At 61.0% G+C, this 452,806-nt stretch carries 442 protein-coding genes, 3 tRNA genes, 5 pseudogenes and 1 riboswitch (2 of these 451 cut by a window edge); of the genes and pseudogenes, 265 read left to right on the top strand and 185 right to left on the bottom strand.

Annotated elements, in window-relative coordinates:
• The 27 genes from ACSQ26_RS16975 to ACSQ26_RS16845 form a co-directional block, all read left to right on the top strand.
• Positions 1-154, top strand: the final stretch of a protein-coding gene (locus tag ACSQ26_RS16975) for a flagellar basal body-associated FliL family protein (protein ID WP_436010819.1). Its footprint begins 359 nt before the window's first position; the window shows 154 of its 513 coding nt (coding positions 360-513); its start codon lies off the left edge, out of view; the stop codon is at positions 152-154.
• 41 nt (positions 155-195) lie between these two features.
• Positions 196-909 carry a flagellar type III secretion system pore protein FliP gene (gene fliP, locus ACSQ26_RS16970; RefSeq protein ID WP_436015312.1) on the top strand — a complete coding sequence of 238 codons (714 nt, stop codon included), beginning with the start codon at positions 196-198 and terminating at the stop codon, positions 907-909.
• Positions 910-1,187: 278 nt separating this feature from the next.
• Positions 1,188-2,150: a flagellin gene (locus ACSQ26_RS16965; protein WP_436010817.1), complete on the top strand. Its 963-nt coding sequence runs from the start codon at positions 1,188-1,190 to the stop codon at positions 2,148-2,150.
• Positions 2,151-2,416: 266 nt separating this feature from the next.
• Positions 2,417-3,379 (top strand): flagellin, encoded by a 963-nt coding sequence (locus tag ACSQ26_RS16960; protein ID WP_436010815.1) that lies wholly within the window; start codon positions 2,417-2,419, stop codon positions 3,377-3,379.
• A gap of 427 nt (positions 3,380-3,806) precedes the next feature.
• Positions 3,807-4,769, top strand: coding sequence for a flagellin (locus ACSQ26_RS16955; protein WP_436010813.1), 963 nt, complete (start codon positions 3,807-3,809; stop codon positions 4,767-4,769).
• A gap of 285 nt (positions 4,770-5,054) precedes the next feature.
• Positions 5,055-5,702, top strand: a complete 648-nt coding sequence (locus ACSQ26_RS16950; RefSeq protein ID WP_436010811.1) for a hypothetical protein — start codon at positions 5,055-5,057, stop codon at positions 5,700-5,702.
• Positions 5,699-7,144, top strand: coding sequence for a MotB family protein (locus ACSQ26_RS16945; RefSeq protein WP_436010809.1), 1,446 nt, complete (start codon positions 5,699-5,701; stop codon positions 7,142-7,144). Before ACSQ26_RS16950 ends, ACSQ26_RS16945 begins: the two co-directional genes overlap by 4 nt.
• Before the next feature lie 3 nt (positions 7,145-7,147).
• A complete protein-coding gene (gene motC, locus ACSQ26_RS16940) occupies positions 7,148-8,446 on the top strand; it encodes a chemotaxis protein MotC (RefSeq protein WP_436010807.1) in 1,299 nt (432 codons plus the stop codon).
• A 2-nt stretch (positions 8,447-8,448) separates the two neighbouring features.
• The gene (locus tag ACSQ26_RS16935; RefSeq protein WP_436010805.1) at positions 8,449-9,825 is read left to right on the top strand and encodes a flagellar hook-length control protein FliK; all 1,377 of its coding nucleotides are present in this window, start codon (positions 8,449-8,451) and stop codon (positions 9,823-9,825) included.
• Positions 9,758-10,330, top strand: coding sequence for a transglycosylase SLT domain-containing protein (locus tag ACSQ26_RS16930; RefSeq protein WP_436010803.1), 573 nt, complete (start codon positions 9,758-9,760; stop codon positions 10,328-10,330). The genes ACSQ26_RS16935 and ACSQ26_RS16930 overlap by 68 nt, the downstream gene beginning before the upstream one ends.
• A 283-nt stretch (positions 10,331-10,613) precedes the next feature.
• Complete coding sequence (locus tag ACSQ26_RS16925) at positions 10,614-11,285, top strand: response regulator transcription factor (RefSeq protein WP_258160840.1); 672 nt, start codon at positions 10,614-10,616, stop codon at positions 11,283-11,285.
• 275 nt (positions 11,286-11,560) lie between these two features.
• Positions 11,561-12,856, top strand: coding sequence for a flagellar hook protein FlgE (locus ACSQ26_RS16920; protein ID WP_436010801.1), 1,296 nt, complete (start codon positions 11,561-11,563; stop codon positions 12,854-12,856).
• Between the two features lie 22 nt (positions 12,857-12,878).
• Positions 12,879-14,369, top strand: a complete 1,491-nt coding sequence (gene flgK, locus ACSQ26_RS16915) for a flagellar hook-associated protein FlgK (RefSeq protein ID WP_436010799.1) — start codon at positions 12,879-12,881, stop codon at positions 14,367-14,369.
• 6 nt (positions 14,370-14,375) lie between these two features.
• Positions 14,376-15,431 (top strand): flagellar hook-associated family protein, encoded by a 1,056-nt coding sequence (locus tag ACSQ26_RS16910; protein ID WP_436010797.1) that lies wholly within the window; start codon positions 14,376-14,378, stop codon positions 15,429-15,431.
• A gap of 102 nt (positions 15,432-15,533) precedes the next feature.
• Positions 15,534-15,881, top strand: coding sequence for a flagellar biosynthesis regulator FlaF (flaF, locus tag ACSQ26_RS16905; protein WP_436010795.1), 348 nt, complete (start codon positions 15,534-15,536; stop codon positions 15,879-15,881).
• The gene (gene flbT, locus ACSQ26_RS16900) at positions 15,878-16,327 is read left to right on the top strand and encodes a flagellar biosynthesis repressor FlbT (RefSeq protein ID WP_436010793.1); all 450 of its coding nucleotides are present in this window, start codon (positions 15,878-15,880) and stop codon (positions 16,325-16,327) included. Before flaF ends, flbT begins: the two co-directional genes overlap by 4 nt.
• On the top strand, positions 16,318-16,833 hold the full coding sequence (gene flgD, locus ACSQ26_RS16895; RefSeq protein ID WP_436010791.1) for a flagellar hook assembly protein FlgD: 516 nt from the start codon (positions 16,318-16,320) through the stop codon (positions 16,831-16,833). Before flbT ends, flgD begins: the two co-directional genes overlap by 10 nt.
• 33 nt (positions 16,834-16,866) lie before the next feature.
• The gene (fliQ, locus tag ACSQ26_RS16890) at positions 16,867-17,133 is read left to right on the top strand and encodes a flagellar biosynthesis protein FliQ (protein ID WP_025556143.1); all 267 of its coding nucleotides are present in this window, start codon (positions 16,867-16,869) and stop codon (positions 17,131-17,133) included.
• Positions 17,134-17,226: 93 nt separating this feature from the next.
• Positions 17,227-19,332: a flagellar biosynthesis protein FlhA gene (gene flhA, locus ACSQ26_RS16885; protein ID WP_436010789.1), complete on the top strand. Its 2,106-nt coding sequence runs from the start codon at positions 17,227-17,229 to the stop codon at positions 19,330-19,332.
• A complete protein-coding gene (locus ACSQ26_RS16880) occupies positions 19,329-20,075 on the top strand; it encodes a flagellar biosynthetic protein FliR (protein ID WP_436010787.1) in 747 nt (248 codons plus the stop codon). Before flhA ends, ACSQ26_RS16880 begins: the two co-directional genes overlap by 4 nt.
• 3 nt (positions 20,076-20,078) lie before the next feature.
• Complete coding sequence (locus ACSQ26_RS16875; RefSeq protein ID WP_436010785.1) at positions 20,079-20,483, top strand: hypothetical protein; 405 nt, start codon at positions 20,079-20,081, stop codon at positions 20,481-20,483.
• 80 nt (positions 20,484-20,563) lie between these two features.
• Entirely contained in the window at positions 20,564-21,124 is a 561-nt protein-coding gene (locus ACSQ26_RS16870; protein WP_436010783.1) for a rod-binding protein, read from the top strand.
• Between the two features lie 72 nt (positions 21,125-21,196).
• A complete protein-coding gene (locus tag ACSQ26_RS16865; RefSeq protein ID WP_436010781.1) occupies positions 21,197-21,571 on the top strand; it encodes a hypothetical protein in 375 nt (124 codons plus the stop codon).
• 6 nt (positions 21,572-21,577) lie between these two features.
• On the top strand, positions 21,578-22,135 hold the full coding sequence (locus tag ACSQ26_RS16860; protein WP_436010779.1) for a hypothetical protein: 558 nt from the start codon (positions 21,578-21,580) through the stop codon (positions 22,133-22,135).
• 436 nt (positions 22,136-22,571) lie between these two features.
• The gene (locus ACSQ26_RS16855; RefSeq protein ID WP_436010777.1) at positions 22,572-23,390 is read left to right on the top strand and encodes a WecB/TagA/CpsF family glycosyltransferase; all 819 of its coding nucleotides are present in this window, start codon (positions 22,572-22,574) and stop codon (positions 23,388-23,390) included.
• Between the two features lie 150 nt (positions 23,391-23,540).
• On the top strand, positions 23,541-24,278 hold the full coding sequence (locus ACSQ26_RS16850; protein ID WP_436010775.1) for a hypothetical protein: 738 nt from the start codon (positions 23,541-23,543) through the stop codon (positions 24,276-24,278).
• A 119-nt stretch (positions 24,279-24,397) separates the two neighbouring features.
• Positions 24,398-25,297 (top strand): bifunctional methylenetetrahydrofolate dehydrogenase/methenyltetrahydrofolate cyclohydrolase, encoded by a 900-nt coding sequence (locus ACSQ26_RS16845; protein WP_436010773.1) that lies wholly within the window; start codon positions 24,398-24,400, stop codon positions 25,295-25,297.
• A gap of 316 nt (positions 25,298-25,613) precedes the next feature.
• Here ACSQ26_RS16845 and ACSQ26_RS16840 read toward each other — a convergent pair whose 3' ends face one another.
• The 4 genes from ACSQ26_RS16840 to zwf all read right to left on the bottom strand — a co-directional run bounded on the left by ACSQ26_RS16840 (position 25,614) and on the right by zwf (position 30,211).
• Positions 25,614-25,880, bottom strand: coding sequence for a type II toxin-antitoxin system prevent-host-death family antitoxin (locus tag ACSQ26_RS16840; protein ID WP_436010771.1), 267 nt, complete (start codon positions 25,878-25,880; stop codon positions 25,614-25,616).
• A gap of 268 nt (positions 25,881-26,148) precedes the next feature.
• Entirely contained in the window at positions 26,149-27,963 is a 1,815-nt protein-coding gene (edd, locus tag ACSQ26_RS16835) for a phosphogluconate dehydratase (protein WP_436010769.1), read from the bottom strand.
• Between the two features lie 54 nt (positions 27,964-28,017).
• Positions 28,018-28,716 (bottom strand): 6-phosphogluconolactonase, encoded by a 699-nt coding sequence (gene pgl, locus ACSQ26_RS16830; RefSeq protein WP_436010767.1) that lies wholly within the window; start codon positions 28,714-28,716, stop codon positions 28,018-28,020.
• Between the two features lie 25 nt (positions 28,717-28,741).
• Positions 28,742-30,211 carry a glucose-6-phosphate dehydrogenase gene (zwf, locus tag ACSQ26_RS16825; RefSeq protein ID WP_436010765.1) on the bottom strand — a complete coding sequence of 490 codons (1,470 nt, stop codon included), beginning with the start codon at positions 30,209-30,211 and terminating at the stop codon, positions 28,742-28,744.
• A gap of 266 nt (positions 30,212-30,477) precedes the next feature.
• On the opposite strand from zwf, the gene ACSQ26_RS16820 reads away from it, so the two are divergent.
• Positions 30,478-30,708: a YgaP family membrane protein gene (locus ACSQ26_RS16820; RefSeq protein ID WP_436010764.1), complete on the top strand. Its 231-nt coding sequence runs from the start codon at positions 30,478-30,480 to the stop codon at positions 30,706-30,708.
• Complete coding sequence (locus tag ACSQ26_RS16815; protein WP_436010762.1) at positions 30,705-31,235, top strand: RNA polymerase sigma factor; 531 nt, start codon at positions 30,705-30,707, stop codon at positions 31,233-31,235. The genes ACSQ26_RS16820 and ACSQ26_RS16815 overlap by 4 nt, the downstream gene beginning before the upstream one ends.
• A 9-nt stretch (positions 31,236-31,244) precedes the next feature.
• Here the strand turns inward: ACSQ26_RS16815 and ACSQ26_RS16810 are convergent, their stop codons facing one another.
• Entirely contained in the window at positions 31,245-32,534 is a 1,290-nt protein-coding gene (locus ACSQ26_RS16810) for an NAD(P)/FAD-dependent oxidoreductase (protein WP_436015310.1), read from the bottom strand.
• A 129-nt stretch (positions 32,535-32,663) separates the two neighbouring features.
• Entirely contained in the window at positions 32,664-35,183 is a 2,520-nt protein-coding gene (locus ACSQ26_RS16805) for a methyl-accepting chemotaxis protein (RefSeq protein ID WP_436010760.1), read from the bottom strand.
• Between the two features lie 214 nt (positions 35,184-35,397).
• On the opposite strand from ACSQ26_RS16805, the gene ACSQ26_RS16800 reads away from it, so the two are divergent.
• A complete protein-coding gene (locus ACSQ26_RS16800; RefSeq protein WP_436010758.1) occupies positions 35,398-35,790 on the top strand; it encodes a GFA family protein in 393 nt (130 codons plus the stop codon).
• Positions 35,791-35,815: 25 nt separating this feature from the next.
• Here ACSQ26_RS16800 and ACSQ26_RS16795 read toward each other — a convergent pair whose 3' ends face one another.
• Positions 35,816-37,324: a winged helix-turn-helix domain-containing tetratricopeptide repeat protein gene (locus tag ACSQ26_RS16795; RefSeq protein ID WP_436010756.1), complete on the bottom strand. Its 1,509-nt coding sequence runs from the start codon at positions 37,322-37,324 to the stop codon at positions 35,816-35,818.
• A gap of 136 nt (positions 37,325-37,460) precedes the next feature.
• Here ACSQ26_RS16795 and ACSQ26_RS16790 point away from each other — a divergent pair.
• A pseudogene (locus ACSQ26_RS16790) lies at positions 37,461-37,670 on the top strand (DUF1127 domain-containing protein); the annotation flags it as partial.
• Positions 37,671-37,779: 109 nt separating this feature from the next.
• Positions 37,780-38,958: an MFS transporter gene (locus ACSQ26_RS16785; protein WP_436010754.1), complete on the top strand. Its 1,179-nt coding sequence runs from the start codon at positions 37,780-37,782 to the stop codon at positions 38,956-38,958.
• 27 nt (positions 38,959-38,985) lie between these two features.
• Here the strand turns inward: ACSQ26_RS16785 and ACSQ26_RS16780 are convergent, their stop codons facing one another.
• Entirely contained in the window at positions 38,986-41,511 is a 2,526-nt protein-coding gene (locus tag ACSQ26_RS16780; RefSeq protein ID WP_436010752.1) for a methyl-accepting chemotaxis protein, read from the bottom strand.
• Between the two features lie 213 nt (positions 41,512-41,724).
• Positions 41,725-44,262 carry a methyl-accepting chemotaxis protein gene (locus ACSQ26_RS16775; protein WP_436010750.1) on the bottom strand — a complete coding sequence of 846 codons (2,538 nt, stop codon included), beginning with the start codon at positions 44,260-44,262 and terminating at the stop codon, positions 41,725-41,727.
• Between the two features lie 523 nt (positions 44,263-44,785).
• Between ACSQ26_RS16775 and ACSQ26_RS16770 the strand changes: the two genes are divergently transcribed.
• The 4 genes from ACSQ26_RS16770 to ACSQ26_RS16755 all read left to right on the top strand — a co-directional run bounded on the left by ACSQ26_RS16770 (position 44,786) and on the right by ACSQ26_RS16755 (position 49,386).
• Positions 44,786-46,225 (top strand): glutamine synthetase family protein, encoded by a 1,440-nt coding sequence (locus ACSQ26_RS16770; RefSeq protein ID WP_436010748.1) that lies wholly within the window; start codon positions 44,786-44,788, stop codon positions 46,223-46,225.
• Positions 46,226-46,627: 402 nt separating this feature from the next.
• Positions 46,628-47,503 (top strand): LysR family transcriptional regulator, encoded by an 876-nt coding sequence (locus tag ACSQ26_RS16765; protein WP_436010746.1) that lies wholly within the window; start codon positions 46,628-46,630, stop codon positions 47,501-47,503.
• A 28-nt stretch (positions 47,504-47,531) separates the two neighbouring features.
• Entirely contained in the window at positions 47,532-48,443 is a 912-nt protein-coding gene (locus ACSQ26_RS16760; RefSeq protein WP_436010744.1) for an ROK family protein, read from the top strand.
• A gap of 205 nt (positions 48,444-48,648) precedes the next feature.
• Positions 48,649-49,386: a copper homeostasis protein CutC gene (locus ACSQ26_RS16755; protein ID WP_436010742.1), complete on the top strand. Its 738-nt coding sequence runs from the start codon at positions 48,649-48,651 to the stop codon at positions 49,384-49,386.
• 58 nt (positions 49,387-49,444) lie between these two features.
• On the opposite strand, the gene ACSQ26_RS16750 is transcribed toward ACSQ26_RS16755, so the two are convergent.
• Positions 49,445-49,678, bottom strand: a complete 234-nt coding sequence (locus tag ACSQ26_RS16750) for an SMc00767 family acetate metabolism repressor (RefSeq protein WP_258160877.1) — start codon at positions 49,676-49,678, stop codon at positions 49,445-49,447.
• 204 nt (positions 49,679-49,882) lie between these two features.
• Positions 49,883-51,172: an isocitrate lyase gene (gene aceA, locus ACSQ26_RS16745; RefSeq protein WP_436010739.1), complete on the bottom strand. Its 1,290-nt coding sequence runs from the start codon at positions 51,170-51,172 to the stop codon at positions 49,883-49,885.
• Positions 51,173-51,401: 229 nt separating this feature from the next.
• On the opposite strand from aceA, the gene ACSQ26_RS16740 reads away from it, so the two are divergent.
• From ACSQ26_RS16740 to ACSQ26_RS16720, 5 genes are all read left to right on the top strand, one after another.
• The gene (locus ACSQ26_RS16740; RefSeq protein WP_436010737.1) at positions 51,402-52,817 is read left to right on the top strand and encodes a helix-turn-helix domain-containing protein; all 1,416 of its coding nucleotides are present in this window, start codon (positions 51,402-51,404) and stop codon (positions 52,815-52,817) included.
• Between the two features lie 142 nt (positions 52,818-52,959).
• Positions 52,960-54,057, top strand: a complete 1,098-nt coding sequence (locus tag ACSQ26_RS16735) for a polyamine ABC transporter substrate-binding protein (protein ID WP_436010735.1) — start codon at positions 52,960-52,962, stop codon at positions 54,055-54,057.
• A 112-nt stretch (positions 54,058-54,169) separates the two neighbouring features.
• Positions 54,170-55,315 (top strand): ABC transporter ATP-binding protein, encoded by a 1,146-nt coding sequence (locus ACSQ26_RS16730; protein WP_436010733.1) that lies wholly within the window; start codon positions 54,170-54,172, stop codon positions 55,313-55,315.
• A 12-nt stretch (positions 55,316-55,327) separates the two neighbouring features.
• Positions 55,328-56,230, top strand: a complete 903-nt coding sequence (locus ACSQ26_RS16725; protein ID WP_436010731.1) for an ABC transporter permease subunit — start codon at positions 55,328-55,330, stop codon at positions 56,228-56,230.
• Between the two features lie 10 nt (positions 56,231-56,240).
• Positions 56,241-57,056 carry an ABC transporter permease gene (locus ACSQ26_RS16720; RefSeq protein ID WP_436010729.1) on the top strand — a complete coding sequence of 272 codons (816 nt, stop codon included), beginning with the start codon at positions 56,241-56,243 and terminating at the stop codon, positions 57,054-57,056.
• Between the two features lie 9 nt (positions 57,057-57,065).
• On the opposite strand, the gene ACSQ26_RS16715 is transcribed toward ACSQ26_RS16720, so the two are convergent.
• The gene (locus ACSQ26_RS16715; RefSeq protein WP_436010727.1) at positions 57,066-57,317 is read right to left on the bottom strand and encodes a DUF6460 domain-containing protein; all 252 of its coding nucleotides are present in this window, start codon (positions 57,315-57,317) and stop codon (positions 57,066-57,068) included.
• Between the two features lie 667 nt (positions 57,318-57,984).
• Here ACSQ26_RS16715 and ACSQ26_RS16710 point away from each other — a divergent pair.
• On the top strand, positions 57,985-59,937 hold the full coding sequence (locus ACSQ26_RS16710; RefSeq protein ID WP_436010725.1) for an acetoacetate--CoA ligase: 1,953 nt from the start codon (positions 57,985-57,987) through the stop codon (positions 59,935-59,937).
• Positions 59,938-59,980: 43 nt separating this feature from the next.
• Here ACSQ26_RS16710 and ACSQ26_RS16705 read toward each other — a convergent pair whose 3' ends face one another.
• From ACSQ26_RS16705 to ACSQ26_RS16695, 3 genes are all read right to left on the bottom strand, one after another.
• Complete coding sequence (locus ACSQ26_RS16705; protein WP_436010723.1) at positions 59,981-60,334, bottom strand: cupin domain-containing protein; 354 nt, start codon at positions 60,332-60,334, stop codon at positions 59,981-59,983.
• Positions 60,335-60,569: 235 nt separating this feature from the next.
• Positions 60,570-61,034 (bottom strand): SRPBCC domain-containing protein, encoded by a 465-nt coding sequence (locus ACSQ26_RS16700; RefSeq protein WP_436010721.1) that lies wholly within the window; start codon positions 61,032-61,034, stop codon positions 60,570-60,572.
• Positions 61,031-61,369 carry an ArsR/SmtB family transcription factor gene (locus ACSQ26_RS16695; RefSeq protein ID WP_436010719.1) on the bottom strand — a complete coding sequence of 113 codons (339 nt, stop codon included), beginning with the start codon at positions 61,367-61,369 and terminating at the stop codon, positions 61,031-61,033. Before ACSQ26_RS16695 ends, ACSQ26_RS16700 begins: the two co-directional genes overlap by 4 nt.
• A 114-nt stretch (positions 61,370-61,483) precedes the next feature.
• Here ACSQ26_RS16695 and ACSQ26_RS16690 point away from each other — a divergent pair, with 114 nt between their 5' ends.
• Genes ACSQ26_RS16690 through ACSQ26_RS16680 form a run of 3 tightly spaced genes read left to right on the top strand, consistent with a single transcriptional unit; the run spans position 61,484 to position 65,176 of the window.
• Positions 61,484-62,896, top strand: a complete 1,413-nt coding sequence (locus ACSQ26_RS16690; RefSeq protein WP_436010717.1) for an amidase family protein — start codon at positions 61,484-61,486, stop codon at positions 62,894-62,896.
• Positions 62,897-62,935: 39 nt separating this feature from the next.
• The gene (locus ACSQ26_RS16685; RefSeq protein WP_436010715.1) at positions 62,936-63,736 is read left to right on the top strand and encodes an SHOCT domain-containing protein; all 801 of its coding nucleotides are present in this window, start codon (positions 62,936-62,938) and stop codon (positions 63,734-63,736) included.
• A 21-nt stretch (positions 63,737-63,757) separates the two neighbouring features.
• A complete protein-coding gene (locus tag ACSQ26_RS16680) occupies positions 63,758-65,176 on the top strand; it encodes an amidase (protein ID WP_436010713.1) in 1,419 nt (472 codons plus the stop codon).
• Between the two features lie 18 nt (positions 65,177-65,194).
• Here ACSQ26_RS16680 and ACSQ26_RS16675 read toward each other — a convergent pair whose 3' ends face one another.
• The 6 genes from ACSQ26_RS16675 to ACSQ26_RS16650 form a co-directional block, all read right to left on the bottom strand.
• A complete protein-coding gene (locus tag ACSQ26_RS16675; RefSeq protein WP_436010711.1) occupies positions 65,195-65,563 on the bottom strand; it encodes a type II toxin-antitoxin system RelE/ParE family toxin in 369 nt (122 codons plus the stop codon).
• 5 nt (positions 65,564-65,568) lie between these two features.
• Entirely contained in the window at positions 65,569-65,862 is a 294-nt protein-coding gene (locus tag ACSQ26_RS16670; protein ID WP_436010709.1) for a type II toxin-antitoxin system ParD family antitoxin, read from the bottom strand.
• Positions 65,863-65,955: 93 nt separating this feature from the next.
• Complete coding sequence (locus tag ACSQ26_RS16665; protein WP_436010707.1) at positions 65,956-66,852, bottom strand: SMP-30/gluconolactonase/LRE family protein; 897 nt, start codon at positions 66,850-66,852, stop codon at positions 65,956-65,958.
• A gap of 1 nt (position 66,853) precedes the next feature.
• Positions 66,854-67,486, bottom strand: coding sequence for a 2-dehydro-3-deoxy-6-phosphogalactonate aldolase (locus tag ACSQ26_RS16660; RefSeq protein WP_436010705.1), 633 nt, complete (start codon positions 67,484-67,486; stop codon positions 66,854-66,856).
• Complete coding sequence (locus tag ACSQ26_RS16655; protein WP_436010703.1) at positions 67,486-68,421, bottom strand: 2-dehydro-3-deoxygalactonokinase; 936 nt, start codon at positions 68,419-68,421, stop codon at positions 67,486-67,488. The genes ACSQ26_RS16660 and ACSQ26_RS16655 overlap by 1 nt, the downstream gene beginning before the upstream one ends.
• Complete coding sequence (locus ACSQ26_RS16650; protein ID WP_436010701.1) at positions 68,421-69,188, bottom strand: SDR family NAD(P)-dependent oxidoreductase; 768 nt, start codon at positions 69,186-69,188, stop codon at positions 68,421-68,423. Before ACSQ26_RS16650 ends, ACSQ26_RS16655 begins: the two co-directional genes overlap by 1 nt.
• A 479-nt stretch (positions 69,189-69,667) precedes the next feature.
• On the opposite strand from ACSQ26_RS16650, the gene ACSQ26_RS16645 reads away from it, so the two are divergent.
• From ACSQ26_RS16645 to ACSQ26_RS16600, 10 genes are all read left to right on the top strand, one after another.
• The gene (locus tag ACSQ26_RS16645) at positions 69,668-70,402 is read left to right on the top strand and encodes a helix-turn-helix transcriptional regulator (RefSeq protein ID WP_436010699.1); all 735 of its coding nucleotides are present in this window, start codon (positions 69,668-69,670) and stop codon (positions 70,400-70,402) included.
• A 1,364-nt stretch (positions 70,403-71,766) separates the two neighbouring features.
• Positions 71,767-72,936: an iron-sulfur cluster carrier protein ApbC gene (apbC, locus tag ACSQ26_RS16640; protein ID WP_436010697.1), complete on the top strand. Its 1,170-nt coding sequence runs from the start codon at positions 71,767-71,769 to the stop codon at positions 72,934-72,936.
• A 232-nt stretch (positions 72,937-73,168) separates the two neighbouring features.
• Entirely contained in the window at positions 73,169-74,149 is a 981-nt protein-coding gene (locus ACSQ26_RS16635) for a magnesium transporter CorA family protein (RefSeq protein ID WP_436010695.1), read from the top strand.
• Positions 74,150-74,164: 15 nt separating this feature from the next.
• Positions 74,165-76,075 carry a potassium transporter Kup gene (locus ACSQ26_RS16630; protein ID WP_436010693.1) on the top strand — a complete coding sequence of 637 codons (1,911 nt, stop codon included), beginning with the start codon at positions 74,165-74,167 and terminating at the stop codon, positions 76,073-76,075.
• Between the two features lie 313 nt (positions 76,076-76,388).
• A complete protein-coding gene (locus ACSQ26_RS16625) occupies positions 76,389-77,525 on the top strand; it encodes a cell wall hydrolase (protein WP_436010691.1) in 1,137 nt (378 codons plus the stop codon).
• A 260-nt stretch (positions 77,526-77,785) separates the two neighbouring features.
• Positions 77,786-78,136: an AtpZ/AtpI family protein gene (locus ACSQ26_RS16620; RefSeq protein WP_436010689.1), complete on the top strand. Its 351-nt coding sequence runs from the start codon at positions 77,786-77,788 to the stop codon at positions 78,134-78,136.
• 47 nt (positions 78,137-78,183) lie between these two features.
• Entirely contained in the window at positions 78,184-78,933 is a 750-nt protein-coding gene (locus ACSQ26_RS16615) for a F0F1 ATP synthase subunit A (RefSeq protein ID WP_436010687.1), read from the top strand.
• A gap of 72 nt (positions 78,934-79,005) precedes the next feature.
• A complete protein-coding gene (locus ACSQ26_RS16610) occupies positions 79,006-79,230 on the top strand; it encodes a F0F1 ATP synthase subunit C (protein WP_099306389.1) in 225 nt (74 codons plus the stop codon).
• Positions 79,231-79,317: 87 nt separating this feature from the next.
• On the top strand, positions 79,318-79,920 hold the full coding sequence (locus tag ACSQ26_RS16605) for a F0F1 ATP synthase subunit B (RefSeq protein WP_436010685.1): 603 nt from the start codon (positions 79,318-79,320) through the stop codon (positions 79,918-79,920).
• Positions 79,921-79,934: 14 nt separating this feature from the next.
• Positions 79,935-80,429 (top strand): F0F1 ATP synthase subunit B, encoded by a 495-nt coding sequence (locus tag ACSQ26_RS16600; RefSeq protein WP_436010683.1) that lies wholly within the window; start codon positions 79,935-79,937, stop codon positions 80,427-80,429.
• A gap of 195 nt (positions 80,430-80,624) precedes the next feature.
• On the opposite strand, the gene bluB is transcribed toward ACSQ26_RS16600, so the two are convergent.
• From bluB to ACSQ26_RS16585, 3 genes are all read right to left on the bottom strand, one after another.
• Complete coding sequence (bluB, locus tag ACSQ26_RS16595; RefSeq protein WP_436010681.1) at positions 80,625-81,359, bottom strand: 5,6-dimethylbenzimidazole synthase; 735 nt, start codon at positions 81,357-81,359, stop codon at positions 80,625-80,627.
• Between the two features lie 41 nt (positions 81,360-81,400).
• Positions 81,401-81,575, bottom strand: a riboswitch (cobalamin riboswitch).
• A 243-nt stretch (positions 81,576-81,818) separates the two neighbouring features.
• Complete coding sequence (locus ACSQ26_RS16590) at positions 81,819-82,472, bottom strand: ribonuclease HII (protein WP_436010679.1); 654 nt, start codon at positions 82,470-82,472, stop codon at positions 81,819-81,821.
• Positions 82,473-82,666: 194 nt separating this feature from the next.
• On the bottom strand, positions 82,667-83,824 hold the full coding sequence (locus tag ACSQ26_RS16585; protein ID WP_436010677.1) for a PA0069 family radical SAM protein: 1,158 nt from the start codon (positions 83,822-83,824) through the stop codon (positions 82,667-82,669).
• A 123-nt stretch (positions 83,825-83,947) separates the two neighbouring features.
• Between ACSQ26_RS16585 and ACSQ26_RS16580 the strand changes: the two genes are divergently transcribed.
• Positions 83,948-84,463 (top strand): glycosyl transferase, encoded by a 516-nt coding sequence (locus ACSQ26_RS16580; RefSeq protein WP_436010675.1) that lies wholly within the window; start codon positions 83,948-83,950, stop codon positions 84,461-84,463.
• A 3-nt stretch (positions 84,464-84,466) separates the two neighbouring features.
• Here the strand turns inward: ACSQ26_RS16580 and ACSQ26_RS16575 are convergent, their stop codons facing one another.
• The 4 genes from ACSQ26_RS16575 to ACSQ26_RS16560 form a co-directional block, all read right to left on the bottom strand.
• Positions 84,467-84,784, bottom strand: coding sequence for a transcriptional regulator (locus ACSQ26_RS16575; RefSeq protein ID WP_436010673.1), 318 nt, complete (start codon positions 84,782-84,784; stop codon positions 84,467-84,469).
• Positions 84,785-84,934: 150 nt separating this feature from the next.
• Positions 84,935-87,127 (bottom strand): glycine--tRNA ligase subunit beta, encoded by a 2,193-nt coding sequence (glyS, locus tag ACSQ26_RS16570; RefSeq protein ID WP_436010671.1) that lies wholly within the window; start codon positions 87,125-87,127, stop codon positions 84,935-84,937.
• A gap of 275 nt (positions 87,128-87,402) precedes the next feature.
• Positions 87,403-89,349 carry a DUF2207 domain-containing protein gene (locus ACSQ26_RS16565; protein WP_436015308.1) on the bottom strand — a complete coding sequence of 649 codons (1,947 nt, stop codon included), beginning with the start codon at positions 89,347-89,349 and terminating at the stop codon, positions 87,403-87,405.
• Positions 89,350-89,539: 190 nt separating this feature from the next.
• Positions 89,540-90,094 carry a LemA family protein gene (locus tag ACSQ26_RS16560; RefSeq protein WP_436010669.1) on the bottom strand — a complete coding sequence of 185 codons (555 nt, stop codon included), beginning with the start codon at positions 90,092-90,094 and terminating at the stop codon, positions 89,540-89,542.
• Positions 90,095-90,401: 307 nt separating this feature from the next.
• Between ACSQ26_RS16560 and ACSQ26_RS16555 the strand changes: the two genes are divergently transcribed.
• Positions 90,402-90,599 carry a hypothetical protein gene (locus tag ACSQ26_RS16555; protein ID WP_436010667.1) on the top strand — a complete coding sequence of 66 codons (198 nt, stop codon included), beginning with the start codon at positions 90,402-90,404 and terminating at the stop codon, positions 90,597-90,599.
• A 3-nt stretch (positions 90,600-90,602) separates the two neighbouring features.
• Here the strand turns inward: ACSQ26_RS16555 and ACSQ26_RS16550 are convergent, their stop codons facing one another.
• The 5 genes from ACSQ26_RS16550 to ACSQ26_RS16530 form a co-directional block, all read right to left on the bottom strand.
• Positions 90,603-91,556: a glycine--tRNA ligase subunit alpha gene (locus ACSQ26_RS16550; RefSeq protein ID WP_436010665.1), complete on the bottom strand. Its 954-nt coding sequence runs from the start codon at positions 91,554-91,556 to the stop codon at positions 90,603-90,605.
• An 87-nt stretch (positions 91,557-91,643) separates the two neighbouring features.
• The gene (locus ACSQ26_RS16545; RefSeq protein WP_436010663.1) at positions 91,644-91,844 is read right to left on the bottom strand and encodes a hypothetical protein; all 201 of its coding nucleotides are present in this window, start codon (positions 91,842-91,844) and stop codon (positions 91,644-91,646) included.
• 36 nt (positions 91,845-91,880) lie between these two features.
• Entirely contained in the window at positions 91,881-92,735 is an 855-nt protein-coding gene (locus ACSQ26_RS16540) for a S49 family peptidase (RefSeq protein WP_436010661.1), read from the bottom strand.
• 61 nt (positions 92,736-92,796) lie between these two features.
• Entirely contained in the window at positions 92,797-93,597 is an 801-nt protein-coding gene (locus tag ACSQ26_RS16535; protein ID WP_436010659.1) for a tRNA1(Val) (adenine(37)-N6)-methyltransferase, read from the bottom strand.
• Complete coding sequence (locus ACSQ26_RS16530; protein WP_374989961.1) at positions 93,598-93,804, bottom strand: putative signal transducing protein; 207 nt, start codon at positions 93,802-93,804, stop codon at positions 93,598-93,600.
• Positions 93,805-93,914: 110 nt separating this feature from the next.
• On the opposite strand from ACSQ26_RS16530, the gene ACSQ26_RS16525 reads away from it, so the two are divergent.
• A complete protein-coding gene (locus tag ACSQ26_RS16525) occupies positions 93,915-94,931 on the top strand; it encodes a polyprenyl synthetase family protein (RefSeq protein WP_436010657.1) in 1,017 nt (338 codons plus the stop codon).
• Between the two features lie 78 nt (positions 94,932-95,009).
• On the opposite strand, the gene ACSQ26_RS16520 is transcribed toward ACSQ26_RS16525, so the two are convergent.
• Together ACSQ26_RS16520 and ACSQ26_RS16515 are read right to left on the bottom strand one after the other, a co-directional pair.
• Positions 95,010-96,038, bottom strand: coding sequence for a DUF1254 domain-containing protein (locus ACSQ26_RS16520; protein WP_436010655.1), 1,029 nt, complete (start codon positions 96,036-96,038; stop codon positions 95,010-95,012).
• A gap of 19 nt (positions 96,039-96,057) precedes the next feature.
• Positions 96,058-97,470: a DUF1254 domain-containing protein gene (locus tag ACSQ26_RS16515; protein WP_436010653.1), complete on the bottom strand. Its 1,413-nt coding sequence runs from the start codon at positions 97,468-97,470 to the stop codon at positions 96,058-96,060.
• Positions 97,471-97,570: 100 nt separating this feature from the next.
• Between ACSQ26_RS16515 and ACSQ26_RS16510 the strand changes: the two genes are divergently transcribed.
• From ACSQ26_RS16510 to ACSQ26_RS16500, 3 genes are all read left to right on the top strand, one after another.
• The gene (locus ACSQ26_RS16510) at positions 97,571-97,720 is read left to right on the top strand and encodes a hypothetical protein (protein ID WP_436010651.1); all 150 of its coding nucleotides are present in this window, start codon (positions 97,571-97,573) and stop codon (positions 97,718-97,720) included.
• A gap of 99 nt (positions 97,721-97,819) precedes the next feature.
• Positions 97,820-99,205 (top strand): adenylate/guanylate cyclase domain-containing protein, encoded by a 1,386-nt coding sequence (locus ACSQ26_RS16505; RefSeq protein ID WP_436010649.1) that lies wholly within the window; start codon positions 97,820-97,822, stop codon positions 99,203-99,205.
• Between the two features lie 142 nt (positions 99,206-99,347).
• A complete protein-coding gene (locus ACSQ26_RS16500; RefSeq protein ID WP_436010647.1) occupies positions 99,348-100,067 on the top strand; it encodes a DUF899 family protein in 720 nt (239 codons plus the stop codon).
• 152 nt (positions 100,068-100,219) lie between these two features.
• Here the strand turns inward: ACSQ26_RS16500 and ACSQ26_RS16495 are convergent, their stop codons facing one another.
• Positions 100,220-101,830, bottom strand: a complete 1,611-nt coding sequence (locus ACSQ26_RS16495) for an arylsulfatase (protein WP_436010645.1) — start codon at positions 101,828-101,830, stop codon at positions 100,220-100,222.
• 1,180 nt (positions 101,831-103,010) lie between these two features.
• On the opposite strand from ACSQ26_RS16495, the pseudogene ACSQ26_RS16490 reads away from it, so the two are divergent.
• The 3 genes and pseudogenes from ACSQ26_RS16490 to moaB all read left to right on the top strand — a co-directional run.
• A pseudogene (locus ACSQ26_RS16490) lies at positions 103,011-104,810 on the top strand (tetratricopeptide repeat protein); the annotation flags it as partial.
• 313 nt (positions 104,811-105,123) lie between these two features.
• The gene (locus ACSQ26_RS16485; RefSeq protein WP_436010643.1) at positions 105,124-106,008 is read left to right on the top strand and encodes a 4-(cytidine 5'-diphospho)-2-C-methyl-D-erythritol kinase; all 885 of its coding nucleotides are present in this window, start codon (positions 105,124-105,126) and stop codon (positions 106,006-106,008) included.
• A 15-nt stretch (positions 106,009-106,023) separates the two neighbouring features.
• Positions 106,024-106,572: a molybdenum cofactor biosynthesis protein B gene (gene moaB, locus ACSQ26_RS16480; protein ID WP_436010641.1), complete on the top strand. Its 549-nt coding sequence runs from the start codon at positions 106,024-106,026 to the stop codon at positions 106,570-106,572.
• A 14-nt stretch (positions 106,573-106,586) separates the two neighbouring features.
• On the opposite strand, the gene ACSQ26_RS16475 is transcribed toward moaB, so the two are convergent.
• A complete protein-coding gene (locus tag ACSQ26_RS16475; protein WP_436010639.1) occupies positions 106,587-107,090 on the bottom strand; it encodes a plant virulence effector HPE1-like domain-containing protein in 504 nt (167 codons plus the stop codon).
• A gap of 82 nt (positions 107,091-107,172) precedes the next feature.
• Complete coding sequence (gene purD / locus ACSQ26_RS16470) at positions 107,173-108,447, bottom strand: phosphoribosylamine--glycine ligase (RefSeq protein ID WP_436010637.1); 1,275 nt, start codon at positions 108,445-108,447, stop codon at positions 107,173-107,175.
• Positions 108,448-108,675: 228 nt separating this feature from the next.
• Here purD and ACSQ26_RS16465 point away from each other — a divergent pair, with 228 nt between their 5' ends.
• Both ACSQ26_RS16465 and ubiA read left to right on the top strand, forming a co-directional pair.
• Positions 108,676-109,476: a MipA/OmpV family protein gene (locus ACSQ26_RS16465; RefSeq protein ID WP_436010635.1), complete on the top strand. Its 801-nt coding sequence runs from the start codon at positions 108,676-108,678 to the stop codon at positions 109,474-109,476.
• 46 nt (positions 109,477-109,522) lie between these two features.
• On the top strand, positions 109,523-110,476 hold the full coding sequence (gene ubiA, locus ACSQ26_RS16460) for a 4-hydroxybenzoate octaprenyltransferase (RefSeq protein WP_436010633.1): 954 nt from the start codon (positions 109,523-109,525) through the stop codon (positions 110,474-110,476).
• Here ubiA and ACSQ26_RS16455 read toward each other — a convergent pair.
• A complete protein-coding gene (locus ACSQ26_RS16455) occupies positions 110,421-110,699 on the bottom strand; it encodes a hypothetical protein (protein WP_436010631.1) in 279 nt (92 codons plus the stop codon). The two genes, ubiA and ACSQ26_RS16455, sit on opposite strands and share 56 nt — an antisense overlap.
• A gap of 90 nt (positions 110,700-110,789) precedes the next feature.
• Between ACSQ26_RS16455 and ACSQ26_RS16450 the strand changes: the two genes are divergently transcribed.
• Positions 110,790-112,589, top strand: a complete 1,800-nt coding sequence (locus ACSQ26_RS16450) for a calcium-binding protein (protein WP_436010629.1) — start codon at positions 110,790-110,792, stop codon at positions 112,587-112,589.
• Positions 112,590-112,676: 87 nt separating this feature from the next.
• Here ACSQ26_RS16450 and ACSQ26_RS16445 read toward each other — a convergent pair whose 3' ends face one another.
• Positions 112,677-113,240: a DUF6101 family protein gene (locus ACSQ26_RS16445; RefSeq protein ID WP_258160931.1), complete on the bottom strand. Its 564-nt coding sequence runs from the start codon at positions 113,238-113,240 to the stop codon at positions 112,677-112,679.
• 286 nt (positions 113,241-113,526) lie between these two features.
• On the opposite strand from ACSQ26_RS16445, the gene ACSQ26_RS16440 reads away from it, so the two are divergent.
• The 4 genes from ACSQ26_RS16440 (at position 113,527) to modC (ending at position 118,368) form a co-directional block, all read left to right on the top strand.
• Positions 113,527-115,692, top strand: coding sequence for a DUF1217 domain-containing protein (locus ACSQ26_RS16440; RefSeq protein WP_436010627.1), 2,166 nt, complete (start codon positions 113,527-113,529; stop codon positions 115,690-115,692).
• Between the two features lie 83 nt (positions 115,693-115,775).
• Entirely contained in the window at positions 115,776-116,555 is a 780-nt protein-coding gene (gene modA, locus ACSQ26_RS16435; RefSeq protein WP_436010626.1) for a molybdate ABC transporter substrate-binding protein, read from the top strand.
• An 11-nt stretch (positions 116,556-116,566) separates the two neighbouring features.
• On the top strand, positions 116,567-117,259 hold the full coding sequence (modB, locus tag ACSQ26_RS16430) for a molybdate ABC transporter permease subunit (protein ID WP_436010624.1): 693 nt from the start codon (positions 116,567-116,569) through the stop codon (positions 117,257-117,259).
• Positions 117,256-118,368 (top strand): molybdenum ABC transporter ATP-binding protein, encoded by a 1,113-nt coding sequence (gene modC, locus ACSQ26_RS16425; RefSeq protein ID WP_436010622.1) that lies wholly within the window; start codon positions 117,256-117,258, stop codon positions 118,366-118,368. Before modB ends, modC begins: the two co-directional genes overlap by 4 nt.
• Here modC and ACSQ26_RS16420 read toward each other — a convergent pair.
• The 7 genes from ACSQ26_RS16420 to ACSQ26_RS16390 form a co-directional block, all read right to left on the bottom strand.
• A complete protein-coding gene (locus ACSQ26_RS16420) occupies positions 118,326-118,712 on the bottom strand; it encodes a winged helix-turn-helix domain-containing protein (protein ID WP_436010620.1) in 387 nt (128 codons plus the stop codon). The two genes, modC and ACSQ26_RS16420, sit on opposite strands and share 43 nt — an antisense overlap.
• A complete protein-coding gene (locus tag ACSQ26_RS16415) occupies positions 118,712-120,127 on the bottom strand; it encodes an FAD-binding oxidoreductase (protein ID WP_436010618.1) in 1,416 nt (471 codons plus the stop codon). The genes ACSQ26_RS16420 and ACSQ26_RS16415 overlap by 1 nt, the downstream gene beginning before the upstream one ends.
• A complete protein-coding gene (locus tag ACSQ26_RS16410; RefSeq protein ID WP_436010616.1) occupies positions 120,117-121,112 on the bottom strand; it encodes an L-threonylcarbamoyladenylate synthase in 996 nt (331 codons plus the stop codon). The genes ACSQ26_RS16415 and ACSQ26_RS16410 overlap by 11 nt, the downstream gene beginning before the upstream one ends.
• A gap of 79 nt (positions 121,113-121,191) precedes the next feature.
• The gene (locus tag ACSQ26_RS16405; RefSeq protein WP_258160939.1) at positions 121,192-121,782 is read right to left on the bottom strand and encodes a DUF6656 family protein; all 591 of its coding nucleotides are present in this window, start codon (positions 121,780-121,782) and stop codon (positions 121,192-121,194) included.
• Positions 121,783-121,893: 111 nt separating this feature from the next.
• Complete coding sequence (locus ACSQ26_RS16400; protein WP_436010613.1) at positions 121,894-122,859, bottom strand: glycoside hydrolase family 25 protein; 966 nt, start codon at positions 122,857-122,859, stop codon at positions 121,894-121,896.
• A 119-nt stretch (positions 122,860-122,978) separates the two neighbouring features.
• Positions 122,979-123,476, bottom strand: coding sequence for a cupin domain-containing protein (locus ACSQ26_RS16395; RefSeq protein WP_436010611.1), 498 nt, complete (start codon positions 123,474-123,476; stop codon positions 122,979-122,981).
• A gap of 101 nt (positions 123,477-123,577) precedes the next feature.
• Positions 123,578-124,570 carry a transporter gene (locus ACSQ26_RS16390; protein WP_436015306.1) on the bottom strand — a complete coding sequence of 331 codons (993 nt, stop codon included), beginning with the start codon at positions 124,568-124,570 and terminating at the stop codon, positions 123,578-123,580.
• A 189-nt stretch (positions 124,571-124,759) separates the two neighbouring features.
• On the opposite strand from ACSQ26_RS16390, the gene ACSQ26_RS16385 reads away from it, so the two are divergent.
• The 4 genes from ACSQ26_RS16385 (at position 124,760) to ACSQ26_RS16370 (ending at position 127,994) form a co-directional block, all read left to right on the top strand.
• The gene (locus ACSQ26_RS16385) at positions 124,760-126,541 is read left to right on the top strand and encodes an acyl-CoA dehydrogenase (protein WP_436010609.1); all 1,782 of its coding nucleotides are present in this window, start codon (positions 124,760-124,762) and stop codon (positions 126,539-126,541) included.
• 8 nt (positions 126,542-126,549) lie between these two features.
• Positions 126,550-127,308, top strand: a complete 759-nt coding sequence (locus tag ACSQ26_RS16380; protein WP_436010607.1) for a crotonase/enoyl-CoA hydratase family protein — start codon at positions 126,550-126,552, stop codon at positions 127,306-127,308.
• A 153-nt stretch (positions 127,309-127,461) separates the two neighbouring features.
• On the top strand, positions 127,462-127,719 hold the full coding sequence (locus tag ACSQ26_RS16375) for a type II toxin-antitoxin system RelB/DinJ family antitoxin (protein WP_436010605.1): 258 nt from the start codon (positions 127,462-127,464) through the stop codon (positions 127,717-127,719).
• A gap of 14 nt (positions 127,720-127,733) precedes the next feature.
• The gene (locus ACSQ26_RS16370) at positions 127,734-127,994 is read left to right on the top strand and encodes a type II toxin-antitoxin system YafQ family toxin (protein WP_436015304.1); all 261 of its coding nucleotides are present in this window, start codon (positions 127,734-127,736) and stop codon (positions 127,992-127,994) included.
• On the opposite strand, the gene ACSQ26_RS16365 is transcribed toward ACSQ26_RS16370, so the two are convergent.
• Positions 127,995-129,245: a class I SAM-dependent RNA methyltransferase gene (locus tag ACSQ26_RS16365; RefSeq protein ID WP_436010603.1), complete on the bottom strand. Its 1,251-nt coding sequence runs from the start codon at positions 129,243-129,245 to the stop codon at positions 127,995-127,997. It lies immediately after the preceding gene.
• Positions 129,242-129,982: a TlyA family RNA methyltransferase gene (locus ACSQ26_RS16360; RefSeq protein ID WP_436010601.1), complete on the bottom strand. Its 741-nt coding sequence runs from the start codon at positions 129,980-129,982 to the stop codon at positions 129,242-129,244. The genes ACSQ26_RS16365 and ACSQ26_RS16360 overlap by 4 nt, the downstream gene beginning before the upstream one ends.
• A gap of 85 nt (positions 129,983-130,067) precedes the next feature.
• On the opposite strand from ACSQ26_RS16360, the gene ACSQ26_RS16355 reads away from it, so the two are divergent.
• From ACSQ26_RS16355 to dxs, 5 genes are all read left to right on the top strand, one after another.
• Entirely contained in the window at positions 130,068-130,337 is a 270-nt protein-coding gene (locus tag ACSQ26_RS16355; RefSeq protein ID WP_436010599.1) for a type II toxin-antitoxin system Phd/YefM family antitoxin, read from the top strand.
• A 2-nt stretch (positions 130,338-130,339) separates the two neighbouring features.
• Positions 130,340-130,771 (top strand): hypothetical protein, encoded by a 432-nt coding sequence (locus ACSQ26_RS16350; protein WP_436010597.1) that lies wholly within the window; start codon positions 130,340-130,342, stop codon positions 130,769-130,771.
• An 11-nt stretch (positions 130,772-130,782) separates the two neighbouring features.
• Entirely contained in the window at positions 130,783-131,706 is a 924-nt protein-coding gene (locus ACSQ26_RS16345) for a pirin family protein (RefSeq protein WP_436010595.1), read from the top strand.
• 28 nt (positions 131,707-131,734) lie between these two features.
• Positions 131,735-132,916, top strand: a complete 1,182-nt coding sequence (locus ACSQ26_RS16340) for a serine hydrolase domain-containing protein (protein ID WP_436010593.1) — start codon at positions 131,735-131,737, stop codon at positions 132,914-132,916.
• 187 nt (positions 132,917-133,103) lie between these two features.
• A complete protein-coding gene (gene dxs / locus ACSQ26_RS16335; protein WP_436010591.1) occupies positions 133,104-135,029 on the top strand; it encodes a 1-deoxy-D-xylulose-5-phosphate synthase in 1,926 nt (641 codons plus the stop codon).
• Between the two features lie 9 nt (positions 135,030-135,038).
• On the opposite strand, the gene ACSQ26_RS16330 is transcribed toward dxs, so the two are convergent.
• From ACSQ26_RS16330 to ACSQ26_RS16320, 3 genes are read right to left on the bottom strand one after another with little or no spacing between them, the layout of a single operon-like run.
• Positions 135,039-136,046 (bottom strand): DUF4424 domain-containing protein, encoded by a 1,008-nt coding sequence (locus ACSQ26_RS16330; protein WP_436010589.1) that lies wholly within the window; start codon positions 136,044-136,046, stop codon positions 135,039-135,041.
• Positions 136,047-136,096: 50 nt separating this feature from the next.
• Complete coding sequence (locus tag ACSQ26_RS16325) at positions 136,097-136,351, bottom strand: exodeoxyribonuclease VII small subunit (RefSeq protein WP_436010587.1); 255 nt, start codon at positions 136,349-136,351, stop codon at positions 136,097-136,099.
• Between the two features lie 2 nt (positions 136,352-136,353).
• Complete coding sequence (locus tag ACSQ26_RS16320) at positions 136,354-137,280, bottom strand: histone deacetylase family protein (RefSeq protein ID WP_436010585.1); 927 nt, start codon at positions 137,278-137,280, stop codon at positions 136,354-136,356.
• Positions 137,281-137,446: 166 nt separating this feature from the next.
• Here ACSQ26_RS16320 and ACSQ26_RS16315 point away from each other — a divergent pair, with 166 nt between their 5' ends.
• From ACSQ26_RS16315 to ACSQ26_RS16305, 3 genes are all read left to right on the top strand, one after another.
• Positions 137,447-138,031: a biotin transporter BioY gene (locus tag ACSQ26_RS16315; RefSeq protein ID WP_436010583.1), complete on the top strand. Its 585-nt coding sequence runs from the start codon at positions 137,447-137,449 to the stop codon at positions 138,029-138,031.
• A 28-nt stretch (positions 138,032-138,059) separates the two neighbouring features.
• A complete protein-coding gene (locus ACSQ26_RS16310; RefSeq protein WP_436010581.1) occupies positions 138,060-138,548 on the top strand; it encodes a DUF1284 domain-containing protein in 489 nt (162 codons plus the stop codon).
• Between the two features lie 69 nt (positions 138,549-138,617).
• Positions 138,618-139,931, top strand: a complete 1,314-nt coding sequence (locus tag ACSQ26_RS16305; RefSeq protein WP_436010579.1) for a J domain-containing protein — start codon at positions 138,618-138,620, stop codon at positions 139,929-139,931.
• Positions 139,932-139,940: 9 nt separating this feature from the next.
• Here ACSQ26_RS16305 and ACSQ26_RS16300 read toward each other — a convergent pair whose 3' ends face one another.
• The 4 genes from ACSQ26_RS16300 to ACSQ26_RS16285 all read right to left on the bottom strand — a co-directional run bounded on the left by ACSQ26_RS16300 (position 139,941) and on the right by ACSQ26_RS16285 (position 143,377).
• Positions 139,941-140,522: a histidine phosphatase family protein gene (locus tag ACSQ26_RS16300; protein WP_436015302.1), complete on the bottom strand. Its 582-nt coding sequence runs from the start codon at positions 140,520-140,522 to the stop codon at positions 139,941-139,943.
• 15 nt (positions 140,523-140,537) lie between these two features.
• Complete coding sequence (gene fabI, locus ACSQ26_RS16295) at positions 140,538-141,377, bottom strand: enoyl-ACP reductase FabI (RefSeq protein WP_374989963.1); 840 nt, start codon at positions 141,375-141,377, stop codon at positions 140,538-140,540.
• Between the two features lie 140 nt (positions 141,378-141,517).
• Positions 141,518-142,834: a DnaJ C-terminal domain-containing protein gene (locus ACSQ26_RS16290; RefSeq protein WP_436010577.1), complete on the bottom strand. Its 1,317-nt coding sequence runs from the start codon at positions 142,832-142,834 to the stop codon at positions 141,518-141,520.
• Between the two features lie 90 nt (positions 142,835-142,924).
• Entirely contained in the window at positions 142,925-143,377 is a 453-nt protein-coding gene (locus ACSQ26_RS16285; protein WP_436010575.1) for an RT0821/Lpp0805 family surface protein, read from the bottom strand.
• Between the two features lie 46 nt (positions 143,378-143,423).
• On the opposite strand from ACSQ26_RS16285, the gene pdxH reads away from it, so the two are divergent.
• Positions 143,424-144,038 carry a pyridoxamine 5'-phosphate oxidase gene (gene pdxH, locus ACSQ26_RS16280; RefSeq protein ID WP_436010573.1) on the top strand — a complete coding sequence of 205 codons (615 nt, stop codon included), beginning with the start codon at positions 143,424-143,426 and terminating at the stop codon, positions 144,036-144,038.
• Between the two features lie 16 nt (positions 144,039-144,054).
• On the opposite strand, the gene ACSQ26_RS16275 is transcribed toward pdxH, so the two are convergent.
• The 3 genes from ACSQ26_RS16275 to ACSQ26_RS16265 all read right to left on the bottom strand — a co-directional run bounded on the left by ACSQ26_RS16275 (position 144,055) and on the right by ACSQ26_RS16265 (position 145,604).
• Entirely contained in the window at positions 144,055-144,195 is a 141-nt protein-coding gene (locus tag ACSQ26_RS16275; RefSeq protein WP_436010571.1) for a hypothetical protein, read from the bottom strand.
• 23 nt (positions 144,196-144,218) lie between these two features.
• Positions 144,219-145,274 carry a polysaccharide deacetylase family protein gene (locus ACSQ26_RS16270; protein ID WP_436010569.1) on the bottom strand — a complete coding sequence of 352 codons (1,056 nt, stop codon included), beginning with the start codon at positions 145,272-145,274 and terminating at the stop codon, positions 144,219-144,221.
• Positions 145,275-145,343: 69 nt separating this feature from the next.
• Positions 145,344-145,604 (bottom strand): DUF1344 domain-containing protein, encoded by a 261-nt coding sequence (locus tag ACSQ26_RS16265; RefSeq protein WP_436010567.1) that lies wholly within the window; start codon positions 145,602-145,604, stop codon positions 145,344-145,346.
• Between the two features lie 247 nt (positions 145,605-145,851).
• On the opposite strand from ACSQ26_RS16265, the gene aroC reads away from it, so the two are divergent.
• From aroC to ACSQ26_RS16240, 5 genes are all read left to right on the top strand, one after another.
• A complete protein-coding gene (gene aroC / locus ACSQ26_RS16260) occupies positions 145,852-146,949 on the top strand; it encodes a chorismate synthase (protein WP_436010565.1) in 1,098 nt (365 codons plus the stop codon).
• A 15-nt stretch (positions 146,950-146,964) separates the two neighbouring features.
• On the top strand, positions 146,965-148,065 hold the full coding sequence (gene ribB, locus ACSQ26_RS16255) for a 3,4-dihydroxy-2-butanone-4-phosphate synthase (RefSeq protein WP_436010563.1): 1,101 nt from the start codon (positions 146,965-146,967) through the stop codon (positions 148,063-148,065).
• Entirely contained in the window at positions 148,065-149,147 is a 1,083-nt protein-coding gene (locus ACSQ26_RS16250; protein ID WP_436010561.1) for a hypothetical protein, read from the top strand. Before ribB ends, ACSQ26_RS16250 begins: the two co-directional genes overlap by 1 nt.
• A 5-nt stretch (positions 149,148-149,152) precedes the next feature.
• Complete coding sequence (locus ACSQ26_RS16245; RefSeq protein ID WP_436010559.1) at positions 149,153-150,232, top strand: hypothetical protein; 1,080 nt, start codon at positions 149,153-149,155, stop codon at positions 150,230-150,232.
• A 170-nt stretch (positions 150,233-150,402) separates the two neighbouring features.
• A complete protein-coding gene (locus tag ACSQ26_RS16240) occupies positions 150,403-150,930 on the top strand; it encodes a GNAT family N-acetyltransferase (RefSeq protein ID WP_436010557.1) in 528 nt (175 codons plus the stop codon).
• 23 nt (positions 150,931-150,953) lie between these two features.
• Here ACSQ26_RS16240 and ACSQ26_RS16235 read toward each other — a convergent pair whose 3' ends face one another.
• Positions 150,954-152,087, bottom strand: coding sequence for a TauD/TfdA family dioxygenase (locus ACSQ26_RS16235; protein WP_436010555.1), 1,134 nt, complete (start codon positions 152,085-152,087; stop codon positions 150,954-150,956).
• A gap of 139 nt (positions 152,088-152,226) precedes the next feature.
• Between ACSQ26_RS16235 and ACSQ26_RS16230 the strand changes: the two genes are divergently transcribed.
• Complete coding sequence (locus ACSQ26_RS16230; protein WP_436010553.1) at positions 152,227-153,108, top strand: LysR substrate-binding domain-containing protein; 882 nt, start codon at positions 152,227-152,229, stop codon at positions 153,106-153,108.
• An 18-nt stretch (positions 153,109-153,126) separates the two neighbouring features.
• Here ACSQ26_RS16230 and ACSQ26_RS16225 read toward each other — a convergent pair whose 3' ends face one another.
• The gene (locus tag ACSQ26_RS16225) at positions 153,127-153,465 is read right to left on the bottom strand and encodes a hypothetical protein (protein ID WP_436010551.1); all 339 of its coding nucleotides are present in this window, start codon (positions 153,463-153,465) and stop codon (positions 153,127-153,129) included.
• 25 nt (positions 153,466-153,490) lie between these two features.
• Positions 153,491-154,906, bottom strand: a complete 1,416-nt coding sequence (gene tldD, locus ACSQ26_RS16220) for a metalloprotease TldD (RefSeq protein WP_436010549.1) — start codon at positions 154,904-154,906, stop codon at positions 153,491-153,493.
• Positions 154,907-155,039: 133 nt separating this feature from the next.
• On the opposite strand from tldD, the gene ACSQ26_RS16215 reads away from it, so the two are divergent.
• Positions 155,040-155,270: an AbrB/MazE/SpoVT family DNA-binding domain-containing protein gene (locus ACSQ26_RS16215; protein ID WP_436010547.1), complete on the top strand. Its 231-nt coding sequence runs from the start codon at positions 155,040-155,042 to the stop codon at positions 155,268-155,270.
• Entirely contained in the window at positions 155,270-155,680 is a 411-nt protein-coding gene (locus ACSQ26_RS16210) for a type II toxin-antitoxin system VapC family toxin (RefSeq protein ID WP_436015300.1), read from the top strand. Before ACSQ26_RS16215 ends, ACSQ26_RS16210 begins: the two co-directional genes overlap by 1 nt.
• A 9-nt stretch (positions 155,681-155,689) precedes the next feature.
• Here ACSQ26_RS16210 and ACSQ26_RS16205 read toward each other — a convergent pair whose 3' ends face one another.
• Positions 155,690-156,211, bottom strand: coding sequence for an invasion associated locus B family protein (locus ACSQ26_RS16205; protein ID WP_258160977.1), 522 nt, complete (start codon positions 156,209-156,211; stop codon positions 155,690-155,692).
• Between the two features lie 395 nt (positions 156,212-156,606).
• Between ACSQ26_RS16205 and coxB the strand changes: the two genes are divergently transcribed.
• The 18 genes from coxB (at position 156,607) to ACSQ26_RS16115 (ending at position 171,340) form a co-directional block, all read left to right on the top strand.
• A complete protein-coding gene (gene coxB / locus ACSQ26_RS16200) occupies positions 156,607-157,494 on the top strand; it encodes a cytochrome c oxidase subunit II (RefSeq protein ID WP_436010545.1) in 888 nt (295 codons plus the stop codon).
• Between the two features lie 24 nt (positions 157,495-157,518).
• Positions 157,519-159,207: a cytochrome c oxidase subunit I gene (ctaD, locus tag ACSQ26_RS16195; protein WP_436010543.1), complete on the top strand. Its 1,689-nt coding sequence runs from the start codon at positions 157,519-157,521 to the stop codon at positions 159,205-159,207.
• Between the two features lie 63 nt (positions 159,208-159,270).
• Positions 159,271-160,227, top strand: coding sequence for a heme o synthase (locus tag ACSQ26_RS16190; protein ID WP_436010541.1), 957 nt, complete (start codon positions 159,271-159,273; stop codon positions 160,225-160,227).
• Between the two features lies 1 nt (position 160,228).
• The gene (locus ACSQ26_RS16185) at positions 160,229-160,372 is read left to right on the top strand and encodes a hypothetical protein (protein ID WP_436015520.1); all 144 of its coding nucleotides are present in this window, start codon (positions 160,229-160,231) and stop codon (positions 160,370-160,372) included.
• The gene (locus tag ACSQ26_RS16180; RefSeq protein ID WP_436010539.1) at positions 160,372-160,971 is read left to right on the top strand and encodes a cytochrome c oxidase assembly protein; all 600 of its coding nucleotides are present in this window, start codon (positions 160,372-160,374) and stop codon (positions 160,969-160,971) included. Before ACSQ26_RS16185 ends, ACSQ26_RS16180 begins: the two co-directional genes overlap by 1 nt.
• 53 nt (positions 160,972-161,024) lie before the next feature.
• Positions 161,025-161,900: a cytochrome c oxidase subunit 3 gene (locus ACSQ26_RS16175; RefSeq protein WP_436010537.1), complete on the top strand. Its 876-nt coding sequence runs from the start codon at positions 161,025-161,027 to the stop codon at positions 161,898-161,900.
• 77 nt (positions 161,901-161,977) lie between these two features.
• On the top strand, positions 161,978-162,262 hold the full coding sequence (locus ACSQ26_RS16170; RefSeq protein WP_436010535.1) for a GNAT family N-acetyltransferase: 285 nt from the start codon (positions 161,978-161,980) through the stop codon (positions 162,260-162,262).
• A 24-nt stretch (positions 162,263-162,286) separates the two neighbouring features.
• Positions 162,287-162,703 (top strand): DUF983 domain-containing protein, encoded by a 417-nt coding sequence (locus ACSQ26_RS16165; protein ID WP_436010533.1) that lies wholly within the window; start codon positions 162,287-162,289, stop codon positions 162,701-162,703.
• Positions 162,696-163,421 carry an SURF1 family protein gene (locus tag ACSQ26_RS16160; protein WP_436010531.1) on the top strand — a complete coding sequence of 242 codons (726 nt, stop codon included), beginning with the start codon at positions 162,696-162,698 and terminating at the stop codon, positions 163,419-163,421. Before ACSQ26_RS16165 ends, ACSQ26_RS16160 begins: the two co-directional genes overlap by 8 nt.
• Positions 163,422-163,446: 25 nt before the next feature.
• The gene (locus ACSQ26_RS16155) at positions 163,447-163,872 is read left to right on the top strand and encodes a DUF1304 domain-containing protein (protein ID WP_436010529.1); all 426 of its coding nucleotides are present in this window, start codon (positions 163,447-163,449) and stop codon (positions 163,870-163,872) included.
• A 7-nt stretch (positions 163,873-163,879) separates the two neighbouring features.
• Entirely contained in the window at positions 163,880-164,872 is a 993-nt protein-coding gene (ispH, locus tag ACSQ26_RS16150) for a 4-hydroxy-3-methylbut-2-enyl diphosphate reductase (protein ID WP_436010527.1), read from the top strand.
• A gap of 40 nt (positions 164,873-164,912) precedes the next feature.
• A complete protein-coding gene (locus tag ACSQ26_RS16145; protein WP_436010525.1) occupies positions 164,913-165,200 on the top strand; it encodes a hypothetical protein in 288 nt (95 codons plus the stop codon).
• A 194-nt stretch (positions 165,201-165,394) separates the two neighbouring features.
• Positions 165,395-166,372 (top strand): homoserine kinase, encoded by a 978-nt coding sequence (locus tag ACSQ26_RS16140; protein ID WP_436010523.1) that lies wholly within the window; start codon positions 165,395-165,397, stop codon positions 166,370-166,372.
• Positions 166,369-166,836, top strand: a complete 468-nt coding sequence (gene rnhA / locus ACSQ26_RS16135; RefSeq protein ID WP_436010521.1) for a ribonuclease HI — start codon at positions 166,369-166,371, stop codon at positions 166,834-166,836. Before ACSQ26_RS16140 ends, rnhA begins: the two co-directional genes overlap by 4 nt.
• Positions 166,837-166,904: 68 nt before the next feature.
• Entirely contained in the window at positions 166,905-169,100 is a 2,196-nt protein-coding gene (locus ACSQ26_RS16130; protein WP_436010519.1) for an esterase-like activity of phytase family protein, read from the top strand.
• A gap of 122 nt (positions 169,101-169,222) precedes the next feature.
• Positions 169,223-169,603, top strand: a complete 381-nt coding sequence (locus ACSQ26_RS16125) for a hypothetical protein (RefSeq protein ID WP_436010517.1) — start codon at positions 169,223-169,225, stop codon at positions 169,601-169,603.
• A 53-nt stretch (positions 169,604-169,656) separates the two neighbouring features.
• Complete coding sequence (locus tag ACSQ26_RS16120) at positions 169,657-170,148, top strand: copper chaperone PCu(A)C (protein WP_436010515.1); 492 nt, start codon at positions 169,657-169,659, stop codon at positions 170,146-170,148.
• A gap of 250 nt (positions 170,149-170,398) precedes the next feature.
• Entirely contained in the window at positions 170,399-171,340 is a 942-nt protein-coding gene (locus tag ACSQ26_RS16115) for an IS110 family transposase (RefSeq protein WP_436010513.1), read from the top strand.
• Positions 171,341-171,515: 175 nt separating this feature from the next.
• On the opposite strand, the gene ACSQ26_RS16110 is transcribed toward ACSQ26_RS16115, so the two are convergent.
• Together ACSQ26_RS16110 and ACSQ26_RS16105 are read right to left on the bottom strand one after the other, a co-directional pair.
• On the bottom strand, positions 171,516-171,995 hold the full coding sequence (locus tag ACSQ26_RS16110; RefSeq protein ID WP_436010511.1) for a peroxiredoxin: 480 nt from the start codon (positions 171,993-171,995) through the stop codon (positions 171,516-171,518).
• Between the two features lie 50 nt (positions 171,996-172,045).
• Positions 172,046-172,855: a protein-disulfide reductase DsbD domain-containing protein gene (locus ACSQ26_RS16105; RefSeq protein ID WP_436010509.1), complete on the bottom strand. Its 810-nt coding sequence runs from the start codon at positions 172,853-172,855 to the stop codon at positions 172,046-172,048.
• A gap of 135 nt (positions 172,856-172,990) precedes the next feature.
• Here ACSQ26_RS16105 and ACSQ26_RS16100 point away from each other — a divergent pair, with 135 nt between their 5' ends.
• Together ACSQ26_RS16100 and ACSQ26_RS16095 are read left to right on the top strand one after the other, a co-directional pair.
• Positions 172,991-173,599: a YqgE/AlgH family protein gene (locus ACSQ26_RS16100; RefSeq protein WP_436010507.1), complete on the top strand. Its 609-nt coding sequence runs from the start codon at positions 172,991-172,993 to the stop codon at positions 173,597-173,599.
• Positions 173,600-173,825: 226 nt separating this feature from the next.
• Entirely contained in the window at positions 173,826-174,761 is a 936-nt protein-coding gene (locus tag ACSQ26_RS16095; protein WP_436010505.1) for an IS110 family transposase, read from the top strand.
• 215 nt (positions 174,762-174,976) lie between these two features.
• Here the strand turns inward: ACSQ26_RS16095 and ACSQ26_RS16090 are convergent, their stop codons facing one another.
• Genes ACSQ26_RS16090 through thrC form a run of 4 tightly spaced genes read right to left on the bottom strand, consistent with a single transcriptional unit; the run spans position 174,977 to position 181,243 of the window.
• Positions 174,977-177,829 (bottom strand): EAL domain-containing protein, encoded by a 2,853-nt coding sequence (locus tag ACSQ26_RS16090; RefSeq protein ID WP_436015298.1) that lies wholly within the window; start codon positions 177,827-177,829, stop codon positions 174,977-174,979.
• Between the two features lie 59 nt (positions 177,830-177,888).
• The gene (locus tag ACSQ26_RS16085; protein ID WP_436010503.1) at positions 177,889-178,500 is read right to left on the bottom strand and encodes a GNAT family N-acetyltransferase; all 612 of its coding nucleotides are present in this window, start codon (positions 178,498-178,500) and stop codon (positions 177,889-177,891) included.
• 22 nt (positions 178,501-178,522) lie between these two features.
• A complete protein-coding gene (locus tag ACSQ26_RS16080) occupies positions 178,523-179,824 on the bottom strand; it encodes a M16 family metallopeptidase (protein WP_436010501.1) in 1,302 nt (433 codons plus the stop codon).
• Positions 179,825-179,845: 21 nt separating this feature from the next.
• Complete coding sequence (gene thrC, locus ACSQ26_RS16075; protein WP_436010499.1) at positions 179,846-181,243, bottom strand: threonine synthase; 1,398 nt, start codon at positions 181,241-181,243, stop codon at positions 179,846-179,848.
• A 242-nt stretch (positions 181,244-181,485) separates the two neighbouring features.
• On the opposite strand from thrC, the gene ACSQ26_RS16070 reads away from it, so the two are divergent.
• Positions 181,486-182,061, top strand: coding sequence for a hypothetical protein (locus ACSQ26_RS16070; RefSeq protein ID WP_436010497.1), 576 nt, complete (start codon positions 181,486-181,488; stop codon positions 182,059-182,061).
• 37 nt (positions 182,062-182,098) lie between these two features.
• On the opposite strand, the gene ACSQ26_RS16065 is transcribed toward ACSQ26_RS16070, so the two are convergent.
• The 5 genes from ACSQ26_RS16065 to ACSQ26_RS16045 all read right to left on the bottom strand — a co-directional run bounded on the left by ACSQ26_RS16065 (position 182,099) and on the right by ACSQ26_RS16045 (position 186,584).
• A complete protein-coding gene (locus ACSQ26_RS16065; protein WP_436010495.1) occupies positions 182,099-182,788 on the bottom strand; it encodes an HAD family hydrolase in 690 nt (229 codons plus the stop codon).
• Between the two features lie 114 nt (positions 182,789-182,902).
• Positions 182,903-183,283 (bottom strand): helix-turn-helix domain-containing protein, encoded by a 381-nt coding sequence (locus ACSQ26_RS16060; protein ID WP_436010493.1) that lies wholly within the window; start codon positions 183,281-183,283, stop codon positions 182,903-182,905.
• Between the two features lie 17 nt (positions 183,284-183,300).
• Positions 183,301-183,612 (bottom strand): type II toxin-antitoxin system HigB family toxin, encoded by a 312-nt coding sequence (locus tag ACSQ26_RS16055; RefSeq protein ID WP_436010491.1) that lies wholly within the window; start codon positions 183,610-183,612, stop codon positions 183,301-183,303.
• 79 nt (positions 183,613-183,691) lie between these two features.
• On the bottom strand, positions 183,692-184,693 hold the full coding sequence (locus ACSQ26_RS16050; protein WP_436010489.1) for an NAD(P)H-quinone oxidoreductase: 1,002 nt from the start codon (positions 184,691-184,693) through the stop codon (positions 183,692-183,694).
• A gap of 91 nt (positions 184,694-184,784) precedes the next feature.
• Entirely contained in the window at positions 184,785-186,584 is a 1,800-nt protein-coding gene (locus ACSQ26_RS16045) for a bifunctional diguanylate cyclase/phosphodiesterase (protein ID WP_436010487.1), read from the bottom strand.
• A 212-nt stretch (positions 186,585-186,796) separates the two neighbouring features.
• On the opposite strand from ACSQ26_RS16045, the gene betC reads away from it, so the two are divergent.
• The 4 genes from betC to betA all read left to right on the top strand — a co-directional run bounded on the left by betC (position 186,797) and on the right by betA (position 192,454).
• Positions 186,797-188,326: a choline-sulfatase gene (betC, locus tag ACSQ26_RS16040; protein ID WP_436010485.1), complete on the top strand. Its 1,530-nt coding sequence runs from the start codon at positions 186,797-186,799 to the stop codon at positions 188,324-188,326.
• A 315-nt stretch (positions 188,327-188,641) separates the two neighbouring features.
• The gene (locus ACSQ26_RS16035; protein WP_436010483.1) at positions 188,642-188,899 is read left to right on the top strand and encodes a DUF1344 domain-containing protein; all 258 of its coding nucleotides are present in this window, start codon (positions 188,642-188,644) and stop codon (positions 188,897-188,899) included.
• A gap of 172 nt (positions 188,900-189,071) precedes the next feature.
• A complete protein-coding gene (betB, locus tag ACSQ26_RS16030) occupies positions 189,072-190,535 on the top strand; it encodes a betaine-aldehyde dehydrogenase (protein WP_436015296.1) in 1,464 nt (487 codons plus the stop codon).
• 269 nt (positions 190,536-190,804) lie between these two features.
• Positions 190,805-192,454, top strand: coding sequence for a choline dehydrogenase (betA, locus tag ACSQ26_RS16025; RefSeq protein ID WP_436010481.1), 1,650 nt, complete (start codon positions 190,805-190,807; stop codon positions 192,452-192,454).
• Positions 192,455-192,466: 12 nt separating this feature from the next.
• Here betA and ACSQ26_RS16020 read toward each other — a convergent pair whose 3' ends face one another.
• The 7 genes from ACSQ26_RS16020 to ACSQ26_RS15990 form a co-directional block, all read right to left on the bottom strand.
• A complete protein-coding gene (locus ACSQ26_RS16020; protein WP_436010479.1) occupies positions 192,467-192,766 on the bottom strand; it encodes a type II toxin-antitoxin system RelE/ParE family toxin in 300 nt (99 codons plus the stop codon).
• The gene (locus tag ACSQ26_RS16015; RefSeq protein WP_436010477.1) at positions 192,763-193,035 is read right to left on the bottom strand and encodes a YlcI/YnfO family protein; all 273 of its coding nucleotides are present in this window, start codon (positions 193,033-193,035) and stop codon (positions 192,763-192,765) included. The genes ACSQ26_RS16020 and ACSQ26_RS16015 overlap by 4 nt, the downstream gene beginning before the upstream one ends.
• 63 nt (positions 193,036-193,098) lie before the next feature.
• On the bottom strand, positions 193,099-193,569 hold the full coding sequence (locus ACSQ26_RS16010; RefSeq protein ID WP_436010475.1) for a DUF6644 family protein: 471 nt from the start codon (positions 193,567-193,569) through the stop codon (positions 193,099-193,101).
• Between the two features lie 4 nt (positions 193,570-193,573).
• Positions 193,574-193,957, bottom strand: coding sequence for a DUF6152 family protein (locus ACSQ26_RS16005; protein WP_436010473.1), 384 nt, complete (start codon positions 193,955-193,957; stop codon positions 193,574-193,576).
• A gap of 79 nt (positions 193,958-194,036) precedes the next feature.
• Positions 194,037-195,161, bottom strand: coding sequence for an alpha/beta hydrolase (locus ACSQ26_RS16000; protein WP_436010471.1), 1,125 nt, complete (start codon positions 195,159-195,161; stop codon positions 194,037-194,039).
• A gap of 73 nt (positions 195,162-195,234) precedes the next feature.
• Complete coding sequence (locus ACSQ26_RS15995) at positions 195,235-196,323, bottom strand: hypothetical protein (RefSeq protein ID WP_436010469.1); 1,089 nt, start codon at positions 196,321-196,323, stop codon at positions 195,235-195,237.
• A 79-nt stretch (positions 196,324-196,402) separates the two neighbouring features.
• Complete coding sequence (locus ACSQ26_RS15990) at positions 196,403-197,158, bottom strand: DeoR/GlpR family DNA-binding transcription regulator (RefSeq protein WP_436010467.1); 756 nt, start codon at positions 197,156-197,158, stop codon at positions 196,403-196,405.
• 110 nt (positions 197,159-197,268) lie between these two features.
• On the opposite strand from ACSQ26_RS15990, the gene ACSQ26_RS15985 reads away from it, so the two are divergent.
• Both ACSQ26_RS15985 and ACSQ26_RS15980 read left to right on the top strand, forming a co-directional pair.
• Positions 197,269-197,628, top strand: a complete 360-nt coding sequence (locus tag ACSQ26_RS15985) for a DUF4406 domain-containing protein (protein ID WP_436010465.1) — start codon at positions 197,269-197,271, stop codon at positions 197,626-197,628.
• 120 nt (positions 197,629-197,748) lie between these two features.
• Positions 197,749-199,086 (top strand): FAD-binding oxidoreductase, encoded by a 1,338-nt coding sequence (locus ACSQ26_RS15980; protein ID WP_436010463.1) that lies wholly within the window; start codon positions 197,749-197,751, stop codon positions 199,084-199,086.
• Positions 199,087-199,093: 7 nt separating this feature from the next.
• Here the strand turns inward: ACSQ26_RS15980 and gcvA are convergent, their stop codons facing one another.
• A complete protein-coding gene (gene gcvA / locus ACSQ26_RS15975) occupies positions 199,094-200,014 on the bottom strand; it encodes a transcriptional regulator GcvA (RefSeq protein WP_436010461.1) in 921 nt (306 codons plus the stop codon).
• Positions 200,015-200,143: 129 nt separating this feature from the next.
• Here gcvA and ACSQ26_RS15970 point away from each other — a divergent pair, with 129 nt between their 5' ends.
• Complete coding sequence (locus ACSQ26_RS15970; RefSeq protein ID WP_436010459.1) at positions 200,144-200,398, top strand: DUF1127 domain-containing protein; 255 nt, start codon at positions 200,144-200,146, stop codon at positions 200,396-200,398.
• Positions 200,399-200,577: 179 nt separating this feature from the next.
• Here the strand turns inward: ACSQ26_RS15970 and ACSQ26_RS15965 are convergent, their stop codons facing one another.
• Positions 200,578-201,234 (bottom strand): glutathione S-transferase family protein, encoded by a 657-nt coding sequence (locus ACSQ26_RS15965; RefSeq protein ID WP_436010457.1) that lies wholly within the window; start codon positions 201,232-201,234, stop codon positions 200,578-200,580.
• Positions 201,235-201,480: 246 nt separating this feature from the next.
• Here ACSQ26_RS15965 and ACSQ26_RS15960 point away from each other — a divergent pair, with 246 nt between their 5' ends.
• Positions 201,481-203,439, top strand: coding sequence for a calcium-binding protein (locus ACSQ26_RS15960; protein WP_436010455.1), 1,959 nt, complete (start codon positions 201,481-201,483; stop codon positions 203,437-203,439).
• 29 nt (positions 203,440-203,468) lie between these two features.
• Here the strand turns inward: ACSQ26_RS15960 and ACSQ26_RS15955 are convergent, their stop codons facing one another.
• Positions 203,469-204,170: an ArsR/SmtB family transcription factor gene (locus ACSQ26_RS15955; protein ID WP_436010453.1), complete on the bottom strand. Its 702-nt coding sequence runs from the start codon at positions 204,168-204,170 to the stop codon at positions 203,469-203,471.
• Positions 204,171-204,411: 241 nt separating this feature from the next.
• Between ACSQ26_RS15955 and ACSQ26_RS15950 the strand changes: the two genes are divergently transcribed.
• Positions 204,412-205,845, top strand: a complete 1,434-nt coding sequence (locus ACSQ26_RS15950; RefSeq protein WP_436010451.1) for a hypothetical protein — start codon at positions 204,412-204,414, stop codon at positions 205,843-205,845.
• A 58-nt stretch (positions 205,846-205,903) separates the two neighbouring features.
• Here the strand turns inward: ACSQ26_RS15950 and ACSQ26_RS15945 are convergent, their stop codons facing one another.
• The gene (locus tag ACSQ26_RS15945) at positions 205,904-206,635 is read right to left on the bottom strand and encodes a carbonic anhydrase (RefSeq protein ID WP_436015294.1); all 732 of its coding nucleotides are present in this window, start codon (positions 206,633-206,635) and stop codon (positions 205,904-205,906) included.
• Positions 206,636-206,950: 315 nt separating this feature from the next.
• Here ACSQ26_RS15945 and ACSQ26_RS15940 point away from each other — a divergent pair, with 315 nt between their 5' ends.
• The 5 genes from ACSQ26_RS15940 (at position 206,951) to ACSQ26_RS15920 (ending at position 212,933) form a co-directional block, all read left to right on the top strand.
• Positions 206,951-208,084: a site-specific DNA-methyltransferase gene (locus ACSQ26_RS15940; RefSeq protein WP_436010450.1), complete on the top strand. Its 1,134-nt coding sequence runs from the start codon at positions 206,951-206,953 to the stop codon at positions 208,082-208,084.
• A gap of 461 nt (positions 208,085-208,545) precedes the next feature.
• Positions 208,546-211,212: an HD domain-containing protein gene (locus ACSQ26_RS15935; protein ID WP_436010448.1), complete on the top strand. Its 2,667-nt coding sequence runs from the start codon at positions 208,546-208,548 to the stop codon at positions 211,210-211,212.
• A 147-nt stretch (positions 211,213-211,359) separates the two neighbouring features.
• A complete protein-coding gene (locus ACSQ26_RS15930) occupies positions 211,360-211,533 on the top strand; it encodes a DUF1328 domain-containing protein (protein WP_436010446.1) in 174 nt (57 codons plus the stop codon).
• Positions 211,534-211,674: 141 nt separating this feature from the next.
• A complete protein-coding gene (locus ACSQ26_RS15925; protein WP_436010444.1) occupies positions 211,675-212,598 on the top strand; it encodes a S1C family serine protease in 924 nt (307 codons plus the stop codon).
• The gene (locus ACSQ26_RS15920) at positions 212,598-212,933 is read left to right on the top strand and encodes a hypothetical protein (protein WP_436010442.1); all 336 of its coding nucleotides are present in this window, start codon (positions 212,598-212,600) and stop codon (positions 212,931-212,933) included. Before ACSQ26_RS15925 ends, ACSQ26_RS15920 begins: the two co-directional genes overlap by 1 nt.
• Here ACSQ26_RS15920 and ACSQ26_RS15915 read toward each other — a convergent pair whose 3' ends face one another.
• The gene (locus ACSQ26_RS15915) at positions 212,934-213,551 is read right to left on the bottom strand and encodes a GNAT family N-acetyltransferase (protein WP_436010440.1); all 618 of its coding nucleotides are present in this window, start codon (positions 213,549-213,551) and stop codon (positions 212,934-212,936) included.
• 230 nt (positions 213,552-213,781) lie between these two features.
• On the opposite strand from ACSQ26_RS15915, the gene ACSQ26_RS15910 reads away from it, so the two are divergent.
• The 4 genes from ACSQ26_RS15910 to ACSQ26_RS15895 all read left to right on the top strand — a co-directional run bounded on the left by ACSQ26_RS15910 (position 213,782) and on the right by ACSQ26_RS15895 (position 217,869).
• A complete protein-coding gene (locus ACSQ26_RS15910; RefSeq protein WP_436010438.1) occupies positions 213,782-214,330 on the top strand; it encodes a hypothetical protein in 549 nt (182 codons plus the stop codon).
• Complete coding sequence (locus ACSQ26_RS15905) at positions 214,327-215,691, top strand: GAF domain-containing protein (RefSeq protein ID WP_436010436.1); 1,365 nt, start codon at positions 214,327-214,329, stop codon at positions 215,689-215,691. The genes ACSQ26_RS15910 and ACSQ26_RS15905 overlap by 4 nt, the downstream gene beginning before the upstream one ends.
• 299 nt (positions 215,692-215,990) lie before the next feature.
• Entirely contained in the window at positions 215,991-217,379 is a 1,389-nt protein-coding gene (locus tag ACSQ26_RS15900) for an FAD-binding oxidoreductase (protein WP_436010434.1), read from the top strand.
• 76 nt (positions 217,380-217,455) lie between these two features.
• Entirely contained in the window at positions 217,456-217,869 is a 414-nt protein-coding gene (locus ACSQ26_RS15895; RefSeq protein WP_436010432.1) for a hypothetical protein, read from the top strand.
• A 64-nt stretch (positions 217,870-217,933) separates the two neighbouring features.
• Here the strand turns inward: ACSQ26_RS15895 and ACSQ26_RS15890 are convergent, their stop codons facing one another.
• Positions 217,934-219,058 (bottom strand): ROK family protein, encoded by a 1,125-nt coding sequence (locus ACSQ26_RS15890; RefSeq protein ID WP_436010430.1) that lies wholly within the window; start codon positions 219,056-219,058, stop codon positions 217,934-217,936.
• A gap of 151 nt (positions 219,059-219,209) precedes the next feature.
• Here ACSQ26_RS15890 and otsB point away from each other — a divergent pair, with 151 nt between their 5' ends.
• Positions 219,210-220,019 carry a trehalose-phosphatase gene (gene otsB / locus ACSQ26_RS15885; protein WP_436010428.1) on the top strand — a complete coding sequence of 270 codons (810 nt, stop codon included), beginning with the start codon at positions 219,210-219,212 and terminating at the stop codon, positions 220,017-220,019.
• On the opposite strand, the gene ACSQ26_RS15880 is transcribed toward otsB, so the two are convergent.
• From ACSQ26_RS15880 to ACSQ26_RS15860, 5 genes are all read right to left on the bottom strand, one after another.
• Positions 220,016-222,274 (bottom strand): MHYT domain-containing protein, encoded by a 2,259-nt coding sequence (locus ACSQ26_RS15880; RefSeq protein ID WP_436010426.1) that lies wholly within the window; start codon positions 222,272-222,274, stop codon positions 220,016-220,018. The genes otsB and ACSQ26_RS15880 overlap by 4 nt on opposite strands.
• A 119-nt stretch (positions 222,275-222,393) precedes the next feature.
• Complete coding sequence (locus tag ACSQ26_RS15875) at positions 222,394-224,577, bottom strand: heavy metal translocating P-type ATPase (RefSeq protein ID WP_436010424.1); 2,184 nt, start codon at positions 224,575-224,577, stop codon at positions 222,394-222,396.
• An 80-nt stretch (positions 224,578-224,657) separates the two neighbouring features.
• Positions 224,658-228,116, bottom strand: coding sequence for a chromosome segregation SMC family protein (locus tag ACSQ26_RS15870; protein ID WP_436010422.1), 3,459 nt, complete (start codon positions 228,114-228,116; stop codon positions 224,658-224,660).
• 279 nt (positions 228,117-228,395) lie between these two features.
• Complete coding sequence (locus ACSQ26_RS15865) at positions 228,396-229,061, bottom strand: DsbA family protein (protein ID WP_436010420.1); 666 nt, start codon at positions 229,059-229,061, stop codon at positions 228,396-228,398.
• 145 nt (positions 229,062-229,206) lie between these two features.
• A complete protein-coding gene (locus tag ACSQ26_RS15860) occupies positions 229,207-229,713 on the bottom strand; it encodes a DUF721 domain-containing protein (RefSeq protein WP_436010418.1) in 507 nt (168 codons plus the stop codon).
• Positions 229,714-229,918: 205 nt separating this feature from the next.
• On the opposite strand from ACSQ26_RS15860, the gene mutY reads away from it, so the two are divergent.
• From mutY to ACSQ26_RS15830, 6 genes are all read left to right on the top strand, one after another.
• Positions 229,919-230,989: an A/G-specific adenine glycosylase gene (mutY, locus tag ACSQ26_RS15855; protein WP_436010416.1), complete on the top strand. Its 1,071-nt coding sequence runs from the start codon at positions 229,919-229,921 to the stop codon at positions 230,987-230,989.
• Between the two features lie 14 nt (positions 230,990-231,003).
• Positions 231,004-231,615, top strand: a complete 612-nt coding sequence (locus ACSQ26_RS15850) for an HAD family hydrolase (RefSeq protein WP_436010414.1) — start codon at positions 231,004-231,006, stop codon at positions 231,613-231,615.
• A complete protein-coding gene (locus tag ACSQ26_RS15845; protein WP_436010412.1) occupies positions 231,615-231,983 on the top strand; it encodes a nuclear transport factor 2 family protein in 369 nt (122 codons plus the stop codon). Before ACSQ26_RS15850 ends, ACSQ26_RS15845 begins: the two co-directional genes overlap by 1 nt.
• A 121-nt stretch (positions 231,984-232,104) precedes the next feature.
• A complete protein-coding gene (gene ppdK / locus ACSQ26_RS15840) occupies positions 232,105-234,777 on the top strand; it encodes a pyruvate, phosphate dikinase (RefSeq protein ID WP_436010410.1) in 2,673 nt (890 codons plus the stop codon).
• Between the two features lie 77 nt (positions 234,778-234,854).
• The gene (locus ACSQ26_RS15835; protein ID WP_436010408.1) at positions 234,855-235,037 is read left to right on the top strand and encodes a type II toxin-antitoxin system HicA family toxin; all 183 of its coding nucleotides are present in this window, start codon (positions 234,855-234,857) and stop codon (positions 235,035-235,037) included.
• Positions 235,034-235,360 (top strand): type II toxin-antitoxin system HicB family antitoxin, encoded by a 327-nt coding sequence (locus ACSQ26_RS15830; RefSeq protein WP_436010406.1) that lies wholly within the window; start codon positions 235,034-235,036, stop codon positions 235,358-235,360. The genes ACSQ26_RS15835 and ACSQ26_RS15830 overlap by 4 nt, the downstream gene beginning before the upstream one ends.
• Before the next feature lie 4 nt (positions 235,361-235,364).
• Here the strand turns inward: ACSQ26_RS15830 and ACSQ26_RS15825 are convergent, their stop codons facing one another.
• From ACSQ26_RS15825 to ACSQ26_RS15810, 4 genes are all read right to left on the bottom strand, one after another.
• A complete protein-coding gene (locus ACSQ26_RS15825) occupies positions 235,365-235,664 on the bottom strand; it encodes a helix-turn-helix domain-containing protein (RefSeq protein WP_436010404.1) in 300 nt (99 codons plus the stop codon).
• Positions 235,661-236,035, bottom strand: a complete 375-nt coding sequence (locus tag ACSQ26_RS15820) for a type II toxin-antitoxin system RelE/ParE family toxin (protein WP_436010402.1) — start codon at positions 236,033-236,035, stop codon at positions 235,661-235,663. Before ACSQ26_RS15820 ends, ACSQ26_RS15825 begins: the two co-directional genes overlap by 4 nt.
• A gap of 48 nt (positions 236,036-236,083) precedes the next feature.
• Positions 236,084-236,998, bottom strand: a complete 915-nt coding sequence (locus ACSQ26_RS15815; RefSeq protein WP_436010400.1) for a DMT family transporter — start codon at positions 236,996-236,998, stop codon at positions 236,084-236,086.
• Between the two features lie 100 nt (positions 236,999-237,098).
• Entirely contained in the window at positions 237,099-238,028 is a 930-nt protein-coding gene (locus ACSQ26_RS15810; protein ID WP_436010398.1) for an AraC family transcriptional regulator N-terminal domain-containing protein, read from the bottom strand.
• 156 nt (positions 238,029-238,184) lie between these two features.
• Between ACSQ26_RS15810 and ACSQ26_RS15805 the strand changes: the two genes are divergently transcribed.
• Entirely contained in the window at positions 238,185-238,913 is a 729-nt protein-coding gene (locus tag ACSQ26_RS15805) for an SDR family oxidoreductase (RefSeq protein WP_436010396.1), read from the top strand.
• 25 nt (positions 238,914-238,938) lie between these two features.
• Here the strand turns inward: ACSQ26_RS15805 and ACSQ26_RS15800 are convergent, their stop codons facing one another.
• Entirely contained in the window at positions 238,939-239,349 is a 411-nt protein-coding gene (locus ACSQ26_RS15800; RefSeq protein ID WP_436010394.1) for a hypothetical protein, read from the bottom strand.
• 156 nt (positions 239,350-239,505) lie between these two features.
• Between ACSQ26_RS15800 and ACSQ26_RS15795 the strand changes: the two genes are divergently transcribed.
• Genes ACSQ26_RS15795 through ACSQ26_RS15780 form a run of 4 tightly spaced genes read left to right on the top strand, consistent with a single transcriptional unit; the run spans position 239,506 to position 243,289 of the window.
• Positions 239,506-239,862 (top strand): type II toxin-antitoxin system RelE/ParE family toxin, encoded by a 357-nt coding sequence (locus tag ACSQ26_RS15795; protein ID WP_436010392.1) that lies wholly within the window; start codon positions 239,506-239,508, stop codon positions 239,860-239,862.
• Positions 239,852-240,142 (top strand): helix-turn-helix domain-containing protein, encoded by a 291-nt coding sequence (locus tag ACSQ26_RS15790; RefSeq protein WP_436010390.1) that lies wholly within the window; start codon positions 239,852-239,854, stop codon positions 240,140-240,142. The genes ACSQ26_RS15795 and ACSQ26_RS15790 overlap by 11 nt, the downstream gene beginning before the upstream one ends.
• Positions 240,142-242,403, top strand: coding sequence for an O-linked N-acetylglucosamine transferase family protein (locus tag ACSQ26_RS15785; RefSeq protein ID WP_436010388.1), 2,262 nt, complete (start codon positions 240,142-240,144; stop codon positions 242,401-242,403). Before ACSQ26_RS15790 ends, ACSQ26_RS15785 begins: the two co-directional genes overlap by 1 nt.
• Positions 242,387-243,289 (top strand): DUF1499 domain-containing protein, encoded by a 903-nt coding sequence (locus ACSQ26_RS15780; protein ID WP_436010386.1) that lies wholly within the window; start codon positions 242,387-242,389, stop codon positions 243,287-243,289. The genes ACSQ26_RS15785 and ACSQ26_RS15780 overlap by 17 nt, the downstream gene beginning before the upstream one ends.
• Here ACSQ26_RS15780 and ACSQ26_RS15775 read toward each other — a convergent pair.
• From ACSQ26_RS15775 to ACSQ26_RS15755, 5 genes are all read right to left on the bottom strand, one after another.
• Positions 243,286-244,515, bottom strand: a complete 1,230-nt coding sequence (locus tag ACSQ26_RS15775) for a glycosyltransferase family 2 protein (RefSeq protein ID WP_436010384.1) — start codon at positions 244,513-244,515, stop codon at positions 243,286-243,288. The genes ACSQ26_RS15780 and ACSQ26_RS15775 overlap by 4 nt on opposite strands.
• Positions 244,516-244,563: 48 nt before the next feature.
• Positions 244,564-244,860: a hypothetical protein gene (locus tag ACSQ26_RS15770; RefSeq protein WP_436010382.1), complete on the bottom strand. Its 297-nt coding sequence runs from the start codon at positions 244,858-244,860 to the stop codon at positions 244,564-244,566.
• Positions 244,861-244,906: 46 nt separating this feature from the next.
• A complete protein-coding gene (locus ACSQ26_RS15765) occupies positions 244,907-245,164 on the bottom strand; it encodes a hypothetical protein (protein WP_436010380.1) in 258 nt (85 codons plus the stop codon).
• 235 nt (positions 245,165-245,399) lie between these two features.
• Positions 245,400-246,299: an MBL fold metallo-hydrolase gene (locus tag ACSQ26_RS15760; protein WP_436015292.1), complete on the bottom strand. Its 900-nt coding sequence runs from the start codon at positions 246,297-246,299 to the stop codon at positions 245,400-245,402.
• 8 nt (positions 246,300-246,307) lie between these two features.
• Positions 246,308-246,604, bottom strand: a complete 297-nt coding sequence (locus ACSQ26_RS15755; protein WP_436010378.1) for a cupin — start codon at positions 246,602-246,604, stop codon at positions 246,308-246,310.
• Between the two features lie 266 nt (positions 246,605-246,870).
• Between ACSQ26_RS15755 and ACSQ26_RS15750 the strand changes: the two genes are divergently transcribed.
• From ACSQ26_RS15750 to ACSQ26_RS15715, 8 genes are all read left to right on the top strand, one after another.
• Positions 246,871-246,944: transfer RNA gene (locus tag ACSQ26_RS15750), tRNA-Gln, on the top strand.
• A gap of 156 nt (positions 246,945-247,100) precedes the next feature.
• Positions 247,101-247,583: a class I SAM-dependent methyltransferase gene (locus tag ACSQ26_RS15745; RefSeq protein ID WP_436010376.1), complete on the top strand. Its 483-nt coding sequence runs from the start codon at positions 247,101-247,103 to the stop codon at positions 247,581-247,583.
• Positions 247,584-247,673: 90 nt separating this feature from the next.
• Positions 247,674-247,746, top strand: a tRNA-Gln gene (locus ACSQ26_RS15740).
• A gap of 126 nt (positions 247,747-247,872) precedes the next feature.
• Complete coding sequence (locus ACSQ26_RS15735) at positions 247,873-248,793, top strand: hypothetical protein (protein WP_436010374.1); 921 nt, start codon at positions 247,873-247,875, stop codon at positions 248,791-248,793.
• Positions 248,794-248,997: 204 nt separating this feature from the next.
• Complete coding sequence (locus ACSQ26_RS15730) at positions 248,998-250,179, top strand: MFS transporter (RefSeq protein ID WP_436010372.1); 1,182 nt, start codon at positions 248,998-249,000, stop codon at positions 250,177-250,179.
• 70 nt (positions 250,180-250,249) lie between these two features.
• Positions 250,250-250,624: a hypothetical protein gene (locus ACSQ26_RS15725; protein ID WP_436010370.1), complete on the top strand. Its 375-nt coding sequence runs from the start codon at positions 250,250-250,252 to the stop codon at positions 250,622-250,624.
• A gap of 167 nt (positions 250,625-250,791) precedes the next feature.
• Positions 250,792-252,114, top strand: coding sequence for a calcium-binding protein (locus ACSQ26_RS15720; protein ID WP_436010368.1), 1,323 nt, complete (start codon positions 250,792-250,794; stop codon positions 252,112-252,114).
• A gap of 191 nt (positions 252,115-252,305) precedes the next feature.
• Positions 252,306-252,677, top strand: a complete 372-nt coding sequence (locus ACSQ26_RS15715; protein ID WP_436010366.1) for a hypothetical protein — start codon at positions 252,306-252,308, stop codon at positions 252,675-252,677.
• A gap of 11 nt (positions 252,678-252,688) precedes the next feature.
• Here the strand turns inward: ACSQ26_RS15715 and ACSQ26_RS15710 are convergent, their stop codons facing one another.
• From ACSQ26_RS15710 to msrB, 3 genes are all read right to left on the bottom strand, one after another.
• Positions 252,689-252,985 carry a hypothetical protein gene (locus ACSQ26_RS15710; RefSeq protein WP_436010364.1) on the bottom strand — a complete coding sequence of 99 codons (297 nt, stop codon included), beginning with the start codon at positions 252,983-252,985 and terminating at the stop codon, positions 252,689-252,691.
• A 157-nt stretch (positions 252,986-253,142) separates the two neighbouring features.
• Complete coding sequence (gene msrA, locus ACSQ26_RS15705; RefSeq protein WP_436010362.1) at positions 253,143-253,655, bottom strand: peptide-methionine (S)-S-oxide reductase MsrA; 513 nt, start codon at positions 253,653-253,655, stop codon at positions 253,143-253,145.
• Entirely contained in the window at positions 253,652-254,101 is a 450-nt protein-coding gene (gene msrB / locus ACSQ26_RS15700) for a peptide-methionine (R)-S-oxide reductase MsrB (protein ID WP_436010360.1), read from the bottom strand. Before msrB ends, msrA begins: the two co-directional genes overlap by 4 nt.
• 114 nt (positions 254,102-254,215) lie before the next feature.
• On the opposite strand from msrB, the gene ACSQ26_RS15695 reads away from it, so the two are divergent.
• The 3 genes from ACSQ26_RS15695 (at position 254,216) to ACSQ26_RS15685 (ending at position 257,647) form a co-directional block, all read left to right on the top strand.
• Positions 254,216-254,896 (top strand): DNA-3-methyladenine glycosylase I, encoded by a 681-nt coding sequence (locus ACSQ26_RS15695; protein ID WP_436010358.1) that lies wholly within the window; start codon positions 254,216-254,218, stop codon positions 254,894-254,896.
• A 114-nt stretch (positions 254,897-255,010) separates the two neighbouring features.
• On the top strand, positions 255,011-256,780 hold the full coding sequence (locus ACSQ26_RS15690; RefSeq protein WP_436010356.1) for a tetratricopeptide repeat protein: 1,770 nt from the start codon (positions 255,011-255,013) through the stop codon (positions 256,778-256,780).
• 135 nt (positions 256,781-256,915) lie between these two features.
• Positions 256,916-257,647: an NYN domain-containing protein gene (locus ACSQ26_RS15685; protein ID WP_436010354.1), complete on the top strand. Its 732-nt coding sequence runs from the start codon at positions 256,916-256,918 to the stop codon at positions 257,645-257,647.
• Here the strand turns inward: ACSQ26_RS15685 and ACSQ26_RS15680 are convergent.
• The 3 genes from ACSQ26_RS15680 to ACSQ26_RS15670 all read right to left on the bottom strand — a co-directional run bounded on the left by ACSQ26_RS15680 (position 257,637) and on the right by ACSQ26_RS15670 (position 260,481).
• The gene (locus ACSQ26_RS15680; protein WP_436010352.1) at positions 257,637-257,825 is read right to left on the bottom strand and encodes a hypothetical protein; all 189 of its coding nucleotides are present in this window, start codon (positions 257,823-257,825) and stop codon (positions 257,637-257,639) included. The two genes, ACSQ26_RS15685 and ACSQ26_RS15680, sit on opposite strands and share 11 nt — an antisense overlap.
• 252 nt (positions 257,826-258,077) lie before the next feature.
• Positions 258,078-259,082 (bottom strand): cytochrome d ubiquinol oxidase subunit II, encoded by a 1,005-nt coding sequence (gene cydB, locus ACSQ26_RS15675; protein ID WP_436010350.1) that lies wholly within the window; start codon positions 259,080-259,082, stop codon positions 258,078-258,080.
• Entirely contained in the window at positions 259,072-260,481 is a 1,410-nt protein-coding gene (locus ACSQ26_RS15670) for a cytochrome ubiquinol oxidase subunit I (protein ID WP_436010348.1), read from the bottom strand. Before ACSQ26_RS15670 ends, cydB begins: the two co-directional genes overlap by 11 nt.
• Before the next feature lie 175 nt (positions 260,482-260,656).
• Here ACSQ26_RS15670 and ACSQ26_RS15665 point away from each other — a divergent pair.
• Positions 260,657-260,960: pseudogene (locus tag ACSQ26_RS15665) on the top strand (HigA family addiction module antitoxin); the annotation flags it as partial.
• A 434-nt stretch (positions 260,961-261,394) separates the two neighbouring features.
• A complete protein-coding gene (locus ACSQ26_RS15660; RefSeq protein WP_436010346.1) occupies positions 261,395-262,003 on the top strand; it encodes a hypothetical protein in 609 nt (202 codons plus the stop codon).
• A 201-nt stretch (positions 262,004-262,204) separates the two neighbouring features.
• Here ACSQ26_RS15660 and ACSQ26_RS15655 read toward each other — a convergent pair whose 3' ends face one another.
• Positions 262,205-262,609 (bottom strand): hypothetical protein, encoded by a 405-nt coding sequence (locus ACSQ26_RS15655; protein ID WP_436010344.1) that lies wholly within the window; start codon positions 262,607-262,609, stop codon positions 262,205-262,207.
• A gap of 522 nt (positions 262,610-263,131) precedes the next feature.
• Here ACSQ26_RS15655 and ACSQ26_RS15650 point away from each other — a divergent pair.
• The 11 genes from ACSQ26_RS15650 to ACSQ26_RS15600 all read left to right on the top strand — a co-directional run bounded on the left by ACSQ26_RS15650 (position 263,132) and on the right by ACSQ26_RS15600 (position 273,014).
• Positions 263,132-264,724: an ABC transporter substrate-binding protein gene (locus tag ACSQ26_RS15650; RefSeq protein WP_436010342.1), complete on the top strand. Its 1,593-nt coding sequence runs from the start codon at positions 263,132-263,134 to the stop codon at positions 264,722-264,724.
• 50 nt (positions 264,725-264,774) lie between these two features.
• Positions 264,775-265,779, top strand: a complete 1,005-nt coding sequence (locus tag ACSQ26_RS15645; RefSeq protein ID WP_436010340.1) for an ABC transporter permease — start codon at positions 264,775-264,777, stop codon at positions 265,777-265,779.
• Between the two features lie 7 nt (positions 265,780-265,786).
• Positions 265,787-266,686 (top strand): ABC transporter permease subunit, encoded by a 900-nt coding sequence (locus ACSQ26_RS15640; RefSeq protein ID WP_436010338.1) that lies wholly within the window; start codon positions 265,787-265,789, stop codon positions 266,684-266,686.
• 1 nt (position 266,687) lies between these two features.
• Entirely contained in the window at positions 266,688-267,542 is an 855-nt protein-coding gene (locus tag ACSQ26_RS15635) for an ABC transporter ATP-binding protein (protein ID WP_436010336.1), read from the top strand.
• The gene (locus tag ACSQ26_RS15630; RefSeq protein ID WP_436010334.1) at positions 267,539-268,366 is read left to right on the top strand and encodes a dipeptide ABC transporter ATP-binding protein; all 828 of its coding nucleotides are present in this window, start codon (positions 267,539-267,541) and stop codon (positions 268,364-268,366) included. The genes ACSQ26_RS15635 and ACSQ26_RS15630 overlap by 4 nt, the downstream gene beginning before the upstream one ends.
• A 67-nt stretch (positions 268,367-268,433) precedes the next feature.
• Positions 268,434-269,018 (top strand): carboxymuconolactone decarboxylase family protein, encoded by a 585-nt coding sequence (locus ACSQ26_RS15625; protein ID WP_436010332.1) that lies wholly within the window; start codon positions 268,434-268,436, stop codon positions 269,016-269,018.
• A 113-nt stretch (positions 269,019-269,131) separates the two neighbouring features.
• Complete coding sequence (locus tag ACSQ26_RS15620) at positions 269,132-270,295, top strand: cytochrome-c peroxidase (protein WP_436010330.1); 1,164 nt, start codon at positions 269,132-269,134, stop codon at positions 270,293-270,295.
• Between the two features lie 73 nt (positions 270,296-270,368).
• A complete protein-coding gene (locus ACSQ26_RS15615; RefSeq protein ID WP_436010328.1) occupies positions 270,369-270,761 on the top strand; it encodes a hypothetical protein in 393 nt (130 codons plus the stop codon).
• Between the two features lie 79 nt (positions 270,762-270,840).
• Positions 270,841-271,620: an SDR family NAD(P)-dependent oxidoreductase gene (locus tag ACSQ26_RS15610; RefSeq protein WP_436010326.1), complete on the top strand. Its 780-nt coding sequence runs from the start codon at positions 270,841-270,843 to the stop codon at positions 271,618-271,620.
• Positions 271,621-271,697: 77 nt separating this feature from the next.
• Complete coding sequence (locus ACSQ26_RS15605; RefSeq protein WP_436010324.1) at positions 271,698-272,306, top strand: TetR/AcrR family transcriptional regulator; 609 nt, start codon at positions 271,698-271,700, stop codon at positions 272,304-272,306.
• 18 nt (positions 272,307-272,324) lie between these two features.
• On the top strand, positions 272,325-273,014 hold the full coding sequence (locus ACSQ26_RS15600) for a DUF899 domain-containing protein (RefSeq protein ID WP_436010322.1): 690 nt from the start codon (positions 272,325-272,327) through the stop codon (positions 273,012-273,014).
• Positions 273,015-273,034: 20 nt separating this feature from the next.
• On the opposite strand, the gene ACSQ26_RS15595 is transcribed toward ACSQ26_RS15600, so the two are convergent.
• The gene (locus tag ACSQ26_RS15595; protein WP_436010320.1) at positions 273,035-273,769 is read right to left on the bottom strand and encodes a DUF3750 domain-containing protein; all 735 of its coding nucleotides are present in this window, start codon (positions 273,767-273,769) and stop codon (positions 273,035-273,037) included.
• Positions 273,770-273,837: 68 nt separating this feature from the next.
• Here ACSQ26_RS15595 and ACSQ26_RS15590 point away from each other — a divergent pair, with 68 nt between their 5' ends.
• Positions 273,838-274,839, top strand: coding sequence for an asparaginase (locus tag ACSQ26_RS15590; RefSeq protein WP_436010318.1), 1,002 nt, complete (start codon positions 273,838-273,840; stop codon positions 274,837-274,839).
• A gap of 150 nt (positions 274,840-274,989) precedes the next feature.
• Positions 274,990-275,715, top strand: coding sequence for a hypothetical protein (locus ACSQ26_RS15585; RefSeq protein WP_436010316.1), 726 nt, complete (start codon positions 274,990-274,992; stop codon positions 275,713-275,715).
• Positions 275,716-275,724: 9 nt separating this feature from the next.
• Here ACSQ26_RS15585 and ACSQ26_RS15580 read toward each other — a convergent pair whose 3' ends face one another.
• The 5 genes from ACSQ26_RS15580 to ACSQ26_RS15560 all read right to left on the bottom strand — a co-directional run bounded on the left by ACSQ26_RS15580 (position 275,725) and on the right by ACSQ26_RS15560 (position 277,854).
• On the bottom strand, positions 275,725-275,949 hold the full coding sequence (locus ACSQ26_RS15580) for a hypothetical protein (protein ID WP_436010314.1): 225 nt from the start codon (positions 275,947-275,949) through the stop codon (positions 275,725-275,727).
• Between the two features lie 54 nt (positions 275,950-276,003).
• The gene (gene rpsU / locus ACSQ26_RS15575) at positions 276,004-276,252 is read right to left on the bottom strand and encodes a 30S ribosomal protein S21 (RefSeq protein ID WP_258161113.1); all 249 of its coding nucleotides are present in this window, start codon (positions 276,250-276,252) and stop codon (positions 276,004-276,006) included.
• Between the two features lie 58 nt (positions 276,253-276,310).
• On the bottom strand, positions 276,311-276,598 hold the full coding sequence (locus tag ACSQ26_RS15570; protein WP_436010312.1) for a cold-shock protein: 288 nt from the start codon (positions 276,596-276,598) through the stop codon (positions 276,311-276,313).
• Between the two features lie 146 nt (positions 276,599-276,744).
• On the bottom strand, positions 276,745-276,954 hold the full coding sequence (locus ACSQ26_RS15565) for a cold-shock protein (protein WP_025557033.1): 210 nt from the start codon (positions 276,952-276,954) through the stop codon (positions 276,745-276,747).
• 330 nt (positions 276,955-277,284) lie between these two features.
• Positions 277,285-277,854: an NADPH-dependent FMN reductase gene (locus ACSQ26_RS15560; RefSeq protein ID WP_436010310.1), complete on the bottom strand. Its 570-nt coding sequence runs from the start codon at positions 277,852-277,854 to the stop codon at positions 277,285-277,287.
• Positions 277,855-277,936: 82 nt separating this feature from the next.
• Here ACSQ26_RS15560 and soxR point away from each other — a divergent pair, with 82 nt between their 5' ends.
• The 3 genes from soxR (at position 277,937) to ACSQ26_RS15545 (ending at position 280,317) form a co-directional block, all read left to right on the top strand.
• Complete coding sequence (gene soxR, locus ACSQ26_RS15555; RefSeq protein WP_436015290.1) at positions 277,937-278,401, top strand: redox-sensitive transcriptional activator SoxR; 465 nt, start codon at positions 277,937-277,939, stop codon at positions 278,399-278,401.
• A gap of 92 nt (positions 278,402-278,493) precedes the next feature.
• Positions 278,494-279,429 carry a transglutaminase family protein gene (locus ACSQ26_RS15550; RefSeq protein WP_436010308.1) on the top strand — a complete coding sequence of 312 codons (936 nt, stop codon included), beginning with the start codon at positions 278,494-278,496 and terminating at the stop codon, positions 279,427-279,429.
• 30 nt (positions 279,430-279,459) lie between these two features.
• Positions 279,460-280,317 carry an RHS repeat-associated core domain-containing protein gene (locus tag ACSQ26_RS15545; RefSeq protein WP_436010306.1) on the top strand — a complete coding sequence of 286 codons (858 nt, stop codon included), beginning with the start codon at positions 279,460-279,462 and terminating at the stop codon, positions 280,315-280,317.
• 599 nt (positions 280,318-280,916) lie between these two features.
• On the opposite strand, the gene ACSQ26_RS15540 is transcribed toward ACSQ26_RS15545, so the two are convergent.
• The 5 genes from ACSQ26_RS15540 to ACSQ26_RS15520 all read right to left on the bottom strand — a co-directional run bounded on the left by ACSQ26_RS15540 (position 280,917) and on the right by ACSQ26_RS15520 (position 285,663).
• A complete protein-coding gene (locus ACSQ26_RS15540; RefSeq protein ID WP_436010304.1) occupies positions 280,917-281,954 on the bottom strand; it encodes a sulfate/molybdate ABC transporter ATP-binding protein in 1,038 nt (345 codons plus the stop codon).
• A gap of 9 nt (positions 281,955-281,963) precedes the next feature.
• The gene (cysW, locus tag ACSQ26_RS15535; RefSeq protein ID WP_436010302.1) at positions 281,964-282,857 is read right to left on the bottom strand and encodes a sulfate ABC transporter permease subunit CysW; all 894 of its coding nucleotides are present in this window, start codon (positions 282,855-282,857) and stop codon (positions 281,964-281,966) included.
• Positions 282,847-283,704 (bottom strand): sulfate ABC transporter permease subunit CysT, encoded by an 858-nt coding sequence (cysT, locus tag ACSQ26_RS15530; protein WP_436010300.1) that lies wholly within the window; start codon positions 283,702-283,704, stop codon positions 282,847-282,849. The genes cysW and cysT overlap by 11 nt, the downstream gene beginning before the upstream one ends.
• A 210-nt stretch (positions 283,705-283,914) precedes the next feature.
• Positions 283,915-284,949, bottom strand: coding sequence for a sulfate ABC transporter substrate-binding protein (locus tag ACSQ26_RS15525; protein ID WP_436010298.1), 1,035 nt, complete (start codon positions 284,947-284,949; stop codon positions 283,915-283,917).
• 270 nt (positions 284,950-285,219) lie between these two features.
• Complete coding sequence (locus ACSQ26_RS15520; protein WP_258161122.1) at positions 285,220-285,663, bottom strand: RrF2 family transcriptional regulator; 444 nt, start codon at positions 285,661-285,663, stop codon at positions 285,220-285,222.
• A 175-nt stretch (positions 285,664-285,838) separates the two neighbouring features.
• Here ACSQ26_RS15520 and ACSQ26_RS15515 point away from each other — a divergent pair, with 175 nt between their 5' ends.
• The 4 genes from ACSQ26_RS15515 (at position 285,839) to ACSQ26_RS15500 (ending at position 291,742) form a co-directional block, all read left to right on the top strand.
• Positions 285,839-286,663 (top strand): phosphoadenylyl-sulfate reductase, encoded by an 825-nt coding sequence (locus ACSQ26_RS15515; RefSeq protein WP_436015288.1) that lies wholly within the window; start codon positions 285,839-285,841, stop codon positions 286,661-286,663.
• Between the two features lie 219 nt (positions 286,664-286,882).
• Positions 286,883-287,836, top strand: coding sequence for a sulfate adenylyltransferase subunit CysD (gene cysD, locus ACSQ26_RS15510; RefSeq protein ID WP_436010296.1), 954 nt, complete (start codon positions 286,883-286,885; stop codon positions 287,834-287,836).
• Between the two features lies 1 nt (position 287,837).
• Positions 287,838-289,313: a sulfate adenylyltransferase subunit CysN gene (cysN, locus tag ACSQ26_RS15505; RefSeq protein ID WP_436010294.1), complete on the top strand. Its 1,476-nt coding sequence runs from the start codon at positions 287,838-287,840 to the stop codon at positions 289,311-289,313.
• Positions 289,314-289,651: 338 nt separating this feature from the next.
• Positions 289,652-291,742, top strand: coding sequence for a S8 family serine peptidase (locus tag ACSQ26_RS15500; protein ID WP_436010292.1), 2,091 nt, complete (start codon positions 289,652-289,654; stop codon positions 291,740-291,742).
• Between the two features lie 30 nt (positions 291,743-291,772).
• Here the strand turns inward: ACSQ26_RS15500 and ACSQ26_RS15495 are convergent, their stop codons facing one another.
• On the bottom strand, positions 291,773-293,089 hold the full coding sequence (locus tag ACSQ26_RS15495) for an HlyD family type I secretion periplasmic adaptor subunit (RefSeq protein WP_436010290.1): 1,317 nt from the start codon (positions 293,087-293,089) through the stop codon (positions 291,773-291,775).
• Entirely contained in the window at positions 293,086-295,125 is a 2,040-nt protein-coding gene (locus ACSQ26_RS15490) for a type I secretion system permease/ATPase (protein ID WP_436010288.1), read from the bottom strand. The genes ACSQ26_RS15495 and ACSQ26_RS15490 overlap by 4 nt, the downstream gene beginning before the upstream one ends.
• Positions 295,126-295,382: 257 nt before the next feature.
• On the opposite strand from ACSQ26_RS15490, the gene ACSQ26_RS15485 reads away from it, so the two are divergent.
• Positions 295,383-296,669, top strand: a complete 1,287-nt coding sequence (locus ACSQ26_RS15485; RefSeq protein ID WP_436010286.1) for a DUF763 domain-containing protein — start codon at positions 295,383-295,385, stop codon at positions 296,667-296,669.
• Between the two features lie 36 nt (positions 296,670-296,705).
• On the opposite strand, the gene ACSQ26_RS15480 is transcribed toward ACSQ26_RS15485, so the two are convergent.
• Entirely contained in the window at positions 296,706-297,110 is a 405-nt protein-coding gene (locus ACSQ26_RS15480; protein ID WP_436010284.1) for a DUF1236 domain-containing protein, read from the bottom strand.
• A 316-nt stretch (positions 297,111-297,426) separates the two neighbouring features.
• Here ACSQ26_RS15480 and ACSQ26_RS15475 point away from each other — a divergent pair, with 316 nt between their 5' ends.
• Complete coding sequence (locus ACSQ26_RS15475; protein ID WP_436010282.1) at positions 297,427-298,806, top strand: FAD-containing oxidoreductase; 1,380 nt, start codon at positions 297,427-297,429, stop codon at positions 298,804-298,806.
• 51 nt (positions 298,807-298,857) lie between these two features.
• Here the strand turns inward: ACSQ26_RS15475 and ACSQ26_RS15470 are convergent, their stop codons facing one another.
• Complete coding sequence (locus tag ACSQ26_RS15470) at positions 298,858-299,511, bottom strand: imm11 family protein (RefSeq protein ID WP_436010280.1); 654 nt, start codon at positions 299,509-299,511, stop codon at positions 298,858-298,860.
• Between the two features lie 87 nt (positions 299,512-299,598).
• Positions 299,599-300,315, bottom strand: coding sequence for a sulfotransferase family 2 domain-containing protein (locus ACSQ26_RS15465; protein ID WP_436010278.1), 717 nt, complete (start codon positions 300,313-300,315; stop codon positions 299,599-299,601).
• Between the two features lie 231 nt (positions 300,316-300,546).
• Here ACSQ26_RS15465 and ACSQ26_RS15460 point away from each other — a divergent pair, with 231 nt between their 5' ends.
• The 9 genes from ACSQ26_RS15460 to ACSQ26_RS15420 all read left to right on the top strand — a co-directional run bounded on the left by ACSQ26_RS15460 (position 300,547) and on the right by ACSQ26_RS15420 (position 310,277).
• Positions 300,547-301,521, top strand: coding sequence for a helix-turn-helix domain-containing protein (locus ACSQ26_RS15460; protein WP_436010276.1), 975 nt, complete (start codon positions 300,547-300,549; stop codon positions 301,519-301,521).
• Positions 301,522-301,662: 141 nt separating this feature from the next.
• Positions 301,663-303,066 carry an aldehyde dehydrogenase family protein gene (locus tag ACSQ26_RS15455; protein ID WP_436010274.1) on the top strand — a complete coding sequence of 468 codons (1,404 nt, stop codon included), beginning with the start codon at positions 301,663-301,665 and terminating at the stop codon, positions 303,064-303,066.
• 3 nt (positions 303,067-303,069) lie between these two features.
• Positions 303,070-304,665 (top strand): GMC family oxidoreductase, encoded by a 1,596-nt coding sequence (locus tag ACSQ26_RS15450; RefSeq protein ID WP_436010272.1) that lies wholly within the window; start codon positions 303,070-303,072, stop codon positions 304,663-304,665.
• 74 nt (positions 304,666-304,739) lie between these two features.
• The gene (locus ACSQ26_RS15445; RefSeq protein WP_436010270.1) at positions 304,740-305,996 is read left to right on the top strand and encodes an ABC transporter substrate-binding protein; all 1,257 of its coding nucleotides are present in this window, start codon (positions 304,740-304,742) and stop codon (positions 305,994-305,996) included.
• A 15-nt stretch (positions 305,997-306,011) separates the two neighbouring features.
• The gene (locus ACSQ26_RS15440) at positions 306,012-306,884 is read left to right on the top strand and encodes a branched-chain amino acid ABC transporter permease (protein WP_436010268.1); all 873 of its coding nucleotides are present in this window, start codon (positions 306,012-306,014) and stop codon (positions 306,882-306,884) included.
• A complete protein-coding gene (locus ACSQ26_RS15435) occupies positions 306,884-307,903 on the top strand; it encodes a branched-chain amino acid ABC transporter permease (protein ID WP_436010266.1) in 1,020 nt (339 codons plus the stop codon). The genes ACSQ26_RS15440 and ACSQ26_RS15435 overlap by 1 nt, the downstream gene beginning before the upstream one ends.
• The gene (locus ACSQ26_RS15430; RefSeq protein WP_436010264.1) at positions 307,900-308,616 is read left to right on the top strand and encodes an ABC transporter ATP-binding protein; all 717 of its coding nucleotides are present in this window, start codon (positions 307,900-307,902) and stop codon (positions 308,614-308,616) included. The genes ACSQ26_RS15435 and ACSQ26_RS15430 overlap by 4 nt, the downstream gene beginning before the upstream one ends.
• Positions 308,613-309,323, top strand: a complete 711-nt coding sequence (locus tag ACSQ26_RS15425; RefSeq protein WP_436010262.1) for an ABC transporter ATP-binding protein — start codon at positions 308,613-308,615, stop codon at positions 309,321-309,323. The genes ACSQ26_RS15430 and ACSQ26_RS15425 overlap by 4 nt, the downstream gene beginning before the upstream one ends.
• 9 nt (positions 309,324-309,332) lie before the next feature.
• Complete coding sequence (locus ACSQ26_RS15420; protein WP_436010260.1) at positions 309,333-310,277, top strand: helix-turn-helix domain-containing protein; 945 nt, start codon at positions 309,333-309,335, stop codon at positions 310,275-310,277.
• Here the strand turns inward: ACSQ26_RS15420 and ACSQ26_RS15415 are convergent.
• From ACSQ26_RS15415 to ACSQ26_RS15375, 9 genes are all read right to left on the bottom strand, one after another.
• Entirely contained in the window at positions 310,267-310,656 is a 390-nt protein-coding gene (locus tag ACSQ26_RS15415) for a nuclear transport factor 2 family protein (protein ID WP_436010258.1), read from the bottom strand. The two genes, ACSQ26_RS15420 and ACSQ26_RS15415, sit on opposite strands and share 11 nt — an antisense overlap.
• The gene (locus ACSQ26_RS15410; RefSeq protein WP_436010256.1) at positions 310,656-311,432 is read right to left on the bottom strand and encodes a MoaF C-terminal domain-containing protein; all 777 of its coding nucleotides are present in this window, start codon (positions 311,430-311,432) and stop codon (positions 310,656-310,658) included. The genes ACSQ26_RS15415 and ACSQ26_RS15410 overlap by 1 nt, the downstream gene beginning before the upstream one ends.
• Before the next feature lie 23 nt (positions 311,433-311,455).
• Positions 311,456-312,244 (bottom strand): SDR family NAD(P)-dependent oxidoreductase, encoded by a 789-nt coding sequence (locus ACSQ26_RS15405; RefSeq protein ID WP_436010254.1) that lies wholly within the window; start codon positions 312,242-312,244, stop codon positions 311,456-311,458.
• 130 nt (positions 312,245-312,374) lie between these two features.
• Positions 312,375-313,085, bottom strand: a complete 711-nt coding sequence (locus ACSQ26_RS15400; RefSeq protein WP_436010252.1) for an ABC transporter ATP-binding protein — start codon at positions 313,083-313,085, stop codon at positions 312,375-312,377.
• Positions 313,082-314,797, bottom strand: coding sequence for a branched-chain amino acid ABC transporter ATP-binding protein/permease (locus ACSQ26_RS15395; protein WP_436010250.1), 1,716 nt, complete (start codon positions 314,795-314,797; stop codon positions 313,082-313,084). The genes ACSQ26_RS15400 and ACSQ26_RS15395 overlap by 4 nt, the downstream gene beginning before the upstream one ends.
• A complete protein-coding gene (locus tag ACSQ26_RS15390) occupies positions 314,784-315,653 on the bottom strand; it encodes a branched-chain amino acid ABC transporter permease (RefSeq protein WP_436010248.1) in 870 nt (289 codons plus the stop codon). The genes ACSQ26_RS15395 and ACSQ26_RS15390 overlap by 14 nt, the downstream gene beginning before the upstream one ends.
• Positions 315,654-315,860: 207 nt before the next feature.
• Entirely contained in the window at positions 315,861-317,039 is a 1,179-nt protein-coding gene (locus tag ACSQ26_RS15385; protein ID WP_436010246.1) for an ABC transporter substrate-binding protein, read from the bottom strand.
• 50 nt (positions 317,040-317,089) lie between these two features.
• Positions 317,090-318,751: an amidohydrolase gene (locus ACSQ26_RS15380; protein WP_436010244.1), complete on the bottom strand. Its 1,662-nt coding sequence runs from the start codon at positions 318,749-318,751 to the stop codon at positions 317,090-317,092.
• A 127-nt stretch (positions 318,752-318,878) separates the two neighbouring features.
• Positions 318,879-319,748, bottom strand: coding sequence for a helix-turn-helix domain-containing protein (locus tag ACSQ26_RS15375; protein ID WP_436010242.1), 870 nt, complete (start codon positions 319,746-319,748; stop codon positions 318,879-318,881).
• Positions 319,749-319,874: 126 nt separating this feature from the next.
• On the opposite strand from ACSQ26_RS15375, the gene ACSQ26_RS15370 reads away from it, so the two are divergent.
• Together ACSQ26_RS15370 and ACSQ26_RS15365 are read left to right on the top strand one after the other, a co-directional pair.
• Positions 319,875-321,410 (top strand): 4-hydroxyphenylacetate 3-hydroxylase N-terminal domain-containing protein, encoded by a 1,536-nt coding sequence (locus tag ACSQ26_RS15370; protein ID WP_436015286.1) that lies wholly within the window; start codon positions 319,875-319,877, stop codon positions 321,408-321,410.
• Between the two features lie 10 nt (positions 321,411-321,420).
• Complete coding sequence (locus tag ACSQ26_RS15365) at positions 321,421-321,933, top strand: flavin reductase (RefSeq protein WP_436010240.1); 513 nt, start codon at positions 321,421-321,423, stop codon at positions 321,931-321,933.
• 75 nt (positions 321,934-322,008) lie between these two features.
• Here ACSQ26_RS15365 and ACSQ26_RS15360 read toward each other — a convergent pair whose 3' ends face one another.
• The gene (locus tag ACSQ26_RS15360; protein ID WP_436010238.1) at positions 322,009-323,487 is read right to left on the bottom strand and encodes an aldehyde dehydrogenase; all 1,479 of its coding nucleotides are present in this window, start codon (positions 323,485-323,487) and stop codon (positions 322,009-322,011) included.
• Positions 323,488-323,545: 58 nt separating this feature from the next.
• The gene (locus ACSQ26_RS15355; RefSeq protein ID WP_436010236.1) at positions 323,546-324,997 is read right to left on the bottom strand and encodes an APC family permease; all 1,452 of its coding nucleotides are present in this window, start codon (positions 324,995-324,997) and stop codon (positions 323,546-323,548) included.
• Between the two features lie 288 nt (positions 324,998-325,285).
• Between ACSQ26_RS15355 and ACSQ26_RS15350 the strand changes: the two genes are divergently transcribed.
• The 6 genes from ACSQ26_RS15350 to ACSQ26_RS15325 are packed head-to-tail and all read left to right on the top strand — an operon-like array spanning position 325,286 to position 331,619.
• Positions 325,286-326,074: an IclR family transcriptional regulator gene (locus tag ACSQ26_RS15350; protein ID WP_436010234.1), complete on the top strand. Its 789-nt coding sequence runs from the start codon at positions 325,286-325,288 to the stop codon at positions 326,072-326,074.
• Complete coding sequence (locus ACSQ26_RS15345; RefSeq protein ID WP_436010232.1) at positions 326,071-327,324, top strand: Tm-1-like ATP-binding domain-containing protein; 1,254 nt, start codon at positions 326,071-326,073, stop codon at positions 327,322-327,324. Before ACSQ26_RS15350 ends, ACSQ26_RS15345 begins: the two co-directional genes overlap by 4 nt.
• Positions 327,321-327,980, top strand: a complete 660-nt coding sequence (locus ACSQ26_RS15340; RefSeq protein WP_436010230.1) for an HAD family hydrolase — start codon at positions 327,321-327,323, stop codon at positions 327,978-327,980. The genes ACSQ26_RS15345 and ACSQ26_RS15340 overlap by 4 nt, the downstream gene beginning before the upstream one ends.
• Positions 327,981-327,991: 11 nt before the next feature.
• The gene (locus ACSQ26_RS15335; protein ID WP_436010228.1) at positions 327,992-329,350 is read left to right on the top strand and encodes an aspartate aminotransferase family protein; all 1,359 of its coding nucleotides are present in this window, start codon (positions 327,992-327,994) and stop codon (positions 329,348-329,350) included.
• 1 nt (position 329,351) lies between these two features.
• On the top strand, positions 329,352-330,635 hold the full coding sequence (locus ACSQ26_RS15330; RefSeq protein ID WP_436010226.1) for an aspartate aminotransferase family protein: 1,284 nt from the start codon (positions 329,352-329,354) through the stop codon (positions 330,633-330,635).
• Positions 330,636-330,638: 3 nt separating this feature from the next.
• Positions 330,639-331,619: a phosphotransferase enzyme family protein gene (locus ACSQ26_RS15325; RefSeq protein ID WP_436010224.1), complete on the top strand. Its 981-nt coding sequence runs from the start codon at positions 330,639-330,641 to the stop codon at positions 331,617-331,619.
• Between the two features lie 3 nt (positions 331,620-331,622).
• Here the strand turns inward: ACSQ26_RS15325 and hpaR are convergent, their stop codons facing one another.
• Positions 331,623-332,102, bottom strand: a complete 480-nt coding sequence (hpaR, locus tag ACSQ26_RS15320; RefSeq protein WP_436015284.1) for a homoprotocatechuate degradation operon regulator HpaR — start codon at positions 332,100-332,102, stop codon at positions 331,623-331,625.
• A gap of 130 nt (positions 332,103-332,232) precedes the next feature.
• Between hpaR and ACSQ26_RS15315 the strand changes: the two genes are divergently transcribed.
• The 6 genes from ACSQ26_RS15315 to hpaI all read left to right on the top strand — a co-directional run bounded on the left by ACSQ26_RS15315 (position 332,233) and on the right by hpaI (position 337,752).
• Positions 332,233-332,625: a 5-carboxymethyl-2-hydroxymuconate Delta-isomerase gene (locus tag ACSQ26_RS15315; RefSeq protein WP_436010222.1), complete on the top strand. Its 393-nt coding sequence runs from the start codon at positions 332,233-332,235 to the stop codon at positions 332,623-332,625.
• A 73-nt stretch (positions 332,626-332,698) separates the two neighbouring features.
• Positions 332,699-334,213, top strand: coding sequence for a 5-carboxymethyl-2-hydroxymuconate semialdehyde dehydrogenase (hpaE, locus tag ACSQ26_RS15310; protein ID WP_436010220.1), 1,515 nt, complete (start codon positions 332,699-332,701; stop codon positions 334,211-334,213).
• A 50-nt stretch (positions 334,214-334,263) separates the two neighbouring features.
• Positions 334,264-335,244, top strand: a complete 981-nt coding sequence (hpaD, locus tag ACSQ26_RS15305) for a 3,4-dihydroxyphenylacetate 2,3-dioxygenase (RefSeq protein WP_436010218.1) — start codon at positions 334,264-334,266, stop codon at positions 335,242-335,244.
• A gap of 11 nt (positions 335,245-335,255) precedes the next feature.
• On the top strand, positions 335,256-336,125 hold the full coding sequence (locus ACSQ26_RS15300; RefSeq protein ID WP_436010216.1) for a fumarylacetoacetate hydrolase family protein: 870 nt from the start codon (positions 335,256-335,258) through the stop codon (positions 336,123-336,125).
• A gap of 1 nt (position 336,126) precedes the next feature.
• A complete protein-coding gene (gene hpaH, locus ACSQ26_RS15295) occupies positions 336,127-336,930 on the top strand; it encodes a 2-oxo-hept-4-ene-1,7-dioate hydratase (protein WP_436010214.1) in 804 nt (267 codons plus the stop codon).
• A gap of 9 nt (positions 336,931-336,939) precedes the next feature.
• Positions 336,940-337,752, top strand: coding sequence for a 4-hydroxy-2-oxoheptanedioate aldolase (hpaI, locus tag ACSQ26_RS15290; protein ID WP_436010212.1), 813 nt, complete (start codon positions 336,940-336,942; stop codon positions 337,750-337,752).
• A gap of 17 nt (positions 337,753-337,769) precedes the next feature.
• On the opposite strand, the gene ACSQ26_RS15285 is transcribed toward hpaI, so the two are convergent.
• The 4 genes from ACSQ26_RS15285 to ACSQ26_RS15270 form a co-directional block, all read right to left on the bottom strand.
• Positions 337,770-339,080: a TRAP transporter large permease gene (locus ACSQ26_RS15285; protein WP_436010210.1), complete on the bottom strand. Its 1,311-nt coding sequence runs from the start codon at positions 339,078-339,080 to the stop codon at positions 337,770-337,772.
• Positions 339,077-339,613 carry a TRAP transporter small permease gene (locus ACSQ26_RS15280; RefSeq protein ID WP_436010208.1) on the bottom strand — a complete coding sequence of 179 codons (537 nt, stop codon included), beginning with the start codon at positions 339,611-339,613 and terminating at the stop codon, positions 339,077-339,079. Before ACSQ26_RS15280 ends, ACSQ26_RS15285 begins: the two co-directional genes overlap by 4 nt.
• A gap of 34 nt (positions 339,614-339,647) precedes the next feature.
• Complete coding sequence (locus ACSQ26_RS15275; RefSeq protein WP_436010206.1) at positions 339,648-340,682, bottom strand: TRAP transporter substrate-binding protein; 1,035 nt, start codon at positions 340,680-340,682, stop codon at positions 339,648-339,650.
• A 186-nt stretch (positions 340,683-340,868) separates the two neighbouring features.
• Positions 340,869-342,692 (bottom strand): sigma 54-interacting transcriptional regulator, encoded by a 1,824-nt coding sequence (locus tag ACSQ26_RS15270; protein WP_436010204.1) that lies wholly within the window; start codon positions 342,690-342,692, stop codon positions 340,869-340,871.
• 340 nt (positions 342,693-343,032) lie between these two features.
• On the opposite strand from ACSQ26_RS15270, the gene ACSQ26_RS15265 reads away from it, so the two are divergent.
• The 3 genes from ACSQ26_RS15265 (at position 343,033) to ACSQ26_RS15255 (ending at position 346,645) form a co-directional block, all read left to right on the top strand.
• On the top strand, positions 343,033-344,505 hold the full coding sequence (locus tag ACSQ26_RS15265) for a benzaldehyde dehydrogenase (RefSeq protein WP_436010202.1): 1,473 nt from the start codon (positions 343,033-343,035) through the stop codon (positions 344,503-344,505).
• A 70-nt stretch (positions 344,506-344,575) separates the two neighbouring features.
• Positions 344,576-345,676: an NAD(P)-dependent alcohol dehydrogenase gene (locus tag ACSQ26_RS15260; RefSeq protein ID WP_436010200.1), complete on the top strand. Its 1,101-nt coding sequence runs from the start codon at positions 344,576-344,578 to the stop codon at positions 345,674-345,676.
• Positions 345,677-345,730: 54 nt separating this feature from the next.
• Complete coding sequence (locus ACSQ26_RS15255) at positions 345,731-346,645, top strand: alpha/beta hydrolase (RefSeq protein ID WP_436010198.1); 915 nt, start codon at positions 345,731-345,733, stop codon at positions 346,643-346,645.
• Between the two features lie 163 nt (positions 346,646-346,808).
• Here ACSQ26_RS15255 and ACSQ26_RS15250 read toward each other — a convergent pair whose 3' ends face one another.
• The 3 genes from ACSQ26_RS15250 to ACSQ26_RS15240 are packed head-to-tail and all read right to left on the bottom strand — an operon-like array spanning position 346,809 to position 348,953.
• Positions 346,809-347,684: an amidohydrolase family protein gene (locus ACSQ26_RS15250; protein ID WP_436010196.1), complete on the bottom strand. Its 876-nt coding sequence runs from the start codon at positions 347,682-347,684 to the stop codon at positions 346,809-346,811.
• Complete coding sequence (locus ACSQ26_RS15245; protein WP_436010194.1) at positions 347,681-348,148, bottom strand: MarR family winged helix-turn-helix transcriptional regulator; 468 nt, start codon at positions 348,146-348,148, stop codon at positions 347,681-347,683. The genes ACSQ26_RS15250 and ACSQ26_RS15245 overlap by 4 nt, the downstream gene beginning before the upstream one ends.
• Before the next feature lie 10 nt (positions 348,149-348,158).
• A complete protein-coding gene (locus ACSQ26_RS15240; RefSeq protein ID WP_436010192.1) occupies positions 348,159-348,953 on the bottom strand; it encodes a crotonase/enoyl-CoA hydratase family protein in 795 nt (264 codons plus the stop codon).
• 136 nt (positions 348,954-349,089) lie between these two features.
• Here ACSQ26_RS15240 and ACSQ26_RS15235 point away from each other — a divergent pair, with 136 nt between their 5' ends.
• Together ACSQ26_RS15235 and ACSQ26_RS15230 are read left to right on the top strand one after the other, a co-directional pair.
• Complete coding sequence (locus ACSQ26_RS15235; protein WP_436010190.1) at positions 349,090-350,946, top strand: feruloyl-CoA synthase; 1,857 nt, start codon at positions 349,090-349,092, stop codon at positions 350,944-350,946.
• Complete coding sequence (locus ACSQ26_RS15230) at positions 350,943-351,704, top strand: SDR family NAD(P)-dependent oxidoreductase (protein WP_436010188.1); 762 nt, start codon at positions 350,943-350,945, stop codon at positions 351,702-351,704. Before ACSQ26_RS15235 ends, ACSQ26_RS15230 begins: the two co-directional genes overlap by 4 nt.
• Before the next feature lie 84 nt (positions 351,705-351,788).
• On the opposite strand, the gene ACSQ26_RS15225 is transcribed toward ACSQ26_RS15230, so the two are convergent.
• From ACSQ26_RS15225 to ACSQ26_RS15195, 7 genes are all read right to left on the bottom strand, one after another.
• Positions 351,789-353,093 carry an NAD(P)/FAD-dependent oxidoreductase gene (locus ACSQ26_RS15225; RefSeq protein ID WP_436010186.1) on the bottom strand — a complete coding sequence of 435 codons (1,305 nt, stop codon included), beginning with the start codon at positions 353,091-353,093 and terminating at the stop codon, positions 351,789-351,791.
• 2 nt (positions 353,094-353,095) lie between these two features.
• Positions 353,096-354,454 carry a glutamine synthetase family protein gene (locus ACSQ26_RS15220; protein ID WP_436010184.1) on the bottom strand — a complete coding sequence of 453 codons (1,359 nt, stop codon included), beginning with the start codon at positions 354,452-354,454 and terminating at the stop codon, positions 353,096-353,098.
• The gene (locus tag ACSQ26_RS15215) at positions 354,451-356,133 is read right to left on the bottom strand and encodes an amidohydrolase (protein WP_436010182.1); all 1,683 of its coding nucleotides are present in this window, start codon (positions 356,131-356,133) and stop codon (positions 354,451-354,453) included. Before ACSQ26_RS15215 ends, ACSQ26_RS15220 begins: the two co-directional genes overlap by 4 nt.
• An 82-nt stretch (positions 356,134-356,215) precedes the next feature.
• Positions 356,216-357,238, bottom strand: coding sequence for an extracellular solute-binding protein (locus tag ACSQ26_RS15210; RefSeq protein WP_436010180.1), 1,023 nt, complete (start codon positions 357,236-357,238; stop codon positions 356,216-356,218).
• A 40-nt stretch (positions 357,239-357,278) separates the two neighbouring features.
• Positions 357,279-358,103 carry an ABC transporter permease gene (locus ACSQ26_RS15205; RefSeq protein WP_436010178.1) on the bottom strand — a complete coding sequence of 275 codons (825 nt, stop codon included), beginning with the start codon at positions 358,101-358,103 and terminating at the stop codon, positions 357,279-357,281.
• Positions 358,096-358,998 carry an ABC transporter permease gene (locus ACSQ26_RS15200; RefSeq protein ID WP_436010176.1) on the bottom strand — a complete coding sequence of 301 codons (903 nt, stop codon included), beginning with the start codon at positions 358,996-358,998 and terminating at the stop codon, positions 358,096-358,098. The genes ACSQ26_RS15205 and ACSQ26_RS15200 overlap by 8 nt, the downstream gene beginning before the upstream one ends.
• A gap of 3 nt (positions 358,999-359,001) precedes the next feature.
• Positions 359,002-360,102, bottom strand: coding sequence for an ABC transporter ATP-binding protein (locus ACSQ26_RS15195; RefSeq protein ID WP_436010174.1), 1,101 nt, complete (start codon positions 360,100-360,102; stop codon positions 359,002-359,004).
• A gap of 370 nt (positions 360,103-360,472) precedes the next feature.
• On the opposite strand from ACSQ26_RS15195, the gene ACSQ26_RS15190 reads away from it, so the two are divergent.
• Positions 360,473-361,120: a TetR/AcrR family transcriptional regulator gene (locus ACSQ26_RS15190; protein WP_436010172.1), complete on the top strand. Its 648-nt coding sequence runs from the start codon at positions 360,473-360,475 to the stop codon at positions 361,118-361,120.
• A gap of 173 nt (positions 361,121-361,293) precedes the next feature.
• Here the strand turns inward: ACSQ26_RS15190 and ACSQ26_RS15185 are convergent, their stop codons facing one another.
• The 6 genes from ACSQ26_RS15185 to ACSQ26_RS15160 all read right to left on the bottom strand — a co-directional run bounded on the left by ACSQ26_RS15185 (position 361,294) and on the right by ACSQ26_RS15160 (position 367,213).
• Positions 361,294-362,127 (bottom strand): GNAT family N-acetyltransferase, encoded by an 834-nt coding sequence (locus tag ACSQ26_RS15185; RefSeq protein ID WP_436010170.1) that lies wholly within the window; start codon positions 362,125-362,127, stop codon positions 361,294-361,296.
• Positions 362,124-362,873, bottom strand: coding sequence for an aspartate/glutamate racemase family protein (locus ACSQ26_RS15180; protein ID WP_436010168.1), 750 nt, complete (start codon positions 362,871-362,873; stop codon positions 362,124-362,126). Before ACSQ26_RS15180 ends, ACSQ26_RS15185 begins: the two co-directional genes overlap by 4 nt.
• Positions 362,874-362,881: 8 nt before the next feature.
• Positions 362,882-363,700 carry an ABC transporter permease gene (locus tag ACSQ26_RS15175; RefSeq protein ID WP_436010166.1) on the bottom strand — a complete coding sequence of 273 codons (819 nt, stop codon included), beginning with the start codon at positions 363,698-363,700 and terminating at the stop codon, positions 362,882-362,884.
• Between the two features lie 3 nt (positions 363,701-363,703).
• Positions 363,704-364,618, bottom strand: a complete 915-nt coding sequence (locus ACSQ26_RS15170) for an ABC transporter permease (protein WP_436010164.1) — start codon at positions 364,616-364,618, stop codon at positions 363,704-363,706.
• Positions 364,619-364,778: 160 nt separating this feature from the next.
• Positions 364,779-366,080 (bottom strand): ABC transporter substrate-binding protein, encoded by a 1,302-nt coding sequence (locus ACSQ26_RS15165; protein ID WP_436010162.1) that lies wholly within the window; start codon positions 366,078-366,080, stop codon positions 364,779-364,781.
• A 44-nt stretch (positions 366,081-366,124) separates the two neighbouring features.
• Positions 366,125-367,213, bottom strand: coding sequence for an ABC transporter ATP-binding protein (locus tag ACSQ26_RS15160; RefSeq protein ID WP_436010160.1), 1,089 nt, complete (start codon positions 367,211-367,213; stop codon positions 366,125-366,127).
• A 253-nt stretch (positions 367,214-367,466) separates the two neighbouring features.
• Between ACSQ26_RS15160 and ACSQ26_RS15155 the strand changes: the two genes are divergently transcribed.
• The 4 genes from ACSQ26_RS15155 (at position 367,467) to ACSQ26_RS15140 (ending at position 372,282) form a co-directional block, all read left to right on the top strand.
• A complete protein-coding gene (locus ACSQ26_RS15155) occupies positions 367,467-368,177 on the top strand; it encodes a GntR family transcriptional regulator (protein WP_436010159.1) in 711 nt (236 codons plus the stop codon).
• 231 nt (positions 368,178-368,408) lie between these two features.
• A complete protein-coding gene (locus ACSQ26_RS15150) occupies positions 368,409-369,365 on the top strand; it encodes an AraC family transcriptional regulator N-terminal domain-containing protein (RefSeq protein WP_436010158.1) in 957 nt (318 codons plus the stop codon).
• A gap of 235 nt (positions 369,366-369,600) precedes the next feature.
• Positions 369,601-370,059, top strand: a complete 459-nt coding sequence (locus ACSQ26_RS15145; RefSeq protein ID WP_436010156.1) for a (2Fe-2S)-binding protein — start codon at positions 369,601-369,603, stop codon at positions 370,057-370,059.
• A gap of 3 nt (positions 370,060-370,062) precedes the next feature.
• Positions 370,063-372,282, top strand: a complete 2,220-nt coding sequence (locus tag ACSQ26_RS15140) for a molybdopterin cofactor-binding domain-containing protein (protein WP_436010154.1) — start codon at positions 370,063-370,065, stop codon at positions 372,280-372,282.
• 143 nt (positions 372,283-372,425) lie between these two features.
• Here ACSQ26_RS15140 and ACSQ26_RS15135 read toward each other — a convergent pair whose 3' ends face one another.
• Positions 372,426-373,580, bottom strand: coding sequence for an ROK family protein (locus tag ACSQ26_RS15135; RefSeq protein WP_436010152.1), 1,155 nt, complete (start codon positions 373,578-373,580; stop codon positions 372,426-372,428).
• 213 nt (positions 373,581-373,793) lie between these two features.
• Here ACSQ26_RS15135 and ACSQ26_RS15130 point away from each other — a divergent pair, with 213 nt between their 5' ends.
• From ACSQ26_RS15130 to ACSQ26_RS15110, 5 genes are all read left to right on the top strand, one after another.
• The gene (locus ACSQ26_RS15130) at positions 373,794-375,074 is read left to right on the top strand and encodes an ABC transporter substrate-binding protein (protein WP_436010150.1); all 1,281 of its coding nucleotides are present in this window, start codon (positions 373,794-373,796) and stop codon (positions 375,072-375,074) included.
• Between the two features lie 105 nt (positions 375,075-375,179).
• The gene (locus ACSQ26_RS15125) at positions 375,180-376,064 is read left to right on the top strand and encodes a carbohydrate ABC transporter permease (RefSeq protein WP_436010148.1); all 885 of its coding nucleotides are present in this window, start codon (positions 375,180-375,182) and stop codon (positions 376,062-376,064) included.
• The gene (locus ACSQ26_RS15120) at positions 376,064-376,915 is read left to right on the top strand and encodes a carbohydrate ABC transporter permease (protein ID WP_436010146.1); all 852 of its coding nucleotides are present in this window, start codon (positions 376,064-376,066) and stop codon (positions 376,913-376,915) included. The genes ACSQ26_RS15125 and ACSQ26_RS15120 overlap by 1 nt, the downstream gene beginning before the upstream one ends.
• A gap of 24 nt (positions 376,916-376,939) precedes the next feature.
• Positions 376,940-378,076, top strand: a complete 1,137-nt coding sequence (locus ACSQ26_RS15115) for an ABC transporter ATP-binding protein (RefSeq protein WP_436010144.1) — start codon at positions 376,940-376,942, stop codon at positions 378,074-378,076.
• Positions 378,077-378,093: 17 nt separating this feature from the next.
• The gene (locus tag ACSQ26_RS15110) at positions 378,094-380,229 is read left to right on the top strand and encodes a beta-galactosidase (RefSeq protein ID WP_436010142.1); all 2,136 of its coding nucleotides are present in this window, start codon (positions 378,094-378,096) and stop codon (positions 380,227-380,229) included.
• A 41-nt stretch (positions 380,230-380,270) separates the two neighbouring features.
• Here ACSQ26_RS15110 and ACSQ26_RS15105 read toward each other — a convergent pair whose 3' ends face one another.
• Positions 380,271-381,077, bottom strand: coding sequence for a class I SAM-dependent methyltransferase (locus ACSQ26_RS15105; protein ID WP_436010140.1), 807 nt, complete (start codon positions 381,075-381,077; stop codon positions 380,271-380,273).
• Between the two features lie 106 nt (positions 381,078-381,183).
• Between ACSQ26_RS15105 and ACSQ26_RS15100 the strand changes: the two genes are divergently transcribed.
• From ACSQ26_RS15100 to ACSQ26_RS15090, 3 genes are read left to right on the top strand one after another with little or no spacing between them, the layout of a single operon-like run.
• Positions 381,184-382,323 carry an ABC transporter substrate-binding protein gene (locus ACSQ26_RS15100; RefSeq protein WP_436010138.1) on the top strand — a complete coding sequence of 380 codons (1,140 nt, stop codon included), beginning with the start codon at positions 381,184-381,186 and terminating at the stop codon, positions 382,321-382,323.
• 1 nt (position 382,324) lies between these two features.
• The gene (locus ACSQ26_RS15095; RefSeq protein WP_436010136.1) at positions 382,325-383,392 is read left to right on the top strand and encodes a FecCD family ABC transporter permease; all 1,068 of its coding nucleotides are present in this window, start codon (positions 382,325-382,327) and stop codon (positions 383,390-383,392) included.
• Complete coding sequence (locus ACSQ26_RS15090; RefSeq protein WP_436010134.1) at positions 383,386-384,141, top strand: ABC transporter ATP-binding protein; 756 nt, start codon at positions 383,386-383,388, stop codon at positions 384,139-384,141. The genes ACSQ26_RS15095 and ACSQ26_RS15090 overlap by 7 nt, the downstream gene beginning before the upstream one ends.
• Positions 384,142-384,294: 153 nt before the next feature.
• On the opposite strand, the gene ACSQ26_RS15085 is transcribed toward ACSQ26_RS15090, so the two are convergent.
• The 4 genes from ACSQ26_RS15085 to ACSQ26_RS15070 form a co-directional block, all read right to left on the bottom strand.
• Positions 384,295-384,371 (bottom strand) — tRNA-Pro (locus ACSQ26_RS15085).
• A 168-nt stretch (positions 384,372-384,539) separates the two neighbouring features.
• Complete coding sequence (locus ACSQ26_RS15080) at positions 384,540-385,211, bottom strand: ATP-binding cassette domain-containing protein (protein ID WP_436010132.1); 672 nt, start codon at positions 385,209-385,211, stop codon at positions 384,540-384,542.
• Entirely contained in the window at positions 385,208-386,050 is an 843-nt protein-coding gene (locus ACSQ26_RS15075; protein ID WP_436010130.1) for an ABC transporter permease, read from the bottom strand. Before ACSQ26_RS15075 ends, ACSQ26_RS15080 begins: the two co-directional genes overlap by 4 nt.
• 16 nt (positions 386,051-386,066) lie before the next feature.
• On the bottom strand, positions 386,067-387,905 hold the full coding sequence (locus ACSQ26_RS15070; protein ID WP_436010128.1) for a hypothetical protein: 1,839 nt from the start codon (positions 387,903-387,905) through the stop codon (positions 386,067-386,069).
• Between the two features lie 354 nt (positions 387,906-388,259).
• Here ACSQ26_RS15070 and ACSQ26_RS15065 point away from each other — a divergent pair, with 354 nt between their 5' ends.
• Together ACSQ26_RS15065 and ACSQ26_RS15060 are read left to right on the top strand one after the other, a co-directional pair.
• Positions 388,260-389,705: a hypothetical protein gene (locus ACSQ26_RS15065; protein ID WP_436010126.1), complete on the top strand. Its 1,446-nt coding sequence runs from the start codon at positions 388,260-388,262 to the stop codon at positions 389,703-389,705.
• A 93-nt stretch (positions 389,706-389,798) separates the two neighbouring features.
• Positions 389,799-390,659 (top strand): hypothetical protein, encoded by an 861-nt coding sequence (locus ACSQ26_RS15060; protein WP_436010124.1) that lies wholly within the window; start codon positions 389,799-389,801, stop codon positions 390,657-390,659.
• A 3-nt stretch (positions 390,660-390,662) separates the two neighbouring features.
• Here the strand turns inward: ACSQ26_RS15060 and ACSQ26_RS15055 are convergent, their stop codons facing one another.
• Genes ACSQ26_RS15055 through ACSQ26_RS15030 form a run of 6 tightly spaced genes read right to left on the bottom strand, consistent with a single transcriptional unit; the run spans position 390,663 to position 396,839 of the window.
• Entirely contained in the window at positions 390,663-391,364 is a 702-nt protein-coding gene (locus ACSQ26_RS15055; RefSeq protein ID WP_436010122.1) for a hypothetical protein, read from the bottom strand.
• Complete coding sequence (locus ACSQ26_RS15050) at positions 391,361-392,080, bottom strand: sulfotransferase family 2 domain-containing protein (RefSeq protein ID WP_436010120.1); 720 nt, start codon at positions 392,078-392,080, stop codon at positions 391,361-391,363. Before ACSQ26_RS15050 ends, ACSQ26_RS15055 begins: the two co-directional genes overlap by 4 nt.
• Positions 392,081-392,121: 41 nt before the next feature.
• A complete protein-coding gene (locus ACSQ26_RS15045) occupies positions 392,122-392,961 on the bottom strand; it encodes a sulfotransferase (protein ID WP_436010118.1) in 840 nt (279 codons plus the stop codon).
• Between the two features lie 52 nt (positions 392,962-393,013).
• A complete protein-coding gene (locus ACSQ26_RS15040) occupies positions 393,014-393,985 on the bottom strand; it encodes a hypothetical protein (RefSeq protein WP_436010116.1) in 972 nt (323 codons plus the stop codon).
• A 14-nt stretch (positions 393,986-393,999) separates the two neighbouring features.
• Entirely contained in the window at positions 394,000-394,995 is a 996-nt protein-coding gene (locus ACSQ26_RS15035; RefSeq protein WP_436010114.1) for a glycosyltransferase family 2 protein, read from the bottom strand.
• Positions 394,992-396,839, bottom strand: a complete 1,848-nt coding sequence (locus ACSQ26_RS15030) for a beta-1,6-N-acetylglucosaminyltransferase (RefSeq protein ID WP_436010112.1) — start codon at positions 396,837-396,839, stop codon at positions 394,992-394,994. The genes ACSQ26_RS15035 and ACSQ26_RS15030 overlap by 4 nt, the downstream gene beginning before the upstream one ends.
• A gap of 192 nt (positions 396,840-397,031) precedes the next feature.
• On the opposite strand from ACSQ26_RS15030, the gene ACSQ26_RS15025 reads away from it, so the two are divergent.
• The 15 genes from ACSQ26_RS15025 to ACSQ26_RS14955 all read left to right on the top strand — a co-directional run bounded on the left by ACSQ26_RS15025 (position 397,032) and on the right by ACSQ26_RS14955 (position 408,401).
• A complete protein-coding gene (locus ACSQ26_RS15025; protein ID WP_436010110.1) occupies positions 397,032-397,913 on the top strand; it encodes a hypothetical protein in 882 nt (293 codons plus the stop codon).
• A gap of 91 nt (positions 397,914-398,004) precedes the next feature.
• Positions 398,005-398,415, top strand: coding sequence for a universal stress protein (locus ACSQ26_RS15020; RefSeq protein WP_436010108.1), 411 nt, complete (start codon positions 398,005-398,007; stop codon positions 398,413-398,415).
• A gap of 107 nt (positions 398,416-398,522) precedes the next feature.
• Complete coding sequence (gene trhA, locus ACSQ26_RS15015; RefSeq protein WP_436010106.1) at positions 398,523-399,185, top strand: PAQR family membrane homeostasis protein TrhA; 663 nt, start codon at positions 398,523-398,525, stop codon at positions 399,183-399,185.
• Between the two features lie 212 nt (positions 399,186-399,397).
• Entirely contained in the window at positions 399,398-401,719 is a 2,322-nt protein-coding gene (locus ACSQ26_RS15010) for a putative monovalent cation/H+ antiporter subunit A (protein ID WP_436010104.1), read from the top strand.
• On the top strand, positions 401,716-402,120 hold the full coding sequence (locus ACSQ26_RS15005; RefSeq protein ID WP_436010102.1) for a Na+/H+ antiporter subunit B: 405 nt from the start codon (positions 401,716-401,718) through the stop codon (positions 402,118-402,120). The genes ACSQ26_RS15010 and ACSQ26_RS15005 overlap by 4 nt, the downstream gene beginning before the upstream one ends.
• Positions 402,117-402,491 carry a Na+/H+ antiporter subunit C gene (locus ACSQ26_RS15000; RefSeq protein ID WP_436010100.1) on the top strand — a complete coding sequence of 125 codons (375 nt, stop codon included), beginning with the start codon at positions 402,117-402,119 and terminating at the stop codon, positions 402,489-402,491. Before ACSQ26_RS15005 ends, ACSQ26_RS15000 begins: the two co-directional genes overlap by 4 nt.
• Positions 402,492-402,695: 204 nt before the next feature.
• Complete coding sequence (locus ACSQ26_RS14995) at positions 402,696-404,237, top strand: Na+/H+ antiporter subunit D (protein ID WP_436010098.1); 1,542 nt, start codon at positions 402,696-402,698, stop codon at positions 404,235-404,237.
• The gene (locus ACSQ26_RS14990; RefSeq protein WP_436010096.1) at positions 404,234-404,560 is read left to right on the top strand and encodes a Na+/H+ antiporter subunit E; all 327 of its coding nucleotides are present in this window, start codon (positions 404,234-404,236) and stop codon (positions 404,558-404,560) included. Before ACSQ26_RS14995 ends, ACSQ26_RS14990 begins: the two co-directional genes overlap by 4 nt.
• Positions 404,557-404,838, top strand: coding sequence for a cation:proton antiporter (locus ACSQ26_RS14985; protein ID WP_436010094.1), 282 nt, complete (start codon positions 404,557-404,559; stop codon positions 404,836-404,838). Before ACSQ26_RS14990 ends, ACSQ26_RS14985 begins: the two co-directional genes overlap by 4 nt.
• A complete protein-coding gene (mnhG, locus tag ACSQ26_RS14980) occupies positions 404,835-405,158 on the top strand; it encodes a monovalent cation/H(+) antiporter subunit G (protein WP_436010092.1) in 324 nt (107 codons plus the stop codon). Before ACSQ26_RS14985 ends, mnhG begins: the two co-directional genes overlap by 4 nt.
• A gap of 542 nt (positions 405,159-405,700) precedes the next feature.
• Positions 405,701-406,129, top strand: coding sequence for a MucR family transcriptional regulator (locus ACSQ26_RS14975; RefSeq protein WP_436010090.1), 429 nt, complete (start codon positions 405,701-405,703; stop codon positions 406,127-406,129).
• A gap of 191 nt (positions 406,130-406,320) precedes the next feature.
• Positions 406,321-406,854: a helix-turn-helix domain-containing protein gene (locus ACSQ26_RS14970; protein ID WP_436010088.1), complete on the top strand. Its 534-nt coding sequence runs from the start codon at positions 406,321-406,323 to the stop codon at positions 406,852-406,854.
• Positions 406,847-407,656 (top strand): DUF6456 domain-containing protein, encoded by an 810-nt coding sequence (locus ACSQ26_RS14965; protein WP_436010086.1) that lies wholly within the window; start codon positions 406,847-406,849, stop codon positions 407,654-407,656. Before ACSQ26_RS14970 ends, ACSQ26_RS14965 begins: the two co-directional genes overlap by 8 nt.
• A 42-nt stretch (positions 407,657-407,698) precedes the next feature.
• Entirely contained in the window at positions 407,699-408,058 is a 360-nt protein-coding gene (locus ACSQ26_RS14960) for a type II toxin-antitoxin system RelE/ParE family toxin (RefSeq protein ID WP_436010084.1), read from the top strand.
• A 1-nt stretch (position 408,059) separates the two neighbouring features.
• On the top strand, positions 408,060-408,401 hold the full coding sequence (locus tag ACSQ26_RS14955) for an XRE family transcriptional regulator (protein WP_436010082.1): 342 nt from the start codon (positions 408,060-408,062) through the stop codon (positions 408,399-408,401).
• Between the two features lie 30 nt (positions 408,402-408,431).
• Here the strand turns inward: ACSQ26_RS14955 and ACSQ26_RS14950 are convergent, their stop codons facing one another.
• Together ACSQ26_RS14950 and ACSQ26_RS14945 are read right to left on the bottom strand one after the other, a co-directional pair.
• On the bottom strand, positions 408,432-408,854 hold the full coding sequence (locus ACSQ26_RS14950; protein WP_436010080.1) for a SufE family protein: 423 nt from the start codon (positions 408,852-408,854) through the stop codon (positions 408,432-408,434).
• A 145-nt stretch (positions 408,855-408,999) separates the two neighbouring features.
• The gene (locus ACSQ26_RS14945; RefSeq protein WP_436010078.1) at positions 409,000-409,392 is read right to left on the bottom strand and encodes a DUF5330 domain-containing protein; all 393 of its coding nucleotides are present in this window, start codon (positions 409,390-409,392) and stop codon (positions 409,000-409,002) included.
• Positions 409,393-409,900: 508 nt separating this feature from the next.
• Between ACSQ26_RS14945 and ACSQ26_RS14940 the strand changes: the two genes are divergently transcribed.
• From ACSQ26_RS14940 to ACSQ26_RS14905, 8 genes are all read left to right on the top strand, one after another.
• A complete protein-coding gene (locus tag ACSQ26_RS14940) occupies positions 409,901-411,319 on the top strand; it encodes a sensor histidine kinase (protein WP_436010076.1) in 1,419 nt (472 codons plus the stop codon).
• Positions 411,288-412,145 (top strand): peptidoglycan-binding domain-containing protein, encoded by an 858-nt coding sequence (locus ACSQ26_RS14935; protein WP_436010074.1) that lies wholly within the window; start codon positions 411,288-411,290, stop codon positions 412,143-412,145. The genes ACSQ26_RS14940 and ACSQ26_RS14935 overlap by 32 nt, the downstream gene beginning before the upstream one ends.
• Positions 412,146-412,437: 292 nt before the next feature.
• The gene (locus tag ACSQ26_RS14930; protein ID WP_436010072.1) at positions 412,438-413,994 is read left to right on the top strand and encodes a calcium-binding protein; all 1,557 of its coding nucleotides are present in this window, start codon (positions 412,438-412,440) and stop codon (positions 413,992-413,994) included.
• A 65-nt stretch (positions 413,995-414,059) separates the two neighbouring features.
• Positions 414,060-414,401 (top strand): DUF1491 family protein, encoded by a 342-nt coding sequence (locus ACSQ26_RS14925; RefSeq protein ID WP_436010070.1) that lies wholly within the window; start codon positions 414,060-414,062, stop codon positions 414,399-414,401.
• A 153-nt stretch (positions 414,402-414,554) separates the two neighbouring features.
• Positions 414,555-415,820, top strand: coding sequence for a hypothetical protein (locus ACSQ26_RS14920; RefSeq protein WP_436010068.1), 1,266 nt, complete (start codon positions 414,555-414,557; stop codon positions 415,818-415,820).
• Between the two features lie 257 nt (positions 415,821-416,077).
• Entirely contained in the window at positions 416,078-417,211 is a 1,134-nt protein-coding gene (locus ACSQ26_RS14915) for a calcium-binding protein (protein ID WP_436010066.1), read from the top strand.
• A 118-nt stretch (positions 417,212-417,329) separates the two neighbouring features.
• Positions 417,330-418,610: a calcium-binding protein gene (locus ACSQ26_RS14910; RefSeq protein WP_436010064.1), complete on the top strand. Its 1,281-nt coding sequence runs from the start codon at positions 417,330-417,332 to the stop codon at positions 418,608-418,610.
• A gap of 137 nt (positions 418,611-418,747) precedes the next feature.
• Positions 418,748-420,007 (top strand): M10 family metallopeptidase C-terminal domain-containing protein, encoded by a 1,260-nt coding sequence (locus ACSQ26_RS14905; RefSeq protein ID WP_436010062.1) that lies wholly within the window; start codon positions 418,748-418,750, stop codon positions 420,005-420,007.
• A gap of 268 nt (positions 420,008-420,275) precedes the next feature.
• On the opposite strand, the gene mnmD is transcribed toward ACSQ26_RS14905, so the two are convergent.
• From mnmD to ACSQ26_RS14875, 6 genes are all read right to left on the bottom strand, one after another.
• A complete protein-coding gene (gene mnmD / locus ACSQ26_RS14900) occupies positions 420,276-421,166 on the bottom strand; it encodes a tRNA (5-methylaminomethyl-2-thiouridine)(34)-methyltransferase MnmD (RefSeq protein ID WP_436010060.1) in 891 nt (296 codons plus the stop codon).
• A 4-nt stretch (positions 421,167-421,170) separates the two neighbouring features.
• Positions 421,171-421,413 carry a hypothetical protein gene (locus ACSQ26_RS14895; RefSeq protein WP_436010058.1) on the bottom strand — a complete coding sequence of 81 codons (243 nt, stop codon included), beginning with the start codon at positions 421,411-421,413 and terminating at the stop codon, positions 421,171-421,173.
• Positions 421,414-421,462: 49 nt separating this feature from the next.
• Positions 421,463-421,894, bottom strand: coding sequence for an SRPBCC family protein (locus ACSQ26_RS14890; protein ID WP_436010056.1), 432 nt, complete (start codon positions 421,892-421,894; stop codon positions 421,463-421,465).
• Between the two features lie 103 nt (positions 421,895-421,997).
• A complete protein-coding gene (locus ACSQ26_RS14885; protein WP_436010054.1) occupies positions 421,998-422,474 on the bottom strand; it encodes a DUF1801 domain-containing protein in 477 nt (158 codons plus the stop codon).
• A complete protein-coding gene (locus ACSQ26_RS14880; protein WP_258161171.1) occupies positions 422,471-422,794 on the bottom strand; it encodes an ArsR/SmtB family transcription factor in 324 nt (107 codons plus the stop codon). Before ACSQ26_RS14880 ends, ACSQ26_RS14885 begins: the two co-directional genes overlap by 4 nt.
• Before the next feature lie 65 nt (positions 422,795-422,859).
• Positions 422,860-423,252, bottom strand: coding sequence for an ester cyclase (locus ACSQ26_RS14875; RefSeq protein WP_436010052.1), 393 nt, complete (start codon positions 423,250-423,252; stop codon positions 422,860-422,862).
• Between the two features lie 189 nt (positions 423,253-423,441).
• Here ACSQ26_RS14875 and ACSQ26_RS14870 point away from each other — a divergent pair, with 189 nt between their 5' ends.
• The 4 genes from ACSQ26_RS14870 (at position 423,442) to uraD (ending at position 427,601) form a co-directional block, all read left to right on the top strand.
• The gene (locus ACSQ26_RS14870) at positions 423,442-424,800 is read left to right on the top strand and encodes an NAD(P)/FAD-dependent oxidoreductase (RefSeq protein ID WP_436010050.1); all 1,359 of its coding nucleotides are present in this window, start codon (positions 423,442-423,444) and stop codon (positions 424,798-424,800) included.
• A gap of 61 nt (positions 424,801-424,861) precedes the next feature.
• Positions 424,862-425,779, top strand: a complete 918-nt coding sequence (puuE, locus tag ACSQ26_RS14865; protein WP_436010048.1) for an allantoinase PuuE — start codon at positions 424,862-424,864, stop codon at positions 425,777-425,779.
• 140 nt (positions 425,780-425,919) lie between these two features.
• Positions 425,920-426,630, top strand: a complete 711-nt coding sequence (locus tag ACSQ26_RS14860; protein ID WP_436010046.1) for a hypothetical protein — start codon at positions 425,920-425,922, stop codon at positions 426,628-426,630.
• Positions 426,631-427,103: 473 nt separating this feature from the next.
• Complete coding sequence (gene uraD / locus ACSQ26_RS14855; protein ID WP_436010044.1) at positions 427,104-427,601, top strand: 2-oxo-4-hydroxy-4-carboxy-5-ureidoimidazoline decarboxylase; 498 nt, start codon at positions 427,104-427,106, stop codon at positions 427,599-427,601.
• A gap of 90 nt (positions 427,602-427,691) precedes the next feature.
• Here uraD and ACSQ26_RS14850 read toward each other — a convergent pair whose 3' ends face one another.
• From ACSQ26_RS14850 to ACSQ26_RS14840, 3 genes are all read right to left on the bottom strand, one after another.
• Positions 427,692-428,363 carry a calcium-binding protein gene (locus ACSQ26_RS14850; RefSeq protein WP_436010042.1) on the bottom strand — a complete coding sequence of 224 codons (672 nt, stop codon included), beginning with the start codon at positions 428,361-428,363 and terminating at the stop codon, positions 427,692-427,694.
• Positions 428,364-428,476: 113 nt separating this feature from the next.
• Positions 428,477-429,169, bottom strand: a complete 693-nt coding sequence (locus ACSQ26_RS14845; protein WP_436010040.1) for an RES family NAD+ phosphorylase — start codon at positions 429,167-429,169, stop codon at positions 428,477-428,479.
• Positions 429,166-429,558, bottom strand: a complete 393-nt coding sequence (locus tag ACSQ26_RS14840) for an antitoxin Xre-like helix-turn-helix domain-containing protein (RefSeq protein ID WP_436010038.1) — start codon at positions 429,556-429,558, stop codon at positions 429,166-429,168. The genes ACSQ26_RS14845 and ACSQ26_RS14840 overlap by 4 nt, the downstream gene beginning before the upstream one ends.
• 39 nt (positions 429,559-429,597) lie before the next feature.
• On the opposite strand from ACSQ26_RS14840, the gene ACSQ26_RS14835 reads away from it, so the two are divergent.
• From ACSQ26_RS14835 to ACSQ26_RS14795, 9 genes are all read left to right on the top strand, one after another.
• Positions 429,598-430,674: a Fic family protein gene (locus ACSQ26_RS14835; RefSeq protein WP_436010036.1), complete on the top strand. Its 1,077-nt coding sequence runs from the start codon at positions 429,598-429,600 to the stop codon at positions 430,672-430,674.
• Positions 430,675-430,677: 3 nt separating this feature from the next.
• Entirely contained in the window at positions 430,678-431,178 is a 501-nt protein-coding gene (locus ACSQ26_RS14830) for an ureidoglycolate lyase (RefSeq protein WP_436010034.1), read from the top strand.
• Complete coding sequence (gene uraH, locus ACSQ26_RS14825; protein WP_436010032.1) at positions 431,175-431,531, top strand: hydroxyisourate hydrolase; 357 nt, start codon at positions 431,175-431,177, stop codon at positions 431,529-431,531. Before ACSQ26_RS14830 ends, uraH begins: the two co-directional genes overlap by 4 nt.
• A 4-nt stretch (positions 431,532-431,535) precedes the next feature.
• On the top strand, positions 431,536-432,303 hold the full coding sequence (locus ACSQ26_RS14820; protein ID WP_436010030.1) for a metallophosphoesterase family protein: 768 nt from the start codon (positions 431,536-431,538) through the stop codon (positions 432,301-432,303).
• 113 nt (positions 432,304-432,416) lie between these two features.
• Complete coding sequence (locus tag ACSQ26_RS14815; protein ID WP_436010028.1) at positions 432,417-433,640, top strand: calcium-binding protein; 1,224 nt, start codon at positions 432,417-432,419, stop codon at positions 433,638-433,640.
• A 199-nt stretch (positions 433,641-433,839) separates the two neighbouring features.
• Positions 433,840-434,955, top strand: coding sequence for a calcium-binding protein (locus ACSQ26_RS14810; RefSeq protein ID WP_436010026.1), 1,116 nt, complete (start codon positions 433,840-433,842; stop codon positions 434,953-434,955).
• Between the two features lie 154 nt (positions 434,956-435,109).
• Positions 435,110-436,366 carry a hypothetical protein gene (locus ACSQ26_RS14805; protein ID WP_436010024.1) on the top strand — a complete coding sequence of 419 codons (1,257 nt, stop codon included), beginning with the start codon at positions 435,110-435,112 and terminating at the stop codon, positions 436,364-436,366.
• Between the two features lie 146 nt (positions 436,367-436,512).
• Positions 436,513-437,757 (top strand): calcium-binding protein, encoded by a 1,245-nt coding sequence (locus ACSQ26_RS14800; protein ID WP_436010022.1) that lies wholly within the window; start codon positions 436,513-436,515, stop codon positions 437,755-437,757.
• 404 nt (positions 437,758-438,161) lie between these two features.
• On the top strand, positions 438,162-439,109 hold the full coding sequence (locus ACSQ26_RS14795; protein WP_436010020.1) for an IS110 family transposase: 948 nt from the start codon (positions 438,162-438,164) through the stop codon (positions 439,107-439,109).
• 261 nt (positions 439,110-439,370) lie between these two features.
• Here ACSQ26_RS14795 and ACSQ26_RS14790 read toward each other — a convergent pair.
• Both ACSQ26_RS14790 and ACSQ26_RS14785 read right to left on the bottom strand, forming a co-directional pair.
• Positions 439,371-440,131, bottom strand: a pseudogene (locus ACSQ26_RS14790) (IS5 family transposase).
• Positions 440,132-440,251: 120 nt separating this feature from the next.
• A pseudogene (locus tag ACSQ26_RS14785) lies at positions 440,252-440,704 on the bottom strand (MarR family winged helix-turn-helix transcriptional regulator); the annotation flags it as partial.
• Between the two features lie 86 nt (positions 440,705-440,790).
• Here ACSQ26_RS14785 and ACSQ26_RS14780 point away from each other — a divergent pair.
• The 3 genes from ACSQ26_RS14780 (at position 440,791) to ACSQ26_RS14770 (ending at position 444,360) form a co-directional block, all read left to right on the top strand.
• On the top strand, positions 440,791-441,165 hold the full coding sequence (locus ACSQ26_RS14780) for a nuclear transport factor 2 family protein (protein ID WP_436010018.1): 375 nt from the start codon (positions 440,791-440,793) through the stop codon (positions 441,163-441,165).
• 397 nt (positions 441,166-441,562) lie between these two features.
• Positions 441,563-442,795, top strand: coding sequence for a calcium-binding protein (locus ACSQ26_RS14775; protein WP_436010016.1), 1,233 nt, complete (start codon positions 441,563-441,565; stop codon positions 442,793-442,795).
• A 338-nt stretch (positions 442,796-443,133) separates the two neighbouring features.
• Positions 443,134-444,360 carry a calcium-binding protein gene (locus ACSQ26_RS14770; protein ID WP_436010014.1) on the top strand — a complete coding sequence of 409 codons (1,227 nt, stop codon included), beginning with the start codon at positions 443,134-443,136 and terminating at the stop codon, positions 444,358-444,360.
• Positions 444,361-444,521: 161 nt separating this feature from the next.
• On the opposite strand, the gene ACSQ26_RS14765 is transcribed toward ACSQ26_RS14770, so the two are convergent.
• Complete coding sequence (locus ACSQ26_RS14765; protein WP_436010012.1) at positions 444,522-445,892, bottom strand: IS1182 family transposase; 1,371 nt, start codon at positions 445,890-445,892, stop codon at positions 444,522-444,524.
• Positions 445,893-446,193: 301 nt separating this feature from the next.
• On the opposite strand from ACSQ26_RS14765, the gene ACSQ26_RS14760 reads away from it, so the two are divergent.
• Together ACSQ26_RS14760 and ACSQ26_RS14755 are read left to right on the top strand one after the other, a co-directional pair.
• Positions 446,194-446,322, top strand: coding sequence for a hypothetical protein (locus ACSQ26_RS14760; RefSeq protein WP_258161190.1), 129 nt, complete (start codon positions 446,194-446,196; stop codon positions 446,320-446,322).
• Between the two features lie 223 nt (positions 446,323-446,545).
• Entirely contained in the window at positions 446,546-447,775 is a 1,230-nt protein-coding gene (locus tag ACSQ26_RS14755; RefSeq protein ID WP_436010010.1) for a hypothetical protein, read from the top strand.
• Positions 447,776-447,832: 57 nt separating this feature from the next.
• Here ACSQ26_RS14755 and ACSQ26_RS14750 read toward each other — a convergent pair whose 3' ends face one another.
• Positions 447,833-448,864, bottom strand: coding sequence for a calcium-binding protein (locus tag ACSQ26_RS14750; RefSeq protein ID WP_436010008.1), 1,032 nt, complete (start codon positions 448,862-448,864; stop codon positions 447,833-447,835).
• Positions 448,865-449,150: 286 nt separating this feature from the next.
• Between ACSQ26_RS14750 and ACSQ26_RS14745 the strand changes: the two genes are divergently transcribed.
• The 3 genes from ACSQ26_RS14745 to ACSQ26_RS14735 all read left to right on the top strand — a co-directional run bounded on the left by ACSQ26_RS14745 (position 449,151) and on the right by ACSQ26_RS14735 (position 452,573).
• A complete protein-coding gene (locus ACSQ26_RS14745; RefSeq protein WP_436010006.1) occupies positions 449,151-450,377 on the top strand; it encodes a calcium-binding protein in 1,227 nt (408 codons plus the stop codon).
• A gap of 183 nt (positions 450,378-450,560) precedes the next feature.
• On the top strand, positions 450,561-451,781 hold the full coding sequence (locus tag ACSQ26_RS14740; protein ID WP_436010004.1) for a calcium-binding protein: 1,221 nt from the start codon (positions 450,561-450,563) through the stop codon (positions 451,779-451,781).
• Between the two features lie 87 nt (positions 451,782-451,868).
• Positions 451,869-452,573 carry a hypothetical protein gene (locus ACSQ26_RS14735; protein WP_436010002.1) on the top strand — a complete coding sequence of 235 codons (705 nt, stop codon included), beginning with the start codon at positions 451,869-451,871 and terminating at the stop codon, positions 452,571-452,573.
• A gap of 18 nt (positions 452,574-452,591) precedes the next feature.
• Here ACSQ26_RS14735 and ACSQ26_RS14730 read toward each other — a convergent pair whose 3' ends face one another.
• Positions 452,592-452,806 carry the 3' end of a DUF2336 domain-containing protein gene (locus ACSQ26_RS14730; RefSeq protein ID WP_436010000.1) on the bottom strand. 766 nt of this gene lie beyond the right edge of the window, so the window shows 215 of its 981 coding nt (coding positions 767-981); its start codon lies off the right edge, out of view; the stop codon is at positions 452,592-452,594.

Here is a 452,806-nt window from a genome sequence, read left to right as displayed (position 1 = left end):
GGATATCGCGGTCTATCTGCGCACGGTTTCGCTGCAGCAGATCGAGGGGCCGCGCGGCTTCCAGTATCTCAAGGAGGACCTTGAGGAGCGCATCGACATGATCTCCGAAGGCAAGGTCTCCAGATTGATGTTCAGGACATTTCTGATCCAATGACCCGTCACGTTTCCCGGAAGATCGCTATCGCCTTTGTCGTCATCCTGCTTTCGAGCCTGGCGGGCGGCGCGCTGGCGCAGACGACGACGCCCGATATTCTCAATACGCCGGTCAATGGTTCGGTCGCCAACTGGATCATCCGGACCTTCGGCCTGCTCACCATCCTCTCGGTGGCGCCCGGCATCCTGGTCATGGTCACCAGCTTTCCGCGCTTCATCATTGCCTTCTCGATCCTGCGGTCAGGCATGGGACTGGCGAGTACGCCGTCCAACATGATCCTGACGAGCCTTGCACTGTTTATGACCTTCTTCGTCATGGCGCCGACGCTCGACCGGGCGTGGCGAGATGGCGCGCAGCCATTGCTCGCCGAACAGATCACCGAGGCGGAGGCGCTGCAGCGCGTGTCCGTGCCGTTCCGCGAATTCATGGCCGCCAACACACGCGACAAGGACCTCAAGCTGTTTGCCGATATCGCCACCGAACGCGGGCAACAGACCACGACCGGCGGCCAGGTCGACCTCCGCGTTCTCGTTCCCGCATTCATGATCTCGGAAATCCGGCGCGGCTTCGAGATCGGCTTCCTGATCGTGCTGCCGTTCCTGGTCATCGACCTGGTCGTGGCGACGATCACCATGGCGATGGGCATGATGATGCTGCCGCCGACCTCGATCTCTTTGCCGTTCAAGATACTGTTCTTCGTGCTGATCGACGGCTGGAACCTGCTTGTCGGCAGTCTCGTGCGGTCGTTCTCTTAGACACCCAGACAATCAAAACGATACGATTCCGGTAAAGGCGCGCTAGAAGTGGCTGGCGCGCCTTTACCTTTCGTTTTCTATGAATTGAGTGGTCCGGTGGCGGGTGCCTGCGATTAAGACAAACGCAAGCATTGAAAACCAATACTCCCCCTCACACGACGGTAAGGACCCGAACGAAAAACGGGCCGAGTGGCATGAAGCCGAACCGTCGTCACCGGTAAAATATCGCATGAACCCGGTATGTCCCTCCTTTGTAACGCGTATTTAGGGACACCCCAATGACCAGCATTATGACGAACAATTCCGCCATCGCGGCTCTCTCCACCCTTCGCTCGATTTCGAAGGACATGGAAGACACGCAGAACCGGGTATCCACCGGCTATCGCGTTTCCAACGCTTCCGACAATGCCGCCTACTGGTCGATCGCAACCACCATGCGCTCCGACAACAAGGCACTGTCCACCGTCCAGGACGCCCTTGGTCTGGCTGCCGCCAAGACCGACACTGCCTTCACCGGCCTGAACACGGCCATCGACGTCGTCTCTGAGATCAAGGCCAAGCTCGTTGCTGCCCGTGAACCGGGTGTCGACAAGACCAAGATTGACTCGGAACTCACCGAACTGAAGAACCAGCTGGTTTCGATCTCCGAATCCGCCTCGTTCTCCGGCCAGAATTGGCTCTACAACGACGACGCCACCGCCAACACCACCGTCGAAATGGTCGGTTCGTTCAACCGCAAGGCCGACAACACGGTTTCCGTGGGCATCCTCGAGTTCGATACGTCGACCTCGACGCTTGTTGACACCAACGATGCCGCCAACGGCCTTCTGACAGGAGACATCACCGTCACCGTTCCGTCGGGTACCGGTACGACGTCGGCTACCTACTTCCTGGTCGATGCATCCTCGACGACCGCCGCCTCGGGCACGGAAATCGAACTCAGCGCGACGACCACCGACGCCGACCTCGACGGCATGATCTCCGCAGTTGACTCGATGCTCTCTTCGATGACCGACTCGGCTGCGGTTCTCGGCGCAACCAACACCCGCATCACCATGCAGGACGAGTTCGTGGCCGACCTGATGGACGTGATCGACAAGGGTATCGGCCGCCTGGTCGATGCGGACATGAACGAAGAATCAACCAAGCTGAAAGCCCTGCAGACCCAGCAGCAGCTCGGCATCCAGGCGCTCTCGATCGCCAACTCGAACTCCGAGAACATTCTGTCGCTCTTCCGTTAAGTCGGAAAGCGCTGAAAATACAACGAGCCGCCCGGGACTCCCGGGCGGCTTTTTCGTGCCGAATTTTTTATGGCTAAGAAACGTGGTTAATAGCTACCCAACCTTCAAGGTTCCTTAACCTTAACGGTGTTTATTGGATTTCATAGAAACGACGGGCTGACCTTAATACACCGGTTAGCTGGCATGAAGCTGTCCATCGTTACCGGTTCTGACATCCCGGAATGTCCCTTCCAATTATTTACCCGTTCCAGAGGGGCAGTACGACAATGACGAGTATCATCACCAACACCGCTGCAATGGCGGCTCTTGCTACCCTGCGCTCCATCGGCCAGGACATGGAAGAGACCCAGAGCCACGTATCCTCGGGCCTTCGCGTCAACCGCGCTTCCGACAACGCCGCCTACTGGTCGATCGCAACCACCATGCGCTCGGACAACAAGGCACTCTCCACCGTTCAGGACGCGCTCGGCCTGGGTGCAGCCAAGACCGACACCGCCTATACCGGCCTGAATTCGGCGATCGACGTCGTTTCCGAAATCAAGGCGAAGCTTGTTGCCGCCCGCGAACCGGGTGTCGACAAGGACAAGATCGACTCGGAACTGACCGAACTGAAGAACCAGCTGGTTTCGATCTCCGAATCCGCTTCGTTCTCTGGCGAAAACTGGCTCTATAACGACGACGCCACCGCCAACACCACCGTCGAGATGGTCGGCTCCTTCAACCGCTCCGCGGACAACACCGTTTCGGTCGGCATTCTTGAATTCGACACCGCCACCTCGACGCTCGTTGATACGAACGATGCCAGCGCAGGCCTTCTGACCGGGGACGTCGTGGTCACCGTGCCGTCGGGTACCGGTACGACTTCGGCCACCTACTTCCTGGTCAATGCATCCTCGACGACTGCTGCTTCCGGCGTCGAAATCGCGCTCAGCTCCACGACCACGTCCGCCGACATCGACGGCATGATCTCCGCCGTGGAATCCATGCTGGCATCGATGACCGACTCCGCAGCCACGATCGGCTCGACCAACATGCGCATCGAGTTGCAGGACAACTTCGTTGCCGACCTGATGGACGTGATCGACAAGGGCATCGGCCGTCTCGTCGACGCCGACATGAACGAAGAGTCGACCAAGCTCAAAGCCCTGCAGACGCAGCAGCAGCTCGGCATCCAGTCGCTCTCGATCGCCAACTCCAATTCCGAAAACGTGCTCTCGCTCTTCCGTTAAGAACGAGCCACTTCGGTCTGATATCAAGCGCCGGCTGCCCAGCAGCCGGCGTTTTTCATTTTTCCGCGACTTCCTGGCCCGGGCCCGGAAGTCGTTTGCATTTCGGGCCAAAAGTCAGCCTGCGGCAAGCTTCGACATCCAGAATGGGATCGCAGGCATTTATGCCGGCGGGGTTGCCGTGGTGTTCATGATGGACGCCGCGCGGCTGCTGCAGACGTTGCCAATTTTAGACGTTATTAATGTTGTTTAATAATTCCTGACTCGGCGCTGTTCTGTTAACCGCTGGTTAACCATGAATGTTTACACAGAATTAATGAATGGCGGATCGGTCACCCAGGGCAAAGCGGTGCCGATAGCATGAAGCGTAGCTGCCATTGCCGGTGCGTAGACCCGGAATGTCCCTGAAACTCCCTATGGGGCAAAGAATATGACCAGTATGATGACCAATGCAGCCGCTATGGCTGCCCTGCAGACCCTCCGCGACATCAACCAGAAGATGGAAACGACGCAGCAGCGCGTTTCATCCGGCTACCGGGTGGAAACGGCGTCGGACAATGCCGCCTATTGGTCGATCGCAACGACCATGCGTTCGGACAACAAGGCCCTGTCCACCGTTCAGGACGCCCTCGGACTGGGCGCGGCGAAAACCGACACCGCCTATACCGGTCTCGAATCGGCGATCGACGTGGTCACGGAAATCAAGGCCAAGCTGGTCGCGGCACGCGAGCCGGGCGTCGACAAGAACAAGATCAACGAAGAACTGCGCGAGTTGAAGGCACAGTTGCAGTCGATCGCGGAATCGGCATCGTTCTCCGGAGAGAACTGGCTGTACAACGACACCACGTTTCCGCCGACAACGGTCGAGATGGTCGGCTCGTTCAATCGCGCATCGGATGGCACGGTTGCCGTCGAGACACTCGAATTCGACACACGCACATCGACGCTGATCGACACCAACGACGCAGGGCAGGGCATTCTGACGCGCGGCGTGGTGACGACTCAGATGGTCGGTACGACGCCCACGGCGTCCACCTACTTCCTCCTCAATGCAGGATCCACCACCGCTGCGAGCGGAACGGAGGTTGGCCTTTCCACCACGACCACAGATCTTGAAGTCGACGGCATGATCTCGGCAGTCGACGACATGCTGATGACGCTCACCGACTCGGCGGCGACGCTCGGCTCGATCAACATGCGTATCGAGATGCAGGACGAATTCGTGTCGACGTTGATGGACGTGATCGACAAGGGCATCGGTCGTCTCGTCGATGCCGACATGAACGAGGAATCGACGCGGTTGAAAGCGCTGCAGACGCAGCAGCAGCTCGGCATCCAGGCGCTTTCGATCGCCAATTCCAACGCCGAAAACATCCTCCAGCTCTTCAAGTAAGAGCCGGGATGGGCGCGCCGGCCGGGGCATATAGAGGCTCCGGCAGTCTCCGCCAGATTTGATTCGGGAGAACCTCGGGTGACCGGACCGGTCGGCATCTGAGGGTTTGGGAACACCCGTTCCACCGCGCCGCCGGTCATCGGCGCGGAATGGGGAAGTTGGGCCGCGTTATTGCCCTGACGCGGCCCAATGCATTTCATCTTCGCACAAGATTGAACTTCTAGTTTTCGGCTTAAGAGGCCGCTCCTGTGTCGCGGCAGACTCCAGAGAAAGATGGCGGCGGCGATGAATGCCATGCTGACGAAGTATCTCAAGGATTTCAGTGTTCCGGAATCCACCGCGCTGGTCGAGACCAACATCCTTTCGAGCCTTGCCGGTTCGCCGCTCGACGACCTCGGATTTTTCGCCGAGCCGGAGCCGGCCATCGACCTGGAAGCGGAGCGCGAGGCGGCACGCCAGGAAGGCCATGCTGCGGCAGTCGCCGAATGCGAGGAGCGCTTCGCTGGCGATCTCGCAGCCATCGCCGAAGAGCATTCGCAGGAAATGCAGGCGATGCACGAACAGCACGAAAACGAGATCATGAGCGTGATCCACGCCCGGTTCTTCGACATGACGCTCGCCATTTCGCAATCGGTCGCCGACCAGGCGCTTCAGGTTCTGCTGCCCGTTGTGGAAGCGGATCTCGCCCGCCGTTCGGTCGCGGCACTTGCCGACGCGGTCCACAATGCCTTCATCGAGGAAAAGGCGGCTGAAGTTCTGGTGCGCGGCCCGGGGCGTCTCTTCGAACTGCTCAAGCCGCGGCTCGAAGCCGATGGCGTTCCCTGCCGGCACATAGAGGCCGAGATGACGGATATTTTCGTTGAAATCAACGAGACCGTGCTGACGACGCGACTGTCGGTCTGGGCGCAGTCGCTTGCCGAGGTGATGGAATGAGCGAGGCGGAAAGCCACCATCACGGCAAAAATGAAATCATCATCGTCAAACGCAACCGGGGCCAAGAGGAACACGGTGGTCATGGTGCGTGGAAGATCGCCTATGCCGACTTCATGACCGCCATGATGGCCTTCTTCCTCATCATGTGGCTGGTCAATGCGGCCAACGAGGAGACCAAGGCCGCGGTCGCCAGCTATTTCAACCCGATCAAGCTGACCAGTGAAGTGCCGCCGGACGAAGGCATCCAGACGCCGAAGCGGGCGAAAGAGAAAAACGACGCCACCCAGGAACAGCAGGACAAGAAGGACGGCAAGTCGGCGAACAACGAAAGTGATCCCGGCCAGGAGGACAAGACGACCTCCGAAATGGACCAGGTGAAAGCCTCCGAGGCGGACTATTTCGAAAATCCCTATGCCGTGATCGCCGAGATCGCGCAGGAGACCGAGGACAAGGCCAATATCAGCATCAAGGGCGACGGTGGCGCCAATGATGCCGGCCCCGGCACGGGTGCGGACGGCGGCGAAGCGTTCAAGGATATTTTCGACCCGGATTTCTGGACCCAGCAGGTCGAAATCTCGAAAACTTCGCCTGCCAATGCCAGCGACGTTCCCGCCGAGACGGCCGGCCTGCCGGGCGATGGCGAAATCATCAATGCCGACAATCCCGATTCCATGTTCAAGGGCGAGGCCCTGACCGGCGACAAGAAGAGCGGCGAGCAGGAAAAGGGCGATCTCAAGCCGGGCGAGGGCAAGACCGACAAGGATAAGTCCAAGACGGCCGACAAGGACAAGGACGGCAAATCAGACAAGGATAAGCTTGGCCAGACTGAAAAGGACAAGCTCGGCCAGTCCGAAAAGGACAAGCTCGGCAAATCCGACAAGGACAAGGATGGCAAGACTGACAAGGAATTGCTGGCCAAGTTCGACAAGAACAAGGACGGCAAGCTCGACGAGGCCGAACTGAAGGCGGCCGAGGCTGCCAAGCTCGCCGAACGTTTGCAGGCGGCCTTGCGCAAGGAACTCGGCCCCAATGCCGGTTATCTCGCCGAAGGCCTGCTGGTTACTCCGGCCGAGGGCGGCATGCTGATCAGCATCTCCGACCAGGTCAAGACGCCGATGTTCCGATCCGGATCGGCCATTCCCACCAGGGAAACGGTGGTGGCGATGGAGACGGTCGCCAAGCTCCTGAAGAACCGGAAGGGCCAGATCGCCATTCGCGGCCATACCGACGGCCGGCCATACAAGTCGAAGGCCTATGACAATTGGCGGCTTTCGACCGCGCGCGCCCAGAGTGCCTATTTCATGCTGCTGAGCAGTGGTGTGAAGGAGGATCGGGTTTCCCAGATATCGGGCTTCGCCGATCACCGGCTCAAACTGCCGGAGGCGCCTCTCGACGCGTCCAACCGGCGCATCGAAATCCTCCTCCAGGCGAGTTCGGAGTAGCGAATGGCACTCCGCTCGACCTGCTTCGGATTGATGACGCTGATCTGCCTGGCCTCCGGCCAGGCGGCAAGCGTTTCGGCTGAAGAAACTGCCGAGATCGCGCCCCCCTACCTGATGATCCGCTCGCTGCAGACGATCCAGGACAAGGTCATCAACGGCGATCTCGATTCGGTCGACGTGCAGCGCTACCTGCTCGAGGAGATCGACAAGCGCCTGCGCGCCATCGACATGGCCGTGTTCGATGACCCCCGGAATGTCGATGCGGCGTTGATCTATGCGATGAGCGGCGGCAATCCCGAGACGCTCGACATACTCGCCGAGCGCGACGTCGAGGGCAATTTCGACAACCGCGTCACCAGCATCCTGCGGCGCTACCTGTCGGGCAGGGGCGCCACCGCGCTCAGAGAGTTGCAGGAAGTCGTGCCGGAATACCGGAATTCCCGCATTGGCCCTTATCTCGAATTGATCGGCGCCAATGCGCTGATGGAGAAGGAAACCGCCACCGCGCTAAAATTCTTCGATTGGGCGCGCGCCGAAGCGCCGGGCACGATCATCGAGGAGGCGGCTCTGCGCCGCTCGCTCGGCATCACGTCCGCGAAGGGTGACACGGCTCGTGCGCTACCTTTTGCGCGCCGCTATGCCAGGCGCTTCATGAATTCGCCCTATGCCTCGCAATTCGCCGACATTTTCGTCTCGCTGGCCATCGACCACAAGAATGCGCTTCCGCCGGATGAGATCAAGGCTGTGCTGTCACTCATCGAGCGCAAGCGCCAGCGGGAAATCTATCTCAGGCTGGGGCGCCGTGCGGCGATAGACGGCAACAAGCCGCTCACCGATTTTGCCTCGAAAGAGGCGCGCAGGCTTTCGTCGGCGGGAGATACCGGTCAGCTCGCCCTTGCCGAACTCTATTCCGGCATCGTCAACATCCCGAGCGACGGCATCAATCAGGTGCTCGAAAAGCTTGCCGAGATCCCCGACAAGTCGCTTTCGCCGAAGGACCGCTTTCTCAGGGACGCGGCGCGGATCGTGGCGGAAGAGGTGGTCAAAGAGCCGGGCGAGGACAGTCTGAGGCAAGTCGAACGTGTCATGGTCGACAAGGAATACAGGGATATGATGTCCGAGCGTGTCGTGAAGGCCTCCGATGAGGCTCTGGCCGAGACGCTGCCCAGCACCCAGAACCTGCCGGAAGAGACAAGAAAGCAGGCACTCGATTCCAGGATCGACGAGGTCGAGGATTTCGTGAGTGTGGGGCGCTCCAAGCTGAAAGATATCGACGCACTTCTATCGACAGGAAGCAACTGACGATGATGGACCAAATCCTTGCAGGCCCGCCCCAATCCCCGCCCGTCCAGCCCACCTATCGTGACCAGCAGAGTGCCTCCGGCACCGGCGGCACGGAGGGCGGCGACAGCTTCCAGGACTACGTCTCCAGGGCGAACCAGCAGGAAACGCCAAACGGTGGCCGCGACAGTCGGCACGGCGCTGTCGAGGACGATGCCGCCGCCAGTGCGACGACCGATGATCCATCCGCCAGCACCGTAGCGACGCCCGCCGATGCGGTTCGTCGCAATGTCGCGGAATCGACCGAGAGCCGGATCCGCCTGGCGCTTCTCAAGCAGAGCCAGAAAGCGGCTGTCGCGCCCGACGCAGGCAAGGACGGCGGAGCTGAAAAGGCGCTCGCCAACATATTGGATGTCGCCAAGCGGATGGCTCAGAAGGTTGCCGCCGAAGCCGGCAATGCAGCGATTGCGCAGGACGTGGCGGCAAGCCCGTCCGAAGAGCTGAGCATGCTGCTGGGGCTCGCGCCCACCAAGGAAACCGCGACAAAAGCTGTCAAGAAGCACGACGACGATACCGAAAAGGCCGACGTCAAGGACGAGACGACCGCCGTCCCAACGGACAAGAAGGCCGAGATCCTCCTGCTGAATGCCCATGAAAACGCTGCCGCCACGACCAAGCGCGACGACCACGCGCACGGCAAGGACGAACCAGCAACCGAATCCGTGCGTCTAGTCAGTGCCGATGGCAAGGGCAGGCCCATCGATGTGCCGCTCACCAAATCCGGCACGGATGGCGTAGCCGATACCGACAAGCGCTCGAACGCGACGAAGTTCGATACCGCGACCGTGATCGAGGCGCGGCGCTATCTCGGCTTCTCCACGGAGACCAACACCCAGACGCTGACCAGTGCCATCAAGTCCGACACGACCTGGACCGAGGCGCTTGCGCATGTGAACCGCGCCGAACTGTCGCTCGAGGGCGATACGGTGAAGGAAGTCAACACGCTCAAGCTCCAGATGAATCCCGGCGATCTCGGCAACATGGTCGCCTCGCTGAAGCTCAAGGGCGACGAGCTGTCGGTGGAAGTGCGCGTCGATACGATCGAGGCCTACAGGCATCTCTCGAACGATCAGGGCGGCATCGTCAAGGCATTGCAGGACCAGGGCTTCAGCATCGACAAGGTGTCGGTCCAGCTCAATGCCACAGAGCGGACGGAAGCCAATTCCGATCGCGATCTCGCGCGGCAGGACCAGGGCCAGAAGGACAATCAGGCCAGTGGTCGCAACGAAAATGCCCGCCAAGGCAACCAGGATTCATGGACACGCGATGAAGATGCCGGGATTTCCACGTCTGCTGACAGCAGGACTGATTCTTCTCGCGCCGGCAATATCTACCTCTGACGCACGCGCTTCGTCCGGCATCTGTGAGCGGGAAATCGCGGCTGCCGCGACGCGATATGGCGTGCCCGAGGGAATCCTTTATTCGGTGGGACTGACCGAGACCGGCAAGCGCGGCTCGCTGCAGCCTTGGGCGCTCAACATCGAAGGCAAGGCAGTGTTCGCCGCGTCGAGAAAAGATGCGCTTGTCGTCTTTTCGGATGCCCGCGATAGGGGCTCGAAACTCATCGATCTCGGCTGCATGCAAATCAACCATCACTACCATGGCGATCAATTCGCCTCGCCGGACGACATGCTCAACCCGAAAAAGAATGTCGAATACGCGGCGAAATTCCTGTCCCGGCTGCATTCGAAGCATGTCACCTGGACGATGGCGGTGGCGCGTTACCATGCCGGCCCGAACAACGACCCGGCACAAAAGCGGTACGTGTGTCGCGTCATCTCCAACCTGGTCGCGACCGGTTACGGAAAATGGACGCCGACTGCCTCGGAATTCTGCAGCAACTGAAGGTAGTCTACCGCATGGGTTGAATCGGAACGCGAGCAATCTAGGCGACAATGTGGCGAGTCAATCCCGTTAACCATTTTTTCTGTGGACTTAACCATATGTTAACGTGGATTTTGAAGTTTAGTATGCTTCAGGAAGGTCCGCCACTAGATATAGATCAAATCGCTATTATTCTGTTAATCTACTGTTAATTTATGTCACTCACTTCCCGCATATTTACGGCGATTCGCTGGATTCGTACCTATTGATGCATAGGTTCACTACACTGATTCGGAGGCGGCTGATGATCGTAGTGGTTGATGAGCGTACACTTGTAAAAGACGGTTATACATCACTTTTCTTTCGTGAGGGCGTACCCTCGACGGGTTTCGATCCGGTGGAATTTGGGGAATGGGTAACCACGGCGGCGGACACGGATATTGATGCCGTCGAAGCCTTCCTGATCGGACAGTCGGAGCTCTCGCTCGAACTGCCCAAGGCGATCAGGGATCGAAGCCAGGCCCCGGTGATTGCGGTGTCTGATTCTCCTTCTCTCGAAACGACGCTTGCATTCTTTGATTGTGGTGTCGACGACGTGGTCAGGAAGCCCGTCCATCCGAGAGAAATCCTGGCGCGGGCAGCGGCAATCCGCCGCCGGCAGAAGGTCCACACGAACTATGTCGATATTGGCCAGGTCCGGGTTTTCTCGGACGGGCGCGACCCGGAAATCGGCGGCGAAGTGTTTCCTTTGCCGCGGCGTGAACGGCGCATTCTCGAATACTTGGTCGCGAACCGCGGACGGCGCGTTTCCAAGACCCAGATCTTCAACGCGATCTACGGCATCTTCGACGAGGACGTCGAGGAGAACGTTGTGGAAAGCCATATCAGCAAGCTTCGCAAGAAGCTGCGCAAGCGCCTCGGTTTCGATCCGATCGATTCCAAGCGCTTCCTGGGATACTGCATCGACTGGCAGTAAGACCTGGATGCGCGCACGGCGATGAAGCCGTAGCGGCACTCGGGGCCAGGCCGAACATATCGAATTCTTCCATTCCTGGATGGCGGGCTTCGATCCTGAAACACACATTCAGGATCGAGGCCCGCTTTCTGATTCCTGGCGTGCTGCCTGTCGCAGGCATGGCCCGGCAGGATTTCATGAATTCAATGGGTTCGGGTCCTGCCTGAGGGTCCTATAAGGTTCACGCAAGGCGCGCTTCCTATTCTGTAAATGAATTACGGACACGAGGAACCGACATGAGCCTTTATGGAATGATGAGAACCGGTTCGTCTGGCATGAATGCCCAGGCAAGCCGTCTGAGCACGGTAGCGGATAACATCGCCAACGCCGGCACGACCGGTTACAAGGCCGCGTCCACCGAATTTTCCTCCCTTCTCCTGCCTTCGGTCTCCGGCAACTACAATTCGGGTGCCGTGGAAACCGATATCCGTTATGGGATCAGCAACCAGGGCGCCCTTCAATATACGTCCTCGGCGACCGATCTTGCCATCAACGGCAACGGCTTCTTCGTGGTCGAGGATCCGAGCGGCGTTCCTTACATGACGCGCGCAGGCTCCTTCGTGCCGAACGGTGATGGCGAATTGGTCAATGCGGGCGGCTACAAGCTGCTCGGCTATCCCTATACGTCAGACGAGCCCACGCCCGTGGTCAACGGCTATGCGGGCCTCGAGCCTATCAGGATCGTCTCGGACGGCCTGGTGGCCACGCCCTCTTCGTTCGGACAGTTCTTCTCGAACCTCGATGCCAGCGCTGAAGTCGTCGATCCCGCCCTGCTTCCGGCCGACGGTTCCGATGAAACGACGGAATACACCCACAAGACCTCGATCAAGGCGTTCGATACGCTCGGCAATGAAGTGCTTTACGACGTCTATTTCTCGAAGACGGACGAGAACATGTGGCAGATGGCGATCTTCAACGCCGCCGGCCGCGATGAAACGACGGGCTCATTCCCATATGCAACGGATTCGCTGGTCGTCGATCCGATCGATATCGAATTCGATCCCGTCACCGGCAAGCTGACCGATCCATCCGAGGTGCTCGCCACGGTGGTTCTGCCCGCTGCTGCTGACGGCGGTGTGGTTTCCAACATGGTCGAGCTGTCGCTCGATTTCACCGAACTGACGCAGCTCTCTTACGACTTCACCGTCCGGGCTTCGGTCAACGGCAACGCGCCGAGTGAGGTCGAGCAGATCCAGGTGGCCGAAGACGGCATCGTCTATGCGCAATATGAGAACGGCGACCTCGTGCCGATGTACCGCCTTGCCATGGCGACGGTGCAGAGCCCCGACGAGCTCAGGGTCATCTCGGGTAATGTCTACGCCCAGAGCAACGATTCCGGCATCGTCATTCTCGGTTTCCCGAATTCGAACGGAATGGGTTCGATCGTCTCCGGCGCTCTCGAGAATTCGACTGTCGACATCGCCGAGGAGCTGACCCGGATGATCGAGTCCCAGCGTACCTATACCGCGAACTCCAAGGTCTTCCAGACCGGTTCCGATCTCATGGACGTTCTCGTCAACCTGAAAAGGTAACTCTGAAAGGTAGGCCGGCTCCATGTCTCTGTCATCGGCGATCAGCACCGCGCAAACGATCTTTTCCAATACGGGCCTGCAGAGTGCGGCGCTTTCCCGTAATATCGCGAATGCCTCGAATCCGGATTATTCCCGGCGCGTCGGTGTGACCAGCATCGACTCGAATGGCGCGCAGCGCATGACCATCGAGCGCACTTATGACAATGGCCTGGTCAAGCAGACCATGCATTCGACGGCCGACTCCGCCGCACAGGACCTTCTCCAGCAGAAGCTGGAGGGTGTGCGATCCCTGCTCGGAGGCAACGACTACGAGACTGCCCCGTCGACCTACCTCAAGACGCTTCGCGACAATCTCCAGGCCTATGCCACCAAGCCGAACGAATCGACGCTTGCCGCAACGGTCATTTCGAGCGCCTCGGACGTCGCCAATTCGCTGAACTCGATCTCCTCCGAAATCCAGTCCATGCGTGGCACGGTCGATCAGGAAATCGGTGATCTGATCGAAGAGCTGAACGGTCTTCTCGATCAGTTCGGCGACGTCAATAACGCGATCAAGGCTGGTACGACGCTCGGGCGGGACGTCAATAACGAACTCGACATGCGCGAGCGGTATCTCAAGCAGATTTCGGCGATCGTCGGCGTGCGTTCCTTCACGCGCAGCGACAACGACATGGCGCTCTATACGAGCGATGGCACCATGCTGTTCGATGTCGACAAGCGGAACATCCTTTTTCTCCCGCAGCCGGCCTATGACGCGCTCACCCAAGGCAATCCCCTCATCATCGATGGGGCGGAGATCACCGCCGGCGAGGGTGGCAACACCACGGCCAAGGGCAAGCTGCAGGCGCTTCTCCAGGTCAGGGATTCGATCATTCCCACCTACCAGAACCAGCTCGATGAAACCGCGCGCGGCCTGATCGAGATGTTCCAGCAGAACGACATGACGGGCGGCGGCGCCGATCCACTTCCGGGTCTGTTCACCTGGAACGGATATGCGAGCGGCGATACGATCCCGGTGACGGGCGAACTGGTTCCCGGTTTGGCTGCCGTGATCAAGATCAATGACAGCCTCGTCAAGTCGAAGGGCGGCGATCCGACCCTTCTCCGCGATGGCGGTTACGACGTGGACGGCCTCGGCATCGCCGCCACCGACTATCTCGGCAACGTCAATAACGAAGCCGGCTATTCCACGCTTCTCGACGGCTATGTCGCGACCTTTGAAGCTGATCGTGATTTCGATATAGACGCCTTCCTCGATGCCCGCACGACGATTGGCGAATATGCGACCGGTTCCGTGGGTTGGCTCGAACAGCTGATCTCGGAAAGCGCCACCGCGAAAGACAACAAGCAGGCGCAGCTGACCCGCGTGGTCGAGGCGCTTTCCAACACGACCGGCGTCAGTCTGGATGAAGAAATGTCGCTGATGCTCGAACTCGAGCAGAGCTACAAGGCTTCGAGCAAGCTCGTCGCCACGGTGGACGAGATGATGCAGGCTCTGTTGGCAGCGGTGTGATAGACCATGAAAACTTCCTTCATATCCAACCTTTCCGTTCAGTCGGCCATGCGCCAGACGATCAACCAGGTTCAGAACGAACTGATCCAGGCACAGAAGGAAGTCGTGTCCGGGCGGCTTTATAATATCGGCGAGGAACTCGGCGCCACCACGACGCGCAGCCTTGATCTTCATCGCGAAGCCGACATGATGCAGAACCTGGTCGCGACCAATTCGGTCGTGACCCAGCGGCTGTCTTCGTCGCAGATGGCACTCGAAACCATCTCCGGCGCGGGGCAGACGGCACTCAGCACCTTTGTCGCGCTGGCCGGCTCTACCGACAGCACCCAGCTCTCCACCGCGGTGCAGACGCTGACCGACGTGCTGGATCAGTTCGTCGATTCGTCGAATACTTCAGTGAATGGCGAGTATGTCCTGGCCGGTATCAATACCGACGTCAAACCGCTCGGCGACTATATGACCGACGAGACCGGCGCGCGAACAGCATTCGACACGGCCTTCGACGGATTTTTCGGATTCCCCAAGACCGACCCGCAGACTGAAGGCATTACCGACGTCCAGATGCAGGACTTTCTCGACAATGTCGTCGAGCCGATGTTCATGGGTGGCACCGACTGGCAGACCAATTGGTCGACCGCCTCGGACACTCCGATGACCAGCCGTATCTCCAGGACCGAAGTGGTTCAGAGTTCGACCACCGTCAACGGCGACGCGTTCCGCGGCATGGCTTTCGCGGCGGTGATCGGCATCGAGCTCCTGAACCTGCCCATCAATAGCGATACGCGCGCGGTCGTCTCCAACAAGGCGATCGGGTTCATGGGGCAGGCGATCTATGGAATCGATGCGGAACGCAGCCAGCTCGGCCTGTCGGAAAATCGTGTTCGACTCGCCAACGAAGTGCTGCAGGCGCAGGTCGATATCGTCAAGCTCAACCTTGACGATCTCGAAGGCGTGGATGTGTACGAAGCTTCGAGCCGGATCACGGCTCTGAGCAATCAGATGGAAATTTCATACAACCTGACGGCGAGAATCTCGCAACTCAGCCTCGTCAACGAGCTCTGAGTATAGTTCGAGTGTTCGTCGTGTAACGCGTAGAATTAAGAGCGTAAGCCTGGGTTCAGGCAAGTGGTTTACGTTCACAGAATGACCGGAGTGAGGGGCTGAATGTACCAGTTTTCCTATGCAGAAATCATGGCGGATGATGTCGCCGATTCGAAGGACCGCGAAAGGCAGGTGCTGGATAAGGCGATTACCATGCTGCAGGCGGCCATTCGAAACGGCCGCGAATCCAGGGAAGCCGTTGAAGCTTTGTTCTTCACGCGCCGCGTCTGGATCGCGTTTATAGACGATCTGCGCAGCCCGGAAAATCAACTGCCACTCAGCGTCAGGGCGGATCTTATCTCGATCGGCATCTGGGTGCTCAAGGAAGCCGAAAAAATCCGCACGCGGAAATCGGACAACTTCAAGGGCATCGCCGATATCGTCACCATCATCAGGGATGGATTGAAATGAAAAGCACTTTGCGTATCTCGCTGAAATCGGGCGAGCGTATCTTCATCAACGGCGCCGTCCTCCGGGTTGATCGCAAGGTAGCGGTCGAGTTTCTCAACGATGTGACATTCCTCTTGGAAAATCACGTGTTGCAGCCCGAAGGTGCCACGACGCCGCTCAAGCAGCTCTATTTCATCGTCCAGATGATGCTGATCAATCCGGAAGGCGCGAGCCAGTCGATGATCATGTTCAAGAAATCGATCACGATGCTGCTTGCCAGCTTCACCAATGACGAGATCCTGGCCGAGCTGAAGCGGATCGATGCAGTGGTGACCTCGGGCCGGCCGTTCGACGCGCTCAAAGCCATTCGCACGCTCTATCCCATCGAGGAGCGCATCCTCAGCACCCAGGAGATCACGCCCGCGGTACGCGAGCAGATCCGCAGGGAGATCGCACCATGGCAGTAGACGCAGTCAACAACGTCACCACCACGCCAGTCTCGACACCCAAGACGGCCGCGACGACCGATGCCAAGGAAGCGACGCTGAACTATGACAGCTTCCTCAAGCTCCTCGTCGCGCAGATGAAGAACCAGGATCCGACCGACCCGATCGATGCCAGCGAGCAGATGTCGCAGCTGGCGACGTTCTCGGGCGTCGAGCAGGCGATCAAGACCAATACGCATCTCGAGAGCCTCATCCAGGAGACGTCGCTCAGCCAGGCGGCAAGCATGATCGGCAAGACCATCACCAGTGCCGACGGCGAAACCACTGGCGTCGTCAAGTCTGTCGCGGTAAAATCCGACGGATTGACCGCGACTCTTGAAAATGGTGATACAGTGGTCATCCAGAGCGGCATCAGCGTCAGCGCGACGCCGACGACGCCGGACACGAATACGCCGGATAACGGCGAAGACACCGGCAACACGCCGGACGACGGCCAACCCGATGAGACCAGCTCGGCCGGTGAATAGGCCGGCCAGCCCCATCGTCTGCGAGGATTAGCCATGAATGAGGCCGATGCACTCGATATCGTCCAGGCTGCGATCTGGACAGTGCTGGCCGCTTCCGGCCCGGCGGTGCTCGCCGCCATGATCGTCGGTGTCGTGGTCGCACTTCTCCAGGCACTGACCCAGGTGCAGGAAATCACCTTGACCTTCGTTCCGAAGATCCTTGCCGTGCTCGCGGCCGTGGCGATTTCCGCGCCCTTCATCGGCTCGCAGATATCGATCTTCACCAACATGATCTTCTCACGCGTCGAAAGCGGTTTCTAAGCCTTTCGAACCCGACGAGACACCCCTCGCGCAAGTTTCAGCCGCTATCCATGGGCCGTTCAGAAATCCGGCTCATGAAGAGGCGCGTGGCATATGGCTGATGTACAGTCTTCTCTGACAACGTTGACGATTCCGAAGATCGCGCCTCGCGGCCGCGACATCGGATTTGCCGTCGGCATCGTCATCATCCTGTCGGTGCTCTTCCTGCCGATACCGCCCTTCATGATCGACCTGGGGCTGGCCTTCTCGATTTCCTTCTCGGTCCTCATCCTGATGGTCTCGCTGTGGATCCAGCGGCCGCTCGATTTCTCGTCGTTCCCGACCATTCTCCTGATCGCCACGATGCTGCGACTGTCGCTCAACATCGCGACCACGCGCGTCATCCTTTCCCACGGCAATGAAGGCCACGACGCCGCCGGTCATGTGATCGCGGGCTTTGCCAGCCTCGTCATGTCGGGCGATTTCGTCATCGGTCTGATCGTCTTCCTGATCCTGATCGTGGTGAACTTCATCGTCATCACCAAGGGTGCGACGCGTATCGCAGAGGTCGGCGCGCGTTTCACCTTGGATGCCATCCCCGGCAAGCAGATGTCGATCGACGCCGATCTCTCGGCCGGCATGATCGACGAGCATGAGGCACGCCGCCGCCGCAAGGAACTCGAGGACGAAAGCTCGTTCTTCGGTGCCATGGACGGTGCGTCCAAGTTCGTGCGCGGTGACGCGGTCGCGGGCCTCCTGATCACCGCGATCAACATCTTTGGTGGCATCATCATCGGCTATTTCCGCCATGGTATGGAACTCACCGAAGCGGCCGACGTCTTCGTTCGGCTGTCGGTCGGTGACGGCCTGGTCTCGCAGATTCCGGCCCTGATCATCTCGCTGGCGGCAGGCTTGCTCGTTTCGCGCGGCGGCCAGACGGGCACGACCGACAAGGCGGTCATGGACCAACTCGCGGGCTATCCACGCGCGCTCGGTGTCGCCTCGGCGATGGTCGGCATTCTGGCAATCGTTCCGGGCCTGCCGTTCTTGCCGTTCGCCGTGCTCGGCGGCGCGATGGGCCTTGCCGCTTTCATGATCCCGCGCCAGAGGGCACAGGAAGAGGCTGCCAATGAACTGGCGGCCGAGGATCAGCGCAAGGCTGCGGAGGTCAAGGCTGACGACAAGGACTCGGTCAAGCAGGCGCTCAGGACGCCGGAGATCGAACTGCTGCTCGGCAAGCAGGTCTCCACCAGGCTTCTCGGCGCCCACCAGGAACTGGCCTTCCGCGTCGGCAAGATGCGCAAGAAATTCGCCACGCAATACGGTTTCGTCGTGCCCGAAATCAAGGTGTCGGACGATATCTCGATATCGGACAAGGCCTACCATATCCGCATCCACGGCACGACGGTCGCCTCGAACATGCTGCGCGTTGGCGAAGTGCTCGTCATCACCGGTGGCGGACGCAAGCCGTCCGCGCCGGGCGACGAGGTGAGGGAACCAGCATTCGGCATGCCGGCCGTGTCGGTCATCGAGACCTTTACCGAGGAACTCAAGCGCGAAGGCTTCCACCCGATCGACAACGTTTCGGTGGTCCTGACGCATCTCTCTGAAGTCATCCGCAACAACCTGCCGCAGCTTCTGTCCTACAAGGACGTCAAGATCCTGATCGACCGGCTCGATCCGGAATACAAGAAGCTCGCCGACGAAATCTGCACCACCCACATGTCCTATTCGGGCCTGCAGGCGGTGCTCAAGCTGTTGCTTGCCGAGCGGGTCTCGATCCGCAACCTGCATCTCATCCTCGAAGCCGTCGCCGAACTTGCGCCGCATGTCCGCAAGACCGAGCAGATCGTCGAGCACGTGCGCGTGCGCATGGCGCAGCAAATCTGCGGCGATCTCTCCGACAACGGCCTGCTGCGCGTGCTGCGCCTCGGCAACAAATGGGACATGGTTTTCCACCAGGCCATCAAGCGCGACACCAAGGGCGAGATCATCGAATTCGATATCGACCCGCGCCATCTCGAGGAATTCTCCGAACAGGCCACCAAGGTCGTTCGCGAATATCTCGATCGCGGCCTGCCCTTCGTGCTCGTCACCTCGCCGGAAACGCGCTCCTATGTACGCATGATCGTCGAGCGGCTCTTTGCAACCCTGCCGGTGCTGTCGCATGTCGAACTTGCCAAGGGCATCGAGATCAAGATCCTCGGCACCATTTCATGATCGATGATCCGCAGACCATTGTTCTGGCGCTGTTTGCGGCATTCTGCCGGATCGGCGGCTGCATACTGGTTCTGCCCGGCTTCTCCACCGCCCGCGTGCCGGTGATGTTCCGCGTCCTGCTCGCGGTCACCGTGACGATGGCGCTGATGCCCGTGATGTGGGACTCGATCTTCCCCAGGATACAAGGCACGACGCCGGATTATCTCCTGCTTTGCATTTTCGAGACGCTGACCGGCGTGGTGCTCGGCATGCTAACACGGTTTTATGCGCTAGGTCTCCAGTTCCTCGGCACCGTCATCACCATGATGATCGGCCTCAACACGCCGCCGGCCGGCGATATCCTGGAAGACACGGCCGAAGGCCAGTTGACCAACGTCATCACCTTCGCCGGCCTGATGGTGCTGTTCATGCTGGACTTCCACCATCAGGTTTTCATGGCACTCGCCGAGACCTACAAGACGCTTCCCCCCGGTGCCGTATTCGACCCGCAAAAGGCGCTCGTCTCCATGGTCGATACGCTCTCGGCGACCTTCACGGTCATGCTGCGGCTCGCCAGCCCCTTCATCCTGTTCAACGTGCTCTTCAACATGGCGATCGGCTTCATCAACAAGCTTGCGCCGATCGTGCCCGTCTACTTCATATCGACGCCCTATATGGTCATGGGTGGCACGATCCTGTTCTATCTCGGCGTCTCGGCCATGCTTTCCCTCTATGCCGACGCGTTCGGCCCGATTTTCAGGTAACGAATGGCGCAGACACGGTCGGAAAAATTGCAGCGTCTTGTGAAGGTCCAGCGCCATCTCGAGCACATGGCGGAGAATGAGCTCGCCGCCACCGCCCGCGCTCGTGCCGAAATAGATGAAAGCATGTCGGCCGCGGTCAATGCCATCGGGTCTCTCGATACGGTGCATCAACTCTTCGCCAGCATCTATTCCGGGCAGATCAGCCGGCTCACCGCCAAGGACCAGCATCTCGCCACCATGCAGCAGATCCAAGAGCAGAAGATTTTGCGCGAGCGCGCCAAGGCCGATCGTCTCGCCGAACAGGCAAAAGACGCGCGCGAGGTCGAGGATCGGGACGCCGACGAGAAAACGATCTACGAATTGCTCGACCAGCAGTTTGCGCTTTCCGTCCGTCGCGGACCCCTCTGACCGCCCCGTAAGCCACGGTCAAGGTAGAACGGTGAAGATGCCGGCTACAGCATTTATGCTTCCCATGCGGCGGTTTTTACATGGCAATTTCACCTCCCACCGATATCGTTCTCGATGTGCTGAACAATGCCGATCCGGCCGTGCTGGAAGTCGCGCAGGCCAAGCTCAAGGCGGGTCAGGCGACGGCGGAAGCGACGCGGCTGGCCAGCACCGACGAATCCTTTGCCGCCATCATGCGCAGCGATCCGGTGGCCGATGCCCACAAGCTCAAGCATCGGCTCGACGGCGTCGAGAAGAAGCAGGTGCCCGAGACCTATCGCAAGTTCGAGGCCATGGTGCTGCAGAACTTCATCAAGACCATGCTGCCGGAGAGCGAGGAAGTCTACGGCAAGGGTGCGACCGGTGAGATCTGGAAAGGCATGATGGCCGAGCAGATCGCCAACGAGATCGCCAAGGAAGGCGGTATCGGCATCGCCGAGAAGCTGATGGACAACGGCTCGATGAAGACCATGGACAAGGCGGAAAAGGCGGAGATAAACCGCGCGGACCGCCTGCAGATGGAGACACAGCTGATCAACCAGCATCAGCTCCAGGCGCTCGACAAGCTTTTACCGGGCGATGACGCCCGAAAGACCGGCTAGAGCCCAGGCTCTGACACCGGCGAATTGGTTTAATTCTATTTTCCTGGCGGGGACGACACTATGAGGATGGCGATGGCGGCAGTTGAAGAGCCTTTCAAGGACATCCGGTTGCGGACGGTACTCGGCCGGCTCGAAATGATCATCGACAACGAGAACGAGCGGATCGGCACCGACATGAAGTTCGACATCAAGGCGTCGAACGTCCACAAGAGCCGCTGCCTCTATGAACTGACCGTGCTTTGCCGCGACACCATACCCGGCGAATACCCGAAGGGCTTTGCCGACCATATGAAGGTCATGAAGAAGAAGCTGCAGGTCAATGCCCGCAGGCTCGAAGCCCATATGAACGCGATGCGGACGGTGGCCGATATCCTGCGCAGCGCGGTGCAGGAAAACGAGGGCGACGGTACCTACACCCAGGAACAGTTCCGTTACGGCGAGATCTAGGCCCAAATGCTCAAGCTGATCATATCAGGCGTCTGGGTCGCGATCGTCACGCTCGGATCGGTCTATTTCTCGATCCAGATGTCGAAGGCGCCCGATCCGGCTGAGGAAGAGGCCAGGAAGAGGGCGGTGCAGGAACTCGTCAAGGGCGAGGTCGTGACCTTTCCGGTGATCGCACAGGGCAGGGTGGAAGGCTATTTCCTGACCCGGACGTCCTTCATCACCGACAAGACCAAGCTTGCCGATATCACCCTTCCGATTCCCGAACTTCTGACCGACGAAATGTATACCGAACTCGTCGGCGACAAGGTAATCCGGGTCAGCGACAACCGCAACTTCGATCTCAAGGTCTTCAAGGCCCGCGTCAAGGAAGCGCTCAACAAGAAGCTGGGCTCGGAAGTGGTGCTCGACGTGATCGTCGAGCAGATCGACTACCTGACCAAGGAAGAAATCCTGTCCAGCATGTCGAAGCCGGGATCGACGATCAAGAGCGGCGAGCGCATGGTCTCCGAGAAGGCGCCCGACGACGTCACGCCGGCCAAGAGCGACGGCGGCAACGCGCACTGAGCGCGCCGATAATCGTTAACGAATTCTTGCTAATCGGCTGGCCGCGAGGCTGGCCGATCGTCGTTTGTCGCGTTTATCGACAGAATTTCTTAACGCAATTCCAGTTCCGGCACATATTTCCTGTCCCGAAATGACGGTTCGCGCTTGTTCCGCCGCATTTCGGTCAAGGATTCTTACTCCGAACAACTGGATCTCTCTTCCTCGCAAGCCTCGGAAACCCTTGAAAACATTCTCAATTTCGGTCGATGGTTAACAAGTCGTAAGCTATTGAAAATGCTTTTGAATGGTTCCTTTAAGCGGCATTTCAAGCGTCGCTGGTATCTCGTTATGCATGACGCCGGTTACGCATGAGGGTCGATTCCGCCAATCGCGGCACGAAGCTTGCTGAGCCCTGGGCATCTGCTGGGTAAACCCAGGCACATGGCGGGAGACGGGAATGAATATCATTTCGAACATGGCTGTGCTCAGCTCGCAGCGGCTGATCTTCGGATTGCCGGTCTGTGATCTGGACTGGTCGGAGGCGTTCACGTTCGTGAGCACGCTTGCCGACGTGCCGGTCGGACAGACAACGATATCGTTCCTCAACGCCCACAACGCCAACCTGATGGCCCATGACCGCGAGTACCGCGATGCGCTATCACGTCACCTCGTGCTGCCCGACGGCATCGGCGTCGATCTCGCCTCGTTCGCCATGCATGGAAAGATGTTCCCCGCCAATCTCAACGGCACGGATTTCGTACCCGCGCTGATGACCTATATCACCACGCCGAAGCGCGTCGGTCTCGTCGGCGCCCGCCCTGACGTGCTGGAGCGTGCACGTGAGAATTTTGCCAAGCACGCGCCCTGGCACGAATTCGTCGCCATCCAGGACGGTTTCTTCAAGGACGAGGATTCGTGGTCCGTCTCCGACGAGATCGCCCGGCACAAGGTCGATATCCTGCTGGTCGCCATGGGCACGCCGAAACAGGAAAAGTGGATCGACCGCTATATCCGCCCCGAACATGCCCGCCTGGTGATCAGCGTCGGCGCCCTTTTCGATTTCATGGCAGGCGAATTCACGCGCGCCCCTGAGTCTGCGCGTTCGCTGCGCGTCGAATGGCTGCATCGGTTCCGTCAGGAGCCGCGCCGCCTGTGGAAGCGCTATTTCGTCGGTGGCCCGGTCTTCGCATTGCGGACGATTATTTTCTCCGCAATCGAGCGCATGCAGGCATTCTGGGTGGCGTACCGGGAACGGCGCGAACTGCCGGAGAATTGATACCAAACGCAGCCCTCGGCAGCAAAAATTAACCCTTTGTTAGCCATCGGATGAGTATGTTTTGGCTGTGGCTGAGTTCGCTCTTGCCCTCAATTCATGTGTATGGGCTGCGTATCCGGCCAAGCTTTCAGCAACCAGCCGGTCATTGCCATGAACAGCCGTCCGCTCCTCGATTATCTGCTAGACGCTGTCCAAGCGGAGCCCGACAGCGCGATTCCCGACGATCGGCTCGTCGACACCATGGAGGCACGTCTGAGGGAAATGGCAGCAAAGCTTCGCGAGCAGCGGCCCGCAATGCGGGAACAGCAGCCGGCAATGCCGGAACAGCCCGACCTCACTCTCTCGGCGCAGATCGAAGCGATCCTGAAGCGCAAGGGGCAGATGGAGCGGGCGCAACAATTTGCCTCCAGTGACCGTCCGACCGAAGAGCGCGTTCGCACCCCACGCGCCGTCATCGAGCCGCCGCCGATGCAGGCGGCGACAGCCGACGATGTGCGCGCACGCGATGCGGACTTCCTCAAATTCAGCGAGGCGGTCTACCTGATCGGCCAGGCCGCCAAGCGCTTCATCGACCACCCGCGACCAGCCCCAGTGGTACAACACCGCGAGCCGGTGTCGGCCGCGCCATCTGTGAGCGAGATCGACGCGCTCGCTGCCGTGCTGCGCGAGACCGTCTCGGCCTTCCGTTCGGTAGCGGATGACCTCGCCGTTTCCGCGGGCGAGATCCGCATTCATGCGACGCGCGAACCGGCCCGCCGGGAAGCCTCCCGCTCCTCGCGCCGGTCCTATCGCGACGACGACGAAATCCACGAACTGCGCGAAACGGTCGCGGACCTCCAGGACCGTTTGGACGATCTTCTGCCGCCACGACGCCGCTCGCGCTATTGAATTTACCTGTCATTCCCAATAGTGAAAGAGCGCCGCTCGGCGACGCGATATGACGGTTGCACCCTGCATCCGGACGCTAGGATCGCCGCGACTTAAATCGATTGGGTGAGGAGATCCACTTGGCAACCATCATCAACGGCAAGGACGTCGCTGCGTCCGTGATCGACCAGATCAAGTCCTCGACGCTAGCGCTTGAGGCATCCGATGGCATCAAGCCGGGCCTTGCCGTGGTCCTCGTCGGCGCCGATCCGGCGAGCCAGGCCTATGTCGGCTCCAAGTCGAAGATGGCCAAGGAATGCGGCTTCAAGTCCGCCCAATATTCGCTGCCGGAAAATACCACACAGGAAGCGTTGATGACGCTCGTTGCCGGGCTCAATGCCGACCCGTCGATCCATGGCATCCTCGTCCAATTGCCGCTGCCGAAGCATCTCAATTCCGAAGCCGTCATCCAGTTGATCCTGCCGGAAAAGGATGTCGATGGCCTCCACGTCGTCAATGCCGGCAAGCTTGCCACCGGTGACAGCGAAACCGGCCTCATCTCCTGCACGCCGGCCGGTTCGCTGATCCTGGTCCGGACCATCCGTGGCGACGACCTCTCCGGCCTCAACGCCGTCGTCATCGGCCGTTCCAACCTGTTCGGCAAGCCGATGGGGCAATTGCTCCTGTCGAAGAATGCGACCGTCACCATGGCCCATTCCCGTTCGAAGGACTTGCCCGGCATCTGCGCCAAGGCCGACATCCTCGTCGCCGCCGTCGGCCGCCCCGAAATGGTCAAGGCCGATTGGGTCAAGCCCGGCGCGACCGTGATCGACGTCGGCATCAACCGCGTACCGGCGCCTGAGAGGGGCGAAGGCAAGACCAAGCTCGTCGGTGATTGCGATTATGCCGCCTGCGAGCCCGTGGCGGGTGCGATCACCCCGGTGCCGGGCGGCGTCGGTCCGATGACGATTGCGATGCTGATGGCCAATACGGTGATCGCGGCGTACCGCAAGGCGGGCAAGACGGCGCCGAGCTTCTGATTCTATTCGTTACGTTTGATTGGCGTCACGAGCTTAAGCCTGTAGCTTTCGGCTACATGGTCCAGCACCAACTTGAACCAGTCGTCCGGAAGCGCTCCGATAACGCAGCTATCGCGAGCGTCCGGCCGGTTTGAAAGCCTGTCCGCAGGCTGCAAATCTGGACCAGGCCACACGAAGATATTGATCTGGTCCGTATAAATCCAGGGCGGCAGGACATCCAGGCCGAGCCATCGCTTCAATTTGGGCGGCACCGGCAGGGCTCGACCGGCGGTTCGGCGGGAATTTTCATCTCAGGCTACCGGCAGGGGATCTGACCTCAAGGTTCGACATCCGGAATGTCATCGAGCGTATAGGGCTTTTCGGCTTCGACCCTCGATGCAGCGATCAAGTTGATTTCTTCCTGCGATAAAGCCTCGATCGGCACCGATTTTCGGTAGTTTGCCCGCATCTCTTCGAACGTCTTGGCCGACACCAGATAAGCGGTGGTTCGTCCATAACGGGTGATTTCGACAGGGCCCTCATAGGCACGGTCATGCCATTCCCCGAAATTTTTCTGCAATTCGGATGCTGGAACTGAGACCATTGAAACACCTCTCGAGTTTTACGTAACATACGTAAAATCGGGAAAAAATCAAGGATGGAGATATCAGATCGTGAATTTGCCTTGCAATTATGGAATTCAATTCCGGATTTGCTAGGTTAGTCTCTGTCTTTCGCAGCCCATTCCGGCCTCAAGATCGACATCAGCGCGAGGTCGATTCTCATGACCGGCCGACCAGTTGGTCGTAGCCGGGGCTGCGCTCGATCGCCATGATCGTTGCGATATCCTCGGCCGTCGCGAGCCGCAGCATTTACGCCAGCACGCCCGCACCATGGTCCGCTGGCCCCGCCATCTGGCGGAAGATCGAGAACAGTTCGCGGCCCATGCCATAATCGTTGTCGCTGAGGTCGATCGTGATCGGCGTCCGAGCCTCGTAGTCGTCCTTGGCCAGAACGTCGAGCGTCCCGTTGACGGCGTCGAGGCGGATGATGTCGCCTTCGCGAATCTTGGCGATCGGGCCCCCGTCCTTGGCCTCAGGCGTCACATGGATCGCCGCCGGCACCTTGCCTGAGGCGCCCGACATGCGGCCGTCGGTGAGCAATGCCACACGCTGGCCGCGATCCTGCAGGATGCCGAGCACCGTCGTCAGCTTGTGCAGTTCCGGCATGCCATTGGCCTTGGGGCCCTGGAAGCGCACGACGGCGACGAAATCGCCTGTCAGTTCGCCGGCCTTGAAGGCATCGTTGAGCGCCTGCTGGGTGTGGAATACCTTTGCAGGCGCCTCGATGACGTGGCGTTCCGCCTTGACGGCCGAGATCTTGATCACCCCGGTGCCGAGATTGCCCTTCAGCATTTTCAGCCCGCCGGTTTTCTGGAAAGGCGCATCGATCGTCGCAACAACCTTCGGGTCGGGGCTGACTTCGGGAACCGGCATGCGGATCACGCCGCCATTCTCGCCGAGCCGGGCCTCGACCGTATAGGCCTCGAGCCCATGGCCGAACACGGTGCGCACGTCGTCGTGCAGCAGACCCTGCTTGAGCAGTTCGCGGATCAGGAAGCCGACGCCGCCGGCCGAGTTAAAATGGTTCACGTCGGCGAGACCGTTGGGATAAACGCGGGCGAGAAGCGGGATCACGTCCGACAGGTCGGAAATATCCTGCCAGGTCAGGTGAATGCCGGCGGCGCGCGCGATCGCCACCAGATGCAGCGTGTGGTTCGTCGAGCCGCCGGTCGTGTGCAGACCGATGACGCCGTTGACGATCGAGCGTTCGTCGATCATCTCGCCGGCCGGTGTGAATTCGTTGCCCAGCGCGGTGATCGCCAGCGCGCGCTTGGTTGCTTCCCTTGTCAGCGCATCGCGCAGCGGCGTGCCGGGATTGATGAAGGACGAGCCGGGCATGTGGAAGCCCATGATCTCCATCAGCATCTGGTTGGAATTGGCCGTGCCGTAGAAGGTGCAGGTGCCGGGGCCGTGATAGGACTTGGACTCAGCCTCCAGCAGTTCGGCACGCCCGGCCTTCCCCTCGGCATAGAGCTGGCGGACACGCGACTTCTCGTCGTTCGGCAGGCCCGTGGTCATCGGACCAGCCGGAATGAAGACCGCCGGCAGGTGCCCGAATGTCAGGGCGGCAATTGCAAGGCCCGGCACGATCTTGTCGCAGACGCCGAGATAGACGGCTGCGTCAAACATATTGTGCGACAGGCCGATGCCGGCCGCCATGGCGATCACGTCGCGGGAGAAGAGCGAGAGTTCCATGCCCGGCTGGCCCTGGGTCACGCCATCGCACATCGCAGGCACGCCGCCCGCCACCTGTGCTACGCCGCCTGCCTCGCGCGCTGCTTCGCGGATGAGGGCGGGATAGGTCTCATAGGGCTGGTGGGCCGAGAGCATGTCATTATAGGCGGTGATGATGCCGAGATTGGGCGCGCGGTCGGCCGCGAGCATCTCCTTCTCGGCGGGGGAACAGACCGCAAAGCCGTGGGCGAGGTTGCCGCAGGAAAGCACGCCGCGATGCGCGCCACGACTGGCTGCTGCCTTCAGGCGCCCGAGATAGGCCTCGCGCGCGGGTTTCGAGCGCTCGACAATGCGGGCGGTAATGGCTGCAATCCGTGCATCGGCTGCCATGACAGTTCCTTTCGACAGTAGGCGGAGCGTTGGGAGCACTCCGCGGGTCCGGGCTCAGGGCGCCCAGTAAATCTCGGTATCGGCGCTCGCATTGGCGATCACCCGGGCGATAGGCAGCGGGCCTGCCGCGCCCTGCGCCAGCGCAGTCTCGATCACCGGCTTCTTCGCTTCGCCTTCGATATGCAGCACGAGCAGGCGCGCGTCCTGAAGCGCCGAGAAGGTGAAGGTCAGGCGCGTTTCGCCGGCACCTGAGGCCTCCATAGTGATTACGCCGCGTGGGCCTCGCATGCTCAGCGCGCGTTCGAGGTTGTTGCCGCCGGGAAAGAACGAGGCCGTATGGCCGTCGCCACCCATGCCGAGGATCACCACGTCGAATGGCTGGGATATGCGCCTGACGTCACCCGATGTGAGGAAGGCCGCGTCTTCGGCATCTGCGACCGCATGATAAAGCGGCACGAACTTCGCGGACGCTGCCTTGTCCTGCAACAGCAGGGATGAAACCAGCGCGTGGTTGGACCGGTCGTTTTCCGGCGGCACGAAGCGCTCATCGACCAGCGTGATCACCACTTTCGACCAGGCTATATCCTTGACCGACAGTGCCTTGAACAAGGCCTTGGGCGTCGAGCCACCCGAAACGGCGATGGACGCTTCGCCGCGCGCCGCAACGCCCTCGGCGAGTTGCGTCGCCACCCGCGTGGCAAGGGCTTCAGCGAGATCGGCGCCGTTGGCGAAGGTATTGAAGTGGTGTGCCATCTGCCTGTCTCGCCCTTGCGTGATGCTATTCGTGCCAGGTCCGGCCGTCGCGCTCGATCAGCGCGATCGACTGGCTCGGCCCCCAGGTGCCTGACGTATAACCCTGGACCTGCTGGTTGGTTTCTTCCCAACCCTTGAGGATCGGGTCGATCCAGCGCCATGCCGCTTCGACCTCGTCGCGGCGCATGAAGAGCGTCGCGTTCTGGCGGATGACGTCAAGCAGCAGCCGCTCGTAGGCGTCCGGATTGCGGGCGTCGAAAGTCTGGGCGAACATCATGTCGAGCGACACTTCGCGCAGTCGCATGCCGCCGGGGCCGGGATCCTTGATCATCAGTGATTGCTTGACGCCTTCGTCCGGCTGCAGGCGCAGGATCAACTGGTTCTCGTTGATGCGGCCGGCCGTGCTGTCGAAGATCGAATGCGGGATCGGCTTGAAAGTGATGACGATTTCCGAAACGCGCTTGGCGAGCCGCTTGCCGGTGCGGATATAGAAGGGCACACCTGACCAGCGCCAATTGGCGATCTCGGCCTTGATGCCGACATAGGTTTCCGTGTTGGAAACCCCGCCTTCGAGTTCGTCGAGATAGCCCTTCACGGCACCCTGATCGGACGCGCCGGCGCGGTACTGGCCGCGCACCGTCATCTTTTCGACATTCGAGGCATTGATCGGCTTCAGCGACCGCAGCACCTTGAGCTTCTCGTCGCGCACGGCTTCCGCACCCATCGAGGAGGGGGCTTCCATGGCCACAAGGCAGAGGAGCTGGAGGATGTGGTTCTGCACCATGTCGCGCAGTGCGCCGGCCTTGTCGTAGTAGCCGGCGCGGCCCTCGAGGCCGACGGCTTCCGCGACCGTGATCTGCACATGGTCGATATGGGAGGAATTCCACAGCGGCTCGTAGAGCGCGTTGGCGAAGCGCAGCGCCATCAGGTTCTGCACCGTCTCCTTGCCGAGATAGTGGTCGATGCGAAAAATCTGCTCTTCGCGGAAGGCCTTGCCGATCGTGTCGTTGAGATCGAGCGCCGAGGCGAGGTCACGGCCGATCGGCTTTTCCACCACGATGCGGGTGTTCTTGGTGATTAGCTTGTGGTCGCGGATCTTCTGGCTGATCGGGCCGAAAATCTGCGGGCCGACGGCGAGGTAGAAGGCGCGCACGCGCTCCTTGCCGTCGTCGAGAATGTCATGCAGCTTGTCCCAGCCCTTGTCCGATGAGGCATCGACGGACACGTAGTAAAGCAGCGCGCAGAATTTCTCGACTTCCTCGGCCGACGCTTCGCCGGGCTTGAGAAACGTGCCCAGCGCCTCGGTGGCGAATTTGCGATACTGTTCGTCGGTCATTTCGGAGCGCGACGCACCGATGATGCGAGACGGCTGGGTGAACTGGCCGGCGACGAAACGATGATAAAGGGCCGGCAGGAGTTTCCGCTCGGCAAGATCGCCGGTGCCGCCGAAGACGACATAGTCAAATGGTTCGACTGGAATGAACTGACTGCTCATGACACTCTCTCTATTGCCCCCGTGGGCGGTTTAATCTAATCGATTTAAAAAGACCAGTGGCCCGACGCAAAAATCTCCGTGCTTTTTCATCGAGCCCACGGAGTGGATAACACTGGCATGTGTTATAGGCATGTATTTTCGGCGCTGCCAGTCATTCACAAAGGCCCCGCGGAAGATTTTTTGCAGTGCGGCGAATCCAAATGCCGCGTCACCTTCTCTTAGACCACGCCAGCCAATCACGGCTGACGGAAGCGTGGAGAACGGATATGTTTTATCGTAAGAATGTGGGCGAACGGGAGCAGGTTGCGCGACTTGTCGGCGGCGCGGTGATGCTCCTGTCTGGTTTGCTGCTGCTGCCGGGCCAGTTGACCGGTTACATGATCGCAGCGGCCGGGGTGATGACCATGGCGACGGGTCTCGTAGGCTTCTGCCCGGCCTGCGCACTGCGCGGCCGGAAATTGAAGGTCAGTGGTCGTGAAAGCGGAGATACCGGATGACAGCAGCCAAGGCGCGCCCGCCGGCGGATCTCGTAGTGGCGGCACAGGCAGGGGACCAGAGGGCGATCTCCGAGCTTCTGGTCATCTGCCAGCCCGATATTCGCCGCTACGCCCGCCAGACCTGCAAGAGCCAGGACATCGATGACGCGGTCCAGGACGCGATGATCGTCCTGTACCGGCAGGTGGGCACGCTACGCGTGGCCGCCGCGCTGCTGTCGTGGCTTTTTGCGGTCGTCAAGCGCGAATGCCTGCGGCAGGTCAGATTGGCGGCGCGCTTTGCGGGGTCGTCAACGGGCGCGGAAGCCGAGCCCGATATCAGTCGTCCCGACCACGAGCTTCGGCTCGATATCGACGCAGCCTTGATATCGCTGCCGGAGCATTATCGCGCGATCATTATCCTGCGGGATATCGAGGAACTGACGATCGGCGAGATCGCCGCGCGGCTTTCGATCACCGAACAAGCCGCCAAGGCGCGGCTGCACAGGGCGCGAACGCTGGTCCGCGAGTATCTCGGGCCGGAGAGCTAAGGTTGCTGCTCAGATCTTGTCCATCATGGCATACCAGCTGAGCGCCAGGAACAGCAGCGGCGCGCGCAGTGCGGTGCCGCCGGGGAAGGCGGGCACCTTGAGACCACGAAAGAGTTCGAGATCGGTCCTGTTGGCGCCGGTCAGCAGGTCGGCATAGAGCTTGCCGCAATAGTTCGCCAGCATCACGCCGTGGCCGGAATAGCCGCCGATCGAGGTCACACCCGGCATGATCTCGCGCACGAATGGCTGGCGGGGCAGGGTGATGCCGACATAGCCGCCCCAGCCATGGGTGAATTCGATATCCTTGAGCGCCGGATAGATCTCAGCCACCTGCCGGCGGATGTGATCGGTGATGTCGCGCGGCTTCTCCGACGTATAGGCCTCTCGCCCGCCGAACAGCAGGCGATTGTCCTTGGTCTTGCGGAAATAGCGAACGACGAAGCGGCTGTCGGCGACGGATTCCTTGCCTGGAAGAATCGGCGGGAAATTGTCGAGCGGCGGCGTCGCGCCAATGAACGAACCGATCGGCATCACATGCGCCTCGGTCACCGGTTCCAGCCCGTCCGTATAGGCATCCGTGGCGACCAGCGCCTTGTCTGCGGTAATCGTCCCACGCGGCGTCTCGATGACGACCTTGCCGCCCTGCTTGCTGATCTTGGTCGCCCGCGTCATTTCATGGATCTTGGCGCCCGCGGCCTGCGCGACGCGCGCCAGGCCGACCATCAGCTTCATCGGATGAATATGACCGGTATTCTTGTCGTAAACGCCGAAATGGAAACGCGCCGAACCAAGCCTGGTCGCGGTCTCTTCCTTTTCCATGAAGTGGAGATGCGGATAGTTGTAGCGCTCGGCGGCGATTTCGGGATTGGCGCGGAATGCTTTCTCGTAACGCGCCTTGTGGCCGACGAGCATGTGGCCCTGCATGTATTCGATATCGATCTCGTGCTCGGTGGCGAAATCCAGCAGGTGATGCTTGGCAGTTTCGGCCATGTCGAACAGCGCCTTGGACAGCGGCAGGCCAAACTCGTCCTCATATTCCTCGGGCCACCAGCGCTGGCCGGTGCCGAGCTGCCCGCCATTGCGGCCGGATGCGCCATCGCCGAAGCGGTTGGCATCGACCAGCACAACATCGACGCCGGATTTTGCCAGATTGTAGGCCGCCTGGAGACCGGTGAAACCACCACCGATGATAGCGACGCTGGCATTCACCGATCCATCGAGTGGCGGATATTCCGGTCGGTCGTCGATCGACGCTTCATACCAGGAAATGCCGGGGGAGATCGGGCTCTGCCATGCCATCATGCGGACTCGGAGGTTGTTTCAATGCCCGAAGTGTCTAGCCCGAAAGGGCGCTGAGCGGCAAGCCGCGCAGGCAGAAATAGAACGGCCCGGGAGACCCGGGCCGCTGTAAGAGGACTTGAAAAAGGATTAGGCTGCTTCGCGCCGGTTTCCGTCGGCATCCAGATGGAAGCGGCCCACCAGTTCCATCAGCACATCGGCCTCTTCGGCGAGGCGTCGCGTCGCGGCGTTGGTTTCCTCGACCATCGCCGCGTTGCGCTGGGTCATCTGGTCCATGGCGTTGACCGATGCGTTGACCTCTTCCAGCGACACAGACTGTTCGCGGGCCGAGGTCGCGATCAGATCGACATGGCCCGAGAGATCGACGATCTGGTTCGAGATCTCGATCAGCGCGCTGCCGGTCTCCTCGACGAAGCGGGCGCCTGTCGCCACTTCGTCGGTCGCGTTGACGATCAGGCTGCCGATCTCCTTGGCCGCCTTGGCCGAGCGCTGCGCCAGTTCCCGCACTTCGTGTGCCACGACCGCGAACCCCTTGCCGGTCTCTCCGGCGCGGGCGGCCTCGACACCGGCATTCAGCGCGAGGAGGTTGGTCTGGAAGGCGATCGAGTCGATGACGCCGATGATCTGGCCGATCTTGTTGGAAGCGTCCTTGATCCGCATCATCGCCGAGATGGCGTTCTGCACGATCTCCGAGGAATTGTCGGCCTTCTGCTTGGCATAGAACACGATCTTCTGCGCCTCGCCGGTGCGCTCCGTCGAGGTCTTCACCGTCGCGGTGATTTCTTCGATCGACGCGGCTGCTTCCTCGAGTGCCGCCGCCTGCTGCTCGGTGCGCTTGGACAGGTCGTTGGCTGCTTCATGCATCTGGCGGCCGTTGTCCTGGATCATGCTCGACGAGCTGAGGATCTCGGCAAGCGTGTCGCGAAGCCCGACGACCGAGGTATTGAAGTCGTGCCGGAGCTTGTCGAGATTGCCCGAGAACGGCGTGTCGATGGATGTATCGAGCCTGCCATGCGCCAGTTCCGAGAGCGCCATCGCCAGCGCTTCCACCGCGAATTCGACCTGCCGGTTGATCTCCTGCCGTTCGCGCTCATTGCGCAGCCTTTCCGTCTCGGCGGCCTGGCGCTCGTCGTCCGCCTGTTCCTCCATCGAGACCTTGGCGAGCGCGTTTTCCTTGAACACGGTCAGCGCCCGGGCCATGTCGCCGATCTCGTCGGAGCGGCGATCGCCCGAAATGCCCGTGTCGAGCATGCCGTCCGCCAGCCGCCGCATCGTGGCGGTAATCTGGCCGATCGGCCGCTTGAAGGTGAAGACCATGCCGATGCCGGCCAGCAGCGCGATCAGGATGCCGAGAGCCGTCGCACCGATCGAGATCGTGTTGGCTTCCTTGCGCTCGTGGCCCGCATTTTCCTTCTGCAGGGCGGCGAAGTCGGAGAGCAATTGCCAGGTTCGGTCGATGCGCGCCGCTGCGTCGGCGAATTTCGCATTGCGGTCGGCGGAATTCTTGACGATCTGGGTGCCGGCACTCATCAGGCTCGCATTCATCGCCGCGGTCTTCTCGGGCAGCGCGGTGAAATAGGGATCTTCCTTGGTGCCCTTGGCGACGCGTTCTATCTCGATTTCATACATGTAGACCGACTGCTTGACGCCTTCCAGCGTCTCTGCCGACGGTGCATAGATCAGCTTGGATGCCAGGATGCGGATCGTGGCGTGGTTCTGGTTGACGTAGCGCATGCGCCCGGCAATCGCCTCGGCCTTGGAGATCTCGGCGTCGGTCGCCTTGATCGTCTTGATCGCCTCGCGGGTCATCATCCCCGAGATTTCCTTGAACAGCGATGCCGAAGCCCGCAGCTTGAAGAACTGCCCGCTGGCACTTTCCAGCGCCGATGCGCCGCCATCGTTCTTCATCATCGCGTCGAGCAGCGGCCGTGCGCTGGCCTCGAAGGCGCTGCCCGCCGAGGCCTTGTCCTTCGGCAGCAGCACCTTGACAGTCTTCATCGTGGTATCGAGCTCGACCGCGTATTTCTTCAGCGCTTCGAGCTTCCTGGCGGGTTCGGATTCCTTCTGGAAGTCGAACGACATCCTGTTGACCATGTCGGCCGCGAGATCGAGCGCGTAGGCCTTCTGCAGGCTGGACTTGTTCTTGTTGGCCTTGCGGCTGCCGGCATTGGCCAGCGCAGTGATCTTGCGCTGCGTCTCTTCCTGCATCTTCACCATTTCGTCGAGAATGGAATTGACCTCGGCGAGCGACTTCACTTCGGCTTCGTGAAGCTGCCACATGCTCTCGATGTTGGCCGAAATGCCTTTCGCCTCCTCCACGGCCTGTCGGAGCTGGTCGACGCCGGCTTCCGTATCAAGGCTCGCGGCCGTCGCCTCAAGCGCGGCGAGCTGCTCGGCCGCCCGGTGCTTGGCGTCCTGGTAGGTCTCGTCGGACACGTTCGAGAGGAACCGGTTCATGCTCGCATAGACGTCCTTGAAGCCGCGCAGCGAGGTCATCACCGTGTTGGAAATCTCCATGCGGCCGACGAGAAGGCCGGAGGCATAGAGTCCGGTCAGCCCGACGGCGAGCATGGAGAGAACAAAGGGAATGACGAAAAGAAAGACTTTGGTCTGAATCTTGAATCGCGAAAGAAACCTGTCGAAGAACATCGCTCTGACCCCGGGGATTGGCTAAGGCAACTGGGACATTTCATGAAAAGGCATGAGCACTGGCGGGTGCTTCTTATGGTCAACAAAATGTAAACGATCATACTTAACAATTCGCAAATATAGTTAAGTATGACCTGAAATGCGGTTAATAGCTTGCGGGCAGAGGAACGTTGGGTGTAACCAATCGGGCGTTTGATCCTGGAGGAGACGCAGCATGGACCGGTTCACCGGTGGTTGCCGATGCGGCAATGTCCGATTCGTGGCGTCGGGGCGCCCATACCGGGTCGGGATTTGTCACTGCCTCGATTGCCGCAAGCATCATGGCGCCCTGTTCCACGCGTCCGCCATCTTCCCGCAGGAGGCGGTGGCGATCGAGGGCGAAACAAACGACTACCTTGGGCGATTTTTCTGCCCCCGCTGCGGCTCGCCCGTTTTCGCACGCGACGATGACGAGATCGAAGTGAACCTGGGGTCCATGGATGCGCCCGATCAACTGACGCCGACTTACGAGCTTTGGACGGTGCGCCGCGAATCCTGGCTGCCGCCGTTTCCGCACATGAGGCAATACGACCGCAATCGTGACGCCAAGGGTCGCTTCGAGGAATAGGTCGCGCTGAAGGCCCTAAAGTGCCTCACGCCGGGAGGCCGGCCTTGAGGAAGCCCTCGACGACATGATCCCGTACGGCGTCGTCACCGAAGGGCTCCGTGTCGACCCAATACTGGGTCGAAAAATGCGGGTTTGCGATGAGGAACAGCTGGACCTCCGTGCGTGCCTCGTCGAGCCGGCCGAGCTGCGCAAGGCTTGCCGCCAGGAAGCGGCGCGAACTCGTACGATAGGTCTCCTCCCTCTTCAGGGTCTCGACGGCGGCTTCGTAGTCGCGGGCGGCGTATTGCGCAGCACCCAGCACCAGATAATACCAGCTGGGCGGAAATGGATTCAGCCGAAACGCCTTGCGGACGTGATCGAGGCCTTCCTCGACGCGCCCGCCCAGACACGCGATGTCGGAGAGCGTTGCCCAGGTATCGGCCTCATTGGGGTCGAGCTCGATGGCTATGGCGAATTCCGCGTCCGCCTCGGCGAACTTGCGTTCATAGGCAAGCAGGTTTGCCAGGACCCAATGGCAGCCGGCGTCGTTGGGGTCGATCCCGACGGCTTTGCGCGCCAGCTCCAATGCAAGGCCGCGGTGGGGTTCCATAGGCTGCCCCCAATGCACCCATCCCATCCAGTGGTTCATGGCAAGCCAGCGATAAGCCTCTGCGTAATCGGGATCGAGCGAAATCGCGCGCGTGAGCATCAGATGTGCCTCGCGTCCGGTTTGCGGTGAATCGTCCATCAACCTGCGTGCCCGTACGCAGAGATCATAAGCCTCCAGGCTCCTGGGGCGATTGCGCGGCGGGGTTACGCGCAGCCGGCCGAGCAGCGCTTCCACGATCTTGGCGGTGACCTCGTCCTGAACGGCAAAGATGTCCTCCAGGCCGCGATCGAAGCGCTCCGCCCAGAGATGCTCGCCGTTCAAAGCATCGACCAGCTGGGCGTTGATGCGTACGCGCCCGGCGGCGCGCCTGGCACTTCCCTCCAGCAGGTAGCGTACGCCGAGGACTTCGGCGATCTCGCGCACGTCCATCGACTTTCCCTTGTAGGCAAAGGCCGAGTTGCGCGCGATGACGAACAGGCCGGATGTCCTGGAAAGATCGGTGATCAGGTCCTCGGTCATCCCGTCCGCGAAGGAATCCTGTTCGGGATCGTTGCTGAGGTTGACAAAGGGCAGCACCGCTATCGATGGCTTGCTGGGTAGTGCCAAAGGCTCACGCTTCGCACCGCCAGGCTGTCCGATTGTCCCCGTGAACCGGTAGCCGACGCGCGGAATCGTGGCGATCCATTCGCCGCCTTCGGGAGCCGGACCGAGCAGTTTGCGGAGTTGCGCGATCTGGACGGTGAGGTTGCCTTCCTCGACATTCAAACCCGGCCATGCCGCATCCATCAGTTCGGCCTTGCCGACGATTTGGCCGGGCCGCCCGACGAGCGCGGTGAGGAGCTTTACACCGCGCGAGCCGGCAGCAACGGGAACATTGTTCCGAAGAAGCGTTTCAGCTCCCGGATCAAGCACGAACGGACCAAAGGCAATGCGCGTGTCCTGCATGGAATGCAGCTATAGCGGCTTTGGAACTTTTTGCGAACTATTTGGGAGGGCTTAAGTACGACGCTGATCGTATCCGGCAGAATGTAGCCTCTTTCAGGTCGAGGGTCATGGACTCTCAAATCGTATGGAGGCTGCCATGAATGATGGTCCCATCCTTGGGCTGGCGGAAATGTCGCGTCGGCATTACAGTCTGGCGGCCCTGCGACGCACGATTGCGGCCTGGCGCGAGCGGGCGCTTTTTCGCTGGGAACTCGAGCAAATGTTAAGGGACAATCCTCATTTAATCGACGATACGGGTCTTACAAAACGGCAGGCCGAAGCGGAGATCGCCAAGCCCTTCTGGCAGGCATATGGCGAACACGGTAGTGACATCGGATCGCCAGTCCCGGCTCGCCTCAGTGGTTCACCGGCACTTGCAATTTCCGGAATTTTTACAGCACTGATTCACGGGCCGCATGACTGCCGATAGCACGACATCGCCGCGAGAAGATCGCACCCCGTGGACCGCGATGGCGGGCATCATCGCGACCGTCACGGTGTTCGCCCTCGCACAGGGCCTGACTTATCCGCTGCTCAGCTTCATCCTGGAGCGGCAGGGGACGACATCGGGACTGATCGGCGTGTCCGCGGCGATGACGCCGCTGGGTTTCATCGTATCCGCACCCTTCATTCCAACGCTGGTGCGGCGCTTCGGCGGGGGGCGGCTGGCGATCCTGTGTTCGTTCCTGGCCGCGCTCACCCTGATGACGATTGCCTGGACGCAGGACGTCTGGGCCTGGATGCCGCTGCGCTTCCTGCTCGGCTTCTTCGCCAATCCGCTCTACGTGATCAGCGAAACCTGGCTGATCACGATCACGCCCGCGCCGCGCCGGGGCCGCATCATGGGCCTCTATGCGTCGATTGTTTCCGGCGGTTTCGCCATCGGCCCGCTGTCGCTGGGCCTGGTCGGCACGCAGGGTTGGCCGCCGTTCATGGTCGGCATCGTGGCCTTCCTTCTCTGTGGTCTCATCGTACTGGCGGTCGTGCCGCGCCTGCCCGATATGCCCGACGAAGGCGAGGCGACATCGGTCGGCGGCTTCTTCGCACTGGCGCCGCTCTTGTTGTTCGCGGTTTTCGCCGCCGCCGCCTTCGAGCAGAGCCTGCTTTCCCTGTTTGCGGTCTATGGCGCAGCACTTGGCAGCGGCGAGGCGCGCATCGCTTCGCTCATCACTTGTTTTATCGCGGGCAATGCCGTTTTCCAGATTTTGCTCGGGCGCATGGCCGAACAGACTGGCTCGATGCGGATCATGCTGTTTTGCGCCCTGGTTGCGCTGGCCGGTTGCCTACTGATGCCGGCGAGCTTCAATTCGTGGCTCATCTGGCCGATCATCTTCGTCTGGGGCGGAGCCTCGTTCGGGATCTACACGATGGCACTGATCCATCTCGGCGAGCGTTTCACCGGCCAGGCCCTGATCGCCGGCAATGCGGCCTTCGCGCTTGCTTGGGGCATCGGCGGCATCGTGGGCTCGCCCGCGACCGGCTTCACGATGCAATTGATCGGATATCAGGGACTGCCAGTGTCCCTTGGCCTGCTGTGCAGTGCACTGGCGATACTTTTGATGGCACAGCGCTGGAGACGGGATCTCCAGCGCTGAAGGGCCTCTTGGATATGATGCCTGATGTCAGGCGGCGCGGACAAATCCGGCCTGTGCCTCGCCATCGCCCAGCCGGAAGCGGCCGACGAGTTCCATCAGCATATCGGCTTCCTCGGCGAGTTGGCGGGTCGCGGCGCTGGTCTCTTCCACCATCGCGGCGTTGCGCTGGGTCATCTGGTCCATCGAGTTGACCGAAGCGTTGACTTCCTGCAGCGACACGGACTGTTCCCGCGCCGATCTTGCGATCATATCGACCTGGCTGGAAATCTCGACGATCTGGTGCGAAATCTCGATCAGGGCGTCGCCCGTCTCTCCGACATAGCGTGCGCCGGTCGCGACCTCGTTGGCCGAGGCCTCGATCAGCCCGCCGATCTCCTTCGCAGCCTTGGCCGAACGCTGCGCCAGTTCGCGCACTTCCTGGGCGACGACGGCGAAACCCTTGCCCGCCTCGCCGGCGCGGGCGGCTTCGACACCGGCATTCAGTGCCAGCAGGTTGGTCTGGAAGGCGATCGAGTCGATGACGTCGATGATCTGGCCGATCTTGTCGGAGGAATCCTTGATCCGGCCCATCGCCGAGATCGCATTCTGCACCACATGCGCCGATGTATCGGCCTTCTGCTTGGCGGTCGATACCACGGCCTGGGTACGGCTCGTCGTCTCCGTGGAATTGCGCACGGTGGCGGTGATCTCGTCTACCGCAGCGGCGGTCTGCTCGAGTGCGGCAGCCTGCTGTTCGGTGCGTTTGGAAAGATCGTCGGCGGCTTCCGCCATCTGGCGGCCATTGTCCTGGATCTGGCCTGAGGAATTGAGGATGCCCGCCATCGTATCGCGGAGGCCCGCGACGGAATTGTTGAAGTCCTGCCGCAGCCTGTCGAGATTGCCCGCGAAGGGCTCATGGATAGCGGTGTCGAGTTCGCCGCGCGCCAGTTGCGACAGGCCGCTGGCAAGCGCCTCGACCGCGACTTCCACCTGATGGCTGCTTTCGAGCCGCTCCATTTCGTTGCGCTGGCGCTCGGCATCGGTCGCCTTGCGGCTCCGCTCGGCTTCCTCTTCCATCGAGACCTTGGCGATGGCGTTGTCCTTGAAGACGGACAGCGCACGCGCCATGTCGCCGATTTCGTCGGCGCGCTTCTCGCCCGAAATCGAGGTGTCGAGAGCGCCGTCGGCCAGGCGACGCATGGCGGCGGTGATCTGGCCGATCGGACCCTTCAGCGTCATGACGAGAGCCGCGCCCGCCGCCATCGCGATCAGGATGCCAAGCACCATCGCGCCGACCGAGATCGTATTGGCCTGCTGGCGCTCGGCGCCGGCATTCTGCTTCTGGGTCTCGGCGAACTGGACCAGCAGGTTCCATGTGCCGTCGATCTGCCTGGCCGCCGCGCCGAACTCCGCATCCTTCCGGACGCTGATCTCCATCAGCTTGGTCGCGTTCGCGGCCAGCCTGTCCAGCACCGGCTGGGCGACACCCGGCAATTCGGCAAAGAACGGATCGTCCTTGGCGACGCCTGCCAGCCGGCCGATTTCCGTGCCGTACATGTAGAGCGACTGCTGCACCTTCTTGACGCCGGCCTCATCCGGCTTGGCGACCAGTTCTGCGAAGACGACGCGGATTTCGTTGTTGTTGCCGACGATCGCGCGCAGCTTGTTGTTGACGCTGTCGGCCTTGCCGATTTCCTTGTCGGCATCTGCGAGGTTGAGGATCGACTGGCGCATCAGGTCGCCCGAAATCTGCTTGAACATCGTGGCCGAGGTGCGGAAGCCGTTGAGCGTGCCATTGGCCTTTGCCATGGCAGGCTCGCTCAGATCCTTGGCCTTGATCTGCGCGGCGAGACCCTGGACCTGCTTTTCGAATTTCTTGCCATAGGGGATTTTCGGCTTGGGCAGGGCGGTGAGCACCTTGCTGACCGATTTCTCGAGGTCCGGCACGTATTTCTCGAAGATCTTGAACTTGTCCTCAGGCGTCAGCACCTTTGAATAGTCGACGACCATGGCATCGAGCAGTACTGCTGTCCGGTCGAGTTCCAGACCACGGTTGAGGCCGGTCTTCTCGGCCTTTTCCTTCTTCTTGGCCTCGGCGACAAGCTTGAAGGCGCGCTTTCCGGTCTGACCCTGAACGGCGAGCAGTTCCTCCGATGCCTTGGCGACATCGGCAAGCGTCTGCTCTTGCTCCTTCTGCAGGCTCCAGAGTGTTTCGATATTGCCGGAGATCGTGGCGGATTCGGTGAGCGACTTCTCAAGCAGTGCGACATCGGTTTGGGTGCGCAGGCCATCCGTGGTCTGTTGCAGCAGGCCAAGCTGGCTCGCGACGTCCTTGGCGGCCTGGTCGTGGGTCTCGGGCGAGGGCTTCATGAGAAAGCCGCTCATCGAGGAAAACACCTGCTTGAAGCCGGAGAGCGATTGCAGCACGCTGTTGGAAATCTCGATCCGCCCCTGCAGCAGGCCCGAAGCATAGAGCCCGGTGAGGCCGACGGCCGAGATGCTGATCACGAACGGAAGCAGAAGGACGATCACCTTCGTCTGAATCCGGACCCTGGACATGAACCTGTCGATCATTGAAACGCCCCCAAGCGGCGCGACCCAATCCCCATTCCCCACGATCGGGTGACGGCCAGCGCGCATACAGGGCAGAAGCGTCTCATCTTGCTCTTAACGAGCTACTAAAAACACGCAGAAAGAAGGGCCGCCTGCTTCAAAATGTGACAGTTGAACAACAAAAAAGCGGGCCTCGAAAGACCCGCTTTGATGTCAGTAAAGGCGAGGGCCGGTTCAGGCGACCCGGCGGTGCCGTTCCTGCGCATTGCCGGCCGCCGGTGACAGCTTGAACTGATCGACCAGCGCCATCAACGTATCGGCTTCCTGGGCGAGCTGGCGTGTCGCGGCATTGGTCTCTTCCACCATGGCCGCGTTCTTCTGCGTCATGTGGTCCATCGAGTTGACGGCGGAATTGACCTCGCCGAGGCCGTTCGACTGGTCGCGGCTGGCCATGGCGATCAGATCGACCTGCTCGGAGACGGTAAGGATCTTCTTGGAGATCTCGGAGAGAACCTGGCCCGTCTCCTGCACGAGGCGGGAGCCGGAATTGACCTCGGTGGTCGACTTGTCGATCAGGTCCTTGATTTCCTTGGCCGCACTCGCCGAGCGTTGCGCAAGCTCGCGAACTTCCTGCGCCACGACGGCGAAGCCCCGGCCTGCTTCACCGGCACGGGCTGCCTCGATACCGGCATTGAGTGCCAAGAGGTTGGTCTGGAAGGCGATTTCGTCGATCACGTCGATGATCTGGACGATCTTCGACGACGCGTCTTCGATGCGTGCCATGGCCTGGATCGCATTGCCGACGACCTTCGAGGACGCATCGGCGGACTGCTTGGTGCTCGCCACGATCTGGTTGGTTTCCTCTGCACGCTCGGCCGAGGACTTGACCGTGACGGTGATCTCCTCGACGGCGGCCGCGGTTTGTTCGAGCGAGGCGGCCTGCTGCTCGGTGCGCTTGGACAGTTCGTCCGCCGAGTCCGACAGTTCGTTCGAGTTGTGCTGGATCATCTGCGCATTGTTGCGGATCTGGCTCAGCGTATCCTGCAGCCGCACCAGCGAACCGTTGAAGTCGTTGCGCAGCGTCTCGAGCTTGCCGAAGAACGGTGTCTCGATCATCTGCGAAATATCACCCTGCGACAGGCGGCCGAGACCGGCGGCCAGCGCATTGACGGCAAAATCGATCTGCCGGTCGACATCGAGCTTCTCGGCATCGTTGCGGCGGCGTTCCTCTTCGGCGGCGGTGCGTTCGGCTTCGCTTTGCTGCTCGATCTCGATCTTGGCGACGGCGTTCTGCTTGAAGACGCCGAGCGCGCGGGCCATTTCGCCGATTTCATCGATACGGGCCTCGCCATTGATCGTCGTGTCCAGCGCGCCTTCAGCCAGGCGGCGCATTGACGAGGTGATCTGTCCGATCGGACCCTTGAAGGTCATGACCAGGCCGATGCCGGCGAAGATGGCGATGACGATGCCGAGGACGGTCGCGCCGATGGAAATTCCGTTGGCGCTCTGGCGCTCCTGGCCGGCGCTCTGCTTCTGCAATTCGGCGAAGGATGTGAGCTGTTTCCAGATGACGTCGATCTCCGCCGCGGCGGCGGTGAATTTCTGATGGCGTTCCTCGCTGGCTTTCACCAATGCGATGGAATCCTTGTCCATGGCGTCGACCGCCGGCAGGAACGTTGATTTGAGCGGCGCGAAGAACGCCTGGTCCTTGGCGCTGCCTTCGAGCGTCAACATATCCTTGCGGACGATCTCGAACTCGCCGAACAGCCGCTTGCGGTTGATTTCCGTCGGATCGACCAGGAAGCGGGCGAGTTCGATCTGGATGGAATAGCCTGACGTCACGACCCGGCGGCTGTCCAACAGTACGGCTTCGGCCTTGACCAGCGGCGCGTCGAGTTCGGAGAATTTCTGCGTCGCATTCTTCATCTTCAATGCCGCGGCGACGCCGAGATAGACCGATGTCTGGCGGAAGCTCGAAAGCTTGCTCGACATCTTCGCGATACCGTCCAGGGATTTGTCATTGGCGGCGACGAGCGTGTCGAGCTCCTTGATCGCTGCGGCGAGCGATTTGGCGACCGCCTTGTTGCCCTCCGGCAGGGCCGGGGTCAGGATCCTGAGGCGCTTCTTGAGTTCCCCGAGGTTGGATTTGACGACGTCAAATTTCTCATCCGGCGTCTTCGCCTTCATGAAAAGATTGGATGTGTCCGTCAGGAATTTGGCCGACGTGTTGATGCGGTCCGCCTCGCGGAGCAGTGTCTTGGCCGCACTCTCGTCGTTGCGCATTCCCTTCTGGATTTGCGTCGAGGCTTCCATCAACTTCATCTGCGACGCTGTGATAACGTTGAGATTGGCGCGGATGTTCTTGTCGAGAGCCGCTTCGCTCTCATGCAATGTCCAGAGTTCGCCGACGCGGGCGATGATGCCATCGACGGACGTCGAGGCGCTCTCGAGATCGGCGCGCCCTTCGGCACCAGCGTCGAGCTGCGCGAGCGTTGCCGAGAGGGTCTCGCCCTGGCTCTTCAGCCGGTTCGCCAGATCGTCGCGCTTTTCAGCGGTCGCATTTTCCAGGAAGCTGTTCATCGCGCCGGACACGTCCCGGAAGCCGGAGAGTGATTGCAGCACGCTGTTGGAGATCTCCATCCGCCCCTGCAGCAGGCCCGAGGCATAGAGCCCGGTCACGCCGACCGCGGTGATCGACACCACGAAAGGCAGGATGAAGATGAGAACTTTCGTCTGGATCCTGAAACGGGATAGAATCCTGTCGATATTCATGGGAGCAACTCTCCTCCGGAACGCGCAAAATTGGGCTGAAAAGCGAACGGCAACGCAATCATTGCGCTCTGACCGGCATGGCGAGTCAGAGTCCGTCTGGTTGACCGATTATTGATTGCTCGTATTAATTTTAGATTACGGCGCTAAGCGTCCGGAAACCGTAAGCACGCTTTTATGCGAATTCCTTCGCTCGCGCGTTCAGGCGAGGGCTTTGAAAGCATAAAGAACGGCGGCGAGCATGGAAACGGATATGGCAATCCGTACCGCTGACCGGATATCGAGGCGGGCCGGCTTTGCAATGGCGCGAGCGCGGCGGAGACGACGGGTGGAATGATCCTGATGCATGGATGGTCCCTCGAAGGTCAGTGCATCCACGATGGAGCCAATCCCTTAAGAAAGGCTGAAATCGTATGGCAAGGTCTCGCCTGAGGCGCGAACTGTGCCGAATTTCGATTGGCCCCCCTCGCCATTTGGCCGGGAACAGCTATGATCGCCGCCGGGAGCAACAACACCAAGGTTAATCATGGCAGCCAAGAAAGTCCGCAACAAGATCATTCAGAAGACGACTGCGACTCCTCCAAAGCCATCCCCCGTTCTGCTCAATACCCGCGGCGTTTCCGACTGGAAGGAAGCGGCCGAATGGCTGCGCGCCCGCGGCATCGAAGATATCGAGTGCATCACGCCCGACCTCGCCGGTGTCCCGCGTGGCAAGATGATGCCGTCCTCGAAATTCACCTCCAATACCTCGCTTGCACTGCCATCGGCGATCTACCGGCACACGATCTCGGGCGGTTATCCAGACGAGTCCGAAGAATTCCGCTACGACTCGCGCGACAGCGACATCAAGCTCGTACCCGATCTTTCGACCCTTTCCGTCGTGCCCTGGGAAACCGATCCGACGGCGCAGGTGATCTGTGACATCGTCGATACCGACGGCAAGGCCGTGGCCTACACCCCGCGCAACCTGCTCAAGCACGTCATGTCGCTTTACAAGGACCGCGGCTGGAAGCCGGTCGTGGCGCCTGAGATCGAGTTCTACCTCGTCGCCAAAAACGAAGATCCGGACTATCCGCTGAAGCCGCCGACGGGTCGTTCGGGCCGCTCGATCCAGGGCGGGCAGGGCTATTCGATCGCCGGCATCAACGAGTTCGACGAGCTGATCGACGACATCTACCATTTCTCGGCCGCGCAAGGCCTGGAGATCGATACGCTGATCCATGAAGAGGGGCCGGCGCAGCTCGAAATCAACCTGCGCCACGGCGATCCGGTGGAACTCGCCGACCAGGTGTTCATGTTCAAGCGCACCATCCGGGAAGCGGCGATGGGTCACGGCATCTATGCCACCTTCATGGCTAAACCGATGGAAGGCCAAGCTGGCTCCGCCATGCACATCCACCAGTCGGTGGTCGATATCAAGACGGGCAGGAACATCTTCTCAAACCCGGATGGCACGTCGTCGAAGGAATTCTATAGCTTCATCGGCGGCATGCAGACCTTCGTGCCGAAGACGCTCGTCATGATGGCGCCATATGTGAATTCCTATCGGCGCCTGACACCAAGCATGTCGGCCCCGGTCAACAATGCCTGGGGTTACGACAACCGCACCACCGCGTTTCGCGTACCGGTTTCAGATGCCGCCGCGCGGCGCGTCGAAAACCGCCTGCCGAGTTCGGATGCCAATCCGTACCTCGCGCTCGCAGCGTCCTTGGCCTGCGGCTGGCTCGGCATCATGAAGGGCCTGCATCCGACGCCTCCATCCGACGGCACCGCGAATGAAGGCTCCATCGAACTGCCGCGCGGCCTGCTCGAAGGCGTATCGCTACTGGAAAACGAGCCCGCCTTGCGCGAGGTCTTTGGCGACGAATTCATCGGCATGTATGCCGGCGTCAAGCGCGGCGAGTTCGAGACCTTCATGCAGGTGATCAGCCCCTGGGAGCGGGAATACCTGCTGCTCAACGTCTGAGTGACCGCACAAGTCTAACATGCAAACGGCCCGGAGCGATCCGGGCCGTCTTGTTATCGGGTTGTGTTCCGCCGATGCCACGCGAATATCCGCGTCCAGGGAGATTCCGGTTCGGGTCGCGCGTTCGGGCGTTCTGCCGGGCGGCAGCGCCCGGAAAAATGATCAACGAGCAGCAATGCTGCGAGCATATCTTGCATAAAAGCCTCCTTCCGGCCCGGTGGCCGGCTATCGATGCGGGTGTCGGATACGCCGATGAAACTGCGTCTGCAAAGTTGCTGGCAGTCACAATTCTATAGCAACCGCTGCCAGCATTTGTCAGTGGCATGCCTCATCGGAACGTCTTCAATCTATCCGACAAAAATCTCTTTATATACGGGCGATAATGCATCATATAATTCATCCATGAAAAATATCGGTTGGGATGCCTATCAGGTCTTCATCGCGGTTGCCCGGCATGGCGGCCTGACCGGCGCAGCACAGGTGTCGGGCCTCAGCCCGGCCACGGTCGGCCGACGGATACTGGAACTCGAGCATTCGATCGGCCGCACGCTGTTTTCCCGCAGCCAGACCGGCTATGTGCTGACCACCGACGGCCAGATCCTGTTCGACCAGTTGAAAGACATGGAATCGGCCGTCCGCCGCGTCGAAAGCTGGCGCATGGAATCGTCGGGTGCCGTCACGCTCAGGCTTGCGGCGGGCACGTGGAACGCGCGGCTGATCGCCGAAAACTTTCGCGACCTCTGCAACGAGCGGGACAATTTCCGTGTCGAGATGACGGTGACGGAAGCGCGCGCGCCGCTCGCCCACCGCGAACACGATGTTGGCCTGCGCGCCCATTTGCCGGAGGAACTGAACCTCGCTTCGCGGCTGATCGGCGAGGTCGCCTATGCCGCCTACCGCGCCAAGAGCGCGCCGCAATATCTCCCCGAACGATGGATCGCCAGCACCGAAGCCGATGCGATCTCGAGCTACCTGCGCTGGCCGCACGAGAACCGCGCAAGCCAGATCGTCGTGACGGTGACCCGGCCGCGCTCGATCCTCGACCTCGTCAAAGCCGGAACCGGCAACGCCATCCTGCCCTGCTTCATCGGCGACATGGAACCCGGCATCGAGCGCGCCAGCGACGAGATTTCCGAGCTCCGCCACAAGCAATGGGTCGTGACCAACAACGACGACCGCGCACGCCGCGAAATCCGCACCCTTGCGGACCGCCTCACGAAGCTTTTAAAGGCACATCAGGAACTCTATGCCGGGAAGCGGCCGGTAAAGAATACGTGACCAGGAATACCTGACCAGGACCTATTGAATGGCGATCATCTGTTTCGATATAGGCGGCAGCTTCATCAAGGGTGCGGTGGCGCGCGCGGCCGACGATATTTCGCCGTTGCCGCCACGGCCGACGCCGCTTGACGATTTCGATGCCTTCGTCGCAACCCTGATCGGCGTGATCGCCGCGACCGGCATCCGGCCCCAGCGCATCGCACTCTCCATCACCGGCGTCATCGATCCCGAAACGGGGGTGGCAACCGTCGCGAATATTCCCTGCATTCACGGCCGGACGCTTGCCGCCGATCTCGAAGCCGTCCTCGGCGTCGATGTGTTGATCGCCAACGATGCCGACTGCTTCGCGCTGGCCGAAGCGGGGCTGGGGGCGGGCAGGGGGCACGCGATCGTGCTCGGTGCGATCCTCGGCAGCGGCGTCGGTGGCGGGCTGGTCGTCGATGGCCGGCTGGTCGATGAAAACGGCGGCTTTGCCGGCGAATGGGGCCATGGCCCGGCGCTCCCCTCCTTCGCGGGCGATCCGCCGGTGGCAATCCCCGCTTATGAATGCGCCTGCGGCCAGCGGCGTTGCGTCAACACCGTGGGCGGCGCGCGGGGCATGGAGCGGCTGCACTTCGAAATTCATCGCACGGAACTGTCGAGCAAGGAGATCGTCACGCGCTGGCTGGCAGGTGACGTCGAAGCAGCCCGCACGATCGAAATCTATGTCGATCTCATCGCCTCGCCGCTGGCGCTCGCCGTCAACATCACCGGCGCCTCGATCGTCCCGGTCGGTGGCGGATTGTCGAATTCGGCGCCGTTGATTGCGAAGATCGACGAGACAGTGCGGCAGCGGACACTGCGGCGCTTTTCCCGGCGGCTGGTGGTGCCGAGCCAATTGACGGTGGAGCCGGGCTTGGCGGGTGCGGCTTTGCTTGGCTTGGGGACGCAGGCATGAGTCGTGATCTTGCATGCTGGGCACCCCCCTCTGCCCTGCCGGGCATCTCCCCCTCAAGGGGGGAGATTGGATGGTGGCGCGGTCTCGCCTTACTTACCTGCGTTTCAACACGTTTCAACGTCGAGAGTGACCGGCGAGCTAACGTCTGGCCGATCTCCCCCCTTGAGGGGGAGATGCCCGGCAGGGCAGAGGGGGGTGCCCCCGCATGACCCCCTCAAATGGAAAACACATCCTCCTCGAAGTCTGCGTCGATGACCTCGCCGGCCTCGAAGCTGCCGTCGCGGGCGGCGGCGACCGCATCGAACTCTGCAGCGCCCTCGCGCTCGGCGGACTGACGCCCTCGGCGGGATTGATGGAGGTCGCCGCAACCTTCGACATCCCCTGCAACGCCATGATCCGCCCGCGGGCCGGCAATTTCGTTTATACTGACGAGGAGATCGACATCATGCTGTCGGACATCGAGGCGGCGCGCAGTGCAGGCCTCGCCGGCGTGGTGCTCGGTGCCAGCCTGGCCGACGGCCGGCTCGACCGCATGGTTCTCGATGTGCTGGTGAAAGCCGCCAAAGGCCTGGACCTCACGCTGCATCGCGCCTTCGACCTTGTGCCGAAAATTCCGGAGGCGGTGGAGATTGCCGTCAAGCTCGGCTTCTCCCGTATCCTGACCTCGGGCGGCGCGAAGACGGCCGGCGAAGGGATGGCAGGATTGAAGCAAGCGATGGACGCCGCCAATGGCCGGATTTCCATCATGCCGGGATCCGGCATCTCGGCGGATAACGCCGCGCAATTCCTAGACCTCGGCGTATCGGAAATCCACGCCTCATGCTCGTCGCCGGTTCCGATGCCCCAAAACCGAATGATCGAATTCGGCTTTGTCCCTGATATCGCCAGGCACACCGATACGGCCAAGGTCCGCGCGCTGAAGCATGCGGTCTCCCTGAAATAGAAAGGCCCGGACCGTCCTCCACGGCCCGGGCAGGCACCGTTTTACGGGTGCAGGGAAATCATTGTGCCTGGGTCACGATGACGGGGATCATCAGGTCGCCCCAGTTGCCTTCGTTGTGATGCCGCGCCGAGCGGATCAGCTCGACCGAGACGCCGGCATCGACCGCCTTCATCACGGCGTGGTTCAGGCGGTGCAGGTCGTTGGCGACCATGCGGATCGCCGCCTGCTGCTCGGCACTCATTGCGGTGGCTTGCTCTTCGGCGCGTTCCTTGACGCGGGTCTGGACACTCATGGTATTTCTCCTCTCTTGGGGTTCTTGATAGATTTAAGACCCCGCCCCAAACCCCTCCCCACAAGGGGGAGGGGCTTAGCTTGCCGCCCTGCCGTGCCAAAATTCACCCTCTCGACTTGTAGCGAGGCTGCTGTTTTGCATGACGGAGCGGCTGGGTTAGCCCCTCCCCCTTGTGGGGAGGGGTTGGGGCGGGGTCTTTCTTAGCTACTCCGCCGCCGGGCGGAACTGGGCGTGTTCGGTCGATTCCTTCATCGCCGTCGTCGAGGACTTGCCGCCCGAGATCGCCACCGACACGGCATCGAAATATCCGGTGCCGACTTCGCGCTGGTGCTTGGTCGCCGTATAGCCGTTGATCTCGGCGGCGAATTCCGCCTCCTGCAACTCCGAATAGGCGGCCATCTGGCGGTCCTTGTAGCCGCGCGCCAGTTCGAACATGCCGAAGTTCAACTGGTGGAAGCCGGCCAGCGTGATGAACTGGAACTTGTAGCCCATCGCACCCAACTCGCGCTGGAACTTGGCAATCGTCGCGTCGTCCAGGTTCTTCTTCCAGTTGAACGACGGCGAGCAATTATAGGCGAGCTTCTTGCCCGGATGCACTTTGTGCACGGCCTCGGCGAATTTGCGCGCCTGGCCGAGATCGGGCTTGGAGGTCTCCATCCAGATCAGGTCGCAATAGGGCGCATAGGCGATGGCGCGGGCGATGCAGGGCTCGATGCCGTTCTTCACCTGGTAGAAGCCTTCGACCGTCCGGCCCGCATCGTAATCGACGAAGGGCTGGTCGCGCTCGTCGATATCCGAGGTCAGCAGCTTCGCAGCCTCGGCATCCGTACGGGCAATGACGAGCGTCGCGGTGCCCATCACGTCGGCGGCGAGCCGCGCGGCGGTCAGGTTGCGGATATGCGCCGCCGTCGGGATCAGCACCTTGCCGCCGAGATGGCCGCACTTCTTCTCCGATGCGAGTTGGTCTTCATAATGGACACCCGCCGCACCCGCTTCGATAAAGGCCTTCATGATCTCGAAGGAGTTCAGCGGTCCACCGAAACCTGCCTCGGCATCTGCAACGATCGGCGCGAACCATGTATCGACCGAAAGGCCATTGCCCTCCTGCGTCTCGATCTGGTCGGCGCGCTGCAGCGTCTTGTTGATGCGCTTGGCAAGCTCCGGCGCGGCGTTGGCGGGATAGAGCGACTGGTCGGGATACATGGACGACGCGGTATTGGCGTCGGCCGCGACTTGCCAGCCAGAGAGATAGATCGCCTTCAGCCCGGCGCGCACCATCTGCATCGCCTGGTTGCCCGAGAGTGCGCCGAGCGCATTGACGAAGTCTTCTTCATGGATGAGCTTCCACAGCCGGTTGGCACCCATTTCGGCCAACGAATGCTGGATCGTGACCGAGCCGCGCAGGCGCTTTACATCCTCGGCACTGTAAGGGCGCTCGAGGCCGTCGAAGCGGCCTTGCGGTGCGGATGGAACCAGATTGTAAAACTCAGTCATAATAGTCTCCCGTCGCTTTTCCAGTGGTGCGAATGCCGGTTTGGGGATCGCCATTCGCGTCAATTCGATATGACGAGATTTACATTGCATTGCGAAGAGACACCATAGAAAGACTGTAAATCTCGATGAAATTCGAGTAATCCTGTCTTGAAATTTACATAGGAGCCGTGTAAATCTGTAAATCGTGTAAATGCGCAAGCAGGATCATTATCTGTAAAGGATATGACAAATGGCTGAGGCCAAGATCTTCGCCGGTCCCCGTGTGCGCCGTCTCCGCAACGGCCTGGGCATGACGCAGACCGCCATGGCGGAGGGCCTTGGCATCTCGCCGTCCTACCTCAATCTCATCGAGCGCAATCAGCGGCCGCTCACGGTCCAGCTCATCCTCAAGATGGCGTCGGTCTACAAGATCGACATCGAGGATCTGCAGGGTGAAACCGGCTCGGTCGCCGGCGAACTGCGGCAAGTCTTCGCCGATCCGCTGCTGGCTGGCGAGGTGCCCGGCGGCGAAGAACTGGTGGAGGTTGCCGAAGCCGCGCCCAATGCGGCCCAGGGCATGATCAAGCTCCACCGTGCCTATCGCGAGCAGGCGGCGCGTCTGTCCGATCTCGCAGGTCTGCTGGCGGAGGCCGGACACGACCCTGTGCTCTCCGGCGCCCGTCTTCCCATGGACGAGGTGCGTGACCGGCTGGAGAACCGTCCGAATTTCCATGCCGCGATCGAGGATGCAGCCGAAGCTTTTCACACGCACATTGGCGGGGCAGATGATATCGGTGCGGCACTGCGCGAATGGTTGCGCGCCGAGCACGGCATCGTCGTCCGCACGCTCCCCATCCACGCCATGCCCAATCTCCGGCGCCGCTACGACCGCCATTCGATGCGGCTGTTTCTCTCCGAGCGGCTCTACCCGCACGACCAATTGCGGGAAATCGCCCAGGAGGCCTGCCAGATCGCGCTCCGCGATGAAATATCGGCCGCCCTCGACGCGCTTGCTCTCTCCACCAACGAGGCCCGGCGCATCGCGCGCTTCGAGCTTGCCCGCTATGCAGCACTGGCGGTGATGATGCCCTACGGCGCCTTCATCGCCGCCGCTCGCCGTGCACGTTATGATGTCGGCATTCTCTGCGCGCGTTTCCGCGTCTCGTTCGAGCAGGCGGCAAGCAGGCTCACCAGCATGGGCCGGCCGGACGCGCAGGGCATTCCCTTCTTCACCATGGAGATCGATATCGCGGGAAACCGCATCCGGCGTGCAGGCGCGAATGGCTTTCCGCAGGCGGCTTTCGGCGGGCAATGTCCCAAGCTCAATATCCATGCGGCGTTTGCCGCGCCGGGCCAAGTCTTGCCGGAGATTGTCGAGATGCCGGGCGGCGCGCGTTACCTCACCATCGCCCGCACGCTGGAAGGCCCGATCGCCGGCTTCGGCGAGCGTGTGCGCCGCACCGCGCTGCTTCTGGCTTGCGAGCAATCCCATGCCGGGGAGACAGCCTATGCCGAAGCGCTGCCCGGTGGCCCGCCGCTGGCCGTGGGGCCGGCCTGCCGGCTGTGCGAGCGGCCCGGTTGCCTCGCGCGCGCCGAACCGCCGGTCACAAGGCCGCTGGGTCTCGACGAGATGGTTGCAGGCATGAGCGTCTTCGATTTCCAGTGATGGCGACGGGCCGACCACACCCTTGTAACGATTTGCAATTTTTTAGTTGTCGGGCGCTCCAATCCTTTCTAATCTGTTTCTCAGAGTGGGACTCCGGGCATAGATCAAAAGCAATTCAAGGCCGGGAAAACAGGAGAATATCATGAAGAAACAGCTATTTGGGCTGGCCGCAGGCGTGGCAGCAGCGCTTCTGCTCGCCTCTGCATCGACCGCACAGGAGAAGGTGGTCAACGTCTACAACTGGTCTGATTATATCGACAACGCGATCCTCGAAGACTTCACCAAGGAGACCGGTATCAAGGTCGTCTACGACGTCTTCGACTCCAACGAAATTCTCGAAACCAAGCTGCTCGCGGGCGGTTCGGGCTATGATGTCGTGGTGCCGACCGGGCCGTTCCTGGCGCGCCAGATCCAGGCTGGTGTGTTCCAGAAGCTCGACAAGTCCAAGCTGCCGAACCTCGCCAACATGTGGCCGCAGGTTTCCGAGCGCCTGGCCAAGTACGATCCGGGCAACGAATATGCCGTCAACTACATGTGGGGCACGTCGGGCATCGGCTACAATGTCGCCAAGGTGAAGGCAGCGCTCGGCGATGTGCCGATCGACAGCTGGGATGTGCTGTTCAAGCCGGAAAATGCCGAGAAGCTCAAGGCCTGCGGCATCAATATCCTCGATGCGCCGGATGAGACTTTCGCCATCGCGATGAACTACATCGGCAAGAATCCCGACAGCAAGGAGACGGCCGATATCGAAGCCGGCGGCGAGGTCTATCAGAAGATCCGTCCGTTCGTGCGCACGTTCAATTCGTCGGCCTATATCGATGAACTCGCCAATGGCGATGCCTGCATCACGCTCGGCTGGTCGGGCGACGTGCTGCAGGCCAAGAGCCGTGCCGAGGAAGCCAAGAACGGTGTCGAGATCAACTACATCATCCCCAAGGAGGGGACCTATATGTGGTTCGACAACCTTGCCATTCCGGCCGACGCCAAGAATGTCGAGGCGGCGCATGCCTTCATCAATTACCTGATGAAGCCTGAAGTCATCGCCAAGGCATCGAACTATGTTCAATACGCCAATGGCAACCTCGCCTCGCAGAAGTTCATCGACAAGTCGGTATTGGAGAATCCCGCGGTCTACCCGTCGGAGGAAACCACCAAGAAACTGTTCACGATCTCGCCCTATGGGCCAAAAGAATCGCGCGTGCTCAACCGGCTCTGGACCACGATCAAGACCGGCAGTTGATAGCGGAAGGACTTCAAGGGCGGCTCAAGCCGCCCTCTCTTTTTCCGGCACCCGCCGGCAACCAACAACGTGACGATCAATCAAGATTTGCGAAAAATGGGGCGCAGGCGAAATGGCGAAGTCACTCGGACCGGTCAAACGTAAATTCATGCCGTGGACCGACCCAAACTCGGTGCCCTTCATCCGGTTTGAGAAGATCACCAAGCGCTTCGGCGATTTCGTCGCGGTCAACGACCTGACACTCGACATCTACGAGAAGGAATTCTTCTCGCTACTCGGCCCCTCCGGCTGCGGCAAGACAACGCTGATGCGGATGCTGGCGGGCTTCGAAGAGCCGACAGAAGGCCGTATCCTGCTGCAGGGCAAGGATATCTCCGGCGTGCCGCCCTACAAGCGGCCGACCAACATGATGTTCCAGTCCTATGCGCTTTTCCCGCATATGACAGTCGAGAAGAACGTCGCCTTCGGCCTCGAACAGGACAAATTGCCCAAGAGCGAGATTGATGGCCGGGTTCAGGAAATGCTGAAACTCGTCAAGCTCGAGCAGTTCGCCAAACGCAAGCCAAGCCAGCTCTCGGGTGGCCAGCGTCAGCGCGTCGCGCTGGCCCGCTCGCTCGCCAAGCGGCCGAAGGTGCTGCTGCTCGACGAGCCGCTGGGCGCGCTCGACCGCAAACTGCGTGAGGAGACCCAGTTCGAACTGATGGACATCCAGCACACGCTCGGCCTGACTTTCCTGATCGTCACCCACGACCAGGAGGAGGCGATGACGGTTTCGGATCGCATCGCGGTCATGGACAAGGGCATCATCATGCAGATCGCCACGCCCGCCGAGATCTATGAGGCGCCGAACTCGCGCTATGTGGCCGACTTCATCGGCGATATCAACATCTTCGAGGCGAGGGTGACCGGCAAGGAAGGCTCGCTGGTGACGATCGATTCCGGTGGGCTGTCGGTGCGGGTAGATCAACCCGAATGCCCTGCGGTCGCGGGCAATGATGTCGCCTTCGCCATCCGCCCGGAAAAGGTGCGGATCTCGCTCGATGCCCCGGCCGATCCCGGCTTCAACAGCGTCAACGGCGAAGTCTTCGACATCGGTTATCTCGGCGACTTCTCGGTCTTCCTCGTCAAGATGGAAGATGGCCGCGTCATGCGCGCCGCCCAGGCCAACGTCTCGCGACTGGTCGACCGGCCGATCACCTTCGGCGACAAGGTCTGGCTGACCTGGCCGGCCGATGCCGGCATCGTGCTGACGCGCTGAGGGGGCAAGTCCATGGCAACCAATCCCGATACGCGCAAGAACCCCGCCAGATGGCTGATCGTCATGGTGCCCTATTTTTGGCTGGCGCTCTTTTTCCTGGCCCCATTCTTCATCGTGCTGAAGATTTCGTTCTCGGATCTTGCGATTTCGATGCCGCCCTACACGCCCCAGTTCACGGGCTTCGCGAATATCGGCCAGTTCTTCTCGCAACTTGATTTCGAGAACTATCTCTTTCTCGGCACCGATGCGCTCTATGTCAGCGCCTATCTGAATTCCCTGCGCATCGCGGTGATCTCGACGCTGTTGCTGCTGCTGATCGGCTATCCCATGGCGCTGGCCATGGCGCGCGCACCTGCTACCGTCCGTCCGACGCTGCTGATGCTGGTGATCCTGCCGTTCTGGACATCGTTCCTGATCCGCGTCTATGCATGGATCGGCATTCTGAAGCCAGAAGGCCTGCTGACCGTGATGTTCCAGTCGATCGGCATCCTGGGACCGGATGAACAGGTCAACATCTTTCGCACCGACTATGCGGTCTTCATCGGCATTGTCTATTCCTATCTCCCTTTCATGATCCTGCCGCTTTATGCGTCGCTGGAAAAGATGGATGGCTCGCTGCTCGAAGCCGCGAGCGATCTTGGCTGCCCGCCGTGGAAGACCTTTTGGAAGGTCACTTTCCCGTTGTCGCTCCCCGGTGTGATCGCCGGCTCCATGATCTGCTTCATCCCGATAACAGGCGAGTTCGTCATCCCCGACCTGCTCGGCGGTGCCGATACCTTGATGATCGGCAAGACCCTCTGGACGGAGTTCTCCGCGAACCGAGACTGGCCGCTGGCCTCCGCCGTGGCGGTGCTCCTGCTCCTGATTCTGGTCGTACCGATCATGATCTTCCAGAACCAGCAGCAGAAAGCGTGAGGAGAGAGCCATGAAATCTTCGCGCTTCGACCCGATCGTCCTGACCCTGGGCTTCCTGTTCCTCTACATCCCGATCTTGCTGCTGGTCATCTTCTCGTTCAATGCCTCGAAGCTCGTCACGGTCTGGGGTGGTTTTTCGACGCACTGGTATGTCGCGATGTGGAATAACCAGGGCCTGATGGACGCGGCCTGGATCACCATCCGCGTCGCACTCCTCAGTGCCACCATCGCTACTGTCCTTGGCACGCTTGCCGCACTGGCCTTGACGCGCTTCATGCGCTTTCCTGGCCGCATGTTGTTCTCCGGCATGATCTACGCACCGATCGTCATGCCGGAGGTGATCACGGGTCTCTCGATGCTGTTGCTCTTCGTTGCCGTCGGCATGGACCGCGGTTTCTGGACGGTGACGATCGCGCTGACGACATTCAGCATGTGTTATGTTGCGATTGTCGTGCAATCCCGGCTCGTGACGTTCGACATGAGCCTCGAGGAAGCTGCGCTCGATCTCGGCTGCCCGCCGGTCAAGACTTTCTTCAAGATCACTTTGCCGCTGATCTTTCCCGCCGTCATCGCCGGCTGGATGCTGGCTTTCACTCTGTCGCTCGATGATCTCGTGATCGCGAACTTCACCACGGGACCGGGTGCCACGACGCTGCCGATCAAGATCTACAGTCAGGTGCGGCTCGGCGTGACGCCGGAGATCAACGCAATCAGCACCATCCTCATCGCCTTCGTGACGTCTGGCGTGATCATCGCTTCACTGATGACCAAGCGTGCCGAAGTGCAGCGCCAGCGCGACGAGCGGGCGGCGATGGCGATTCCCTGAGGTGAGCTCCTATTCGTCGCTCGAACGCGGCGGCAGGAAGAGATAGGCGAAGAACCAGACCGGCAGGATGATCACCGCGCCGAGCAGCACATTGGGGATCGCCCAGGCAATGAAGCGGGCGAGATATTCCCATGCTTCGAGCGGCGTCAGCCCGATCGACATCAGGATTTTCTCCGCCGACAGACCGAACAGATTCATCAGCGCGCCCGCGATCAGCGATGCGAGCAGAAGCTTCAGCAGGCCTGTGACGAATTGGTTCAAGGCAGACTCCGGATCATTCCAGAGAAATTTATCGAATATTGGTAAATAATTGGCTGATGATTGCTCCAGCAGTTTGCCGCAGGCATAATTTCCAATCAGCTCACGAAATACAACTAAAGATAATGTATCGGTTGTGTCGTTCTTAAGAAAACTAACTAGAATGTGCGTGAGATTGCGTCAAGTTGTCCGTTTTCAAGCCGAAAATCCGGCTGTATACTCGAAAATGGGGTGGTATTTGTCTGGACAATCTCGGTCCATACAACTATAGATAATGAAGGGATAGCAAAAGCAGCAGTTCTTGCCAGAAAGAGCGACCGGGGAAGGCAGGCTCCCCCGGCTGTAGCGACAGCCTCGCTGCCCCAACGGAGGTGATGCATTATGAGATTTAAACTCATAACGATCACGCTCGAGTTCAAAAAGTACCGGACGCTCTGGCAAGTGTCGATCCGGATTGCTTTCGCGACTTGAGTAAGGGAGGTCAGGCAAAAGCTTGGCCTCCACTCCCGTTATATACGCGACACTAGGCAGCATAACAAGTGCGATCGTATTGGCCGCCGCTTCTCTGCCATCCCATGCCGCGTTCGGGCTTGCGATTTCCCGCGATCCGCGTTCTGTTGCAATGCAGCGAACGAGTTGCTATGCCGCCAGCATCACCGTGGAGGGTCGTATGGGAGAGAATGCACCGCTTTGGGCGCCGACGGACGTCGAGGTCGCATCGAGCCCTATGACCAAGTTTCGCGAATTCTGCGCGATCAGGAACGCGGTCGACCTGCCCGATCATGACGCCTTCCATGCGTGGTCGATCGATGCGCGCGGCGCCTTCTGGTCGGCCGTCTGGGATTTCTGCCAGGTGCGCGGCGAGAAGGGTGGCCGCGATCTCATCCATGGCGATGTCATGCTCGACGCCCGCTTCTTCCCGGATGCGCAGCTGAATTTTGCCGAGAACCTGCTGATCAAGCACGGCGACAGCGACGCGCTGATCTTCCGCGGCGAGGACAAGGTGAGCTACCGCTGGTCCTGGGACCAGCTCCATTCCACGGTTTCCAAGCTGCAGCAAGCTTTCCGCGCCATGGGTCTCGGCAAGGGTGATCGCATCGCCGCGATGATGCCGAACATGCCCGAAACCATCGCGTGCATGCTGGCGGCCGCCTCGATCGGCGCGATCTGGTCGTCATGCTCGCCCGATTTCGGCGAGCAGGGCGTGCTCGACCGGTTCGGCCAGATCGAGCCGAAACTGTTCATCTCCTGCGACGCCTATTGGTACAACGGCAAGCTGCAGGACGTGGCCGACAAGGTGCGCAATGTTGCGCCGAAACTCGGCTGCCCGGTGATGGTGGTGGGCTATGCCGGCGACGACCTGGCTCTGGCCGATTCGCTGCCCGGCGGCCGGACCATGGACGCTGCAACCATTGCCTACGTCGCCAAGCCGGTGGAATACGAGCAACTGCCCTTCGCCCATCCGCTTTACATCCTGTTCTCCTCGGGCACGACGGGCGTGCCGAAATGCATTGTCCATTCCGTCGGCGGCACGCTGCTGCAGCATCTCAAGGAGCACCGCTTCCATTCAGGCGTGGAGGGAGGGGACAAACTCTTCTACTTCACCACCTGCGGCTGGATGATGTGGAACTGGCTGGCCTCGGGCCTGGCGAGCGGAGCCACCCTCTGCCTGTTCGACGGCTCGCCCTTCGCCCCCTCGGGCAATGTGCTGTGGGACTATGCGGCCGAGGAGCGGTTCGCGATCTTCGGCACCTCGGCGAAATATATCGACGCAGTGCGCAAGGGCGGCATCGAGCCGCTCAAGACCCATGACCTGTCAGACCTTCGCCTGATCACCTCGACCGGCTCGCCGCTATCGCCCGAGGGCTTTTCCTTCGTCTACGAAGGTATCAAACCGGACGTGCAACTCGCCTCGATCTCCGGCGGCACCGATATCGTTTCCTGTTTCGTGCTCGGCAATCCGGTCCTGCCGGTCTGGAAGGGCGAGATCCAGGGGCCGGGCCTCGGTCTCGCGGTCGATGTCTGGGATGACGACGGCAAGCCCATACGCGGCGAGAAGGGCGAACTGGTCTGCACCAAGGCCTTCCCGTCGATGCCTGTCGGCTTCTGGAACGACCCCGACGGCGCCAAGTACAAGGCGGCCTATTTCGAGCGCTTCGACAATATCTGGTGCCACGGCGATTTCGCGGAATGGACCGAACACGGTGGCCTGATCATCCACGGCCGCTCGGACGCGACACTCAATCCCGGCGGCGTGCGCATCGGCACCGCCGAGATCTACAACCAGGTCGAACAGCTCGACGAGGTGGCCGAAGCCATCTGCATCGGACAGGATTGGGATGACGACGTGCGCGTCGTGCTCTTCGTGCGTCTCGCACCGGGGCTCTCGCTCGACACTGAACTCGAAAAGAAGATCAAGACGAAGATTCGCATTGGTGCCTCGCCGCGCCACGTGCCGGCCAAGGTTATCCAGGTCGCCGACATTCCCCGCACCAAATCAGGCAAGATCGTCGAACTCGCCGTCCGCGAGGTCGTCCATGGCCGTCCGGTGAAGAACAAGGAAGCGCTGGCCAATCCGGAAGCGTTGGATCTCTATGCCGGGCTGGAAGCGCTGAAGAACTGATACTTGAAGGCGGCGGCACCCTGGTCGGACGCCGCCTGAACCATCATTTCAATTTGATCGCGAAATGCTTGCGGATCGGCTCGTCGATCTTCCACGTGCCCTTGAAGCCGGGCTCGATCACGAAGGCATCGCCGGGGCCGAGCACGACAGGCTTGCCGCCTTCGGCCGTGATCGTCACGCGGCCTTCCATCATGTGGACGAATTCGTATTCGTTGTAGACCGCGTGATAGGTGCCGGGCGTGGCTTCCCAATAGCCCGAGATCATGCTGCCGTCTTCGGACGTATGCAGCACCCAGGTCTTCATCGACGGTGAGCCCTCGACAACGGTCCAGCCTTCGAGATCAGCGGTTTCTGGTTCGGATGACGCCGGATCAGCGAGCTTTACAGCATATTCCATGGTTCCTCGCAAAAGTTGGCCCGGCATGTCCGGACTGGCAGGTTGAAGACGGTGCCGGAAAGAAAAGCAAGCCCGTGCTGCCGCACATTCTCCCCTGGAGATGACAACCTAGTGATCCTCTCCGGCAGGTCTGTTCCATTTGCGAAGTCGCTGGACGGGCCGGGTGAAACACGCCGCCCGCACATGGCATTATAGCCCCGGACATGCCATTCCGGGGCTGGCACGTCGTGGAAAGTCAGATCATTGTTTCCAGCCGCGCATAGCTGTCTTCCATGCCATGCTCCATGCCGCTCGCCAGCATCGCCGCACGTGTCTCGCTGTCCGGCAGCGTCATCCGCATCGTCATTTTGGTGCCGGTGCCATCCGGCTCGAACCGCGTCTCGACATGATTGTCCGGCGTCGGATCGGGCAGGAACATGCGCTCGACATGCACGATCTTGCTGAAGGGCACGAGTTCCACGAACTCGCCGGTGAGGTAGAACCCGTTGCCGTTGCCATCGGCCCATTCATAGCGGATCTTGCCGCCGGGCTTTGCCTCGTTGATGCACACCGGCATGGTCCAGCCCGGCGGGCCGAGCAGCCATTTCTGCACCAGCGATGTCTCGGTATGGGCGCGATAGACGGCCTCCGGCGGCGCCTTGAAATGGCGGGTGACGATCACATGCGTGTCGCCTTCGGTCCTCAGTTCCAGCTTGCTCATGATTTCTTCTCTTTCGTGCTCGTTTGCATTTCGGCCAGCAATGCGTCCAGCCGGTCGTAATTGGCGGTCAATGCCTCGCGCAGCATGGCGAGCCACTGGTCGATCTCGGAAAGCGCTTCCGGCATCAGCTTGCAAGGCCGCTTGGCACCCTCGGCGCGGCGCGTGATCAGGCCGGCACCTTCGAGCACGCGCAGGTGCTTGGAAATGGCGGGCTGGCTCATCGAGAAGGGCTCGGCCAGCTCCATGACGGTGGTCTCGCCCAGCGCCAGCCGGGCAAGAATGGCCCGACGGGTAGGGTCTCCAAGGGCGGAAAATGCGGAATCGAGTTTTGACATATCAGGCACCAAATAAATAACTCAAAAGTTATATAACCAAATGGTTTTGATTTGGCAAGCGCTTTCAGCGGATTTTTCAACATCCTGTTTCCATTCCGCTTCCCGGCGCATAGCATGGCCGGCAGATACCGATTGAAAGCCTGTGAAATGCCGGATTCCACGCTCACCGCCACTGAATTGCTCGCCAGACTCGCCAGCGGCGGGTCGTCGGCGGAAGCGACGGTTTCCGATCTGATCGAGCGTATCGAGGCGGATCCCGAACTCCGCGCATTCTCTCTTATCGATCGCCAACGCGCTCTCGTCGACGCACGAAAAGCCGACGCAGCAAGACGAGCGGGCCAATCCCTGGGCTCACTTCACGGATTGCCGATCGCCGTGAAGGACAACATCGCGGTCGCCGGCCTGCCCAACACCGGAGGCACACCGGCACTCGCGGATCACATCCCTACCTTGGACGCGGATATCGTGATCCGCCTCAAGCGCGCCGGCGCGATCATCATCGGCAAGAACACGATGCACGAACTGGCCTGGGGCACGACCAGCATCAATCCATTCTCGGGCACGCCGCTGAACCCGCATGACCGGACCCGCACATCGGGCGGCTCAAGCGGCGGGGCAGGGGCGGCCGTGGCGGCAGGCCTGGTTCCCGTCGCCATCGGCACGGACACGGGTGGCTCGATCCGCATACCGGCCTCCCTGTGCGGCGTCTGGGGTTTTCGCCCGACAACGGCCAAGTGGTCCCAGCACGGCATCATCCCGATCTCCTCAAGCCGCGACACTGCAGGACCGCTCGCCCGTTCCGCCGACGATCTCGTGCTGCTGCATGAAGCCGTGACCGGCGAAATGACGCCCCTCGACTTCTCGCCGGAAGGAAAACGTATCGGCATCCCAACCAGCCATTTCTGGGAGTTCGCCCAAGCGGAGGTCGCGGCAATTTGCCGTGAGGCGCTCGAAAAATTCCGTAGTGCGGGCATGGAATTGGTGCCGGTGGATGTCACCGATATCGCGCGCCTGCACAACGACTCCAGCTTCACCGTCGCGAGCTACGAGGGCCGCATCGACCTCATGAAGTATCTCGCGGAATTCGCCCCGCAAATCACATTCCGCGATGTGGTCGAACGGATCGCCAGCGATGATGTGAGAGAACTGATGCTTCCCCTGCTCGATTCCGGCGGGCCATTTACATCCGAATCCTATCGTGCTGCCCTCGTTGTCCGGCAGCAATTGATCGCGGCCTATACCAGTCTCTTCAGCGATAATCGCCTCGATGCCATCGCCTTTCCCACCTGCCTCATGCCGGCTTTCCCGCTGAGCGACGCCTTCGCCGACCTGCCGCATGCCGGTCTCGTGCCCGTTTTCCCCGCGATGATCCACAATACGGGTCCGGGCTCGAATGCCGGCCTGCCGGGCGTCTCCGTGCCCATCGGCGCGACAGCCTCGGGCCTGCCGGTCGGCCTGGCGCTGGATGGTCCGCGCGGTGGCGATATCGGCGTGCTGCAACTCGCATGGTTCACCGGTGTTCTATAACATCATTGCGTGCTACGCCTGAAGGAAGAGGAGCCGAAGATGAGACAATTGACCGACGAAGGCGAGCGCGCCCTGAGCGAGATTGCCACCCGCCACGGCGTCAGCACCGATGCCGCCCAGCATCTGCTGCTGGCGGTGGTTGCCGGCCATATGAGCCAGGCACAGTTCAATCATCCCGAACTCGGCGGCATGGGCCAGTGGTCGCAGGGCGGCATGATCATGGTCGGCGATATGTTCAACAATGGGCTGAAGGCCAAGGTGGACGCCCTGTGCACGGAACTCGCCGCCTTGGCGCGTGGCACCGATCTCTTCCGTCCACTGCCGCCGCCGCAATTCCAGTCGCAGGTGCAGGGGAGTGCAGCGAGCCTGTTCGTGCCGAGGTCGTTCGGCAACTGGTGGCCCGAAGGGCTGGGCCATGCCGCCTCGACCGGATCGCAGAACAATCTGCGCTATGCCTTTTTCCCAGAAACGCGCAGGCTGGCGATCGACCTCGGTGGCAAGGTCAAGATCTACGACACGCACGACCACCGGATCGGCGGCTTCTCCCAGCAGCAATCCGGCGATCAATCGCTGAGTTTCACATCGCAGCATGGGCTTATCGATCTCGCCTCGCTGGAAGAGGTCGATCCCGTCGTCGAGCATCCCGAGCCGCGGGACTTCGGCACGGTGCTGGCGGAAGCCTTCGCCGGCGAAGCGCCCCATGACGAACCGCCTCGAACCGCAAGCGCGGACGACGATATCATCGGCAAGATCGAGAAGCTCGCGGGTCTGCATGCGAAGGGAATCCTCACGGACGAGGAGTTCCAGTCCAAGAAGACCGACCTCCTGAGCCGGCTCTGACAAGGCATTCAGGAGTTCCCATTGGATACAATAACAACCCTGTCAGCCACCGAACTGTCGGCGTCCATCCACAGCAGGCGGCTGTCGTGCAGCCAGGTCATGGAGGCGTTTCTCACCCGCATCGCCGAGGTGAATCCCCGCATCAATGCCGTCGTCAGCCTGCGCGATGCCGATGAACTGATGCGCGAAGCGGCGGCGGCCGATCGCGAACTGGATGACGGCCGCTCGCGCGGCTTCCTGCACGGCATGCCTTTCGCCATCAAGGATCTCTCGGAAGCCAAGGGCATCCGCTGCACCTACGGTTCAGCCGTCACAAGCGATTTCGTGCCTGATTTCGACGACATCCACGTCGCGCGCATCCGCGCTGGTGGAGCGATCATCATCGGCAAGACCAATGTTCCCGAAAAGGGGCTGGGTTCGCACACCTACAACCCTATCTTCGGCGTCACCCGCAATCCGTACGACCTTACGAAGAGCGCGGGCGGATCGAGCGGCGGCGCGGCGGCGGCGCTCGCGGCCCGCATGCTGCCCCTTGCCGACGGCAGCGACATGATGGGATCGCTCCGCAATCCCGCCGCCTTCAACAATGTCATCGGCTTCCGGCCGACCTATGGGCGGATCGCCTCGCTGGAGACCGAACTCTATCTCGGGCAGCTATCCACCAACGGCCCGATGGGCCGCACTGTCGCCGATGTCGCGGCGCTGCTCGATATCCAGGCCGGCTATGATTTCCGCGACCCGATGTCACTTCCCAAGGTGGATTTCTCGCGTATCAAGCCGCTGGATAGCAATGGCCTGCGCATCGGCTGGCTCGCTGATTATGACGGCTATCTGTCCTTCGAGCCGGGCGTGCTCGCCCTGTGCGAAGCAGCACTTGAGCCATTCAGAACGCTCGGTGCCACGGTTGAGGCCGTCGATCCTGGCTTCGACATGGACCGCCTGTGGCACGGCTGGAGGACGATGCGCCACTTCCTCGTCTCGAACGGAAACGCGTCCGACTATGCCGATCCCGCAAAACGCGCCTTGATGAAGCCGGAACTGATCTGGGAGATCGAGAACGGACAGGATCTGACGGCTCGGGAAGTCCACGCTGCCTCGATGATCCGCAGCGACTGGTATCGCCACATCCTGACACTCTTCGAGCGCTACGATTTCCTCATCCTGCCCTCGGCGCAAGTCTTCCCGTTCGACGCCGCTCTGCATTGGCCGGCGGAAATAGCGGGCCGGACCATGGACACCTATCATCGCTGGATGGAAGTGGTGATCGGCCCAAGCATGGCCGGCCTGCCGGTCGCGGCGATTCCGGCGGGTTTCAGCCAGAACGGGCTTCCAACCGGCATCCAGATCATCGGCCCACCGCGCGCCGACCGCAGGGTACTGGAAATGGCAGCGGCCTATGAGCAGGCCACGGATTGGCTCGCGCGAGCGCCGGCAATATGAGCTGTCCAACGCCAGACTCTATTCGTCGCCATAGCGTCCGGGAAGATGCCTCTCCAACTCCATTGCGTCATGGAGCACTCGACCGATCCCGATGATGTCAGGACCGGTGATCCGATAGAGGAGGAGATGGCGTGGCTGCCGGACCATGCCGCTTTCAAGCCCAGCGCGTTCACGGCTATGCCGGAGGTGATAGCTGCGAACATTCTTTCCAAGTTCAGGGCGATCTATGGTCCCGATCCGTCGAGGATCCGCTGCCACGTCGCGTAGAGCCGTTATGATCAGGCGCTCGTAGCGCTTGCGCGCCATGGCGCCGAAACGTTCGTGGGTCCGCGTGAGAATATCAACCATGTCCGCGCGCGCCGTGTCGGAAAGTCGGAAATTGCGCATCGACGTCAGGCGCTTGCCTTGCGTATGCGTTCTTCTGCTTCAAGCCCAATATTGGTGATGAATTCGTCAAGCCTACTGTCCGGAACCTCGATAAATCTGTCCTCATCGAGATCGGCAAAGCCGGCTGCCCCGGCGTCACGCAGTGCTTCCAGCTTTATCGCTTCTAGGTTTTCACGCTGTTCGATCAGGCGAAGCCCCTCGCGCAATACCTCGCTCGCATTCTGATACCGACCGGACTTGACCAGATGGTCGATGATGTCTTCGTGATGGTTGGTCAATACGACGTTGCGTGTCGGCATGGTGCGTCCTACCCAGGATGAATAATCCTGAATGTAGCAGTCATGGCATAAATTGCCAATGGCAGCCGGTATTCGGCACGCCTAGCTCTGCCGTCAAATCTTGTAGGCGGCGTCGAAAATGCCCTTGACCGGCACCCCCAGTTCATAGGTGTAGCCGGCCTGCGGGTCGGCCTTCAGGTCCTCTTCGTCGAGGTCTTCACGGGCAGTCGTTACCATCAGCCGGTCGGCGTTTTTGCCGATGAAGGCCGGGCAGGTGGCCTGTTTCGGCGGCAGCTTGTAGCGCTCGGTGATGCGGCCATCGACCGAATAATGGTGCACCTCGCCGACGCCCCAGCGTGCGTTCCAGATCGTGCCGTCCGCCGCGCAGACCGAACCGTCGATGCCGCCATCCTCCCAGCGTCCATCGTAGAAGACCTCGGGTTTGCCGGACGGTAGGCCGGTCGCGGGATCGACGGCAACCTTCATGTAGAGGTTTTCCATCGTATCGACGTAGTAGCCGATCGCGCCGTCGGGCGAGAAACAGATGCCGTTGGGGATCGAGATATCGGTGACGATGGGCGTCACCTTGCCCGATGCCACATGGTAGATCGTGCCCGCGCCCTTGCGGTGCGCACCGCCGGTCTTGGTCATGGTGCCGTACCAGAGCGCGCCGGATGGGTGGCAGCGCCCGTCATTGGAGCGCATGTGCTCGATGCCGTTTTCGATCGGCGTGACCAGTTCCAGCGCCCCGGTCGCGATGTCGCGGATATGCAGGCCATGCTCGGAGGCGATCATCTGTCGCCGGTCGTCTATGCGGGCCAGCACGCTCGCCATGAAGGGCAGGGCGTGCACGGTCTTTTTGCCCGTCGTCAGGTTCAACTCATGCAGTTCGCGATTTCCGATCGAGAACCACCACGCCGTATCTGTCGTGGGATCGTAGGTCGGACCCTCGCCGTGATAGGTGTTGAAGCTGTCGAGCGCACGACCGGGATAAGGTTGAACTTCCGTCATGTCACGCTCCGAATGCCTGGTCATAGGCGGCGATGGTGGCCTTGGCGCGCTTGCTGACCTCGTCCGCCGACATGCCTGGTTTGTAGATGCTGGAGCCGAGGCCGAAGGCCTTGATGCCGCCCTTGGCATAATCTGCGAAATTCTCGTCCGACACGCCGCCCACCGCCGCGATCATAAGGTCCGCCGGCAGCACGGCGCGGATGGCGTTGATGCCGGAAACGCCGAGCGCGCTTGCCGGGAAGAACTTGAGGCCCGTGGCACCCGCGCGGGCGGCGGCCAGTGCCTCTGTCGGCGTGAAGACACCAGGAAGCGTGACCATGCCTTTCGAGACTGCATGAGACAGCACCTGCACATCGACATTCGGGCTGACGAACAGCCGTCCACCCGCCTGTTCCAGCCGATCGACATCCTCGATCGTCAGCACCGTACCGGCGCCGATCAACGCATCCGCGGGCGCCATTTTCGCAGCGATCTCGATCGACTTGAACGGTTCGGGCGAATTGAGCGGAATCTCGATCGCGCGCAGGCCGGCCTCGAGCAGCGCCTCGACCGTCGCCTTCGTCTCATCGGGCTTCAGGCCGCGCAGGATCGCGACAAGCGGATACTTCATCGGTGGAAATGGTATGCGGGACATCAGTTGCCGGATCCTTCGTCACTTGGCCAGATTTCGCGCGCGGCCTGGGAGAGCCCGCGGCGCACCGCCTCGTCTGCATCGATTGTCGTGGATTTGAGCCCGAGCCTGTGGAATGCCGCCTCGTAGAGGCCGCGCAGCTTGCCCGATGCGACCAGGATAACCGGCGCGTTCCTCGGCGCGGATTTCAGCGCGCCGGCAAGCTCCAGCCCGATCATCATGCCGGACAGCGTGGCCTCGGCATCGGTCGGCGACAGCGAGAACAGCAGCCCGCGTGCGCGTATCGCAAACAGCCGGTTGGTCGCCAGTTCCGGCTCCTTATGGGCGCTATGTAGCGCCGACAGGAACGCCGGATGGCCGCCATCGAAGCCCGCGGCATCCTTGACCGCATGCTGCAGAATAGATTGCTTCGTGATGACGTCGAACAGTTCGCCGGTCATGAAGGTCGAGAAGCCCAGCACTTCGTGGCGCACCACACGCACCCATTTCGAGTGCGTGCCGGGCATGGCGATCAGGCAATCGCTGTACTTCATGCTCTCGGCACAGCCGAGCAACTGCGTTTCCTCGCCCCGCATCACGTCGGCGGCGTTGATATCTCGCTGGGCGAGGCCGGGCAGGATGCGGATGTCGCGGCTCACGCCGGGAACGCTGACAGCCTTGCTTGAAATGTCGGAAAGTCTGGCCGGCACGTCAATATAGCCCGCCTCGACCCAGCCCTGCTTGGCGCCCACCATGCCGCACATGATGACGGGCGTATCAACCGCCGCGCCGACTTCTGCAAGATGCTTGTCCAGCACGGCGGCGAAGCCGGTCTCGCGCGCCGTCGTCATGCCCTCGCGCGACCGGCTTTCGCCGAGGATCGCGCCATCGTCACCGATCAGCCAAAGGCGGAAACTGGTCGTGCCCCAATCGACGGCGGCATAGCGGGGATTGGGCATCAGGCAACGCCTCCGTCGACAATCATGGATTGGGCGGTCATCGCGCGCGAACAGTCCGAAGCCAGGAAGAGGCACGGCCCCACCATGTCCTCGGCGACCAGCGAGAATTTCAGCGCCTGCCGCGTAAGATGCGCCGTCGCATCGGCGTCGCTGACCCAGAGCTTCTTCTGGCGCTCGGTGAGCACCATGCCGGGCAGCAAGGCGTTGACCCGAATGTTCTCGCGTCCGAGCCGACCCGCGAGCCCCTTGGTGAGCCCGATAATGCCGGCCTTCGCCGTCACGTAAGCCGGGAAATCCGGCAGGTTCATCAAATAGGCGATGGAGGAGAAATTGATGATCGAGCCGCCGCCTACCGCGCGCATGAACGGCAGCACAGCCTGCGTGACGAACATGACCGGCCGGAGGTTGATGTCCTGGCTCTTCTGCCAGTATTCCTCGGTGATGTCGTCGATATCCCGGCGGTCGTCCCAGGCGGCATTGTTGATGAGCACGCGGATGCCGCCGAGTGCCTCGCCGGCAGCCGTGACGGCAGCGCGTATCGCCGCGATATCAGTGAGATCGGCATGCAGGAACAGCGGCTTGTGCGTAGCACCGGACAGCGCGTCGACCACGGCATCGCCTGCCGTCTCGTCGATGTCGATGAAGGCCACTTTCGCGCCCTGTGCTGCAAAGCCTTCGACCAGCGCGGCACCGATTCCGGAGCCGCCGCCTGTGATCAACACGCCTGCATTTTCGAGGTCTTTGAATATTGCACTGGGCAAACGCATTCCGGCCGAAACTCCTCCCACCCGCCGTTGATATAAGCCGGAAGCGCCAGGCAGGAAACCCCTCTTTTCAAAAATCATACTTTTCCGTCTTCGAACGGATTTTGCATGCTTTTTATTCGCGTGAAGTGACAAGTGGAGATAATAATGATCCAGGGTGCGATGCCGCGGTGTCCTGTACTTGCGGATTGTCAATCGAGCGCTGGCGAATCAACCGAATGTCTGCCATGACACCCTGAGCGACAGGGCTGTCGGGGGTGCAAATATAGAAAGCTGGCTGTTTGATTGGGATGTCCTTGGCGTCCCATAAAGGAATTACTCGAACAATTATCATGGTGAATTGTTCTCCGTATAGAAACTGCTGTTGACGGGCGCTTTGCGAGCCCACCAATAGGATGTTCCATGCGTTGAGATACACGTCCACTGCATGAGATCAGTCATGCCGCAGAGTATATTTGCCCGGCGTGATCAGTAAGATGGTAATGGAAAACGAACGGGACTCACGTCAGGTAGACTATGAGGGCTTGTTGAAAGAGATTTCAACTTTGTCCACGCAGTTCGATATGTTCCGGTTTCTCAAAAAAGTGACGGATTTGTTCGGTATGCGGGCCTTTATGGTCATGCGCATCCCGGGTGCCACGACCCAGGCCTTGCAGACGGCATCCATCATATCGAGCTGGCCGGCCGAGTTGCTTTCTAAATTCGATCAAGCCGGACTGATCCTCAATTCTCCCGCGGTCGCCAGGCTCAGGAAGTCCACGCTTCCCTTCACGCTCGATCTCGACCGGGAGAAGCAAAGCGGCGACAGCAGGGCTCTTGCAGTTTTCGAGCTTTTCAATCAGTTCAAGATGTCGCGATCGGCCTTCTTCCCGGTCAGCGAGCCGAGCGGCGAGAGGGGTGTCGTCAGCCTGTTCGGCGACCGGCCGTTGCTCGACGGGCAGGAAATGCTCGAACTCCTGATGATTTCGACGCATGTTTTCGACAAGCTGCACGAGATCGGCCGCAAGGACGTCAAGCCGACCGACGAACTGACCGACCGCGAGATCGACTGTCTCAACTGGACTGCCGCCGGCAAGACGAGCGCCGAGATCTCCGAGATCCTCGGCCTCTCCGAACACACTGTCAACCACTACCTCAATCGCGCCACGCGCAAGCTCGACACGGTCAACCGCGCCCAGGCGGTGGCCAAGGCCTTGCGGACGGGCATTATCAGCTGATTGACCGTGCGCTGTCTCCCCTGTCGTTCTTCCCGGCCCTGGGTGAGAATGGCGGATTACGTCTTGGCCAATTCTGTGACAAGCAACACTTGGAAGTAGAAATAGCCAGCGTGGTAAAATATCTTATGAAAGACGCGGTGATACTATATCAGTAATATGCGCGCCCGCAGAAATTATACGTGAGATTGTGGATTCGTATTCATTGATTAAAGTAGATCATACGCCGTACTTAAACGGATAACTAATGTTGGGGATGCACGGTTCGCCCGCCAGGCGGCAGATCTGCGTTTGAAACGTCATTCTGGCCGGTGAGGAGGAGACGACATGTCCGTCACAGAAAGAGCATCGTGGCCGCCGGAGATACGAAAAGTTGCGAAAATAAGAAACCCCTAAAATTTTAGGGTAAAATCACGATTTATTTTGCCTTCTAACCCAAACGGGGGATATGATTTCCCCCATGCACGTATAGCGTGACTTCTCGGACGAAGTTTTGCGTTATGTCCTGTAAAATTCTGGCAGGTGTACCCCACTCCCTTGCGCAACTCGCGACATCGGAGACGCCCGCTGGTAGAACCCGCCCGCAGCCCTGCCGGGCGGGTTACTTTCTTCAGCGATGAGTGCACTTGCTGCCATGCCGTTCGGCTTGCAGGGGCGGCGGCAGCGCGGCACCGGCGCATCAGCGCATTGCCCGGCCCCGCGTTCCGTCATTTGGTAGGAAACGTACAGTTCAGAGCGTTCATCTTTTGGACTCTTGTGGTGAGCGCGCGGTGGGCTAGACTCATAATGCTTCGCCCCTAAGTCGAGGACTCTGTGAAGCCGGGGCGGCTGGCGGAGCCGCCCCTCATTTTCGCGCAGTTCCCTTCGTTACAGCGCATATCGGGTCTGGCAGTTAAACTAAGGGCAAGTAGGCGGTTTCAGATCGCCGCAAATCGGCATTTGCCGCCAGACTTCAGAGTTTAGTCTCGTGTCGTCCAATCCACATCCGGCACTTGGACACCTTTACCTAAAGGCTGGCGGCCGTTTTTATCTTCCTGCATTTGCCTAATTGTTGCGCATCGCTGAAAATTTAGACAACAGATCGCTTCGATCCGCCAAATACCTGGCCCGTTTTCCTGCATTCTCGGCTCAAGTATACGTTTTTCGAGTTGGCACGCTTCCTGCTTTCTATATTTCAGGTCCAGAGGGGACCATAATCGCGGCCGCAAAGACCGCATCAGAGCAGCCGCCTTCCGATCATTCCTCCTCCCATGATCACGGAAGGCGGCGCTTTCTTTTCCCAAGCATTGAAAACTTGTCGCTTGCCTGTTGGCTTGTGCACCGCTGTCGCCTATCTAACCCCCAGGATAACTGCGGGATATGAGAGAATGGCTGACGTCACCAGCAACGATGTGCTCGAACGGCTGAAGGCCGTGCGCGGACCTGACATGGAAGGCAACATCGTCGACCTGGGAATGGTCTCCGATGTCTTCATCTCCGACGGCAAAGCCTATTTCTCGATTACCGTGCCGGCCGAGCGCGCCAAGGAACTCGAGCCGTTGCGCCAGGCCGCCGAGCGCGTCGTCAAGGAAATGCCCGGCATGAAGGGGGCATTCGCCGCGCTCACCGCCGACAAGCGCGCTGGCTCAGCCCAGCCGGCATCTCGACCTGCACCGGCGCCTGCCCAAGCAGGACACAGCCATGCCGGTCATAGCCACGCGCCGCGAGCGCCCGCCGCACCGGCACCGAAGCCGGGCATTCCCGGCGTCAAGCACATCATCGCCGTCGCATCGGGCAAGGGCGGCGTGGGCAAATCCACCACCGCGGTCAATATCGCGCTCGGCCTCCAGGCGCTCGGGCTCAGGATTGGCATTCTCGATGCGGATATCTACGGCCCCTCCGTCCCGCGCCTGATGAACATTTCCGGCCGGCCGCAACAGATCGACGGCAAGCTGATCAAGCCGATGGAGAATTACGGTCTGCGCACCATGTCGATGGGCTATCTCGTCGACGAAGGCACCGCCATGATCTGGCGCGGGCCGATGATCCAGTCCGCCCTCTTGCAGATGTTGCGCGAGGTCGCCTGGGGCGATCTCGACGTGCTGGTCGTTGATATGCCGCCCGGCACCGGCGATGCGCAGCTCACCATGGCGCAGCAGGTGCCGCTCTCCGGCGCAGTCATCGTCTCGACTCCGCAGGATCTTGCGCTGATCGACGCCCGCAAAGGCATCGCGATGTTCCAGAAGGTGGAGGTGCCTCTCCTCGGTGTCGTCGAGAACATGAGCCACTTCATCTGCCCGACCTGCGGCACCAGCCATGACATCTTCGGCCATGGCGGCGCGCGTGCCGAAGCCGAAAAGCTCGGCGTTCCCTTCCTCGGCGAAGTGCCGCTGGCCATGACCATCCGCGAGAATTCCGATTCGGGCACGCCGGTCACGGTCTCGGCGCCCGATGGCCCGCATGCCAAGGTCTATCGTGACATCGCGGACAAGGTCTGGAGTCAGCTCTCCGGGGAAGGGGCTGTCGCACGCACGGCCCCGGCGATCGTGTTCGAATAGGTCTCCCGATCTCCCCGGTTCCACTGGCCGCTGCCGCTCCGGTTTCCCCGATGTCAAGCATACGGGGCCTATTGCGGTGCATTATTCTTTTCTTGATTCTTCACTTGAGATGGGCAATACCACCGCCCACGCCGCTTTCCCTAGCGGCCCAAGGACTGCGCGCGAGTTCCCGCAACGGGATAGAATGGTTTGAGCAGGGGCGCATGATCAATCCCTTCGGAGCAATCAATACATGATGACGGCCTACCGTTCGAACGGTGAGTCCGTGGTCCTCACGGTGGACAAGCCGTGGGATGCGCTTCCGCCTGATGTGATCTGGCTCGACCTGAGTTTCCCGACCAAGGAAGAGGACATCTACGCCGAGCGCCTGACAGGCATCGAAGTGCCGACGCGCGAGGACCTGCGCGACATCGAGCCCTCCAGCCGGCTCTATGCGGACGAGCGCGCTGTCTACCTCACAGGCTCGCTTGTCTGTTACGCCGACACGCCCCGGCCGGTCTTGACCGATGTCGCCTTCGTGCTGACACCGGCCTGCCTGGTTACGGTGCGCTATGACAATCCCAGGTCTTTCGACCTCTTCGCGGCCGCCATCTGCCGCATGCCGGGCGGTGTGAAGTCCGCCCCGATGGCGCTTCTCAAGCTCCTGGAAACGATCACCGACCGCACGGCGGAAATCCTCGAGCATGCCGAAGTCCGCGGCGATGCGCTTCTGATGAAGATCTTCGGCGAAAACGGCGAAGAAGGCCGCAAGCACCCACCGAAGTCACTGCAGCGTCTGCTTGGCGCGATCGCCGAACACCATCGCCTCGTTTCCAAGACACGCGGGAGCCTCGCCTCGCTGTCTCGCCTCATGACCTTCGTCACCGGGGTCGAGTCCATCAAGGCGGAGAAGGATACAAAGGCGCTGACGCATTCGATCACGCACGACATCCAGTCGCTGTCGGAACATGCGAATTTCATCTCCGGCAACATCACATTCCTGCTCGATGCGTCGCTCGGTCTGATCAATGTGGAACAGAACGGCATCATCAAGATTTTCTCGATTGCATCAGTCGTGCTTCTTCCCCCGACTTTGGTCGCATCGATCTATGGTATGAATTTCAAGTATATGCCGGAGCTCGAATGGATGTCGGGTTATCCCTCGTCCCTGGTCTTGATGGTCGTCTCCGCGGTCATTCCGTATTTTTTCTTTCGCTGGAAGGGCTGGCTGTGAGTCAGGCATTGCATCATGGCTGAACAGGCGGGACATTTCGGCTCCCATAAGGGTCCGATATCGACGAGGAAACTCCTCACGCTGGCGCTCGGCTCGGTCGGCGTAGTCTATGGCGACATCGGCACCAGCCCGCTCTATGCCTTCCGCGAAGCGCTGAGGCCCGTTTCCCACGACGGCGTTGATCGCAGCGAGATCATCGGCCTGATCTCGCTCTTTTTCTGGGCGCTCACCATCATCGTGACGCTCAAATATGTCATCTTCCTGCTCAGGGCCGACAATGACGGCGAAGGCGGCACGCTGTCGCTGCTCTCGCTGGTGAGTAAGGCTGTTTCTGAAAAGCGCGCAGGCCTGCTCTTCCTGATCGGTGTCGTCGGAGCTTCGCTCTTTCTCGGCGACGCCATGATCACGCCCGCGCTGTCGGTTCTGTCGGCGGTGGAAGGCCTGAAATTCGTGGCGCCCGGCATGCACGAATTCGTCGTGCCGATCTCCGTCGTCATCCTCGTGTGCCTGTTTGCGGTGCAGTCACGCGGCACCGGTGCCGTGTCGGCATTCTTCGGGCCGATCACCGCTTTCTGGTTTCTCGTTCTGGCCGGCATCGGCATCTATCACATCCAGGATGATTGGAGTGTTCTCAACGCCTTCAATCCCTATTACGGGGTCTGGTTCCTGTTCAACAGCGGCGTCGTCGGCTTCGTCGTGCTGGGTTCGGTCTTCCTAGCCGTCACCGGCGCCGAAGCGCTCTATGCCGATCTCGGCCATTTCGGGCGTGCGCCGATCACGCTTGCATGGTTCGGGCTGATCTTTCCGGCGTTGATTCTGAACTATCTGGGGCAGGGTGCCCTGGTGCTGCACGACCCATCGGCACTGTCCGATCCGTTCTACCTCATGTTTCCCGAGGTGATCCGCTTCCCGGCCGTCATTCTCGCGACCGTCGCCACCGTCATTGCCAGCCAGTCGGTGATCACCGGCGCCTTTTCGCTTGCCCGCCAGGCGATCCACCTCGGCTTCCTGCCGCGCATGGAAATCTATCACACGTCGGAATCCAACACCGGCCAGATCTACCTGCCGGCAGTCAACACGATCCTGCTGTTCGGCGTCATGGCGCTGGTGCTGATGTTCCGCTCGTCGGAATCGCTCGCCGTGGCTTACGGCATCGCGGTGACAGGCGATATGGTGGTCACCACCATCCTGTTTTATAACTTCCTGCGCATCTTCTGGAAGTGGAGCCGTCCGCAGGCGCTCATGCTGGTCGCGCCCCTGCTTTGCATCGAATCGGTGTTCCTCGGCTCGAACCTCACCAAGCTGCATCACGGCGGCTATGTTCCGGTGCTGATCGCCAGCTGTTTCGTGATCATCATGTGGACGTGGCGTCGCGGCACACGCATCCTGTTCGAGAAATCGCGGCGCACCCACATTCCGCTCGATGCCTTCGTCCGCTCGCTCGAGAAGAAATCCGAACATGGTCCGATCGAAGTGCCCGGCACCGCGATCTTCCTCACCTCGGATCCGAAATCGACGCCAGCCGCGCTATTGCACAATCTCAAGCACAATCACGTTCTGCACAGCCAGAACATGATCCTGACGATCAAAACTCAGAACCGGCCGCGCGTGCCGCTCGAGGAACGCGGCAAGATCGAGCGCATCTCGGAACATTTCCAGCTGCTCGAATTGAATTTCGGCTTCCAGGAAACCCAGAACGTCTCGCAGGCGCTGGCGCATCTGCGCAAGACCGGGCTGAAGTTCGACATCATGTCGACCTCCTTCTACCTCGGCCGGCGCAAGCTGATCGCCGACGCCAATTCCGGCATGCCATCCTGGCAGGACAGGCTGTTCATCGCGCTCGCGGGTGCGGCGACCGACCCGTCGGATTACTTCCGTCTGCCGGCCAATCGCGTGGTGGAACTCGGTGCACATGTCTCGGTCTGAGGCATATTTTTCCACATATTAGCGAACTGCGACATTTCGGCTCCCGTTAACCCAACAAGATATTGGGATGCCGGGAGACGTTTTTTCGCCATTTTCATCGGCTCATTGCGGGCTCGGGATACGGGACGGAATAAGGGCCGGGAATATTGCATAGAAAAAGACGCTATAAATTTGCGCCAACATCACGCCTGTCTAATTTAACGGTTAACCAATCATCAAGGTTAATACTCCACTATCCCAAGCTCTGGTTCTTGTTGCAGAGTGGGGTAGCGTTCCTGTGTCAAAGCGTAAATCTAAGTCGCGGCGTTCGGGCATGATCTATTCGAAATGGCTCGCCCCGTCGATCTTTGCACTTGCCGGCCTCATGAGTTTTCCGAATGCCGCGGCGCAAGCCGATATCGCCTCGATGATCGCGGCCAATCTCACCAAGGGTGAGAGCTGGCGCAGCTTCATGGTCGATTCGCCCGCAGGCTCGATTCACCAGGAAGAACTGGTCTTCGCCAATCACGAGGAAGAAGCACAGCCCAAAACGCGCGGCTTCGTGATGCCCGACGGCAAGCTGGTCGCACTGTCGCCTGGGGAAAAGGCCGTTCCCGTCACGCCTGACGAGGATCGTGTCAATCGCCGGCTCAAGAAGGGCCGCATCGTCGCCGTCGAGCGCATCCGCCCGCCGAAGGATTTCACCGCCGGCACCATCCTCGACCGCCAGGCCAGCCTGTTCTCGACCGAGCCGATGGAAGACCAGAGGACAGCCTTCATCAAGTCCGACATCCTTGACAAGGGATTGGATATCGCGCTGGCCTTCCACAAGAACCGCGCGAAGATCGATGATTATGGCGTCCCGGCCATGCTTGCGAGCCTGGTGACCAATGACGAGGCGGACAGCCTGGCGACCGCCTATTCCAATCCCGAGCCGGATTATGCCGAGGTCTCGCCCTTCGATTCCATCCTGACTGAGAACACGACCAAGCGCTTCGTGCCGAAGATCGACGCCGTCCATCACAACTGGGCGACATCGGTGCTGCCGGCTAGCGTGTTTGCGCCCAGGGAACAGCAGTGCCTCGCCGAGGCGATCTATTTCGAATCGATCACCGAGCCGCTCAAGGGCCAGGCCGCCGTGGCGCAGGTCGTGCTCAACCGGGTGCGCAATCCGACCTTCCCGAACACGATCTGCGGCGTCGTCTACCAGAACGAAGACTGGCGCAACCGCTGCCAATTCTCTTTCGCCTGCGACCGTATTCCCGACCGCGTGACCGACAAGTCGAAGTTCAAGACTGCCAAGGACATCGCGATGGCCGTGACCGCCGGCAAGATCTATCTCAAGGAAGTCGGCGATTCGACGCATTACCACGCGACCTACGTGCGCCCGAACTGGGGACGCACGATGAAGAAGGTTGGCCGCATCGGCCTGCATATTTTCTACCGCACCCGCTACGGCGGCTGGAGCTGATAGATTCTTCGGTCAAGCAGCCATCCGGGCTGCTTGCTGCACTGCAAATCGAAGAATCTTCTTTTGAATCAACTAAATCATTGATTTTTATGAATAAATTACCCCTTAATTTCGTTCCTCATCGCCTTGACGAAATCACGGAGTGTAACTATGTTGCACGCGGCTTGAAGGCGGGGGTCTCCACCTCTCACGGCAGTTGAAATTCAGCTTGTGGGCTCGGGTTTCCTCGGCTAAGGCTCGGCCTCCAATGGAGGTCAGGTATGGAGACGGACCGCAAGGATAGTCTGGAAGAGCGACGCGATAGCCTTCATCAGAAGCTTGAGCAGGCGCGGCCGAAAGACGAGGGGACCGAAAAGTCTAGTGATGTCAGCCGCAAAGGCTACTCTGAGGCTTTGAAAATTTCCTCCGAATTCATTTCCGCCATCGTGGTGGGAGGGATCCTCGGTTACCTTCTGGACCTTCTTCTTCCGACGAAGCCATGGGGATTGATCGTTTTTGTCCTCCTCGGCTTTGTTGCCGGTGTACTGAATGTGTTGCGCACGACCGGCAAGGTCAGTTCGCCGCATCCGGTGGACCGGATCGGAATGCACAGGGATAAAGACAAGCAGTAGGCGCCCGCCGCCGGCTGTAAAAGAATGCGAAGCGAGAGAGATCAGACGTGGCGACACCAGACAAGGTAGATCCCATCCACCAGTTCCACCTCAACACGATCGTGGATCTGGGCAGGTACGACTTCACCAATTCGGGCCTGTTCATGGTCCTGACGGTGGTCGTCGCGACGGCATTTCTTCTCTGGGCCTCTGCGCCGAAGGCCGTCGTTCCCGGCCGCTGGCAGTCGATTGCCGAACTCTCCTATGAATTTGTGGCGAAAATGCTGAAGGACGCGACCGGTCACGGTGGCGAGAAGTTCTTTCCGCTGGTTTTCTCGCTCTTCCTCTTCGTGCTCGTTTCCAATTTCTTCGGCATGATCCCCGGCTTCTTCACCGTCGGCTCCCAGATCATCGTCACCATCTGCCTCGCCCTTTTGGTGATCGGCACGGTCGTCGTTTACGGCATCTACAAGCACGGCTTCAAATTCTTCAGCATCTTCGTGCCCTCGGGCGTGCCGATGGTCCTGATCCCGCTGGTGACGTTTATCGAGATCATTTCCTTCCTCTCGCGTCCGGTCAGCCTTTCGGTTCGTCTTTTCGCGAACCTGCTCGCCGGTCACATCACGCTCAAGGTCTTCGCCGGCTTCGTCTTCTCGCTCGGCATGCTTGGCCCGCTCGGCATTGCCGGCGCCATCCTGCCGCTGCTGATGACCATCGGTCTCACCGGCCTCGAATTCCTGGTCGCCTTCCTGCAGGCCTATGTGTTTGCGGTTCTGACCTGCATGTATCTCAACGACGCGCTCCATCCGGGGCACTGAGTTTCACCGAACACGCGGAGCGCGCCCGCTCCGCTGGAATAGCCGCAACAAACGACTTAAAGGAGTTCTACAATGGACGCGGAAGCAGCAAAGTACATCGGCGCCGGTATTGCATGCCTGGGCATGGGTGGCGCAGGCATCGGCCTCGGCACGATTTTCGGCAACTACCTGGCCGGCGCTCTTCGCAATCCGTCTGCAGCAGATGGCCAGTTCGGCCGCCTGATCTTCGGCTTCGCCGTTACGGAAGCTCTGGGCATCTTCTCGCTGCTCATCGCCCTTCTCGCCCTGTTCGGCTGATCGGCTGCGACAAAGCATAAGGGTTGCGGGGCGGCTACCGCCCCGTGATCCGTTTTTGATACCGGCCCTCTTGGCCTGGAGGTTGGAATGTTTGTGACGACAGCATATGCTCTGTCAGCCACGGCTGCCACGGATGCAGCGGCGCCCGCGACAAGCGACGCGCATAATACAACGACGACAGCTGTTCACGAAGTTGAACACGAAGCTTTCCCGCCGTTCGATCCGTCCCATTTTCCGTCGCAGATCCTCTGGCTCGCGATCACGTTTGGCATCTTCTATTATCTGGTCGCCAAGCACATCACGCCGCGCCTGTCCGGCATTATCGAGACGCGCGAAAACCGCATTACCGCCGATCTCGCCGAGGCGACCCGTATGAAGGACGAGGCGGATGCCGCCGTCGCCAAGTACGAGCAGGAACTCGCCGCGGCCCGCGCCAAGGGCAACGCGATCGCTGCCGAAGCCCGCGAGAAGGCCAAAGCCGAGGCAACCGCCGAGCGAACCAAGCTTGATGCGGATATTTCCAAGAAGATCGCTGATGCCGAAGGCAGCATCAACGAGATCAAGAACAAGGCACTGTCGGAAGTGGCCGTCGTTGCCGAGGACACTGTAGCCCAAATCGTTCAACAGCTCACCGGCGTTTCCGTCACCAAGGCGGATGTCAAGTCGGCTGTCGGCGCGCTCAAGGCTTAAAGAGAGGGATCGCAATGTTCGATGCAACTATGTGGGCCCAGATCTGGGCACAGGTCGCTCTTGTCCTCTTCATCGGTCTGGTGATCTATCTCGGCGTGCCGAGAATGATCACCAAGAGCCTCGATGAGCGTGCCGCCAAGATCGCCGCCGAACTCGACGCCGCCAAGAAGCTGCGCGACGAAGCCCAGGCGCTGCTGACCGAATACCAGAAGAAGCGCAAGGAAGCCGAATCCGAAGCCCAGGAAATCGTTGCCGCCGCCCAGCGCGAAGCAGCGACCCTTGCCGCCGAGGCCAAGCAGAAGACCGAGGATTACGTCGCACGTCGTACCGCGCTTTCCGAGCAGAAGATCAAGAACGCCGAATCGGAAGCCGTCAACGCCGTCCGCGCCGCAGCCGTCGATCTCGCCATCGCCGCCGCCGAGAAGCTGATCGCCAGCAAGCTCGACGACAAGGCCGGCGCCGCGCTCTTCAACAACGCCGTCGGCGAAGTGAAGACAAGGCTGAACTGAGGTTCTTCGAAGGTTGAACGTCTTGCAGGCCTCGCCCCACTCGCGACGTCTTCCTCGGGCTTGTCCCGAGGATCCGGTGTCGGCGCCAGGCAATCGACGGTGAATGAGCCTTTGACGTCACCAGGTCCTCGGGACAAGCCCGAGGATGACGACAGAGTGACCGGCAACCCCCACAACATCTGCGCCGACACCGCTCTATCCCAGCCGCGCCCGGCATTCCACCACGCGATAAAAGTCCAGCACATGCGACGTCTCCGGCCAGTGCTCCTGGTAGACGAGCTTCTCCAAGGGCAGCTTCTCCCGCCAGCCTTTGACTGCCAATTCCGGCTTCGAATACAGCTGATCCACATACCCGACGCAGAGATAGGCGATGATCTCGACGCTGTCGGGAATGCCGAGTTCCTGTTTCAGCCGGTCATGATCGAAAATGCTGACCCAGCCCACGCCCACGCCTTCGGCGCGCGCCGCGAGCCAGAAATTCTGCACGGCACAGACGGTGGAATAGAGATCCATGCTGGGATTGTGGGTGCGGCCGAGCACGAAATCGCCGCCGCGCTTGCGGTCGCAAGTGATGCAGATATTGAGCGGCGCCTTGAGAATACCCTCGAGCTTCAGGCTCATATATTTGAGCTTCTGCTCCCCCTCCAGTCTGTCGGCCGCCTGGATATTGGCTTCATGGAATATCCCATGCACCGCTCGGCGCCGCGCCTCGTCACGGATAATGATGAAGTTCCACGGCTGCATGTAGCCGACCGATGGCGCTGCATGCGCCGCCGCCAGTAGGCGCTGCAGTAGCTCGTCCGGAATCGGATCGGGCAGGAATTCGTTGCGCACGTCGCGCCTGGAATAGATGGCGCGGTAGACGGCGGCGCGTTCGGCTTCGGAAAATGGTCCCGCAGCGGCGAGATGACGTGACGGTTCGGCCTGCATGTGTCCCTCACATGGTTTGGCACCGCAGGGGCCGTCCGCGCCCCTCAGCTATCTGTCCGGCCGGTCTTCTGGCTTGGGTTCACCTGGCGCTCGCGGCCTTCCCGGTTTCCCAGTGGCATGTCGCGAAACCATCCCCCTCACAGCGTTGGGCACGCGCCGGATTTCTGACCGGCTTCCCGATTCTCCTCGAAAGGCACCGGACGAGAATGGTTTAAGCAGGATCGTTGAATCCGTGCAATGTCCACTGGCGACGGGTGACGTCGTCTTACACCGCCAGGCCCAAGATGGAGGACGGAAAGTGCCTCTTGTCCCCGCTTCTCCCCTTGGGGAGAAGGTGGCCGAAGGCCGGATGAGGGGTTCTCAAAACACGCGCGTGGAGTGGGAACCCCTCATCGCCTCGCTACGCTCGGCACTTCTCCCCAAGGGGAGAAGCGGGAGCAGGGCTTTGCCCCACAGAAACTACTCCATCAGCCGGAACGGACTGAACGTCATCCGGTGGATCGCACATGGCCCGTGAATGGTGATCGCCTCGCGATGCACCTCGGTCGCATAGCCAGCATGCTGTTCGAAGCCATATTGCGGAAAGGTGATGCCGGCGGCCTGCATCATCCGGTCACGCGTCACTTTGGCGACGATCGAGGCTGCGGCGATTGAGAACGAACGTGCGTCGCCCTTCACCAGCGCCTTGCCGGGGCAAGTGAGGCCCGGTGGCACATCGCGGCCGTCGATCAGCACGAACTTCGCCCGTTTGGGGAGTGACGCCACGGCTCGCCGCATCGCCTCGAGGCTCGCCCTGAGGATGTTCGTCCGGTCGATCGCGATGGCGCTCAGCGACGAGATCGCGACATCCGCCGTCGCCAGGATTTCCTCGTAAAGCTCTTCCCGCCGCGCCGCCGTCAATTGCTTGGAATCGTTGAGACCCTTCGGAATCTTGCGCGGATCGAGGATCACGGCACTCGCCACCACAGGCCCGGCCAACGGCCCACGGCCTGCCTCATCGACGCCTGCGACCGGCAGGAAGCCGTCGCGCATCAGCCCCTTCTCGAACCGGAAGGTGGGGACAATTTCCTCTTCCAGTAAAGGAAGGGAATCGGATGAGGTCAAACGAGCCATGCGGGATAGTTCGCATATTCATCCGATTCCCTGCAAGTCCCGATACGAGGGCGGCGCATCGGGACCACGAGCATGTCGTTTCAACATGCTCAGCATGACAGGAGCGCTGGCGGCGCGCTCCCATCATGTATTCCCAGCCGGAACCCGAGCGGGCGGGGATGCCAGGTCCCGGCTGGAAAGCGTCAATAAGAAACTCAGAGCAGCGAGAGCTGCACGCCATGTCCATCAGGCGGTACGAAGAGATCGCTGTTGAGCCCGATCGTGCGCCGCGTCAGGCCGTATTTCTTGGCGGCGAGCTCGAAGCGGCGGCTGATCTGCCAGGCATAGGGACCCGTCCCCTTCATCCGCTTGCCGAACTCGGCATCGTAATCCTTGCCGCCGCGCATCGAGCGGATCAGGCTCATCACGTGACGATAACGGTCCGGATAGTGGCGCAGCAGCCAATCGCGAAACAGCGGACTCACTTCCAGCGGCAGCCGAAGCAGCACATAGCTCGCCTCCTTCGCGCCTGCGGCGGCGCCCGCATCGAGGATGCGCTCGAGCTCGTGGTCGTTGAGCGCGGGGATCATCGGCGATGCCATCACGGCGGTCGGAATGCCCGCCTCGCTCATCGCCTTGATCGCCTCGAGCCGCTTGGTCGGCGTCGATGCCCGCGGCTCCATCAGCCGCGCCAGCTTCCGGTCCATGGTGGTGACCGAAAGCGCTGCCCTAGCCAGACCCTTTTCCGCCATCTTGGCGAGGATATCGATATCCCGCGTGATCAGCGCCGACTTCGTCACGATCGCCACCGGATGATTGGCTGCCGCCAGCACTTCGAGGATCTGGCGCATGATCCGCCATTCCTTCTCGATCGGCTGGTAGGGATCGGTATTGGTGCCGATCGCGATGGTCCTCGGCTTGTAGCCGGGCTTGGAAAGCTCTCGTTCCAGCAGTTTCGCCGCATCCGGCTTGGCAAACAGCTTGGATTCGAAATCGAGCCCCGGCGACAGGCCCATATAGGCATGCGTCGGTCGTGCGAAGCAGTAGATGCAGCCGTGTTCACAGCCGCGATAGGGATTGATCGAGCGGTCGAAAGGGATGTCCGGGCTGTCGTTGCGGGTGATGATGGCACGCGGCTTCTCAACCTGCACTTCGGTCTTGAACGGCGCAAGCGTCTCGAACGTCTGCCAGCCGTCGTCGAGCACCTCGCGTTCCTGCGGCTCGAACCGGCCCGACGGATTGAGCCCGGCGCCACGGCCGCGACGGCGGTCGATCTCGATCCTGAGACCGGATTCCTTCAGCAGGCTATCGGCAATATCTGCCGTATTGGCAGGCGCGAATGCAGCCTGCCGCGCGAGCGACATGTTGATCATTGGCTTCTCCGGGGAGGCGAATCTCCGCCTCTCGATGATTATTTTCCTATCGCGAAAATGAGAACATTGCAAGAACAAAATTACCGACTCGCAATTTTCCGAGGCTTCAATTATGGGTAAGCAATGCTGACTGTTTTAATCGAATGCCGGGATAACGAGCCCGAACTTGCCTATACGCTGGCCGTTCTCGTCTCCGGCGCGGTCGATGGCCTGGTGAGTGATGTGATCGTGCTGGACCACGGTTCGCGCGATGGCTCCGCGCGCGTAGCCGATGCCGCCGGCTGCCGCTTCATCGACAAATGGGATCTGCATGATGTGCTGGGTTCAGTGCGCGGCGAATGGCTGATGCTGCTCGAACCGGGCGCCCGGCCACAGGCCGGCTGGATCGAGGAGGTGCTGGAATATGCCTCGCTCGCCAAGGTGCCCGCCCGCTTCTCCCCCTCCCGCAGCTTTCCCCGGCCGTTCCTCAAGCGTTGGCGGCGCAAGGGCGTGCTCGAACTCGGCTTCCTGATGCCGAAGCGCCAGGCCGCCGCACTGGCCAAGCCTGGCATGGGGCTGACGGCGCTGGCCAAGGCGTCATCAGTGCGGAAGTTGAGGTCGGAGTTGATACCGGCATGGGTAATCAGCGAAGGGCGGTAGCCCTCACGCCGCCGTGCTGACCTCCAGCTGTATCCCCTGGTGGCGTTGCAATATGCCAATGACCCTGAACATCTCAGCCGCGCGCGGATTGCCCGATGGCTGGAACATGCGCTTGAGATGGCGCACCGTCAGGCCGGATTCGGTGGCGAGGTCGTCGAAGCCGATCGTGGCGTCGATATAGTCCTTGAGCACGCTCTTGGCGGTGGCCATGTCGTCCGCCAGCATCACTTCCACGGCATGCGAGAACAGCGCGTAGCGGAAGCCGTCATCGGCCTGGATGCGCGCCTTGACGGTTTTTCTGATCGTCCTGGTCAAAGCCATTGAATACCGCCCGCTGCAAGTTGAAATCCGTCGCCACACAATATGGGGTCGATTTCGTCGCATTCACGGCGCAGAAGTCAAATAAAGTTGATCGGCCCAAGAAGCTATTGCGGAGCGGGCCTCCGCACCACGCCCCTTGGTGGCCGCCGCCTATCCCGAAATCTTCGAGAAGTCGGCAACCGTGGCCGTCGCGGCACGGATGGCGGAGAGCAGCGCCAGGCGATTGGCCCGGATATCGGCGTTCTCGTCGTTCACCAGCACGTCGTTGAAGAACGTATCGACCGGGCCACGCAGTCTGGAAAGCGCCTCCATCGCCGCGCCGAAATCCTCGCGGGCCACGGCGCTGGCCGCATCCTGCGAGGCATTGACGATTGCCGCATGCAGGCTCTTCTCGGCCGGCAGCGTCAGCAGCTGCAGATCGATCCGGTCGGCGATCCTGGTGCCCTTCTTCTCCTCGGCGGCGAGCAATTGCGTGGCGCGCTTGGTGCCCGCCAGCAGGTTCTTGCCGTCCTCGGTGTCGATGAATTTCGCCAGCGCTTCGGCGCGGCGGGTAATGGATAGGATGCGCTTGGTGGCTTCCATACCAGGCATCGGAACTTCTCTTTGCGTACCCATGTTGAGCACGGCATCAACAATATCTGGGCGAATGCCGGTTTCTTTGAGCTGTACTTTTAGGCGCTCTCCAAAAAAAGTCGACAAGTCAGAAGCGACCATCACTGGATCGCAGTTGGCAAAGCTATTTGCGTGTCGATACGCAAACCAGTTCACATCCAGATCCAGCTTGTTTTCTAAGATAACGCTAATCACACCCAGCGCCGCACGCCGCAGCGCATAAGGATCCTTCGAACCCGTCGGCTTCTCGTCAATTGCCCAGAACCCAACCAGCGTATCCAGCTTGTCGGCCAAGGCAATCGTCACCGAAACGGCATCGGTGGGCACGCGATCGGACGGGCCATTCGGTTTCCAGTGCTCTTCGATTGCTGCGGCAACAGAGGCGTCTTCACCCTGCAGAAGTGCATAGCGCCGGCCCATCAATCCCTGCAACTCAGGGAATTCGCCCACTGCTTCGGTACGCAGATCGGCCTTGGCCAGCACGGCAGCGCGATCAACCTTGATCGGATCGGCACCGGTCACCTTGGCAAGTTCGGCGGCCAGCGCCCGAATGCGCGTGACCCGCTCACCCTGCGTCCCCAGCTTCGCATGAAACGTCACATTCAAATGGTCGAGCTTCGCCATCCGCTGGTCGAGCGGCTTCTTCAGATCGAGCCCGAACTTCGCCGCCGACGCAGCAAGCTCGTGCAGATCCGGCATATCCGCCTGGTCGCGCTTGTAGAAGTGCGCCGCATCCGAAAGCCGTGCCCGCACCACCTTGCCATTGCCGTGCACGATTTCCTTGCCGTCGTCCTTCGCTTCGATATTCGAGATCAGGATGAAACGGTTGGAGAGTTCGTCGGTGCCCTGTTTGCGGGTCACGAAGCACTTCTGGTTGGTCTTGATCGTCAGCCGGATGATCTCGGCGGGAATCTTGAGGTAATCCTCCTCGAACGTACCCATCAGCACATGCGGATATTCCACCAGCCCCGAGACCTCTTCGAGCAGCGCCTCGTCCTCGACCAGATCGAGGCCCGACGCGAAGGCGATGTTCTTCGCATCCGACAGGATGATCTCCTTGCGGCGCTCGGCATCCAGCACGACCTTCGCCTTTTCGAGACTCGAAACATAATCCGAAAAGCGCCGCACGGTGATTGCACCCGGCGCATGGAAGCGGTGGCCATAGGTGATATTGGAGGCCACGATGCCATCGACCTCGAAGGGGATGACCGTGGTCTCGTCGTGCTCGGTACCCCACATGCAGACGATCGATTGCAGCGGCCGCACCCAGCGGAGCGCCCCCGGCTTCGCCGAAGCGGTGCCCGAACGCATGCTCTTTGGCCAGGGGAAATTGCGGATGATGCCGGGCATCACATCGGCGACGATCTCCTCGGCGCTGCGGCCGGGCTTGGTGATGATTGCAACGTAAAAATCGCCCTTCTTCGGGTCGGTGCGCGTTTCGGCCTGGTCGATGGAGGCCAGCCCCGCGCCGCGCAGAAAGCCGTCGATCGCCTGTTGCGGTGCCGTGGTGCTCGGCCCTTTCTTCTCCTCGCGCAAGTCTGCGGAATGGGCGGTCAGGCCGCGGATATCGAGTGTCAGCCGGCGCGGCGTCCAGTATTCGCGCGCACCCTCATAGGTCAGGCCCGCCTCGACCAGCGCATCGGTCAACAGCTTCTTCAGGTCGCCCGCAGCCTTGCGCTGCATGCGTGCGGGAATTTCCTCGGAGCGGAGTTCGATGAGAAGATCGGGCATGGATATTCAGTTTCTCAATGGCAATTCAACAGAATGTTGACTGCGGCGGAACTAGCAAGTTCTGCCGGGAATGTCATCTGGGAATTGAGCCTGACACTTGCCTTGCTGCTACGGCCAATCGGCTTCACAGCGCGAGGCTACTTGCTCCCGCTTCTCCCCTGGGGGACAAGATGCCGGCAGGCAGATGAGGGGTTGCGCGAAGCGCCGGCGACTGGATGAGAACCCCTCATCCGGCGCTGCGCGCCACCTTCTCCCCAAGGGGAGAAGAGGGAGCCCTACCAGCCCCCGCCGCCACCGCCACCTCCGCCACCGCCGGATGACCCACCTCCGCCACTGCTGCTCGAAGACGACGAAAAGCCCGATGACGAACTCTTGGGCGGCGGCGGCAGCGACGAGGAAATCTCGCTCGACAGCGAATTGGAGAAGCTCGACATGCGGTTGCCGAACTGCTTGTGGTCGAATTCGCGGCCTGCATACCAGCCCGGCTTGTAATCGTAGTTCTGGTTGACGCCGGCCGCATCGAGCCAGGTCTGGAAATGCTCGGCCCACGGCTTCTCGACGCCGAGCGCCACGGCATAGGGTAGCATCCTCTCGAAATGCTGCGGCGACATTTCGGGCGCGCCGGCGAGGTTCATCCGGTCCTTTTCCGCCACGGTGAGGTAAAGCCTGAGCCCCTCGATGCCATCCATCAGCTGGCGGCCGAGCGGCGTGGCGGCACCCATGAAGGTCACGAAAACAACGGCCGCGAGGATCATGCCGCCGCAGCAGGCGAGCGCGATGATGTCATCCGGCGATTTCGCGATCTGGATCAGTGACATGGCGCTGACGACGATGATCAGCGTGAAGGCCAACCAGAACATCGCCAGGAAGAAGCCGGCAATGATCTTCATCACCATCACGGGCGCCGCCTTGATGATGGCCATCAGTACCGCCGAGAAGATCGCGACGAAGACGAAGATGAAAGCCGGCACCACGAGCAGGCCCAACATATCGTCGTCGAACGTGCCGAAAAACACCACCGTGAGATAGGCGACAACAGTCAGGATGATGCCCCAGACGATGATGCCCAAATTATAGCGGTAATATTTGCCGGTATGTTCCTTGTCGATCGAGATGCGGAACTTGTCTCCCATCGTCTGCAAGGTCCGGCCATTCGACTTGTCGATCTTGAGGGTGCGCGCGCCGGCGACCGTACCGTAGATCACGTCCTCGCCCGAGGGCAGCGGCTTGTCCGGTATCTTGTCAGTAAGCTTCATGGCAAGCTTTTCCTTCACGTCCTCGAGCACGATATGGCCCTTGACCGCGAGATTGATCGCGGATGCCGAGAACGCAGTCCAGCCACCGTTGGAAAAGCCGCGATTGGCGACGTAGTTGACCAGCGCCGGCGACAGCCCCATCGGCGCATCCCAGCGCGGCACGATCACCCCCCGCGACGGATCGCGCCCGACGCGGACCCAGTGCCAGAGAAAATAGAGAAGCACGATCGCGAGTGCGATGCCGGCCAGGATCGAATTCGACCGGTCCTTGATCCACCACCACGTCTCATCGTTTGACGAGGGAGGATCGATCGCACCCTTGGCAAGCTTCACGCCGACGGTCAGGCCCTCGTGAAGATTGAGCGGAATCGTGGTCGCGAAGAACACCTCATTGCCTTCCTCCAGAACGCGGGCGTTCTTGTCCGTCGCACCGAGCGGGCCGGTGAAGAAGGTCGTGGCGTCCGCCTTCACGCCCTCGGGCAGCACGATCGTCGCCGAGGCTTCGCGGATCGGAAAATCCCAGTCATTGCCGGTGACATTCCAGAACAGCTCGTCGAAATCCTTGCGATAGCGTATCTGCCGGCCGGTCTCGTAGGTGATCGAATAGATATATTCGCCGCGCGGCAGGAACACGTCATCCTTGCCGATATAGATGCGCGTGCCGCCGTCGATCGACTCGGTCTTGTATTCGTCTTCGGTGCCGTTGCGCTCGATACTGACGATCGAAAAATCGACGCGGTGCAGCTCGTTGTCCTCGCCCATGAAGGTGAGCGGAAAATCGCGAAAGATGCCGCGCTTGATCTTGTAGCCCTCGGCGCGGACGCGGATCGTCTCGGTCACGGTCATTCGGCCCGAGCGCGAAAGATCGATCGCCGCATGGAAAGATTCGATCACTTCATCGGCGCGGGCGGGCAGGGCGATTGCCGCAAGGAAAAGCGAAATCAGCGCGAACAGTAGAAGCGTTATGCTGCTCGATACCCCCCTCTGTCCTGCCGGACATCTCCCCCTCAAGGGGGGAGATTGGATGGAGGCGCGGCCTTGCTTCCTGTTCAACGGTATTGGCAGGCGCGGGCGTTGCAACGAGTCTCCAATCTCCCCCCTTGATGGGGAGATGTCACGATGTGACAGAGGGGGGTATTCTTCTCCCATGACACCCTCAGAACTTGACCTGCGGCAAGGCGCGATCGGCCTCGTTGGCAATCTCGAAAAAGGTCTTCTTGGCAAAGCCGAACGGACCCGCCAGCAGGTTCGAGGGAAAGCTCTCGACTTTCACATTCAGGTCGCGCACCGAGCCGTTGTAATAGCGCCGCGCCATCTGGATCTCGCCTTCGATGCCGTCGAGCGACTTCTGGAGTTCGAGAAAATTCTCGTTGGCCTTGAGGTCGGGATAGGCTTCCGCGATCGCCATCACCCGGCCGAGCGCCTGGCTCAGCATGTTCTCGGCAATCCCGCGCGTGGCGACATCGCCGGCAGGCACCGCCTGTGCCTTGTTGCGCAGCTCCACCACCTCTTCGAGCGTGGTTTTCTCATGCGCCGCATAGCCCTTCACGGTCTCGATCAGGTTGGGGATCAGGTCGGCGCGGCGCTTGAGCTGGACATCGATGCCCGACCACGCCTCCTCGGCCATCTGCCGCGCCTTGACCAGGCCGTTATAGAGCAGGATGGCCCAAAGGACTGCCACGCCGATGATGGCGCCGATGACGGTAGACATGCTGGAATTCTCCCCCGCGATTGTTTGGTGCGAGAGTAACGTTTCAGCCCCCTGATGTCATTGAGGAAAAATGACTTGGCCTTTGTCAAATGTGGCTGGCGCCGGGCGAGTCCCAAGATGTTGCTAGGCAGAACTTGCCAGGCAGAAGTTGCGATACCTCGGAATCCCGAAAAGCCTATCCTGATCAAGTGCTTCGCCGCTGATTTGCGCATCAGTTTGCGAGTCACCTGGGAAACTGTGCTGTCGGGTTCTGCGTGGCAATATCGTCTTCAAGATCAACCAGCCACTCGTGCTTCGAGAGACCGCCATGAAGACCACCGCAACCCTCATCAACATCCTGGCCTTCGCGGTGGTATTCTTCGATTACGCCGTTGCCATGGAACCCCCGCAGCCCGCCGGCACCCGCCGCTTCCTGCAGATTTACGCCGGCCAGAACCCCACCGGCAGCTTCCCGACTCGCAAGGTTGTTTGGGAATTCGGCTATTCTCACACGGATGTGGTTTGAGGCTTAGGCCGCCTTGTTCCAACCCAGCCCACCCGCATCGGTCAGCAAAAACGCCTCGCCGCAGGCCTTGGCCAACGTCCGCACCCGCAGGATATAGCTCTGCCGCTCGGTCACCGAGATCACCCCGCGCGCGTCGAGCAAGTTGAATACATGGCTCGCCTTGATGCACTGGTCATAGGCCGGGAACACGCATTTGTGCAGCATCAGGTTGGCATTGTCGCCCGGCGCGCCTGCCTGTAGAAGCGCCACGCACTCCTTCTCGGCATCGATGAAATGCCGGTGCAGCATCTCGGTATTGGCGAATTCAAAATTGTGCCGCGAATATTCCTGCTCGGCCTGCAGGAAGACGTCGCCGTAGCTGATCTTCTCGTCGCCTTCGCGGCCGTTGAAGTTCAGGTCGTAGACATTGTCGACGCCCTGCACATACATGGCGAGCCGCTCGAGACCGTAGGTCAGTTCGCCCGAAACCGGCGAGCACTCGATGCCGCAGACCTGCTGGAAATAGGTGAACTGGCTGACTTCCATGCCGTCGCACCAGCATTCCCAGCCCAGGCCCCAGGCGCCCAGCGTCGGGCTTTCCCAGTCGTCCTCGACGAAGCGGATATCGTGCAGTAGCGGATCTAGCCCGATCGCTTCGAGCGAACCGAGATACAGTTCCTGCAGGTTCGACGGATTGGGCTTCAGGATCACCTGGTACTGGTAATAGTGCTGCAGCCGGTTGGGATTCTCGCCATAGCGTCCGTCCGAGGGGCGGCGCGACGGCTGCACGTAAGCAGCCTTCCAGGGCTTGGGACCCAGCGCCCGCAGCGTCGTCGCCGGATGGAACGTACCGGCGCCGACTTCCATGTCGTAGGGCTGCAGCACCGCGCAACCCTTGTCTGCCCAATAATTATGCAGCGTCAGGATCAGCGCCTGGAACGAGCGCTTCGGGTTCATGTGATCAGGAACAGCGGACATGTCGGGCTACCATGGCGTGGGATTGGGTGGCCGCTGAGTGCCATGGCGGAGGGTAGAGGGTCAAGAACTTAGTGCGACGGCTTGCCGTCACTCCTCCTCTTCCCGCTTCACCCTGTATTCCCCCGTCACCGGATCCTTCACCAGCGTGCCCAGCGCACCGCTCGCCTGTTCCTTGCGCTTGACCTCGGCCTTCTTGACCAGCCTTTGCGCGTCGGCGATGAACTTGCGGTAGACGAACCAGCCGGCGATCAGCACCAGCGCGACGAAAATCAGTTTTGTGAAGCCCATGGCTTCCTCCCCGGAATGAACCCTGTCAATGTCGCCTCAAAGTCCGTAGCGGCTCCACCATGCCCGCTCTTCGGCGGTTTCCACCAGCCCGCTCGCCAGCCCAGCGCCGATGCCCATGCCGCTCTTTTCGCTCGAAATGAACCGGCCGAGGAAGCCGCGCGAGACCTCGATCTTCTCGATCTCGACCTTGTCGCCGTAGCGCTTCTTCAATTCCACCATCATATCACCAATACCATCGACGAGTCCAAGCTCCAGGCCTTTCTCGCCTGACCAAAACAGGCCGCTGAAAAGGTCTGGATTGTCGGACAGCTTGGCCCCGCGCCGCGCCTTGACCATGCCGATGAAAACCTGGTGCACGTCATGCTGCAGGCTCTTGAGATGGTCGATATCGCTCTGCTTTTCGGGCTGGAACGGGTCGAGCACCGATTTGTTCTCGCCCGACGTATAGACGCGCCGCTCGATGCCGATCTTCTTGAGAAGTTCGGGAAAGCCGAAGCCGCCGGAGATCACGCCGATCGAACCGACGATCGAGGTCGGGTCGGCGATGATCTCGTCGCCCGCAAGCGCGATCAGGTAGCCGCCTGATGCCGCGACATCCTCGACGAAGACCAGGACCTTCTTCTCCTTCTCGGCGGCGAGATCGCGGATGCGGTTGAAGATCGCGCGCGACTGCACAGGCGAACCGCCCGGTGAATTGATCGAAATCGCCACTGCCGGCGCCTTCTTCATGTCGAAGGCTTTCTCCAGCAGGTCCTCGACATTGGCGATGTTGAGCGCCGGCCGGAACTGGCTGCCTCCTGCCTGGATCACGCCCTGCAACCGCACCAGCGGGATGACCGTCTTCTGTTTGCGGAATTTCTTGGGTATCAGGCGTTTCAGGGCGCGGAGCATTTCGTGTCCAAATTGATGATCGTGGATCGACATGTAATGGCGTTTGCCGAAAACACAATGGTCAGGCGGGTTTGCGGTTCCGGCCGAGCCTTTTGTAGGCCGCCCGCCCGTTGTTCAGGTCGTCGATATCGGCCAGGAACCGGTGCGAGCCCTCGGGGTGCATGAAGAGCGGCGCCCGCACCACCAGCCGCGCACGGGAGCCCTTGATCGCGCTTGCCAGCAGCCGGATGGCACTCTCGCCTTCGCGCGGATGGATGAATGTGATCTCGACGCCGCCGAACCGCTTGCCGCAGGCGGCGATGACAGCACTGACCGATTCCGGCCGCGCGATGAGCGACAGCTGCCCGCCGGGCTTCATGATCGCGCCGGCCGTTCGAATCCAGTCCTCGAACAGGTCGCCATCCATCGCGTGCGCCTCGGCCTTCAGTCCATCAGGCGCGCGCCTGTCGCCGGGATCGTTGAACGGCGGGTTCATGATCACATGGTCAAAGACATCGTCGCCAAGGCCGGCCTCCACCCGCGCCTTGCCCTTCAGCGTCACATCGGCTTCGATGAGCGAGAGGCGGGGGGCAATGCGCAGGTTCAGCGGATGCGCCATGCTCTTGCGCGCATATAAAGCCATGTCGGGCGAACGTTCCACAAGTGTCACCTCGGCACCTTCGATTCTCGACGCGACCGCCATACCGGCGGCACCTGCACCGGCGCCCAGATCGGCGACCGTCATCGGGCCATTGCCTGCGACCATCGATGCCAGCAGCATGGCATCCATGCCCGATCTGTGCCCCCGGCCTTTCGGCTGCACAACATGGAATTCGCCGAAATGAAAGGCATCGACGGTTTCGCTATGGGAGGCGTCGTCCAATTATTTCAGCTCCGCACCGAGCCCGGCATCCCTGATTATCCGGCGGGCTTCATCCTCGCGGTCGGAATCGACCAGCAGCCGGCGCTGCAAAATACCGAGCGAACCTTCGAGCACGCTCATGCCCTGATCGGCGATCATGGCGTAGATTCCGGCGTCCTTCATCAGGCTTTGTGCGAAAGAAAGCGCCACGGGATCGTTGCTGCGCATGATTTCAATCACATTTCACCCTTTTTTGACTTGGCGGGACAATTCGCCTCTTGCTGCAAGCGCCGCCGGTTTTTATTGTCCGCCCCAAAGCATGAACAGGAGCCGGACCCTTGGGCGTAGTCATACCGCTTGAAGAAAGCAAAAACAAACAGGCATCGATCAAGCCTTTGGTCGACCTGACCCGGGCCGACATGGAGCGCGTCAACCAGTTGATTCTCTCCAAGGCGGGCTCCGATGTCCAGATGATCCCGGAGGTCGCCAACCACCTGATTTCCTCGGGCGGAAAGCGCCTGCGGCCGATGCTGACGATCGCGTCCGCCAATATGTTCGGCTATCAGGGCGAGGGCCATGTCAAGCTCGCGGCATCCGTCGAATTCATGCACACCGCCACCCTGCTGCATGATGATGTCGTGGATGAAAGCGACATGCGCCGCGGCCGCAAGACGGCGCGAATCCTCTGGGGCAACCAGGCGAGCGTGCTGGTCGGCGATTTCCTGCTCGGCCAGGCCTTCAAGATGATGGTCGAGGTCGGTTCGCTCGAAGCGCTCGACGTGCTCGCGACCGCCGCCACCGTGATCGCCGAAGGCGAAGTGCTGCAGCTCTCCGTCGCCAAGAACATGGAGACCACCGAGGACGACTATCTCGAGGTTATCCGTGCGAAGACCGCGGCCCTCTTCGCCGCCGCCTCCGAAGTCGGCCCGATCATCTCAGGCACCAGTCGTGCTAATCGGGCGGCACTGAAATCCTTCGGCATGAATCTCGGCCTCGCCTTCCAGCTGGTCGATGATGCGCTCGATTACGGCGGCAAGGCCGCCGATCTCGGCAAGAATACCGGCGACGATTTCCGCGAGGGCAAGATCACGCTGCCAGTCATTCTCGCCTGGCGCCGGGGCACGGCAGAGGAGCGCCATTTCTGGCGCGAGGCGATCGAAAACGGCGACAATGGCGATGCCAGCCTCGAACGCGCCATGGGCCTGATCACCAAATACGGCTCGCTCGCCGACACCATCGCCCGGGCAAACCACTACGGCACCATCGCCCGCGATGCGCTTGCAGCGCTGCCTGCCTCGCCCTGGAAGGCGGCATTGAACGAAGTGATCGATTTCTGCATCGGGCGGGTGAACTGATCCGGCGATCGGCAGCAACATTTCTGGACAGCAATTTCCACGGTGCCGGCGTTTGACGCCGATCACGCATGGTGTTTCCTATTTGACCAGTTCCGGCTCGGGAAAACGCCAGCTGCCGTTAAGAATCTCCTCCTTGGGACGATATAGCCGGACCGTATAGTTCCAGCCTTGAACTGTCGGAATGCAGTTGACGACCTTTCCGTCGCAGCCGCCGAACTGGATAGCGATCGTGCCATCGTCACTTTTTTTTGCGGTGATGTTGTTGAGCGAATAGGCGTCGTACGCATTCTTCACGAAGTAGCCCTGGCCATTGTAGACGCTCACCGACCAGAAGCCATCGACGGGGACATCCTTGACGGCAAGTCTGTAGACAGCCTTGCCGTCATTGCCGGCAGGGGTGACATTCAGGTACGTCGCATCCTTCTCGGGATTGCCGCCCCAGCCGGTTGCAGTCCCCACGAGATGGCGAATCGGATCCACCGTGTCCTTGGAACCGAACGCGCCCTTGAAGTCGGGAATCGTCGAACCCAATATGAGCAGCGCGTCCCGGACCTTCTTCTGGCTCGCCGCGTCCCATGCGGGAATTTCGAACGCTCCTGCCGCGGTCTGGTCGATCTTGATCGCGTCCTGCAGTGCATGCACGTCCCTGACGTCGATAGGATTTGACGGGTCCACGAAAGTGCGGATCGCGGCGGCCATGTATCGTGTCCCCACGCCTTCTCTAGTGAACGTGTGGGCTCCCGCGCCGTAGGCAACGCCTGCGATATAATGGTCTTCGTTGATCGCGAGAAGGGACATGAACCGGCTGCCGCTGTCCGGCAGGGTGATCGTCACCGGCCCGGCTTCCAGGTCGAAAACCGCTGCCGAATACAGGGTATCCCGATTGAGGCGGATGACGGTCTGATTGTCGATCGCCGCCGGTTCACGCCGGTGAATGAACTTGCCGAAGCCGCCGTCCTTGATGATATTGCCAAGATAGAGATCGCTTTCGGCCCGGATGAAATTGTCGACGGTCACTGGCTGCGCGTCGGCCGACAATGCGGGTGATTGGATCGCGAACAGCGAAATCAATAGCGAGGCGGTGGTCGTGACAGATCTTCCGTGCATGGGTCGAAATCCTTCTCGATCAATTGATGGCGTCGAGCGCCGGGGCTTTCCAGGAACCGTCAAGTGCGGCCTCCTTGGGCCAGTAGAGCCGCAGAGCCACGAAGAACGGACCCTCCGGCGCCGGCAGCCAGTTGTTTTCCCTGTCCGGGCCGGGCGTTTCGTGCTGGACATGCAGGGTGATGCCGCCATCGCCATCGCGCTTCAGACCGGGCAGCATGGGAGAATTGATCAGGTAGCGGTCGATCGGATTGGCGTAGAGAAGGCTCTGCGGGAGCTGGTAGAGGGTCAGCGACCAGAATGCGTTGACGGGCGGGAGTTGCTCGGCGCCGAAGCGCAATTGGTAAGTGCGCTTGCCGTCGAGCGGCCGCCCTTTGCTATCGACGAAATAGACGGGATACATCGCCTCGGCCTTGGAGTTTCCGTAAATTCCGAGGACGGCGCCCGACATGCGCCGCATGTAGTCGTTCTTCAGGAACTCTCGTGTGCCGAAGGAATCGGCGCTCGATTCTTTTCCCGTGTCGATCTTCGTTTCCTTGTGTTCCCCAAAAGCCGCCCAGGCATCCGCGATGCCGCGCTTTACGGCCTTCTGAATCTCCGGCGAGAGCGCGTTGAAGTCGAAACCCTTTCCCGCGCCGATGTCGAGCTTGGCAAAGCGCGCCATCAGGTCGTTCTCGGATGGGTGCTTTGGGCAGAACTGAAGCACGAAATTCAAGATCGAGAAAAAGTCCGGCGATCCACGCTGCTGCTCGGGCGTGAGAGGTTTGCGGAAGTCGATCGCCGGTGCGCTCGCCGGGGCCGGCTGCTTCAGATAGGAGGACAGCGGCTCGACCTTGTAGCCAGCCTGGATCTTCTTGACGTTCTCGATGTCCCCGGGATTGAACAACTGGGTCCTATATAGGACGAACGCAAATTCCGTCTCGCTCCGGATCACTGCCTTGACCCCTGGCGGCGTTTCGCCTTTCCAGTTCGGCCCTGCGAGCATGAAGACACCCGCGTCGTTGCCGGTCGCCCGGCTGCCGACATAGGCGAAATTGAAAGTGTACATGTCGATGAACTGCAGGGAGTAGTAGCGACCCTGCTCCACCGCGGGCACTGATAGGATCAATGGCTCTGTCCGCAGGTCCGCCCCGACGAACGAATAAGGCGTGTCAGAGTTGGGTGACTGGATCGCCTTGTCGTCAGGGGTATAGACCCGGGCATTGTTGAAGATCGCATTCCAGTCGGCCTTGAATTCCGGCCCGCCACGATCCACGAAGTAGGAATACTGAACACGGTAGCTGTCGACGAGCGGGAAGCCATAGATATAGGCCTCCTTTGCGATCGCCCGGGCTTCAGCTCCTGAGAGCGTTTCTGCGAGAGCCCGCGAGGCCATCGGCGCCATCAGCACCAGCACGGTCGAGCCCAGCAACAATGTTCTTCGTTTGAACAGCATGACCTATCTCCTGAAGGGTCTCTCCAGTAGGGCGCTCAAATCGTTGCGCGGCAAGTACGTAACAGTAACACGGGGGAAATGTCGGGCCGAACGTCACAATTTGAACGGGCAGATCGAGCCTTGTGACGATGGCGACGACCGCTGCCCGGAAACCAGGAGCAAGTGCAATTTCTACCGCCGGGCCACCGACAAGATCGTCGGCGTCTCGGATGAGACCGCAGCGTTTCTCAACACCTTCTTCCCACCGTGACGCCACCCCGCAGCGATGCTAGACTCTCCCCTCCAACGGGAGGCCTGGCTTGTGGGATTGGACATCGCAGAACAACGATCTGGCAAGCAGAGGACCGGGATGGCGCGCTGGGTGCTCTGGCTGTGGGAGCCGCCATGGTCGTCACGGCTGGCGGAGGAGCGGCTCGCCCGGCGCAATCCGCATCTGGCGCGCGCGCTCGAACTCGAGAAGATGGAGGGCCAGCGCATTGCGACATGGGCGCGTGCGGCGGCTATGGCCGTTGTGGCGCTGCTTCTCATCTATCTCAATCCGCGCTGGGAGATGCTCTATTACGAGGCGATCCTGCTGCTGTTCGTCGTGATCGGCATCGCGCAATTGCGGGCGGCCCGCGTCGGCCAGTCCTTTGCCGAACTGGGGCTGATCTCCGCCGATATTCTTCTGCTGACGCTGACCATGACCCTACCCAATCCGCTCGCGTCGGACCCTTGGCCGACGGCTTTTCAGTTCCAGTTCGATGGTTTCCAGTATTTCTACATCTTCCTGGCCAGTGCGATGCTCGCCTATAGCTGGCGCACGGTTCAGGGCCTCGGCGTCTGGGTGGCGGTCATCTGGCTCTGCGGGGTCGGCGGCGTGGCCCTGTTCGGCACCACCTATCCGGAACTCTCCGACAGGGTGCGTGAGGCCGTGGCGAATTATCCCCGCATCTTCGACGCGATCGATCCGAACAGCGTCAATTTCACCAGCCGCGTCCAGGAGATCACGATCTTCATCATCGTCGCCGGCATGCTCGGCATGAAGTCGCGGCGCGCCAGCCAGCTCCTGATGCGCCAGGCCGATCTCGCCGCCGAACGCGCCAACCTGTCGCGCTATTTCGCGCCCTCGATGGTCGAGGAACTGGCGCATCGCAACGAGCCGATGGGCGGCGTGCGTTCGCAGGAAGTCGCGGTGCTGTTTGCCGATATCGTCGGTTTCACGCGCTATGCCGAGGCGCATACCCCGGACGACGTCATCTCGCTGCTGCGCGAGTTTCATGCGGCGCTCGAAGAGGTGGTGTTTTCCCATGGCGGCACGCTCGACAAATATATGGGCGATGGCCTGATGGCGAGTTTCGGCACGCCCAGCCCTTCGCCGGATGATGCCGCCAGCGCCATATCGGCCGCATTCGCGATGCTGGAAAGTATCGCGCGTCTCAATGCCGATCGGGCCGGCAAAGGGCTGCAGCCGATCCGCCTTTCGGTCGGCGTGCATTACGGTCCGGTCATCCTCGGCGATATCGGCAATGCCAGGCGCATGGAGTTCGCCATGCTCGGCGATACCGTCAATGTCGCCTCCCGGCTTGAGGCCGCCACGCGCATCCTTTCGTGCGGCACCATCATCAGCCAGGCGGCAATGGAAGCCGTCTCGGACACCACCCTTCGCGAGCGCTTTCGTCGCGACATGCGGTTCCATAAGGGCTTTGAGCTGAAAGGCCGCAGCGAAGGTTGTGATATCTGGACAGCGCCATAACCGGGTCTGGGGGGTGTTCGCCGGAACCTTATCGCGGCCGGGCGGTTGTTGGAAAACACCTTTTTAGCCAGCTCGGCCGTGGAGCGGATTTCGCCCGATATGCCGCGCCGCACAGCCCTTATGTTGACGAAAGGATTGCTCCGTGGAACACCTATCCTTCCCCAATGAAAGCCCTGAATACCGCGCCGCCCGCAACGCTTTGCTCGACGCCGAGATGGCATTGCGCCGCCAGATCGAGGCGGTCGCCGCCCAGCGCCGTTCGCTTCCGCGCGGTGGCGAAGTGCCGGAGGATTTCGTGTTCGAGCGCATCGATGCCGACCAGCGTCCCGAAAAGGTTCGGCTGTCGGAACTGTTCGGCGATCATCCCAGCATCCTGCTCTACAGCTTCATGTACGGGCCGGAGCGCGACAAGCCGTGCGACGGCTGCACCCACACGATCGATGGCTGGGATGGCAGCGTCTACCATGCCGACCAGCGCTTCCCGACCTATGTCGTCGCCAAGTCGCCGATCGCGCGGCTGGAGGCATTGGCGCGCAAGCGTGGCTGGCAGAATGTGAAACTGCTCTCGACGGCAGGCAACAATTACTCCCACCACTATTTCGGCGACACGTCGAAATTCGGTCCCGAAATGCGTGCCGCACGCGGTTACGAGCCCGGCAAGAATTGGGACGAGCCGATGTACAATGTGTTCCACCGGGACGCCGACGGCACGGTCCGCCACTTCTGGGGCAACGAACTGGTCTACGCGCCGGAGGAACCCGGCCAGCACCATCGCGCCGGAGATCTGGTCGATCCCGTCTGGGGCCTGCTCGACATGAGCCCCGAAGGGCGCGGCGATTTCTTCCCGAAGTTGAATTATTAGGCCGGTACTCCGCACCGCACCCGCCGGGAAGCCAGCATCGATGCTGCCATGCCGGCCAGTGAGGCCGGCCAATCCGGATGCACGTTACCTCCGGTTCCGCTGAACGATCGCGACCTGAAACGCCGCGACCGCCTCGACCGGACTGCGAGGCGTTACTTGCTGGCGCCGGGTGACGACAGCTTCTCCATCACATCGTCGAGATTGAAGCTGGCGGGCTTCTGCCGGATCGGGAACTCCTTGAAGCTTTCAAGCCACTTGGCGACGACCGCCTGGGACGGCACGACGACGAACGAACGGTCGAAGAACCACTTCTCGTATTCGATGGAGGTGTCGCCGCGTTCGAACGGGTCGCCGCGCAGATTGAAAAGCAGCGGCGCCCGAAGTTCGGTGAAAGCCTGACGCCAGACGTCGATGCCTTCGTGGTCCTGCGACTTGAACACCACCTTCCAGTCCATGAGGCGCACCGCCATCAGTTCGCCGTCGTCGCTCCAGTAGAGGAATTCTCGGCGCGGCCCGTCGTTCACCTCTCCCCGGAAGAACGGCATCAGGTTGTTGCCGTCGAGATGGACTTTGAATGTCTTGGCACCAGCCTGATAGCCCGCCTTGCATTTCTCGACGATGTCGGGCTCGCCCGCTGCCGCGCAGAGGGTCGGGATCAGGTCGTAGTGCGAGAATATCTCATTGTAGATCGTTCCGGGCGTGATGACGCCGGGCCAGCGGATGAGCGTCGGCACGCGAAAGCCGCCTTCCCAGTTGGTCGCCTTCTCGCCCCGGAACGGCGTGTTGCCGCCGTCGGGCCACGTCATCACCTCGGCACCGTTGTCCGTCGTGTAGATGACGATCGTGTTCTCGGCCAGCCCGAGGTCATCCACCTTCTTGAGCAACTGGCCGACGATGCCGTCGTGCTCGACCATGCCGTCGGGATAGATGCCCTTGCCCGTCACGCCCTGGGAGGATGGCTTGAGATGCGTGTTGACGTGCATGCGCGTCGAGTTGAAATAGCAGAACCACGGCTTGTCCGTCTTGCTTTGCCGCTCCATGAAATCGAGAGCGGCATCGGCGAATTCCTGGTCGACCGTTTCCATGCGTTTTCTGCTCAACGCGCCCGTATCCTCGATCCGGCCGTCGGCAAAGGAGTGGATCACGCCGCGCGGGCCGAAGCGTTTCTTGAACTCCGGGCTCTTCGGATAGTCGGGATTTTCGGGTTCTTCCTCCGCATTGAGATGGTAGAGATTGCCGAAGAACTCGTCGAAGCCGTGATTGGTCGGCAGGAATTCGTCCTTGTCGCCGAGATGGTTCTTGCCGAATTGTCCCGTGTTGTAGCCCAGCGCCTTGAGGAACTCGGCGACGGTCGGATCTTCCGCCTGAAGGCCGATGTCTGCTCCCGGCAACCCGACCTTGGTGAGGCCGGTGCGTATCGGCGATTGTCCGGTGATGAAGGCGGCGCGGCCGGCGGTGCAACTCTGCTCGCCGTACCAGTCGGTGAACATCGCGCCTTCCTGCCCGACGCGGTCGATGTTGGGCGTCTTGTAGCCCATCATGCCGCGATGGTAGATGCTCGGGTTGAACCAGCCGATGTCGTCGCCCATGATCATCAGGATGTTGGGCTTTTTGCCGCCGGTTGCGGCAGCCTGTTGAGCGCTCGCAGTCGTGGCCGATACCGCCATCGCGGCGACGGCCAGCGAGCTGCCTCCAAGCAGCAGATCGCGGCGGCTGACAGAGAGCGAGTCGCTCGCCGGCATCTTCGAATTATTCTCGCTCATGATGAACTCCCCGTTTGGCAGCAGGTGTGCTGCGGTAGCGGGAGTTTGGCGTATCCGCGGATGAGGCGGAAGTAACGCAACGGTAACATCGAACGTAACATTGCCTGGCCAAGGCCGGTGCACTTGGGAATCTTGATGTGCCCCGGGCGTCTGCTATCCCTTGGAAGAGGCGTTGCGCTTATAGGGCGTGGGGCTGGATGGTGCCACGGGTCTTACCTCTCCCCCTGCGGGAGAGGATACGCAGGCCGCATGAGACCAAAGGTCGAATGCTTGGCCGAAGTTGGTGAGGGGTAAATCTCGCGCTCAAAATTCACTTTCTTCTGAATAAAATCAATCCCTTATCAAAAACATAAGAAAAAATTCCTCTCCCCCCATCCCCGCCCTCCAAACCTGTGAGAGAATCACCCCGTTCTGCCCTCGGCTACCCCTCATGGCGATGCGGGCGAGACAGAACCGGTGCCGGTTGCGGGAAGACGACGTAAAGTCCCGCTTCAGGCGTCCGCGAGAAGGGGTCTCCCCCGGGTACGGCTGAAAGGTCTGTACGCGTGGCGTGCGTTGTACCGCACACAAGCCCATCCCGGACCCGACAAGTCCGGGACCAAATGGGCGCAGACGGCCGAGTTCGCGGATGAAAATACACCGAACGGGGCACGGATACGTGTCTTACCGGCTGTCGCAAGGCAGCCATATAACTCGGCACGGAGACGTGCCCCGGCCGATCCTTAGCGACCAGCGAAGGGATTGGGGACGTGCATGGTCAAACCACGGGGCGGAAGGGCTCGCGTGAATGCGGAGATGTGTTTGAGGGACGATAAGAGATGAAATGGCAAACGTCGGAGCAAGCTCGCCCCCCTCTGGCCTGCCGGCCATCTCCCCCTCAGGTGGGGAGATTGGCTAGAAGCGCGAACCTCGCCAAGATCGAATGTCGAATGCTGAGCAACGAACGGTCAATTTGGGCAGCGAGCGAGCGCCCCATCCGATCTCCCCCCTTGAGGGGGAGATGCCCGGCAGGGCAGAGGGGGTAATCCCATCCACCACGCGAACGAACCTCCGCCGGAAATACAGTGACCTCATGCAAGCAATTGTGATAACTGCGCCTCAAAAACGCGGCTGTCTTGTGGCAGGGTCTGATATATGGTTTTTAGAGCGCCTGATTTGCGCCCATTCGAAAGGCTGAAGAATGGCTTTTAATACAAGATGCCGGTTTCCCCTCGGCACCGCCCTCGCATTGCTGATCGCGCTGTCCGGCGCGGCTCAGGCCGAGGAGGCGGTCGGTGGCACCAAGCCGGCTCCCGTGGTCCAGTTCGATGCGGCCTCGGTCGATACGTTCGCGGGTGCGTTTCTCGCGGCTCGCACTGCCGACAACGACTATGATTATGCTTCGGCGATCACGCTCTACAAGACCGCGCTGAAATATGACCCCGGCAATGTCGAGGTCCGCCAGCGGCTGATGATCAGCCTGTTCATGAACGGCAATTTCGACGAAGGCGTCGCCGAGGGCGAAAAGCTCAAGAACGATCCGGCCGTCGAGCGCATCGCCACTATCGCGCGCGGCATCGATGCGATTCGCAAGCAGAAATATGCCGACGCCTATACGATCCTCAAATATAACGGCCCGAATGAACTGGACCGCATGATCAACTCGCTGATCATGGCATGGGGCCAGTTCGGCGAAGGCAAGGCCAAGGATGCCATCGCGGCCATCGACAAGATGGAAGGCCCGGAATGGTACGGCATCTTCAAGAATTATAACGCCGGCATGATCGCCGCCGCGTCCGGGGATATCGACACGGCACGGAAAAGACTGAGCGAAACAGTCGCCAACCGCGAGGAAGGCGGCTCCGCATCCGACACCTATATGCGCGCGGTCCTCGCGCTCGCCTCGCTCGAAGCCAAAGCCGGAAACCGGCAGAAGGCGCTCGATGCGATCTCGGTCGGCGAGGCGTTCGCGCCTGATTACGTGCCGCTGGCCGTATTCCGCAAGACCATCGAATCCGGTGCGAAGCCGGATTTCATCGTCAAGTCGGCGTCCGAAGGTGTCTCGTCGGTGCTGTTCTCCGTCGGCGCTGCCTTGAACCAGTCGGTCACCAATGCGCCGGATCGCCAGAGCGCGCAGGATATCGTCGCCTTCTACCTAGTCACCGCCTATGCGCTCGCGCCGAGCGCCGATACCGCCGTCCTGCTCGGCGGCCTCTCGGAAAGCCTCGAACAGCCTGAGCGCGCCATCGAATGGTACAAGCGCGTTCCGGCCGATTCGCCATTGCGGCGCGTCTCCGAACTTCAGCTCGGCCTCAACCTCGCCAATACGGGCAAGACAGAGGAAGCGCGCCAGCATCTCAAGGCTGCCCTAACCGCCGACCCCAGCGATATCCGCGGCTATCTCGCCTATGCCAGCCTGCTTTCCGACCAGAAAGAATATGCGGAGATGGCCAAGACCTATGACAAGGCCGTCGAGATCATCGGGCCGTTGCCGAAGCGCAAGGACTGGTCGGTCTTCTTCCAGCGCGGCATTGCCTATGAGCGGCTGAAGAAATGGGAGCTTGCCGAGCCCAACTTCCAGAAGGCGCTCGAACTCTATCCCGACCAGCCGCAGGTGCTGAACTACCTCGGCTATTCCTGGGTCGACATGAACATCAAGCTCGATCAGGGCCTCGATATGATCCGCAAGGCGGCCGATCTCAGGCCTGACGACGGTTACATCATCGACTCGCTGGGCTGGGCCTATTATCGTCTGGGCCGGTTCGACGATGCCGTTGGCGAACTCGAGCGCGCCGTCGAACTCAAGGCCGCCGATGCGACGATCAACGACCATCTGGGCGATGCCTATTGGCGCGTCGGCCGCAAGCTAGAAGCCATATTCCAGTGGCGTACCGCGCTGAGCGTGAAGCCTGAAGAGGCCGAAATTCCCAAGATCCGCAAGAAGATCAAGGAAGGCCTGCCGGAGATCGAAGTCAAGAAGGCCGAGCAGAAGCCCGCCGACGCGACCCGCAATGTCGAGGTTGCAGCCGCGGTCCCGGCCGGGCAGGCCAAGGACGCGATCAAGGTCGAGGAGCCGAAGCCCGCGACCGATCCGGTCGCCGCCGAGCCCAAGGCCGAGGAAAAGGCCGTGCAGCCGGCGCTGCACACCGTCAACAAGGGGGATTCGCTCTGGAATATCGCCAAGGAGATCCTCGGCGACGGCCAGCGCTTTATGGAGATCATCGATCTCAATCCGGAACTCAAGCGATATCCGAACCGGATTCAGCCAGGGCAGATGCTGAAGCTGCCCGAAACGAAGAACTGACGGTATTCCGGTGGCGCCGGGCGAGATCGAGGAATTCGCGGCCGCCAAGATCAACCTGGCGCTTCACGTGACCGGCCAGCGCGCGGATGGCTACCATCTGCTCGATTCGCTCGTCGTCTTCGCCGATGCCGGCGACCGCCTGACATTCAGTCCGTCCGAGGAAGACCGCTTCACCGTCTCGGGGCGCTTCGGCGGTTCCCTGCCTCTGGATTCCGAACCGAAGACCGGCAATCTCGTTCTGCGCGCCCGCGATGCGCTCCGTGCACACGCCGCCGACCGCGGCAATTCCGCACCACCCGTCCACATTCATCTCGAAAAGAACCTGCCCGTCGCATCCGGCATCGGCGGCGGCTCGGCCGATGCGGCGGCAACGCTGCGCGGCCTCGCCCGCTTCTGGGCCACGGGCACGAAACGTATGACTCTTCACAAGATCGGCCTTGCGCTCGGCGCCGACATTCCCATGTGCATCGAAAGCCGGCCTCTGCTGGCGCGCGGCATCGGCGAGGACATCACCCTGCTCGGCGATTTCCCCAAACTGCATCTCCTGCTGGTCAATCCCCTGGTAGAAGTCTCGACGCCCGAAATCTTCAAGCGTCTCACCAACAAGAACAATCTGCCACTCGACGTGCCGAGAGACGGAGCCCCGCGAGAGCAATGGATTGGCACGCTGGGCGCCACCCGCAACGACCTCCAGCCATCAGCCGAAACATTGGAGCCGGTCATATCCGATACGCTCGAACTGATCAGGACCGTCGATCCGATGCTGGCCCGCATGTCGGGCTCCGGCGCCACCTGCTTCGGCGTCTACCAGACGCGAACCGGCATGGAGCGGGCCTGGGCAAAGCTTGAGGCGGAGCGGCCTGACTGGTATGTCCAGGGCTGCAAGACGATCTAGTCGGAAAGACATGTCATGCCTGATCTCAACGAGACGCGCCCCTTCATACCGGTCGGCATATCAGTGCTGACGGTCTCCGATACCCGCACCACGGCCGACGACAAGTCGGGCGATACGCTCGCCGCCCGCATCAGGGATGCCGGCCATAAACTGATCGCGAGGGATATCGTCAAGGACGACAGGCAGGCGATCTACGACCGGGTCAAATCCTGGACGCTTCAGGATGACATCGACGTGGTGATCACCACCGGCGGCACCGGTTTCACGGGCCGCGACGTGACGCCGGAGGCGCTTCTGCCGCTGTTCGAAAAGACCATGGACGGCTTCTCGGCGGTCTTCCACCGGATATCCTACGACAAGATCGGCACCTCGACCATCCAGTCGCGCGCCACCGGCGGCGTTGCCAACGCCACCTTCATCTTCGTGCTGCCCGGCTCGCCCGGCGCCTGTAGGGATGCCTGGGACGGCATCCTGAGGGACCAGCTGGACTACCGTCACATGCCGTGCAATTTCGTGGAAATCATGCCCCGGCTCGATGAGCACTTGAGGCGCGGCGGCCGCTGACGAGCTTGCGTCATTCAGTCGAGACGCAGCTCGAGCTTGCTGGCGTCGAACGCAGCCTTCTTGGGCTCGATCTTGGTGGCAGCACCCATGTCGGCCGTCACAGCCGCAGTCGTGGTGATCCGGTCGATCATGTTGGCGTCGGCGGCGACCGGTTGCTCGACCGGCTTTTCATCAGCCTTTGCCACGACATTTTCAGCCGGCTTGTCCATGATATGCTTGGCGATCATCGCGTCGGATGCCTTGGTGACGAACACCACCGGCGATCCGCCGAGCCAGGCTTCGGTGCGATACACCTTGGTCACGCCATCGACGGTGCGGAGTTCGACCTTCTGCGTGCCAGGCGCCAGCTCGATCGCGGCCGGTGCAACCTTCTTCCTGGTCTCCTGGACGCATTTCGCGCAGTGGATCGCCTCGATGCTGCGCACCTTGGCAACGCCCGTCTTCACGCTGTCGACCGACGCCGCATGGGCGAGACCGGTTACCGAAAACGCCGCCAGGGCCAGAATGTGCACGCGCATGACGCAATACTCCCGCAATCCAATTTCGGCGAGAATATGAAAAAAGCCTTAAGATTGGCTGAGGGGAACTGGTAAAGAATCCCTAAACTTCGGTCTCCCGCGCGATGGCACGCCAGCCGATATCCTTGCGGCAGAAGCCGCCATCCCAGACGACGCCCTCAACCGCCTGATAGGCGCGGTCCCGTGCTTCGGAGACGGTCTTGCCGAGCGCGGTGACATTCAGCACCCGGCCTCCCGTGGCGATGAGCTGGTCTTCGCTCATCGACGTGCCGGCATGGAACACGCGGACGTCCTCGCCATCCTCAGGCAGTGCCTCGATCGGCGTGCCCTTCGCGTAAGAACCGGGATAGCCCTTGGACGCCATGACCACCGTCAGCGCGGTCTCGTCGCTCCACTCGGCGGTCATGCCGTCGAGTTCACCCTTGGCCGTCGCCAATAGCAATTCCATCAGGTCCGATTTCAGGCGCAGCATCAGCACCTGGCATTCCGGATCCCCGAAGCGGACATTGTATTCGATGAGTTCCGGACCCTTGTCGGTGATCATCAGCCCGGCGAAGAAAACGCCCGAGAAGGGATGTCCCATCTCGGCCATCCCCCGGATCGTCGGTTCGATGATCTCGGTCATCGTCCGGGTGATCATCTCCTCGGTCATCACGGGTGCCGGCGAATAGGCGCCCATGCCGCCGGTATTCGGCCCGGTATCGCCGTCTCCGACGCGCTTGTGATCCTGGACAGACGCCAGCGCCAGCGCGCTCTTGCCATCGGAAAGCACGAAGAAGCTTGCCTCCTCGCCATCGAGATAGGCCTCGATCACCACTTCCGCGCCCGCTGCGCCGAACGTGCCGGCGAAACAATCGTCGATCGCGGCCTTCGCCTCGTCGACCGTCATGGCAACGGTGACGCCCTTGCCGGCAGCGAGCCCATCGGCCTTGACCACGATCGGTGCGCCCTGTTCATCGACATAGGCCTTGGCGTCGGTGGCATTGCTGAATCGGCGATAGGCGCCGGTCGGGATATCGTATTTGGCGCAGAGATCCTTGGTGAAGCCCTTGGAACCCTCGAGCTGTGCCGCTGCCTGGGAAGGCCCGAAGACCAGCAGGCCCGCCTCGCGCAGCCTGTCGCCGATACCAGCGACGAGCGGCGCTTCGGGACCGAAGACCACGAATTCCACGTTCCTGTCCGTGCAGAATGCGATCAGGCCATCGACATCGTCGGCCGCGAGATCGACGCAGAAGGCGTGCTTCTCGATGCCGGGATTGCCGGGGGCGACATAGAGCTTGCCGATGTGGGGAGATTGGACCATTTTCCAGGCGAGGGCATGCTCGCGGCCACCGGAACCTATGAGGAGGACGTTCATGGCTCTTCTCCCTGGATGGCATTCCGGATTAGAAACGCGGATCCGGCGTGAGACGTTCCGGTTAAAGAGGGGCAGGGGCGAGGTCAAGCCCGCCGGGGAGCGAAGCTGGCATAAGGTGTGCATTTCGCGCATCAGCTGCGGACATTCATTGTGTGCTAACCATAAGCCGTGTTGAATCAGTAACCAAAGCTGGTTAGGTTTGCCTCGATTGGTTTTGGGGGTGATGATTTGCGCACTGCATCAGTTTCGGCACTTTCCGCGGCTCTCGTGCTCCTGGGTTCGACGGCCATGGCACAGGAGGCCTGGTGGTCGGGTGACTGGTACGTCAAGCTTGGCGGCGCCGGCTTCGTGGCCCCGCGCTTCCAGGGTGACAATAGCTATATCCTGCAGGGCAAGCCGCTGATCTCGGTCGGCAAGGGCGACGAAGATGTCCGTTTCATCTCGCGCAACGACAACACGTCGTTCTCCCTTTACGACAACAGGATGGTCCGCCTCGGCGTGACCGGCAAGATCCTGTTGCCGCGCGATGGGGACACGTCGAATGACCTCAAGGGCCTCAAGCCCGTGGAGTGGGGCGGCGAACTGGGCGGCTTCGCCGAAGTCTACCCGACCGACTGGATGCGCTTTCGCACCGAAATCCGGCAGGGCATTCGCAGCCATGACGGCATCGTCGGCGATCTCGCAGCGGATGCGTTTTATGATGTCACGCCGACAGTCCGCGTCTCGGCCGGCCCGCGCCTGTCGTTTGCGACAGAAGGCTACATGGATGCCTATTATGGCGTGAACGCCAAGGAATCGGCGAAATCCGGGCTCTCGAAGTATAATCCGGACGGCGGCCTGCAGTCGACCGGTATCGGCGGTGCCGTTAACTGGAAGGCCACGGAGCAGCTGGAGACGAGCCTGTTTGCCGAATATACGAGGCTGCTCGGTCCCGTTGCGGATTCGAGCCTGGTCAAGGAACGCGGCTCCAGGGATCAATTCATGATCGGCGTTTCCGCGGCATATAAGTTCAATTTCAAGATCCCCTGATCGATATGCTTGACTGGCAAGTGGTTTCGGCTACTTGCTCAAAGCCATGAGCTTCACATTCTTCGACAATGGCCGCGTCGCCGACGCACCCTCGGGCAATTTCGTCTATCGCGTGCTGCCGCGCGCACTCTGGCCCTATGCGCAGCTGGCGCGCTGGGACAGGCCGATCGGCTGGCAATTGCTGATGTGGCCCTGTTTCTGGTCGGCGACTCTCGCCGCCAATGTCGCGATGTCGGAAGGGCATTTCTCTTTCGCCCGGCTTTGCTGGCACCTGTTCCTGTTCTTCGCCGGCGCGGTCGCCATGCGCGGTGCCGGCTGCACCTATAACGACCTCGTGGATCATGAGATCGACATGGCGGTGGCCCGAACCCGTTCGCGGCCGTTGCCATCGGGCCGGGTCAGCCGGTTGCAGGCGAAGATATTCATGGTTCTGCAAGCGCTGGTCGGGCTGGCGGTGCTGTTGAGCTTCAACCTGTTCACCGTCGTGCTCGGCATTCTGTCCCTCGGTATCGTGGCGATCTATCCCTTCGCCAAGCGGTTCACCGACTGGCCGCAGTTCTTCCTGGGCCTCGCCTTTTCCTGGGGCGCGCTGGTGGGGTGGGCGGCCGAGTTCGGAGCGCTCTCCTTCGCTGCGATCGTGCTCTATCTTGCGTCGGTGGCGTGGACGATCGGCTACGACACGATCTACGCCCATCAGGATACTGAAGACGATGCCCTGATCGGCGTGCGTTCGACCGCGCTGCTTTTCGGCCGCAACACCAGGGCCTGGCTGGCACTCTTCTATGGATTGACGCTGCTTGGCCTGATCATCGCATTCGCGGCCGCAGGCGTAGCTTTTCCGGCCTGGATCGGCTTGCTGATCGCCGTCGTGCTGCTTGCGTGGCAAATATTGGTGCTCGATATACATGATCCGGTGCAGTGCATGGCACTCTTCAAGTCCAACTTCACCGTCGGTACAGTGCTGTTCCTTGGGCTGTTGTTGGCAATACCTTTTGCCTGAAAATGGAAAAGCCCGGCTGTGGGACAAATTCAGCCGGGCTTTCTTCCGCCTGTGGCTTTTTTGCGCCGTCGGCCGGAATTGTTGTCCCGATAATATGGGCTTCGCGCACCATTGGCTGTTCCCGTGGTAACAACGCGATGGCGTCAATCTGCTGCAAAATCAGCGCGCTTGGCCCCAATATCCGCAATATTTCTAAAACAGCGCGTCGTTCGGGCATCTGCATCCCAAGATACTGCAAATTGACTTGAACACGCGCTTATGGAAGTAACAGTGAACTGATTTAGTTCGAGCTCTGGGACGGAGTGAGATTTCAATGGCAATCGATGCCACATTCATGGCTGCACTGATGAAAATACCCTATTTTGCACAACTATCCGAAGAGAACGGCGAAGAGTGGCTGGGCGATCTGCTCCAGTCGCTGGAGGTCGAATCATTTGATTTTTCGCAATTCCAGAACCTCGCGACAGATTCGTCCACGATCGATCTCAGCGGTGCGGACCTGACGGTCGATGTCGCGGATGCCGGACAAGACGACGACGGTGATTCGAAGTCTTCCGCCAAGCACTCGAATAACGAGATCGAGCAGACGCAGGCCGCGATGGCGGCCAAGCAGTCCGGACAGGAAGAGGCAGCCAAGGCTGCAAGCGAGTCCGGCAGCGGTGGCGGAAACGGACCGAATTTTGCAAATATCAGGCACGAGATCGTGAGCGACGGGCCGATAGATTGGGAACGCAATTTGCAGTGGCAAGTGCTGCAGAGGGAGCCGGACCACGGCACGTTCAAACCCGACGAAGAGGCCGGGGCGGTCGCCGTCGCGCTGAACGGCGTCTATGACGAGTTGAAGCTCAGTGCCGGCGACGACAAGATTTATACTTTTGCCGGCCATGGGGCTTCGGGTACGACCACCGTCAATGGTGGTGACGGCACAGATACGCTCCATCTCACCAACGGTGGCCTCAAGACAGATCTCGGCGGCCAGAGCGATTTCGGCAGCTTCGGCGGCAAGGTTGAGTTCCGCGGTGTCGAGAACGTGGTCGGTTCCGATGGTGACGATAATATCACCGGCAGCGCTGGCGACAATAAGCTGTCGGGTCGTGACGGTGACGACAAGATCGACGGCGGCGGCGGTGACGACGAAATCATCGGTGGCAGCGGCAAGAACGTTCTGGACGGTGGCGCCGGCAACGACGACATTACAGGCGGCAACGGCATCGACATCATCAATGGCGGCTCGGGCGACGACGTCATTAATGCTGCAACCGGCGACGACGATATTTCCGGCGGCGACGGCGACGACGAGATCGACGGTGGCAACGGCGATGACAAGATCGGTGGTGGCGGCGGGGCCGATGAAATCGATGGCGGTCGTGGCGATGACGAGATTGACGGCGGCGCTGGCGATGACGCGATCGACGCGGGCGACGGCAACGACGTCGCCAATGGCGACGGCGGTGACGACGAGATCGACGGCGGCGACGGTGACGACGAAATCGACGGTGGCGCCGGTGACGATACGCTGAACGGCGACGTCGGTAACGACACGATCGACGGTGGCGAAGGCGCCGACGATATCGACGGCGGCGAAGGCAATGACGAACTCAACGGCGATGCCGGCAACGACACGATCGTTGGAGCAGCCGGAACCGACACGATCAATGGCGGCGAAGGCGATGACAACATCGACGGTGGTGCCGACAACGACGTGATCCTCGGCGGCGACGGCAAGGACGTGCTCAAGGGCGCTGCCGGCAACGACACGATCACCGGCGGCGTGGGTGCCGACTCGATAATAGGCGGCGACGGCAGCGACGTCTACGTCTACACCGCCATTGGAGACAGCGGCGTTACGGCTGACACGTTCGACATCATCACCGATTTCAATGTGACCGACGACAAGTTCGACCTGACCGCGCTTCTGGCCAATGATACGTTCGACTTCATCGCGGCAGAGGGTGGTGCCTTTACCGGCGGCAGCGACAATCCCGAAGTCAAATGGGACAAGACCGGCAGCAAGACGATCATCCAGATCGATATCGATGGCAATGGTATCGCCGACATGCAGATCGAACTCGACGACGACCTCGATCTGACGGCCGCGAACTTCAACCTTTGATCCCAAGCAGGTCTTAACCTGCTCAGGCTTGAATAGAATCGAAAATGGCGCCCGAGGGCGCCATTTTTGTTTCCGCATGTGATGCGATCAATCGCGCGGGAAAATCTCGCGGCCCTTGATCTTCATGCTGATGCCGAGATTGCCTGTCTTGCGGCGAACCAGGAAGCGGGGGCGGCGGTCGGCGAAATAGGAATGGCGGCGGCGGGGCTTTGGAGGCTTGGCACCGGCGGTGATCAGGTGCTCGTCGAGTTCGCGGGCAACGCCGTCTGCCTCGACCATCAGCATCGGAATGCCATAGGCTTCCGACCAGGAACGCCAGTCGGCGGCGATATCGTAGAGGTCGTGCGCCACCAGCAGCGGAATGCAGAAGCCGGCATCGGTGTGGTGAAGTTCGAGCGTAACGGTCACTTCGCCGTTGCCATGGTCGATCGCACGGGCGGCGACGCCCTTGAAGACGCGCGACGGCAGAGCAACGGTCAACGGCAGGCCGCTGGACGGCAGCACCCGGCGCATGACGGCGCCGCGTTCGTCGAGCGTGATGTTCACGGTTTCCGAGCTTTCCTCGATTTCATAACGGAGCTGCTGCGGGAAAAGACCCGGATCCAGTCTCAGTTTGCTCGTGGCCCACACGGGCTGGTACATTGTGTTCATCGATTTCGACCCTGTTTTTTCGAGAGATCATCTCTTCTGTTTTTCGGGACATTCTGTCCTCTTATGCCGTCAGATTAGCGGGCCGGCCTTCGATGGAGCTTAAAATTCTCGGTTAAGAAAACTTTGCCTCGTTGGATGGTTATCAATTGGCAAGCCGGTTCGGTTTGCAAATGGTGAACAACAAGTCCGGCAATTGATGCATTTTCACCAAATATCCAGGGCCCCGCCGGTAAGGTTCGGATAAGGTTTTCAAGGCATAATGCGGAGGCCGGCAATGTAGGTTCCCATGGTCTCCACCTTCCTAAGCTACAATCTGATCAACCGTGACATCAGGGGGAACCTCGAGCGCGTCTCGTCGTCCAATCAGGTCGCCAGGGAAGAGCAGTATTACAAGGACAATATCGGCAAGGTGAAAACCGTCGAGGAGTTCGTCGACAACTACCGGCTCTATGCCTATGCGATGAAGGCGCACGGTCTGGAAGACATGACCTACGCCAAGGCCTTCATGAAAAAGGTGCTGGAAAGCGACCTGACCGACACGGACTCCTTCGCCAATCGCCTGGCCGATCAGCGCTACGCCCAGTTCGCGGCGGCGTTTCAATTCTCGTCCGAGACATCGATCGTACAAACAACCCGGCAGATCGATGAGGTCATCGGGAACTTCCAGCAGGCGATAGAAGACGAGGGTGAATCGGTCGAAGTCGAGACCGCCTATTACAAGAGCAAGATAGCCGCGATCTCGTCTGTCGATGAACTATTGGGCGACGAGCGGGTCCGGAACTATGTTCTGAAGGGCTTCAATCTCGACACCAAATACTGGAACAAGGACCACCTGACGAAGGTGCTGACCAGCGACCTCAATGATCCCGCAAGCTATGTGAACACACTCACCGTCGCCAACAAGTCAACGCTTCAGGCTATGGCGGGGAACTTCAATTTCAATGCAGCGGGCACGCTCGATACCGGCGTGACAGCCCAGGATGCCAGCCAGACGCTCGCTCTCGTCGAAGCCTACACATTCTATGTACCGAGCCGCACGGTGCCCGCCGAGGCCCAGCTCAACAAGGACTATTTCGAGGCCAAGATCGGTTCGATCACCAATGTCGATGAACTGGTCAACGATCCCCGGATGCTGGCTTACGTCAAGACCGCGTTCGGAATGGAGGATATTTTCCTCAAGAGCACGATCAAGAACATCCTGACGAGCGACCTCAACGACCCGAACAATTATGCGACAGTCTTCGGCGGCGAGAAATACGAGGCGCTGACCAAGGCGTTCAATTTTCAGACAGACGGCACGATTGCCGGCGGCAACACCGCCCAGACCGCGGCGCAGACGGCCACCACATCCGGCAAGTACATGTCCCGTTATGACGACGCGCAGGATCAGAAGGACGACGATCTTTACACTTATTACCGCAACTTCATCGGCTCCATGGACAGCGTCGAAGAACTGCAATCGACGCCGAGGCTCTACGATTTCGTCCTGACCGCATTCGGCTTCGATCCCAATGATACGAAGGACTCGGTGATCGAAAAGGTGCTGACCAGCGATCTCGCGGACCCCAACAGTTTCGCCAACAAGCAGAAGGACGAGCGCTACCGCGAACTCGCCGCCGCCTTCAATTTCGACACTGAGGGCAACAAGGCCGCACCCCGGCTCGCCCAGTCGCAGCAGGTCATAACCCAGACCGCCAAGGACTACGTCATTACCAAGACCCGTTTCGGTCATGAGGAAGACAAGGACGCCGCGACCAAGGAAGCAAAATACTATTCCGAGAACATCCAGAACATCCAGACGGCATCGGAATTCGTGGCCAACAGGCGCCTCGTCGATTTCGTGCTGGTCGCCAATGGCATCAATCCGGAAGACGTGACCAACGATTTCATCAAGCAGGTGTTCAACTCGGACCTCGACGATCCCGAAAGCTTCGTCAATATCCAGGAAGACCATCGCTACGTCGAGATTCTCTCGTCGTTCAATTTCGATGCCAACGGCAATATCGCGGTGCGCGATTCCGGCATCCAGGGCCGCTATGGGCAGATGACGACCGAATATCTCTTCCTGCAGCAGAGCCTGGAGGAAGAAGTCGGCGAGGACAGCGCAGGCGCCCGCCTGGCGCTCTATTTCCAGCGAATGATGCCGTCGATCAACTCGGCTTACGACATCCTCGGTGACACGGCGCTGCTGGAAGTCTTCCGCACGGCGTTCGAATTGCCCGCCGAAATGTCGACCATGGACATCGAGAAGCAGAAGCTGCTCGTCGAGCGCTACATGGACTTCGACGAACTTCAGGATCCTGATGAACTCCAGAAGTTCATCACCCGCTTCACTGCAATGTACGATCTCGCCAACGAGACGGATACGTCGCCGCTCATGCAGCTTTTCAACGGCAGTTCGACCAGCATCAGCGCCGACACGCTGCTTTCCATCGCCCAGCTCAAGGCCTGACCAGGCGGCTCTATCAAACGCCTTGCTTTTGATTTTCCATCGATATATTCGTTCGGATATAACGATTGGAACGGGAGATCTTCATGCTGCGCCGCACCTTCATTTCCTCGCTCGCCGCCGCCGCGATGCTCGGCCTCGCCTCGATGGCGCCCGCGATGGCCGCCGACCTCGTCGTTTTCGCCGCAGCCAGCATGAAGGGTTCGCTCGACGACGTCGCCAAGGCTTTCCAAGCAAAGAACGGCACCAAGGTCGTCATCTCCTACGCGTCGAGCGCGCAGCTCGCCAAGCAGATCGAGGCCGCAGCACCGGCCGACGTCTTCATCTCGGCCGACACCAAGTGGATGAGCTATCTGGTAGAGAAATCCGCCGTGAAGAAGGAAGAGGCCGTCAACCTGCTCGGCAACCGCCTTGTGCTGGTGGCTGCGAAGGATTCCAACGCTTCGATCAAGATCGAAAAGGGCTTCAAGCTCGCCGAGGCGCTCGGCGACAGCCGCCTCGCCATGGGCGATCCGAAGAGCGTCCCAGCCGGCAAATACGGCCAGGAATCGCTGAAATTCTATGGCGTCTGGGACAATGTCGAAGGCAAGGTTGCCGGTGCCGACAATGTGCGCGCGGCACTCAAGCTGGTCTCCTCCGGCGAAGCGCCGCTCGGCATCGTCTACGAGACCGACGCCAAGGCCGACAGACAAGTGAAGATCGTGGATTTCTTCGGCGAGGACAGCCACTCGCCGATCATCTATCCCGTCGCGCCGATCGCGGCATCGACCAACGAGGCCAGGAACGACTTCATGAAATTCCTGCTCGGTCCGGAAGCTGCGGATATCTTCAAGAAAGCGGGCTTTACGACTCTCGCCTCTTCGTGAATGCTTGAGACATGGGGTTCAGCGAAGAAGAATGGACGGCAATCAGGTTGAGCATCGAGGTGGCGGCGCTGGCCGTCGCCGTCAGCCTGCCGTTCGGAATCGTCGTGGCCTATCTGCTCGCCCGGGGACGCTTCTACGGCAAATCGATATTGAGTGCCATCGTCGCCCTGCCGCTGATCCTGCCGCCCGTCGTCACGGGTTACCTGCTGCTGATGACCTTCGGGCGAAAGGGCCTGCTCGGCGGCTTCCTTGAAAGCATCGGCATCGTCTTGTCTTTCCGCTGGACGGGGGCTGCCGTTGCCGCCGCAGTGATGGGCTTCCCCCTGTTGGTACAGGCGATCCAGCTTTCGATGGAGGCGATCGACCAGCGGCTTGAATCGGCGGCCGGCACGCTCGGCGCCAATCGCTTCATGGTCTTTCTGACGGTGACCCTGCCGCTTAGCCTGCCGGGCATCATCGCTGGCATCGTCACGTCCTTTGCCCGCTCGCTCGGTGAGTTCGGCGCAACGATTACCTTCGTCTCGGCGATCCCCGGGGAAACCCAGACGCTCGCCTCCGCCGTTCACACGCTACTTCAGGATCCCGATGGCGAACCCATGGCCCTGCGGCTTACCTTCTTCTCCGTCGCCATATCGTTTGCCGCGATTCTGCTCGCAGGTTCGGTCTCTCGGTTCGCCGCCCGCCGTCTCGGAGCCTCGCCATGATTTCCGTCACCGTACGGCACCAGCAGGGCGATTTCCAGGTCGACGCCGCGTTCACCGCCGGCGCCGGGGTCACGGCGCTCTTCGGTCCATCCGGCTCCGGCAAGACATCGCTTGTGCAGATGATCGCGGGGCTGACGCGGCCCGATGATGCCGTCATTAGCTTCGACGGCGTTGTCTGGAACGACACGGAAAAGCGCATCTTCGTGCCGCCGCACCGCCGCCGCATTGGCTATGTCTTTCAGGAAGGACGGCTCTTTCCGCATATGACGGCGCGGCAGAACCTGCTTTATGGCCGATTCTTTTCGCCGAAGGCGGAGCGGAGCATTTCCGAATCCGAAGTGGTCGATCTTCTCGGGATAGAGCGGTTGCTCGACCAGCGGCCCGCGACGCTGTCCGGAGGTGAAAAGCAGCGTGTGGCGATCGGACGGGCGCTGCTTTCGGCACCCCGGCTGATCCTGATGGACGAGCCGCTTTCGGCGCTGGATCGCGCCCGGCGCCAGGAGATCCTGCCCTATATCGAGCGCATCCGCGACGTGGTGAAAATACCCGTCATCTATGTCAGCCATGCGCTCGATGAAGTCGCGCGGTTGGCCAACCGCGTGGTGCTGCTCGACGAGGGCAGGGTGCGGGCGGAGGGCGCGCCTGTGGACATATTCCCCGAGCTTTCATCCCTGACCGATTCGATCGCGCCGCAATCGGTGCTCGAAGGCAGGATGATCGGGCAGGAGGAATATTACGGCCTGTCGATCGCCGAGATCGGCGACACCGTGGTGACATTGCAGCCCATCGATCTCTCGGAGGGCACCGCCGTCCGTGTCCGCGTCTCATCGACCGATGTCATGATCGCGTTGCAGAAGCCCGAAAATATCAGCGCGCTCAACCATCTTCCCGGCACCATCACCGCGATCGCCCGCGATGGTCCCTATATGCTGGTGGAAATGGATTGCTACGGCCAGCGGCTGATGGCGCGCATCACGCTGCTCTCATGCGAGCGATTGGGTCTGGCGCCCGGCGTGGCCGTCTATGCGCTGTTCAAGGCCGTTACCGTCGATAGCGGCAGCGTCTATCACGTATCGGCATCGGCGCCCGATGGACCGGGCTCGGCCTGAGGGCTGGCATTCGCCGCCAGCCAGTGGAGATCGGCCTTCAGCGCCTTCATCGTGTGCTGTTCCATCGCGCGGAAACGCTTGAGCAATTCCTCGCCGAACGCGGTCAGTGCGGCGCCGCCGCCGCTCTTGCCGCCATGTTTGGTCTCGACCACGCTCTGCTTGAACATGCGGTTGAGTTCATCGACCAGCAACCAGCCGCGCCGGTAGGACATGTCCATCCGCACGGCCGCCTGCCTGATGGAGCCCGTTTCTCTGATCAGTTCCATCAGTTCCGCCTTGCCGTGGCTCAGCGGCGCGCCACCGGGAAAGGTCAGCCTGAGATTGGTGCGGATAACCTCGCTCATCAGATCTTCAGTACCTTGTCGGGGTTCATGATGTGGGCGGGATCGAAGGCCCGCTTGATCCGCCGCATCAGGTCCATCTCGATCGCGGGCCGGATCGCGGCAAGCTCATCGCGCTTGAGCTGGCCGATACCGTGCTCGGCGGAAATCGAGCCGTTGAACTTCAACACCAGCCCATGAACAATCTTGTTGACGTCGCGCCATTGGGCGATGAAGGCCTGCTTGTCGGCGCCGACCGGCTGGGAAATGTTGTAATGGATATTGCCGTCGCCGAGATGTCCGAAGGCGCAGACGCGCGCACCGGGCATGAAAGCAAGCACAGCCTTCTCGGCCTCGGCCATGAATTCCGGTATCCTCGAGATCGGCACGGAGACGTCGTGCTTGATCGACCCGCCCTCGGGCTTCTGCGCTTCCGACATGCTCTCGCGCATATGCCAGAAAGCGCGGGCTTGCGTGGAGGACGACGCGATCGATGCGTCCAGCACCAGGCCGCGTTCGGAGGCTTCGGAGAGCAGCGCCTCCATCATCTGGCGCGCGCTGTCCTCGTTGTCGGTTGTCGAGATATCGACCAGCACATACCAGGGATAGGGCGAGCCGAGCGGGTCGCGCACGCCGGGGATGTTGCGCAGCGTGAATTCCACGCCGAGCCGGACCATCAGCTCGAAACCGGTGAGCGCATTACCGCAGACATCCTGCGCCAGCTGGAAGAAGGCCAGCGCATTCTCCGCATTTGCAAGCCCGCAAAACGCGACTTCATGCCCGCGCGGTCGCGGGAAGAGCTTCAGCACAGCGGCCGTGATCACTCCCAGCGTGCCCTCCGCACCGATGAAGAGGTCGCGCAGATCATAGCCGGTATTGTCCTTCTTGAGCTTGCGCAGCCCGTCCCAGATCTCGCCGGTCGGCAGCACGACTTCCAGCCCGAGGCATAGATGCCGCGCATTGCCATAGGCCAGAACCTGGGTGCCGCCGGCATTGGTCGAGAGATTGCCGCCGATCTGGCAGCTTCCCTGCGAACCGACCGACAGCGGAAACATGCGGCTGTTTTCCTCGGCGACCTTGTGCAGGTTGTCAAGAATGCAGCCGGCATCGACCGTCATCGTGTTCGCCGCGAGATCGACCTCTCGCACCTTGTTCATCCGTTCGAGCGAGATCAGCACGTCTTCACGGCCCTCGCGCGGCGTCTGGCCGCCAGCGTGTCCGGTATTGCCCGATTGCGGCACGATCACCGTGCCGGTTTCGCTGGCAAGCGCAAGGATAGCCGAGACTTCCGCGGTATTGGCGGGCTTGAGCAGCAGCGGCGAGGCGCCGTGATAGAGACCACGCGTCTCGACCAGATGTGGTGCGAGCGCCTGCTGGTCGGTGATCGCATGCGCCGGCCCGACAATCGCGGCGAAGCGCTCGATAAGTTCACTCTTCATAACTCACCTCGGGACGCGGGGCTGCGGCGCGCGCGATCCTGTCATTGATCGCTTCGCCGAGATCGTGATGCGGGATGGGCGCAAAGGCAATGGCACGCGCCGGCAGTTGATCGGTCATCTTCATGATCGCAAAGAGATTGGCGGCCGCCTCGCTGAGCGATGCCTGCGGGCTGAGATCGAAGATCGCGATGGCATCGTCCAGCCCCGCGATCGGCTGGTTGCCGAAATTGACCAGGATTTCGCCGGGTTCGACATGCAGCCTGTTGAGCTTCACGCCGGCCTTCGGCGCATAATGCGAGGCCAGCATGCCGGGCGCTTCAATCGCCGCCTGCGCGATTGCGCCCTGCCGGATCACAGCGCGCCCGATACAGGCCTCAATCGCACTGACCGCAAGCCCGCCGGGTCTGAGCAGCCTGACTGTGTTGCCCTCGATCTTGATGATCGTGCTTTCGACACCGACACCGGCTGGACCGCCATCGAGGATGAGCCGAATCTTGTCGCCGAGATCGCCCTGCACATGTTCGGCGTCCGTGGGGCTGACCCGGCCGGATGTGTTGGCGCTCGGCGCGGCAAGCGGCCGGCCGAAGGCCGCGATCAATTCACCGGCAAAACCCTGGGGAACACGAACACCCACCGTATCGAGCCCCGCCGTGCACAGCGCATGAATGGTGCTGTCTGCATGGAGCGGCAGGACCAGCGTCAGCGGCCCCGGCCAGAAGGCCTCGGCCAGCCTGCGCGACAGGGGATCGAAGACCGCGTGGCGCTCGGCCATTTCGAGGTCCGCCATATGCGCGATCAGCGGATTGAAGCGCGGCCGGCCCTTCACCTCGTAGATGCGGGCGATTGCATGCGGATTGGTGGCGTCGGCGGCGAGGCCGTAGACTGTCTCGGTCGGGATCGCGACCGGCTCGGCGCTATCGAGCACCTCGCAGCCGCGCGCCAATGCCCGGCTGTGTTCCCGTTCGATGTCAATGATTTCGGCCATGTGCGCCTTCGATTGGTGAAGTGCGACCGGCTATATCGCCCACAGGCCGTTTTGCCAAGCGACTGCAGGCAGGGCGACATCACATCGCCCGGATCACCTTCCTCAGCGCTTCCTGCTTGGCGCCAAGGAGCAGCACGTTCTTCAGCGCCGTCTTGGGATCGTTGGTGCGGAAGAGGATGCCGTTGCCGCGCACCTTCTTGTCGAGGACGAGTTTCTTACCCGTATTGTTCTCCATGGCGACAGCGAAATACATTCGTTCGGCGCGCATGTTGATCTGTTCGAATTTCAGGTCGTCCGAGGCGATGTCGGCGAAGAAATTGGCGATGTAGAAGGCCCAGTTCACGTCGGAATATTCCGCAAATTTGGACTTCGCGGCGGTCACGTGACAGTAGCCGAGATGCGGCGTGCCGGTGAGCGTGCGGTGGAAGACCAGCTTGGGAAACTGGATCGAGCGGTGGAATGTGTTGAGCCGCTCATGGGTCTTTTCGCCCGCTGCGGTCAGGATCTTGCCGGTGCGCTCGGCAACTTCCTCATAGGTGAGATAGCGCTTCTCGTCCGGCGCCCAGTTGGGGCGTGAGCGATCGATGCGGCCCGTGCGGAGAAAGTCCGAATGAGCTGTCTGCTTCACAGCTGCCGGCCTTTCCTGGTCGACATACTGCAATTTCGACATGGCTGACTTCTGGTCGGACATTACTTTACTCTAGCCTGGGCATGGTTAAGAACTTGCTAAAGGCTAGGTCCGCATGGTTTCGCGAGGCTGACCGCATCAACGAAACGACGCTTAAAAATCCTGATAATTCAGGGCGGTAAGCACCGGCTGACGCTTTCGCACCGATGCCTCGGCGATTGCGTGATTCTGGGGCATCGTGCTGGTGCCGAGCGTGCCGGTGGCGCGCACGAGATATTGCAGTTCCGGCGGCCTGACGGGGAGCAAAGCGCCCTGTTTCCAGATCGTGGCGAGTTCCACCTTCGTCATCGGCACGGTATTGACGTCGATGTCATATCCCGTGCCGTCGATCCGCATCGGACAGGTTTTCTTGCCGCAATTGGTCGCGGAAGAGAACTGCCACATCATGTAGTTCGTCCAGTTACCCATCGGGAACACGCCCTTGATCTCAGGCTTGTAGCGGGCATACCAGAGCGGCAGGCGCGACAGCAGCGCATATTGGTCCCGGCGGGTGGCGATGTAACGGGCCGTATCGTGATTGGTGTAGAGAACCGGATAGCGGCCGGTTCGCGCCTTGATATGCCCGATGAAGATCTCGGCATCGGCGAGCGACATGAATTGCTTGTCGTCGAGGCTTTCGAGATCCAGCACCATCAGGTCGTCTTCACCGGGCGCGGCATAGTCGAGGAAATGGTTGGCCTGGTCCACCGGATTTCCGGGCCGGGCGAGGTGATAGGCACCCCAGAGCAGGCCGTTTGCCTTGGCGAGCATCCGGCGGGTCTGGTGCAACTCGCGGCTCACCGCATATTTCCGCCACATCGTCTTGCAGTGGTTGACCGTGTCGCCCTTATGTGGCCGAGAGCAATCATAGACCTCGGGCAGGCCATCGGAGGCCTTGGAGACGAACCCCGCGACCCGCTTGTTGGCGACCAGCTTATCCCACTCGATCGTGTTGAGCTCATAGGCATCGATAACCAGGGCGGTTTCCGCCTTGGTCCAGGGTTCGTTATCGGCAGCATGAGAGATGCCTGCGCCAAGAATCGCAGCAAGCGCGAACGCTATTACAGTAGATTTGAACATTGCCGCCCTATCCCGTCACACTGTGACGATCCTGTGGCAATATACTTATCAAAGGCTTAAAGCACCAGCCTTGATTACGAGTTGCTAAAATTGGGTCGGAATGTGGCGGGAATCGCAGCTCAGAGCGGCAATGTGACGCCGATTGTGCCGAGCACGCGAACCGAAACGACCTCGCCGACCACGGCCCTGCGCATGCGGCCCAGCATGGCGCGAAGCTGCTTGATCGGGTTCGAGGACTTGCGGCAGAAGGCGACCTTCTTCACATAATCGTCGATATCCCAGAGCGCCTTGGTGCCCTCGGCGAAATAGGCGATGTCGCCGGGCTGAAGCGTGCGGGTTTCCCCGTTCGGCGTCGTCACCCGCACCTGGCCTTCGAGAATGAACACGGTTTCCTCGTCGTGGAAGGTCCACCAGAATGTGCCTGCGGTGCATTCCCAGATATGGGTGGAGGCGTTACCATCGACGCTCGGCGAATGCAGGCCGGCGCGCGCCCGCGGATTGCCCTCGACGATCCATTCGGGATTGATCGGCGCATCCACGAGTATCACGTCGTCCGGACGGCCGGCGATGAATTCGGGGTTGGCAAAGCTGCTGCCGGCGGAACTTGGCATCGACATGGCGACTATCCTCTTATCGTCACCCTAGCGATAACACGCATAGATTTCATAGCGTTTAGCCGTTTGGATAAAAGTTTAGCGAAGCTGCGGCTTTCCACCGGCTACAATATCCTGAACCGGCGGAGCAGCCACCAGGCGAGGCCGATCGATATGAGGATGAAGATCGTTGCGAACACCGTGCCGCCGTCGGTTTCGGCGAAGGGCAGGTTCCCGGTATTCATGCCGAAGAAGCCGGTCACAAGCGTCGGCGGCATCAGGAAGGCGGTCAGGATCGACAGGATGTAGAGGTGGCGGTTGGTCTGCCGCGTCGCCTTGGAATCGATGTCCTCATGCAGCAGCCGCGCCCGTTCCTGCAATGAGGAGACGTCGCGTTCGACGGTTTCGATCCGGTCGCTGAGCTGCCGCGCAATATCGTCGAAGCCATCGGGAATTTCGTCCTCGTCGGCCGTAGTCACGCGGCGCAGCAGCGCGAGTTCCGTCCTCAGATGCCGATGCAGCTTGACGATGGTGCGCCGGGCAGGCGCCAGCTTGCGGGTCTCGTCCTTCTCGGCATCTTCATAGACATAGTCCTCGATCAGGTTGAGCTCTTCGTTGATCTCGTGGACCAGGGTCACCACCGTGCGCTGGAACTCGGTGACCAGCGCCCCGAGCACATTGAGCGGCGAGTTGATCCGACCGCTCTTCTCGATCGTCGCGCGTGCCTGGTCGATGCTGCGGAGGGGATGCAGCCTTGTCGTGACGATCAGCTTGTCCGTCACCGCGAAATGCAGCCAGCCGATCTCGGACGACATCTCGTCGAAATCGCGCTGGAAATCGACCAGCGTGCCGCAGATCACCTCCCGCGTGGCGGAAAGCGATGCGTGTGCGTCGCGGCTGATCAGCGCCTGATAGGCGTCAGTCGTGATGCCGGGCAGACCCGCGATCAGCGCCGGCACACGGGCATCGGAGAGGCCGAGATGCAGCCAGACGAAGCCATCCTGCGCGAGCAGTTCCTGGATCGTCGAAGCGGGCGGCACGCGCTGGCAGCTTCCGGTCTCCGGCGCGAACAGATGCGCCCAGACGAGGCCGGGAATACGGGTTTCGGGAAGCTCCATCATTGTCCTGCGCAAAGCGATTGAATTCGAAGCCTTAGGCAGGTTTTGTGACAGTTGTGTAACAGCGATCGGAGCGCGATCTCGAATATTGACGTTTACGTAAAAAGCATTTAGCGCTGTCACAAAGGGTTCGCTGGATTTGATCCGGTCTTGCCCCTAGTCTGGCAGCGGAATCAGGGAGGAGAGGGCATGTACAAGGCGCCGGTCGAGGAGATTCTCTTCACCCTGAAGCATGTGGCTGGACTGAACGACGCGCTCTCTTCCGGCAAGCTCGGCGATCTCTCCGAAGACATTGTCGATGCCGTGATATCCGAAGCAGGCCGCTTCGCCACCGAAGAGATCGCGCCGCTCGCCGAGGTAGGCGACAAACAGGGCGCCACCCTTAATGATCACAAGGTCAAGACTCCGGATGGCTGGGCGGCTCTCTACAAGGCCTGGGCGGAGGGCGGCTGGGGCTCACTCTCAGGACCGGAAGCGTTTGGTGGACAGGCGCTGCCGCACATGCTGCTGGTCGCGACTTTCGAGATGTGGAATTCCGGCGCCATGGGCTTCGCCATTGGCCCGACATTGACGATCGGCGCCGTCGAGGCGCTCGAGGCACATGCCACCGATGCGATCAAGGCGAACTATCTGCCGAAAATGGTGTCGGGCGAATGGATGGGGTCGATGAACCTCACCGAACCCAATGCCGGCTCCGACCTCGGCGTCATGAAGACGCGCGCCGAGCGCCGGCCGGACGGTACCTATCGTCTCTTCGGCCAGAAGATCTTCATCACTTACGGCGAGCACGATTTCACCGACAATATCGTACACTTGGTGCTGGCCCGCCTGCCGGATGCGCCGGCGGGATCTCGCGGCATATCGCTGTTCGTCGTTCCGAAATTCCTCGTCAATGACGATGGATCGCTTGGGCCACGCAACGACGTCCATGTTCATTCGCTCGAACACAAGATGGGCATCCACGGCTCCCCAACCTGCACGATGATCTATGGCGACGGCAAGTTCGGCGATGAACCCGGCGCGATCGGCTGGCTGGTCGGCGAAGAGAACAAGGGCCTCGCCTGTATGTTCACCATGATGAATAATGCCCGCCTGATGGTCGGCATGCAGGGCGTGGCGATTGCCGAGGCAGCGACCCAGAAGGCGATCGCCTATGCCAAGGATCGCCTGCAGGGCCGCGCGCCCGGTTGGCAGGGCGAGGGCATGAGCCCGATCATCGAGCACCCGGATGTCGCCCGCATGCTGGCGACCATGAAAGCGGTGACGCAAGGGGCTCGCGCCATCGCTTACGCCTGCGCCCACGCGGTCGACATGGCGGATGCCTCGACAGGCGAACTCAGGCAGTTCTGGCTCGATCGCGCCAACCTGCTGACGCCGCTGGCAAAAAGCATCCCTACTGATGCCGGCGTCGAGGTCTCCTCGCTCGGTATCCAGGTCCATGGCGGCATGGGCTTCATCGAGGAAACGGGTGCGGCGCGGCTCTATCGCGATGCCCGCATCGCGCCGATCTACGAGGGCACCAACGGCATCCAGGCCATCGACCTGATCGGCCGCAAGCTGCCGCAGGCCGGCGGCAACCATGTCCGCGCCTTCATGGGTGAACTCAAGGATATCGCCGCTGATGTCCGCGCCTCGAACCGCGAGGGTTTCGGCAATACGGCGGACAAGCTCGCGACCTCGATCGCCGATCTCGAAGAGGCGACCGACTGGATGCTGTCTGCGGTTGGCGAAGGCAACATGACCGAGGCGTTATCCGGCGCCACACCCTACCAGCGTCTGTTCGGGTTGGTGCTGACCGGCGCCTATCTCGCCAAGGGCGGGCTGGCCGATGGCGGCGACGGCAAGGATGCGGCCCGCATTGCGCTCGCGCGATTTGCCGCCGAGAACCTGATTTCCGAGACCGCGGCCCTCAAGGACCGCGTGATGAATGGCGCCGAAAGCCTCGCCGCCGCCCGCCTTGCCCTGGCCTGAGAGGACATATGACCGAAGACATCAAGCTCGAACGGCCCGCGTCGCATCCCGGCATTCTGGTCATCCGCATGCACCGGCCGGACAAGAAGAATGCCATCACCCGCGCCATGTATCGCGCCATGGCCGATGCGCTCGATGCCGCCAATGCAGATGAGGCCGTGAAGGCTGCGGTCATTTTCGGCGTGCCGGGCATATTTTCGAGCGGCAACGACCTCGCCGATTTCATGGAGATCGCGAAAAACCCGCCGGAATCGGCGCACGTGCTCGCCTTCCTGCATGCGCTCGCCAATTTCGAGAAGCCGCTGCTGTCAGGCGTCGATGGCATCGCCATCGGCATCGGCACGACGATGAATTTCCATTGCGACATGACATTCACGACGCCGCGCACGGTGTTCCGCACGCCGTTCACCGATCTCGCCGTGGTGCCCGAGGCGGCGTCCAGCCTGCTTGGCCCCCGCATCATGGGCCACCAGCGCGCCTTCGCCATGCTGGTCGGCGGCATCGGCTTCTCGGCGGAACAGGCGCGCGAGGCCGGCATCGTCTGGAGCGTCGTGGACGAGGACGAACTCGAAGCAGCAACGCTGAAGGCCGCCTCCCATCTGATCAACCGGCCACGCCAGTCGCTGATGCTCTCGCGAAAACTCGTGAAGGGCGACCGGGCTGAAATCCTCTCCTGCATGGACGAGGAAATGGTGCTTTTCATGGAACGCCTGCGCTCCGATGAGGCCGCGGCGCTTTACAAGGCGTTTTTCGAGAAGAAGCGTTGATAAACCATCAAAAGCCGCGAGCATCGCACGCCCGGACCGCTTGACCTGACGCTGAACTCGCCACCGTGCTTTCGTGCGGCGTGGGAAGTGGATTGTTCGTCTTGAAAAAACGACAGACTGTAGCTACATTGTGGCTAAACAGGAAACGAGCCTATGACTTCCGATTCCGTGGTGCGCGCTCGCATCGATTCCGAGACCAAGGACAAGGCGACCGAGGCACTCGCCCGTATGGGCCTGTCAGTCTCCGACGCCATCCGGTTGCTCCTTGTTAGGATTGCCGCCGACGAAACGTTTCCATTCGCGATCAAGTCGCCGAATGCGACCACACGTGCGGCAATGCAGGAGCTTGAGGACGGCAAGGGCAAGAGGTTCGACTCGGCCGATGCCTTGTTCAAGGATCTAGGGATCTGACGTGCTGACACCCGATCCATTCCACGCAATTTCGGCGGGATGTGAAGCGCGCCGAAAAGCGTGGAAAGGATATGGGTAAGCTCAAACAGGTGCTTCTGCTGTTGCTAAGCAATGCGACATTGCCGGATCGCTTGAAGGATCATCCCCTGAGAGGCAACTGGGGCGGCTATCGTGACCTGCACATCGAACCCGATTGGCTGCTGATCTACAAGATATCTGGAGACGAATTGCATCTGGCAAGAACAGGCTCGCATTCGGATCTGTTCGATCAGTAACTACCGTTCCAGCAGCGCCACCGCTTCGACATGGCTGGACCACAGAAACTGATCGATCGGGGTCACCGATTTCAGCTTGTAGCCGCCGTCGATCAGAATGCGGAGATCACGCGCCAGCGTCACGGGACTGCAGGAAACGGCTGCGATCTTCGCCACCTTCGACCGCGCCAGCTCATGACACTGCGCCTCGGCGCCCGCGCGCGGCGGATCGAACGATACGCCGTCGATATATTTGAGATCGAGCGGCAGCAACGGCCGGCGGAAGAGGTCGCGGCGCTCGATGCTGACGGGCTTCAGGCCTTGCGCATTGCGCGCCGCATGATCGAGGGCGGCCAGTGCCGGTGCGTCGAATTCCACCGCATGGACCGCGCTTTTGCGCGCCAACCTGAGCGCGAACGTACCGGTGCCGGCGAAGAGATCGGCGACGCGCTTGGATTTGGCGAGATGGCCCGCCACGAGTTCGGCCATGGCGTCCTCGGCCCGCACGGTGGCCTGGGTGAAACTGCCGGGCGGCAGGACGACGCTGACGCCCGCGAAATCCAGCATCGGCTTCTGCGGCTCGACGAGGATTTCGCCATCGATCGAGACACGGGCGAAGCCCTTCTCCTTCAATATGATATCGAGCGCCGCTTGACGCTTTTTCGCATCGACCTTCTTCATGTCGAGAATGTTGACGTCGAGGCCGGAGAGCGTCGCGCCGATCGCCACGCGGAACGGCTCGGAGCCCGAACCGAGCGCACCGATGATCTTCCGCACGCCTTCCAGGCGGGCGACGATCACGGGCATGGAGATGGGACATTCCTCGACCTGCACGATCTGGTGCGTGCCTGCCTGGGCAAAACCCAACACGACGCCTTTATCGGTCAGCCGCGCGGTCATCGTCACGCGACGACGCTCGCCGGGGAGACAGGGAAAGAGCGGCGCGACATCGGTCTCGATGCCCTTGGTCTTCAGCGCATCCACCACCAGACCGCGCTTGTAATCCTGGTACGGCTGATCCGCCCAATGCTGCAGTGAACAGCCGCCGCAGGCACCACCCTTGCCCTCGGGGCCGAAATGGCGGCAGGGCGGTGTGGCGCGTTCGGGCGAGGTCTTCGACCAAGACATCGGCATGCCGTGGTTCTTGACTCGCGCGATGGCGACCTCTTCGCCGGGCAGCGTGAACGGCACGAAGATCGCGCCCTCTGGGCCGCGTGCAATGCCGTCGCCCTCGGCGCCGACCGCATGGATGGTGACTGTCTCGGTGCTCATGATTTCCTTCCGGCCAGCAGAAACTCGTGGTTCCCGTCTCCGCCTGTGATGGGCGAGGGGATTACACCCAGGCTCTGCCATCCGCCAAGCGAATTCAGCCAGGTTTCGATATCCTCGGCGATTTTAGGCGCTTGCGATGGGTCCTTGAGCATGCCGCCCTTGCCGACGCCATCGCGGCCCGCCTCGAATTGCGGCTTGACGAGGGTTACGACCCAGGTACCCGGCTCGGCCAGTTCGAGCGCTGGCTTGAGCGCCAGCTTGAGCGAGATGAACGATACGTCAGCGACGATCGCTTGCGCCGGGAAAGGCAGATCACCTTGAGTCAGTTCCCTAGCGTTGAGTCCTTCGAGATTGGTGATGCGCGGATCGTCCCGGAGACGATGATCGAGCTGCGCATGGCCGACATCGAGCGCGGCGACATGCTTTGCTCCACGTTCGAGCAGCACCTGCGTGAAGCCGCCCGTTGAGGCACCGACATCGAGACAGTTCAGCCCGTCCGGCGAGAGACCGAAATGATCGAGCGCCGCGATCAGCTTCAGCGCCGCGCGGGAGACATAAGCCTGGGCCGGATCGTCCACCACGATCTCGGCATCTTCGTCGACCATCTGCCCGGCCTTGATGGCAACGGCGCCCGCGACCTTCACCGTGCCGCGATCGATCGCATCACGCGCCCGAGACCGGCTGTCGAATTCACTGCGGGCGACAAGAAGCTGGTCGAGGCGGATGAGATTGGGCATTCAGAACTCCGGAGCTTGATCAGAAAGCGTGAAAAGCGTAAAAGACGTAAAAAGCGTAATTTGGCAAGAGAAGATTGGAGCTGTCATGCGCGAAGTCCCTACCACGGAATTCACCCGCAATTTCGGCCTCTACCGCGAGATTGTCCAGCGCGAACCCGTGGCTGTCACGAGCCACGGCCGCGCGACGGGCTATTTCGTCTCGTCCGTGGAGTTCGAAGAGCTGCAGCGCTACAAGAATATAGTCCGTCAATCCTTTGCCACTGCGGACCTGTCGTCCGATGAGGTCAAGGCAATCGCAGCGGGGCGGATGTCCGCCGAGCACGATCATCTGAATGCGCTCCTGGATGACGAATAGGAATGCCGCTGCCCGATCCGCAGCTCGGTCTGGTGATTTCCTACGCCTATCTTTGGCGTCATGAGCATCGCGCGGGCCTGGCGGAAGGCCGCAAGGACCGACCCTGCGTCATCGTTCTTGCAGTCGATCGGGGCGCGGAAGGCACAAGGGTTACCGTCGTGCCCGTAACCCATTCCGAACCGAAGGACAAATCACTCGCGGTCGTACTGCCGCAAGCGGTGAAGCGCCATCTCGGTCTTGACGGCGAGCGATCCTGGGTCATGCTCGACGAGGGCAACCGGTTTGTGTGGCCGGGTTTCGATTTGCGGCTGGTGCCTCGTTCGAATGGCCGTTATGACTATGGCTTTCTGCCGCCAAACTTGTTTGCTGCCATCGTGACGCAGTTCGAAACGGTCTGGGCGGCGCAACAAGGGCAAGCCGTGCCCCGAGACTGAGGAGCCCGCCCATGTCCTTCTTTCCCGGCGAAGACCCGGAACCCGGCGACGCGGCCGCAGTCGATCTCATCGAGCAACTGATCATACCGCGCACCACCGATCTCGGCGATTTCGAGGTGCGGCGGGCGCTGCCGTCGTCGAAGCGGCGGCTGGTCGGGCCGTTCATCTTTTTCGACCGCATGGGGCCGGCGATCCTGCGCGCGGGCAAGGCGGTCGATGTGCGGCCGCATCCGCATATCGGGCTTTCGACAGTGACCTATCTTTTTGACGGCGAGATGACCCACCGTGACAGCCTCGGCACCGGCATGGTCATCAAGCCGGGTGACGTGAACCTGATGACGGCCGGGCGCGGCATCGTCCATTCCGAGCGCACGCCCGAGAACCATCGTGGCAAGGATCTCTCGCTTTCCGGACTGCAGACATGGCTGGCGCTGCCGGACAGTCACGAGGAGATGGATCCCGCCTTCCTGCATGCCGAGGCCGAGAACCTGCCGGATTTCTCGGATGACGGTTACTACGGCAAGGTGGTGATCGGCGGCTTCATGGGCCTCAAGTCACCGGTCAAGGTTCCCACGGACACGCTCTATGTCGATCTCCACATCGCGCCGCAGAAGCGCTGTACGTTCCCCGCCGGCGCCGATGAGCGGGCGGCCTATATCCTGTCCGGCTCGCTGATTGTCGGAGGCGTCACCTACGAGGCTGACCAGCTTCTGGTCTTCAAGCCGGGCGAGACTTTTGATCTGGTCGGGGGCAACGAGCTCTGTCATCTCATGCTGTTCGGCGGCGAGACGATGGCCAGCAAGCGCTATATCTGGTGGAATTTCGTTTCCTCCTCGAAGGAGCGCATCGAACAGGCCAAGGAAGAATGGCGCACCGGCAAGTTCGATATCGTGCCGGGCGACGAGGAAGAGTTCATTCCCCTGCCTGCCAATTGATTGCCCCCCAATTGATCGAGAGTGACAGATGACCGATCCCAGCCAGTACCGCGATCCCCGCAATCCAGGTGGTCCGCGCATTCCGCGCGCCGAATGGGATGGCGCGCCGCATAATCGCTGGACGTTCCAGAACGTCCGCCAGATCGTGCCGACGGCGGAGGTCTGGCGCGGCCCCGGCCCGGTCTTGCCGCTGTCCAGCGCGCCCCAAAATCTCGCTGGTCTCGAATTCGAATGCGACGGCACGCGGCAGACGATCGCCGAATTTCTCGATACCAGCTTCACCGATGGCTTCATCGTGCTGCACAAGGGCGCGATCGTCACCGAGACCTACATGAACGGCATGCAGCCGCGCACGACGCATCTGTCGCAATCGGTGGCGAAATCGATCGTCGGCACGGTTGCGGGCATCCTGCATGGGCGGGGCGAACTGGATTTCGCCGCACCCGTGACCCATTACCTGCCGGAACTGGCCAACACCGCCTATCGCGGCGCCACCGTCCAGCAGGTCATGGATATGCAGAGCGGCGTGCTGTTCGACGAAACTTATACATCGCCCGATTCCCACATCGCCAAGGTCGATGCCGCCTGCGGCTGGAAGGAGCCGAAGCCGGGTTGGCCGGACACGATGTGGAAGCTGATTACGGAACTCACGGAATCCGAGGCCGCACACGGAGAATCCTTCCGTTATCGCTCGATCGAGACCGACGTGATCGGCTTCATCCTGCAAAGGGTCTCCGGCCTGATGCTGCCGGAACTGGTCAGCCGCGAACTCTGGGCGCCAATGGGGGCCGAGGAGGATGCCTATTTCACCGTCGATCCCTCGGGCTATGGCTTGGCCGACGGCGGCTTCAATGCAACGCTGCGCGACTACGCCCGTTTCGCGCAGTTGATCTGCAATGTCGGTGCGGCGCATGGACGGCAGATCGTGCCGCGGTCGTTCATCATCGATCTGCCCAACGGCGATCACGCGAAGTTCGGTGACGATTACCGCATCGCGCTGCCCAAGGGCGCCTATCACAACCAGTTCTGGCTCGAAGAGCCGGGCGAACCGGTTGCCATCTGCCGGGGCGTCTTCGGGCAGCTGATCTATATCAATCCCCGGCACGATTTCGTCGCGGTCAAACTCTCGACTTGGCCGGAATTCACCCATCCCCGCCGGACGCGAACGGCGCTTGCCGCTATACGCGCAATCCGGGCTGTCGTAGTGTAGGAACAATCGCCGCCCCTTGCGGATTCGATCGAAATCCGGCGCCGCGACTATTTGCGGCGTCGCTTTGCCGGTGAAAATGTATACTATTTCTGCCGGACGCCCTAAATTGCGCCTTGATGCGGTTGAAAAAAGCCTTCGAGACGATAGAACGCCGCACGAATATGCCGCCCGGCGAGCAGGACCCAAAGTGACACAAGCGCTGAATACTCCCATCCTCGATCAGGTTGAATTTCCCGCCGACCTTCGCAAGCTCGATGACAAGGACATGCCCCAGCTTGCCGCCGAACTGCGCGCGGAGATGATCGACGCCGTCTCCCGGACGGGTGGGCATCTGGGCGCTGGCCTCGGCGTGGTGGAACTGACCATCGCCATCCACAAGGTGTTCAATACGCCGCATGACAGGCTGATCTTCGATGTCGGCCATCAGTGTTATCCCCACAAGATCCTGACCGGCCGGCGCGACCGCATCCGCACGCTACGCCAGGAAGGCGGCCTCTCCGGCTTCACCCGCCGGGCCGAAAGCGAATACGATCCTTTTGGCGCGGCGCATTCCTCGACCTCGATCTCGGCCGGCCTCGGCATGGCGGTCGCGACGAATCTCGATGGCACGAAGCGCAACGTGATCTCGGTGATCGGCGATGGTGCGCTTTCCGGCGGCATGGCGTATGAGGCGCTCAACAATGCCGGTTCGCTCGATGCGCGCCTGATCGTCATCCTCAATGACAACGACATGTCGATCGCCCCGCCGACGGGCGCCATGAGCGCCTATCTCGCGCGGCTCGCCACGGGAAGGACCTATCTCGGCTTCCGCGAGATCGGCAAGAAGCTGACCGCCTATCTCGGCAAGAAAGTCGATCGCGCCGTCACCCGCGCGGTCGAGCATGCCCGCGGTTATGTGACTGGCGGCACGCTGTTCGAAGAGCTCGGCTTCTATCATATCGGCCCGATCGACGGACATTCCTTCGACCACCTGCTGCCTGTTCTGCGCAATGTTCGTGATAACAGCACCGGCCCCGTGCTGATCCACGTCGTGACCCAGAAGGGCAAGGGCTATGCGCCCGCCGAGGCGGCCGCGGACAAGTATCACGGCGTCAACAAGTTCGACGTCATCACCGGCACCCAGGCCAAGGCCAAGCCCAATGCGCCAGCCTATACCTCCGTCTTCGCCGAGGCGCTGCTTGAGGAAGCGCGCCACGACGAGAAGATCATCGGCATCACGGCCGCCATGCCCGACGGCACCGGCCTCGGCAAGCTGGCGAGCGTCTTCCCGGAGCGCTGTTTCGACGTCGGCATTGCCGAGCAGCATGGCGTGACCTTCGCGGCCGCTCTTGCGGCCGAAGGCTTCAAACCGTTCGCAGCGATCTATTCCACCTTCCTGCAGCGCGCCTATGATCAGGTCGTGCACGACGTGGCGATCCAGAAGCTGCCGGTGCGCTTCCCCATCGATCGCGCGGGCTATGTCGGCGCCGATGGCCCGACACATGCCGGGGCTTTCGACACGACCTATCTCGCGACACTGCCCGGTTTCGTTGTCATGGCGGCTGCTGATGAGGCTGAGCTCAAGCATATGGTGCGCACGGCTGCGGCTTACGACGAAGGCCCGATTTCCTTCCGCTACCCGCGCGGCGAAGGCGTCGGCGTGGAACTGCCTGCACGCGGTTCGATCCTCGAGATCGGCAAGGGCCGTATTGTCAAGCAGGGCTCCAAGGTGGCGATCCTTTCCTTCGGTACGCGGCTGGCCGACGCGCTGCTCGCTGCCGAGGATCTCGACGCGGCCGGCCTTCCGACCACGGTCGCCGATGCCCGTTTCGCCAAGCCCCTCGACCATGACCTGATCCGCCAACTCGCCCGGCACCATGAAGTGCTGATCACGGTCGAGGAAGGCTCGATTGGCGGCTTCGGCAGCCACGTCCTGCATTTCCTCGCCCATGAAGGCTTGCTCGACGGCCGGCTGAAGGTGCGGCCGCTGGTGATGCCCGATATGTTCGTCGAACAGGCCAAGCCCGAAACGATGAATGCGCTGGCGGGCCTCGACCGCAAGGGCATCGTATCGACGGTATTCGAGGTTCTGGGTCAGGATCAGGCCCAGCGCGCGGTAGTGCTGCCGGGCTGATTTCCGGATTCAAGGCGCCTGTGTCGGCACCAGAAGCAGGATATCGAGATCCTTCTCGGGGTAGAAATCCGTGGCGGTCAACTCGAACGTCGTCGGGCCGGTCTTCTTCACACCCTGGCCGCAGAAGCTGACAAAATTGTCAGCCTCGCCCTTGTCGACGGTGAGCGTGAACTTCTTGATCGGCCCCGCCCAGTTCGAACCCGTGGACAAAACGTAGGAGATCCAGTTCTCGACGAGGTGGGGTTCGCTGGCATTCATATCCGCGTTGGATTTCTTCGCGAGCTTCACGAAGGCATCGTCAACGCAGAACTTCTTCTTGTATTCCTCGAAACGCTCGCCCTTCGGTTCGTTGTTCTCGTCGAGAAAGGTCGTCGCGACGGTTCCACCAACGCTCGGACGATAGCGGTGGGAGACATTGACATCCTCGCCCGTGGGAAAGCTGGTCTTCCAGTAATAGGCGGACTTCAGCGTCCATATCGGCGCATATTCCGTCTTCATGCCCGAGCCGTCGTCATAGATATCGGGGATGACAAGCCCCCGGGTCAGCCAGTCCTCGATCGTTTCCGGCGGAAGTTTTTTGAGTGCCTCACGCGCGGCCTGGCTCTGCGGGTTCATCGGCACCCCGGCGGCCACCACCGCATCGGTCATATCGAGGTTGCCCACATAGACGCGCTGCTGCAGGGAGGGCTTTACGTCCGCTCCATCCTGGGTGACGGAGAAGCCGAGGAAGTTGTCGCTCTCGACATCGCCGGCGTCGATGTTCTGATCCGGCCCACCCTGAATATCGGGCATCGGGAAAGCGACATAGGTCTCGACGGCTGCGTCCGATGTGTTGCGGAACACGTAATCGACCCGCACCTCTTGCGGCGAGATGTAGAGCTTTTCCTCCTCCATCGAGACGGCGTCGCTGCGCGTATAGACCAGCCCGCCAGTCTTGAGCTCCGCCGTCGTGTCATTCGCCACGGCGGTGGTGGTGTAGAGAGCGAGGATAAGGCTCAGGGACGCGATGCGGTTCATGGTCGAACTCCGTTCAAACCGGCAAACCCGGTCGCCGAGGGTTGGTCGCTTCACTCGCGATCGAGAGGCTCCGTGCCGACGGCTTTTCCGCCGCGATCGACGCGGATCTTCTCGATCCGGGCTTCGGCGGCATTGAGCAGCGTTTCGCAATGCTTCTTCAGTGCCTCGCCGCGTTCGTAGATCTCGATCGACTGGTCGAGTGCCACGTCGCCGCCTTCGAGCCGTGCGACGATGCTTTCCAGTTCCTTGACGGCCTGCTCGAAGGAAAGCGCGCTCACATCGATCTTTTCAGCACTCGTATTCATCGTCACCCCTTCATCAGCCGGCAGATATGCAGGCCCGCCGATTCGGCGAGCCCTTCGAGATCATAGCCGCCCTCCAGCACGCTGACGACCCGGTTGCCGGCATATTTGCCCGCGATGTCCATCAGCTGTCCTGTTATCCAGTCGAAGTCCTCGCCGACGAGGTTGATCTGCGCCAGCGGATCCCGGTAATGCGCGTCGAAGCCCGCCGATATGATCACCAGATCCGGCCGGAAATTGTTGAGCGCCGGCAGGATGCGGCTTCGCACCGCGTCGCGGAACGACGCGCTGTCGTCATTCGGGCTGAGCGGTGCGTTGACGATGTTGCCGGCGCCGGTCTCGTGTCTGGAGCCGGTACCGGGATAGAGCGGCATCTGGTGCGTCGAGCAATAGAGCACGCTTGGATCGGCCCAGAAAATGTCTTGCGTGCCGTTGCCGTGATGGACGTCGAAATCCACGATCGCCACCCGCTCGGCGCCGTGTGCTTTCTGCGCGTGACGCGCCGCGATCGCCACATTGTTGAACAGGCAGAAGCCCATCACCTTGTCGTGCTCGGCATGGTGGCCAGGCGGACGGCTGGCGACGAACACGTTGTCGGCCTTGCCCGTGAACACGTCATCGACGCCGGCCATGGCCCCGCCGATGCCCGTCAGCGCCGCCTTCAGGCTTTCGGGGCTCGCATGGGTATCCGACTCGATCTGGCGTACGCCTTCCTCGGGCATGGCGCGGATCACCTCGATGAGGAAGGACTCGGGATGCGCGAGCGTCACCGCATCCTCATTGGCAACAGGTGCCTCGAGCCGCTTGAGCGATTTGAAATTCTCGTGCTCCAGCGCCGCGTTCAACGCCCGCAGCCGGTCCGGCCGCTCGGGATGGCCCGGCGGCACGTGATGCTCGAGAAAAACAGGATGTTCATAAAGGATCGTGGTCATATCGGGACCTTAGTGCGTAGGGCCGGTGGGGTAAATCGCGCAGATCGCTTTTCAACAATCATCCGAAGTGGCGGGAATATTGCAGTGCCCGTCGATATTCGCGATTGCAATATGAACGGATTTTGTGACAGAAAGGTCCGAATTATCTGCGATGGGGAGTTTCCAGATGGCTGAACTAGCAACACGATCCGACATTTCAACCCTTGAGGCGCTTGCCGGCGGCTCGCTCGCCAAAAAGGCGGCGATCGTCGGCCTCGGCAGCATTTTCCTCGCGGTCATGTCGCAGATCAATGTGTTTTTCTATCCGGTACCGATGACGTTGCAGACGCTTGCCGTCATGTTGATCGGCGTCACCTTCGGCTTCCGCATGGCGACCGCGACCGTGGCGCTCTACCTGGTCGAAGGCTTTGTTGGTTTCCCGGTCTTCGCCGGCTTCATGTCGGGCCCAGCCGTGTTCATCGGTGGCACCGGCGGTTATCTCTTCGGCTTTCTCGCCGCAGCCGCGCTGATGGGCTATCTTGCCGATCGCGGCGTGACCAAAGGCTGGGCTGGCATGATCGCGACACTGTTTGCCGGTGAAGTCCTGATCTTCGGCCTCGGCATCGCCTATCTCGCCTACCTCTATGGTTTCGACAAGGCGCTGGAATATGGCTTCTATCCTTTCTGGATGGCTGATGTTCTGAAGCTTGCGATTGCCGCCGTCATGGCCAAGGGCGTTCTCAAGGGCGCCTCGCGCTTTGCGCAGCTCTAAGCCCGAGCCCGAATCGGACCCGACATCAATGATGCCCGTGCAACTGCGCGGGCATCATTTTTTGTGCATCCTGACCTATCGCGGCTACGGCTATACGCCCGCTTTCGTTAAGAACATGTCGTCGATCGTGGCCAGCATCGAGCGCGGCAGGCCGGTCCGACTCGTGGGTGGGCCGGATGATATCTGCAACGGCCTGACATCAGCCGATCGGCTTGACTGCAACCATGACTGCGGCAAGGCGGAAACTAGGGACATCGACGCGCTCGCCGTGGCAGCGGTCAGGGGCTTGCTCCCGGCGGATGTCGACCAGGCGATGACGCTTGATGCCGCAACCATCTCGACGCTGCGCCGGCATTTCGCCACCCGCTCGATCCGTGACGCCTGTCGCCGGTGTTCGTGGGCGGAATTCTGTACCACCATTGCGGCTGAAGATTTTCGCGATACGAAGCTTTTCAGCCCTTCCGTTCCGTCGCCAGGCCGCGAAAAGCGTCTCGTCGGGAACGGTCACGATATCTGATGCTTGTTTCTGGAAAGCCCGGCGGTTTTGGGCTAAGCTTGCGTCGTTGTTTCACCGGGGGTGGTTCGCATGCGCCATAGCGATCCTGAGGGCTTATACCGTGCCCTCGGAGTCATGCCGACCGCCGATCAGGAGGAGATCAAGAACGCCTACCGGCGGCTTGCCAAGGAAACACATCCTGACACATCATCGGATGGATCCTCGTTCCACTTCCACAAGGTCTACAACGCCTACAAGATCCTCTCCGACATCCAGTCGCGGGAGCGCTACGACCGTCGTTTCACTAGGGATGACGAGGATTATTCCTGGCTCGGCATTGATCCGGTCTGCTGTTCGCGCTGCGGAAGCGTTACCGCGCAGCCCAGGAAGCTTTCCTTCGTACGCGTCTACAGCGCCGTCTTCGCGTCTTTCCGCCGACCGGTGGAAGGCATCTATTGCCAGCGTTGCGCCCAGACGGAAGCCATCAAGTCCTCGCTGTTCACCGCAGTATTCGGCTGGTGGGGTATTCCCTTGGCGCCCTACTTCACGCTGCGCGCGATCGCTCGCAATGCGCTTGGCGGCACGCGCGACATGGCGGCCGAGGAACAGCTTCTCTGGCAGAACAGCCGCGCCTTCGCGGCCAAGGGCAACCGCAAGCTCAGCTACGCGCTGGCGCGCAAGCTCATCGATGCCAGCGACAGCGAGGTGGCGGAGGGCGCGCGCGAACTCGTCGAGGACATGGAGGCGCGGGGCGCCAATCCCCGCAAGATCAAGCTCAAGGATCCCTGGCGCATCAAGCCCCTGAGCGCCATGACGCATCTGACGCTGGCGGCGATACTCCCGCTCGGTATCGGCGGCGTGGTGCTCGAAAGCCTGCAACCCGACAACCGGCAGGAAACCCGCGAGATTGCCGCGCTGACTTACGCGGCGGTTCCGGTCGATCCCACCACCCGTGCCATCCTGCCGGACACGACGCTGAAGCCGTCGCCGCTTTGCTGGAAGGTGCCGGAGAATGGCGAGGTTCTCTACCGCATCAATCCGCGGGTCTCGCCGGGCCATGGCATCACGCTGATCAACGACACGCCGAAGGAGGCGATCGTCAAGGTCAGGAGCGCTTTCTCGAAGCGCCTGATCGCGGCCGTCTACATGGTCGCCAATGCCAGCGCCGAATTGGGTGGCATTCCCGATGGATACTATGTCGTGCAATATGCCTTCGGCCGGCAACTGGCCAATGGCTGCGTGTCGTTCGTGACGACCGACGGCGCCTGGCAGTTTCCGGATACCGAAAATCTCCGTACCATCGCCACGGGGCAGGGGCCACAGCATCTGGATTATTCGCTGTCGCTGGCACCGGAGCAAGGCGTCGCGAGCCCGGTCAAGCCGTATGCCTTCAATCTCAATTGAGAATCTTGGTCAGACCCACGCGATCTCACTGTCCGCATAGCGCAGGATGCGATCCTGAGGGATGTCGAGATTGGCGGCATCTTCCCGCTCCACGCCGCCGGCGAGCTTGAAGATGCAGCGGATCACGCCGCCATGGCAGACCGCGACTGTCGGCCGTTCGAGCGCCTTCAGCCAGGAGCCGACGCGCCAGGAGAGGATTTCGTAGCTCTCGGCGAGATCGCCGGGCGGGATGAAATCCCACTTGCTGAGGTGGCGCTCGTGGTAGCGCTCCGGCTGATTGATCTTGATCTCGCGCGATGTATAGCCTTCCCAGTCGCCGAAGCAGATCTCGATCAGGCGTTCGTCGAGGCTGTAGATGGAAGGGTCGAGCCCGGCGGCAGTCCGCAGCCGCTCCATGGTTTCGCGCGCCCGTCCAAGCGGGCTCGAAACAAATTCATAAGCGGAGAGATCATCAACAAGCTCGGCGAGCCTGATGCCATTGCCGGTCGCCTGGGCGCGGCCGGTTTCGTTAAGGGGAATATCGCGCTGGCCCTGGAGCCGGTATTCGGCATTCCAGTCTGTCTGCCCGTGACGGGTAATGAAATGTGTCACGGGCATGCGAGAAATCTATTCCTTGACCACCGAAATATCGGGTGCATCGACCGCCTTCATGCCGACGACGTGATAGCCGCTATCGGCATGGTGCGTTTCACCGGTGACGGCGCGCGACAGGTCCGACAGCATGTAGAGGCCGACATCGCCGACCTCTTCGATGGTGACGGTGCGGCGCAGCGGCGCGTTATATTCGTTCCACTTGAGGATATAGCGGAAGTCGCCGATGCCTGAGGCGGCAAGCGTCTTGATCGGGCCGGCGGAAATCGCGTTGACGCGGATATTCTTCGGTCCGAGGTCGACGGCGAGGTACTTCACGCTCGCCTCGAGTGCGGCCTTGGCGACGCCCATGACATTGTAATTCGGCATCACCTTCTCGGCGCCGTAATAGGTCAGCGTCAGCATCGCGCCGCCGTCCGTCATCAGCTTTTCGGCGCGGCGCGCCACCGATGTGAACGAATAGACCGAGATCTGCATCGTCTTGGCGAAATTCTCCGGCGACGTGTCGACATAGCGGCCGGTCAACTCGTCCTTGTCGGAGAAGCCGATGGCGTGGACGAGGAAATCGATCTTGCCCCAGATCTTCTCGATCTCGGCGAAAGCCGCATCGATCGAGGCTTCGTCGCTGACGTCGCAGTCGCCGGCCACGATGGCGCCGATCTCGGCGGCCAGCGGTTCGACACGCTTCCTCAGCGCTTCGCCCTGATAGGTGAATGCGATTTCGCCACCCTGGGCATGAATGGACTTGGCGATGCCCCAGGCGATGGAGCGGTTGTTGGCAACGCCCATAATGATGCCGCGCTTGCCCGCCATCAATCCGGTCATATGTGCCCCCTTCAGAAACTGATAATCCATTGTCGCCTATGGCACAGGCTGCCCGGCGGTTCAAGCTGCGCTCAAATCACCAAAAGTTAGCGATAGCAAGAATTGGTGTCCCAGAGGGTGAAATACTTGCTTTTAAAAGGAGTTTTTCAACAGGCGGTTTCACCGAACTGTCACAGGAAGAGCCCTTCGCGCAAGGCGCGCATCAGGTCGATCACCTTCTGGTCCGGATGGTCCCAGAGCATGACGCGGATCTCCACGATCAGGTCGCCGCGCATGCCATTGCCCTTGGGCAGGCCCTTGCCGGGCACTTTCACCGTCCGATCCGAGCCGGACCATTCGGGCACCTTGATCCTGACCGGACCATCGAGAGTCTCGACGGTCGCATCGCAACCCAGCACTGCGTTTTCGATGTCGATGTCATGGAATGTGCGCAGATCGTAGAAGTCCGCGCGGTACCATCGGTGCGGCTTGATCCGGAGAGTCGCGAGCACGTCGCCGCGCCGCATGTTGGGCAGCTTATGGCCGTAGCCGTCCATGCGCACGGTCGTGCCATCCATGGTGCCATCGGGCAGGGTGATGCTGAGCAGCTTGCCGTCGGGCAGCGTGACGGCGGGATTGACGCGATTGACCAAGTCCTCGATCGACACAAACGCATCGATATTGAGGTCTGGAGCTTTCTCCGGCGCCGGCACTTGGCCCGTCAGCCGCTTGACGAGATACGAGATGAGATTGAGCGCCGGTGACGGTGCGCCTTCGGCTTGCGGATCGGAGGATTCGACGTCGGGCTGGGCTTCGTCCTGTGACGCGGCCTTCTCGGCGGGCTTGGCGGCTTCAGTTTTCGCGGAGTCTGTCCTGGCCGATTCCGCCTTCGCCGATTCGGGCTTGGCTTGTTCCGGCTTGGATGCAGCCTGCTCGGCATTGCCGGCAGGCTTTTCAGCGGACCTGTCCGCTTTCCGGCGCTCGCCGAAAATCTTGGTGAAGGCCTGCTCGGTTTCCTCGTCCATTTCGCTGCCGGCGGCAGGCTTCGCATTTGCGGACGCCTTGCCCTCGGCCTCGGCCCTCGCGCGTGCCTCCGCGGTTGCCTTGGCGCGCGCTTCCGCTTCGGCTTCCGCCCGCATGCGGGCTTCCGCCTCGGCCCGTGCCTTTGCTTCCGCCTCGGCGCGGGCGCGTTCGGCCCGCTTTTCCATGAAGGTCGGTTCCTTGGCGCCGCCGGTTCTGCCCGGCGCATAGGCGCTGCTCGCACCGCCACCGAACGAGGTGCGGTTCAGCATCTCGTCGTAGCGGCGGCGCTTGTCCGGGTCTTTCAGTAGATCGTAGGCGCGACCTGCCTCCGTGAAACGCGTCTGGGCCTGGGGATCGTTGCGATTATGATCCGGATGCAGTTTTTTGGCGACGTTGCGCCACGCAGCCTTGATCTCGAGCTGATCAGCCGTTCGGCTGATGCCGAGAATTGCATAGGGGTCGCGCATCCGGTTGTCGCTGGCCATGGATTAGGGAACTCATTCACCAGGTTGTCATAATTGGCTTATGTCAGACTTTCGTATCCGTTCGGTAAATGACGGTTGCGACCGTTCTTTTTACGTCATTTCCTTGAACGCGATGATCTGCCAGTCTCCCGAGCCGACAAGGCAGGCCTTGCCGCCATAGTTCGAGATGCCGCGATAGGAGTGCCGCGTGGTGATGAACGTCCGGCAGACATAGGAGCCGTTGTTCTCCTCGCGGATGGAATTGATCACGCCCGCACTGCCCGTGGTCGTGTTGGCCCAGGGGATGGACACGCTCTGCGACATGCGGCTCAAGTCGGCGGAAGACACGGCGTTGCGGATTGTCGCTTCGTCGGAAACCGTGTCGGCCGGAGCCCTGTATTCTGCGCTGTCGACCGAATTGGTGGTAATCTTGGCATCGCTCTCATCCCCGCCTAACCCCATGCAGCTTGCCAGCAGCAGGGGCACGGCCACGACCACGGAAAATCTTACCGCAGCTGCGACAGGGGCCTTTTGGGCGCCATCCGGCTTTGATATGTGTCGCAAGCTTGGCCTACAGAACTCGAACAAAAGATAGGGCTTCTTTCAGATCATGAGCGGAAATGAGTTAACAACCAGTGACTTCACCCAGGAAAATGAGCCATTTTCTCTGTTTGGCACATGGCTGAACGAGGCCGAATCGACTGAGCCGAACGACCCGAACGCGCTGGCGCTCGCCACCGTCGACGCCGATGGCATGCCCAATGTTCGCATGGTGCTCCTAAAATCCTTCGATCTGGACGGATTTGTGTTCTTCACCAATTATGAGAGCAGAAAAGGCCAGGAATTGCTCGGCCAGAAGAAGGCGGCCATGGTCTTCCACTGGAAATCGCTGCGCCGCCAGGTCCGAGTTCGCGGGAATATCGAGACCGTCTCCGACGCCGAAGCGGATGCCTATTACGAGACTCGCGCCCGTGGCAGCCGCATCGGCGCCTGGGCATCGAAACAATCCCGCCCGCTCGAAAGCCGCTTCGCGCTGGAAAAGGCGGTCGCCGAATACACGATGAAATTCGGCATCGGCCACATCCCGCGCCCCGCCCACTGGTCGGGCTTCCGGCTCAGGCCGGTTTCGATCGAGTTCTGGGCGGACAGGCCGTTCCGGCTGCATGACCGGGTGGAATTCACCCGGGCAGGCGAGGGCTGGGAGAAGGTGCGGATGTATCCGTGAATGCCTACGCGCAGGATCAAGCGCGCTCGAACGCAAGAAGGCAGATCAAAATAAGGCAGATGATCAAACTGGAACCGATCAGCCATTGCCTGCGCTTGCTCCACTGCGAGGGGATCGAGAGTAAGTTGTTCAAGACTTCCAGAAAGAGATCGAACATCGACTTGCTCCCGATCCCATTGTCTACCGCAACACCTTGAACGGAATCCCGCTCGCCAGCGCCCGGATATACCGGCTCTTCTGGTAAAGCCCGTTGAACGAGATGCGCGGCAACGCCGTCATGTCAGCAACCATGTCCGATGTCAGCACTCCCGGCCGAGTCGTCACGCCGATGGGAATGCCGAGCTCTCTCAAGACCTGCCGCTCGCGGGCCGAGACCGAGCGGGCATCGCCATAGGTATAGGCAAAGCCGTTTGCCCGTCTGCCCGTCATCGCCTCGACCGCCTGGACCGATTGTTCGATTTCGCGCCGGGCATCCGCTTCAGGCAGGCGTGCGAGCCCGCGATGGCTGACCGTATGCGCCCCATAGGAGACGAGCGGATTTTCGGCGAGTGCGCGAAGCTCGTCGGCTCGCATCGTGAGATCACGCGTAATGGCGAGTGGATCCACGCCATGACGCCGCGCCTCCTCGTCGAGTTGCGCGACCGCGCGTGCCTCGTCCGAGATGCTGACGAAATCGGTGATCCGGCCGAACGCGGCGAGCTTCTGCTCATGGGTTGCCGCCGGCACCGGCTCGGTGCCGAGGCCGAAGTCGAAATCGAAGGCAGGCACCTTGTTGAGCAGTGCTTCGAGCGTTTCCCACCAGAGCGAATGCGTGGCTTCGATGAAACCCTTGGTGATGAAAACAGTGAATGGCGCATTGTGCTTGGTGAACACCGGCGCGGCATCGGTCTTGTTGTTACGGTTGCCGTCGTCCAGCGTGAAACAAGCGAACGGGCGCTTTGCATCCGGATTGGCAAGCCGCACCGGCACGTCTTCAAGGCGGATGAATTCGTAGCCGCGCACGGCAAGCGTCGTCAGCGCCTCGTCAAGGAATTCAGGCGTGATCTCGAGGATATCGTTGGGATGGAAGGGCCTGATGAAGCGCGGCCGCACGTGATGCAGCGTGAAGATCGCGCCCAGTCCGCGTGTCCCTGAGGACAGGCCGAGCGTGTCGAGCACGGCCGAAACTTCGAGCCCAGATGAGATCACCGCGCGCTTCACGGCGGGGGAGGTCAGGCTCTTGATGAAGCGTAACATGACGGATGATCCGGTTTCCAATGATCCCGGAACCTACCAGCCGCCTGTTAATCCTTGCTGAATGTCAGCTCATTCCACGATCTGGAGGTCGTTGATCACGCGCTTTCCATCGGTCTCGGTATAGAAGACCACGACCTTGACGCCCTTCTTGAGGCCGTCGAAATTGAATTCCTCGGGCGCCTGGTACTTTTTGCCGTCGTCCAGAACCAGTGTCAGCTTGTCCTCGTCGACGCCTTCGATCACCGCTTCGACATCCGCGCTTTCGGCAAAAACGCTATATGGCGTTATCAAACCTGCGATGCCCAGGAAGATTGCGAGGAGGAAGCGCATGGTAGTTCCCTTGACGTTTTTTTGTGCAACGCTTTGCTTCCCCATGTCTCACTCCGGAATGTGGCAAAATTTTCTTCGAATTGCGGTATTTCCGGCCGGAAGTGTTAACATGAAATTTGCTTTGTTCAAGCGCTGGCTCGGCGCCACGCCCGGCGGCACTTTTACGCTTCTATTTTCCGCATTCAGGCACTATGAGTGCCCCGGGAAATCTTGAAGGTGCCGGCCAGCCGGCTCGGAATAAGCATTCATGTCGCACAACACATTCGGACATCTTTTTCGCGTGACGACCTGGGGCGAGAGCCATGGGCCGTCGCTCGGTTGCGTGATCGATGGCTGCCCGCCCGGCATCCGCTTCACGCTGGATGAGATCCAGCACTGGATGGACAAGCGCAAGCCGGGTCAATCCAGCTTCGTCACCCAGCGCCGCGAGGACGATATCGTCAAGGTGCTGTCAGGCGTGATGCCGGATGCCGATGGCACCACACTGATCACCACGGGCACGCCGGTTTCCATGCTGATCGAGAACACCGACCAGCGCTCGAAGGACTATGGCGAGATCGCCCGGCAATACCGGCCGGGCCATGCCGACTTCACCTATGACACCAAATACGGCATCCGCGATTATCGCGGCGGCGGCCGCTCCTCGGCACGCGAGACGGCGGCGCGCGTTGCAGCAGGCGGGCTGGCGCGCAAGGTCATATCAGGCGTTACCATCCGTGGTGCGCTGGTGCAGATCGGTGTCCACAAGATCAACCGCAAGAACTGGAACTGGGACGAGGTCGGCAACAATCCGTTCTTCGCACCGGATCCGGAAATCGTACCGGTCTGGGAGGAATATCTCTCCGATATCCGCAAGAAGGGTTCGTCCATCGGCGCCGTCATCGAAGTGGTGGCGGAAGGCGTGCCGGCCGGCATCGGCGCGCCGATTTACGGCAAGCTCGATCAGGATATCGCCTCGGCGCTGATGTCGATCAATGCCGTCAAGGGTGTCGAGATCGGCAACGGCTTCGGCGCCGCCGAAATCACCGGAGAGGAAAATGCCGACCAGATGCGCATGGGCAATGACGGCGAGCCGATCTTCCTCTCCAATCACGCCGGCGGCATATTGGGCGGCATCTCCACCGGCCAGCCGGTGATTGCGCGTTTCGCTGTCAAGCCGACCTCGTCGATCCTGACCGAGCGCCTGTCGATCGACGCAGACGGTAACAATGTTTCGCTCAGGACCAAGGGCCGCCATGACCCCTGTGTCGGAATCCGGGCGGTGCCCGTCGGCGAGGCGATGGTTGCCTGCATCATTGCCGATCACTATCTGCGTGATCGTGGCCAGACCGGCAGATTAGATTAATTAGGGGTTTATGGAATGGCTTACGACCAGAAGCGCGTCGTCGATGCGATCCGGGCTTTCGAGCGCGGCGAGATCGTGGTGGTGACGGATGATGACGACCGCGAGAACGAAGGCGACCTGATCGTCGCTGCGGTTCATTGCACGCCCGAGAAGATGGCCTTCATCGTGCGCCACACATCGGGCATCGTTTGTACCCCCATGCCGCGCGAGGAAGCCAAGCGGCTGAACCTCAATGCCATGGTGGCGGAGAACGACTCGGCCCACACCACTGCCTTCACCGTCTCGGTCGATTTCAAGCATGGCACGACGACGGGCATTTCGGCCGATGACCGCACCGTCACGGTGCGCAACCTCGCCAATCCGAATGTCAGTTCGTCCGATTTCGTCCGGCCCGGCCACATCTTCCCGCTGATTTCGCGCGAAGGCGGCGTGCTGATGCGTTCCGGTCATACCGAAGCCGCAGTCGATCTCTGCCGGCTTGCCAGCCTGCCGCCGATCGGCGTGATCAGCGAACTGGTCAATGACGACGGCACCGTCAAGCGCGGACCGCAGGTCTCGGCCTTTGCCGAAGAACACGGCTTCAAGCAGGTCTCGGTTGCTGATCTGATTGCCTATCGCCAGCGCAAGGAAACGCTGATCGAGCGCGTTGCGAGCTTCGAGATCGATACACCGCACGGCAAGGCCAAGGCCTTCGCCTATTCGCTGCCCTGGGATCCGATGCAGCATCTCGCCGTCGTGTTCGGCGATATCCGCGACGGCGAGGACGTTCTCGTGCGTCTGCATATGGAAAATGTCGCTGCCGACGTGTTCGGCAATCCCCGCCCGGTCGATCGCTTCATGGCGCGGATGGCCGAGGAGGGTCGCGGCGTCATCGTCTATCTCCGCGAGGGCTCGGTCGGCGTCGGCGCGACCGAGCATAACCGCAAGATGGGCCACGGCCGCGAAGGCCATTCCGAAGCGCAGGCACGCGAGAGCGAATGGCTGGAAATCGGCCTCGGCGCGCAGATCCTGAAAGATCTCGGCATCGCCTCGATCAAGCTGCTGTCGTCGCGCGAGCGCCACTATGTCGGCCTCGAAGGCTTCGGCATCAAGATCGCGAGCACGGAGCTGCTCTGATGTTCGTTCTGCATGTCGGGCCGCACAAGACAGCGACGACCTGGATGCAGACGAACCTGCACTACAATGCGGCTGTGCTGGAAAAAGCGGGCTGGCTCTATCCGCAGATGGGCGAACGGGTGGTGATCGCCCATCACGACCTCTCGGATCATCCGGCAGAGATACTGGATGACGGCAGCCGCAAGGTTACGGCGTTCCGGAAGATCGCCGAGAAGGCCGCTGCGGGCAATCTCAATATCCTGCTTTCCTCCGAGGGCTTCAGCAAATGGCGGCCGCAGCATCTCAAGCGGTTGCAGGAGATCATGTCGCCGCATGAAATGCGGATCGTCTACACGCTGCGCGATCCGGTTTCTCTCACCTATTCGCTCTGGGCGCAGAAGGTGAAGACCGGCGGGCCGAAGTCGCTGCCCCAGCATTATGACGAGCAGGTGCGCAAGGCAGGCAAATCCCGCTCGCTCGATCCCCTGTCCGACCTGCAGAAATATCGCGACGTCGAAAATGCCGGCCTCACCGTGCTTCTCTATGACGAGATCGGCAGGCAGGGCCGTGACATATTCGATGTGCTGACCGAGGACGTGTTGTCGATTGGCAAGTTGCCCCATGCCGAGCGCGGCACCGCCAATGAGCGCGAGCCGCTCGAAATGACCGAGTTCATGCGGGCGATGCTGGTGCGGATGGGCCGCTGGAAGGGCGGCGAACGCGTCAACATCGGCCGCGTCTTCAAGCACATGCTGACAGGCGCTGCCCGCAAGGACATCATCGAAGCGGTCACTGCCGTGCCGCAGGCGAAGCGGGTGATGACGATGCGCCGCGATGACGAGGCGTATCTCGCGATGGAGCGCAAGCTCATGAAGCGATTTTCGGCCGAGATGGTGCCGCCGCCCGGCGCCAAACTCTTCCTCGAGGGCGGGGCGACATTCGACTATTACGACGACACGGTACTCGCCGCCGATCCCAGGGTGAAAGCGCTGCTCGACGACCTGACCAAGAAATTCCGGCCAGGCGGGTTCAGGATGACGGTCGCCAATCTGGCGCGATCGTCGCTGATGGGCTGGCGGCGCCTCGTCAACAGGTTCAGGTGACCCCGATGCTTGTGATCCATATCGGCCCACGCAAGACTGCCACGACCTATCTGCAATCGAATTTCTACCGCAACCGCAAGGAATTGCTTGGAAGGGGCTGGCTCTATCCTGTCGTGTCGCAGCGTGCCCAGAACGCGCATCACGGGGTCGTCTCGTCGAAGGACGATGTGCTTGCCGAGAAAGGCGCATTGTTCAAGCGGCTGAAACGCGCCGCCGCGCAGGCCGCCAAAGCCAACGCCAATATGCTGATCTCGTCCGAAGGCTTTCGCAAATGGAAGGCGAAGGATTTCGTGAAGCTCGGCAAGGTCCTCGACCAGGACGAGGTTATGATCGTCTACACGCTGCGCGATCCGCTCTCGCTGCTGGTGTCGGTATGGGGCGAGACGATCAAGAACGGGCGCGACACGGCGTTTCCGAGATATGCCGAACGCCAACTGGCCGAGCCGCTCAAATCCGATGTCCTCAACGCGCTGATCGAGCTTCAGCCGATCCTCGATCATCCGAAGCTCCGGCTCTCGGTACTGAATTTCGAAGCGGTCCGGCGCGGCAATGAGGATATCTATACGGCGTTCGGCAGGCACATTCTCGGGCTGGATGGCCTCGTTCCCACGCGCGAGAAGCCGGCGAACTTTTCCTTCCCGATCGAAATCTCCGATTATCTCCGGCACCTCGCCAGGATAACCGATTACGACCCCAAGAAAAGCGAGATGCTCTTTTCGCGTCTCTTTCTCGCCTGTCATTCGACCGCCGACATGGAGAAGATCACCGTTGCGATCCGCGAGGCGGGGCGGGACGAGCGGCAGGTTGTCCGCCTCGACCGTGACGCCGAATGGTACGGCGCGCTGGAGGCTGACCTCATTGCCAAGCTCGGCCCCCGGGTCCATCCGCTGCCGGTCGATGGGAAGATCTTTCCGCGCGGCGCCACCGAGATCGTGTCCCACGACATGGAGCGCTTGGCCCAGCATCCCGAAATCGCGAAACTTCTTGGCGAATCGGTGAATAAGTTGAAGGCTGGCCGCGTACCATGGACGAAAAGCCGCTTCATGCGGACATGGCGCTACATCCAGCGAACTCTCGGTTTCTGACCGGAGACAGGTCAGGGAAACAGAGATTGTCCCGGCGCACCAGGAGCGGCTCCATTGACACTCTTCCCAATGAACAGTGCGGTAGACCGCGCTTCGCCAGACACGGTCACAGTAGTGTCTTTTCGGGGGGATATTTGGGCTGGTCACCGCAACCCTTCAGAGGAGGCGAAATGATCGAAACTGAGCGTCTTTTCCTGCGACATCCCAGCTCGGCTGATCTTCCTGCTTGGACGACATTCCTCTCCAACGCCGAAGTCACAAGGTTCATCGGCGGCCCGCAAGATGCAGCCGGTGCATGGCGCAATCTCTGCCTTTTCGCAGGGGCGTGGAGCGTTCAGGGCTACAGCAATTTCTCTGTAATCGAGAAGGTGACTGGGCGCTGGATAGGCCGCGCTGGCGCGTGGTTCCCTCCCGGATGGGTTGGCCCCGAGATTGGCTGGGCGTTCACTCGCGACGCTTGGGGCAAAGGATACGCCACTGAAGCAGCATCTCGCTGCCTGAGTTGGGCGTTTGAAGAGCTTGGCTGGATGGAGGCAGTGCACATTATCCACCCTGAAAATACTGCCTCCGTTGCCGTTGCAAAAAGAATCGGCGCAACCCTTCGGGTCTCAGAGAGTGCCGCCGGAAATCTCGTCTATGTCAGCAAAAAGGAAACCTGGGCTCCGAAAGGCCAGGCACAACGCCCCAAGATGGCGTAATCCGCTGGTTACCGGCTTCGACATCAGCCCTTGAATCTTCCCTCCGACACCAGCGCCCTATACGTGCTGCGCATCTCGCCGCGGTCGGTGTAGCAGCCGCGCAGGTAGCGGTCGCCTTCGGTCGCCGAATAGGCCGAGCGGCCGTGCACGATGCGGTGATTGTCGAACACGATGCATTCGGTGGCTTCGAGCCGGAACCGCATCAGGTACTTGCTCGACTGCAGCATGCGGCCGAAGCGGCAGAAGGCCGGGTAGTAGCTGTCGAGGAATTCCTGGCCCAGGTCGAAGATATCGGCCATGTGCTGGCTGATCGTCAGGCCCGAGACTTCGCCATGCGCGTCGAGTTCGATCACCCGCTGGCGCGAGCGCATGTCGTAGTGATCATGCTCGCAATAGTAGGGGATGTCGGTCTCCGAAAGCAGCTTGAAATCTTCCGGGCATTCGCGCCTGAGGTCGTTGGCGACGGCCACGCCATCGAGGAACAGGTTGGCGCCACCCTTCACGCTGTTGGCGCGGCAATGCAGGAACTGCACGCCGGGCGCGACGTCTTCCGCCGGTGTGTCGGTATGCATTTCAAGCGCCTTGGCGGTGTAGGCGAGGTTGGTCGGCTTGATATGGGTCTTGACGTCGAAATACTCGCCGAAAAAGGTCGGGCGGATATGGCCGATCAGTTTCGCGAGATCATCGAGGCCCTGGTTGCTGTCGGGCATCTCGGTGATGATCGCGACACCCTCGACCAGCATCGCCTCGATCCATTTGGCGACGAGCGCCTTGTCGGCCAGCAGTGCCGGTTGCGAGAAGCGGGCGATATCGGGATAGTGGTCCGAATGCCAGGCGCGGCGCGCAAGGTCGGCCGGGTCGTGACGCAGCGTGCCGTTGGCATATCTCGCGAGGAATGCGAGCGGATGGCGCGTCTTGTGGCCGCTGCCGGCCCATTCGATCTCCAGCACGCCGTCCGAAATCCTTACCTGCGCAGGCTTCGGCGCTTCGGCCTCGTGGAAGATGTCGTAGATGCGCTCGCGCGTCTGGCTGTCGAACGAGGTCGGGCAATTGTCGCGGAGCCAGTAATTGTTGAAATAGGCGGTGGTGCCGTCGAGCAACGGCACATCGATGCCATGCTCCTTGAGTCTTACGGCCTGGCTGAGGCTGATGTCCATTTTGAATCCTGTTTGTCTAATATTTGTGCAGAGCGGGATCTGGGAGTGATCTTGCGCTCCATGCATTGACTTTAATGGCTTCGGGGAATTCTATGAAGCCGGAATCGTCTTATGATAAAATAACTCTGGGATTATATTGATGGCATCGCCGCTGCCGCCCTTGCGCCTTCTGTCGGTCTTCGAGGCTGTCTCACGCACAGGCAGCGTCCAGCGGGCGGCAATGGAATTGAACGTCACCCAGCCGGCCGTGAGCCAGGCGCTCCGGCAGTTGGAAGACCATGTCGGCACCAGATTGCTCGACCGAAAGACGCGGCCTGCAACACGAACCGAGGCCGGACGGATTCTCGAGGTCGCCGTCACGGAGGGCCTGGGGCGGATCGCCGACGCGATCGATCACGTCAGGCATTTGCAGATGGCCGGTGATTCCGCGACGGTGGCCTGTTCGGTGGGCGTTGCCACCTATTGGCTGATGCCGAGGCTCGCGCGGTTCTCAGCCGAGCATCCGCAAGTCACCGTAAACGTCATGACCACGCTGCAGGGCGCGCCGCGTCTTAATCCCGCCGTCGATCTCGCAATCCGCTACGGCAACGGACGATGGGCGGATGGCATGGTGGAAAAGCTGTTCGATGAACGGGTGGTGCCGGTCTGCAGCCAGCCGTTTCGCGACCGGCTCAAATTCGCTGAGGTCAAGCTCGACCGCGCCACGCTGCTGCATGTCAATACCGACGACCCCGCCTGGATCACATGGGCCGCGTATCTCAAGAGCAAGGGACTGCCTGACAATCTGATGGCAGGCCGCCGCTTCACCAACTATGTGCAGGCGACCCAGGCCGCACTCGATGGTCAGGGCGTGATGCTGGGCTGGGAATCGATCACCGGCGATCTGGTGCGGGAAGGGCGGTTGGTCGAGTTGAACGACCTTCCACTGGTGCCGGTCGACGCATTCTACCTTGTCACGACGCCGATGATCGACGAGCGTCCGCCCGCCCAGCTTCTGGCGTCTTGGCTGCTGGGGCGATGACGCGATGGCCTGCCGCGACTATGACTTAAGAACGGGGGCTGACAGAATCGGGTCGAGCAGCAGCTTCAAGGGCTCTGGAAACTCTTGATCCTGACCGCACTCCACCGCTCTTATTTCGGTCTTTTTGTCGAAGAACCTATAAAACTCGTATCGATCTTCGAATATCTCAATTTGAATCGCTTGAGGTTGAAGCGTCCAAGAAAAGCATATTGTGGGCCAATATCCCTGTCCGACTTCATCTGCAACAGGATACCGGCCATCCGAGAAATCGATAAAGCGCGTGGCGTTGAGCAAGGTTCTGGAATCAATTGCTTCATTGCTGTCGCATAATCGCTCTACTTCATTTTGGATTTCCAACCAAGACGCATACGATCGCACGGTTTCACGCCTTCGTTCCGCCCACCGTCACGTCGTTCATCCTCAGATGCGGCTGGCCGACGCCGACCGGCACCCACTGGCCGCCCTTGCCGCAATTGCCGATACCGGTATCGAGCTTGGTGTCGTTGCCGATCATGGTGATCCGCTTCATCGCATCCGGACCGTTGCCGATCAGCATGGCGCCCTTGACCGGCCGGCCGATCTTGCCGTTCTCGATCATGTAGGCTTCGGTGCAGGAGAAGACGAACTTGCCGGATGTAATATCGACCTGCCCGCCGCCGAAGGACACGGCGTAGAGACCCTTCTTGACCGAAGCGATGATCTCCTCGGCGGTCTTGTCGCCCGACAGCATGTAGGTGTTGGTCATGCGCGGCATCGGCACATGGGCGTAGGATTCGCGGCGTCCATTGCCGGTCGGCGTCATGCCCATCAGCCGGGCGTTCTGGCGGTCCTGCATGTAGCCGACGAGACGACCGTCCTCGATCAGTACGTTGTATCCAGCCGCAGTGCCCTCGTCATCGATTGTGATCGAGCCGCGCGCGCCGTCGATCGTGCCGTCGTCGACGACGGTCACGCCCTTGGCAGCGACCATCTCGCCCATCAGGCCGGCGAAGGCCGATGTCTTCTTGCGGTTGAAATCGCCTTCCAGGCCATGGCCGACGGCCTCGTGCAGCATCACGCCGGGCCAGCCCGAGCCGAGCACGACATCCATCGAGCCGGCAGGCGCGTCATCCGCCGAGAGATTGACCAACGCCTGGCGCAGTGCCTCGTCGGCACCGTGCTTCCAGCTCTCCTCGGTCAGGATGTCGGTGAACGGCTTGCGGCCGCCGAAACCGTAGGAGCCGCTTTCCTGCCGCGATCCGTCACCGGCCACGACGGAGAAATTAAGCCGCGTCATCGGCCGCGTGTCCTTCACGTGGCTGCCGTCGGCGCGAATAATCTCGATCGTTTCCCATGATGCGGAAATCGAGGCCGAGACCTGTCGGACCTTGGAATCGCTGGCGCGGATATAGCTGTCGATCTCGGTGAGCAGCGCCACCTTCTCCTCGAAGCTCGGCGCGCCGATCGGGTTCTCGTCGCCGTAGCGGCGGGCATTGGTCTTCTGGGGCGCAGCTGCATAGGAGCCCGAATAGCCGCGTGTCACGGCGGTGACAGCATCGCCCGCGCGCTTCAGCGCCGCTTCCGACATCTCGCCCGAATGCGCATAGCCGACGGATTCGCCTGCGACCGCGCGCAGGCCAAAACCCTGGTCGGTGTTGAAGCTTCCGCCCTTCAGCCGGCCATTGTCGAAGGTCAGCGATTCCGATTGCGAATATTCGAGATAAAGCTCGCCATCATCGGCGCCCCGCAGCGTGTCGGACACGAAGGATTGGACGCCGTCTTCGCTGATGTCGAAATTCGAGAGGAGATCGGTTTTCATTGTCCAGTGTCCTGATTTGTCTGTTGGTCCATTTAGGACCGGCATAATGTCGAAGCAAGGGCGGGCTTGAATGATTGCCGTGAACGCCCAGATGTAATACTCTTGAAGACGAAGGTATTACCGGAGCAGGATCATGGCAACGACGGTGACGGCAAAAGGGCAGGTGACCATTCCAAAGCCTGTTCGTGATTTCCTCGGCATAGGGCCAGGCAGCATGGTGGATTTCAAGCGCGCTGCCGATGGCACTATTGTGCTGGTCCCGGCGGAGAACGCCAAACTGCAAAGTCGTTTTGCGCGCTTTCGCGGTCATGCAAAGGGAGGGCTCAGCACGGACGAAATCATGGCGCTGACCCGCGGCGAATGATGGTTCTCGTCGATAGCAATGTCCTTCTTGATCTGATCAAGGAAGACCCAGTCTGGATCAACTGGTCGCTTGCGATGTTGGAGGCTGCTGCTCTCGATGGCGCCCTCCTGATAAACCCGATTATCTACGCCGAGCTCTCCATCGGCTATCCGACAATCGAGGCACTGGAAGAATTTACCACGGGCACCGGCCTCAGAATGGCGGAGATACCGAAGGAGGCTTTGTTTCTGGCCGGCAAGGCATTTGCGAGCTATCGCCGCTTGGCCGGTTCGAAGACCGGAGTGCTGCCGGATTTCTTCATCGGAGCGCATGCCACAGTGAGCGGGCTACCTATTCTCACTCGAGATGTCGGCCGCTACAGAACCTATTTTCCGGCGGTGCAATTGCTGACGCCCGAGCAAAAAGCCTAAGGCCGTCACTCACGGCAGTGCGTCATACCCCTCGCCGAACCCCTTGAGGTCGACTGGAATGCCGATACCTTCCTCCGGCGATTGGAAGACGATGAACGTGGCGGTCTTGCCGGCGCGGAAGGTCTTCAGCAGCGCGTCTTCCAGCACGACTTCCGCATAGCAGCCGTCGGAGAAGCAGCGGACGAAATAGGCGCGGCCGATATCCTTGCTGTCGACATTGAGGCCGAGCCCGTTGGGCAGCAGCACGCCGAGTGGCGCCAGCACGCGAAGGATCTTGGCCTTGCGGTCGGCGGTCTTGAGCACCACGACGGAGAGGCCCACTTCCGGCCGGTCGTCGGCGATGACGTTCTGCATCAGCGCGCATTGCTCTTCGCCGGCGCCGGCGGGTTTGTCGCAGACGATCGACCATGCGCCATGGTTGGATTTGACGACGCCCGGCTGCTGCGGTGTTTGGGCCGCGGCTGGCAGGCACAGCAATGCGAGGAAGCTTGCGACGAGGCAGCCCAGGCGTGAGGGACTACGAAGAACCATGAAAACCTCGGTTTCGAATCATTGGGCGCTATCATACGGTCCGGAAAGCGAGGCGCCAGCGTCAAATTCGGCTGGCAGCCGCCGTCTTGATCCTTCCGATATCGCATCGGCGACTTGCGCGGCACTGGAGCTTGGTACTTCACACGTCAACGCGACTTCAACCCGACGACTGCGGCGAAAGCACGGCAACCCGTTGGTGCCAAAGAGGAAAATCCGCTGGCCTTGGGGACATCGGTGCTCTAGATTGGAAAGGCTTGAAATTGCGCAAAAATGCCGCATGAAACAGCTCCGCTGCCTGTTGCGGCTGGCCCGAAACTATGGTTTTAAGGGGGCATTATTGCAGGGATTCTGCGTCTTTTGGTTTGACCCGGCTCAAACACTTGGGGAGAATATTCGTGAAGAACAAAGCTCTTGCGGCGCTGAGCTCACTCATGGGCCTTCTGTTCGCGTCAAGCGCTCTGGCTGATCAGCCCTATCCGTGGCAGATCGACCTCCAGCCCGCGGCGACGAGCCTGATGGATGAAGCGCGCTGGTTCAACCACTACACATTGTGGTTCATCGTTCCCATCACGCTGTTCGTGCTCGCGCTGCTCGTCATCGTCGCGGTCAAGTTCCGCAAGTCGGCCAATCCGGTGCCGTCCAAGACGAGCCACAATACGCTGATCGAGATCCTCTGGACTGTCGGCCCCGTCGTCATCCTGCTGTTCTTCGCCATCCCCTCGTTCCAGTTGCTGACGACCCAGTTGACCCAGCCGACGAACCCGGACCTGACCCTCAAGGTCACCGCGACCCAGTGGAAGTGGACCTATGAATATCCGTCGGTGGAAAATGGCCCGTCCTTCGATTCGCTGATCCTCGACGACAAGGATCGCGCGTCGCTCGGCAAGGAGGACATGTCCAAGTATCCGCGCCTGCTGGCTGTCGACAACGAACTCGTCGTGCCGGTCAACAAGACCGTCCGTGTGATCGTCACTGCTGAACCCTCCGACGTCATCCATGCCTTTGCCATGCAGTCCTTCGGCATCAAGGTCGATGCCGTCCCGGGCCGCATGAACGAAACCTGGTTCAAGGCCGATCGCGAAGGCCTGTTCTATGGCCAGTGTTCGGAGTTGTGTGGCAAGGACCACGCATTCATGCCTATCGCCATCCGTGTCGTGAGCGAAGACAAGTACAAGACCTGGCTCGCCGCTGCCGCCACCGACCTTCCCGGTGCCTACAAGGCGCTGATGGCCGCTGTCGACGGTCCGTCGAATGTCAATGTCGCTTCAAGCGACGCGAAATAATTCATTCCAGGGAAAGCGATCACAATGGCTGACCATTCCGAACACGCTCACGCCGCTCATGATACGCATGACGGCCATGGGCATGACGACCATCCCCATACGCCCGGCTTTGCCGCACGCTGGCTGTTTTCGACCAACCACAAGGATATCGGTACGCTCTACCTGATCTTCGCGATCTTCGCGGGTGTTATCGGCGGCGCGCTGTCGGTGATGATGCGCATCGAACTCCAGGAGCCCGGCATTCAGCTCTTCCACGGGCTTGCCCAAATGGTCTACGGCGTGGATGCCAATGCCGCTCTCGATGCCGGCAAGCAGATGTTCAACGTGTTCACGACGGCGCATGCGCTGATCATGATCTTCTTCATGGTCATGCCGGCGCTGATCGGCGGCTTTGCCAACTGGATGGTGCCGATCATGATCGGTGCGCCCGACATGGCGTTCCCGCGCATGAACAACATCTCCTTCTGGCTCATTCCGCCAGCCTTCATCCTTCTGGTCCTGTCCATGTTCGCCGAAGGCACCACGGGCGCGCAGGGCGTCGGTGGCGGCTGGACCATCTATCCGCCGCTTTCCACCACCGGCTCCGCCGGCCCGGCTGTCGATCTGGCGATCTTCGCGCTTCACATCGCAGGTGCGTCGTCCATTCTCGGCGCGATCAACTTCATCACCACGATCCTCAACATGCGCGCACCCGGGATGACCATCCACAAGATGCCGCTGTTTGCCTGGTCCGTGCTGATCACCGCCTTCCTGCTGCTGCTGTCGATGCCGGTTCTCGCCGGCGCCATCACCATGCTGCTGACCGACCGTAACTTCGGCACCACCTTCTTCTCGCCCGAGGGCGGCGGTGACCCGATCCTGTTCCAGCATCTGTTCTGGTTCTTCGGTCATCCGGAAGTCTACATCCTGATCCTGCCGGGCTTCGGCATCGTCAGCCATGTCGTGTCGACCTTCTCCAAGAAGCCGGTCTTCGGCTATCTCGGCATGGCCTATGCCATGGCCGCGATCGGTGCCGTCGGCTTCATCGTCTGGGCGCACCACATGTACACCGTCGGCATGTCGCTGCAGTCCCAGCGCTACTTCGTCTTCGCCACAATGGTCATCGCTGTGCCGACGGGCGTGAAGATCTTCTCCTGGATCGCCACGATGTGGGGCGGGTCGATCGAATTCCGTACCCCGATGATCTGGGCGATCGGTTTCATCTTCCTGTTCACCGTTGGTGGCGTCACCGGCGTGCAGTTGGCCAATGCCGGTCTCGACCGCGTGGTGCACGACACCTACTACGTCGTCGCGCACTTCCATTACGTGCTGTCGCTCGGCGCCGTGTTCGCGATCTTCGCGGCCTGGTACTACTGGTTCCCGAAGATGACCGGCTACATGTATTCGGAATTCCTCGGCAACCTGCATTTCTGGGTAATGTTCGTCGGCGTGAACCTCGTGTTCTTCCCGCAGCATTTCCTCGGCCTTGCCGGCATGCCGCGCCGCTACATCGACTATCCCGACGCCTATGCGGGCTGGAACTACGTGTCCTCGATCGGCTCCTACATTTCGATGGTCGGTGTCGCGATCTTCTTTGCCTGTATCATCGAGGCATTCATGAAGAAGCGCGTCGCGGGCGACAATCCCTGGGGCGAGGGCGCCGATACGCTGGAATGGCAGCTGCCGTCGCCGCCGCCCTACCACCAGTGGGAACAGCTTCCGCGCATCAAGTAAGCGCGAGCAAACCTCGGAAACCGCCTTCGGGCGGTTTCCTCTAAAGAAAATAGAGTTACCCCAATGGCGATCATCAAAGGCGAGCGCATAATATCCGGTCAGGACGCCCTGAGGATTTCAGAGGCGACGTTCAAGGATTATTTCGAGCTTTTGAAGCCGCGCGTCATGTCGCTCGTCATCTTCACGGCCTTTGCCGGCCTCGTCGTCGCGCCGGGCCATATCAATCCGGTGATCGGCTTCATCGCCATTCTCTGCATCGCGGTTGGCGCAGGTGCGTCCGGCGCGCTCAACATGTGGTACGACGCCGATATCGATGCTGTAATGACGCGCACCGCCGGCCGGCCGATCCCTTCGGGCCGCATCCTGCCGGGCGAAGCGCTGGCGTTCGGCCTTACCCTTTCGGGCTTCTCGATCGCAATCCTCGGGCTGGCTGTCAACGTGCTGGCCGCAGGCCTGCTCGCCTTCACCATCTTCTTCTACGTCGTCGTCTACACGATGTGGCTCAAGCGCTGGACACCGCAGAACATAGTCATCGGTGGTGCGGCCGGCGCCTTTCCGCCGATGATCGGCTGGGCTGCCGTCACGGGCGGCGTGTCGATCGAGAGCATCACGCTGTTCCTGATCATCTTCCTCTGGACGCCTGCCCATTTCTGGGCCCTGGCGCTTTTCAAGATGCGCGATTACGACGCGGTCGGCGTGCCGATGTTGCCGAACGTGTCGGGCGAGAAGGTTACCAAGGACCAGATCCTGATCTATGCCGTGCTGACCGCTGCCGCCGGCGTGGCACCGACATTCCTCGGCTTCGCCTCGCCGGGCTATGGTCTCCTTACAGGCGCACTGGGCGTGGCCTTCATCTGGTTCGCGGTGCTCTGTCGCCGCATGCCGGATGGCGATAAGGCCATGGTTCCGGCCAAGAAACTATTCGCCTATTCGATCCTTTATCTCTTTGCAGTCTTCTCGTGCCTGATGGCGGATCATTTCGCCATCCAGGCCTGGACCAGCCTGAAGGGAGTGATTTGACATGGTGGAAAAGATCGATCTGACCGACGCGCAACGGAAATCCCGCCGCAACCGCAATGTCGCGATCGGTGTGGTGCTGGCTGCACTCGTGGTGATTTTCTATGCCGTGACGATCATCAAGATGGCGCCGGGAGCAATGCACTGATGGCAGATCCGCGCGACACAAAGGCAAACGACCGGCGCAATATCCGCGTCCTGACGTCCTGCGTTGTCTTCGTTGCTTCGATGGTCGGAATGGCCTACGCCGCCGTGCCGCTCTATGACATGTTCTGCCGTGTCACCGGCTATAATGGCACGACGCAGAGGGTCGAACAGGCATCCTCGATCATTCTCGACCAGACGATCCGCGTCGAACTCGACAGCAATTCGGCCTCCGATCTCAACTGGGACTTCAAACCGGTTGATCGCGCCGTCGAGCCGCGTATCGGCGAGACAGTTCAAGTTTCCTTCCGCGTGACCAACAATTCCAAGCGCGAGAAGACGGGCCGTGCGGTGTTCAACGTCACGCCGATGATCGCAGGCGCCTATTTCAACAAGCTCGAATGCTTCTGCTTCACCGATGTGACGCTGAAGCCGGGGGAGACGCGGGACATGCCCGTCGTCTTCTTCGTCGATCCGGAAATCGCGAACTTTCCGGATACCAAGAATATGAAAGTCATCACGCTCTCCTATACCTTCTATCAGGAAGACAAGCCCAAGCCTGTCGCCCAGAAGGTCGGGGATAGCGACGCAAAGAAACTGTAGTTTGTCTGCGTGGCGCAAGCCGCGCAGCAGGGGTCAATAGCCGGGGATTAGACATGGCGAGTGCACACGGAAAACAACACGACTACCATATCATCGATCCGAGCCCCTGGCCGATCATCAGCTCCATCGGTGCATTCCTGCTGGTCTTCGGCGGCGTCTGCTTCATGCGCTGGGTGCACGGCAATCCCTTCCACCTGTTCGGCGGTGATATCGCCAATCCGTGGCTGGTGTGGATCGGTCTCGCCATCACGCTCTATTCGATGTTCGCCTGGTGGTCGGATACGGTCAAGGAAGGCCATCAGGGCCATCACACCGAGGTCGTGGCGCTGCATCTGCGCTATGGCATGATCATGTTCATCGCCTCCGAGGTGATGTTCTTCGTCGCCTGGTTCTGGGCCTTCTTCGATGCCAGCCTCTTCGCCAACGAGGCGATCCAGGCCTCGCGCGTCACCTTCACCGGTGGCCAGTGGCCGCCGAAGGGCCTCGAAGTCCTCGATCCCTGGCACCTGCCGCTCTACAACACCATCATCCTGCTGCTTTCGGGCACGACGGTCACCTGGGCCCATCACGCGCTTCTGGAAAACGACCGCAGGGGCCTGGTCCAGGGATTGATTCTGACGGTGGCGCTCGGCTTGTTGTTCACAAGCGTCCAGGCTTACGAATACATCCACGCACCATTCGGCTTCTCCGAATCGATCTACGGCGCCACCTTCTTCATGGCCACCGGCTTCCACGGCTTCCACGTCGTGATTGGCACGATCTTCCTGCTGGTCTGCCTGATCCGCGCCATGATGGGCGGCTTCACGCCGGAGCGTCATTTCGGCTTCGAAGCGGCCGCCTGGTACTGGCACTTCGTCGACGTTGTCTGGCTGTTCCTGTTCTTCTCCATCTATATCTGGGGTGGCTGGGGCGCACCGCTGGCGCATTGAGGCTGGCACATTGATTTGATCTTGGGGGGCGGCCGGGCAACTGGCCGCCCGTTTCATTTTACGCGAGGAGATTCGAGATGGACGACATACGCACCGAGGACAGCCCGAACGGTGGCCGCTACATGATCGGCGAACCAGGGCAGCAGGCGATCATGACCTTCTCCCGCGCATCCTCCAAGCTGATCATCGTCGATCATACCGACGTGCCCGACCGGTTTCGCGGGCAGGGGGTCGGCGTCAAGCTCTCGCAGCATGCCGTCGAAGCCGCGCGCAAGGGCGGCTGGAAGATCATACCGCTCTGCCCCTTCTTCAAGGCACAGGTGGAGCGGCACCCCGAATGGAATGATGTCATCAGCCACTAATGCCGCATTTCAATGGACCACGGGATGGTCTATCAGTCGATCATGACCGATACAGAGCGAACTGAAGACCAAGCCCTTTTCCCACCCGTCGATCCCGTGCGCGCGGGCCTCACCTGCGCCTGCCCGCGCTGCGGCCAGGGCAAGCTGTTCGACGGGCTATTGAAGGTGCGGCCGGTGTGCCGCAATTGCGGGCTCGATTATTCCTTCGCCGACGCGGGCGATGGCCCGGCGGTCTTCGTCATCATGATCATCGGCTTCATCGTCGTTGGCCTGGCGCTCTATGTCGATTCGAATTACGGCTGGCCGATCTGGCTGCATCTGATCCTTTGGATACCGTTGGCAGTCGGCCTGAGCCTCTGGCTGCTGCGCGTGCTGAAGGCGCTGCTGATCGCGCTGCAATATCGCAACAAAGCCAAACCGGGCGAGATCGACCGTGGCTGATGCCGCCCGCAGGCCGGGCTGGGGCACGATATCAGCGATTCTCTTTGCGCTAATAATTCTGCTCTCGCTCGGCACCTGGCAGGTGTTCCGCCTGCAGTGGAAAGAGGCGCTGATCGCCGAGATCAATACGCGCAGTACCGCAACTCCGATGGCATTGTCCGATGTCGAGGCACGCGAGAAATCCGGCGCCGCCGTCGATTATGTCAGGATGACCGCGACTGGACATTTTGAGCACCAGCACGAGCAGTATTTCTTCAACACCGACGATGGCGAGGTCGGCTACCACGTCTACACGCCGCTGATCCTGCCGGACGGCCGCACGCTATTCGTCAATCGCGGCTTCGTACCAGAGGCGCTGAAGGACTCGGCAAAGCGCCAGCAGGGCCAGATCACTGGCGAGATGACAATCACAGGTCTCGCCCGCGCCAAGCTCACGGAAAAGCCCTCATGGGTCGTGCCCGATAACGAAGCCTACAAGCAACTCTACTTCTGGAAGGATATTGATGAGATGGCCGCGCAGGCTGCCGTTCCCTCGGGCAACCTCGTGCCATTCTTTCTCGATGCCGATGCCACGCCCAATCCGGGCGGCTGGCCCAAGGGCGGCGTGACCCAGATCGACCTGCCCAACAACCACCTGAGCTACGCGGTGACATGGTATGGGCTGGCGGCTGTCCTGCTCGCCGTTTCTGCCCTGGCATTCCGCCGGAAGGCAAGCTAGTAAGAGGCAATTCTGGGGGCCGGACATGTATCTCTTATCGAACATATTGGTCGCCGTGGTGGCGCTGCTGCACATCTTCTTTCTGGTTCTTGAGATGTTTCTTTGGACAAAGCCCTATGGCCTGAAGACCTTCGGCAACACGCGCGAACAGGCCGAGACGATGGCGGTGCTGGCCGCCAACCAGGGCCTCTACAATGGCTTCCTCGCCGCCGGCCTGGTCTGGTCGCTGATGGTGTGGAGCCCGCTGTTTGCATTCGACATCAAGATGTTCTTCCTCGGATGCGTGATTGTCGCAGCACTCTATGGCGGCTATTCGGTTTCTCGCCGCATTTTGATGGTTCAAGGGCTGCCGGCGCTGGTGGCAATTGCCGTTACAATCGCTTTTGCCAATCCCTATCTTGAGGTCACGGATTGCTGCAAGCCGGCGGTGACCCAGACCACGACCCAATAAGGTAGACATGACCGCTTCACCGCTCACCATCCGCCTCTGTGCTCCCCGCGGTTTCTGCGCCGGCGTCGATCGCGCGATCCAGATCGTCGTTCTGGCGCTGAAGGCCTATGGCGCGCCGGTCTATGTCCGCCACGAGATCGTGCATAACCGCTACGTGGTCGAGGGCCTCGAGGCCAAGGGTGCGATCTTCGTAGAGGAATTGGATGAGATCCCCGACGAGCACCGCAAGCAACCGGTCGTCTTCTCCGCCCATGGTGTGCCGAAATCGGTGCCGCAGGATGCAATCGCCCGCAATCTCTTCTATCTCGATGCGACCTGCCCGCTGGTTTCCAAGGTCCACAAGCAGGCGCTGCGCCACCAGCGCCTCGGCCGCCACGTCATCCTGATCGGCCACGAGGGCCACCCGGAAGTCATCGGCACGATGGGCCAGATGGCCGACGGCAGCATGACGCTGGTCGAGACCGTGGAAGATGCCGAGCGCTATGCGCCCGCTGACCCTGACAATCTCGGCTATGTGACCCAGACAACGCTTTCGGTAGATGACATGAAGGACGTGATCGCCAAGCTCAAGGAGCGCTTCCCGAATCTCCAGGATCCCGCGTCGGAATCGCTTTGCTACGCCACCACCAATCGTCAGGAGGCGGTCAAGCTGGCCTCGGCCGATTGCGACCTGTTCCTGATCGTCGGCTCGCCGAATTCCTCCAATTCCAAGCGTCTGGTGGAAGTGGCGCTCAAATCAGGCGCCCGGCAGGCGGCGCTCGTCCAGCGCGCCTCGGAGATCGACTGGGAAGCCTTCGGTCACCTCGAAACAGTCGGCCTGTCAGCCGGCGCATCGGCCCCCGAAGTGATCGTCAACGAGATCATCGACGCCTTCCGCGCGCGCTATGACGCCACCGTCGAACTCGCCGAAATGGCCGAGGAGAACGAGCATTTCCCGGTCAATCGGGAACTGAGGAAGATCGAGTTGACGCATGAGGACATGGCTTGGGTGAATGGGTAGTGCTAAAGCCTTCATTCATTTTGGTTGATTGGATCATCGAATGAGTGCCCTTGACGTCATATCTGGCATCGGAATCTGGCTCATGTTGCCGGCACTTGCCGTTGTTTTTTTCAGCGCAGTGGTATTCGTAGGCCGCAGCTTTATGCGATGGAGAGCGACAGGTTTGCTGCCATCTTATGATGATCTCATCAAAGGTGCCGAATACCAGGCTGAGCGGACGACGTTTCGCTTCTCGATGATCGTCTTCATCTCTCTCTTTTTTGTCGTGGCTGTCCTGAAGCCGACGATGGGATTGCTCTCGGTCTGGCACTCGATGGCCTTCCGATGATCCGTCCATGAGATTGTGCTGAGCAAGGCAGTCAACCATCTGGTTAGAGAACGCGCCGACGCTTCAGTGTTCGCATTTGCCTTTTGGCTGTTCCTTCCGCTTGCCAAAACCTGTGCCCCATGTCGCTTCGGGGCTGGCGATCTGATGTCCCGCGCGCTATGCGTCAGAGGATATGTGCATCACGGGAAATCGCTGTGGCAGTCTATACCGATATCACCGAAGACGAACTCGAACGCTTCCTTGCCCAGTATGACGCGGGCACGCTGATGTCCTATAAGGGCATTGCCGAAGGCGTCGAGAATTCCAATTTCCTGCTTCATACCAGCAAGGCACCCTATATCCTGACGCTCTACGAAAAGCGCGTCGATCCCGCCGATCTGCCGTTCTTTCTCGGCCTCATGCAGCATCTCGCCGCTCGCGGCCTGTCCTGCCCGCTGCCCGTGGTGCGGAAGGATGGCGAACTGCTAGGCCGGCTCGCCGGCCGGCCCGCCGCGTTGATCTCCTTCCTCGAAGGCATGTGGCTGCGCAAGCCCGCCGCCCATCACTGCCGCGCGGTCGGCGAGGCTCTGGCCCGCATGCATGTCGCGGGCGAAGATTTTGCAATCACCCGCAAGAACGCGCTCTCCGTCTCCGGCTGGCGGCCGCTATGGGACAAATCCGAAGCCCGCGCCGACGAGGTCGAGAAGGGCCTCGCGCGGGAAGTGCGCGCAGAGCTCGATTTCCTCGAAAGCCATTGGCCGAAGGATCTCCCGGCAGGCGTCATCCATGCCGATCTCTTCCCGGACAACGTCTTCTTCCTCGACGACCATCTGTCGGGCCTGATCGACTTCTATTTCGCCTGCAATGATTTCTTCGCCTATGATCTGTCGGTCTGCCTCAATGCCTGGTGCTTCGAGAAGGACTGGTCCTACAACATCACCAAGGGCATGGCGTTGATCGAGGGCTACCAGTCGGTGCGGCCGCTCTCGCGGGCCGAAGCCGAGGCATTGCCGCTGCTCTGCCGGGGGTCGGCGCTGCGCTTCTTCCTCACCCGCCTTTACGACTGGCTGATGACTCCATCAGGCGCCATGGTCACCAAAAAGGACCCCAAGGAATATCTCCGCAAGCTGCGTTTCCACCAGAACATCGCAAACCCCGCCGAATATGGGCTCAAGCTGCCGGTGACCGCATGAAGCATGTCGATATCTTCACCGATGGTGCCTGCTCGGGTAATCCCGGTCCCGGCGGCTGGGGCGCCATCCTGCGCTATGGCGAGACCGAGAAGGAACTCTCCGGCGGCGAGGCGATGACCACCAACAACCGCATGGAACTGATGGCCGCGATCTCGGCCTTGCAGGCGCTGAAAACCCCTTGCGAGATCGATCTCTACACCGACAGCGCCTATGTCAAGGACGGCATTTCCAAGTGGATCCACGGCTGGAAGAAGAACGGCTGGAAAACTGCCGACAGGAAGCCGGTCAAGAACGCCGAACTCTGGCAGGCCTTCGACGAGGCGCGCAACCGGCACAAGGTCAACCTGCACTGGATCAAGGGCCATGCCGGTCACCCTGAGAACGAACGCGCTGACGAACTCGCCCGCCTGGCCATGGCGCCGTTCAAGAAGAAGCCGAAGGCACCTGTCGATAAAATCGTCTGACATCCCGCTGTCATCTGCCTGTCATGCACATGCGCAAAGACCTCCTGAACGAAACAGGAGGGATTTCCATGACGAGACATTTTTCAATTCCGGCGGCGGTCGCGGTCCTGTTGGCCTCGACTGCGGCTATTGCCCATGCCGAGCCGGTGTTCAACCGCATCGCCTCCTTCGCCGTTGCCGACAACACGCCGGTTGACGTCGATGCCAAGTCGGTGACCTCAGCGGAAATCATCGCCGCGACGGAAGATGGCAATACGTTGGTCTACACGTCGAGTCCGCTCAAGGCCGTGGGCCTGATCGACATCACGGACGCCAGGGCGCCGAAGGCGCTCGGCTCCGTCATGCTCGATGGCGAGCCGACCTCGGTCGCCATAACAGGCGGCAAGGCTTTCGTCGCCGTCAACACCGGCAAGGACAAGCAGCATCCGACCGGCAATCTCGAGACCGTCGATCTTGCGACCAAGAAGGTCGAGGCGAGCTGCGATCTCGGCGGCCAGCCCGATTCGATCGCGATCTCCAAGGACAAGACGATCGCCGTAATCGCCATCGAAAATGAGCGCGACGAGGACATTGATGACGGCAAGATCCCGCAGATGCCGGCCGGCGATCTGGTGATCGTGCCGATCAAGGATGGGGCCGCCGATTGCGCCGCCATCAAGCATGTCGATCTCAGGGGCATTACAGGCGTCGCAGCCGACGATCCGGAGCCGGAATTCGTCGCGATCAATTCCAAGAACGAGATCGCGCTGACGCTGCAGGAAAACAACGAGATCGTCATCATCGACGGCAATACCGGCACGGTGAAGACGCACTTCTCCGCCGGCAAGACAGACCTGTCGGGCATCGACGCCACCACCGATGGCGCGCTGGATTTCTCCGAGAAGCTGGAAGGCGTGCTCCGCGAACCCGATGCCGTGAAATGGCTGGACGACAACCGCATCATCGTCGCCAATGAAGGTGATTATGAAGGCGGCTCGCGCGGCTTCACCATCTTCGACACGACGGGCAAGGTTCTCTACGAATCCGGCGCATCGCTCGAACAGGCGATCGCCCGCATCGGCCATTTCCCCGAAAGCCGCGCCGGCAAGAAGGGTATCGAACCTGAAGGTCTGGAAACGGCCGAGATCGATGGCAAGAAATATTTCATGGTTCTCACCGAGCGAGCCTCCATCGCGGCAGTTTATGAGGATACCGGCGCCGAACCGCGCCTCATTCAACTTCTGCCGTCGGGCGTGTCGCCGGAGGGCGCTGTCGCCATTCCGTCGCGCAAGCTCTTCGCAACGGCCAACGAGGTCGACCTGATCGAGGATGGCGGCGCCCGCTCGCATGTCATGCTCTATGAGATGAGCGATGCCAAGCCCGCCTATCCGCAGCTCGTCTCTGAGGAAAAGGATGGCGAGATCATCGGTTGGGGCGCGCTTTCGGGCCTCGCCGCAGTGCCTGATAAGCCCGGCCGGCTCTATGCCGTGACCGACTCGGTCTATAGCGGCCAGCCCTCGATCCTCACCATCGACGCAACGCTGACGCCCGCCGTGATCACCGGCAAACTGGTCGTCAAGCGTGACGGCCAGCCGGCCCAGAAGCTCGATATCGAAGGTATCGCCACCGATGGCGATGGCGGCTTCTGGCTCGCCTCCGAAGGCAATTCGGAAAAGCTCGTGCCGCATGCGCTCTACCACGTGAATGGCAAGGGCAAGATCAAGGAGGAGATCGCGCTTCCCGCCGAACTCCTCACCAATGAAACCCGCTTCGGCTTCGAAGGCATCGCGGTCGATGGCAAGGGCGACGACATGGTTCTGTGGATGGCCGTGCAACGCGAGTGGAAGGATGACCCGAAGGGCTTCGTCAAGCTCGTGTCCTACAAGCCCTCGACCCAGGAATGGGGCGCGGTGCGCTATCCGCTCGAAGCAGCCGGCGATGGCTGGGTCGGCCTGTCCGAAATCGCCATCCATGACGGAAATGTCTATGTCATCGAGCGCGACAACCTGATCGGCAAGGACGCCAAGCTCAAGAAGCTTTATCGCGTGGCGCTTTCCGAACTGAAGCCCGCCAAGCTCGGCGGCGAACTGCCTGTCGTCAAGAAGGAAGAAGTCCGCGACTTCATTCCCGACCTCAAGGCGCTCAACGGCTATGTCGTGGACAAGCTCGAGGGCTTTGCCTTCGATGCCTCGGGCAAGGCCTTTGCGGTCACCGACAATGACGGCGTGAAAGACTCTTCGGGTGAGACGCTGTTCTTCCCGGTCGATATCACCCGCACGAACTGACATTCGATTTGAACGAAAGAGGGGCCGGGTGAGGACATCCGGCCCCTTCGCCTTTACAGCATGCCGCATTGTCAAATGCTCCCGATCGGGCTAAACCCATCCCGGAAATCCCGGGAAATTGCATGACGGCTAAGTGGAACATCGCGATGGCATCGCTGCGCATTTTATGCGCGATGCTGCTCGTGTCTGCGGGGCTGGCGCACCAGCCCGTCGCGGCCAAGCCGCTACAGGTGCAGGATCTGGCGATCTATGTCCTGCCCGATGGCAGTGTCGCGGACCTCTGCGTGCCGGGCGACGATGGCCGACCGGGCAAGGTCACGTGGCATGGCTGCGAGGCCTGCCGCATCGCATCCGGCATCCTCATTCCCGCGCCGCCCGTCGAGGCGGCGGCAATCGAGCGGCAGGAGATCGCAGCCGACTTCACGTCGCTGGAATCGCTACCGATCACCGTATCTTTCGGACCCGGTGCCTCTCCGCGCGGGCCACCTGAATTCCTCATTTGATCGCACGCGCAACCTCGCGCGAAGAATCCCGATGAATTCTGAAAGGCAAATCCATGCATATCGCAAATCGCGTGATCGTCACGCTTATCGTACTCATCCTCTCCACTACCCCAGTGTTCGCGCACGAATATAAGGCCGGCGATCTTGAAATCCATCACCCTTGGTCCAAGGCGATGAACCTAGGCGCCAAGACCGGCGGTGGCTTCATGACAATCACCAATCACGGCACCGAACCGGACCGGCTGATCAATATCTCGTCGGATGTCGCGGACCTGATCCAGGTCCATGAAATGAAGGTCGACAACGGCATGATGACGATGGGTGAAGTTCCCGGCGGCCTCGAAATCGCCCCCGGCGCGACCGTCGAACTATCGCCCGGCGCGATCCACGTCATGTTCATGAGCGTCAAGACGCCTTTCAAGGAAGGCGAGAAGATCAAGGCCGTACTGACCTTCGAAAAGGCCGGTGACATCGCGGTGGAATTCAAGGTCGAACCCGCCAACAAGGGCGACGACGGCCACGACATGAAGAACATGAAGATGTGATCAGAGGCCGGCGGCTGGTGCCTGTTCTGCACTCCGCCAGCCAGCGCGTGTCGTCATCCTCGGGCTTGTGTGGACGAAGTGTGTTTAACTTGATGCACCGGCCGGACTGAACTTCCGGCCGGTGCAGGCAGGAGGCCGTTCACTTGGGCTGGCTTTGAATAGCCGAGGACAAGCTTGGCCCTGCCTGCTCCCTTAGACCCCGAACGGTTGATCGGGCTTTCGCCCGCACCACAAGCCTGGGAGCAAGGCCATGATATCTGAACTTTCCTTTGTCGGCATCGACGTTTCCAAAGCCCGCCTCGATGTCCACATCCATCCTGCGGGTCACGTCCTGGTGCTCGCCAATATTTCAGAGCATTTCAGTGATCTCATCGCACGCCTGCGTGTTCTGGGGGCATCTGTCGTCGGTCTTGAGGCATCGGGTGGCTATGAACGGCCGCTTGCCGACGCGCTCCATGCCGCGGGCATCGATGTCCGTATCCTGCAGCCATCGCGCGTGCGCGGCTTTGCCCGCTCGATCGGACAGCTCGCCAAGACCGATGCGATCGATGCCGCCGTGATTGCCCGCTATCTCGCGACCGCCCATCAGGCGCTTGCACCCTACCGTCGGGATCCGGCGCTTGGCAGCCTTGGGGCGCTGCTCGGCCACAGGCGGCGGCTGGTCGCCGAGCGCAGTGGGTTGCTCAGCCAGTGCGATACCGAGACCGAACCCCTGGTGCTCAGCTTGATCGAAGAGCGCCTCGCCGCGATCGAGCGAGCGATCGTGCGCATCAAGGACGCGGTGCATGCGCTTGTCGCCGACAATCCGGCGCTCAGGCAACGCCGCGACCGGCTCACGGCGGTCAGCGGTGTCGGACCAGTGCTCGCCACCACGCTGCTCGCCGACCTGCCGGAACTAGGCCAGGTCTCGGGTAAGACCGTCGCCGCTCTTCTCGGCGTCGCACCGCATGCACGCCAATCAGGAAAAGCCAACCGGCCGGGACGGTGTTCGGGCGGTCGTAAACATCTGCGCGATATTGCCTACATGGCGGTCTTGAGCGCCATCAAGGCAGGCGACCCAATCCTAGGCGGCTTCTATAAGCGCCTCAGGCAGAACGGAAAGCCCTTCAAACTCGCCATGGTCGCCACCATCCGCAAGCTCATCACAATCCTCAACGCCATCGCAAGGACCGATCCAGCTTTCGCAACCTGAAAACCACGGTTGCTTGTCCCTAGGATCTGGTGACGCTCATCAAGCAATCGACGATGGTGGGTCTATCTTCCCTCACCAGATCCTCGGCACAAGGCCGAGGATGACGTCGCGGCGGTGCGAAGCTTGTGAAAAAAAGCGACGGGCCGCCGATCGGGCGGCCCCTCACGTATACTGATCAGAGCTGGCCGAGCAGTGTCGCAGCGCCCGAGACCTCGGCCTGTCCCGGCACGGTCTCGATGTTGAACTGGGTGACCTTGCCGTCTTCGATCAGCATGGAGTAACGCTTCGAGCGGATGCCCATGCCGTTCATCTCGTTGTCGAGCCCGATGGCCTTGGTGAAGATGGCGGAGCCGTCGGCGAGGAAGCGGATCTTGCCTTCGCCGCCGGAGGCCTTCGCCCAGGCCTGCATCACGTGATGGTCGTTGACCGACAGGACCACGATCTCGTCGACGCCCTTGGCGAAGAAGCTGTCGCGGTTTTCGAGAAAGCCCGGCAGGTGGTTGAGCGAACAGGTGGGCGTAAACGCGCCCGGCACCGCGAAGAGCACTATTTTTCGGCCTTTGAGAAACTCCCGGAGGTCGATGTCGGTGACACCTTCCGATGTCTTTTCCTTGAGCGTGGCGGCGGGCAAAGTGTCGCCGATGGCGATAGTCATGCTGGTATTCTCCTGACGTGATGAAATTCTGGTTGTGGATATCGTTGCCGCTATCTCAGCGCAAGGGTTGCTTCGATCGCGCGGCCGCCTGATTTGACGAGCATGGTGATCGTACGCCCCGCCTGCGCCTTTTCGCTTATGATGGGGATGCGGATGTGAGCGATTTTGTCCGCGCCGGCATCGATCTCTACCTCACCGAATCTGAGTCCCGGCGGCCCAACGAATGCGACCTGCGGTGCCTGGGCGTTGGGAATCGCGACGTCCGCCTCAATCAGCTTTTCGTTTATCGAAAGATGCAAATTCCTGATCTCAAAATCCTTGCCCGGCTTCTCGGGGAGGGTCGACTGCGCGAGCTGCAGCTGCATGAATTCCTCGCTTTCCGGTTGGCCCGGTTTCAACGGCACTGAAAAGCTCGCTACAAAGGGCACGCACACCTTCTCGCAGATGCCGACGATTGCATTGAGATTGATCGTGGAAGGCGCATCGGCCAGCGGCTTTGCGAATTCCACGATCAGGCTGACTGGCTGGTGATAGCCGACGAAGCGGCCGCCATCATCCTGGCCGATCTCCGGCACGGGAAATGAAACCGATCGGAGCACGAGATTGGTCGAGCCTGCAAAGTCCAGCTGCGGCGGCATGCCGGCATCGCCGGGGTCGCGCCAATAGGTTTTCCAGCCGGGCTTAGGTTCGATCTGCAGAAGCGCGAGGATCGCGTCGTTGCGCGGCTGCGAGATCACCACCAGCCGCATCCGGCCACCCTCGGATTCCGCCCATTGGCTCATCGCTGCTTGCGCTGCCGGCGGCAGCCAGCTCAAAGCCGCGAGCACGGCAAACAGGACGGCTCTAAAAAGGTTTTTCAATTCATGCACTTCCCGGTTTCCGGCCCATTCACATCCGGCGAATGCCAGCGTGCCGCCATGACTCTCTTACGAAAAAAGCCGGCCCGATGCATCTTCGTCCTTTTCATTTCACCGCGAATTGATAGGCTGTGAGCCATGGTCGATATCCAGACTTTGAAGAGCAAAGGCGAGCGCGGATTTCTTGACGGTCAGTTCCTGATCGCCATGCCGGGCATGCCTGACGGCAATTTTTCCCGCGCCGTGGTCTATATCTGCGCCCATTCCAGCGATGGCGCCATGGGCTTCATCATCAACCAGCCGCAGCAGTTGAGCTTCGTCGATATCCTGCGCCATCTCAAGATCGTCGCCGACGAGGATGCGATCCTGCTGCCCGATGAGACGCGTGATTTCCCGATCCAGAAGGGCGGCCCGGTCGAATCCGGCCGTGGCTTCGTGCTGCACACCGATGATTATCTCACCCAGTCCTCGATCCCGGTCAGCGACGAGATCTGCCTGACCGCGACAGTGGATATCATCCGCGCCATGTCGCGGGGCAGGGGGCCGAAGAAGGCGTCGCTGCTGCTCGGCTATGCCGGCTGGGGTGCCGGCCAGATCGAAAGCGAGATCGCCAACAACGGCTGGCTGACCTGCCCGGCGGATGAGAACCTGATTTTCGACCATGGGCTGGATGACAAGTATGATCGGGCTCTGGCGCTGATGGGAATTCATCCCGCGATGCTATCGATGCAGGCGGGGCATGGGTGAGATCTGCTGGTGGAGCTGGGTTTTCACCCCTTGTATCCACTTTCATTGGGATTGTGCGATGCTTGCGACTGAGCCTCGGGTGAGATGGCCACCCCACCCGAGGCGCGGCGAAGTCGCCCGTTACCCCTCTGGCTACAACCGTTGGTGAGCTTGGGATCTTCGCCGTTGTCACGCACGACCGAACAGTCGGTTGAACCCGATCGCACGAACAAGGCAGGTTACCGTGATGTTGAACATTTGTGGAGTGGATGTTTCCAAGAATGTGCTGGATGCCTTCGTGGCGTCGAGCGGCACCTATGCGCGCTTTGCCAATGACGCGGATGGGATCGCGGCGCTGGCCGTGTTGTGCCGAGCAGAGGATGTCGAACTGGTGGTGATGGAGGCCACCGGCGGGCAGGAGCGGATGGCCTATCTGCTGCTGTGGCAGGCGGGTATTGGCTGCGCCGTCGTCAACGCCGCCGCGGTGCGCTACCATGCGCGCTCCAAGGGACTTCTGGAGAAGACCGACCGCATCGACGCGGCCGTGATCGCGAGCTTCGCGGCGATGAAGGATGTCCAAGCCGGCGATCCGCCCGATGTGGATCAGCTGCATCTCAAGGCCCTGGTGACGCGTCTGTCGCAGATCACCTGCGACCTGACTGTCCAGAAGCAGCGACTGTCGAGCTGCGACGATGCCGAGGCGCGGGCCAGCCTGGATGAGGTCATATCCCTGCTCAAGCGTCAGGCGCGTCACATCGAAGGCGAGATCGCCTCTGTTATCGACGACGATCCGCTTTGGGCGAAGTTGGCCGAGGCCTTCTCCTCGATCAAGGGCGTGGCCGGCCGGACGATCGCCATCCTGATGGCCGAACTGCCCGAGATCGGCCTGATCTCCAACAAGGCAGTATCCAAGCTTGCCGGCCTGGCGCCATTGGCCGACGACAGCGGCAAGCGCAAAGGCCAGCGTCATATCAGGGGCGGTCGTGAACGGGTTCGGTCCATTCTCTACGTGATCTCCTGGATCGCCTGCAAATATGACAACAGCCTCGCTGCCTTCCATCGCAGGTTGATCGAAGCGGGAAAGCCCAAAATGGTCGCGCGTATCGCCGTGGCTCATAAAATCCTCGTCCGCCTTAACGCAAAAGCACGAGAAGCGAGAATGGAAATGCAAATTGCAACTTGACACGCAAGATAGTCGCTCACCAAGCGCGTCCATGCGCTCGCTGGAGCTCACGCGGACTTGCTATCCTCTCCCGCAGGGGGAGAGGTAAACTTGTGGCACTGCTTCACCTCAAACGAGGGCGGCGATTGTGGCACCCTACCTCTCCCCCTGCGGGAGAGGATACGAAGGCCGGGTAAGCGAAGCGAACCCTTGGCCGAAGTTGGTGAGGGGTGAATCTACCCCCGCTTCAACAACGGAAACCGCTCCCGCAACAACCTCTGCACCGACTCCGACCCGATCGGCGGGCCGAAGAAGAAGCTCTGGCCGTACTGGCAGCCCATCTGGCCCAGCTTGAGGGCGTCTTCCTCGCTCTCGATGCCCTCCGCCACCAGCGCCATGCCAAGTTCATTGGCCATCGAGACGATCGAGCGCAGCAGCACGTCGCGCTTCTCGCTGGTGTCGCGCACCAGGGATTTGTCGATCTTGATCGTGTCGAAGGGAAAGCGGGTGATATAGCCGAGCGACGAGAATCCGGTGCCGAAATCGTCGATCGCCAGGCCCACACCCGCCTCGCGCAGCTTCTCCAGGATCAGCCGCGACTGTTCGGGATTTTCCATCACGATCGTTTCGGTGAGTTCGAGCTTCAGCCGTTCGGGCGGGCAATCGGAATGGGCGAGCGCCCGCCGCACATCCTCGGCGAGGTTCGAGTTGATCAGCTGCGAACTCGACACGTTGACCGACATGAAGAACGGAATGTCGCCCATCTGGGCGAGCCAGATCGAAAGGTCCGCCGTGGCACGTTCGATGGCGAACAGGCCGAGTTCGGAAATGAAATTCGAACTTTCCGCGAGCGGAATGAATTCGGTCGGCGGGATGTTGCCGCGACGGGGATGATCCCAGCGCATCAGCGCCTCGAAGCCAGCGATCTCGGCGTCGTCTAGCCGCACGATCGGCTGGTAGACCATCGAGATTTCCTTGCGCTCGATGGCGCGGCGGAGATCGGATTCGAGTTGCAGCCGGTCGGAAACCGCCATACGGAATGAAGGCTGGAAAGGCTCGACCTTGTCGCCGCCGGATTTCTTGGCGCGGTACATGGCGAGCTCGGCATCGTTGAGCAGGCCTTCGCCATTCACTGTCGGATCGGTCCAGGACACGATGCCGATCGAGGCCGTCAGGATGAACTCCTCGTTGGCGAAGTTGAGCGGCACGGAGATCGCTTTCGCCACCGCATCGGCGAAATCGGCAATCCGGGCCGGATCGGTCTCCGACGTCAGGATGACGCCGAACTCGTCGCCCGCCAGCCGGCCGAGCGTATCCTGCGGCTTGAGCAGCCGGCGCAGCCTGCGGGTCAACGCGATCAGGATATTGTCGCCGGCCGCGATGCCGAGGGAATCGTTGACCTGCTTGTAGCGGTCGATGTCGATGGTCAGCACCGTCGGTCGCATATTCTCGTCGGCGGCTCCCAGCGCCAGCAGCGATTGCAGCCGGTCGAGGAAAAGCTGGCGGTTCGGCAGGCCGGTGAGGTTGTCGTTGAGCGCGTCGTTGAGCAGGCGGTCGACGATGTTCTTCTGCTCGGTGACGTCCTCGACGATGCCGACGCAGCGGCTGATCTCGCCATTGCCTGATAGCACCGGCCGGGCTCGGATCGAGAGCCAATGGTATTGGCCGTCCTCGGCCCGCAGCCGGAAATCATGGGAAAGACGGCCGCGCTTCTGGGCGAGCAAGATGTCGAGCGTGGCACGGAAACGGTCTCGGTCATCGGGATGCAGCCGTGGCAGCCAGTTGCGGGCCGGGCCATGCAACGCGCCCGGCACGGCGCCGAGCTTGAGCGCGATGTCGGGAATGGTCATCACCCGGTCGCGCGCCACGTCCCAGTCCCAGATCGTGTCGCCGGAACCGGTCAGCGCCAGCGATTGCCGTTCGAGGTCGGAGAACAGTCCCTGCTGGTAGGCGCCGCCGGCAAACGCGTGTTGCATCACCGTGAAGCCGATCAGCAGCACGATCAGCACGAGGCCGAAGGCCAGCGCCGGCTGCACGATATCGTTGTCGAGCTGGCCGGTGATCGCGAGCCAGGCGCCGAACATCCAGGCGATGATGACGAGCCAGGATGGGATCAGCAGGATGGCGCGGTCATAGCGGTTGAAGCCGAGAAAGACGATCAGCAGGATGCCGACCCCGGCCGTCAGTGCAAAGGAGACGCGCGCAATGCCCGAGGCGATCGACGGATCATAGATCGCCACGCCGAACAGCGTACCGAGTCCCAGCACCCAGGCGAGCGTCGCATAGGCAAGGTTGGCATGCCATCGGCTGAGATTGAGGTAGGTGAAGAGGAAGATCACCAAGCCCGAGGCCAGCGCCACTTCCGCACCCGCCCGCCATATTCGCTCATCGAGCGTATTGCGGCCGAAGAGCTGTTCGAGGAAGCCGAAATCGACGCAGACATAGGCCAGCACCGCCCAGGCGAGTGCCGCCGTCGCCGGCAGCATCGAGGTGCCCTTGATGACGAAGAGATTGGTCAGGAACACCGCGAGCAGCCCGGCAATGCCGAGCACGATGCCGCGATAGAGCGTGAACGCGTTGACCGTATCCTTGTAGGTCTCCGGCTCCCAGAGATAGAGCTGCGGCAGTTGCGGCGAATTGATCTCGGCGACGAAGGTGATCACCGCACCCGGATTGAGCGTGATCGAGAACACGTCCGCATCGTTCGACGGCACGCGGTCGAGCGCGAAGCCCTCGCTCGGCGTGATCGAGATGATGCGGTCCGAGCCGAGATCCGGCCAGAATATCTTGGAATTCACCAGCCGGTAATGCGGCGCGACGATCAGCCGTTCGAGCTGCTCGTCCGAGACATTGGCGAGCGCGAACACCGCCCAGTCGCCATTATGGTTCTGTGAGCTGGCGCGCACCTCGATCCGGCGTACGATGCCATCGGTGCCCGCTGCCGTCGAAACCTGGAACGCCTCGCCTTGGCCGGCATAGATCTCGGCGATGGCCGTGAGATCGAGCGCCTTGTCCTCGCGCGAGATTTTCACCGGTTCGAGCGCCATGGCACTCACGGGTGCAAGCATCATGACGAAAAACAGCAGCATGCCAAGGCATGCGCCAAACCGGCCCCGGCCGGAGGCTTGCTGCTTCCAAAATTCCAACATCAAATGTCTGGCTTCCCGATTTTATTATAGTTGCCGGCAATCAGGGCATAGAGAACGTGGTCTCTCCACTCCCCCCTGATCTTCAGAAATTCCTTCATATAACCTTCACGTTGAAATCCGGCTTTTTCAAGCAGCCGGATCGAACGGTCGTTCTCCGGAATACAGGCTGCCTCGATCCGGTGCAAGGCAAGCTGGTTGAAGATGTAGTGTATGGCGATCGTGAGGCCCGCGGTCATATGCCCCTGGCCGGCGAAACGCTCTCCCATCCAGTAGCCGATCATGCAGGATTGCGAGGCCCCGCGCCGGATATGGCCGATCGTCAGGCCGCCGATCAGCTGGTGATCGCTTCGAGTGAACAGGAAGAGCGGCACCGCGACGCCTGAGGCGAATTCCTGGGCGGAGCGGATGACGCGCGCCCGAAAGCTGCTTTCGGTCAGCCCGTCATGTTCCCAGCTTGGTTCCCAGCGTTCGAGGAAGGGCCGGCTGTCGCTACGCAGTGCATACCATGCACGATAGTCGGAGTTTCGCGGCAGGCGGAAGTAATGGTGCTCGCCCGATATCTCTTCCGGTATGCTCCCCTTCGACAAGAAACCGAAGACTGATCTTGCCATGCCCGCCGCCTGGAATTGCCGGTTATTCTGCCGCCGTCTTGTGTCCCGGGTTCGAGCCGCCGTTCAGCAGATGTGATATTTCCTCCATCGAGGCAAGTTCGTCAACCGGGCCGATCGCCGAGAGCGTCGGGGTGGTGCCGAAGAACAGTCGTCCTGCGAGATCCGTCAGCCGGCCGGTGGTGATGCCGGACAGGCGCTCCATCAGTTCGGTGTTCGAGATCGGGCGGCCGTAGAGCATCATCTGGCGCGCGATCTGGCCGGCGCGTGCTGCGGGGCTTTCCTGGCCCATGAGAAGCTGGGCGCGGATCTGGGCGCGGGCGCGGTCGATTTCCTCCTGCCGGATCTCCTCCGACGATTTGCGAAGCTCATCGACGATGACAGGGATCAGTTCGGGCAGGTTTTCGGCTCCGGTCGCGGCGTGGATGCCGAAAATGCCGGTGTCCGAGAACCCCCAATGGAAGGCATAGACCGAATAGCAAAGGCCGCGATGTTCACGCACTTCCTGGAACAGCCGCGACGACATGCCGCCGCCCAACACGTTGGCGAGGATCTGCGAACAGTAGAAATCGCGGGCGTGATAAGCCTTGCCCTCGAAGCCGAACAGCAGCTGCGTGTCCATCAGGTCGCGTGACTCGCGGATCTCGCCGCCATTGTAGCGCGCGGGTTCGATGAGCTGCGCCAAGGGGGATGTCGTCGGCAGTCCGGCGAAGCGCCTTTCGACCTCGCGCACGAACTCGTCGTGCTTCACGGCGCCGGCGGCAACGATATACATGCGCTCGGCGAGATAATTGCGCGCGAGATAACGGCGGATCTGGTTTGGCGCGAAGGACATGACTGATTCAGGCGTGCCGAGAATGGACCTGCCGATCGTCTGGCCCTGAAAGGCGACTTCGGAGAACTTGTCGAAGACGATGTCGTCTGGCGTGTCGTTCGCCGCGCCGATTTCCTGAAGGATGACGCTCTTTTCGCGTTCCATCTCTTCTTCGTCGAAGGCGGACTCGATTAATATGTCTGCCAGGATATCGACGGCGAGGGGCACATCGTCCCGCAGAACGCGCGCATAATAGGACGTGGATTCAGTGGAGGTGGCGGCATTGACTTCGCCGCCGACATTTTCGATTTGCTCGGCGATATCGCGTGCCGAACGCCGGGCCGTACCCTTGAACGCCATGTGCTCGAGAAGGTGAGCGATACCGTGCTCGTCCTCGGCTTCGTTGCGGGATCCGGATTTCACCCAGGCTCCGAGAGCAACGCTCTCCAGATGCGGCATGGATTCCGTAACGACGGTAAGCCCCGAGGGGAGCTTGGTTACTTCAACATTCATAGCTTACCAAAAGGCGCCCGGTCAGTTCCCGATCCGGGCATGATGGGCGATGAAGTCTTCCACCGTCTTGATGTCCGCATCCAGCACTTCGAAGCGCTCCTCCCTTTGCATTAATCCGTCCAGCCACGATGGCAAGGCTGGATCAATACCGCAAGCATTTTTCACTGCCAAGGGAAATTTTGCCGGGTGCGCCGTGGCGAGCGTCACCATCGGAGCATTGGATTTCTCGAATTTTTTCGCCGTCGCGACGCCGATCGCGGTATGCGGGTCGAGCAGGTAGCCGGTCTCCGCGAGCACGTCCCTGATCGTTTTTGCCACGTCCTTCTCGCTCACTCGGCCAGCCTTGAAGTCCCGCGCGATGGCTTTCAGAGCATGCTTCTCGATCTCGAAGGCGCCCGATTGCTTGAGCCCGTCCATGGCGATCCGCACCTTGGACGGATCGCGGTCGTAGGCCTCGAACAGAAGCCGCTCGAAGTTCGACGAGATCTGGATATCCATCGATGGAGAAGTTGTGGCCTTGACCCCCTTCATCTCATAACGCCCGGTCTTCAGTGTGCGGGCCACGATGTCGTTCTCGTTGGTGGCGACCACCAGTTTGCTGATCGGCAGGCCCATGCGCTGGGCCGCGTAGCCGGCGAAAATGTCACCGAAATTGCCGGTCGGCACTGTAAACGATACCTTACGGTCCGGACCGCCAAGCGAGATCGCAGCCGTGAAATAATAGACGATCTGCGCCATGATGCGCGCCCAGTTGATCGAGTTGACGCCAGCGAGCTGCATCCGGTCGCGGAAGCCGAGATCGTTGAACATCGCCTTCACCAGGTTCTGGCAGTCGTCGAACGTACCCTTGATGGCAATGGCATGGACATTGGCATGCGACGTCGTCGTCATCTGCCGCTGCTGCACCGGCGAGACCTTCTCATGCGGAAACAGGATGAAGAGATCGGTGCGCTCGCGGCCGCCGAAGGCGTCGATCGCGGCACCACCCGTATCGCCCGACGTCGCGCCGACGATGGTCGAACGTTCATTGCGCGCGGCGAGCGCATGGTCCATCAGCCGGGCAAGCAACTGCATCGCCACGTCCTTGAAGGCGAGCGTGGTGCCGTGAAAGAGTTCAAGAATGTAGGAATTCGGCCCGCTCTGCACCAGCGGCGCGATCGCCGGATGCTTGAACGTGGCATAGGCCTCGTCGATCATCGCCTTGAGATCGGCCTCGGAAATATCCTTGCCAGCGAACGGCGTCAGCACCGCGAGCGCGATATCCTGATAGCTCCTGCCGCGCAGCGCCCGGATTTCCTTCTTCGAGAAATGCGGCCATTCCTTCGGCACGTAAAGCCCGCCGTCACGCGCCAGACCCGTCAGCAACGCGTCGGAAAAACCAAGCTCAGGGGCCTCGCCCCGGGTCGAAACATAGCGCACGTCAATACCTCGAAGTCTCTTGTCCTGATGGCCGCAATATCTACCAAGACCTTCCGTCCCGCCCTGTCCGGATTGCGTCCGGAATGCCGGGGTTTTTGGCTCGATTCTTTTAGCACGTCAGTCGATTTTTTGTTTCGCGGCTGATATAGACCGATCGCAATGGCCATGAAAAGGCCGGAATTGACGAATGAATGCTGTGACCTGACCATTGGCCACGGCCAAGACCATGGGGTGGCGTAGACGTGTCCGGCAAATATCTGACCAAAATGCTTTCGTTCGGCTTGCTGGCCGGCCTCGCCGCCTGCAGTGCCACCGACACGGGTGGCATGTTCTCCAGCGTCAAGAAAAGCGACACCGCCGGCAACGACCCGAAAATGGTCGTCATGCAGGGCGCCTGCCCCCAGGTCTATCTCCGCGAGGGCACGGCGGTCTACACCCAGTACGCCAAGGGCGTGAAGAAGAATGTCCAGGGCCTGGCCGATCCCAACAAGCTGGTGATCCAGGCCACTCTCGACGCCACCACCCGCCAGTGCAGGCAGACCGATCAGGGGCTCGTCGTCACCGTGGTCGTCCGCGGTCGTGTGATTACCGGCCCGGAGGGCAAGGACGGCACCTATTCGCTGCCGATCCGGGTTGCCGCCACCGATGGCGACCAGACGCTCTATTCCGAACTCACCCCGTTCGAGGTGACGATCCCGCCGGGCCAGGGCAACACGCAGTTCATCTTCACCAAGGAGAATGTCGTGTTGTCCGCTCCCGCAAGTGGCCTGACGCGCCTCTTCGCCGGCATCGACGAAGGCCCGTATAATACGAAGTGAGCTTTGGGAACTGGGTGCCGCGAGGCCCCCTTAATCTTCAAACCAGTTCGTTGAAGTTCTTCAGCGCTTCCACCATTTGCGGCAGTTCCACCATGCGCGAGATCACGGTCTCGGCGCCGGCATCGGTCAGCCGGTCGGCATGGGTCGGATATGTGTGCGAGCCACCGGTAAAGCCGATCACCCGCATGCCGGCGGCGCGCGCCGCGTGCACGCCATGCACCGAATCCTCGATCACCAGGCAGCGTGACGGATCGACGCCGAACTGCTTGGCGCCGAACAGGTAGATGTCAGGCTTCGGCTTGGTCCGGTCCGGACCCAGGTCCTTCGCGGAATAGATATGCCCCTCGAAGAAGGGCTTGAGGCCAACCTTGGTCAGCATCAGGTCCAGGCGGTGCGAGGACGAGTTGGAGCAGATGCAGCGCTGCTCGGTGATCTTGGCCAGCGCATAGCGCACGCCCTCGATCATCTTGACACGGCGAAGGAGCGCAGCGTCGAGGAGTTTTTCGGATTTGTCGAGAAGCTGGGCCGAGACGGGAATGTCGGCCTCCTGCTCGATCGTCAGCAGAATGCTCTTCCAATCCATGCCCGCAAAGCGGATGCACATGTCTTCCGCCGTGATATCGAAGCCCGAATCCCGCAACAGCTTGGATTCCACCTCGGCGGCAATGATTTCGGAATCGACGAGCACGCCGTCGCAATCAAAAAGGATCAGGTCAAAACCGGGCATGTAATTTGTTCTCGTGGGGGAGGGAGTGTTTTCGGTTGGGTACACGATTGCAGCCAAAGTGACAATGCCGGATGGCGCATGGCCGCCATGTGCTGGTACTGCCGACGGACGCAGCTATGCGGCGATCTCGCCAACCAGCGCACCGGCGGGGATGCCCCATGCCTTGCTGATCTTGCGGATTTGGTCGAGGTTGATCTCACGACGCCCATTGAGAAGATCTGCTGCGCGTGATTTTGATCCGACGATCTCGATAAGATCCGCCCGACTATAATTATTGGCGGTCATAATCGATTTCAAAACATCGACTGGCGCCGCGCGGGGGATTTCGTAGTGCTTCGATTCATACTGCTCGATTAGCAGGACAAGTGCATCGAAATGGGCGGCTTCCGGTGTGTCCTCGGCGGGTTCCATGTCAAAATACGGCCGCACGGCCTTCAGCGCAGCCTGATATTCCGCTTCGCTCTGCAAGGTACGTATCGTGGAGAAATCCAACATTGAGCTTTCCTTACCCACTATAAATCCACCACCTTGATCTTGTCGTACTCGGCGTGAGTTCCGACGAAAAGAATGAAAATGCGCTTCGTTCTGTACCCGACAAGGCCAACGATGCGATACTTGTTTCCACCCACGTCAAAGACCACTTTCCCGCCTGCCACATAGTCGGCGGAGTTGAAGGTCTTCTTGAGTTCATTGAAGTCCTTCCAATTCGCGTCCGAAGCTGTCGTGTGCCACTCCGTCATCGCCGCCTTGGCAATGTTCCGGGGCATTCCCGAAGGTTGCCTTTCCCAGAATTGCACTAGGGCGGACTTGGCAATCACATTCATCGAATACTCATATAGCAGGTTCCCAATCTGGAAACAATGGTATCGTGATAGAATCGACTTTTGGCCGTAGACGTGCCGGTTAGTCCTGCACCTTCAACACAATCTTCCCGATATGATCGCTCGATTCCATCAGCCTGTGCGCCTCCACCACGTCGGCGAAATCGAACACTTTGTGAATGACCGGCGCCACTTTGCCCGCCTCGATCAGCGGCCAGACCTGTGCCTGAAGTTCATCGCGAATCTCGCGCTTCTCCTCCGCCGTGCGGGGGCGCATGGTCGAACCCATCACGCGTAGTCGCTTGACCATGATCGGCGCAAGATTGGCTTTCTCGGCAACAGCGCCGCCAAGCAGGGAGATGATCGAAAGCCTGCCGTCCTTTGCCAGCGAGGCGAGATTTTTTTCGAAATAGGCGGCGGCGATCATATCGAGGATGACGTTGACGCCACCTTTGGTTTCCGCCTTTATGACGGCGGCGAAGTCCTCGGCCTTGTAATTGATCGCATGCAGGGCGCCGAGCTTGCGGCACGCTTCGGCCTTTTCCTCGTTGCCGACGGTCGTGAACACCGTCGCGCCAATGGCCTTCGCGAGCTGGATGGCGGTCGTACCGATGCCGCTCGAACCGCCGTGGATCAGCACTGTCTCGCCGGCCTTCAATCCCGCCATCATGAAGAGATTGGCCCAGACGGTGAAGAATGTCTCAGGCAGGGCGGCGGCACGGATCGCGTCGTAGCCCTTCGGCCAGGCAAGCGTCTGTGTCGCCGGCACGGCTGAGTATTCGGCATAGCCGCCGCCGTTGGCCAATGCGCACACCTTGTCACCGACGTTGAAGCCCTTCGTCTCGGGACCGAGTGCCACGACCTCGCCCGCGACTTCCAGCCCGAGGATCGGGCTGGCACCCGGCGGCGGCGGATAGCTGCCCTGTCGCTGGGCGACATCCGGCCGGTTGACGCCCGATGCCTCGACCCGGATCAGCAGGTCGCCGGGCTTGAGATCGGGAAGCGGGCCGGTGGCGAGCTTCATCGCATCGGGTGCGCCCGGCTGCGGCAGGTCGATGTAGCGCATTTGGGAGGGCAGGGCCATGTCATGCTCCGTTCAGGGGAGCATTGGAGATAGGCCAGATCTTCCGCGATTGAAAGGCCGGTCAGCCTCCCGCTCACGCTGCTTCGATTTCCTATGCGGCACCGAACCGGGTGACGCTGAGGCCATTGGCGCTTTGCTTGGCAAGAGTCTTCACATGCGCGATCTCGGCGCTGATCCGGTCGATATCGCTGATCACCACGCCCTCCGGCAGTTCCAGCACGCCGATCGAGCAGCGCATAAGCGATATCTTCGCCTCGATGCCGTCGCGGCCATGGCCGATGATATAGCCGTCCGCGCGCTCCTTGTCGCTGTAGAGCGTCATGACTTCAGAGGAGAAATCGTTGAGCAGCCGTCCGAGCGGATGCAGCATCTCTTCCTCGTCGATGCCCCGCAGCCCGACAAAGAAATCATCGCCGCCGATATGGCCGGTGAACTCGTTCTCATGGAAGAAATAGCGCCGCATCAGCGCCGCGAACAGCGAGATCGCATGGTCGCCGGCATGGAAGCCGTAGCGATCGTTGAACGGCTTGAAATTGTCGAAATCGCAATAGCAGAGATAGCGGATCTTGTCGGCATCCATGCAGGCATTCCTGAGGAAGTTGACGATCGCGAGATTGCCCGGCAGGCCTGTCAGCGGGTTCTGGTCGAGCGCGGTCTTCAGCTGCTTCTCGTTGAGAATGCGGATCAACGAGGCGGCCGAAATCGTGCCGGAATAGCGCATGTTCTCGGTCAGCAGCACGCAGTGGCAACCATCCATGTTGGCGAAGGCGGACACGAGATCCTGGGTGTCGGAATCGAGGCTGATGATCGGCGCGTTCTTGACGAAGTAGGAGACCGGCTTGAGGTAGTCCCGGTTCTTGAGCAGGTCGCGGCCGAAGGGATGATAGATGAATTCCTTGAGCTGCGATTCCTGGATGATGCCGCGCGGCTCGTTGGTCACGTTGAGCACCGGGAAATAGCTGTTCTCCGGGTTCATCCGGAACATCTCGAAGACCTTCTCGATCGAGTCGTTCTCATAGACGAAGGGCAGGTTCTCGATCTGCTTGCGGATCAGCAGTTCGTCGAGCGAACTTGCCGAGGTCCGGCTTCGCGAATGGTCGCGCAGATGCGGGAAACTCGAGCGCTGATCGTCGACATTCACCGATGGTCGGGCGATGTAGTAGCCCTGCACCATATCGACGCCGAATTCGCGGCACGACAGGAACTCCGCTTCCGTCTCGACGCCCTCGGCGATCACGCGGATGCCGAGCGTATGGGCGATATTGACGATGTTCTTGACCAGATGCTGCTTGCGCGGCGCATTGCTGACATCGGCGATGAAATGCCGGTCGATCTTGAGATAGTCCATCGGATAGTCGCAGAGCAGCTTGAACTCGCCGCGCCCGACGCCGAAGTCGTCGATGGCGATCTTGAAGCCCGAGCGGCGCATCTTGGCGATCAGTTCGCCGAACTCCGGCACCGCCGTATTGTCGAAGCGTTCGGACAGCTCGAAACATATCGACGATGGCGGAATGCCATGGGCCCGCAGATGCCGGAGAAGCGCATCGATCAGCGCGCCGCCTTCCGGGATCAGCCGCACGTCGAGATTGATGAACAGCGTCGATGAACGGTAGTCGGCAAGCGAGGTGAATTTTGCCAGCGAACGGCCGGACATCATCTGGTCGAGGGTCGCGAGTTGTCCCGTCTCGGCCATCCGGTCGATCAGTTCGATCGGCGAGTTGAATCCCAACTGATCGTGGCCGCGCATAAGAGTCTCGTAGCCGAACACCGCCCCGGTGGTGATTTCGACGATCGGCTGAAAGGCGCAGTCAAGCACCGCCTTTCCGAGATTGAAGAGCTTTTCGCCTGCATATCGGACGGGAAAAGCGATGCGTTCGGCGGCGGCAGACATGATATCTCCACTTAAAATGGCTTGCTGTTTTGCAAGCCACATTTGCTTGAAATCTTTGACAAATCGTTTTGCCAGCATGAAACTTTTGTGACAGTGCGCCGGCGCCGGATATCTGTCGCAAACGGAATGCGGAAGCGGGTGATCGAAGATTGGATTTTCCTGGCGAACAGGCTTTATTACGTCCCACGACAAACAAATCGGAACCAACTGATATGCCCGACCGCAAGCCCAATATTCTCGTCATCATGGTCGATCAGCTGAACGGCACTTTCTTCCCGGATGGCCCGGCGGATTTCCTGCATGCGCCGCATCTCAAGGCGCTTGCCCAGCGCGGCGCCCGCTTCCGCAACAATTATACGTCTTCGCCGCTTTGTGCCCCGGCGCGCGCGTCCTTCATGGCCGGGCAGTTGCCGAGCCGCACGAAGGTCTATGACAACGCCGCCGAATATGTCTCCTCGATCCCGACTTTCGCGCATCATCTCCGCCGCGCGGGCTATTACACGGCGCTTTCGGGCAAGATGCATTTTGTCGGGCCAGATCAGTTGCACGGCTTCGAGGAGCGGCTGACGACCGATATCTATCCGGCAGATTTCGGCTGGACGCCGGATTACCGCAAGCCGGGCGAGCGCATCGACTGGTGGTACCACAATATGGGTTCGGTGACCGGTGCGGGCGTCGCCGAAATCACCAACCAGATGGAATATGACGACGAGGTCGCCTTCCTCGCCAACCAGAAGCTCTACCAGCTCAGCCGCGAAAACGACGATGCCGACCGCCGGCCCTGGTGCGTCACCGTCTCCTTCTCCCACCCGCACGACCCCTATGTGGCGCGCCGCAAATTCTGGGATCTCTATGAAGGCCGCAACGAGCTTCTTCCGGAAGTGGGTGCGATACCCTTCGAAGAGCAGGATGCCCATTCCCAGCGGCTGATGCTCTCCTGCGACTACACGCAGTTCGATATCACCGAAGAGAACGTGGCGCGTGCCCGGCGCGGCTATTTCGCCAACATCTCCTATGTCGATGAGAAGGTCGGCGAACTGGTCGACACGCTGACCCGCACCCGCATGCTCGATGATACCGTCATCATGTTCTGCTCCGATCATGGCGATATGCTCGGCGAGCGCGGCCTATGGTTCAAGATGAGCTTCTTCGAGGGCTCGGCCCGCGTGCCGCTGATGATATCCGGCCCCGGCATTGAGAGTGGCCTGCATCGCGCCCCGGTCTCCAATCTCGACATCGCGCCGACGCTGGCCGATCTCGCCGGCATCTCGATGGCCGAGATCATGCTCTGGACCGATGGCGAAAGCCTGGTGCCGGTCATGCAAGGCGGCGAGCGCACCGCCCCGGTGCTGATGGAATACGCCGCCGAAGGCTCCTACGCGCCGCTGGTCGGCATTCGCGAGGGCAAGTGGAAATATGTCCATTGCGCGCTCGATCCCGACCAGCTGTTCGATCTCGATGCCGATCCGCGTGAGCTCAACAACCTCGCGGCTGATCCGGCGCACGCCGCGACACTCGGCCATTTCCAGTCGATGGCACTTGCCCGTTGGGACATGGCGCGATTTGACGCAGAGGTTCGCGAAAGCCAGGCACGCCGCTGGGTGGTCTACGAAGCGCTTCGCAACGGTGCCTATTATCCCTGGGATCATCAGCCGCTGCAGAAAGCATCCGAACGCTATATGCGTAACCACATGAATCTTGATAATCTCGAGGAATCAAAGCGTTATCCCCGAGGCGAGTGATGTTTTGCCATCAAAAGAGTCATTTTGCCGCAGCCCGGAAATCTGCCAAGTTCCGCCGCAATTGCGGCAGAATATTCTCAATGTGGCAATTGAGGCGAAAGTAAATATTAAATATAGACCAGAATATAACAAGAACACGTGAAGTTTAATTAAGTTGATTTACTTCTCTGCGAGCGTAATTCTCTGCATCGGAAACGGGAATTGCCGGCACTTTTCAAATCATCGGTGCGACGCGACAGTTTCAGACGCTTCCAATACGGCGCATGCACGATCCATCACATCACCTTCGTGCATCCGAATAAGAGGAAAACGCCAATGCGTGCTCTTTTTGCTTCCGCAGTCATTCTTTCATCCATCGCTGTTGTTCCCGCCGCCTTCGCGGCGAGCCAGTCGGTGACCGGCACCGTCAAGGCCTATCACGCCGGCAAATCGCTGACGCTCGCCAATGGCGATATGTTCCAGCTGCCTTCGAGCTTCAAGGATCCGGGCATCAGGACCGGCGAGAAGGTGAAAGTGGCCTATCAGAAGACAGGCAAGAATCTTCAGGCCGAGATGGTGACCATCGTCCGGTAAGCTGATCCGGATTGCCGCGCATGGCACCGGCCATGCGCGGTATCTCTCAACGGACAGGTTATCGTCGCAAATGGGACGGAATCTGACCTGCTAAATAGGATGCGCAAGCGCCTTCGCCCCTATATGTTCCCGAGATAGACAAATCCGGGAAAACCCCCGGCAGGGGAGCATGATGCGCGCACAGCCGAAAGCCAGCCATTTCATCGATGGCGACTATGTCGAGGATACCGCAGGCGCGGCGTTCGAAAGCATCTATCCCGCCACCGGCGAGGTGATCGCCCAGCTGCATGCCGCGACCCCCGCCATCGTCGAACGCGCCATCGCCTCGGCCAAGGCGGCACAGGTGGAGTGGGCGAAAATGAGCCCCACCGCGCGCGGCCGTATCCTCAAGCGTGCCGCCGACATCATGCGCGAGCGGAACCGCGAACTCTCCGAACTCGAAACGCTGGATACCGGCAAGCCGATCCAGGAAACTATCGTCGCCGACCCGACCTCGGGCGCCGATGCCTTCGAATTCTTCGGCGGCGTGGCGGGTGCCGCGCTCAATGGCGAGCACATTCCGCTCGGGGCCGACTGGGCCTATACCAAGCGCATTCCGCTCGGCGTCTGCGTCGGCATCGGGGCCTGGAATTATCCCCAGCAGATCGCTTGCTGGAAGGGCGCGCCGGCGCTCGTCTGCGGCAATGCCATGGTCTTCAAGCCGTCTGAGAACACACCGCTCGGCGCGCTGAAGATCGCCGAGATCCTCATCGAAGCCGGCCTGCCCAAGGGGCTCTATAATGTGATCCAGGGCGACCGCACCACCGGTCCGCTGCTGGTCAACCACCCCGATGTCAACAAGGTCTCGCTGACCGGTTCTGTGCCGACCGGCCGTAAGGTGGCCGAGGCCGCCGCCGGCCACCTCAAGCATGTGACGATGGAGCTCGGCGGTAAGTCGCCGCTGATCGTCTTCGACGATGCCGATATCGATAGCGCCATCGGCGGCGCCATGCTCGGCAATTTCTATTCGACCGGTCAGGTCTGCTCCAACGGCACCCGCGTCTTCGTCCAGAAGGGCGTGAAGGGCGAGTTTCTCAAGCGCCTCAAGGCGCGCACCGAGGCAATCAAGATCGGCGACCCCGAGGACGAAGCAACCCAGATGGGTCCGGTCATCAACCGCGCCCAGCAGGAAAAGATCCTGTCCTACATCGAAAAAGGCAAGGCCGAGGGCGCCACGCTAGTGACCGGCGGATCGATCCCGAATTCCGTGGCCGCCGCCGGCTGCTACATCCAGCCCACTGTCTTCGCCGATGTCACCGACGAGATGACCATAGCGCGGGAAGAAATCTTCGGCCCGGTCATGTGCGTGCTCGATTTCGACAACGAGGAAGAAGTCCTCAAGCGTGCCAACGCCACCGAATTCGGTCTCTCGGGCGGGGTGTTCACCAATGACATGGCGCGCGCCCATCGCGTTGTCGACCGGCTGGAGGCCGGGACGGTATGGATCAATACCTATAACCTCGCTCCGGTGGAGATTCCGTTCGGTGGCGTGAAGCAGTCGGGGTTTGGGCGGGAGAATTCGCTCGCGGCGATCAATCATTATTCGGAATTGAAGACGGTGTATGTGGCCATGGGGAAGGTCGAGGCGCCGTATTGAGTTGAGGAGTTACCCCTCACCAAGCGCGTCCAGCGATCGGCTTCGCCTCTCGCGGACTTGCTATCCTCTCCCACAAGGGGAGAGGTAGGGTGCCACGCTCGCCGCCTTCGCTTGAGGCATCGCGGTGCCGCGAGTTTACCTCTCCCCTTGTGGGAGAGGATACGAAGGCCGCGAGAGGCGAAGCCGATCGCTTGGCCAAAGTTGGTGAGGGGTGACGCCACTCCTCACGGAATCATCAAGGGGTTCCAGAGAGAACTCAGGGGAATTTCATGCAGGCAGATTTCGTCATCGTCGGTTCGGGTTCCGCAGGCGCCGCCCTCGCAAGTCGCCTCTCCGAGGACGGCAAGCACACCGTTCTCGTGCTCGAATACGGCGGCAGCGACCGAGGCCCGTTCATCCAGATGCCGGCCGCGCTCGCCTGGCCGATGAGCATGAAAATGTACAATTGGGGCTATCTCTCGGAGCCCGAGCCGAACCTCAACAATCGCCGCATCACCGCCCCGCGCGGCAAGGTCATCGGCGGCTCGTCCTCGATCAATGGCATGGTCTATGTGCGTGGCAGCGCCGAGGATTTCGATAGCTGGGACGAAAGCGGCGCCACCGGCTGGTCCTATGCCGACGTGCTGCCCTATTTCAAGCGGCAGGAAAGCTCCAAGGGTGGGCAGGAAGGCTGGCGCGGCACCGATGGCCCGCTGCATGTCCAACGCGGTCCGGCCAAGAACCCGCTGGTGCGCGCCTTCGTCGAGGCCGGCAAACAGGCCGGCTTCGAGACGACGGAGGATTATAACGGCGAAAAGCAGGAAGGCTTCGGCCTGATGGAGCAGACGATCCACAACGGTCGCCGCTGGTCCGCCGCCTCGGCCTATCTGCGGCCGGCGCTCAAGCGCAAGAATGTCGAGCTCGTCCGCTGTTTCGCCCGCCGCATCGTCATCGAGAACGGCCGCGCCGTGGGTGTCGAGATCGATCGCGGCGGCAGGATCGAGATCGTCAAGGCGAACCGCGAGGTCATCATCTCCGCCTCATCGTTCAATTCGCCGAAGCTTCTCATGCTCTCCGGCATCGGCCCAGCAGCACACCTCAAGGAGATGGGCATCGAGGTTAAGGTCGATCGCCCCGGCGTCGGCGCCAACCTGATGGACCATATGGAATTCTATTTCCAGCAGATTTCCACCAAGCCGGTGTCGCTCTATTCCTGGCTGCCGTGGTTCTGGCAAGGCGTCGCAGGCGCGCAATGGATGTTCGGCAAATACGGCCTCGGCGCTTCCAACCAGTTCGAGTCCTGCGCCTTCGTGCGCTCGGCGCCCGGTGTCAGGCAGCCCGACATCCAGTTCCATTTCCTGCCAGTGGCGATTTCCTATGATGGACGCGCGGCGGCGAAGAGCCACGGCTTCCAGGTCCATGTCGGCTACAATCACTCGAAATCGCGCGGTGCGGTGACGCTCCGCTCGTCGGACCCGATGGCCGACCCGGTGATCAAGTTCAACTATATGAGCCACGAGGAAGACTGGATCAAATTCCGCCACTGCGTGCGCCTCACCCGCGAACTGTTCAACCAGAAGGCGTTCGAGGACTACCGAGGCCCCGAGATCCAGCCGGGCGAGGCGGTGCAGACCGACGACCAGATCGACGCCTTCCTGCGCGAACATCTCGAAAGCGCCTATCACCCCTGCGGCACCTGCAAGATGGGCGCGAAGGACGACCCCATGGCCGTGGTCGATCCGGATACGAAAGTGATCGGCGTCGAAGGCCTGCGCGTCGCCGACAGCTCGATCTTCCCGAGCCTCACCTACGGCAACCTCAACGGCCCCTCGATCATGACTGGCGAGAAAGCCGCCGACCACATCCTCGGCAAGCCGCGCCTGGCGCGCAGCAACCAGGAACCCTGGATCAATCCGAGATGGCAAGTGAGCGACAGGTAGGCGTCGTAAGATTCAGTAATAATCGTCTTCACGCTGGTGGCGTATCGCAAGGATGGTAACGGTGTGCTGGTCTTCGATCTCGAAGAGCGCGATGTAGCCAGCCGAGCCGAAAGGGATAACAAGCTCCCGCAGGAAACTGTTGTCGCTGGCGGCTTTTCGCGCGGCAAACGGAAATTCGCCAAGTCCTTCAATCGTGCGGATGATGATGTCGATCGCCTTTTCGGCTGCGACTGGATCTCGCTTGAGAAGGAACGCGTATAGCCGCTTGATATCCGATCGTGCTGCGCTCGTGTACCGCAGCTTGTAGGTCATTGATCAGATTCAGCTTTCGCAGCTGCAAGCATCGTTCGGAGTTCCGCATGCACATCGGCGGCGTCAAAATAGACTCCAGTGCGTTTCGCATCGTCGCGCGACGCGAGTCCGCGTGCGATAAATTCTCTTTGAGTGCGCCGGTACTCGATCTGCGCCTTTACGGAATTCTCTACGAAATTGGACAAGGTCTCGCCCTTGTTCAGCACGCTTTCGGCGGCTGCGCGCAGTTCGGGCTCGACGCGTAGCGAGGGGAGTGATGCGCTTTTCATGTTTGGGCCTGCATCGCAATTGCAACGCATAGAGAATAGCGTCGGCGGTGATCTTGTCAACGATTAAACAAACCCGATCCAGCGCCCCGCCACAACAGCGCTCGTCCACACGACGAATGACACCATCGCCAACATTCTCACGCCGGTGGATATGTCTCCGCCTTCGAGCATTGTCCGCCATCCCCTGTTTGCGTGCTGTGCGAGCACATTCACCAGCCCAAGTGACAGCAGCCCCATCTTGGCGAGAAACGCGGGATTTCCCACATATTCCGTCGGCTTGACGCTGAACAACAGAAAGCCGGTCAGCATGGCCAGCCCCAATCCCGTCGCTGCAACGCGCACGAGAAAAGGCGCCAGCACCGCGACCGGGCCTTCCTTCAAGACGCCCATCAGTCTGAGATCAAGCGGCAATATCGCACCGATCAGCAGGCCGATGCCCGTTATATGCGCGGCATTGATCAGCAGGTAGAGCGTGGCCGACCGGCGCAGCAGCGCGGCATGCGGCAGGCTGGCGAGCCATTCGAGCCACGCCACGGCGTCAACTCTTGTTGATCCGCTCGGGATAGATGTCGTAGACCTTCTCACCCACCGTCACCCGCACCGCCTTCAGGCGCTTCTCGTTCGGATCGAGCGAACGGTTGCCGAGCACGGTGATCGTGTCGCCGGGCTTGGTGGATTGCTCGTTGAAGCCCGAACGCGCCGTATTGCCGGGATTGCCGAGCTCGATATGCCAGTCGACGCCATCGGTGGCGGTCAGGTCGATGGTCGGATGCGGCGGCGCGATGACCACCGTCTTCACGGTCCCGGTCAGTTCGATCTGGTCGGCCTCGGCCCAGGACCAACCATGATGCGCAAGCGCCGCTGTCGCCATGAAGGCGGCCACGATGCCGGTGGAAATGAGAGTTCCGGCGTGATGCTGCATTGTCTCTCTCCTTCTGCTCCCTAAAGAATGAAGCGGAAGGAGCGAGATTTCCACCCTCTCACCAAAAGTTGAACGGGCGCTACTGCTTCAACGCCCCCGAGACAATCCGGAACGGGCTTGAGATCGTGGCCGCCGCCGCATCGAACACGAAGGCGCCGGCATTGCCGAGGTTCTGCTTCCTGGCCGATTCGGCGGTGAGCGCCGGATAGAGCGCCGCGACATCGGCAAAACGGCTGTGATTGGCCGAGTCCATCGACTGAATCTGGGTAATGTCGATCAGCACTATGCCGGCCTCGACCGCTGCCGCCTGCACCTTCGGATCATCGACATCGAGCCGGCCGACGCGCGCCGTGCTGTAGCTCAGGATTTTGGATGCCTCGAGTGCACGGTCGTCCTTGGAGACGAGGATGACCATTGGATGCGGCAGTTTGCCGATAACGTTCATCTGTGTGCGGAAGAGGTCGCTGTCGATATCGGGTGCGGCGAGAATGACGTTGAGCTTGACCAGCACGTCCTGCCGGCCTTCGAGCTTGAGTTGCCTGAGCGCTTCCACGACCAGCCATCCACCCATCGAGTGGCCGAATATCGTCACATCACCGGCGGCGCGATCCTTTGTCAGCTCCTTCATCAGATCGACGAGATAGTCGCGCGAATAGGTTGCCGAATCCTTGTCGGCGACGTAGCCCGCGAGTTCGCCCTGCGACGGCCAGGAGAAAGCTATCGGCGTTGCCGCAAGTTTGGCATCGGCCGACATCTGGGCCATCCGGTAAACCGATTCCTGGAAATTGGAATTGTAGCCATGCACATAGACGCCGACTTTTTTCGACGCGGGATTGGCGGCCTTAACCTGTGCATAGAAAGCCTCGCGGTCGAGCACGGCCTGCTGCGTCACTGCGAAATCGGTCTTGGGGTTCGGCTTCTTGCCCTTCTTGGGCCACTCGATCTGCGAGTCCTTGTGGCCGGGCGGGATCGAGACGTTGAGTTCGGCATAGTTCGAGGCAACCGACTTGCCGTTGTCATAGGCATTGGTATCGGGTGTCATCCGGGTGCGGGTGGTCACGGCAAACACCTTGACGTGCGTAGCTCCGGGCAGCGCCTGCACGGTGTTCAGCACATCCGGCCCCGGCCGGGAGGTGCAGCCTGCAAGGCTCATGACAAAAATCAGCGCGAGAGCAATCCCCGCTTTCGATACTGCTGATTTCATACACTCTGATCCCGCAACCTGATCTTCCGCCCGCTATAACACCGGGCGGAAGGCTTGACCATTGACATTGCGATCAATGGGCCGCGCGGGCATGCTCGGGGCGCAACCATGCCAATGACTGTGGCACAATATTGTCCATGGCGGCCAGCATCCTTGCCCGGTTACGATTGAGCAGCAGGCCGAGTGCGATCACGCCGAGCCCGATCGCCGAGAGCGCGAAGGAAAACATGATCACGTCCTTGAACACTTCGCTGGCGAGATAGCCGAGATAGACCGCCACGCCGATTGCGCCGAACACCGCATAGACCCGGCGGTTGAGGAACAGACTGAGCCCGATGAGGCCGATATTGATCAGGCAGTAGATGAACTTTTCGAGTTCCGTGCCGCCGTCATTGAGCGTCATGCCGCCCCAGAAGGCCATCACGCCGAATATATGGATCCAGAAGACGTAATCCGGCCCGTCGCGGCGGATGATATCCACGGCCCATGCAACAACGATCATGGCGAGGCCGAAATAGAGCGACACGTCGCGGCGCATTTCCCAATCGACATAGTTGCCGGGGCCGCGGGTGAACCACATTGCCAGGTCCATCGACAGGAACCACAGCGCGATGCCGCCGACCAGCAGAATGAAGGGGAAGGGATAGCGCCAGATGGCGATAGCAGATGCGATGATCGTGCCGATCTCCATATAGATCCAACTGCCGTTCACGTAAGGAAAGAAATTCTGGTACTGGCCGGGATCGCCGAGCGCATATTTCCACAGGTCGTAGGCATCCTGCACGCCGTAGATGATCATCGGCACCATCGACACCGCAACCGCAATCAGCAGGCCTGCGGGAATCCTGAGCGACTGGTTCTTCCACAGCATGTGCCCGGCGGTGAGGAACGCAACGGCATAGGCCGATCCGCAGGCGACAAGCGCCCAGCCGCCCATGCGGTTGAACGCCTCGTTGGTGAAAAGCCCCATCGCACCGATGATGATCAGCGCACCGGCATACCACAGCACATGGGTGAGGTCGAAGCGCGGCAGGTTGGCGCCGACGGTGGGTGCGGCCGGCGGTTGCTCCCGTTCACGAAGAAAGGCATCGATTTCCGCGAGCTTCGCGTCATCGAGCAGGCCCGCATCGCGCAAGGCCTTGAGATCTGCATCGGTCAGCATGTGACTCTCCACAAAGTTTCCATTGTGTGAACAACGTTCATGAACATTGTTCTATTCTGCTTTGCGGGAAAAATCCAGCCTATATCAGAATTATTTCCAGCCCTGCGCTTTCCAGCATGTCGAGTCCTTCCCCGTAAAGGTCGGCGCCGACGATCACGCCGGTGGCCGCTTCAAGCGGCATGATGGAGACGGGCGAGGCCCGGTCGAGCTTCTCCGCCGTCAGCGCGACGTAGGTATTGGCGGATTGCGCGGCGATCTGGCGTTTGATCGCGGCCTCTTCGAAATCGCCCGTCGAAAATCCGTGGCGCGGATGAACGCCCGTGGCGCCGAGGAAAAAGATGTCCGGCCTGATCGCTGCGATTGCCCCGGCGGCCACTGCGCCGACCGCCACCATGGAGTGCTTGTAGAGCCTTCCGCCGATCAGGATCACTTCCGCCGTCGGATGATGTTCGAGCTCGGCTGCAATCGTCGGGCTGTGCGTGATCACGGTGAAGGCGAAGGTGCGGGGCAGGGCGCGGGCGATCTCCGCATTGGTCGTGCCGCCATCGAGGAAGAGGATCTGGCCGGCCTGAACGAGAGACGCGGCCTTCGCGCCGAGCCGCCGCTTTTCGTCCGTGGCGACACTTCGGCGTTCGGCGAAATCGGGCAGATCAGGCTTGACCGGCAGCGCGCCGCCATGAACGCGTTCCAGCAGGCCATCCGCCGCCATTTCCCTGAGGTCACGCCGAATCGTGTCTTCCGACAGGCTCATTTCCTCTGCAAAGGCCTTTGCGACAAGCCTGCCGTCCCGCCTCAACCTTTCGGTGATTAGGGCTTTTCTTTCGGTGGTAAGCATTTTTCCTCTTGACGATTGCACGATATTGCACGAAACATCGCGAAATTATCCGAATTATGAACTAGTATCAAGGTAATTCGTGATAATTCATGCAAATTCAGGAGAGAAAAATGTTGATTTTGATCGCAGGTCCCTATCGCTCCGGCACGGGTGACGATCCCGCCAGGATGGCGGCAAACCTCAAGGTGCTCGAAGCGCCCTCACACGCGCTGTTCGAGGCCGGTCACGTGCCGATGATCGGCGAATGGGTCGCTCTGCCGGTCTGGAACGCAGCCGGCGGAAAGCATGTCGGCGACGATCTCTACGAGGCGATCTTCCATCCCGTCGCCCACCGCCTGCTCGCCATGTGCGAGGGCGTGCTGAGGCTGCCGGGCGCATCCAAGGGTGCCGACAACGACGTGAAGATCGCCAACGAACGTGGCATTCCCGTCTGGTACGATCTGAACGACGTGCCCGGTGTCGCGGCCTGAGGCCTATAGCGCCCAATAGCAGCCGATTGAGCGTGCGCGAGGGTTCACGTCGGTCATATGAATCCACACGTTTTACGTCATGAAACTGTGCTATGACACGGCGATCCTTGGGGGCGCGTCATGTCAAGCATGCTGCTGGAAAACATTTCCCGTTCCGGGCTCAGTTGCCCTGTCATCTCGCGCGATCATCCGGATTACGACCGGTATCGCAAGGTCTGGAACGGGATCGCCGACCGGCGGCCCGCGGCAATCGTTCGGCCGCAAGCAATCTCCGATGTGCAAAAAGCAGTCCTCGCCGCCGCTGCGTCGGAGAGCCCGCTTGCCGTGCGTGGCGGCGGCCACAGCCTGCCGGGCATTTCCACCTGCGACGGTGGGCTGGTCCTCGATCTGGCTGCGCTCAACGCGGTCCGCATCGACCATCCGGCCGGGACAGTCGATATCGGCGGCGGCGGGCTTCTCGGCGATCTCGATCGGGCGACCGTACCACTCGGCTGCGTCGTGCCGGCGGGGGTTATCTCCCATACCGGCGTCGGCGGACTGACACTCGGCGGCGGCATGGGCTGGGCGAGCCGGAAATACGGGCTCACCATCGATAGTCTCATTGAAGCGGAAATCGTCACGGCTGATGGCAGCATCCTGCTTGCCAGCGCCACATCCGAGCCGGCGCTCTTCTGGGGCATACGTGGTGGGGGCGGCAATTTCGGCGTGGTGACGCGGTTCCGGTTCCGCATGAATCCCTTCACCGGCGTCACCGTGGGCAACTGGACCTATCCGCTGGCGGAGACCAAAGCCGCGCTTCTTGCCCTGCGCGATTTCGTTGCCGGCCAGAGTCGTGATTTCACGGCTGGTCTAACGGTGACGCGATCCGGGCTCAGCGTGTCCGCCGCCTGGTATGGCGAGAAAGGGCTTGCGGAAGGCGTGTTGTCGCCGCTCGGTAAACTCGCCGCCTCGGGTGACGGCGGCCTGACGGGTCAAGCCTACCTTGAACTCCAGAGCCGGAATGACGAGCACTTTGCCTGGTCGCGCCGCTACTATGCCAAGGGCGGCTTCTGGCGGGACGTCAGCGACGACGCGATCGACCAGATGCTTGAATCCATTGCGCATGCACCGACTCCGGACTGCGAAATCTATGTCCTTCAGCTCGGCGGCGCGATTGCCGACATCGACGACGACGCGACGGCATATTCCGGACGCAAGGCCGGCTTCTACTGGATCGCGGAGCCGGTCTGGGATCGCGCCGAGGATGATGCGTGGTGCCTGGCCTGGGGCAGGGAGACCGCAAAGGGCCTGGTGGATAATTCCGTGGAGGGCAATTATGTCAACGAACAGGGCGATGCCAGCGTATCGGTGGCGATGGATGCCTATGGCGACGCCAAGTACCGGCGGCTACAGCAGTTGAAATCGCGCTTCGACCCGGCGAACCTCTTCCGGCTGAACCAAAACATCAAACCGCTATAGTTATCCCTCATTCCGCCGACGCCGCAACCTGTTCAAGCAGCCATTCCCGGAAGGCCACCGTCCGCGGTTCTGAGGCTGCTTCCTTCGGATAGACGAGGAAATAGGCGAATTCGGACGGCGCCTTGACGCTGAGTTCGAAGGGGCGGATCAGTCGCCCCTCGGAAAGTTCGCTGGCCACCATGGCGAAATCCGCCAGCGCCACCGCCTCGCCGGCAAGTGCCGCTTCGACCGCATCGTTGGAGCTCGCGAACACGATCGCCCGGCTGTCATCAAAATCATGCACGCCGGCCGCCGCCATCCACATGTGCCAGTTCGGCCAGGTCAGGCCGTCGCGCGACCATTCGATATGCGCCAGCGTATGGTTCATCAGGTCGCGCGGCTCCTTGAGCGGCTTGCCCGAAGCCAGCAGGCGCGGGCTGCAGACCGGCACGATCACGTTGTCGAACAGGCGATGTGCGCTGAGACCCGGATACTTGCCGCTGCCGTACCTGATTCCCACGTCCACGTCGTCAAGTTCGAAATCCTTGACATCGTAGGACACGTCGAAGCGAAGCTCGATATCCTGGTGAACCTTGCGGAACTGCTCCACGCGGCGCATCAGCCATTTCGTCGCGAATTGCGGGTCCACCGTCACCTTGAGCTGGGTCGTCGAACGCCGCGACATCTTCTGCACGCGAGCAGTGGCCCTGGTGACGATATCGAGCGCATCCGTCGCCGCCTCGCACAACACCTTCCCCTCGGGCGTCAAATGAATCGACCGGTTCGTCCGCACGAAGAGCTTTACGCCGAGTTGGTCCTCGATTTCCTTGATCTGGTAGCTGACAGCCGCCGGCGTCAAGCCGATCTCATCCGCCGCACGGGTGAAATTGAGGTGCCGGCCCGCGGAAACCAGCATTTTCAAGGCGCGTGTGCCGGGAAGAGTTCGCATGCTTCACTTCAAGGAAAACTTGATATTCGTGCTAGAACTACTCGTTTCCCTTTTTATCGTCAATCTTTCATATTGCATGCACAAACGAAACGTCAAAAAAAACTTGATACAGAATTTGGAGTGCATATCATGGCCGACATCTCTCATTCCCATTTCCACACCGGCCGGCTGGAAAACCTCGCCTGGCGCATCCTGCATGCTTTCGATCGTGAGCCTCGTAAGAGCCTTCCCGCCGAACTGCGCAAGCTCCCCGACCACCTGCTGCGCGACATCGGCGTCGAGCGCAGCGATCTCCCGCCCGCGCTGGACGACGTGACGACCCGCGCCGGCATGCTCGAAAGCCGCGCCGCCGTCGCCGCATGGCGGGCATCGACGGTGCGGTGAGCAATTTGTGTCAATCAGAGCGGCTTAGTGGACGGAGAGCTTGAAGAGGGTGCCTTTTCAGGGTTCGCGTTTGGAGCTCGCCGGATCGGACGCGCCGTCTTTGATCCCCTGGAATTCCATCACACTTGCCGCGATGAATGTTGGGAATGGGGCAGATCGCAGCAACTGTAGAACCTGCGTCAGCCCTCCAGCGCCCGCGCCTGCCACATATCCCTGAACGCCGGCCGCTCATGGCCGCGTTCATACCACGCCACGACATTCGGGTTGGCATCGGTCAGCGCCTTCTCCGTCATCGCATAGCGCACGATTTCCGCGACATTCAAGTCGGCGACTGTGAAGCGGTTTCCGACGAGATAATCCTGTTCGGCCAGATGCTGGTTGAGGATTTCGAACGGGCGCTTCAGCAATCGCGTCGCCACATCTAGCGTCTCCCGGCCGCCGGGCGTGTCTTCCAGCGCATTGTCATGAGTCAGCACGATCTTGACCGCATGCTGCTCGATATTGTTGACCGCCCAGAACGACCACATCTCGATCAATCCCTCTTCGGTCAAGCTGCCGGCGGCAAGCGGACCCTTATGCTTGCGGGCGAGATAGAGATTGATCGCGATCGATTCCCAGAGTACCAGCCCGTCATCCTCTACGGTCGGGATATGGCCGTTCGGATTGATTTTGAGGAATTCCGGCGAGCGGCTGTTGAGCGGCGCATCCGGTGCCAGCGGATCATCAAGGCGGCGAGCCTGGATCACCGGCACGCCTTCAAATTCCACGCCGAGTTCACGCGCCATCCAGTAGTTCCGCGATGCGCGCGATTGATAGACGCCGTAGATTTTCAGCATGGATTTCTCTCCCCTCAGTCGATTTCGGCGGGGAGCATGGGCGAGAATCCCGCGCTGGTCCAATCAAAATTCGCCTGATCTGTCATCAACATGGCTGATCGAAGCGGCGACGAAAAGCGCCCTACGTTTCACGTCAGGGATTTATTCAAACCCCCTGTTACCGGCGAAACATGAGCCGGGAAAAAACACGGCTAGCCTTTCTCCATCGCCGGCGGACGAACCTCCGGTCAACAGATGGAGACTGAAATGGCTAATCTTTTCATAGACAAGCGTGCCTCCAATTCCGCAGTTGACGAATGGGGTCACGAAGGCAACGACACGCTGCTCGGCAGCCGCTTCGGCGACAAACTCAAGGGCGCCCAGGGCAACGACACCATACATGGCAATGGCGGTGACGACCAGATCATGGACATCACCTGGATCGGCTTCGAGCCCGACTTCAATGGTCTCTTCAGCTTCAATCGCGAAAGCGAAGGGGGCCGCCTGGCGATCAGCAATTTCATCAGCGGCAATATCGAGATCGGCGCCCAGAGAATCGGACAGGCCTTTTTCCACGGCGGCAACGACCGGTTTTTCGGCGAGGCCGGCCGTGATTACCTCCTGGGTCTCGAAGGCAACGACGTGCTCGATGGCGGCGCGGACCTCGATGTCCTGCTCGGCGGCACCGGCAACGACACGCTCAACGGCGGCGCCGGAGACGACATTCTCGGCGGCGACAACGGCAACGATTATCTTCTCGGCGGCACCGGAAACGACCTGCTCAACGGCGGCGGCGGCGACGACCTGCTCGAGGGCGGCTCGGGCGCCGACAGCTTCGTCGGCGGACAGGGCAGCGATACCGTCGTCTACTCGCAGTCCTTCGCCGCAATCCACATCAACCTGCGCATCGGCGCCACGGCACTCGACACGCCCAGCGGCTCGGAGGCAATCGGCGACAGCTTCGAGAGCATCGAGAACGTCATCGGCTCGCGCCACAACGATATCATCACCGGTACCGATGGCGAAAACGACCTCTTCGGCGGCTTCGGCAACGACCTGCTGTTCGGCGGCGCCGGCGGGGATATCCTCGATGGCGATGTCGGCGTCGATACGGTGAGTTACGGCAATTCGGCCGGTGGTGTCCGCGTGACGCTCGACGACGCTACGCTTGGTCTGGGTCCCTTCGCCGCCGGCGGCGACGCCGAGGATGACACTCTCATCTCTATCGAGAACCTGATCGGCTCGAACTTCGTCGATCGCCTGACCGGAAACAGTGGCCGCAACACCATCAACGGTGGAAATGGCGACGACATCATCAACGGCCTCGACGGCAACGACATCATCGTCGGCGGTGCTGGCAGTGACCAGCTCTTCGGCGGCAACCAGAACGACATTCTGAACGGCGGCGACGGTGACGATGACATCGATGGCGGGGGCAACACCGACACTGTGACCTACGCGACCCAAAGGCTCGGCATCGACATCGACCTCGGCGATGGCGACAGCGCGGGCCGGGCCACGACCGCGCCCATAGGCCTGATTGGCGCGGAAGAAGACCGCCTGTTCAGGATCGAGAACATCGTCGGCACCGCCGTCAAGGATACGCTTGCCGGCAATACCAGCCGCAACACGATCAATGGCGGCGGCGGCGACGACAGCCTGGTCTTCACAACAGGCGGCGACCGGCTGGACGGCGATGCGGGCACCGATCGCCTCGTGTTTCAGAACTTTACCGAAGCTGCGAATATCGATCTCGGATCGCAGGTCACCGTCGGTGCGTCCACCATCGTCACCACGCTTGTCGAGATCGAGAATGTCCTGGCCGGCAACGGCGGCGATGTGATCCGCGGCACGACCGGGGACAACACGATCGAAGGCAGCGGCGGTTTCGATACGATGACCGGGCTTGGCGGCAACGACACATTCGTCTTCCGGCGCCTCGCCGACATCGGCCTTGTCGCCGGCCAGCGCGACGTGATCACCGATTTCTCCGCCGGCGACCAGATCGATTTCTCGGCGCTTGCGGGCACGGAAGGCCAGGCCGGTCTCGACCTCATCTTCATCGGCGACGACGGCTTCAATGGCGAGGCCGGTGAAATACGCTTCAACGTCAACAATGGCGGCAACACCATCGTGCAGATCGACCTCGATGGCGACGGGCAGGAAGACGCCAAGCTGCAGCTCACGGGATCTGTCGCGCTCACGGATGCAGACTTCTTGTTCTGAACCGGCTTGAGGCAGGATCGGAGGCCCGGCTAACCGCCGGGCCTTTCCGCGTTGAGCGGAAAGAGCGCCCTGAAAGCCGTCTCGCCGTTGCGGCTGAAGTCGATCGCGCGGCTCTTGCCGTCGCGCCGCGCCCAGCCCTTGTCGATGATCATGTCGAACAGCGCAGCGCCCAGCGAACCCGCCAAGTGATCGCGCCGCTCGCTCCAGTCGAGGCAGCAGCGGCAGAGCGGTCGCCGGGATTTCCTGAGCGCACCGAGATCGATGCCGGCGCCTGTGAGAAAGCTCTCGCCATTGCCGGTCAGCCCGATCGCCCTGCCGTCGAAATTCAGATGCCTGCGCGACACCAGGCTGTCGAACATCAGCACGCCGAGATCGCCGGCGAGGTGATCGTAGCAGATCCGCGCCTTGCGCATCGCCTCGTCCTTGGGTCCCGGCCGATGGCGGATATGGCCGCGATCGGCGGCGAAGACCGTGAGCGACTCGATCAGTTGTCCCACTTTCGGGCCGGCAAGCGAGAAATATTTGTGCCGCCCCTGTTTCTGCGGCCGGATCAGCCCGCCTGCCTCGATCTTGGCAAGATGCGTACTGGCCGTCTGCGCCGTCACGCCCGCGATCTCGGAAAGCTCGGTGGCGGTCAGCGCCCGTCCATCCATAAGCGCCGCCAGAATGTTGGCGCGGGCGGGATCGCCGATCAGCGCGCCGATCTGGGAAATGTCGGGTCCGTTTCTCATGGGCAATTCTCCATTCGCGGCCATTTTAGCGTGATTCCGGTTCAGCATGCTTCGATCCGCATCGAAACATATCGCACTGCCAGCATGTGACAGTGATGCACCACATGCCCGCCGATAGCCGAAGTATGCAGGCAAAACGAAGCTTCCATTGGAACCAAAGTGCCCCGATGTCGCTTGAATGCCGCAATCGGCCCGCATATGCAGCCGATTAGCCCAACGTATTCAAGACCGGAGCCTGTTCATGAGCCTTTTCGGCGATCTCGATCTCGCACAATTCGCAACCATCTACCGCGTCGCCGTCGTTTCCTATGGCAATGCCGAGCCGCCAACGGGATTCGAGGCGCTCACGATGTCCGAACTGGGGATCGATGGTCAGGGCGACAAGACGATCTTCACCAGCAAGAACGGACGCGGCAAAGCGATCGTTACCGAGTCTGCCGACGGTGAACTGATTGTCGGATTTCGTGGCACCGACAAGTTCAACGACGTCAAGGACTACGACAACATCACGCTGTCGGGAAAATATTTCAAGCAGTTCCAGCCTTTGATCGAGGCGGTGATCGACTACAAGGACCAGAACGATCTCGATGTGACCTTCACCGGCATCAGCCTGGGCGGCGCCGTCGCCAACATTATCGCCGACCGGGCGGCGAACGGGCGGTGGAACGGCGCACTCGAGGACGCCCGCTTTGTCGGCGTGTCGGCACCTTATCTGTCGGCGAGCCGCAAGAGCGACGTGTTCAACTTCGGTTTCCAGAACGATCCCGTCTATCACGTCATATCTGGAAGCTGGACCGCCCACGCCAAGGAAATGGCGACCCGCAATCTCTTCATCTACCAGCAGCACCAGAAACTCGGCCAGGACAATCTCGGCGACCGGATCGGCAATCACGAGCCGTCCCATGTCGGCGACCTGCTGAAGGCGCTCGCCGGTTTGACGGTCGCGGACGGACGATTGCTGGCCGATGTCCTGAAGCCGAACAGCTATGTCATGCTGGACGACGCGAAAGGCTCGGTGAATATGGGCCAGCTCCGCCACAACGGCGATTCAGTTCTGACCGTGCTTGGCCAGGATCGTGCCGACAAGCTCTATGGTGCGAGCACCAACGCGAATGGTAGCGACCGCGAATGGATATTCGGCCTCGGCGGCGGTGATGAGATCCTCGGCCGCGGCGGGCGCGACGAACTCTATGGCGGCGCCGGCGCCGACAGGTTGGACGGTGGCCGCAGTGCGGACCTGATGTTCGGCGGCAACGGCAACGACATGATCTCGCTGCACGAGCACCGCGACCGGGCGGAAGGCGGCGCCGACAATGACAGATTTATCGTGGGCAACATTGCGCTCTTGAAGAACAACGACACGCCCAGCGTTTTCATCGATGATTTCATGCCCGGTGAGGACAAGCTCATTCTCAACCGCATCGACGGCAACCTGACGAGGAAGGGCGACCAGGGCCTGCATTTCGCGGAGTTCGCCCGGTATGACGATACGGATGGCCTGGACGCTCTCGAGCTTGGTTATGTCAACGATCGCAGGCCGGGCAGCGTCACCATTTTCGAGGACGGCGACGGCAGGACGCTTGTTATCGTCAACCTCGACAACGACCGCCAGCGCGAACTCGAAATCGTCCTCGATGGCGACTTGGGTGATATAAGCAGCGATCTCGTCTTGTGATCATCACGATCTCCGGCAAGTCCGGGCGCTCGGTGCCCGGACCTGTCGAACCGCGCCGTCAAACCTTGTGCAGAAAATCGACCACGCCGGTGTCGAGATCGTAATAGGCGGGCATGATCTTCACCTTGCCTTCCTCGACCAGGCGGGAGACGATCGCGCTTTCCGCAAGAACGCGCTCGGCGCCGTTGAACGCATTGGCGTGCACCGTGTTGTCGATGAAATTCTCGCCTCGATCGGTCTCGGCGAGCGCCACGGGCAGGATCGACTGGATCATCTTGCCGATCGAGCCATCGAGCCTGGTGCCCTTGGAGACGACCTCGCAGGCAGCAGAAACGGCGCCGCAGCGCTTATGTCCCATCACCACGATCAGCGGCGCATGCAGGTGCTCGGCGCCATATTCGATCGTGCCCAGCACGTCGGTATCGACCACATTGCCGGCATTGCGCGCCACGAACAGTTCGCCGAGCGTGACCCCGCCGAAGATCAGTTCCGGCACGACCCGGCTGTCCGAGCAGGTCAGAACGATGGCCCACGGCGCCTGGCTCTTGGCCACATCCTGCCGGCGCTTGGAGAAATTGGCCGCGCAGGCTTCGGCGTCCGAGACGAACGCCCTGTTGCCTTCCTGAAGTTTCGCCAGCGCCTCATCGGGTGAAAGGGCAGGGGCAGCGTCAGACGCGAGGGCACGGGTCGTCATCCCGAAGCCGGCGGTCATGGCCGCGGCGCCGGCGAGACCGGCCAGCTTGACGAAGGAACGACGGTTGAAGTGGGCGGAATTGCATTCAAAGCACATGGTCATGGTCCTCCAGCAACATCCGGCATGGCTGGCGGAGAAATTGCGCCCGCCCGAGGCCATGCCCGGCAATTCTCCGAAAATGGGAGAATAGCACGTTTGCCTATGCCCGGCTTTGAAGATCGGCAAGTCGCGTTTTGACGCATGGCCGCCGCTAATAAAGTGAGGCTTAATGCGCTGTATACCGTCGGCGCCCAAGCGCGACGACAAAAATAAATTCCCGATACGGCACGCGCATTCAGGCTTTGGTAACCAGGATCGGTAACCATAACAGCCGGTAAATGAGTTCCTGTAAAGCGTATCGGTGAGTATCCCATGGCGGCTTTGTCTTCGCGCGTTCTGTCGCCCGAAATCTCTTCGGGCAAATCCTGGCTGAACTCGATCATCAAGGGCGATTGCGTCGCCGCGCTCGAAGCGCTGCCGGACAAGTCCGTCGACATCATCTTCGCCGACCCGCCGTACAATCTCCAACTCGGCGGCACGCTGCACCGGCCCGACCAGAGCCTGGTCGATGCCTGCGACGACGAGTGGGACCAGTTCGCCAGCTTCGAGGCATACGATGCCTTCACCCGTGCCTGGCTGCTCGCCTGCCGCCGGGTGCTGAAGCCGAACGGCACGATCTGGGTGATCGGCTCCTATCACAACATTTTCCGCGTCGGCACGGTTCTGCAGGACTTGCAGTTCTGGATCCTCAACGATGTCGTCTGGCGCAAGACCAACCCGATGCCCAACTTCAAGGGCCGCCGGTTCCAGAACGCGCATGAGACGATGATCTGGGCGAGCCGCGATGCCAATGCCAAGAGCTACACGTTCAATTACGATGCGATGAAGGCGGCCAATGACGACGTGCAGATGCGCTCGGACTGGCTGTTCCCGATCTGCTCGGGCGGCGAGCGGCTCAAGGGCGCCGACGGCAAGAAGGTGCATCCGACCCAGAAGCCGGAAGCCCTGATCGCCCGCATCTTGATGGCGTCGTCCAAGCCCGGCGACGTGGTGCTCGATCCGTTCTTCGGCTCCGGCACGACAGGCGCGGTCGCCAAGCGCCTCGGCCGCAACTTCGTCGGCATCGAGCGCGAGCAGGATTATATCGATGCGGCGACAGCCCGGATCGCGGCGGTGGAGCCGCTGTCGGGCGCCGAACTCACTGTCATGACCGGCAAGAAAGCCGAGCCGCGCGTCGCCTTCAACACGCTGGTCGAAAGCGGCATGATCAAGCCCGGCGCGGTGCTGACCGACGCCCGCCGCCGTCATTCCGCCATCGTCCGGGCCGATGGTACGCTCGCCTCCAACGGCGCGGCCGGCTCGATCCATCGTCTCGGCGCCCTCGTTCAGGGGCTCGATGCATGCAACGGATGGACCTTCTGGCACTACCAAGATGGGAATGACCTGCGCCCCATCGACGATCTCAGAAGCATCATCCGCAAGGGCATGGAAGGAGCGGGCGGCTGATCTCCAACCACGCCCGCTCCTGCCACCCTTCCTAGATCCCTTCTTCCGGTTTAGTCCTTCAGTCCCGGAAGAAGACAACGGCCCGGAAAGCGCAAATGCTTTTCGGGCCGGTTTTTTTTGATCTCCATCCGCGCTCTCAAAACACACCTCCGCGTTCACGCCAGCGTTTCCGCTCCGTGGTTTGACCATGCACGTCTCCGATCCCTTCGCTTGGGCAGCGGGATGGTGTGAGGAATTTGGGGGGGGGGCGGGCGTTGGGGCCATCACAGTATGGGTTGAAGGGGGTTGCAAACGCATAGAATTGGGCCAATCGGAATATCAGCCCATGATAATATCTACATGCCTTCTTTAAATTGAAGGCAGCAGAAGGTATCCTGCGTGTATATTTCTGTCGGTCTATTCTCTTTATAGTAGTATCTGGTATGCTTAGGAGAAAAATCTAGGCGGGCGGTGAGGTTGTTGTGTTTTTTAAAAATACGGGGTTTTGGAAAAATGCCGACATTTTGGCTCAACAGCAGGGTCAAGCCGCCAATTGGGAAAGGGTAACCAATGATTTTACTGAGTTATGGAATAGAGCATCCCGTGTGGCAGAAGATATATCAACTGAATTGCCCCAGTTAACCCTGCATGACGAGCAACATTTAGAAGCGGTTATCGATACAGCAGATTTTATACTTGGGCCTGAGAAAATATTGACGCCCATGGAGGTTTTTGTCTTCGGCTGTAGCGTCGCTCTTCACGATCTTGCTCATTGTACAACTGCATATGCTGGAGGGTTGTCAAGTATAAAGAAAACGCCCGTCTGGCGAGACGCTGTCATTGAATTGCTGAATCTTAAGACAATGGACCCAGACCCAAGTGACGCCGTCATAGAAAAACCACCTATTGAAATATATGATACAGCATTGTTTCTGACGCTCAGGGAATTACACGCAAATCAAGCCGAAAATCTGCTAAAAACTAAGGTTAATCTTGATGACGGTTCACAATACCTCCTCGAGAACGATGAGCTGCGGAATCACTATGGAAGTGTAATAGGAAAAATAGCCGCTAGTCACCATTGGTCACATAGTAAGATAGAGGCGGATTTTCTTAATCCGCTGGGAGAGCGTGCCGCCTTCCGCGGCCTTGGTGAAGTTAGGCCCCTTCTTGTAGCGTGCTTACTTCGAACCGCAGATGCGTGCCAAATTGATCAGCGGCGTGCACATGATGCGGCGAAAAAGCTCCATAAGCCTGAGGGCATATCGCTCCTACACTGGCAAGCACAAAACCAATTGGCGATACCAACCGAAAATAGAAGGATGTTCCCGAACGGTGTTTTGTTCACTTCTACCAAGGAATTTGACATTCCCAACATACCATCTTGGTGGACCGCGTACGAGCTTATTTCCACTGCAGATAGGGAGCTTAGACTTTGCAAGGAATTGCTGCTTGATAGCGGTCTCCCAACTTTTGACAAAACATTCGTTGTTGGCGCCAATTCACCCGCTGAATTATCGCGGCATGTGAGGGCCGAAGGATGGAAACCGCTTGAGGATCGAATAAGGATCTCTCAACCGGAACACATAATCGATACGCTTGCAGGCGAGGCTTTATATGGCGAGAATTACTGGACGCCGTTGAGAGAATTGCTACAAAATGCCACTGACGCAATACACTCTCGACGGGCTATAGACCTGGATTTCGCGGGGAAAATATACATCGCTATAGACCAAGGGCGGTGGGATCCATATTCAGGTATTCTTCGAAATAGAGATGAAGGAATCACTGTTCACGTCTGTGATGATGGTATCGGAATGTCGGTCGCCAATATTCAAAATTATCTTTTGGATTTTGGTGCCTCTCTAAAACGATCTAATGTTTTGAAGAAGGAGTTTCCCGCGCTGTCTGGAAAGCGGCTTCGCAACATTGGACATTTTGGAATTGGGTTCTTTTCTATAAAGATGCTTTCCAGGAATGTATGGGTTCGTTCTAAGAAATACAATTCCGCGCATTCAGATATGGCGCATCTATGTTTCCAAGACGATGGTTCGTACGCTCCATTTTTCTTCAATGGTGTTCAAAGATCGGAGTTCGATAGTTTCTCCACTGTAATATCGATATTTATATCAAATGAAATGCTATCGGCGATAACTAAGGTTAGTACGGCGGTATCTCAAATTAAAATAGGTATAGATAAGTTATTTGCTTTTCTGTGCCCGTGTTTAGATATTGATGTTTATGTAAAGGATCGTGATCGGAAGCGCGTCCTAATTCATTCGAGGAATTGGCATGAAATGGTATTTGAAGAATGGCTGGAAGCCCATCAACCGAAGCTTAGTTTTGTGCATAATTTTGTTCGCAAGGAGGATACTGGTAAAGTCCAGAATGCCGACGTCCTATTATCGTCGCGCCAAGGTTCCTTGGAGGCAAGGGCTGCCCTTAGTTTAAATAAGTTTGGAATGGGCTTTTTTGTAGAGGGTGGGCTGAGAATTCTTGGCAAAAACCAATATATTTCGGACAATTTGCCGTTCGTTGGCGCGATGGCTGTCGAATCTAAGTTGGCTTCGAGGCACGCGGACATATCCAATATCTCCCAGCCGAGCCTCGAGGCGTTTTTGAGCTACGAACATTTTCCATCCTTCAATTCTCTGTCGGAAAGAGAACTGCTTGCTGCTGCACTTAATCTTTGTCGACTGGGAGGGGATATCACCAATTTCCCTATCTTTAAGGACGGAAATAGGGATGTTTCTATCGTCGATTTGACGGAAATGATAAGATCTGGAGCAAGAATTTACTTTCCTGTCGAAAATTATTCCGGTCAATCCACTGCATATTTTGGACCCCACGATGGAAGCAAGATAGATTATAGATGGAATAAGGGAGTAATCATCGTGCGCGGTTTTGATGAAGTTGAAAAGGACTTTCGCGGACACTATTTTAGTGAACTGCTATGGACAGAAAGCAGAACTTCACAGTCGATTTTTTCCCAGCTATTTGCTTCCTGTTACAGAGCTGGTTTTGACACGCGTGTGCAGTTGACAGAGAGATATGATGCAGGACAGGCCGAGCATACAAAGGCAGGAACTATAGTAAACATAGAAACGTCTTCTTATTTGGTGGAAGTACGCCAAGAAGCCTCGCCATAATTTCCGTTTAGAGTGCCAGCTGCTCCCGTCTTCGCTCTAACGCCGCCAACAGACCGTCCGGACCTTAGTATCAATACAGTCCTTCAATGTGCTGCGGCTCGGCTCCACCAAATCCGGAAACTCCACCCCACTCCCCGAGGACACCCCATGCTGAAATGGGCGCTTATCTTCCTGGTCATCTCCATCGTCACCGGTATTCTCGGCTTTTCCGGCGTCTCCGCTGCGACCGCGCGGATCGCCAAGATACTCTTCGTCCTGGCCCTTCTGCTGTTCATCGCCTTCCTGATCGCGGCCTACACCATCGCCGGCGCGGTTCTGTAAAGACGCGGCGAGGGGCGCCGAAGCCGATGCCTCTTGCAGTGCACGCGCTTCGGAACTACCTTACCCGAAGCACATTCCTCCATACTCGCGCGGCACTCCTCCCAAGCAAAATTCCGTCGCGCGTCATCGGGAGTCCCGACCATGAATATCGAAAAAACATTGGACATCGAAAACACCTTGCGGTCCATCGTGGCCGTCCGCGCCACAGTTCCTGAAGACGCCTATACCGCCAACACGCTCGGCACGCTCCGCGAGGGCTCGGGCGTGGTGATCCGCAGCAATGGGCTGGTGCTCACCATCGGCTACCTCATCACCGAGGCCGACGAAGTGTGGCTGACCCGCCATGACGGGAAGGTGGTTCCGGCCCATGCGCTGGCTTACGACCAGGAAACCGGATTCGGCCTGGTCCAGGCGTTGGCGCCGCTCGATCTGCCGGCGCTGGAACTCGGCAGTGCATCCGGCGCCGATCTCGGCGACCCGGTCGTGCTCGCCGATGGCACGGGCCAGTATGTCGAGGCTGAGATCGTCGCCAAGCAGGAATTCGCCGGCTACTGGGAATATTTGCTGGACGAGGCGCTGTTTGTCGCGCCGGCGCATCCCTCATGGGGCGGCGCGGCGCTGGTGGGCGCCGACGGCAAGCTGATCGGCGTCGGTTCTCTCAGGCTGCAGATGAGCCAGGGCAGCGAGGTTGCCGATATCAACATGGCAGTGCCGATCGACCTGCTCAGGCCGATCCTCGATGATCTCTTGACGCGCGGCCAGGTCAACAAGCCGGCGCGGCCGTGGCTTGGCGCGTTTTCGGCCGAAAGCAACGGCGATGTCGTGGTGATGAACGTGGCACCCGGCAGTCCCGCAGCCGATGCCGGCCTCAGGCATGGCGACGTGATCGCCGAGATCCGCGACAGCGATGTCGACGGCCTCGCCGATTTCTACCGCAAGGTCTGGAACAGCGGCCCGGCGGGCGCCGAGATCCCGCTCCGGGTGCTGCGCGATGGCCGCGACGCCTGGCTGCGCGTCAAGACCGCCGACCGCCAGAGCTTTCTCAAGAAGCCGCAGTTGCAGTAATGCCGTGGCTGCGGATTCTGCTGGCGCTCGCCTGCGTGGCGGGCGCTGCATCGGCTGTCCATGCCGAGGGCGAACCGGATGCATGGTCGCAGGCGAAATGCGCCCGTTACGACAAGGCATTCCACGAATTGCTTGACCTCGGCGACCGCAAGGGCGAGACCGAGGGCTTCATCAAGGGTAATGAGGATTTCATCAAGGCCGGCTGCTCGAATGGCGCCGATGTCTGCCCGCAATCGGCCGGGGATTTCAAGCTTGCCAACGACCTGACGCTTGCGGCGATGGGGTTCGGGACGGCCAGCACCTTCCTGCCGTTCATCTGTCGAAGCGCAAAGTAGTCACCCCGCGCGGGACCACGCCTTGAGCGCCATCCAGATGCCCCGGTCCATGCAGTAATGATCCACCGGCATCAGGCATCCCAGCCGGGCGTCACGCCGCCCGCCGGGCCCCGCATATTGAAACCCACATTTCTCCAGCACCCGCCGCGCACCGGGATTGACCACCTGTATGTCGGCGGAGAGGCGGGTGAGGCGAGGGGCGTTGGCGAAGGCGTGATCGACCAGCCCTTGCAGCGCCTCGGTCATGTAGCCGCGGTCCCAATAGGCTTCGCCGAGCCAGAAGCCGATCTGCCGTTCGGTCTCGTCTTCGCCGGCTTCAAGCTTGCAGCAGCCGAGAAAGGCGTCGTGGTCGCGATGCGTGATGGCGAAGACGGTGAGATCGTCGGCTTCGCGCACACGCCGCAGGAAGCGCCCGGCATCGGATATCGTATAGGGCTGCGGCATGTCCCATGCCTTCGCGGCGACCCTGATATTGTCGGCAAGCGCCGTCATCGGCACGATGTCCTGCTCCTCCAGCCCGCGCAGCACGAGGCGCTTGAGCTCGATTGCGTCCGGGCGGCGAACCTCCGCAGGCTGGGTGCGGGCAATACGGCTTATCGGAAACGCTGCTGTGTTCATGGCGGGCACCCTCTCTGACCGCTTGATCCTGATCGCGACCATATCTCCAGCCACTGCCAGATTATGGCAGGATGGCCGTTCGACGAAATTTCGAACCACTCCCGAATAAACCCGTTTGCCTTTCCGTCTTGGCTTTATCGATCGGGGCAGATGCCGGGACAGATTGGGATCGCCGGCGCAGGACCCAGGTTCGTGTCAGACCATCAAGACATCCGGGGTTCATCGAAAAAATGCCGCGCGCCGCACAGCCTTTTACGCCTGATCAGGATCTCGAAGCCCGCCGCAACTGGGCTGGGCCCGTCATTGCCGGCGTGCTGACCTCCGATCTCGTCGCATTCTGCCAGAGCGGCGTCAGCATCGTATTGGCCGCGACCGCCTCGGATGGGCTGCCGGTCGCGGGCAAGGGGCTTTCCGCGATCATCTCGGCCGAGGGCAGGGTGCGCGTCTATCTTCGCCAATGCATCAACACGCCCCTGCTGGCCGCTCTCGAAGCCGGTTCGGGGATTGCCGCCACCTTCACCGAGCCGCGCACGCATCGTTCGATCCAGATGAAGGCGAAGGCGACGCGAAAGCGCGCCGTCGAACCCGCCGATCTGCCCGAAGTGGCCCGGCAGGTGAGGCACTTCGGCAGTGAACTGGTAGACTTGTCCTACACCCATCGCCTCGTCGAGCACTATTGCATGTATGCCGACGACGAACTCGTCGTGATCGAATATCTGCCAAGCGATGCCTTCGTGCAGACACCGGGACCGGGGGCGGGGAGCCAGCTTGGATCATGAATAAATTGGGGCTCGATGCGATCAGGGACTGTTTCGAAGGCGTCGTGCCCTGCATCATGGCGACATCTGACATCGATGGCGTGCCGAACGTTTCGATGGTCTCGCAGATTCACTATGTCGACCCGTTCCGCATCGCGCTCTCCTATCAGTTCTTCAACAAGACCCGGCGCAACGTGCTGGCGACGAGGACCGCGTCGATTGTCGTCTTCGATCCCGTTTCGATGGCTCAGTACCGGATGCTGCTGGATTACGAGGAGACCCAGACTAGCGGTCCGATTTTCGAAAGCATGAAGGCAAAACTGGCCGGCATCGCCTCGCATACCGGCATGCACGGCATCTTCCGCCTGCTCGGCTCCGATCTCTACCGCGTGCGCGCAATCGAGACGATTTCGGAAAAGAAGCGGCCTGTACCGGCGCCCGAGCGCAACCTGCTCGCCGCCACCCGCCTCACATGCGCGGAACTGGCAAACTGCCGCGATCTCGACGAACTCTGCGAGCGCACGCTCGCCTGCCTTCAGCAGCATCTCGGCATCGAGCACGCGATCGTGCTGATGATCGATGAGGCGAGCCAGCAGCTCTACACGGTCGCCTCGCGCGGCTATTCCCTGTCGGGCATCGGCTCCGAAGTGCCGCTCGGCGATGGTGTGATCGGCGCTGCGGCGCGCGAGGGCGTGCCCGTTCGCATCAACCACATGAGCGCGGATTATTCCTACGGTGCGGCGATCCGCGATCGTGCGCAGTCGTCGGGTTTCGATTGGACCGCGGCCACGGAGATTCCGTTTCCGGGCCTCAGCGAGCCCGAAAGCCAGATCGCGGTGCCGATCATCCGCTGCGGCCGCACCATCGGCGTGCTGTTTGCCGAGAGCCAGGATGCGCTCTGCTTCGGCTATGACGACCAGGATGCGCTCGCGATTGTCGCGGACAATTTCGGCACGACCTTCGCGCTGCTGGAAATGTACGAAGGTCCGGCGACGCCAATGGCCGCCCCGGTGCCTGAAACGGCTGCCCGCGAAAACCTCACCGTGCGCTACTATCCGGCCGACAACAGCGTCTTCATCGACGGCGATTATCTCATCAAGGGCGTCGCGGGCGCGGTGTTCTGGAAGCTTGTGCGCGAATACGTCTACGAAAACAGATGCGAGTTCACCAACCGCGAGCTCAGGCTCGATCCGGTTCTCAGGCTGCCGGCCTTTGCCGAAAACCTCGAGGCCCGGCTCGTCCTGCTCTACCGGCGCCTGGCCGAAAAAAGCACCGAGATCCGCATCGAGAAGATCGGTCGAGGCCGCTTCTGCCTTATCGCGGATCGTGCCCTCGCGCTCGAGGAAATCTCGGACGACATGCGCCGCCGCGCCGCCGGTTAGTCAACCGTTTTTCAGCAGATATGTCATCGGCTGGTTCCGCCCTGGGCGCGGCCGGCCCGCTTCGCTTTCGCGCGGATTCAAGTAAAACGAGCGACTGACTTAAACAATCTACATGCCAATAAAAAACAACAAAGCGCAACTCTCAAACTGCTGTTTAGCAAACTTTGAGTATTGGTGAGGGAAGTCTTAGCGAGCGCAAGCGTCCGTGCCAGCGTATTTCTTGTGGCCATAGAGGCCGGACCTGTGAACCGCCATTCGCGGCCGGCCCGATCAATCCATATGGCTTCAAGAGGTTTGAAATGAACATCGAGACTCTGCGTAAAATGGTCGAGGGTAGTGTCATCACTCCCGACGAACCCGGCTACGGTGCTGCCCGCCTGGCGCTGATCTGGAACGGCCGCAAGCCACAGCGTTACCCCCAGGTCATCGTCAAGGCGGCCAACGTCGCCGACGTGCAATATGCCGTGCGCTATGCCACGGCATCGGGAATGCGGCTCTCCGTGCGCGGCAGCGGCCACCAGTTCTCCGGCATCGCGGTGCAGAAGGGCGTGGTGCTCGATCTGGGCGAGATCAACCACATCCATGTCGATCCGATCGCCCGGATCGCCGATGTCGGCCCGGCGGTCAAGAACGGCGATGCGGCGGGTATCTGCGCCGATTATGGCCTCGGCTTCCCGTTCGGCCATTGCGCGTCGGTGTCGCTCAGCGGCTACCTGCTCGGCGGCGGCTTCGGCTGGAATTCCGGGCAATGGGGCGTCGCCTGCTTCAGCGTCGAGAGTGTCGATGTCGTGCTCGCCGACGGCAATCTCTATCGGGCCAGCGCCACCGAGAACGAGGAGATCTACTGGGCCGCCCGCGGCGCCGGTCCGGAATTCTTCGGCGTCGTTACCGGCTACCGGCTGAGGCTGCAGCCGCTGCCGCGCGCCATAACGTCGAGCGTGTTCACCTATCCGATATCGGATGCGGCCCGCGTCGAGCGCTGGATGAACCACACGATGCGGGTCGTGCCCGCCAATGTCGAATTCACCATGATGCAGTCAAGCGCGCCGCCGCCGCTCGCGCATCTCGCCGACAAGGTCGCAACGGGCATTGCCACCGTCTTCGCCGATACCGACGAGGAAGCGCTGGCCACCCTGTCGTTGATCGCGTCGCTTGCACCGTCCGGCGCGCTCGACATCCAGCAGAACCTGCCGACGCCGCTCGAGACGCTCTATGCGATCATCGACCAGTTCTTCCCCGTCGGCCATCGCTATGCGGTGGATACGAATTGGGGTGGCCCGCAGGCGCTGGATTTCCTCAGCCAGCTTGCAGTCGAGACGGCCAAGGCGCCGTCGCCAAAGAGCTTCGCGCTCGGCGTGGTGCTGCCGATGGAGGCACTATCGACGCCGATGCCCGACGCGGCCTTCTCCATGGCCGGCCGCGCCTTCACCGCCGTCTATGCCATCTGGCAGGATCAGGCGGAGGACGAGGCGAACATGAGCTGGGTGCGATCCATCGCCCGCAAGCTCGCGCCATCTGTTATCGGCGCCTATGTCGGCGAGGCGGATCTCGATCAGCCGAACCGGCTGGAAAAGAGTTATTCGCCGGAAGCCTGGGCGCGCATCAAGGCGCTCCAGGACAAATACGATCCGCAGCGCATCTTCCGCAGCGAGCAGTCCCTCGCTGGCACGTTGAAGCCCGCGGCGTGATCGATAGAGGGGTCGCGAAAGCATCGCGGCCCCCATACCCAGGCACGATTAACGTGCTTCAACAAGGATAAGCAAATTGCCCACTCTCTCACGCGTCTATTTTCAAACCGCCATTCTCTTTCTGCTCGCCGGCATCACCATGGGGCTGCAGATGGCGATCACCCATGATCACAGCGCCATGGCGGCGCACGCCCATGTCAACCTGCTCGGCTGGGTCTCATCGGCGATCTTCGGCATCTATTACGCCTTCAACCCGGCCAAGGCCGCCCGCCGTCTCGCCTGGCTGCAATACGGCGCCTACACGATCGGCCTGATCATCATGCTGCCCGCGCTTTTCCTGATGCTGCGCGGCAACGCGGCGCTCGAACCCGTCGTCGCCATCGGCTCGCTGATCACAGCCGCCGCCATCCTGCTCTTCGCGGTCATCCTCTTCATGCCCGACCCAAGCGTGGCCGCGAAGACCGGACCCGCCCGCGCCCCCGCCGAATAGCGGCCGCGAACGGAAACGCCCGGAGGTGAGGTTCCGCCCTCCGGGCGGTTGGTTTTTTCATCCTTCAAGCCGCCTTCACCCCGTCCTTGCTCTTCTCCGCCTTTCCCGCATCCCCCACCTCGCCCTTGTTGGTAAAGTGCGCATTCCCCAATCCCGTGCCGATCGTCAGCACGCCCCACCCCTCCACATCCTGCATGAAGGGGATCTGCGACAGGCCCTGGATGACGGCGTCGTTGTGCATGACGATGAAGGTCGGCTGGCCGGAGATTTCGGGGATGGCCTTGGCGAGCGCCTGCGGCAGGTTGAAATGCTCGCTCTCCCAGTTGCCGCCGGGCAGGTTCTGGCCGCCGCGATCGATCGCGCCGTCGGCATTGATGATGCCGGGGCAGGCGATGCCGATCACCGGCGCCAGTGCCAGCTTGGATTTCTCGGCCTTGGCGATGAGCGTATCGAGCATCTTCACCAGCCGTTCGATCGCGGCTCTGCGCGCGGGCGCATCGTCGGCATGCCGCCAGAGCGTGGATTTCCACACCTTGGCGCGGGAGAGGTCGGGATGGTCGTCCAGCCTGAGTTCGATCACGCCGGCGCGCATATTGGTGCCGCCGATATCGACGGCGAGGATCGCCTGGTTGCCCTTCAGCATCCAGGCCGGCATCAGGTGCGCGGCACCGATCAGCCCGGCATCATCGGGGTGATGCTCGATCGGTACGAGATCGATCGCGTGGCCCTCGGATTTGACGAGCACGCCGGCGCGGGCGATCGCCATTTCGCCGACGACGCTGTGCTTGAAGCCGCCGCCGATCGCGATGCGGCCGGTATTTTTCCACGCATCCTGCTTGAGATATTTCGTCAGTACGCCCACGATTTCGCCGGCGAAATCATCGATCGCGCCCATGATCAGCGCCGCCGCTTCCTTGTCGTCGCCCTTCATCAGGGCGTCGATGTCCTTCCTGGAGAGTTCGCGGGTTGGCGTCTCACCCAGGGGGTCGTCGCCGCCCTTGCGGATCGCCTTGCGCGCTTCGTCGAGCTTTTCCTGAAATGCCGATTTGCTGGCTCTGTCGCCGATGAAACCGTCCTTGTCCTTCAGTTCATTGTTATAGTCGTCGACGATGACGGATGGCAGGTCTTCGGCGCCGTGGATCAGCGGTGCGCCTTCGATTGTCTTTTTCTTGAGCTTGCCCCGCGCCATTCGCATCTCCTTGGCCGCTGCAATCAGCATTTCACCAACGCGGATAGCCGAGGGCGAGTTCCCGCGCGGCAATCAGTGAGGAACGATTTGGCCCTCATGGCGTTCGGAACCCATGCACGACGATAGCCACGATGAGAGCAAGGAGCATGCAATGGCGGAACAGGCCCGGACAGTCCATCATCCCGCACCGCGTCACGAAATCTTCTCGACCAGCGAGGCGCTGGACCAAATCCGCAACGATCCCGACGGCTGGGCCGTGTTCCTCGATGTCGATGGCTGCCTGCTCGATCTGGCGCCAACGCCCGACAGCATCGTGGTTCCCGAGGGCTTGGCAGCCGATATCGACCGCCTTGCCAAGCGGCTCGGCGGCGCGGTGGCGCTGGTCACCGGCCGGGCGCTGATCTATGCCGATGCACTGTTCAAGCCATTCGTCTTTCCCATCGCCGGCCTGCACGGTGCCGAAATGCGCGGCCCCGACGGCAGCCGGATCTTTGCCGAGATACCGCCGGAATTCGAACGGCTGAAGGAAATTCTCGTGCTCGACACATCGCGCATGCCCGGCGTGCTGATCGAGGACAAGGGCGGGGCGGTGGCTGCGCACTACAGGCTGGCGCCGCAGTTCGAGGAGGCCCTGGGTGAAAAGATGTCGGCCTTTGCCAAGGCGGCCGGCCCCGGCTGGGCGCTGCAGCTCGGCAAGATGGTCTATGAAATCCGCCCCTCGCGCGCCAGCAAGGGCGACGCCGTCGAGCGCTTCCTGCGCGAGCCGCCGTTTCTCGGCCGGCTGCCGCTGGCCATGGGCGACGACCTGACGGATGAATCGATGTTTGCCGTGGTCAACGCCCGTGGCGGCCACTCGATCAGGGTCGGCCGGGAGGAGGCGTCCACCTGTGCGCTGAGCACGATCTTGTCTCCGGCGCATGTGCGCGATGCCATTGCCAAGCTCGGCCTGCCGGACGATTAACCGGGAAGGCTGGCGCGGGCGGCCGTCACCTGGCTTATCGCGCCTTCCAGATCCGTCTGCGTAAAGGGCTTGCGAAGGATAGGCAGCTTCAGCTTCGAATGTTCCGAAAGCTCGGAATAGCCGGTGGCGACGACGATCGGGATCGTGGGATGCGATGCCCGCACGATCTCGGCCAGTTGCAGGCCCGACATTCCCGGCATGGCCTGATCGGTGAGGAGCAGGTCGAAGGGCTCGGGTTCGTTCTCAAGCATGGACAGGGCGGCCTGTGCGCTATGCGCCGAAACCGGCCGGTGCCCGAGTTCCTCCAGCAGTTCCACCGTGCTCATCAGCACCAGCGCGTCGTCATCGACGCAGAGTACGCGCAGCTTCTGGTTCGGGTGGTCTTCGCCATGCGCGGTTCGGGCGGAGAAGGGGCGGGATACCTCAGCCGCCGGCAGCCATATCTCCACCGTCGTGCCGCTTCCCGGGCTGCTCTGGATATCGAGCCATCCGCCGGATTGCTGGGCAAATCCATGCACCATGGAAAGACCGAGGCCGGTGCCCTTGGCGACGCCCTTGGTGGTGAAGAAGGGCTCGTGCGCGCGGGCGAGCGTCACCTTGTCCATGCCCGCGCCGAAATCGATCACCGACAGCACGGCATAGTCGCCGGGCTCGAGCGGGCGACGGTCGCCATTGGCGATCGTGCGCAGCGAGGCGTCGATCTCTATCGTTCCGCTTTCGCCCAGCGCGTCGCGTGCATTGACCACCAGGTTGAGAAGCGCCATTTCCAGCTGATGCGCATCGGCATGCGCCAATACGGGCTGGTCGGGAAAGCTGGTCTCGATCCTGAACAGCGGACCGAGCGATCGTTGCAGCAGGTCGTTCATGTCGGTTACGAGTCCCCCGACATCGACGCTTGCGGGGCTGAGATGCTGCTGGCGGGCGAATGACAGCATTCTCTGGGTGAGGCTCGCGCCGCGCCGGCCGGCCTCGAAGGCGGTCTCGACAAGACGGTGGAGTTTCGGGTCGTCCCCGACGCGCTTTTTCAAGAGCTCGAGATTACCCGTGATCACGGCGAGCAGGTTGTTGAAGTCGTGCGCGATGCCGCCGGTCAGCTGGCCCACGGCTTCCATCTTCTGCGCCTGGCGCAATGCCGCTTCGGCATTCTTCCTTTTCGTCACGTCGACCAGCCCGCCCAGGACCGCGACCCCGCCTCCGTCAGGGACTTCAAGCCGCGCCGAAGCATAGACGTCGATCGTCCGGCCGTTGGTGCCGAGAACCTGGAATTCACCCTCGACGAAACCATCCTTGACCAGCATGGCCCGGAAGCCCTCGCGCCAATGCGCCGCCGCGTCCTCGGGCATGAATTTGTCGAGCGGCTGGCCGATCATCGCGGCCCGCTCGACGCCGAGAAGATTGAGGCAATCATCCGACACCTCGGTCATCTTGCCGGTTTCGGTCATCGAGAACAGCGGCATCGGCGTTTTGCGGTAGAGGCTGCGGAAGCGCTCCTCGCTCTGCCGCAACGCCTCGGATTCGCCTTCGGCGAGTATGGCGAAACGCCGGTCGAAAATGGACGCGATGAGGGCCAGGCCGAGGATGAAGAAGGTCGTGACCGCCACGCCCAGTGCAAGGCTGAACTGGTCGAAACTCGTCGGCCCGTGGGTGTGATCCGTCGCGTTATTGGCGGTGTAGATTGCCGCACGCATACCTGAATAGTGCATGCCGGACACGGCAGCTCCCATGAAGACCGCAGCCAGTATCTTCTGGGTATGGCCCGTGCGTTCGAAGGCGAGCCACAGGGCCGCGATCGCCGCGGCGATAGCAATGAAAACCGAGATCGCGACCCAGAGCGGATCGTAGGTGAGCGTGGCGGGCATCCGCATACCAGCCATGCCGGTGTAATGCATCCCGGCGATGCCGACGCCCATCAGCACGCCACTCGATACGAGCGCCAGCAACCCGCCGTCCGACCGGCTGACCACGAAGAAGCCGATGCCGGTGACCACGACCGCCAGAACCAGCGACAGGACCGTGAGGCTGACATCGTAGGACACGTCCATGCCGGGCATGCTGTAAGCCAGCATGGCAACGAAATGCATCGACCAGATGCCGCCGCCCATAGCGAGTGCCGCAGTGACCAGCCAGTTCGCCGATGCGACGCGGCCGGTGGCCGCCTTGATGCGGCCAGCCAGATCCAGCGCGGCATAGGACGCCGCGATTGCAATCAGTATGGATAGCGTGACGAGCGTTGTGTCGTAGGTACCTGATAGCATGCGTATGCGGCCTGCCTTCGCCAGTGGTTAACTGGAGCATCCTGATTCCGATAGGATATCAGAATGCGCCAGCTTGTGGCTGAAAGCTAGACGGCTAACACCTTCACACATGCCGCCCGCTATCGCCCCTTCCAGGCCAGCAACCGCATGGCGTTCATGGTCACCAGCACGGTGGCGCCGGTATCGGCGAGGATGGCGGGCCAGAGACCGGTCACGCCGATAATTGTGGTCACCAGGAACACCGCCTTGAGGCCGAGCGCGACTGATATGTTCTGCCATATATTGCCCATCGTCGCCTTGGACAGCGCCACCATGTTGGCGATATCCATGACCCGGCCGTGAAGCACGGCGGCATCGGCGGTTTCGAGCGCCACATCCGTGCCGCCGCCCATGGCGATGCCGATATCGGCGGCGGCCAGCGCCGGCGCATCGTTGATGCCGTCACCGACCTTGGCGACGATCTCGCCGGCCGCCTGCTTCTCGCGCACGATCGCCTGCTTGTCTTCGGGCAGCAGGCCGGCGCGAACCTCGATGCCGAGCTTGGCGCCGATAGCCCGTGCGGTCCGTTCGTTGTCGCCGGTCAGCATGACGGTTGAAATACCCGCTGCCTTGAGCGCCGCAAGACCGGCTTCGGCATCGGCGCGCGGCTCGTCCCGGATGGCGATCAGACCGACCGGCGTGCCGGCGGCGATCAGCACCGACACGGTCTTGCCCTCGGCATTGAGGCCGTCGATCCGTGATTTGGTCGCTTCATCGAAAGTGTATTCCTCATCCGCCGCCCTGGGCGACAACAGCGCTATCGCTTCACCGCCGACCGATCCCGTCACGCCCTTGCCGGGCAGCGCCTTGGCGGACAGGGCAGGCGGCACCGGCGCCTTCATTTCCTTCGCCTTGGCGAGGATCGCGACGGCCAGCGGGTGGCTGGAGCCGCTTTCGAGTGCTGCGGCCAACGACAGAACCTGACCCTCGGGCCTGCCGAGGCCGATCACGTCGGTGACGACAGGCTTGCCCTCCGTCAGCGTGCCGGTCTTGTCGAGCGCCACCAGCGTGACCCGGCGGAACGCCTCGATGACCGCGCCGCCCTTGATCAGCAAGCCGCGCCGGGCGCCGGCCGAAAGGCCAGCCGCAATCGCCGCCGGCGTCGAAATCACCAGCGCACAGGGGCAGCCGATCAGCAGGATGGCGAGGCCCTTGTAGATCCATTCATCCCGCGAGCCGGCGAAGAACAGAGGCGGAACCAAAGCGACCAGCGCGCCCGCGACCAGCACGCCGGGCGTATAATAGCGCGAGAAGCGATCGATGAAGCGCTCGGTCGGCGCCTTGCTCTCCTGCGCTTCCTCGACCAGCCGCACGACCCGCGCGATGGTGTTGTCGGCCGCCGCAGCGGTGACGCGCACCTTGAGAACCGTGTCCGAATTGATCGTGCCGGCAAAGACCGTGTCATCGGGCCCCTTGGATTTCGGCACGCTCTCGCCAGTCACCGGCGCTTCATTGATCGCCGACGAACCCTCGACGATAACACCATCGGCCGCGATGCGATCACCGGGGCGGACAAGGATAATTGCTCCCGGCGTAAGCGCTTCGGCGGACACCTCCTGCGTCGTCCCATTCTCCTCGACCAGCGCGTTCTTCGGCACGAGATCGGTCAGGCCGCGTATGCTGGCGCGCGCACGGCCGGCCGCGACCCCTTCCAGCAACTCGCCGACAAGGAAGAGGAAGACGACCATCACCGCCTCCTCGGCGGCACCGATGAACAGCGCGCCTGTGGCGGCAATGGACATCAGCATTTCGATCGAAAAGGGCGTACCGGCCATCGCGGCGGCAAGCGCGCGCCGTGAAATCGGCACCAGCCCGACGGCCAATGCTGGCACGAAGATCCAGTTGGGAACCGAGGGCAGGGCGAGATGCGCCAGATAAGTGACGACCAGCGCGGCACCCGTGACACCGGTCAGCACAGCTTTCCTGGTCTTCCACCACGGCCCGTCGCCAAGGTCGAAATGCGAATGCTCGTGCCCGTCGTCATTGCCGTGGTCATGGCCTTCGAGTTCGTGTCCGGCTGCACTCGACGGAACCTTGCCGTCTGTCGGTGCGATCGAATAGCCGAGCGCCTTGACCTGCTGTTCCACCGCGCCGCGCGCAAAATTCGGCCCCGGCAGAATCGTGAGCGTGCCGCTCGCCAGCGAGACACCTGCCTCCTCAACGCCGGGCAGCCGGTTGACGGCGGTCTCGATCTTGGAGACGCAGCTCGCGCAATCCATGCCGCCGATGCGGTACTTGAGTTTGGTGGCGTGATTCTCGGACATTTCCCGGCCTTTCGATCCATCGATGAAAGAGGTCTAGCACCTCTAGTGGCTAGAGGTTCAAGAGGGAAAACACGATTTTTTCAGCTCGCCTCGCGCAACTGCTCCGCCGTCTGCAGGTCCACGCTCACCAGCGTCGAGACGCCTTGCTCGGCCATGGTCACGCCGTAGAGGCGGTTCATGCGGGCCATGGTAATGGGGTTGTGGGTGATGATCAGGAAGCGGGTCTCGGTCGTCGCCGCCATCTCGTCCATCAGGTTGCAGTAGCGCTCGACATTGTGGTCGTCGAGCGGCGCGTCGACTTCGTCGAGCACGCAGATCGGCGCGGGATTGGTCAGGAACACGGCAAAGATCAGCGCCATGGCGGTCAGTGCCTGCTCGCCGCCCGAGAGCAGCGTCATGGTCTGCGGCTTCTTGCCGGGCGGGCGGGCCAGGATTTCCAGGCCCGCTTCGAGCGGGTCGTCGCTTTCGATCAGTTGCAGCTCCGCCTCGCCGCCGTTGAACAGGTGGGTGAACAGCCGCTTGAACTGGGTGTTGACGACGTCGAAGGCATTCATCAGCCGTTCGCGGCCCTCGCGGTTCAGATTCTGGATCGCGGTGCGCAGCTTGCGGATGGCGTCGATGATGTCGTCGCGCTCGCGCACCAGGTTGTCGAGCTGGCCGGTGAGTTCGGCCTGTTCTTCCTCCGCGCGCAGATTGACGGCGCCGAGCCGCTCGCGCTCCATCTTCACCCGTTCGAGCTCGATCTCGATGGCACGCGTATCTGGCAGGGGTGCGTCCGGTGCGAGCCCGGTCAGGCGCAGCACGAGATGCGGCTCGGTATCGAGCGTCTCGCGGATGCGTGTCTCCTGGGCGATGCGCCAGTCGCGCGCCGAGACCAGCCGTTCCTCGGCGCGGCCACGCCGTTCGCGGGCTTCGGCGAGCAGTGCCAGCGCGTCGCGGGCGATGCGGTCGGCCTCGCGCTGCTGGTTTTCCTGGGCGGCCAGCTTGTCGGCGGCCTCCTTGCGCGCGGCCTCGGCCTTGGCGATGGCATTCATCAGGTTGAAGCGCTTTTCCTCGAATTCCTCCGGTGCGGCCAGCAGGTCCTCGAGTTCGATGCGGGTCTCTTCCTCGCGCTCGGTCAGCGTGGCGATCTGGCGGGCGGCGCTCGCCTCGCGGTCGCGCCATACCTGCCGCTCGGCCGCGATCGCCGAGATTCGGCGTCGGCGCGCATCGTTTTCGCGCGCTTCGGCATCATTCAGCGCACGCGCCTCGGTCAGCGCCGCACGCTTTTCGGCAACAAGAATGCCCTGTTCGCGCAGCCGCAATTCAAGGCCAGAGAGATCGGGCGCCTCGGCGAGCGTGACCCGCGCGTCTTCCTCTGATATGCCCAGTTCTTCCATCTGGGCATCGAAGCCTGCGATCTGCTGGCCGACGCTGTCCTTGCGGCGGATGAGATCGGAGGCGGCGCGCTCGGCCTGCAATGCGGCCTCACGGGCTTCGGTCAGCTTGCGGGCGAGCAGGCGCACCATGTCGCGGTTGGAATTCAGCCGTTCCTCGCCGATACGCACCTGATCGGTGGCGCTGTCGAGACGGTTCTCGCAATCTTCGAGAAGAATCCGGGCTTCCTCGGCCTCGGATTCCAGCGCCTTCAGCCGGTTCTTCTGCTGCAGGCGAAGGGCTGCGGCACTCGGCGCGCCGGCGCGGGTGACGTGGCCGTCCCAGCGCCAGACGGTGCCCTGCCGCGACACCAGCCGCTGGCCCGGTGCGAGCTTGAAACGGAGCGTATCGCCATCGCTATCCTCGACAAGTCCGGTCTGGCGCAGGCGGCGATGCAGTTCGGCGGGTGCCCTGATATGATTAAGGAGAGGCGTGGCGCCGGCGGGGAGGGCAGGATCGCTCTCGCCATTGCCTGGCATCGACCAGAAGGCCGACGCGGCCGGATCGAGCGCGGAATCGAGATCGTCGCCGAGCACCGCGCCAAGTGCGGCTTCCAGCCCCGGATCGGGCGAAATCTGTTCGGAGACCGGCGTATGCGCGCCTGTGCCGCCGGCGGCGAGCATCCGCTCGATCGTCACGGCCTCGGTCTCGATTGAACGCAGCCTGCCGCGCGCATCCTCCACCGGCTTGCGGGCTTCCTGCTGTACGACGCGGGCCTCGTTCAGCGCGCGCTCGGCGTGCGCCTGCGCCTTCTCGCCATCGTCATGTGCTAGCTCGGCCGCTTCGAGTTCGGCCTCTTTTTCGGCGGGATCGGGGAGCGCGGACAGCTTGGCCTCGACGGCTGTGAGTTCCTCGCGTGCATCGGAAATCTGCCGTTCGAGCCTGAGGCGTCGCTGGGCGAGGTCGGCGAGGAAGCGTTCGAGCTGCTGGCGGGTCGCGGCGGCCTCGGCGCGCTCGGCGGTGAGCGTTTGCATGACGCCTTCGGCTTCAGTCACCTCGGCCGTCGCACCCACCAGCGCTTCGGCCAGTTCGGCGGCACGTTCGACAGCATTCTCCAGCGCCTCGCGGAGTTCCTGTTCCTCCTCGTCGAGGCGGGTGACGATCGAGGCATTGCCCGAGATCATCTGCCGTTCGCGCTCGATGTCGGCGGCGAGCTGGGTGATCCGGCGCTCCAGTTCCTGCCGACGCATTTCCAACCGGCGCATGTCTTCTTCGAGCTGGCCGCGTGCTATGGTCAGGCGCTGCAATCCGGCGGCGGCCTGCGCCTCCGTTTCGCGGAGTTCCGGCAGCTTGAGGCCGTGGACGGCCTGGTCCTTGGCCGCCTCCATCTGCGCCTGCGCCTTTTCGGCGACGAGATTGGTGGCCTGATTCAAGGCACTTTCGGCCTCGCCCTCGGCGGTCTTCGCCTGCGCCCAGCGGATGTGGAGAAGCTTGGCTTCCTCGGCGCGGATCGAGGCGGAGAGCTGCTTGTAGCGGTTGGCCTGCCGGGCCTGGCGCTTGAGGCTTTCGATCTGGGTCGACAGCGTGGTGGTGACGTCTTCCAGCCGTTCAAGATTGGTTTCGGCGGCCTTGAGCCGGAGTTCCGCTTCGTGCCGGCGCGAATGCAGTCCCGAAATGCCGGCCGCTTCTTCCAGCAATTGCCGCCGGGCCTGCGGCTTGGCCTGGATCAGCTCGCCGATCCGCCCCTGACCGACCATGGCGGGCGAACGCGCCCCGGTCGAGGCATCGGCGAACAGCAATTGCACGTCTCTCGCGCGGGCTTCCTTGCCATTGATGCGATAGACCGAACCCTGCTCGCGCTCGATGCGGCGTGTAACCTGCAATTCGTCGGCATCGTTGAAGGCTGCGGGCGCGGTGCGGTCGGTATTGTCGATGAACAGGCCGACTTCAGCGGAATTGCGCCCCGGGCGCTGGCCGGAGCCCGAGAAGATCACGTCATCCATGCCGGAGGCGCGCATGTTCTTGTAGGAATTCTCGCCCATCACCCAGCGCAGCGCCTCGACTAGGTTCGACTTTCCGCAGCCGTTCGGGCCGACGACGCCGGTGAGGCCGGGCTCGATCAGGAATTCGGATGGTTCGACGAAGGACTTGAAGCCGGTGAGACGGAGCTTGTTGAATTTCATGAGGGGGCGCTCATGATTTGGCGGGCTTGATACCCCCCTCTGTCCTGCCGGACATCTCCCCCACAAGGGGGGAGAGTGACTCGCGGTGATCGCCTTGCCTCAAGCGCGCATCGAAAGTTGAGTTTACGACGCTGATTTGAGGAGATGAGCGCGCCCCATCCGTTCTCCCCCCTTGTGGGGGAGATGTCCGGCAGGACAGAGGGGGGTGAAGACACAAGCACTGACACGCAAAAAGGCGACAGCCGAATGCTGCCGCCCTCTGTCACAATGCTAGGTCGATTACCTTGCTGCGGCGTCGATGATGGCCGACATTTCTGCAACGCTCATTCCCCCGGCATAACGCTGCCCGTTGATGAAGAATGTGGGCGTGGAATCGACCCCGAATTCCTTCGATCCCTGTTCCCGCACCTTGGTCACATCATCCAGAAGCTTCTGGTTCGTCAAGCAGGCCTCGAAGGTCTCCTGTGTAAAACCGGCAAGTTTCGACATTTGCATCAGCGCAGCGCGGCCGTCAGGCGCGACAGCCCAGGTGCCCTGGCTCTTGAACAACGCGGAAACCATGGGGAAATACTGTCCTTCCGGCGCGCAGCGGGCCAGCATGATCGCCGCCATGGCGCGGGCATCGAGCGGGAATTCGCGGAGCACGAAACGCACCTTGCCGGTATCGACATACTTTTCCTTGATCGCGTCGAACGTCTCGTTGTGGAAGGCGGCGCAATGCGGGCAGGTCATCGACATATATTCGACGATGGTGACAGGAGCATCCGCCTTGCCGATGGAGACATCAGGCAGCGGACCGGGCGCCATCAGCGTGGCGACATCGACCGAACCCTCGGGCGCCGGCGCTTCCTGCGCGAACGCGGTTGCCATCGGCACGGAGGCGAACGCTGCGGCTGCGGTACCGGCGGCCAGGAATTTGAGGAATTCTTTGCGGGTGAGATGCATATCGTCTCCTTGGGGACAGGCGGATGGCGCTGAGAGCCGGGATATACTTTGCGCCGGGCTCCCGCAAGTTGTTGCTATTGCGATCTGTTCAAAGAATTGTGACTGCCGGATGGCCGATCAAGTCCATTTGATAAACAGTGACTTCTCACCGTTTCTTGCTGCCATAGACCGCCCTGCCGAGCCGTTCGACGGCGGCTTTCAGCGGTTCGCTCTCGATGCCGGATGTCAGTTCGTCGAGATGGCTTTTCTCGCCCGGCGAGAGCGCCCTCAGCCGCGGACGCAGGCGGGCATGCGGCGTCACGGGTTTCTGGACGATGCGGATCTGTCGGATCGCCGGAAAACCGAAGAAGCCGTTGATCCGCTGGATCAGTTCGCCCTGGGCATGGGCGAGAAACAGCGCGCGTGCGCCCTCGCAGGCAATAGTCAGTACGCCGGGCTCCATGCCGCCGGTGTCACCCGACATCTCCGAATTGCGCCGTGGCCAGGTGATCTTCTCCGGCCGGGAGCAATCGGCGAAATCGGCGCCGGCGATCTCGTCCCAACTGCCGAGCAATGCCGTATTGATGCCGGCCTTGCGCTGCAGGACGGGATCCATCAGCCGGTTGGCAGCCTCGGCGATCTGCATCGCGCCTTTGCGCTGGAATGTGGACATGGGGTTTCGCTGTGGCCGCAAGGTTGTTAGCTAGTGGGTATGATTCATACCTACTATCACGACCCCCTGCAATGCGGTTACCCCCCTCTGTCCTGCCGGGCATCTCCCCCTCAAGGGGGGAGATCGGCCAGAAGCGCCTCGTCGCGCTCCAAACAATCTCCCCACTTGAGGGGGAGATGTCACGAAGTGACAGAGGGCGGTGCTCTTGCCTAGCTCGCCCAAACCCGCCGACCTTCTCGCCTGGTATGACCGCCATCGCCGCGAACTGCCATGGCGGGTGACGCCGGATATGCGGGCGGCGGGCGTGATCGCCGATCCTTATCATGTCTGGCTGTCCGAGATCATGCTGCAGCAGACCACCGTGCAGGCGGTGAAGGCCTATTTCGAAAAGTTCGTCCGCCTCTGGCCGACGGTACGGGATCTCGCCAGCGCCGACACCGAGGACGTGATGAAGGCCTGGGCGGGACTCGGCTATTATGCTCGCGCCCGCAACCTGAAGAAATGCGCCGAAGCCGTCGTTGCCGAACACGGCGGCAGGTTCCCCGAAACGGTCGAGGCGCTCAAGACGCTGCCCGGCATCGGCGACTACACGTCGGCCGCCGTCGCGGCGATCGCCTTCGATGAAGCCGCGCCCGTGATGGATGGCAATGTCGAGCGCGTCATTTCCCGCATCTTTATGGTCGAGGATGCGCTTCCCACCGCAAAGCCGGTCATGAGGGCGCATCTCGCGACGCTGACACCGGCCAAGCGGCCCGGCGATTTCGCCCAGGCGATGATGGACCTCGGCGCCACGATCTGCACGCCGCGACGTCCCGCCTGTGCGCTCTGTCCCTGGCGCGACCATTGTCGCGCATTTCACGAGAGCGATCCGGAATTCTATCCGGTGAAAGCAGAGAAGAAAGCGCGGCCGGTGCGGCAGGGCGCGGCTTTTGTCGCGGTCGACGGCGAGGGCAGGGTGCTACTGCGCAAACGTATCGAGTCAGGCCTGCTCGGCGGCATGACCGAGGTGCCGACGACGCAATGGAACTCCAACCGTGATGGCGGTGCCGATGTGAGCTATGCCCCCTTTGCGGCCGAATGGAAGTCTTGCGGCACCATTATCCATGTCTTCACGCATTTTGAACTGCGGCTGTCCGTCTATCGGGCGGACGTCGATGGTAGTCGCGACAAAGATGACGGCTGGTGGGAGCCCGTCACAAATCTTGACGGCGAGGCCTTGCCAACTGTCATGAAAAAAGCAATCAGCGCCGCTATTCCCGACGCGTTCAAGAAATAGAAGCGAAAGAATTCATGACGGCAGAGATTCGGCACATTGTTTTTGACATCGGCAAGGTCCTCATCCACTACGATCCCGATATCCCGTTCTCGCGGCTCATTCCGGATGCGACCGAGCGCAAATGGTTCTTCGAAAATGTCTGCACCCATGACTGGAATGTCGAGCAGGACCGCGGCCGCACCTGGGAAGAAGCCGAGGCGCTGCTGATCGCCAAGTTTCCGGACCAGGAACTCAACATTCGTGGATTCCGCAAATATTGGCACGAAATGGTGCCGCATCCCTACCAGCACAGCGTCGATCATCTCGAGCGGCTGATCGCGGAGGGCCGTGACGTGACGCTACTCACCAACTTCGCCGACGACACGTTCGACCAGGCCTCGGAGATATTCCCGTTCCTGAAGAAACCGCGTGGCGTCACCGTGTCGGCCCGTGTCGGGCTGATCAAGCCCGATACCGCGATCTATGATACGCATACGAAGACCTTCAATCTGGACCCGGCGAAAACCTTCTTCATTGACGATGCCCCCGCCAATGTCGATGCGGCCAATGCCTATGGCTGGAATGCCGTGCAATATGTCGGGCCGGAGAAGCTCGACGCGGATTTGAAGCGTTTCGGATTGCTCTGATGCCCGATTTCGATCCCATGGCGCGGCTGATCGCCTATCACGACGCCATCAACGCGCTCGATTTCGCCACGATCGAGGCAATGTTTGCCGACAACGCCGTCTATGACTCAGGCGGTCTCGGCGGTGTCGTGGAAGGTTGCGGACCCATCATGGCCGGGTTCCGCAGCTATTTCGACCTCTATCCGGATCAGGTTTCCGAGGACACTCTCATCGAACCCGTGGGCGAGCGGGCCATCCGTTCGGTCTGGAAGCTCGTCGCCACCCATCGCCTGACGGGCGAGAAGCTGATCCGCTCCGGCGAGGAGATCGTGACCTTCGACCTCGCCGGCTTGATCGTCCGGGTCGAGGTCACGGACCGCGCAGCTTAACCAAATCATGCATTTCGCTGCATCGCAGCAATTTATCCCTCGGCGTCTGTTTTCAAAGCCACCGCAATACGATAAGCCTTTCTCCAAGTTGTCATAATTCCGTGCGGGGAGAGAGGCCGGAATGACCAGATGGGTCTATGCATTCGGGGGTGGCAAGGCCGAAGGGCGCGCCGACCTCTATGAGAAGCTCGGCGGCAAGGGCGCGAACCTTGCCGAGATGAGCAGTCTCGGCCTGCCCGTGCCGCCCGGCCTGACCATCGTCACCGAGGCTTGTACGCATTACTTCCAGCACAACAAGTCGTTCCCCGATGGCCTCAAGGGCGCCGTGGTCGAGGCTCTCGGCAAGCTCGAGGATTTGACCGGCCGCAAGTTCGGTGGCAAATCCGCGCCGCTCCTGCTCTCGGTGCGCTCCGGCAGCCGCGTCTCGATGCCCGGGATGATGGACACGGTGCTCAATCTCGGCCTCAACGACGAGACTGTCGCGGCGCTCGCCGAGGATACCGGCGATGCGCGCTTTGCCTGGGATTCCTACCGCCGCTTCATCGAAATGTATGGTGGCGTGGTGATGGGCCTCGGCCAGGATGTGTTCGAGGAAATCCTTGAGGACGAGAAGGCCCGGCTCGGCCGCGAACTCGATCCTGATGTGACCGCCGAGGAATGGCAGGGGCTGGTCGGCCGTTACAAGGACATGCTGGCGGAAGAGGCGGGCACAAGCTTTCCCGAGGATCCGATGACCCAGCTCTGGGGCGCGATCGGCGCGATTTTTTCGAGCTGGAGCAATCCGCGCGCCGTCGCCTTCCGCGCCATGCACAACATTCCGTCGGATTGGGGCACGGCGGTCAGCATCCAGGCCATGGTGTTCGGCAATCTCGGCAATTCGTCGGCCACCGGCGTCGCCTTCACCCGCAATCCGTCAACGGGCGTCCGCGAACTCTATGGCGAATTCCTGGTCAATGCCCAGGGCGAGGATGTCGTGGCCGGCATCCGCACGCCGCAGAGCATCACCGAAGCCGCCCGCATAGAGACCGGCTCCGACAAGCCGTCGCTCGAAAAGCTGATGCCCGAGGCCTTCGCCGAGTTCATGGCCGTCTGCAACCGGCTCGAAGCGCATTACAAGGACATGCTCGATCTCGAATTCACCATCGAGCGCGGCAAGCTCTGGATGCTGCAGGTTCGGACGGGCAAGCGCACTGCGCGGGCCGCACTCCGGATCGCCGTCGATATGGTCGAGGAAAAGCTGATCAGCGAGCCCGAGGCCGTCGATCGCATCGATCCGGCGAGCCTCGACCAACTCCTGCACCCGACGATCGATCCGAACGCCCGCCGCGATATCATCGGCCAAGGCCTGCCGGCCTCACCGGGGGCGGCGACCGGCGAGATCGTCTTCACCTCGGAAGGCGCGATCGCAGCCAAGAAAGAGGGCCGCAAGGTCATTCTCGTCCGCACCGAGACCAGCCCCGAGGATATCCACGGCATGCACGCCGCCCAGGGCATTCTCACCACCCGCGGCGGCATGACCAGCCATGCGGCCGTGGTCGCCCGCGGCATGGGCCTGCCCTGCGTCTGCGGCGCCGGCGCGCTGCGTGTCGACATGCGCAACCGCGAACTCGTCACCAAGGGCATGAAGCTCAGCGAAGGCGACATCATCTCGATCGACGGCTCGTCGGGTCATGTGCTGAAGGGCGCGCAGCCCATGCTGCAGCCCGAGCTTTCGCGCGATTTCGAGCGGATCATGGGCTGGGCCGACAAGATTCGCCGCATGCGGGTGCGCACCAATGCCGAGACGCCATCCGACGCCCGCGCCGCCCGCTCCTTCGGCGCCGAAGGCATCGGCCTTTGCCGCACCGAGCACATGTTTTTCGAGGGCGACCGCATCGACGTGATGCGCGAAATGATCGTTGCGGACAATGTAGAGGATCGGCGCACGGCACTCGCCAAGCTTCTGCCGATGCAGCGCGCCGACTTTGTCGAACTGTTCGAGATCATGCACGGCACGCCGGTGACCATCCGGCTGCTCGACCCGCCGCTGCATGAATTCCTGCCAAAGGCCGACGACGAGATCGACGAGGTCGCCAGGCGCATCGGCATGGACCCGACCACTTTCCGCGAACGTATCGATGCGCTGCATGAGTTCAACCCGATGCTCGGCCATCGCGGCTGCCGGCTGCATATCTCGCATCCCGAAATCGTTGAAATGCAGGCCCGCGCCATCTTCGAGGCCGCCGTCGAGGCCGCGCTCAAGACGGGTGCGGCTGTGGTGCCCGAAATCATGGTGCCGGTCGTCGGCCTCAAGACGGAGCTCGATTACGTCAAGGCCCGCATCGACGAGGTCGCCACGGCGGTGATGGCCGAAACCGGCATGGTGATCGAATACCTCGTCGGCACGATGATCGAGTTGCCGCGCGCGGCCCTCCGCGCCCACGTTATCGCCGAGGTCGCCGAGTTCTTCTCCTACGGCACCAACGACCTGACCCAGACCACGTTCGGCATGTCGCGCGACGACGCCTCGGCCTTCCTGCCGACCTATATCCAGAAGGGCATCATCGAGCGCGACCCCTTCGTCAACCTCGATTTCGACGGCGTCGGCGAACTGATCAAGATCGCCGCCGAACGCGGCCGCCGCACCAGGCCGGGCCTCAAGCTCGGCATCTGCGGCGAGCATGGCGGCGACCCGAGTTCGATCGCATTTTGCGAGGAATCGGGGCTGGATTATGTGTCGTGCTCACCGTTTCGCGTGCCGATTGCCAAGCTCGCGGCGGCACAGGCGACGATTAGGGTGGGAAGAGACAGATAGTTTGCAACTGAAAAATAGTTGCAAATCTATTTGAATCGCTCAAGCAATGCCGTGGCCCATTTCCGTACAAGGATCTGGTGCGATTGCTGGCAGGCCTCGGTTACGACGAAACATCGACGGCTGGCGGAAGCCGGCGCCGGTTCGTGCACGAGGCAACAGGCCATGTGATCAGACTGCACGAGCCGCATCCCGGCAACGAGATCAAGGAATATATGGTCAGGCAGATCAGGACGCTGCTGGTCGAGCGAGGACTTATATGAAGACGATTCCCTACAAGGGTTATCAGGCCTCCGTCGAATATAACGACGGCACGCTCTATGTGAAAGTCCTGCATATTGACGATTTGCTGATCGCCGAATGCGACTCGGCGTCGAATGCTCAAAAAGCCATGCAGGAACTGGTCGATGCCTGTCTTGACGATTGTACTGAACTCGGACGAGAGCCGACGAAGCCCTTCAAGGGCACATTCAATGTTAGGGTTGGCCCGGAACTGCACAAGCGTGCAGCTATGAATGCTGCGGAAGAGGGTGTTTCACTCAACAGTTGGGTTCAGTCCGCCGTCGAGGAGAAACTGGCGTCTTGAGAAATCAGGCGTGCACGCGCCTGAGCGTATTCAGCAAACCATCCGGATCGTCATCGATCAACAGCAGATACGCGCGCAGTGCCTGAACCGGCCGCACCCTGCCTTGCTCCCATTGCTTGACCTGATCGAGCCCGAACCCGAAGGCGGAGGCAAAATCCTTCTGCGTCATGCCGGTCTTGGTTCTGATCGCCTTTACATCCAGCTCTGCGGGAACATGCAGCTTGTATGGCGCCGCCTCGTCGCGGGCGACGGATAGCGCCTCGTTCAGCCCTTCACTGATCTGATCAAAAACGGTTTTGGTCATGTTTTTGCTCCGGGCTTCAATCGTTCGACGCGTCGCGAATATGTTTGCACGATCTGCTCCGTGATTATCTTCAGTCCATTTCTCTCGGCCTTGTCGAGATTGACCTTCTGACTTTTGCCGAACACCGTCAGCAGAAACACGGGAAGGTCGACTCCGCTGAAGAAAGTAATCACACGGACGCCACCGCTTTTGCCCTTGTTATTGCCGCGAATGGCAAAGCGTAATTTTCTGCAGCCACCCGTGCCCTGCATTTCCTCGCCGGCCTCGGGATTCTGAGAAAGATAGCTCACGAGGTCGGCAACATCATGATCTGACATGCCCGATGCGAGCGCTGCCTTCCGGAAACTATGGAGCTCGCACACGGTTTGCATGCAGAGACTATGTAGGTAATTTACGCACAAAGTCAACCGGAATGGCTGTCAGAGCGCTTGCGTTTCCTCGGTTCTCGGCCGCGCTATCCATATCCCGCCAAGGATAATCGCACCCCCGATAGCCTGCAGCACCGACACAGGCTCGTTCTGCAGCACCCAGGCAAAACCCGCCGCCGCGACGGCTTCGAGGAAAATCACCAGCGACGAAAACACCGTCGGCAGCCGGCCGAGTGCGACGGAGAGCAGGCCCTGTCCTCCGGCATGGCTGACCAGCGCGAGTGCCAGCAGCACGCCCCAGCCCTTGGCCGAATGCGGCATGATATTGCCTTCGACCACCAGCGCCGCGACAAGCAGGATCGCGATGGTGATCAGGCTCATCTCGAAGGTCACGCGGGCCGCACCCGTATCCTTGCGCGCAGCGCCGACGGCGAGGAAATAGAGGCCGAAGAACACGCCGGTGCCGATCGCCAGCGCATCGCCGACCGCGCGGGCAGCGTCGAGGCCGAGGCTCTGGGAGATCAGCGTGGTGCCGCCGACCAGGCAAAGGCCGAGCCCCACGAGTGTCGAGTGCGAGACCCTTTGCTTCAGGACCAGCCAGCCGAAAATGACCACCCAGATCGGCGCCATTGTGGCGAAGAAGGTGGCGTTGGCAATGCTGGTCTTCATGATGGCGAGGTGCCAGAGAAGCAGGTCTCCGGCAAAGAACAACCCCGTCAGCAGGATTGGCAGAGACCAGCTCTTGCCCTTGCATTGCCCCGGCTGGCTCTCCTCCGCCCGCATCCAGATCCAGAGAACGGGCACGGCCAGAAACACGCGCCAGAAGGCGCTTGAAAGCGGTCCGACATCGGCAAAGCGCACCAGGCTCGGCGATATGCTCATGGCGAGTGCCGCGCCGAGCAAGGCGAGCATGCTGATGAGGAACGTGGAACGGCCTTGAGAAGAGACTTCTGAGAGTGGGGACATTGCTTGATCGGAGGGACCTGGGAGGAAAATGCAGTGCCTTCCATAGCGGTCACATCAGGCAATGCAAGCCCGGCGGGCGAGGAATTGGCACTGTCGCCGTTCAGGCGACCTGCGCCATTTCCGCGCCATCCCCCGCATCCAGTCTCCGCAGCCTTGCCGCATCACGCGCAGGCGAGATGCCGAACTCCCTTGCGTATTCGCGGCCGAACTGCGTGGCGCTTTCATAGCCGACGGAAAAGGCAACCCGCGCCACATCGCCCGCTTCGGCAATCAGCCGGCGCCGCGCCACGTGCAAACGCAGCCGCTTCTGGTACTGGACCGGGCTCAACGCCGTCACCGCCTTGAAATGGCGATGGAAGGCTGAGGCGCTCATGCCGGCGCGGGCGGCGAGATCCTCGACCTGGAAGGGTTGGGCCAGATTGTCGCGAATCCAGCCGATCGCGCAGCGCACCTGGCCGAGTCGGCTGTCGCCGGTGGCGAGCTGGCGCAGCATGCCGCCGCAGGGCCCACCGAGGAGGCGATAGATGATCTCGCGCTCGATCAGCGGCCCGAGCACGGCAATGTCTTTCGGCGAGTCGAGCAGGCGCAGCAGCCTCAGCCATGAATCGAGCAAATCAGGCGTCACGGGCGCAAGGCCGAAGCCGGAGCCGGGATCGGTTGATGCTGGAGGTACATTGTCTTTCATGCTGAGCAGGACGTCGGAGATAACAGTTGCGTCGAACTTCAGCGTGATCGAAAGATAGGGCCGGTCAGGCCCGGCACGATAGATTTCGCCTGTCGCCGGTACGTCGATCGTGGAGATAAAGTAACTCGGTTGCTCGTAATGCAGCGCCCGGTCGCCGATCAGGATGCATTTGGCGCCTTGCAGGATCAGGCAGATCATCGGCTCGCAGAAGGCGGGCATCGGACCGGTCGTGGCCTCGCAGTGGTCGCAGCGGGAAATGGCGACGCGCGGAATCGTTGTTTCCGTTTCGCGGCTTTTCGAATGGGCGAGCGCCAGCTGGCGCATTTCCGTGATCGTGTCTTGCATCACCATCACATGGCAATCGCAGTTTTAGCAGTCAAGCGCCACCCGATTCTTGGGCGAAGATTTGACAGGATTGGGCAGGAATCCGCCACGATCCGGCTCACGCCCCGCCGCCGTCACACACCATTTTCCGCTTCGTCTTCAACAGGAGTATGGACAATGACGACGACGAAAACAGCTTTGGTTACCGGCGCCAACAGGGGCATCGGCCACGAAATCGCGCGACAGCTGGCTGAATCAGGTCACGAAGTCTGGCTTGGCAGCCGCGACGAGAAGCGTGGCGAGGAGGCCGCGGCAAAGCTTCGGGCCAAGGGCCACAAGGTGCATGTGTTGCCGCTCGACGTGACCGACGATGCGAGCGTTGCGGAGGCCGCGAAATCGCTAGCCACCCAGACCGGCAAGCTCGACGTGCTGGTCAACAATGCCGGCATCGCCGAGGGCTTCGATTACGCCCCCGATGAAGAGCCGATCGCCAATGTGAAACAGGTCTACGAGGTGAATGTCTTCGGGCCGATCCGCGTAACACAGGCCTTCGTCCCCCTGCTCAAGGCGGCATCGGGTGCACAGGTCGTGATGATCAGCAGCGAACTCGGCTCGATCTCATCCTTGCTCGATAGCGGCAGCGAGTTCCATGGCGTCAATGCGCTGGGTTACAACAGTTCGAAGACGGCGCTCAATGCCGCCACGATCTCGTTTGCCAAGGCGCTCGAGCCGCATGGCATCAAGGTCAACGCCGTCGATCCAGGCTTTACGGCCACTGATATGAATGGCGGACAAGGCTATCGCAGCGTGGCACAGGCGGCGGAAATTCCCATTGCGCTCGCCAACAACAAGATGAACGGCGTCACCGCCGCCTTCCTCAATCACAACGGCAAGCTGGGTTGGTAAGGTTCTGAAACTGAGGTTCGGCGCGTCAATGCGCGCCGATCTTCTCCAACTGCTGAAGCACATCGACGAAGGCTTCGGCAAAGCTGGTGAGATGCTCGGGCTGGCCGTCGGCGAGTTGCACCGATGTTTCGACGCCGTCATCGGCGAGGACCACGAAGGCGAGACTTTGCTCTTCGGCGCCCGCATAGGCGAGCCGGATCGCTGCGACGCGACCCTTGCCGTCCGGCTTGTCGCCATGCGGCAGTTCAAACAGGAATTCACCGTCGAGCGGCATCAGCGCGGCCTTGATGGCATCGGCAAAGACAGGATGGGTTTCGAGCAGCATTTCGAGGCCGAGGCCCAGTTCGATGAATTCGACCGGTGTCGATTTGCCAGCCGAAAGCGTGCCCTTGGCTGTTGAAGGGACAATTGCCTGGTTCTCGGGTGTTGTCTGCATAACAAAAACTCCTGCTCAACGCCCCCGCGCGGGGGAAGAGTCATTGGAAAGATTGGCGAAATTGCGGCGCCCCCGATTTGGCGCGTTGACAGGGCGATTCATCGCATGGTTGGTTGTGCCATAACGCCATTGCGTTCCGAACCAAAAATGGTACAAATGGGCAATGAACTCGAACGCATTCCGCTGCTTTTCTGGCGATCTTCATCCGGCAACGAGCCGGTCAGGGACTGGCTGAACGAACTCCCGCGCGACGACCAAAGGGTGGTCGGGCGGGATCTGGCAAAGCTGCAATATGGCTGGCCGATCGGAATGCCAATCTGCCGATCGCTTGGAAGTGGCTTATGGGAGGTTCGATCATCATTGCCTTCGCGCCGTGAGGCGCGGGTGGTCATCACGTTCCGGCAGGGAAAGCTGATTGCACTTTCTGCCTTTATCAAGAAGACGCAGGCGACACCGAAGGCGGAACTGCAACTCGCATTGGAACGACTGAAGGCATTGAAGAATGACAAATGACGACAACGCTCATATCGGCTCCTCCTTCGAAAGCTGGCTCGACGAGAAAGGCTTGCTGGAGGACGCGACATCCTTCGGCATCAAGGAGGTCATCGCCTTTCAGATTTCCCAGGAGATGAAAGCAAAGGGCATCAGCAAGAGCCGGATGGCGGAGATGATGCGGACCAGCCGCTCGCAGGTCGATCGCCTCCTGGATCCGGAGAACAATAGCGCGACGCTGGAAACATTGATGCGCGCCGCTCGGGTACTGGGGCGGGATCTCCGCTTGGAACTCGTTTGATGGCAAAAAACCGAGGAGTGCCGCCGCTCAGGCAGGGCGCTGTTGTGCCGCCGCCCTTGCGGTCGTTGCTCGATCAGGCAGGCCGGTTGCTCTCCGCAGGCAAAGCGGCCGAGGCGTTGCCGATCGTCGAGAAGGCTGTGGCACTGGCGCGGGCCAATCCTGAGGCGGCGCATATGCTTGGGGTCTGCCATTTGCAGGCCGGAAACCTTGCCGCTGGCATCGAGGCGCTCAAAAAGGCAGTCATGCTGGCGCCTGCCAATGTTGCGATCCTCAATCATCTCGGTGTTGCGCTCTGCCAGTCGGGCAAGGTCGCCGAGGGAATCGCCGCGCTTCAGAGGGCTGTGAAGCTTGCCCCGGCATTCGGCGAGGCGCGCAACAATCTGGCGCATGCGTTCAACGAAGCCGGTGATCATGCCGCCGCCGCGCGCGAATACCGTGAAGTGACAGTGCTCGCGCCGCAACTCGCGCAGGCATGGCAGGGGCTGGCATCGGCGTTGCACAAGTCCGGTGATGTCCAGGCGGCGCTGGCGGCGTCGCGCGAGGCGGCCGAGCGCTTTCCGGGGCACAGCGGTTTTCGAGCCAGCATTGGTCGGATACTGATGGATCTGAGGCAGCGGGATGAGGCCGAGGCGGCATTCCGCAAGGCGCTGGCCCTGGACCCCGCCAATGGTGATGCCGCCAACAATCTTGGCACGTTGGTCGAGGAGCGCGGGCAGCATAAAGAAGCGCTGGCGCTCTACGAGCAGGCGACGAAAACGCGACCGAATCTCGCGGACGCCTGGTTCAATCTCGGCAATGCGAGGGAGAAGACCGGTGATCTCACCGGCGCGCGTGATGCCATTTCCCGTTGCCATGCATTGCGCCCCACCAGCGCCAGGACGCTCTCGGCGCTCATCTCGATCTGCCGCAAGCTCTGCGATTGGGATGGCATCGACGTTCAGGTAGAGACCTTGCGGCAACTGGTCATGGCCCCGGCGTTCGTCGACAACATGGACGATGGCCCGCCGCCCTTCGGCCTGCTGAGCCTGATGGTCGATGGCGCGACGCAATTGCGCGCCGCCGAAGCGCATGGACGGCAGACCATGAAGAAGGCTGCGGCTTGGGCCGCCGAAGCCGGCGACCATGTGCCGGTCTCGAAGCCGGCAGGCGGCCGAGTCCGCATCGGCTATCTCTCCCCGGATTTCCGCGAGCATCCGATCGCGCAACTGATGGCCGGTGTCATCGAAAACCACGATCGCACGCGCTTCGAGATTTCCAGCTGGTCGCTCGGTCCGGATGACGAGAGCGCCTATCGCAAGCGCATCGTCGCGGCCTCCGATCGCTTCGAGGACATGAGGGAGCTCGACATCGCGGCGTCCGCACGGCTGATGCGCGAGGCGGAGCTCGATATCGTCGTCGATCTCGCCGGTTATACGGCGCATGCGCGGCCCGAGGTGCTGGCCCTCCGCGTCGCCCCGGTGCAGGTCAATTATCTCGGCTATCCTGGCACGATGGGCTCGCCCTTCATGGATTTCGTCATCGCCGACCCTGTTGTCGCGCCCCTCGGTTCAGAGGTCGATTTCAGCGAGAAAGTCATCCGCCTGCCGGATTGCTACCAGGCCAACGACGACCAAGCGCCGATCGATCCTGCACCCGTGACGCGGGCGGAATTCGGCCTGCCCGATGATGCCTTCGTTTTCTGCTCCTTCTCGATGAACTACAAGATCGATGCCGCTGTGCTGGATGGCTGGGTCGCGATCCTGAACCGGGTGCCGCAATCGGTGCTCTGGCTGTTCCGCACCGATGCCGCAGCCGCCGAGAACATCGCGGCGGAAGCCAAAAAACGCGGGCTCGATCCCTCGCGGCTGATCTTTGCCGACCGGCTGCCGAAGGCGAAACATCTCGCCCGCCACCGGCTGGCCGACCTGTTTCTCGACACATTCGCCTATGGTGCCCATACCACGGCCAGCGACGCGCTGTGGGCCGGGCTGCCGGTGCTCACTTTGCGCGGCGATACGTTCGCCAGACGCGTCGGCGCCAGTATCGTCACCGCGGCGGGTATGCCCGATCTGGTGACAGAAAGCGTTGCGGATTACATCGACCGGGCCGTCGCCATCGCCTCGACCGAGGGCGGTTCTGCGGCGCTGAAGCAGCGGCTCACGGAAAACATCCCGTCCTGCGCGCTCTTTTCCACAGCCGCCATTGCCCGCAATCTGGAAGCAGCGTATCTCGGCATGATCGAGAATCCGGGCCAAAGAGGCATGCATGACCGTCCGCTTTGAGCGCCCCGTGTCGCGGGCAGCTTTCCTCTCCCGCAGGCTCGCCGTCTTCGCCTTCCTCATGTTCGTCGCCGCCTGGGGCCTGCACCGCTTCGGCCCGTTCGACACGCCGTCCTTCCTGGCCGTGGCGGTGGCCGCGGGTGTCATCGCGGCGCTGGCGGTCTATATGGCGCTGATCGGCATCGCTGCACTCTGGTTCAAGGGCGCGCGCGGCGGCAAGGCGGCCACCACCGCACTCTTCTTTTCCATCCTGCCGCTTTCGTGCTTCTGCATCGCGGGGTTCAATTACCTCAACCTGCCGCATATCTACGATGCCTCGACCGATCTCGCCAACCCGCCGCAATGGATCGAAGCACCGCCCGAGGACACATCCTGGCTCGGCCCGCGCAAGCCGGTCAGCGCCGCCGATCGCCAGGCGCAACTCGCCAAATGGCGCGACCTGACCGGCCGCCGTTACGAAGGCGCGCTCGACCGCGTCTACACGGCAGCGCGCAAGGTGGCGATGGATCAGGGCCTTGCGATCAAGTTCGAGCGCGGCGCGCCTGAATTGGCGCTGCAGGAACTGCCCGCCGACCAACAGGCAAAGACCGATGACGTGGTGCCCGATGCACTCGATGTACCGGTTCCCCTGCCGCGCCCCGAAAACTTCGGCGTGGATGAAAACGCCCTGCCGCGGGGCGAACCCTCGATCCAGGGCGAAAAACGTACCCTCGTCTTCGGCTTCCGCCAGGATGTGCTGATCAGGCTGCACGAAGAAACGGAAACCACGCTGGTCGATGTCCGGGTCGCATCGCGCTATGGCGATCACGATCTCGGTTCAGGCGTTGCTTTCATCGAGAAATATCTCAGGGCGCTCGATGCCGAATTGCTCGGCATCGCGGGCGATTAGGCCGCAAGCCGGGAGATCACCGTGGAATCCTTGGTCGCCGTGCGCAGTTCCGGAATCAAATTGGCAGGCCGTTCGAGCAAGCCATTGATCGCCCGGTAAAATCCGGTCGGCGAGCCCGCGCCGCCGACATTGTCTTCGACATAGAGATCGCTGCCGAGCAGCCCGGTATAGACTCCGCCCTCGCGTCGCACCGCGAATTCCGGCTGAAAATATTGGAGGAATTTGGCCCCCTTCCAACCGGAAAATGCATCGCGGAAGCCCTCTGCGATCAGGTCGAAATCGGCCCGCTCGTCGAACTTGTTGCAATAGGCGGCGCATGCGCGGGCAAAGTTCGGCTCCCAGCCCGGCAGGCCGATGCCGTGTTTCACGCGCATGAACTGCTGCACCTGGGCGACGCTGGCCGGCATGCCGAGCATATTATGGAAGGGGAAATCCTTCATCCAGGGATCGCGATCGTGGTCGCGGCCGATCTCCGACTTGAAGCGTTCGATCGCCTCGCTGAACAGTTTCGGGTTCCACGCCGCCGCCGTATTGCTTTCCGGACAGGTGCCGAAGATCGAGAACGGCCGGCGACAATAGACGAAGCTTTTTCCGAGCGCCGCATTCTTCAGGGCATTGTCGTAATCGATCGTCGGATGCTCGAAATAACGGCCGCCGAAGCGCGCCTTCACCCGTTCGAGCAGATCACGCGAGATCGCGGAGTGGTAGACCGAGAAACCGCAGGTCAGCGTCACGCCGGCATCGTCCCAGCGATAGGCGCGGCGGAAGATCAACTGCTGCGGCATGTCATGGAAGGTCGCTTCCAGCGGCACCTGCACATTGCCCGGCCGCTTTTCCGGCGTGACCCAGTCGTATTTCAGGTTCGACCATGCGAAGGCCTCCAGCCCGGGTTTCAGGGCCCGGGCGATATCGAGCGCATCGACCAGGTCGGGATCGATCAAATCATCATCGCCGATCACGCTGACCCAGGCGCCGGTCGATGCCGCCACCGTCCGCTCCCAGTTCTCCTGCATCGAATAAACGCGTGGACCGGCGGGCAGGTATTTCACCCTGGTGTCGGAAACACCGGATATGAACCCGTCCATGATCTCAGGGTCGTCGGAATTATCGGCCAGCACGAATTCCACGTCCGGGCGCGGGTTTTCGAGGAGAAAACGAACCGTCTCCTTGAAATAGCGCTGACGGTTGCGCGAGGGCACGCAGATGGAAAGGGTGGGCACGGTCATGACCCGCCCAGACTTAGCGGAGAGGTCTTTCGCGAGGCTTGATGGCTTCTATAGACGGTTTCGATAGAGCCACGGAAACAGCCGCCACCATTGGAGATATCCCAGCACTGCATGGACCGGCGTCATCGCGAACAGGACTTCGGCAGGTGTCGCAAAGCCGGTATAAATGCCGACCGAGCCGGTCACGGCCGCGATGATGCCCAGTGGAAAGGTCAACACCGCGTGCGCGACATTGCCCAGCGAGATCATGACGAGCTCATCGCCGGGATAGAAGAGGGACGCCACAACGCTGCCCATTCCGGCCAGGAACACGGCCAAGACATAAGCCGTCTTGTAAAAGAGCATTCCGAATCCCTTCACCGCAAGATGGCGCAATCAAGAGCACGCGATGTCATTCGTCACGAAGCAATTTAACGACCCACAGGACGAACGCTGTGGCGAAAAAGACAGTTCCAAAGACGAAAATACCTAGCAGACCCCAGTAACCGACAGGATTGTGATATCTATGGAGCGGAAGCCATCCGCCACTGAACTTATCAAACAACCAGATGATGTCGGTTTTTATGGCTCGCACTGAAACATAACCGCACCATAGAGAAAATGCCAATCCAATCAGTGCAAGAACCGGTTCTGGAAGCCGCCGGATCATCGTCTAACTCCTATCTCCAAGGATGGTTCATGTCGTCCGAGCTATCAGCAACATCGGCTGAAGATGTGCAAGAGTGTATTGCCGCATGGCCAGCCGTTGTAACGCTGGGTGGACGAACCCCCTCCAGTCTGTCAGAAGACCCGCAGGACGCGACTGCCGTTAACTTAAGAACGGGGTCGGGCTGCTGATTGACGTCAGGCGGCTGCCGCGAGATCACGCAGGCCGTCCCAAGATCTCAGGCCGCCTCATATTCTCCGTCCAGCGACGGCGGCCCGGCCGAGAGTATCTCGCCGCGCGCCGAAAGATCCTCGATATGAGCGAGCACGGAAAGTGCTGCCGCGCCATGTAGCTTCGGATCGGTACTGCGATATATCGCCGCCACCATGTCGGCGATCTTGCGGTCACCGCTCCGGATCCGTTGGAGAATGGTGCGTTCGCGCATGCGCCTGTGGGCGCGCAGGGCCCTGACGAAGGCGGGCGGATCCTCGACCGGGCCGCCATGACCGGGGAAATAGATCCGGTCGTCGCGCGCAAGCAGCATGTCGAGTGATGCCATATAGTCCGCCATCGAGCCATCCGGCGGCGCCACGATCGAGGTCGACCACGCCATGACATGATCGGCCGAGAAGACAATTCCGGTGCCATCAAGCGCGAAGGCGGCATGGTTGGCGCAGTGGCCGGGGGTCAGGAGCGTCTCCAACACCCAGCCGTCGCCGGAAATCCTGTCACCATGCATGACCTTGATATCAGGTCGGAAATCCATGTCGGAACTCTCGGCGAAAGGATTGACCTCGCCGTGAAACAGCGGCCGGGCAGGGCGGTGCGGCCCTTCGGCGACCGTCCTGGCGCCGGTCATTTCCTTGAGCTTCCTGGCCAACGGCGAATGATCGGTATGGGTATGGCTGACCGCGATATGGGTGACCTTGCGGCCTCTCAGCGCCTTCATCAGCGCCTGCCAATGAGCGGGGTTGTCAGGGCCGGGATCGATCACGCAGACCGATTTTCCGCCGACGATATAGGTATTGGTGCCGTGGAAGGTAAACGGGCTGGCATTCGGCGCGGTGATACGTTCGACAAGCGGCGCTACCGGCACGGCCTCGCCATGGGCAGGGGTAAAATCCAAAGAAAATTCCAGCTCTTCGCTCACTTGTATTCGATCTCGATGAAGGACATGAAGTCGGTCCCCCCATTGACGACATTATGCGCCACGCCGGCCTCGCGGCGATAGACCTGGCCCCTGGCCATATCGACCCGGCGCTCGCCCGCCTCTTCCTCCAGCAGGAACTTGCAGTCGGTCATCGGCACCACGACATAGCCCATGCCATGCACATGGTGGCCGGTATCGGCGCCGGGCACGAAATCCCAGCGCGTCACGCGCACAACGGCATCATCGAGGAGAATGGTGGGTTCGGCAGGCGGGCGGGCTTTGAAACCGGGCATGTGGCACTCCAAATCGTGACCTGGACTTTAGGGCTTTGGCGTGTAGGGTAAAGTCACAAATTCTTGTGACGGCATTGCGGCCCGTGATGGAAAAGATAGGGCCGCCGGCCGTGCGCGGATCACAAGCGGCCACACAGCGTAACGGCGGACGGGCCTGCCGTACGTCCCTGCCGCTTTTTCTGCGATAGCCGTTGCTTGGTCAAAACGCATTTGCTATGAGGCGGCCTGTACCGCGCCGGGATGGTTGATTTTCCCGGCACATCAGTTGGGGCGTAGCCAAGCGGTAAGGCAGTGGTTTTTGGTACCGCCATCCCTGGTTCGAATCCAGGCGCCCCAGCCAGGTCTATATTTATCAATATTGTCAATAAGATAAAAATCTTTACCCGTGAGCAACCGGAACTGTTTTCCGGCAAGCTTCGCGATGGATAATTTCCCGGTCCACAGGTTGTGCAGGCATGCTATCAACCCTCATCAACAATGGATGGTGCATAGCCATATGAGTCGTCTGGACAGTTTCATTATGCGCATGCAGGCGCAACGCGATGTTCTCAATCACATCGCGGACAACGGCTGGGTTCCCATGGATGGCCTTATTCTGGAAGTGGGCCTGGGAAATGGGCGGACATACGACCACCTTCGCGAGAAGTTCACCACGCAAAGAATAGTCGTATTCGATCGGTCGGCACACACGCATCCAGCGTCGGCGCCTTCGGAAGAAGACATGGTTCTCGGTGAGATCAGCGAAACCATCAGGCAATTTGCTGGAGCGGACGCTACGCTCGCGCATGTCGATATCGGCACGTTCTTTGCCGATACCGACGCTTTGACCCTGACCTGGCTTCCGGATTCAATTGTCGCTGTGCTTGCTCGAGGCGGTCTTGCCGCCAGTGGCCTTCCGTTGGAGCATGATATGCTTCAACCGCTACCCCTGCCTTCGGGGGTGGTTGACGGACACTGCTACTTCTATCGCAGAACATAGTGGGGCGTGTCGCAAGATTGCGGGCAGGACGCGTCCTGCAATGAGGCGGCCTGTACCGCGCCGGGATGGTGGAGTTTTCCCGGCACATCAGTTGGGGCGTAGCCAAGCGGTAAGGCAGTGATTTTTGGTACCGCCATCCCTGGTTCGAATCCAGGCCCCAATCTTTTTATCCATTGAAATCGATGCTTTGTAAGTGTCTGCGTACCTCGCTTAGCACGGCGTTTCGTACCTGACGGTTCACCGCAAAGCCGAGCCTTTGCTGGTTCGCTATTTCTACTTGCGACTCCGCATGCAATTTGCCATTGCATCGAGGCGCGTATTCATGGGGGCCAATTTGGAAGAGCTTGCAATTCGATATCTCATGCTGGTCGCAGTCTGGCAAAAGACGATTGTTATTTCGCTCACAGCAGCGGGTTTCATCATGGCACTGGTGGCGTATCGAAACAGAAGCTGGTCCATAAGGAGAGTACCCTACTTCATTCTCGCGACTGCAACTATACTGGTTGTATCAACCTTCTCATTCGCTTGGCTCCTGACCTACAAGGCAATGGCGAACGGAATGCTTTGGTTACTTACACTTCTTGTTTTCCTTGGCGCAGTTTTGGGCGGCCACGTGCTTGGGGCACTTGCGCATGCGCGGTCTGTCAACGGCTATGGCAGCGGCAAGGCCGCCTGGCTAGGCATGGTTCCATTGCTGAACTTGGTATTGCTATTCGTAGAGCCGGTCGAAAGGGCCGAAACGCGTTGGGCGGGGCCTATAGTCAGTTTCTTGGGAACGATGCTAGGCATCGCTCTTTTTTTCTCTAGCGGATTTATTCAAGCGCTCAGTGTAATGGAAGTGGAACGTCTAGCGCACCAAGCTGCGATGGACCCCTCCTTCAAGGATCTGGGTCTAAAAATGCTTATCGTTTCGCAGGGTCTTGACGTGATCTTGGCGAAGGACGCGTCAACGGCGAAGCCGATACGCATCGACAACGAAATGACCCTTAGGCAGGTTCAAGCGACTGGCACTCACCTGCGATACATCTATGAATTTACTGGTAGTCCGGACAATCTTTCAGGGGCTTATCGCCAGACGCTTACACGATCAAACTGCATTTCACTTCATGGCTACATTGAAGCTGGGGCGACGATCGAGCATCAGTTTCTTCGGCCCGACGGGACTGAGGCGGACCTGGTAACCATTCCTCCCTCGGCCTGTGGATACTAGCCGCCGGAGGTCGTTATTGGACTGGTTGGAGCCGCTTAAGCCGATGCCGCCGAGCTCCTTGGCCAGCGCCTCCCCTTGCCGGAGAGGCGAAGATCGCGACCTTATGGCCGTCGCCGTACGGTCGCCTCGCACCACCACTCACCCTTGTTAGCCTGCGAAGCATGATATAAAGAGATCATTATATCTCTATATCAGGAGCTGGAATTGCCCTTACCCTTGTTCGCATTGTTTCTGGCTGCGTTTGCGTTCGGCACGACCGAGTTTGTCATCGCGGGCATTCTGCCGGAAGTGGCAGTCGGATTGGGTGTTTCCATTCCATTCGCCGGCTATCTGGTCTCTGGTTACGCGCTGGGTATTGCGGTCGGCGGGCCGCTGTTGACCATGGCGACACGAAGCGTTTCTCGACGTGCCATTCTCATAGCCCTTACGATCGCCTTCTGCCTGGGGCAGATCGCCTGCGCGCTCGCGCCCAGTTTTGCCACCATGCTTGCTTTCCGCGTTGCCACTGCGGTCGCCCATGGTGCGTATTTCGGCATTGCGATGGTCGTTGCGGTCAGCCTCGTTCCGCAGGCGTTTCGAGGTCGCGCAGTGTCCGTGATTCTCGCTGGCTTGACGGTCTCGAACATCATCGGCGTACCTGCCGGCGCGGCGATCGGTGGGCTTTGGGGATGGCGAGCCACATTTTGGGCAATGGCTTTGGTCGGCGTCCTGGCATTGGTCGCCATATGGACGCTGATCCCGCAAACGAAATCCGAGACTCAGCATTCGGGTCATCTGGGGCGTGAAGTGCGCGTGCTTGGCCGCCAGCAGGTTTGGACCTCTCTCATCCTCATGCTTGCTCTGATGATCGGGCAAATGGTGCCTTTCACCTACATCACGCCTCTCTTGCGGGAAGTGACGGGCCTTGATGCCATGGTTATTCCCTGGATACTCCTGCTCAATGGCGTCGGAGCGACACTGGGTGTTTTCATCGGTGGCCGGCTGTCGGACTGGAAGCTGATGCCATCGCTCATCGTGATGCTTGCAATCCAGGCCGCGGTGAGCGTCACCCTTTATCTGGTCAGCCCCTATCCCGTGCCGATGGCCGCGACGATTTTCGTTTGGGGTGCTCTGAATTTCGCGATCGGCACCCCGATTCAGGCCCGTATTCTGATGTGGACCGCCGATGCGCCAAGTCTGGCTTCCTCGCTCATTCCATCGGGGTTCAATATCGGCATTGCCATTGCAGCAGTCGTGGGAGCGGTTCTGCTCGAGGGTGGATATGGTTATCGCAGTTTGCCCGTGCTGGGGGCTGTAACACTTGCATTGGGCTGCCTGATTGCCATTCTCTCAGCCGCGCGCGAACACCGCAGCGCAGCCGTGCCCCCGCATCCGGCCTTGATATGATCACCGCGAGCCTATCGACGCGTTCGGTTTGAGCGGGCGCGGCGTTGCTCCAGCATGAAAGGAAATTTCCATGTTGAACAGATTGACCGCAGCAGCACTTCTGGGTCTCGTCGCGGTGACGGGCACGATCGCTGTCGCTCCGTTGGCGGGTTATGCCCAAGGGCTCAGCAACAGCCGCTATTTCCCCGAACAGGCCATCCTCGACTGGAGCGGCCAACGCTTCACCGTCAAGCGCATCGACGCACTGGGCGGACGCATCAGCGAGGAGCGCGAACGCATCTATGCCTGGGTCGATGCCTATCCCGACCTCGTACAGGCGCTGCAGCATGCCGTGATCCAAAATCGCGCGCTTGCATCGGCACTGCGAGCCCGCAGCGTCCAGCTCAGAAACGTCGTCGCCATACAACAGGCGTTCAACGGCAATCTGGTGATCTTCCTCAGATAGGTCAACGTCAGATCAATGAAGAGTGGCCCGGCAAAATACGCCGGGCTTTGCTCGCAAATAGGGCTGCTATTTGAAGTGTATTTTCGAGTTTCTCCCCCATATTGGTGAATTGAAAACCATAACCACCGTGCTAAGCATTCCAACCAGTGCAATAGGGGAGACTGAACATGGCAACTTACACAGTATTTTTTCCGGGCGGGAACTATCCGGTGGATTATGATCCCAGTATTCCCGATTTCGAAGATTTCAATCCGATGCTCGGTGAGCTTGTCGACCTTTCGACAGCGACCAGGATCGTCGATATGGCAACCAACATCACTTTTGAGCTTGCAAATGGCCTTTTTCTCAAACTCACCGGCACCGGCTTTGATTATGAGTTGAGCGAGGCGGTCGGCGGCAAGATTTCCAAGATAGAGTTGATGCTGGGCGACGGGGTTACGCTCGTCAGCAGCCTGGCCGTCAATGTCTCGCTGGCGGCATTCGACGATGCCGCCGCCAGCTTCGATGGCTGGGGGGTGCAGAGCTGGCTGCTCAACCGTGCGGACAAGCTCAATGGCAGCGGTGGCCACGACGATCTCTACGGCTTTGCTGGCAATGATGTGCTCAACGGCAAGGGAGGAGACGATTTCCTCGTGGGCGGCGAGGGCAAGGACACCTATGACGGCGGCGCAGGTACCGCCGATCAGCTGAGCTTCGCCGATTCACGCGGAAATCCGAATGCCGTCGGCGGCATTGTGCTGGACGCTGCCAAGGGCACGGTGACCGATACTTTCGGCAATGCCGAGACCTTCAAGAATATCGAAGATTTTCGCGGCTCGCAGTTCGCCGATTCGATGAAGGGGTCCGGTCGCGATGAAAGGTTCATGGGCATCGGCGGCCGCGACACGATCGACGGCAGGGGCGGTTTCGACATCGTCCGCTATAACCGCGACGAGAACCAGGGCGGGCTGGGGATCGGCATTTTCGCCGATCTCGAGGACGGCAGGGTGACGGATGGCTTCGACAGGACCGACAAGGTATCCAACATCGAGGGCGTGATAGGAACGAATTACATCGACGTCCTCACGGGCAACGCCAAGGACAACTTTCTGCGCGGCGAGGACGGCGACGACACGATCTCTGGTGGTGCCGGAAACGATGAACTGGTCGGTGGCGGCGGTTCGGAGATCTTCATCTTCGATACCGCGCTCAACGAGGAAAGCAATGTCGACAGCATCCAGGATTTCGACGTGTCGGACGAACTGATCCAACTCGATGTCACGATCTTCACCGCGTTCTCCGGCGGGGGAACGCCCATTGCCGAAGAATTTCTTCTGGTTGGAGAAGGCGATGACCTGGCGGCTACGACGGCCGAACAACGCCTCATCTATGACTCGGTCAACGGCGACATCTACTATGATGCCGATGGAAGTGGCGTAGGCGCGATGACGCGCTTCGCGCATGTCGAGGCGGGCCTCTTGCTCACCAATGAAAACTTCATCGTCCTCTGACGATAGCAAAGATCCCCGCAAGCCGGCGCTTGCGGGGGGCTTTCAGTTGCTGCGATTGCAGCGGGAGATTGCAGTCGCTCGATTGACGGCGATGTGCTAAAATCACTTGTCGCACGAGAGAAACTCTTCCGGACCGGCATGGGTTGCTGGCCTGTCGCGAGCAAATCCGGGCGCGGGCAAAGGAGGTTCCCATGTTGCACCGTCTGGCTACAATCGCATATATCAGCTTTGCCTCGCTGACCGGCACTGCGGCCCTCCTGCCGGTGGCCGTCCACGCGCAGGCGCTCGCCAACAGCCGCTATTTCCCGCAAGACGCCATTCTCGAGTGGAACGGCGAGCGCTACAGCATTCGGCGCATCGACGATCTGCCGCTGGGCAGCGACGAATACATCCGCATCGACAACTGGATGAGGGTTTATCCGGATCGCGTCGAGGCGCTTCAGGCCACGGTCATCGAAAATCGCGGGCTGGCAGCCGCGCTGCGTGCCGAGGGTGTGCAGATCAACAATGTCGGCGGCATCCAGCAGGCGCTGAACGGCGGTCTGGTCATCTTCCTGCGATAGCGCGGCTCGCCTCAGCGAACATAATAGACCGTCCTGCCGCTCGAGAACCGGTCCACACCTATGACGTTACGGATCTGAATGTTCTTGGCGCGCAGCTGGGCCACGGCGTTCCGATCACCATTGATGTCGGCCTGCACTGCGGCGACGCGGGACCTGGTGGCCTTGGCCTCGATAGCGGCCCGCTCGCCGTCGTTGGAAATCTGGCTGACGTATATGATCCTGACGGCGTCGCGCGCGAGCACGGGAGCCGGGGAGACGAACAGGAATGTGAGTGGCAATACAAGAAATGCCAGGAGAAACCGCCGCATGATAGCCTCCGGGAACAGGCGAAGCCCGCTGTCGGACTCTACCCAGTACATTCAGCTTATCTTATGATACCTAGAGTGGTCTAGGGTCGAGTCTTCACAACTGCGTGTCATGGTAAGAGAAGTCCGGTCGACCATCGGCCGACCGGCTCCGCTTGCGTCAGGCGGCCGACTTGTCGCGCACCGGCAGACGCCAATTCGGCCGGATGAAGTGGCAGGTATAGCCGTTCGGGATCCGCTCCAGGTAATCCTGGTGCTCCGGCTCGGCTTCCCAGAAATCGCCGACCGGCTCGACTTCGGTCACCACTTTGCCGGGCCACAGGCCGGAGGCGTCGACATCGGCGATCGTATCGAGTGCGACACGCTTCTGTTCGTCGCTTTCGCAATAGATCGCCGAGCGGTAGCTTGATCCCCGGTCATTGCCCTGCCGATCCTTGGTCGAGGGATCATGGATCTGGAAGAAGAACTCCAGGAGCCTGCGATAGCTGAGCTTCGACGGATCGAAGATGATCTCGATCGCTTCGGCATGGGTGCCATGGTTGCGATAGGTGGCGTTCTTCACATCGCCGCCGGAATAGCCGACGCGGGTATCGACCACGCCGTCCATGCGGCGGATCAGTTGCTCCATGCCCCAGAAGCAGCCGCCTGCGAGCACTGCGCGTTCAGTCGTCATGTCACGTCCTCCACCTGGTTGAGGTAATCACCATAGCCTTGGCTCTCCATGTCGTCACGATGGACAAAGCGGAGTGAGGCCGAATTGATGCAGTAGCGCAGGCCGCCACGATCGCGCGGGCCATCGGGAAACACATGGCCGAGATGGCTGTCGCCATGCTTCGAACGGACTTCGGTGCGCACCATGCCATAGGTCGCATCGCGCAGCTCGGCGACGTTCGCGGGCTCGATTGGCTTTGTGAAGCTCGGCCAGCCGCAGCCTGAATCGAATTTGTCCGACGAGGCGAACAGCGGTTCGCCCGAGACGATATCGACATAGATGCCGGGCTTCTTGTTATATTCGTATTCGCCGCTGCCCGGGCGCTCGGTGCCGTTCTGCTGGGTGACCCGGTACTGCTCGGGTGTGAGGCGGGCAATGGCTTCCGCACTCTTCTGATAGGATGGCAATTGATCCTCCAAACCTGTTGCTTGATTTCGGATAGTGCCAATATAGGCTCTCGATCGGCATAAATCATCTGCGATCACGAAGGTTTCAGAACCGCGTGAGGGAAGGGGGAGACGATGACACTCAAGGCATTCAGCGAAATCCGCGAACGGGCCGAGGCGCGCAAGGGCAAGGCTGCGATCGAAGAGCGGCTCAAGAATTACCTCAGCCGGTCGGGTAGCGATATCGGCAGCGACGACCGGCTGCTGGCGGAGATGGCGAAGTACATTTTCTCGTCGGGCATTTCCTGGAAGGTGGTGGAGAGCAAATGGCCTGGAATCGAGGATGCCTTCCTCGGCTTCGATCCGAACCTCCTCAACATCCAGCCCGACGACTTCTGGCACGACCTATTGAGTGACAAGCGCATCATCCGCCACGGCGCCAAAGTACAGGCGATCCGCAGGAATGCCGCCTTCATCAGCGATCTCGCACGGGAACATGGCAGTGCCATGAATTTCCTGCTCGATTGGCCTTCGACCGATCTCGTCGGTCTCTTCGAATTCCTCAAGAAACGCGGCGACCGGCTGGGCGGCCATACGGGTCAATACGTGCTGCGCGCCATCGGCAAGGAAAACTTTGTGATCTCGCGCGATGTGGCGGCCTGCCTGAGGGAGGCCGGTGTGGCCATCACCGGCGACGGCTCGGGCAAGGCCGAACGCAAGGCGATCCAGGCGGCATTCAATGAGTGGGCGAAGGAGACGGGCCTGCCGATGTCGCATCTCTCGGTGATTGCGGCGCAGTCGATCGACAGCCATTAGAGCGCTTAATTGCTAATATTATCGCTTCCGCGTACTGTCTTTAAGGCGGCTGCCGGGCGTCGACTGGCGGCAGCGCATATCCTGAGAATCGACAAGATCGAGTAAGGCGAGCATATGGCCGAGTCGCGAAAGCTGGCGGCGATCCTGGCTGCCGATGTCGTCGGGTTCAGCCGGCTGGCCGGCGCGGACGAGGACCGGACGCTTGCGCGATTGCGGACCCTGCGCAGTGACCTGATCGATCCGACCGTCGCCGTGCATGGCGGCCGCATTGTCAAGCGCACGGGCGATGGCGCCATCATCGAATTCCGCAGTGTGGTCGATGCCGTGCGTTGCGCCATAGAAATCCAGAGCGCGATGGTCGAGCGCAATTTCGGACTGCCGGAGGATCGCCGCATCGAATTCCGCGTCGGCATTCACCTTGGCGACGTCGTGGAGGAGAGCGACGGCGACCTGATGGGCGACGGCGTCAACATCGCCGCACGGCTGGAGGGGGTTGCGGAACCCGGCGACATCTGTCTTTCGGAGGACGCCTATCGGCAGGTGAGGGCACGTCTCGATCTTGCCATCAGTGATCTGGGGGAAACCACGCTCAAGAACATCGCCGAACCGATGCGCATTTACAGCGTCCATGTCGGCGGAGCCGCCCGGCCTCGGCCGGCGGCCCAGGCGGCGGTCGTACCGGCCAGCCCGGCACATCTCGAAAAACCGTCGATAGCCGTGCTTGCCTTCAACAACATGAGCGGAGACGCCGAACAGGAATATTTCTCCGACGGCATCAGCGAGGATATCATCACCGATCTCTCGAAGCTCGGCGAACTGCATGTCATCGCCCGCAATTCGTCCTTCGTCTACAAGGCAAGCCCGGTCTCGATACCGGAGGTCGCCCGGGCATTGGGGGTCCGCTATGTCCTGGAGGGCAGCGTCCGCAAGGCAGGCAACCGTGTCCGGGTCACCGCGCAATTGATCGACTCGATTGGCGGCGGGCATGTCTGGGCCAATCGCTTCGATCGTGATCTCTCCGACATTTTCGCGATCCAGGATGAACTGACGCAGGAAATCGTCGCGGCACTCAAGTTGAAGCTTATCGCTCCGAAAACGGGGGGCGGAACGCAGCGGCCGCCGATCGATGTCGAGGCATATCAACTCTATCTGCGTGCCCGGGAGCAAACATGGCAGCATACGAAAAGCAACAACGCCTTTGCGCTCGACCTGTTGCAGCGCGCGGTCCAATTGAGTCCCTGTTATGCCGCGGCGCATGCTCAAATCGCTTTCATCCATGCGAACGGATACATTATGGGATCGTCCGACGATCCGGACAAATCGCTGGAGAAAGCGTTGGAAATCGCTGCGCGGGCCATCGAGATGGACCCGGATGAGCCCCAAGCCCATTTTGCGCTCTCCGTTGCATTGACCTGGAGCCGCGACCTCGACCGGGCGCTGGCCGAGGCCAGGTGCTGCGTGGCACTTTCACCAAACTCGCCCGAGGGTCACCTCGCTATGAGCCAGGCTCTGAAGTTCTCCGGCGATCCGGCCGGCGCGCTCGAAACCCTTGAAGCGTATATGCGGCTGGACCCGCTGTATCCGGAGATAACGCTCTACTTCATTGCCGAGGCTCGCTTCGCGCTCGGTGAATTTGCCACTGCGGTCGATGTGCTCAAGCAGCGGCTCGATCGAAACCCGAATTCCGAGACATCCTATGCCCTGCTCGCGTCGAGCTACGGTCATCTTGGCCGGATGGATGAAGCGAAGGCAGCCTGGGCACAGGTTTTCAGGATCGATCCCAACTTCTCCATCGAGCGCCGTCGCCGGGTTCTGCCTTTCAGGAACCCGGAAGAATTCGAAATCCGCGTCGAGGGCCTGCGCAAGGCGGGGATCGTGGAGTAGGGCGGGCAGTTGGTGCTGGGCGATGGGGGGCCCGGCCGCGCGATCTTTATTCAACGTTAAGGCTTAGAAGATTTGGTTGTGCATGGGACGGCATCTTCCATTAAGTTGAATAGAGCGCAATTTTCGAGAGTCCGAATGCCCGCCCAAACACTGATGCCGCGCCTGGCGGTTCTGATCGATGCCGACAACATATCCCCCAAATTCTTGGATCGGCTGTTCGAGGAGGTCGCGACGCTGGGCACTCCGACGATCCGCCGCGTCTATGGAGATATTGCCCGGGCGGACGCGAAAGGTTGGGCCGATGCCACCCAGCGCTTCGCGCTTTTGTCGCGCCGACAGTTCGTTCACACGACAGGCAAGAACGCGACTGACATCTCCATGGTCATCGATGCGATGGATATCATGGCGACGGATCGGATCGACGGGGTCTGCCTCGTTTCGTCCGACAGCGATTTCGCGCCGTTAGCGATAAGGCTGCGAGAGCAAGGGCTGATGGCTTATGGGTTTGGAACAGCGAAAGCCGCCGAATGCTTCCGGAATGCATGCGACAGGTTCGTCAATATTGGCGGAACTGCTCACGACGTAAGCGCGTCGGAGAAGCAAAGTGCGTCGCACTTGGTTGAGGCGGTGGAGCTCATAAAGCGCGCGCTCGCGGTATCCACGGCGACGGATGGGTTGGTCATGCTTTCACATATCGGCGCCTTTATAAGGCAGCAAGCGCCGGAATTTGGTGCCAAATATTGCGGTAACGGCAAGCTCAAGAAACTTGTGCTTCAGACCGAGCAATTCGATGTCATCGCTGTGAAAAAGGGCCAGGACGGTGTGGCACCAAGAAAGTGGATAGTGCTCAAGCTCGTTAAGCCATAACCAGCATCTCGAAGCTAGCCACCGCAATCACGCCGATCGTCACCAGTGCGATCAGGTACCCGGTGATGCGGGAGACCGGGATGCTCCGATCGCGCGGTTCTTTCTCGCGCAGCCTGCGCTTCGTGGCCCAAGGATCGAGTTCCATATGGGCGTATTGGCGTTTTCCGAATGTCTGCATGGCGGGGAGATTGCCCGCATTGCCCCAAAATGCAATGGCGCGCCAGAGCCTTGGTTAACCAGCGGAAATTTGCCACGGGATTGCCGGAAATCTGTATCGTTCCGAGCCAATTTCATGGCGGTATCCGCTCAGTGATTGTGGATAATCAGGCGAGGACGAGCTTGATGGCCAGCCCCACAACTGTCACCGCCAGCACACCCGCTGCCCACAGGCCAACGAACCAGAGCAGCCGCTTGCCGATGCCCTCGGCCATCAGTGATAGCCCTCCTCGGGATCGATCTTGCCACGGAACACCCAGTAGGAATAGGCGGTGTAGGCGAGGATCAGCGGCACCAGCACCACGGCGCCGGCGAGCAGGAATTTCAGGCTCGATTCGGGCGCCGCGGCCTCCCAGATCGTCACCGATGTCGGGATGATATAGGGGTAGAAGCTGATGCCGATGCCGGCGAACCCGAGCACGAAAAGCCCGAGTGCCGCGAGAAAGGGCCGGGCGTCGCGGCCCTGGCGGAGCCCGTAAAACAGCAGCGCGAAGCAGCCGAGCACCAGCACCGGCACGATGACCGAGAAGATCGCCGTCGGCCAGCCGAACCAGCGGTCGAGATAGAGCGGTTCGAGGAACGGCGTCCACAGGCTGAATATGCCCATGGATACGAGCGTCAGCACCGCCGTGACCAGCGCGATGCGGCGCGCCTTCTCCAGCAGTTCGCCCGTCGTCTTCATCACCAGCCAGGTGGCGCCGAGCAGCGCATACCCGATAACAAGCGCGATACCCGTGGCGAGCGAAAACGGCGTCAGCCAATCCCACCAGCCGCCGGCATAGGCCCGGTTGACCACCGGAATGCCCTGCACCAGAGCGCCGAGCGCCACGCCCTGGGCAAAACCCGCCACGGCGGAACCGCCGGTGAAGGCCCAGTTCCAGAAATTCTCCCAGCGCTTGGTGCGCCAGCGGTATTCGAAAGCCACGCCACGGAAGATCAAACCCAGCAGCATGGCGATGATGGGCGCATAGAGCGCCGGCAGGATCGTCGCGTAGGCGAGGGGAAACACCGCCATCAGCCCGCCGCCGCCGAGCACCAGCCAGGTCTCGTTGCCATCCCAGACCGGCGCGACGGAATTCATCATCACATCGCGGTCATGCTTCTCAGGAAAGAACGGAAAGAGCAGCGCGACGCCGAGATCGAAACCATCCAGCACGACATAGGCGAGCACGGCAAAGGCAATCAGCGCAGCCCAGATGAAGGCGTAATCAATGGGCATGGCCGTGCTCCTGGTGTTGCGCGGGACCGGGATTGACCCCGGCCGTACGGATCGGTCCCTCGGTAAGCCCGGGCAGCGGATCACGCGGCAGCCGCGCCATCAGCCGGAGGATGTAAAAGATGCCGGCGCCGAAGACGAAGAAGTAGACCACGATGAAGGCGATCAGCGAGGTGGCGACTGCAGGTGCCGCGATCGGCGACCGCGATTCCGCCGTCAGCAGCAGGCCATAGACCGTATAGGGTTGACGGCCGACCTCGGTGGTGATCCAGCCGGCCAGCACCGCGATAAACCCGGCAGGACCCATCAGCGTCGCGACACCAAGGAAAAAGCGATTGCTCTCGAAAGTGCCGCGCCAGCGACAGAAGAGGCTGAGAAGGCCAAGGCCGAGCATGGCTAGGCCAAGGCCCACCATCACGCGAAACGACCAGAAAACAACGAAAGCCGGCGGCTGCTTATCGTCGGGGATCGTGTCGAGGCCGGCCATCGGCGCATCGAGGTGGTGCTTGAGGATCAGGCTCCCAAGCTTGGGGATGCCGACCGCGTAGTCGAGCCGCTGCTCCTTGTCGTTGGGAATGCCGAAGAGATAGAGCGGCGCGCCATCCGGATGGCTCTCGTAATGGCCCTCCATGGCCATGATCTTCACCGGCTGGTGCTCCAGCGTGTTGAGCCCATGCTGGTCGCCGGCGATGATCTGGATCGGCGCCGTACAGGTCACCATCCACATCGCCATCGACAGCATCCGCCGCGATCGCACCGGCGCGGTCTTTTTCAGCAGATGCCATGCGCCCACGGCGCCGACGACCAGTGCTGTCGTAAGATAGGCGGCCAATACCATGTGGACGAGGCGATACGGGAACGACGGATTGAAGATGATCGCCCACCAGTCGAGCGGGATGAACTGGCCCTCGGCATTCATGCCATGGCCCTGCGGCGTCTGCATCCAGCTGTTGACCGAGAGGATCCAGGTCGCGGAGATCAAGGTACCCAGCGCCACCATCAGCGTCGCGAAATAGTGCAGGCTCGGGCCGACCCGCTTCTTGCCGAACAGCATGACGCCGAGGAAGCCGGCCTCAAGGAAGAATGCCGTCAGCACCTCGTATCCCATCAGCGGCCCGATCACCGGCCCGGCCTTGTCGGAAAAGACGCTCCAGTTGGTGCCGAACTGGTAGCTCATCACGATGCCGGAGACGACGCCCATGCCGAAGGCAATGGCGAAGATCGCCTTCCAGAAATCGAAGAGCTCCTCATAGACCTTGTCCCTGGTCCAGAGGTAAAGCCCCTCCAGCACCGCCAGGTAGCTGGCAAGCCCGATGGAAAAGGCGGGAAACACGATGTGGAACGAGACCGTAAAGGCAAACTGGAGACGCGCCAGCATCGCCGCATCGAGATTGTCCCACATCGGGGTCTTCTCCTTTTCAACCTAGTCACGAATGTAACGTCGTATTCAACAAAGGTGAAGCCTATGCGGTGGTATAGTCAACGCGACATTCTGGACCTGCGCGGCTTTGGCGCAGGTTGCTTGCGTGTCGATTTCGAGCATACCATTGAGTTGGCCGGCAGACCGGAGAAGACATATGACCGAATTTAAGCCCCAGAGACCGACCGAAAGGTGCCCGTCCCATCCTGGAGCGTTGCTCGACGACATTATCCCGGCGACCGGAAGGTCCGAGACCGAGATCGCCAGTCTGCTGGGGATTTCCCGGCAGCAAATTTACGACATTATCAACGAGAAAAAGCCTGTTTCGCCGATGGTGGCGGCGCGGCTTGGGAAAATGTTCGGCGATGGAGCCGCTGTATGGCTACGCATGCAGGCGGCCTATGACGCTTGTCACGGCGAGGGATGTTGACGTAAGCGGCTTCCCGACGTTTCACTCCGCCGGAGTAGCTCATTTTTGCGAGAACCGACGCATCAATAATTTTCACTGGGTTGCAATCTCGGCATTACTTCAATCATCTCTGGACACCATAGGACTGGCTGTGCTGAATTCAGATACCTTCACATTGGGATGCAGTGAGCGATGACGGATGACGCAGAGGATGCGGATGACGCTGGTGAGATTGACGAGTCCAATCCAATATCTTTTCAACAGTTTCTTGAGGCAATTCACCCGTCTCTCATGACTGCGGTCGTGGGCCTATGGGGTATGAAGACACACGGCACTACCCGCTACGCCCAAGTGCTTACACCGGACATTCGGCTTCATTGCGTTACGTGCGAAGGCGAGCGGACTTTCAGATGTAAGGACGACGTTGACTTTCAAGTTGGGCGCGGAACCCACAGTTTTCATCTGACGTATAGGTGCGGTGATTGCTTGACGCAGTTGAAGCAGTATTCGTTGCATGCTCGTCTCGGCGAAAAGGCTCCTCAAGGTTCCGTCTATAAATATGGCGAGCTGCCCGCGTTCGGCGTTCCCGTTCCGAATAAACTTCTTCGGCTCTTCGGCGACGATCGAGATGTATTCTTAAAGGGCCGGCAATGTGAAAATCAGGGTCTAGGCATCGGCGCTTTCGCCTATTATCGCCGAGTAGTTGAAAATCATAAGAACGACATCTTCGACCGGATAATCAAGGTGTGTCAGACAGTTGAACCTCAAACAAAACTTATAGCGGAACTGCACGCGGCGAAGAAAGAAGTCTCCTTTTTCAAAGCGATCGAGCAAATAAAAACTGCACTTCCTCAGGGCCTGCTTATAAACGGTAATAACCCCTTGACGATCCTACATTCCGCGTTGAGCGTGGGGCTGCACAATGAATCTGATGATGAATGCCTACGCCCGGCGCACGCGGTAAGATTAATTCTCACCGATCTCGTGCAGAAAATGGCAATACTACGTCAGGATGGAACCGACTTGCGGAACGCAGTATCGCTCCTTCTGAATAAGCAAGCTTCGAAGGCCGGGCCATCAGATCCTGCTTCGTGATGTTCTCAATGTCGAACTAGGCACCTCGCACAACCAGCCATCTCGTTTGGCCCATGAATACGAAAATGCGAACCCCACACGTTTAAGCCAGCCGCCCACAATCGCTGAGGTTCAAACGGTTACAATAAGTGAGCGGAAGGAAACCACTGAGGAAAGCCCGCGAAACACTCCGTAGGCTCTCATCATTCTGCAGATCAAACCTTACTTCGCGGCATCCAGCGTCTGTTCGCACCAGGTCGGGCCGCCGTCACGGCCGGCCTTGTCCACGGTCGCATCGATCGACTTGATCCTGTAATCCTCGCCGACGACCAGCTTGACCTGGCAGACGAGATACGCCGTCCGGGCGCGTGCCACGAGCTTCTTGTCCTTGCCTTCGCCGGTATATTGCGCCGCTTCCTTGCGGGTGCGGTATCCGCCGCGCCAGACATAAGTCGTAGACGAACCGCTTTCGACGTCGGAGACCGGCGGGCCATAAGCGGCGAAGAACTTACCCGCTTCCTGGCCCACCCAGCGGGCGGAAAGCGGGTCGCCGGATACGGCGGCAACAGTCGAGCAGCCGGCGACGGCAAGGCCAAGGACGGTCAAGAGCGCGATGCGGGAAATCATGCGGGAAGGATTCCTCTGAAATAGATGCCGGGAAACCCCGGAGGTCACGTGTTTCTTTCGGAACCCGCATTAAACCTCTTGGCGAAAAAACGGTATCACTTTTTGGCCACATTGACGCAATTCTTCACAGTCTTTGGCGGGGTGCCACAGATTGCGACACGCGCATGCATTCGGTGAAGGCGAGGATACGCCATGACGCTAACCGGTTAGGGCATGGCGGGGCTGGAATGGTGCCGTCGGAACGCGGCTTTTCCGCGTTAACCCTCAATTGTAGAAAATCCATCCCGTCTGAGGTCGCTTCGCGGTTCCGCTCAAAGCCCTCGACCCCCGCATTGCGAGTGGCCCGGCGAACGGAAAATGCCGGGAATTGGCGGCTCGCGCAAAATTGAACATGGCTTCGCGCATAGTTTGACCTTTTGGAAAAAATTTCCCGCAAGGCATATTGCATTTCATTTCCAAATGCGGTCCATTCCGGCCAACCGCGCATAAATGTCAGGCGCGGATGCAACCAAGGGGGAAATCATGAAAAAAATAGCGACACTCCTCGCCGCCACCGCCATTGTCTCGGCTTTCGCGTTTGCCGCGTCCGCCAAGACGCTCGTCTATTGCTCGGAAGCATCTCCGGCCAACTTCGATCCCAGCATCACGACTGGTGGCAACGACTTCGACGCCTCGTCGCGTACGGTCTACAGCCGCCTCGTCGAATTCAAGCACGGCTCGACTGAAATCGAGCCCGGCCTTGCCGAGAGCTGGACCATTTCCGATGACGGCCTGACCTACACGTTCAAGCTGCGCAAGGGCGTCAAGTTCCATACGACGTCCTTCTTCACGCCTTCCCGCGAACTCAATGCGGACGACGTGATCTTCTCCTTCGAGCGCCAGTGGAAGGAAGATAACAAGTGGCACACCTACATGCCCAACATCACCTGGGATTATTTCCAGGGCATGGACATGCCAAAGTACCTCAAGTCGGTCGAGAAGGTCGATGACCTGACGGTCAAGATGACGCTCACCGAACCGAATGCGCCGATGATCGCCAACCTCGGCATGGACTTCGCGTCTATTGCGTCGAAGGAATATGCCGACAAGCTGATGGAAGCCGGCACGCCCGAGAAGTTCGCCAGCGAACCTGTCGGCACTGGTCCTTTCCAGTTCGTCGATTATCAGCTCGACTCCGTCATCCGCTACTCGGCCAACCCCGACTACTTCAAGGGCAAGGAAAAGATCGACGACCTGATCTTCGCCATCACCCCTGACGCCAGCGCCCGCATGCAGAAGATTGCCGCCGGCGAATGCGATATCATGCCGTATCCGAACCCGGCCGATATCAAGGCGCTGAAGGCCAATGCCGATCTCAACGTCATGGAACAGGCCGGTCTCAACATCGGCTATATGTCCTACAACACCACCCAGGCGCCCTTCGACAAGGTCGAAGTCCGCAAGGCGCTCAACATGGCCATCAACAAGAAGTCCATGATCGAAGCCCTGTTCGGAGATGCCGGCGCAACGCCTGCAACCAACCTGATCCCGCCGACCATGTGGTCCTATAACAAGGACGTCAAGGACGACGAGTACAACCCGGAAGAAGCCAAGAAAGTTCTCGCCGCCAACAACGTGACCGAGATCGATCTGTGGGCTTCGGACCGCTTCCGTCCCTACAATCCGAGCTTTGCTCGTGCAGCCGAACTGATCCAGCAGGATTGGGCAGCCGTCGGCGTCAAGGCAACGATCAAGACCCTTGAATGGACCAAGTATCGCGAAGAAGGCAAGAAGAAGGACCGCGCCGGCGCGTTCCAGATCGGCTGGACGGGCGACAACGGCGACCCGGACAATTTCTTCGCAACCCTGTTCTCCTGCTCGGCCATTGGCGTGTCCAACTATTCGAGCTGGTGCAACAAGGAGTTCGAGGATCTGATCCAGAAGGCCAAGATCACCTCCGACCTGGCCGAGCGCACCAAGCTTTATGAAGAGGCTCAGGTCGTCTTCAAGCGCGAGGCGCCCGCCTTCACCATGGCCCACTCTCAAGTCTATGCGGTCGCCCGCAAGAACGTCTCAGGCTTCATGATGGACCCCCTTGGCATCCATCGCTTTGACGGTGTGGATAAAGCCGAGTAACATGGAATTCGGGCGGCGGAATTTTCCGCCGCCCGGTTCTGGCCCCCGCTATGTTCCGTTACATTCTTCACAAGCTTTTGCTTTTCGTGCCGACCTTGTTCGGCATTACCATTTGTGCGTTCGCCTTCGTACGACTGCTTCCGGGCGACCCGATCCTGGCCATGGCCGGCGAACACGGCGTGACGCCCGAACGCTATGAAATCCTGAAGGAACAATTCGGCTACAATCTCCCGATCTGGCAGCAGTATCTGCGCTATGTCGGTGAAGTGCTGACCGGCGATTTTGGTATTTCGCTGTCAACCAAGCGACCCGTCATGACCGAGTTCATGATTCTGTTTCCCGCCACAATCGAGCTGTCGATCGTTGCGATGATCCTTGCCATCGTCATCGGCATCCCGGCCGGCGTCTATGCCGCCGCGCGGCGGGGAACCTGGCCCGACCAGCTGCTGATGGGTACCGCGCTCGTCGGCTATTCCATGCCGATCTTCTGGTGGGGCCTGCTGCTGATCATCTTCTTCTCCGGCTATCTCGGCTGGACGCCTGTTTCCGGTCGTATCGGGCTGCAATACTTTTTCAAGCCGATCACCGGCTTCCTGCTGATCGACACGCTGATCTACGGCAAGTTTGACGCATTCCGCTCTGCATTGCAGCACATGATCCTGCCGGCCATCGCGCTTGGCACGATTCCGCTTGCGGTCATTGCCCGCCAGACCCGCTCGGCGATGCTGGAAGTGCTGGGTGAGGACTATATCCGCACAGCCCGTGCAAAGGGGCTGAAAACCGCCCGCGTCGTCGGCGTGCACGCACTCCGCAACGCGTTGATCCCTGTCGTGACGACGATCGGCCTGCAGGTCGGCGTGCTGATGGCGGGCGCCATCCTGACGGAGACCATTTTCTCCTGGCCTGGCATCGGCAAGTGGATGGTCGATTCCATTTTCAAGCGTGATTATGTCGTGGTGCAAAGCGGCCTGCTGCTGATCGCGCTGATCGTCATGGTCGTCAATCTCTTGGTTGATATCCTCTATGCCGTTATCAACCCGCGCATGAGGGGTTAAATCAGACATGGCAGAGATCGCCGCACAGGGTCCGATGCCCACACGTTTTCCTGGGCTCAAGGAGTTCTGGCATTATTTCTCGATGAACAAAGGCGCGGTGATCGGCCTTGCGGTGTTCACCTTCATGGTTCTCGCGGCCTTCACGGCACCGATCTTTGCACCGCATGAACCCTATGCGCAATATCGCGATGCGTTCCTTGCGCCGCCGGTCTGGTATGACGGTGGCTCGTGGAAATTCATCCTCGGCACCGATGCCGTGGGCCGCGATATCCTTTCGCGCCTGCTCTACGGCGCGCAGTTCTCGTTGCTGATCGGCGCAGTCGTGGTGACAATCTCGCTGATCGTCGGCATAGCGCTCGGCCTGGTCGCCGGCTATTTCCGGGGCTGGATCGATGTCGCGATCTCGCGCGTCATGGACGTCATCCTCGCCTTCCCTTCACTGCTTCTGGCGCTGGTCATGGTGACGATCCTGGGGCCGAGCCTGTTCAACGCAATGCTCGCGATCGCGCTGGTTCTGGTGCCGCACTTTGCCCGTCTCGTACGCGCCGCGGTCATGGCGGAGAAGAACAAGGAATACATCGCCGCCTCAAGGGTCGCGGGCGCGGGCTCGCTCCGGCTCATGTTCCTCACCATCCTGCCGAATTGCCTGGCGCCATTGATCGTACAGGCGACGCTCTCCTTCTCGAACGCCATTCTCGAAGCGGCCGCCCTCGGCTTCCTCGGCCTTGGCGCGCAACCGCCGACGCCGGAATGGGGTACGATGCTGGCAACGGCACGCGAATTCATCCTGCGCGCGCCATGGGTCGTCACCTTCCCGGGCCTGGCAATCCTCATCACCGTGCTGGCCATCAACCTGATGGGCGATGGCCTGCGCGACGCGCTCGACCCCAAGCTCAAGAGGTCGTGAAATGGCGCTTCTCGAAGTCAAAAATCTCGTCGTGGAATTCGACACGGTTGCAGGTCCCTTCAGGGCCGTCGATGGTGTGTCGCTGAAGGTGGATGAAGGCGAGGTTCTTGCGATCGTCGGCGAATCCGGTTCGGGCAAGTCCGTCTCCATGCTCGCTGCCATGGGCCTCTTGCCCTGGACGGCCAAGGTGACGGCCGACATCCTGACCTTCGATGGCCGCGACATGCTGAATATGCCCGGCAGCGAACGCAGGAAGATCATCGGCAAGGACATCGCCATGATCTTCCAGGAGCCGATGGCAAGCCTCAATCCGTGCTTCACCGTAGGCTTCCAGATCGACGAAGTGCTGCGTTTCCACACCGATCTCGGCAAAAAGGCGCGGCGCGACCGCGCCATCGAGCTTTTCAACGCGGTCGGCATTCCCAACCCGGAGGATCGCCTCGGCCACTTCCCGCACCAGATGTCGGGCGGCCAGTGCCAGCGCGTGATGATCGCCACCGCACTTGCCTGCAATCCCAAGCTGCTGATCGCCGACGAGCCGACCACTGCACTCGACGTGACCATCCAGAAGCAGATTCTCGATCTGCTGATGCGGCTGCAGGCAGAGCACGGCATGGGCCTGATCATGATCACCCACAATATGGGCGTCGTCGCCGAGACCGCCGATCGCGTCATCGTGCAATACAAGGGCCGCAAGATCGAGGAGGCCGACGTGGTCTCCCTGTTCGCAAATCCGAAGAGCGCCTATACCAAGGCACTACTTTCGGCACTGCCCGAGAATGCCGCAGGTGGCCGCCTGCCGACGATTACCGAACTGCTGAACGACGAGCAGATTTTCCAGGGAGCCGCGCAATGACCCCCGTCGTCGAAGGCCGCGATATCAAGCGAGATTACTATATTCCCGGCGGCCTGTTCAAGAAGGGCCGCATGGTCCATGCGGTGAAGGGCGTTAACTTCGCCGTCGAGGAAGGCAAGACGCTGGCGATCGTCGGCGAAAGCGGCTGCGGCAAGTCGACCCTTGCCCGCATCATCACCATGATCGATCCCGCGACATCGGGTGACCTGCTGATCGACGGCCAGAAGATCGACATCGCGTCCCAACCGCTGACATCAGAAATGCGCAGCAAGGTGCAGATCGTCTTCCAGAACCCGTATGGCTCGCTCAACCCGCGCAAGAAGATCGGCGAGATCCTCACCGAGCCGTTGATCATCAACGGCAAATTCGCAGCCGACGAGCGGCGCGACCGGGCGATGACCATGCTCAAGAAGGTCGGGCTCGAGGAAAAGCACTATACGCGCTACCCGCACATGTTCTCCGGCGGCCAGAGGCAGCGCGTGGCGATCGCCCGTGCGCTGATGCTCAATCCGCGCCTGCTGGTGCTGGACGAACCGGTCTCGGCGCTCGATCTCTCGGTGCAGGCCCAGGTACTGAACCTGTTGCAAGACCTGCAGGACGAATTCCGCCTGACCTATGTCTTCATCAGCCACGACCTGTCCGTCGTGCGCCACATCGCCGACGAGGTGATGGTGATGTATTACGGCGAGGCCGTCGAGCACGGTCCGCGCGACGAGGTGTTCAACAACCCGCAGCACAACTATACCAAGACCCTGTTCGCCGCCACGCCGCGCGTGGATGTCGAGGCGATCAAGGCCCGCGTTGCGAGACGCCGGGCGGCGTGAGGCCGCGCTGGCCGAACATTGCCGCCACTGCTATCATCCGCTCTGACGAACATCAGGGAGCGGACGCATGTATCTCAAGACAATCGCGGAGGGCGAAGCCACCGGCCGCGTGGCCGAGATCTATGAGAAGCAGAAGGCCTCGATGGGCTTCGTCATGGAAACCGCGAAATGCATGACGACGCGGCCCGATCTCCTGCCGATCTACACCGATTTCTCCGACCAGATCCGGGCTGGCTTCTCGCTTGGCATGCGGGAATGGCGGCTAGTCACGCTGATATCAGCCAAGCACATACCCTCGACCTATTGCTCCTATGTCTATTCCGGGATGCTGGTGGCCGACCTCGGCTCCAAGGAGATGGTCCTGGCCGTGCAGCAGGATTTCCGCAATGCCGGCCTTCCGGCTCGCGATGTCGAGATGCTGGCCTATGCCGAGAAGATCACGATTGATGCATCCAAGGTCACCCGGGTCGATATCGACCGGCTCCGCGCCGTCGGCTTCACCGACCCGCAGATATCCGATATCGCGCTCTGCGCGTCGTTTCGAGCTTTCATCAGCCGGTTCTTCGATGCCGTGGGAACCACGCCTGAAGACGTCTATGTCGATGAGGATCCGGCGTTCAAAGCGGCAATGACGGTGGGCAAGAAGTTTTGACGCAGGCGCGGATTTCTGCGCGAAATGCCTGGGGCTTTGGTGTATAGAGTGCGAAACTTGACGGCCGGACGCAAGTTCTGCCGCCCCTCGTGCTGAATATCGTCTGACTGCTCATGCGCCCCGCTTATCTGATCGCCGGTTCCATCACACTCGTCCTGGCTTTGGCCGGCGGGTTAGGCCTTGCCGAGACCAATCTCTATCCGACCAGGGAAAAGCTCGGCGAGGCACTGTTTCACGACACCAACCTGTCAATGAACCGCAAGCAAGCCTGCGCCACCTGCCATATGCCGGAACGCGCCTTCTCGGATCGCCATGACGTCCACAAGGGCAACGCGGTGTCGCTCGGCGACGATGGCAAGAGTTTTGGCGACCGCAACGCGCCGAGCGCGACCTATGCCGCCCTGTCGCCACCCTTCCAGAAGGATGCCGAGGGCCTCTATATTGGCGGCCAGTTCTGGGATGGCCGCGCCAGGACCATCGAGGAACAGGCGGCCGGCCCGCCGCTCAACCCGATCGAGATGGGCATGCCCGATGACAAGGCAATTGCAGAGCGTATCGCGGAGAACAAGGATTACATGAAGGCATTCGAAGCCTTCTATGGGCCGGATGTGATCAAGGATCCCAAGAAGACTTTCCATGCCGCAACCGAAGCCATCGCCAGTTTCGAGCGTACGAAATCCTTCTCGCCCTTCGACTCGAAATACGACCGCTACCTGCGCGGCGAGGTGAAATTCACCGAACAGGAGGAACTCGGCCGCACGCTGTTCTTCTCCACCCAGTTCACCAATTGCAATCTCTGCCACGACGTGAAGGGCAGGGACGGCAAGTTCGAGAACGCCACCTTCACTTCCTACAAATATTTCAACATCGGCGTGCCCGCCAATCCCGATGTGCGCAAGATGAACGGTTCGAAGCCAGACTTCGTCGATACCGGCCTCGCCGCCAACCCTGAAGTCAACGGCGATCCGAAGGAGCGCGGCAAGTTCAAGACACCGAGCCTGCGCAACATCGCGATAACCGGCCCCTACATGCACAATGGCGTCTTCAACGACCTCAGGACCGTCATCCTCTTCTACAACAAGTACAATTCCAAGAAGAAGAGCCGGCAGATCAACCCAGAAACCGGCAAGCGGTGGGCCGACCCGGAGTTATCGGACAATATCGACAAGGAAAAGCTCGAGGCCGGCCCAGGCCTCGACGACAAGCGTGTGGATGCGCTGGTGGCTTTCCTCAAGACGCTGACCGACAAGCGGTACGAAGCGCTGCTCGGGAAGTAGGTCAAGGCGAATTTTGTCAGCGGGCCATCCGTTTTATCCCTGCCAGGATCGTCCGGCCATGAAGGGAATTGTCTTGTCCAGATTCGCACTGCTGCTTGCGGTACTCATAGCCTTTGGATCCGCCATCTCCACGGTAGCGGAGGCCCGCGATCACGATGTATTATTCAGGCCGGGAAAGACCTCTGCACATTACAGCGACAGGATCGAGGGTTACGACCACGTCAACTACTATCTCGACGCGCGCGCCGGCCAGACGCTTTCGATCACTTTCAAGAAGAACAAGAGCACCTGCTACTTCAATCTTCTCGCGCCGACGAAGGGCGAGACGGTCTCCATGGGCCAACCAACCTTCAATGGCGTTCTCACCGAAAGCGGCCGGTATCGCGCCGTCGTCTATCTGATGCGCGCTTCCGCCTGCCGCGGTCGTGTTTGCGATTTCTCCATCAACTTCGAAATCAAGGACTGACGGCTGGACAGCGCTATCACCCTCCGCTACCTCTACGCCTCAATAATCACACAAATTGCAATCGCTCAGGGAGGCTTCCATGTCGCTGTCCGATATCGTCATTCCGGATCTCAAAGGCCTTGCCGTCCTCATCACCGGCGCCTCGACCGGCATCGGTGCGGCTCTCGCTCGCGCCTTCGCCGGGCAGGGCTGTATGGTCGGCCTGCACTATAATTCCTCGGCCGAGGCCGCGCATGCGGTGGCGAAGGAGATCGAGGATGCCGGCGGTAACGTTTTTGTCGTGAAGGGCGATGCCACAAAGTCCGATGAGATGCGTCGCGTGGTCGATGAAACGGCCCGGACATTCGGCCGCCTCGACGGGCTGATCAACAATGCCGGCGGCATGGTCGCGCGGGTGCTCTATGAGAACATGTCCGACGAGCATTACGACGCGGTGATGGATCTCAATGCACGCTCGGTGCTTGCGGCTTCCCATGCAGCACTGCCGCACCTCAAGAAGCAGGGCGGCTTTATCATCCACACAAGCTCGGTCGCCGCGCGCACTGGCGGCACGGCTGGTTCCGGTCCCTATGGCTCCTCGAAGGCCTTCGTCGAAGCGGTCGGCAAGGGCATGGCGCTTGAATTCGGCAAATACGGCATCCGCGTCAATTCCGTCGCGCCCGGCTATATCGCAACCCCGTTCCAGGATCGCTACGCCCTGCCGGGGCAGGAGCAGCAGGTCGCCAAGGCCGTGCCTCTCGGCCGCGTCGGAACCGCCGAGGATTGCGTCGGCACCTTCCTGTTCCTCGCCTCCAACACGCTTTCGGGCTACATCACCGGCCAGATGATCGACGTCAATGGCGGCCAGCTGATGCCCTGACAATGCCGTGACCGGCGGTCGGGACGTCTATGCAAGAAGGGATTGACTCCATACCAACTGGTTGGTATCTATAGGTCATGACTTCGACACAACACGAATCCCGCACCAAGCTTCTCGATGCCGCGCTCGATGTTTTTCGCGCCAAGGGCTACACGGCGACCCGCGTCGAGGACATCTGCGCCGCCGCCGGGCTGACCAAGGGCAGCTTCTTCCACCATTTCAAGACCAAGGACGAGCTCGCGATCGCCGCTGCCGGCCGCTGGACCGAGGTGACCGGGGCGCTTTTCCGTGGGGCGGATTACCACAAGCCCACCGATCCCGTGGACAGGGTTCTTGGCTATATCGAATTCCGCAAGCAGCTGCTGCGGGGTTCGCTCGCCGAATATACCTGCCTGCTCGGCACGCTGATCCAGGAAGTCTACGACACCAATCCGCCGATCCGCATAGCCTGCGAGGCAAGCATTTCGAGCCATGTCGCGACACTGGTCGATGATATCGAAGCTGCGAAAGCAGCACACGCCCCGGGTGCAAGCTGGAGTACCGAGAGCCTGGCCCTGCATATGCAGGCCGTCATTCAGGGCTCCTACATCATCGCCAAGGCGCGCTACGGCGCCGACCCGGCCGCCGAGAGTATCGAACATCTGAAGCGCTATGTGGCCGGGCTGTTCGGCCGCTCGATCCAGTAACAAATCAGGGAGGACGTCATGCAACTGCCCGAGATCGTCAGCCGTGAGGAATGGCTCGCCGCCAATAACGCCATGATCGCCAAGGAAAAGGCGATGATGCGCGCGCGTGATGCGCTCGCCGCCGAGCGTCGCCGCAAGCCATGGGAACTGGTCGAGAAAGACTATGTCTTCGAGGGGCCGCACGGAACGACCGATCTCGCGGGCCTGTTCGAAGGCCGGCGCCAGCTTATTGTCTATCACCACATGCTGAAGAAGGACGACCCGGCGCCGTGCCCCGGCTGCGGCATGTTCACCGACAATCTCGGCAAGCTGGTCCACCTCAACCAGCGCGACACGACGCTCGCGCTGGTCGCCAGGGCGCCTCTCGACCAGATCGAAGCGCTGAAGACGCGGCTCGGCTGGAACGTGCCGTTCTACTCGACGCGCGACGGGTTCAACGCCGACTTCGATGTCTCCGGCGGCGGCTTCGGGCTCAACGTCTTCATCATGCACGACGGCCGGATATATCGCTCCTATTTCACTACCAGCCGCGGCGTCGAACAGCTTGGGTCGGTGTGGAGCTTGCTCGACATCACCCCATTTGGCCGCCAGGAAAGCTGGGAGGATTCACCCGAGGGCACACCCCAGACCGACCCCTACCGCTGGTGGCGGCTGAACGACCAGTATGAGCCGAAGCAACAGGTACATACCTGCTGCGCCGCTGAATAGTTCGGGTTGTTGCAGGCGGCCTAACCCCCAACCCTTCCAAACGCCGGCACTTTGATCCCCGGATGGCGGAAGTCGAAGCCCGCCACCAGGCCCATTATGTGCATCTCGAAACCGCTTTTCACGCCTGCCGAGATTCCGAGCAGGCCGTAAAGCGTCACATGCAGGTCGCCTGACGGGTCGTAGTGATAAAGGCGGCCTTCGGCCAAATAGTCGCGGCCGATGGCATTGGCCGGCAACACGGCATCGATCTCGTGCACCGCGCGCAGGATCGAGGCGACGAAGGTGTTGGAGTTCGGCCCGGGCCACAGCCGGTAGCCGCCCTTGATATTATGCGGATAGGCGGCAATCGCGTCCTCGATGTCGGGAATCAGGGCTTCCGCACGATCGCCAGTGATCTCCCATACTTTTTGAGGCTGGTTGGAATACCAGTAGCCGTCCGGCTCGTAGCCGTTTTTGCGCACCGGCTGCCCCCAACCCACCACGTCGTAGCGGTCATAGCGCGGCGCACCGTGTTTCTTGAGCACGATCCAGCTATGCACGGCAAAGGCGCCCTTGAGGCCGCCGGTGGTCGCGGCAAAGATCGTCACCCGCGCCTCGTGGTTGGTTTGGGGGTTGGGCAGCACGTGGCTGCTGGTCCATTTCGCTGCTCGCCAATTGGCTGGATGTTCCTTGGTGGCCCAAATCGCCGCAGCGGCAAGACCCGGCAGTAGATAGACACAGATCAGAAAGGCCAATATCGTCCGGATTGGTCGCATGAATATGATTCCGTCTTCCCCAACTGATGGATTTTCAAAGCGAATTCAGGCGTATTGAGGGAAAAATCATGTCCAATCCGGTTCTTGTCGAAGCCACGCGCGGCAATCAGGTCGAAAGCCGCCACCGTGGCGCTATCGCAGTCACCGATGAGACGGGCCGGATTGTGCTTTCATTCGGCGATATCGATGCGCCTGTGTTTCCGCGCTCGGCCTGCAAGGCCATGCAGGCACTGCTGCTGCTTGAGAGCGGTGCCGCGGATCGCTACGGCTTCGGCAACCGTGAGATCGCGCTTGCCTGCGCGTCGCATTCGGGCGAGCCGGAGCATGCCGCACTCGCCGGCGCTATGCTGAAGGCTGCCGGGCGCGGCGAGGAGACGCTGGAATGCGGCGCCCACTGGGCGTTCCAGCAGAGCGTGCTGATCGACCAGGTCCGCAGCATGGACCGGCCGAACCAGTTGCACAACAATTGCTCGGGCAAACATGCCGGCTTCATCTGCGCCTGTTGCCACAAGGGGCACGATCCCAAGGGCTACGTGACCTATGATCATCCGCTGCAGGCCGAGATCCGCGATGCGATGGCCGACCTGACCGGCACTGCGCTCGGCCGGGACAACAGTGGTGTCGACGGCTGCTCCATACCTACCTATGCCGTGCCGCTGAAAGCGCTCGCGCATGGCTTTGCCAAGATGGCGACCGGGGTCGGCATCGGCCCGGAGCGTGCCCGGGCGTCGAAGCGGATCATCGAGGCCTGCATGGCCGAACCCTTCTTCGTCGCCGGCACCGGCCGCACCTGTACCCGCCTGATGGAGGCCGCTCCCGGCCGCATCTTCGCCAAGACGGGCGCTGAAGGCGTGTTCTGCGCCGTCATTCCGGAGCGTGGCCTGGCGATTGCGCTCAAATGCGATGACGGATCGTCTCGCGCTGCCGACGCAATGGTCGCAGCCGTGCTCGCACGCTTCTTCGATGGCGAGGTCAAGGCCCGTCTGGTCGCTATCGCCAACCACACGATGCGCAACTGGAAGGGGATCGAAGTCGGCGACATTCGCGTAGTGGATGGTCTTCTGGCCTGAGATTGTGCCAGAAGCGGCCAAGGCTTGGTTAACCCGAAGTTAGGTAAAATTCTCGGAAACCAGTTTACGAGGTGTTTTACCGAAAGCGTTGGTGTTTGCTAATATTCCCTCATGGCGGCGCATGACTTGTCCGCCCGAAGGGAGTGTTTCATGTTTGCCGGACGTTACTTGTGGTGGAACATGTTCGCGGCGATGGCTTACGTCTTCTTCGCGATTTACTTCTTTTATGTTTCGTGGCTGGCCATCCGAGTATCGGGCTGCGCCTCGCTTGCGGGCAGTTGCGGCGGGCTCGAGGCCAAGCTCAATGCCGTGGTCCGGCCCTATGGCATGGTGGCCTGCGGCATCATCGTGCTGGCTTGCGGCATCATGCGCATCCGCTTCCTGAAGATGAGCCCGCTCTGGGGGCTGGCATTCTTTGTCTGGTTCGGCACCTCGGCGGAATTCTTCTTCACCTTCGGCAATCTCTGGTTCGCCCATGTGGACATGGGCGCGATCCTGGCCGGCATGCCGATCGAGACGCTGTTCCTCGCGGCGCTCGTCATCTTCCTGTGCTTCCCGGTGGAACTCTACAGGAAGTCGCCGGAAGGTGGGTTGCGGGTGATGTATTTCGTGGCAGGCTTCACGGCATCCTACTCATTCTCGTTCACCGTCGCCAATTCGCCGCAGGTGCTGAACTATGTCAGGCTGATCAGCGGCAATGACACGCTGGTGGCAAGTATCGCGGAGATCCAGGCACGCATGCGCCATTTCCTGTCCCTGGGACATGAAGGATTGCTGCCGATGGTGGTGGTGTTGGCGATCTTTATCGGCGCGTTGAGCTATCTGCTCTGGATACGCAAACAGCCCGGCGGCGCGCCTGCCGCCGTGGCGGCGTAGCGAACTTGGCTATTCAGCGTTCTTGCGCTTGCGGCCCTTCGGGGCGGCGGCTTCGGTCACCACCGGCTTGGCGGCTTCCTGCTCCAGCCTGAGCTGGCGGAGCTTCTGGGTCTTCTTCTCGCGCGCGCTCACTTCGGCATCTATGATCTGCATGGCAGCATCATGCGTCGTGGCAGCTTTCTGCTGCGCACTCAGCTTTGTCGGGCTGAAGAATTTTTCCTTGGTTGCAACCATGAAATCCTCCTGTGATGGAGAGAGATAGGCCGGCTTTCGCCGGCACTTGGATTTTTAGCGGGCTGCCGTTGTCGGTCTCAGCGGCTTCTTGGGCATCGGCAGCAGGCCTTCGCGCTGCATCTTCTTGCGCGCCAGCTTGCGGTGGCGGCGAATGGCTTCGGCGCGCTCGCGGGCACGCTTCTCGGACGGCTTCTCATACGCGGTGTGCGCCTTGGCTTCGCGGAAGATGCCTTCGCGCTGCATTTTCTTCTTGAGCACGCGCAGTGCCTGGTCGACATTGTTGTCTCTGACGAGTACTTGCAAAAAATACCTCCTTGTCGCGAGGGCAGGGCGCCACCCGCTTTGCCTGTGTTATATGCTGTTATTTCCGGACCTTGATCGAGGACGCCTTGAACCACGGTTCCTTGGCGACCGCGCTTACGGTCTGCTGAACGACGACCTTGGATCGGGCCGAACGCTCCGTATCGATATCACTGGAGGAAACCCTCCGGTCAAAGCCCTCACTCTGCGAACGGACGCGATACTGCACCTGTCCGTCGGAGTCGGGCATGACGGCGAGAATCTTGAATTCGCCGTCGGTTCTGGCATTCCTGAGCGGGCCGTCGCGGAGCATGATCAGATCACCAACGCCGTATTTCGCCTTGCTCATCGGCTGCTCTCTTTCTGGCGGCGTCCCAAACGGACGGCCATAATGCAAAAAGGCCGGGCTTGCCCCGACCTTTGCCCGTCATCTGCCTGCCGACTGCCAGTACATCCGTGGTCAGCGGCGGCGAATGACAAAATTCTCTTGCGAGATCAGAGCGCCCGAAGGTTCTCGGCCGAGCTCTTGCCCGAACGGTTGTCCTTGACGACTTCGAACTCGACCTTCTGGCCTTCGACGAGGTCACGCATGCCGGCGCGCTGTACGGCCGAGACGTGCACGAAGACGTCGGTCGAGCCGTTGTCCGGCTGAATGAAGCCGAAGCCCTTGGTGGTGTTGAAGAATTTTACGGTTCCAGTGTTCATGACGATTTCCTTTATTCAATCGCAGTTTCGCCTGACGGTCATTCGGTAAGGCGTATCGAAATTGGAGGAAATCTGAGGAAGCACAAGGCTCCCAAGCAAAGGTCGCAAACAAGTATCGATACGCGTTATTTATACGATTACCGAGAAAATTCAAGGTGTCTTGAAAAAAAATTTCGATAACGAATTTTCCGATAAAACAAATTTCTAGAAATTTGCGGGCGGTGTCTCCGCCCGCCCGCCCGTGCCGGCCTATCCTCATGCTTGTATTGGTGTACATGTCAGCAACCCCGCCGCGCGACTGCCACGGCACCGATGCCGGCATGCCTCTTCTCACGCGGCATCACCCTTCCGGATCTCGATATTGCGGGCGGCGCGCAGCGAGTAACCCCACCAGGCAAGCGCCGTCATCTGCCGCGCGAGCGAGGCGTTCAACTGTTCGGGAAAGCGCGGCTCACCCTCTTCGTCCAGGTTCGTCCATGGGCTCTGGATGCTGACCGTCTCCTTGATATCGGCCATGTCGAGCTCGGCGACGACCAGCCGCAATTGTTCGACGGCTCTGAGCCCGCCCGAAATGCCGCCATAGGAAATGAAGGCCACGGGCTTCTTCCGCCAGGGCTCACCCAGGCAATCGAGCATGGTCTTCAAGGGTGCAGGGAAGCTGTGATTATATTCAGGTGCCAGCACGATCACCGCATCGGCGGCACTTACATCGGCTTCCAGCAGGCGGGCGGCCGCACGCCGCTCGGACCCGCCGGCATCGAAATCCCTGGCATCCGCGAGCCGGATCGAGAAATCGGGATATTTGCCGAGCTCCGGAAGCAGCCATTTGAGCACCCGGTCGGCGACCCGGTTCTCGCGCGCGCTGCCGATAAGAATGACCGTGCTGAGATTGTCTCGCATGCTGGCTCCTGTGATTGAATCCGGTTTGACCGTCGAAGGAGCCAGAGTTATAAAACCTCAACTTAACTTGAGGTCAAGTGGCATGGACAAGAAAAATCCCGGCTTCGATCCGCGTCGGACTTTATCCGTAGGAGAGGTGGCATCGCGGGCCGGCGTGGCGGTCTCGGCGCTGCATTTCTACGAGAGCAAGAAGCTGATCGCGTCCGAACGTTCCGAGGGCAACCAGCGCCGCTACCGGCGCGGCGTGCTCCGCCGCGTGGCGGTCATCAAGGCTGCCCAGCGCGTCGGCATCCCGCTCGACGAGATCAAGGCCGCCCTCGACTCGCTGCCGCCCGACCGCCCACCCACCGCCGACGACTGGGCGGCACTGTCGGAGGGCTGGCGCGACGACCTCAACCGCCGCATCGCCGAGCTTGAAGCGCTGCGCGACCACCTCGACGGCTGCATTGGCTGCGGGTGTCTCTCGGTGGCGAGCTGTCCGCTGCGGAACCCCTATGACAGGCTGGGCCGGGAAGGGCCGGGAGCGCGGCTGTTGGGTGGGAGCTGAAGCCAAATTAAAGCTGTGAGTTGTGGGCGCCTCAAGTTGACGCGAGCAATTCGCCAAGGCAACTCTTGATGCGCGAGCCAAGAGGGGACGGCATGCGCATATTGATTCTCGCTGTCGTGTGGGCGCTTGCGGCCGTGTCGTCTCACGCCCAGGATTTCCGCAATGTACAACTCGAAACCCAGATCGAGGCGCTGTTCGCAGGCAACCGCGATCTGGCGGAAATCAAGCTCACGATCGACCGGATGGTCGTGCCATCGGTGAATGTCGCGGAAGCCCGCAAGTCGATCGACCAGATGGCCGCCGATCTTTCCCGCCTGAGCATTGGCGCCGATGGCAGCCTCGAAAAGCTGAAGCTGCTCAAGCGCTATCTCTATGAAGCAGGCGCATGGAACGGCGACCGTCCCTTCGCCTATGACCGCGACGATCCCCTCGGCCAGAAGCCCGCAAACCGCCTGCTTGCGGACTATCTCGCTGACCGTAATGGCAACTGCGTCACCATGCCGATCCTGTTCATCATCCTCGGCGAGCGCATGGGGCTGAATATGACGCTGGCGCATGCACCGCTGCATTTCTTCGTCAAGTTCACGGACGACGCAGGCAATGTCTGGAACCTGGAGACCACCAGCGGCGCCGGCTTCACCCGCGACAGCCACTATCGCAAGAAGCTGCCGATGAGCGACCGCGCGGTCGAGACCGGCCTCTACCTGCGCGCGCTTTCCCGCGAAGAGACCATCGCCAGCGTAGCGACGCTGGTCGTCGAACACTTGATGACCCAGCAGCGCTTTGAGGACGCGATCGCGGTGTCGGACCTGCTGCTCAGGCATTCGCCACGCTCCGTCTACCTGATCCTCGCGCGCGGCAGCGCCTATGGCGGTCTGCTCAGGCGCGATGTCATCACGAAATACAAAATGGCGAGCGAGATGCCGCCGGAGGTCAGGGACTATGCCGACCATCTTTATCACGAAAACCTGGCTGCCTTCGAGAAGGCCGAGGGGCTGGGATGGCGGGCCGAGGATGGGCAGCTTTAGTTTTGGGGATTTGAAGAGGGGAAGTTGGGAATGATTGGATTTGGGAAATCGATATTTGCGCGGTTCCTGAGCTTGCTGCTCATGGCTTGCGTGGTGGGCGTGTCCTTCGGGCAGGCGGCGAATGGGCGGTTTATTTCGCCGGATGACTGGGATCCGACAAAGCCAGGGGTCGGGACGAACAGGTATGCTTATTCGGAGAACGACCCTATTAATAAAAGCGACCCCAACGGTCACATAGCGGGAGCACCCGACATCCAGTCCACACAAGACCTTGGCTGGTTTGGTGCAATAGCTGGATTCTTCAAGGGCGGATTTACAACTTCTGGCCCTACGAAGGCGGAGATGGAGGATGCGTACGTAAAGGCGCAAGCGAAGACCATCGAGAATGCGATGGATCTAACAATAGAGTTGGGTTTGACAGTTGCCGTTCCGGAAGCGCCTCTCGTCAGAGCCGGCATTTTTGCGGGAAGAGGACTGAGAGCCGCGGCTGCTTACCTTAAGGTGGACACTAAGTTGGCTGGCGCTTGGCGTGGCCTGTCAAAATGGGGTGGCACTTTCTCCAAGACAAACAACGCTGCAGGCGGCGACGTTTGGACGTCGTCAGGTATGATAGCCCAAAAAGACTTTTCATCTATGGTTAATAGTGGAGCAATGAAAGGCGAAGTCGACATACTAACGGGCGTACATGGTTTCCCAGATGGGTCTATGGTTCCGGATGCTGGAATGCTTGCAGCGGATGTCAAAGCTTTCGGAAATATTCCCGGCGTGCGGGTGCATAACGTGGCAGACATGTCAGCCGATGAAATACGGTCTATTTTGACAAACAGCACGGGAACAGTAATTTGTGGCTTTTGCGACAGCGCTGCTGCAATGGGGAGCCTGAAGTAATTGACGTACTTCGAAGACCTTACAAGATACACGTACGATTTGTCCTGCTATCGAGAGCACACTCTGAATATTGGTTGGCTTGATAGCGAAAAAAGTTTTGAGGTTGGTGAGAACTCGGACGATGAACTCAATAAAGTTTTCACACTTTGTAAGATTTCTGTAGTTCAAACGCGCGGTTTGCATCGCTGCAATCTCTGCGGGGATGGCAATTTTTCTACACACCTGCAGGAAAATTTATTGTTGGGAGCCGCTGAGATACGGCTATTTGGCGCTGATACGAGAATATATGCTGCCCCCAATTTGATATTTCACTACATGCAGATTCACAGATATAAACCACCTCCAGAGTTCATCGAGGCGCTTCATCGAGGCCCATTGCCGCCAAGCGAGGATTACTACAAAAGACTGGAGGATGCAGGTTTAGAGTATCGTTTGACTGCATCCCCATCAAGTAGGCCTCGTCGATTTATTCTAACCAAGCAGGGTAAGAAGTATTTAGATTAAGTTCTATCTCTGAGTGAGAAAAACTCAGGGAAGACGAATCGGGTGTTTGTAGGCGCTCTGTTTTTTGAAAGGGGCAAGGTTGGTATGTTCTACCCTTATTCCACCCCAAAAATCTTCCACCTTGCCGGCCGGAACTTCACCATCGTTCCGCGCTCCGCCGCGCCATTCAGCGGCACCTCGATCTCGACATGGTTCGGCTCCCTCGCCGTGCCCACATCCACCTCGATGATCCGCGTACCCGCCAAGCGCCGGTGCGAGGTGACGCGGCCCGATATGCCGTCGCCTTCGGAGATCAGATCGACGTCGCTCGGGCGGAAGAAGAACTGGCCTTCGCCCTCGTGTTCGTCGCTGACGCCTACAGGGATGCCGAGATAGTTCACCACGCCGCCCGATACCGTCACCGGCAGGTTCACGCTGTCGCCGATGAAGGAAAAGACGAAGGGCGAGTTGGGGCGGTCATAGACATCGTCCGACGAGCCGATCTGTTCGATCTTGCCCTGGCTCATCACCACCACGCGGTCGGCGAGTTCGAGCGCCTCTTCCTGGTCGTGGGTCACGAAGATCGTCGTATGGCCGGTGCGGTCGTGGAATTCGCGCAGCCACTTGCGCAGTTCCTTGCGCACCTTGGCGTCGAGCGCTCCGAACGGCTCGTCGAGCAGCAGCACGCGCGGCTCGATCGCCATGGCGCGGGCCAGTGCAACACGCTGCCGCTGGCCGCCGGAGAGCTGGTTGGGATAGCGCTTCTCCAGGCCCGTCAGCTGCACCATGTCGAGCAGTTCGAGCGCCCGGCGGCGGATCTCTTCTTTGGGCGGGCGCACGTCGCGCGGGCGCACGGTCAGGCCGAAGGCGATATTGTCGAGGATCGTCATATGCCGGAAGAGGGCATAATGCTGGAACACGAAACCGACATTGCGCTCCTGCACCGGCTTCCAGGAGGCATCCTCCTGGCCGAAGAAGATGCGGCCGGTCGTCGGGCGTTCCAGCCCGGCGACGAGGCGCAGCAGCGTCGTCTTGCCCGAGCCCGAGGGGCCGAGCAGCGCGATCAGTTCACCGGAGCGGATGCCGAGCGAGACTTCGTCCAGTGCCGGGTATCGGTCGAATTCCTTGCGGATCTTTTCGATGCGGATTTCCATTTTGGGTCCTTAATGCTTGCTGTTGCCGGCGAGAGCATGGGCGAACCAGATCTCGAGCACGGTGCGGACAACGAGTGTAACGAGGGCGAGAAGGGCGAGCAGCGAGGCGACCGCGAAGGCCGCGGCGAGATTGTACTCGTTATAGAGGATCTCGATATGCAGCGGCATGGTCGTCGTCAGTCCCCTGATGTGGCCGGAAACCACGGAGACCGCGCCGAACTCGCCCATGGCACGTGCATTGCAAAGCAGCACGCCATAGAGCAGGCCCCATTTGATATTAGGCAGCGTCACCCGCCAGAAAGTCTGCCAGCCATTGGCGCCGAGCGTGATCGCGGCTTCCTCCTCGGCCGTGCCCTGTTCCTGCATCAGCGGGATCAGTTCGCGGGCAACGAAGGGGAAGGTCACGAACACGGTGGCAAGCACGATGCCCGGCACCGCGAACAAGATCTCGACGCCATGGCTCTTCAGCCACGGTCCGAGCGCCGATTGCGCACCGAACAGCAGCACGTAGACCAGGCCCGAAATAACCGGCGAGACCGAGAAGGGCAGGTCAATCAGCGTGATCAGGAACGCCTTGCCCTTGAAGTCGAACTTGGCGATCGCCCAGGAGGCGGCAACGCCGAAGATCAGGTTCAGCGGCACGGCGATGCCCGCGACCAGCAGCGTCAGCCGGATCGCGGCAAGCGCATCGCGTTCCTTCAGCGCCTCGACGTAGGTATCCATGCCATTGCGGAAGGCCTCGATCAGCACCGAGATCAGCGGCAGCACGATGATCAGGACCAGATAGAGCGCCGCCATGCCCATCAGCAATATCTTGGCGGCGAGTGGTTCGGTGACGGGCGAGCGCCATTTGCGCTCGCGTTCCCGGATTGTGGAGGGCGCGTTGAAATCGTCAAGCGACATTGGCGTATCTCCGCGTCCAGGCCTGGATCAGGTTGATCACGAAGAGCATCGCGAAGGCGACGGCCAGCATGATGGTGCCGATGGCGGTGGCGCCCGCATAGTTGAACTCTTCGAGCTTGATGATGATCAGCAGCGGCGCGATTTCCGAAACGTAGGGAATATTGCCGGCGATGAAGATCACCGAGCCGTATTCGCCGGCGGCGCGGGCAAAGGCCAGCGCAAAACCGGTCAGGATCGCCGGAAACAGCGATGGCAGGATGACGCGATAGAGTGATTGAAGGCGGTTGGCGCCGAGTGTAGCGGCCGCCTCCTCGACTTCCTTGTCGATCTCCTCGATGACCGGCTGCACCGTGCGCACCACGAAGGGCAGGCCGATGAAGATCAGCGCTACCACGATGCCGGCGGGCGAATAGGCGATCTTGATCCCGAAGGGAGCAAAGAGCGATCCGATCCAGCCGTTCTTGGCATAGAGTGCCGCAAGCGCGATGCCGGCGACGGCGGTGGGCAGCGCGAAGGGCAGGTCGACGATCGCATCGACCACCCGCTTGCCGGGAAAATTATAACGCACCAGCACCCAGGCCACCGGCACGCCGAAGATCACATTGATGATGGCGGCGATGAAGGCGCAGCCGAAGGAGACCTGCAGCGCATGCAGCGTGCGGGGGTCGGACAGCAACGTGGCGTAGCCGGAAAAGCCGACGCCCGCCGAACGGATGATAAGCGCCGCCAGCGGAATGAGGATGATCAGCGTCAGCCAGAAGATCGTAATGCCAAAACTCAGGCCGAAGCCCGGTATGACACTATGCCTCCTGAAGCCGATACGCTCGGCGAGAGGTTGTGATGTCATTGTATTCCCCGTTGTGTCTGAGGCGGGAAAGCCTTTGGCCTTCCGAAGTTTTTTATTGTTTCCGCCCCATCTCGACCACGTCCATACCCGTCGTCCGGATAGCGCAAGCGCTTGAGCGCCCGAAAACCCGGCGAGGTCTATTAGCCGAAAGGGTGGCGGCATGCAAAGCCCCTCCCCGAGATGGGGAGGGGCTTGTCGGCAATCAGTCGCTTATTGTGCGGGCTTGTAGATCTGGTCGAACACGCCGCCGTCACCGAAATGCTCGGGCTGCGCCTTCTTCCAGCCGCCGAACAGTGGGTCGTCGATGGTCACGAGGTTCAGTTCCGGCAGCGGCTTGTAGTCCTTCACCAGCTTCGGCTCGACCGGGCGGTAGTGGTTCTTGGCGGCGAGCGTCTGGCCTTCCTCGGAATAGAGGTAGTTCAGATAGGCTTCCGCCACCTTGCGGGTGCCTTTGGCATCGACATTGCCATCGACCACCGCGATCGAGGGCTGGGCGAGGATCGAGAGGCTCGGCGTCACGATCTCGAAGCCGGCATCGGCAAATTCGCCCTGGGCGAGATAGGCTTCATTTTCCCAGGCGAGCAGCACATCACCGATTTCGCGCTGTGCGAACGAGGTCAGCGAACCGCGGGCGCCGGAATCGAGCACCGGAGCGCGCTTGAAGAGGTCGGCGATGTAAGCCTTGACCTTGCCCTGGTCGCCGCCGAATTCCTTGTTGGCCCATGCCCAGGCAGCGAGATAGTTCCAGCGTGCGCCGCCGGAGGTCTTCGGGTTCGGGGTCACGATCTGGATGTCACCCTTCACGAGATCGCCCCAGTCCTTGATGCCCTTCGGATTGCCCTTGCGGACAAGGAAGACGATCGTCGACGTGTAGGGAGCGGAATCATGCGGCAGGCGCTTCTTCCAGTCGGCCGGGATCTTGCCGGTCTTCTTGGCAACGGCATCGACGTCGCCTTCGAGTGCCAACGTCACCACGTCGGCGTCGAGCCCGTCGATCACTGCGCGGGCCTGCTTGCCGGAGCCGCCATGCGACTGTTCGATGGTTACCGTTTCGCCGGTGTCCTTGAGCCACTTGGCGGCGAAAGCCACGTTGAATTCCTTGTAGAGCTCGCGGGTCGGATCGTAGGAAACGTTGAGCAGGGTGACGTCGGCAAACGCCGGGATGACGGTGGAAAACGCCAGCGCCGCGCCGAGAGCGGCACCACCAAGTCGCTTCAGAACGCTCGTCTTAGGCTTGTTGAACATCGAATTACCCTCCAGTAATTTGTTAATTCCTAAACTCTATCTGGTAGGTAGAGTATGTCAATTACGTAGATGGAGAAAGCAAAATTCGCGTCGGTACCCTAGCCGAATTTGGAACGCAGGGCGACATTTTACGCCTGAGACGAAATGGGGAACGTGGGAAAACGTTTCAACCGGGTATGAAATTTCTCCGGCCAAAGCCATTTCATACGAGTGATTTTACGTTTTTGACGGGAAAATGGATGGTTTGCGAGCCAGCTGGCGAAGCGGGAATCAGCCGGCCAGCATCACTGCGGCGCGGCCATCTTCGTAGAGCGTGTCGGCAATCGTCGACTTGAACAGCACTTCGCGCGTGGCGTCAGCCACCCGGGCAAAGACGTGACGAATTTCGCATTCGGCCTCGGAGAGGCAGTCGTCGCATTTGCGATAGGCGGTCTGCGAGAGGCAGGGCAGGGGCGCGATCGGGCCGTCGATCATGCGCAGGACTTCGCCGAAGGTGATCTCGTGCGGCGGCCTGAGCAGCAGGTATCCGCCCTCCTTGCCGCGCTTGGACATGACCAGCCCGCGATGCTTGAGATCGAGAAGAATCTGCTCGAGGAATTTCTTCGGGATCTTTTGCTGTTCCGCGATCTCGGCAATCAGCATCGGCCGCTTGGCCTCGGCCCGTGCAAGCGCCGCAAGCGCGCGCAACGCATATTTTGCCTTTTGAGAGATCATCTAACGCTCGAAACCATGATTCTTCGGGAAGTGTAACCCATATTTGCCATGCACAGTGAATAAAGGCTGTTTTGCGGCGGCTTATCCCGCTGGAAATGCTCATTTTCGGCTAGATGTAAGAGTGTTCTGCCGATGGGCCGCACCGGAGAGATATTTGCTCCACTGCCGTATGGACCTGAGAACGCAATTCCTGTCGCAAGAGGCAGTACCCTGTGATAATCCGGCGAACTCGGAATCTCAGGACGCTTTAATGAACATGATCAGTCTTTCCACGGAAGCGCAGTCGCTGAACGACCAGATGGCCGCACTCGATCTCGCTGGCCGGTTGTCGCTGGCAGCCAGCCTTGGTGGTCGTGTGGTTTTCACCACTTCGCTCGGTATAGAGGATCAGGTCATCACCCATGTCATCGGCGAGCATCGCTTCGACATCGAGGTCGTGACGCTGGAGACTGGCCGCCTCTTTCCTCAGACGGTCAAGCTGATCGCCGACACGGAAGAGCGCTACGGCATCGACATCCGCCGCTTCTATCCCGAGAAGGCCGATATCGACGCCTATGCCGCCCAGTATGGCCTGAACGGCTTCTATGACAGCGTCGATGCCCGCCACGCCTGTTGTGGCGTCCGCAAGGTCAAGCCGCTTGCGCGGGCATTATCGGGCGCACAGATCTGGGTAACCGGTCTTCGCCGCGGCCAGTCGGGCAACCGGTCGGATACGCCCTTTGCCGAATATGACAGCGAACGCAACCTGATCAAGATCAACCCGCTTGCCGACTGGGATATCGACCGCATCAACAAGCTGGTCGCCGATCAGGCGGTTCCGATCAACCCGTTGCATGCCCGCGGCTATCCCTCGATCGGCTGTGAGCCGTGCACCCGCGCCATCAAGCCGGGCGAGCCCGAGCGCGCCGGCCGCTGGTGGTGGGAGAACGACGAAAAGCGCGAATGCGGCCTGCATGTGCCGGAAGCAGCGCTCCCATCGCTCGAGTCGAGCGAACTCTGAACACGTAACACCCCCCTCTGCCCTGCCGGGCATCTCCCCCACAAGGAGGGAGAATGGATGGGGGCTCTCTCACCGCTCTCGATTGAGGGCCGTACACAATCGCCTACATAAAAAATGGGCGAGGCGGTCACCGCGGGTCATTCTCCCTCCTTGTGGGGGAGATGCCCGGCAGGGCAGAGGGGGTAACCACACGGACCAATAGTCCCAAAGGAAAGAACGATGCACCAGTCCGAATTCGATCCCCATTCCAGAGATGTCTCCACCAGCCGCCCACCGCTCGATCCGCATCTCAAGGCGCTGGAAAACGAAGCCATCCACATTTTCCGCGAAGTCGCCGGCGAGTTCGAGCGTCCCGTCATGCTCTATTCGGTCGGCAAGGATTCTTCGGTCCTGCTGCATCTCGCCCGCAAGGCCTTCTATCCCGGCCGGGTGCCGTTCCCGCTGCTGCATGTCGATACCGGCTGGAAGTTCAAGGAAATGATCGAGTTCCGCGACAAGATCGTCGCCGAATATGATCTCGACCTCATCAAGCATACCAATCCGCGCGGCGCGATCGAGAACGTCACGCCATTCACCCACGGCTCGGCGCTCTACACCGACATCATGAAGACCGAGGCGCTGAAGCAGGCGCTCGATGCCGGCAAATATGATGCCGCCTTCGGTGGCGCCCGCCGCGACGAGGAAGCCTCCCGCGCCAAGGAGCGCATCTATTCCTTCCGCACGCCTGACCATAAGTGGGATCCACGCAACCAGCGCCCGGAACTGTGGAACATATACAACGGCCAGATCCGCCGGGGCGAGAGCGTGCGCGCCTTCCCGCTGTCGAACTGGACCGAGGTCGATATCTGGCGCTACATCCAGGCCGAGAACATCCCGATCGTGCCGCTCTATTTCGCCGAGGAGCGCCCGATCGTCGAGCGCGACGGCATGATGATCCTCGCCGAGGACGAGCGTCTGGAACTGCTGCCGGGTGAGACCCAGCGCATGGAAAGGATCCGTTTCCGCACGCTGGGCTGCTTCCCGCTGACCGGTGCTATCCGTTCGACGGCGACCACGCTCGACGAGATCATCGACGAACTCGAAACCGCCACCGTCTCCGAACGCCAGGGCCGTGCAATCGACCGCGACCAGTCCGGATCGATGGAGAAGAAAAAGCGCGAAGGATATTTCTGATATGACCGTGACATCCAATCTCGCCGAGGCACCGGCCTCGGCACTTGAAGCCGCGCGCGCCACCCGTGATTCCCGCCCGCTCCGCCTCATCACCTGCGGCTCCGTCGATGACGGCAAGTCGACGCTGATCGGCCGGCTGCTCTGGGACACCAAGGCGGTCAAGGAAGACCAGGCCGCAACGCTGCGCCGCGATTCCGGCAAGCAGAACGATCTCGGCCTGCCCGATTTCGCGCTGCTGCTCGATGGCCTGCAGGCCGAACGCGAGCAGGGCATCACCATCGATGTCGCCTATCGCTATTTCGCCACTGATAAGCGCTCCTTCATCGTCGCCGACACGCCCGGACACGAACAATACACCCGCAACATGGCGACCGGTGCCTCGACGGCCGATCTCGCGATCCTGCTGGTCGATGCCCGCGCCGGCCTGCTCGAACAGACCCGCCGCCATGCGACGATCGCCTCGTTGATGGGCATCCGGCAGTTCGTGCTGGCGGTCAACAAGATCGACCTCGTCGATTACTCGGAAACCCGTTTCAACGAGATCGCCCATGAGTTCAAGGAACTCGCGATCTCGCTCGGCGTGAGCAAGGTAACCGCCATTCCCGTCTCGGCGCTCAAGGGCGAGAACCTCGTCTATGAAGGCCGCGCCAACATGCCCTGGTATGACGGCCCGACCGTGGTCGAGACGCTGGAAAAGGCGACCGTCCGCTCGGCCCAGACCGTTGGCTTCCGCATGAGCGTCCAGCGCGTCTCGCGTCCCGGCGAGAGCTTCCGCGGCTATCAGGGCACCGTCTCGGGCGGCGCCGTCAAGCCGGGCGATAGCGTCGTCATCCTGCCCTCGGGCATGGTCGCCAACGTTGCCAAGATCGTCACCTTCGACCTCGTCCGCAACGCCGCCGTCGCAGGCGATGCCGTCACGCTGGTGCTCGACCGCCAGGTCGATATCTCGCGCGGCGACATGATCGTCTCGATCGACAGCCAGCCGATGCAAGGCCTCGGCTTCGACGCCCAGCTCGTGGCATTGCAGCCCGAAGGCATCGAGCCCGGCAAGCGCTACTGGCTGAAATCCGGCTCACGCCGCCAGCGCGTGCTGGTCGAGCCTAAGATGCAGCTCGATCTCAAGGCCGGCAACTGGAACGACACGGAACGCCTGCCAATGAACGCCATCGGCAAGGTGCACCTGGTGTTCGAGGAGCAGGCGGTCTTCGATACCTATGAGCAGAACCGCTCGACCGGCGCCTTCATCCTGATCGATCCCGACACCAACAACACGGTGGCCGGCGGCATGATCACGGCACGGCGCAGCTCGGTAAGCACGATCCACGGAGATGACGCCCGCGTGCTGCTGTCGCTACCCGCCGATCTCGCCGACCAGATCATGGCAAGCCCGCTCTTCGCTGGCCGCCGCGACGAGGTGGAAATCCGCCGATTGACCGCGGCCCGCGCGCGCAAGCTTGTCGACGGGCTGGATGCTTGAACAGGCAAATGAATAGAACTGCATAGTCTACATTCAGGGCCTCTTCGGGGGCCCTTTATTTTATTGCTGTTGCATTTTGCGGTTATAGACGCGCCTCACGGGCAGGCTTACGATTTTCCCAGCCGGAGGCAAATATTTCCGCGCACGCCCCCTATTCAGCCCGGACCGGCGGCCGTTGAATTTTGTAAAGGCTCGTAGAGGCCTCGGGATCTTAGGCTATACACTACCAAAGCGCGTCGCGCTGGACTCGGTTGCATTTTCATGCTTCTTTCGCGGGCAGAAGAATTCCATATCCATCCGTAATTGAAGTCTTCTCAGCTAATCCGGAGGAGAGTGTAATGACTGTTGTCTTGCCGACCGACACGCTGTTTTCCCAGCAATGGTACCTCTACAATACGAATATCGGAGAATATGACATCAACGTTGCCAGCGTATGGGAGGACTATACGGGCAAGGGTGTCAAGGTGATGGTGATCGATGATGGGTTCGACTATACCCATCCCGATCTCGCCGCCAATTATGACGACACTGCCGATTACGACTTCACGAACGAAGACGGCGATCCAACGCCGCGTGCCGGTCAATATCAGGACATGCACGGAACGCCGGTCATGGGTCTGATCGGCGCGGCGCGTAACGACGTGGGCATTGTCGGCGTGGCGTATGGGGCCACGCTGGTGGGCGCCCGTCTCAGCTACGAAAGCGGTCTCGGCATTTTCCTCAACCAGTGGATCGCAGGGCTGGACGCAGCGCGTGAGGACGGCACCGACATCGTCAACATGAGCTTCGATTACAACAACGTATCCGACGTCAATCTCCAGATCGGCGAAATGTACCTTGTCGATGCGTTGCAACGAAGCGTCGATGAGGGACGGGACGGCCTCGGCACCATCCTCGTGCGATCCGCTGGCAATCTCGATCCCTGGAGTGACATATTCCCGTCATTTGGCGTCAACGGCAACCAACTCAATGCCAATTCGCTGCAAGTGACCGTGGGCGCGATCATGGCGGACGGCTTCTCGTCGATCTATTCGAGCGAGGGCACCCATCTGCTCATTTCCGCCTTCGGCTCCGGGATACCGGCCGACCTGATATCCACCGACAGACAGGGCAACGAAGGGTACACAACGAGCGACTATCTTCCCGATTTCAACGGCACGTCCGCCGCTGCCCCGATGATATCAGGCGTTGTCGCACTCATGCTGGAGGCCAATCTGAATCTCGGCTGGCGTGATGTGCAGACGATTCTTGCCTATTCCGCACGGCATGTCGGTTCGGCAATCGACGGCACGACCACATCGGCGACCGAGTCCAATCCGTGGCTGTGGAACGGTGCGACCAACTGGAACGGTGGTGGTCTGCACTTCAACACCGCCTATGGATATGGCCTTGTCGATGCCCATGCGGCGGTGCGGCTTGCCGAAACCTGGGCGGCCGTTGCCACGTCGAGCAACGAACAACACCTTTCGCTGGATTTGCTGGCGCAGAACACCAGCCTCGCTGATGCCACCGACAGCCGGGTATTCGCCGCCGAACTCACGCAGTCGATCTCGGTCGAGCGCGTTGTTGTCACCTTCGACGCCATTTCGTTGGGAGACGCGACTGTGGAGATTACACTGACCTCGCCCGATGGCCAGGAAATCAGCCTGTCCCACCTTCCGCACGCGCGCAGTTACTACGGCCCTGTATCCTATCACAGCCAGGCTCTTCGCGGCGAACTCAGTGCCGGCGAATGGGAGGTGCGCATCGACAGCGACGACGTCGTCGGAGAAGCGCTGCTGCGTGACATCAGGATCGACATCTACGGCGCCAAGGTTACGCGCAACGACGGCTATGTCTACACTGACGAGTTTTCCGATTATGCGGGCGGCGCACATGTGACAGATCTGGAGGACACGAATGGGGGCGTCGATCTGCTAAACGCCGTGGCCGTCACCTCGGCCATTGCGATCAACCTCGCAGCCAAGACAGGTACGATCGACGGCGTTGCGATGACGATTGCAGGCGTCGAGAACATCTTCGGCGGCGACGGCGAGGACACGCTGACCGGCAGCAAGGGCGACAACATCCTTGCTGGCGGTCGCGGTGGCGACACGGTTTTCGGCGGCAAGGGCGACGATCGATTCCGCTTTTTCGGCGTGTTTGACAGCAGCAGTGGTGGCCCAGGCCAGGACGTCTTCGGCGATTTCGGCAAGGGCAACGACATCTTCGATCTCAGAAGCATCGACGCCAACATCAATACCGCCAGGAACGACAGGTTCAAATTTATCGGTGAGCATGATCTGACCGGTGTTGCCGGTCAGTTCCATTTCCACCGCGCCGGAGGTGTTACCGTCGCCGGTGGCGACGTGGATGGCGACGGCGATGCCGATATCCTGTTCAGCATCGACGGCAGCCAAAAGCTGGTAAAGGGCGACTTCGATCTTTAGCGGAACTGGCCGCCTCAACCGCCCCTTCCGCTACCGCTCCAGCATCGACTTGCCGAAATAGCTGGTGATCGGCCGCACCAGGTAGTCGAATGGCGTGCGCTCGGTGGTCTGGATGAAGGCATCGACCGGCATGCCGGGAATGATCACCGCGGTCGGACCGAGATACTTCGCCTCGCCCTCATTGATGGCCAGCGACACCGTGTAGTAGCTCTGCCCCGACCGTTCGTCGGTGATGACATCGGCCGAGACGCGTCGCACAGTGCCGCGCAAATCCGGCGTATGCCGACGATCGAAGGCATTGAAGCGGATGATCGCCTTCTGGCCGACATGGATCTGGTCGATCTGCGCCGGCGAAACCTGCACCGAGATTATCAGCTTCACGTCATTGGGCACGATTTCCAGGATCGGCTCGGCGGCGCGCACCACCTGGCGTATCGCATGCACCGTCATGTTGAACACCCGGCCCGCCATCGGCGCCTTCACCTCGATGCGCGCGAGGGTCTCGAGAGTGGAGTTCCGGCGTTCGCGCAGTTCCGCAATCTTGCCCTCGGCCTCGCCGAGTTCCTTGATCGCTTCCTCGCGCATCTGGGAGCCGACATTGATGATGGCGAGTTCGACTTCGGCGATCCGCGCCCTGCTTTCGGCGATCGATGCGTCCGCTTCCTCGATATTGCCGACCGCCTGGGCCCGGTCGCGCTCCAGCGCGGTGACGCGGGCGCGCTGCGTCAGTCCGCGCCGCAGCAGTTCGCGCTGGCCCTTGAGATCGCCGTCGATCAATGCGATCTGGTTGTTGAGCCCTTCGATCCGGGAGTTGAGCCCGTCGATCTGGCGGTTGGTCTGCGTCTGCCGCTCCTTGAGCTGGTTCATCTGCTGGTCGCGGGTGAGCCGGCGTGCCTTGAGCAGTTCCGACTGGCTGTGAACGATGTCGGCTTCCGTGGGGTTCGTCTTGGCGCGCGCGATCAGCTCCGGATCGAACTTGGGCTCGGGCGAGTCGTCCTGCTCGGCGAGCAGCCGGCCGCGCGAACCGAGCAGTGGGAAGAGCTGGCTTTCGATCACCTTGAGTTCGGCACGGTCGAATGCGTCATCGAAGACGAGCAGCGTTTCGCCGACCTTGACCTGCTGGCCTTCCTTGACGAGGATCTTGCCCACAACGCCGCCGGTCGCATGCTGCACGACCTGGCGCTTGGTCTCGACCTCCACCACGCCGATGCCGACAACCGCGCCTGCCATGCTGGTGAACAGCGACCAGGCGCCGAAACCGAAGACCAGCACGAACACGGTGAAAAAGCCGGAAATCACGTACCGGCGCATGCTCCAGGCATCTTTTGGCTTCGTCTCGGCAGTCAATTCTTCGTTCCGTCCTCGGGCTTGGAATCATCCTGCTTGCCGTCGCCGGCGGTGCTGCCGCCCTCGGCCGTGTCCCTGCCAGCATCATCCTCGGCGACCGGCGCGTCGCCGCCCGCATTCGGATCGCCCTGGGGGCTTTCCGGTGTCTTTTTTGGTCCCGCTATACCGGGAACGCGTCCCATGCCGCCGGTCAGAAGACCGGTGCCGAGGAGACCTGGCAGTGCCGTGGGCGGCCCTGCAATCGCCTTGGTACCGCCGCCTGATCCGCCCGGATTGGGTGGCGGCGTCAGATGTGCACCGGCGGCGGGCGATTGCGGACCCTGTCCCGGCGTGACTTGCTGGAAGTTCTTCAGATGCTGCTTTAGCACTTCATCACGAGGCCCGAATGCCACGCGGTTGCCGCCTTCGAGAATGAGGATGAGGTCGCATTCTTCGATCGCCGCGGGACGATGCGCCATGATGACGACCGAGCGGCCTTCCTTCTTGGCGTTGCGGATGGCGATGTTGAGCGCCATCGAACCTTCGGCGTCGAGATTGGCATTGGGCTCGTCGAGCACGAGCAGCACGGGCTCGCCGTAAAGCGCGCGGGCGAGGCCGATGCGCTGTTTCTGGCCGCCGGAGAGCCTCTGGCCCTGCGCGGGCAGGCGGGTGTCGTAACCGTTGGGCAGGCGCAGCACGAGATCATGCGCGGCTGCCTTCTGCGCGGCCGCAACCACGCGCTCGGAATCCGGTTCGAGAGCCAGGCGGGAGATGTTTTCGGCAATCGTACCCTCGAACAGCGCAACTTCCTGCGGCAGGTAGCCGACATAATTGGCCAGGTCGTCGACGCCATATTGCTCGATCGAGGCCCCATCCAGCCGCACCCGTCCGGCCTGGATCGGCCAGACGCCGGTCAGCACCTTGGCCAGCGTCGACTTGCCGGAACCGGATTGGCCGATGACACCCAGCGCCTGGCCGGGCTTGAGTTCGAAGGAGAGATTTCTGAGTGTAGGCACGCGTTCGCCGGGCGGCACGACCGAGATGTTCTGCACTTCCAGGATCGCACGGGGCTTCGGCAGTGTCGTGCGGGCAGGTTCCGGCGGCACGCGCACCAGCACCTCGGACAGGCTCTTCCAGCCCTGCATGGCACGCTGGATGATAGACCACTGGGCAATCATCGTCTCGATCGGCGACAGCGCGCGGCCGATGATGATCGAGCTTGCCAGCATGGCGCCGGAGGTGATGTGGCCCTGGATGGCGAGCCATGCGCCAAGACCCAGAATGGCCGACTGGAGAAAGATGCGGAAGGTGCGCGACGTGGTCGAATAGAAGCCGTTATTGTCGCTGTAATGAATATTGCTGATCAGCGTGCTCTCGCGCAGCGCCTGCCAGCGTTCGGCGGTCGAGCTGCGCATGCCGAGCGCGCGTACTGTATCGGATTCGCGCTGCAGCGTTGCGGTCATTTCCTCGGATAGGCGGGCGGCGTTCAGCGCCTTTTCCTGGTCTTCCTTCGTGCCGTTCTGGTTGAGCCAGGTGAGCGCAATGAGAATGAGCCCGCCGATGACCGCCACGACCCCCATCAGCGGATGGAAGATGAAGATGATCACGACGAAGACCGGCGTCCAGGGAATGTCGAACACCGAGAACACCGCAGGCGAGGACAGCGCGCGCTGAACCGAATCGAGGTCGCGCAGCGCCGTCGTTGTGTTGATCCCTTGCGCCGACAGCATGGTGCGGTCGATCACGATGCGGAACACGCGCATCTCCAGTTTCGCCTGGAAACGCGCGCCGATTCGCGCGGCTATGCGGGCACGCATGTGGTCGAGAACGCCCATGATCGCATAAAGAGCGACAAGCAGCACCGTGAGCACGACAAGCGTCGGCTCGGAGCGGCTGGAGAGAACGCGGTCATAGACCTGGAGGCTGTAGATCGAGCCCGTCAGAACCAACATATTGACGAAGAAAGAGAAAATTCCAATGGCAACGAACGCGGCGCGGCTCTCGTTCAGAGCTGCCCGCAATTCCTCTACGCCGTTTTTCCCGGGGGCCGCCGCCAATTCAGCCTCTTCAAATCAAATTCTGTTCATAACCTCAGACGTTCCAGGCCGCAAAAGCGAGGCTGCTGGCGGCTGAAATTTTCGCCAAAACCGTGCAAGGTTTGCGGCATTAACGCTGATTGTTACGATTAATCAATAGCAAAACAGTCGCACTTGCACGCTAATCTTGGTTCACTCCCCGCCATGTCGAAGTTGCGAAACAAAACATCGTGTTTGACCGCCTTGACTCGTGGTTCGGCGCGGAACAAACATGGAACATGACCAAGCGCACCGGCAGTGCCGATCTTCCGCTTCACGGCGGCCGTGTTCCGAAATGGCTCGGCGACCGCATGACGCGCCTCGGCGCGCTCATCACCGAAGCAATTGTCCAGCAATATGGCAGGGATGAATTCCTCGCCCGGCTGGCGCATCCCTTCTGGTTCCAGTCTTTCGGCGCGGTCATGGGCATGGACTGGCATTCGTCGGGCATCACGACATCAGTGCTCGGCGCGTTGAAGCGCGGCCTGCCGCCGCTGTCGCGAGAACTGGGCCTCCATGTCTGCGGCGGGCGCGGCGCCCAATCGCGCAAGACGCCGCAGGAATTGCTCGATGTCGGCGACAGGACCGGCGTCGATGGCTCTGCACTGGCACGGACGAGCCGGCTTGTCGCCAAGGTCGATAGCGCCGCACTGCAGGATGGCTTCGATCTCTACCTGCATGGTTTCATCGTCGCCGACGACGGTAAATGGGTGGTGGTGCAGCAGGGCATGAACGAGGAGACGCGGCTGGCGCGCCGCTATCATTGGCTCTCCCAGGGACTGAAGAGTTTCGTCGATTCGCCGCATGCGGCAATCGAGGGCAGGGCGACGGGCGAGGTCGTCAACCTCGCGGACATCAGGGCAGGGGATTCGCGGTCCGCCCAACTCGATCTCCTGGAAATGCTGGGGCCTGACCGCATCGTCCGGGAAGTCGCGGCGATCGAGGGTCGTTCGACGGCGCCGCCCGCGCAGGCCATGCTGCCGCATCTCATCATGCCCGCCCATCACGATGTCCGCGAGGAGGATGTCAACATGCGCCGCCTTCACGGCAATATCGCCGCCGCCGCCGAGCTGGGGCCGCGCGATTTCGAGGATCTGCTTCTGGTGCCTGGCGTCGGCGCGCGCACCGTCAAGGCGCTCGCCATGGTCGCCGAAGTGGTCCACGGCGCGCCGTGCCGTTTCGCCGATCCAGCGCGATTCTCGCTCGCCCATGGCGGCAAGGACCGGCATCCGTTTCCGGTGCCGCTCAAGGTATACGACGAGACGATAAACGTGATGAAGTCGGCGGTGCGCAAGGGCCGGCTCGGCCGCGACGAGGAATTGCAGGCGCTCAAACGCCTCGACGATCAGTCGCGGCAGTTGGAGCGCTACGTCACCGGCCCCGATCTCAAGGAGATCGTCGCGGGAGAATTCGAGCACTCGGCGGAGTTCGGCGGGCGAAGCGTTTTCGGCTGGGAACCCGATTGGAGCTCTTCAGACAAGGTTCACATGACGCCCGCGAAACGCGGCATAGACATCAGGGAGTAAACGAAGCGAGCCGGAAGGGCTCGCTTCGTAGGCAGCTTACTCGATCACTCGCACGATGGCACGGTTATCCCGCCGCACGATCACACGACGATCGTTGATCACCGTGTAAGCGTAGAGGTCATCATCGGGGACAGAATCAAGCACGACCTCGCGCGGCAGCGTCCGGCCGACCACGACCGAGTCCCGGTCCTCAATGACATACTTGCGGGTCACCGGACGTTCCTCGACATAGGTGACTACCTTTGCCGGCGGCGGATCAAGCGATGCTCCGGCGACGAAGCCCAACGCGCCACCAATGGCAGCGCCCACGGGGCCGCCGACCACGGCACCGGCGACCGCGCCGCCCGCACCGGTGGTGATGGCTGCGTCGTCATCGGCGTAAGCCGGAATTGAAAGGCTGGTAAGGGCCACGCAGGTGGCTAGGATGAGTGTCTTCTTCATCTCGAAGCTCCTTTTCGTTCGATTTCTGACACGCCATCCAAACCCCGCCCGCAAGGGATGGTTCCTACAACGGTCGTTAAAATCGAAACATTCCGTGATCGGCGTCGCGAGACGATCGGCCGACAGCGAAGCGGCCGGAACGGATGCGGCGCTACCTCTCGGAAAGCTTCAAAGCGTCCATCGCGTGTCGGCTGACTTATTCATCCGGCTGGTTGCGAAATCCCACGGCACCCTTTGACAAAGATCACTTTACGTCGGATTGTTCGATGGACGCCGTCGCCGTAATCGGCGCCTTCCTCATCGTCTGGAGCCTGGCATGAGAAGCTTCGACGCGATCATTATCGGCGCCGGCCAGGCCGGTGCTCCGCTCGCCGGCCGGCTTGCCTCAGAGGGCAGGAAGGTGGCGCTCGTCGAGCGAAAATTCCTCGGCGGCACCTGCGTCAATGCCGGCTGCAAGCCGACCAAGACGCTTGTTGCCTCGGCGCGCGCCGGCCATATTGCCTATCGCGCCGCCGATTTCGGCGTGATCATCGATAGCCCGCCGCGCATCGACATGGGCAAGGTGCGCGCCCGCGCGCAAAAGGTCATCCTGGATTCGCGCCAGAGCATCGAGGACTGGCTGGACAGCATGCCGAGCCTCACGGTCTATCGCACCGCGGCGAAGTTCAAATCAGCGAACGTCGTTGCGGTCGATGGCGAGGAAATCACGGCGCCACAAATATTTATCAATGTCGGCGGACGCCCATCGCGGCCGGATCTGCCCGGCATCGGCGAGATCGACTACATGACCAGCACCGACATCCTGGACGTGGATTTCGTGCCCCGGCATCTCGTCATTGTCGGCGGCAGCTATATCGGTCTCGAATTCGCCCAGATGTATCGCCGCTTCGGCGCCGAAGTGACCATCATCGAGCGCAAGCCCACGCTTCTGCCGCGCGAAGACGAGGTGATCTCCAACGCGATCGCCAGGATCATGGAAGAGGAAGGCATCGCTCTCCGCACCAACGCCACGTGCATTGCCTTCTCCAGGCATCCGGACGGCATCGCCTTCGGTGTCGATTGCCAGGCCGGCGCGCCCGAGGTCATCGGCAGCCACGTCCTGCTCGCCATGGGCCGCACGCCGAACACCGACGACCTCGGGCTCGATGCCGCCGGCGTTGCGATGGACGATCACGGCTTCATCACGGTCGACGACCAGCTTCGCACCAATGTCAAAGGCATCTGGGCGTTGGGCGATTGCAACGGCCGCGGCGCCTTCACCCACACGTCGTACAACGATTTCGAGATCCTGGCCGCGAACCTGCTGGATGGCGATGACCGCAAGGTGTCAAGCCGCATCCCCGCCTATGCGCTCTACATCGATCCGCCGCTCGGCCGCGTCGGCATGACCGAGCGCGAGGCCCGGAAATCCGGCCGCAAGATCCTCGTCTCCGACCGCCCGATGGACCGCGTCGGCCGCGCCGTCGAGCGTGACGAGACCAAGGGCTTGATGACCGTCGTGGTGGATGCCGAAACCCACGAGATCCTCGGCGCCGCCATCCTCGGCATCGAGGGCGACGAGGCGATCCACGGCATACTCGACGTGATGAACGGCAGGAACGACTACCGCACCTTCAAATGGGCGGTGCCGATCCACCCGACGGTATCGGAACTCATCCCGACATTGATGGGGGATTTGAAGCCGGCCGCCACTTAGCGGGAGCCACATGCTGCAAAGATAAAGATCGCGGCATAAGGCCTTGGTTGTTCAATTGCTTTGTTCTGGCGGAATTTCATCCCAATCCCGAGGTTTCCAACCAAGTTCCGCACCTTCCGCCAAAATAAACCTAATGCCTCGGCGGTTCACAGACTCTACAGCTTGCTTGAACTCTGAAGAGACTACAATTTGCGGCGAATGATCCCTCATGCGAGTGATATGGCGATCCCCCAAACATTCCGGCCTCAGATGCAGAGCATTAGTATAAACCAAAGAAATCTCCTCGGGCTTTAGATCTGGTATAGACCATTTGGCACGTGTCTTTTTTCGATCCACGCACCAGCTTTTTGACAGGGGATACATTATCCAGCAAGGCAAAAGGTCGCCGCTTCGATCCGAGATACTCGTCGCGTAAAATGCCACATCCGTTGAACCGAAAATCTGTTCAATTGCTGTTTTCATTCGATCGGAAACTAACGGAGTCGCGCTCGTACTCGGATAGATGTCATAGTTCAGAAGAGATCGGATTCTACCCTTATGTAGTTTGAATGAAATCTGCCCCGAATCGCAAGGCATAGCCACAGAGCGATTCCAAAAGCTGATTGCTGAAAGGTCGGAGTTGGAAGAACTCTCGAGTATCAAGATCCCCTTCAAATTCATTAGTTCACCGTCGTCTTTCAACAGCCAGATATGATCGGTCGTCATCCTGCGCTTCTCCCTAATCCGCCGAGATCACGAGCATAGGCGCCCCGACCAGGGACGAGGAGTAACCCCGCGCCGCCTCGAACGGATCTAGAGCGAATAGCCGAATTTCCCGATTTCCCAGGCGTTCAGCGTCTCGATCTGCGCATTCACATCAGGATTCTTGGCGAAGATTTCCTGCGTGGTGATCGTCTTCTTGCGCGTCTCGCTCTTGGCGTTGATGCCCTTGAACGTCTCCCACAGGCCCGCGATGCCGGGGATTTCGGATTCGAGCTTGAGAATATCCTGCTCGAAATGCTCGTAGCGCAGAAAGGTATCGACGATCTCGGTGCCGTCGATCCGATAGTTCGGATAGTTGATCTCGATGAGATGCGGGTTTTTAGTGAAATAGGGTGTGAAGTTCTTCAGCCTCGGCTTCTTGTCGCGCTTGGTGTTCTTCCAGAAGAAGATCGAGACCGCGCGATCCCAGGGATTGCGCACCAGCGAAATCTTGCGGTAGTCGCGCCACACATTCGCCGGCAGCCGACGCTTGGCCATCTTGGCCGGAATGTGATTGTAGAATTTCAGCGGCAGTTCCCGCTTGAATATCTCCGCCGGCTTGTCTTTCGAAAACAGGTCCACGAGCGCGAAATTGAAATTGCGCGGGCCGATGAAGCCGAGATTGGTCCGGATCTCCTCATCATTCCTGGAAATCGGCGTGATGATGTCGCCCTCGGACAGGAATTTCGACAACGCGATTTCAAAGGATGTGCCCGCGACTTTCCGGGGCTTGATGAAGATGAACTTATGCTGATGAGAAACGATCATGAGGCTTTCTTCGAAACGCGGATCCTGCCGGTCTAGCCGGGCCGGCGCTATTTGAGCCCAAAAGCTTCAGATTTCAAGTGGAAGGTAACTGCGGCCCAAGACGAGCCGATCAGCCATCGCAGTCCGAAATCCCTGCTTGACCATCGATTGAAGTTTCACGATAGTGAATATGTTAAGTGATTTCGCCATGTCTTGTGGCTGTCACCTGGCACTTTCTGTTGGGAGGCGGAATTGGAGCTTTTGCACACGCGGAGTCTGGTGCCGTCGAAGTGGTCGGCCGTGTCCTGTGATCAGTGGGCCGACGATCTTCATTCCATATGCGGCAGTTTCAATCCCCGGCTCATCGAGCGCGGGCGCCCGGTCCGGGGTGCGGCGCGCGGTATCGATGTTTGCGGCATGCAGTTCGCGCATGTTTCCAACGATCTCGATTGCGTGCATCGAAACTGGGACGACATAAGGCGCGACACGGTCGAGCATCTTTTCCTGATCGTCCAGCTTGAGGGATCCTGCGGCGTCGATCATGTCGGCCAGCAGGCGACGCTCGATGTCGGCGATTGCATCCTGGTCGATTCCACCAAGCCTACAACCTTCCATTTCGGCGGCAATTTCTCCAATCACCTCTCCATGCACCTGCCGCGCCAGACGATGTATTCGGGTAAGCGGGACAAATTCGATATTGCCCGCAAGCTCGAAGGTTTCGATACGATGGCGATCATGCTGCGTGCGCTGATCGCCAAGATCATGTCGACGCCCGATTCCGACGGGAATTCCGCGAGCCTCCAGGAGTTGATGTTCAACGCCACCCGCCAGGCCTTCGTGTCCGATACCGATGTGTTGCTCAATCCGATGTACGAGAGTGCCGCGCGACGGATGCAGATGGTCGACATGCTGATCGACCAGCACCTGACCGACGCCAACCTGTCGGCCAAGTGGCTGGCAACCCGCATCGGCGTCTCGATCCGGACCCTGCAGCAGGATTTCCATGGCGTCGGCATTACCTGCACGACCATCATCCGTGACCGGCGGCTGCGCCTCGCCAAGGAAAAGATCGAACAGATCAAGGACGTCAAAGGCGGCAGGACGATCGCGGAAGTCGCGTACTCCGCGGGTTTCAACGACATTTCCTATTTCAATCGCAGCTTCAAGGAACTGTTCGACTGCGCCCCCACCGATTGCCTCAGGCAGGGCGGCGGCAAGCCGGAATAGAACGCATTTCTGCTGCGCTGCACCTGCGTTTTTATCCAATTCAAGGCGCGCAATCCTCCAAGACAGGAAAAACCGCCCAGCCCATAATGGCTCCATAGACAAGCGCGGTTCCTACGCCGCGTGCGGGAGGAGTAGCATTTCATGGAATATACCCTGCTCATCGGCGGGCAGCGCATTGCCACTGCCAACCATGCCGAAGTGAGAAATCCGTCGACGGGAGAGCTTGTCGGCCTGATGCCGCTGGCAACGCCCGAACAACTCGACCAGGCCGTGGCCGCCGCCGGGGAAGCCTTCAAGACCTGGAGCCAGACCTCCGACGGCAGCCGCATCGAGGCCTGCCGCGCGATCGCCGAAGCCATATCCCGGCACGCGGAGGAACTGGCGACCTTGCTCACCCGGGAGCAGGGCAAGCCGATGAACGGCCTCGGCTCGCGTTTCGAGATCGGCGGCGCCATGGCCTGGACGCGTTACACCGCCGAACTCGTGCTTCCGGTCGAGGTGCTCCAGGACGATAACGAGGGCCGCGTCGAGCTGCATCGCAAGCCGATTGGCGTCGTCGGTTCGATCACGCCATGGAACTGGCCGGTGATGATTGCCTGCTGGCACATCATTCCGGCGATCCGCGCCGGCAACACCGTGGTGATCAAGCCATCGCCGATGACGCCGCTTTCGACCATCCGTCTCATCGAGATCGTCAACGAGGTCCTACCGCCCGGCGTCATCAACGTCATCACCGGGGAGAACTCGATCGGCGCCGCATTGTCCGCGCATCCCGGCATTGCCAAGATGACCTTCACCGGCTCTACCCCGACTGGCAAGAAGATCATGGCCTCGGCCGTCGAGACACTGAAGCGCCTGACACTGGAGCTCGGTGGCAACGATGCCGGAATAGTGCTGCCTGATGTCGATCCCAAGGGGATAGCCGAGGGACTCTTCTGGGGCGCGTTCATCAACAACGGCCAGACCTGCGCTGCCCTCAAACGCCTCTATGTGCATGACAGCATCTATGAAGCCGTCTGCGAGGCCCTTGCGGACTACGCCGGACGGATCACCGTCGGTGACGGCATGGACGAGAAGAGCGTGCTTGGTCCGATACAGAACGAATTGCAGTTCAACAAGGTGCGCGACCTCGTCGAGGACGCCCGCGCCAATGGCGGCAGGATCCTGACCGGCGGCGCGCCGATGGAACGGCCGGGCTATTTCTATCCGATCACGCTGGTGGCCGACGTCGCCGACGGCATGCGCATCGTCGACGAGGAGCAGTTCGGCCCCGCTTTGCCGATCATTCGCTACAGCGATATCGACGAGGTGATCGAACGCGCCAATCGTAATCCCGCCGGGCTCGGCGGTTCTGTATGGTCGTCTGACCCCGAAAGGGCCAGGCACTACGCGCTCAAGCTCGAATGCGGCTCGGTCTGGATCAACAAGCATGGTGCGATCCAGCCGAATGCGCCCTTTGGCGGCGTCAAGAGCTCCGGCATCGGGGTCGAATTCGGCGCCGAAGGGCTCAAGGAATTCACCACCATCCAGACCGTGTTGAGCTGAGCCATGGAAAGCTACGATTACATCATTGTCGGGGGCGGGTCGTCGGGCTGCGTGCTCGCCAACCGGCTTTCGGAAAATCCTGGGCACAAAGTGCTGCTGATCGAATCCGGCCGTGCCGACAAGGACCCGTTCATCCACATCCCGGCTACCTTCTTCAGGGTCCTGGGCAAGGGGATCGATATCCACCCTTACGTTTCCGAGCCCGAGAAGGGGCTCAACGGGCGGCCTGCGATCGTTCCGCAGGGCAATGTTCTGGGCGGCGGCAGTTCGATCAATGCGATGATCTATATCCGCGGCCATCGCAACGATTACGACACCTGGGCGCAGATGGGCTGCCAGGGCTGGTCCTATGAGGACGTGCTTCCCGCATTCCGGTCTATCGAGAACAATGAGCGGCTCAACGGACACTATCACGGCACTACAGGTTCGCTCTCGGTTTCCGATCCGCGCCATCGGCACCCGCTCAGCGAAGCCTTCGTCAAAGCCGCCGTCGAGGCCGGCCTGCCCCTCAATCCGGATTTCAACGGCGAGAACCAGGAAGGCGTTGGCTTCTACCAGAGCACGACGCGCAACGGGCGCCGCTGGAGTTCCGCGCAAGCCTTCCTGCGCGAGGCCGAGAAGCGGCCGAACCTCCGGATCATGACGGAGACGAAGGTCGCCCGCATTCTTTTCGAAGGCAAGCGCGCGTCCGGCGTCGAGCTTCTCGATGGTCGGAAAATCGGAGCGGCCAAGGAAATCGTGCTGACATCGGGCGCAATCGCGACGCCGAAAATCCTGCAGCTCTCCGGCATCGGCGACGCGGCGCATCTTTCGGATCTCGGCATCCCTGTTGTGGCGGACCTGCCCGGTGTCGGCGCGAATTTCCAGGATCATCTCGAAGTGCCGGTTCAAGGCGAGACCCGGGACCCGATCTCGATCCTCGGCCATGATGCCGGCCTCAAGGCCGCCCTCCACATGGCGCGTTATCTGCTCACGCATCGGGGGCTGCTCAGCTCCAATGTCGTTGAAAGCGGTGGCTTCGTCGATACGGCCGGCACCGGCCAGCCGGATATCCAGTTGCATGTGCTGCCCGTTCTGGTGGGCTTCGCCGACCGCAGTCCTGAGCCAGGGCACGGCCTTAGCATCGGCCCCTGTTTCCTCAGGCCGCGTTCGCGCGGCACGGTTCGGCTCAAATCCGCCGATCCGCGCGAGGGCGCGCTGTTCAACGCCAACGCGCTGTCCGATCCGGCCGATGTCGATACGCTGGTGCGCGGCGTGGATATCGCCATCCGCATTCTCGAGGCGCCGTCGCTCGCAAAGCTGGTCAAGCGCCGCGTCCTCCCGAGGCCCGGCGTCGAGAAGGATCCCGACGCCTTGCGCGACTATATCCGCCAGACCGCCAAGACCGTGTTTCATCCGTCCGGCACCGCCAGGATGGGCCGGGCGGACGATCGCATGGCGGTCGTGGATTCCAGTCTCAAGGTACACGGCGTGGAGGGCCTGCGGGTCGGCGATGCATCGGTCATGCCGACGCTCGTGTCCGGCAATACCAATGCACCGGTGATGATGATCGCAGCGCGTGCGGCGGCATTCATGACCGGCAAGGCGATCCCGGCCTGAAGGATCGGGCGACGATGGCCGGCGTGTGGGAGCTCGCCCGTCGTGACTATCGAAAAACAACGGAGGAGGAACTCATGAATAGATCAGCTTATCTGCTTGCCGCCACGGCGGGCTTCATCATTGCCTCAAGCGCCGGCGCATGGGCGGCGCCAAAATGCGGCCTCAACAATGGCAAGAAGGCCGAGGGCGAACCAATTCTCGTCGGCGCCCTCGTCGGCCAGACCGGGCCGGATGACTTCTCGTCGTCGGCCGATGCGGCCGCCGCCTTCTTCAAATGCGTCAACGAAAACGGCGGCATCAACGGCCGGCCGATCGAATATCTGGTCGAAGACGACCAGTGGAATCCCGAGGTCGCCGGCCAGGTCGCGACGAAGCTCGTCAAGGACAAAAAGGTCGTGGCGCTGGTTTCCAGCGGTTCCTTCGTCGAGATGGGCGTCAATGCCAAGCTCTACGAGGACGAGGGTGTGATGTCGATGGCGGCGGCCTGCGCCGTTTCCGAATGCTTCGAATCCAAGAATATCGTCTCGACCAATGAAGGGCCATTGCCTTCGACTATCGGCGCGGCGCAATGGGCGGTCGGCAATCTCGGGTCGAAAAGCGTCGTCTGCATCGGTCTTACCATTCCTTCCGTCGGCCAGTATTCCTGCGGCTGGATGGAGAAATACATGGAATCCAAGAGCCTGAAGGGTTCGAGCGTGCTGCTCGATCCCGGCGCGGCCGACATGAATTCCGCCTATCTCGAAGCGGTGGCATCCGACGCCGATACCATCCTCGTGAACCTTCCCGCCGGCATGGCCGCCGCCTTCCTGCAGGTGGTGATCGAATCGGGCACGAGGGACAGCTACAAATGGATCTCTTCGACGCCGCTCTACGACAAGGACGTGCCGGGGCTTCTCGGCGACGCCTGGTCGGGCGTGATGCATGTCAACGCAGAGCTTACGCCGATCGACGGCGCAGGGCCCGATGCCACCAACTGGCGCGAAGTGATGGACAAATATGCATCCGAAACTGATCCGCGCGACACATTCAGCCAGTCGGGTTATCTCTCGGCCCGCTTCTTCGTGGATGCGATGCTGAAGCTCGATCCGGCCAAGATCGATCGCGCCACTGTCACGGAGGCGATCCGCAACATCAAGAATGAGAAATCGGACCTGCTCTGCGGTCCATACTATGTCGGCCATGGCGATCGCCACATGCCGAACCATGCCAATATCATGATGCAGATGGTCGATGGCGGCTTCAAGCAGGTGGGTGAATGCGCCGATGTCGACAGCGCCTATCTCGATCCGATCCGGGCTCAGGAAAAAGAACTCGGCATCGTCCAGAATTGAGTGAGTGAGAAACTGATGGGTGCCTATGGACTCTTCCTGGTATCCGGCCTTGCCGTGGGTGCGCTTTACGCCCTCGGCGGGGTCGGGCTAGTGCTTCTGAACCGTGCGACCGGCGTGCTGAATTTCGCCTATGGCGCGATCGGCGCACTCGGCGCCATGTGTGCCTGGCAGGTCCTCCAATGGGGATATCCCGAGCCGGTGGCATGGCTCGCATGCCTTGGCGTCGGCATTCTGCTCTCGACCGGTTACGGCGCATGGATCGCGCCCGGCCTCAGTCATCGCGAGCCGGTGGTCAAGGCGGTGGCGACGCTCGGCTTCGGCATCGCCATTCTTGGCGCCATGAACCTGCTGTGGGTGGTCAATCCGCGCAAGCTGACGCTGGCGATGGATGGAATATCGCTCAATATCCTCGGCCTCAGAATGACCGCGACCCGTCTGCTTGCCCTCGTTGCGGGCGTGGTGATCACGCTCGGCACGGGTATTTTCCTGGTTCGAACGCGGCTCGGGCTGATGATGCGCACGCTTGCCGACGACCGTCAGCTGGCGGCCGTGCTCGGCACGCCGATCCGCAAGGTCGAGACCATCGCCTGGGGATTTTCGGGCTTCCTCGCGGGCATTACCGGCATGCTGTTCGGCGATCTCGTGCGGCTCGATCCCGTGGTACTCACCTTCATCGTCATCCCGATCATCGCCACGACGGTGGTTGGCCGGTTGACTTCGATCAAGGTCACTTTTTTCGCCGGACTCGCCATCGGCATCATCGAAAGCTTCATCACGCTCTATAAGCCGTTGGCGCCCTTTCGCGTTGCATCGCCCTTCATCGTCGCCATTCTCGCGCTGATGTGGCTGCAGCGCGGGCGCAAGCTCACATTTTCGGGGGCGGATTGATGGCGCTCGCATCGCAATTGTCCGACGCGCAGGAGGCCCCGGCCCGCAAACCGAGCCTGAGGATGATCTGGCCGCCGCTGGTCCTCATCGTCATCGCCATCGTCCTGCCCATGGTCGCCGCGGCACTCTGGCTGAAAGTGATGACCTCGGTGGCGATTTATGCGCTGACGGCAGCCAGCATCGCATTGCTCTACCGCAAGCTCGGGCAGGTCTCGCTCGCCCAGGTCGCTTTCATGGGATGCGGCGGCTGGGTGGCGCTCCGTCTTGCCCATGGCACCGGCCTGCCGTTCGAAATCAACATTCTTGCCGGGGGTGTCTTCGCCGCCGTCGTTGGCATGATCTTCGCTTATCCGGCGTTGCGCATGCGCGGGCTTTACCTCGCGCTGGTGACGCTCATGGCGGCCGGCGGCTTCGGGATTCTCATCAATGTCATCCAGTTTCCGAATGGCGGCGACGGCGTCCTCGGCTTTGCCGTCAAGTCGGTCTCCTATATGCCGCGGCCGTGGATCGCACAATCCGATGAAGCCTATTTTCGCTACTGCGTGGCCGTGACGTTTCTCGGATTCCTGCTGATCCATCTGCATGAGCGGGGAAAGCCCGGCCGCGCCTGGTCGCTGATCCGCAAGAGCGAGGCGGCGGCCATGGCGGTCGGCATCAACGTGACGGCATATAAGATCTGGGGCTTCGCGCTTTCCGGCTTTCTGGCCGGCGTCGCAGGCGGGCTGCTCGCCGGCAACCTGCAACTCCTCGATGCGCGCTCATTCCCAGCGGCGGAGTCGGTGATGATCTGCGCGCTTACCATCGTCGGCGGCGCCTGGAATTGGTATGGCGCGGTCATCGCGGCACTGCTTTACCGTTTCGTGCCGGCGCTTCTCAACGATCTCGGCGTCAGCGGCGACGCGGCCTTCATCATCTTCGGCGCGGCGCTGATCCACGCATTGATGACTGCGCCGCGCGGCATCGCCGGGCAGTTGGCCGACCTCGCCGGCAGGTTCGGGCGCAAGGAGGGCGAACGATGATCGCGATCCGCGATATCACGGTCGCCTTCGGCGGCGTCACGGCGCTCAACCGCCTCACCGCCGATCTGGCTGATTCGGTCGTCGGCATCATTGGGCCCAACGGGGCGGGCAAGACCACGTTTCTCAACGTGATGTCCGGCTTCGTGCTGCCGAAGACCGGCTCGATCGACGCGTTCGGCACCGAGATCCTCGCGCTCCGGCCGCACCAGCGCAGCCGCTGGGGCCTGCGCCGCTCGTTCCAGAAGGAGCAGGTGGTAGATGATTTGACGGTCGAGGAGAATGTCGGCGTCGTACTGGACAGCCTGTCGCTCGGTACCGCCGAACGGGAACGGCAGCTTTCCAAGGCGTTGGAATTCGCCGGCCTCGCGTCCCTGAGAAAAGTGCGGGCGGCCGGGCTGAACGCGTTTTTCCGGCGGATGACGGAGATAGCGCGCTGCGTCGCTGGTCAACCGAAACTGCTGCTGCTCGATGAACCGGGTGCAGGGCTCTCGCAGAACGAAGTGGAAGTGCTTCGGCGGATGATTTCCGATATCCACGGCTTCAACGGTGCAATGACACTTCTCATCGACCATGACGTCGATCTCATCCAGGCCGTGTGTTCATCGACGATGGTGCTCGATTTCGGTTCTCTGGTCACCTCGGGTCCGACCCGCGATGTGCTGAGCGATCCCCGTGTGCGGGCGGTCTATCTCGGCGTGGAGGAAGTGGCATGAGCCGGGTGGTGATCAGCAACCTCTCGGTCCGCCGGGGCAACAAGCTCGCCGTCGACGATCTGTCGCTCACCCTCGAGGCGGGCCGGATCACCGCACTTCTCGGCCCGAACGGGGCGGGCAAGAGCACGCTGGTTCTGGCGCTCGCGGGCGTGCTGCCGATCGAAGGCGGCACGGTGGAAATCGATGGCAAGATGATGAGCGCCAGGGCGCCCGAGGCGATCCGCGCGGCGGGTCTCGCCGCCGTGCCTGAGGGTCATCGCGTGCTTTCCGGGCTGAGTGTGCACGACAATCTCCTGGCCGCCGGGTTCGGCCACAGCGCACCGGTGGCCCGAGAGGCGGTCGAGGACGTTTACGGCATCTTTCCCGAACTCGCCGAGCGCAAGGGCCAGAAGGCCGGCACGATGTCCGGCGGGCAACAGCAGATGCTGGCGCTCGGCCAGGCTCTGGTGGCGCGGCCGAAGTTCATCCTCGCCGACGAAATGTCGCTCGGGCTGTCGCCCCTCATCGTCAAGCGCCTGATGGGCGTGGTCGTGAAGCTTGCCGAGCAGGGAACCGGCATTTTGCTGATCGAGCAGTTCACGCATATCGCGCTGAAGCTCGCCGGTGCAGCCAATGTCATGTCGCGCGGCAGGCTGACATTCTCCGGCGCTCCCGGCCGGCTGATCGATGAGCCGGATATTCTTCATCGCGCCTATCTCGCGCAGTAGGAGGCGGAAATGGGGAGCGCATTCGCGATCGCCCATGGGGCGGATTTTCCCGCACTGGCCCGGCAGCTTTTCGGCGCCGTGCGGCTCGATTTTCCTGAGCGGCGGGATGAGGGCAGGTATCTGGCGTCGGCGGTGCTCGGCGATTGCCGAATCTCCGAACTCGGAGCTGGTGCGCATACCGTCCATGGCGAGCGGGTCGTTCGGTCGAGCCATGACCCGGATGCGCTCAAGCTGTTGATTCAGACCGAGGGACGTTCGGCGATTTCGCAAGGAGGCCGCACGGTCGATTTCGGCGGCGACATGCCCGTCATCTACGATCCGACCAGGCCCTATATCCTGGTCAACCGCACGCGGGTGCGGCTGATCATGCTGCAGGTGCCCCGGAATGTGGTTTCGGGAGCGGCACGCCACGCACTCGCATCGCCATTGGTGCCATGCCGGGCGCTTGCCGGGCTCTGCCACATCCTGCTCTCGACGATGGAAACGACGCTGAACGAGGCCGAGAGCCTGGACGAGACGAGTCGCGCCAGTCTCGGCCGGACTTTGGTGGATATGGTGCGTCCGCTGATCGGGCCCGACGTCGCCGAAGCGTTTGTGAAGCCGAACTCACTGGAAACATTGCTGACAAGAACCAAGGACTTTATCGCGGCTCATCTGGATGATCCGGAACTTTCGGTCGAGCGCATTGCCGCGCGGATGGGCTGCTCGCCGCGCTATATCTTCCGTGCCTTCGAGGCTGAGGAGATGACACCCGCACAGTTCATCTGGAGCACACGATTGGCGCGGGCGCGGGTAGCGCTGGGCTCGGCGGCCTGCACCGGGCGAACGATCTCGGAAATCGCCTTCTCGCTCGGATTTTCATCGAGCGCGCATTTCTCCCGCGTCTTCCGTGATCGCTTCGGCCTATCGCCACGCGACTTCCGCGGCGCTGGTACGGCATCCCCTACGTCATAGCTTCCGCGACCCGCAATGTGTCTGTGAATTGTTCGAAACGCCGGATCTTGCCGCCGGACGCGCCCCAGACATGCACGACGCGGACATTCATCGCCTTGCCCGTGGCCTTGTGAATTGCCGTGTAGTTGCCGATCCCCACCGCCTCGTCGCCGGCGTCGAGCAGGCGCTCGAGCGTGAATGTGTAATTCTCGAACTGGGCGCCGAGGGGCTTGAAGACGCCTTCGACGATGGCATCCGGCCCGACATAGGTGCCCGCGCAGGGGAATCCATCCATCTCCGTCCACCGGCAGTCCGGCGCGATGTCGGCCAGCATGCCGGCAAGATCCTTGCGGTCGTTGGCGGCGTAGTGGTCGCGGACGAGTTCGTATGTGTTGCGCATCAGACTGGTTCCTGACCGGGCAGATAATAGGTCATCGAGACCTTGCGGATGAAGGCGCCGGCTGGGTTGTTCTGGATCGAACCGTCTCCTGTTATGCCGAGGAACTTGCCGGTCGAGCGCATGTCCCTGAGATTGTAGAAGAAGGTGGAAGCGACCGGGATCTTGAACTCGCGGAAGGTGAAGACGTATTGGTCCTCGTCGAACTTGTAGGTCGTGGCGAGATCGACGTCGCCATGGCCGCGCTGCACCCCCACCAGGCACTGCCAGGCATAGCGTTGGGACGAGAGGTAGGTGTGCTCGTAGGTATGGTTGGGGCTGTAGGTGAAATGCGCCCTCAATCCGATCAGGTCGCGGGTCTCGACTGGCTCGAAGCCCGTCGCGTCGCCGGATGCGCCAGAACGAAAAATCTGGGCCACCTGCGGCTCGCCGACCGCCTGCTCCTTGTCCCGGACGATGGAATAGATCGAGAGCGCGCGGCCGGTGGCGGCATTGAGGATGAGCGTCTCGGATTCCCTGGGACGCGAACCGAAGACGATCTCGATGAAATATGTCGAGGGCGCGACTTCGATGACCTCCGATTTGTCGACGCCGCTGCCTGCGCTGTCCGACCATTCGACCGTGCCCGATGAGAATGCGAGATCGAGCTTGCGGCCATCCTCGAATGTCACGTTGCGCGACGTGCCGTCGAGTGCGTTTGTCGGCGGCAGCCGATTGGTGTCGATTCCGTAGGCGAACTGGTCGTAGGTCTTCCAGTCCTTGGGATTCTGCTGGCTCATATGTTGCTCCCCGGCTCTTGTTGTCAGTCGACCATCGCAAGCGTCGGCAGGTCGACGGTGCCCGCGCCGCCATCGACAGTCAGGATCGCGCCGTTGATCATTCGTGCCTCGGCCGAGGCGAGAAAGCACACGGCATTGGCGACGTCCTCCGGATGCGCTGGCATGCCGAGCGGCACATCCTTCGTCACCAGCCGGTAAGCCTCTTCGATCGAGCCCAGGCCGTGCTTTTCCATCACGAACTGCATTTCCTCGTCGGCCATCGGCGTCGTCACCCAGCCGGGGCAGACGGTGTTGGTGCGAACCCCCTTGCGGCCGTAATCACGCGCAAGCGACTTCGCGAGCCCGATGCAGGCGTGTTTCATGGTGACGTAGCCGGCCGCATCCGGCCCTGCAAAGAGCCCGGCGATCGAGGCGAGCACGACGATGTTCCCTCGGCGCGCAATGAGTTGCGGCAGGCATTCGCGTGTGCTGACGAAGGCGGTGTTGAGATTGAGCCGCGTGGCAAGCGCCCAGGTCTCATCGGACATTTCGATTGTCGGACCCATGCCGTGCCCGCCCGCATTGGCGATCAGGATGTCGATGCCGCCGAACATCTCGACGATCATGGCGACGACCGCCTTCATCGAGGGAGTGTCGGCCGCATCCGCCTGGACGACGGCGGCGCCGATCTCGTCGGCCACCGCCTGCAGTGGCTCCCGGCGCCGGCCGATCAACGCCACTCTGCCGCCCTCGCTCGCGATCCGGCGCGCCACGGCGGCGCCGATGCCGGTGCCGCCGCCGGTGATGACAGCGGTCTTGTCCTGGAATTTCATGAGTTTCCTCCCTGCGTGATTGGCAATCTAGCAAAAGGACCGTGCGGCGGCTTTCCCCAGCATGAACACGGATTTGTCCGAGCGTGAAAAATCCGCGCAAAAGGAAGGCGGGCAGAACCCGCCGCTCGGTTCAAGCCGCAGTCTGGCCGGCGTCGCCGAGATAGAGGCGATGCAGATGCGCCGGATCCCTGGCGAGTGCATCACACCCGCCGTCATAGACCATCCGGCCGCGCCGCAGCACATAAGCGCGGTTGCCGATGGCGAGCGCCAGCGTCGCAAACTGCTCGACCAGCAGTACGGCCATGCCATTGTCGGCGAGCCTGCGGACCGCCGCCATCAGGCGGCCGACCACGACAGGCGCCAGACCCGACGACATTTCGTCGATCATGATCACCTTCGGACGGGTGACGATCGATCGCGCGATCACCAGCATCTGCTGTTCTCCTCCCGACAGCATCCCGGCCCTGATACCGCGGCGCTGCAGCAGTTCGGGAAAGAGATCGTAGGCTTCCCGCAGGTCGCTGGCGGGATTGAGCGCGACCCGGAGATTCTCTTCCGTGGTCATCTCCGAGAAGACCGTGCGGCCCTGTTCGACATGACTGAGCCCGCTGCGTGCGCGGATTCCGGGCCTGAGCTTCGCCAGGGCGACACTATCCAAATCGACCGAACCACCCGCGACGGGAATGATGCCGGAAAGGCTTTCGAGCAGCGTGGTCTTGCCAGCGCCGTTCGAACCGAGCAGCACGCTGATCTCGCCGCTCCTGGCTTCAAGATCGACGCCGCGCACGACGGGAATCCCGGAGCGGTTGACGATGAGGCCGTTGACCAGGAGCGTGGTCATTCCGCAGCCTCCTCGAGTTCGATGCCCATATAGGCCTTCTGCACAACAGGCATTGCGAGCACGGCCTGCGGCGTGCCGCTGGCGATGACCCGCCCGAAATCGAATACCGTGATGGCCGAACAGGCTCGCCGTACAAGGTCCATGTCGTGCTCGATCAGCAGCACAGCCGAGCCGAATTTCTCCGGGATTGCGGCGATACGCGCGCCGAGCTTCAGCGCCTCGTCGTAGGATTGGCCGGCTGCGGGCTCATCGAGCAATATGACAGGCGGGCGGGCGGCCACGACGCCGGCGACATCGAGCAGGCGGCGCGTACCGGCATCGACAGAGGCGATGGGGGTTTCCGCAGGGGGACAGTCGAACCATTGCAGGATCGCCGCGAGTTCCGCGTCGCCGATCGGGCCGGCAGCTAGGCGGATATACTCGCCGACGCGAAGTTCGGGCGCGATTCGGGTCGTCTGCCAGGTGCGACGGATGCCGGCGCGCGCGCGCGTTGTGGCCGAACAGCCTTCGAGCGGCTTGCCGTTCAGCTTCACCGAGCCTTCGTAATGGGCGAGAAAGCCGGCGATGGCATCGACCATGGTCGATTTTCCCGCACCGTTCGGTCCGACCAAGCCGACGACGGTCCTGGCGGGAACCCTGAGATTGACCTTGTCGAGTGCCACGACCGCGCCATAGCGGACGGTCAGATCCGAGACCTCGAGCGCCAGTCCGCCTTCATGCGCGACCGCTGCTGGCAGATGACCGGAGAGGTCCGAGGTCGAGGCTGTCATGCGTTTCGGAAGCCATTTGCGTCCGAGCCGTGCGCAGGTCTCGCTGATCGTCTCCCCGGTGGAAAGTGCCTGCACCGCGCCCACTGCGAAGAACACATTACCGACATCCTGCGGCAGGCTCAGCCTTCTCAGAAGTTCCGGAAAGAGCGTGATCAGAATGCCGCCGATGATCGCGCCGACCGTGAAATGCGCACCCACCATGGTCGACACGGCAAACAGCGCCAGCGACTGCATCATGCTGAAATTCTCGGCGACGAGCGTGCCGAGATAGCCGGCGAGCAGGCCGCCCGAAATGCCCGAGATGAAAGCGCTGATCGCAAACGCGCTGAGCTTTGCCCGCGGAATGCTGACGCCATGGGCGGCGGCGGCTCGCTCGGAATGCCGCACCGCGAGCCAGGATGCGCCAAGCCTCGATCGGCTCACGAATTCCAGAACCACGGCGATGATGCCGTAAAATCCGAGAATGAAGACGAAATAGCCACGATCGCTGTCGAAGAGTTCGGGGCGGACGACCTGTGTGAAGGAGGTCTGGCCCGGGAATGTGATCGTTGCCAGCACTGTGTCGAAGGCCGCGGCAAAGCCGAGGGTGACAATGGCGAGATTGATGCCGCGCAGGCGTAGCGCGGGAAGGCCGATCGCCACGCCGACCGGCACCGCGGCAAGCCCGCCGGCCAGGACCCAGGCGATCAGGCCGCCGGGCGCTTCGATGAGATTGAGATAGCCGGTCACCCAGGCCCCGACGCCGGCAAAGGACATCTGGCAGAGCGAGATCATGCCGGTGCGGCCGGTGACCAGCCCCAGGCTCTGCAGCGCAATTCCGACGATGAAGACCGCGGTGATCAGGAATACCCAGTATTTGGGCAGCAGGACCAGGACGAGAGCGCCGAGGACGACGAGCGAGAAGGCGGTCGTCGCGGCCGCGCGGATGCTAGCGTGCTTCATCCCAACGGGCTCCTCTTTGCGACCAGAGAAGGACGGCAAGAATGACAAGGAAGGGAACGGTCGAGCGATACTGGCTGAACGCATCGAGGCCGCTCGCGAGGCCCTCGATGACACCGATCATGACGCCGCCGAGAAGCGCTGCACGGAAGCTCACGAAGGCGCCGATCAATGCCGCGGCCAGGGCCGGAACCACCAGCAGGCTGAGCGACATGAAATCCGGCGAGCGCAGTGGAGCTATGATCATCAGCGCGAAGGACGTGACCGCGCCCATCAGCGCCCAAACGCCGAGTGCGAGAAGCCGCACGCGGATACCGATCAGTTCGGCCGCCATCGGGCGCTGTGACAGGGCGCGAAGTTCAAGACCGGTACGGGTGCGCGCGAGGAACTGTTCGGTCGCCACCGTGAAGACGACGGAGATCAGGAGTGTCACCACTGCCGCCCAGGTGACCTCGACGCCAGCGAGGCGAAAGGCCGAGCCCGGGATAAGCTCAGGGAAGAAATGGGGATGCTGGCCGCCGGTGAGGCGAAGACCGATGGCGATGATGCCGACGAGGAGGGCGGCGGTGACGGCGGCTTTCGTCGAAGCACTGCTGTTGGCAAACCATGTCGTCATGACGAGGCCCACCAATACCGCCGCGAAGGCGCCTGCGACAATGCCGAGCAGGGCGGCCGGCAGCAGCGGCATGCCCAGTTCGTAGAGCGCGACCATCGCGAACGTGCCGGAGGCGCCGATCGCAGCGCCGGTGAAATTGACCACGGCCACGAGCCGGTAGGTGAAGATCGCGCATACCCCGAGGATGGCATAGGCGCCGCCGGCGGATAATCCGGCGACCGCGGATGTGAAGAGAGAGTTCATTCCGGAGCTCCGGTTAGTTTGATACGTCAGCGCAAGTAGTTCCCCGCCCCGAAACCCCTCCCCACAAGGGGGAGGGGCCAAGCCGTGGCACCCTCCCAATCCATCGCCGCTCGCTCCGCATTGGGTGGCCATCGGTGAGCATGAGACGGTGCGGCAGGTTAAGCCCCTCCCCCTTGTGGGGAGGGGTTGGGGCGGGGTCTTATTCAGTCACTCAGCCTTGGGCAGGGTAAACCACTCGGGCGACTTCACCGTCCATTTGCCGCCCACGAGCTGCATGATCTTGGAGGCCTGCATCGATGAATGGCTGTCGGCATCGCCGAAGACATACGCGCTTCCGGCGATCGGATATTTCAGCTCCTTGCCCTCCTTGAGAGCGGCCGTCACGGATTCGCGGGTGATTTCGCCTTCGATGCCCGAGATCGTGTCGATCAGCACCCTGGCGGCCATGTAGCCGCCCTGGGAAAACGCTGTCTTCGGCAGGCCCGCCGTTTCCATCGTCTTGATCCAGTCGGCATTGGCCTCGCTGGCTTCGGTGTAGGGCTCCCATTCGGTGCCGATATAGATCGGCTGCTGGCTGCCGGCGAGCGCCTTGGCGACACCCTCGGTATAGCCGGGAGCAAGGAACATCCAGTTGATGCCGGAGATCTTCTGCGCTTCGGCGGTCTTCACCCATTGCACCACGCCGGGTTCGACCTGGTTCGTCAGCACGGCATCGCAGCCCGCGTCGCGCGCCTTGATGACATAGGGGGTCAGGTCGCCTTGCAGCGGAAGCGTCATGTCGACGAGGGCGATCTTCTTGCCGCTCATCTTTTCCCACTGGGCGACGGCATTGGCGTAAGCCTCCTGCGTGCCGCCGATGATGGCGAAGAAGGCGCAGGCCTTCTGGGAATTCAGATTCTTCGAAGCATAGTCCAGCATGACCGTGGTCAGCGTATAGGGCCCGACATTGACCGGGGAGACACTCGGTGCGTTGAAGCAGAGCGGATCGACGCCGACGCCCTGGACCGAAAGAAGATCGTTCTTCTTGTAGGTGCCGGCATTGACCGCGCAATCGAGCAGGCTGGCGCCGCCGCCAAGAACCACGACTTCCTTGTTGTCGATCAGGTCGCGCGCGGACTGGGCCGCGACCTGCGGGTCGGCCTTGTCATCGGCCATCGTGTATTCGATTTTGCAGCCGTTGATGCCGCCGGCCGCATTGAGCTGTTCGAAAACGGCGGCCGCTGCCTTCGGGGCATCCGAGAAATCGACAATGCCGGTGATTGTCGAGACGCTGCCGATCTGGATCGGCCCGTTCTCGCAGGTCGGTGCGGCAAGTGCCGCGGCGCCAGACAGCGCGAGGCCGAACACGGCCGCGCCGAGCGTCGGGATGATAAGTCTGATCGTCATGTCGTTCCCTTTCCTGTTTTTGAAGTACGGCGGTTCCTCTCCGCCGGTAGTTATCGCTGAAAGACAGCCTTGCCCTCGAAGTAGGTCGTCAGCACCTGGGTGTCGGCGATCCGGTTGGCAGGTATTTCAAAGACATTCTGGTCGAGCACGATGACATCGGCTGACTTGCCCGGCTCGAGTGAACCGGTCTCGCCATCGATGCCCATGGCGATTGCCGAATTGAGCGTGTAGATCTCGATTGCCGAGGCGAGATCGATCGCCTGCTCCGCCCAGAGCGAGACGCCGGGGAAGGCGCCCGACGGGTTCTGGCGTGTCACCATGCCCTCGATGCCATGCCAGGGATCGGGCACGGGGATAACGGGCCAGTCCGAGCCGCCGGCAAGCAACGCGCCGGATTTTCTGAGATCGGCGATCGGCCAGAATCGCGTGGCGCGCTCCTCGCCCATCACCGCCTTGTGGCCCTCGAGGAAGGTCGTCGGATACCAGATCATCGGGCAGAGGTCGGCGACCACGCCCAACTCGGCAAAGCGGCTGATATCATCGGCGCGAATGTAGCTCGCATGGGCGATGTGATGCAGAACCTTTGCGGGGCCGTTGAAATGCCGCACCGCCTCGACCGCATCCAGCATCTCGGTCACGGCATAGTCGCCGGTGCAGTGGATCTTCAGCCCCATGCCGAGCTTCTCGGACTTGTCGATATGCCTGACGAGTTCCGGATAGGTGACGAGCACCTCGCCGCGATGGCCAGGTGGATGAGCGGAGTCCTGGATATAGGCGTCGTGGAAGGCCGCCGTCTGCGCCCCTGGCACGCCATCGAGGAAAATCTTGGTGAAGTTCGGCCTGACATGACTGGTGCGATATTGATCGCGAAGTGCCAGCAGTTCGTCGCCGGAAAGGCCGAACATGAAGCTCGGCTCGATCAGCGGCAACGAGGTGACGGCCCATGCCGTCAGCTTGTCCTTGCGGTCGAGATTGGCAAGCGCCTTGAGGATCGGCAGCACCGAGGCGGCGTCCTGAAAGGCGGTGACGCCATGGGCGTTGACGATCTCCACGGCGCGCGCCACCGCGGCCTCTCCCATCGCTTCAGTAAAATGGTCGGCGGCCGCGCGCTCGACGATACCGGCAGCGGATTCGATCAGCAGGCCGGTCAGGCGGCCGGTCCTCGGATCGCGGCCGAACGCGCCGGCCGGCGGATCGGGCTGGTTGTCCGATATGCCCGACAGGCGCATCGCCTCGCTATTGACCCAGCGATTGTGCATGGTCTCGTCGCGCAGCAATACGGGATGGCCGAGGCTTGCCGCGTCCAAGCTGGCCAGCGCGGCCTGGGTGTTGAGCGCCGCCATCATATCGGCGCCCCACTGGTTGGCGACGATCCACTGGCCGGGGGCCGCGTTTTCCGCCTGGCCGCGCACGTGGGCGCAGATGTCATCGACCGTGGCTCCGGCCTTTATCTGGGTCTCGAAGAGATCGGCCTGTCCGCCCATCATGATGTGGTTGTGGACATCGACGAAGCCGGGCATCGCCATGCGGCCCTGGAGATCGACGGTGGTCGTTGCGGAGCCCGCAAAGCCTGAGATCTCGGCATGGCTGCCCACCGCGAGAATCCGGCCGCCGGCCACCGCGACAGCCTCGGCCCATGGCTTCGCCGGATCGACGGTGTAGATCCGTCCATTGGTGAGAATGAGGTCGGCGCGACCGGCACCATGCGACATGCTTGCTTCCTCCAAGGCTGGTTCAATATGTGAACCGCACATTCAATAGTTAGAATGACGCGGGTTTGGAGGCGTGTCAACATAGTTCACACGTTAAATATATCGACGACTAAGAAAATGCCGTGGCCTATTGTCCAGAGAGATGCCGGGCCCGCCATTCGCTGGGCGGCAGTCCCGCCCGGACCTTGAAGAACCGCGAGAAGTAGGCGGCGTCCCGGAGGCCGATCTCGAAGGCGATGTCTTCGAGCGGACGAACGGTGAAGAGCAGCAGGCGCTTGGCCTCGAGCAGCCTGCGTTCGTTGAGGAATTCCTTGACCTGAAGCCCGAACGCGGAATGGCAGGCCTTGGCCAGCAGGTGCGGTGTTGTGTTGAGTTCCGCCACGTAACGCTCCACGGGCCAGTTATCGCGAAAATGGAGATCGACGAGGCGCCGGAACTCCGAGGCGAGAATGGTGTGGACCGCCATGGCTTCAGATGGTGCCGGGGTGCCGAACCTGCCGATTTCGGTCAGCGCAGCCGCCGCAAGGCTTGCAAGCGCCTTCTCCATTCCCGGCCGGCCGTCGCGATATTCGTCCGCGATCATGTCCATCATTGACGCAAGCCTGGTCCAGCCGGCGGCACCGGCGTTGCCCGATATCATCAGCGGTGTGTCCAGCGGCAGGATCGTGCGCTCGCGGAGCGGAGCCAGGGCGCTGTCGGCGATCGAGACGACGATGGCATCCGTCTCGCTCGGCTCGACCGTGAAACCATGGATCACGCCGCTCGGAACGAAGCTCACCGCCGGCGCCAAAAAATCCAACCGTTCGTCCTCGATGAAATATGTGCCATGGCCCTTCGTCCAGAAGGTAATCTGCGCCAGACGAGCATGCTGATGAGCCTCGACGCGGCCGAGATGCACATTTTTGCGCGCCATGACCGTCTCGACATGCATGAATCCGACTTCGAGGGGACGATCGGCTTCGCCATAGACGAAGAAGCTTGGGATGGTGTTTGACATGTGGCCTATCAGAAAAAAGTACAAGCGATTTTGCCATTCTGTGCATGGAAGGGGAAGCGCAAAATACTTAACATGAAAATTAATACAGGAGGAGTTTCAATGAATATTCAGGATCGCCGATCTGCCATGTTGGCGGAGGATTTCCGCGCCGACAAATCCCGTCCGCTAACCGGTGCGGAATATCTGGCTTCGCTGCGTGATGGCCGTGAGGTCTATATCAACGGCGAGCGGGTGGCCGATGTCACGGCCCATCCCTCGATGCGCAACTCCGTCCGGTCGCTGGCGCGGATGTACGATGCGCTGCATGCCGAAAAGACAAAGGAACGCCTGACCTCGCCGACCGATACCGGCAATGGCGGCTATACCCACAAATATTTCCGCGTCGCCAAGTCCTCCGCTGAACTGGTGGCCCAGCAGGGCGCCATCGCCGACTGGGCACGCATGTCCTATGGCTGGATGGGCCGAACCGCCGACTACAAGGCGGCGCTGATGAACACGCTCGGCGCCAACGCCGACTGGTACGGTCAGTTCAAGGACAACGCCCTTGCCTGGCATAAGCGATCTCAGGAATCCGTGCTGTTCATGAACCACGCGATCGTCAATCCGCCGATCGATCGCCACAAGCCGGCCGACGCGGTGAAGGACGTCTTCGTCCACATCACCAAGGAGACGGATGCCGGCATCTATGTCTCCGGCGCCAAGGTGGTGGCGACATCGTCTGCGCTGACGCATTACAATTTTCTTGCCCAGAGCTCGGCGACGGTCACCGAAGACCCGTCGCTCTCCGTCATGTTCATCGTGCCGATGAATGCGCCCGGCATCAAGATGTTCTGCCGTGTCTCCTACGAAGAGACGGCCAACACGGTCGGGACGCCGTTCGACTATCCGCTGTCGTCGCGTTTCGATGAGAATGACGCGATCTTGGTGCTCGACAACGTCTTCGTACCCTGGGAGGATGTGCTGGTTCTCAGGGACGCGGCCAAGATCCTGTCGTTTCACCCCGCATCCGGCTTCATGCACGGCTATTGTTTCCAGGGCTGCACACGCTTTGCGGTGAAGCTCGACTTCCTTGCCGGCCTGCTGGCAAAAGCTTTGCGGGCGACGGGCGGCGATGCATTCCGGGGCAACCAGGCGGCGCTCGGCGAGGTGATCGCGCTTCGACACATGTTCTGGAGCTTCTCGAATGCCATGGCCTACAATCCGCAGCCATGGGCGAACGGGGCCGTGTTGCCTAACATGGAGGCGGCGCTTTCCTACCGCACCTTCATGTCGGAAGCCTATCCGCGCGTCATCGACACCGTGCGCCGGGTGATCGCGTCGGGCTTGATCTACCTGCCGTCCTCGGCCAAGGATTTCAACAATCCCGAGATCGATCGTTACCTCGCGCAATATGTCCGCGGCTCCAACGATATGGGCCATATCGAGCGCATCAAGATCATGAAACTGCTCTGGGATGCGACCGGTACCGAATTCGGCGGTCGCCACGCGCTCTACGAGCTGAATTATGCCGGTGCGCCGGAAGAGGTCCGCCTGCAGGTGCTGAAAGGCGCCGAGCGGGGCGGCCGCCTGCGCGAGATGGAAGCGCTGGTCGATACCTGCATGAGCGATTACGACGAGAATGGCTGGACCGGCGACACATGGCTGCCGCCGCTGAACGGCTGAGGAGAGTCAGATGGAGGAGGCTGTTTCCAAGACCGAGTTCCGCGACGCCATGGCGCGCGTCTGCGCGCCGGTCAATGTGATCACCACCAATGGTGCCGCGGGCCGTGGCGGGTTTACCGCCACGGCGATGTGCAGCGTCACCGACGAACCGCCGACTTTGCTTGTCTGCATGAACGGCAAATCGGCGCAATGCGGGCTGTTCCTCGAGAACCGCCGTTTCTGCGTCAACGTGCTGGCCGATGACCATCAGGAACTGGCCGGTTATTTCGCCGGTCGCCAGGCCGATATGGCTGCACGCTATGCCGCCGCCCAATGGATCGACATGCCGTCAGGCAGCCAGGCGCTGATGGATGCGATGGTATCCTTCGATTGCCGCCTGACTGAAGCGCGCCTGGTCGGCACGCATCACATCTTCATCGGTCAGGTCGTTGGCATCCGTTCGCGGGAGGATGGCAATGCGCTGCTCTATTTCAACCGCAGTTACGTGAACGTGCCGACGCAGGTGGGCAGTTTCGGCGGGTAATCAAGAGCGAGTAGCGAGTAGTTGGATAGTGAATAGTTGATTGGCTCTTGCCCTCGGCAACTATTCGCTATTCGCTTACAACTGTATCCACGCAGTCTTGAGATCCACATACTTTTCCAGCGCATGCAGCGACTTGTCGTGGCCGTTGCCGGATTGCCCGATGCCGCCGAGTGGTACCGTGTTGTCGGCGCCGCCATAGGTGTTGACATGGACGACGCCCGCCCTGATGCCGCGCACCATGCGGTGGGCGCGCGACAGGTTCGAGGTCCAGACGGCCGAGGCGAGGCCGTAATCGGTGCCGTTTGCGATCCTCAGCGCCTCCTCTTCGGTCTCGAAGGGGATGATCGACAGGATCGGCCCGAAGACTTCTTCCCGCGCAAGCGTCATGTCGGGTGTCACGTCGAACACCGTCGGCTGCATGTAGAAGCCGCCGGTTTCCTCCAGGATGCGCTTGCCGCCGGTACGTAGTGCAGCGCCTTCCGACAGTGCCTGATCGGCAAAGCCGAGATCCTTCTTCAACTGGATTTCGCTGGAAATTGCGCCGGCCTCGGTCGAAACCTGAAGCGGGTCGCCGACCTTCATGCTCGCGGCGATGCCTGCGACCTTTTCGGAAAATTCTTCGTGGATCGATCGCTCGACGAGCAGTCGCGAGCCGGCAACGCAGACCTGCCCCGAATTACGGAAGATACCATAGGCGGAGACCTTGGCGGCCTGGTCCATGTCGGGCGCATCGGCAAACACGATATTGGGCGACTTGCCGCCAAGCTCGAGATAGACGCGCTTGAGGTTGGAGCGGGCGGAATATTCGAGCAGCCTCCGGCCGACCGGACCGGAGCCCGTAAATGCCAGGACATCGATATCCATATGCAGCCCGAGCGCTTCGCCGCACACGGCGCCGCGGCCGGTGACGACGTTGAGCACGCCGTCCGGAAGCCCGGCCTCGGCGCAAAGTGCAGCAAGCCTGAGCAGCGAGAGCGAAGCGCCCTCGGCCGGTTTCAGCACCACGGAATTGCCGGCCGCAAGCGCCGGAGCGATCTTCCAGGCGCCGATCATCATGGGAAAGTTCCAGGGCACGATCGCCGCGACCACGCCCACGGGTCCGCGATGAATGAGGCCGAGGACATTCTCCGCCGTCGGCGCGATCTCGCCATAAACCTTGTCGATCGCCTCGGCATAGTAGCGGAACGTGCCGGCGGCGCTGCCGGGCTCCGCCTTCAATGCCATCGAGATTTCGGTGCCGTTGTCGCGAACGCCGAGCACGGCCAGTTCGAGCGCGTTTTTCTCGATCAGGTCGGCAATCCTGAGCAGGGTCTTCTTGCGCTCGGCCGGTGCGGCCCTCGACCAGTTCCCCTTTTCGAAGGCTGTACGCGCGGCCTTGACGGCAAGATCGACATCGTCGGCGCCCGCATCGGCAATCGTGGTCAGCACGCTGCCATCGATCGGAGAGATCACGTCCATCGCGGCTCCGCTGGATGGCGCGCGCCATGCTGCGCCGATGAACAGCAATTGCGGCGCGATTGCCTGCATGCGGAGTTGGTCGATCTTGTCCTGCATCATTCTATCCTCAAAGAATAATGGCGGGCGAGGCGCCCGCCATCATAGTCTGGTTTTGTCAGGCTTCCTGGCCGGCGCCAAGCTGCGCGAAGCCGGCGGAGTCGGCCGATTTCAGCCGTGCCGCGAGCGCGAAGCCGATGATCGCGGCGATCACGACGAGGCCCGGAAGGAACACGGCGAGGAAGCCGCTCGCACCGGCAATCGGACCGAAATTCACCGCAATATAGATCACCAGCGCCAGAAGAATAAGGCCGGTGACGATGGGCAGCACCTTGGTCGCGAAGAGATTGCCTTCGAGGTTAGGGTTGCGGCTGAAGAAAGCAACGATGGCAAAGGCTGTAAATGCCATGAGAAGCATGATCGCGAGCGTCCCGACATTTGTGAGCCACGAGAAGAGCCCGAGGACCGGATCCTGTCCGGTGAAGGCGAAGAGGGCGACGACCAGCACGGCGATCACGGTCTGGATGATCGAGCCGACATGCGGGCTCTGGAACACCGGATGGGTGACGCCCACCGATTTCGGCAGCAAGCCTTCGCGACCCGCGACATACATGTAGCGCGCGACGCCATTGTGGAAGGCCAGCACGCCGGCGAACAGGCTGGTGATGAGCAGGATGCTCATGACGGTGCCGATGCCGTTGCCAACATAGCGGTCGCCGAGACCGAACAGGAACGTCGTCGGATCGGCAAGGCCCTGCAACTCGGGCACCAGCTTGTCGACGCCGGCGCCATTGACCATCAGCCACGAGGTCAGCATGTAGAAGAAGCCGATCAGCAGCACGGAAATGTAGGTTGCGCGCGGAACGGTGCGCTGCGGCTCGCGGGCTTCCTCGCTATAGATCGTGGTAGCCTCGAAGCCAATGAAGGCGGCAAAGCAGAAGAGGATGCCGATCGCCGGCACCCCGCTCCAGAAAGCCGCAGGCGTGAACGGCACGGCCGACAGGCCGCTATCGCCGCCCTTGAGCAGGATCGCCGCGTCGATGACCAATACGACGAGATATTCGAGAATGACCAGAACGGTCAGGATCTTGGCCGACAGATCGACGCGCCTGTAGCCCAAAACCGCGACGATGGCGATGCCGATGTAGGTCCAGACCCACCAGGGCAGCTCAAGTCCGATGCCGGCGAAGAAACCCGCCGTTGCCGCGCCGAACAGGCCGAATACGCCGATCTGCATCGCATTATAGGCAAGGATCGCGACGAGCGCGGCAGCCCCGCCCATCATGCCGCCGAGGCCCTGCGCCGTATAGGCGTAGAAGGCGCCGGCGTTGCGGATGTGGCGCGCCATCGCGACATAGCCGACGGAGAACAGCAGCAGAATGAGGGTGACGAGCAGGAATGCCAGCGGAATGCCGGCTCCGTTCCCGAGCAGCATGGAAAGCGGCACGCCGCCTGCGACCGCGGTCAGCGGGGCGGCCGCGGAAACGACCAGGAAGGTGACGGCCGCCACGCCGAGGCTGTTTTTGCGCAGCTGGTTCTGACCGCTGCCGGATGCGTTGTTGATGTCCATATCGCGTAAGCTCCCCTTGATGACTTGCGATTGTCGTCTGCCGATCTCGCGGCATTTCCCAGTTCGAGGCGGCGCGTCCCGGTTGCTTTTTGTCCTTGTGACGCGGTCATCTCATGTGGTTCAATATGTGAACCTGTGCTTCAAATATAGACTTGCAAATAGTTCGGCTTCCTGTCAAGTTAATTCGCATGTTAAGTATCTCGGCGCCTTGGGAGGCGCGCTGGCGGGTGGAAAATCACCACTTCGGACACCGGAACGGGCGTCCGGACACATGAGGAATCGAGAGAAATGGGAACGATCGGCAAAGCGTTGACACTGCTCGACACACTGTCGCTGATGGAGAGGGAGGCCGGCTTGACCGAGATCGCCGAGGCATGCGGTTTCGACAAGGCAACGACGCGGCGCTTCCTTGTGGAGCTCGAGAAGCACGGCTTCGTCGAACAGCTTGCCGACACCAGGAAATACCGGATCGGTTCGGCGCCGGTGCGCCTCGGCCGCATCCGCGAGGCGCGCTATCCGTTCCTTCGCACCGCGGCGCCCTTCGTCAGGCAATTGGCCGAGAAGGTCGACGAGACGGTGCATCTCTCAGAATTCACCGGCGGGCGGCTCTCGACCGTGCATGTCGAGGATTCGACCAAGGCGCATCGCGTCTTCGTGGCGATTGGAACGCTGCTGCCGTTCCATGCGACAGCTTCAGGACTTGCCTTCATATCGGCTTGCCCCCCAAGTGACATCGAGGCCGCGCTCACGGGCCCCTTGCCGGGCTTCACCGGCTATACGATCAAGGATCCCGCCGCGTTCCGCCAGGCGATCGCGGAAACCCAGGCCAACGGCTATTCGGTCAACCGGCAGGGCATGGAAGCCGGCGTGATCAGCGCGTCCGCCGCGATCCGGGCATCCGGCAGCCGGCCGGTGGGCTGCGTTACCATCGCGGCACCGCTCGTGCGCACGGATGCGGAGAAGATCCGCATGCATGGTCTCGAAGCCGCCGCCGCGGCCAAACGGATTTCAGACGCATTCTTCGGCGCCGATCGCGAACAGCAGAGCGCGCCGCCCTTGAGGAGGAGCATTGGATGAGCGGCAGCGCTCGCATTCCCAACATTCTGGTGATCGGCACCGGCGATACCAAGAGCGAAGAACTTCTGTTCATGGCGGATGTCATCGGCAAGGCCGGTGGACTTCCTGTCATGATCGATGTCAGCGTGCTCGGCGATCCACCCTACATGTCGGACTATTCACGGCTGGATATTGCAGCGTCGGCCGGCACGACAATCGAGGCGATCATCGACAGCGGTGACGAGAACAGTGCCATGGCGCTGATGGCCAAGGGCACCGCAGCGCTCGTCGAACGGCTTCACGCCGCCGGGGAGGTGGATGGGCTGATCGTGCTGGGCGGCTCCATGGGCACCGACCTGGCGCTCGATGCGGCGGCGGCGCTGCCGCTCGGTGTGCCGAAGTTCATCATATCGACCATTGCCTATTCCCATCTGCTGCCGCCGGAGCGCATCGCGCCCGATTTGATGATGATCCTCTGGGCCGGCGGTCTCTACGGTCTCAATCCCATATGCCGCGCGGTGCTGTCGCAGGCCTGTGGTGCGGTGGTGGGTGCGGCAAAGGCCAGCATCAGACCCGGTGGCGAGCGGCCGCTGATCGGCATGACCTCGCTTGGTTCGTCCTGCCTCAAATACATGAAGATCCTGAAGCCGGAACTTGAGAAGCGCGGCTATGACGTAGCGGTGTTTCACGCCACGGGCATGGGTGGCCGTGCCTATGAGGCGATTGCTGGGCAGAAGGGCTTTGCGGCGGTATTCGATCTCTGCCTCCAGGAGGTCACCAACCACCACAACGGTTCGGTCGTGACGTCGGGACCGGATCGCATGGAGAATGCGGGCCGCGCCGGCATTCCGCAAATCGTGGCGCCGGGTGCTGTGGATATGGTCGACCTTCAGGCCTGGCAGACATTGCCGCCGCATTTCGCCGATCGGCCATATCACGCCCATAATCGGCTGATCGGATCGGTCACCACTTCGCCGGAGGGGCGTCGCGAAGTTGCCCGCGTAGTCGCGGCAAAACTCGCATCGGCAAGTTCGCCTGTCGCGCTCATCCTGCCGTCACGCGGCGTCCAGGAATGGGACCAGGACGGCGAGCCGCTGCACGAGCCGGAAGCGCTGGAAGCCTTCCTTGACGAAATGCGAAAAGTGGTTCCGGCAACGGTCGAATTCGAAGAGGTCGGTGCACATATCAACGCGCCGGAATTTTCCGCCAGGGCGCTGGAAATCTTCGACCGCTGGGTCGCCTCAGGCGTGGTTCCGAGAGGTCGGCCGTGACCGTTCCGAACTCTGAAAAAGCTCTCATCCTCGATTTCGGCGGCGTCATCACCCGGACGCTGTTCGAGACGCATGGCGAGACCGAGCGCGCGCTCGGCCTGAAGCCGGACACGCTGACGTGGCGCGGTCCGTTCGACGTATCGACCGATCCGCTCTGGGCTGCGATGCAGGCGCGCGAGATCACCGAGCGCGACTACTGGATGACCCGCACAAGAGAAGTCGGCAAGCTCGTCGGCGAGGAATGGACCGACATGAAGACCTTCGTCCAGCGCGCCCGTGGCGCCGAGCCGGAGCTGGTGCTGAGGCCCGAAGCGCGTGATGCGATCCTGAAGGCCAAGGCCGAAGGCATCCGGCTGGCCATCCTGTCGAATGAACTCGATCTCTTCTATGGCGTCGAGTTTCGCAAGCGCTTCCCGCTGATCGATCTTTTCGACGTGATCGTCGATGCGACCTACACGAAGATCCTCAAGCCCGATCCACGCGCTTATGAACAGGTGCTCGCGGAACTCGGGCTCGAACGGAAGAACTGCGTTTTCGTCGACGACCAGAGGAAGAACATCGAAGGCGCGGAGGCCGTCGATCTGCCGCATGTGCATTTCGACGTGACCCGCCCGGCCGACGGCTATGCCCAGGCATTGCGCCTGCTTGGAATTTGAAAGGACATAAGATGCGCGAGACCAACTTCCTGATCGAGAACAATGCCCGTCATCTCTGGCATCCGATGGCGCACCCGGCCGAGATGCAGGCCAAGCCGCCCCGCATCATCAATGCCGGTGCCGGCGTGGAAGTCACCGACCTTAACGGCAAGACGGTTCTGGACGCGGTGGGCGGCCTGTGGAATGTCAATCTGGGATATTCCTGCGAACCGGTGAAGCAGGCGATCCGCGACCAGCTCGATGCTCTGCCCTATTACTCGACTTTTCGCGGCACCACCAATTCGCCGCTGATCGAACTGTCCTACGAGCTCGCCGAATGGTTCAAGGAGGATGGCCTCACGCGCTCCTTCTTTACCTCGGGTGGTTCGGATTCCGTGGAGACGGCGCTCAGGCTCGCCCGCCAGTTCCACAAGATCAACGGCCAGCCCGAGCGGACCAAGTTCGTGGCGCTCAAGAAGGGCTATCACGGCACCCATTTCGGCGGCGCCTCGGTCAACGGCAATTCCAACTTCCGCCGCAACTACGAGCCGCTGCTGCCGGGCGTGTTTCATCTCGCCGCGCCCTATCCCTATCGCAATCCGTTCAACATTTCGGACCCGGCTGAAATCGCGCGCGCCATCGCCCGCCAGTTCGAGGACGAGATCGCCTTCCAGGGCGCCGATACGATCGCGGCCTTCATCATGGAGCCGGTGCTGGGTGCCGGTGGCGTGATCGTGCCGCATGAGACGTTCATGCCGCTGATGCGCGAAATCTGCGACCGTCACGGCATCCTCCTCATCGCCGACGAGGTCATCACGGCCTTCGGGCGTACCGGCGCATGGACCGGTTCGCGCCTGTGGGGCGCAAAGCCTGATTTGATGACGACGGCCAAGGCTATCACAAACGGGTATTTCCCATTCGGCGCGGTGATGATCTCGGAAAAGGTCGCGACGGTTTTCGAGGCCGACAAGACCAGCTTCGGGTCCATCGGCCACGGCTATACCTATTCAGGTCATCCGGTGGGGGCCGCCGCCGCATTGGCGACGCTCCGGGAAACCGCTCGGATCGATACTGCGTCAAACGCCGCCTCGCGCGGGGCCGAGCTGATGGCGGGGCTCGAAGGCCTGAAGGCCAAGCACGAACTGGTCGGCGATATCAGAGGGATCGGCCTGATGGCCGCACTTGAACTGGTTTCCGACCGGGCGAAGAAGACCAGTGCGGCCAAGGACGTCGTGCAGAAGGTCTATGACACCGCCTACGAGGCGGGGGTCATGGTCCGCACTTCGGGCGCCAATGTCATCATCTCGCCGCCGCTCGTCATCACCGCCGCCGATGTAGGACGCATCATCACGGCGCTTGACGCCGGCCTTTCGGCTGCGGAAGGACGCTGAGATGGCGGGTAACGACGCACTCCTCGCGCGGCGCGAGAAACTGCTTGGCCGCAACATGTCGACCTTTTACCAGGATCCCGTCCATCTCGTGAAAGGTGAGGGGGTCTGGCTCTGGGATGCGGACGGCCGCAAATATCTCGACTGCTACAATAATGTGCCTCATGTCGGTCATTGCCATCCGAGGGTGGTGGAGGCGATCTGCCGCCAGGCTTCTGTCCTCAACACCCATACGCGCTATCTGCATGAAGGCATTCTCGACTATGTCGAGCGGCTGACGGCGACCTTCGACAAGAGCCTCGATACCGCGATCCTGACCTGCACCGGCAGCGAGGCCAACGATATCGCGCTCCGAATGGCGCAGGCGGTGACGGGCAAGACCGGCGTCATCGCCACGGACCATACGTATCATGGCAACACGACGGCGGTGTCGCAGCTCTCCACCCGGATGCCGCCGGTCGGCGGCTACGGCGGACATGTGCGCCATGTGCCGGCGCCGGATGGCTATCGTCCGCTCGGCGGCGAGCCCGGTCAGGCTTTCACCGATGCCTGGGCGGCGGAAATCGAAGGTGCCATCGCTTCGCTGAACGAGACGCCGCACGGCTTTTCCGCGCTCATCATTGATCCGTTCTTTGCCAATGAGGGTTTTCCGGAGCTTCCCGAAGGCTTCCTCCAGAAGGCCGCCGCGATCGTGAAGAAAGCCGGTGGCCTGCTGATTGCCGACGAGGTGCAGCCGGGCTTCGGCCGCACCGGCACGCATATGTGGGGGCACCAGCGCGCGGGCATCGTGCCTGACATCGTGACGTTGGGAAAGCCGATGGGCAACGGCCATCCAATCGGCGGCGTGGTTGCGAATGCGGAAACGCTGAACGCCTTCCGCAAAGCTTTCCGTTATTTCAACACGTTCGGCGGCAACCCGGTGTCCTGTGCGGCGGCGATGGCGGTGCTCGATGTGCTCGACGACGAGCAGCTTCAAGCAAACGCGAGAGAGGTCGGTGCCTATGCCGTCGCGGGCCTGGCAAAGCTCTCCGAAAAGCACTCGATCATCGGCAATGTGCGCGGTTCAGGGCTGTTCTTCGGCGCAGAGCTGGTGCTCGACCGGGCGGAGAAGACGCCAGCCGCGGATGTTGCCACGCGCGTGATCAACCAGATGCGCGAACGTGGCGTGCTGATGGGCAAGCTCGGCATCCATCAGAACGCCACCAAGATCCGGCCGCCGATGCCCTTTTCGAAGGAGAATGCCGATTTCATGCTGTCGGTCCTCGACGACGTGCTGTCGGGACTCTGAGCGATGGCGGTTGCAATGGATGAACTCAAGCGCATGGCACGGCAGGCGCTTGGCCAATGGGGCCTGCCGGATCAACAGCCGGAGCTCCTGAAATATCGCGAGAACGCGGTGTTCAGGGTCAGGCTTGCCGATGGCCGCCACGCAGCGCTCAGGCTGCACAGGCCGGGCTATCATTCGGAAAAATCGCTTCGATCGGAGCTTTTGTGGATGAACGACCTGCGCCGTAGTGGACTGCACGTGCCGCAGCCGCTGCCTGCTGTCGATGGCGAGCTGCTGGTTGCCATCGCGGGCAGGGAGCCGCAGTTCGCCGACCTGATCGGCTGGGTTGCGGGCAGGCAGATCGGCGAGACAGGGAAGCCGCTGGAGCATTCGCCCGGAGAACTCGCCGTCATTTACCGCGCGCTCGGCGGAGTGATGGCGGATATGCACAACGCGGCGGATCGTTGGGCTCCGCCGGCGGAGTTTCATCGGCCTGCCTGGGATGCCGAAGGGCTGCTGGGCGATGGTCCGCTCTGGGGCCGGTTCTGGGATTGCGGCGCCTTGTCCGCCAGTGACCGTCGGTTCCTTGGCGACCTCCGCCCGCGTCTGCGGGAACGGCTTCAGGCTGTTGCAACCCATCTCGACTTCGGCCTGATCCATGCCGACCTCGTCCGCGAAAACGTGCTGCTCGACGGCGGCAGCGTGGCGTTGATTGATTTCGACGATTGCGGCTATGGCTGGCGGCTGTTCGACATCGCCACGACATTGCTGCGCAACCGGCAGGAAGAGCATTATACGTTGATCAGGTCTTCGCTGCTGGAAGGCTACCGGTCCCGGCGAGAGTTGGAGGAAGCCACGCTCGCCCATCTGCCACTGTTCCTGCTGCTTCGCGGTCTCACCTATATCGGCTGGGCGGGAGAGCGACCCGAACTGCCCGATGCCGCCGATCGCATGGCGCGCTATGTCGGCGATGCCCGGGAACTGGCGGCTGCACTCGGTGGATAACGGCTATTTCGCTTCGTTGAAGGTTGCCACTTCGTCCAGGATGTCGAGCAGTTGCTCGATCTTTTCGCGGCCGAAACGCTTTTCGAGCCTGTCATATATGAGCCGGCTTTCGGGCGCGACCTCGTCGATGATCGCCAATCCGGATGCGGTGATCTGCAGCAGAACGCGGCGGCCGTCGTTCTCATCCTTGTGCTTGGTGATGATGCCGCGCTCCTCGAGCGAACGGATGATGCGGGTGAGGCTCGGAGCCAGGATGAAGGCGCGGTCCGCCATTTCCGAGGCATCGACGGTGCCGGCCTCGGCGAGGATGCGGATCACGCGCCACTGCTGTTCGGTGATGTCGTGCTCGGCAAGCATCGGACGGAAATGGCCCATGACCGCCTCGCGTGCACGAAGCAGCGCGATCGGCAGGGAGCGGCGGGTGTTGGGAGGCAGGAACGCGTCCTGCGAGAGCTTGATCTTGTTGGCAGCACGTTCGGTCATGGAGCGTCTATGGTCCATTTCGAGGCTCTTTGCAATTGGGCGGAACCTATCGAGCCCCGCGTCACAATCCGCTTGACACAGCTCCGAATAACGTTAACATGTTAAGTATAAAAGCATCCCGGGAGGATCGATGCCGCACTTCACGATGGAATATTCGGCCAATCTGGACGGTGCCGTCGATTTTGCCGCGCTCTGCGCCGCAGTGCACGGCACCATTATGGGTACCGGCCTGTTCGAGCTTGGAGCAGTGCGCGTGCGGGCGATCCGCTGCGATGCCTATGCCGTGGCCGACTTGCTGCCGGAGAATGGCTTTATCGACATGTCGTTCCGTATCGGCAAGGGTCGAAGCGCGGAGGAAAAACGCCATACAGGCGAGGCGATATTCGCGACGGTCAATCAGTTTCTCGCGCCCTTGTTCGAAACGCCGCACTTTGCCCTGACGCTCGAAATCCGCGAGATCGACCCGGATCTCAGCTGGAAGAAAAACGCCATCCATCCCCGCCTGCGCCGGAAAGCAGGCTGAACGAAATCCCTCCCGGGATGCCCGCGCGCCTCGAACGAGATGCGCGGGCAACCGCCATATCACGGAGTAGAGAATGTCGCAGCTCGACGAAAACATCGCCAAGGCGAAAGCCTATCTCGCCAAATTCGAAAAGGGCGTGATGAACCGGATCGCCGGCGAGGATGTCTGGGCTTCCGACGGCGCGACCTATGAGACGATCTCGCCCGTCGATCTCAAGCCGCTCGCCACCGTGGCGCTCGGCAAGAGCGCCGACATCGACCGCGCCGCCAAGGCCGCCAAGGCTGCGTTTCCGGCTTGGGCCGCGATGGACGGCACGGCGCGCAAAAAGCTGCTTCACAAGATCGCCGACGCCATCGTCGCGCGTGCGGAAGAGATCGCCTTCGTCGAATGCATGGATACCGGCCAGTCGCTGAAATTCATGGCCAAGGCCGCCCTGCGCGGCGCGGAGAACTTCCGTTTCTTCGCCGACCGCGCGCCGGAAGCGCGCGATGGCAAGGCGCTGCGGGGCCCCGGCCAGGTCAATCTGACAACCCGCGTGCCGATCGGCCCCGTCGGCGTGATCACGCCGTGGAACACGCCTTTCATGCTCTCGACCTGGAAGATTGCCCCGGCGCTGGCCTCGGGCTGCACAATCGTCCACAAGCCCGCGGAATTCTCGCCGCTCACCGCGCGGCTATTAGTCGAAATCGCCGAAGAAGCCGGCCTGCCCAAGGGCGTCTGGAATCTCGTCAACGGTTTCGGTGAGGACGCCGGCAAGGCGTTGACCGAGCACCGCGATATCAAGGCCATCGGCTTCGTCGGCGAAAGCCGCACCGGTTCGATGATCATGAAACAGGGTGCCGATACGCTGAAGCGCGTGCATTTCGAACTCGGCGGCAAGAACCCCGTCGTGGTCTTCGCCGATGCCGATCTCGAACGGGCGGCGGATGCCGCGGTCTTTATGATCTATTCGCTCAACGGCGAACGTTGCACCTCGTCCTCGCGCCTGCTGGTCGAGGACAGTGTCTATGACAAGTTCACGGCGCTGGTCGCGGAGAAGGCCAAGCGGATCAAGGTCGGTCATCCGCTCGATCCGGAAACGGTGATCGGCCCGCTCATCCATCCCGTGCATGAGAAGAAGGTGCTGGAATATATCGAGATCGGCAAATCCGAAGGCGCGACAGTCGCCGCCGGTGGCGGAAAATTTGCCGGTCCGGGCGGCGGCTGCTACGTCTCGCCGACGCTGTTCACCGGCGCCAACAACAAGATGCGGATCGCCCAGGAAGAAATCTTCGGGCCTGTGCTGACCGCCATTCCCTTTAAGGACGAGGCAGAGGCGCTATCACTCGCCAATGACGTCGAATACGGCCTGACCGGCTATCTCTGGACCAATGATGTCACGCGTGCCTTTCGCTTCACCGATGCGCTGGAGGCCGGCATGATCTGGGTCAATTCCGAAAATGTCCGCCACCTGCCGGCACCATTCGGCGGCGTCAAGAGCTCGGGCATCGGCCGCGACGGCGGCGACTGGTCCTTCGATTTCTACATGGAAACCAAGAACATCGCCTTTGCCAACACGGCGCATGCGATCCAGAAGCTCGACGGCTGACGTGACCCTGCGCCGGTCACTCGCTGCATAATCAATCCGAGGAGGAAATAATGGCTCTGCCCACACCCAATCTCTACCCGCCCTTCAACATCGTACGGCTCAGCCATGTCGAACTCGCCGTCACCGATCTCGCCAAGTCTCGCGCCTTCTATGTCGATACGCTCGGCCTGCAGGTGACCGACGAGACATCAGACGCGATCTATCTGCGCGCCATGGAAGAGCGGGGGCACCACTGCATCGTGCTCAAGAAATCCGGCGAGGCGGAAGCCCGCGACCTTGGCTTCAAGGTGTTCTCGGAAGACGATCTCGACAAGGCCGAGCACTTCTTCAGGGGCAAGGGCCAGCCGGTGGAATGGGTTGAACGGCCCTATCAGTCGCGCACCTTCCGCACCCGCGATCCGCATGGCATTCCGCTGGAATTCTATTCGAAGATGGACCGCCTGCCGCCGATCCACCAGAAATACGCTCTCTATAAAGGCGTCAAGCCGCTCAGGATCGATCACTTCAACTGCTTCTCGCCCAATGTCGACGAGAGCGTCGCTTTCTATAATGAAATCGGCTTTCGCGTGACCGAATACACCGCCGATGAGGAAACCGGCCGCCTATGGGCTGCCTGGACGCACCGCAAGGGCGGCGTGCATGACATGGCCTTCACCAATGGCCGCGGCCCGCGCCTGCATCACACCGCCTTCTGGGTGCCGACGCCGCTCAACATCATCGACCTGCTCGACCTGATGTCGACCACCGGCTGGCTGGCGAATATCGAGCGCGGTCCGGGCCGGCACGGTATTTCCAACGCGTTCTTCCTCTATATCCGCGATCCCGACGGTCACCGCATCGAGATCTATTGCTCGGATTACCAGACGGTCGATCCCGATCTCGAACCGATCAAGTGGGACCTCAAGGACCCGCAGCGTCAGACGCTCTGGGGCTCGCCCGCGCCGAAATCGTGGTTCGAGGAGGGCAGCTCGTTCCGGGGCGCCGAAATCAAGGATTCGATCCTGAAAGCACAGCCGATCGTGGCACCGTGAGGAGAGAGCGGATGACACATCCTCGCTTTGCAAGCTTTTCGGTGAACGGGAAGCAGGGTTATGGGCTGGTGAAGGGCGAGGCGATCGTCGATCTCTCATCGCGGCATGGCGCGATATGGCCGACCCTGCGCGAGGTGATCGAGGCGGGCGCACTGCAGCAGTTGTCCGCCGAGGCCGCGAGCCTTGAGCCCGACGTCCTGCCAGGCACATTCCGCTTCGAGATCCCGATCCCGGCTCCGGAGAAACTGATCTGCGTCGGCGTCAATTTCCCCGACCGCAACGAGGAATACAAGGACGGTCAGGCAGCACCCCCCAACCCTTCGCTCTTCATCCGCTTTCCGCGCTCGTTCACCGGCCACGATCAGCCGCTGATCCGGCCACCGGAAAGCCCGCAACTCGATTACGAAGGCGAGATCGTTATCGTCATCGGCAAGGGCGGGCGGCGGATTCCCGAAAGCGAGGCACTGGCTCACGTCGCAGCGCTCTCGCTCTGCAACGAAGGCACGATCCGCGACTGGGTGCGGCACGCCAAGTTCAACGTCACGCAGGGCAAGAATTTCGACCGCACCGGGTCGATTGGTCCGTGGCTGGTGCCGTTCACGGACGAGGCGCAACTGGCCGACGTCCAACTGACGACACGGGTGAATGGCGAGGTCCGCCAGCAGGATCGCACGTCGCGGATGATCTTTTCCTTCCGCAAGATCATCAACTATATCTCGACCTTCACCACGCTGGTGCCCGGGGACGTCATCGTCACCGGCACGCCGACAGGTGCCGGCGCCCGCTTCGATCCGCCGATCTGGCTGAAGCCCGGCGATGTCGTCGAGATCGAGGCGGACGGGCTCGGCATTCTGCGCAACACGATTGAAGACGAGGTGTAGAATGCTGACGCCAGGTCAAATCTCGGAGGCTGCTTCGGCGCTCGATACCGCTGAAAGAGATCGCAGGCAGATCGGTCTCCTATCGTTGAAACATCCTGACATGACCATGGATGACGCCTATGCCATCCAGGCCGACTGGGTGAAGAAAAAGATCGCTGCCGGCCGCAAGGTCATCGGCTGGAAGATCGGGTTAACCTCCAAGGCGATGCAATACGCCCTCAACATCTCAACGCCGGATTCTGGTGTGCTGTTCGACGACATGGTGTTCGAGGATGGCGCGACGATACCGGCCGACCGCTTCATCCAGCCGCGCATCGAGGCCGAGATCGCCTTCGTGATGAAGGCGCCGCTCAAAGGCCCCAATGTCAGCATTTTCGATGTGCTGAATGCGACAGACTACGTGACGCCGGCGCTCGAAATCCTCGACACCCGCGTCTTGCGGGTCGATCCCGAGACGAAGAAGGCGCGGACCATCGTCGATACGATCGCCGACAATGCCGCCAATGCCGGCATCGTCATCGGCGGTCGGCAAATGCGACCCGACAATGTCGATATGCGCTGGATGGGCGCGATCGTCTCCCGCAACGCCGAGGTAGAGGAGACTGGCCTGGGCGCTGGCGTGCTCAATCACCCAGCGCGCGGCATCGCCTGGCTGGCGAACCGGCTGGCGCAATATGGCGCGGGAATCGAGGCGGGGCAGATCGTGCTCGCCGGTTCGTTCATCCGGCCGATCGAGGCGCGGCATGGCGATACGATCACCGCCGATTTCGGGCCGTACGGCACCGTTTCCTGCTTCTTCCAATGAGGCCCTAAGATGCCCGCACCCAAGAATGCCTTCAAGGCGGCTCTGAAAGAAGGCCGCGCCCAGATCGGACTATGGGTCGCGCTGACCAGCGCTTACACTGCCGAGATATGTGGCGGCGCGGGATATGACTGGCTGCTGGTGGACGCAGAGCATGCGCCGAACGATATCCAGACCCTGGTCACACAGTTGCAGGCGTTGGCGAAATATCCGGTGCATCCGATCGTGCGTCCACCGGTCGGCGAAGCCTGGATCATCAAGCAAATCCTCGATATCGGCGCCCAGACCGTCCTTGTTCCGATGATCGAGACGAAGGACCAGGCCGAGGCCATGGTTCGTGCCGTGCGCTATCCGCCACATGGCATCCGTGGCGTCGGGGCTGCTCTGGCACGGGCTTCGAATTTCAATCGCATCCCTGACTATCTGCAGACTGCGAACGACGAGGTCTGCCTGCTGCTGCAGATCGAGAGCCGGGCAGGCCTTGCCAATCTCGATGCCATTGCCGCGACTGAAGGCGTCGATGGCGTCTTCGTCGGCCCTGCCGACCTAGCTGCCGACATGGGTTTCCTGGGCAAGCCGGGCTCACTCGAGGTCCAGGCCGCTGTCGAGGACGCACTGAAGCGCATCCAGACACACGGCAAGGCCGCCGGCATCCTCACCGCGGACCAGATGCTCGCTCGGCGTTATCTAGAACTCGGCGCGACATTCGTGGGCATCGGCAGCGATGTCGGATTGTTCGTCAACGCAACGACCAGATTGCTGAATGAATTCAAGGCGGCTGATACTGCAGGTCAAAACGCTGCCAATCCCGGTCAGGCCTATTAAGCGAGTTTGCTTGACGCTCAGATCAAGAACACGCTGATAAGAGGGAAGGCCGTCAGCAGCACGATACGCAGCAAATCCGCACCGACGAACCAGATGATGGCACGATAGGTTTCGCGGATCGGCACCTCCTTCGCCATCGCTGCGATGATGAACAGGTTGAGCCCCACAGGTGGCGTGATCAGCCCGATCTCGGCCACCATCAGCACCAGGATGCCGAACCAGATCGCGAAATGTTCGGGCGAGAGGCCGAAATCCATTGCGGTGACGATCGGGAAGAAGATCGGCACGGTGAGGATAATCATCGACAACGAGTCCATGATGCAACCGAAGATGATGTAGAGCACCAGGATGATGATCAGCACCGTCATCGGCGTGAAGCCCTGGGCGGTGACCCATTCGGCACCAACCTGCGGCAGTCGGGAAAAAGCGAGGAAGGAGTTGAACACCGAGGCGCCGAGCACGATAAAGAAGATCATGCCGGTGGAGACAGCGGTCTCCTTGAGGCATTGGAACAGCGCGCCTTTGCCGAGACCGCCGCGCAGCCAGGCGACCAGCCCTGTGCCGACGGCACCCACGGCTGCCGCCTGCGTGGGGGTGAACCACCCGAGATAGATGCCACCGACCACCAGGAAGAAGATCACCAGGACCGGCCAGACGGCGACCAAAGGCGGGACGCGATCCGCCCAGGGCAGCCGTGCGACGGTGCCGGCAGAACCGGGATTGAGGCGGACATAGATGGCGATGACGGTCAGATACGAGACCGCCGCGATGATGCCGGGCACGAAGGCGGCGAGGAACAGCTTTGCGATATTCTGCTCGGTCAGGATCGCATAGAGCACCAGCACGACGGAGGGCGGAATGAGTATACCAAGCGTGCCTCCGGCCGCCAGCGTCGCAGTGGCAAGGCCCCCGGCATAGCCGTTACGGCGGAGTTCAGGCAGTGCCACCTGCGCCATCGTCGCAGCCGTGGCGAGAGAGGAACCGCAGATCGACCCAAAGCCGGCGCAGGCGCCGATGGCCGCCATGGCAACCCCGCCCTTGCGATGGCCGAGGAAGGCCGAAGCCGCATTGAACAGCGCCTGGCTCAACCCGCCGCGAGCAGCGAACTGGCCCATCAGCAGGAAAAGCGGAATGATCGACAGCGAATAGTTGGCGTTGGTATTCCAGGGCGCCGCCTTCAGCTGATTGAAGATGATCATCCATTTGCCGGTCACCAGCCAGGTGCCGATGATGCCGGTGCCGAGCATTGCCGCGGCGATCGGAATCCGGAGGAAGATCAGGAAAATGAGGACAGGAAAGGACCAAAGGCCGATTTCGATGTTGCTCATCCGTGGCCCCCGAGCGGCAGTTCGACGTCAATACCGCGCCTGATATCGTGGATGTCGGCATAAACCGTCCAGGCGCTGATCACGAGATTGACGACGAGCAGGACCATGGCCGCGGCAAAACCCCACCAGATCGGAATGAACAGGATCGGGGTGAATTCGCCATTGCGGAACTTGTCGAGCGTGCCGATCCAATGCCGCCATGTCAGGAGCGCGAAGAGCACGGTGATGATGATGTCGCCGACCAGCTGGGTCCAGTTGATTGCCCTATGCCCGAGCATGCCGATGAAGAGATCGACACCGACATGGCCCTTGTGGAGCTGGCAATAGGGCAGGAAGGCGAAGACCGCCAGGCCGCAGAGGATCTCGACCACTTCGATCTCGCCCGGCAGCGGCTTGTAGGTCACGCTGCCGGCGATGGAGATACCGGTGAGCACGGAGGCCGCAACGAGGCAGAGGCCTCCGACGATGGCGACCCATTCGGCAAGCCTGTATATGGTCCGTCCGGCGGTGCCGGAGGAAGCCGTGTTTTGCATCGAGCCCTCCCCCGGGATCGCCTGGTGTTTCGCGTTACTGGTTGTATTTGTCGATCAGGGCAACAGCGTCGTTGAACAAGGCCGTTCCATCCAGGCCCTTGCCGTTCATGTCCTCGATCCAGGCCGTCGTCACCGTCTCCGAAAGCGTCTTCCACTTCTCGGTTTCGGCCTCGTCGAGGATGATGATCTTGTTGCCGGCGTCTTCGGCGATCTTTTTGCCGCGGATGTCGCCCTGGTCCATCGCGATGCCGAACTTCCTGGCGAGTTCCATGCCCGAATTCTTGTCGATGACCTGCTTGAGATCATCGGGAAGGCCATCATAGGCTTCCTTGTTCATCGCAAACAGGAAAGTTGCGGTATAGAGACCCTTGTCGCCCGAGAAGCCGGTGTGATTGGGCGCGAGTTCGGCGATCTTGATGGCGGGCGTCACTTCCCAAGGCACGACGGAGCCATCGATGACGCTCTTCGACAGTGCCTCCGGCACGGCCGTGACGGGCATGCCGACGGGTGAAGCGCCCATCGCCTCGAGCAGAGCATTGACGACCTTGGAGGTGCCACGCAGCTTGAGGCCACTCATATCCTCGACGCCGTTGACCGGCTTGCTGCCGATCGTGTGGATCAGGCCTGGGCCATGGGTATGCACCGCGAGCACGTGGTAATCGGCAAACTCGTCCTTGAGATGCTTCTCGTAATATTCATAAAAGGCCTGCGAGCTCTTTTCCGCAGTGGTGATCATGAAGGGAAGCTCGAAGGCTTCGGTCTTCGGGAAGCGGCCCGGCGTATAGCCGATGACAGTCCAAACAACGTCGACGACGCCGTCGCGAGCCTGATCGACAAGGTCTGCGGGCTTGCCGCCGAGCTGCATTGCCGGATACAGCTCGACCTCGATGCGGCCGCCCGAATCCTTTTTGACCTGTTCGGCCCAGGGCACCAGCACTTTCGATGGAATCGTCGCCTGCGGCGGCAGCATCTGATGCAGTTTTAGCGTCACGTCGGCCGCCAAGGCGCCGCCGCCGACCAGCAGCAGCGAGGCTGCCGAAAAACCCGCAAGAACGCATCTTCTTAACATTGGCTCTCCTCCCACAGTTGATCTGGCTTGCCCGATCCGTACGCGTCCTCCTTGCGTATGCCTTCGAGCGGCTTGATCATTTCAAATTGCGTGCGCAGGTTCAAATAAATTAAAACGGCCAAATCATATCTGTTTTGTTATGATTTGGCCGAGTTTTCGACAAGTCTATCACAGTTCGGGCTGCTATCACCCCAAACCTCTATCGCGAGCTTGTCCAGATTCTAGAAGCGGAACACGCCCTTGTTTCTTGAGCCAATACTCCAGCTTGGCGCGCGTCAGTCCCAGTTGACGCGCGGCCGCCGACACGTTCCCACCGGCGGCTTCGAGCGCGGAGCGATAGAGCTCGGCTTCGGCGCGCTTGAGAGCCTCGGGCGCCGTTATCATCCGCCGCTCGCCTGTTAAGTCCGTTCCGTCCTGCGGCGCCACGCCGATGCGGCCCTCGCCGGTCAGCTTCAGGGAGAGCGATGGCACTTTCTCGAACCCTGTGAACAGGTGCTGCATATCGATCAGCGAGCCGCTTTCGGTGTAGATGACGCCACGCTCGACAAGGTTCTGGAGCTCGCGAATATTGCCTGGGAAATCATAGGCGAGGAGGGCATCCATCGCGCGCCGCGTGAAGCCGGCGACATCGCGACGATGCCGCTCGCGGAAGAGTTTCAGAAAATGCGCTGCGAGCAGCGGAATATCGTCGCGCCGGTCGCGTAGCGGCGGAATGACGATCGGAAACACGCAAAGGCGGAAATAGAGGTCTTGCCGGAAACGGCCAGCGCGCACCTCTTCGGCCAGATCGACATTGGAGGCTACGACGACGCGTACGTCGATGGGGATCGTCCTGGTTCCCCCGACGCGCTCGATCTTGCGCTCCTGAACCGCCCTGAGCACCTTGCCCTGCGCCGAATAGGTGAGCGAGGCGATTTCGTCGAGGAAGAGCGTGCCGCCATGCGCGCGCTCGAAATAGCCGGCGCGCGATTGGACCGCGCCGGTGAACGCGCCCTTCTCGACGCCGAACAGTTCGGATTCCACGAGGTTTTCGGGAATGGCCGCGCAGTTGATCGGCACGAAGGGGCCTTGCACGCGTGGGCTCAGCTTGTGGAGTTCGTTGGAAAAGAGCTCCTTGCCGACGCCGGATTCGCCCATGAACAGCACCGTCGCATCGGTGTCGGCCACCTTCTCCAGCATCAGCCGGGTGCGGAGGAAGCTTGCCGAGACGCCGACGACCTGGCCTTCGGTGGCGTCCGACACGCTCCCGCCGGACGGCTTTGCCGCCGGCGTCGGTTTCGGACGGTCCACGGCGACATAACGCCCGCTCTTCCAGTCCAGGCCGAGATAGTGCCGCTCCGGTGCGTCCTTGCCCCAGGCGTCGACATGCTGGCCGACGACGAAGCAGCGCGGGGCGCCCATGGCGGCGCATTCGATCTCGCGGAAGATCACCGGCCTGCCGAAGAGCGTGCTGGTATAGCCTGAGGGATAACCCGTCTGCATCCAGCAGACCGGCTCGCTGGAGATGCCGTAGCTTGAGATGTGCTCCGCGGCTTCCGAGGAGTCGTCCCAGTAGAATTCGCCGAAATAGGTGCCTTTCCGGAGGTCGAACTGGAACTGCTTCGTCGTGACCTTGACGAAGCCTTCGAGCGTATGGACGCGCGGGCCAGCCGCCAGCGCATGCGTCAGATCTTCCTGGGGAAAGCGCTTCTGGATCAGTTCCGCATCGCGCACACCCTGCATATAGCCGACGCGCATGAAGAGGCCCTTGGCTGTCTCCGTGCCGAAGGCGTCGATGATCTCCTGCCTCAATCGCCCCAGTACGAGGGACTGGATCAGCACCATGCGCTGGTCGTTGAGCCATATCCGGCCGTCGCCGAGCGCGAAGTGGAGCGCTTCGGCGAGATCGGTGAGGGTAGGGGCGGCACCCGTGTCGAGTTCGCTGAAAGCGCCGCGCGTGAGGATCTTGCCCGTCTTGCGAGAGGCTTCGGCAAGAGAGATCAATCCGTCGGGACGATGCGTATCTGTCATGATCACATTAATAATTTGATGAATTAATCAAAGCTATTTCATTATTTTCGTAATTGCAATGCCATCGACCGGAGCGATGGGCGCTCGCGGCTGAGCGGCGAAAAACGAAGCGCTGTCAAAGCCTTATGATTTCCTCCAGGCAACAATCCGGCGTCTCGTCCATTCTGGCACGGCCTTTGCAGCATCCTTTCCGAACCGCTTGAGGAGGCGGCAGGAGGACATCGGCAGACAGCCATGTGACGGCAAGGCGGCAAGCCCGGGCAAAAGCGTCCGATCTTGCGACGGCGAAGCTGTGTCCGCACCTCCCGACGGCCGAGCGATATTTTTGAGGAGGAAGATGATGAACATCGAAAACCAGAATTTCCTGGACAGCGAGCGCTGGCAGGGGCGCGCCTTCTTTGCCGATTGGCAGGCGACGACCGCAGGCGTGATGGACGTGACCGATCCGGCGACAGGCGCGGTGATCGCCTCGGTCGGTGTCGGCGGCGCTGCCGATATCGCCCGTGCCGCCGCCGAGGCTCGCGCCGCCCAGAAGGCCTGGGCCAAGACGCTGCCGACCGACCGGGCACGCATCCTGTCCAAGGCCGCCGACCTGCTTGAGCAGAACGGCGCCGAACTCATCCCCTGGATCATGCGGGAATCCGGATCGATCTATCCGAAGGCCGGCATCGAGATCGAGCATGGCGCGCTCTTCATCCACCATGCGGCGTCGCTGGCCACGTCGCCGATGGGGATGATGATTCCGTCGATGGATGGCCGGACGAACTATGCCAAGCGGGTGCCGCACGGCGTCGTCGGCGTGATCTCGCCCTTCAATTTCCCGCTCGTGCTGTCGATCCGCTCGATCGCCGCGGCGCTGGCATTCGGCAATGCGGTGGTGCACAAGCCCGATCCGCGCACACCGATTTCGGGCGGCATCATCATCGCCCGCATCTTCGAGGAAGCCGGCCTGCCCAAGGGCGTGCTGCAGGTGGTGCCGGGTGGCGCCGACGCCGGCGAAGCGATGTGCATCGATCCCAACATTGCGATGATCTCCTTCACCGGGTCGGCGAGAGGCGGCTCGAAAGTTGCCGAGATTGCCGGCAAGCATTTCAAGAAGGTCCAACTGGAGCTTGGCGGCAAGAACTCGCTGATCGTGCTCGACGATGCCGATCTCGACATCGCGGCCTCGAATTCGGCCTGGGGCGCGTTCCTGCACCAGGGCCAGATCTGCATGGCGACGGGGCTGATCCTCGCCGATGAAAAGATCGCCGATGCATTGACGGAGAAGCTGGTCGCGAAAGCATCGCATCTGCCGGCCGGAGATCCCGCGACCAATCAGGTGGCGCTCGGCCCGATCATTTCGGACGGCCAGGTGGCGAGCATCCAGGCGATCGTAGAAGATGCCGTCGCCAAGGGCGCCAGGCTGCTCGCAGGCGGCACCCATGACGGCCGCTTCTATGCCGCCACCGTGCTTGCTGGCGTCAGGCCCGGAATGCGGGCCTTCGACGAGGAAATCTTCGGCCCGGTGGCCTGCATTGCCTCCTTCGCCACCGAGGAAGAGGCGATCGCGCTTACCAACAACAGCGACTACGGCCTCGCCGCCGGCGTGATTTCCTCCAATACCGGCCGCGCGATGCGGATCGCCGACGAACTCGATGTCGGCATGGTCCATGTCAACGACCAGACGGTCAATGGCGGCCCCTTCGCGCCCTTCGGCGGCCCGCGCAAGTCCGGCAACGGCACCCGCATCGGCGGGCCGGCCGATATCGAGGAATTCACCACCTGGAAGTGGATTTCCGTCAAGGACGCCGCGACCCCCTATCCCTTCTGATCACTCCCAGGACCGGATGCGGGCCTGAGTGCCCGCATCCCCCGCGTGACATTTCATTCCGGAGACCACCATGCAGATCAAAGCTGCCATCGCCCGCGCGCAGGGCGCGGACCTCAGCCTCGAGACCATCGATATCGAGGAGCCGAGGGATAACGAAATCCTCGTGAAGGTCGTCGCCACGGGCGTCTGCCACACCGACATCGTCGTGCGCGACGGCATGCTGCCGACGCCTCTGCCGGTGGTGCTGGGCCATGAGGGTGCCGGCATTGTCGAAAAGGTCGGCCGTTCCGTCTCGAAGGTAAAGGCCGGCGACAAGGTGGTGATGACCTTCAATTCCTGCGGCCATTGCCCGAGCTGCCAGGACCATCACATCAGCTATTGCCACGAATTTTTCCCGCGCAACTTCTTTGCCGCGCGCACCGATGGCTCAAGCGCGCTCTCGGCGGACGGCGAGCGCATCCATGGCAACTTCTTCGGCCAGTCGTCCTTCGCCACCCACGCCATCTGCCATGAGGTGAATGTCGTGAAGGTCCCGGACACGGTGCCGCTGGAACTGCTCGGGCCGCTCGCCTGCGGTATCCAGACCGGCGCTGGCGCCGTTATGAATGCGCTCAAGGTTTCGGCGGGCAAATCCTTCGCCGTGTTCGGGTCCGGCTCTGTCGGCTTGTCCGCCCTGATGGCCGCCAAGGTCGTCGGCGCGACGACGATCATCGCCGTCGACATGAATGACGAGCGGCTTGATATGGCGCGCGAACTCGGCGCCACCCACACGATCAATCCCGGCAAGGTCGATGCGACGACAGAAATCATGGCGATCACCGGCTACGGGCTGAATTTCGCGCTCGACACGACGGGGATTTCGAGAGTCATCCGCGGTGCAGTAATGGCGCTGGCCCCGATGGGCGCCTGCGGCATTCTCGGCGCCTCGGCCATGGGCACCGAGATCAATCTCGATGAGGTCCACTTCATGAGCGGCGGCCGCCGGCTGATCGGGATCGTCGAGGGCGAATCCAACCCGGACACCTTCATTCCGATGCTGGTTGAACTCAATGCCCAGGGCCGCTTCCCCTTCGACAAGCTCGTGAAATTCTACGACTTCGTCGAGATCAATCAGGCGATCCACGATTCCGAGAGCGGCAGGACGATCAAGCCGATCGTGCGCATGCAATAGCCGGCGGAAGGGCCGCGTAGGCCCTTTCCCATCCGACATTTCAGGGAGGAAACCATGTCGAAAGCGCAACTCGATTTCATTCTGGATATCAGCAGCCAGAACCCGCCACCCGAAAACGCCACACCTCACATGATGCGCGAGTGGTTCGAGGGCATCAACGCCCAGACACCAATCGCCGATGGTTCGATGATCGAACGGGTGCCCGCCGGCCCCTGTGGCGGCGATCTGATCCGCCGGGAGGAGACCGACGAGAGCAGGCTGGTGATCTATTACCACGGCGGCGGCTTCCTCCTCGGCTCGAGCCGCTCGCACCGGGTGATTGCCGCCCATCTCGCCCGCACGTCGGGTGCCGCGGTGCTGGCAGCAGACTATCGGTTGGCGCCCGAGGACCCGGCGCCGGCCGCGCATGACGATGCCTTCGCCGTCTACCAATGGGCCTTGGCGCAGGGCTATGACCCGGCAGCAATCGCGCTGACCGGGGACAGCGCCGGCGGCAATCTCGCGCTTTCGGTCGCCGTCAGGGCGAGGAAGGAGGGGCTGCCACAGCCGGCCGCGCTGGTGTTGATGTCTCCCGCGCTTGATCTCGCAAGTGAGGGCGACTCGCATCGTTCCGTGACCGATGCACCGCTTCTGACACGCGGTCTCATGGACCTTTTCAACATGGTCTATGTCGGCGCCGGCGACGGCAAGTCGGAGTTGGTCACGCCCTTCTACAGCGATTTCACCGGCCTGCCGCCGACGCTCGTCCAGGTTGGCTCCTGGGAGATACTGCGCGACGATTCCGTGACCGTCGTCGAAAGGCTCAAGGCTGCCGGTGTGTCCGCCGAACTCAAGATCTTCGACGGCATGGTGCATTCCTGGCAGCTCTTCGCGCCGATGCTCGACGAGGGCATGGCCTCGATCGAGGAAGCCGGCGGCTTTCTTCACGAGCACCTGCAAGCCGCCATCGCAAGGCGCGTCGCGGTCTGACGATTTTTTCGACACTCTTCAGTCTGGGAGGACAACATGGGACTGGCGGCCACCTCCCCCCGACAGAGACGGTGTTGCATGAAGGGCCAGACGAAGAGAAGGTCGATAGCGATCGATCGCGTTCCGGCGCCAGCCCATCTGCAAGCGCTGGCGCCAATGCCGATCAGAGCTTCAGCAGCCTCCGCGCATTTTCCTTGAGGATCAGCGGGCGGACGTCGTCGCGGATGTCGATCGTCTCGAAATCCTTGAGCCACCGGTCCGGCGTGATCGCCGGCCAGTCGGAGCCGAACAGCATCTTCTTCTTCAAGAGCGTGTTGGCATATTGGATCAGGATCTGGGGAAAATATTTAGGCGACCAGCCGGACATGTCGATATAGACATTCGGCTTGTGGGTCGCGACCGCCAGCGCCTCTTCCTGCCACGGGAAGGAGGGGTGCGCCAGGATGATCGGCATATCAGGGAAGTCGGCCGCGACATCGTCGAGATGGATCGGATTGGAGTATTTTAGCCGCATGTTCATGCCGCCGCGCATTCCGGCGCCGACCCCGGTCTGGCCGGTATGGAAGAGAGCGATTGCGCCCTCTTCGGCGATCGCCTCGTAGAGCACATAGGCCTCGCGGTCATTCGGGTAGAATGCCTGCATGGTCGGGTGGAACTTGAAACCCTTGATGCCGAATTCCCGCACCAGGCGGCGTGCCTCGCGCGCGCCCATCTTGCCCTTGGCAGGATCGATCGAGGCGAAGGGGATCATGATGTCGGAATTGTCGGCTGCGATCTTCGCCACCTCCTCGTTCTCGTAGCGGCGAAATCCGGTTTCGCGCTCGGCATCCACGGGGAAAATGACGCAGGCGATCCTGCGTTCGCGATAGTATGCGGCAGTCTCCTGGACCGTCGGCAGCATGCCCTGGGCGCCTGCTGGATTCCTGAAATATTTGGCCATACCGGCCTGAAATTCATGATACCCGTCGTTGCGCTGGCAGCCGCAAGGCTCCTCGGCATGGGTGTGGATGTCGATGGCGATAAGTTCGTCGATATTCATTCCTGCTCCTCCCGCAACCCGACATATTTCTTGAGGAGCGCGAGCAACGCCGCCTGCTCCCGGTCGTCCAGTGGCGCACCAGTTCTCTGCTCGTAGTCGAAGAAGAGAGCGCTCGCTTTTGCGACTTCGCTCTCGCCGGATGGCGTCAGCGTAAGTTCCACGGCGCGGCGGTCGCGATCGGGTATGCGGCGCGAGACAAAGCCTGCTTCTTCCATGGCGCGGATCAGCTTTGTCATATGCGCGCGTTTGATCATCAGCCTCTGACCAAGCACGCTCTGGCGGATGCCGGGATTGCGGGCGATGACCCAGAGGACCGAGAATTCGCCGGGCTTCAGATCCCGTGGGCCGTTCTCCGAGAAAAAGTCGTCGAAGGCACGTAACTGTGCGAGACGCAGGAGAAAGCCGACGGAATCGGCGAGAGCGCCGAGCTTCACCTGATCGAGATGGCGTACGGGAGCGTCCATATTGCGATCCTCAGCTCTCGCCCGGCGCCTTGAGGCGGGCGGCGCGTTTCTCGAGGAAGGCGGTCAGCCGCTCCTCCGCCTCCGGGCTGGTGGCGGTGAAGGAGGAAATGAAGGATTCGACGAAGAGGCCGTCCTCCTTGGCCATATCCTGGATGCGCGGCAGGGCATTGATCACGGCGTAGTTGGAGAGCGCCGCATTGGTGGAGGCAGCCAGCGCGAGTTCATGCGCCTTGTTGCGCGCCTCGCCCGACGGTACGACATATTGCACGAGGTTCCAGCGCTCGGCTTCACCGGCCGATACGACGCGGCCCGTCAGCATGAGATCGGTCATGCGCGCGACGCCCATCAGGCGGGCGACGCGGACCGAGCCGCCGCCGCCGACGAAGATGCCGCGCTGGCCCTCGGGAAGAGCGAAAAAGGCGGTTTCGTCGGCCACGCGAATATGCGTGGACGCGGCGAGTTCCAGCCCGCCGCCGACCGCGGCGCCATGAAGGGCCGAGATCCAGGGGATCGTACCATGTTCGATGCCGGAGAAGACCGCGTGCCAGCGGCGGGAACCTCGCACGCCCTCGATCGCCGATTTCCTGACATGTTCGCCGAGATCCAGGCCGGCGCAGAAATGTTTGCCGTGGCCGTAGAGCACCGCGGCCTTCGCCTCGCGCTCGGCTCTCGCCACGGCTTCGGCAATCGCCTCGACGAAGGCGTCGCTGATCGCATTCCGCTTCTCCGGCCGGTCGAGACCGATGTGGGCGACGTCGCCCACGATCTCATAGGTCACGAAATTCGGTGCCGCGTCTCCGCTCATGTCGTCCTCCCGGTTCACCCGTCTTCAACTTGTTTTCGTGATGATTGTTTACACATGGATTGTTTCCTTGTAAACAAATTTTGAGATCGATCTAAGGTCGGTCAATATCGTTACTTGCGTGCTCTGGAGGAGAGTCATGACGGAGAGACGTATTCAGGAGGTCAAGCTGTGGTCGCCAAGGCTTGATTGGGAACAGCGTCCCGACGGTACCATCATGGTATGGCGGCAGGATGCGCTCGGGCCCTATCCCCGTTGCATCAACGAGCGTTTCGTCCACTGGGCCGAGACCGCGCCGGATCGGGTCTGGATGGCCGCGCGCAATGACGCCGGCGGCTGGCGCAAGGTCACCTACAGCCAGGCGCTGGACATGATCCGTCGCATCGGCCAGGCGCTTCTCGATCTCGGCCTATCGGTCGAGCGGCCGCTGATGATCCTCTCGGAAAATTCGATCGAACATGCCATTATGGCGCTTGGCGCGCAGCATGTCGGCATTCCCTCCGCGGCCGTCACGCCGGCCTATGCCACGGCCGATCCCGGTTTCGGAAAGCTCAAGGACATAGCGCGGCAGATGACGCCCGGCGCCGTCTTCGCGGACGATAGAGCAACCTTCGGCAAGGCCATCGACGCCGCCTTCAGCGCGGAACTGCCCGTCATTGCGGTTCGCAATCCCTTGCCCACGCGGCAGTCGGCGATTTCGTTCAACGCGCTGTTGAAGACCGAAGTGGGGCCGGATGTCGACCGCGCTTTTCTCGCCGTCACCCCGGACACGGTGGCGAAATTCCTCTTTACGTCGGGCACGACCGGTGCGCCCAAGGCGGTGACGCAGACCCAGCGGATGCTGTGCTCGAACCAGGAAATGGTCGCCGACTGCTACGCATTTTTCCGCGACGAGCCGCCCGTCATCGTCGATTGGGCGCCCTGGAACCACACGGCCAGCGGCAACAAGGTGTTCAACCTCGTCGTCTATAACGGCGGTACATTCTATCTAGATCGCGGCAAGCCGACACCTGCGCTGATCGGCGAGACGATCGCCAATTTGAGAGAGATCTCGCCGACCTGGTATTTCAACGTGCCGGCGGGATATGAAATGCTGGTGGATGCCATGCGCCGCGACGAGGTATTGCGGAACAGCTTTTTCCGCAATCTCAAGATCCTGATGTATGCCGGCGCGAGCATGGCCCAGCACACCTGGGATGCGCTGCTCGAACTATCCGAACAGGTGACGGGCGGGCAGGTATTGATCTCAAGCGGCCTCGGATCGACCGAAACCGGACCCTTCTCGCTGTTCTGCACGGAGCCGCAGGAAAGGCCGGGCAATATCGGCATTCCCGCGCAGGGGATCGCGCTCAAGCTCGTGCCGATCGACGACAAGTACGAGCTCAGGCTGAACGGTCCGAACATCACGCCCGGCTACTGGCGCGACCCCAAGCTGACCGCCGAGGCGTTCGATGAGGAAGGCTTCTACATGATTGGCGACGCGGTGCGGCTGGCTGTCCCCGGCGATCCGTCGCGAGGTTTCTACTTCGAAGGCCGGACAGCGGAGAACTTCAAACTCCAGACCGGAACCTGGGTCTCGGTCGGCAAGCTCAGGGCGGAACTGGTCGATCAGTTCGGCGGGCTTATCCGCGACGCGGTGATCACCGGCGAGGACCGGGCCGAGCTTGGCGCGCTCGCGATACCGGTACCAAAGACGCTGCGCGAAGCCATCGGCGGCGCGGACGGACTTTCGGACGAGGATGTGCTCTCGCATCCTGATGTCAAGGCGCTCCTGGCCGCACGGCTCGCCCGGCATCAGCGCAGCGCGAGTGGCTCGTCGACCCGGGTGATGCGCCTCATGCTGCTGCGCGAAGCGCCGCGCCTCGACAAGGGTGAGATTACCGACAAGGGCTCGCTCAACCAGCGGGCTGTGCGGGCCAACCGTTCAGACCTTATCGACGCGCTCTATGCCGGCGCGCCCGATGTCATCCTGGCAAGCAAGGAAATCGCGGCATGAAGATCGCAGGATCGAGCACCATTGTGACGGGAGCGGGTTCCGGCCTCGGGGCTGCGACAGCGCGCCTGCTGGCCGGGCTCGGCGCGAAGGTGCATGTCTTCGACCGGGATGGCGCAGCGGCGGACATCGTCGCGGCCGAGATCGGCGGCGTTGCGATCGCCGGTGATGTCACCTCCGAAGAGGATGCGGCGAGGGCCGTTGATGAAGCCGCGAAGGCCGAGGGCGGCTTGAGGATCCTCGTCAATTGCGCAGGGATCGGCACGGCAGGGCGCGTTCTCTCGAAGAACGGGCCGATGCCGCTCGCCGATTTCGAACGCGTCATCCGGGTCAACCTGATCGGCACGTTCAACATGATGCGGCTCGCGGCGGCGCGCATGGCCGAGGCACCGGAGCGCGAGGACAAGGCGCGAGGCGCCATCGTCAACACGGCGTCGGTCGCGGCCTTCGAGGGGCAGATCGGACAGGCGGCCTACGCAGCCTCCAAGGGCGGCATCGTGTCCCTGGCCTTGCCGGCGGCACGGGAACTCGCGCGCTTCGGGATCCGCGTCAACACGATCGCCCCCGGCATCTTCCTCACCCCGCTGCTTCATTCGCTGCCGCAGGAGGCGCAGGACAGCCTCGCTGCCGCCATTCCCTATCCTTCGAGGCTCGGCGATCCCTCGGAATTCGCCGACGCGGTTCGGTTCGCGATCGAAAACCAGTATGTGAATGGTGAGGTCATCCGCCTCGACGGTGCCATCCGCATGCAGCCGCGATAGGAGGCTATGGTCATTTAGCCCGGCTTCCCGCTTGATCTGAAAGGTGCCGCGCGGTTTGACACCCGTCCTACATCGCATCCTCATTCAAAGGCCAAGCCTGTCCCTCATGCCGTACCACCAGGCGCCGAGCATCGTCAGCGGCACCCTGAACGTCTTTCCGCCTGGGAAGGGCAGGCTCGGCAGGGACGCCCAGATATCGAAGCGCTCGGCATGGCCGGTGACCATCTCGCCCAGGATCTTGCCCAGCAGATGCGTCGTCGTCACGCCGTGCCCGCTGTCGCCATGCGAGAAGAACACCGTGTCGGAGATACGCCCGACATGCGGGATGCGGGTGAGCGTCAGGGCAAAATTGCCGCTCCAGGCGAAGTCGATCTTTGCTTTTGCCAATTCAGGAAATGTCCTGAGCATGTTCGGCTGAATGATTGCGGTAAGGTCTTTCGGGTCCTGGCCGCCATAGCCGATGCCGCCGCCATAGAGCAGGCGATTGTCAGCGGTCCGGCGGTAGTAGTCGAGCACGTAATTGGCATCCTCGACGCAGTAGTCGGCAGGCAGCAGGCTTTCGATCAGTTCTGGCTCGAGAGGCTCGGTGACCATGACCTGGCTGGAGACAGGCATCATCCGGTCCGTTATCTTCGGAAGCAGCTTGCCAAGATAGGCATTGCCACAGACCAGGACATATTTCGCCCGCACTGTACCCTTCGGCGTGGCAACGATTGGTTCCTTTCCGGTCTCGATCTTCTCGACCCTTGAATTCTCGAAAATCACGGCACCCTGCGATTCCGCCGCGGCGGCCTCCCCGAGCACGAGATTGAGCGGATGGATATGGCCGCCGCGTTTGTCGATCATGCCGCCGACATAGCGGTCAGTCTTCACATAGCTGGCCACGCCCTCCTGCGAGACGATTTCGAGATGCTCATGCCCATGCTTCTCCCATTTTGCCTTGACGGCTTCCAGGTCGCGGATCTGTTTCTGGGTGAACGCCGCGAAAAAGCCGCCATGCCGGAGATCGCAATCGATGGCGTATTTCTCGATCCTCCCGCGGATGATCTCGCCGCCTTCGAGCGACATTGCCCCGAGTGCGCGCGCCTTTTCCGGTCCGTAGCGCCGTTCGAGCGTTTCGAGATCGCGGCTGTAGCCGTTGACGATCTGGCCGCCATTGCGGCCGGAGGCGCCAAAGCCGATGCGCTCGGCTTCGAGGACGACGACCTTGTAGCCTCGTTCCGAGAGTTCGAGCGCCGCCGAAATGCCGGTGAAGCCAGCCCCAATGATACAGACATCAGCCGCGACCTCTCCCTGCAGGGCTGGGCGGACCGATTTTTGATTGGCTGTCGCCGCATACCAGGACGCGGCGTGGCCTGGATTGGAAGCGAATTGCGCATGAATGGTCATGATCATACCGTCCTGATATAGGCGTCGTACTCGACGTCGGTGACGCGCAGCGAGAATTCCGACAGTTCCTGTTGCTTGCAACTGGCGTAAAGCGACCGAAAAGCCGGCCCGAACGCGCTGTAAGCGAAGCCTGACTTGGCAAAGCGCTGCAGGGAATAATCCCAGTTGGTCGGCAGCGGCTCGTGATCGAGCGCATGGTCGTCGCCGGTGATCTCGCCGCCGGGTTTCACCTTCATGTTCATGCCCATCAGCGCCGCGTCCAGGATGAGAGCCAGGACGAGATAGGGGTTGGTGTCGGCGCCGGCGACGCGATGCTCGATCCGGGTTGCGGGCTTGCTTGATGTGATCACGCGCACTGCGGCGGAGCGATTGTCATAGCCCCAGGACGCGTAGGTCGGCGCATGCTCGCTCGGCCGCAAACGGCGGTAGGAATTCGCATGCGGCGCGAATACCGCCATGCTGTCGCCCATATTCTGCAAAAGCCCGCCGACCGAATGGAGCAGCGTCTCCGCGGGCCGATCGCCGCCGACAAAAATGTTGCGTCCCTTTTCGTCCAGGATCGAGAAATGCACATGCATGCCGCTGCCGGCTTGGGTGCCATAGGGTTTGGCCATGAAGGTAGCGTCGAGATCGTGCTTGCGCGCGACGCCCTTGACGATGCGCTTCAGCAGCACGGCATAGTCTGCGGCCCGCAAGGCATCCGGCACGTGGTTGAGGTTGATCTCGTACTGGCCGGGGCCATTCTCGCGCAACGTCGTATCCGCAGGCACGGCCTGCGCGCGGCAGGTCGTGGAAATCTCGTGAAATACGTCTTCGAAATCCTGCAGTTCGGCGATCGAAAGCACCTGCGTCTGGCCGGTATGCCAACGGCCTTCGCGGGTATTGGGCGGACGCACCGGATCAAGTGCCGACCGCACCGGGTCGATGAAATAGAATTCGAGCTCGGTTGCGACGACCGGCGTGAGGCCCCGTTTCCTGTAGCGTTCGAGAACTGCCGCCAGAACCTGGCGCGGGTCGCCGTAAAAACCGGTCCCATCCGCATTGCGCATGGAGAGCAGCACTTGCGCCGTCGGCCTTTTCAGCCAGCTGATGCGCGCAAGCGATCCCGGAACCGGAAAGCACATTCCATCCGGGTCACCCGTGCCTTCGGCCAGACCCGCGCCATGGACGTCCCGGCCCCAGACATCGAGGGCGTAGACTGAGCGCGGGATCGCCATGCCCTTGGTCAATACCTCGACTGCGCGTTCGCGGGGGATCCATTTACCGCGCGGCACGCCGTTGACGTCGATCACGAAGGCCTCGAGCACTTCGATATCGGGGTTGTTGCGAAAGAATTCTATCGCTTCGTGTTCATCAATCATGATCCACCAGCTTGGTAACTGATGCGGCCGTCGCAGACGGTCATAACAGGGCGAAGCATTTCGATCTGATCAAAAGGCACCGCTTCGATGTCGCCGCTCAGCACGACCACGTCAGCGAGATAACCAGACTTCAGCACGCCCTTCCGATCTTCCATGAATTCGACCCAGGCACTGGTCCGCGTATAGGCAACGAGCGTCTCCATGAGCGAGAGGCGCAGGTCCGGCAGACCCTCCTTCCAGGTCTCGCGGGTCATCGCACACTGGATGCAATACATCGGATCGAGCGGCGAGACCGGCCAGTCTGTCGCGAAGGCGATCTTCACGCCCAGATCGGCGAGAGTCCGCCATGCGAAGGCGTGCGGCCAGCGCTGTTCGCCGATGCGGCTCAGATAGGGTTCGAGCGGCAGGCCGGCGGAACCGGGCGGATGGGTCGGCTGCATCGACGCCACGACGCCGAGTTCCGCGAAACGCTGAAAATCACTCGGAAGCGCTGTCTCGATATGTTCCACCCGATGGCGGCTGTCGCGCTGGCCGTTGGCTTCCGATGCGGCCTGATAACCATTCAGGACCATGTGCACCGCGCCGTCGCCGATGGCATGGACGGCGATTTGCAAACCGAGGCTGTCGGCGGTGGTGACGATTTCATTGAAGTGCTCGGCGGAGAATAACGGCTCGCCCCGCCAGCCCGGCTCGTCGGCATAATCGTCGGCAAAAAATGCCGTTCCCGACTCTGTGACCCCGTCCACAAACATCTTGACGAAATCCGACCTGAGCCGATCGCCATTGAAACGGTCGCGCCAGGACGTCGCCTTTTCCCTCAACTCGGTGAGCGGCATGAAATTCTTCATATGGAACGGAACGCGTATTCTTGCCGGCAGGCCGCCATCGCGCTCGATCTCTTCCAGCATTTCGAGTTGATAGAGATTGCCGTCCATATTCTGGATCGAGGTGATACCGAGCGAGGCGCAGTAGTCGAGCCCCTTGCGGATGACGTCGATATCGGTCTGGCGTTCCTCCGGCGTGACGGAATCCGGGTCTCTCCCCGTCGCCACCCCGAGCCCTTCACGTCCACCCGTCTGGCTGAGGCGCGCGACCGGGCCGATGGCGTCGGCCTCCTTCAGTTCGCCATTGGCAAGGCCGTCTTCTCCCATGACGATCTCGTTGCCGACGCCGACATCGCGGCCTGCCAGGATGCCGGCAGCTTTCAGCGCCGCCGTGTTCGCCCAGGCCGTATGGTGATCGGGCGCATACATGAGAAATGGTCGATCCGGGAGGATGCGATCGAGATGGTGGCGCGTCACCGGTTCGTTCCGGCCGAGGATCGAGTAATCCGCCTGTTGGGCAACCAGCAGCGCCAGGTCCGGCTTGCTCGCCGCATAGTCCCGCACCGTGCGCGCAAAAGCCTCGAAGCCCTGTATGCCGAACAGCGAAAGTTCGGTCAGCCCGACTGATCCGCCGAAAATGTGCATATGGGCTTCGTTGAACCCCGGAAGAACGGTTGCGCCGCATGCGTCGACCTGGCGTGTCGATGCGCCTGCGAATTTCAGGATGTCGTCATTGCTGCCGACTGCAAGAATCCGGTTGTGCCGGATGGCAATCGCCTCGGCTCTCGGCTGGGCATCGTCCATGCTGAGGATTTTTGCATTGTGAATGATGAGATCGGCGGGTTCTTGCGTCATGTCGTCTTCCAGATTTTGTCGCGATCGGCCTCAGCCCGCCGGCGCGGTGCCGGCGGGTGGGCGTTTCGGGGGATGGAGCGAGTTACTTGCGGAGGTTCGTCCAGATCTTGTTGTACATCGTGACGACCTCGGACGGGCACGGCGCCACATATTCCGGCGTGGCACCCTCCGGGCGCTTGATCTCGGGCGCGCCGCTGAAGTCCTCGGTGAGATACTTTTCCGATCCGACGATGCCATTGTTGTACTTGGCGAAATCGGAAATCAGCGCGGCATTCTCCGGATCCATGATGAAGTTCTGGAAAAGCTTCGCATTTTCGATATTGGCGGCACCCTTGAGGACGACGACATTATCCATGAAGCCCTCGATCCCTTCCTTCGGATAGGCAAAGACCAGAGTTTCACGCTGCGCACGCGCGCGAAACGCCGCGCCATTCCAGATCATCGCCGCATCGACGTCCTTGGCGGCAAGCAACTGGAGCGAGTCGTAGGAAAAGGTGCGCCAGGAGGGTTTGGCCTTGTTCAGGAGTTCGTTGACGGCCTTCAACTGAGCCTTGTCCGCGGTGCAGCGGGGAAACCCCAGATAGCGTTCCGCGGCATGCATGGTCGCCGTCATGTCGTCGAGCATGTTGATACGGCCCTTCAGTTCGGCCGGAGGATCGAAGAGGATGGCGTACGAATTGACGTCACCCTTGTAGACGGCGGTGTCGACGACGAAGGAAGTCACGCCAAGCTGCCAGGGCACGGAATAATGCCGGCCCCTGTCGAAATAGATGTCGACGATATCAGGGTTCATGTTCTTGTAGTTCGCCATTGAGGCCGGCTCGGTCTTTTCCAGCATGCCTGCCTCGATCATGATCGCGACGGCATAATCGCTGGGCACGACGATATCGAAGCCGGAGCCGCCGGCGCGGATCTTGGACATCATCGTTTCGTTGGAATCGTAGAAGTCCAGGGTGACCTTGACGTCGTGGGTCTTTTCGAATTTTTCGATCAGTTTCGGGTTGGTGTATTCGCCCCAATTGTAGATATGCAGCTCTCCGGCGGCCAGGGCCGAGGAGGTGGACAAGGCAAATGCCGCAATGGCAAGCAAGGAGGATTTCAGCATGTCACAAGTTCCCTTTTGTGCTGGAGGAGGTGCGCGGGCTTCACTGGCTCCTGCGCTTTGATATGGCGAAGGACAGGATGATGAAGATGAACGAGATCATGAGCAGCAGCGTGCACATGGCATTGATCTCGGGTGTCAGTGCCCGCCGGATGCGGGTGAAGATGTAGAGCGGAAGGGTGGTTTCTCCCGGTCCGGCGATCAGCTGCGTGATCGTGAAATCGTCGAACGAGACGATGAAAGCCAGTGCCGCGCCGGAGGAGATGCCCGGGACGAGCAGCGGCAGTGTCACATGGCGGAATGTCTGCCAGCGCGTGGCGTAGAGATCAGCCGCCGCATTTTCGAGCGTCTCGTCCATGCCTTCGAGACGCGCCTTGATCGGCAGGTAGGCAAAGGGGATGCAGAAGGTCACATGGGCGATCAGCAGTTTGCCGAGGCCGAGATTGAAGTCGATCAGCGCGGCGACCGCGGCAAAGAAGGCGAGGAGAGAAATACCCGTGACGATTTCCGGAATAACCAGCGGCGTGGTGAGGGTCACTAAAGCGGCGGTCTGGCCTCGCCATGGCTTTCCGCGTGTCGTGCCGAGCGCCGCGGCGGTGGCCAGGACCGTGGATATCACCATGGCGGCGAACGCCAGGCCGATGGAGAGAATGGCCGCGTCGTAAAACTCCCGATTTTGCAGGGCGGAGGCGTACCAGTCGATGGTGAAACCTTTCCAGGCTGCACCGATATTGCTCGCGGCATTGAAGGAATAGGTGGCGATGATCATCAGCGGCAGATAGAGCACCGCGATGCAGATGGCTGCGATGACGGCGAAGCCCGGCTGTTTCTTGACGTCGGCGGTGCCCTTGATGAATGCCTTAGCCATGACTGACCCCCATAGCCTTGCGCGCCTGGATATAGAGCGCCAGCATCACGAAACCCATCAGCACGGTGGCAAAGGCTGAACCTAACGGCCAGTTCCGCGAAGAGCCGAACTGAAGCGCGATCAGGTCGCCGATCATCATATGCCGGCCACCGCCGAGCAGGAGCGGCGTCACGTAGGCGCCGAAGGTCGGGATGAATACCAGGACGCAGCCGGTGATGATGCCGGGCATGGCAAGCGGGATGATGATCCGCCACAAGATCTGGAAGCGGGAGGCATAGAGATCGAAGCCGGCTTCGGCCAGCCTGAAGTCGATCTTCTCGAGCGCCGCATAAATCGGCAGGATCATGAAGGGCAGGAAGCTGTAGATCAGGCCCAGCACGATCGCGAAATCGGTGAAGATCATGCCGACCGGCTTGTCGGCGAGGCCCAGTGACAGCAGGACCATGTTGACCAGACCTTCATCACGGATGATGAACATGATGGCGATCGTCCTGACGAGCAGGTTCGACCAGAAGGGAATTGTGATCAGCAGCACCCATCTATTGCGCGTATGGGGCGGTCGCGTTGCCATGAAATAGGCGGTCGGAAATCCGATCAGCAGGCAGAGCACGGTCGTGGCCACGCCGAAGGCGACCGTCCGGGCAAAAATGATCAGGTAATCCGGCGAGAAGGAGAGGGTATCGTCGAAGATGTCCTGTTGGAACAGGAGCGAAACATAGGCGTCGAACGAGAATTTCGGAATGACGCCGCCATATTCGGACGGTTGCATGAGCGAGTAGCTCAGCACGGTGATGAGCGGCACGACGCCGAAGAGCAAAATGCAAAGCAGGGCGGGCACGGTGAGCCATCGTTTATGGCTGATCTGAGCTTCCGCGATATCGACATCGGTTGCCATGGATCAATCCCTCAACACTTGTGAGGCACCTGCCGGCAGGACAAGGCCGATTGAGGCATTGGTTTGCGGCACGCCACCGCCGTCTCTCCGGTTCTGCTGGCGGATGATGACGGGCGTTCCATCTGCAAGGCTGGCATGGATGTGGGTGTCGGTGCCGAAGTAGACGACGGTGGTGACTGTCGCCGGAATAGAGCCTGCCGCTCCAGGTTCGGCGATGTCGATATGCTCGGGACGGACGGCGATGGTGACAGTGCCTTGGCGTGGTGCCGCTTCCGAAAGCCCGGCCGATACCCGCACGCCGTTTTTGAGCAGCACGGTTCCCGTCGTGCCGTCAGCGGCCTCGAGGTGGCCCTGGAGAAAGTTGGTTTCGCCGATAAAGTCCGCAACGAACCTGTCGGCCGGATGCTCATATATGTCCCGGGAGCAACCGACCTGCAGGACCTTGCCGGCACTCATGACCGCGATGCGGTCGGACATCGTCAACGCTTCTTCCTGATCGTGGGTGACGAAGACGAAGGTGATGCCGGTTTCGGCCTGCAGGCGCTTGAGTTCGATCTGCATCGATTGCCGCAGCTTGAGATCGAGCGCCGAGAGTGGTTCGTCCAGCAGCAGGATCTGCGGCTTGGGTGCCAGCGCGCGAGCGAGCGCCACGCGCTGCTGCTGGCCGCCCGAAAGCCTAGTCACAAGGCTGCCTGCTCGCCCTTCCAGCCGGACGAGGCGCAGCATCTCATCGACCGTCACCTTGATTTCGGATCTGGACTTACCCAGCATCTTCAGTCCGAAACCGATATTCTCGGCAACCGTCATATGCGGAAAAAGCGCATAGCTCTGAAAGACGGTGTTGATCGGCCGCTGATTGGGCGGGAGGCGCGAAATGTCCTTTGCGCCAAGTAGGATGTTGCCGGTGGTGGGGGTCTCAAATCCGGCCATCAGCCTGAGGAGAGTCGTCTTGCCGCAGCCCGACGGGCCGAGCAGCGTGAAGAATTCATTGGGCTGGATTTGCAGGGTGACACCATCGACGGCCCGGAATGTGTCGAAATCCTTGACGATGCCGAGCATGTCGACGGCACTGTCGGACGTGGCGCGCGATTGTAATTCAGTCATCTGTTTCCCAGCTCGGTTCAAATTGCTGCGCGAAATCAGCACGCCACCGGGATTTCCCTGCGGGAAGGCCGTCGGCTTGATCTCGAAGGTGCCGGGTCACCGGGCGCACGGCTACGCGCGCTGCAACGAACGTCGTCGCGCGGTGGGCGCCTGTGACCAGACCTGAAATGCATGAGCAGATCGCAAAGCGCCAGGCTGGCTTGTAGCCATCAGCGCTCCACTGCTGCCGTTCTTCTCAGGCGCGGAACCTCATCATCTGCTTGATTTCCATCGTTCCCATTCTTGTTTTTATGTTTGTCTGTGCGCACACTGTACGAAATAAAATATTTGTGTCAATAAAATATTTTATTGCATAAAAGAAAGGCATGAGATGGCGAAGAAGCCGGTCGGAGAGAGTGCGCCGGGGTTGCGTTCCAGGCAGAAGAGCCAGCGTTGGAACGCTATCCTGACCACCGCCAAACGATTGTTCGAACAGAACGGCATCGAGAACACGACGATGGCGATGATCGCTGTGGAGGTTGGCGTCTCGACCCCGACGGTGTTTAACTATTTCGGCACCAGGGACGAACTGTTGCTCGCCATCATTCTCGACGGACACGTTCGGGCCGTTGAGAGCAACAGGCGCATTCCGCTGCGAAGCGGCAAGGGGTTGTCCGCGGATCTCGCCGATCTGCTCACGCGCTTCACGCAATATTCGATGCAGATCTTCAATAAGCCCGTTTGGCGCTATGCCGACTCCGCGGCCATCCGCCAGCCGAAATCGGAATTCGTCCAGCGTTACGCGCAAATCGACGCGGTGTTGAGGGAGGAAATCGAAAGCGTGCTGAGGAATCAGCCGAGCGTGACGCGCAGGGGAGGCGCCTTCGATACCGCGGCTCTCGCGGCTATCCTCTATAATCATTGGAACGCGCATTACATCGCCTTCATCAAGGACGACGACATGAGTCTCGACAGTCATCTCGGGGCGCTTCTGCCCCAGTTGAGGGAGCTGCTGAGCTTGATCTTTGCAGACGAGTAGTTTTCCGGGTCAGCAGATCGAATCCCATCAAGACCTTATGGAGTCTATCCCATCACATCTACATACGCGAAACCGGGCGGCCGCCCTTCCGTTTGAAGTTAGCATCGAGGTGAAATGAAAGTTGACGATACTCACTTTGTTGTCTCAAGTGGATATTGCAACCCTGAAGGGCTCTAGCCGAGCTCCAACGTTGTCACTCCGAAGACGCCGCGCATATCGATCCTGGGAAATTCCCCGCGATACATGCGAGCCGTCTCGAAGCCCTTCTCGAAGGCGATGTCTGCAAGATAGGCAATGAAACCGCCGACGCCTTCCGGCACGTCGATGGAGACGATCTCGCCATTCGATTCCGCACAAAGCGCTATGAAGATTAGGCTGGCGTCGGCTTCCGTCTCGCTGAACAACGGCCCAATCTTGTAGCCCTCATGGCATTTGCGGAGGACTCCATAGCCGACGAGTTTGCCATCTCGGATCACGCCCCGGGCGATGCGACGTTCGTCAAGCCATCGTGTGAGAAAGGCCTTACGGGCGCCGGGATAGTATCGGCGGTCGAAATCCTCAACGAGCGAAAGCGTCGCGGCATCGATCGGCCCGGTGTTGGGATTGATGCTGTTAGGCTTGAATCGGCCGGAATAACGCCAGGTGCGATAGACGGGCATAAAGCCCATGCTCCGATAATTATCCTGCTGCGCCGGAACGCCGTCGAGTCCTATGGTGCGGTCGCCGAGATGAGCAATGCCAGCGTCCCACACACGCTTGCCCAGCCGTTGCCCGCGAAAATCCGGATGGCAGATATAGAGACCAATGAAACCGAAATCCGGTCCAGAGGTGACTGCGGATATGCCGGCGGCCATTCTTCCGTTGACGAAGCAGCCGAGAAAACCAGCGGGGTCGGCGGCGTGGAAAGGTTCGGCGTCATCAAGACCTGGATTCCAGCCTTCCGCCTTGGCCCACAGCAGCAGTTCGGCCACTTCAACGAGGGAAAGCTGTCTGATCTCTGGATTCATCGGCTAAGCAGGCTATCCGGTGCGAAGGATTCGAGCATGCCATGGTAAGGCTTTGATACCGGCCTTGCATAGGCCCCGCGCTTGGCGGTCGTGAGACCGAGCGCCACCAGCATCTCAGCCTGTTTCACGGCTGCCGCGACACCGTCGATGACGGGAACGCCGAATTCGGCGCGAAGCGCGTCCACCAGATCGGCCATTCCGGCACAGCCGAGCACGATTGCCTCGGCGCGATCCTCCGCCAAGGCCATGGCGATTTCCTCCCGCAGCCGAATCTTGGCGTTGGACGTTGGATCTTCGAGCGACAGGACAGGGATATCCGCGGCACGCACGTTGCATCGGGCAGCCATTCCATAGCGATGGACCAGGTGTTCGAGCGGCTGGCGCGACCTTTCCATCGTCGTCACGATCGTGAAGCGCTGGGCGATAAAGGCAGCAGCCGAAACGCCGGCTTCGCATATGCCTATCACCGGGATCTCGGCGAGCGCGCGGGCGGCGTCGAGCCCGGTATCGTCGAAACAGGCGATGATCGCCGCGTCGGCGCCCTCTCGCTCGCCCTTTGCGAGTTCGATCAGCAGGCCGGGAACGGCGAAGACCTCGTCATAATAGCCCTCGATCGATACTGGGCCCATCGAGGATGTCACCGCCCGGATTTCGGTGCCTATATTCTTCACCCGGTTGGCGGCATCCGCGATCGTCTCCGTCATGCTCCGGGTCGTGTTGGGATTGACGACCAGTATACGCGTCATGCCGGCACTCATCCCCTTGCCCGCGCCCGATTGAGATAGACGATCAGGCCGAGCGTTCCCGCGATCACAAGAAATGAAAACACCGTAGTCACCGTCCCAAGCGCATAGAGAACAGGCGTCGTGACGTTCGTCGTCATGCCGTAGATCTCGAGCGGCAGCGTGTTGTAGGTGCCCGAGGTCATCAGCGTGCGGGCGAATTCATCATAGGAGAGCGTGAACCCGAACAGGCCGACACCGATCAGGCTTGGCAATATCATTGGCAAAACGACATGGGCGAAGGTCTGCCATGAGGTGGCGCCGAGGTCGCGCGCAGCTTCTTCATAGGCCGGCGAAAAGCGATTGAAGACGGCAAACATGATCAGCACGCCGAAGGGCAGCGTCCAGGTCAGATGCGCCCCGAAAGCGGAGGTGAACCAGGACGGCTGGAAGCCCAACTGGCTGAACAGCACGCCGATACCGAGTGAAACGATGATCGACGGCACGACCAGGCTCGCCACCGCCAGATAGAACAAGGCCGACGCGCCGATGAATTTGCGCCGGAATGCCAGCCCCGCAAGCAGTGAAACGACAACGGTTACGATCATCACCATGATGCCCAGCATCAGCGAACGCCGGAACGAGCCGCCGAAATCACCGACCGCCTGCTTCTCGAAGAGGTTGGTGAACCAGTGGGTCGACATGCCGTTCAGCGGGAAGGTCAGACCGCCGTTTGGTCCCTGGAACGAGAGGATCAGGATCGCCGACAGCGGCCCATAGAGGAAGAGCACGAAGAGGACAAAGAATATGGCGAGGGTCCAGAATTCCTTGCCGCGGCTTTCGGACGTCATGGCTTAGAGTTCCTTGCGAATATCGACGATGCGCAGAATGCCCGCCACCATCAGGAGGACGAGGATCAGCAGCACCACGGCGTTCGCCGCGGCGGCTGGATATTGCAGCAGCGACATCTGGTTTTTCATCATCAGCGCCACCGAGGCGCTCTGTCCGCCTGACATCACCTGCACGGTCGAGAAGTCGGCCATGACGAGCGTGACGACAAAGATCGTCCCGATCGCCATGCCGGGCTTGGCTAGTGGGATGATGACATTAGTCAGGACCTGCCAGCTGGTGGCGCCTGCGTCGCGCGCGGCCTCGATCAGCGATTTGTCGATCCGCATCAACGTGTTGAAGATCGGCGTGACCATGAACAGCGTATAGAGATGGACCATGGCGAGAACCACGGCGAAATCGGAATAGAGCAGCCATTCGATCGGCTGCGGCACGATACCGGCATTGACCAGCGCCGAATTGACCAGGCCGTTGCGGCCGAGCACCGGAATCCATGAGATCATCCGGATGATGTTCGAGGTCATGAAGGGCACGGTGCAGACGAGGAACAGCACCATCTGCATGGCCGTCGTGCGGATGTGAAAAGCAAGGAAATAGGCGACCCAGAAGCCGATGAGAAGCGTGAGCGCCCAGACGATGGCCGCGAATTTCAGGGTGTTGAGATAGGTCTTCCAGGTGACCCAGGAGCCGAGCGTGTCGGTGTAGTTCGTCGTCAGGAAGTCGGGATACATCTGGGCGAAGTCGTAATCCCAGAAGCTGACAGTGGCGATCAGGGCGACCGGGAGCAGCAGGAAGGCGCCGAGGATCAGCAGCAGCGGCAGCGCCTGCAGATAGGATGCATATTCGGCGAGCCCGCTGCCGGGCTTCTTCTTCCGCTCGCGAACGGTGGCGACGGATGTCGTCTCTGTGACGGCTGCCATGGGTTGTCTCCTTGCCTCGTTGCAGGGAGCGCAAGATGTGCTCCCTCTTCTCCCCAGCGGGGAGAAGGTGGCCCGAAGGGCCGGATGAGGGGGTGGCGAAGCCCCCTCATCGCCTCGCATGCGCTCGGCACTTCTCCCCGAGGGGAGAAGAGGTAGCTCGTCAAGCCGCGATGAACTCGTTCCAGCGGCGGACCATGTAGCGGTCTTCGTCCATGACGGAGTTCCAGCACGCAACACGGCCCATGCGTTCCTCGAACGAGCCGCCGTCGCGGACGGCGCCCGCCTTTTCCATGACCTTACCGTCGGGAGCGACGATGTCGGCTGTAGCTGCCTTGCCTTCGATCCAGTAACCCCATTCGTCGGCGGTCATGAACTTCTTGGCGGTGTCCATGGCGGCCGAGTAATAGCCCTGGCGGTTGAGATAGCCGCCGACCCAGCCCGACGTGTACCAGTTGATATATTCATAGGCCGCATCGAGCTGAGCGCCCGAGAGGTGCGAGGCGAGGCCGAGACCGCCGCCCCATGAGCGGTAGCCTTCCTTGAGCGGCTGGTATTTGCAGGCGATGCCCTTGGAGCGGACGGCGGCAACGGCCGGCGACCACATGGACTGGATGACCACTTCGCCCGATGCCATCAGGTTGACGCTCTCGTCGAAGCTCTTCCAGAAGGCGCGGAACTGGCCATCCTGCTTGGCCTTGATCAGGAAGTCGATCGTCGTGTCGATTTCCGCCTGCGTCATGTTGCCCTTGTCGGCATATTTGATGACGCCCATCGCTTCGCAGATCATCGCGGCGTCCATGATGCCGATCGAGGGAATGTTGAGGATCGAAGTCTTGCCCTTGAAGGCCGGGTCCATGATGTCGGCCCAGGTGGTGATCTCGCGGCCCACGAGATCGGGGCGGATGCCGAGCGTGTCGGCATTATAGATGGTCGGGACCATCGTGAACCACTGGGTCTCTTCCTTGGCGAAGGTCTTGTCGCCGGGCTTCTCGACATAGCCGACGGTGTGCGGCGCCGTGCCCTGGGCGATGACACTGTCGGGCTTGAGCTTTCCGTTCTTGAACAGCGGAACGATCGCATCGTAATAGGTGAGTTTCTTGGTATCCATCGGCTGGATGACGCCGGCCGGGAACACCTTCTTGAGGATCCAGTATTCGATGTCCGCGACATCATAGGAATTCGGTTGGGTTACGGCGCGCTGGGCGGCGGCGTCGGAATCGGTCGCCGTCATCTCGAGCGTGATGCCGAGGTCGGCCTTGCACTTCTCGGCAATGGCGTTGAGGTTCGACACGCCGGTGCCGAACTGGCGGATCGTGATCGGGTTCTGCGCCCAGATCGTGGGGAAGCCGGTGATGATACCGGTGCCGGCTGCGGCACCAACGGCTGCGGCGCCGGTCTTCAGAAGCGCGCGGCGGGAAATGCCCTTCTTGGCATCACTGCCGGTGTCGAGTGTCTTGGTCATTGCTGTTCTCCTTTGTGGTTTTTTGGCGTGGTATTCTTGGTTGTTCAGCTATCGAGGCGGCCGAGCACGATCGCGTCGCTTGGCTCCCAATTGAGTGGCAGCGCCTGGCCGATGATGATCGGCTGGGCGAAGAAATCGATGTCATCGAGGATCACGGTGAAATCCTCGATGCCGGCGCCCGTCACCAGAAGCTTCACCGTCGATCCGCGATACTCGATGTTTGAGACGATGCCGGTGAAGCCGAGGCCGGATTGGGATGGCTCGCCGATCTTCACGTGGTCGGTGCGGATGGCGATATCGACCGGCGAGCCGATCTCCGCCTGCCGGCCCGTCGCCATGAAATTGGCGCCGCCGAGCACGTCGAATCGGATACCGTCGGGCGTCACTTCGCTCACTTTGCCGGAGATCACATTGTGATCGCCCATGAAGCGGGCGACGAAAGCGGTGGCCGGCTGCTCGAAAACCGTCCGAGGATCGGCGGCCTGTTCGATCTTGCCGTCGTTCATGATGACGATCAGGTCAGCGAGCGCCATGGCCTCCTCCTGGCTGTGCGTCACGTGCACGAAGGAAATGCCGAGCGAGGTCTGCAGCTTTTTCAGTTCCGCGCGCATCTTGATCTTGAGAAAGGGGTCGAGCGCCGAGAGCGGCTCATCGAGCAGCAATGCCTCGGGGTCGGTGATCAGGGCTCGGGCAAGGGCGACGCGCTGTTGCTGGCCGCCGGAGAGCTGGCCCGGACGGCGCGTCGCATAAGGCTCGAGCTGCATGAGCTTGAGCATATCCATCGCCTTGGCGCGGCGCTCCGCCTTCTCGACGCCCTTCATCTTCAGGCTGAAGGCGACATTGTCGACAAGGTCGAGATGCGGGAAGAGCGCATAGGACTGGAACATCATGGCCGTGCCGCGCCTCGCCGGCGGCAGGTCGGTGACGACCTTGTTGCCGAGCCGGACGTCGCCGGTCGAGATCGTCTCGTGGCCAGCGATCATCCGGAGCGTCGATGTCTTGCCACAGCCAGAGGGTCCGAGCAGGCAGCAATAAGTGCCGGCGGGGATCTTGAGGCTGATCGAATGGACGGCAGTGGTCTGCCCATAGATCTTCGATACGGAGACAATGTCGATCTCGGCGGCTTTCGTCATGCGGCGCTCCCTCTTGCCCGCATCTATCATGCATTCACCGTGCCAGTTTCGCGGCGGTGCAGCAAAGAACTTGAATCAAAAGGGGAATCTGGGAGACAGCACCAAGACACTCCTAGGCGCGTGTTCCTGTATGAGCAAAAGAAGAGCAATTGTCGGCGATCAATAGCGCAAATCGTATGCAATTATTTTTCGGATTATCGGCATTCCCATGGAGCAATCCATTCGCTAGATTTATTGAATCAGGGATTGCCAGATGAATATCGCCGAAAAAGACATTTCTGCAGAGCAGGGCCAGGAAGACCGCGCCCAGTCCATCCGCGATGCACTCCGCGACGCGATTGTTGATCGCCGGTTGACGCCTGGCGCTAAGCTCTCGGAAGCTGAGGTTGGATCCTTGTTCGATGTCAGCCGCACGGTTGTTCGCTCTGTGCTGCAGACACTCGCTTACGAGGGGCTTGTCAAAATCGAACGCAATCGGGGTGCTTTTGTGTCCAATCCTACACCGGAGGACGCACGTCAGATTTTCGATAGCCGGAGGCTCATTGAGCCTGGCATTGTTCGCTCGGCCGCCGCCCGACTTACACCGATCGATATTGCCGCTCTGCGCCTCCACCTGCAGCAGGAGGCGCAATTCATGAACAGGCGCGGTCCGGCAGCCCGTCGGGGAGAGATCAAGGCGTCAGGAGACTTTCATCTGATGCTGGCAGCTCACGCAGGCAACGCCATCCTCGAAAAGTTCATGGACGAACTGGTGGCCCGCTCATCCCTGGTGATTGCCCTTTACGGCCGCTCCGGCGTATCGAGCTGCGGCCACAATGAGCACGGCGCAGTCCTCGACGCGCTTGAGGCCGGCAACGCCGACCACGCCTGCCACTTGATGCTGCATCATATTGACCACATCGAGGCTGACCTGGATCTTCGAGTGCAGGAGGGGTTGACCCTCAAGGACGCGCTGGCGCTGTGATGCTTTCGAGACGGGAATGAACTTTCGTTCGATTCTGGACGGAGCGGCACTTTGCGCCAGGCGCGAAGTCGTTCGCGCCTGGATCAAAGGGCATCGATTGCATCGCGCTCGGTCTCTGCAACGCGCTAGCTCGTTCCTGTTGAATTCTTGCCTGATACTCTGGCGATCAAATTAATGTGATAATGCTGGTGAACGCCTCTCATATAGGCGATAGTTGGGAAACCAGGTTCGATGGAGAGAATTTTGACCGGCGTAGAGAGTCTCAAGGAGCAAACGGCTGGCATTCGTTCGCGGATTCTCGACGTATTGGCGCAATTGCCGTGGGACGGTGTCAACTTCAAACACGAGATACCCGGGCTTTCGCTCTATCGCGTCGTCGAGCCCGCCGGACCCTTTTTCACGATGTATGAACCCAGTCTCTCGGTGATCATCAGCGGGAGCAAGCGCGTGCGTGTCGGGGACGAAACGCTCGTCTACGATGCATCGCACTTCTTCCTCACGACCATCGGCCTGCCGATGACCGGCCAGATCTGCGAAGCGAGCAAGGTGGAGCCTTATGTGGCTGCCCAGTTGCGCCTGGATCTCGAGGCGCTGCGGCGTCTGATAGCCAACCACGATCTGCATCCGACGGATACATCCGACCGCGACCGCGGCGTCGTCGTGGGTAGGGTTACGCCGGAACTATACGACGCTTTCGGGCGATTGATTTCGCTGGCAAATTCCCCTGGCGACATTCCCTTCATGGCGAACCATATCCAGAACGAAATCTACTACCGGCTCCTTACAGGCGAACAGGGTGCACGGCTCCGTCGCTTTGCGCTTGCCGGAACGAACAGCAACCGCGTGGCAAAGGCCGTTGCCTGGCTGAAGGAGAACTACGCCATGCCGCTTCGTATCGAGGCATTGGCGGAGATGGCAAACATGGGCGTTTCCACACTGCATCATCATTTCCACGCCATGACGGCCATGAGCCCGCTGCAATTCCAGAAGCATCTGCGGCTGCACCATGCGCGGGAACTGATGCTGACCGGCTCGCTCGATGCGGCAACCGCAGCGCTCAGGGTCGGCTATGAGAGCCCGACGCAGTTCAGCCGCGAGTATCGCCGCATGTTCGGTCATCCTCCCCTGCGCGACGTTAGGGCCATTCTCAATTCCGGAGATTCATCCAGCCGCAACTCCGTTGGCTAGCGCACTCACCGAGTCTGCTGACCGGGTATCCGTCCGTCCGAAAACTCAATCCTGCAAAATGACAGAAAATCATCCGTGCGACAGGATCGGGCAATAATCCGACAGGATCGACTCTATCAGGGTTCAACATCGTCTTATAAGCTTGTCCGGCAGATGACGATCGTCAGGGAAGCGCGGACCGGCATGGCCGGGGCCGACGTTCCGTGATGGCGCGTCATAACGCGAGGAGAACATCATGGTGACTTTGACGATCAACGGCAGCGAACATACGGTCGAGGCCGAGGCGGATATGCCGCTTCTCTGGGCGATCCGCGATCTCGTCGGATTGACGGGAACGAAATTCGGTTGCGGCATGGCCCAGTGCGGCGCCTGCACGGTCCTTCTGGATGGCGTTGCAGTGCGTTCCTGCCAGACGTTTGTCGGTGACGTAGGCAGTGCGAAAGTGATGACCATCGAGGGGCTCTCGGGCAAGGTTGCAGAGACCGTGCAGACGGTCTGGGCCGATCTCGATGTGCCGCAATGCGGCTACTGTCAGTCAGGCCAGATCATATCGGCAACCGATCTGCTGACGAACAATCCCAAGCCCACCGACGACGATATCGACACCGCAATGACAGGCAATCTCTGTCGTTGCGCCACCTATCACCGAATCCGTGCCGGGATTCATGAAGCTGCCAAGCGTTTGGAGGCCTGAGCGATGATCCCGAAACTGATGCAATCCCTGGTGCTCCCCGTGGCGAAGACCGAGGCGTCCCGCCGGCAGTTCATGCTTGGCGCGCTCGCGGCCGGCGGCGGTGTCGCCATCGGCTACCACCTCCCGGCTTCGTCTCCCGCAGCCGCAAGCGAAACCGCGGCGGACGCGAACAAGGCGTCGGCCTTCACGCCCTATCTGACGATCAACGGGGACGGCAAGGTCATGGTCCTTTCGTCCCAGTTCGAAATGGGGCAGGGCTCGTATAACGGCCTTGCGACGCTTGTCGCGGAAGAACTCGACGCCGACTGGTTAGCCATCGATGTCCGGGGTATCGCCGGCAATGTGAAGGCCTATGGCAACGTCGCCTTCGGCGGCGCCATCCAGGGAACCGGCGGGTCCACCTCGATGGTCACCTCCTGGGAACGCTACCGAAAGGCGGGCGCCGCAGCGCGTGCCATGCTGGTGGCCGCCGCAGCATCCGAATGGGGCGTCCAGCCGGCGGAGATCACCGTCGAAAACGGCGTGCTGGCACATCCGTCCGGCAAGAGCGGCGGCTTTGGTACGTTTGTTGCCAAGGCGGCAGTGATGCCGGTGCCGACCGATGTGAAGCTCAAGCAACCGGCCGACTGGAAGCTGATCGGCAATGCCAAGCTGAAGCGGTTCGACAGTGCCCGCAAGACCAACGGAACCGAGCAGTACACGATCGACGTCAAGCTGCCCGGCATGCTCACGGCCGTGATGATCCACCCGCCGATGTTCGGCGCCAAGGTCAAGTCCTTCGATGCCGCCGCGGCACGTGCCGTCAAGGGCGTGGTCGACGTGGTCGAGACCCCGCGCGGCGTTGCGGTCGTGGCCGAACACATGTGGGCTGCGATCAAGGGTCGCGAAGCCGTGACGGTCGTCTGGGACGAAACAGCGGCCGAAAAACGCGGCACGCCCGAGCTGATGGCGATGTACAAGGATCTGGCGGGCAAGGCGCCCAAAGCAGTCGCCCGCAAGGACGGCGACGCCGAAGCAGGCTTTGCGGCAGCGGCCAAGGTCATCGAGGCGACCTTCGAGTTCCCCTATCTGGCGCATTCGGCGATGGAGCCGCTCAATGCCGTTGCACGCAGGAACGAGGACGGCACGCTCGAGATCTGGGGCGGACATCAGTTCCCCGATGTCTACCAGATGCTGGCCAGCCAGATCGTAGGCATCACACCAGACAAGGTGCAACTGCATGTCCTGAAAACGGGCGGCAGCTTCGGCCGTCGCGCCGTGTTCGACGGCGACGTGGTGGTCGAGTCGGTCTATGTCGCCAAGGCCATCGGCTTCCGGGCGCCGGTGAAGGTGCAGTGGACCCGCGAAGACGACATGCGCGCGGGCCGATATCGTCCCTCCTATGTGCATACGCTCAAGGCCGGGATCGACGGTGACGGAAAGCTCGTTGCCTGGAGCGATCACATTGTCGGCCAATCCATCATGGCGAAAACGATGTTCGAAGGCATGGTCCAGAATGGCGTCGATCCGACTTCGGTCGAAGGGGCCAACAACCTGCCCTATGCCATTCCCAACCAGACGGTCGGACTGACGACAACAGACGTCGGGGTGCCTGTTCTCTGGTGGCGTTCCGTGGGTTCGACGCATACCGCCTTCGCCGCTGAAACCTTTATCGACGAAATTGCGGAAGCGGCAGGGCGTGATCCGATCGAATACCGTCTGTCAATGCTCGATCCGCAATCGCGCCACGCGGTCGTCCTCAAGCTCGCAGCGGAAAAGGCCGACTGGACGAAGCCCTTGCCGAAGGGGCGTTTCCGCGGCGTTTCCGTTGCGGAGAGCTTTGGGTCGGTCGTTGCGCAGATTGCCGAAGTTTCGGCCGGCGAAGGCGGCAGCATCAAGGTGGAGCGTGTCGTCGCGGCCGTCGATTGCGGCCTGGCGGTCAATCCGGACCAGGTGCGCGCGCAGGTCGAGGGTGGCATAGGCTTCGGCCTGGGCGCCATCATGGGCGAGGAGATCACCCTGACGGATGGCAAGGTCGATCAGGGCAACTTCGATATGTATACGCCGCTCCGGATCGATGCGATGCCTGTGGTGGAGGTCCATATCCTTGCCTCCGCCAATCCGCCCTCGGGCATCGGCGAGCCGGGCGTTCCGCCAATCGGACCTGCGGTTGCCAATGCCATCTACAAGGCGCTCGGCAAGCGGATCCGCGTCATGCCCTTCACCAAGACACTGAATGCATGATCTCACATCCCCGGCCCGGCTCGCCCGGCCGGGGATGTCGCTGTCATCCTCGAGCTTCGGAGATGAAAGGGCCACAGACCCGAGCCGGGTCCGCGGTTCCGATCCCATCACCCACTTGAGAAACACAGCGAAGCTTCGCCGCATCAGCCGCTCGGCGAGCGTTCGAAGTCGAAGATGCTCTGCGTGGCGAGCGCCGCCGCGCCGCGCGCCCATGAACTCGGCACCCAGTCCGTCAGCAGTTCGGGCCTGGAGAAGAACAGGAATTCCTCCATTGAGGCTCGGAGCGGCGTAAGCAGCGCCTCACCGAACTGGACCGCCTCTCCGCCGACAACGATCACCTCCGGATCGAAAAGATTGACGAGGTCGGCGAGGTGCCTGCCGATGCGCGCACCCGCCTCGTTGAGGATTGCCAGCGCGGTTTCGTCACCGCTTTCGACCGCGCCAACAAAATCGGTGCGGGAGATTGGCTTGCCTCGCCTGCGTTCATATTCGTCCAGCATGGCCGGTTCGGCGGCATGCGCCATGAGGCAGCCGCGACGGCCGCACTCACAGAGCGCTCCGTTAGGGACCGAGGTGATGTGGCCGAGCTTTCCTGCGCCGCTGTTGCTGCCATGGTAGATTTCCCCGTTCAGCACGAGCGAGCAGCCAATTCCGGTTCCGATGGCGAGTGCCGCGAAATTGCGGTGGTTGCGGCCGGCCCCGAACAGTTTCTGCGCGATCGCGAATGCATTCATGTCATCATCGATCCAGACCGGTACATGCACGCGTTGCGCCAACAGCTCGGCAAACGGCAGATTGCGCCAGCCGAATCGAGGGCTTTGGAGACAGATGCCCTTTTTCGGATCGATTTCACCCGGTATCGAGACTCCGATTCCCATAATGTCCTTCTCATCGCGCCGGGCCTCCGCGAGCAGGCGAGGAATGGCGGTCTCGATCGCCTGGATTATCCCTTCGGGCGAGGTGTCGGGCACCTGGGCTTCGAGTGTCGCCAATGGCGTGGTTGCGAGATCGGTCAGCACACAGGCAATGTTGTTGCGGTTCAATTTGAAGCCAAGCGCGAGATGAGCTTCGTAGTTGATGTCGATAGGCGTGGGGCGGCGGCCATTCGTGCTCGCCACGGCTTGGCGCTCGATCACCAGGGTATCGTCCATAAGCTCGGTCACGACGAAGGTTACCGCAGCCGGGCTGAGGCCGGTGACGAGCGCCAGCTCGGCGCGCGAGATGGGGCCGCGATTGCGCAGCAGGTTCAGGATCAACCGCCTGTTCAGCGCGCGCGACGTGCTGGCATTGCCTCTCAAACTCAATCTCCTGCGTTTCGCCTAGTTAGTTTATTTCTTAAATTAACTATTGTGCCTTTGCAGAAGTTAGGCTAGCTTTGCATCGTTGGCAATGAGGAGGAGACCGCGGAGCGAGAATTTTCCGTCCGCAGTTCTCAAGCAATCGAGAATTGAAATCAGTCCGGACGACGCATTGTCCGGGCATGGCGAAGCTTTGTCCTGGGAGGATTTGCAATGGCTTTCAAAGACGTAATGACCTTGGCCGCGGGCGTGCCCGCATCTCGCCGCCAGTTCCTGATCGGAGCTGGAACGGCGCTGGCCGGAATGACGCTCGGTGCACCAGCTCTCGCGCAGAGCAAGGAACTCGCGATCATTTCGAATATCGGCAACGCCGGACAGCGTGAGGTGCTTCAGCGCATTGCCAGCGACTATGAGAAGGCGAGCGGCGTCAAGGTGACCATCAACAACATGGATCATGAGGCCCACAAGACCGCGATCCGCAGCTATCTCGTCGTGGGTGCGCCCGACATCTGCTTCTGGTTCTCCGGCAATCGCATGAAGGCCTTCGTCAAGCGCGACCTCTTCGACGACATTTCCGACCTGTTCGAACGCGAGAATTACAAGAGCGTGCTCGGTCCTGCGACCGGCGCGGTGACGGTGGACGGCAAGCAATATGGCCTGCCGCTCGGCGGCCTGCTCTGGGGCATGTTCTACCGCAAGGACGTCTTCGCAGAGAAGGGTTGGACAGCGCCGAAGACGATCGACGAGTTGCTTGTTCTCGGCGAGCAGGCCAAGTCGTCAGGCATGATCCCGGTCAGCATGGGTACGAAGGAAATGTGGCCGGCTGCCGGTTGGTTCGATCACATGAACCTGCGCATCAACGGCCTTGAGAAGCACATCGCGCTGATGGACGGCAAGATGTCCTACACCGATCCCGCCATGCTGCCCGTCTTCGACAAATGGGCGGAACTCATCAATGCCGGCCTTTTCAGCCCCAACCATACATCGTTCGGATGGGAACAGGCCGCTGCAGCGCTGGCCCAGAAGAAGGCAGCGATGATGGATCTCGGTGGCTTCATCAAATACGGCTTCCCCGAAGACCAGATAGGCCAGATCGGCTTCGCGCCATTCCCGCAGATCGTGCCTGGAATGGCACGCTACGAGGACTTCGCGCTCAATTCCGTTCACGTTCCGAAGAACGCGAAGAACAAGGAGAATGCCCGCGATTTCCTGGCCTATTTCTACAAGCCGGAAAATCTCGCCGCATTCCTTGAAACGGAAAGCGCCGTGCCGCCACGCAACGATTGCCCGCCGAGCAAGGATCCGCTCGTCAATGCCGCAGTCGAGTCGCTCAAGACGGTCGAAGGCTCCGCGCAATATTATGATCGCGACACCGACCCGGATATGGCGCAGGAGGGACTGAAGGGCTTCCAGGAATTCATGGCCAAGCCCGACCGGCGCGACCAGATTCTCGAGCGTCTCGAAGGCACGCGCAAGCGCATCTTCAAGGCTTGAGCCACAGCTGCGGTCGCTCGAACTCTCCCACGAAGCGACCGCAAGCGGCGGGGCTGCCACTCGCGGCCCTGCCTGCTCCCGATCAATTTTTGGAAAGTAGATGAGATGTCCGGTCTCTGGCGACGTCATCGGCATTGGATCACGCCGACCCTGTTCATCATGCCCGGAGCGATGCTGTTCGGGGTCGTGATCATCCTTGCCTCGATCGAGACTGTCTGGGTGTCCTTCTTCGAATGGGACGGCGTCGGCGCAAGGCAATGGGTGGGTTTGGCAAACTACCGACAACTTCTCGACGACCCCCAATTCTACGTATCGCTAAAGAACAACCTGATCTGGCTTGCCATGTTCATGCTGGCCCCGCCGCTGGGGCTGGCGCTGGCGCTGCTGCTCAACCAGCCCATCCGGGGTATGCGGCTCATGAAGTCCATGTTCTTCGTGCCGCTGGTGCTGGCTTCGGTTACGGTCGGCGTGGTGTTCACCTGGGTCTATGATCCGACATTCGGCTTGCTCGCCCTGCTTTTCGGCTATTTCGGCGCCACGGCCCCGGCGCTTCTTTCCGACGAGCACTTCGTCACCTTCGCAGTGGTACTCGCTGCGCTCTGGCCGCAGGTCGCGTTCTGCCTCGTCCTCTTCCTCGCCGGGCTCAACAATCTCAGCGAAGACCTGATCGGCGCCGGTCGGGTCGATGGCGCGCGGGGCTGGCCGATGCTGTTCCATGTCGTCCTGCCGCAACTGCGCGAGGTCAGCTTCATCGCGCTGGCGGTCACGGTGATCGGTGCGCTCCGCTCCTTCGACATGGTGGCGGTGATGACATCGGGCGGGCCGTTCGGGTCGTCGACCGTGCTCGCCTACCAGATGTATGAGCAATCGATCTTTTCCTACCGCTTCGGCTACGGCGCCGCGATCGCCACCGTGCTCTTCGTGATCATGGCCGCTTTCATCGCCTGGTATCTGCACACACTCCTCAAACCGGAACGGGAGGGCGTCTGATGTATCCGAGACCGATACCGGAAGATTCCCCCGCCAAGCGTTTCGCCTATGCCGTCATGGTCGGCTTGGTCCTCATTCTCTGGCTGGTTCCGCTCGCCGCCGTGATGGTCACCTCGCTGCGTTCCTTCGAGGAGGTGATGGCCGGCAATTACTGGGGCTGGCCGAAGAGCTTCAACTTCATCGAGAACTATACCGCCGTCTTTACCCAAACGGCGATGGCGCAGTATTTCCTCAACAGCCTTATCGTGACGCTGCCTTCAGTGCTCGGCGTGCTTATCCTGTCGACGCTGACCGGCTTCGTCCTGTCGCGCTATCGCGTCCGGGGCGCCAACCTGCTGTTTGCCCTGTTCGTCGGCGGCAATTTCCTGCCCGCACAAATCATGATGATCCCTGTGCGTGACCTGATGGTCTCTGTCGGCCTCTACGACACCTACTACGCCCTGATGGTCTTCCACATCGCTTTCCAGACCGGCTTTGCCACGCTCTTCATGCGCAATTTCATCGCCGCCCTTCCGGACGAACTGTTCCAGGCGGCGCGGGCGGAGGGCGCTTCGCCCTGGCAGACGCTCTGGCATGTCGTCGTCCCGCTCATCCGGCCCGCGCTCGCAGCGCTCGCGATCCTGACCTTCACTTTCGTCTGGAACGACTATTTCTGGGCCATCGTGCTGACCCAGAGCGATGCGGTGAAGCCGGTGACCGCCGGGCTCAACAATCTCCGCGGCGAATGGGTTTCCGCCTGGAACCTCGTGGCGGCCGCGACCATCATGGTGGCGATACCGCCCGTCGTGATGTTCTTCCTCATGCAGCGCCATTTCATCGCCGGCCTGACCGTCGGTGCGGTGAAGGGCTGAGGCGCAAATCAAGGATCATTTCCCATGCCCAGTGTCGAACTCAAGCAGATCGAGAAGCACTATGGTAGCTTCCACGCGCTCAAGGATATCAATCTCGACATCGAGGAGGGCGAGTTCGTCGTGATGGTCGGCCCGTCGGGCTGCGGCAAGTCGACTTTGCTCAAGACGATCGCCGGCCTTGAAACCGTTGGTTCCGGGCAATTGCTCATCAAGGGGCGCGACGTGACGAAGATGGAGCCCGGCGATCGCGGCATCGCAATGGTCTTCCAGTCCTATGCGCTCTATCCGCATATGACCGTCGCCGAAAATATGGGCTTCGGGCTCAGGATGGCGCGGCGTCCCAAGGTCGAGATCGACGCAGCAGTCGCGCGCGCCGCACAAATACTGAGACTTGAGGAGCAGCTCGCAAAGAAGCCGAAGCAGCTCTCGGGCGGCCAGCGTCAGCGCGTCGCCATCGGCCGCGCGATAACGCGCTCGCCCGATGTTTTCTTGTTCGATGAACCGCTGTCAAACCTCGACGCCGCCTTGCGCACACAGATGCGGGTGGAACTCTCGACGCTGCATGCGGAACTCGGCTCCACCATGATCTACGTGACGCATGACCAGGTCGAGGCCATGACCATGGCGAGCCGTATCGTCGTGCTCAATGGCGGCCGCATCGAGCAGGTCGGCGCGCCGCTCGCGCTCTACACCAATCCCGCCAATCTCTTCGTCGCCGGCTTCCTCGGGGCGCCGCGCATGAATTTCGTCGTTGGCAAGGTGGCAGAGGCCAGTGGCTCATCCGCCAAGGTCATCTGTGCCGGCGGCCTCGAAGTCGCTTTCGATAGGCTCGTGGAAAAGGCGTCGGTTGGAGAAACCGTCACCGTCGGCATTCGCCCAGAAAAGCTGCGGCTGGACGATCCGGACGCCGGGATGCGCTTTCCCGCGCAGGTACGGTTGACCGAATATCTCGGCCGCGAGACGATCGTCTATGCGGATGCCGGCGAACTCGCCACCAGCGGTTCCGACAGCGGCACCGGCGCCTTCACCATCCAGATCGCCGATATCAGGCCGTTCCAGAGCAGCAGTGCCGTCACCATCGGCTTCGATGCGCGCGAGGCCTACCTCTTCGCCGCCGACGGCCGAACCATCACCTCTCCCAAGCCCGTCGCAAGAACCTGAACAAGGACCACATCATCATGAAGCGTACCCAACCAGCGCCGCTCTCGGTCTGGCGCACCCTCAACCTCGGCGATTTTCTGCTCGGCGCGCCGCATTATCCTGAGCATGTCGACGAGAGCTACTGGCTTCGCGACGCCCAGCGCATGGCAGCGGCCGGCTTCAATGTCGTGCGGCTCGGCGAATTCGCCTGGCACATCATGGAGCCGCACGAAGGCCGTTTCGATTTTTCGCTGTTCGACAAAGCCATCGACGTGCTCGCTGCTGAAGGCATCAAGACCATCTTCTGCACGCCGACCGCGACCCCGCCGCGCTGGCTGACCGCCACCTATCCCGAAGTCCTCCGGGTCGACGAGCGGGGCAGGATGGCCTCGCATGGTTCCCGCCAGCATGCCGATACGGCGAGCCCGGCCTACCGGATGCACAGCCGCCGCATCACCCGGGCACTGGCCGATCACTACAAGACAAATCCCCATGTCATCGGCTGGCAGACTGATAACGAGCTCAACACCACCGCCTCGACCTCCTATTCGGACGCGGCCGAGCGTGAGTTCCAGCGCTGGTTGCGCGACAAATACCAGAAGATCGAGGCTCTGAACTTCGCCTGGGGCGGACACTTCTGGGCGCTGGCCTATGACAGCTTCGACCAGGTGCCATTGCCGCGCAAGGACAATCCAGGCTTTCCGGCGCCCGCCCACTTGCAGGACTATCACCGCTTCCTGGCTCACGCGACGGCTGCCTTCCAGCATGACCAGGTCGAGATCCTTCGCCGGGCCAATCCGGACTGGTTCATCTTCCACAATCTCGGCCGGCTGGAGGACATCGATTTCCGCGGCCAGTTCGGACAGGATCTCGATTTCCTCGGCTTCGACATCTATCCGATGCTCTACGACGAAATGCGGCGCGGCGGCGGCCACCCCGTCACCCAGGCGCTGCATCTCGATATCTGCCGCGCCTATTCCGGCAATTTCATCGTGCCGGAACAGGCATCCGGCTTCGGCAGCCAGCCCGGTTTCTCGACGATGACGCCCGAACCCGGCGAAATGCGCCGCATGGCGCTGAGCTCGGTGGCGCGCGGCGCAGACGGCCTGCTCTTCTTCCGCTGGCGTCCTGCCCATTTCGGCGCCGAGATTTACTGGATGGGTATCATCGACCACGACGACGTGCCGCGGCGCCGCTATCAGGAGGTGATGCGGTTCGCGGAGGACATTTCGCGGATCAAGCAGAATCTGCTCGGCACGACGGTGCGCATGGACGTCGCCATCGCCGGTGCGGACTTCGACAATCAGGAGGCCTACAGGACCTATCCGATGGGCATGCCGAGCCCGCTCGAGGACGCCATTCTCCTGCACCGCCATTGCTATTCCAAGGGCATCGCCTGCGGCTTCATCCATCCGGAGGACGATCTTTCCCGGATCAAGCTGCTTTACGTTCCGCACTGGGTGATGTGGAAGCCGGAATGGAACGAGCGCGTTAAAACTTTCGTGGAGAATGGCGGAACGCTGGTCATCGGCGCAATGACCGGCACAAGGGATGAGAACAATCACATCCCGACCGAACTCGCTCCCGGTCCGGGTCTGTCCGAGCTTTGCGGCATCCGGGTCGAAGAATTCGGCCGTGTCGCGGAACCGGGCGCCGACGGGCTGTTCGGCCTGCACGGAACCGAATTCGGCTTTCATAATCCGGCAGAACGCCTTCCGGCGAGTTCTGCCGAGCGACGCTACCGCTTCACGCTCGGCAACCGCGAGCATGATGCGGCGCATCTCTACGAACTTCTCGATGTCGATGCGGATGTCGAGCTGCTCGGCCGCTGGAGCAATCGCTTCGCAAGCGGTCGCGCAGCGATCACCAGCCGCAAGGTCGGCAAGGGCAGGGCGGTCTATGTCGGAACCTACCTGACTGAATCCCTGGTCGAAGGTCTGGCCGATCAGCTTTGCGCCTCCGGCAATATTACGCCTCTGGTCGAAGACCTTCCGGCCGGCGTCGAGGTGACCCTCCGGGAGGCGGCAGGCCGCAGGCTGCTATTCGTGCTCAACACGGAAGATGGAACGGTCGAGCTTTCATCGCTGCCGTCGGGGGTTGACTTGCTAACCGGCAAGACCATCGACCGCTCCCTCTCGCTCGGCCCGCATGGCTGCGCCGTCATTCGCTTCTGAAGCGGTGAGGTGAGGCAAGAAGGGAGGGTCCGGCTATTTGATCATGCCAGAGGTTTCGGCTTGCACGCCGAAATCGCATAGCGATGCTGAGTGGCGCGCTGAAGTCCCTCGAAAAGCGGAAAGTTGCGGCGCTGTTCGCGATGGATCGCTTTCAGATCGTAATCGACGCGGATGTCGATGAAACCCGCGGCATCGAGCAACTTCGCCACGTCCTCGCCACGGGCGCCGCCGGAGAAATGGACCCGGGAAAGGATGCTGCGGTGTGTCTCGGTCAAAGCGCCGGGACCATGGTGTTTGGCGGCTTCCGATAGACCGAGCTTCTGGCTCCAACTCGCAAGCCGGGCAAAGAGCCGTGAAAGTGGGCTCGGGTTGACGAAATCGCCGTCGATGATCAGCAGCCTGCCGCCGGGCTTCAGAATGCGGCGCCATTCGCGAAAGGCTGCCTCCGGATCGACCAGAGTCCAGACGAGGTGCCTGTTCGTCACCACGTCGGCGGAACAGTCCGGTTCCATCGTATTCTCCGCGTCGCCCATCAGGAAGCGGATGCTGCGCGACCTGTTCTTCGCCTTGGCGCGGGCTTTTGCCAGCATCGGCTCGGCCCAGTCGATGCCGGTGACCGAAAAGCCGATATCGTCGAGAATGTGGGAAATGACGGCCGTGCCGCAAGCAAGATCGACGGCATGGCGCCCGTCGCCGCGGCCCAGATGCTTCAGGAAAAGCGCATGCCACGCTGCCCGTTCGCCCTCGGAAAATATCTCGTGACCCGGCTGCTCGTCGAAGGTCGCCGCCCGCTCCGACCAATAGGCCTTGATCTCGTCCCTCAAATCATAGTTGCCGGCAAGGCTCATCTTCCGCTCCGCATTCAACCAAGTTTGGAAGCGTTATAAAAGATAATTGTTGACTGTAAATATCAAGATATTTATTGCGAGCATTAATTTACGTAGGAGCAAAAGAATGAATATCTTCAACAAGGTGGCGTCAGCCGCCCTCGGTATTGCATTGCTTTTTTCCGGACCGGCCTTGGCAAAGGACAAGATCAAGGTCACGGATATCAGTGGCCGCGAGGTCGAAGTCAGCGTGCCCGTCGACCATGTGATCCTGGGTGAGGGCCGGCAGATCTATTTCGTCGCGGCGCTGGATACCGATGCTCCCTTCAAGCGCGTCGTCGGCTGGCGCGACGATTTCAAGAAGGCCGATCTCGACGGCTACAATGCCTATCGCGAAAAGTTCCCCGAGATGGACAAGCTGCCGACCTTCGGTGGCATGAAGGATGGCACGTTCGATATCGAACAGGCCGTGGCGTTGAAGCCCGATGTCATCATCATGAACATCGATGCCAAGACCGCGACCGAAGAAGCCGGCTACATCGAAAAGCTGGCGAAGGTCGGCATTCCGCTCGTCTATGTCGACTTCCGCGAGAAGCCGATGCTCAACACCGAGCCGTCCATGCGGGTGATCGGCAAGCTGTTCGGCAAGGAAGAACGTGCCGAGGAATTCGTGAAGTTCCGCGCCGAGGAAATGGCCAAGGTCACCGATGTGATCGCCAATGCAAAGGACCTCAAGCGTCCCAACGTTTTCATCGAGCGCGCCGGCGGCTATTCGGATGATTGCTGCATGTCCTTCGGCAACGAGAATTTCGGCCAGATGGTCGAACTCGCGGGCGGCCACAATATAGCGTCCGGTATCATTCCCGGCACGTTCGGCACGGTCAATCCGGAGCAGATCATCGCCTCCAACCCCGATCAGGTCATTGTCACCGGCGCGAACTGGGAGCTGTACGTTCCCGGCGGCGATTGGGTTGGCGTCGGTCCCGGGGCGGACAAGAAGAAGAGCGCCGAAAAGCTCGCCAAGCTGACCGAACGCCCCGCCTTTACCGGTATCAAGGCGGTCAAGGACGGCAATGTCCATGCCATTTGGCACCAGTTCTACAACAATCCGTACCAGTTCGTCGCCGTACAGCAGATGGCGAAATGGCTGCATCCGGATCTGTTCAAGGACCTCGATCCCGACCAGACGTTCCGCACGCTGCATGAGAAGTTCCTGCCGGTTGAATATCGGCCCGGCTACTTCGTCTCGCTCAATCCGGGAAATTGATATGGTGGCGGGCACGGAAGCCGTGGAGATCAGGGAAGGGCGCGGCATCTACCGCGCCCTCTCGTTCAGGCGCATTTTGCTCATCGGCGTGCTTTGCTGTCTTCTCTTCGTTTCGGTTGCCGCCGACATGGCGCTCGGACCGGCGAATTACGCGATCGCCGATGTTCTATCCGCTCTCTTCTCCCCGCAGAGTGTCGATACCCAGCTCCATGTCGTGATCTGGGATATCCGCATGCCGATCGCGCTGATGGCCGTCACGGTGGGTGCATCCCTGTCGCTCGCGGGTGCCCAGATGCAGACCATTCTGGCCAATCCGCTGGCAAGCCCCTTCACGCTCGGCATTTCGGCCGCCGCGAGCTTCGGTGCCGCCCTCGGCCTCGTCGGCGGCGTGGCGCTGGTGCCTGCGGCCGTGCATCTCATGGTGCCGATCAATGCCTTCGTCATGGCAATGGTCGCAGCACTTTTCATCCATTTCGCCTCGACGCTACGCGGCGTGACGGTCGAGACCATCGTGCTCCTCGGCATCGCGCTGGTGTTCACCTTCAATGCGGCACTATCGTTGCTGGAATATCTTGCGTCCGAACAGGCGCTCGCCGCGGTCGTCTTCTGGACCATGGGCAGCCTGACCAAGGCGACATGGCTGAAGGTCGCCGTCACCGCCATCATGCTGGTGCTCGCCATTCCGCTCTTCGCCCGCAGCGCCTGGCAACTGACCGCGCTCAGGATGGGTGACGAGAAGGCCGCCAGCCTCGGCGTCAATGTCGGCCGCCTGAGGCTCACCACGCTCATGATCGTAGCACTTCTCGCCGCGATCCCCGTGTCCTTTGTCGGTACGATCGGCTTCATCGGTCTGGTCGGCCCGCATATCGCCCGCATGCTGGTGGGTGAGGATCAGCGATTCTTCCTGCCGGCGTCGGTCATCTGCGGCGCGCTCATCCTCTCGGCGACCTCGGTGGTGAGCAAGTCGATCATCCCCGGCGCGATCCTGCCGATCGGCGTTATCACCGCGCTGGTCGGCGTGCCCTTCTTCTTCGTATTGATTTTCACCCATCGGGGGCGCGCATGGTAGGGCTTGCCATCCAGGATCTCTCCGTCCGCTATGGCCGAACGGAGATCATATCCGGCATCAGCGCCGATATCCCCTCGGGCGGCGGGCTGACCGCCGTGATCGGCCCCAATGCGGCGGGTAAATCGAGCTTCTTCAAACGCATCGCCGGGCTTGCCAAGGGCAATGGCAAGGTGATCTCAGTCGATGGCAAGCAAGGTGGGAAAGGCATCGCCTATATGCCGCAGGACTCGACCTGCAATGCCGTCCTCTCCGTCTATGAATCGGTGCTGATGGCGGCCAAGCAGGGTTCGGGCTGGCAGGTGGAAGACCGGGAGCTCGCCGAAATCGACCGGCTCCTGACCTCGCTCAAGATCGCGCCATGGGCTTTCAAGAATCTCGGCGAGCTCTCCGGCGGCCAGCGCCAGCTCGTCGCCATCGCCCAGGCTCTCATCCGCAAGCCCGAGATCCTGCTGATGGATGAGCCGACATCCGCGCTCGATCTCTATCGCCAGATCGAAGTCCTGACCTTTATGGCCGGACTGGCGAAAACGAACGGCATGCTGGTCATGATCGCACTCCACGATCTCAATCACGCGCTGCGTTACTGCGAACATACGCTCGTGATCGCCGATGGGCGCCTGGTTGCAAGCGGCCGATCCGAGGACGTGATAACATCCGACTTGCTGCGCGACATCTATCGCGTGGAGGCTCGGATCGAACGCTGTTCGCAAGACCGGCCGCTGGTGATCGTGGACAGTGCGCTGAATTGAATGGAAGGCAATTTGCTTCCGTTGCTGCCGAAACAAACAATTCGAGGGGAGGAGGGGAGGTCGACTCGCTTCTGTCTCCGGAAAACAAAAATGGGCCCCGGAAGGCCCATTTTGCATTCACCCAAACCAGTGGAAATCTCGGGTGATCCGGCTTGGTCGGAGTGAGATGATTCGAACATCCGACCCCCTCGTCCCGAACGAGGTGCGCTACCAGGCTGCGCTACACTCCGATGACCAAGCGGGGGTTCTATAGACCAGGTCCCTGGTTTCCGCAAGCGTTTTTCGACAGAAAATGCGCTGCCCGAGCCGAGGCCGAATGTTCTGATTTTCCTTCATAAAAGATGCTTTTGAGCCCGGATTTTCACCGGTTCCGGCAAAATTCGGCCGCCGCCGGTTTGTCAATATTCGGCGTCGTTGATCTTTCCGAATGCCTCGATCGCTTCGGCGACGGAGGGATAAAACGTGACCGTTCCTTCGCTGAGTATGCCGGCGCGCTGGCAGTAGCGTTCGACCAGCCGCGTATTGCCGGTCGCCATGAAAAAGGTGATGCTGTCGCTATTGTCCTTGACGTATTCGGCAATCCTTCGCCGGAAGCTGCCGTCGCCGGTCTCGAAGGTATCGTCGATCAGGATGAATTCGAAATTCATCGCAAGCAGCGAGGTGAGCGCCAGCCGGTGGCGCTGCTCATTTGAATATTGCCGCACCGGCAGGTCGACATAGCGGCCAAGTTCGGAAAACTCCTGGAGGAACTCGTAGGCCGCGGCGAAATTCTGGCCGTAGCAATCGGTGAGGAAGCGCAGGTTCTGTTTGCCTGTCATCTTGGCGCTGATGACGCCGCGATAGCTTGCCGGCCAGGAGATGTGTCCGCCGCGCGTGATGCTGCCCTCGGTCAGCAATTCGCTTCCCGCCACGAGATCGATCAGCGTGGTCTTGCCGCCGCCCTCGGGTACGAGGATCGCGGTGCTCTCGCCATTGACGATCGTGGCGCTGAAATTCCGGATCGGCCAGACGACCTCGCCCCTGTCCTTGCGGGATTTGTAGGCTTTTCCGACATTGTCGAAGTGGATCAAAGGAGGTCCTCGTCGTCGTCGTCGTCGCCGCGCGAGCGGATGATCTCCTTGCGGAACAGCCGTTCGACCGCGAGCGAGAGAATCATCACAGCGGTGGTGAAGCTGAGGAGATAAACGGGATCGTAGAGCGAGAGGTAATCGAGATAGGAGGATGACCTCAGCGCCTCGATGCAGTGCAGGAACGGATTCCACCAGATGATGGCCTGGATCTCGGGCGGCATGGAGGAGGGCACATAGAGCACGCCGGATGCAAACAGCAGCGGCAGTGTCGCGATCTTCCAGATCGTCCGCCAGATCGGGATCAGCGCGCCGAACGTGGCATTGAACAAGCTCATGGCGAGGCAGAAATAGAACATCGTGGCGAGCGCCAGGATGAAGTCCTGGAACTTCGTGATCATCGTTATCTGCAACAGCCGCCCGCAGCCCACGAAAAATATGGTGAGCACGATCATCCAGATGGTGAACTCCACGACCGTCCGGGCGATCACCACATCGGGCGGCTTGACGGCGCCGAAGCCGAACAGGCTCTGGTTATTCTGAATGGCCTTGCCGGCCTTGTTGATCGTATTGCGAGTAATGCGGAAGGCGATCAGCCCGGTGAGCAGGAACAGCGTCGAACTCTCGCCGAAAGCGGCGGAAACGTTCTTCACATAGATGCGCATGACCAGCATGAGGCCGACCATCAGCGTCGGCTCGACCATCGTCCACACATAGGCGATAGGCCCGGCACCGAAGCGAAGTGCCGCCTCCCGGAAGATGAGCGCGACCACCACGCGGCCGTTCATCACGGCCCCGCGCCAAATGGTTTCGCCCTCGCTTATCGTGATCGCCTGGGACATTGCTCGGCTCTAACGATCAGATCGCATGGTCACGGAACGACCGGTAGAGGAACTGGCTCACCAGCCACACCGCAAGCAGCACCAGGAAAGCGATGAAACTATCCAGCCAGCGCAGGGGATAGAGCGCAATCTCGGGGCGCGTCGGCGAGACGAAGGTCGCGAAATACCGCTCCTGCCTCTGTGCTTCAGCGATCGAGGTTTCGAATGCGGCGAGTGCTGTCGTATAGGCCTGCGTCGCAAATCCCTGTTCTACAGTGAGTTCCTCGAACTTGTTGAGTACCTCGGCGACATTCTGCTTGACTGGATCGCCCGGCTTGGAAGGATCGCTCGACGTCGAAGTCGTGGCGTCGAGCTGACTTTGCAATTCCGTGAGTTGGGCTTCAAGCGAATCGATCGTCCGCTTCATCGCGCGCGCCTGGGGAGCGCTCTTGTCGACCTCCTTGAGCAGTGCGTTGAACCGTGTCTTGTTCGAAGTGAGCTGAGATTGAACTGACGTGATCTGCTGGTTCAACTGGCTACCTACCGACTCGGGAGTCAGCACCTTCTCGGTTTCACGCAGCTTGCGTACCTCGCCCTGCACTTTCCTCAGCCGTTCCTCGGAGCGGTCCACCTGCTTCGAGGCGACCTGCATGACCTGCTGGCGGTTGGCTTCCGAGAGTTCGTTGACCAGTCTTTCCGACACTTTGAGCACCGCATCGGCAATCGCCTTGGAATCCTCGGCGGTGAAGGCATAGATATAGAGCGTCGTATTGCCGGTCGTCGCGTTGAAGCTGACATCGGTCATGTCGCGCCAGTATTCGGTGAATTTCTCGAGCGGCATGGCCGGATCGACCCGGTAGAGCCAGTCGATGTGGTCGCGGGTGTAGAACTGCCTCAGGTCGATGCCGAGTTCCTGTTGCACGTCACGGATGAGCTGCAGCGATTCGACGTAACTCGCGACGATATAGGAATCGCCCGACTGCGCCGCGCCGCCACCGAGCATCGGCAGACCGAGCGTGGCGATCGAGGACTGGCTTGCTCCGCGAACCGAGAACTGGGTCTCGACCTGATACTGCGGGCTCGCGACGAAAAGATAATAGAAGGTCGTCAACCCAGCCGGGATGAGCACCATGATGATGAAGGACAAAGCCGTCCACGGCATGGTCCATTGCCGCGGCGGCTTGGTCTTGGTCTTCGGTTGCTGATCACGCTTGCGGACGGGTTTTTCGAACTCGTTGTCCAGCGCGCGGCCGGTGGTGGTCGCCGGCAGCGATACGGCCTTGCCCTTGGCCTCGCGGCGCAACATCCTGCTGGCGCGGCGGTCCTGCTTGTCGGTCTTGCCTGCAGGACGCTCCTTGTTGGCGGGGCGTTCCCTCTTGCCCGCCTTGTCCTCGGGCTTTGCCTGTCGCGCACGAACGGCGGAATCCTCGCCGATGTCGCGGAGTGCTGCTTCTTCCGCACCTTCCAGCGGCGGCACGGCTATGGTTGCCTGGGCCTGCTGAGGGCGCGGCTCCTGAACTGTCACGCGTGGTTCATGCGCCGCCGCACGCTGCTCAGGTACCGCCATACGCGGTTCATATGCGGCAGCACGCTGATCGTTGAAGGTGGCGCGGGGATCGAAACTGGAGCGCGGTTCCGGCACAACCGGGCGCGCTTCCGGAATGATCGGCCGTGGCTCCGAAACCACCGGACGTGGCTCGACGAGAACCGGCCGTGGCTCATTGAAAACGGCGCGCGGCTGGGCTTGATTGACATTTCCGTCGCGCTGAACCGCTGCAGGCGTCTCCCCGCTGTTGAGCGGCGGATCGCGGCGCACGGATTCATTGTTCGAGGCGTCGTCGCCCGGGCGTCGTATCGGAGAGAAAGGAGCGTCCAATGTGAAATTCCATCAAAACGGCCAGCCGTCCGCGACCCGCCACGCTAAGATTGTTTTCTTGGGCCCGGCGCAAGAAATAAACGGCGTAGAGTGATTTGCGCCCCTCTGCCGGCTGCCAATCTATTATATTTCCATTGTGCCAACAATATGATTTTCATTTCAGAAACGGTCACTTCGTTACCACCGGAGCAGCCTGTCGCTCCGAGGGGAGCAGCCTGTCGCTCCCTGGAAGCAGCCTGTCGCTCCCTGGAAGCAGCCAGTAACTGCCTCAAGCATTATCCGGCTTACCTGATGCGCGATTTCGTGTAGAGGATCGTTGGGCGCTTTTCGCGCCACCATTTACAGCATTGCCGCATGGAAAACACGGATAAAATCGCACTCATCATTCCATTGCGGCTGACCGGCGCCACCTATGAGGCCGAGACGCGGCTCGGGCGCATATGCGCCAACGTGCCACGCGACCTGTTCGATATCGTCATCTCCGACTACGGCACGCCGCCCGAACATCGCGGCGCGATCGACGCGCTGTCCGCCAAAGGCATCAGGATCGTCACACATCCGTCGCCGCATAAGCTGTTCTCCATCGGCCAGGCGCGGGATTTCGGCGTGCAGATGAGCCAGTCGCCGGTCATCATCTTCAACGATATCGATTTTCTCGGCACGCCGGATATGTATCGCGCGATCCACGCCGAAGCGGCGCGACGGGAGCTGTCCCGGAATATCTTCGATTTCTTCTGCGTGCCGGTGCTTTTCCTCACCGAGGAAGGCACACGAGCGTGGCTCGACGCACCCAACGATGCGAGGCCCTTCGCCGGATCGCTCGATGTCGATTCGCTTGAAGCCGCCAAGTCGGAGATCCAGTCCGTCGCCTATGGCAGCTCGGCCATGGTGGTCAATCGCCATCACTATCTGTCGCTCGGCGGCCATGATCCGCGCTTCTCAGGCCATGGCGCGGAGGATTACGACCTGCTGCACCGGCTCGCCACGATCGCGCCGAAAGCGCCGCGCCCCCGCGATTATTTCAACGATTACAAGGACAACGGCGTCAGGCATTACTGGGGTTTCCGGCCGTTCTTTGCACTTTATGGCCTCGATCTGCTGCCGCGCGGCATCCATCTCGTGCATCTCTGGCATCCGCGTCGCCAGGAGAAGGGCTATTTCCGTCCGGGCCGCAATTTCAGGCTCCTGAAGCGCGTCATGAGGCAGTTCGACCGGACCGGCGGCCAGCCGTTGCCGCTGGCCGATCTCGCTTCGGGGCAGGGACGCTGGAGCGTGCTCTACCGCAATGGCGCCGATCTCGACCTGCTGCGCCAACTCCTGCCGCTCTCCGGGGGCTATGAGCTGATCAAGGTGGGATCCTTCAAGGCCGGCCTGCGCTTCATTCCGGCAATGTCCGCGGCCGGAACGCGTCTCGTGGTCGCAACGCCGGGTATCTCCGGCGATGCCGCAGCCTTTGCTGCCGCTCTGCCCGACGGGCTGCGCCTGTTGCGCGCGCTGGCGCCATCGGCAGGCGAGGGTGAGATCGGCTTCCTGCTGCTGCCGGATCGGTCGGATGCGGTGGTGGGCAAGCCTCGCACTGTTCAGGCGCCGTCCGGCAAACCCGTTTTCACGTGGTGGCCTGAGCTTGCCCTTCCCGGTGGCCTGCCGGCTTTGTCGAGCGGTGCGATACCCGCACCGGTACCTATTGGTGACCCGCTCTATGCGAGTTTCGGGGATATGCAGGCGCGAGGAAACCGGCCGGCGCGCAAGAAGAAGTCGCCGCTATTGGTGCGGCTGAAGCGGTGGTTCACCGGTTATTGAGGTCTGCCGACTCGCCCGGCTTGCCATTGCGCCGCCCGCGTATTAATCGGAGTGCCGGATTTTCTGCCCATCGGGCTTATGACAGGTCGTTCAATGCCGCGAATTCTTTTGCATATCGGTGCCCACAAGACCGCCACCTCCTACATGCAGAAGAAGCTCGCACTGAATGTCGACCTCCTGGCCCGGCGCGGCATCCATTACGATCCGCTCGATGTCTTCCGCAAGAATTTCACGATACTCCTCAACGAGGGCGTGACGCGCGAGAACGAATTCGTGCAGACGCTGCGCGGCACGGCCAGGGGCATGACGATCCTCGTCTCCGAGGAGAACATCATGGGCGTACCCGGCGATCTTCCGCGTGAGCACAAATACTATATCAGGGCGCGGGAGCGCCTTGCCCGTACGGCCGAGCTGTTCCACACGGCCACGCCGGAAATCTTCCTGTCGCTCAGGGAATATGCGGGGTTCGCGGTCTCCATGTACAGCGAGTATATCCGGCATCAGAAATACCTGCCCTTCGCCGAGTACCGGGCGATCTTCGAGGCGTCCAATTTCAGCTGGCTGTCGGTGATCGACGATATCCACGCGGCGGTGCCCGGGGCCAAGCTCACGCTCTGGGATTTCGCCGATTTCCGCAACCTTGAAAAACAGGTCTTCCAGTCCATGCTCGGCTTCGATCCGGATATCTTCGAAAATCCGGTCGGCCCGGTGCGGGAATCCTTTTCCGAAGTCGCCATCAGGGCGATCGAAGTGCTCAGCGGCGCGCTCAAGCATAACGAGGTAAGGAAGCTGATCAATCCGATTGCGCGCAATCTGCCGAAGGGCGACCAGTACCCGGCCTTCGATCCCATGGACGCGGAGGCGAAGGCGAGCCTCAAGGCGCGGTACAAAGCCGACCTCGCCGCGATCGCCGCGAAATATCCGGCCGTCACCTTCATCGGCAACCGGCCGTAATGGTCAGTCGGTAACCACGGAATCTTCGCCGGTATCCGCATCGCCCGCGGCTCGGAAACGCGGTTCGATCTTGCCGTCTCGCGTCAAGCTTCCATGCAGGTCGAAGGCGAATTGCCACGCCGTCTTCAGCCGCTCGCGCGTTTCGTCCGTTAGTGTCATGTCACCTTCAGGCGAGACATTCATCAGCTTCAGATCGACAGGCCGCTTGCTGCGTTCCTCGATCATCTCGTACAGACCCGAGAGATCCTCGTAGGGAAAAATGTGGTCGCAACCGATGCCGCCATCGGTCTTGAGCGCCACGCCATACGGGCTACCGAGGCCGGCATAGGTTGCGCGCTCGCCTTTCGGCTTCAGTACCTCCTGTACGAACGCGTCGAAGGTGACGTTACCGGTGTAGTTTCCACGCCGCTTCTTGTTGCTTGCTTCCTTGAGCTTTTCACGCGTCCGGTAGCGATACCAGCTTCCAAGCCAGTCGATCGGTTCGCGCATAACCGACACGACCTCGTATTCCGAGCGTTCGAGACCGGTCTGGGCCTGCAGCCACGGCGCCACGTAGGCCATGAACTTGTGGTAGGGCATGTGCTTCAGCGAAGGCGGATTGTTGACCGCGATCGATGCCCGGGGCGAGAGCGCGTGATCGAGTGCCGTCGTGCCGGTCTTCGGCTGGCTCAGGATGACGAGCCGGGCGGGATAGAGGAAAATCATTTCGCGGATGCCTTTTCGGCCGCTTCGGCTTGGCGCAGCGGGAGCAGTTCCTCGCGGCGCTTGGCGCACCATCTGTAGATGTTGTAGTCGTCGGCGCAATAATTCTCGATGTTTCTGCGCCCAAGCTCGGAAACCGTCTTCTCGAAACCATCCGGCGTCCTGTGCGCACCATAGTCGTCGGTCGGTAGTTCCAGGTCATCGGGCACGCCGAGCAATTGGCGCAGCAGGCCGAAATCGCTTTCAAAGCTCTCCGTCGCGCCGATGAAATAAATCCTGTCCCGCTCCTGTTCGAGCAGTTCGACGGATCCGAGATAATGCCGGTAGTCGCGCCTGAGGTGCTTGATGGCAGTCATGGCATCCTCCGCGTGCCGGCGAAGTTCGGCATCCCCGGCGCTCAGGGCTTCGGCGAGCTGGTTCGGCGTCTTGAAATGTTCGAAGGCGATCTCTTCTCGATCCGTCCAGACATTGCCATGCCGCGGATATCCCCTGCGGAGCCTGCTGTTGAAGGCCGAGATATAGCGCGACACCGGCTCGCGGATGAAGAATACCACATTGCGGGTCTTGTCCAGATCGACGATATCCTGCAGGCCCGTCTGATGGCCATAGAGGCCGATCCGCCTGACGATCTTGCGCTCTTTGGCGGCCCGGAGAACGGCATTGACGGCTGTGCCACCGGTCTTGCCGATATGAAGCAATCCGAATCTATCCGTTTTCATCGATCTGCCCGTATGTCTGCATGTTTTCAAGCATCAGGTGCCTAACGCGTCGCATCGTAGAATCCCTGGCCGAACGCCTCGATGAGATAGTCTTTCTGTGGCTTGACCATCTTCTCCACTTCGTCCTTCACCCATTGCGGTATCTCGACATCCTTGGTCTTGTGAACCTGCTCCGTCATGGCGTCGTAGGCGAAGCGCTCGGCGCCGATGAAGTCGTCGACGTCGCGCAACAGCCCCGCTGGATCGTGCTTGACTCTGCCGAACGGCAGGATCAGCAGCCGGTCGGGGCCGAAATATGACCGCCAGATCGGAATCGCGGTCATGTAAGTGCCCCGGATATTGCCCTTGAGCCTGTTGATGAAGAACTCCCAGTCCCGCTTGGTTTCCGGTGTCTTCCCCATCCGCCCGATGGCCATTCTGACCTGAGACAGGCTGCGCGACAGAGGCTCCCGGACGATCAACACGAACTTGGTTGCCGGCAGCATCTCGTTGATCTTCGGCAGGGCATCCGTGGCATGGTCGAGATAGGCGGGCGTGATCTCGCCGGCCACCTTGCCGGCAGCATCGGGATAGGCGAAGATCGATCTGTACCAGTCGTCTGACAACATGTGATCGCCGATAAGACTCCGGAGAAAGGCAGCCTTCTCCATATTGTCGCCCGCAGATCCCCTTTGCCGCTTGGAACGCTCGAGGCGCTCCGCGGCCTGCTCGAAATGCTTGTTGCGCTGGTGTTTCTGCTCCGGCGATGCGTCCAGTTTATCGAAGAAGTGTATTTCCTTGATCGGCGGCAGCCAGATGGACGGATTCTGGGCGAGCATTTGATGCAGCCATGTCGTGCCCGCCTTGTGCGTTCCGATGCCAATGAAACCCGGCAATGTCATATCGTCTTCCTCAATCCAAGCAACGCGCCCTGTCAGTGGCGCAGCTTATTCCTCACTTGTGTTCTCCAGACAAGGCATTAATCGCGATCCGCATCAGGTCGTCGAAACTGCCCCTGGCCGCCAGCGAGCCCTCGACATAGAGGTCTCTGTCGTCGGGAGGCCCTTCGAGAAAGAGCGCGTCGCGGCCGAACCATTGCCGCGCTGCCGCCCGGTTGGGTGCCTCGAAGCGATCGAGCACGCCTTGCCGTTCGGCTGCCGTATAGAGCGTCCTGGCTTTGCAATCCGCCGATTTTGCGACCTCCTGCAGGAAGCCGATGATCGCCACGCGCTCCGGATTGGGAATGTCGTACATTCCGGCGCGGCGCACATATTCCAGCGTCTCGGTGGGCAGGCTGTCGTTCTGCGCCGAGGCATCGAATGTCAGAGCCTTGGCGTCGATCCCGACCTCGGCCAGGAAGTCGCCGATCGCGTCCTCGACCTGACCTTTCTCGATGATCCGCACCGTCACCTTCTCGCGGCCGAGCGCCTTTTCCCAGAGGCCCAGCATGCGCTCGAAATCGAGCCAATAGAACTCGTCGAGGCAACCGAGAAACTCCCTTGGCGTCATCACGGAATGCTTGCGCGAGAACGGCCACTTGATGTGCTGGTTATACCAGCTCATCAGCCAGTGGTCCTGCCGCCGGAGATAGACGATCGCATCGATGTCGTAGATGTCCTTCAACGGAGTAAGCCAATCGAGATTCTGGTGGATGCAGAAATCCTCGCCCGATAGGATGATGTGCCCCGCATCCGAAAAGGGCTCCAGCTTCTTGACCAGATCCTTGCCCGTCATTTTGCCGCGATGAAGGCCCCACGCGATATCCTGATGATTGGTGCCCTTGAACGGATAGCACTTGCCGAGTTTTGAAAGCCGGTCGCGATTGCCTGCCAGGCCGCGCTGCAATCCGGTCGTTCCCGTGCGGTGAATGCCGATATGTAGCGTCAGCCTGGTGCCGGTCTTCGCGCGCTTGGTCTTCCAGAACATCGTACCGTTCCGTTCTAGAGCCAGTTGGCGCGGCACATCAGGCCGAGCCGGATCAGTTGCTCGGTCGATTCATAGCGGATGCTGACGCCTTCTTCGTAGAGATTCTCGCGATTCTCCTTGGCGTAGCGCTCATATTCGGTGCCGCCGTAATAATGTTCCTTGCGCTGCATCTCCTCGGCCGCCTTGTCCTTCAGGCTGGCGAAGAACTTGAAATGGAACAGCGCGCCGGTCGGCGTCGGGTTGAACCGGTCCTGCACCCGCATCAACCTCATCGGCTTGATGTCGTGCATGGAACTCACATAGCGGAAATTCCACTGCCACCAGACGACGGGGATCTTGTTGAGCGCCGGTGATTTCAGCGGATCGTGGCGGTTGTGCACCCGCATGCGCGGACCGCCACGGGTGAATGTCGGCATGGCATGCGTCGAGACCTGTATATAGCCGTCCTTGTCGAAGAAGGGCGCCACGTCGAACGGATTGTCGCCCTCGCGGTAGATGGTCTCGGCAAGCGGCTTGTCGCTATAGGCATCCAGCATCACGACATGGAAGGCCTCGCGCTTTTCCATCTTCATATATTCCCCGAGTTCCCTGAGGTTGCGTGTCTCCATGCAGGGATAGACGAGGAACTCGTCGGGATCGACGGTGACGCAGAGATGGCCGGTGCCGTATTTCCTCAGCAGGAAATTGCACCATTCCATGCCGAAATTCGCCGCCTTGTAGCCCGCCTTGGTGTGCCACACGGAAATATCGGGCTGCTGCCGCGCCCAATCCATGAAACCGTCATTGGAATTGTTGTCGACGATGAGGAAGTGGTTGACGCCGAGCTTGCGGTAGTAATCGACGAAATAGGGCAGCCGGAACAGTTCGTTGCGCAGGCACATGAAGAGCAGCACGTCGCTCTTCTTGATGGCCTTGGTGTTGTCGACCTTCAGCTTGAGCTGCTTGCCGAAGCGTCGCATCCTGAAATGATGCGACACCTGGTTCACGACCATGGAGTAAACCTGGTTCAATTGCCCGCACCTCTCGACTCCTCGGTCAGATCGGCGTTTCCGATGTGGCGCGCATTCGACTGCAGTTCCAGCCCCAAGGTGAAGAGTTCCGGGAGCGCCACCGGGAAGTTCAGCTTCAGGAGCCGCCAGTGGGCATGCAATGCGCTGAGCATCGAGACCGACGTCTTCCAGTCGTCCGGAAGGTCGCCAATCAGTTCATCGATATCGGCCGCGTTGATAGCCTGCTCCATCTTGTCGAGGTTTTCCGTCACCGGCGTCACGGCCTCGCCATGCCGGAACTTGAGCGCCGCCTGCCAGTCGTTGACCGAGGTCTCGGCGGTCATGTTGGCGGTCTTGAGATATGTCTCGGTGCGGAGCCGGTAGTCGGCGGGGATCTTTGCGTCCATCGCCCTCTGCATCGAGCGGAAGCTGTCGATGGGCGACGCGGTCCTCGCAGCCTTCAACCCGCCGCCGACGCAGAGCGTCCAGTAGAGCTGGCGCATCACGTCGTTGTCGTGTTCGGGCATGACAGGCAGCACCACCGCGTTGCGGCTCAGCATCAGCGCCATCTCGCCCTGTGGGCTGTCGCCGGGCGCGAGTTCGATCACCGCCATATCGTCGACCCGCGACAGGATGCGGCCGAAATAGGCCGGCAGATCGAAGTCGCGGATCAGGTTGTCGTCGCTGTGCAGCCCGCGGAAGCTCGTCACGCCGGGGCCAAAATCCAGCCGGTCCGGATGCAGCACGCGTCCGAGCACCGTCAGCCCGGGCACGTTACGCAGTGCATCGGCGGCCCGGCGCGTCAGTTGCGGCGGGCCGTAGAGCACGGTGAAGCTCTGCGGGCAATTCTCCAGCACGTCCGACCACAGCCCCAGATTACGATGCTGGAACAGCGCCGGCGTCAGCGGCGAGGCTTTGGGAAGTGCCGCGATCATCTCCTTGTAGGGGAATTTGAACCGCGTCGAGAAATCGATCTTCAGCGGCTTCTCCGGCGCCGGCCGCTTCGCGGTCTCGATCAGGTGCGCCCGAAGCTTTTTCGCCGACGAACTCACCTTGCGGGCGAAGAAGAAAGGCAGGTCCCTGATCAGGCCCATATGGTCGTCCATCAGGACGATCGGCTTGCCCCAGTCGTTGAAGTGGAAGAAAGTCAGGTTCCGCCGCGCCAGATTGTCGTTATGGGTGAACTTGAACGCCATGGTCTGGAAGAACATCTCATCCGGAATCCAGGTCGTCGAGAAGAAAAAATACACCATCGGATGCTTCTGGATATAATCCAGTATCTTCTCGCACAGCTTCCAGCTCAGGCACCACCATTGCGACCCGAAGCGCGGCTCGAGTGCGCGGGGAAAACGGCGCTTCGGCCAGAATATGCGCTGCAGCTGGAAATGCCAGTTGAACAGCTTTTGATGGGTCTGGTGGTTGAAGAAATGCCAGTATTGATAGCGTTCCTTGCGCAACCCGCCGATCATCCAGTTCGAATCGTAGGCCTCGATGAATTCCGTCTGCGGATGCGAATCGAGGAACTGCGAGAACTCCGCAAGCGGCCGGATCGGCATGCAGGCGCCCGATATCAGCATCACCCGGTCGCAATCGATCTTCTCGCGGCGAACCACCTTGAGCGCGCGGATAACCGAATCGACCAGGCTGAAATTGCCCCAGCCGCACTTGATCCGTTCCTTGACCAGATGGATGCGCGACGAGCTTGCCGTCCGCTCCTTGAGGCGCTCGAACTGCTTGGCGGGCGAATTGAGGTCGTAATGGATCACCGCATTCGCATGCGGATCCCATTCGGTGAGCAGGCTTGCCAGGTCGGCGACGTGGTCGGCATTCTCATGTGCCAGTATGATGAACGTGATTTTCGCCATTAAGGAAAAGCAGGTCTCCGCTACCGATATCGCTGATTGTCTTGGGCTGAAGCGTTTATCCATGGACGCGCTCAAAAGCAATATGGCGCTCGGTTTTCTACTTTCCCAACCCTCGTGGCCGAGAGCCTTTCCTATCCCACGACCACCAGCTATAGATCGCCGAACCATAAGCCACCCGGAATATCCTGCCGCATGAAGATTCTCGTCCATCTGGGCGTTCACAAGACCGCCACGACCTTTATCCAGAGCCAACTCGCCAACAACCGGGCGGAGCTTTCGGGCAAGGGCTATGGCGTGGCCGGCATATGGGTCGTGCGCAAGCGCTTCACCAACCTGTTCGACAGGCTGAGCTATTTCGATCCGGTCTGGCGCTTCCTCACCCGGCCTATTCTCAGGCGCCGTCTGGAACGCATCATCGGCAAGAACAAAACGGGCGAGACCTTTCTCCTCTCGGACGAAAACCTGCTCGGCCTGATCTCCGCCAACTACTGGCGCGGCGCGCTCTACCCCTGGGCCGGCATGCGGGTGAAGATCCTGAAAAGCCTGTTCGGCGCCCGCGACGCGCACTACTTCCTCTGCATCCGCCGCTATCCGGATTACCTCACTTCGTCCTGGCTGCAGATGGCCTCGAAAGGCAAGGCGCCGCCCTTCGAGAAATACCTGGAGAAATTCCCGCCGGAGGGCAGGGGGTGGGCCGACATCGTCGGTGATATCACTAATGTCTGCGGCCCCAAGAATCTCACCGTCTGGACCTATGACTGGTTCTCCGAGGACCCGGCGCGGGTCTTCCGGCTTCTCGCCCCCGGCACCGATTTCACCGTGCCCGACAGGGAACTCAAGCGCGAAATCCTGCCGTCGCTGACGATCAAGGGCCTCAATGTCATCAATCAGCTCGAGGACCATCTGTCGCGGCCCGAGCTCAAGCGGCTGAGCGCCGTTATCCGCACCTTCGAGTTCGACGAGCCCAATCCCCGGCTCGAAATCGGCGACCCGGCGCTCATTTCGGCCTATGAGCAGAAGTATCGCGAGGACATCGAGAAGATCCGGGCGCTGGGCGTGGATTTTCACGGCTGACATCCGCGCTCGAACCAGCGCAACGATGTGAGGCACTGGCGGCATGAGACCTCCATGCCTACATCATATGAAGATGCAAAGGAGAGCCGCAATGTACAAGAAGATCATTGTTCCCGTTGAAATGGGCCAGCTCGAAAAAGGCGAGAAGATCCTCGCCAAGGCCAGGACACTTCTGGATGGCGGCGGCGAAATCGTGCTGATGAACGTTGCCGAGAGCGTGCCCTCCTACGTCGCCGTGGAAATGCCCGTCGACTTCATCAACCAGTCGGTCAAGGACGCCGAAGCCAAGCTCATGGAATTGAATGCGAAGCACGGCGGTCATGCCAGGATCAAGGTCGTGATCGGCCCGCCTGCCCGTGAAATCCTCAATGTCGCGGAGGAAGAGCATGCCGACCTCATCATCATCGGTTCGCACCGGCCGGATTTCTACAATTACCTGATCGGCGCCACCGCCGACCGGGTGGTCAGGCACGCCAAATGCTCGGTTCTGGTCGATCGCTGATCGCCGAGGCCTGTCACATTGGTAACCGCTTTGAGAGACTATTCGTCCTATTGTCTTGATTGGATCATGATCCCATGTTGTCATGATCGGGTATGAAGGACGATACGATGACGTCATTCGAGACCATGTTCCGCCGCTACGATGTCAGTGAAATTATCGCTGACGGCATCGTTCACGGTGTCGGCGTGGTCGCGGCGCTCATTGCCGTAACGGCCCTGATCTTCTACACCACGGTCTGGGGCACGTCGGGCGCGCTGGTCGCCTCGTGGATCTACGGAATCGGGCTGGTCGCCTCGCTCGGTATTTCCTTCGCCTACAACATCTGGCCGCACTCGCCGGTAAAATGGTTCCTGCGCCGCCTCGATCACTCGGCGATCTTCATCCTGATCGCCGCGACCTACACGCCCTTCCTCGTCGCCGCATGGCCCGATCCGCTCGTCATCGCCAACCTCATCGGCCTCTGGTGCGTCGCAGCCTTCGGCATCGCGCTCAAATGCATCTGGCCGGGCCGCTTCGACAAATTGACCATCCTGCTCTACCTCGCCATGGGCTGGAGCGGCGTCGTGATATTCTCGCACCTCTATGATGTGCTCTCGCTGGCGACCCTCGTCCTCATCCTGACCGGCGGCATCATCTACACCGTAGGGGTCATCTTCCACGTATGGGAAAAGCTCCGCTTCCAGAACGCCATCTGGCACGGCTTCGTGGTCACCGCCGCCGGCGTGCATTACGCCGCCGTGCTGACCTGCGTGGTGTGGTTTCCGGTGTGACCCCCTCATCGCCTCGCATGCGCTCGGCACTTCTCACCGAGGGGAGAAGAGGGAGCGAGTAGTGGTCTCCGCGTTCCAAATGCGATTTGCCCTGCTGTTGACGGGGCGGGTTTTTGCTCACCCAGGGGTAGCGTAGCCGATTTTCAATCCGTAATAGTCTCCTGACGTTTATTTGCCTGGGGACGGCTTCATTGCAATTCTGGACGACAGCCATGTTGTTCGCGCCGCTGCTCGGCGCCGCACTCTCGCCGCTGCTCGTGCGCGCGATGGGCCATAACGCCGCCTGGATTCTTGCGCTCTTCCTCTTCGTCCCTTTCCTCGTCTTCGCCGGCCATCTCGACACCGTCGCGACCGGCAACGCCATCACCGGCGGTTTCGCCTGGGCTCCCACATTCGGCGCCGATTTCATCTGGAAACTCGACGGCCTGTCGCTGACATTCGCGATGCTGATCTCCGGCATCGGCACGCTCATCGTGCTTTACTCCGGCGCCTATCTCAAAGGCCATCCGGGACAGGGGCGGTTCGTCGCGTTTATCCTGATGTTCTCGTTTTCCATGCTGGGCGTGGTCGTCTCCGACAACCTGCTGATGCTGTTCATCTATTGGGAGCTGACCTCGATCACCTCCTTCCTGCTGATCGGCTTCGACCACGAGCGCGAAGCGGCCCGGCGCGGCGCCTATCAGGCGCTGCTGGTCACCGGCGGCGGCGGGCTCTGCCTGCTGGCGGGCCTGCTGATGCTTGGCCAGATGACCGGCGCGAACAGTGTCAGCGGCCTGATCGCCGGCGGCGCCGCGATCCGCGAGCACTATCTGGTCGAGGCAGCACTGGTTCTGGTGCTGCTCGGCGCCTTTACCAAGTCGGCGCAGTTCCCATTCCACTTCTGGCTGCCCAATGCCATGGAAGCGCCGACGCCTGTGTCGGCCTTCCTGCACTCCGCGACCATGGTGAAGGCCGGCGTCTATCTCCTGATGCGGCTCTACCCGGTCTTCGGCGAGATGGACCTCTGGCAGACCGCACTGCCCCTGTTCGGCGGCGTGACCCTGCTGGTCGGCGGCTTTCTCGCGCTCCGGCAGACCGACCTCAAGCTGATGCTCGCCTACACGACCGTCGCCTCGCTCGGCCTGCTTGTGATGCTCACCGGCATCGGCCACGAAAAGGCCATCGAGGCGGCGGTGCTCTATCTCTTCGCGCACGCCTTGTTCAAGGGCGCGCTGTTCATGATCGCAGGCGTCATCGATCACGAAGCGGGCAGCCGCGACATCACCAAGCTCGGCGGCCTTGGCCGCGCCATGCCGATCACCTTTGCCGCAGCCCTCATCGCCGCCTGCTCGATGGGCGGCATTCCCTTCTTCGCCGGCTTCATGGCCAAGGAGGAGATTTATGCGGCGCTCGCGACGGGCAACCTCGCGATGATTGCCGCGATCACAGGCAATGCCATGATGTTCGCCATCGGCTTCGCCATCGCGCTGAAGGTCTTTATGGGTGCAGCGGTGGAGACGCCGAAACACGCCCATGACGGCCCCGTCCTGCTGATGGCCGGCCCGGTCCTACTTGCGATCATGGGCCTCGTCGTGGCGCTCGTACCCACGGAGCTTCACCAATTCATTTCCTCCCCCATGGCCACCGCCGTGCTTGGCGCCCCCACGCATGTGGAGATCACCGCGATCCCCCACATCAGCCTGCCGTTCCTGCTCTCGATCCTCACCATCGTGCTCGGCGCGGTCATCCTCCTGTTCCTCGATCGTGTCCGCACTGCCGCCGCCCGCCTGCTCGAGATCATCGGCTGGGGTCCGGATCGCGGCTTCGACCAGATCGTCTCCGGCACCGTGCGCGGCGCCTGGCATCTCACGCGCTTCCTCCAGCCCGGCCGGCTGGAAATCTATCTCACAGTCGTCTTCATCGTCATAGCGCTCAGCCTGCTCTGGCCGCTTTTCGCGTTTGGCGAATTGCCCGCCTGGCCAAGCTGGCCGGCGCTGCAGATCCACGAAGCGGCGTTCATGCTGATCGCGGTGATCGGCCTCGTCGCAGTGCTCATCGCCCGCAGCCGGATCACCGCCATCGTGGCGCTCGGCATCCAGGGTTTTGCCATTGCCGTGCTCTACCTGCTGTTCGGCGCGCCGGACCTCTCCTTCACCCAGTTCATGGTCGAGACGCTGTCGGTGGTCATTCTGGCGCTGATCATGACGCGGCTCAGGCTCGATGTCACCGACCGGAGGCCGCCCAGCCACGTCCTGTTTGATGGCACCATTGCTATCGCCTGCGGCGTGGGCTTCGCGCTCTTCCTGCTGCGTGCGGTCGAAATCCCGTTCAACACCGAGCTCACCGAGTTCTTCAGCCAGTATTCGAAGGTCGTCGCCCACGGCGCCAATGTCGTGAATGTCATCATCGTCGATTTCCGCGGCACGGATACATTAGGCGAAATCGCCGTCGTGACGATCACCTGCCTCGCCATCCTGGCGCTGATCCGGCTGAGGGCCGCGCCGGTGACGAAGACCTTCAACGATCCCGACCTCGAGGAAAGGGAGCGCATATGAACTCCCTGATCCTGCGCACGCTTGCGCCCGTCATCACCCTGCTGATGATCGTCTTTTCGGTCTTCGTCACGCTGCGAGGCCACAATTCCCCCGGCGGCGGCTTCATCGGCGGCCTGCTTGCGGCCTCGGGCGTCGCGCTTTACGCGCTGGCCTTCGGCGTGGAGGCCGCGCGCCGCTTGCTTCGCCTGCATCCGCTCACGATCGCGGCGGCTGGGCTCATTCTTTCCGCGCTCTCCGGCATGGTCTCGGCGATTTACGGCGTGCCCTACATGACCGGCCTGTGGTTCGACATCGGCATACCGGTTTCGACCGTCATGAGCTTCGATATCGGCGTCTATCTCGTCGTCGTCGGCGCCTTTTCGTCGATCCTGCTGACGCTCGAGGAGAAGGAGGACGAATGATCGAGACCCCGCTCATCCTGCTCGACGGCCTGTTCTTCGCAGCGAGCATCTATCTCATGCTGTCGCGTCACATCATCCGCATCCTCATCGGCGTGGCGCTGCTCGGCAATGCGGTCAACCTGCTGCTGTTCGTGGCCGGCCGGGTGACGCGCGAGGTCCCGCCGGTCATATCGGGCGACATCCTGCCCGCGACAGCCGCCAACCCCCTGCCGCAGGCCCTGATCCTGACGGCGATCGTCATCTCGTTCTCCTTCTTCGCCTTCCTCATGGTGCTCGGCTACCGCGCCTGGCAGACGCTGAAGACCGACGATACGACGGGCATGAGATTCGCTGAGCCTGCGGACGAATTGCCGCCTCCGGAGGGGTATTGATGGGCATCGTGCGTGGCTCACCCCCCTCTGTCGCTTCGCGACATCTCCCCCTCAAGGGGGGAGATCGGCGACTCGCGGAACTCGCCTCTACCCAGGCATGGCTTCGACGTGAGGCGGCGAGGGCGCCACATCCAATCTCCCCCCTTATGGGGGAGATGTCCGGCAGGACAGAGGGGGGTGAATTCACAACCAGGGTGCTCGCCAATGGCTAGCACCCCCATCGACCTCGCGCGCGTCTTCGTCGCCGACCCAGCCCCCGAAACCTGGCTGGTCATCCTGCCCGTCGTGCTCTGCATCACCATGGGCGCCGCACTCGCCGCCATCCGCAGGCGCATCCATCTCCACGCGCCGCTGGTGATCGCCACGCTGGCGCTGCTCGCGATCATCGATGCCGCATTGCTCTATCGCGTTTCGACGGATGGCCCGATGACCATGGTCATGGGCCGCTGGCTGCCGCCGTTCGGCATCGCATTCACTGTTGACGTGCTCGGTGCGCTTCTCGCACTCACCGCCGCTTTGGTCGCCTTGGCGGGCGCCGTTTTTGCGCTCTCCGACATCGACACCAACCGCAGGCGCTACGGCTTCTATCCGTTCCTGCTGTTCCTGATGGCGGGCGTTTCGGGCGCCTTTCTCACCGGCGATGTCTTCAACCTCTATGTCTGGTTCGAAGTCCTGCTGATCTCGAGCTTCGGCCTCATCGTGCTCGGCGGCGAGCGCGAGCAGATCGACGGCGCGATGAAATACGGACTGCTCAACCTCGTCGCGACGACCCTGTTCCTGATCGCGGTCGGCTATCTCTATGCGATCTTTGGCACGCTCAACATGGCTGATATCGCCTCGAAAGTCGCCCGCCAGTCGTCCGCACTGCCGCTGATGACGCTTGCCCTGCTCTTCCTCGCCGCCTTCGGCATGAAGGCCGCGGCCTTCCCGGTGAATTTCTGGCTGCCCGCCTCCTACCACACGCCGCGCATCACGGTGTCAGCGCTGTTTGCCGGCCTGCTCACCAAAGTTGGCGTCTATGCCATGTTCCGCGTACTGGTCATGCTGATGCCCGGTGCGCTCGAAACACTGGCGCCGCTGGTCGGCGTCGTCGCGATCCTCACCATGCTGGCCGGTTCCGTGGGCGCGATCGCCCAGAGTGACCTGCGCCGCGCGCTCGGCTATTGGGTGATCGCGGGCATCGGCGTCATGTTGTCGGGCCTCGCCATCGGCGGCATCCAGGCGCTGGCCGCTTCGGTCTTCTACATGCTGCATTCCATGGTGGTGATGACGGCGCTCTATTTCCTCGCCGGCCTGATGGCGATCCGATCAGGAGGCTTCGATCTCAAAGGCGCGGGCGGGCTGTGGAAATCATCGCCGCTGCTCTCGGCCGTCGGCCTCTGCCTCATTCTGTCGGTGGCCGGCCTGCCGCCGTTCTCCGGCTTCTGGCCCAAGGCCATGTTGGTCTCCGCAGCACTCGACAAATCGCATTGGTGGCTCGCCGCCGCCATCCTGCTTTCCGGCTTCCTGATCACATTCGCCGGCGGCCGCATTTTCCTGTTCGCCTTCTGGCGCGCCGCATCCGTGGAGATCAAGCCGGCACGCCTGCCCGTCATGTCGGTCGCCGCGCTCGCGGTGCTGACGACAGCCAGTGTCGCCGCCGGCCTCTGGCCCGAACCGCTGGCGGTGCTCGCCAAATCCGCGGCTCACGGCCTCCATGACCCCGAGACCTATATCCGCAGCGTCTTCACGGAGCCCCGGCCATGATGCGCGCGTTCCGGATATTGAAGCTTTTCCTTGTTTTCCTCAGGGAGTTCGCGCTCTCGGTCTTCCGTGTGGCAAGGCTGGTGCTCTCGCCACGCATGCGGTTCACGCCATGCGCCTTCCGCTTCCCACTGACGCTGACCAGCGATTTCCAGATCACGCTGCTCGCCAATCTCATCACGCTCACCCCTGGCACCTTGACGGTCGACGTGACGGACGACCGGGCCGCGCTCATCGTCCACGCCATCGATTGCCCCGACCCCGACGCCGCGCGCCGGGAGATCGCCCAAGGCTTCGAGCGGCTGATCCGGGAGGCCTTCGCATGATCCTCACCACCGCAATCCACATCGCGCTCGCGATCCTCATGCTGGCACTGATCCTGACGGCGATCCGGGTGATCATCGGGCCGACGCTTGCCGACCGCGTGCTGGCGCTCGACCAGCTCGTCGCCATCGCCATCGGCTTTATCGCGGTGATCGCGGTCAAGACCAGCTTCGAGCTCTATATCGATATCGCGCTGGCGCTCGGCCTTGTCGGCTTCCTGACGACCGCGGCCTTCGCGCGCTACATCTACGTCAAGGCCGGCCGGGAGGATGAGACATGATGGCTTCGTTCTTCGAAATCGTCATCGCTGTACTGCTGCTCGGGGGGGCGTTGCTGGCGCTCGTTGCCGCGCTCGGTCTGTTCCGCCTGCCTGATCTGTTCACCCGCATGCATGCATCCTCGAAGGCCGGCACCGCCGGCTCCGGACTTTTGTTGCTCGGCGTTGCCATGCAGTCCGGAGAAATCGATGTCTGGATCAAATGCCTCCTGACAACAGGCTTCTTCGTCCTGACCGCCCCGGTCGCGGCCCATCTGCTCGCCAAGGCGGCGGTACGGGCAGGCGCGAAATTGCCAAGCAACGACGGCGGGAATCCGAACTGACGAACGTCAAGTTTCTTTTAGTTGCTTATACTTACGTGTGAGCGGCGGGTACGGTGAGTAACCTGGACTACATAAGCCCATTATGTGTATATCCGCATTGCCGATAGAGTTGGTAAGCCGGCTCGGACAAGAGAATATGCCCAAATTATGGTCAATTGGCTCAGTATTGGTTGTGTTCACTGGTCTGATGCCTGCTTAAGCAAAATTAACTCTTTGTTGATCGACGAAAATAATTGTTTACAATCCGTGAAAAAGTGCTACTCCCGAACAAGTAGAGCCTGAATGTTGATTCAGATTTGAGCTGTATACCCACTGATCCGGACGCTGGTTCCGGGAAATATGAAGTTTCCCGTCAAATCTGTTGGTGAATGTGGATTTGGTTCAAGTCGATCGGGATTCAGGCATGCCGGGGAAGTTTGCTGCGAGGCTAGGGGTAGTTCGCAGCAAAGTCCAGTTTCCTGCGTGGCATGTCGCTCTACTATTGGTCGCTGTTGGCAGTGATGCCGGCAGCAGGGCAGTGGATCACTCAGGAGAATCAAGAAATGAACGAACTCGCTACCGTGGGCAACAAGGAGCTCCTTGTCGAACTGACGGCTGAAATCGTGGCTGCCTATGTCGGCAACCACGTCGTCCCGTCAGGCGATCTCGGCGCCCTTATATCGGACGTGCATGCCGCACTGTCCAGCACAACGGGCCAGGAAGCCGTGGCACCTGCCGTGGAAAAGCCGAAGCCGCCGGTGCCGGTCAAGAAATCGATTCACAACGACTACCTGATTTGCCTCGAAGACGGCATGAAGTTCAAGTCGCTGAAGCGCCATCTCATGACCCATTACGGCATGACTCCCGAAGAATATCGCGAAAAGTGGGATCTCCCATCCGACTATCCGATGGTCGCCCCCGCCTATGCCGAGGCGCGTTCGCGCCTCGCCAAGGAAATGGGCCTCGGCCAGGGCCGCAAGAAGCGCGCCTGACCGACATCACCGAATTTCGACAAGAAGCGGCCCATTGCGGCCGCTTTTTTATTCACTTGATTGTAGGAAAATTATCCTTCAAAATTAGGAGCTTTCGCGAAATCAACGACTGATTGCCGAATTCCGCTTCACCTCTCAAAATTTCTATGTCATATATGAAAATATTCCTATTTCAGTTGAGGAGTATTTCAATGACGCATCCATTCATTTCACACACGTTTGAAGCCGATCCCTTCGCCGGACTCAATCTCGATATTCCCGATGCCATCAAGGAGCGCCTCAGGCGACGCATAACGCCCGCGCCCTGGGGTCTCACCGTGCCGCGCGACCTGCAATTCGTTTCGCGCACCGGTGATGCGCGGCTGATCCGCAAGGTTTCGCTGCCAAACCGGCGGCGGTCCGTGGGATTGCGGAACGTCTGCCACGCCGTGCGCCAGGTGGCGAGCGAGATGATCTCGCTCGGCAGCCCGCGCACCGGGTTTGCCCGCGACGAGCGCTTCGCCGGCAGCCATGTCCAGCAGATCGCCATGTATGTCTGCCATGTCGCGCTGAGATTGACCTTCACCGACATCGCCCAGGGTTTCGGGCGTGATCGCACCACGGTTGCCCATTCCTGTGCCCGCGTCGAGGACCGGCGCGACGAGCATGCGTTCGACGACCTTGTCGGCGCGGTCGAGCGCGTGGTCGACACGGTCTTCGCGGCCGGGGAGCGAGCCCATGGCTGAGCGTGGCAAAAGCAAGCAGCAGGCCCGCGAGATCGCCCGGCTCCTGCGCTTTCTCGGCAATCACGGCTGCCTCATGGAGGATCAGGCCGGCGAACATCTCCTGTTGCGGCCGGGCGGTGCCGGGCAGCCGGCGCGGCGCGAGACGGTGGAACGCGCCTCACGGGCGGGCCTGGTGCTTATCCGCGAGGGCCGGATCTTCGCTACCCGCGAGGCGCGCAACTGGCTGCGCCGTCACATGGCGGCCCGCGAGGAGGCCTTTCTCGACCAGCACAGGGTGATCGAGATCGCCGAGGCGACGATCGAGGGGGAGCGCTCGCATGTCAGGGTCAACGCGGCCGAATCGCCGCTCGCTCTCCTGTCACGGCTCAAGGACAAGGCGGGCAATGCCTGGTTCCCGCCGGATGCCATGCTGGCCGGCGAAAGGCTGGCGCGCGATTTCCACTTCGCAGCCCTTCAACCCAAGCTGACCCAGAGCTACGAGCCAAGGCCGGGTGCCAGCGGCCGGCCGGGACCGGGCGCCGGCACTGAGCTCAAGGACAACGTCGTGGCCGCCCGCACCCGCGTCGCCCGCGCCGTCGATGCCATGGGTCCGGATCTCTCTGGCGTCGTGCTCGATGTCTGCTGCTTTGAAAAAGGCCTGGAAGTGGTCGAGCGCGAGCGCCAATGGCCGGCAAGATCGGCCAAGCTGATGCTCAAGACGGCGCTGATGCAGCTTCATCGCCACTATAATCCCCCGTCGCCGCAGGCCGCGCGCCGCAGCCACGCGTGGGGCGCGGAGGGGTATCGGCCGGGGATCGGGTGATATAGCTTTGACATTATATAGAGTCGGGATTATATTTTGCCTATGGCTTGGACGGTGCTGATCGATGAGGCGTTTGCCGACGAACTTGCGGATTTGGATTCCGAGGTCAGCTTCCAATTGGCTGCGATGTCGGTTTTGCTTGCCGAGTTTGGCCCGCGTCTGGGCCGGCCTCGCGCGGATACGCTAAAGGGCTCGAAGCATTCCAATATGAAGGAACTGCGCTTTGAAGCCGCAGACGGTGTCTGGCGTGTTGCCTTCGCTTTCGACCCTATTCGATCAGCGGTTCTGCTCGTAGCCGGCGATAAATCCGGAGTTTCGGAGAAACGGTTCTATAAAAAGCTTATCGAAACGGCGGACAATAGATTTGACGCGCATCTCCGCGCTCTGAAAAGAGGAAAGTGACATGGCCGTACTTGCTAGCGATGTCTTCGACAAACTCCTGACACCAGAACAGCGAAAGGCTGCTGACAAACGCGGTGAAGAGCTGATCGCGGAATACCGGACTTTGCAGCAGCTTCGGAAGGCTCGCGACTTGACACAGGCGCAGCTTGCTGAACTCTGGGGGAAGGATCAGGTATCAATCTCACAGCTTGAGAAACGTGCCGACATGCTGCTTTCGACCTTGCGCAGCTATGTCGAGGCGATGGGCGGTGAACTTGATCTTGTGGTTCGGTTCGAGGGCGGTCCGCCCGTTACCTTGTCAGGCCTATCGACCGGCGATCTGCGCGAGAAATCGGCCCGGTAACTCGGACCTCAGTCCAGCGAATATGCCTGCCTACGCCGCCTGCAGCCGGCTCGCCGCTTCGGCCTGGATGCGGTTGACCATCGAGCGCAAGCCATTGGCGCGCTGGGCCGAGAGGTGCTCGATCATGCCGATGCCTCTGAACGTCTCGAGCGCATCGAGCCGGGCGATCTCGGAGGCCCGCTTGCCCGAATAGATTGCCAGCACGATCGCCACCAGCCCGCGGACGATATGGGCGTCGCTGTCGCCGCGGAGCGTCAGCGCCGGGTCCGGCCCGTCGCCGGGTTCGGTCACCAGCCATACCTGGCTGGCGCAGCCGCGCACCTTGTTTTCAGCGGTCTTGTCGGCATCGGGCAGGTCGGGCAGCGCCTTGCCGAGCTCGATCACGTAGCGGTAGCGGTCGTCCCACTCCTCGAGATATTCGAAGTCTGCGAGTATGTCTGCGATTGCGGCCATGGTTCTTCCTTTGCCGCTGCATATAGAGATTCACGGCGCCAAAGAAAAGTACAACGGCCAAAAAGAGACGCCGTGAAGCAGGCTTCACGGCGCGTCAAGAGAGCTGACGATAATTACAGGCAGGGTAAACTCGGGATCGTGCCGGTCAGGCCTTCGGGCGCGGCACGGGAATGGGAATGTTGCGAATCTCGTTTTTCGCATCGACCTTGGTGGCGACGGTGCCGGTCAGCACCGTGTCGGCCTTCTTGGTGGCGGCCTCATCGGCGAATTGCGTATCGAGATAGGTATAGGCCACGCGAGCGCCTTCGCGGGCTCTCGTGCCCAGCGTGGTGAAGGTCTCCGCACTCTTGGCGCAGACATCCGGCTTCTCGGTGCAGAGATCGGTCGCATAGGAGATGACGCCGGCTGCGGCGCCCAGCGCGTCGGTCAGTTCGACGCCCTTCTCTTGCGAAAGCCTGTCGGTCGCGTCCTGGTCGAATATCGGCAGCATCACCAGCACCAGTGAGAACCAGAATGCGCCCTTGATCAAAAACCACATTGTCGTCGCCTGTCGTTGTCCGGTCTTGCCGCCGGTAGCGTGTCATCGATGAACGGTTCTGTGCCGTCCTGATTGCCGGCGACACTAGCGCCGCCCGGCCAACAACCCCTTCCGGGAATCGGGAGACTTTTCCGCGTATTCGTCGAAAATTGTAATTTCTCGCATTTGAACAGCATTCGACATGCATTTGATTCAAATTGTGGCCTGTCGCGTTAAGCATATGGGCAATGGCTCCCGAGGACTCCACCGCGTTGGGCAAGCACGCTCCGCCACAATTATTAACGGTGCCGAAAAAACCTCGAAATCACAAGCAATTACACCCTGTTAACCACAAATCCCGAAGTTGGCCCGACATGTCTCTTTTTTGGAATTTAAGCTGTGAATGCCGCTTTCCGGACATGCGCCCTTATCCATTCCTTAAGCCCCGGATGCGATTTTTCGGCTGTCAAACCAAGACAAGGCTGACGTGTTGAGAGTATTGCGTACCATTGCCGGCAAGGCTTTTCCCATGATGGGAAATTCGGCTTCCGCGACCCGCCAGGGCAACCGGGGTGTCGCGCCGAAGCATGCCGTCATTGCAAGCCTCGTCGCAGTGTCCACAGCCAGCCTCGTGGCACTCGCCGGCTGGAGCTGGTCCTCCATCCTGCCCTCCGGTTTTGCCGCCTTTGCCGCAAGCTGGCTTACCTGCCTTGCTCATGAAGAACTCCGCCCGCGCGCGATCGTAATGCCTCTACGGGCGAAGGCCGATCCCGCCGATCCGCTCGATAGCCTGCCGGGCCTCATCACCCGTCACGACGCGAGCGGCCAGTTGACCTCGGTCAACGGTGCCGACCGGGCCACATTCGGCTTCTCCCGGCACATGGCGCCGCAGTCCTATTTCGATGCGATCCACGTTTCGGGCCGCCTTCACTATCTCCACGCGATCGATGCGCTGCGCCAGGGCTCAAGTTCTGCGCGTGCCGAATTCATGCTTGCCGTCGGCGCCGATCTTCGTCCGGTACGGGCGCATTTCAGTGGCACCTTCGCGCGTGACGGTGGCCTTGAAGCCTTCACCATCCAGACCGTTGATATCGCCGACGAGGTTGCGCTGCGCGAGGACGTGTCAACCTGGAAGATCGAGGCGCGCTCGGCCAACGAGGCCAAGACGCGTTTCCTCGCCGCCGTCAGCCACGAGTTGCGCACACCGCTCAATGCGGTTCTCGGCTTCTCCGATATCCTGCTCGGCGAATATTTCGGCAAGTTCGAGAACGAGCGCCAGAAGGAATATGTCGAACTGATCAACCAGTCCGGCCACCATCTGCTCGCCGTGGTCAACACCATGCTCGATATGTCCAAGATCGAGGCCGGCCGCTACGAACTGATCAAGGAGCCCTTCGCGATCGGCGCCGTCATGCGCTCCGTCGATGAGATGCTCGGCCTTGAGGCCAAGCGCAAGGGCGTCGTTCTCACCACCCGCATCGCGCGCGGCCTCGACGAGGTCGTGGCCGATCGCCGCGCCGTCAAGCAGGTGCTGATCAATCTCGCCAACAACGCCATCAAGTTCACCGAAACCGGTGGCGTCGTCACCATCGATGCGGTCGCCGAGCGCGGCAACCTGGTCATATCGGTCAGCGACACCGGCATCGGTATCCCCCAGGAAAAGCTTGCCCTGATCGGCAAGCCCTTCATGCAGGTGCAGAACGACTACACCCGCCAGTACGAAGGCACCGGCCTCGGCCTGGCGCTCGTCAAGGGTCTCGTCGGCCTGCATGGCGGCGAACTCCGCATCGCCAGCGAAGAGCACAAGGGCACGGTCATGACGGTCACGCTGCCGCTTGATGGCGAAGCCGACGCCGGCTGCGAGACATTCGAATTCCCACCCAGATTGAACGAAACCTATTCAGGAGAGAACCGCGATGGCGCGAGAGCCCAAGCGAAAATCGCCTGAGCGCGGACCTCAGCGCGGCAAGCGGCCGGCGCCGTCGCGCGCCGCGCGCATCCTGCTCGCATCAGGCGCCGCGATCGGCCGGCATCCCCGCTCCATCGGCGGCTTCGTCGCCTTCGGCGTGATCTTCTCCTTCGTCGCGGCCAACGCGCTGTGGTATCAGCCGCGCCATCATCCGGCGCCGCTGCTGGCGACGCGCATGTTCGAGGACGCCAAGACCACCCGCGCCATGCCCGAAGTGGCAGACGAAGAGCCCGGCGTCACGACCTTCAGGATCGAACGCCAGTCCGACGAACAGCCGACGCAGGCCGCCGAAAAGCCCGAGCCTTCGCCGCTGATCCGCGAGATCCAGGTGGCGCTCGCCGGCCGCGGCCTCTATGACGGCCCCGCCGACGGCCTCACCGGCCCCAAGACCGAAGCCGCGATCCTGTTCTTCGAGCAGACCGAAGGCATGGCGGAAACCGGCGAGGCGAGCAAAGCCCTGCTCGCCCGGCTGAAGCACGTTGCAACCCCCGCCGACGATGCCGGGGTAAAGACCGCGAGCACCAAGGTTGAAAAGCCGCTGGACGAAGTCGCCGCCCTGATCTCGCAGGCGGACGATCCCGGCATAAGGGTGATCCCGGAGAAGAAGCCGGCATCGCCCGCGCTCGTCATGCAGATCCAGAAGGGCCTGTCCGGAATGGCCTATGCCGATGTGAAGGTCGATGGCATCCCGGGCGAAGCGACCCGCACCGCCATCCGCGCCTTCGAAAAGAGCTACCGGCTGCCGGTCACCGGCGAGCCCTCCGAGCGCCTGCTCAAGAAGCTGAAGTCGATCGGCGCGATATAGATCGCGATTCTCCCTCATCCGGCATGATCGTCCGGAGCCGGATTTTTTCCGGCTTCGGGCATTGCCGCGCTCAGGCTTGCCGTTGATTTTACGGCCTACGACGTCCGTGATGCGGGTACAGTCTGGATATATCAATATTTTTGCGGGAAACATCGAAATATATCGAATAAACGACGGCTAAGCCCCGTTCCTTCCGCAGTCGGAGGATGTGAGGTGTCTGCATGGCAGCCACGCACATCACCGCCACAGCGTGCCAATCCAATTTCATGACGCAAACTCGAAGGGACTGAACATGGCCGTCAACATTCTCAATGCGGATTCCTCTGCCCAGTGGGTCGCAAATACCGCGGGCGACACTTATGTGCTCAAGGAGGGGGTCTATCTCGGTGTCCTCGGTACGGCGATCAGCGGCACCGCCGCCGTCACCAACCGCAAATTCCAGATCGATGGCCATGTGATCGGCGAGGGCGCCGGCTCCGGCATGTTCATCGGCACCGATGCCGTGTCCGGTGGCTTCACGACCATCCACGTTGCCGCGACCGGCTCGATCCTTGGCGAGGCCTACGGAATCGTGTCGCAGGGCGGCGGCCTCGAACTCGTCAACAAAGGCGACATCAGCGGCTCCACCGCCGGGCTGTCGATAACTGGCGATCTCAACCACGTGATCAATGCCGGCACCATCTCCTCGTGGAACGGCACCGGCTTGATATCGAGTGGCATCGATGCCGACATCGTCAACCAGGGTACGATCAGCGGCGTCACGAACGGGCTCGAACTCAATGGAAATGCGTTCAACTTTGTCAATTCCGGGCTGGTCACTTCATCGACCGGTGCCCTGACCGATGCCGCTGTCTACATGACCGGGCATTATGGCCAATTTGTCAATGAAGGCACGGTGTCCTGCTTGAATTCCTATTCCATGCTCGGCGATGAAAGTACCCAATTGGTGACGAACAGGGGATTCGTCTTCGGTGCCGTCGATCTCGGCGACGGCAGTGATACCTTCTCCAATGAAGGCGGCACTGTGCATGGCAGCATCGAACTCGGCGCCGGTTATGACACGTTCAAAAGCGTTGGCGGCACCGTCACCGACAGGGTCTATGGCGGGGCGGGCAGTGACTTCTACACAATCGATGACGCGTCGATCGAGTTGGTCGAATTCTTTGGCGAGGGCACCGACGGAGTCAAATCTTCGGCCAGCTATTGGTTGGAAAGCAATTTCGAAGAACTTTATCTCGCGGGCAAAGCCGATCTTGTCGGCGGTGGAAATTCCAGTGACAATTATCTGATTGGCAACGCGGGTGACAATAAACTGTTCGGACTTGGAGGAAATGACGTGTTTCGACCGAGCGGAGGCAGCGACCGATTTGACGGCGGCGCGGGTTCCGATTTGATCAATTTCGATTCCGATATTGACTCGGCAGTTAAAGTCAATCTTTCGACCGGCAAAGGCGGTGGCGCCGCTGCGGGCCACACCTTCGTCAGCATTGAGAACATCAAAGGTTCTTATTTCAATGACCAACTCATCGGTAACAACGCATCCAACCGCATCGAGGGTGATTCTGGCAATGACATTATCGCCGGGGGCGGAGGCAAGGATATCTTCGTCTTCATGGGCGGCGAGGATGCCGATACGATCAGGGACTTTCAGGACAAGTCGGACAGGATCGAACTCGATTATCACTTCAACGGCTTCGACGCGGACAGCTTTGCCGACATCAAGGGTTTCATCAGCCAGAAAGGCAATGATGCCGTCATCGACTTCAGCTCGATCTTCGCAGGCGACAAGCTGATCCTCAAGAACATGGATGCGTCGGATATTTCCGCGGCGGATTTCCTGTTCCTCTGAGCAAGCAAAGGGGGCTGGCATCAGGTGTTTTGACTTTCGCCAGCTGCCGCCCTAATGCCTTTCCCATGCGCGTCACATCGGATTTCTTCGTCTCCGCTCTCATCCGCCGGGTGTTCTCATCCGGCGGTTTCGCTGCCATCGAACGCAAGGGTGCGGCCGAGGCCGGCGCCGTCTTCCTGCGCCAACGCTTTCGCGACGGCTATGAGACCCTCTATGGCCCGGCGCCGCAGAGCTTTTTCGAGGAACGCGGCGAGGACCGGCTGTTCGAGGTGCGGGCCGAACGCGCCGAGCCCGACGCCGTCGCGGACATCATCGCGCGCGAAGCCCGCTTCGATCCGGATCTCTGGGTGGTCGAGCTCGAAGCCGAGGATGTCGCGGCATTGCTTGACCTTGCCGAACAGAGTTGATGGTTCGGCTCCCGGCTCGACAACTTGGTGACGCTTCCCCGCTATTTTCGGATGTGATAATATGACGCCGTGAAATTTCCGAATGGACGGGCTGCGCGTCCGTCCAGGCATAATGGCTTAAATTCACCGCATGATGGGGCCGGGGGAATTCGAATGGCAACGATCCAGACGATCGACAGCAATTTCACTACGCCGATCCAGGTGATCGATGCCGACGATATCCTGATCATCAACCAGGGCGTCCAGGGCGTTCTCGACGTTCTCGCCATCAATGCGGAGACGGTGGCCGACAACCGCACGTTCGACATACGGGGCCGGGTCACCGCCAACAATGGTGCGGACGTCCTTCATCTGGGGCTCGAGTCGGATCCCTCGGGCTCATCAGGCGGGCAGATCAACTTGAGGGGAAGCGGGCGCCTCACATCCGACACCGGCACCGTGATCGCAGCCTATATCCAGGATGTCGAGATCATCATCAACGGCAATATCAAGGGCCAGAACGGCATCATCGGCAATCTCCTCGGCGGCTCGCTCGTCAACAAGGGCGACATCGTCGCCGTTGACCAAGCCTTCTTCTCCACCGGTGGCTCGTTCGACTTCACCAACAGGGGCTTGGTCAAATCCACCGACGACATCACCATCACTCTGACCGGAAACGGCAACAATCTTTTCAATTATGGCGACATAAGGGGCCTCGGCGCCGGCCCCACGGTTTTCTTCAACTCCGAGATTGGCAATTTCAACACCTGCCGCAACAATGGCGGGATATTTTCCGCTGATATCGCCATCCAATGCGGCGGCGGCAACGACCAGGTTTTCAACGACGGCTTCGTCAAGGGCGACATTATGCTCGGCGACGGTTTCGATCAATTTTCCTGCAAGAGGGGTACCGTCGATGGCGCCGTCTATGGCGGCGCGGATAACGACACCTACAATATATTCAGCCGAAAGATCAGCATCGTCGAAATGGATGGCGGCGGCATCGACAGCGTTTTTGCCAGCCGGAATACCAAGCTCCAGCTCTTCACCGAGAACCTCTTCCTTCTCGGCGGGGCGGACCTGATCGGCAGCGGCAATGCCGAAGACAACGATATCTACGGCAACAAGGGCGACAATCTCCTGACGGGTTTTGACGGAGCCGACCTCTTCAGCGCCGGCCGCGGCAACGACAAGTGCTTTGGCGGCATGGGGCCGGATACGTTCATGATCTACAGTGACTCCGGCAAGGATCGGGTCATGGATTTCTCTTGGCAGGAAGACATCCTCGACGTCGATAGCTTCGGATACGACACTTTCTCGCAGGTGATGAATCACGTCATCAAGATCAAGGGCGGTGTGATGTTCAGCGATGGCGGCGCCAGAATTGAGCTGCCGGATGTGAAACTCGACCAGCTCGGCGAAGACAACTTCCATTATTGAACCGGGATTATCCCGATTTGGGCCGGCGGGATCGCGCCGACCTGAGCGCTCTCTCCTGATACGCCATCCGCTGGAAATTCGGAAAGCATCGGGTTTCCCAAGCGCATGAAGGGCGCTCCGGGGCTTCAGCGGCAGCCGTCCCGGAAATTGGACGGCAGCAGCGGATTTCTTTGATCGTGTCGCAATTTTTCCGAAATAATCCGCATATTTTATGGCTATGAAACGTAATATCCGTAACTGAAGCGGAGATATGCGCGATGGCCAAGATTGTCCTGAACAAGCTAAGCACCGAAACCTGGGTCCTCGATGACAAGGCGCACTACATCCTCGGCGAAAAGGGTGTACTGGATGTCGATGCGGACGGCGCCGAGGGCTACGGCCACGGCATCTTTACCGGCGGCGGCTCCGGCGGGCCGGCCGGCAGCATCATCGATATCCTGGGCCGGATAACGGTTTCGCTCGACAACCATGTCGGCATCTTCGCCCAGAACGACGACATCACGATACGGGTCGCCGAAACCGGCCGTGTGAGAGCCGATACCGGTATCAACATCAACGCGATGGGTTCCCACATCGAAAACCACGGCAGCATTCGCGGGGTCAGCGATGGCGTCAAGTATTATCAGGGCATGGCCGATCTGGTGAATGCCGAGGATGGCGTTATCCGGGGCGTGGTCGGCGTGAGGCTCTCCGAGGAAGGCGGCACCATCGTCAACCGCGGCAAGATTATCGGCGAATCCATGTCCGTTTACAGCCACAGCGGCGAGGGGATCGAACTCAGGAATTTCGGATATCTCGGGGGTGACGTCGTGCTGGAGGAGGGAGACGACCTCTTCGTCAACAATGGTGGCACCGTCGATGGCGTCGTCAAGGGCGGGCTTGGCCACGATGTCTACCGGATCGTCTCGGGTGACGTCGAGATCTTTGAAGCTCTCGGCGAGGGCGTCGATACGTTGCAGATCAAGCGCTCCTACAGCCTCACCGACAGCGTCGCGATCGAAATCCTGCAAGCGCTCGGCACGGGTGACTTCGATCTCGCCGGCAACGGTCTTTCCAACCGGGTCATCGGCAATGCGGGCAACAACGTCCTCCACGGCCTTGGCGGCAAGGATATCATCTCGGGCTTCGGCGGCAACGATAAGCTCTGGGGCGGTGACGCAGGCGACACGTTCAACTTCATGAAGGGCTGGGGAAAGGATGTGATCGGCGATTTCGAGACCGGCGTCGACCGCATCAATCTCGAGCAATATGAAGGCATCACCGGCGTCGATGACCTCCACATGTTCCAGGTTGGCGATAACGTGGTGATCGAGCTTCTCGGCAAGGACAAGATCATCCTGCTCGACCAGGACGGCGTCAACACCGACGACTTCCTGTTCCCGGTTGTGTGACATTCCACTTCCAACCGGTAAACTGCTCCCATATCTGGCACAGTTGCACCCAGTTATGTTGGTTGCGGGAAAGTAAAACTCATTTACTGTGCTGTCATGGGCACCCGGAGAACACACCATGGCATCGCAGACAATCACGGCCGACTTTACCTCGACTATATTCGTACCTGACGACAACGATATCCTGCTTATCGCCAAGGGCGTGACCGGCCAAGTAGCCGGCACCGCGATCGACGCAGCAACCGCGTCGGACAATCGCCAGATCACCATTCGCGGCAGTGTCGAGGCTACGGCGGATATCGAGAGTTTCGGCCTCGTGCTTGGTGACTTCGATAATGGATTCTTGGCCGACGGCGCGGATGTGGGCATCGCCAAGACGGGCGTGCTTGTCGCCGAGGACATCGCTCTCCGTCTCAAAGTTGCGGACCTCAACCTTACCAATGATGGTCTGGTGCGCGCGGCGGTCGGCATGTCTGGCGGGACACCAGGAGCAAGCATCGTAAACAACGGCAGGATCATCGCGTCGAGCCAGGCGATCGACCTGCTGGGTAGTGATATTTCAATTGAGAATCATGGCCTTATCCGCTCGGATGAAACCGTCGTCCTGCGGCTCAACGGTGGTGACAATGTCGTGCGCAACCACGGCGTCATCGAACAAAGAGGCACCGTCCAGGTCGTCGAGTTCAACAGTTTCGACGGCAGTTCGAATCTCTTCGTCAATCATGGAACGGTCAAGGGCGGCAGCACGGCGGTGGTCGGTCGCGATGGCAACGAGAGGATCGTCAACTTCGGCCACTTCGACGGCGGTGTCACCCTCGGCGACGGCGACGACGTCTTCGTCAACCGTGGCACGGTGGGCAGCACCATATCAGGCGGATTGGGCGACGACGAATATTTCCTCTACAACAACAAAGTTGAGCTCGGCGCTGACTCTGGCGGCAGCGACAAGGTCTTCACCAACATCAGCATGAAGCTCGCCGACGGCATCGAAAGTCTTGAGTTGCTCGGCAGGCAGGACATCAGGGGCACCGGAAACGCCGACAAGAACACGCTCCTCGGCAATACCGGCGACAATGTGCTGAATGGGGGCGAAGGCAGCGATCAGATCACGGGTGGCCTGGGCAATGACAGGCTGATCGGCGGAGAGGGTGTTGACCGCTTCGTCTTCGCCGATGGCTTCGGCCGCGATGTGATCGCCGACTACGACTTCTCCGACCAGATCGTCCTCAACGACGTTTCATCGGCCATCGACCTCGATACCATCCAGGAGTTCGCCAAGCAGACTCAGGCGGGCGTGGTGATCGATTTCGGGCTCGGCGACAAACTGATCATCCTCGATATCGACATCGCGGATCTGGAAAATGTGGCGTTCACCTTTTTCCAGCAGGGCGACGACTGAAGCCGGCATGTCGCGGGGCGCTGTTACCTGGGTAACACTCTGAAACATATGAAACATTCAGGGCGGAATTCGGTGTTCTCCTGAAACAAAGCTGAGCGATAAGCGAGCCCACGAAACGAGAAATTTCAGGGGCTCAGATGAAAACCGTCAGCATTTCCAAGAACCGCACCACGATGTTCGAGGCCAAACAGGGCGACACGACCTACGTCCTCGAAAGGAACGTCTCCATCAGCACCGCCGACCCGGCGGGTATCGTCGGCATAACGGATGTCAAGGGCCGGGATTTCCTGATCAAGGGCGATATCTCGGCCGGCCAGGGCTTCGGCATCTTCATCGGTACGCAGGATGAAACTGGCGCCGGCGTGCTCGAAGTCGCCAAATCCGGATCGATTTACGGCAAGGTCGGCGTCAAGCTGGCCGCCGACGGGCAGGTTCTCAGGAATGCCGGCCTCATCGGCGGTGAAACCGCCGTCGAAACCTCGGGCACGCGGATGTTGATCCAGAATTCGGGGATCATCAATGGCGGCGACACCGGCATCGATGTGAGTTTCGAAGGTGGCAGGATCGTCAATACCGGGCAGATCTTCGGGCAGGACCATGCCATCACGTCGCTGCTCGGAGCGGGAGAGCAACTGAAGATCGTCAACAGGGGTGATATCGGCGCTACGATGGAGACGACGATCATTCTCTCCAACCTGACGGGAAGCACGACGACACTCGTCAATCACGGCAATATCGACGGCAAGTTCTGGGCGTTGCAGGCAAATTTCAGCCTGGCGACCGAGATCATCCGCAACCGCGGCGAGATTTCCAGCCAGGTCTGGCTGGGCGGCGGCGACGACATTTTCGACGACCGCGGCGGCACCGCCTACTATGTCGATGGCGGCGAGCAGGACGACCTCTATATCATCGACGATGCGCTGATCGTCCTCGGCGAGCAGACCAATGCCGGCACCGATACCGTGCGATCCACGGTCACCTGGACGCTCGGCAACAACTTCGAGAACCTCATTTTCACCGGGGAGAGCAGCCTCACCGGCAAGGGAAATGACAGCGCCAACCGCATCACCGGCAATGCCGGCCAGAACACGCTCTATGGCTATGGCGGCATCGACGTCATCAACGGCGGCCGGGGCAACGACCTGCTCTATGGCGGCGCGCTTGCCGACACCTTCGTCTTCACCACGAGGTCCGGCCATGACATCATCGCCGACTTCCAGAACGGAACCGACGTCATCGACCTGACCCGCTACAGGGAGCTCGACGATTTTGCCGACATCTCCGCAGGCATGGTGCAGAACGGCGCCAATGTCGAAATCCATCTCGGCAAGACCGATGTTCTCACCGTCAACAACGCGACGATCGCAACCCTGACCGGCGAGGACTTCGCCTACTAGAGCCCTTCAGGGTTAAATGGAAACAATTCTGTTGGCTCAAGCGGAGTCGCATGTTTGACCGGCCGGCGCGCGTCGTAGCCAAAGCATACGGCCAAGCTGGCCGGTCAAAGAGGTGGCCCGCTTCAGCCAACCCGAAGGGCCGGGCATCTTTCCGCCATTCCCTGCGGCGGCGGTCTCGGCCGTACCTAAGGGTACGACGCTCGCCCGCCGCCTTGGTCCTGACGAAAATCTGTCCCGGCAGAATGTTTCCATTTAACCCTGAAGGGCTCTAGGAACGCCTTCCGCACAGCATCTCGCGCTTGCCCGCGAAGCCCGGGCGGCGCTCGACCGCGAATCCCGCCGCGATCAGATTGCGGCGGACAAAGCCCGCCGCCGCATAGGTCGCGAATGTGCCGCCGGGACGCGTGTGGTCATGCACGACATTGAGGATTTCCCCCGACCACATGGCAGGATTGCGCGACGGCGCGAAACCATCGAGATACCAGGCGTCGAACGTCTCGGTACTCTCGGACAGATTGGTGAAAGCATCGCCACAAACCACCGTCAGCGTCACATCCTCCGCCAATTGGAGCCGAACCACGCCACGCGGATCATCCGGCCACGCCGCAACAAGCGCCTGCCTCTCCGCCTCGATCTCCGGCCAGCGCGACAGCGCCTTGCCGATATCAGCCCGGTCCATCGGATGAAGTTCGAATGAGATGAAATGAAGTGCGCGGCTTTCCCCGCCCCAACCCCTCCCCACAAGGGGGAGGGGCTTTGCCGTCGCGTCGGTCTCTTCCTTCACGTCTTTCAGCCGCCGCTCGCCTTCTGTCCGCTCCGCGTACTCGGCAGCAGTTTGGGACGGGCAAAGTGCCACATCTAAGCCCCTCCCCCTTGTGGGGAGGGGTTGGGGCGGGGTCTTTTCACCGCGCAGCGACGCACTGAAAGCCCGCCATGTCTCGCAGAAATTCAGCCCCGTGCCGAAGCCGAGTTCGCCGATCACGAAAGCCCCGCCCGCCTTCCAACGCTCCGGCAGGCCGTTGCCCGCGAGAAACACATGGCCGCACTCCGCGCGGCCATCTTCGCGGCAATAGAAATGGTCGCCGAATTCTGGCGAAAACGGCATGTCGTCGTCGATCCATTCCAGCGCCGGTGCTTTGTTTTCAGCCGTCTCCACCATGGCCTCAGCCGATAGTTTGCTTTCCGGCTCCGGTCAATTGGCCGTCGCCGCTCCGTCTGAAATACGGCAGCGCGAACATGTAGAGCCCGGTCAGCAGCAGCAACATCAGCGGCACCAGCGCCATCATGCCCACCAGGACCGGCGGCTGCTGATGCCCCATGCCGAATAGGGTGACGATATTGGCGATGAAGCCCACGGTAAAGGCAATCGCCAGCCAGCGATGTATCTGTCGAACCCATCTGTTCATGCTATTTCCTCTTTTGAAAATTCAATCGTTTGCACTGTGCCGAGAGGCTTCATTCCAGCCCATCCAGCACCTTCTCCAGGCTTCCAAGCATTTGCCGCCATCCAGCCTTGGCGCCACCGAGGGCCTGCTTCTGGTCCGGCCGGAAACCCGCCTGCTCGACGCGCAGATGCGTGCCCGTGACTGTCGGCGTCAGCGTGAAGTTCACCACGCTCCGCATGTCGTAGGCTGCGTCCTCATGCACATAGTTCCAGGTGTAGGACAGTAGCGTGTGCGGCTCGACCGTCAGCACTTCGCAGTCCAGCACGCCGCCCCATTCGCCGCGAAGATTGAAGCGGTGGCCGACGACAGGCAGGAAATCGTTCTTCATCAGCCATTCCTCCATCAGGTGCGGTTGGGTGAGCGCACGCCAGATCTTTTCCGGCGGATGCGGGATGTCGCGCTCGACGATGACGGCGCGTGTTTCGGTCGATTGTTCGTTCATTGTTTCATCCTTCGTCACTTGAGGTGTTGGTTGAACACGGCGTGCGGAAGCCCTCGGCCGCCGCACTGGCCGGCTCGGCCTTCTTTCATTCACCGCATCTGATTTACATTTTTTCGCCAGGCAGTTGACTGGCTTGCTTCACCCAATCCGCGAACTGCTCTTCGTCGAACGGGTCGTCTTCATGGATGTCGAGATAGCGCACGTCCTTCTGCTTCGACGTGCCGGGCGGCAGGGGATCGAGCGAGGCGCCGCGCATGAAGGCGACCTTGACGTATTTCATGATGCAGTGGAAACCGAGGAAATAATGATCCGGCTCGACGCCATAGAAGGGCGTGTTCCACTTCACCGCCTTCTGCACATCAGGGAGGGTGCGCGTGATGATATCGTCAATCCGGCGTCCGACATCGCTTTTCCAGCCCGGCATCGCGGCGATAAAGGCCTGCACCGGCGCGTCGCCATAACCCTTGGCGATCTGCGGATTGCCGCCCGAGAGCAGGACGACGCCGTCCGGGCCAGGTTGCAGCGGCTTGCGCGGCTTGGCGGCGGGCTTCTTTCCTGATTTGGTTGATGTTTCCGTCATTGGTCCATCCTTTTCAGCAAGTCTTCCAGGTCGTCGAACCGGCGCTGCCAGAACCCCGTCATCTGGCTCGTCCAGGCGGTCAGCGGAGCAAGCGCGCCAAGTTCGGCGCTATAATGCGTCTGCCGGCCTTCGTGCCGGTCGCGAACCAGTCCGGCCTGCTTGAGCACCCCGAGATGCTTCGAAACCGCCGGCTGCGAGATTCCCGCCTGCGCCGTCAGTGCCCCGACCGTCTGCTCACCCTCACGGCACAACCGCTCGAAGATCGCCCGGCGCGTCGGGTCGCCAAGGGTTCGGAAAAGGATGTCGTGGTCGTTCTGCATAGGGATCGATAACTCGCTGGCTATGGATTAACTCATAACCGCAGAGCTATGGGTTCGTCAAGGGGCTATTGTTGGAGTTGTGCCTCGATCGCCGCCTTGTCGATCAACGACCAGACTTTCCACACTTTCCCGCCGCGAAATTCATAGAAGACATTCTCGGCGAAGGAGACCCGTTTGCCATTCACAGGCAGTCCGAGGAACATCCCTTTGGGCCTGCAATCGAACGCCAGCCGGCTCGCAATGACGGGTGGATCGGAAACCAGCAGTTCGATGTTGAAGGACAGATCCGGGATCTCACGAAAATCCCGCTCAAGCATCTCGCGATAACCGGGCAATCCTATCCGCCGACCATTGTGGCTCGCATCGCCATCGACGAATTGCCCGAGGCGAGCCCAATCCTGGCTGTTGAGGCAGGCGATATAGCCCCGGTAGACGTCGGCGAGTTCGGTCTTGTCCATAGTCATCACTCCCGTATCGGGCCGGCAAGTTAGCACGCATGAATGTCCGCGCACCCGCCGAGAAACAATAATCCGGCCGCCGTCGGGTTCCAGCGTCACTCGCCGCCGCTTGATAAAAATGGTCGCCAAAGGCCGGACAATAGGGCATATCGCCTCGATCCATTCCAGCGCAGGTCCCGTATTTTATCCATGGCATCAGCCGAAAATTCCCTTTCCAGTTCCGGCCAGCTCTCCACCGATGTCCTCGTCATCGGTGGCGGCATCATGGGCCTGTGGGGCGCGGTGAAGGCGGCCGATGCAGGACTCTCCGTGATCCTGGTCGATGCGGGCGAGGTGGGCGGCAGTGCCTCGGGCGGCCTGCTCGGCGCACTGTTCCCATGGATGCCGGATCGCTGGGACGAGAAAAAGCAGTACCAGTTCGATGCGTTGGTCTCGCTGCCCGGCGAGATCGCCCGGCTGGAGCGCGAGACAGGCCTCAATGCCAATTTCCGCCGCGCCGGCCGCATCGTGCCGCTGCCCAGGCCGCACCTGCGCGACATAGCGCTCCGCCACCAGCGCGACGCGGAAACCAACTGGCACCAGGGCGCACACCGCTTCCACTGGCATGTCCGCGATGGCGAGCCGGAACCCGCCTATATCGACCCCACGGCCTGCGCCGCCGGTTATGTCCTGGATACGCTCGCCGCTAGGGTCGAACCGCGCGCGCTGATCGCTGTGCTCAAAGCATGGCTCATGCGGCGGGCGAATGTGCGGATTATCGAACATGCAAGGCTGGAGCGGCTGGATGCGGGGAGGGGCAGGGCGGAGTTCTCCATGGCTCACCCCCCTCTGTCGCTTCGCGACATCTCCCCCACAAGGGGGGAGAGTAGACCGCTTGGCGCATCGCACCTGCCAAGCTCGAGCCCCGAGAGTGGGCGAGACGTTGCCCCATCCATTCTCTCCCCTTGTGGGGGAGATGTCCGGCAGGACAGAGGGGGGTATGCCGCAGATGGGGCGATCACCATCACCTTCTCCCACACCCTCATCGCCGCCGGCGCGACAAGCTTCCCGATCCTGCAATCTCGCATGCCGCCACTGCCGAAACCCCTCGGCCAAGGCGTCAAAGGCCAGGCGGCGCTGCTCAAGGCCGATCTCGATCCCGGGCTCCCCGTCGTCTTCCTCGATGGCGTCTATGTCGTGCCGCATGAAGGCGGCTTCGCGGCCATCGGCTCGACCAGTGAAAACCATTACGACGATCCATTTTCGACCGATCACCACCTCGATGCCGTCATCGAAAAAGCCCGTGCCCTGTTCCCAGCGCTGCGTGACGCCGAGGTCATCGAACGATGGGCCGGCGTCCGCCCCAAGGCCATCGGCCGCGACCCGCTGGTCGGCCCGCTACCTAGCAACCCAAACGTCATCGCACTCACCGGCGGCTTCAAGATTTCCTTCGGCATGGCCCACCGGCTGGCTGACTCCGCGCTCGACCATGTGCTTGGCCGGAGCACGGCACCCCTGCCGGAGAATTTCACGCTTTCCGGGCAGATGGCTCGCGAAATCAAACCATAACCGCCCTCGACAAACCGCTCGCGCTTTTCTAGCCTTGGCCCAACGGACAAAGGTGACAAGCATGCTCGATATCAAGACCCCCCGCGACCTCGTCGGCTATGGCCGCAACATCCCCGATCCGAAATGGCCGGGTGGCGCCAAGATCGCGGTGCAATTCGTGCTGAATTACGAGGAGGGCGGCGAAAGCTGCATTCTCGACGGCGACCCGGCCTCCGAGAACCTGCTGTCGGAGATCGTTGGCGGACCTGCCTGGCCCGGTCAGCGCAACCTCAACATGGAGAGCATCTACGAATACGGCTCGCGCGCCGGCTTCTGGCGTCTCCATCGCATGTTCACGGCACTCGACGTGCCGGTCACCGTCTATGGCGTGACGCTCGCCATGGCGCGCAATCCCGAGGCGGTTGCAGCCATGAACGAGGCCGGCTGGGAAATCGCCAGCCACGGCTACCGCTGGCACGAATACAAAGACTACCCCGAGGAACTCGAGCGCCAGCACATATTGGAAGCCGTGCGGCTGCATACGGAAGTCGCCGGCACCCGCCCGCTCGGCATGTATCAGGGCAAGCCCTCGATCAACACGCTCAGGCTGGTCATGGAGGAGGGCGGCTTCCTCTATTCCTCCGACAACTATTCCGACGACCTGCCGTTCTGGGTGCCCGGCGTCGATGGCAAGCCGTTCCTGATCATCCCCTATACGCTCGATACCAACGACATGCGTTTCGCCACGCCCCAGGGCTTCAACTCCGGCGACCAGTTCTACACCTATCTCAAGGATGCCTTCGACGCGCTCTACGAAGAGGGTAGGGAGGGCTCCGCCAAGATGATGTCGGTCGGCCTCCACTGCCGCCTCGTCGGCCGCCCCGCCCGCGCCGCGGCGCTGAGGCGTTTCATCGAATATGTTCTCAAGCACGACGATGTGTGGGTCCCCAGGCGCATCGACATCGCCCGGCACTGGCATGAGCATCACAAGCCGGGGTGAGTTCTGACAATCCGACTTCTGCTGAACGCCGGCGGCGTCTCCTGTCTCCCGTGTAACACTCATAATTCCTGAACCGAATAGTCCGGGAGTTTGATGCGTCGTTCCTGCATCGTAACAAAAACAACAGATGGGAACGACAAATGGCGAAGATCAAGCACACTGACTTTCTCGGCGACCTCGGCTCGCTTTACTGGGATTACACGCCCGACGACATGCACACACTGATGGACGAGAGCGGCGCCAACAAGGCTGTCTATTTCGACACCGATGGCGGCGAGAAAATCATCCTCAAGGGCGAAGGCTTCGCCTATCTCGATGGCAAGCTGCTGACGGGAAGCGTCGATACGATCATCTTCAAGGACGAAAACGGCAACACGACGTCTCGCGTGTCGGGCGCCGATTTCAAGGCCAAGCAGCTCGACAATCTCCTGTCCGAGGGCAGCAACCTGTCGCAGTTCCTCGAAAAGGTCTATGGCGGCAAGGACAATTTCACCGGCAGCGCCAACGACGACTTCGTCTGGGCCGGTAAAGGAAACGACCGTTTGAACGGGCTGGCCGGCAATGACAGCATCAACGGCGAACTGGGCAACGACCGCATGACAGGCGGCGCCGGCCGGGACTACTTCTTCTTCCTGCACGACGACAAGGGCGGCCAGGACGTGATCAAGGACTTCGACGCCAAGGGCGGCGGCGACAATCAGGATTACATCGCCACGGGTTACGATGACGTACTTTCGATCAAGCAGGTCGGTGACGACGTGGTGCTCAACTATGGCGACGGCAATACACTGACTCTGCTCGACACCCACAAGTCAGACATTACCGCAGCCGATTTCGACATCCCGATCTGACATTTGGCGTCAGCAGCCAAACGATCAGACCAACCGCCTGTTCGATTTCTGAGCAGCGAACGCAGCCGGAGGACCGCCCGGCCGCCTGAAACAAAAGCGGCGGCCCCATGTCAGGGCCGCCGAATTCGTGCTGATTTTCTCGCCCAGGCAGCATTCTCTGCCGTGCCTGTTCAGTATCGAGGCGGCGCCCCCCGCATTCGCGCGGGCGGCGGAAGCCCAGGGAAACGGACCGGGCTCCTGCCTGTGCCGATAAGATTGCAGTAATTCCTCTTAACAAATGGTAACCATGCCGCCCCGAATTATGGGGGCCGACATGCCACTGTGAGCGGGAAGCGCATTAACCGTGATCCGGCTTCTGGATGCCATCAGATCAGCCGCGCTCGCCGGCCACATCCCGTCCGCCTCGACTTTCCTCCACCGCCGCGCTAGACCAAGACCCAAGAAGAAGCACCAAGCAACGAACGGGTGGAGCCATGGACAGAGCGGATTTCGTAGCGCGTTTCGGCGGCGTTTTCGAGCACTCCGCCTGGATCGCCGAGCGGGCCTTCGACGGCAACATCCTTCCAGTGGCGCTTAGCGCCAAGTGGCTGCACCGGGCGCTCCGCAAGGAATTCCGTGCCGCCACTGACGACGAGCGCCTGGCGGTGCTGCGCGCCCATCCCGATCTCGCCGGCAGGCTGGCTATCGCGAGCGACCTCACCGAGGACAGCCGGCAGGAACAGGCGGGCGCCGGGCTCGATCGGCTGACCGAGATCGAATTCGCCCGCTTCACCGATCTCAACACGCGCTATCACGCGCGCTTCGGCTTTCCCTTCATCATCGCGGTCAAGGGGCTCACCAAGCAGGAAATCCTGCACGCCTTCGAAAACCGCATCCATCACACACGGCCCGAGGAAATCGCCGCCGCGTGCCACGAGGTCGAGAAGATCGCAAGGCTGAGGCTGGAGGCGATGGATTTTTCCGGGACGTGAGATGATCGAGGCGGAAACCTCTGTTTCCGCCCCGAAGATCGACCGTCATGGGAAGCGGCCGCCTTTGTGCGGCGGCCGTCGCCGGTCGTATCAGCTTGGAAGCATGTAATCCAGGAAGTCGGCCTTTTTCACATCCTCGAGCAGGATGGTCGACCCGTTGTCCAATGTCAGCAACGTGTCATGGCCGTCGTGGACGCCTTTGACCTTTGTGACTTCCGCGTCGATGATGAGCTGATCCGTCACTTCGCCAAGCACGTCGAGATCGTGAATGATGTCGTGCTGAACGCCATTGTTCTCGAAATAGAAGCTATCCTGGCCCAGGCCGCCCGTGATTTCATCGTCGCCCTTGCCGCCTTGCAAGCTGTCCATGCCCTTGCCGCCGAAGAGTTCGTCGTCGCCGCGAAGACCCACCAGGCTGTCATTGCCGTTCGATCCGGTTACGGTATCATCGCCCGTGAACAGTGACAGATAGACGCCAAAGGCGTCGTCTTCCGCCGTTGCGGCAGCGATGGCGGACGTCTTGAACTTGCCGTCTGTCGCAACGATGATCTGATTGCCGTCGCCGTCCTTGAACACCACTTTGTCGATGTCGCCGGAATCGAGATTGCCGCCCTGACCCTTCAGATCTTCGCCGAACAGGATGATCTGGCCACCGTTCTCTTCATCGACGAACACCGCTTTGGTATGGTTGGAATTTATCGAAAGTACCAGGTTTCCGCCGAAGCCGTCGGCCCCAGTATCGTTCCATGTAATCTTAGCCATGCAGAAAAACTCCCGTGTTTTGCGTCGTAGAGACGTGCATAGTTGCCGATTTATTCAACCGCCAATGCGTACGAGATCGACTGCGCCGGGTCAAACGCATGTGTGAAGTGGCGTCATGATTGACGCCTTGTCTCCGGCTCCCTCTTACCCTTCCATTCGAATGTGATCGTCTCGCCCAGCCTGATATTCTGGATCAGATGCGGCCGGAACGCTGCGAGGCAGGTGCCGCCCCTTCGCCGCGCCGAGGGATAGATCACGCCGTTGCCGCCGCCCTCGAATATCCGGCGCGCGAGCGCCTGACCGGCCGGGTAGGCCGTTGCGATATCCGGCGAGAGCGCCGGCTCGCCATCCATTCCGCGCAGATCGTGGAACGGCCCGATGATCCCGGCGAGCAGTTCGCGATAGGCGGTGATGTTGTCGTAGATGCCGACATGGTCGAGTTCGCGGGTCAGGTGGTAGATCACCTCGGCCTGCGAGGTCCTCGCCGCATCCTTCCCGATGGCCGCATACCAGGCGCCGCGCCGGTTATCGTTGAAGCGGTTGCCGTCCGGTTTCACATAGCAGAAGGCGGCGTTGACATAGGTGTAGCCGAAGCCCGCCGCGGGCGTCAGCAGTTCGGAGGGGTCGACTCCCGGTGGCATGCGGATGGGTGCGAGACGCGCCGAGGAGCGTCCTTCCAGCGCTTCCAGCACCTGCCGTTCCTCGTCCGTGTCGTAAAGCGGCGACAGAGCCGGCTCTGTGATATAGGCGGTCGAGATCAGCCGGACGGTCGAGGGCTCGGCAATCTCCGTGACGGGGATCGTCACAATCCACCTCTCATGGCATCGACATGATCGCGCACCCGCATCATCGCCGGTATGCCGCCCGCGATCATCAACTCGACCGGCGTCCGGCCCTCATAAAGCGGACCGCTATTCTTCAAGGCCGGCCAGCCATATTCCAGCGGTCCGTTGAAAAGCAGTCGCAAGCCCTTGAATATGCCGATGATCAGGCTCGCCCGCATGGCCTTGTCGCGATCCAGCGTGCCGCGATACTGCCCCGCCTTCATCCGGTTCCAGGTGGCGATCGGCACGTCGAACAGCGCGGCCGCGTCGGCATTCCTGAGGTTCCAGAGATCGGCCGTGCGCGTCACCGCCTTGACGATGGTGGCGACTTCGACTGCCGGGACCGGTTGGGGTTTGAGAAGAACCGTCATTACAGCCCAACATTGATATCAATTTTCATATCATATGATATGAATAAAGATCGCTTTTGTCAAGGAAAAGCAAAATACCTTGAAAACTATCACGTGACACTTTATACTTTATTGATGAAACTCAATGATCTCACACGAAAGAAGCGGAGGCTCGATGGGCACAGGCCTCTCGACGCCGCGCTGTTGCGCAACCTTGAAGAGTGGTTCCAGGTCGAACTGACCTACACATCGAACGCGCTGGAGGGCAATACGCTAACCCGGCTTGAGACCGCACTCGTCATTGAAAAGGGTCTCACCGTCGGCGGCAAGACACTGCGCGAGCACCTCGAAGCGGCCAATCATTCCCATGCGCTCGATTTTGTCCGAAATCTGGCAACCGGCACATCGGCTATGCTGACGGCCCGCAACATCCTTGCAGTTCACGAGATCATTCTCAAGGGCATCGATGACGGGAACGCCGGGCATTTCCGCGCGGTTCCCGTTCGCATTTCCGGTTCGCGCGTCGTCCTGCCAAACCCGCTGAAGGTGCCGTCCCTGATGGATGAGTTGGAGGCATGGCTCTTATCGGAACCCAACCTGCATCCGGCAGCACTAGCCGCCGAGGCGCATTACCGGCTCGTCACCATACACCCTTTCGTAGACGGCAATGGCCGAACCGCCAGATTACTGATGAACCTCATTCTGATGATGCACGGATATCCGCCGGCGATCATAAGGAAAGAAGATCGCCTGGCATATCTGTCCGCGTTGGAAAAAGCACAGTTGGGAGGGTCGAAGAGGGACTACGAGGATATTGTGATCCGCGCCACAAACCGCTCACTGGATATCTACTTGAAGGCGCTGCGTTCATCGCCCAGGGGCACGGCGGTCGCGAGCGCGAACCTGCTGAAGATCGGTGCTCTGGCCAAGGCGGCCGGTCAGACGGTTGCCACGATCCGCTACTGGACCAGTCAGGGCCTGATAGATGTGGCGGAAACGCTGCCGTCCGGCTACCTGCTTTTCGATCCCGGCATGATAAAGCGCTGCAAACAGATAGAAAGCTTGAAAGAGAAGCGCATGACGATCGCGGAAATCAGGGACGAACTCGCCCGGCAACAGGCCCGGCAAGAGGATTGACCAATGTCCAACATCCTGCCCATCCAGCCGCTCACCAAATCCGCCTTCGCGCCGTTCGGCGATCTCGTCGAGGCCGATCCCGCCACCATGCGGCTGATCAATGGCGGCACGACCGAACGGTTCCATGCGCTGGGTCACGCCCAGGCACTCGGCGAGGGGGCGGAGGTCATCATCAATCTGTTCCGCGGCCAGCCGCGCAGGTTGCCCTATACTGTGGATATGATGGAGCGCCATCCCTTCGGCAGCCAGAGCTTCCATCCGCTGCAGGACAGGCCCTGGCTGGTGGTGGTAGCGGAGGACGAAGGCGGCAGGCCGGGCGCGCCGCGAGCATTTCTCGCGAGCGGTCGGCAGGGCGTCAACTACCGCGCGAATATCTGGCATCATCCTTTGATGGCGCTCGAAGAAATCAGTGATTTTCTCGTTATCGACCGTAGCGGGCCGGGCAACAATCTGGAAGAATACTACTATTCCATATCTTATATTATTATGGAGATTTCCCGATGAGCGGCCTCACCACCCACGTTCTCGATACCGGCCTCGGCCAGCCAGCCAAGGGCGTGATGGTCGATGTCTTCCGCATCAATGACGAGGTGCGCGAATATATCAGGACCGTGCACACCAATGCCGATGGCCGCGTCGATGGCGGCCCGATCCTCCAGGGCGAGAATTTCCGCAAGGGACTCTACGAACTGGTTTTCCACATGGGCCCCTATCTCCGCTTCCACGGCCACAAGCTCACCGACCCGCCCTTCCTCGATATCGTGCCGATCCGCTTCGGCGTGGCCGACCCCGAGGCCCATTACCACGTGCCGCTGCTGATCTCGGCTTTCGGCTATTCCACTTATCGCGGCAGTTGACCGCATGAGATTTGCGGCAGTCGCGGACATACACGGAAACGCTCTGGCGCTCGAAGCGGTGCTGGCCGACATCCATGCTCAGGGCATCAGCGATATCGTCAATCTCGGCGACCACCTGAGCGGCCCGCTCGAAGCGAGGCGCACCGCCGATATCCTCATGGGCCTCGATCTGCCCTCCGTGCGCGGCAACCACGACCGCTACCTCATCGAACAAGCTGAAAGCGCGATGAACAGCTGGGAGCACGATGCCTTCGGGCAGTTGACATCGGCGCATCTCGATTGGCTTCGCACCCAGCCGCCGACGCTTGTCTGGCGCGGCGAGGTCTTCATGTGCCACGCAACGCCCGGCGACGACAACAGTTACTGGCTGGAAGACGTCTCGCCCGATGGCATCGTGCATCTGAAGCCGTTGGACGATATCGAGGCGCTCGCCGAAGGTATCGGGCAATCCCTCATCCTGTGCGGTCATTCGCACCTGCCGCGTGCCGTCCGGCTCTCCGATGGGCGCATGATCGTCAATCCGGGCAGTGTCGGTGGCCCGGCCTATGACGACGACAAGCCGTTCTACCACAAGGTCGAGGCGGGCACGCCGCTCGCCTCCTATGCGATCCTGGACAAAAGCCCCGCCGGCTGGCAGGCCGCGTTCCGGCTCGTGGCCTACGATCACATGGCAATGTCCAGGCTTGCCGCTTCACGCGGCCGCGACGACTGGGCGAGCGGTCTCGCCACCGGTTGGCTGGCGCCGCCGGCGACATCCTCGATCGCGCGGTGATCGGGCCTTCCACTTCTGACTGCATCCTCTCTTGATTAAATCATACGTTTCATTGCAGATGACCGCGGGACAAAATCATTGCTGAAACACTTTTTTAGAAAAGAGAGCGACGGATGGCCAAGACCACCACGATCAGGAAGATTTTGACTGAAGAAGTCTTCATTGAAGACAACAACAATATCATCAACATTACCAGGACCGGCAAGGTAATCACGGATACGCCCGATATGGGCGACCCCAGTTCGACGGTCGGGGACAGCGGTCTTGCCAAGAATAACATTTTCAACATCGATGGCAGCGTCATCGGTATGGAATTCGCAGCCTCTATCGAAGGTGAGGGATCCGAGATCCATGTCGGAAAGACCGGCTTTCTGCAAGGCGGCTGGGGCGCGGGTATGTTCGGGCAGGAGCAGGTCCTGGTCAATAACGGGTTGATTGTCGGCGGCGGCCCCGACGGCGACGGTGTTTTCGTCTACGTGGTGGCCGACGGCAAGATCGTCAACAACGGCACGATCCTGGGCGCTCAATATGCGATCGAGGTTGCCCAGGCTGACGGACTGAGCATCACCAACGGCAGGAACGGCTTGATTTCCGGGAACAACATAGGGATAGCGATCGACTCCCAGGCCGGAGACGCCAACAGGATGGTCAACCTGGGCTTGATCAATGTTACGGGAAGTTACACCAGGTCCATCGTTGATGGCGACGGCAGTATCAACATCCGCAACAAGGGCATTCTTTCCGGCGGCGTTGAGCTCGGCGGGGGCGACGATGTATTCAACGGTCTCGGCGGCACGATGGTCCGAGGTTTTGTCATTGGCGGCCTCGGCAATGATACGATGTTCATCGACAGCGCCGATCTCGGGCTGAGCGAAGAAATCGGCGAGGGAACCGATACGATCAAATCGGCGATATCCTACACACTCGACCTGAATGTCGAAAACCTGACCCTGCTCGGCAAGAAGAACGTCGATGGCACCGGCAACGGCGAAAACAACATCCTGCACGGAAATGCCGGCGACAACACGCTGAATGGCGATATGGGCGACGACTCGATTTACGGCCACCGTGGAGACGACGAACTGACCGGCTCTTCAGGCTCCGATACGTTTTTCTTCGGAACCAAGGACGGCCACGACACGATCACCGACTTCGTATCCGGCGCGGTCGATCTCATCAACCTCTCGGCGTGGAAGGCATTCGACGATTTCGCCGACGTGCTTGCCAGTGCCAAGGACAAGGGCACCGATGTCGTTATCACGTTAGGCGAGGACAGCCTGACAATCGAAGATTATCACAAGGCCGATCTTCTCGACATCTTCTTCTCCTTCGTTTGAGTGCTCGATCCGTCGCGCACGCGATGATGGCGCTTTGTGCAACCAGGCCCGTCGGGAGAGCCTCCCGCCGGGCTTTTCGTTTCCAGAACGAAGCGTCTCGCTTGAAACAAACGAAACAAGAATAATTCGAATACGGAGTAATCAAGAAACGTCCTTACCGTGAAACTGATCATTCATTTTTCATTTTAAGGACGAAGACATGTTGAAAGCGAAAATCCCGAGCGGCAGCGATACCTTCCACGCCAACACCTCGGACACGACCTATCACATGGGAGAAAACGCTGCTATCGACGCGCCGGTGATCGGCATCGATGTCAGCGGCATCGCGACCGGGCGCAGAATCGAGATCGATGGCACGATCCACGCCCTGAGGGCTGTGAGCGTGGGCGTTGGAATACAGCCTGCACCGCGTGTCGAACTGTTCATCGGCAAGAATGCCGAATTGGATGGTTCGAATGAAGGCGTCACATCCTACTGCAGCGACCTCGTGATGCGCAACGCGGGCAAAATCAGCGGGCCTGTCGGGGTCGAGGTCCACGGAGGCATCAACCTCGTCAATACCGGCGAGATCAGCGGCTTTCACGCCATCAATTTCTACGGCGAATTTGGTTCACATGTCGTCAGGAACGCTGGCACGATTACCGGCAGCGTCAATGGAACCGACGGCCTGGCCATCTACGGCGGCGGGCAAATCGAAAAGGTGACCAACACCGGCACCATCCACGGCGATGTGGACCTCGGCGGCGCCAACGATGTGTTCATTTTCAAATCGGGCGTGATCGATGGCGAGGTGCGCGGCGGCGTTGGCGACGATCTCTTTATCACCAACAAGGCCGGCCTCGATATCGTCGAGAGCGTCGATGCGGGCGAGGACAGCGTGCGGTCCTCCGTCACCTTCGAGCTTCAGGCAAATGTCGAAAACCTGAAGCTGATCGGCAGGAAGGATATCGATGCCATCGGCACGGGCGGCGAGAACGAACTCATCGGCAATTCCGGCAAGAACCTGCTCTTCGGCTGGTACGGCAACGATGTGCTCGATGGCGGCAAGGGCAACGACAAGCTGACCAGCGGTTTCGGGGCTGACGAATTCCATTTCCAGCGTGGCGGCGGCACGGATCGGGTGACGGATTTCGAGGTCGGCATGGACCATATCTATCTCGGCGACCTGAAAGGCGCCACGGACTTCGACAATATGATGGCGCACCACGTGCAAGCCAAGGGCGACGACATCTGGATCACCTATGGCGACGACGTCGTGGTGCTGAAAGGCAAGACGGAAGCCCAGCTCAATACCGCCGATTTCGATTTCAGCTGACGACGGGCTCGATCCGGCCGCTTCGTTCCATGGGACGGCTCCAGTGGGAAAGCCTTCCCGCCGGAGCCGGCGACAAGCCGCCGGTTGGCTCTAACCAGCCTGCGTGATATCTTCGGGCGCGCGGGTTGCCGCGGCCGTCCTGAAGGAGGGTGCCATGGCTGATACGATCAAGATCAAGACCAATCAGGGCGACCAGTATAATCTCACGACGACCAACGACATCTACGTCTTGCTCGAGGGTATCTCGATCCAGGAGTTCAACCCGCCCGGCAACGGCATTTTCGCCGACACGGCGTTTTCCGGCAATCTGATCAGGGCGCTTGGTCGCATCGATGCGCTGGGAAATGCGATCTCTTCGGCTGCCACCGACACCGATGTCGAGATCGGAAATACCGCCAAGCTGACGGGGCTGAATGGTGTTTCCTTCACCGGCAACCACTCGAGCCTCGTCAATTGGGGCGCGATATCCGGCATTCATCGCGGTATCGTCATGTCGGAGATCGAAGGTGACATCATCAACAATGGCGCGGTCATCGGACAGAATAACGAAGCAATCTCGGTGTCCGACGGCGACTACGAGATCATCAACAACGGTTCGCTGACCGGACAGGTAGGCATCCACAGTTCTGGCAGCGATCTGGTCGTCAGGCTCGGCGCCGATAGCATCATCAACACCATCGGGGCAGCCATCATCATCACCTCGACCACGGCCGATCATTCCAGGGTCACCAACAATGGTTTGATGGCCACGTCGGGGATTACAGCCTATGGCGGTGGCGACGGTGCCGACCGGCTGATCAATCATGGCACCATTCTCGGTGAGGTCCGGTTTGCTGGCGGCGAGGATGTTTTCGACGGCCGCGGCGGCTATGTCAGCGGCCGGATCCTCGGCAGCGCCGGCGACGACACGTTCATCATCGACGATAGCCGCGCCGATATTTTCGAGGTTGCGTCCGAAGGCGACGATACGATCCGCTCCTCGATGTCCTACAAGCTAACCACTGGCCAGGAGATCGAGCATCTGGTGCTCACCGGGAGCCACAACACCAGGGCGACGGGCAACGATCTCGCCAATCAACTCATCGGTAACGCCGGGGCCAATGTGCTGGAAGGCATGGCGGGCATCGACGGGCTGAATGGCGGACGCGGCAACGACAGGATGACCGGTGGTCTCGACCAGGACACGTTCGTCTTCGCCAAGGGCGGCGGAGACGATCGGATCCTCGATTTCGACATTGCGACCGACCTGCTCGACCTGTCGAAGTGGGACGGCGTCGAGACGCTCGCCCGCGTCCGCGCCCATGCCCGCGAGGAACATGGCGGCCTGATGATCGAGGCGGGGTCCGACTCCCTCTTCCTCGCAGGCATCGACAAGAACGACGTGACAGGTGCGAACTTCGCCGACATGTAGGCGGATGATCGAGTTCCTCCAATCCAAATGTTTCACGCCCGCGTCGCGCTGCCGGGTCAGGAAATTCATTTGCATACAAACGGGAATAAACCCGACAACCCCAGCGTCTTCCCCTTGAAATTTGAAACAGACGTCAGGGACAGACAATGGTTGAGCATTTCCAGAAGACCAATCGCGACACCCAGTGGGCGATGACCTCAAGCAACGACACCTGGATTCTGACCAGGAATGCCCGGATCGAGACATCGGGCATGCCGGGCATTTATGAGTCAGGCTCGATCGAACATTCCAACATCCGTATCCTCGGTGACGTGAAGACCACCGGCGGGGGCACGTATGTGGTCAGCTTCCAGGACGATGACTCCAGTGTCTATGTAGGCAAGGCGTCCCATCTCGATGGCCGCAACGCCTTTGCGGGCGTGGCCATGAATGGCGCCAGCACCGATCTCGTCAATCGTGGCCTGATCCAGGGTCAGACCACCGGCGTTTACGGCACATCCTGGGGTTCGGTCGAAAATCATGGCACGATCGCTGGCAAGACTGGCGTGTATTTCGGCGACGGCGGCTTCGAGGTCGTCAATCACGGCCTGATCCGCGGCAGCGATTACAACGCGATCGGCGGTGAACTCGCCGGCTCCTCCATCGTCAATGAAGAGGGCGGCGTGCTCAGGTCTCTCCACGAAGTGACGATCGAAACGATGGGTTCCGGCAGCGGTACGATCGAGAACCACGGCCTGATCAAGGCGCCGAGTGCCGCGATCATCGACGGCATCGGCGACATCGAGATCATCAATACAGGCCGCATATCAGGCAATGTCTATATGGGCGATGGCAGCGATACGTTCGACGGACGGCGCGGCTCGATCACCGGCTCGGTCTATGGCGGCGACGACGGCGATACCTATTACATCGGCAAGTCGTCGGTGAAGATCGTCGAAGCGGTCGCCGAGGGCTATGACTATGCGCGGTCGACCGTGAGCTACAAGCTGACCGCCAATGTCGAGTCGCTGGAACTCCTGGGCAAGAAGGACATCGATGCATCAGGCGAATTGGGCGGCAACCGCCTGATCGGCAACAGCGGCGACAATGTGGTCAAGGGCTTCGGCGGCAGTGACAATATCGACGGCGGCGCGGGCAGGGACACGCTGACCGGCGGCTCCGAAGGCGATACCTTCGTGTTCAGGAACGAGGGCGGACGCGACACGATCACCGACTTTGAAGACCATATCGACAAGATCCGGATCGATGGTGTCATTGGACAAAGCCAGTTCGACGATCTGGAGATCACCGATGTCAAGGGCGGCGCGCTGATCGAATACCAGGGCGGCGAGATCCTGGTTAAGGGCATGGCCGCCGCCGATTTTGGCTGGATGGACGATTTCACCATCTGATTTCAATTGCCCGCCGAATATCCGGCGGCCGGTTTTCGTCTAATCCGCATACCTCACATCGATATCCCCTTCTGACACCGGCGTTCAGTATCTGGTGATCAGAGGCGCCCCGGCAAGGCGGACCACACACTGCCGGGGCGCTTAATTTCAGGGGTTTCGGCTTAGAGCGCTTCATTGTTAAATGGAAACAGTTCTGTTGGCTTGTCTTATGCTCTTCAGCCGAACTCAGTATGACTGAGTTCACGACCGGCGGTTCGTAGCCGCCGGTCGTGAGAGGGGATGGATCGCAAGTTGGCAGGCCGTTTGAGGGCCGTGTTTGAGTTTGATCGCCCCTTTCTTTTCCATGTGGCCTGAACGGATACCGGGGTTTACGGACCCGGATGACAAGCTGAGGACAGGAAAAGATGACCCAGACTATAGCAAGTTTTGCCGGCATCGACATCTCCAAAGAGACCCTTGATCTGGCCTTTTCGAACGAAGAATCCGTCGTGCGGTTCGACAACACGCCAAAGGGATGCCGCAAGCTCGCGGCGCAGCTGACAAGACGCCCGCCGCGATGCATCGTATTCGAAGCGACCGGACCCTATCATCGGGACCTGGAGACGGCGCTCGTCGCGGCCGGACTTGTTTACACCAAAGCCAACCCCCGCCGGGTGCGCCGCTTTGCCGATGTGGTCGGCGTCCATGCCAAGACCGACGCAACAGACGCGAAACTTCTGGCTCGCTTTGCTGCAACGGTCGAAATGATGCCAACGGTGCGGACAAGTGACCTGCTTCAAGCGCTGAGGGAATTAACGAGTGCCCGACAAGGTCTTATCGCAGACCGTACTGCCCTCAAGAACCGTGGCCATGTGCAGCGATCCAAGTTTCTCATCCGCCAGAATGAGGCGCGACTTGCTCTGATCAAAAATCAGATCAAGGCGATCGATGGAGAGGTTGCCCTGCTCATCAAACAGGAAAAGGAACTCGCCGCTCGCATCGATATTCTCGTTTCCGTCCCTGGCATCTCGACGCTGACGGCAGTCGTCCTGCTCACCGAAATGCCCGAACTCGGCACGCTCGATCAGCGCCAGGCAGCATCCTTGGCCGGACTGGCACCGCATCCGCGTGAATCGGGAAAGTGGAAAGGGAAACGATTTATATCAGGCGGTCGGGCGACGCTGCGTCGGGCGCTCTACATGCCTGCCCTCGTGGCATCCCGCTTCAATGCCGATCTCAAGGCTAAATACGATACCCTGATCGATGCACGAAAGCCCGCCAAAGTCGCAATCACCGCCATCATGCGGAAATTGATCATTCTCGCAAACGCACTCATCCGTGATGGACGAAAATGGACCGAAAAAGCCGCTTGATCAAAACGGATACTCAAACGGCGTCGGATATTCGATCGGCTGGCGCGCGTCGTAGCCAGATCTACGGCCAAGCCAGCCGATCGAAGAGCCGGCCCGTTTCAGCCAACCCGACGGGCCGGGCATCTTTCCCCCATGACCTGCGCCGTCGGTCTCGGCCGTACCTCAGGGTACGACACTCGTCCGCCGCCTTGGTCCTGACGAAAACCTGCTCGGCAGAACTGCTTCCATTTAACAACGAAACGCTCTAGGTCGTGTGGACACTTACCTGATCCATAGTACGATAGCTGCGATTGTGACGACGGCTAGGTAGTTTCGTGCGGTTTTCTCGAAACGTGTCGCGACCCTGCGGAAGTGCTTGAGCTTGGAGAAGCAGCATTCAATGAGGTGGCGCTGGGCATAGAGGTCCTTGTCGAGCGGGTATTTCTGAGCACGGGAGGGATTGTTGGGGATCACCGCCACAGCGCCTTTGTCCGCGATGGCGTCGCGCAGACGGTCGCTGTCATAGGCGGTGTCGGCCATGACGATATCGGCAGGCAGGCCCTCGATCAGGACATCGGCTTGTGGCGCATCGCCTTTCTGGCCGGCGGTCAGTGTGAAGCGGACCGGGCAGCCGAGACCACGCACCGCCATGTGGATTTTGGTGCTCAGTCCGCCGCGAGAGCGGCCAAGGGCTTGATCTTCAGCCCCCTTTTTGCGCCGGCGGCGTGCTGATGAGCGCGGATGATGGTGGAATCGACGATCAGATACTCGAAGTCCGGATCATCGGACATCGCCGCAAACATGCGCCACCAGATGCCCTTCTCGCTCCAGCGGCTGAAGCGGCGGAAGACACTGTTCCACTCGCCGAACACCTCCGGCAGGTCACGCCAGGGTGAGCCGGTGCGCACGATCCAAAGCACTGCTTCCACGAACATACGATTGTCGCGACCGGACGAACCGCGCGTGCGATCGTCACCAATGATGTGCGGCGATATCCGCTCCCACTGCTCGTCCCGAAGGATCAACCGGTCCAATACACCCATGACTGCCTCCAAAAGACAGTCTTGAATCTGATTTGCTCAGCCTTGGGAATCCCAAGAGTCCACACGACCTAGGCGGCCTTCAGCGGATGGCCCCTCGGTTTCCGTCTCAAGAGTTGGCGTGCCGTGCGATGCCTCGGCGCTTAGGATCGTATCGAGATTTGCGATCAGGCGCGCAAGCAGGTCAACGAGCAACCCGGTTTCCTCCTCCGAGAAGCCGCGCAGCACCTCATCATTCCCCCGAAGCAAGACAGCAACTGCGTCCGGCAGGCGCGCTTCCGCGACCTCGGTCAACGTGATGCGGCTGCTGCGCCCATCGTCCGGGTCTGGCACGCGCTGAATCAACCCGCCCCGTTCCATGCGGGCGAGCATCTGCGCCATCGGCGGCTGCTCGATCTTTGCGAAGCGGGCGAGATCGCGTTGCGTGCTTGCGCGTCCGTCCTGAAGTGCCACCAGCACCGGTAGATGGCCGATGCCGAAGCCGAGCGGTTTGAGCCGCGCTTCGCTGAGACGGGCGAAGCCGCGCGCCGCCAGACTGATCAGGTGGCCGGGCGTCGAGAGCACATCCAGATTCATATTGCCTACCCCTTGCAATCATCGCCACCAGAATACATATGCACATATGTAAATCGGAATGCTGACACTTGCAATGGAGAAACCCGATGGACGATGACGTGATTATCCTCAAACGCATCTATGATTGCTTCAACGCGCGGGACATGGACGGCGTGCTGGCTGTGCTCACCGATGATGTCGCCTGGGCCAACGGCATGGATGGCGGCCATGTCCAAGGCCGCGAGGCCGTGCGTGAATACTGGACGCGGCAGTGGGGGATTGTCAGTCCGCATGTCGAGCCTGTGGGCTTCCATCGAACCGCGGATGGCGCGATCGTTGCGGAAGTGCTGCAGTCCGTCCGTGACCTCGAAGGCCGGCCACTGCAGGGGCAGACGCACGGGCTTAAAGACAAGACGGTCGGGCACGTCTTCCATCTTCGCGAGGGCAGGGTGGCTCGCTTCGACATTCAGGATGGCGCCTAAAGGCAGCGCCCGTCTCATACCGAAACGCCGCTAGGCTCGCGCCAAACATGCGTTTCCCGATCTCATTCATACGCTTGTTTCACAGGTAACACGGTTTCCGGCCGTCGGGAATAATCCCGTCTGCCGGTCCGTCGATCTCTTCGAACCATGAAACGAACGCTCCAGAGGGCCGAAAGCCGCCCATGGAGAGGTTTGGCCGCTATGAGTCCTGCCCCGAGGCCGCAACGACGGTCTTGGGCGCAAACAGTTTAAGACATAAGCAATTGAATTAATTAAATTTTATCAATTTTATCTGTTCCTCATGTAACTTCCCTCTCGAATTTTTCCTGTAGCTTTTGTTTCAAGGAAGCCAACCGGCATCCTGAAACCGAAACTAAACCTACAAAGGAAAATCACCATGGGAACGATAAAACAGAACCAGGATCTCGAAACGACCTGGATGATCGACACCTCGAACGACACCTACATCCTCGGCGCCAACGCCCTGATCGAGACCTCGGGAGAGTTCGCCATCGACGTCGCCGCCGGCTCCAACAACAACACGCTGATCCTCAAGGGTGAAGCGACAGCCACGGACACGACCAGCGTCGTCCGTGTTGCCGGCAACAACACCCATGTCGACGTCCTGCTCGGCGGACATATCAACGGCCTCGGTGCCAATGTCGGCCTTTTCGCCACCGGCGCGAACTTCTCGCTCAACAATGCGGGCGGCATCACCGGCTCGTCGTCGGCCGTCTCCGTCGGCGACTATGCGCAGGTCGTCAACAGCGGACTGATGCTCAGCGGCCAGGTCGGCCTGATGGCAGACGATGGGCTTGACCTCGCCAATAGCGGCCGCATCACGGGCGATGTCTTCGGTATCCTCACCAATGCGGATGGAGCTGTCATCGACAACCTCAAGGGCGGCAAGATCACCGCCGATACGACTGCCGTGCACCTCTCCGGTGACGGGACCGCCTTGCTTCACAATTCGGGCCTGATCAAAGGCCAGACGGCGATCAATGACGGTGCTGCCGATACGACCGTCATCAACAAGGGCACGATCGACGGCAACGTCAATCTCGGCGCCGGCGACGATGTCTTCAACACCCGCAAGGGCAATTTCGACGGCCAGGTGAATGGCGGTGACGGCAACGACATCTACATCATCGGCGACTCCCACACCGATATCGTCGAGCAGCCCGGCTTCGGCTCCGACAAGGTCAAGTCCACCGTGTCCTTCACGCTGGGTGAAAACCTCGAGGACCTGATCCTGCAGGGCACGAAGAACGCCAGCGCCACCGGCAACGAAGGCGACAACGTGTTGACCGGCAACAAGGGCGACAACGTGCTCAAGGGCATGGCCGGCGAGGATTACCTCAAGGGCGGCAAGGGTGACGACAGGCTGTTCGGCGGCGCCGACCAGGACGTGTTCGACTTCCGCAAGGGGACCGGCCACGACGTGGTAGAGGATTTCGTCGATGGCGAGGACGTCATCTTCACGCCCTTCGCCGGCAACGAAGCCGATCTCCTGGCCAATCATCTGACCCAGAAGAACGGCGGCGTGCTGCTTACCTACGGCGACGACTCGCTCTTCATCAAGGGCGTGACCCTGGCCGAACTCGACGAGAGCGACTTCTTCTCCATCTGACGCGAACCTGCGAAATCTGGTGACGCGAACAGGGCGCCCCGGTGGTTTACCACCGGGGCGCTTCTGCAAGCGCATCAAGGTCGCCGCCTCGGGCGTGCCGCGAATATTTGCTGCTCCTCCCGCGGATGCAAGATCGCTGATCGCAATCCCGCCATCCGCCGCCGGACATCAAAACCTTCACCCCCGGAAACACTTCTTGCGCGTGCGGCACATCCGTGCAACGCATTCTTTTCGTTCTTCAAAATAGCGCGCCGACGCGTCGAATGTGAGCGGGACAGGCGTGCCTGCTGGTCACGGAAATCGACGGCCAATCCGCGAAATGAACAGGGATATCAACGATGGCTGTGAAGAACATTAACGAGGACATGACGACGAGCCTGCTCATCGGCACCTCGAATGACACCTACATCCTGGGCAAGAACACCACGATCGAGACGATGAACCAGCCTGCGATCGACATGGTTTTCGGCGCCAACAACAACATCCTTATACTGAAAGGCGATGTGGCAGCCGAGGGCACCGACAGCGTCATTGGTGCCGCCGGCGGCAACATCCACATCGACGTCCGGCTCGGAGTGCAAGTCGATGGCCAGCTCGCCACGGCGGGTATCTTCGCCAGCGGGCCGGATTTTTCGCTTGATAATGCGGGCGATATCTCTGGTGCCTTGGTGGGCGTGTCGGTCGAGGACTATGCCGAGGTCGTCAACAGCGGCCTCATGCTCGGCTCTGCTGGCGGCCTGTACGCGGGCGAGGGTCTCCACCTCACCAATAGCGGCATCGTCACGGCCGATACCTTCGGCCTGCTCGCGGTCGCCGACGGCAGCGTGATCAGGAACCTCGAGAGCGGCCGGATCACCGGCGAGACGAACGGCATCGGGCTCACCGGCGACGGCACGGCGTTGATCATAAATGCCGGGTTGATCAAAGGGCAGACCGCGATTTCCAACGGCGGAGGCAACGCGACCATCATCAACAAGGGCAAGATCGACGGCAACGTCAACCTCGGCGCCGGCAACGACATCTTCGATACCCGCACGGGCACATTCGACGGCGTGGTGGATGGCGGTGAGGGCAACGACACCTACATTATCGGCAAGCAGGCTATCCAGATCGTGGAAGCTGCCGATTCCGGCTTCGACGCGGTGCACTCCTCCCTGTCCTTCACGCTCGGTGAAACCTTCGAGGATCTTGTCCTGCTGGGCTCCACGAATACCAAGGGTACCGGCAATGGTGCAGGCAATTATCTCACCGGCAGCAAGGGCGACAATGTGCTTAGCGGCCTGGACGGTGAAGACTATCTGACCGGTGGCAAGGGCAATGATGTGCTCACAGGCGGCAGCGGCATGGACCTGTTCGACTTTCGCAAAGGTACCGGCCACGATGTGGTCACTGACTTCGCCGATGGCGAAGACATTATCTACACGCCATTCGCGGCCAATAAAGCGGATCTCCTTGCCAATCATCTGATCGAGAAGAGCGGCGGCGTGCTGGTTTCCTATGGCAACGACTCGCTCTTCATCAAGGGCGTTACCTTGGACGATCTCGACCAGAACGACTTCTTGTGACGCGAGCCTCGTGAAATCCGTTGCCGCGAACATGGCGCCCCGGTCTCCGGGGCCGTCAGACTGCTGACAAACCCGTCGATATTTTCGGCGGGTTTTGTTGTTTTTGGATGGCGCGGTTTTTGGGTTGGGTTTTGTCGGCTGCGATGAGGGGTTTGCCCCGCTCATGCGGGTCTTGGGGATGGCTTTGGGGCCATTGCCATGGCGATTTTCTTGATGTTCTGGGCGCAAGCGGCCAGCAGGCACTGGCAGGTGACGCGGACCAGACCTCGGAAGCGCGCGTAGCGATGGCCGTGAAGCTGCTTGGCATCGGCAAAGGAGCGCTCGACCGTCTCCTTTCGTCGCTTGTAGATCGCCTTGCCCTTCGGGGTCAGGCGGTGGGCGTCGGTTCGCTCGCGGGCGTCGGCCCAGACATGGCGGGTGATGGTGCGGATCGCCTTGGCATTGGATGTGCAGGAGGCAAGCAGCGGACACGTTTGGCAGATGGCTGGATCGGAGGTGTAATGCCGGTAGCCGTTGCGGTCGGTGGTGGCAAAGGTCAGTAACTGTCCCTCGGGACAACGATAGCCGTCGGTCTCCGGCTCAAAGGCATATTTCGACTTGCGCATCATGCCCGGCTTGGGCGGCGTCGGGTTGCGATAGCCGGTGATGCCGGTGATCTCGCGATCTTCCAAGCCCTTGGCGATGCCTGCCGCCGCATAGCCCGCATCCAGGCCCACCGCCTGGACGTCGAAGTCGAAGCGCTGACGCTGCCGGTCGAGCCGGGAAAGATAGACGATGCTGTCATGGACATTGGCCGGCGTGGTGTAAGTGTCGGTGATGATGGCGAATTTGCCATCGACCGTGCGGTGGTCGAGATAGAAGAAGCCCTTCGGCTTGCCATCCCGCACCATGTAGCCGCTCTCCGGGTCGGCGCGAGACACCTTGGTTTCCTTCACCTCCGGCTCACGTTCCTTCTCCTTCAGCGGCGACTTGCCATGGGCGATGCGATCCGCGTCGATGGCAAGGTCTAGGTCGTCCCAATAATCAGCGCGCGACTTGGCGACCATCGCAAGATCATATTTGCCCTTGTTGGCATTGGCTTTGAGATGCGTGCTATCGGTGTAGAGAACCCGGCCATCGACCAGGCCGTGACCGATCGCCTGCTCGACGATCGCATCGAAGATATCCTGGGCCACCGACGCATCCTGATAGCGCCGCCTGCGGTTCTGCGACAGCGTCGAGGCATCGAACACCGGATCGGTCAACCTCAGCCGCAGGAACCAGCGATAGGCGACATTGACTTCGATCTCGCGCACCAGTTGGCGCTCGGAACGCACGCCATAGAGATAGCCGATGAACAGGGCCTTGAACATCAAGGTCGGATCGAGCGGCGGGCGGCCGTTGTCGGGGCAGTAGAGCCCCGCAACGCGATCGTGAATGAAAGAAAAGTCGATCACCGCATCGATCTTGCGAAGCAGGTGATCTGCGGGAACCAAACTCTCGAGACTGACCATCTCAAGCGCGGTCTGCTGGGGCGCTGGTTTCTTCAACATGTCCCAGTGAATCACAAACCCCCAGAAATCACCAGGGGTTTGTCATCAGTCTGGCGCCCCGGTGTCCGGGGCGTCTTTGTTTCACGCCTGCGACATGTGCCTCGAAAGTGCCGGCAGCCGATGTTGAAACAAAATTCACCCTGTCTTGACACTCCGATGAAACAAAATCGTGAGACGTTGCGTTCATCGGCAAGGAAATGATTAGCGAGGCCGAATAAACGGCGCCCGACAATCGTTTACCAGCCAAGTAAAGGAGCCTCCGCACAATGCAAAAGGTGCTCCAAGCCAAGAGGATGAGACAATGACATTTGCGCTCGGCCTGTTCGCCACACTGATTTCGGCCATGTTCGTGGCCACGTTTGCGTCCTCGATCATCGCTTCGAGCCGTGAGGCACGCGAAGATCAGGAACGCCGTCTTTCGATTTTCTGAAGCCTCCCCCCAGGCTTCGACCCCCAGTCCCGGAATGGCGTTCCCCTGCGCTGTTTCGGGATTTTTTTGTCTTCTTCGCCGCCGGGATGTCGATGTGCGTGATTTTCGCTTCATCAGTTGAGGCAGACGATCTGGGCGGCAGCCCGCCGCCAAATATTCGATTTCGATTATATTCCACTCTCAATTCGTTATAAGGTTGCGCCTATCGAAGAAGGAGCAGGCCATGGCCGTCACCCATATCGATACCAGCCAGGATTTCACCTACTCAATCACCGGCGACGACAACACTTACATCCTCGACCCGGCGATCGTGATCTATACAACCAACTCGCCATCTATCCTCGTGATACCCGGTGCCACGGGAAACCGGCTCGACATTCGCGGCACGCTCGGCACGCCGGGTGATGATCCGGCGATCGGCATCTATGGCGCGGATACGCGGCTCCTGATCGCCAAGAGCGGCTTCGTTGGCGCCAAGGTGGGTGTCGAGGTCGACGGCGTTTCCAGCAATATTGTCAATGGCGGCCTCGTGAGCGTCGATGACATCGGATTTTTTCTCGACAATTCCGCCGGGCGCTTCGTCAATCATGGAACGATCACCGCCGGCAGCCTGGGTTACGCGATCAGTCAGTCGGCTACATCAGGCACATTCACGGCGGAAAACCACGGCGTGATCGCCGGCTATGTCGCATTCCATCTCGAAGCACCGGAATTGATCGTCAAGCTCGGCAAGACGAGCGAGATCCACAGCTCCATCGGCATGCTGGTGCACTCGACGGCCGGGCAGACGGCGGAAATCACCAATGACGGCCTGATGTCCAACGCTGCCGGTTACGCCTACAACAACATCGGTGACGGCAAGGACATCATCCTCAACCGGGGCACCATATATGGCGATATCATCCTCCATGAGGGCGACGACCGGTTTACCGACAAGGGCAAGTTCCTCGGCGAGCTCTCGGGCGGCGGCGGCAACGACACCTTCGTCCTGCGGCGCGCCAGCGAAATAGTCGAACTGGCCGCGGGCGGCACCGACACCGTCAAGATCGGCACATCCTTCGCGCTTGACCCCAATGTCGAAAACCTGATCGCGCTCGGCGGCAGGAACACGACACTCACCGGCAATGACAGCGCCAATATCATCAAGGGCAATGCGGGCAACAACGTCATCGCGGGCGGCGAGGGCGCCGACACGCTGACCGGCGGCGCCGGCAAGGATACGTTCGTCTACGCCAAGTTCGACGGCGGCGAGACGATCACCGATTTCAAGCAGGGCCAGGACCGTATCCGGATCGAAGGCTTCACCCAGTACGACAGCTTTGGCGATCTCGATTTCGTCAAGTCGGGCAACGACGTTCGCATCAGCTTCGCCGACGAGAACGGCGCCGATTTCATCCTGGTCGAGAACCAGAAGATCGGCGATTTCGACAAGGCCGATTTCCTCTTCGGCTGAGACGGTTTCGCCACCGCGTTCCGCGGAACGACGTTCCGCCGTTTCCGGGTTCCCGCCTCAGATCACGAAAAAGTCCGCGGCGGTCAATCTGAGTCCCCTGGAGAGTGTGGCGACCAGTTCGGCGGCGTCGCCGCCCTTGCCGTCCGCGTCGTAAAGCAGGCGGCCGGTATCGGTCTCGTAGATGATGCGGTCTTCGGCATCCTGCGCCTTGCCGCTTTTGTTGGCGATGAACGCATCGACAGCGAGCGCGCCTGCAACGAGGCCGGCAAAGTCGATGCTGTCCAGCCGGATCAGGTCGAATTTCGTGTTGAAATCCGCGACCCGGTCCGCGTTGGCGGCTATCGGCGCTGCGTCGAAAACGAAGGTGTCGCTACCGCCGCCGCCCGAGAGAATGTCCTTTCCCGCGCCGCCGGCAAGAATCTCGTTGCCGGTCCCGCCGAGAACGGCGTCGTCGCCGCCGCCGGCATCGACAAATGACTGGATGCCCTTTCGCCCATCGAACTGGTCGTTCCCGCCGTCGAGATAGACGCTGCCGACGATCTCGCCCAGATTGACGATTTCCTCGACCGTGTTGCCGAAAGCGCCGGTTATGGCATTGCCGTCGAACGACGAAATCAGACCCCAGTTCCGGACGACGAACCTCTCCGATCCCTGGTGCGCGACCGCCCAGCTGGTCGCCTCGATCGTGCCGTGATTGTCGAGCCTCGACACGCTGCCGCCTGCGTCGTTGCCGATCACGGTGACGCCCTGGAAGGCGCTGTGGATTTCACCGCGATTGTCGATCTGCGAGCCGCTTCCCGTGAGTTGAATGGCGTTGAAATTCGGCACCATCCCGATCACCGATCCCTGCTCGCCGATGAACAATTGCTGGCCCGTGTCGACATCCGGGTCGTCGCCCAGCAGGATCGCGCCGACGCCCACGACCGTGCCCTCCACAAAGACCGAATGGAAGGAACCCGAACCCTGGATCGCGGAGGAGAGAAGACTTGCGACGGTCACGTTCTCACCAATATAGGCGAATCCGAAGCCCCCGAGATCGGCCTGGATGTTGTCGCCGATGCTATCCGCGTTGAAGCTGTACGATGCCATGTCCCGTCCCCTCGGCCGCCGCCTGCGCCAATGCCGCGATCCAGCCTGCCGCGGAAGATGCCGCATCCGATACGCGCCCGCAAGGTAAAACCCGTCATGCAGGTTGCAGCTTCGCAAATCCCCCGCGCGGTTGCTTTTTTGTGCGAACGCTGCAAGCATGACGTGTCTGCCGGCCGAATACGTCCACCATCAGCCAGGAGCGCGATGAGGCCTTCTTTTCTCGCTCATAGATGGTATGGATGAGGCGAAACACCCGCCCCGCGCCCCGCATGAAAAGGATCCTGACTTGGCCACCCATCAACTTGTTTCCAGCCTGGTCACGCAGACCATCACGGCAAGCGAGAACATCTATACTCTCGATCCGACCTCCTTTATTTTCACCGTCAGCGGCTCCGCGCTGCGTGTGGCCGTCGACGCGCATGGAAACGAGCTTCGCATCGGGGGCACGCTTGGTTCGACCACCGTCGATCCCGTGCTCGATATCGATGCCGAGGGGACCAAAGTCGTCATCGAGAAAAGCGGTTATCTTACCGGTAGCACCGGCATACTCCTCTCCGCCGCGTCCTCCGACATCGTCAATCGGGGCCACATCGATGCGAACACTGCCGGCATCCATCTTCAGGCGTCCGCCGGAAGCCTGGTCAACTATGGCGAGATTTCCGCGGGCTTCAATGGTTACGCCGTGGAGCAGTCGGCCACCGCGGGCGCGTTCCATTTCGAGAACCATGGCGCCATCACCGGCTTTGGCGGAATTGTGCTCCAAGCGCCCGACATCACGATCATCCTCGGCAAGGCAAGCGAGATTCTCACCGTCGACGCCATCCGCGTCGATTCCGGCGCCGGTGACACGACCACGGTCACCAATGCAGGACTGATTTCCGCATCCGCCGGCTACGCCTTTCGCGGCGGCAATGGAGTGGACGATTTCACCAATCGCGGAGCCATCTATGGCATCATCACTCTCAATGGCGGCAATGACAGGTTCACCGACAAGGGAAAATTCGAGGGCGTGGTCACCGGCGGCAACGGTGACGATCTTTTCGTCGTGAAATCGGCCGATACCGTTATCAACGAAGCCGGGGCGCATGGCATCGACACGGTGCGAACCGGCGTTTCCTATACGCTCGGCAGCGGGATCGAGCATCTCGTCCTGACCGGCGGAAAAAATGCCAGCCTGACCGGCAACGGCGGCGCCAACACGCTCACGGGCAATGGCGGCAACAATCGCATCGAAGGCGGGCTGGAGGCTGACATCCTCACCGGCGGCGGCGGCCGGGATCTCTTCCTCTATGCGATGCTGGATGGCGGCGACACGATCACCGATTTCAAGCAGGGCCAGGACCGCATCCGCATCGAAGGCTTCACGCTCTATGACAGCTTTGGCGATCTCGATTTCGAGAAATCGGGCAAGGATGTGCGGATCAGCTTCATCGATGAGAACGTCACCGATTTCATCCTGGTCGAGAACCAGAAGATCGGCGACTTCGACAGCGGTGATTTCCTGTTCGGATAACCAGTGTCAGCGGCTTTGCCTGCGCCGCTGCTGATTCTTTTTTCTCGAAAGCTGTTCGCGTGACGCGTCGGCCGGCCCAATATTTTCGCCGCCGGTCTGGCGCGCGATAGCCTCTTCTTTTCTCACCCACAGATGGTAGTGTCGCCGCGCAGTTGTCGCCGTCTAGCCATTGGAGGAATAGTGTTGGCCACCTATTACTTTTCCAGCAGCAATTTCACGCAGATCCCCGCGCTGAGCGACAGTATCTATATTCTCGATCCCACCACGTGGATATTCACCGACAGCAGCCCCGCGGTGTTTCTTGGTACAGGTGCGTATGGAAACGAATTGATCATCCGTGGAATGCTCGCCTCCGCCGGCACCGACCCCGTGCTCGATATCGATGCCGAGGGCACCAGGGTCACTATCGACAAGGGCGGCTATCTCACCGGCACCAATGTCATAAGCCTCACCGCCGTGTCCTCCGATATCGTCAACCGGGGCCATATCGATGCGAGCAATGTCGGCATCCGCCTTCAGGAGTCCGCCGGCCGTCTCGTCAACTATGGCGAGATCTCCGCAGCCGTCAATGGCTTCGGCGTGCGCCAGAATGCGACGGCGGGCGCGTTCGAATTCGAAAATCATGGCGTCATGACCGGTTATGGCGCAATGCACCTCGAAGCGCCTGACGTCACGATCACGCTCGGAAAGGCAAGCGAGATTCTCGCCGTCAACGCCATCCAGGTCGTATCCGGTGCTGGCGATATAGCCAGGATCACCAATGCAGGGCTGATTTCCGCGCAGGCTGGCGCCGCCTATTTCGGTGGCAATGGAGAGGACAGCTTCACCAATCGCGGGACCATCTACGGTGATATCTACTTCGGCGCCGGCGACAACATGTTCATCGACAAAGGAAAATTCGTCGGCCAGATCTACAGCGGCATCGGCGACGATCTTTTCGTCGTGAAATCGGCCGATATCGTTATCACCGACCTTGGGGGCATCGACACGGTGCGGACCGGCGTTTCCTATACGCTCGCCAGCGGACTCGAGAACCTCATTCTGACGGGCGGCAAGAACGCCAGCCTGACCGGCAACGACGGCGCCAACGCGCTCAGGGGCAATGGCGGCGGCAACCGCATCGAAGGCGGGCAGGGCGAAGACATCCTGACCGGCGGCGGTGGCCGGGACATCTTTCTCTATGCGACGCTGGACGGCGGCGACACGATCACCGATTTCAAACAGGGCCAGGACCGCATCCGCATCGAAGGCTTCACGCTCTACGACAGCTTCGCCGATCTCGATTTCGAGAAATCGGGCAAGGATGTGCGGATCAACTTCGCCGACGGGAGCGGCGCCGATTTCATCCTGGTCGAGAACCAGAAGGTAGGCGACTTCGACAAGGGCGATTTCATTTTCGGGTGAGCGCCCGGTGTTGTCGGGCGAATTGACACATGCGACTTTCTGGGCAACTCTGCCTGCTACACAAGCCAATGCCACGCGAGGTGGGCCATGGGGAATGTTCCAAGGATCCGATATTACGATGGCTACCGGGATGTCGTTGACGGCATGGTGACGCAGTCGCTGATCCACGAGACCGGCCGCCGTGCGGTCTACGAGGATTCCGGCAATGGCGCGCGAATGATTTTCAAGGGCTCCGGCTTCACCTATGACGAGGCGGGCCTGCTCGATGGCGGTATCGTCAGCGATTTCTATCTGGTTGCCGAGGACGGCGAGCGAATGCAGCGTATTTGGGCCGCCGATATCCGTATTAAGAACGTCGCCTTCGAAGATAGTTTTTCGATCTACACCTGGCTGTTCAGCGAAGTCTACAACGCCGACAACAAGTATTTCGGATCCCCCGATCAAGACGGCCTGAATGCCGGCAAGGGCAACGACCAGGTCTGGGGTGCCGCGGGAGACGACTCGCTAGTTTTCTCGCTGGGCAATGACCGGCTAAGGGGCGGCGGCGGCAGCGATCAATTCGTTATCGAAATGTATTCCCACAGAGGGACCATCGTCGACTTCGACGCCGAAGGTGGCGTTGGCGAGCAGGATTTCATCGTCCTGAGAAATTTCGAATTCGCCGACATCGACGACATCAGGCGCTCCGGCCGGCATGACACCGTGATCGAGGTGAACTCCGACAGGTACACGCTGCTCGACGTGAGGCCTTCCGAACTCGACGAAACCGATTTCATCTACCAGCCGTATTGATCGCCGTCCGTTGTGCAGCTACCGCTTCGCTCCCACTGCGCGCCTGCGTCCGAACACCGGCCGTTCCGCCGTTTGCGGCAGGGCAGGGGCGTCGTTGGCGTTGGCGGCCTGTTCGTCCTCTGGCTTCCGGCCTTCGGCATAGTCGTCGGCGCGCAGCCAGGCGCGCATCCGGTCGTCGCAGCGTTCCGGGTCGAGGCCGGACCACAGGGTGACGGCGCGGCTCTCGGTGCCGG

It is taken from the genome of Rhizobium sp. LjRoot254 (genome assembly GCF_964254105.1).
Taxonomy (GTDB): domain Bacteria; phylum Pseudomonadota; class Alphaproteobacteria; order Rhizobiales; family Rhizobiaceae; genus Rhizobium_E.
The sequence above is the reverse complement of the archived record's forward strand: the minus strand, read 5'-3'. Positions and strand labels throughout refer to the sequence as shown.

Bases quoted from the DNA above. Each gene is read 5' to 3' on its own strand.
- ACSQ26_RS15920 (WP_436010442.1), top strand. From the start codon at position 212,598: ATGCCGTGGCTGCGGATTCTGCTGGCGCTCGCCTGCGTGGCGGGCGCT.
- ACSQ26_RS16540 (WP_436010661.1), bottom strand. From the start codon at position 92,735: ATGCTCCGCGCCCTGAAACGCCTGATACCCAAGAAATTCCGCAAACAG.
- pgl (WP_436010767.1), bottom strand. From the start codon at position 28,716: ATGGCACACCACTTCAATACCTTCGCCAACGGCGCCGATCTCGCTGAA.
- ACSQ26_RS16205 (WP_258160977.1), bottom strand. From the start codon at position 156,211: ATGGTTCTTCGTAGTCCCTCACGCCTGGGCTGCCTCGTCGCAAGCTTC.
- ACSQ26_RS16755 (WP_436010742.1), top strand. From the start codon at position 48,649: ATGACCCCCTCAAATGGAAAACACATCCTCCTCGAAGTCTGCGTCGAT.
- ACSQ26_RS16185 (WP_436015520.1), top strand. From the start codon at position 160,229: ATGGTGGAAAAGATCGATCTGACCGACGCGCAACGGAAATCCCGCCGC.
- ACSQ26_RS15780 (WP_436010386.1), top strand. From the start codon at position 242,387: ATGACCGTCCGCTTTGAGCGCCCCGTGTCGCGGGCAGCTTTCCTCTCC.
- ACSQ26_RS14750 (WP_436010008.1), bottom strand. From the start codon at position 448,864: ATGGCATCGTACAGCTTCAACGCGGATAGCATCGGCGACAACATCCAG.
- ACSQ26_RS16695 (WP_436010719.1), bottom strand. From the start codon at position 61,369: ATGTCAAAACTCGATTCCGCATTTTCCGCCCTTGGAGACCCTACCCGT.
- ACSQ26_RS16605 (WP_436010685.1), top strand. From the start codon at position 79,318: ATGTTTGTGACGACAGCATATGCTCTGTCAGCCACGGCTGCCACGGAT.
- msrA (WP_436010362.1), bottom strand. From the start codon at position 253,655: ATGACGACTGAACGCGCAGTGCTCGCAGGCGGCTGCTTCTGGGGCATG.
- hpaI (WP_436010212.1), top strand. From the start codon at position 336,940: ATGCCCGCACCCAAGAATGCCTTCAAGGCGGCTCTGAAAGAAGGCCGC.
- ACSQ26_RS15960 (WP_436010455.1), top strand. From the start codon at position 201,481: ATGGCTAATCTTTTCATAGACAAGCGTGCCTCCAATTCCGCAGTTGAC.
- ACSQ26_RS16925 (WP_258160840.1), top strand. From the start codon at position 10,614: ATGATCGTAGTGGTTGATGAGCGTACACTTGTAAAAGACGGTTATACA.
- ACSQ26_RS16740 (WP_436010737.1), top strand. From the start codon at position 51,402: ATGGCTGAGGCCAAGATCTTCGCCGGTCCCCGTGTGCGCCGTCTCCGC.
- ACSQ26_RS15580 (WP_436010314.1), bottom strand. From the start codon at position 275,949: ATGGTTGCAACCAAGGAAAAATTCTTCAGCCCGACAAAGCTGAGTGCG.
- ACSQ26_RS16910 (WP_436010797.1), top strand. From the start codon at position 14,376: ATGAAAACTTCCTTCATATCCAACCTTTCCGTTCAGTCGGCCATGCGC.
- ACSQ26_RS15990 (WP_436010467.1), bottom strand. From the start codon at position 197,158: ATGCTTACCACCGAAAGAAAAGCCCTAATCACCGAAAGGTTGAGGCGG.
- ACSQ26_RS14870 (WP_436010050.1), top strand. From the start codon at position 423,442: ATGGCATCAGCCGAAAATTCCCTTTCCAGTTCCGGCCAGCTCTCCACC.
- ACSQ26_RS14830 (WP_436010034.1), top strand. From the start codon at position 430,678: ATGTCCAACATCCTGCCCATCCAGCCGCTCACCAAATCCGCCTTCGCG.
- ACSQ26_RS15300 (WP_436010216.1), top strand. From the start codon at position 335,256: ATGACACATCCTCGCTTTGCAAGCTTTTCGGTGAACGGGAAGCAGGGT.
- ACSQ26_RS16245 (WP_436010559.1), top strand. From the start codon at position 149,153: ATGCTTGTGATCCATATCGGCCCACGCAAGACTGCCACGACCTATCTG.
- ACSQ26_RS16145 (WP_436010525.1), top strand. From the start codon at position 164,913: ATGAGTGCCCTTGACGTCATATCTGGCATCGGAATCTGGCTCATGTTG.
- ACSQ26_RS16950 (WP_436010811.1), top strand. From the start codon at position 5,055: ATGAATGCCATGCTGACGAAGTATCTCAAGGATTTCAGTGTTCCGGAA.
- ACSQ26_RS15240 (WP_436010192.1), bottom strand. From the start codon at position 348,953: ATGAGCGGAGACGCGGCACCGAATTTCGTGACCTATGAGATCGTGGGC.
- ACSQ26_RS15005 (WP_436010102.1), top strand. From the start codon at position 401,716: ATGAACTCCCTGATCCTGCGCACGCTTGCGCCCGTCATCACCCTGCTG.
- ACSQ26_RS14930 (WP_436010072.1), top strand. From the start codon at position 412,438: ATGGCCGTCAACATTCTCAATGCGGATTCCTCTGCCCAGTGGGTCGCA.
- ACSQ26_RS15230 (WP_436010188.1), top strand. From the start codon at position 350,943: ATGAAGATCGCAGGATCGAGCACCATTGTGACGGGAGCGGGTTCCGGC.
- ACSQ26_RS16960 (WP_436010815.1), top strand. From the start codon at position 2,417: ATGACGAGTATCATCACCAACACCGCTGCAATGGCGGCTCTTGCTACC.
- betA (WP_436010481.1), top strand. From the start codon at position 190,805: ATGCAGGCAGATTTCGTCATCGTCGGTTCGGGTTCCGCAGGCGCCGCC.
- ACSQ26_RS15385 (WP_436010246.1), bottom strand. From the start codon at position 317,039: ATGACGATCAGACTTATCATCCCGACGCTCGGCGCGGCCGTGTTCGGC.
- ACSQ26_RS15560 (WP_436010310.1), bottom strand. From the start codon at position 277,854: ATGCGAGACAATCTCAGCACGGTCATTCTTATCGGCAGCGCGCGCGAG.
- ACSQ26_RS15950 (WP_436010451.1), top strand. From the start codon at position 204,412: ATGAGCCTTTTCGGCGATCTCGATCTCGCACAATTCGCAACCATCTAC.
- ACSQ26_RS16515 (WP_436010653.1), bottom strand. From the start codon at position 97,470: ATGCTGTTCAAACGAAGAACATTGTTGCTGGGCTCGACCGTGCTGGTG.
- ACSQ26_RS15785 (WP_436010388.1), top strand. From the start codon at position 240,142: ATGGCAAAAAACCGAGGAGTGCCGCCGCTCAGGCAGGGCGCTGTTGTG.
- ACSQ26_RS16345 (WP_436010595.1), top strand. From the start codon at position 130,783: ATGTCCTTCTTTCCCGGCGAAGACCCGGAACCCGGCGACGCGGCCGCA.
- ACSQ26_RS14810 (WP_436010026.1), top strand. From the start codon at position 433,840: ATGTTGAAAGCGAAAATCCCGAGCGGCAGCGATACCTTCCACGCCAAC.
- ACSQ26_RS14815 (WP_436010028.1), top strand. From the start codon at position 432,417: ATGGCCAAGACCACCACGATCAGGAAGATTTTGACTGAAGAAGTCTTC.
- ACSQ26_RS15040 (WP_436010116.1), bottom strand. From the start codon at position 393,985: ATGTTCTGGAAGACCAAGCGCGCGAAGACCGGCACCAGGCTGACGCTA.
- ACSQ26_RS15605 (WP_436010324.1), top strand. From the start codon at position 271,698: ATGACTTCGACACAACACGAATCCCGCACCAAGCTTCTCGATGCCGCG.
- ACSQ26_RS16580 (WP_436010675.1), top strand. From the start codon at position 83,948: ATGCTGACTGTTTTAATCGAATGCCGGGATAACGAGCCCGAACTTGCC.
- ACSQ26_RS16455 (WP_436010631.1), bottom strand. From the start codon at position 110,699: ATGCAGATGCCCGAACGACGCGCTGTTTTAGAAATATTGCGGATATTG.
- ACSQ26_RS14765 (WP_436010012.1), bottom strand. From the start codon at position 445,892: ATGTTGAAGAAACCAGCGCCCCAGCAGACCGCGCTTGAGATGGTCAGT.
- ACSQ26_RS15680 (WP_436010352.1), bottom strand. From the start codon at position 257,825: ATGCAGACATTCGGAAAACGCCAATACGCCCATATGGAACTCGATCCT.
- ACSQ26_RS16965 (WP_436010817.1), top strand. From the start codon at position 1,188: ATGACCAGCATTATGACGAACAATTCCGCCATCGCGGCTCTCTCCACC.
- ACSQ26_RS14835 (WP_436010036.1), top strand. From the start codon at position 429,598: ATGAATAAAGATCGCTTTTGTCAAGGAAAAGCAAAATACCTTGAAAAC.
- ACSQ26_RS16060 (WP_436010493.1), bottom strand. From the start codon at position 183,283: ATGTTGGATTTCTCCACGATACGTACCTTGCAGAGCGAAGCGGAATAT.
- ACSQ26_RS16725 (WP_436010731.1), top strand. From the start codon at position 55,328: ATGGCAACCAATCCCGATACGCGCAAGAACCCCGCCAGATGGCTGATC.
- ACSQ26_RS15930 (WP_436010446.1), top strand. From the start codon at position 211,360: ATGCTGAAATGGGCGCTTATCTTCCTGGTCATCTCCATCGTCACCGGT.
- ACSQ26_RS16130 (WP_436010519.1), top strand. From the start codon at position 166,905: ATGACGAGACATTTTTCAATTCCGGCGGCGGTCGCGGTCCTGTTGGCC.
- ppdK (WP_436010410.1), top strand. From the start codon at position 232,105: ATGACCAGATGGGTCTATGCATTCGGGGGTGGCAAGGCCGAAGGGCGC.
- ACSQ26_RS15285 (WP_436010210.1), bottom strand. From the start codon at position 339,080: ATGAGCAACATCGAAATCGGCCTTTGGTCCTTTCCTGTCCTCATTTTC.
- ACSQ26_RS15875 (WP_436010424.1), bottom strand. From the start codon at position 224,577: ATGTCCGAGAATCACGCCACCAAACTCAAGTACCGCATCGGCGGCATG.
- ACSQ26_RS15900 (WP_436010434.1), top strand. From the start codon at position 215,991: ATGAACATCGAGACTCTGCGTAAAATGGTCGAGGGTAGTGTCATCACT.
- ACSQ26_RS15150 (WP_436010158.1), top strand. From the start codon at position 368,409: ATGGAGAGAATTTTGACCGGCGTAGAGAGTCTCAAGGAGCAAACGGCT.
- ACSQ26_RS15050 (WP_436010120.1), bottom strand. From the start codon at position 392,080: ATGAAAACGGATAGATTCGGATTGCTTCATATCGGCAAGACCGGTGGC.
- gcvA (WP_436010461.1), bottom strand. From the start codon at position 200,014: ATGCGAACTCTTCCCGGCACACGCGCCTTGAAAATGCTGGTTTCCGCG.
- ACSQ26_RS15190 (WP_436010172.1), top strand. From the start codon at position 360,473: ATGGCGAAGAAGCCGGTCGGAGAGAGTGCGCCGGGGTTGCGTTCCAGG.
- cydB (WP_436010350.1), bottom strand. From the start codon at position 259,082: ATGCCCATTGATTACGCCTTCATCTGGGCTGCGCTGATTGCCTTTGCC.
- ACSQ26_RS15335 (WP_436010228.1), top strand. From the start codon at position 327,992: ATGCGCGAGACCAACTTCCTGATCGAGAACAATGCCCGTCATCTCTGG.
- ACSQ26_RS15065 (WP_436010126.1), top strand. From the start codon at position 388,260: ATGGAAAACACGGATAAAATCGCACTCATCATTCCATTGCGGCTGACC.
- ACSQ26_RS14805 (WP_436010024.1), top strand. From the start codon at position 435,110: ATGGCTGATACGATCAAGATCAAGACCAATCAGGGCGACCAGTATAAT.
- ACSQ26_RS16450 (WP_436010629.1), top strand. From the start codon at position 110,790: ATGGCAATCGATGCCACATTCATGGCTGCACTGATGAAAATACCCTAT.
- ACSQ26_RS14950 (WP_436010080.1), bottom strand. From the start codon at position 408,854: ATGGCCGCAATCGCAGACATACTCGCAGACTTCGAATATCTCGAGGAG.
- ACSQ26_RS15280 (WP_436010208.1), bottom strand. From the start codon at position 339,613: ATGCAAAACACGGCTTCCTCCGGCACCGCCGGACGGACCATATACAGG.
- ACSQ26_RS16875 (WP_436010785.1), top strand. From the start codon at position 20,079: ATGGCGCAGACACGGTCGGAAAAATTGCAGCGTCTTGTGAAGGTCCAG.
- ACSQ26_RS16705 (WP_436010723.1), bottom strand. From the start codon at position 60,334: ATGGAATATGCTGTAAAGCTCGCTGATCCGGCGTCATCCGAACCAGAA.
- ACSQ26_RS16475 (WP_436010639.1), bottom strand. From the start codon at position 107,090: ATGCGCGTGCACATTCTGGCCCTGGCGGCGTTTTCGGTAACCGGTCTC.
- ACSQ26_RS16665 (WP_436010707.1), bottom strand. From the start codon at position 66,852: ATGACGGAAGTTCAACCTTATCCCGGTCGTGCGCTCGACAGCTTCAAC.
- ACSQ26_RS16095 (WP_436010505.1), top strand. From the start codon at position 173,826: ATGTTGAACATTTGTGGAGTGGATGTTTCCAAGAATGTGCTGGATGCC.
- ACSQ26_RS16505 (WP_436010649.1), top strand. From the start codon at position 97,820: ATGGCGCGCTGGGTGCTCTGGCTGTGGGAGCCGCCATGGTCGTCACGG.
- ACSQ26_RS16550 (WP_436010665.1), bottom strand. From the start codon at position 91,556: ATGTCCGCTGTTCCTGATCACATGAACCCGAAGCGCTCGTTCCAGGCG.
- ACSQ26_RS16620 (WP_436010689.1), top strand. From the start codon at position 77,786: ATGGAGACGGACCGCAAGGATAGTCTGGAAGAGCGACGCGATAGCCTT.
- ACSQ26_RS16165 (WP_436010533.1), top strand. From the start codon at position 162,287: ATGGTCTATCAGTCGATCATGACCGATACAGAGCGAACTGAAGACCAA.
- ACSQ26_RS16805 (WP_436010760.1), bottom strand. From the start codon at position 35,183: ATGTTCTTCGACAGGTTTCTTTCGCGATTCAAGATTCAGACCAAAGTC.
- ACSQ26_RS15060 (WP_436010124.1), top strand. From the start codon at position 389,799: ATGCCGCGAATTCTTTTGCATATCGGTGCCCACAAGACCGCCACCTCC.
- ACSQ26_RS16390 (WP_436015306.1), bottom strand. From the start codon at position 124,570: ATGGAGCTTCCCGAAACCCGTATTCCCGGCCTCGTCTGGGCGCATCTG.
- ACSQ26_RS16235 (WP_436010555.1), bottom strand. From the start codon at position 152,087: ATGGACATCAGCCTCAGCCAGGCCGTAAGACTCAAGGAGCATGGCATC.
- ACSQ26_RS15585 (WP_436010316.1), top strand. From the start codon at position 274,990: ATGTTTGCCGGACGTTACTTGTGGTGGAACATGTTCGCGGCGATGGCT.
- ACSQ26_RS15255 (WP_436010198.1), top strand. From the start codon at position 345,731: ATGTCGAAAGCGCAACTCGATTTCATTCTGGATATCAGCAGCCAGAAC.
- modC (WP_436010622.1), top strand. From the start codon at position 117,256: ATGATTTCCGTCACCGTACGGCACCAGCAGGGCGATTTCCAGGTCGAC.
- ACSQ26_RS14910 (WP_436010064.1), top strand. From the start codon at position 417,330: ATGGCATCGCAGACAATCACGGCCGACTTTACCTCGACTATATTCGTA.
- ACSQ26_RS14985 (WP_436010094.1), top strand. From the start codon at position 404,557: ATGATCCTCACCACCGCAATCCACATCGCGCTCGCGATCCTCATGCTG.
- ACSQ26_RS15455 (WP_436010274.1), top strand. From the start codon at position 301,663: ATGGAATATACCCTGCTCATCGGCGGGCAGCGCATTGCCACTGCCAAC.
- ACSQ26_RS16310 (WP_436010581.1), top strand. From the start codon at position 138,060: ATGATGCCCGTGCAACTGCGCGGGCATCATTTTTTGTGCATCCTGACC.
- flgD (WP_436010791.1), top strand. From the start codon at position 16,318: ATGGCAGTAGACGCAGTCAACAACGTCACCACCACGCCAGTCTCGACA.
- ACSQ26_RS15625 (WP_436010332.1), top strand. From the start codon at position 268,434: ATGTATCTCAAGACAATCGCGGAGGGCGAAGCCACCGGCCGCGTGGCC.
- ACSQ26_RS15200 (WP_436010176.1), bottom strand. From the start codon at position 358,998: ATGGCAACCGATGTCGATATCGCGGAAGCTCAGATCAGCCATAAACGA.
- ACSQ26_RS14795 (WP_436010020.1), top strand. From the start codon at position 438,162: ATGACCCAGACTATAGCAAGTTTTGCCGGCATCGACATCTCCAAAGAG.
- ACSQ26_RS16405 (WP_258160939.1), bottom strand. From the start codon at position 121,782: ATGTCGAAATTGCAGTATGTCGACCAGGAAAGGCCGGCAGCTGTGAAG.
- ACSQ26_RS16275 (WP_436010571.1), bottom strand. From the start codon at position 144,195: ATGTTCGATCTCTTTCTGGAAGTCTTGAACAACTTACTCTCGATCCCC.
- ACSQ26_RS15465 (WP_436010278.1), bottom strand. From the start codon at position 300,315: ATGATCGTTTCTCATCAGCATAAGTTCATCTTCATCAAGCCCCGGAAA.
- ACSQ26_RS16315 (WP_436010583.1), top strand. From the start codon at position 137,447: ATGGCTGAACTAGCAACACGATCCGACATTTCAACCCTTGAGGCGCTT.
- ACSQ26_RS15890 (WP_436010430.1), bottom strand. From the start codon at position 219,058: ATGGCGCGGGGCAAGCTCAAGAAAAAGACAATCGAAGGCGCACCGCTG.
- ACSQ26_RS14945 (WP_436010078.1), bottom strand. From the start codon at position 409,392: ATGTGGTTTTTGATCAAGGGCGCATTCTGGTTCTCACTGGTGCTGGTG.
- ACSQ26_RS14965 (WP_436010086.1), top strand. From the start codon at position 406,847: ATGGCTGAGCGTGGCAAAAGCAAGCAGCAGGCCCGCGAGATCGCCCGG.
- ribB (WP_436010563.1), top strand. From the start codon at position 146,965: ATGGCTTACGACCAGAAGCGCGTCGTCGATGCGATCCGGGCTTTCGAG.
- betC (WP_436010485.1), top strand. From the start codon at position 186,797: ATGCCCGACCGCAAGCCCAATATTCTCGTCATCATGGTCGATCAGCTG.
- ACSQ26_RS16520 (WP_436010655.1), bottom strand. From the start codon at position 96,038: ATGCACGGAAGATCTGTCACGACCACCGCCTCGCTATTGATTTCGCTG.
- ACSQ26_RS16330 (WP_436010589.1), bottom strand. From the start codon at position 136,046: ATGAACCGCATCGCGTCCCTGAGCCTTATCCTCGCTCTCTACACCACC.
- ACSQ26_RS16865 (WP_436010781.1), top strand. From the start codon at position 21,197: ATGGCGGCAGTTGAAGAGCCTTTCAAGGACATCCGGTTGCGGACGGTA.
- ACSQ26_RS16635 (WP_436010695.1), top strand. From the start codon at position 73,169: ATGATGACGGCCTACCGTTCGAACGGTGAGTCCGTGGTCCTCACGGTG.
- ACSQ26_RS16675 (WP_436010711.1), bottom strand. From the start codon at position 65,563: ATGCGCAATTTCCGACTTTCCGACACGGCGCGCGCGGACATGGTTGAT.
- flhA (WP_436010789.1), top strand. From the start codon at position 17,227: ATGGCTGATGTACAGTCTTCTCTGACAACGTTGACGATTCCGAAGATC.
- ACSQ26_RS16190 (WP_436010541.1), top strand. From the start codon at position 159,271: ATGGCGATCATCAAAGGCGAGCGCATAATATCCGGTCAGGACGCCCTG.
- ACSQ26_RS15905 (WP_436010436.1), top strand. From the start codon at position 214,327: ATGAATAAATTGGGGCTCGATGCGATCAGGGACTGTTTCGAAGGCGTC.
- ACSQ26_RS15045 (WP_436010118.1), bottom strand. From the start codon at position 392,961: ATGACATTGCCGGGTTTCATTGGCATCGGAACGCACAAGGCGGGCACG.
- tldD (WP_436010549.1), bottom strand. From the start codon at position 154,906: ATGAAAACCGATCTCCTCTCGAATTTCGACATCAGCGAAGACGGCGTC.
- ACSQ26_RS16180 (WP_436010539.1), top strand. From the start codon at position 160,372: ATGGCAGATCCGCGCGACACAAAGGCAAACGACCGGCGCAATATCCGC.
- ACSQ26_RS15775 (WP_436010384.1), bottom strand. From the start codon at position 244,515: ATGACCGTGCCCACCCTTTCCATCTGCGTGCCCTCGCGCAACCGTCAG.
- ACSQ26_RS16555 (WP_436010667.1), top strand. From the start codon at position 90,402: ATGAAGACCACCGCAACCCTCATCAACATCCTGGCCTTCGCGGTGGTA.
- apbC (WP_436010697.1), top strand. From the start codon at position 71,767: ATGGCTGACGTCACCAGCAACGATGTGCTCGAACGGCTGAAGGCCGTG.
- ACSQ26_RS16270 (WP_436010569.1), bottom strand. From the start codon at position 145,274: ATGTTACGCTTCATCAAGAGCCTGACCTCCCCCGCCGTGAAGCGCGCG.
- ACSQ26_RS16630 (WP_436010693.1), top strand. From the start codon at position 74,165: ATGGCTGAACAGGCGGGACATTTCGGCTCCCATAAGGGTCCGATATCG.
- ACSQ26_RS16585 (WP_436010677.1), bottom strand. From the start codon at position 83,824: ATGATCAACATGTCGCTCGCGCGGCAGGCTGCATTCGCGCCTGCCAAT.
- ACSQ26_RS15795 (WP_436010392.1), top strand. From the start codon at position 239,506: ATGGGCAATGAACTCGAACGCATTCCGCTGCTTTTCTGGCGATCTTCA.
- ACSQ26_RS16855 (WP_436010777.1), top strand. From the start codon at position 22,572: ATGAATATCATTTCGAACATGGCTGTGCTCAGCTCGCAGCGGCTGATC.
- ACSQ26_RS16720 (WP_436010729.1), top strand. From the start codon at position 56,241: ATGAAATCTTCGCGCTTCGACCCGATCGTCCTGACCCTGGGCTTCCTG.
- ACSQ26_RS15100 (WP_436010138.1), top strand. From the start codon at position 381,184: ATGAATATCTTCAACAAGGTGGCGTCAGCCGCCCTCGGTATTGCATTG.
- cysN (WP_436010294.1), top strand. From the start codon at position 287,838: ATGACCGTGACATCCAATCTCGCCGAGGCACCGGCCTCGGCACTTGAA.
- ACSQ26_RS16780 (WP_436010752.1), bottom strand. From the start codon at position 41,511: ATGATCGACAGGTTCATGTCCAGGGTCCGGATTCAGACGAAGGTGATC.
- pdxH (WP_436010573.1), top strand. From the start codon at position 143,424: ATGAGCGGAAATGAGTTAACAACCAGTGACTTCACCCAGGAAAATGAG.
- ACSQ26_RS15670 (WP_436010348.1), bottom strand. From the start codon at position 260,481: ATGTGGGACAATCTCGATGCGGCGATGCTGGCGCGTCTCCAGTTTGCC.
- ACSQ26_RS15845 (WP_436010412.1), top strand. From the start codon at position 231,615: ATGCCCGATTTCGATCCCATGGCGCGGCTGATCGCCTATCACGACGCC.
- fabI (WP_374989963.1), bottom strand. From the start codon at position 141,377: ATGGATTATCAGTTTCTGAAGGGGGCACATATGACCGGATTGATGGCG.
- ACSQ26_RS15355 (WP_436010236.1), bottom strand. From the start codon at position 324,997: ATGGACATCAACAACGCATCCGGCAGCGGTCAGAACCAGCTGCGCAAA.
- ACSQ26_RS14995 (WP_436010098.1), top strand. From the start codon at position 402,696: ATGGCTAGCACCCCCATCGACCTCGCGCGCGTCTTCGTCGCCGACCCA.
- ACSQ26_RS16100 (WP_436010507.1), top strand. From the start codon at position 172,991: ATGGTCGATATCCAGACTTTGAAGAGCAAAGGCGAGCGCGGATTTCTT.
- ACSQ26_RS16410 (WP_436010616.1), bottom strand. From the start codon at position 121,112: ATGGCCGAAATCATTGACATCGAACGGGAACACAGCCGGGCATTGGCG.
- ACSQ26_RS15325 (WP_436010224.1), top strand. From the start codon at position 330,639: ATGGCGGTTGCAATGGATGAACTCAAGCGCATGGCACGGCAGGCGCTT.
- ACSQ26_RS15105 (WP_436010140.1), bottom strand. From the start codon at position 381,077: ATGAGCCTTGCCGGCAACTATGATTTGAGGGACGAGATCAAGGCCTAT.
- ACSQ26_RS15245 (WP_436010194.1), bottom strand. From the start codon at position 348,148: ATGGACGCTCCCGTACGCCATCTCGATCAGGTGAAGCTCGGCGCTCTC.
- ACSQ26_RS15965 (WP_436010457.1), bottom strand. From the start codon at position 201,234: ATGCTGAAAATCTACGGCGTCTATCAATCGCGCGCATCGCGGAACTAC.
- ACSQ26_RS15270 (WP_436010204.1), bottom strand. From the start codon at position 342,692: ATGACAGATACGCATCGTCCCGACGGATTGATCTCTCTTGCCGAAGCC.
- ACSQ26_RS15405 (WP_436010254.1), bottom strand. From the start codon at position 312,244: ATGAAATTCCAGGACAAGACCGCTGTCATCACCGGCGGCGGCACCGGC.
- ACSQ26_RS15360 (WP_436010238.1), bottom strand. From the start codon at position 323,487: ATGCAGGACAAGATCGACCAACTCCGCATGCAGGCAATCGCGCCGCAA.
- ACSQ26_RS16440 (WP_436010627.1), top strand. From the start codon at position 113,527: ATGGTCTCCACCTTCCTAAGCTACAATCTGATCAACCGTGACATCAGG.
- ACSQ26_RS16080 (WP_436010501.1), bottom strand. From the start codon at position 179,824: ATGAATGTTGAAGTAACCAAGCTCCCCTCGGGGCTTACCGTCGTTACG.
- ACSQ26_RS15710 (WP_436010364.1), bottom strand. From the start codon at position 252,985: ATGCGGCGGTTTCTCCTGGCATTTCTTGTATTGCCACTCACATTCCTG.
- ACSQ26_RS15375 (WP_436010242.1), bottom strand. From the start codon at position 319,748: ATGTCAAACACCATCCCAAGCTTCTTCGTCTATGGCGAAGCCGATCGT.
- betB (WP_436015296.1), top strand. From the start codon at position 189,072: ATGCGCGCACAGCCGAAAGCCAGCCATTTCATCGATGGCGACTATGTC.
- ACSQ26_RS15235 (WP_436010190.1), top strand. From the start codon at position 349,090: ATGACGGAGAGACGTATTCAGGAGGTCAAGCTGTGGTCGCCAAGGCTT.
- cysD (WP_436010296.1), top strand. From the start codon at position 286,883: ATGCACCAGTCCGAATTCGATCCCCATTCCAGAGATGTCTCCACCAGC.
- ACSQ26_RS15055 (WP_436010122.1), bottom strand. From the start codon at position 391,364: ATGATTTTCCTCTATCCCGCCCGGCTCGTCATCCTGAGCCAGCCGAAG.
- ACSQ26_RS15130 (WP_436010150.1), top strand. From the start codon at position 373,794: ATGGCTTTCAAAGACGTAATGACCTTGGCCGCGGGCGTGCCCGCATCT.
- ACSQ26_RS15205 (WP_436010178.1), bottom strand. From the start codon at position 358,103: ATGGCTAAGGCATTCATCAAGGGCACCGCCGACGTCAAGAAACAGCCG.
- ACSQ26_RS14920 (WP_436010068.1), top strand. From the start codon at position 414,555: ATGGCAACGATCCAGACGATCGACAGCAATTTCACTACGCCGATCCAG.
- ispH (WP_436010527.1), top strand. From the start codon at position 163,880: ATGACCGCTTCACCGCTCACCATCCGCCTCTGTGCTCCCCGCGGTTTC.
- ACSQ26_RS15095 (WP_436010136.1), top strand. From the start codon at position 382,325: ATGGTGGCGGGCACGGAAGCCGTGGAGATCAGGGAAGGGCGCGGCATC.
- ACSQ26_RS16660 (WP_436010705.1), bottom strand. From the start codon at position 67,486: ATGTCCCGCATACCATTTCCACCGATGAAGTATCCGCTTGTCGCGATC.
- ACSQ26_RS15225 (WP_436010186.1), bottom strand. From the start codon at position 353,093: ATGACCATTCATGCGCAATTCGCTTCCAATCCAGGCCACGCCGCGTCC.
- ACSQ26_RS16385 (WP_436010609.1), top strand. From the start codon at position 124,760: ATGTACAAGGCGCCGGTCGAGGAGATTCTCTTCACCCTGAAGCATGTG.
- ACSQ26_RS15725 (WP_436010370.1), top strand. From the start codon at position 250,250: ATGTTGAACAGATTGACCGCAGCAGCACTTCTGGGTCTCGTCGCGGTG.
- ACSQ26_RS15865 (WP_436010420.1), bottom strand. From the start codon at position 229,061: ATGCATCTCACCCGCAAAGAATTCCTCAAATTCCTGGCCGCCGGTACC.
- ACSQ26_RS15485 (WP_436010286.1), top strand. From the start codon at position 295,383: ATGACCAAGCGCACCGGCAGTGCCGATCTTCCGCTTCACGGCGGCCGT.
- ACSQ26_RS16800 (WP_436010758.1), top strand. From the start codon at position 35,398: ATGGACCGGTTCACCGGTGGTTGCCGATGCGGCAATGTCCGATTCGTG.
- ACSQ26_RS15395 (WP_436010250.1), bottom strand. From the start codon at position 314,797: ATGAAGCACGCTAGCATCCGCGCGGCCGCGACGACCGCCTTCTCGCTC.
- ACSQ26_RS15745 (WP_436010376.1), top strand. From the start codon at position 247,101: ATGAGTCGTCTGGACAGTTTCATTATGCGCATGCAGGCGCAACGCGAT.
- ACSQ26_RS15650 (WP_436010342.1), top strand. From the start codon at position 263,132: ATGAAAAAAATAGCGACACTCCTCGCCGCCACCGCCATTGTCTCGGCT.
- ACSQ26_RS16685 (WP_436010715.1), top strand. From the start codon at position 62,936: ATGAGACAATTGACCGACGAAGGCGAGCGCGCCCTGAGCGAGATTGCC.
- ACSQ26_RS16750 (WP_258160877.1), bottom strand. From the start codon at position 49,678: ATGAGTGTCCAGACCCGCGTCAAGGAACGCGCCGAAGAGCAAGCCACC.
- ACSQ26_RS15915 (WP_436010440.1), bottom strand. From the start codon at position 213,551: ATGAACACAGCAGCGTTTCCGATAAGCCGTATTGCCCGCACCCAGCCT.
- ACSQ26_RS15170 (WP_436010164.1), bottom strand. From the start codon at position 364,618: ATGGCAGCCGTCACAGAGACGACATCCGTCGCCACCGTTCGCGAGCGG.
- ACSQ26_RS14760 (WP_258161190.1), top strand. From the start codon at position 446,194: ATGACATTTGCGCTCGGCCTGTTCGCCACACTGATTTCGGCCATGTTC.
- ACSQ26_RS15570 (WP_436010312.1), bottom strand. From the start codon at position 276,598: ATGAGCAAGGCGAAATACGGCGTTGGTGATCTGATCATGCTCCGCGAC.
- ACSQ26_RS14735 (WP_436010002.1), top strand. From the start codon at position 451,869: ATGGGGAATGTTCCAAGGATCCGATATTACGATGGCTACCGGGATGTC.
- ACSQ26_RS15805 (WP_436010396.1), top strand. From the start codon at position 238,185: ATGACGACGACGAAAACAGCTTTGGTTACCGGCGCCAACAGGGGCATC.
- moaB (WP_436010641.1), top strand. From the start codon at position 106,024: ATGCCTGATCTCAACGAGACGCGCCCCTTCATACCGGTCGGCATATCA.
- ACSQ26_RS15185 (WP_436010170.1), bottom strand. From the start codon at position 362,127: ATGAATCCAGAGATCAGACAGCTTTCCCTCGTTGAAGTGGCCGAACTG.
- ACSQ26_RS16305 (WP_436010579.1), top strand. From the start codon at position 138,618: ATGCGCCATAGCGATCCTGAGGGCTTATACCGTGCCCTCGGAGTCATG.
- mnmD (WP_436010060.1), bottom strand. From the start codon at position 421,166: ATGGTGGAGACGGCTGAAAACAAAGCACCGGCGCTGGAATGGATCGAC.
- ACSQ26_RS15365 (WP_436010240.1), top strand. From the start codon at position 321,421: ATGGAGGAGGCTGTTTCCAAGACCGAGTTCCGCGACGCCATGGCGCGC.
- ACSQ26_RS15595 (WP_436010320.1), bottom strand. From the start codon at position 273,769: ATGCGACCAATCCGGACGATATTGGCCTTTCTGATCTGTGTCTATCTA.
- ACSQ26_RS15815 (WP_436010400.1), bottom strand. From the start codon at position 236,998: ATGTCCCCACTCTCAGAAGTCTCTTCTCAAGGCCGTTCCACGTTCCTC.
- ACSQ26_RS16415 (WP_436010618.1), bottom strand. From the start codon at position 120,127: ATGAAGAGTGAACTTATCGAGCGCTTCGCCGCGATTGTCGGGCCGGCG.
- ACSQ26_RS16575 (WP_436010673.1), bottom strand. From the start codon at position 84,784: ATGGCTTTGACCAGGACGATCAGAAAAACCGTCAAGGCGCGCATCCAG.
- ACSQ26_RS16935 (WP_436010805.1), top strand. From the start codon at position 8,449: ATGATGGACCAAATCCTTGCAGGCCCGCCCCAATCCCCGCCCGTCCAG.
- ACSQ26_RS15420 (WP_436010260.1), top strand. From the start codon at position 309,333: ATGGGGAGCGCATTCGCGATCGCCCATGGGGCGGATTTTCCCGCACTG.
- ACSQ26_RS16340 (WP_436010593.1), top strand. From the start codon at position 131,735: ATGACCGATCCCAGCCAGTACCGCGATCCCCGCAATCCAGGTGGTCCG.
- ACSQ26_RS15440 (WP_436010268.1), top strand. From the start codon at position 306,012: ATGGGTGCCTATGGACTCTTCCTGGTATCCGGCCTTGCCGTGGGTGCG.
- ACSQ26_RS16860 (WP_436010779.1), top strand. From the start codon at position 21,578: ATGCTCAAGCTGATCATATCAGGCGTCTGGGTCGCGATCGTCACGCTC.
- ACSQ26_RS16655 (WP_436010703.1), bottom strand. From the start codon at position 68,421: ATGCCCAATCCCCGCTATGCCGCCGTCGATTGGGGCACGACCAGTTTC.
- ACSQ26_RS15870 (WP_436010422.1), bottom strand. From the start codon at position 228,116: ATGAAATTCAACAAGCTCCGTCTCACCGGCTTCAAGTCCTTCGTCGAA.
- flbT (WP_436010793.1), top strand. From the start codon at position 15,878: ATGAAAAGCACTTTGCGTATCTCGCTGAAATCGGGCGAGCGTATCTTC.
- ACSQ26_RS16375 (WP_436010605.1), top strand. From the start codon at position 127,462: ATGACTTCCGATTCCGTGGTGCGCGCTCGCATCGATTCCGAGACCAAG.
- ACSQ26_RS15000 (WP_436010100.1), top strand. From the start codon at position 402,117: ATGATCGAGACCCCGCTCATCCTGCTCGACGGCCTGTTCTTCGCAGCG.
- ACSQ26_RS16545 (WP_436010663.1), bottom strand. From the start codon at position 91,844: ATGGGCTTCACAAAACTGATTTTCGTCGCGCTGGTGCTGATCGCCGGC.
- ACSQ26_RS15735 (WP_436010374.1), top strand. From the start codon at position 247,873: ATGCAATTTGCCATTGCATCGAGGCGCGTATTCATGGGGGCCAATTTG.
- ACSQ26_RS15980 (WP_436010463.1), top strand. From the start codon at position 197,749: ATGTCAAGCATGCTGCTGGAAAACATTTCCCGTTCCGGGCTCAGTTGC.
- ACSQ26_RS15445 (WP_436010270.1), top strand. From the start codon at position 304,740: ATGAATAGATCAGCTTATCTGCTTGCCGCCACGGCGGGCTTCATCATT.
- ACSQ26_RS16955 (WP_436010813.1), top strand. From the start codon at position 3,807: ATGACCAGTATGATGACCAATGCAGCCGCTATGGCTGCCCTGCAGACC.
- bluB (WP_436010681.1), bottom strand. From the start codon at position 81,359: ATGCAGGCCGAACCGTCACGTCATCTCGCCGCTGCGGGACCATTTTCC.
- ACSQ26_RS16215 (WP_436010547.1), top strand. From the start codon at position 155,040: ATGGCAACGACGGTGACGGCAAAAGGGCAGGTGACCATTCCAAAGCCT.
- ACSQ26_RS15140 (WP_436010154.1), top strand. From the start codon at position 370,063: ATGATCCCGAAACTGATGCAATCCCTGGTGCTCCCCGTGGCGAAGACC.
- ACSQ26_RS15520 (WP_258161122.1), bottom strand. From the start codon at position 285,663: ATGATCTCTCAAAAGGCAAAATATGCGTTGCGCGCGCTTGCGGCGCTT.
- ACSQ26_RS16210 (WP_436015300.1), top strand. From the start codon at position 155,270: ATGGTTCTCGTCGATAGCAATGTCCTTCTTGATCTGATCAAGGAAGAC.
- ACSQ26_RS16700 (WP_436010721.1), bottom strand. From the start codon at position 61,034: ATGAGCAAGCTGGAACTGAGGACCGAAGGCGACACGCATGTGATCGTC.
- ACSQ26_RS16155 (WP_436010529.1), top strand. From the start codon at position 163,447: ATGTATCTCTTATCGAACATATTGGTCGCCGTGGTGGCGCTGCTGCAC.
- ACSQ26_RS15470 (WP_436010280.1), bottom strand. From the start codon at position 299,511: ATGACGACCGATCATATCTGGCTGTTGAAAGACGACGGTGAACTAATG.
- ACSQ26_RS16770 (WP_436010748.1), top strand. From the start codon at position 44,786: ATGGCAGCCAAGAAAGTCCGCAACAAGATCATTCAGAAGACGACTGCG.
- hpaH (WP_436010214.1), top strand. From the start codon at position 336,127: ATGCTGACGCCAGGTCAAATCTCGGAGGCTGCTTCGGCGCTCGATACC.
- ACSQ26_RS16050 (WP_436010489.1), bottom strand. From the start codon at position 184,693: ATGGCCCTGCCCTCCCAAATGCGCTACATCGACCTGCCGCAGCCGGGC.
- ACSQ26_RS15985 (WP_436010465.1), top strand. From the start codon at position 197,269: ATGTTGATTTTGATCGCAGGTCCCTATCGCTCCGGCACGGGTGACGAT.
- ACSQ26_RS16645 (WP_436010699.1), top strand. From the start codon at position 69,668: ATGGAAAACGAACGGGACTCACGTCAGGTAGACTATGAGGGCTTGTTG.
- ACSQ26_RS14925 (WP_436010070.1), top strand. From the start codon at position 414,060: ATGCGCGTCACATCGGATTTCTTCGTCTCCGCTCTCATCCGCCGGGTG.
- ctaD (WP_436010543.1), top strand. From the start codon at position 157,519: ATGGCTGACCATTCCGAACACGCTCACGCCGCTCATGATACGCATGAC.
- rnhA (WP_436010521.1), top strand. From the start codon at position 166,369: ATGAAGCATGTCGATATCTTCACCGATGGTGCCTGCTCGGGTAATCCC.
- ACSQ26_RS15765 (WP_436010380.1), bottom strand. From the start codon at position 245,164: ATGATCCGGCGGCTTCCAGAACCGGTTCTTGCACTGATTGGATTGGCA.
- ACSQ26_RS14975 (WP_436010090.1), top strand. From the start codon at position 405,701: ATGAACGAACTCGCTACCGTGGGCAACAAGGAGCTCCTTGTCGAACTG.
- ACSQ26_RS16170 (WP_436010535.1), top strand. From the start codon at position 161,978: ATGGACGACATACGCACCGAGGACAGCCCGAACGGTGGCCGCTACATG.
- ACSQ26_RS15945 (WP_436015294.1), bottom strand. From the start codon at position 206,635: ATGTGCTTTGAATGCAATTCCGCCCACTTCAACCGTCGTTCCTTCGTC.
- ACSQ26_RS15910 (WP_436010438.1), top strand. From the start codon at position 213,782: ATGCCGCGCGCCGCACAGCCTTTTACGCCTGATCAGGATCTCGAAGCC.
- ACSQ26_RS14940 (WP_436010076.1), top strand. From the start codon at position 409,901: ATGATGGGAAATTCGGCTTCCGCGACCCGCCAGGGCAACCGGGGTGTC.
- ACSQ26_RS16000 (WP_436010471.1), bottom strand. From the start codon at position 195,161: ATGAAATCAGCAGTATCGAAAGCGGGGATTGCTCTCGCGCTGATTTTT.
- ACSQ26_RS16290 (WP_436010577.1), bottom strand. From the start codon at position 142,834: ATGGCCAGCGACAACCGGATGCGCGACCCCTATGCAATTCTCGGCATC.
- ACSQ26_RS16650 (WP_436010701.1), bottom strand. From the start codon at position 69,188: ATGCGTTTGCCCAGTGCAATATTCAAAGACCTCGAAAATGCAGGCGTG.
- puuE (WP_436010048.1), top strand. From the start codon at position 424,862: ATGCTCGATATCAAGACCCCCCGCGACCTCGTCGGCTATGGCCGCAAC.
- hpaE (WP_436010220.1), top strand. From the start codon at position 332,699: ATGTCGCAGCTCGACGAAAACATCGCCAAGGCGAAAGCCTATCTCGCC.
- ACSQ26_RS16765 (WP_436010746.1), top strand. From the start codon at position 46,628: ATGAAAAATATCGGTTGGGATGCCTATCAGGTCTTCATCGCGGTTGCC.
- ACSQ26_RS16590 (WP_436010679.1), bottom strand. From the start codon at position 82,472: ATGGCTCGTTTGACCTCATCCGATTCCCTTCCTTTACTGGAAGAGGAA.
- ACSQ26_RS15165 (WP_436010162.1), bottom strand. From the start codon at position 366,080: ATGACCAAGACACTCGACACCGGCAGTGATGCCAAGAAGGGCATTTCC.
- ACSQ26_RS14875 (WP_436010052.1), bottom strand. From the start codon at position 423,252: ATGGACAAGACCGAACTCGCCGACGTCTACCGGGGCTATATCGCCTGC.
- ACSQ26_RS15380 (WP_436010244.1), bottom strand. From the start codon at position 318,751: ATGTCGCATGGTGCCGGTCGCGCCGACCTCATTCTCACCAATGGACGG.
- ACSQ26_RS16250 (WP_436010561.1), top strand. From the start codon at position 148,065: ATGTTCGTTCTGCATGTCGGGCCGCACAAGACAGCGACGACCTGGATG.
- ACSQ26_RS16400 (WP_436010613.1), bottom strand. From the start codon at position 122,859: ATGTTCAAATCTACTGTAATAGCGTTCGCGCTTGCTGCGATTCTTGGC.
- ACSQ26_RS14880 (WP_258161171.1), bottom strand. From the start codon at position 422,794: ATGCAGAACGACCACGACATCCTTTTCCGAACCCTTGGCGACCCGACG.
- ACSQ26_RS15175 (WP_436010166.1), bottom strand. From the start codon at position 363,700: ATGACGTCCGAAAGCCGCGGCAAGGAATTCTGGACCCTCGCCATATTC.
- motC (WP_436010807.1), top strand. From the start codon at position 7,148: ATGGCACTCCGCTCGACCTGCTTCGGATTGATGACGCTGATCTGCCTG.
- flaF (WP_436010795.1), top strand. From the start codon at position 15,534: ATGTACCAGTTTTCCTATGCAGAAATCATGGCGGATGATGTCGCCGAT.
- otsB (WP_436010428.1), top strand. From the start codon at position 219,210: ATGGCGGAACAGGCCCGGACAGTCCATCATCCCGCACCGCGTCACGAA.
- ACSQ26_RS16325 (WP_436010587.1), bottom strand. From the start codon at position 136,351: ATGAATACGAGTGCTGAAAAGATCGATGTGAGCGCGCTTTCCTTCGAG.
- aceA (WP_436010739.1), bottom strand. From the start codon at position 51,172: ATGACTGAGTTTTACAATCTGGTTCCATCCGCACCGCAAGGCCGCTTC.
- ACSQ26_RS14960 (WP_436010084.1), top strand. From the start codon at position 407,699: ATGGCTTGGACGGTGCTGATCGATGAGGCGTTTGCCGACGAACTTGCG.
- ACSQ26_RS14840 (WP_436010038.1), bottom strand. From the start codon at position 429,558: ATGACGGTTCTTCTCAAACCCCAACCGGTCCCGGCAGTCGAAGTCGCC.
- ACSQ26_RS16045 (WP_436010487.1), bottom strand. From the start codon at position 186,584: ATGTCTGCCGCCGCCGAACGCATCGCTTTTCCCGTCCGATATGCAGGC.
- modB (WP_436010624.1), top strand. From the start codon at position 116,567: ATGGGGTTCAGCGAAGAAGAATGGACGGCAATCAGGTTGAGCATCGAG.
- ACSQ26_RS16710 (WP_436010725.1), top strand. From the start codon at position 57,985: ATGGGAGAGAATGCACCGCTTTGGGCGCCGACGGACGTCGAGGTCGCA.
- ACSQ26_RS14860 (WP_436010046.1), top strand. From the start codon at position 425,920: ATGGCGAAGATCAAGCACACTGACTTTCTCGGCGACCTCGGCTCGCTT.
- ACSQ26_RS15155 (WP_436010159.1), top strand. From the start codon at position 367,467: ATGAATATCGCCGAAAAAGACATTTCTGCAGAGCAGGGCCAGGAAGAC.
- ACSQ26_RS15410 (WP_436010256.1), bottom strand. From the start codon at position 311,432: ATGAGCCAGCAGAATCCCAAGGACTGGAAGACCTACGACCAGTTCGCC.
- ACSQ26_RS15540 (WP_436010304.1), bottom strand. From the start codon at position 281,954: ATGGAAATCCGCATCGAAAAGATCCGCAAGGAATTCGACCGATACCCG.
- ACSQ26_RS15415 (WP_436010258.1), bottom strand. From the start codon at position 310,656: ATGCGCAACACATACGAACTCGTCCGCGACCACTACGCCGCCAACGAC.
- ACSQ26_RS16175 (WP_436010537.1), top strand. From the start codon at position 161,025: ATGGCGAGTGCACACGGAAAACAACACGACTACCATATCATCGATCCG.
- ACSQ26_RS15145 (WP_436010156.1), top strand. From the start codon at position 369,601: ATGGTGACTTTGACGATCAACGGCAGCGAACATACGGTCGAGGCCGAG.
- zwf (WP_436010765.1), bottom strand. From the start codon at position 30,211: ATGAGCAGTCAGTTCATTCCAGTCGAACCATTTGACTATGTCGTCTTC.
- ACSQ26_RS16730 (WP_436010733.1), top strand. From the start codon at position 54,170: ATGGCGAAGTCACTCGGACCGGTCAAACGTAAATTCATGCCGTGGACC.
- ACSQ26_RS16670 (WP_436010709.1), bottom strand. From the start codon at position 65,862: ATGCCGACACGCAACGTCGTATTGACCAACCATCACGAAGACATCATC.
- ACSQ26_RS16115 (WP_436010513.1), top strand. From the start codon at position 170,399: ATGATATCTGAACTTTCCTTTGTCGGCATCGACGTTTCCAAAGCCCGC.
- ACSQ26_RS16840 (WP_436010771.1), bottom strand. From the start codon at position 25,880: ATGGTCTCAGTTCCAGCATCCGAATTGCAGAAAAATTTCGGGGAATGG.
- ACSQ26_RS15825 (WP_436010404.1), bottom strand. From the start codon at position 235,664: ATGACCAAAACCGTTTTTGATCAGATCAGTGAAGGGCTGAACGAGGCG.
- ACSQ26_RS15125 (WP_436010148.1), top strand. From the start codon at position 375,180: ATGTCCGGTCTCTGGCGACGTCATCGGCATTGGATCACGCCGACCCTG.
- ACSQ26_RS16610 (WP_099306389.1), top strand. From the start codon at position 79,006: ATGGACGCGGAAGCAGCAAAGTACATCGGCGCCGGTATTGCATGCCTG.
- ACSQ26_RS15010 (WP_436010104.1), top strand. From the start codon at position 399,398: ATGTTGTTCGCGCCGCTGCTCGGCGCCGCACTCTCGCCGCTGCTCGTG.
- ACSQ26_RS14990 (WP_436010096.1), top strand. From the start codon at position 404,234: ATGATGCGCGCGTTCCGGATATTGAAGCTTTTCCTTGTTTTCCTCAGG.
- ACSQ26_RS15610 (WP_436010326.1), top strand. From the start codon at position 270,841: ATGTCGCTGTCCGATATCGTCATTCCGGATCTCAAAGGCCTTGCCGTC.
- ACSQ26_RS14820 (WP_436010030.1), top strand. From the start codon at position 431,536: ATGAGATTTGCGGCAGTCGCGGACATACACGGAAACGCTCTGGCGCTC.
- ACSQ26_RS16055 (WP_436010491.1), bottom strand. From the start codon at position 183,612: ATGAATGTGATTGCCAAGTCCGCCCTAGTGCAATTCTGGGAAAGGCAA.
- ACSQ26_RS16880 (WP_436010787.1), top strand. From the start codon at position 19,329: ATGATCGATGATCCGCAGACCATTGTTCTGGCGCTGTTTGCGGCATTC.
- ACSQ26_RS16815 (WP_436010762.1), top strand. From the start codon at position 30,705: ATGACAGCAGCCAAGGCGCGCCCGCCGGCGGATCTCGTAGTGGCGGCA.
- ACSQ26_RS15500 (WP_436010292.1), top strand. From the start codon at position 289,652: ATGACTGTTGTCTTGCCGACCGACACGCTGTTTTCCCAGCAATGGTAC.
- ACSQ26_RS15690 (WP_436010356.1), top strand. From the start codon at position 255,011: ATGGCCGAGTCGCGAAAGCTGGCGGCGATCCTGGCTGCCGATGTCGTC.
- ACSQ26_RS15655 (WP_436010344.1), bottom strand. From the start codon at position 262,609: ATGATTTCCCGCATCGCGCTCTTGACCGTCCTTGGCCTTGCCGTCGCC.
- ACSQ26_RS16820 (WP_436010764.1), top strand. From the start codon at position 30,478: ATGTTTTATCGTAAGAATGTGGGCGAACGGGAGCAGGTTGCGCGACTT.
- ACSQ26_RS15345 (WP_436010232.1), top strand. From the start codon at position 326,071: ATGAGCGGCAGCGCTCGCATTCCCAACATTCTGGTGATCGGCACCGGC.
- ACSQ26_RS15810 (WP_436010398.1), bottom strand. From the start codon at position 238,028: ATGCAAGACACGATCACGGAAATGCGCCAGCTGGCGCTCGCCCATTCG.
- ACSQ26_RS15260 (WP_436010200.1), top strand. From the start codon at position 344,576: ATGCAGATCAAAGCTGCCATCGCCCGCGCGCAGGGCGCGGACCTCAGC.
- ACSQ26_RS14770 (WP_436010014.1), top strand. From the start codon at position 443,134: ATGGCTGTGAAGAACATTAACGAGGACATGACGACGAGCCTGCTCATC.
- ACSQ26_RS15715 (WP_436010366.1), top strand. From the start codon at position 252,306: ATGTTGCACCGTCTGGCTACAATCGCATATATCAGCTTTGCCTCGCTG.
- ACSQ26_RS15210 (WP_436010180.1), bottom strand. From the start codon at position 357,238: ATGCTGAAATCCTCCTTGCTTGCCATTGCGGCATTTGCCTTGTCCACC.
- ACSQ26_RS15525 (WP_436010298.1), bottom strand. From the start codon at position 284,949: ATGTTCAACAAGCCTAAGACGAGCGTTCTGAAGCGACTTGGTGGTGCC.
- purD (WP_436010637.1), bottom strand. From the start codon at position 108,447: ATGAACGTCCTCCTCATAGGTTCCGGTGGCCGCGAGCATGCCCTCGCC.
- ACSQ26_RS15450 (WP_436010272.1), top strand. From the start codon at position 303,070: ATGGAAAGCTACGATTACATCATTGTCGGGGGCGGGTCGTCGGGCTGC.
- ACSQ26_RS15480 (WP_436010284.1), bottom strand. From the start codon at position 297,110: ATGAAGAAGACACTCATCCTAGCCACCTGCGTGGCCCTTACCAGCCTT.
- ACSQ26_RS16395 (WP_436010611.1), bottom strand. From the start codon at position 123,476: ATGTCGATGCCAAGTTCCGCCGGCAGCAGCTTTGCCAACCCCGAATTC.
- ACSQ26_RS14915 (WP_436010066.1), top strand. From the start codon at position 416,078: ATGGCCAAGATTGTCCTGAACAAGCTAAGCACCGAAACCTGGGTCCTC.
- ACSQ26_RS16020 (WP_436010479.1), bottom strand. From the start codon at position 192,766: ATGACCTACAAGCTGCGGTACACGAGCGCAGCACGATCGGATATCAAG.
- ACSQ26_RS15120 (WP_436010146.1), top strand. From the start codon at position 376,064: ATGTATCCGAGACCGATACCGGAAGATTCCCCCGCCAAGCGTTTCGCC.
- ACSQ26_RS16120 (WP_436010515.1), top strand. From the start codon at position 169,657: ATGCATATCGCAAATCGCGTGATCGTCACGCTTATCGTACTCATCCTC.
- ACSQ26_RS15030 (WP_436010112.1), bottom strand. From the start codon at position 396,839: ATGGCGAAAATCACGTTCATCATACTGGCACATGAGAATGCCGACCAC.
- ACSQ26_RS15940 (WP_436010450.1), top strand. From the start codon at position 206,951: ATGGCGGCTTTGTCTTCGCGCGTTCTGTCGCCCGAAATCTCTTCGGGC.
- ACSQ26_RS16735 (WP_436010735.1), top strand. From the start codon at position 52,960: ATGAAGAAACAGCTATTTGGGCTGGCCGCAGGCGTGGCAGCAGCGCTT.
- trhA (WP_436010106.1), top strand. From the start codon at position 398,523: ATGACGTCATTCGAGACCATGTTCCGCCGCTACGATGTCAGTGAAATT.
- ACSQ26_RS16035 (WP_436010483.1), top strand. From the start codon at position 188,642: ATGCGTGCTCTTTTTGCTTCCGCAGTCATTCTTTCATCCATCGCTGTT.
- ACSQ26_RS15025 (WP_436010110.1), top strand. From the start codon at position 397,032: ATGAAGATTCTCGTCCATCTGGGCGTTCACAAGACCGCCACGACCTTT.
- hpaD (WP_436010218.1), top strand. From the start codon at position 334,264: ATGGCTCTGCCCACACCCAATCTCTACCCGCCCTTCAACATCGTACGG.
- ACSQ26_RS15475 (WP_436010282.1), top strand. From the start codon at position 297,427: ATGAGAAGCTTCGACGCGATCATTATCGGCGCCGGCCAGGCCGGTGCT.
- ACSQ26_RS16240 (WP_436010557.1), top strand. From the start codon at position 150,403: ATGATCGAAACTGAGCGTCTTTTCCTGCGACATCCCAGCTCGGCTGAT.
- ACSQ26_RS15400 (WP_436010252.1), bottom strand. From the start codon at position 313,085: ATGACCACGCTCCTGGTCAACGGCCTCATCGTCAACCGCTCCGGGATT.
- cysW (WP_436010302.1), bottom strand. From the start codon at position 282,857: ATGTCGCTTGACGATTTCAACGCGCCCTCCACAATCCGGGAACGCGAG.
- ACSQ26_RS15685 (WP_436010354.1), top strand. From the start codon at position 256,916: ATGCCCGCCCAAACACTGATGCCGCGCCTGGCGGTTCTGATCGATGCC.
- ACSQ26_RS15955 (WP_436010453.1), bottom strand. From the start codon at position 204,170: ATGAGAAACGGACCCGACATTTCCCAGATCGGCGCGCTGATCGGCGAT.
- ACSQ26_RS16530 (WP_374989961.1), bottom strand. From the start codon at position 93,804: ATGCGCAGCAACGATCCCGTGGCGCTTTCTTTCGCACAAAGCCTGATG.
- ACSQ26_RS15970 (WP_436010459.1), top strand. From the start codon at position 200,144: ATGGCCGACATCTCTCATTCCCATTTCCACACCGGCCGGCTGGAAAAC.
- ACSQ26_RS14775 (WP_436010016.1), top strand. From the start codon at position 441,563: ATGGGAACGATAAAACAGAACCAGGATCTCGAAACGACCTGGATGATC.
- ACSQ26_RS16775 (WP_436010750.1), bottom strand. From the start codon at position 44,262: ATGAATATCGACAGGATTCTATCCCGTTTCAGGATCCAGACGAAAGTT.
- ACSQ26_RS15110 (WP_436010142.1), top strand. From the start codon at position 378,094: ATGAAGCGTACCCAACCAGCGCCGCTCTCGGTCTGGCGCACCCTCAAC.
- ACSQ26_RS16380 (WP_436010607.1), top strand. From the start codon at position 126,550: ATGACCGAAGACATCAAGCTCGAACGGCCCGCGTCGCATCCCGGCATT.
- ACSQ26_RS15830 (WP_436010406.1), top strand. From the start codon at position 235,034: ATGAAGACGATTCCCTACAAGGGTTATCAGGCCTCCGTCGAATATAAC.
- ACSQ26_RS15630 (WP_436010334.1), top strand. From the start codon at position 267,539: ATGACCCCCGTCGTCGAAGGCCGCGATATCAAGCGAGATTACTATATT.
- ACSQ26_RS15790 (WP_436010390.1), top strand. From the start codon at position 239,852: ATGACAAATGACGACAACGCTCATATCGGCTCCTCCTTCGAAAGCTGG.
- ACSQ26_RS15645 (WP_436010340.1), top strand. From the start codon at position 264,775: ATGTTCCGTTACATTCTTCACAAGCTTTTGCTTTTCGTGCCGACCTTG.
- ACSQ26_RS15435 (WP_436010266.1), top strand. From the start codon at position 306,884: ATGGCGCTCGCATCGCAATTGTCCGACGCGCAGGAGGCCCCGGCCCGC.
- aroC (WP_436010565.1), top strand. From the start codon at position 145,852: ATGTCGCACAACACATTCGGACATCTTTTTCGCGTGACGACCTGGGGC.
- ACSQ26_RS15265 (WP_436010202.1), top strand. From the start codon at position 343,033: ATGAACATCGAAAACCAGAATTTCCTGGACAGCGAGCGCTGGCAGGGG.
- uraH (WP_436010032.1), top strand. From the start codon at position 431,175: ATGAGCGGCCTCACCACCCACGTTCTCGATACCGGCCTCGGCCAGCCA.
- ACSQ26_RS16015 (WP_436010477.1), bottom strand. From the start codon at position 193,035: ATGAAAAGCGCATCACTCCCCTCGCTACGCGTCGAGCCCGAACTGCGC.
- ACSQ26_RS14970 (WP_436010088.1), top strand. From the start codon at position 406,321: ATGACGCATCCATTCATTTCACACACGTTTGAAGCCGATCCCTTCGCC.
- ACSQ26_RS14935 (WP_436010074.1), top strand. From the start codon at position 411,288: ATGGCGCGAGAGCCCAAGCGAAAATCGCCTGAGCGCGGACCTCAGCGC.
- ACSQ26_RS15215 (WP_436010182.1), bottom strand. From the start codon at position 356,133: ATGACGCAAGAACCCGCCGATCTCATCATTCACAATGCAAAAATCCTC.
- ACSQ26_RS16230 (WP_436010553.1), top strand. From the start codon at position 152,227: ATGGCATCGCCGCTGCCGCCCTTGCGCCTTCTGTCGGTCTTCGAGGCT.
- ACSQ26_RS14890 (WP_436010056.1), bottom strand. From the start codon at position 421,894: ATGAACGAACAATCGACCGAAACACGCGCCGTCATCGTCGAGCGCGAC.
- ACSQ26_RS16560 (WP_436010669.1), bottom strand. From the start codon at position 90,094: ATGTCTACCGTCATCGGCGCCATCATCGGCGTGGCAGTCCTTTGGGCC.
- edd (WP_436010769.1), bottom strand. From the start codon at position 27,963: ATGGCAGCCGATGCACGGATTGCAGCCATTACCGCCCGCATTGTCGAG.
- ACSQ26_RS16625 (WP_436010691.1), top strand. From the start codon at position 76,389: ATGATCTATTCGAAATGGCTCGCCCCGTCGATCTTTGCACTTGCCGGC.
- fliQ (WP_025556143.1), top strand. From the start codon at position 16,867: ATGAATGAGGCCGATGCACTCGATATCGTCCAGGCTGCGATCTGGACA.
- ACSQ26_RS15220 (WP_436010184.1), bottom strand. From the start codon at position 354,454: ATGATTGATGAACACGAAGCGATAGAATTCTTTCGCAACAACCCCGAT.
- ACSQ26_RS16320 (WP_436010585.1), bottom strand. From the start codon at position 137,280: ATGACCACGATCCTTTATGAACATCCTGTTTTTCTCGAGCATCACGTG.
- ACSQ26_RS16090 (WP_436015298.1), bottom strand. From the start codon at position 177,829: ATGCTGCTGTTTTTCGTCATGATGCTTGCACCCGTGAGTGCCATGGCG.
- ACSQ26_RS16360 (WP_436010601.1), bottom strand. From the start codon at position 129,982: ATGCCCAATCTCATCCGCCTCGACCAGCTTCTTGTCGCCCGCAGTGAA.
- ACSQ26_RS15075 (WP_436010130.1), bottom strand. From the start codon at position 386,050: ATGTCCCAGGCGATCACGATAAGCGAGGGCGAAACCATTTGGCGCGGG.
- soxR (WP_436015290.1), top strand. From the start codon at position 277,937: ATGGACAAGAAAAATCCCGGCTTCGATCCGCGTCGGACTTTATCCGTA.
- ACSQ26_RS15430 (WP_436010264.1), top strand. From the start codon at position 307,900: ATGATCGCGATCCGCGATATCACGGTCGCCTTCGGCGGCGTCACGGCG.
- ACSQ26_RS15090 (WP_436010134.1), top strand. From the start codon at position 383,386: ATGGTAGGGCTTGCCATCCAGGATCTCTCCGTCCGCTATGGCCGAACG.
- flgK (WP_436010799.1), top strand. From the start codon at position 12,879: ATGTCTCTGTCATCGGCGATCAGCACCGCGCAAACGATCTTTTCCAAT.
- ACSQ26_RS16850 (WP_436010775.1), top strand. From the start codon at position 23,541: ATGAACAGCCGTCCGCTCCTCGATTATCTGCTAGACGCTGTCCAAGCG.
- ACSQ26_RS14905 (WP_436010062.1), top strand. From the start codon at position 418,748: ATGAAAACCGTCAGCATTTCCAAGAACCGCACCACGATGTTCGAGGCC.
- ACSQ26_RS15620 (WP_436010330.1), top strand. From the start codon at position 269,132: ATGCGCCCCGCTTATCTGATCGCCGGTTCCATCACACTCGTCCTGGCT.
- ACSQ26_RS16065 (WP_436010495.1), bottom strand. From the start codon at position 182,788: ATGCCCGGTTTTGACCTGATCCTTTTTGATTGCGACGGCGTGCTCGTC.
- ACSQ26_RS15695 (WP_436010358.1), top strand. From the start codon at position 254,216: ATGACACTCAAGGCATTCAGCGAAATCCGCGAACGGGCCGAGGCGCGC.
- ACSQ26_RS14755 (WP_436010010.1), top strand. From the start codon at position 446,546: ATGGCCGTCACCCATATCGATACCAGCCAGGATTTCACCTACTCAATC.
- ACSQ26_RS16495 (WP_436010645.1), bottom strand. From the start codon at position 101,830: ATGAGCGAGAATAATTCGAAGATGCCGGCGAGCGACTCGCTCTCTGTC.
- ACSQ26_RS15550 (WP_436010308.1), top strand. From the start codon at position 278,494: ATGCGCATATTGATTCTCGCTGTCGTGTGGGCGCTTGCGGCCGTGTCG.
- ACSQ26_RS15600 (WP_436010322.1), top strand. From the start codon at position 272,325: ATGCAACTGCCCGAGATCGTCAGCCGTGAGGAATGGCTCGCCGCCAAT.
- ACSQ26_RS16110 (WP_436010511.1), bottom strand. From the start codon at position 171,995: ATGACTATCGCCATCGGCGACACTTTGCCCGCCGCCACGCTCAAGGAA.
- ACSQ26_RS15275 (WP_436010206.1), bottom strand. From the start codon at position 340,682: ATGTTAAGAAGATGCGTTCTTGCGGGTTTTTCGGCAGCCTCGCTGCTG.
- ACSQ26_RS14800 (WP_436010022.1), top strand. From the start codon at position 436,513: ATGGTTGAGCATTTCCAGAAGACCAATCGCGACACCCAGTGGGCGATG.
- ACSQ26_RS15390 (WP_436010248.1), bottom strand. From the start codon at position 315,653: ATGAACTCTCTCTTCACATCCGCGGTCGCCGGATTATCCGCCGGCGGC.
- ACSQ26_RS15590 (WP_436010318.1), top strand. From the start codon at position 273,838: ATGTCCAATCCGGTTCTTGTCGAAGCCACGCGCGGCAATCAGGTCGAA.
- ACSQ26_RS15545 (WP_436010306.1), top strand. From the start codon at position 279,460: ATGATTGGATTTGGGAAATCGATATTTGCGCGGTTCCTGAGCTTGCTG.
- ACSQ26_RS16445 (WP_258160931.1), bottom strand. From the start codon at position 113,240: ATGAACACAATGTACCAGCCCGTGTGGGCCACGAGCAAACTGAGACTG.
- ACSQ26_RS15720 (WP_436010368.1), top strand. From the start codon at position 250,792: ATGGCAACTTACACAGTATTTTTTCCGGGCGGGAACTATCCGGTGGAT.
- ACSQ26_RS15020 (WP_436010108.1), top strand. From the start codon at position 398,005: ATGTACAAGAAGATCATTGTTCCCGTTGAAATGGGCCAGCTCGAAAAA.
- ACSQ26_RS15160 (WP_436010160.1), bottom strand. From the start codon at position 367,213: ATGACGAAAGCCGCCGAGATCGACATTGTCTCCGTATCGAAGATCTAT.
- ACSQ26_RS16085 (WP_436010503.1), bottom strand. From the start codon at position 178,500: ATGGCAAGATCAGTCTTCGGTTTCTTGTCGAAGGGGAGCATACCGGAA.
- ACSQ26_RS15425 (WP_436010262.1), top strand. From the start codon at position 308,613: ATGAGCCGGGTGGTGATCAGCAACCTCTCGGTCCGCCGGGGCAACAAG.
- ACSQ26_RS15330 (WP_436010226.1), top strand. From the start codon at position 329,352: ATGGCGGGTAACGACGCACTCCTCGCGCGGCGCGAGAAACTGCTTGGC.
- ACSQ26_RS15880 (WP_436010426.1), bottom strand. From the start codon at position 222,274: ATGCTATCAGGTACCTACGACACAACGCTCGTCACGCTATCCATACTG.
- ACSQ26_RS15115 (WP_436010144.1), top strand. From the start codon at position 376,940: ATGCCCAGTGTCGAACTCAAGCAGATCGAGAAGCACTATGGTAGCTTC.
- ACSQ26_RS16365 (WP_436010603.1), bottom strand. From the start codon at position 129,245: ATGAGCACCGAGACAGTCACCATCCATGCGGTCGGCGCCGAGGGCGAC.
- ACSQ26_RS16930 (WP_436010803.1), top strand. From the start codon at position 9,758: ATGCCGGGATTTCCACGTCTGCTGACAGCAGGACTGATTCTTCTCGCG.
- ACSQ26_RS16125 (WP_436010517.1), top strand. From the start codon at position 169,223: ATGACGGCTAAGTGGAACATCGCGATGGCATCGCTGCGCATTTTATGC.
- ACSQ26_RS16420 (WP_436010620.1), bottom strand. From the start codon at position 118,712: ATGAGCGAGGTTATCCGCACCAATCTCAGGCTGACCTTTCCCGGTGGC.
- ACSQ26_RS15180 (WP_436010168.1), bottom strand. From the start codon at position 362,873: ATGACGCGTATACTGGTCGTCAATCCCAACACGACCCGGAGCATGACG.
- ACSQ26_RS14895 (WP_436010058.1), bottom strand. From the start codon at position 421,413: ATGAACAGATGGGTTCGACAGATACATCGCTGGCTGGCGATTGCCTTT.
- ACSQ26_RS15755 (WP_436010378.1), bottom strand. From the start codon at position 246,604: ATGCCCGGTTTCAAAGCCCGCCCGCCTGCCGAACCCACCATTCTCCTC.
- ACSQ26_RS16005 (WP_436010473.1), bottom strand. From the start codon at position 193,957: ATGCAGCATCACGCCGGAACTCTCATTTCCACCGGCATCGTGGCCGCC.
- ACSQ26_RS15820 (WP_436010402.1), bottom strand. From the start codon at position 236,035: ATGCAAACCGTGTGCGAGCTCCATAGTTTCCGGAAGGCAGCGCTCGCA.
- ACSQ26_RS15195 (WP_436010174.1), bottom strand. From the start codon at position 360,102: ATGACTGAATTACAATCGCGCGCCACGTCCGACAGTGCCGTCGACATG.
- ACSQ26_RS16870 (WP_436010783.1), top strand. From the start codon at position 20,564: ATGGCAATTTCACCTCCCACCGATATCGTTCTCGATGTGCTGAACAAT.
- ACSQ26_RS14955 (WP_436010082.1), top strand. From the start codon at position 408,060: ATGGCCGTACTTGCTAGCGATGTCTTCGACAAACTCCTGACACCAGAA.
- ACSQ26_RS15350 (WP_436010234.1), top strand. From the start codon at position 325,286: ATGGGAACGATCGGCAAAGCGTTGACACTGCTCGACACACTGTCGCTG.
- ACSQ26_RS15640 (WP_436010338.1), top strand. From the start codon at position 265,787: ATGGCAGAGATCGCCGCACAGGGTCCGATGCCCACACGTTTTCCTGGG.
- glyS (WP_436010671.1), bottom strand. From the start codon at position 87,127: ATGCCCGATCTTCTCATCGAACTCCGCTCCGAGGAAATTCCCGCACGC.
- ACSQ26_RS15370 (WP_436015286.1), top strand. From the start codon at position 319,875: ATGTTGGCGGAGGATTTCCGCGCCGACAAATCCCGTCCGCTAACCGGT.
- ACSQ26_RS16760 (WP_436010744.1), top strand. From the start codon at position 47,532: ATGGCGATCATCTGTTTCGATATAGGCGGCAGCTTCATCAAGGGTGCG.
- uraD (WP_436010044.1), top strand. From the start codon at position 427,104: ATGGACAGAGCGGATTTCGTAGCGCGTTTCGGCGGCGTTTTCGAGCAC.
- ACSQ26_RS14780 (WP_436010018.1), top strand. From the start codon at position 440,791: ATGGACGATGACGTGATTATCCTCAAACGCATCTATGATTGCTTCAAC.
- hpaR (WP_436015284.1), bottom strand. From the start codon at position 332,102: ATGACCGAACGTGCTGCCAACAAGATCAAGCTCTCGCAGGACGCGTTC.
- ACSQ26_RS15925 (WP_436010444.1), top strand. From the start codon at position 211,675: ATGAATATCGAAAAAACATTGGACATCGAAAACACCTTGCGGTCCATC.
- cysT (WP_436010300.1), bottom strand. From the start codon at position 283,704: ATGACATCACAACCTCTCGCCGAGCGTATCGGCTTCAGGAGGCATAGT.
- ACSQ26_RS16265 (WP_436010567.1), bottom strand. From the start codon at position 145,604: ATGCGCTTCCTCCTCGCAATCTTCCTGGGCATCGCAGGTTTGATAACG.
- ACSQ26_RS15635 (WP_436010336.1), top strand. From the start codon at position 266,688: ATGGCGCTTCTCGAAGTCAAAAATCTCGTCGTGGAATTCGACACGGTT.
- mnhG (WP_436010092.1), top strand. From the start codon at position 404,835: ATGATGGCTTCGTTCTTCGAAATCGTCATCGCTGTACTGCTGCTCGGG.
- ACSQ26_RS15770 (WP_436010382.1), bottom strand. From the start codon at position 244,860: ATGCTCTTTTACAAGACGGCTTATGTCTTGGCCGTGTTCCTGGCCGGA.
- ACSQ26_RS15995 (WP_436010469.1), bottom strand. From the start codon at position 196,323: ATGCTGACCGATGCAGATCTCAAGGCCTTGCGCGATGCGGGCCTGCTC.
- ACSQ26_RS16355 (WP_436010599.1), top strand. From the start codon at position 130,068: ATGCGCGAAGTCCCTACCACGGAATTCACCCGCAATTTCGGCCTCTAC.
- ACSQ26_RS16795 (WP_436010756.1), bottom strand. From the start codon at position 37,324: ATGCAGGACACGCGCATTGCCTTTGGTCCGTTCGTGCTTGATCCGGGA.
- ACSQ26_RS15315 (WP_436010222.1), top strand. From the start codon at position 332,233: ATGCCGCACTTCACGATGGAATATTCGGCCAATCTGGACGGTGCCGTC.
- ACSQ26_RS16945 (WP_436010809.1), top strand. From the start codon at position 5,699: ATGAGCGAGGCGGAAAGCCACCATCACGGCAAAAATGAAATCATCATC.
- ACSQ26_RS16920 (WP_436010801.1), top strand. From the start codon at position 11,561: ATGAGCCTTTATGGAATGATGAGAACCGGTTCGTCTGGCATGAATGCC.
- ACSQ26_RS16350 (WP_436010597.1), top strand. From the start codon at position 130,340: ATGCCGCTGCCCGATCCGCAGCTCGGTCTGGTGATTTCCTACGCCTAT.
- ACSQ26_RS15565 (WP_025557033.1), bottom strand. From the start codon at position 276,954: ATGAACACTGGAACCGTAAAATTCTTCAACACCACCAAGGGCTTCGGC.
- ACSQ26_RS16785 (WP_436010754.1), top strand. From the start codon at position 37,780: ATGACTGCCGATAGCACGACATCGCCGCGAGAAGATCGCACCCCGTGG.
- ACSQ26_RS16600 (WP_436010683.1), top strand. From the start codon at position 79,935: ATGTTCGATGCAACTATGTGGGCCCAGATCTGGGCACAGGTCGCTCTT.
- ACSQ26_RS16810 (WP_436015310.1), bottom strand. From the start codon at position 32,534: ATGGCATGGCAGAGCCCGATCTCCCCCGGCATTTCCTGGTATGAAGCG.
- ACSQ26_RS16690 (WP_436010717.1), top strand. From the start codon at position 61,484: ATGGCCGGCAGATACCGATTGAAAGCCTGTGAAATGCCGGATTCCACG.
- ubiA (WP_436010633.1), top strand. From the start codon at position 109,523: ATGAGCTTCACATTCTTCGACAATGGCCGCGTCGCCGACGCACCCTCG.
- modA (WP_436010626.1), top strand. From the start codon at position 115,776: ATGCTGCGCCGCACCTTCATTTCCTCGCTCGCCGCCGCCGCGATGCTC.
- ACSQ26_RS14850 (WP_436010042.1), bottom strand. From the start codon at position 428,363: ATGGCTAAGATTACATGGAACGATACTGGGGCCGACGGCTTCGGCGGA.
- ACSQ26_RS15860 (WP_436010418.1), bottom strand. From the start codon at position 229,713: ATGTCCACATTCCAGCGCAAAGGCGCGATGCAGATCGCCGAGGCTGCC.
- ACSQ26_RS15850 (WP_436010414.1), top strand. From the start codon at position 231,004: ATGACGGCAGAGATTCGGCACATTGTTTTTGACATCGGCAAGGTCCTC.
- ACSQ26_RS15800 (WP_436010394.1), bottom strand. From the start codon at position 239,349: ATGCAGACAACACCCGAGAACCAGGCAATTGTCCCTTCAACAGCCAAG.
- ACSQ26_RS15250 (WP_436010196.1), bottom strand. From the start codon at position 347,684: ATGAATATCGACGAACTTATCGCCATCGACATCCACACCCATGCCGAG.
- ACSQ26_RS14885 (WP_436010054.1), bottom strand. From the start codon at position 422,474: ATGACGGAAACATCAACCAAATCAGGAAAGAAGCCCGCCGCCAAGCCG.